Source organism: Algibacter sp. L1A34, from assembly GCF_009796805.1.
GTDB lineage: Bacteria > Bacteroidota > Bacteroidia > Flavobacteriales > Flavobacteriaceae > Algibacter.
The window spans coordinates 115,343-576,715 of the sequence record NZ_CP047029.1 but is presented as its reverse complement, the minus strand read 5'-3'; the positions used below and the strand labels follow the sequence as shown (position 1 = coordinate 576,715).

Here is a 461,373-nt window from a genome sequence, read left to right as displayed (position 1 = left end):
ACAAGAAGAAGTAGAAGAGGTGGCGCTAAGCCAGCAGCTGCTCCTGTTGAAACTAAAACTTCAAACGAAGAAGAATAAATGTTAATAAGCATTTAATATATTAAGGATAAACTATTTTAGTTTATCCTTTTTTTTGTGCAAATTTGTAAAACTTTTGTTCCTTATACAAGGAATTTTATCTCAACTATATGAAATATCAAAAAAGACAAAAAGCTATCATCATATTAGCAGATGGTACCATTTTTTACGGTAAAGCAGTAGCTAACAAGCAAGGCACTGCATTTGGAGAAGTATGTTTTAACACTGGAATGACAGGTTATCAAGAAATTTTTACCGATCCTTCGTATTATGGCCAGTTAATGGTAGCTACCAATGCACATATTGGTAATTATGGAACGAACGCAAATGAAGTAGAATCTGATTCTATTAAAATAGCAGGGCTTATCGTTAAAAATTTTAGTTACGAATATTCTAGAGATGATTCTGATGCTTCATTAGAAGAATTTTTGGATAAAAATAATCTACTTGCGATTTCGGATGTCGATACACGTGCTTTAGTAAGTTATATTCGTGATAATGGTGCTATGAATGCGGTTATTTCTACGGAAGTAGATAATGTTGAAGGTTTAAAAAAACAGTTAGCAGAACAACCTAATATGGAAGGCTTAGAGTTGGCATCACAGGTTTCTACAAAGGAACCATACTTTTATGGTGATGAAAATGCAACATATAAAGTAGCTGCTTTAGATATTGGAATTAAAAAGAATATCCTTAGAAATATTGCTAAAAGAGATGCTTACATTAAAGTGTTTCCATACAATGCTAAATTTGAAGATTTGCAAGCTTTCAATCCAGATGGATATTTCTTATCAAATGGCCCTGGTGATCCAGAACCATTGGTAGATGCGCAAGCTGTGGCAAAAGAAATTATAAAACGTAATTTGCCTTTATTCGGTATTTGTTTGGGGCATCAAGTTATTGCATTGGCGAATGGGGTTTCAACCTATAAAATGCATAACGGGCACCGAGGCATAAATCATCCTGTTAAAAATCTAATTACTGGTAAAGGTGAAGTTACATCTCAAAATCACGGTTTTGCAGTTAATAGAGAAGAAGCTGAAGCTAATCTAGATTTAGAGATTACTCATCTTCATTTAAACGATGATACGGTTGCAGGTTTAGCAATGAAAGATAAGAATTGTTTCTCAGTTCAATATCATCCAGAAGCTAGTCCAGGACCTCATGATTCTGAATATTTATTCGATCAATTTATCGAAAATATAAAAAATAAATAATTATTTTAAATAAAAGAAAACCTCAAATAATCTATACGTTATATGAGGTTTTCTTTTACTAAAACGTTGTAGAAGTGTTTTTATAAATTTATTTAAAAACATATAAAAATTCACAAGATTAAACCGTAAATTTGAAGTAATAATAAGACTAAAAAAACAAAATTATGAGCATAATAATTAATATCCATGCTAGACAAATTTTTGATTCTAGAGGAAATCCTACTGTTGAAGTAGATGTTGTAACAGAAAACGATGTTTTAGGAAGAGCTGCTGTGCCATCTGGCGCATCTACAGGAGAGCATGAAGCCGTTGAATTAAGAGATGGTGGTAATGCATACATGGGCAAAGGTGTTTTAAAAGCCGTTGACAATGTTAATTCTATTATTGCTCAAGAATTATTAGGTGTTTCTGTATTCGAACAAAATCTAATCGATAAGATGATGATTGAGTTGGACGGAACTCCAAACAAATCAAAATTAGGTGCCAATGCTATTTTAGGTGTGTCTTTAGCGGTTGCTAAAGCTGCAGCTGGTGAGTTAGGTTTACCTTTATACCGTTACGTAGGTGGTGTTTCTGCTAATACGTTACCATTACCAATGATGAACATTATTAACGGTGGTTCTCATAGTGATGCTCCAATTGCGTTTCAAGAATTTATGATCATGCCTGTTAAAGCTAAAAACTTTACACATGCTATGCAAATGGGAACTGAAATTTTCCATAACCTTAAAAAAGTATTACACGATAGAGATTTAAGTACTGCTGTTGGTGATGAAGGTGGTTTTGCTCCTAATTTACCAGGCGGAACAGAAGATGCTTTAGAAACTATTGCAAAAGCGGTTGAAAATGCAGGTTATAAATTTGGTGACGAAGTGAAAATTGCTTTAGATTGTGCTTCTGCAGAATTTTTTGTTGATGGAAAATATGATTATACTAAATTCGAAGGAGATAAAGGTATGATTAGAACTTCAAAAGAACAAGCTGAATATTTAGCTGAATTGGCTGCTAAGTATCCAATTATTTCTATTGAAGACGGAATGGATGAAAACGATTGGGAAGGAACTAAATACCTTACTGAATTAATTGGAGATAAAGTACAATTAGTTGGTGATGATTTATTTGTAACTAACGTAGAGCGTTTAGCTCGTGGTATTAAAGAAGGTATTGCTAATTCAATCTTGATTAAAGTAAACCAAATTGGTTCTTTAACTGAAACTATTGCTGCTGTAAACATGGCTAAAAATGCTGGTTATACAACTGTAATGTCTCACCGTTCTGGAGAAACTGAAGATACAACTATTGCAGATTTAGCAGTAGCGCTTAATTGTGGTCAAATTAAAACAGGATCTGCTTCACGTAGTGATCGTATGGCTAAATACAATCAATTACTTCGTATTGAAGAAGAATTGGGTGAAGTAGCTTATTTTCCTCAAGAAAATGCATTCAAAGTAAAATAAACCACATTTTTTAAGTTTATATATCAAAAGCGATTATTTTTTTAATAATCGCTTTTTTATTGACTATTGTTGTTAATAATTCTTAAAATGACGAAATGGTTTGCGATATTCTAAAATAAATAAGCAGATATTTTGTAAATTAGCCCAACTTAAATTAAATTTTTTTATAAAACTATGTCAAATAAAGCTATACTAGAAATAAACGGCAAAAAACACGAGTTTCCTTTAATTACAGGAACGGAAGATGAAGTAGCCATGGATATTAAAACGTTTAGAAGCGTAACAGGTGGTGTAACCACCTTAGATCCAGGTTTTAAGAATACAGGATCGTGTGAAAGTGCTATAACATTTTTAGATGGCGAAAAAGGTATTTTGCGTTACAGAGGTTATTCTATCGAAGAATTAGCTGAAAAAGCTGATTTTTTAGAGGTTGCTTTTCTTCTAATTTTTGGAGAACTTCCAAATAAAGAGCAACTTGAAAAGTTTCATGATGATATCAAGAAAAACTCAATAGTTGATGAGGACGTTCATAAAATTTTAGACGCTTTCCCAAAATCTGCACACCCAATGGGTGTTTTATCATCTTTAACGAGTGCGTTAACAGCTTTTAATCCAAGTTCAGTTAATGTGGATTCCGAAGAAGATTTGTATCATACCATCGTAAAAATATTAGGTAAATTTCCTGTATTAGTAGCATGGACCATGCGTAAAAAGAGTGGCTTACCGCTTGATTATGGTGACAAGAATTTAGGTTACGTGGAAAACATTCTTAAAATGATGTTTAAACAACCTAATGAAGAGTATGTACATGATGAAGTTTTAATTAATGCTTTAGATAAACTATTAATTTTACATGCAGATCACGAGCAAAACTGTTCTACATCTACGGTTAGAATTGTTGGTTCATCGCATGCCGGATTATTTGCATCAATTTCTGCTGGTATTTCTGCATTATGGGGACCACTTCATGGTGGTGCTAATCAAGCCGTTTTAGAAATGCTGGAAGCTATAAAAGCTGATGATGGAGATACTAAAAAATACATGGCAAAAGCTAAAGATAAAAATGATCCTTTTCGTCTAATGGGCTTTGGGCATCGTGTTTATAAAAACTTCGATCCACGTGCAAAAATTATTAAAATAGCTGCCGATGAAGTTTTAGATGATTTAGGTGTCGATGATCCTATCTTGTCTATTGCAAAAGGTCTTGAAAAAGAAGCTTTAGAAGATAAGTACTTTGTTGATAGAAATTTATATCCTAACGTTGATTTCTATTCAGGAATTATCTATAGAGCTATGGGTATCCCAACAGATATGTTTACTGTAATGTTCGCTTTAGGACGCTTACCAGGTTGGATTGCTCAATGGCGTGAAATGCGTTTAAACAAAGAGCCAATTGGTCGCCCAAGACAATTATATGTAGGTAAAACTTTAAGAAGTTTTGTTCCTGTAGAAAAAAGATAAAATAACATCTTTTAAAAAATAAAGAAAGCTTCATAACTTAATTGTTATGGAGCTTTTTTTATATTTACCGAATGATAGAATTAAATGTTAAAAACGAAACGTCAAGACTGCGTGCCGTTATTTTAGGTATAGCAGAAAGTAATGGATCAGTTCCGGCAGTAGAAGATTGCTACGACCCTAAAAGTGTGGAACATGTATTGGCAGGTACTTATCCTAAAGAAGTTGATATGATTTCTGAATTGGATGAAGTTGCTGAAGTTTTTAAGAAATATGAAGTCAAGGTTTACCGCCCAAATGTTATTAAGGATTGTAACCAGATATTTTCTCGGGACATCGCTTTTGTAATTGAAGATAAGATAATTAGGGCTAATATTTTACCTAATAGGGAAGAAGAAGTTGAGGCTATTCATTATGTTTGGGATCAAGTTGAAAGTGAAAACAGAATTATACTTCCAGAAGAGTGCCATGTTGAGGGTGGAGATGTGATGCCGTGGAATGGTTATATTTTTATTGGAACTTATTCTGGTGATGATTATCCAGATTTAATAACCGCGCGTACAAATATGGACGCTGTTATTGCAATACAAGAATTGTTTCCAGAGAAAATAGTAAAGTCTTTTGAGCTTCGAAAATCGAACACTGTCGCTAAAGAAAATGCACTTCATCTAGATTGTTGCTTCCAACCCATAGGAAAAGATAAAGCCATAATCCATAAAAACGGTTTTTTGGTTGAAAAGGAATACGAATGGTTAGTTGATTTCTTCGGAAAGGACAAGGTTTTCGAAATAACGAAAGATGAAATGTATCAGATGAATAGTAATGTGTTCTCTATTTCGGAAGATGTTATTGTTTCTGATAAGAATTTCACACGTTTAAACACTTGGTTGCGTAGTGAGGGTTTTATAGTAGAAGAGGTTTCGTATACTGAAATAAGTAAGCAAGAAGGCTTATTACGTTGTACTACAATGCCATTAATTCGAGATTAATTTTGAAAGCTTTTAACACCAATTATTTTATCTTATAAAACCTTGTTTTTATCTCTTAAATAACCATAGTTTTGTAATACACTCTTCATAAATTATGCAACAGACTACAAATACTATTTTAATGATTCGTCCGATTAATTTTAGGATGAATGAACAAACGGCTGTAAATAATTATTACCAAAAGGATTTAGAAAATACTTTATCTAAAACGGTTAATGCAAAAGCTCAGCAGGAATTCGATATTTATGTTGATAAATTAAGAAACATTGGAGTAAACGTAATCGTAGTTAATGATACCGAGGATACCGATACACCAGATTCTATTTTCCCTAATAACTGGGTGTCATTTCACGAAAATGGGAATGTAGGTTTATATCCTATGTTTGCCGAAAATCGTCGTGTAGAGCGTCGTGAAGATATTTTGGAAACTCTCGAAGAAAATGGATTTGTAATAAATAACGTTATAGATTATACAACAGCTGAAGATGAAGATGTTTTTTTAGAAGGAACAGGAAGTGTAATTCTAGATCGTGTAAATCGTAAGGCTTATTGTGCGTTATCCCCAAGAGCCGACGAAGATTTATTTATAGAATTCTGTGAAGACTTTGAGTTTTTTCCTGTTATTTTTAATGCGAATCAAACTGTTGAAGGAAAAAGGAAAGCTATTTATCATACCAACGTTATGATGTGTGTTGGAGAAACTTTTGCTGTAATTTGTTTAAGCAGTATTGATGATAAAAAGGAACGTAAAAATGTAATTAAACATTTAAAAGATGATGGGAAGGCCATTATAGATATTACCGAAGCTCAGGTTAATAATTTCGCTGGAAATATGCTGCAAGTTAAAGGTAACAATAATGAAGCTTATTTAATTATGAGCCAAGCAGCTTATGATAGTTTAACAAAGCAGCAAATAAAGAGCTTAGAGCAGCATAATAAAATATTGTCGAGCTCATTAAGTACTATTGAATTTTGTGGAGGAGGAAGTGCACGCTGTATGATGGCCGAAGTATTTTTGCCAAAAGCTTAAGCTTATTCTAAAGGTTTTGATTTAGGAAGCTGAATATAAAAAGTACTACCTACGTTTACCATACTTTCTACCCAAATTTTACCATTGTTAAGTTCAATAAGCTCTTTACAAATAGGTAAGCCTAAACCAGTACCTTTTTCATTATTTGTTCCAGAGGTTGTAAAAGGTGTGCTTGTAAAAAGTTTATTGATGTTTGCTTCTGGTATGCCTATGCCTGTATCAGCAATACTCACGATGCAACTTCCATTGTTTATATGGTTTGTTATGCTTATTACATCGCCTTTTTTGCAAAATTTAAGTGCGTTTGCTAATAAGTTTTGTATCACTATTTCAAACATACTTCTATCTGCAAAAGCAAAATCACGGAGTGAATTATTCATTAAAGTAATACCTTTCTTTTCCATTCGTTGTTCAACAAGTTGTACTTTATCTTTAAATACTTCTTGGACATCAAATAGAGAGGGCTTCGGCTCTAGTGATTGCATTTGAGATTTAGACCAATTCAATAAATTAAAAAGCAATAGTGATGCATTATTTGCATTCTCACTTAGCTCAGGAATTAAAGTATCGAACTCTTCTTTTGTTAAAGAACCGTCTTTAAGTAAGTTTATAAAACCTGTTATGGATGAAAGGGAATCTTTTAAATCGTGTGAGATAATAGAAAATAATTTATCTTTTACATTGATTACATTTTCAAGATTTTGCGTTTCTTCTAAAAATGCTGTGTTTTCTAATTCAAGTGAGCTCTTTTTTTCTTCTAGATCTGCAATTATTTTAATATTATTATTACGTTTAATGTATAGAATTACTAGAATAAAAATAGCGATACAAAGTGAAAATATTAAAAAATAAACAATGAAATTATAGTGATTAAATTTTAATCTACTTCCAGTTTCCTCATTATTAGGTGTTGTTATTCCTTTTGCTAGACTAGGACTCTCTAATTTATTAAACTCAGAATTTAAATCTATAGAGGCAGCATTGATTACAGGAGCATTTATAACTTCAATAGGTAATTCTAACTCTGATTTTAATTCATAATATTTACCTTGCCAGATAAAAGCATTATAGAAATTCCGTTGAGTAGAATCAACAGCTTTCATTAATTTGTATTGCTTAAGTAGTTCTGGTTTATTATTTAATTCTTTTGCGATTTCGCCAGCTTCAATAAGTTGTTTTTTGGCCGTTTTTAAACGGTTTTTTTGTAAATTTAAATCACCAAGATTATTTAGTACAGTTAGTAAATTTTGTTTATTGTTACTTTTTCTGTTTAAATTATAGCCTTTAACTAAGTATTTCGTGGCTTTAGCGTAGTTTTTAGTTGCTAAATATTCACCACCTAATTTAGGGTATATCGACGCGCGTAAGGTATCTGAGATACTATTAATATTTAGTGATTTTTCAAAATAATAAATAGATTTTTTATGGTTGCTTTCATTATAATAAAGATTAGAAAGGCGTTTATATGTATTGTTTATCTCTGTTGAATCTTTTAATTGCTCTTGGAATGTTAGAGCTTTTAAATTGTAATTAATAGCTGCTTCTTGATTATTAATTTTGTAGTAAGTATCGGCTAAATTAGTGTATGCTAGGCAAAGTTCTTTTTTCAAGTTACTTTGTTCTAGAACTTTTATTGCTGCTAAGGAGTGTTCTATACCTTTAGTAAAGTTACCACGCTCGCTTTCTATTACCCCAATATTATTATTGATATTGGCAATGGCAATATCATCATGTTGTTCCGTAAATAAACTTTTCGCTTTTGCAAAAGCACTTATCGCATTTATATAATCGTTTTTTTCTGCATAGTAAAGTGCTTTGTAAAATGTTGTTTCTGCAATACCTTTTTTGTAATTGAAGGAATAAGATAACTTTTCACTAGCTTGAACATATTTCATTGCTCTATCATACTCTTTTAAAGCATACAGCGATTTAATTAAATGTAAATATGGTACAACTTTAGTCGAGTCTTGTTTTTGAAAAGCGAGTTCAATAAACAGACTGTCTATTTCTTTGGTTTGAGCGTAACCAAGAAAGATAGTTAAAAATAGAAAAGACGTGATTATTTTTTTCATAAAACGTCACAACACTTTGAGTTATAAACAATATAGCCTGATAGAAATGAGAGTGGTTATATTTGTTTTAACTTTTAGTAAACTGTTAGTTAGGTGTTCTTAAAAATTAATTTATTTTTTGTTTCAAATAGCATTATGTTGCTAAATTTGTGAAAACTGTGTTTATAATCTAATTTTCAGGGTTTATTACCGATATATTAGATGAAATACGTATTGTTTTTTATCTAATATTCGACGAATAGGTGAAAAGCCATAAAGACTGATGAAATACATGTTAGCACGGTATCGTAACATTCTAACGCGATATAGTATAGCTCTTGTTAACAGAGGTATATGGCTACAAAACAATCTATTTTTTAATTGTAAAAACCAGAGTGTTTACTTTTATATATTAAGCTAAGTTTTTATAATTAAGCATAAATAAAATTTTATCTTTGCGCACTTAAAGTTAGAATACATGAATCTTCAAGAAACCTTATCAAATCAAGTAAAACAAGCCGTTTTATCTTCATATAAAGTAGAATTAGAAACCGTAGAATTTCAAGCAACAAGAAAAGAATTTGCTGGCGATATTACGGTTGTTGTATTTCCTATGTTACGTTTTGTAAAAGGAAATCCTGTGCAAATAGGTGAAACTATCGGTAACTATTTGGTAGATAATATTAGTAATGTAAAGGCTTTTAATGTTGTTAAAGGCTTTTTGAATATTGAAATTAGCGATTCGTATTTCATCGATTTTTTCAATAATATAAAAGGGGAAACAACTTATGGTTTGGTTTCTTTAAAAGAAGATGAAAAAGCGGTTATGGTAGAGTATTCTTCACCTAACACAAATAAACCACTTCATTTAGGTCACGTAAGAAACAACCTTTTAGGGTATAGTGTTGCCGAAATTTTAAAGGCTTCGGGTAAAAAAGTATATAAAACTCAAATTATAAACGATCGAGGTATCCATATTTGTAAAAGTATGTTGGCTTGGCAGAAGTTTGGCGAAGGTGAAACTCCTCAGTCTACGGGGTTAAAAGGTGATAAATTGGTAGGAAACTACTACGTTAAATTCGACCAAGAATATAAAAAAGAAATTCAAGAGTTAATTTCTAACGGAAGCTCTGAAGAAGATGCAAAAAAGAATGCTCCAATTTTGATTGAAGCGCAAAGTATGCTTTTAAAATGGGAAGCTGGTGATGAGGAAGTCGTTGAGCTTTGGAAAGAAATGAATAGCTGGGTTTACGAAGGTTTTAATGTAACCTATAAAAACTTAGGCGTCGATTTTGATACCTTATATTACGAAAGTAACACCTATTTATTAGGGAAAGAATTTGTAGAGCAAGGCCTTAAGTCAGGTGTTTTTGTAAAAGAGGAAGATGGATCGGTTTGGTGTGATTTAACCGAGGATGGTCTTGATAAAAAAATAGTACAGCGATCGGACGGTACAGCAGTCTACATGACTCAAGATATTGGGACAGCTATACAACGTATAAAGGATTTTCCTGATGTTGGTGGTATGGTTTACACCGTAGGAAACGAACAAGATTATCATTTTAAAGTGTTGTTTTTAATTCTGAAGAAACTAGGATTCGATTGGGCAGATAATCTATATCATTTAAGTTATGGTATGGTAGATTTACCTAGCGGAAAAATGAAAAGCCGTGAAGGAACTGTTGTTGATGCTGATGAATTAGTTGAAGAAATGGCTAAAACGGCTGGTGAAATTTCTGAGGAATTAGGAAAGCTTGATGGTTATTCTGAAACTGAAAAAGAAGAACTTTATAAAATAATAGGTCTGGGTGCATTAAAATATCATATTTTAAAAGTAGATCCAAAAAAACGTATTTTATTCGATCCAAAAGAATCTATTGATTTTCAAGGAGATACAGGGCCATTTATTCAATATACGTATGCAAGAATTCAATCTATTCTAAGAAAAGCAGATTTAGAAAAAACAGATTTAAAAAGTACAGATTTACATCCAAAAGAAAAAGAATTAATTAAGCAATTACAATTATTTCCAGAGATTATACAAAATGCTGCAGAGCAACACAGTCCTGCTTTAATTGCTAATTACACATACGATTTGGTGAAAGAATTTAATTCATTTTACCAAAATGTATCTATTTTAGGAGCCGATAATGATATCGAAAAGCAATTAAGAGTACAACTATCAAACACTGTTGCAAATACTATAAAAAACGCATTCTTATTATTAGGAATTCAAGTTCCAGAACGTATGTAATAACGTTAAAACCTTAAGTTTATATCAATAAAAAAGTGGCTTTTCTTTTTAGGAAAGCCACTTTTTTATTGGTTAATTTTAACTATAATCTATGTTTCTTCATTAAAAAACACTTTGTAATAGTGCATCTTCTTTTCTTCATCATAACCACGTTCCAGATATTCTTCCGAGGCATCGGGCGCATCAATATCTAGTTTAATTTGTATGTTAGTATCTAGTTTAATATCGGTTTTTATTTTTCGTTTTTCTTTGGTAACTACTGCTTCGGCAACATCAAATTGGTTTCTTATAATATAACTTTGTTCGCCTTCAAATTCTTTTTTAAAGGTATCGAATTCTTTTTTATGTTTATCCTCTTCAAATAATTCATCTTTAAAACGATCAACACTTACTATTTCGTTTTCTTTAAAAAAGTCGATAGATTTTGCTATAAAACTATTTTGTTCTTTCGCACCATAATTCGGTTTTAAAACCTCGGTAGAAAACTCTTTGCAAAGCTCAATATATTGTTGGGTATGGTTGTTAGCATCATCGGCATATTTAATGTTTAAAAAGTGATTAAGCCAATATGCAGCATCGTAACTGTTGTTGTCTACAGTTAAAATAATATTGCCTTCACCATCAGATTGATTTAAGATTAAGCAGCCTTTGTCAACCTTTTTGGAGCTTATTCCGTTTTGTACTAAAACGTCATAATTATTGTTTTCTAAATACGTTTGAAAGAAGTTTACTTTACTTTCAATTTTAAAAATACCAATAGCATTTGTGGTGATATCTCTAAATTCTATCCCTTCAAACATCACAACTAAAACGTCCCCTGTTTTTATTTGTGCCGAACTAGATTGTTCGTATAAGTGTGTTACAATGTGTTTAGAAACTTCTACAAAGGCTTCTTCATCATTAAACATTTGAGAGCTGTAACTGTTTATTTCGTTTAAGGTAATATTTGCATGGTGGTTAAAACGATAACTCTGTACTAGACTTCCAAAGGGGCGGAGTAGAAATGGTAACATTAGCTCGTAACTTGCTTCGTCAAACTCAACGACTTTATCCGAAAAGGCGTTTTTAGTATCGTTAAATTTATTCCCAACTTTATGTATGATGAATTTTGAAATTTCGGCATTTTTTCTTGTAATCATGAGTGTGTTTTTTTAGGTAGAATAGTTTGAGTCTTAAACTAAAAGAATTGGTTAATTAATTTGATAAAGTAACACAGAATTAGAATCTCCTTTAGTTACAAATTCTAAATTTTGGTCTTTATCACTGTTCGCGAAGTCTATTTTAGAATTTGCATACACAGGAAAGTTAGGTAATAATTTAGCCTGGCTATCAAATAAATATGTTTTTTGAGATTGGATATCGGTTACGGATACGTAGATTTTATTGTTTAAATAAAATATTTCTGCATCGGCATAATTTCCGTAATCTAAATTTATAGTTTTATTTCTAATCGTTAATTTATTTTCCGATTGATAAACCAATGTTTTACTGGTTGTCGCTATATTGTGTTGGGCTGATAAGTTTATGTTTTTTGTTGTCGTGTTTCCTTTTGTATCAATGCTTATTAGGTCGCCTTTATTAGTGGTGGTTGTAAATTTACTAAGATACATGTAAATAGGTTTGGCAGAAAATGACAGTTTTGTTTTTGGAGTAACACGAGTTTTTCCAACTCTGTCTAATATTAAAAGTTTACCTAAAGTTTTAATTGCAATATAGTCTTTGTTTCCTATTCTAAAATGTTGAGGCTGAGAAATGATGGTATTTTGTGCCGATTTAAATTTAAACCCTTTTACAACTTTTCCTTTAGTATCGTACATTAAAACATTTTCACTTTGAGTAACTAGTAAGCGATAGCGTTTGTTTTTGTCATAATCAAAAACCGAAAGAGGTTGCGTGATAGCATCATTAAATTTTATTGGAAATTGAGTAACATCTTTTCCTTTTCTATCTAAAAGATAAACACGATTTGGTGTTGCAAAAGCTAGTTGCAATCTTCCGTTTTTATAAATATCAATTTGTTCAATTTTACCTAAGACTGGTCCTTTTAGTTGTTTTTTCCACTGAATTTTTCCACTGTTAGAAATTAAATATAAATTATTTTTAACATCCTGAACTACAATGTCCTTTTGTTTTGTAATATGGTTTGTAACAAATTGTGGTGTATTTAATAGATCTGCATCGAGTTTTATGTTGAATTCTTCGGAAACCGATTGTTCTGCAGCTTTAGCTTTGTTTGTTTTAATGATACCGTTTACATGTGCAAAATTATTATCATATATAAATTGTAATGCCGATGTTTTATAAGGTTCTAGATTTAAATTTAAATCCTCGGTTATATTCTTTTCTATAATATTTTCTAAACTATTTGAATTAATAACCATTAAAATGGAAGCTGCATCGCTTAATTCATTCTGTATATCTTTGAAGTAATTACGAGTGCTTAATGTAGTTTTGTTTTGATAGTTTGAAATAATATTTTGAAGCATTTCAGAGTCTTCAGCAAAAATAAAAAAGTGATCTAAAGCGCAATATAATTTGGCTTGATTAGTAGAAATTAAAGGCGAGAATATTTTTGTAAATAAATCGGGGTTACTAAAGTTGTAAATCGAAACATCTCGATAGGTTTCTGTTATATTTTGTTCTGCTAGCAGAGCATCTTTGGTGGCTATAATATCAGAAGAATTTAATATTATAGCTCGCTTTTTTTCTTCATAAATTACTCCAACTTCGTTAACTTCATCAAATAAAGGAGTTGAAGTAATAATAGAATCTTGCTTTCTAAAAAGAGCTAAGTTATTTTTAAAAACTTTAAAATCGTTAAAGGTAAAACTAATAAAAGCATCACTATTACTGGGGGTGATGTCTTGAATTTGATTCACCTGCGGAACCGTATTTTTAAAAGCATTAATTAAACTCTTAGTAGAATCTGTAGCTTTCGTTATACCATTAAAATATAGGGAGTTTTGGCTAAGTTCGGTGTCTAAAGCTAAGTAATTAGTAAAGGTTTTAAGTTTAATTGAATCTTCAATAAATAAAGACTTTAAGATGTTTGTGTCAGCTTTTATAATTATTGATAAGTTTTCCTCGTCTGTGCTTTTATAAATTCTTTGTTGTTCTTTATTTAGAGTAAAGTCGTTAAAAGTATTTTTAATTGTTTTTTTAGAGGAAGAAGCAATAAAAACACTATCAATAACGGTACTAAAAAATATATTTTCATTAAGCGTACTTTGTAAAATGTGATTGTTTTTTAAAGTAAGTATCTCTTCTTTATAATTGGGTAAAGAGTCTGTAATAAATAAACTATCATGATATTTTGTAATAAGCGTATAGTTTAAACTATCGTTTTTTTCTTTTGAAAAGCAAACTAGTATAGGACTGTTTGATTTTAAAACAGACAAGTTTTCGAATTTACTTTCTAAATTCTGATAATATTTAGATTTTGAAAACTGCTGGATTAACTCATTATTATTTATGCTGTTTTGTAAACTTTCCACATTTCTCGCCTTTATAATAACCTGACTATTTTCTGGGATAAAATCTATTAAGTCTGTACGCTTCTTTTTAGTGTTGGTACAGCTTAAGGTTATAAATAGTAAAAGGGTTATTGAAAAAAATCGCATGGAATGAATTAATTTTTACAAACCTACGATTTTTCGGTTTTATAATATTAAAAAAGTGCTAATTAGAAATGTTAAATTGAATTTATTTGTGGTTATAAAGTTAAGTATTAGGTTGTAACTCTTCTGGTAAAAGACGAAATGTTTTTCTGTGATATTTTGTAATTCCAAACTCCTTAATAGCTCGTCGATGCTCTTTAGTAGGGTAGCCTTTATTTTGTTTCCAATTATACATTGGGAATTCTTCATGAATTTTGTTCATATATAAATCCCGAGCGGTTTTTGCTAATACCGATGCAGCGGCAATGCTTAAATATTTACCATCTCCTTTAATTATAGTTTCAAAGGGAATATCTTTAAAAGGTTTAAATCTATTTCCATCAACAATTATAAATTCAGGCTGTGGCTCAAGTTGTTTAATAGATTTGTGCATGGCTAAAATGGAAGCATTCAATATATTAATAATATCAATTTCTTCTTGAAAAACATGAGCAACAGCAAAGGTTAACGCTTGTGCTTCTATAATAGGTTTTAAAATATCACGCTTTTTCTCACTAAGCTGTTTAGAATCGTTTAAAATGATGTTTTTAAAATTCTTGGGTAAAATTACTGCGGCTGCAGTAACTGGCCCGGCTAAACAGCCTCGTCCAGCTTCGTCTGTGCCACATTCTAAAATGATGTTTGAGTGATTTGCTAAAAGCATATTCTTTTTGTTCCAAAAGTATGAACTTTTGTTTATTGATATGGAGAAATAAAACACTAAAAAATTAGGCTTTGTGGCATTGATAATATTTTGTTATTATTTGAGCAGTGGTTTCAATATTTCACAAATTATGGATATGTAATTTACAAATAACACTAAATACTGCGTTTTTGTTAAAATTTTAACAGATTTCTTTGTTTTTTTAAGATTATATTAAGATGTTTGTGATTGACTAACTCAAATATTTATTTTATGAAATTAAAATTGACATGTTTGCTAATGCTATTTATAGTGTTTTCAAATCAGTTCTCTTATGCTCAACAAAAAACAATTTCAGGTTTAATTACTGACACAAATGGAGTTCCTGTAGCGGGAGTTACTGTTATAGTTAAAGGTAGTAGTCGTGGAGTTGTTTCGGATTTTGATGGGAACTATGCTATTATGGCTAAAGCTGGTGAAGTATTAAAAATGAGCTTTGTTGGCTTAACAACAAAGTTTATTACAGTACAAGATGCTAGTATCATTAATGTTGTAATGACAGAAGATGTGGAAAGTTTGGATACAGTTGTTATCACGGGATATCAAAACGTGAAGCGAGAGCTTTTTACAGGGGCCTCACAAACTATTAAAGCGAAAGATATTAAGCTCGATGGTGTTGCCGATATTTCTAGAGCTTTAGAGGGTAGAGCAGCAGGTGTAAGTGTGCAAAATGTTACTGGTACTTTTGGAGCTGCACCTCGAATTACTATTCGTGGATCGTCTTCTATTTTGGGAGATACTAAGCCAATCTGGATTATTGATGGTGTTCTGCAAGAAGAAATTGTTAGCTTGAGTGTCTCAGATTTAGTTTCGGGAGATGCTAGTACACTATTAAGTTCTGCCGTTGCTGGTTTAAATGCATCAGATGTAGAAAGTTTTGAAATTTTAAAAGATGCTTCAGCAACTGCTTTATATGGAGCAAGAGCTTTAAATGGAGTTGTTGTAATTACAACTAAATCTGGTAAAAAAAATCAAAAGCCTACATTTAATTATACTTCAGAATATGCGGTTAGAGCTGTTCCTAAATATGCTAATTATGATTTATTAAATTCTCAAGAAACTGTTTCTGTTTATAGAGAAATGGAATCTAAAGGGTTTTTAGACTTACCTTCTTCTTTTCAAGGTCGTTATGGTGGTATATATAATATTATGTACAGAGCTATCAATAATTATGACGAAAGTACAGGACAGTATCAATTACAAAACACACCTGAGGCGAGAGCAAAATTTTTACAACAATATGAATTAGCTAATCATGATTGGTTTAAAACATTGTTTAATGCTGCACCAACTCAAACTCATGGTTTAAGTTTTTCTGGTGGTGGAGAAAATTCAACAACTTATGCTTCTTTAGGATATTATACAGATGGCGGGTGGTCTATAGCGGATCGTGTTCGTAGAATTACTGGTAATTTAAGAAATACGTATTACTTAAGTGATGATAAGTTAAAGATAACAACGCAAATACAAGGTTCTATTAGAAATCAATTGGCTCCGGGTACTTTTGCTAGAGAAGAAGATTTAGTTAGTGGTTCTTATACAAGAGATTTTGATATTAATCCATTTAGTTATGCTTTAAATACAAGTAGAGCGTTACGTCCCAGAAATGACGATGGTGAGTTGGAGTATTCAAGATATAACTGGGCACCATTTAATATTATTGATGAATTAGGTAACAATGGTATTGAAATTAATGTTTCCGATTTTAAATTTCAAGGCCAGGCAGAGTATAAAATCAATGATAATTTAACCTATAATTTCTTAGGGTCGTCGCGTTATGCTACATCAAATAATGAACATTCAATTACGGAAAATTCAAATGTTGCTGCAGCATATAGATCAGACGAAACTACTATTGTTCGAGATCAAAATACATTCTTGTTTTCAGATCCAGACACACCAAATGAACCAGCAAGAGTTGTTCTTCCGGTTGGGGGGCTTTTAATAACCTCAAAAAACACCTTAGTTACTTATACTTTTAGAAATACTTTGGATTGGACAAAAAGATTTAAAGATGATGCTCATGGTTTAAGAGTTTATGGAGGTCAAGAGTATCGCTATGCAGATAGAAGTGAAAGTAAAAATACAGGTTACGGTTATCAGTTTGATAGAGGTGGTACTGTTTTTACAGATCCAGATATTTTGAAAAAAGCAATTTTAGAAGGTAATCCATACTTTTCTTCTTCAGAAACAAGACAGCGTGAGGTTTCATTTTTTGCTAATGTAACATACGATTTTGAAAAAAAATATGTATTAAATCTTACCGGGAATTACGAAGGGTCTAATAGAGCAGGGAAATCTTCAGATTCTAGATGGTTACCAACATATACAATAGGTGGTAAATGGAATGTTGATAAAGAAGATTTTATTAAAAAATCTGATGTTATTTCTAGTTTAGCGTTTAGACCTAGTTATGGTCTAGTAGCTCTGTTGGCTAATAATGCTACCAATAATTTAGCTGTTTTTAGAAATCAGATTACAGATAGGAATTATAATGATGATCGTGAAAACTATATTAATATAGAAGATTTACAAAATACGGAGTTAACTTGGGAAAAAACTTTAGAGCTAAACTTAGGTTTAGATATTGGTTTCTTTAATAATAGAATCATGATGAATTTTGATGCCTATTTTAGAAAAGGTAAAGATTTAATAGATTTAATTAGAACAACAGGTATTGGTGGAGAGTCGATAAAGTTAGGGAATAATTCAGAAATGACAACCAACGGTGTTGAATTTCAGTTGAATACGGTGAATGTTGATACGGATAATTTTAGATGGAAAACAGGGTTTAATATCTCTAAATTTAATCAAGAAGTTACTTCTTTAAAACAAGAAGCAAATGTATTCGATTTAGTAACAGGAACAGGACGAGGGAATGCTGTTGGATATCCAAAAGGTTCATTGTTTTCTTTTAAATTTGAAGGTTTAAACGAATGGGGGTTGCCAACATTTTTAACGGAAGATCCAGATTTTGATCCTTCTAAACCTTACGATTTAATAGACTTTCAAGACACTGATAACGTTTTAGATTATTTGCAATATGAAGGTGGAACAGAACCAAACCTTTCAGGTGGTTTAGCAAATAACTTCACTTATAAGAATTGGGATTTTAGTTTCTTTGTATCTTTTTCTGACGGTAATAAAGTTAGACTAAACGCAGCTTATGACTCAGAGTACGATGATTTAGATGTATTTCCAAGAGAGTTTGTTAATAGATGGATTGCTCCTGGAGATGAGAATATTACTAATGTTCCAACAATAGCGTCTTCTAGTTTAATACAATCTTACGGTAGTAATGAATTAGAAAGAGCATATAATGCTTATAACTATTCTACGGAACGAGTTGCAGATGGTGGTTTTATTAGAATGAAAAATATATCATTGGGATATACTTTGGATAAACCAGTAACAGAACGTTTAGGCCTTTCTAATGTTAGAATGAGTTTACAAAGCACAAATCCATTTTTAATTTATTCAGATTCAAAATTAGGGGGTCAAGATCCTGAGTTCTTTAGATCAGGTGGTGTTGCTTACCCAATTTCTAAAATGTTTACTTTTTCACTTAACGTTGGATTTTAATAATAATATACTATGAGAAATATAAAATATAATATAGGCGTTGTTTTTGTGACGCTTTTAATGGTAACTTCATGTAGTGATATTCTAGATGAATCGCCAGACAATAGAACAACAATAAATTCTGCAGAGAAAATTTCGGAATTGTTAGTAGGAGCTTATCCTGAAGGTGCATATGTCCCTTTTTTAGAACCTATGTCTGATAACGCTGGAGATAAAGGCCCAAGTGCAGATACTGGTATCGATTTTGCTACAACACTTAATGAACGTATGTTCTTTTGGGATGATGTAAATAATACGGATATAGATTCGCCTACTAATTATTGGAATAGTGCTTACAAAGCTATTGCGCAAGCAAACCAAGCTTTACTATCCATAGAAGAACTTGGTGGTGGAGCCGAATTAAATTATTTAAAAGGAGAAGCTTTAGTTTGTAGAGCTTATGCGCATTATATGTTAGTTAATATATTTTCGAAAGCGTATGATCCAACAACGGCGGCTTCTAGTATAGGTATTCCGTATGTTACCGAACCAGAAAATGTACTTTTAGGAGAATATGAAAGAGGTACGGTTGAGAGCGTATATGATAATATAAAGAAAGATCTTGAAGAAGGTTTACCTTTAATAGAGGATAATTATACTATATCAGCATATCATTTTACAACAAAAGCAGCAAGTGCTTTTGCTTCTAGATTTTATTTGCAAATAGGAGAATGGGAAAAAGTAATTACTCAAAGTACCATAGCTATTGGCTCTGGAGGAGTAGGAGCCTTAAGAGATTGGCCAAATAATTACAGACCTGCAACCTATTCGGAACAAACGGCATTATACACGTCTTCAAACTTCGAGCCAGCTAATCTTTTATTAGTTTCTGCAGAATCACTTTATAATAGGTATCATTTTTCTGCTAGATATCAATTAAATAGTGATAAGCGAGATGAGGTTTTTCCTGGCACGAATGGTACGGGACAACCTTGGTCATATAGTGTTTTTGGAAGTGGTGATTTATTTTATAATATACCAAAGTTTCAAGAATATTTTAAAGTTATAAATCAAGCGGCAGGAACTGGAGATACTTATGTTGCGTATGTTTTATTATCTACAGACGAGGCATTGTTAAATAGAGCAGAAGCTTACGCTATGTTGGGTAATTTGGAAAAAGCTACTGAAGATATAAATATGTCTTACTCAGTAAAAACAGCAGGTTATTTAGCTGATTTTGATGAATTAAGTGTTGATAATGTGCAAGAACGATTTGAAGTTACCGATGCAGATTTATTTACACCGTTTTACACCATACCAACAGATGCATTAGCCTTTGTAAACTGTGTATTAAGTATTAAAAGAACTGTTTTTTATAACGAAGGTTTACGTTGGTTTGATATAAAAAGACTTAATATGGTTGTAGATCATGAAGATATATTTGGGAATGTATACACTTTACCAAAAGGAGATAATAGAAGAGTTGTACAAATTCCAGAAGCGGCGCAATCTTTTGGTATACAACAAAATCCAAGGTAATTATATAAATTATAAATAATAATACGGAAATGAAAAAATATATATATATAGCATTAGCATCTGTAGGTTTGACTTTTTTAACGTCATGTGCAGAGAGTTCAGATGGTGTTGGAGCAAGTCAAATAGATACAAGTATGCCTATTTTAAACGATTTAGACGTGTGGCTTAGAAGTAGTTTTGTAACGCCTTATAATATAGAGGTGCTTTATAAATGGGATATTAATGATACTGATATTGATAGGTATTTACACCCTCCTTTAGATGCTAGTGTTAGGCCAGTTGCAGAAGCTTTGCAAAAAGCATGGATTGAGCCTTATACACAAGTTGGAGGAACAAATTTTATTAAGAAAATTGCACCTCGTCAGTTTACTTTGGTAGGTAGTTTTAATTATAATCCTAACAGTCCAACAATTACCTTAGGTGTTGCAGAGGCTGGAACAAAAATAACATTGTTTAATATCGACTTTTTAGATTTCACAGATATTAATAGCATTAAACAACCTCTAAAAACAGTACAACATGAATACGGGCATATTTTAAATCAAAATATTCCGTTTGATGTAGCTTATGGTCAAATAAACCCTGCAGATTACACAGCGCAATGGTTTAATAGAACAGATGCTGAAGCTAGAGAGTTAGGTTATATTACGGCCTACGGTTCAAGTCAAGAGGGAGAAGATTTTGTGGAAATGGTTTCTGAAATGTTAACAAACTCAAAGGAAGATTTTGATGCTATTGTAGAAAGTATTTCCAATGAGGAATCCAAAGCAATAATTAGACAAAAGGAAGCTATGGTTGTAGATTATTATCAAACTAATTTTGATATAGATATTTATGAATTACAAGCTATAATGGATACAGCAACTCAAGAATTAGTAAATTAAAAAATTATGAAAAAAATATTTAAAAATTATTGGCTAATCTGTTTAGTGTTTTTCTCGATTGTTTCATGTAATAATGATGATGAAGGAGAATTGTTTTCAGAATCGCCAGCTGAAAGAATTGCGGGACAAAATAGTGAGTTGTTAAACTTGTTAACATCAGAACAGAACGGCTATAAAGGAACTTATTTTACCAAAAATGATGAGTTTGGAGGATTTACATTTTACATGAAGTTTAATGCAGATGGAAGCGTAGATATGACTTCAGATTTTGATTCTGATACAGCTATAGAATCTTCGTCCTATGATGTACGTTATGGCACAACAAATGAATTGGTATTTACAACGCGTAATCATATTCAAAAAGTAAGTAATCCTGAGCTTGAAGGAGCCATTGGGACAGGTTTTAAAGGAACCTCTGTGTTTCAATATTTCGGTAATGAAGATGGCGTACTCTCTTTTAGAGATGTTAGAAATAGAGACACTGGTTATTTAGTGTTTACTCCAACTGGTTTTTCTGATTTTGAACCAGAAAGTACAGCTAGTGTTGAAAAATCTTTAGCTAGTAGAGAGGCTTTTGTAAATGGTAATGCTGTAACATCATTCCCGTTTATGAGTATAGACGGAACTACTTTAAAAGAATACGCTTTAAACTATGACAGCGTTACACTTTTTGCTAATCCTACAATAATAAATGAGGATGGTTCTATTTCTGATGAAAATTTTGGGATTGCATTTACAGAGGAAGGTTTAATTATAAGTCCTGCATTAGAAGTTGATGGGGCTGTTTTCGAAACCTTTGTTTTAGACGAAACTTCTGGTTTCGAGTATGTTTCTACAAGCAATGGGATTACAGCAAAAATAGGTTATGGAAATGAGCCTGTTACTCCATTAGATTCTTATGCTTTTGGTATTCGAGATGAGGCTGGTGTATTTAATTTGGCCGAAATGTTTAAGCATAGTTCTCCATTTAATACTTTTTATGAGAATTTTTCAAATGATATTGCTAATAGTGCTTTGCCTGGGCTTGAAATTACTAACATTATATTATGGGAACTGAATACCGGAGGAATTCCATACATTGATGTTAGAACTAATTACGGTAATGTTTTTTATGATTTATCATTTACTTATGATGAAAGCACTGGTATCGTGAAGTTTGCTTTTACAGGAGATACCAATGCCCCTGATTTCTTTACCGCTATTCTCCAACCGCTATTAGATGTTATGGTAGGTTCTGAAAAAGGTTATTACACCGTTAATTCAGGAACTTATCAAAACTTTTCTAATAGAACGTTTGGTTTAATAAATGCTGATAATCCTGCCTACAAAATTGATTATTGGACGTTTTAATTAGCCATATAATTTCAAATCAAAAAACTCTAAGCTAAATTTTAGCTTAGAGTTTTTTTTTGCCTAAACCCAATAAAAAAGAAGTAATAAATAATTCTCAGCATTTTTCAGCGTTATCATATTTTGTCTTTACATTTGCAACGGTAATATTTGTAAAAGTAAAACCAAAGCAAGATTTTTGTATTTATGAATAAAATAATTCTGTCATTCCTTTTTTTGCTCGTGTTTAACATGGTAAGCGCTCAAGATTCACCACGTGAATTACCGAAAGGTCAAACTGTTAATTTAAAAAAACAAGACAGTTTAAATTCTGAAGGTAAAAACACAAAGCGTACAAAAGGAAAAGATGAAAAAGAAGAGAAACCGAAAATTCAGGACTACCTTATCATCTCTCACGAAAACGATACAACATTCGTAGATACAACGCTATCTATAAAAAAAGAATATAAATTCAATTATTTACGAAAAGATAATTTCGGTTTAATAGCCTTTTCAAATTTAGGTCAAACCTATAATAGCTTAACTTATAATTTTAAAAACACCGATTTAGTGCCAAATTTAGGCGCACGTGCTAGGCATTTTAATTTCATGGAAATTGAAGATATTAATTACTACCGCGTACCAACACCGTTAACCGAGTTAATGTACAAAACGGCCTTTGAGCAAGGACAACTTCTCGATGCCTTTTTTACTGTAAATACAAGTCCGCGTTTTAATTTATCAATTGCTTATAAAGGCATGCGTTCTATTGGTAAATATCAACATATAGTGACGAGTACGGGAAACTTTAGGCTTACATCAAACTATACTTCAGAAAATAATAGATATCATGCACGAGGCCATATTGTAACTCAAGATTTGTTTAATGAAGAAAATGGTGGACTTGAAGATGAAAGTGTTGAGTTTTTTGAGTCTGGTGACGAAGAGTTTATAGATCGCTCTATTCTAGATGTAAATTTTGAAAATGCTGAAAGTATTCTAAAAGCAAAACGTTTTCATTTGGAACATAATTATGCTTTTATTAATCAAAAAGATTCTTTATCTCGAAATAATTTAAGTTTAGGTCAGGTTATTTCTTTTGAAGATAAGTATTTTGAATACAGCCAAACTAGTGCGGAAACAGAAATTTTTGGAGATGCTTTTAAAAGTTCTAGTTTAAAAGATCGTGCTACATTAGAGCATTTTTATAATCAATTTCAATTAAATTACAGTAATAATATTATTGGTGATTTGCAGTTTAATTTAGGATACGATAATTTTAATTATGGTTATGATAAAATTGTAATTTTAGAAGGAACTACTATTACCAACAGAATTAAAGGAGATGTTCTTTCAGCTGGCGGAAAGTATCATAAACAATACAGAGGTTTCGATTTACTTGGTGAATTTGGACTTAATGTTTCAGGTGATTTCGACGGTAACTTTTTAAAAGGACAGGCTAGCTTCAAATTAAATGATGATATCCAAGCCATCGCTTCTCTTAATCACAGTTCAAAAGCACCTAATTTTAACTTCTTACTGTATCAAAGTGATTATTTAAATTACAATTGGAGGAATAACTTTAATAATACTGAAACTCAACAGTTGGCCTTCGAATTAAAATCCGATAAAATATTAAACCTAAGTATCGATTATTCTACAATTACAGATTATGCTTATTTTCATTTAGATGAAACATCTCAGCTAGTTGCTCCAACACAATACGGCGGGACTATAAACTATTTAAGAGTTAAACTTGATAAAGAAATTAGAGTAGGGAAATTTGCACTGAATAATACTTTTATGTATCAAAACGTAACAAATGGAGAAGGTGTTTTAAATGTACCAGAACTAAATATGCGTAACACATTGTATTATTCTAGTCATTTGTTTAAAAAGGCTATGTATTTGCAAACAGGTATTACTTTAAATTATTTCACAAAGTATAACATGAATGCTTACGATCCTGTTTTAGCAGAATTTTATGTCCAAAACGACCAACAGATAGGGGAGTTTCCTAGGTTAGATTTCTTCTTGAATGCCAAAATACGTCAAACTCGAATCTTCTTAAAAGCAGAGCATTTTAATGCAGCCTTTACCGGATACAATTATTATTCGGCACCTAATTATCCGTATCGTGATTTCTCAATACGTTTTGGTGTAGTTTGGAATTTCTTTTTATAGGAAAGGTTTATTGCTATAAAATTTCAACTAAAGCTTCAAATTAAACTTTTGATACTAACGATTTTATAAATACAAATCCGAAGCCTAAAAATAACATAAGGTGAAACGGGAAGAGCCCGAAATCGCCACCTTGGTCTCCAACAATAAAGGCGCTATACATACCAAAAGCGAAATAAGCCATCAGTAAACCTTCAAAAATCACGTTTATAGATACTGTTTTCTTGATGTATTGGTTTGTTTTTAAGTTATCTTTAAACTTACTAATGTTGAATTTTGGTGTGCGTACAAATTCACTTTTCTTACCTATGTGTCCCTCAATTACAGCAATAGTATTATGTAGCGAAAAGCCCATAGCTATTGAGAAAAACACAAAGAACATCCCGATATAATTAACGAAATTTTTTACGCCACCACCATAGATGTTTTTATACATTACCCAGTAGCAGATAAAAAATATTAATGTGCTTATTACAAAGAAACTCATTACAATAAAATACGTTTTTAAGTGTGCGTATTCATTCTTTATGTAAAGCATTGGAATACTTAAAATAGCAACCAATAAAATATTTAAAAACATGGTGCTGTTTAGTAAATGCAACAAGCCGTGTATTTTTGTTTTAGTTGAAATGTTTTTGTTTTTAAGAACGCGCCATTTCATTTTTTTGAAATTTTCCGCACCACCTTTATTCCATCTAAATTGTTGCGAACGTGCGGCACTAATAACAACCGGAAGTTCTGCAGGAGTTTCTACATCTTCTAAATACTTAAATTTCCAGTTTTTAAGTTGCGCACGGTAGCTTAAATCTAGATCTTCGGTTAGAGTATCGCCTTCCCAGTTTCCAGCATCGAGAATACAAGCTTTACGCCATAAACCTGCAGTACCGTTAAAATTTATAAAATGTCCTTTACTGTTTCGTCCAACTTGTTCTAGAGTAAAATGTGCATCTAGAGCAAAGGCTTGAATTTTTGTAAGTATAGAGTAATTCCTGTTGATATGTCCCCAACGGGTTTGAACAACACCAATTTCAGAGTCTTTAAAATAAGGAACAGTTTGTTTTAACCAGTCTTTTTTAGGAAGAAAATCAGAATCGAAAATGGCAATAAATTCACCTTTAGCAATTTCTAGACCTTCCTTTAAAGCACCTGCCTTAAACCCAACTCTATTAGTTCTGGTAATGTGCTTAATATCTAATCCTGTTATTTTAAGTGCTTCTACTTGTGCTCTAGTGGTTTCTATGGTTTCATCTGTAGAATCGTCTAAAACCTGAATTTCTAATTTATTATTTGGATAGTCAATTTTTGCTATATTATCCAGTAGGCGCTGCATAACATACATTTCATTGTAAACAGGAAGTTGTATGGTAACAAACGGAATTTCATCTGGATTAGATAAATCGAATTTCACAGAAGTATCGGTTTTTCTTTTCGCCGATAAGTAATTGAACAGTAGGTTGAGTTGTGCCAATGCATACATTAAAATAAGAAGTAATGCAATGGTGTAAATTGTAATTATTATGCTCTCTAAAATCATTTTTTTATACTGTATTTAAAAATCCATCCCAAGATTTTTACGCCTGCAAATATAGCACCTTTTACCGTGCCAGACACTTTTGAAACGCCTATTCTGTTTCTATAATTAACAGGTATTTCAATGTATGATAGTTTTTGCTTTAAAACCTTTAATTGCATCTCTACTGTCCAGCCATAGGTTTTGTCTTCCATGTTAAGTGTCAGTAGCTTATCATATTTAATGGCTCTAAATGGACCAAGGTCAGTAAATTTTGCATTGAAAAACAAACTCATTAAGGTTGTTGCGAGCCAATTTCCGAAAACTTGTGGCATAGTCATAGACCCAACTTCTCTTAATTCTTTTACACGTGCTCCAATAACAAAATCTAAATTATCATTAATTATAGGTGTAACTATTTTAGTGAGTTCTTCGGGGTAATCACTATAATCACCATCTAAAAACACAATAATGTCTGGTTTATTAGTTTGGTTCGCAATATACGTCATGCCTTTTAAACAAGCATATCCATAGCCTTTGTTTGTTTCTTTTAAAACGGTGGCACCTGCATTTTTTGCATTAATTTCTGTATCATCGGTAGAGTTATTGCTTACCACAATAACTTCGTCAACAATTTGAGGAATGGCTTTAATAACGTGTGTAATAGAATCTGCTTCGTTGTATGCAGGAATTATGACTTTTATTTGGGTCATCTTAAATTAAGTAGGTTGTTTTCTTTTTTAAAATCTTTTAGGTTGTACCATTCTTTAATTTTTTTACCAGCATTGTATTTGCTAGCAGAAATAATATCGCCGTTTTTATACTTTAAGCAATACCCATTTTTCTGATTAAATTTAAGTTGACACTTGTGGTTAACCTGTCCTGAATGGTCATAAAACACCCACCAATTTGTTTTTTTTCCGTTAACAAAGTGGCCTTCGCTTTCTTTTAATCCATTTGGGGCGTAAAAATACCAATATTCTATAGGATTACTGTTTGAAAAATGACCTTCTTTTTTAATTTGACCATTATCGTAGTAAAACTTCCAATAATCTTCTTTTTTATCTTGCTTAACCCAGCCTTCAGATTCTAAACTTCCGTTTTCGTAAAATGTTTTTACATAAGCTTCATTGTCAGACTTATTGAAAGACATAGAAACTAAAAGCAGGTAGCAGATATATTTCATTATTTTTTATTTACTAAATCCATTAAGTCAACATCGTTACCAAGTAAAACATCTGTTGGATTAATACGTCCTTCTTCTGGTCCGTTTTCTAATTTTAAAACACCTCTTGGGCAAACAGCAGAACAAACTCCACAACCTACACAACTAGAGCGTACAATATTTTCTCCTTTTTGAGCATAAGCTCTAACATCAATACCTTGCTCGCAATAAGTAGAACAGTTTCCACAAGAAATACATTGTCCTCCATTTGTAGTAATTCGAAATCTAGATTTAAAACGTTGTACAAAACCTAAATATGCAGCTAACGGACATCCAAAACGACACCAAACACGGTTACCGAAAATAGGGTAGAAGCCTGTACCAATAACACCGGCAAAAATAGAGCCTATTAAAAAGCCATAAATATCTTGTATAGTTTGTGTTTTAATACCTAGCACTTCTCCAGAGCCTGAAAAGAAAGTGTATAAAGCAAAACCTGTCATCACGAGAACAAAAACAAGTACAGAGTGAATTATAATACGCTCCATTCTCCATGAAAGTAATGTTTTACTAGAAAGTTGTCTGTATGGATCTCCTAAAGTTTCAGCCAAACCACCGCAACCACAAACCCAAGAACAATACCATCTTTTTCCGAAGAAATAAACCATAACTGGTACAACAACAATAGTTAAAACAACACCCCAAACTAAAATGAATAAACCAAAGGCACCACTAGCAAGAAGTTCGTCTAAATTCCATCTGAAGAAAAAATCGTAATCTAAAGGGAAAGCATTTTTAAAATCGTACCAAGGTTTCTCGAAACGAACTAAAATTTCTGGAATTAAGAAAGCAAATACAATTTGGAAGAATAAAACCGAAGTCGTTCTTAATATTTGATATTTGTTATGGCGGTATTTTATGTACATTCTAACAGCCATTACCGACATTACTGTACAGTATAAAAAGCCATATAAAAACCATTGACTTGCAGGGTTTCCACTTATAGATTTACTAATTGGGTCTACTAAATAGACCCAGTTTACTATAAAATCTGGAAAGAAATAAAGTAGAATATAAAAAGTAACTAAAAAGATAAAAGCAAACCAACCAATCCAGCCGCGGTTTGTAGCCGCGTTTAAAAAGATACCGTTGTTTTTAATGCCTGGTTTTCCTAATAAAATAATATCAGGAAGCATAAACATAAGAGCTCCAAAAATGGCTAACCCAAACGTTAAAAACCACATAAGTCCTGTGCTATCTGGAGCAGGGCCTTTACCTGCTGTTTTTGCGAGAGAAAAACTTAAGCTATGCGGTTTACCCGAAATTTTATATTGAAATTGTTTTCCTTTTTCGTCCCAATTTTTTTCAGCATCATATTTTTTAATAAGATCATCATAATGAGCATTAGAAACCTTGTATGCATTTATAACACGACTAGAAAATTGAAAAATATTTAAACCCTCGGAGGTTACAAGTGCTTTTTGTAATTCTGGCCCAATAATGCTGCTTTTATAGTTTTTCTCCTTTAAAAAAGTATCCAGCTCAGCTTGTTTTAAACTGAAAGAACCTGTGAAAATAGATCCTATAAATATGGCAAGTCCTAATAGAAAAAGGACTAAACCGGTTTGTTTTATTGCTTTCATATCTTATGCTTTGCTAAAAATACGTTTCCAGCTTTTCTTTTTTAATTGAATGTTAGTATTGTTTTCTTGGTTGAATTTCGCAACGATTTCCTTTTCGTGAAGTTTATAAAATTCAGGATCGAAATTAGCATCGGCTAAATGTTCTAAAACATAATCTACCGTGTGCTTTTCATTTAAAATCTTGTCGAAAAATTCGTGACGCATTCGTATTCCGAAATTGTTAATACCAATAAATTCTCGAGTGGTTTTATCGTAATTAATATGAATACATTTTTTTCCATCTTCATGTTCCCAATAAAAACGAGATTCATGGTCTTTGGCTTGCGCCCAAACCCAACCATAGGTTTGGTACTCTATATCGATAAACTTGGCAGAGTTAAACCAATGGCCAGGTTTATATTGTGTTTTATTATCGCAAATAGTTTGTGCTAAGGTTTCTCCCATCATACGGCCAGTATACCAAACAGCTTCAATAGGGCGACGTTGATCAATACCTTCATGTTGCTCGGCACAATCACCAATAGCGTAAACACCTTCTACATTAGTTTCTAGGTAACGATTCACTTTTATACCGCGTCCTATTTCAATACCAGAATCTCTTATAAAGTCTATATTTGGAGCAACTCCAGCGGTTAAACCAACAACGTTACAAGAAAGTTCTTCTCCTGTTTCATCAATAATAACCGATTTAACATTACCGTTTTCATCGGCAACTATTTCTTTTAAGTTTGTAGAAAGACGTAAATCTATTCCGCTACTTAAAATTTCACGGTTTATCATTTTGCTTTCACCTTCAGGTAACACACCATTCCAAAAGCTATCTTCTCTTACTAAAAATGTTACTGGAATATACCGCGAGTGCAACATTTCGGCCATTTCAATGCCAATTAATCCACCTCCAACAATTACGGCTCGTTTACAAACCTTATTATCTGGTGCATATTTTTCTAGATTTTCTAAATCTTGCTTATGGTACATGCCCATAACGCCATCTAGATCTTGACCAGGCCAACCAAATTTGTTAGGTTTACTTCCTGTAGCTATAATGAGCTTATCGTAAGTTAAAGAACCACCATCTTCAAAATGAAGCGTTTTGTTTTCAGTCTCAACTGTTTTAACAAAAGCTTTTTTTAGTTCTATTCTATTCTTTTCCCAAAACCAATTTTCATAGGGTTGTGTGTGTTCAAACGTCATGTGTCCCATGTATACATACATAAGAGCTGTTCGAGAGAAAAAATATTCGGTTTCAGCCGATATAATAGTGATTTTTTTATCAGAAAGTTTTCTAATGTGTCGCGCTGCGGTAACACCCGAAATTCCATTCCCGATTATAACAATATGTTCCATAATTTTTAGAATTGTGTTTCTTTAGGTCGTTTTAAAGATAGGAACTTAACTTGAAGTATTAGTTTATAATCATTTTAAATAGGTATCTAGATGTAAGGAGCTTTAAGTTTAATGGACTTTGATAGAAGCTTTTGTAAAATGTAAGATGGCTAACAATTCAATAAAAAAAAGAGTTGTTATTTTGAATTATTAAAATTTATAGTATGAAAAATAAAATTATTATTACTGCAACCATATGTTTATTGTCGTTTGCAAGTTTTGCTCAAAACACGAATGATTTCTTTTTAAAGGCCGATTCTTTTTTTAAAGAATACGTGGTTAACGGAAAAGTTGATTATTCTAAAATAAATGCCGATCAAGCTCAATTAGATGAGGTTTTAAGCTTAGCTGAAGGTATTACAGTTTCTAAAAATGATGCTAATGTATACCAAGCATTCTGGATAAATGCCTATAACTTGTCCGTAATAAAAGGAATAATGGATAACTATCCTTTAAATTCTCCTTTAGATAAAAAAGGTTTTTTTGATAAAACAACACATGCTTTAGGAGGTAAAAATATCACATTGAATGATATTGAAAATAAACTTTTACGAGAGGCTTTCAAGGATGCTAGATTTCATTTTGTATTAGTTTGTGGTGCTATAGGTTGCCCACCATTAATTAGTAAAGCGTATTTACCAAAAACGTTAAATAACCAAATGACGAAGCAAACTAAATTAGCTATAAATGGAAGCTTTTTAAAGGTAAATGTTAAAAAGCTTCGTGTAGAAGCTTCTCAAATTATGGAATGGTATAAAGGTGATTTTACCATGAATGGAAAAAATGAAATAGACTTTATTAACCTTTATAGAACCGAAAAAATCCCTGCCGATTATAAACTGAGTTACTTTCCTTACAACTGGAAAACTAACGCGCTTTAATACTAATTATAAAACACATAATGATGAAAAAAATACTAACAACTTTACTATTAACTATGTCTTTAGTGGGGTTTGCCCAGGAAGATACAACTGAAAATAAAAGAAGTAATATACAAACCTATACACCATCAAAACTATTAAGTAGTGGGCAATGGGATATTAAGTGGTTTAATAATTTATATACCGAAACTAAAGATTTATTTGGTCCGAATGGTAAAAAACAAGATATACCAAGAAATACTTTTTTCACCTCCACTCTAGATGTTTTTACAGGTATTTCAGCTAACAGTAAATTAAATGTTGGTTTGTTATTAGAGTTTCGTTCCAATGTTGTTGGAGGTAGAGACGCTTTAGATGTTTTTAAATTTGATGGAGAAACAAACTCTGCACGTTCTGGTTTAACGTCTTTCGCACCAGCAATAAAATTTAATCCTATTAAGGGTGTTGGTAATTTTACCATTCAAACGGCTTTTCATATTCCTTTAATAGATAATGAAACTGAAAACGGTGTGTATCTAGATCAAAAAGGATTCATATTCCAGAATCGTTTTTTCTATGATTACAGTTTTTCTGGTGGAAAATGGCAATTGTTTTCAGAACTTAATTCGGAATATAACTTCGGAAAAAAAGAAGATAGTTTTGCAAACAATAGCGTACGTTTAACACCTGGCGTGTTTTTAAGTTATTTCCCAAGTTCTAAGTTTACTGTTTTAGGGTTGATACAACACTCACAATTAATTGATGCTGGAAATGATTTCTCTCAAGATTTTACAGCACTTGGTGGTGGTTTAAAATATCAATTAACAGATGTTCTTAATGTAGAAACCCTTTATACAGGCTTTGTAAGAGGTAATGATACGGGCTTAGGACAATCATTTAACATAGGTTTAAGAGCATTGTTTTAATGATTAGTTATTTTAGAAGTTAAAAAAACTTTTTAAATGAAAAGAGAAATACTCTTAATTCTAGTTGCAGTAATGCTTCTACAGTCTTGCAACGCCCAACCACAAAAAATTAACGGCGTAAGCTTTGTGGCATCCAGAGAAGCTATTTCTCAGGTTAATGTTATGCCTGTTGTAAAAGTAAACGCCAATTTTGCTGCGATTATGCCTTTTGGCTTTATTAGGGATATTGCGCATCCGGAAATTAAGTTTAATACCCAAAGGCAATGGCTTGGAGAAACTAGAAATGGCTCTAAGCAATATGCTCTTGAATTACGAAAACAAGACATCAAAATAATGCTGAAGCCTCAAATTTGGGTGAGTCATGGGATATATACTGGCCATATTGAAATGGCAAATGAAGAGAATTGGCAAGTTTTCGAACAATCGTACTCTAAGTTTATTTTAGAATATGCCAAGTTAGCAGAAGAATTACATGCCGAGATTTTTTGCATAGGTACAGAATTAGAAAAATTTATAGCTCAAAGACCTGAGTATTGGGTAGGTTTAATTGCGAAAATTAAAGATATTTATAAAGGTAAACTTACCTATGCAGCTAATTGGGATGAGTTTAAAAGAACACCTTTTTGGGATGAGTTAGATTATATTGGTATAGACGCCTATTTTCCGGTTAGTGAAACTAAAACACCAACTTTAGAAGAGTGCATGTCTAATTGGAAAGTGCATAAAGCGGTTATTAAAAGCACATCAGAAGTATTTAAGAAGCCTATATTATTTACCGAGTTTGGTTATAGAAGTGTTGATTATTCTGGTAAAGAACCATGGCGAAGCGATAGGGGTATGAATTCTGTAAACTTGCAGGCTCAAACAAATACCTCTCAAGCTTTATTTAAAACATTCTGGAAAGAAGAGTGGTTTGCTGGTGGTTTTATTTGGAAATGGTTTCATAATCACGAAACAGCGGGCGGCGTAAATAATTCTAGATTTACCCCTCAAAATAAACCCGTAGAAAAGTTGATACAATCTTATTATGGCGATCATAAGTAAATTTAAATATGTAATTGCATGTCTATTTCTTGGTTCTTGTGCAACTGATGATGTCGGCGATTTAATTATAAATGATGCTACTATTTTATCTCTATTCTTAAACAATAAAACTTACGAAGAAGATACCGTTATTGCGTGTGCCGCCAGTAGTGAAAATGATGTAAATGTTGTTTACGTTTATTTTTATCCAGAAGAAGGTGCTAGCAATTTTAAATTATATGAAACAGATGAATCTGAAGTGGATAGCAAAGATTTTTCGGAATATAAATTCATTGATTTAGATACCCAGCCACTTTTTAATGGTGCTTTACGTTTTTTTGAAACCAAGTCTAATGGCGCTTGGTTTACTGTGGTTTACAATGTAGATGAAGCTATAAAGATAGCAACTCCAATTCGGAATAAAAAAAACGAACAGCCTTCTTTATGGACCGATGAGGTTAGTATTAATCAACAACAAGCATTAATGCCTTTATTTACTTGGGATATTATTTCCGAAGAAAACAACGCTATTTTCTTTGAAGTTTTGTCAACTGAAGATTCAGATTTAATTTCCGGAACATATACATTCAACAATCAATTTCAATATTATAAACTAGATAATGTGGTGCTAAATATTACTCCAAATACACCACCAAATTTAATATCAGGAAATAATTATATATTTACAGTAATGGACGTGAGCTTAGATAATTGGGTAAACCAAGTAATCATGACGCCATTTGCTGCTAAATAATGAAAAAAAAACTACTCTTTATTTTATTACTAATCTGTTTTAGTGGTGTTTCACAAAACCATATTATTGCCGATTTAAAAATTCAAGGAAATAAAAAACTAAAAACGTCTTTTTTAAAAAGTTTGGCCTCCATAAAAAGTGGTAGTGTTTTAGATTCTACGGTTATTGAACAAGATATTAAGCGCCTAAAACGTTTGCCTTCGGTAGCTCATGCGTATTATCAAGTATTTCCTACGGAAGAAGGCAGCTATAATGTGTTTTATGGTATTGAAGAAAACTTCACACTCATTCCTTCATTAAATATTTATACAACCGATAATGATGAATTTGCATATCGATTAGGGTTAACCGAATTTAATGCCTTAGGAAGAAATATTACCGTTGGTGCATTTTATCAAAAAGATGTTTTCCATAGTTATGCTTTAAATTTTAGAGCACCTTATTTGTTTTCCAAACAATTAGGTTTGGCTTTTAATTTGCAGAGTTTAACAACGTTAGAACCGGTGTTTTTTAATAATACATCGGCTTATTATCGGTATAATAATAAGTCTATAGGGCTTTCTGGCTTGTACGAGTTTAATTTTAGCAACAAACTAGAACTTGGGATAAATACTTTTGTTGAAGATTATAAATACGAAAGCGGGGAAACAAGTCCAGAGGTTCCATTAGAACTAAATATACCTAAATGGCTTTTAAAAGGGATTTACGAGTTTAATAATTTAGATTATTCTTATCAGTATATATCGGGATTTAGAAGTCAGTTTAATTTTCAGTTTGTAACATCTAGACGCGAAGGTGTCGAAGATTTTTTTATTGGTTGGAACGATTTTTTTCTCTTCAAAAGAGTTGGGGAAAAAGGCAATTGGGCAAATAGAATTCGGTTGGGTTTAGCATCTAATAACGATACCCCTTTTGCACCGTTTTCTGTAGATAACAATGTTAATATACGTGGCGTAGGGAATACCATAGATAGAGGTACGGGTGTAATAGTCGTTAATACAGAATACCGCCACACACTTTTTGAAAAAGATTGGTTTGTTCTGCAAGGTAATGCCTTTGTAGATGCTGGTTCTTGGCGAAATCCCGGTGGTGAACTATCCGATTTTAGTAGAAGTAAAAATATGAAACTTTATCCAGGCATTGGGTTACGTTTTTTTCATAAGAAGATCTATAATGCTGTTTTTAGAATAGATTATGGCTATGGTGTTTCTAAAAACGCTACACAAGGTTTAGTGTTTGGTATTGGTCAGTACTTTTAGTTTATCGATGCTTTGCCATTTTTTTAATTGCTAAAGCGTTTTTACGAAAAAAAAATATTTTATTCGGAAGAAAATTCTTTCTATTTAATTAGTGATTTTTTTTTTAGTTTACTTACAATACATTGATTTTACCCCAAAATGATGCAAAATTAACAGATAAATAAGCATACAAATATATTAATTTCAGTGTTTTGAAAAATGGATGATGACTATATCTTTGCAGTGTAAATTATTACAAAAACAAGTCCAAATCTTAATTAATAATAAAATGGGACATTTAAAATGTTCAGTTTTTTATAAAACCTAAAATTATGTTTATATCCCAAGCTTACCACTGTTATCAAGTATTACACGAAGAAAAGAGTTCAGTCTCAAAAATGAGCAAACAAACAAATACGGAGGCTAGTTTTTTTCAAAAATTGAAACAGGTTTTCAATGTTAAAAAGCGTGTATTTCAATCGTAATAAATAGTATAATATATAATGCCCAAATTAAACTGTAAGTGTGAAATACAGTTTAATTTGGGCATTTTTTTATTAAATAATGTTGTGTTTATTCCAAAACAACAACCAAATCTTCAGAATTCACCATAAAGCCAGTTTTTAAAATAATTTTCTTAACCGTACTATCTGTAGTTGCTGTAATGGTTGTTTCCATTTTCATGGCTTCAATAATAAATAAGGGTTGATTTTTATTTACTTTTTCGCCTTTTTTAACGAGAATAGTAGATAGCATACCTTGTAAAGGTGCTCCAATTTCATTGGCATCAGCTTTGTCTGCTTTTATGTTTTCAACTTTATTAACTTTTATTGATGTGTCTTTAATTTTAACACTTCGGCCTTGGCCATTCACTTTAAAATAAACGGTTACAATACCATCTTCATTAGCTTTTCCTATGGAATCTAAAGTGATAAGTAGTGTTTTTCCTTTATCTAATTCTACAATAGTTTCCTCTCCAATTTCCATACCGTAGAAAAAATTCTTGGTTGGTAAATTCATGAGGTTATCATACTTTAAATGCTTATTGAAAGCATCTGTAAATACTTTTGGATAGAGCTGATAGGATAGGAAATCTGTATAATCAATGGTTCTACTTAAATCATGTTCAAATGTTTTTTTGAAGGCTTTAAATTCTTTATCAATATCTAACGGCGGAATATGCGCATTTGGTCTGTCGGTATAAGGTTCTTGACCTTTTAAAATCAGCTTTTGGAGCGCCTTAGGAAATCCACCTACCGGTTGACCTAATTCGCCTTTAAATAAATCTACAACCGACTGCGGAAACGAAATCGTATCGCCGCGTTCTATCACATCTTGAATGGTTAAATTGTTACTCACTAAATATTGCGCCATATCTCCAACTACTTTAGAACTAGGCGTTACTTTTATAATATCTCCAAAAAGCGTGTTCACTTCACCATACATTTTGGTGATTTCATGAAAACGATCTTCCAAGCCTAATGCTCTAGCTTGCGGTTTTAGGTTACTATATTGTCCGCCAGGAATTTCATGTTTAAAGACTTCTCCCGATCCTGCCTTTAAACCCGATTCAAATGGATAATAATATTCTCTTACGGTTTCCCAGTAATTAGAATATTCATTTAAAGAATCGATATTAATACGACTTGCTCGGTCTTGAAATTTCATCATTTCAACTACGGAGTTAAAGTTTGGTTGCGAGGTTAATCCAGATAAGCCACCGAGAGCAACATCTACAACATCTACACCTGCTTCAATAGCTTTTAAATACGTTGCCGATTGTATAGATGAAGTATCATGTGTATGCAAGTGAATTGGGATTTTAAGTTCCGATTTTAATGCTGAAATTAATTCGTAAGCTGCATAAGGTTTTAGTAAACCTGCCATATCTTTTACGCCTAAAATATGCGCACCTGCATTTTCTATTTCTTTGGCTAGATTAACATAATATTTTAAGTTATACTTTGTGTTTTCTGGATTTAAAATATCGTTGGTATAGCAAATAGAACCTTCGGCTAGACCGCCAGTTCTTGTGCGCACATGTTCTATGCATGGGCCAAGAGATTTCATCCAGTTTAGAGAATCAAAAATTCTAAAAACATCAACACCATTTTCCCAAGATTGCTCTACAAATTCGCCAATTAAATTATCGGAATAAGCTTTGTAGCCAACACCATTAGATCCACGAATAAGCATTTGTAATAATAAATTGGGCATTGCTTTGCGTAGCATGCGTAAACGTTCCCATGGGTTTTCTTGAAGAAAGCGCAAGCAAACATCAAAAGTAGCACCGCCCCAAACTTCCATGCTAAAAATATCTGGATGGTTTTTGGCGTAACCTTCGGCAACCTTCATCATATCGAAAGTTCGCATACGTGTGGCCAATAAACTTTGGTGTGCATCACGCATGGTGGTATCTGTAAAATGAACCTTCTTTTCATTCATTAACCACTGCGAGAACTTTTCTGGACCTAATTTGGTTAGTAAATCTTTGGTGCCTTCAGGGAATCTGGCATCGGCATCAAATTTTGGAACTTTTGGTTTTATAAAGGTTTTAGAATGATCTATTTTTTTAACATCTGCATTTCCGTTTACAATAACATCGCCTAAATAAGTAATCAGTTTTGTCGCTCTATTTCTAGGCGCTTTAAATATGAATAAATCTGGATTCGCTTTAATGAAATTAACCGTAACTTTTCCTTGTCTAAAGGTGTCATGTTTTAAAATGTTATCTAGAAAAGGCATATTGGTTTTTACACCTCGAATTCTGAATTCTGCTAAAGCTCGACGAATTTTTCTACTAGCACCATCAAGCGTTCTACTATTTGCGGTGACTTTTACCAGCATAGAATCGAAAAAAGGCGAAATAGTAGCGCCTTGATATATACTTCCCGCATCTAACCGAATACCAAAACCAGACGCACTTCTATATGCCGAAACAGTGCCGTAATCGGGTTTAAAATCGTTTTGTGGGTCTTCGGTTGTAATTCTGCATTGCAGCGCGTAACCGTTTATATGAATAGATTCTTGATTCGGAATTTTAATTTGCTCGTCCGATAACTTATAACCACCAGCAATAAAAATTTGAGTTTTTATTAAATCGATATTCGTGATAACCTCGGTAACGGTATGTTCTACTTGTACACGTGGGTTTACTTCAATAAAGTAAATAGAATCATCATCGTCCACTAAAAACTCAACCGTACCAATATTATTGTAATTTACTGCTTTACAAATTTTAATAGCATAGTTATAAAGTGCTTGCTTTGTTTCATCTTTTAAACCGTAAGAAGGGGCAAACTCAATCACTTTTTGATAACGTCTTTGTACAGAGCAATCACGTTCATATAAATGGACGGTATTACCAAAACTATCAGCAACAACTTGAATTTCTATATGTTTTGGGTTTTCTACAAATTTTTCAAGAAAAACGGTATCGTCACCAAAAGCATTTAAAGCCTCGCGTTTACTTTCGTTAAAGGCACTTTTAAGATCGTCTTCTTTCCTAATTACTCGCATTCCTCGTCCGCCACCGCCAGAAGCTGCTTTTAGCATAATAGGGTAACCAATTTTTTTAGCTTCGGAAATGGCTACGTTAATATCAGTTAACGGCTTTTCGTTACTTTGAATAATAGGAATGTTATTTTCAACGGCCACTGTTTTGGCCATAATTTTGTCACCTAAAGCTTTTAAAACAGATACTTTTGGGCCAATAAAAATAATATTATTGTCTTCACAAGCTTGTGCAAAGTCTGCATTTTCAGATAAAAAACCATAACCAGGGTGTATAGCATCCGCACCATTTTTTAATGCGATTTTTATAATTGCATCAATATTTAAATAGGGCTTTAAAGGTTCATTATCTTCTCCAATTTGGTAAGATTCGTCAGCTTTATATCGGTGTAAGGAATAGCGGTCTTCAAAAGTGTAAATGCCGATTGTTTTTATGTTGATTTCTGTACAAGCTCTAAAAATTCTAATGGCAATTTCGCCTCTATTGGCTACAAGTATTTTTTCTATTTTCAAGGTGTGTGGTGTTTAGTTTGCTAAAGTTTAATTTGGTATTAAATATAATTAAATTATTTATAACATATTTGATTATCAGGTCTTTTAATTATTGAATAGACAGCATTTTAATAAAGAATCTGTAAAATGATTTTTAATTTAAATTTAATATTACAATTTTTTAAATTATTTATATTCAATTAGCTTTGCGGAAAAAGAAAGTACACATGCGAACAATTGTAATTGGAGATATTCACGGTGGGTTAAAAGCATTAGTTCAACTTTTAAATAAGTTAGAAGTTAAAGATGATGATAACCTTATTTTTATGGGTGATTATGTAGATGGTTGGAGTGAATCTGCTCAAGTTGTTCAGCTTTTAATGGATTTATCCAAAAAGATAAACTGTGTGTTTATAAGAGGTAACCATGATGTTTGGTGCGAAGAATGGCTAAAAACGGGAGAAGTAAACCAAACGTGGTATGTGCACGGCGGAAAAGAAACTATGGCGAGTTATAATGGTTTTACAAAAGAAGAAAAAGAGGAACAGATTGCTTTTTTTGAAAACTTAAAGTTTTACTATTTAGATAACCAAAACCGATTGTTTCTTCATGCAGGGTTTACATCTATGCACGGCGTTGAAAAAGAAGTACATAAGCCAACCTTGTATTTTGATAGAACACTTTGGGAGATGGCTTTGGCGATAGATAATAATTTAAAGATTGATTCTTATTTCTATCCAAATAGATTAAAACATTATCACGAAATTTATATTGGGCACACACCAACAACTAATTTTAAATGTGATATACCTATGAATGCCGTTAATATCTGGAATGTAGATACAGGTGCTGCATTTAAAGGTAGGATTTCTGGTATGGATATTGAAACTAAAACGTTTTTACAAAGTGATCCTGTTTACATCTTGTATCCAAATGAAAAAGGGCGTAATAAAGATTAGTTTTCATCGTGTCATCAATAACAGTAATGTCATGTAGACAAAGTAAACATCACATAACGAATATCTAGTTCCATGTGTGGTCTCTACTTTGTCTACATCACAAAAAAATAATGATAATAAGTGTTTGATTGTTTATTCCAAACTCTTAAAATCTTTAATAGCTTGGTTTGGCTCAATGACGTTATAACCTTTCCAAAATTCCGGATCGTATTTTGGTAAATACACCGGTTCTACTTTTGGTTTTTCTGTAAAGTCGTTAAAGGTAACTTCCGTTATTTGTTCGTTTTCAAAAACTACTAATTCACTTTTTTCTTTAATCGCCATTACAAAATGAATATCGGTATCTAATTCGTTTTGTTTGCGTCTGCCTTTAACGTGCTTATTTTTTTCAATAATGGTTAACGGACGTTTAATACCAAATTGACTACCTTCTTCTAACTCAGCATATTTTAAAGTGTATTTTTCGGCTTCGTTTTTAGAATAAATAAGGGTTCCTTTTTTTAAGTTTCTTGTGTGAGATAAGCCTAGTAATTTAAAGTTTTTAAGGACTTTTACGTTTTCATAATCTATTCTAACAATCGCGAAATCATCTGTATTCACATAAATTGTTCCTTTAAAATCTTCTTTTCGTTTTGGAGTAAAGCTTATTTTATAAACAAATTCATCATTTAAAAAACTATAATCTTCAACTTTGAATTCAAAACGATTTTGTTTTTCTAAAAAGTTTAAATCGCTGTCTTCAAAAATAAAGCTACCATGTTCAAGTCTTGCAATGGCCGATTTACGGTAATTAGAAAAATCTTTTTTACGCTCTGCTTCTTTCTTTTGTTCTTCTGCAAGCATGGCTTCCGTTTTTTTAACGTCTTCCTTTTGCTCACCATAATCAAAAGCAGTAGAGTCTATATCTGTTTTTACACCAAAGAAACCTGATTTAATTTTGAAATATGAATCGCGTTTTACGTGTTTTTTTAGAATTGTATTTAGCTTTTCTTCGTAACTCTCAAAACTCATTTCTGCGCTTTTGTCGTATAAATGCGAAGCTTTAATAATATCTATTTTTTGATCATCACCTTTACCAGGTTTACCATATAAGTTGGCTAGAATTTCAGTGTAATCGTCAGCATTTTTAGGAATAGCAGCAACTAAGCTATCTATAAATTGTTGGTTAAATTCCGGAATAGTCGATTCGTTGACTTCAACATCATTTTTTATTAAGTTTTGAAACGATGAGGCTCGGTAAAATAGTTTGCTTTTTGTAAAATTATGATCGTAATTGTTTTCTAGGTTTTCCTGTATTTTTTCAATAATTTCCTCGGGCGTATAGTTTTTATTAGAAACTAAAACTTCATCCAATTCCATGGCCTTTGTGCTTAGAAAAACAATACTGTCTTTAAAGTTTTTAGCTAGAAATTGTTTGGTTTCGTAACCCAAACATCTAATTTTTAAAGAATCTTGACTGGCCGTTTTTTTATTTAAATAAATAAGAAAATCTCCATTGGCGTTACTAATAACACCCGAATTGTTATTAATAGAAATAGTGGCATACGGAATAGGTTCTTGCGTAAGAGAATCTAAAATTTTGGCACTAAGAGATTCTTGTGAGTGGCCGTAAATTGATAATAAACCGGTGGCAATAAAAATGTAGAAATGTTTCATGTATATTGTTGTTTCTTATAAAAGTAGACGAATTACCGAACCATTTGTAACATTTAATTTTTATTTAAGTGAATTTTATCAGTTTTTAACATAAAACGAAATGGATGTTAAAACATTGATAAAAAAGCATAGGTTTGTTTTAATTAACTGTTTTTTAGTTAATTAGTCGCGATGTGTTTTAGGTAGTATTGGTGTAGTTTTTCTGGTGTAGCCCCAAATCGTTTTTTTAAATGAATAGCCCAAAAATGAAATTGAAGTTTCCAAATACCATGACTATTATATTTTCTAGCAGAGGTTGTTAGCCATTCTTGTATTACCACAAATTGCTTACGTTGGTATAATTTGGCAATAAAATCGTTGTCTTCGTAAATGGTGAAGTTTTCATCAAAGCCACCAATATCTTTAAAAAGGGAGTGAGTAATAAATAAGCTTTGGTCACCGCCACGACACACTTGCCAATTAAACTGCGTAAACCAACTCGCTAGTTTTAGCCACCAATGGTTAGAGTCGAATTTCATTTTAAAACAACCTGCAGCGTTGCCGTTTTCTATAGCCGATAATATCAGTTGATCGTATCTATTTGGCGGTAAAGAATCGGCATGTAGAAAGTATAGAATATTACCGTTAGCCTCACTTGCTCCAAGATTCATTTGTTTGGCACGACCTTTTTCAGAGTTTAAAACTTTAATATTTAGGCCTAAGTTTTTAATTATCGGTATCGTACCATCTGTACTGCCACCATCAACAACAATAATTTCCGAGATATTATTTAATGAAGAACAATCTATCAGGTAGAAAAGTAAATTTTCAATAGTTTCAGCTTCATTTAAAACAGGAATTATGATGGATATTTTATTCATTCAAATTCCAGTTGTAATCCTTAAAACTTTTTTTCGCTTTCGCTGAAATTTCAACATCTGAATATTGATTTAAAAAGTCAATTAAATCGCCGTTTTTCTTAAAATCTTTAGAGAACCATTGAAATATTTTTGAAATCTTGATACTGTTTTCTGAAATTTCATTACGTTCCGGATCACTTAAAAATTCCTTAGTAGCATAGGTTAGTTGTGTTTCAATATTAGAAGCTGTAAAAGCTGTGTTTTGTAATTTAGGGCAAGAAACCGAAGCACAAACAATGGCGAAATGAATTCTTGGTTCGTCCATTTTGCGTAAAATTTCATGTTCAATATCATTTAAATTAAACCATTTTTCACCTAATTTCCAATAACGTTGATCCCAAGGTTTATCGATGTCTTTTATGCTTTTTATCGGGTAGTTTCGAAGAATTAAATCTACCGTCATGGCGTTGTAGGCATTAATCCAAAAGGCGAGAGCTTCTTCTTTAGAAAGCGATTTAAAACTATCATCAGAATAGATGAGGTTTAAATCCTGTATGTAGCTTAGTAGTTTTGATCTCTCCGTTTTAAAGGTTTTGTAATTTACATGTCCAGCATCCGAAACGTGTTTTTGTAATAACTCATTCCATAATTTATGCGGTGCTGCAATATCTTTATTAACAGTTTCTTCAGTGCTATTAGTTTCGCTTACTGGTTCTTTGGTAATATTAATAGTATTGATTTCTGTTTCGCTACTTTCTTTTATTGACTCGGTTTTTTCTATTTTTTCTGGTTCAACGGTTACTGCTGGTAGGGTAGAAGGCATGTTTTGTTGAGGTAATTGTGTAACTGTTTTATTGGCACTACAAGCGAGCAAAAAAAAACTAAAACTGAAGTAAATTAAATTTTTCATTTTTTCAAAGGGTAAAGTTCTTGACTAATAAAATTTTTTGGAAATTTTTCATCATCATCAAACCCTAATTCAATGTCTCTACCATCGTGAGGCACGTAATCGGTTTTAAAAATGTAGTCCCAAATACTTAATGTTAGTCCGTAGTTTACGCCAAACCTAACATCTTTTGGTAGACTTTTTACATGGTGCCAAATATGCATTTTAGGATTATTAAATACATATTTTAAAAGGCCATAATCCCAACCTAAGTTGGCGTGATTTAAATGACCTATAGCAATACTGAAAAAATAAACAATAGCAACATCTTGCGCACTGTAATTTGCAATTAATGCTAGCGGAATATATAGAAGTGATTTATAAACTATGGGCTCCATCCAGTGATAGCGTAAGTGAGCTGCGAACCCCATTTCTTTTACCGAGTGATGTACTTTATGGAAATTCCAAAAGAACTCAAAACGGTGCAGTAATCTATGCGTGTTCCATTGAACAAAATCGGATACCAAAAAGAAAATGATTAAACCGAGCCATTTTGGTAAATCGTTAGCATTAAAGAGTTGAAAATCATTTAGAGATAACCCAATTGTTTTTAAAAGATCATTAAAAAATTCTGCGGCTGTATTAGAAAGTGCAATTAATATAATAAGGTTTAATAAAAAGAAATTGAAAAACATGTAAAAGGTATCTAACCAAAAATCTTTTCGAAAAATAGATTGATTTTTACGCCATGGAAATACAATCTCCAATCCCCAAACTATTAGAGAAATGGCTATTAATCCATAAAAATAGTTATCCCATTGGTTTGGAAAAAGTATCTCGTTTTTAAGGTAATTCCAATAACCGGAATAAGCATTTTTTATTATGTCTAGGTATTTATTCATATAAAACTAAATAATCTAATCCTGATTATTAAGGTAAATCAAACTAGTGTAAAGCGGAATCTTAAGCACAATTATATACCAAATCGCTTTTTGTCTTTGTATATTTTAAAAAGGTTGTATGCAAATGATAAACCTGCTATAGCCCATATAGCTCTGTAAATCCAAATATTTATTTTCATATCGAAAAGTATACCGTATTTTTCGTTTAACATAAAACTAGTTAACACTTTGTATATTGATAATGCTAGTATAATAAAGGATAGTAATATTTTCAAATTAGATTGTTTTTATCAATTCTTTAAAAAGCGTAATCATGTTTGGTTCTGCTTTAGAAGCGATAGCAATTATTTCGCTAATATCTACTGGTTTTAAGTTTTCTGGGTCGCACTCATCTGTTAATACAGAAATGGCTGCTACTTTTAATCCTAAATGGTTAGCAACAATAATTTCTGGAACAGTACTCATACCAACGGCATCTGCACCAATAATTTTTAGCATGCGGTATTCTGCACGGGTTTCTAGTTGTGGGCCAACTACACTGGCGTAAACACCTTCGTGAAGTTTTATGTTGTTTGATTTAGCAATACTTTTGAATTTAGCGTTAATTTCGGTATCATAAGGCAGGCTCATATCTGCGAAACGTTCTCCTAATTGTTCAACACCTTTAAAAGCTAAAGGCGAACTGCCTTGTAAATTTATATGATCGTCGATAAGCATAAGCTCACCTTTTTTATAGTCTAGATTTATAGCTCCAGAAGCATTAGAAACCAATAACGTTTTTATTCCTAGTTTTTCCATAATACGAACAGGATACGTAACATCTTGCAAGCTATAGCCTTCATATATATGAAAACGTCCTTGCATTATAATTACCTTTTTGCCTTCTAGTTCGCCATAGATAAGTTTTCCTTTATGAAATTCTACAGTGGCTGTCGGGAAGTTAGGGATGTGGTTGTAGCTTACTTCTTTTATAATATTTATTTCATCTACAAGTTTGCCTAACCCTGTACCTAAAATGATACCTATTTCTGGGCTTTCAAATCCTTTTTCTTTTAAGTAATCTACTGTTTCTTCTATAAATTTAATCATGTAATTGTTTTAGTTTTTTTTGTAACTCTAAGTTAGATTGATAAAATTTTGAAGCTATTAAATCTTCAAAAGTATCAATATCATTTAAGGTCTCTAAAGTACTAAAAGTTACTCGATTTTCTTTTAATTGGCTTAACGTTTCTTTTAATAAATTGTCTTGACTCCAAGGTTTGTTTTGGAAGACAAAATTATAAAATTTAGAAAAACCAACTAAGTAATAGCCGCCATCTTCAGCAGGTCCAAATACCACATCACTTTTGTTAAGAGCTTCTAATCCTGAGTTTATTTGTGTGGCTGTGATATCTGGTAAATCGGAACCGATTAACACAATACGCTCATAACCATCTTTAAAACCTTGTTGGAAAGCATTACTCATACGTTCTCCTAGATCAGGGCCATTTTGGACTGTTTTATAATCGTTTTTCCACATAGATTCCACTATGGTTTCAGAAAAATAAATACGTTTGTCTGCTTTAAGGTTTTTAGTAGCTTTTTCTGTAACTTCTACCAATTCGGTATAAACATCAAATGCCCCTTGATTTCCAATCGTTTTGGCTAGTCTAGTTTTTACTTTTCCTAGTTTTATGTTTTTCACAAAAACAATAACGAGTTCTTTATTCATATACTTTTATTCCTTTTTTTAGCCATTTACTCCATACTTTATTAAATGTATGAATACTATCTGTTTCTTTCTCTTCTCTATTATATACAGGGAAATCATTGCTTTTCCATTCAAAAATTCCACCATATAAATTCTCTACATGTGTGTATCCTGCTTTTTTAAGACTATCGGCTATTGATTCTGAACGAATACCAACGGAGCAATACACTACTATTTTAGATTCTTTATTCGGTACTTTTTTATAAACACTATCTATTTTAAAATGATCGTAACCAACATGAATGGCATTTTTTAAATGGCTAGTTTCGTATTCCTTGAGTTCTCTGGAATCGAGAATAGTGGCGTTAGTGTTTGGCATAGCTAGTTCTTGTACGCTTATATAAGGCACACTATTATCGTTATATTGTTTTAATAATTTGTCAATAGATTTTTGAGCAAACAAAGAAACCCCTTGAAGAAGTATTAATAAAAATAAGCTGTTTTTCATATCGATTTAGTCTCTCAAATTTAATAAAATTACAATTGATGGTGATTTGGTGTTAATTTATATTAACGCCAAAGCCTTGCAAACCACTTTCTATAGCCGGTAAAATCTCGGTGTTATCCCAGATACCAGTAATAATAGTTCTTGCGTATTCTTTTGGTAAAAGCCCGTTTTGCATGAGTTTATTTGTTAATCTATAATTATAGGATAAACTGTGATGTTTAAAGCTGAATGTGTTTTGCGAATCGTCTAAAATAGCATACCACACACTAGGGTTTCCGTCGTTTGCTGGCATCCCAATTACACCTGGGTTTATCCATAATTTATCTTCATGTTCATCTTGAAATGGTAAACCACAATGACCGCCAATAACAACATCGTATTTGTTTTCTAGAAAGTTTGGCGCTTTCGTTTTCCAAGGCGAAGATTTAAAAATAAATTCTGAAGTATTTTCATAAGAGCCATGAACAACTATCACTTCTTTGCCAGCGTAATTAAAGGTAATATGATCTGGTAAACTGTCTATAAAATTTAAAGAATCTTTTGAAAGTTTACTTTGTGCATAAGGATACCATTGCTGAGAAAACCCATCGCAGCGCGAACCTTTTTTAAATTCGCAACCGCAATCTGTAGCACCTTCGCTAAGTTGTATTTCAACATTACCCGCAATGCTTTTTGCATTCCATATTTTGAACAATTGCACGGTTTCTTCAGGTTGTGCACAATAGCCCACAATATCACCAGTACAAATACAATTTTCTGGAAGAATATTTTCTTTTTCAGCAATTTGTTTTATTGCTTCTAAAGCTTGAAGGTTGCTATAGACGCCACCAAAAAGTAATACTTTGCCAGAAATTTGACCTAAATTTTCTATTTTTTTATCCATTTTGGAATAATATATAATGTGATACAACTTAAAACGCCCCAGAAATTAATCCATAGTAAATCGGCATATTTTCCTTGTGTAAAAATGAGTGATTCGGGGAATATTTCTAATACTAATATGATGCCGAAAATTAATCCGCATGTCACGCTGAGGTAATAACTTATTTTAGGAACTTTTATATTCCAGAATAAAAACACAGGTGTTAAACCTATAACCATAGTTCCCGATATGGTTGTAGCCGATAATATTTCAGCATTTAAAAAAATAGGAATTGTGCCTAAAATAGCAATAAGTACCATGGATACACGACCAAAGGTTACATTCTTACCTAGGTTTAAATCTATTGATAATAGTTTTGAAAAGGATGAAAATGTTGAATCTAGGGTAGATGCAGCCGACGTAATCATGATAAAATTTATAATAAGTAAAATGAATACACCAAAGGCTTTACCTACTTCAACAGCAGCTTGCCCTTGCATATTGTGGGTTTGTGCATAAACACCAATTACACTAAATGAAATTATACAGAAAGCACCTAAAATACTCGCAATTAAAAAACTTCTGCGTGTTACTTTTGGAGAACTTATAAACGCTCTATCTGTTAAAACGGGGTCATGAAATGGGTAGCTAAAAGATTGAATAATAGCTGCGAAAAATAAGTTTAAACCTAATTCGAAACTCCACGTGCCAGAAGATGCAATATCTTGAGTTGAAAAGTTTTCAATTGAAAAAATATTGTATAAAATAATGATTAGTAAAACTGAAAATAACCCCATTTGAATAACATCTGTAAAAATAGAACTACTTAATCCTCCTTTTAGAGCGTAAGCTAAAGTTAGTAACGTGAACAGAATTATAGACCAATAATATGGCGTGCTTCCCGGTCCTCCAAAATAACTACCAATAACCATGGTGTTACTCCAAACTTCATTAAACAACCTAAAAGCAATTAAAATTGAAAAAATGGCCATGGCACCTTTACCAAACTTTGTTGTTAAAAATTCATGAATACTTTCAAAACCACCTTTAACTCTAAGCTGATAAAGCAATATGCCTGCAACGGCAAATGATAAATAATAACCAGCATAAGCCACGCCGCCAACAATACCAAAACTTAAACCGAGGTTCGCCGCATTGGTAATGCTTTTGGCAAAAATCCAAGAAATTATTAAGCTACCCGTTAAAACTAAGGTGTTCGGCTTTTTTAACCTTTTAGTGGCTTTAAAAAACTGATCTTTCGTTTTAGCGAACGGCGATATAAAAAATAAAATCAAACTAGATGTTATAATTAATAGCCATTGCAATGTTGTTGTGTCTAGGTTATTCATTCCACCATACTGGTATATTAATGCTGTTATTATCTGTTTTTAGAGCAGCTTCCAAATAGTTTTCTGCGTTAAGCGTTTCTTCTTCGGCAGGGTAGGGCATTCTAAGAGGTATTAAATCATTATTTAAACTTGCCGAAATAGTTTGTAATTCGGGGAAACCTGTTCGGTTATATTCAATCCAACCTTCATAACCGTTTATAGTATTTGCAATCCATTTTTGGGTTATAATTTGCTCTAAAGGCGTTTTGCCAACAGCGTTAAAAGCAGCATTATTTGTTAAGTAGTCTAGAGGTAATTCTGTGTGCCAATACTCAAAAGCCAATGTAACACCGGTTTCATAGAGTTGCTGTGCATCAGCTGTGATTAAGTTTTTTGAAGCAGCTTCCGCGAAAGCGAAATGCACTTCCCAAGCAGTTATAAAATTAGCATCCAGAGTAGAGGTGTCTTCTCTAAAAATAGTTCCTGCTAATGAGTAATTAGCTAAAGATATAGCTGTTGAGGTAGCGTCGATACCGTTAAGTAAACCGTTAAATTCATTCGTTGTTGAGTTTGAAAAAGGCTTGAATAGCGTATTTATTCGCGTATCGTTTAAGTCGGTTAAAATATCTTCCATAGTTTCAGAAAGTACAAAGTTGTTAAAATCACCAACCCTTAATTGTGCTAGTCTAAAACTATTTGGGTCAGAATTCGTAAAGTCGAAAACAGCATTCTGTAAATTATCTTTTATATAGTTGTCATCATCAAAAAGTGATTGTAATTCTGCAGCCACATCTTCTTTGTTAGAAATTCTGATAAGGTGCTTTATTTTTAATGAATTAGCAAAACGTATCCAAGCTTCTAAATCTCCATTAAATAAAATGTCGCCTTCTAGAGGAATAGCATCTTTGTAGTTCTGAATTGCGATGATACCTTTGTTAAGGTTGTCGAGAATACCTCCTTCCATTAGATAAATATCTTCTTGATTATCATAACTTGGGGTAACTGTAATTGTAGAGCCATTAAAAGCTTCAAAATAAGGAACATCTCCAAATAAGTCGGTTAGTCCAGCAGCCATATAAGCTTTTAAAATTAATGCAGGTCCTTCGTAAACTTTAAAGGCTTCGGAAGTTCTCGACTGATTTAAAATAATTTCGTTATCTCGTAAATTTGTGTAGAATACAGGCCAAGGGTTTCCGCCTAATTGTGGTGATTTAAGTGCATGTCTATCAAATAAATTAAAATCTAAAGCTGTACGATGTTGCGATAATAAATCACCAGCAACAAAACCTTCATAACTCATTTCTTCTCCGAAATTATAAATAACTTGGCGTAGTAATAAACTAGGTTGTACAGAAACCGGAGCGTTTGGGTTTGTGTTTATATTTTGAAAATCATTGGTGCAGCTTACTGTAATCAATAGAATCAAAAAGGATAATATATATATAATGTTTTTCATAAATTAATATTTTCATTTCCGTTAAAACGGAAAAATGTTTTAAAAATCAATGCCTACTTTAAAACCAAAACTTCGTGTTGTAGCATAGCTTAAGTCTTCAACACCACTAACAAAACCATTTCCTTGAACGGCTATTTGTTCTGGATCGAAATGTGGGTTTTCAGTAATAGCGAATAGATTATTTCCTGTAAAAGAAATCGTTAATTCTGCTTGGTTAGTAAGGCCTAGAAAGCCTTCGTTAAGTTTAAAGTTATAACCTAAAGCAAACTGACGAAGCTTTAAAAAGGAAGCATCATATACATTGTTTTCTTCGTGATTTCTGTCGTAAAATTGTCTGTAATAGCTTTCTGCAGTAACGGCTGTTGTATTCGCTAAGCCTGTGTTTTGGTTAACACCTTGGGCAATAATACCGGCATCTGGTCTATAGGCTGTTTCTACTAATTGTCCGCCAACATTACCTAAAGCGCGCGTTCTTGATACAATTTCGCCACCTTGTCTCCAATCGAAAAGGAAGTTTAAATTCCAGTTTTTTAAGGTGAAATTATTATTCCATCCTAAAGTGAAATCGGGATTAGAATTACCTAGTTTTTTTAAAGTATTATCTGCAATAAAACGTCCGTTATCATCTATAATAAATTCACCGTTGCCATTTTTAGAATATCCAGTACCGTAGAAATCACCAAGGCGTCCGCCTTCTTCAACCTGAAACCAAACGGTTTGGTCTGCACTGTCATAAATTCTACTAAAGGCTAAGGTTAATCTGCCATCATTTTGCGGTAAATCTTTAACTGTAGAACGGTTGGTTGCAAAGTTAAATGTAGAATCCCAATTAAAGTTTTTAGTTTTAATAGGTGTTATGCCAAGTACAATTTCAACACCTTGTGTGTTTACTGTTCCTCCATTTACAACTTGTTGGTTGTATCCAGAAGAGGTAGCAATTGGTAAAGAAATAATTTGGTCTTTAGTGTCTGCATTGTAATAAGTGAAATCGAAATTTAGGCGATCTTTAAAAAAACGAAGGTCTGCACCAATTTCAAAACTTGTAGTTTGTTCTGGTTTTAAGTTGGCATTTGGTATAAAATCTTGATTACTAAAAGTAGCATCTCCATTAAATGTAGTTTGCGAAACAAATGTTCCAGAGGTTTGGTAAGGACTCGTATCGTTACCTACTTGAGCCAGACTAGTGCGTAATTTTGCAAATGAAACAAAACGAGGTAGTTTCGCAACGTTGGATAAAACAAAACTTGTAGAAACCGATGGGTAGAAAAAAGATGTTCCGTCTACAGAAAAAGGAGTAGCTAAGGCACTCGACCAATCATTTCTACCAGTAATATCTAAAAATAAATAGTTTTTATACCCTAATTTAGCAACGCTATAAAGGGAGTTTATACGTTTTTCACTTTCAAATTGAAAAACTTCAATAGGCGATGCAGCATTGTTTAAGCTGAAAATACCAGGTTGTGCTAAGTTTACCGTTTGCGATTGTTTTGTAGAAGCTGTTTGATTTAAACGGTTGCCACCAACAGAAATATCAAAAGATAAATTCCCGAACGTGTTATTATAGTTAATTAAAAAATCGGTATTTATTTCTCTGTATTTTACATCGTGCTCGGCATAAGCGCCATTTTGAAAACGATTGCTGCTAAAATTTCTAATAAATTGACGCGTTTCACTACTGTAGTCCATTCCTGTTCTAAGCGTTACCCTTAAATGATTAGCTAGTTCTTGTTTTATAGCAATGTTTCCAAATATTCTATCACGTTCAAACCCGTTTCTGTTTTCTGATAAAATAAAATAAGGATTATCAAAAAATGTATAGTTAAAAGAATATTGTTGTACACCTTCTAAACCAGGTTGCCAGTAGTTTTTTAAATTATTAATATCTAAAGAACGCGGTCCCCATGCAACTAATGAATAATTTGCGTTTTCACTTCCGTAGCCATTTGCAGGCCTATTGTCACTGCTGGAATTAACGTAGCTTATAGAGGTGTTTATTTCGGTTCTTTCCGAAGGGTTAAAGTTAAGTTTTGTTGCTACCGTTTGTCTATCCAAATTTACACCCGGAATAATAGATTCACTTCTTAAATCGGTAAAAGATAATCTGTAACTTCCAGTCTCAAAACCATTAGAAATAGCAATATTATTGGAGGTTGTTAAGCCTGTTTTGTAAAAATCTTTTAAGTTGTTTGGGTTTGATGTAAAGGGTGTTGCCGTAATTGGTAAATCGTTATATAATGATGTGTCTCCACCACGAACAAAATTACCGTTGGTAAGTTGTACAGGGCTATCAAACTGTGGTACTAAAATACCTGTATCTAATCTCGGGCCCCAAGAATAGGTGATATTATCACTTGTTCCTCCTCCTAAACCATCAACATATTCAAACTGGCCAGATTGTCCTTGGCCGTACTCGTTTTGAAATTCAGGAAGTTTAAAAGCAGAATCCACAGTTATGGATGTGTTTAAACTAACACGAAACCCTTTTTGCTTGTTGCCGTCTTTAGTTTTTATAACAATAACGCCGTTCGCAGCGCGCGTGCCGTAAAGAGCAGCAGCATTTGCACCTTTTAAAACGGTAACCGATTCTATATCGTCTGGATTGACTTCCATGGCTCCATTACCAAAATCTATTTCTTGAAAACCTGCCGCAGCTTGATTTGTAAAATTAAAAACGGTTTCGTTGTTAATAGGTGTGCCATCGACAATAAAAAGCGGATTGTTATTAGAGAAAGAGGCTTCACCACGAATGGTGATTTTAGACGTAGAACCAACTCCTGTTGCGCCTTGCGTTACGGTAACTCCGGCTAGTTTTCCTTGGAGGTTATCCAGGAAATTCACCGTTTTTACTTTGGTTAGGCTTTCCGATTTAATAGCTTGTACAGAATATCCTAAAGCTTTAGAATCTCGTTTTATACCTAAGGCTGTAATAACAATTTCATTTAGTGCTGCGGCATCTTCCGATAAACTCACATTTACAACCGTTTTGTTTCCAACGCTAATAGTTTCCGTTTTATAGCCGAGAAAAGAAAATTGTATTACGCTAGATTGAGATATTACTTCAATAGTATAGTTTCCGTTTTCATCGCTAATAGTTCCTGTTTTATTACTTGAGATATTAACAAAAGGTAAAGGGGCGTTGCTCTCCGTATCTGTAACACGACCAGTTATAGTTGTTTGTGCATGCGTAATGCCAAATAAGGCAAACGTTATGCATAGTAAAATATGCTTCATTTAGTTAAATAAAAGTTAGTAAAATCTTCGTGAAGATTGATGTCGTAAAACTATTGTAAATGAAGTAGAGCAGGAGAGCCCTTATTGTGTTGCCTTTTTAATACGAAGTTGTGAAAGGCTGTAATATGGTAAGCTATTATTTTAGTTGAAATTGAAATAGATTGAAGTAGAATAGATTTAATAGCAGCCGAGATGCTTTTGAAACTATTTAAAACACGTTCTATATCCGAAGCATTATCAATATCGGTTAATACTTCTAAATAATGAATTTGGGTAGTTTCAGAAGCTAATACTTTAGAAATATTCCTATTTAAATTGGTAGTTTGCCAAGGTAATTTTAAGAAAACATCAGGATTAAATAGATCCTTTTTTAAACCCATTAAATAAAAACCACCATCTGTCGAAGGGCCTAGAACAACATGGTGATGTTTTAGTTTCTCTGCAGTTTTTAAAATATGTTTTGCTGTTAAATGTGGTGTGTCATTCCCGATGGTAATAACGGTATCATAACCTTTATTGTAAACAGATTGAATGGCGTTTGTAAAACGTTCTCCAAAATTTACTCCAATTTGTTGGTTTTCGCTAAGATGAAAATAAGGTAAGCCTGTTTTTTTTGCAATGTTTATAGTTTGAAGGTTTAACGCTTCAAACAAACTGCTGGGCGAGGGTAATGGTTTTGAAACCATCTCCTTCTCGGCAGAGTTAGCAAAAATTAATATGGCTATTTTATTTTTCTTCATCTTTTAAGCAACTACACCTTGACAGCTACTACCTGCACCAGCGGTACAACCGTAACAATGTTGAGAAATCACAATGTTTCTACCTTCCAGTAATTCTTCATTGTATTCGCTAATGTGTTTTGATTTGCTATTTACTGGTAAATTAAGCATTTGATTAAAATCGCAATCAAACAAATAACCATCCCAACTTATGGATAGCGTATTTGTGCACATTACGTTTTCAACTGCAGTTGGATTATAAGCTTCTACTAAAGAGTACATATAGTCTTCGTAATTTTCTGAAGCAATAAGGAAATCTAAAAACCTTGCGATAGGTAAATTTGTAATAGCAAATAAATTATGAAATTGGATATCGAAATCGTCCTTCAAGGCTTTTTTGAAATCTTTTTCCATAGCAACTTGATCGCCAGGTAAAAAGGCTCCCGAGGGATTGTAAACCAAATCTAAACGTAAATCGCTACCCGGTATACCGTAGCCAATAGCATTTAAATCTTGTAGCGCTCTAATAGATTTATCAAAAACACCGTCTCCACGTTGTTTATCGGTTTTTCCACGTGTCCAGTGTGGCATAGAGCTCACAACATGCACATTGTGTTTTTTAAAGAATTCTGGTAAATCGTAGTATTTTTTGTTGGCTCTAATTATGGTTAGATTAGAACGAACAATAAAATCTTTGATACCTGCTTTTGCGGCTTCTTCTACAAACCAACGGAAATCAGGGTTCATTTCTGGTGCGCCACCTGTTAAATCTAAAGTGTGAGCACCTGTGTTTTTTATAACCTCTAAACATTCGCGCATGGTATCGCGCGTCATGATTTCTTTACGGTCTGGACCAGCATCAACATGGCAATGGTCGCAAACTTGGTTACACATGTAGCCTACATTTATTTGCAGGATTTCGAGTTTTTTCGCTTTAAGCGGAAAATGGCCAGTTTCGGAAATTTTATTTTTAAAAGTTGGTAATTCTCCATTTTTGAAAATGCCGTTCGATAAAATGTCGAGTTGCCTGTTGCTATTTGCTAAGTCGCTTTCGCGTTTTTGTAGGGACTTTGTTGCCATTAATAGTTTTTTAAAATTAAGATACTGTTTCTATTTTGAAAACAGCACTTGGCAGATAACTGCGCTAGGGATTGGAGCATTGTTGGAGCTCTTTTTGTGTTGTTGCACCTATGCAACACAAAAAAGCGACTGCGAAAAGCCCGACCCTTGTGGTAGCGCCAAAAATATTACCCGTCTAATTTGTTTACTTTATTCATCATTTGAACACCATGTGCTAGGGTTGCTCCACTTTTTATTGCAGCTCCTACATGTATGGCTTCCATCATTTCTTCTTTAGTTACGCCACGTTGCAAACCATCTTTTGTGTAAGCGTCTATACAATATGGGCATTGTTCTGTGTGTGCTACAGCAAGTGCTATTAGCGATTTCTCGCGTGCTGTTAGTGCGCCTTCCTCGAAAACTTTTCCGTAATATTCAAAGAATTTTTCGCCTAAATCTTTGCTCCATTCGGTGATTTTTCCAAATTTTCTTAAATCGGCTGGGTCGTAATATGTTTTTTGCATGATTTTATTTTTTACGAAATAATGAAATCTATTTGTAATTGTCGAGTACTTTGGTGATTCTTAACAAAAAAAGACTCGAATATTTGAGCCTTTTTTTTGAATTCATGATTTTTATTTTACGAAATATAATATTTCTAGGCATTTATTCCTTAATTAAACTTCTGGAAATAACGATTTTTTGTATTTCGGATGTGCCTTCGTAAATCTGTGTTATTTTGGCATCTCGCATTAAGCGTTCTACATGATAATCTTTTACAAAACCGTTACCGCCATGTATTTGTACGGCTTCTACGGTGTGCTCCATGGCAACTTTACTGGCGTATAATTTTGCCATAGCACTCGATTTATCGTAATTATTACCTTGGTCTTTATCCCAAGCGGCTTTCATTACAAGCATGCGAGCGGCTTCAATATCGGTGTACATATCGGCAAGTTTGAAGGCTATGGCTTGGTGGTTGCAAATCTCGGTTCCAAAAGCTTTACGCTGTTTAGAATATTTTAATGCAAGTTCGAAAGCGCCAGATGCAATACCTAAAGCTTGTGCAGCAATCCCAATTCTACCTCCAGAAAGTGTTTTCATTGCAAAGCGGAAACCAGATCCGTTAGTGCCAATGCGGTTTTCTTTCGGGACTTTTACGTCGTTAAATTGTAGAGTATGCGTGTCGCTTCCGCGGATACCAAGTTTATCTTCTTTTGGGCCAATATGGAAACCATCCATGCCTTTTTCTAATATAAAAGCATTAATACCATGAGAACCTTTATCGCGATCGGTTTGTGCTATTACAATGTAAACATCGGCACGGCCACCGTTTGTAATCCAGTTTTTTGTACCGTTAATAATATAGTGGTCGCCATGGTCTATGGCTGTCGTGCTTTGTGATGTGGCATCGCTACCAGCTTCGGGTTCGCTTAAACAAAATGCACCAACAAATTCGCCTGTTGCTAATTTTGTAAGATATTTTTCTTTTTGTTCGTCGTTACCATAAGCTTCTAGTCCGTAACAAACTAAGGAATTGTTTACCGAAACTATTACAGATGCCGAGGCGTCTACTTTAGATAGCTCTTCCATGATTAGAACATACGAAATGGCATCCATACCGCTTCCGCCGTATTTAGGATCGACCATAACACCTAAAAAGCCTAAATCACCCATTTTTTTAACTAAGGTGTTTGGGAATTCTTGTTTGTTATCGCGTTCAATTACGCCAGGAAGTAATTCGGTTTGAGCAAAATCGCGAGCGGCATCGCGTATCATAATATGTTCTTCTGAGAGTTTAAAATCCATAATTCGTAATTAAAGGGTGTTAATAATGTAAAAAATGTTTTCAAATATAGGTTTTTAGTGTGAATATTTCAATGGGTATTGTTATTTTTACATCCGATGGAAAAAAAAGAATATCATGTTGTTGGAGTGATGTCCGGCACATCTTTAGATGGAATAGATCTAGTTGAAGCCAAATTTGTTTTAGATGAAACTTGGCGTTTTGAAATTATTTGTGCCGAAACGGTTGGTTATCCTGATGTTTGGCATGAAGAACTAAAGGGTTTAGTATTACGCTCTTTAGATGAATTAAAAAAGATTGATGAAGATTATACGGTTTTTTTAGCTGAGGTTATTAAAACGTTTATCATAAAAAATAATATTAAAAATATCGATGCGGTTTGTTCTCATGGGCATACCGCGCTGCATCGACCAGAAAATAAATTAACCTATCAAATAGGGAATCAACCCATTTTAGCTAAACTTATAAATGAAACCGTGGTTTGCGATTTTAGAGTTGAGGATGTTGAGCTTGGCGGGCAAGGTGCTCCACTGGTACCTATTGGCGATCAGTTATTGTTTTCGGAATACGATTTTTGCTTGAACTTAGGTGGTTTTGCAAATATTTCTACCCAAATAAAAAATGAACGCATAGCTTATGATATTTGTCCTGTAAACATTGTTTTGAATAAATACGCTCGAAATTTAGGTTTGAATTATGACGATGGAGGACAAATTGCCGCATCGGGAGCGTACTTAATTCATTTAGGGAATCAACTCAATAAGTTGGATTTTTATGAAGAACAACCACCAAAATCGTTAGGATTAGAATGGGTGAATAAAAATATTTTCCCTTTAATTGAATCTTCTCACGCAAGTGATAAAGATGTTTTAAGAACATTCTCCGATCATATTGCAAAACAAATATCTAGGGTTATAAAACCAAAGGCTAAAGTCTTGGTTACTGGTGGAGGTGCTTATAACGATTATATAATTTCAAGAATTAAATCGAATATTCAAACGGAAATTATTATTCCAAATCATGACTTAGTAGAATTTAAAGAAGCTTTAATTTTTGCCTTTTTAGGTATCTTGAAATTGCGAAATGAAGTGAATTGCTTACAATCGGTTACGGGAGCGTCAAAAAATCATAGTTCTGGTAGAATTTATTCTTAAAAATAACGGAAATTTAATCTTACAAGGTTTTTAGTTTTTTATATTTGTTACTTACTATTAATAATTTAAAATTTTATATAAAATGAATCAACTTTAGCTGTAGAAATCGAAAATTACTCGTAAAGCTTTAGCTAAAAAAATCTATTTATTAAAATTTTGAATTATACAAATGATAAAAGCATTATTAAAAAAGTACGAAGATAAAGCACCCGAAATAGTATTTAATTGGAGAGACTCTGAAACCGAAGCAGAAGGTTGGGTTGTAATAAACTCTTTAAGAGGTGGTGCTGCAGGCGGAGGAACCCGTATGCGAAAAGGATTGGATATGAATGAGGTGTTATCTTTAGCAAAAACAATGGAAATCAAGTTTACGGTTTCTGGTCCTGCTATTGGTGGCGCTAAATCGGGGATTAATTTTGATCCAAAAGATCCAAGAAAAAAAGGTGTTCTAGAACGGTGGTATGCCGTTGTTTCTCCGTTACTTAAAAGTTATTATGGAACTGGCGGCGATTTAAATGTTGATGAAATTCACGAAGTGATTCCTATTACGGAGCAAAGTGGTGTTTGGCATCCGCAAGAAGGTGTTTTTAATGGGCATTTTAAACCAACAGAAGCAGATAAAATAAATAGAATTGGACAGTTAAGACAAGGTGTTATTAAGGTTATTGAAAATCCAGATTTTTCGCCAAGTGTATCGAGAAAATATACCATTGCCGATATGATTACTGGTTTTGGTGTTGCCGAAGCTGTAAAACAATATTACAATATTTATGGAGGCTCGGTAAAAGGAAAACGAGCTGTAATTCAGGGTTTTGGAAATGTTGGAGCTGCTGCTGCATTTTATTTGTCCCAAATGGGTGCAAAAGTGGTTGGAATTATCGATATTGCAGGTGGTTTAATTAATGAAGATGGTTTTTCTTTTGAAGAGATTACAAAATTGTTTTTAGCTAAAAAAGGTAATACTTTAGAAGCCGATAATTTAATACCATTTGAAACAATAAATCAAGACATTTGGAAGTTGCAAACTGAGATTTTTGCACCATGTGCAGCATCGCGACTTATCACTCAAAATCAAATTGATGAGATGATAAATAGTGGTTTGGAAGTTATCTCTTGTGGTGCTAATGTGCCATTTGCTGATAAGGAAATATTTTTTGGTTCTATTATGGAGCACACCGATAGCCGTGTGAGTTTAATACCAGATTTTATTTCAAACTGTGGTATGGCAAGAGTTTTCGCTTATTTTATGGAGCGTAAAGTACAAATGACAGATGAAGCTATTTTTAATGATACCTCCAATAAAATTAGAGAAGCATTAGAAAAAGTATATTTAAAAAATAAATCTAAAACCGAAATAAGCGCTACGGCTTTCGAGCTCGCGCTGAGTCAACTAATCTAAAAAAAATAAATTTAACATTTAATATGGAAGCAGCAATTATTTTAGTATTTGTTTTTGGCTATTTAGCCATAACAATGGAGCATAGTATAAAAATCGATAAATTAATACCCGCGCTAGTCATGATGGCTATTTGTTGGGCTTTAATAGCTTTAGGTCTAGATGACTTTTCTCAATGGTTCGATTCTGCAAACCATACATTAATGGAAAATTTTGGCGGGTTGCCTTTGCATGATGTATTAGATGCAAGTGGGCATGTTGTAACTTCTGGGAAAATGAGCTTAATGGAAGATACATTATTGCATCACTTAGGTAAAACTTGTGAGATATTAGTGTTTCTTTTGGGAGCAATGACTATCGTTGAAATTATAGATTATTTCGATGGATTTTCAACTATTAAAGATTTTATTAAAACAAAAAAGAAAAGTAAAATACTTTGGATATTTGCTATCCTAGCTTTCATTTTATCTGCAATCATTGATAACTTAACTGCTACAATCGTATTAATTTCAATACTTCAGAAAATTGTAAAAGATAGAAGTGTACGTATTTGGTATGCAGGTTTAATTATTATCGCTGCAAATGCTGGTGGTGCTTGGTCTCCAATTGGAGATGTAACAACTACTATGCTTTGGATTGGTAAAAAAGTAACAACAGGTCATTTAGTTGGTTACCTATTATTACCATCATTTTTATGTATGGCCGTTCCAACGTTTATCGCTTCATTTTTACCAGCATTTAAAGGTGATTTAGAAGTAGAACAAGTGGAAGAGAAACCAAAATCTAAATTTAGTGGTAAAATGCTGTACCTAGGTTTAGGTGCTATTGTTTTTGTACCAATCTTTAAAATGATTACACATTTACCTCCTTATGTTGGTATGATGTTATCTTTAGCTGTTGTTGCAATTTTTGCAGAAGTTTATAGTAATGCTAAATTTAGCATGACGGATCATGATTCTGAAGAAAGTGATGCAGCTGCACACCATAGCCCAGTACATCAATCATTATCTAAAATTGAGTTGCCAAGTATTTTATTTTTCTTAGGGATTTTAATGGCAGTTGCAGCTTTAGAGTCTTTAGGTATCTTATTCAACTTTGCTGGATCTTTACAGGAATCCATGCCAATGTTAGGAACTGAAATTCATGTAGGAGGTCACGAAGGTGTTTCCGATTTAGTAGTGTTGCTATTAGGTGTTGGATCGGCAGTAATAGACAATGTACCTTTAGTAGCGGCTAGTTTAGGTATGTTCCATGAGCCTTTAGATAATGAGCTTTGGCACTTTATAGCTTATTCTGCAGGAACAGGTGGTAGTATGTTAATTATTGGTTCTGCTGCAGGTGTTGTGGCTATGGGAATGGAGAAAATTGATTTCTTTTGGTACCTTAAAAAAATCGCTTGGTTAGCGTTAATTGGTTTCTTAGTTGGTGCTGGAGCCTTTATGTTTACAAGAACTTTATTTTAAAATATATTTATTTCGCTTTCGCTGAATAGTGGCATATATATTGATAATAATGTCATTTCTAGAATAAAGAATAAAGCGGATATTGAAGGTTTTTATATTTTATTTAAAATAGTATGAATAGAACCATAATTTAATATAAATATTGACGTTATAGTGTTGCAATAAATTAAGATTATATGCTAAATATATTATTACAAAATGCACAAGAAGGTGCAGAAGTATTATCAGAAGGAGAACCAGTTGAAAAAACACTCTCCATAATAGAATTAATTAGTAGTGGAGGGCTCGCAGGACAAATTATTATCGCTATTCTATTTTTATTATTGGTAGCTGCCATTTACATTTATTTCGAACGTTTGTTTGCTATTAAGGCGGCATCGCAAGTAGATGCTAACTTTATGAATCAAATAAAAGATCATGTAAGTAATGGTAAAATAGAATCGGCACAAGCGCTTTGTACTCAATTAAACTCTCCAGTTTCTCGTTTAATAGGAAAAGGAATATCTAGAATAGGGAAGCCATTAGCCGATATTAATACCGCTATAGAAAATGCAGGACGTTTAGAAATTTACGGACTCGAAAAAAACGTAAGTGTTTTAGCTACTATTTCTGGAGCAGCACCAATGATTGGTTTTTTAGGAACGGTTGTTGGGATGATTTTGGCAATTTTTGAACTAGCAAATGCTGGAGGAAGTATCCAAATGGATGTATTGGCAAGCGGACTCTACACAGCTATGACAACTACTGTTGCAGGTTTAATTGTTGGTATTGTGGCTTACGTAACGTACAATCATTTAGTGGTTCGTACAGATAAAGTGGTATATCAAATGGAGGCGACTTCTTTAGAGTTTTTAGACCACTTAAACGAACCTTCTTAATATGAATTTTAGAGGAAGAAATAAAGTTTCGCCAGAATTCAATATGTCGTCGATGACGGATATTGTGTTTCTGCTACTTATCTTTTTTATGATTGCTTCTACCTTGGTTACTACAAGTGCTATTGATATTTTATTACCAAAAGCTAGTGGGAAAACCGAGAATAAAAAGTCTATAGCAGTTAGTATTAAAAAAGATTTGACCTACTATATAGATCAAAAAAGGGTTGGAGAAAGCGTATTAGAAAATGAATTGATAACTTCTTTATCAAACAAAGAGAAACCTACAATTGTACTTAGAGCCGAGAAGTCTGTTCCTGTAGAAAATGTTGTAAAGGTTATGGATATTGCCAATAGAAATAAATTCAAAGTCATTTTAGCGGTTCAGCCTAATTGATAGGAAACCCTTCTAGGCTTAAAGTACTGAGCTTGTTATGAGATACTTCAAAACCAAACACGAAAAAGATTCAGCAAAAATAACCACTTTAATTATGGTTATTCTTTTGTTGTTGCTTTTTGTTGTTGGTCCGCCTTATATGGATCCTCCAGAGGAATACGGTGTTGCTGTAAATTTTGGAACTACAGATTTTGGTAAAGGAGATGTACAACCTAAAGCACCTATAAAATCTGAACCTCGTGAGGTAGAAGAGATTCCTCAGCCAGTAGAAGAAACGATACAAAAAGAAGCTGAGGCGGCAAAACCTACAGAAACAAAAGAAGAGGTTTTAACAGCAGATAATGCTGAAGAAATTGCGATAAAAAAGCAAAAAGCAATCGAAGAGGCTAAATCTAAAGCAGAAGCGAAAGTAAAGGCAGATGCTAAGGCTAAAGCCGAAGCAAAAGCTAAAGCGGAAGTAGAGAAAGTCGCTAAAGAAAAACGCGAGCAAGAAGAAAAGAAAAGAAAATTAGATGCTTTAATTGGAGGTGTTAGTAAATCTGAAGGAACAGAATCTGGAGGAGAAGGCAACGACAATAAAGCGGGAGATAAGGGGCAATTAGATGGTAACCCATATGCGCCAAGTTATTTTGGTTCGGGCTCTGGAAGTGGTGGTGTTGGTTATGGGCTTAATGGTCGTGGGCGTGCATCATTTAATACAGTAAAACAAGATTGTAACGAATCGGGATTAGTGATTGTTAAAATTGTTGTAAACCAAAGTGGGAACGTAGTGGAAGCTGAGCCTGGAGTGAAAGGAACAACAAATACGTCGCAATGCTTGTTAGAGCCAGCAAAAAAAATAGCACTTTCTCATAAGTGGCCAGCAGATTCTAAAGCACCCGCAAAACAAATTGGTTTTGTAAAAGTAAACTTCAAATTGGGGCAATAACATATGAGGTATAACGATACTTTAGATTGGATGTTTTCGCAACTGCCAATGTATCAAAGGCAGGGTAAATCGGCTTATAAAGTAGATTTAAGTAATACAGCTTTACTTATAAATCATTTAGATAACCCGCATAAACATTTTAAAACTATTCATGTTGCCGGAACGAATGGAAAAGGTTCTTCTAGCCACATGTTAGCATCTATTTTACAAGAAGCTGGCTATAAAGTAGGATTATATACTTCCCCACATTTAAAAGACTTTAGAGAGCGTATTAAGATTAATGGTGAAGAAGTTAGTAAACAATTTGTAACTGGTTTTATAGAACGAAATAAGTTGTTTTTTGAAGCAAATCAATTATCATTTTTTGAAATGACTGTTGGTATGGCTTTCGAGTATTTCTCTCAAGAAAAAGTTGATATTGCAGTTATTGAAGTTGGTTTAGGAGGTCGATTAGATTCTACAAATATTATTTCACCCGAAGTTTCTGTAATAACAAATATAGGTTTAGATCATACTCAGTTTTTAGGTAATACTTTAGAATTAATTGCTTTTGAAAAAGGAGGAATTATAAAGACTAAGATTCCCGTTGTGATTGGAGAAACCCAAAAGGAAACCAAACCAGTATTTGTTGATTTAGCAACTAAGAATAATTCTGAAATTATTTTTGCCGATCAGCAAGATTTAAATGTTTATGAATCTGATTTAAAAGGTGATTATCAAGCTAAAAATATTCAAACCGTTGTTACTGCAATAAAAATTCTTCAAAAGAAAAGTTATAGTATTTCATCAAGAGATATAAAAAAAGGATTGTTGAATGTTATAAGGAATACGGGTTTATTAGGACGCTGGCAAGTTTTAAATGAAAACCCGAAGGTAGTTTGCGATACGGGCCATAACCGAGAAGGATTGATTTATGTAATGAAACAGCTTTCAAATGAAGTTTACAATAATCTTCATATTGTTTTTGGTGTTGTAAATGATAAGGATTTATCTTCAATAATTGATTTGTTACCCAAAAAGGCCGAATATTACTTCTGTAAACCAAATATTTCTCGAGGATTAGCTGCGGACGAATTAAAAGAGGTGTTTAATGCACATAATTTAAAAGGTGAGAGCTATAATTCTGTAAATGAAGCTTATAATATAGCACTTGAAAAAGCTAATGCTGATGATTTTATATTTATAGGAGGGAGTACTTTTGTTGTTGCAGAAATAATTTAAATTTTTCAAAAAAAGTCTTTGTAAAGTCAAAAAGTCGTGTATCTTTGCACCTCCTAATAATTAGGGCGCGTAGCTCAGTTGGTTCAGAGCACTTGGTTTACACCCAAGGGGTCAGGGGTTCGAATCCCTTCGCGCCCACAAAAGTTTAAGATTTCATCTTAGACTTTTTTTGTACAAAAAAAGGAGTTGTAATACTCTTTAAAATTATTGGGGCGCGTAGCTCAGTTGGTTCAGAGCACTTGGTTTACACCCAAGGGGTCAGGGGTTCGAATCCCTTCGCGCCCACAGAATTTTAACCTAAGATGAAAGTCTTGGGTTTTTTTATGTCAAAAAATTATCAAATTTTTTAAAAGCTATAATATTTTTACTATTTTAGGATAACTAATTGGCTCTTATGACTAGACTTGACATTAAAGAGACTTATAAGGAAATATTCAAATCTCACGATAATCCATCTCTCAAAAAGCATATCGAGAAATTTATTGAGTTGGATACTTATTTGCCTTATAGTTCAACATTTTTTTGCGTTACCAATACTCAAGATCTAGCTTTTGAGTATATAAGTAAAAATATGACCGCTTGTTTAGGGTTGGATAAAACGGAATTAAAAGCGCTTGGTATGCGTAATTTTTGGAGTAGAATGCATCCGTTAGATTTAGAGCAGTGGCTTCAAGCTTTAAACGAATTAATGAGTTTTACCTTAGCTGAAATTTCTTTAGAAAATAGGAATCGAATGAGTTATACCTGGAATTATCGTTTAAAAAATTCTAAGGACGAATATGTAAACGTTATTCAAAATACGACACCCTTAGAGTTTGATAGTGATAATAAGCCTATTATTGGTTTAGCACATTATACGGTTTTGCCGGCTCAAATGGAAATGCATGTTTGTGCTTCTGCAAAGTTGTTAAATGAAAAGAATGAATATGAAACTGTTTACTTTAGCAATTTTTCGCATAAATTATTGAAAGGAGGTATTAGTAATCGAGAACGTGATATTATTCGACTTTTAGTGTTAAATAAATCTAGTAAAGAAATAGGAACTAGCTTAAGTATTAGTTCTAATACGGTTGATACACACCGAAGAAACATCTTAAAGAAGTTAAACATCTCGTCGACAGGAGAGTTAATAGGGATGCTTAAAATGAATAGAACTTTACTTTAAATTACTTAATTTTAAAAATACTCAATTTGAGTATTGTGGGAACCTCTTAAAAATAAGATCTTTACAGTGCTATTAATTAGTTCTTAGGGAGAATTATTTAAACAGAGGTGCTTAGTTTTTTAACTAGGCACTTTTTTTATGCTTTATTTAAAAGCCGTTCTAATGCCATACCTCTCGATCCTTTTATTAATAAAATAGAATCTTCTATTTCTGAAATATTGAAAGCATCTTCTAAATCGGAAAAGTTTTTATATTTTTTTAGTTTTTCTGACGGAGTATTAGTTTTATGAAAATTTTCTCCAACAAGAATTATATTTTGTATCTGTAATGAAATAGCTAAATCTGCAATGTTTTGATGCTCTGTTTTGGCTTCTTTTCCAAGTTCGAACATATCACCTAAAATCGCTATTTTGTTTCCGCTCTGTTTCTCAAAATTTAAAAGAGCAGCATGCATACTCGTTGGGTTTGCATTGTAAGCATCGAGAATTATTTTATTACTTGCTTTTTCTATAATTTGTGAGCGATTATTAGTAGGAGTGTAGTTTTCTATAGCTGTTTTAATATGTGCTACGTTTACTTTAAAGTACTGACCTATAGTAATAGCAGCTGCAATATTGTTAAAGTTATAGTCCCCAATTAATTGGCTTTTGATTTCTTTATCTTTAAATTCACAAGAAACAAAAGGTTGGGCTTCAATAAAATTAATTTCAGCATTAGAGTTTGAATTTTTATTTCCGAAGGTAAAACGTATCGCGCTTTCTGTTTTTTGTACTTGTATTTTATCATTTGAGTTAACGAAAATCGTTTTGTTATTGGTAATTAGAAAATCGTACATTTCACTTTTCCCTTTAATTACGCCTTCAACACTTCCGAAGCCTTCTAAGTGGGCTTTACCAAAGTTTGTAATATATCCAAAGTCAGGTTTTGCAATATTGCATAAAAATTCAATTTCCTTTTGATGATTTGCGCCCATTTCTACGATACCAATTTCTGTACTTTGGTTCATTGATAGTAGGGTAAGTGGCACACCAATATGGTTGTTCAAATTCCCTATAGTGGCGGTGGTTTTAAATTTTTTCGACAATACAGAATTTATAAGTTCCTTAGTAGTCGTTTTTCCGTTACTTCCTGTTAAAGCTATAATAGGAAGTTTTAAATATTCCCTGTGGAAAGTTGCTAGGGATTGTAAAGTTTCCAGAACATTATCAACTAAAATTGTTTTATCTGAAATTTGATATTCTACTTCGTCGATGATAGCTAATTTAGCCCCGGCTTCTATAGCTTTTTGAGCATAGATGTTCCCATTAAAGTTTTCGCCCTTTAAGGCAAAGAACATGGCGTTATTTTCAATTTTTCTAGTATCTGTTGATACAGCTTCACATTCTAAAAATAGTTTGTGTAATTGTTCTGTTTTCAAAACTTATAATTTTAAAATAAATGTATAAAAAAAGTCCTAACAAATTGCTAGGACTTTCTATATTTATTAACGATTAAACTGTTTTAGTTTTTCGTTTTATTTGCTCCTTTACTTTTAGAACCAACACGAGACATTGCACATCTAAATCCAATATAATCTGTTGCCATATCTTGTGGGAAGTAGCGACGTTGCGCAGGATCTAACCAGTATTCTCTATCTTTCCAAGAACCACCTTTATAAACACGAACTTCATCATTAATTAAAGATGTTCTAGTGTTTGATTTATCGTATTCTCTAACAATGTTTCCTAACGAATCTTTACTGATATTATGTTTAGGAGAGTTATACATTTCGCTAGATTTTCCAGAATCTTCATCTTCATCTCCGAAGCTTTCAAACTTTCTTGATGAACGCTTGTCCCCATCTCTAAAGTTAATCTCGTTACTTTTATCAAAATTAGTTCTTTGGAACGTTTCATTTTCATCTACAGGAACTTGTAAAATTTCACCAGGTAAGTTTCTAGCAATAATTTTTCCGTTAGATAAAGTATCGTAAACAATTTCATCTGAAGTAATAACTTTTACAGAACCATCTTCGTTAATTGCGTTTTTAGTATAAACGTTACCACGATAGTAGTTAAAGTCATTAAACTCATCATCAATAATAGGTCTGTAAACATCGGCAACCCATTCAGCAACATTACCAGCCATATCGTATAAACCAAAATCGTTTGGCGCATAAGATTTAACAGCGTTTGTAATATCGGCACCATCGTCTGACCATCCTGCAATTCCACCATAATCACCTTTACCTTGTTTAAAGTTGGCCATTTGGTCTCCTCTTATTTTTCGTTTTCCTGAACGTGTGTATTGTCCATCCCATGGGTATTTTTTACGTCCTCTGTAAAGGTTGTAACTTCTAATTTCGCTTAAACCTAAAGCAGCATATTCCCACTCAGTTTCAGTTGGTAGTCTGTATTTTGGTACTAAAACACCTGTTTCTCTACTTGCATAAATACCAGATTCGTTTCCTTCTGCATCTACAGTAATATTTCTATTTGTTCTAGAGTCAACAGGTTCACCTGTATCCATAGAACTAGGATCAATAGTATATCTATTTGTGTTGAATGCAGTATCGGGATCGTTATCGGTATAGTCTATTTCGCGATATCCTGCTTTGCTTAAATTTAATTCGTTAACACGATCCGTTCTCCAGTTTGAAAATTCAACAGCTTGAATCCAGCTAACACCAACTACTGGATATTCACCATAAGCTGGGTGACGGAGGTAATTCTCTGTCATAACTTCATTGTATCCTAAACGATTTCTCCAAACTAAAGTATCTGGCAAAGCACCATTATAAATAGCTTTAAAATTTTCTTCAGAAGGTGGGTAACGATGCTTTAAATAATCTAGGTATTCTAAATACATGGCATTCGTAACCTCTGTTTCATCCATGTAAAAAGACATAACGTGCTGTTGGTTAGGGCTATTGTTCCAGTCGTGCATAACATCGTCTTGCACACGACCTTTGGTAAATGTTCCACCTTCAACAAATACAAGTCCAGGAGATGTTTCCTGTTCTTTAAAATCTGTATTATATTGAAAACCACCATCTCTATCGTTAATGTTCCATCCAGTTGCTCTAGAGCTATTTTTAGAACTCGAAGATTTTTTACAACTTGTTGACACTACGGTTAGCGCCAAAATTAATAAAATCTTGATTGTCACTACTTTTCTCATATTCATACTTTTAAGTAAGCTAATAATATTTTTGGAGCTGCAATATAAGAATTAAACCTTACACACCAAGCTATTTTTTACATTTTAACCAAAAAAAGAGGTGTTTTATCCTGTTTTTCATGCATTACATCGATGTTTTCGAGTGAATTCTGCCCTTCTTTTCAATGGATTGTGTTCTATAAACGGATGTTTTGCTAATTTATTATTGTATTTTTGGGGTTGTTTTAAAAATTATTACATTTTTAATACTAACTTTAAGCTTAACACGTTAATTTAACGATGAAAAAGAATTTATTCCTTATTGTATTATTGGTTTCTATTACTGTATTCTCGCAGCAAAAGAAGTTTTCTCTCGATTGGCAAGCGTCTCAAACAATTTCAGCAGGTACTTATTCTATTCAAATCCCTTTTTTTAATAATGATCTCTGTGATTTCAATTTTGATTCCGGACTTCAGTTTGTATCGCAATGGGGTGTTTCTTCTTCAGTTAATGAATCATCAGTATCTATATCTCAAATTAGTTATGCCAATATTTCTTTAGCCGAGTTAAAAGATTTGCCTAAAGATGAAATTCCTAATAAATTAGTATACAGTTTAAAAAATTCTATAGCTAGAGGCAAGCAATATGCAATGCTTCAGTTATCACCTATTATTAATGATAATGGTGTTTATAAAAAAGTAACTCAATTTCAAGTTAATTATAGCAACGGAGCTTCAAGACGAGGGGTCTCCTCTAATAAAGTCTCAAGAACGAAGGTTATTTCAAATTCAGTTTTAGAAAAGGGGGAATGGTTTCGTTTTTTTGTTGATACAACTGGCGTTTTTAAGTTGTCAAAGTCATTTTTAAAACGTTTAGGAGTAAATGTTAATAATATAGATCCAAGAACTATTAGGGTTTTTGGTAATGGAGGACGCATGATTCCTTTTTCTAATAGTGAAGATTATCCTTTTGATGTTGCCGAAAATGCAGTTAAATTTATTGGTGAAGAAGATGGTGTTTTTAACGATTCAGATTATATGTTGTTTTATGGGCAAGGTCCTAAGCAGTATAATGTAGAAAGTAATACTAATATAAACTGTTATACAGATAAAACGTATTATTATATAAATACGGGGTCGGGTCTTGGAAAGCGGATATCGACATTTACACAACCGGAAGGTCCTATAGATTTAGAAATAAATACATTTCAAGATTATAAGTTTCATGAGTTGGATAATGAAAATATAGCTTTACTTGGACGTCGTTGGTTTGGTGATCGATTTGATGTGGAACCTGTAAAGAATTTTAAATTCGAATTTCCGGATATTATAACATCGGTTCCAATAACTTTAAAGGTTTATGTAGCTGCTATTTCATCGGCTTCCACTACAATGTCGGTTTCTGTAAATAGTAGTAAGATTGGAGATTTACAAATAGCAGGAGCTAAAACGCCAACAATAGGAAATCATAATTCTTATATTAGTAATATTACAGTAAACTCGGCGGAAGTTGATGTGGAATTAAGTTATGATAATCAGGGAGATCCAAGTGCTTTGGGGTATTTAGATTATGTTTCTCTAGAAGCTACTAGAGCATTGAAGTTTATAGACTCGCAATTTCAATTTAGAAATAAGGAAGTAGAATCTGCGTCGGGAATTGGACGATATACAATTACAAATGCATCAAAAGTTTCCGAAGTTTGGGATATAAGCGATATTTATAATGTAACTAATTTTGAAAATGATGAAGATGAAGAGAGTTTAACTTTTACGTCTAATTTAGGTGTTTTAAAAACATATGTGGCGTTAACATCATCAAATTATTTTGAACCAAAATTTGATGGAAAAACAACGATAAGTAATCAAAATATAAAAGGGACTATCTTTTTGAACGACCAAAACGAGTTTCAAGATATTGATTATGTAATTATCTCGCCAGATAATATGTTGAGTCAAGCCAATCGACTTGCTCAAATTAATAAAGAACAATATAACTTGAATGTAAAGGTTTTAGGGTTAACCGAAATTTATAATGAATTTAGTACCGGAAACCAAGATATAGGAGCGATTAGAAACTTAGTTAAATATGTTTATGATAACGCAAGTTCTCCGGAAAATAGAATTAAGTACTTGTGTTTAATTGGAGATGGGTCTTTTGATTATAAAGACCGAATACCAAATAACACCAATGTTATGCCATCTTGGTATTCTTATGAAAGCCTAAACCTTACGAATTCGTTTGTTTCTGATGATTTCTATGGTATGATGGACGATAATGAAGGAACAATGGCTACTAGTGATAAATTAGATATTGCCGTGGGGCGTATACTTGCTGATACTCCTGATAGAGCTCAGCAAATGATAGATAAAATAGAATCATATTACATAAAAGAAGCCTACGGTACTTGGAGAAATAATGTGGTTGTGATATCTGATGATGTTGATCAAGATTGGGAAGGTATATTGGAAGAAACAACAGATAATGTTGGGAATTTAATTACTCAAGATAAACCTTTTTTGAATGTTACAAAAATACATTCTGATGCCTATAAACAAGAAACAACGGCAGGAGGAAATAGATATCCAAAAGTTACAACTGAAATTGTGGATGCTATTGATAAAGGAGCCTTGGTTGTTAATTATTTTGGTCACGGAGGAGAAGATGGAATAGCACAAGAGCGCTTGCTAACGCATAATGATATTAAGGAGTTTCGTAATTTTGGGAAATTAAATTGTTTTGTAACAGTAACCTGTGAGTATACTAAATTTGATAATCCATATAAAGAAACTGCAGGCGAAGTAACCTATTGGAATGAAGAATCTGGAGCCATTGGCTTAATTTCTACTACCCGACAAATCTTTGTTTCGTTTGCCATAAATTTCAATAATAATTTAGGTCAGTATTTGTTCTCTTATGCTGATGACGATACTTATGAGGATTATGAGTATCCAACAATGGCTGAAGCATTAAGGCTTACAAAAAATAATTCAGTAATTTCAAACTCTAGTCAAAGGCGTTTGGTATTTTTTATTGGAGATCCTGCAATGAAACTTGCTTTTGCTGAACCTAATATAAAACTAACAAAAGTTAACGACGTGCCATTAGACGAAGTGACCGATACTTTAAAAGCTTTAAGTTATGTGAAATTAGCCGGTGAAGTTACCGATTTGTCTGGGAATTTATTAAGTAGTTACAACGGAACAGTATCTACAACAATTTATGATAAAAATATAGAAAGGGAAACCTTAGCAAACGACGGAACTAGACTAAATGGGGAACTTGTGAAATTAAATTTTACGACATTAGGAGAAATTATTTTTAGAGGACAAGCTTCCGTTAAAAATGGTGAATTTGAATTCGATTTTATTGTACCAAAAGATGTTGGTATTCCGGTAGGAGTTGGTAAAATTAGTTTTTACTCTAAAGATGACACATTAGAAAGTAACCAAGCAGGTGCAAGTGTTGGAACTGTTAAAATAGGAGGGCTAAATGAAGATGCACCAGTTGATAATACCGGCCCAGTAATTTCATTATATATGAATGATGAAAATTTTGTAACAGGCGGCATTACCAACGAATCTCCAACTCTATTGGCGCTCATGGAAGATGAAAATGGGATTAACACAGCTAGTGGTGTAGGGCATGATATTGTTGCTATACTTGATGGAGATGAAACGAATCCAGTAGTTTTAAACGATTACTACCAAACAGGAGTCGACGATTATAAAACAGGGGTTTTAAGCTATCCATTTAGAGATTTAGAGCCAGGTTTACATACGTTAACACTTAAAGCTTGGGATGTTTACAATAATTCGGCAATTTCGGAAATACAATTTATAGTTTACGATAAAGACCAAGTATTGGTTATTAATAATGTACTCAATTATCCTAATCCGTTTGTGAATTACACCGAATTTTGGTTCAATCACAATAGTTCGGACGCTTTAGACGTTTCTATACAAGTATTCACTGTTTCAGGGAAGTTAGTTAGAACGTTAAACGGGCAAACGACAACAGGTTTTAATGTTACAAGTTCGCTCTCAAGAGATATAGTTTGGGATGGTCGGGACGATTTTGGTGATAAAATCGGTAAAGGTGTTTATATTTACAAACTAAAAGTGCATTCTAATCTGCTAAACAAAACAGTAGAAAAAATTGAAAAACTAGTAATTTTATAAAATAAAATATATTTGCAACTAACTACTAATTTATGAAAACTAAAGTACTGCTATTATTAACATTTGTTTTTGTTGTAAAAATGAATGCTCAAGAAACAACGGTAATTATACCAAATACAAATGATTCTAGAGTTATTACAACAGGTGTTCCTTTTTTATTAATTACTTCAGATGCCCGCGCGGCATCCATGGGGGATATGGGAGTTGCAACTTCTGTAGATGCTTTTTCTCAACAATGGAATCCTGCTAAATATGCTTTTTCGGAAACGAAGTCTGGAGTTGGTGTTAGTTACACACCATACTTAAGCAAGTTGGTTAATGATATTTTTTTAGGAAACTTAACATATTTTAATCGTATTGATGATCGTAGTGCTTTTGCGGCGAGTTTAAAATATTTCTCTTTAGGAGATATTGAATTCCGTGAAAACGAATTTGTTAATGCTTTAATACAAAGACCAAATGAGTTTACGCTAGATGCTTCTTATGCGCTACGTTTGTCACCAGAATTTGCCATGTCGGTTGCTATGCGTTATATGAGATCCGATTTAAAACTTAGTGGTTTAGGTGGAGATGCTACTGCAGCAAGTACATTTGGTGTAGATATTTCTGGTTATTACCAAGGGGAAGAAGAAGCTTATGCTGATTTTAATGGACGATGGAGAATGGGGTTTGCTATTCAAAATATCGGACCTAAATTCTCTTACGAGGAAGGTGGAGTTGAAAATTTTCAGCCAACTAATTTACGTTTAGGGGCAGGTTTCGATTTTATATTCGATGATTATAATAAAATTGCAGTAACGGCAGAAGTTGCTAAATTATTAGTGCCAACACCTCCAAGATTAGGGACGGAAATTGTTTTTACAGATAATAATGATAATGGTACTTATGAAGAAGCTGATGATGATTATGAAGGTGATGATTTAATTAGTGAAACAGACAATGTCATTTATAAAGGTCAATCTAACGATGTAGGCTTTTTAGCAGGAATGTTTCAATCTTTTGGAGATGCACCAGGAGGTTTTAGCGAAGAGATAAAAGAGTTTACTTATTCGTTAGGAGCAGAATATGTATATCAAGATTCTTTTGCATTCAGAGCAGGTTATTTCAATGAAAGTGAAGAAAAAGGCGCGCGAAAGTTTTTTGCTATGGGAGCAGGATTTAAAGCGAATGTGGTTAATATAGATTTATCATATTTATTCTCAGCTTCTAAAGTTCAAAGTCCTTTAGAAAATACGTTACGTTTCTCATTAACATTTAATATTGGTGCAGGTGAATACCGCGAGTACTAAAATATAAATAAAACAATAAAAAAAGACTGCTCGAAAGGCAGTCTTTTTTTTTTTCTAATTAATTCTAACTTTTATAAAGTTAAATAGTTTTACAAGCCTTTATATTTTTCTATAGCTTCTCTAATTTTTTCAATTCTATTATCAGGATCAGGATGCGTGCTTTTAAATTCAGGAACACGATTTGGTCCAGCGGCATCTTTTAAAATTTCCATAACACCAATCATTTCTTCTGGATTGTAACCCGCTTTCAGCATGAAACGTACACCTAATTCATCACTTTCAAGCTCATCATCGCGTCCGTTGGTAAGTAAGGTGTTTTGTCCAATACCATTTACTAAACTTCCCATATCTGCTCCTACAGAGCCAGCGGTGGTTAAACCTTGCCAATATTCACTTTCAGCAATACGTTCGGCGCTATGTCGGCCGAGGACATGTCCAACTTCATGACCTAAAACACCAGCTAATTGGTCTTCGTTCTCTAATTTTGAAAACAAGGCATAAGTAATAAATATTTGTCCACCGGGTAAAGCAAAAGCATTAATAGTGTTAGGGTCTGCAAGTAAGTGAAATTCGTATTTATAAGGAGTTTCTTGAGCAATACTATTGTTTACTAGCTTATTTCCAACATTATCTACCAAGGCTTGGTATTGATTGTTTTCGTGTAAACCACCATGCTGTTGTGCCATTTGCGGAGCACTTTGCAAGCCAATTGCAATTTCCTCGTTAGCATTCATAGAAATTGTTTGCGTTCTGCCTGTATATGGATTCTCTTCACGCTGGCTACATCTTTTAAAAACAAAAAATAATGCAATTGCAGCACCAATTAATAATCTTACTTTTAGGTTTTTTCCTCTCATTGTGGTTGGTGTTTAGTATTTATGAAATTACAAAAAAATGGGTTATATAATATAATAGACACTTTTTTAGACATTTCGTCACATAAACTAAGTTTCAGGATTAAGTTGTTTTTTCATAACAAAATGCGGTCCAATATCTTTTATATTAAAAGGTTCCCCAATCGGGCTATATCCATTTTTTTTGTAAAAATTCACAGCAACTTCACGAGCATTACACCAAATTAATTCCGTTTTCTCTAGTTTTAAAATGGTATCGCAATATTTTAGTAATTCTTGCCCAAGTCCTAAACCTTGTTGCGATTTAAGAACAGCCATACCGCGTAATTGGTATTGTCTAAATTCAGGGAATTTAGGATTGTTATTTTTTAAAAAAGAACATACACCAACCAATTCATCATTATCATAAATGCCAAAATGCATAGTTGTTTCTAAGTCGTCACCTTCAAAAATGCAAGACGTTATCGGTTTTCCTGCACGAAGTACAGGATGTCTAACGGCATACGTATCGATAGCCGATATCTGTTTTATATAATAATTTTGCTTTTTCATAAAATCAAACTTAGTTAAAATATTTATCTTCACTAAAAAAAAGTATGCCATTTATATTTAAAACTATTGAAGAAGAAAGTATAGATTCTATTCTTCCTTTAATTCAAAAATTAAACAATAATCAAGTTTCAGATACTATTTTGCGCCAACGCTTTGTCGAAATGTTTTCACAGAACTATGAATGTGCTGGTCTTTTTAAAAACGAGGAACTTATTGGAGTCTGTGGCTTGTGGTTTTGTACACGTCATTATTCTGGTAGAAGTGTGGAGGTCGATCATGTTTTTATCGACGAAAAATACCGAGGACAGCGTTTAGGAAAGCTATTTTTTGAGTGGATTTATAATTACACAAAAAATAAAGGATTTGAAGCTATCGAGCTAAATACCTATGTATCAAACCATGGCTCTCATAAATTTTATTTCAACGAAGGATTTAAAATTTTAGGTTATCATTTTTTGAAAAAAATGTAATATTTATTTTGAAAAACAAGTATATATGTTGTATGTTTGCACCCGGAAATGCGAGAGTAGCTCAGTTGGTAGAGCGTCAGCCTTCCAAGCTGAATGTCGCCAGTTCGAACCTGGTCTCTCGCTCTAAAAGCTTCATAGAAATATGAAGCTTTTTTGTTTTTAGTACTTTCTTCTAATAAAAGGTGTATTTTTTGAAATACAAATTAGCGACTCGAATTAAGTCGAAGTAAATCCATGTAATATTAATTCTTGATTTTTTTATTTTGGGCGTTACCCGAAAAGGGTCAGGCTTTTCGTTACAAGTCCTCGCATCCCGATTTTATCAGGGCTGCTGTGGGCTTTTCTCTATAATCCTTAACGCGAGCTAGACAGCAAGGTATTTCCTTTAAAATAGAATAAAGTTATATAAGTGCTATCAAAATTACGCGAACTAAAAAGAGGCTATTCAATTTAAATTGAATAGCCTCTTTTTTATGTTAGAATTTTATTATCTCAATGTTGTTTCTACGCGTTTAACATAACCGGCATAACAAGCATAGTAATATGTTCGCCTTCATCTAAACCATCAACAGGCGTTAAAATACCTGCTCTATTTGGCATACTCATTTCAAGTTGAACTTCGTCCGAGCCTAAATTATTAAGCATTTCGGTTAAAAAACGAGAGTTAAAGCCAATTTGCATATCGTCACCTTGGTAATCACAAGTTAGACGCTCTTCTGCTTTGTTACTATAATCTACATCTTCAGCAGAAATATTTAATTCCGCACCAGCAATTTTTAAACGAATTTGGTGTGTTGTTTTGTTAGAGAAAATACTAACACGACGTACAGAATTTAAAAATTGTGTTCTATCTATTGCTAATTTATTCGGATTCTCTTTAGGAATAACCGCTTCGTAATTTGGGTATTTACCATCGATTAAACGACAAATTAATTCTGAGTTTTCAAAAGTGAATTTAGCATTACTTTCGTTATATTCAATAGTAACTTCATTCTCGCTACCAGCCAAAATTCCTTTTAATAAATTTAAAGGTTTTTTAGGCATAATAAATTCTGCCACTTGGTTAGCTTGAACATCGGCACGTGTATATTTTACTAATTTATGCGCATCGGTAGCTACAAAAGTTAAACCCTCTGTAGAAAATTGAAAAAATACACCACTCATTACTGGGCGTAAATCATCATTTCCAGCGGCAAAAATGGTTTTGCTAATTGCTGTTGCTAAAATATCACCAACAATTACTGTTTTACTTGGGTCTTCTAAAGCTACAGCTTTAGGAAACTCGTTACCATCGGCATAAGCCAAAGCATATTTACCGTGGTTAGAGCTAATTTCAACAGTGTTGTTTTCTTCAATAACAAAAGTTAAAGGTTGCTCAGGAAAGGTTTTTAAAGTATCTAACAACAAACGTGCAGGAATAGCAACACTGCCTTCGCTATCACTTTCAACGTCTAAAGAAGAAGCCATAGTGGTTTCTAAATCACTAGCCGAAACAGTAAGTTTATTGTGGTCTAATTCAAATAAAAAATTATCTAAAATAGGTAAGGTGTTCGAACTATTGATTACACCACCTAAAACCTGTAGTTGCTTTAATAAATAAGTACTCGATACTATAAATTTCATGTGTTGAATTATATTTTTTAGAGGTTAGAATATAACATTTATTTTATAATTCTAAACAACAGAAAGCAGCGTTTAGGCGTAAATGTTTTATCTATTAACTTAGTTTAAATTGTAATTATGCTACTTACAAATATATTCTATATGGCTTATATTATGAAACAAACTTATTAACATTTAAATGCTATATTTTTTCTTTCTAAAGTAATTAAAGCTAAACCCGAATATAGCTAACAATACCAATGGTAGCGCAATGTTAATAAGTTGCCACTTGGTTTTTTCGGCAGCAATTTTTTGTTGATTTAGAAAGGCAACGGCAATTTCTTTGGATCTAATGTTTATAAGTCCATTATCATCGAGTAAGTAATTTACAATATTCAGCAAGAATTCTTTATTACCATAATTTTTCCCTGTCCATCGGTCAAAACCTAATTCTTGAGGAACATTCTTTATAACATCGTTCTCAATAACGTCTCCATCTGCTATAATAACCATTTTTGTGGCTTTGCTATTGTTTCTATTATTTGCGAGTTTAAAAGGCTTCATTCGGTTACTGTAAACCGATGTAAATTCACCTTCTAATAAAACTGCCAAAGTTTCTTTTCCTGAGTTAAATTCTATTGGCTTTTGCTCTTGCGTAACGACTTCTAAACTAATTTTTTGCGGAGTACTTTCAAGTCGTGTTAAAGGAGCTGTTTCTAAAAGAATGGTTTTTTTAATGTTGTTTTTAAGCGTATCTATTTGGTTTGCAAAATCGAATTTAATTAAATCTAAATTGTTTACTATAGGGTGGTTACTGTTAGAACTTCCAAAAGGCGAATATGGCCAGCGTAAATTTTGAAATTGGGATTGGCTGCCTTCTCCCATAGCTAATGTAATTGGCGCAGAATATATTGATGCAACCAATACCGGATTAATTCGAGCACCGTATTTAAAGAAAAAATCGGTTAGATTTAAATCGCGATGTACAGCGTAACTTGTTCCTAAGGCATTGAATAAACTATCTTTTTCGATAGCAACGGCATCTATAAGCCAAAGACTTTTTCCGCCATTCATGGTATATTGGTCGAGTACTAGTTTTTCACTTTCCGTAAAAGCTTCGGTTGGTTTAGCTGAAATTATTAAATCGAAATTATTTAATTCTTCTAGCGTTTTTTGTGGTTGTTTAGCAACACTATCCAAAGTAAAAGGTGCTATTAAATAATACTCGCCTAATTTTTTAACAAAATCTGCGATGTATTTATCTTCTAATTGTTGGTTCCCTTTTAGAATAGCTATTTTTCGGCGTTTAGGTTTTGTTAGTTTGCTAAATCCATCCGCGAAAGCGTACTCTAGATGCTGTACCGAGTTGCTAACTAATTCTTGTTGATTAGAACCTATTTTGTTTTTAATTAAAGGGATGGTTACTGTTTGGTTGTTATAACTTGCTAAAGCCCATGGAAAAATGATGGCTTGAGTTGAGGATCCGTTTTCTTGAATGCTCATTTGCATTGGGGTTAAACCACGTTGAGTAAGTTGCTCTATAATAATATCGCGATTAGCGTCATCTTCCAAAGGGTTGAAAAAATTGAAAATAATATTCGGGTTTTCGGAAGCAAACTCTTCTAGTAATTGTTTAGTTTCAGTTTGTAGGCGTCTAAATTCTGAAGGAAAATTTTCTCCATCCAAAAACACATCAATAATTATTGGAGATTCTACATCTTTTAAAATATCTAAACTAGCAGGGCTTAGAGTGTATCGCGAATCTTCTGTAAGATCAAAACGTTTGTGTATTCCGTTTACGGCAATATTCAGGATAAATAAAGTTGCAAAAACACCAACAATTTGCATCCATGATTTTTTCTGTAATTTTTCATTTTTGATTCCTTTTACAGTGATGAAAATAAAAAAAGCAGTGACACTTAAAAAGTATAAAATATCTCGTGTATCAAGAATACCGCGACTCATACTTTTATAATGTAAACTCATACCGAGTTGGTCTATAAAATTGCTAGAAGCAAAATCGGCAATGCCTTCAAAACCAATATAAAAAAGAAAACAAATAAATACAGAACTTATAAAAGCCACAATTTGGTTATCTGTAAAAGTAGACGTAAAAATACCGATTGCCGTGTAAGAAGCTACTAGAAAAAACAACCCGAAATAGGAGCCAAGTGTACTACCAACATCTAAATTTCCTTGAGGATTTCCTAATTGGATTACTGTGTAAATATATAGTATTGTTGGGGTAAGCGCAATTAGTATTAAAATAAGTGCTCCAAAATATTTACCCAACACAATACGTGTGTGCGAAATAGGTTTTGTTAGTAAAAGCTCTAAAGTACCTTGTTTTTTTTCATCGGAAAAACTCCGCATAGTTACCGCTGGAATCAAGAAAATTAAAATCCATGGCGCTAGTAAAAAGAAAGGTGATAAATCGGCAAAGCCATAATTTAGAATATTAAAATCACCTTTAAAAACCCATAGAAATAGTCCGTTTAGTAACAAGAAAATACCAATTACTAAATAACCAATAGGTGAAGCGAAAAATGCGTTTATTTCTTTTTTAAGTATGGCAAGCATATATTTTACAGATGTAGGCGCAATTATATATTATTGCTTTTTTTATTAAATTTTAATCTAAAGTTTCTAATTTATCGAAACTCCAAGCCTCTGGACGAATGCTAAAAAGCGGTTTTAGAGTTTTCCAAAGCGTTTTAAATTCTTTAGATTGTCTATATTCTTGCAACTGGGCATCACTTTCCCAATAGCTATACGTGAAAAGTATAGTAGGGTTGTTTTTATCACGATACAATTCTAAAAAGGTACAACCATTAGAATTTCTAATTTTAGTTTTGTTGTTTTCAAAACTCTCCAAAAAGACGTCAACATTCTGTCTGTAAAAACCCATTTTAACAATTCGAACTAACATATTTTACTGTTTTTGTTTTTTCTCGAAAGGGCTACCTTTCTGTTTTTTTTATAATTAAATACGCTCATCTAGAGCTATCTGGCTTTTAGCAACAATAGAGGTTGGGTTGAAACTAACGCTCACCGCATCCATAACGCCTAGACCCAATAAGCTAGAAGCGCTTCCGTTGGTTTTTGGATTACTCTTAAATATAGAAATCTCTAAAAATCCACCAGAATTAAAAACTACTAATTTCCGTCCTTCATCTTGTCGTTTTTCAGCAGGGATATCAAAATTAACAATATCACTGTATTTAAGATGTATTTTTTTAAACTTATAATTTCGAGCCGAAATTTCAAAATCTCGTCCCTTTTGTATACTTTCAAAAAAGCTACGTTTTATATTAGTAACCACATTGCCGTAATTATCAATATAAATAATATTTCCAACAATTTTTGTTTTATCGTCGTTAACAAATGGCTCAATATTTTTAATTGGTTTTATGCCGCTTATCGATTTACCAATAACATCCAATGTTCCTCCACGTGCAATATGGCAAGCCACTTTTACAAATACATCGAGTACAGGGAAACTAGTTTGTATTTTATCATGAATATTAATTTCTACAATTTTTTCGGGAACAATTTCCGAGCAAATCATACTCATAATGCCATTGTTGGCACAAATAAAATAATGTCCATCTAATTTAACCGCAATATGCTTGTTTTCGGCGTTAATTTCCGAGTCAATACCAATAATATGTATAGTGCCTTCGGGGAAACTACTATAGGCATTTTGGATAATATATGCCGCCTCGGGAATACTAAATGGAGAGACATTATGCGAGATATCAACAATATTAACATCGGGCAACTCACTATAAATAGCACCCTTAGTTGCGCCAGTAAAGTGGTCTTTTAAGCCAAAATCTGATGTTAAAGTTATTATTGCCATGAACAAAATTGTTGATATGTTTTTAGCGTTTTGTCATCTAAAATTATGTATTTTTGAGATGAACACTTACGAGATACAAACCTACATAATTTTTTGTTTTCGTTTTTATATTTTAAATGAAAATTGAGAGGTTTTAATATCTAATTTAGTTAAAATTAAAACAACGCCTTTGAATGAAATTGTTATTGAATTAGAAGAAATCACGCCCAAAGAATTTTTTGGAGCACAAAATGTAAATATTGAACTTTTAAAAAAGTACTTTCCTAAATTAAAAATTGTAGCACGGGGCAATCAAATTAAAGCCTTTGGTGAAGAAGAAATGCTAGACGAATTTAACCGTCGCATGACGATGCTTATCAAACATTTTGCTAAATATAATAAGTTGGACGAAAACGTTATTGAACGGGTTTTAACAAGCCAAAGTAGCGACGATTATATAGCATCTGCCAAAGGAGGCGAGGTTATCGTGCACGGCGTAGGTGGCAAACTTATAAAAGCCCAAACGGCAAACCAGCGAAAAATGGTGGAGCTCATGCATAAAAACGATATGGTTTTTGCTATTGGTCCAGCTGGAACAGGTAAAACATATACCGGTGTAGCATTGGCAGTACAAGCGCTAAAAAATAGAGAAGTAAAACGTATTATCTTAACGCGTCCGGCTGTAGAAGCAGGTGAGAACTTAGGTTTTTTACCAGGAGATTTAAAGGAGAAGTTGGACCCGTACATGCAACCACTTTACGATGCGCTTCGTGATATGATCCCTGCCGAAAAACTAGCACAGTATATCGAAAATGGTACCATTCAAATTGCTCCATTAGCCTTTATGCGCGGGAGAACATTGGATAATGCATTCGTGATTTTAGATGAAGGGCAGAACACAACACATGCCCAAATGAAAATGTTTTTAACCCGTATGGGGAAACACGCCAAGTTTTTATTAACCGGCGATCCTGGGCAAATAGATTTACCTAGGCGTACCATTTCCGGATTAAAAGAAGCCCTTTTAATTCTGAAAAACGTAGAAGGTGTCGGCATGATTTTTCTAGACGATAAAGATGTTGTTCGTCATAAACTCGTTAAAAAAGTAATTGAAGCTTATAAAAGCATCGAGAATATAGATTAATTTTTTTGAAGCTCATCCCGCTTTCCGCTATATCTTTTTATGTACTAAACATATTTCGCTATCTAATTAATTTATAGCGTATAAAGTGAAGTTTTAGTGTAAATTATAGCTTAGGGTAAGTACATAAAAAGGATGTCGCATCAATCGGGGCTAAATTATCCGCAAATTTTTGTTTTTTAATTCAACGAAAAGGAAGATTTACAAAGTTAAAAAGAGAAATTCATATCAAAAAAAGATAGTGAATTCAAAATTCTAAAAAAGTGTATCGTTTTAACTAAATTTGACGCAAATAAAAATTAAAAAACAAACTCATAAACTAATAAAACAAAATGAGTAATACCATAATAGATACCAATTTCAATTTCCCAGGACAAAAAAGTCTTTATAAAGGGAAAGTAAGAGCCGTATATAATATTAATGATAATGAATTAGTAATGGTCGCTACAGATCGTTTATCTGCTTTCGATGTTGTTATGCCTAAAGGAATTCCTTACAAAGGGCAAATATTAAACCAAATAGCTACAAAAATGATGGCGGCCACTCAGGATATTGTTCCAAATTGGTTAACCGCAACACCCGATCCAAATGTAGCGGTAGGGCATTTATGCGAACCTTTTAAAGTAGAAATGGTAATTCGTGGTTACATGTCTGGTCATGCAGCACGTGAGTATAAAGCGGGCAAACGCATACTTTGTGGCGTTGCAATGCCAGAAGGGATGAAGGAAAATGATAAGTTTCCAAACCCAATAATTACCCCAGCAACAAAAGCTGAAATGGGTGATCATGATGAAGATATTTCTCGTGAAAATATTTTAAAGCGTGGTATTGTTTCTGAGGAAGATTATGTGGTTTTAGAAGATTATACTCGAAAATTATTTCAAAGAGGAACAGAAATAGCTGCTTCACGTGGATTAATTTTGGTAGATACTAAATATGAATTCGGGAAAACAAAAGACGGGAAAATTGTGTTGATTGATGAAATACACACGCCAGATTCTTCACGTTATTTTTATGCCGATGGCTACCAAGAACGCCAAAATAAAGGAGAAGCGCAAAAGCAACTTTCTAAAGAGTTTGTGCGCCAGTGGTTAATCGCCAACGATTTTCAAGGTTTAGAAGGGCAAACGGTTCCTTTTATGAGCGATGAATATATTCAATCGGTATCCGATCGTTATATCGAGCTTTATGAAAATATTACAGGTAAAACTTTTGTGAAAGCTGATGTTTCTAACATTCAAGAGCGTATTGAAAACAATGTTTTAGCATATTTGAAGTAGAAAGTGTATATTTCTAGTTCTAAGCACTTAATTTATTTTGTGGTTTAGTGTTTTTATAAATGATGGATAAAGAATTTCATCTTAAATTAATTTTAAAATTATATTATAATGAGTAAAAAGGTTTTTGTATCAGGTTGTTTTGATATGTTGCATAGCGGACATATTGCATTTTTTAAAGAAGCCGCAACCTATGGTGATTTATATGTTGGAATCGGATCTGATGCAACTGTATCAGAATTGAAAGGGCGTCAAACTATAAACTCTGAGCAAGAAAGAATCTATACCATTAACGCTATTAGATATGTAAAAGAAGCCTTTGTGAATACGGGGTCTGGTATTTTAGATTTTAAAGAAGATCTTGTTAATTTAAAACCAGATTATTTTATTGTAAATGAAGATGGGTTTTCTCCAGAGAAACAAGAATTGTGTGCAAGTTTAGGTATAGAATTAAAGTTACTAGAAAGAATACCAGATGCAGGATTACCAGAGCGTTCAACTACGGCTATACGATCTGCTGGTAATTGTACATTGCCATATAGAATCGATTTAGCAGGAACTTGGATTGATCAACCTTATGTTTCAAAATATGGTTCAGGTTGGGCTATAACATTATCATTAGAACCCGTAATTGAGTATAATGAAAGATGTGGAATGTCTACTTCTACTCGAAATGCAGCAAAAAAAATATGGCCGTATTATTTGCCAATGGAAAAACCAGAAAAGCTGGCAGAAATTCTTTTTAAATTTGAAAATACGCCTGGATCTACTATGATTTCTGGTGCGCAAGATGCTATCGGTATTTGTATGCCTGGCTTGGTTAGACATAAATATGACAACGCATATTGGCCTGTTGATTTCGAATCTGTACATTCAGAGTCTACGCTTGCTTGGTTAGAAGAGCATATTTATATGAGATTATTATGGCCAAGGGAACAAGGACTAGATCTTTTAAAGGATACACATATCAATGAAGATAACGTAAAGGAGCTTGCAAATGCAGCTGATGATGTTTGGGAGGCTATTCAAAATCAGGATTTGGGGAAATTTGCAGAAGGGTTTTCAAAATCGTTTAATGCACAAACCAAGATGTTTCCTGAAATGGTTAATGATAGAATTAATGCAGAAATAGCTAAATATAAAGATAAAGCACTCGCATGGAAATTAGCTGGAGCAGGTGGTGGTGGATATTTAATTTTAGTTTCGGATAAGCCTATTGAAGGCACTATGCGAATTAATATTAGAAGAAAAGAAGTCCTGTAAGGGTAACTTAGTCTTATTTTAAGTTGTTATTGTTATTTAGAGTGTACAGTTTTTGATTATACAGAAGAAATTGTTTATCGGTTTTTGATGTGGTTATGCTAAAAGGTACAAAAAACAAATACTAAATCGAATTACGACAAAAATGATGGGCGACTACATAAAGTTTTGAATGTAAATAATTGATTTATTTAAGAGTGTGTTTATAATAATTTAAGAATAAACATCATAAAAAAGGTTTCAGGGATTTCTGAAACCTTTTTTAGTTTTATCATGTTTTTTACTCGTTCAAATACTTTTCAGTACTATTTATTAAAACTTTTATCTATAACAGTTAAGTATATGTTAGTCTTCTAGAATGTGTTTTTCTAAAACAAAACAAACGAATTCACCTTCAAAAACGATTTCATTTTTTTGGTTTTTTACAACGGCGAATACAATTACTTTTTTTTCATTCAAATTTCCGCTAATTGTTGCAACAGCTGTTACTTCGTCGTTTAAAATAACTGGTTTTAAAAATTTTGTTGTTGCTTTACCTAAAACTACAGTAGGTTTGTTTATGGCTACCATAGCTGCGTAATCTGCTAATCCAAAAACAAAACCACCGTGAGAAAGATTGTAAGTATCAACAATCATTTCTTTTGTAATAGTTAGTTTAACAGTCGCGCAATTGTTTCCAATGGACACAACGGAACCTATTAATTTTTTTGAAGCTAGAAGGTGTGTGGTTTGCTTGTTAGTATTCATGTTAGTTTTTCTGAATTTTATTGTTTTTGGATTATCATGGTTGTGTTCCTAAAAGTAGCTAAATTTTGTTATTGTATGAAGGCTTTTGATTTTGAGATAATTTGAATTATTATAACGACTTGTATTATTTTATAAACTTAGTTGAAATTTTAAAATCACAAAACATCGATCAATTCCAAAGGATTATTTAATACTAATTTCGCTCCATCAGCAATTAATTCTTCTTTCGGTTTAAAACCCCAAGACACACCAACAGCATACATATTAGCATTATTTGCGGTTTGCATATCTATACCAGAATCGCCAACAAAAATGATGTCTTCTGGTTTTATTCCTAAATTTCTACTTATTTGAATAGCTTTTATTGGGTTTGGTTTTTTGTGAGATTCAATAGTCAAACCATCTATAGAATCAAAATAATTTGGCAATAAAGCTAAGGTTACTTTTTTTGTAAATTCATCGGCCTTATTTGAAAATACACCAAGTTTTAATTGGCGCGATTTTAAGGTGTCAAGGAGTTCGATAATGCCATCGTAAGGCTTTGTTTTATGTATACATTGATTACGATAAACGTTCATCATAGCATCAAAACAAGTGGTAACTTGCTCTTCATTATTATGAGTGGGAGGTAGTGCTTTTTGAACCAAATTACGGATGCCACTACCAATAAAATTTCCATATGCTTTATAGCTATGAGTTGGGTAATTATGGTTTTGAAGCACACTATTCATGGCGTCTGAAATATCTTCAATGGAGTTAACTAGCGTTCCATCTAAATCGAAAATTACTGCTTTATATTTCATCTGTTTTAAAAATTAAGATTAATAATTCAATTTAATTTCACGGTCATTCAACGGCTGTTCGTTTCTGTAATTGTTAGTTGGCATATTGTTTCTTAGTTTTAAAACTTCTTCAACAGATAGAATAATAGGTTGTTTAAAAACTAGCCAATTTACACCTTCAGAGCAAGGAGGAGTAGTTAATGATCCACCGTAAGAGTAATAGTTCTTATCTTCCAAAAATAAACTAGATAAATCTATTTTTTGTTGAATGGTTTTTGTTGTTCCATTTTCAATAGGTAAAAAACTTTCAAAGAATTCGAATAATTGGCTTTTGCTGCCTTCTTCTCCCATAATACCCAAAACAGTAATATTTCCAGATTTGCTAACATGCACTAGGTGTATTTCTATAGGGTAAATAACACCGTTTATTTTGTGTTCTGATGGTTCATGAAAATGAATTTGCTTTAAGTAGTAGTTTTCATTTTTGTAGTTTATAGAATCGCCTGCTTCAAAATCAAACTGAATAGAGTGTCCATTGTTTGTTACTTTACTAATATTTGTTGTAGGCGTATATAATATCTTTAAATCATCTTTTCTGGCTATTGAATCTGCGTCTTTATTAATAATATTTATTGGTGACTGGTACTTGCCATCGCAATCTGAATTTTTTTCAATCTCAATCCAATGTTCTGGTGATGTTTCACCAGCGTAACTCCAATGGTGTTCGTTTTCTGTTTTCTCTGTATGTTCTGTTTTGCTAGCGTCTTTACATGATAAAACGCATGCTAAAAATATAAGCGGAAGTAAAAAGGTTCTAGTGATCATCATATCTAATTTATGTGAGTTTTAAACCGCAAAATTAGGTATGTCTTTTCATTTAAAAGCTTACAATTATCATGTTTTTAAATTTAAAAAATTATAGACTTAGCTTAAATAATTTACTTAAATTTTCATAGTTAAAATTTTTATTATTAATTTATGGTTAGGCCTAAGAATATTATAATTGCATATTTTTTTTTGTTAACAGTTGTCAATAAACAATATATATTGGTTTTGTAGTTTTTAAGTTTGAGATAATTATAGTAGTTGGGTGGTGTTTAAAAGTAGTTTTTGTTTTTAACATTAAAACCGATTAAAAGCATTTAAAACCGATAATCTTCATTATTTTTAAGATTTTATGTTAATTTTTAATAAGAATAATATACATTCGCAACTAATCAATAAACATATAGAATGAAAAGAATTACAAAATTAAGTTGTCTATTATTTATCTCGTTATTAATTGCTTCATGTTCTTCAGATGATGATGATTCAGGCAATGCAGGTTTTTCTAACACTATTGGGTATGATGGTGATGAGATTGATGTAACAGAAGCTTATATAGTTGATTATGGTGCGGAAGAAGGTTATTATAATTATGATTATACATTAGAAGGAACATCTAGTGATGAGATTTCTTTTGAATTTTATGCGGAATTGTTTTCAATAGGTACTGAATCTTTTGTAGCGGGTACTTTTGAATTTTATGATTACAATTCTGACGAAGAATTGCCAGATTTTTACTATTCAGACTCTTCTCTAGAATTTGATGGTTCCTACTTAGATGTTGTGGATGGAGATATAATTGTTTCTGGAAATGGTACTACTTATTCTATAAGTGGTATATTAACTTTGGAAGATGGCGAAGTTGTTGAGATTAACTATAGTGGTGAATTTAGTATTGAAATCGATGAATAATACTAGTAAATAAAGTTTACTAATTTTAAAACCCCTTTGTATACAAAGGGGTTTATTATTATTATTGTTTAAGAGTTTTAAAAATAATAAAATATTTTTTCAGTATTTTGGGTAACTCTCTTTTAGGATGAGAGACTACCGATAAAATATATTGGTTTTAAACTAGTGAGTTTTTATTTTAAAAATGCATTTCAATTATCTTCAATGTAAAAACTAAATACACCTCGCTCCATAACCAATTACCTTGATTGTTATAATAGTGTGTTTTTCCGCTTAGGTTTACTCGCTTTCGCTAACGGATTAAAATCTAAACATACTTGCAGCCAATATTCCAAACCGTCTTCGGTGTCAAAATCCTCTGGAGTAACATAAATATAACCTTTCATGGGACGACCTGTAAAATTCATGGGTAAGCATTATGATTTTTTAAATTCGTTTAGGTAAACTATTTCGCCAATACGAGCCATTATTAAGCTACCTCCATAGGTTTTATTTAAAAAAATAGCACAAAGCATTTTGTTGTCGACTTTAAAACATAAGTCTCCCATCATTTTAAGTTCAGAAAAATAAATTTGTTTATCATTTAAAGCATGTCTAATTATATCAGCTAAATATTCATCATAAGTCATAACTAATTTTTGAATTCCCCTGATAGTTTTCGGATTAAATTATAAATAAAGGCGTTTGTTTTAGCGTAGTAGAAAGCAATAAAGCAAACCACTATCATAAATAAAATAGCACCAAGTATGGCTTGCGTAGGGTCTAGAGATTTTCTTAAAAATCGATTTAGGCCCAATCCTGTAAAACTTCCGTAAAGTATTATAAAATGAATTACATAAATAGATAATGTTTTTTCGCCTATCCTCGTAATCAAAGATTGTCTTAGAAAGCGTTCTAAGCTATAAAAAACTCCAAATAGAATTAAAGTATCACCTAGTCTGGTAAATAAATAATTGTAGTAAGCACATTCCTTAAAAAGGTCAATATTGGTTAATAAGTGTAGTTTTATTAATACTATAGATGATTGAAAAATAAGGAAGTAGCCTGTGATAAAAAAGGTGGAAATTGTAAGTAGTTTAAAATGTTTACGATGTAAGTGCCTAAAAAACACGGTCGATAAAAAAGCACCAAAAAACGAGTAACCTATCCATGGTAAAATTGTAAATATTGAACCGTTTTTTGTTGTTATATAGTTTGCTAAAAAGAGAGGTGTATTCGTTAATTCTAAGTTTCTGTAAAGTGGTTCGGTAATAAAACAAATACATCCTAAAGTAAAAAGGACAAAAGAGAATAGGTAATTGTATTTCTTAAAAAGAATGTGTAGTCCGGCCAAAGTAATTAAACCTAAGCCAATACATTGTAAAACATCTACTGCAAAAAAGTGGGTATCAAAATCACCTTTAAGCCAATTAAAAATATCTAATCGTAGACTATACCCAATAACTAGTAGTAATAAACCACGAAATAATCCTTTTTTTATTCTTGGTTTGTCATCGCCTTTCGCATGGGCACGTAATAGCAAATACGAAAATACAAGACCAGAAATAGTGAAAAAGGTAGGAGCTGTAAAACCACGAAAATATTCCCAAATATTATAAATGAGGTTATTGTTATCTCTATAAGTTAGAGTTAGTAAATTATGAATAAAATGCCCTTGCAACATCATTAAAATGGCAAATGCACGAACGGCATCAATAAAATATATTCGGTTAGCTTGCAATAAAAATGAGTTTTGAAATATAAATATACTTCTAAAAAATGTAAAGGTCGTGTTTGTAAATTGATATATTTATATAATTAATTTGAAACTATGGAAGAACTTATAAAAACATTTTCAGATTACGCTTGGGGTTTACCCTTGGTTTTACTATTAATAGGTGGCGGATTATATCTACTTATACTATCAAGGTTTTTGCCTTTTAGGTATTTAGGTCATGCCATACAGGTATTAAGCGGGAAGTTTGATGATCCCAATGCTCCAGGAGAAATTTCACATTTTAAAGCCTTAACCACAGCGTTATCGTCTACCATTGGCATGGGGAATATCGCGGGAGTTGCCGCAGCCATTTCACTCGGTGGGCCAGGCGCTATGTTTTGGATGTGGGTAAGTGCTATTGTCGGCATGTCTACAAAATTCTTTACCTCATCATTGGCAGTTATGTTCCGCGGAAAAGATTCTAATGGCGATTTACAAGGCGGCCCTATGTATTTTATAACCGAAGGATTGGGTAAATCGTGGAAACCATTAGCTATAATGTTTAGTGCTTGCGGATTGATTGGTGCGTTACCGGTAGTAAACGTAAATCAATTAACACAAGCAATAAACGATATTTTATTAACTCCAAATGGTGTTGAGGTTGGCTTAAAATCAAACCTCATCTTATCATTAGTTTTAGTAAGTTTAACCTCTGTTATTATTCTTGGTGGTTTAAAACGAATAAGTAATGCGGCGTCTAAGCTTGTGCCGTCTATGGTTATTCTATATTTCGTTTTGGTACTAATTGTTTTAATTTCAAACTATCAAGTGGTTCCAAAATATTTTATCATGATTTTCACCGATGCCTTTACAGCAAATAATTATAAAGGTGAACCCTTTTTCGGAGGTGTTGTAGGTGCGTTAATTTTGTTAGGAATTCGTCGTGGAGCCTTTTCAAACGAAGCGGGAATAGGAACAGCACCCATGGCACATGGCGCAACAAAAACATCTGAACCTATTCGAGAAGGATTGGTTGCTATGCTTGGTCCAGCCATAGATACATTAATAGTTTGCACCTTAACCGCATTAGCTATTTTGGTAACAGGCGTTTGGCAAACTACGGCAGATAATGGAGTAAGTTTAACGGCCTCGGCCTTTAACCATACCATGCCTGTTTACGGTAAATATTTATTAATGGTATGCGTTGCCATTTTTAGCATATCCTCATTGTTTTCATATTCATATTATGGTACAAAATGTCTGTCTTTTTTAATAGGAGCAGATAAAAAGCATTATTATAACTATATCTATATTTTAAGCATTGTATTGGCAGTAACCACACCTTTTAGCGTAATGCTTAATTTAATCGATGGCGTATTTGCACTCATGGCTATTCCAACTATGTTAAGTACCATAATTCTTGCACCTAAGGTTTTGAAGGAAGCAAAAACCTATTTTAAAAAGCTGAAAGCTTAAAATATTACATCCATTTTTGAGAAAAACTCAAAAATATGTAGTTAAAATAGTGAATAATTAATTTTTTTAAAACATTTATTAAAATAATCTAATTATTTAATGTAAATTTACGAATACCAACTGTTATTGTTCTGTTTTCTATGCAGATTTTAGCAGCCCGCTTTATCAACTAAGCTAAACTACACCATGACAGACAGAGACCGAGCGAAAGCTTATTAGCGCGATAACATTAAATATGTAGTTCTGCTACTATTTATGGTTTAACGTTTCTTTTGGCGCAGGAATTCTTTTTTAAGATGCGTAAAAAATCGTCGAATTTGGCGGTTTAAAACTCGGTTTTGGTTTGCTCAACAAGTCTTTATGTATGTTGTTTTTGTTTATGTCCGTTTAATTAATAAACGCGATATAACGAACATGCCATGCATAGTGTTTTTCTCAAAGGCTTAGGTATTCAAAACTATACTTGTATTTTTTAGTAGGCATTACATTTACTATTTATATCTATTAGGATGTAACTGGATTTATAATATGATTTCATTTAGGCAGCGGCATAGTATCAGCCTTCTTAAAGCATCAAATACATACTGAACAAAGTAGGAGAATTTATGTATTAAAAATAATTTGGACGTTACCCTATTAAAAAATGGAGAGTGCTTTTCGTTATATCTTTTTAAACAATTCTTTTAAGGAGCGATAAGTAGTCTATCAATTTTTAGTTTCATAATAATTATTGTGCTCAAGTTTAAAAAAAGGATGCCGTAGCAACCCCTAACGCCGGTGCTTATATTATTTTATATCGAGATAAACTCACCTGAAAACCTTTTAAGAATGGTGGGTTTAGTAGGTTTAATTTTATGCCTTAATAATTTTTTTTCTGAAATTTTCCTCATCAATTTTTAATGTCATTATGTACAATCCTGACGAAAAAGAAGAAACATCAATTTGTGTTTCCAATTTTTTAATGGACAGGGTTTTTAAAAGAGTTCCAAAAGTATCATAAAACATAATACGGTCAATAGGTTTATTGCTCTTTATGGTTAAGAGTTGTTTGGTTGGTATTGGGTAAATCTTAAATTCGACTTTAGTTGTCAATTTAATAGATAATGATTCGCAACCCGACAAATTTGGGTTTGTTTCAATTGGCAAGTAAGGTGTTAGGTTACGATTGTTAAAAGCAGCATAATCCATGGCGTATTTTGTAGCTCGGAAAACTAAATTCCCATTTGGTATATCGCCTTGTGAAAGAACACCTGTATTTATAACAGGGTTTACATAGTCCCAAACTATGTTTTTTTCATTATTAATTTCAAAAATGCGACCAGAATCTCCATCACAAATTAAAATATTCCCATTGGGTAACATTTGAGAACCAGATACAATAGCGGAATAGAAACTTTGTGGTATGGCTTCATTATGGTAAATGTAATCGGGTTGTTTTGGCCCGAAGGTTTCATCGCTTTGTAAAGGATATAAACCACTTTCATTGATAGGAGGCGTTATGATAAATACTTCTGAAAAATTTGGAGATCGATCACTTCCATTATTAAAAATCATTAGTTTTCCTGCTTGCGGAAGTCCTTCTGGAATCCAATGTGGAAAGTGCTGGCCAAATAATTTCTGTGAGGTTATATCTCCCTTATTGTACGCTTCAGGATTGCCCCAACGATATAAGAAATCACCACCTTTATTGTAAATACCACCTGTATTGGATGCTGCTATTGCTGTACTTTGAGTATGTTCAATAATATATATTTCGCTCATTAAACGCGAGCTTAATATAATTTGTTTTAGGTTTTCGTTATATTGAATAGAGTTATAATGCAACCAATTGGCAATTGGTGGGTTTTCGTTTAAATAATTAATATTGAGTTTTTCGGAATGCTCCGAAACAATACCAAAATCAGGTTTTGTGTTATCAAAATCTTGAATTAGGTGGTCCTTTATGTTCCATTGCCACACAATGTTAGCCATATTAGTTCCTATGGGCTCTATTTCAATAATTTGCTCATTATATAGGTTAGCTACTATTGTATTGGGGTTGCGGCCTAAATCTATGGCTTGTTGGTTAGATAGTTTTGTAACAGCCAAAGCTAGAATGTTACCATTGGGTAAAGGGCAAAAATCATGATGCAAACGTTTATTGTTGTCCGAATATTCAAAACTCCAAACTAGATTGCCGTCCCAATCAAATTTTTCAATTCGACCCGTAACACCTCCAAAGAAAATAGTTGAGTTATTTAGGGTTGCTGAACGTAGTAATGATCCATCTTCTAATAAATAAACAACTCCTATTGAAATATATTCACTTGTCCATTCATTAATGCGTTGCCCACAATTATCAATTAAATAGGTTTTTTTTCCAAAAGAAAATAAGGTGTAACCTTCAAAAGCTTCGGAGGAATTAATAATGGTTCCAACCGTATTTTGGCTAAATCCAAGATTTAAATTAAAACACAGTAAGAAACAAAAAAAATAAAATTTCATGTTTTTAAAATTTCGGAGAACAAATTGTTATTGTAATAAAATAGCACACACATACTAAAAATATTTGTTTTTAACCTATATGCGCTATTAATGGGAGTAATGCTTATTGTTTTGTAAAGCGTTTTACAACAACACTTGTAGATGTTTTAATCTTAATGATATATATTGAAGCTTGTAAGTTTGTGGTATTGATTTGCACGGATTCTTGTGATTTATTTACAGACTCATTGATTACCATTCTTCCGTTTAAATCGTAAATATTTATACTATTTATTTCCGTATTTAAGTTGTTTTTAATGTGTAACACATGATCTGTGGGGTTAGGGTACAATACAAACTTGTTATCATTTTCATGTTGAGACAGACTTAAAGTACCACAGTAATTATTAGTATCGGTAACAGTTACGAGTGCTGTTTTAGTACTTTCGTTATCAGAGTCATCTTTAACAGTTAAGGTAACTGTTCTATTTTCTCCTACATCGGAACATGTAAAAGTTGTTATGTCTAAACTTAATTGTAAATCTGGTCTTGGCGTGTAATTCTTACCCGTAGCAATACCAGTTGTTCCCCCTAGATCTCCAGAGATAACGGTTTCCGGTACTCCAGTTCCATCAGCAGGAGCTTTCAAAATATAATCTTGAAGATTATAATAAGAACCACCTGTTATAGAATAATAAATTTCATTCGATTTTGGAGCAAAATCTATAGCATAAGGTATACCTGTAATACTTGTGTTTGTATAAAGCGCATAAGGTGTTTCAGTCCCATCTGCTAAAGCAGTATAAACCGCATTTAAATCTTTTTCAATCCAAAATAAACGACCTGTTACTGTATCCATTGTTATTAGTGCTGGATTATCTACCGTTAGGAAGTTCTCGGAAAGTGATGTGCCATCTGTTTGAACTTTACTAATACCTGCTGTAGTTACAAAGTATAATGTGTTATTTGTGGTATCTAAAGTAATTCCTTTAATATCACCTGCTATTAAAAGCGTTGGATTTCCACTTCCGATAGCTTCAGAAAAAATACCATCAGTTGTAGCTGTGTAAACTGTTTGTGTTGTGTTTTCTATTTCAAAATCAATGGTAGTGCCATAAGAAAATTGTCCAGTATAATGATTCATTGGGCTATTGCCGTTTATTGGGGCTTTCATAACATAATTTTTATCATAGCTACCACCTGCAACAAATAATTCGTTAGTTAATTCATTTATTTCTAAAGCACCATAATTTCCAAAATAGTTACTACCTCCATAATCACCGACTACAGACCAATCTACAGCAATTTCTTGTGGTGTTATATCAATACCTGGTATAAATGACCATAGTTTATTGGTTTGTCCTCCAGATAAGTAAATAGGGGGAGTACTTCCTGCACTAGAAGAACAGTTATCACTTGATCCAAAATCAATATCTTCTGGCGTAATACTAGCATTACCAGTAACATCTAGAGAAACACTAATATTTTGCGTTAAAGCCACTGGTTTTGAAATATCACCTCCAACAGTTAATTCAAACGTTTTTTGAGCTGTATCATTTCCTTCGTCTTCAACAGTAACAGTAATTGTAACAATACCCGAAGTGCCCGTTTCTGGCGTAATATTTAAAACTTTAGTTTCTGTACTTCCAGTTACCAAAATATTGGCATTGGTAACAATGGTTTCATTGTTAGAAGTTGCGGTTACCGTTAAATTAGCAGGAAGTGATTCAATATCACTCACAGAAATAGGTACAGAGTAACTTGTAAAAGACTGACAATAACTTACATCATCAATATCCACCATATTTGGCGATTGATTAATATAATTAAAACCACCAGATGTAATCGTTCCTCCAAAATTTGTAACAGCAAGATTTCCTGATAAGCCAGGACCAACGGTTAATGTTATTTGGGTAGGAGAATCTACTGTAAAGCTTTGCACATCTACTCCTCCTAAAGTAATATTTTTTGTTCCATTAAAGTGCTCTCCCGTTATAACCATAGTATCTCCATATGTAGCAGTTGTTGGAGAAAAGCCACTTATAATTGGTGGTAATGCTATACTATAGGTTTGTAAATCATCATAGGCTAGAGCAAAACCAGTTGTTGCTCCAGTGAAAAATACAGATCTAAAAGACTTATATTGATCGGATTGTAAGGTGTTTTCATCTGTCCATGTTAAACCTCCGTCAGATGTGTGTTTAATGGTTCGTTCATTTCCAACAACCCAACCGTTATTAGCATCTATAAAAAAGATGTCATTTAAGCTTGGAGAACCATAATCTTGACTTATTATGCTTGTCCATGTGGCTCCAGCATCGATAGATTTTTTTATAATACCATATTTTCCACATACGAAAGCCGTATTTGCATCCGTAAAATGGATAGCATTATGGGTTGTATAAAGCGTTCCTGCATTTTGCTCTACCCAAGTTACACCGGCATCAATTGTTTTTAATATTTTATTTCCACTGCCTACAGCGTAACCAACTGTTTCTGAGGTAAAATATATATCGTTGAAAGAAAATCCTGAAGGCAAAACTTTTAACCAAGTTAACCCGCCATCCGTTGTACGATAAATATAGTTAAGCCCACTAGCCCAGCCATGTGTTTCTGAAATAAAATAAACGGAATAAATAGATTCTGACCCTATGGTACTACCAGCTTGAACCTTTGTCCAGGTATCACCACCATTAGTAGTGTAATATACGTTTAGGTCTCCAGCAGCCCAACCTTTTGTTTCTGAAATGAAATAAATATCTGCAACACGAGTGTTTGTCGCTTGTACAGACCAAGTAGTTCCACCGTCTATAGTTTTTAAAATAGCACCATCATTTCTAGCAATCCATCCAGTATTTGCGTTTAGAAAAAATAGATTGCGGTGTGTTTCATCGGCATCAATTCCTGAAAGACTAGTAACTGTCTCCCAATTTTGGGATTGTACAGATAAGCTAATTAAAAATAAAAAAAGCAAAAATATATTCGCGAAAGAGGCATAAGTTTTTCTTTGAGTAGATTTAAAAATCATAATATTTTTTTAAAATTCTTACGCAAATATATAATTATCTTGTTAAATATCGTTAATTAACCAAAAAAATCGATAAACGGTATGCTGGTTATCAATTTGTTATGTGGTTTAAAAGTGTTTTTATGGAAAGAAACTATAAAATTAATTGTTTTTTATACTACTTAAGTTTCCTTAAAATTTGCACATCAAGTCGACCTTTAGTTTTAAGTATAATCTCTTTTATAAGGTTACTATATAATAGGTGTTCGTGAAAATCGACACTTAGTTCTTGTGCATCTTTTGGTGCTTCAGGGTAAACAAATTTAGTTATTTCCTCCACAAGCTTAATCGTATATTTATAATCAATCCTATAAGCTTCTCAAAGCGCTAAAGGCTTAGTAGAAAATAGTAGAATGCCAAGCAGAGCAGAGGAAGGTGCGTATTAAAAATAATTTGGGCGTTACCATTGCCAAGCTTTTAGGGCTTGGCAATGGTCGGGCTTTCACTACTCAATCTTTTTGTTTTAAAGGAAAAACAAAAAGGATTTCAAACAAACCGTTCAATCCCTAACGCGAGTAATTGCTAGCGGGTTTTTATTTGAAGTTGTTGGGGTTTTCTGCTATGGTTAGTTTATCCGTTTTTTAATTTCAGTAATAACTTCCAATACAACATGCTTATCAAAATCAAATAGAATAAAGTGTTTTTCCTTTCCGTCATAATTCATTCTTATTCTTTCCTTTGTTTTCATTATTTTGCTTGTTGCTCCGGGTAGTATTAAACTAAAAAAGAATACAAATAAGGTTTCTAAATGATTTGTGCTTTTTTCTTTGAAACCAATATCATATAACTTTGAATATAAAAAAACGCCATTTTCCTCTTTGTATTGGTGGTTAATAATTTCAAAGTCCATTTTGTTCAATACAATTTTAAGAAGAGGTGTTTTTTTTATTATGAATTCTTTTTTCATTTGTGATATATATTCTTTAGCCCGCTGAAGCTAATTTACAGCAATTGCTGGTAAAGAATTTTAATTATTTAGCCCAATAGGTAAACCACATAATCCATACTGCATAAAAAATTAAAGGACAAATTATTGCATTAGCGAAAAGCAATAGTGATATTCTTTTTTTTAGAACGTATAATATTAATCCTAGAATAACATTAATCCCGAACAATACTAATACAATTTCTAAAAGTCCTAAAGCAGTGCTTAATTGAGGTTTTGTTTCATAGAACCAAATACTTATAATGATTATTTCAAAAATAGAAACCCCAATAACAGACTTCATTATTTTATTATGTACCATAATTCATGATTTTATTAAATTTAAGTCATTTTTTTTAAACTTTATAAAAATAAGCTTAGAACTTAAAACATACCTGTGTAAATATCAGTAAGTTAGTCTGTTTTGGAGAGAAAAGAATAAACAACTTAATGAAGTAACTACTTCCCAATACGCCATACTAAGTTCCTGTATTTTCTAATATTTCGACTATTTATAATAGTTGCAAGAATTCATGGTTAAGAAATAAACTACGAATTATTTGATATGCTATTTTTAGTATGGTAGCCAACTTGTTTATCAGAGTTCCGCAAAAATTCTATAATTGACTTCAAAAACTTTATTATTCTAAAGTAACATTAAAACTGTTATTTGCTAAGTGAAGCCTTAAATTGTTGAGGTGTTATGAGTTCTACTTTTTTAAATTGTCGGTTAAAATAACTAGTGTTATTAAATCCGGATTTAAAGGCAACTTCGGACATTCGGAAATCTTTCGATTCCTTAATTAGTTTTTTAGAGAACTTTATTTTTTCAGAATTTATATAATCAATCGGAGAAATGCCAAGTGTATTTTTAAATTTCTTATGAAAATGAGAGGTGCTCATGCAAGCCTTTTTCGCTAATAAATCGACACTAATATCCTTATTGGTCAAGTTTTTTTTAATGAATTTAATAACCATACCAATACGAGTATCGTTAAAAATGGATTCGGTATCGTTTAATATAAAAGCTTTGGCTTTGGTTTGTAGTAAACGCACCACGAGTTCTTGTATCATTAAATCGAGTAGAACATCTTTAGAGGTGTTATTGTTGGTAAAGGTGTAAACGAGGCGTTTTACAAGGTGGTTAACATCGGTATTATTAATAAGATGCGATGCGCTTTCGTCTAGTTGCCATGTATTGTTTTCATTCTCAATTGTCACATGGTGATTAAATTTCTGAACTACTTCGTCTATTTTACTACCATCTATTCCTAGAGCTAAACATTGTGTTGGGCTGTCTAGGCTTGCTAACGGGAAATCGATAATCATTTCTTTATTGGTTGGCATTACAACAGATTCACCTGGGAAAAAATCGAAAGATTCTAACCCATTAATATGCATCACTTTTTTACCTGTAAGCATACTTGCAATTATAGGAAAATCGAATTTAAGTGCTACTTTTTCCGCGTAAGCGTGTGTTTCATAAATATTTAATTCGGCATACTCGGCATTGTACGTTGTTCTGTTTTCAACCAAAGTGGTGAGTTTTCTAATGCTTCTATGATGGTTTAGTAATTGGTTCATAATCAATAATACAAATAAAAAATTTGCGCTAAGGGTGATATAATAGATATGTTCAATAATTCGATAACTATGTTCAACTCATTACCGATTTGATAATATAGTTTTATCAAAACTAAATATTAAGCAATTTATTAATAATAAATATATGAATATGTTAAAATATAGCGAATTCATGTTAATTATTGTGGATTGAATTAATAAAAGTTAAACCAACTAAAAGAGACAAGAACAAATGAGTTATTCTAAACCAAAATTTAAGACGTCCTATTCTAATTTTATTAATGGGGAATTTGTCGCACCAATTGGCGGTCAGTATTTTGATAATACATCACCTATTGATAATAGTTTAATTGCGAAATATCCGCGATCGCAAAAAGAAGATGTGGATTTGGCTCTAGATGCTGCCAATGCAGCAAAAGAGTCTTGGGGCAACACACCGGCTGCCGAACGTGCTGCATTGCTAAATAAAGTAGCCGATATTATTGAGGAAAACCTTGAGGAATTTGCCTTAGTAGAAACCTGCGATAATGGGAAGCCAATACGAGAAACTTTAAATGCCGATATACCACTAGCGGCAGATCATTGGCGGTATTTTGCAGCATGTATTCGTGCCGAAGAGGGTAGTGCTACAGAATTAGACGCAAATACCTTATCTATGAATATTAAAGAACCATTAGGTGTGGTTGGACAGATTATTCCTTGGAATTTTCCTTTATTAATGTTATCGTGGAAAGTACCACCAGCTTTAGCAACAGGTAATTGTGTGGTTTTAAAACCAGCAGAACAAACACCTTCTTCAGCGACTTTACTTATGGAAAAAATTGCTAATGTATTTCCTCCAGGAGTATTTAATGTTGTGCATGGGTTTGGGCCAGAAGCGGGTAAACCATTGGCTTCAAGTCCTAAAGTTGATAAAGTAGCTTTTACAGGAGAAACCACAACAGGACAATTAATTATGCAATATGCGTCTAAAAACTTAAATCCGGTTACTATGGAATTAGGTGGGAAATCACCAAATGTTTTCTTTAATTCTGTTATGGATGAAGATGATGCTTTTTTAGATAAAGCCATTGAAGGTGCTGTTTTATTCGCTTTTAATGGAGGTGAAGTGTGTACCTGTCCATCGAGAATTTTAGTACAAGAAGATATTTATGATGCTTTTATGGAACGCGTAATTGCGAGAACAAATGCTATTATTCAAGATAATCCTTACAATGTAAATACCATGGTTGGTGCGCAGGCATCTAACGATCAATACGAGAAAATACAGGCCTATTTAAAAATAGGGGTAGAAGAAGGCGCTAAAGTATTAACTGGTGGTGCTGCTAATAAATTAAGTGGCGATCTGGCAAACGGATTTTACATTCAACCAACTATTTTAGAAGGCCATAATAAAATGCGAGTCTTTCAGGAAGAAATATTTGGTCCGGTAGCTTGTGTTACAAAATTTAAAGATGAAGCCGAAGCATTGGAAATTGCAAACGATACGCTTTATGGTTTAGGTGCAGGAGTTTGGACGCGCGATGCACATCAATTATATCAAATTCCGAGAGCTATAAAAGCGGGACGTGTTTGGGTGAATTGTTATCATGCTTATCCTGCGCATGCACCTTTTGGAGGTTATAAAAAATCTGGTTTCGGACGAGAAAATCATGTAATGATGATGAATTATTACCGCCAGACTAAAAATATGTTGATTTCTTATGATAAAAATAAGTTAGGGTTTTTTTAGAATTAGATAGAGATTAATTAATAGTGATTTAAAAGGTTGAACCATGCAGTGTTCAACCTTTTTTATAAATTTAAAATTATGGAACGAATAGCTATTACAAAAGAAGCGGCCGTTGTTGTGAATGAGTTGAAGGCTAAATATGGCGATCTTATTTTTCATCAAAGTGGTGGGTGCTGCGATGGATCTGCACCAATGATTTTTGAAAAAGGCGATATGTATTTGGATGAAAGCGATATTTTATTGGGCACATTAGAAGGTGTGAATTTTTATATGAATCAGGATCAATTTGAATATTGGAAGCACACGCATTTAACAGTTGATGTTACTAAAGGACGCGGTGCAAGTTTCTCTTTAGAAATTCCATTGGGACTTCGGTTTTTAATTCAGTCTCGACTATTAACAGCTGAAGAATCTAAAATTTTAAACCTTCCAAAAAGTTAGAGATCTATATGCGAAGAAATTTGCGCATAATTTCTGTTAACAAAATGTAAAAAAGGAAGTGTTTTCATATTAATTTATTAAATTAGAAAATGAAATTAAATAACTATTAATTCCAATAATAATTGAATAGATTTTGACAGGTTGCCTTGGTAACTATCCTTACTGTCTAAAGCTGTATCTTTTTAATTTCATTAACACTAAACAACAAACCAACCATGAGTAATTATCACATTAAACATTTAGAAGAATATTATCAAGTCTATAGAAAATCGGTTCGCGAGCCAGAAAATTTTTGGGAAGAAATCGCTGAAGAACATTTTATGTGGCAAAAAAAATGGGATAAAGTACTTAGTTGGGATTTCTCTAAACCCGAAGTAAAATGGTTTGAAGGAGCAGAATTAAATATTACAGAAAACTGTATTGATCGTCATTTGCCAACACGTGGCGATAAAACAGCCATTTTATTTGAACCAAACAATCCAAAAGATCCTGCTGAGCATATTACGTATAATCAATTACATGACCGTGTTAATCGGTTTGCTAATGTTTTAAAAAATCAAGGCGTAAAAAAAGGTGATCGGGTTTGTATTTATTTGCCAATGATTCCCGAATTAGCCATTTCTACTTTAGCTTGTGCTAGAATAGGGGCAATTCACTCTGTGGTATTCGCAGGGTTTTCATCTACAGCATTATCTACTAGAATTAATGATTCCGATTGTAAAATAGTTATTACTAGCGATGGTTCTTACCGTGGCTCTAAAAGCATCGATTTAAAAGGTATTGTAGATGAAGCTTTAGAGAGTTGCCCTGGTGTAAAAGATGTATTGGTTGCAAAACGTATCAATACGGATATTCATATGGAAGCAGGTCGCGATCAATGGTTACAACCACTTTTGGATGCAGCATCGGCAGATTGTAAAGCCGAAATTATGAATGCTGAAGATCCGTTATTTATTTTATACACATCAGGTTCTACAGGAAGACCGAAAGGTATGGTGCATACTACAGCCGGATACATGGTTTATACAGCATATACATTTAAAAATATATTTCAATATAAAGAAACTGATGTTTTTTGGTGTACTGCCGATATTGGATGGATTACCGGCCATAGCTATATTGTTTATGGTCCATTAATAAATGGGGCAACAACGGTTATGTTTGAAGGGGTACCGAGTTATCCAGATTTTGGACGCTTTTGGGAAATTATAGAAAAGCATAAAGTGAATCAATTTTATACCGCGCCAACGGCTATTAGAGCTTTGGCAAAACAGGGGCCAGAATTGGTTGAAAAATACAATTTATCATCCTTAAAAGTGTTGGGCTCTGTTGGAGAACCAATAAATGAAGAAGCTTGGCACTGGTATAACGATAACGTTGGGAAAAGGAAAAGTCCAATTGTTGATACCTGGTGGCAAACCGAAACGGGTGGGATTATGATTAGCCCAATTCCGTTTGTAACACCAACAAAACCAACTTATGCGACGTTACCATTTATCGGGATTCAGCCGGTTTTAATGGATGAGCAAGGTGAGGAGTTAAAAGGAAATCAAGTAGATGGGCGTTTGTGTATAAAATTCCCATGGCCAAGTATGGCTCGAACCATTTGGGGAAACCACCAGCGTTATAAAGATACTTATTTTTCAGCTTACGAAAATAAATATTTTACAGGTGATGGTGCTTTGCGTGATGAGGTTGGTTATTACAGAATTACCGGTAGAGTAGATGATGTTATTATTGTTTCTGGCCATAATCTAGGAACAGCTCCAATTGAGGATGCTGTAAACGAACACCCAGCAGTAGCGGAGTCTGCTATTGTTGGATTTCCACATGATGTTAAAGGAAACGCGCTTTATGGTTACGTAATTTTAAAAGATTTTGGAGAAACTAGAGATCAAAATAACCTAAGGAAAGAGATAAACCAAATGATTACCGAGTCTATCGGGCCAATCGCGAAATTAGATAAAATTCAGTTTACCGTTGGATTACCTAAAACACGTTCGGGTAAAATTATGCGACGTATTTTACGTAAAATAGCCAGCAACGATACCAGTAATTTAGGAGATACAAGTACGTTATTAAACCCTGAAGTAGTTCAAGAGATTATTGATAACGTGTTGTAGATTTTTATTGAAATGATATGTTTTGTCATTTCAATTTTAGGAGAAATGGTATAATGAGAATAGTTTTTATATGAAGAATTGAAGGTGATTAACGAATGAAATACTTGCTTAATAATCAAGAAACCGAACGCCTTTTATTCAGGAAAATAGAAAAATCTGATTTTAACGATTGGTTGGAATTTTATAAAAACCCAAATAGTTCTTTGCATTGGGTTTCTGAGTTAGACAGCCCAGAGATTGAGTGTGAAAAGTGGTATGAAAAACAATTTTATCGTTACAAAAATAATTTAGGAGGAATGAATGTCCTGATTGAAAAAACATCAGGGAGATTAATTGGACATTGTGGGCTTTTAGTTCAAAATGTTGATGCAATATCTGAGTTAGAGATAGGATATTCAATCTTACCTGAATTTTGGAATAATGGTTTCGCTAGTGAAGCTGCTAAAAAATGTAGAGATTTTGCTTTTGAAAATAATTTATCAAATTCAATAATCTCAATTATAAGTCTTACCAATACGCCATCTGAAAAAGTGGCTATTAAAAACGGAATGTGTGTTGATAAAGTAACAGAATATGGCAGGAATAAAGTGAATGTTTTTAGAATTGAGAAAGTAGATTGGCAGTAATTATCAAGGATGATTAATTTTAATTTATTGCCATATTTTATGATTAAAGAAATCAATCCAAGCAAAAAAATAGCAAAAAAATAATATTAAAGAGTATCAATACTTTTTTCAAAAAGTACGCCACCTTTAAACATGCCTTTCAAAACGGGATGAATCTCATTACCTAATTTTGTTAAACTATATTCAACCCTTGGTGGAACTTCAGGAAATGCGGTTCTATTAATCAATCCATCGATTTCTAATTCTTTTAGCTGTTTGGTAATCATACGTTCACTAATATCTGGCATTAATCTTACCAATTCACCATATCTCTTATCTCCTTGAAAAAGATGCAAAATAATAGTGCCCTTTCTTTTTCCTTTAATCGTATTTATAAAAGTATCTATTGGGCAATAACTTTTTTTCATTTTTTTTAATGCTTTTAAGCTTTATAAACAGACAAAACGGCACAAAATGTTCGTATATGTATGAATTGTAAGCTCTTGTATATCAGTGTATTTTTAACGAAATTTGATGTAAAAATAAGTAAAACATATAAAATAACAACTATGAATACGCAATCAACATACAAAGCTTTTAGAATAGAAGAAAATGATGGTAACTATACTTCTTCTATCAAAGAGATGCCTTTTACAGATTTATCCGAAGGTGAATTACTAATAAAAGTACACTACAGCTCTTTAAACTATAAGGATGCTTTGTCTGCTTCGGGAAATAAAGGTGTTACTAGAAATTATCCTCATACACCGGGTATTGATGCTGTTGGAATCGTTGTTTCTTCTAAGTCTTCTAAGTTTAAGGTTTCAGATAATGTTATTGTAACAAGTTATGATTTAGGGATGAATACAGATGGGGGTTTTGCGCAATACGTTAAAGCACCAGCAGATTGGGTGGTAAAGCTACCCGAAAATCTTTCTATGAAAGAAGCCATGACCATTGGTACAGCAGGATTAACTGCTGGTATGTCTGTATTAAAATTAAGTGAAATTGTAAAACCGGAAGATGGCCCAATCGTTGTTTCTGGATCTACTGGAGGTGTAGGTTCTGTAAGTCTCTCGATTTTAAAAAAATTAGGTTACAAAACAGTTGCAATTACAGGTAAAGAAACCGAAATTGAATTTTTAAAAAACCTTGGAGCAGATGAAGTTATTATGCGAGAAGATTTTGAGAACATGGCTAAAAAACCACTTTTAAAACCTATTTATGCTGGTGGTATAGATACCGTAGGAGGAGTGATTCTTGAAAACATAATTAAATCTACATTCCCAATGGGCGTTGTTACTTGTTGCGGGAATGTTGCCTCCCCAAAATTAGATTTAACCGTATTTCCTTTCATTTTAAGAGGTGTAACCTTAATCGGTATAGATTCCCAAAATTATCCAATGGGATATCGAGAAAAAGCATGGGAAAAACTATCTAATGAATGGATGAACGACCAATTAATAGAAACTTCTACTGAAATATCTTTAAATGAATTGAAAGAAAAAATAGATTTGATGCTTAAAGGGAAATTAAAAGGTAGAACGGTGGTTAAATTAGATTTATAAAGAACGTTACAAAACTAAGTGCTGTGTTAAAATATAATATATTAGTTTAATATTAAGGTTATTGCGTGTTTGCTTACATCTTGTTTTTTCTTAAGGAAAGATTCGTACGTAAACACGTGAATTTTTATATAAGTTAGTGTTACCATTAATGTTGAATAAACTATGAAGCGCATAATAATCATTATTTTTTTAATTTTAATTAGCTGTAAGAGCGGAATAAAAACTGAAAGTGACATTGATAAAAGTGTTTATCAAATGTGGAATGATTTTACTGAATCAAATCCCGAATTCAAAACTGGCGAACAGCCCGACTCTGATTATTTTCATAATAATGAAACAGACGCAAATAGGTTAGCAGAATTGATTGTAAATGGAAAAAAGCAAGCAAGTTCTAATTTATATTATTTCTATGAAAAAGCTAATGTCGATTTGCCAAAAATAGGAGCAAAAAGCATTGTAACGGATTTTGATGGAAAAGCTCGAGCAATAATTGAAATTAAAAAAGTAGATACAATTCCATTTAATAAGATTTCTAAAGATTATGCTGAATTAGATATGGGAACGGATATTGAACCCCTAAAAAAATGGAGAAAAGCACATTGGGACTTTTTTACGAGTGCAATGGAAGAAAATGGGGAAACCCAACAGAAGACATGCTTATAGTTTGCGAATGGTTTGAAGTAATATGGATGGAAGAGTATTAATAATAGTTCTTTGTTGTCTCGTTAAAGATTTTGTGTGTTTTTTTTTGATAGCTAGAGGTGTTTATTTAAAAAAGAGACAACAATAGTATTGTAGGATAATTTCCTATATTAGGAGTCTTAAAATAGGTATATGGTTAGTGATAACTATATAACTTTGTTAGCAACCATTTATCACTCATACTCTTTAAAATGAAAAAACCATTAGGAAACATTAACCCGAATATATTTAACATTCCTAAAATGGACATACCAGAACCTAACTGGGAGCTGATAAACGAAAGTTTATCCAACGTTAATCTTGAAGATGTTTTTAATGAACTTAAAGAACAAAACTCGCAGCTTCGAGAAAACAATGATAAACTTGTAAATACTCTAACGGAACAACATACTGAAAACACAAAATTAAGCTCTTCTAATTCACGTTTGACTTTACTTACTATCATAATAACTATAGTTTTAGGTGTGCCAAATATTTTTTCTTTATTCAGTGAAAATTACAATCAAAAAATTCTTTCAGAACAAATAGAACAAAATAAACTGTTAAAAAAACATACTGAATTATTAGATAGTATGTTAATAGAGTCCATTTCTCTTCGGGAGCAACTATTAACCAAGAAAACAACTGACGAAAAAAATTAAAAACGTTTGCTAACATTGTATATAAAAAATTGCTATTTTGTGTTTAATTAATGGTTGTTGCCTATTTGCTTGCATCTGATTTTCCTTCGGAAAATCCTCGCACTCAAACACGCAACTTTCCATATACATAAACGTTGCCAGCAATTAAAAAAAAACTGAATGAGTACAGAATTAGATAATTTTACAACATTTATCCAACTAGCACGAAAGGAATTGAATATTCATCGCCAGGGAGCATTTGAATTAAATTGCGATGAAAACACATTAGACATTTTTGACAAGGTTATTGTATTAACTTCTGATTTAGAATTGAAAGCTACCCAAGGAGAATTAAAAGTAAATTACTTAAATCAATTTCAATCAAATGTCAATAGTATACTATCTACCTTGCCATTTAGAGGACAGCCTGACTCTTCATTCATAGCTCACCAAAATGAACATTGGAAAGAAACCAATAAAAAACATCTAGAACAAAATACTTTAAACATTTCAAATCTATACATACAAATAGAGTTCAATATAGATTTCTTTAATAAAATTGGATATTTCAATAGTAATGTTGTAGCCATTGGTGCAAATGGTAGCGGTAAAACAACTTTATCCAATAAATTTAAAAATTACCTTCAAAACAATGGAGTAGTTATTTCTGCTCAAAGAATTTTATTAGTTCCAAATTTTGATGCAATTTCTAATCCTGCTACCACAGCCAACGAATTAAAACAAACTCAAATAAGAGATAAATCGAATAAGAATGCAAGAGAGTTTAATCATTTGCAACAAGAATTTGCAGTTGTTCTAAAAAACTTACTTGCAGAGAATATTTCAGCAGGTAATAGTTACAGAAAAGAATCTCTAAAATTAGTTTCACAAGGAGAACAAATCAAGAATCCAAATCCAACAAACTTGGATGTTACTTTTGATATATGGAATTCTTTGATTGAACATAGGACTATAAGCTGTGATGATGGAATTAATATTACAGCAAAATCTGATGATGGCAGGTCGTATCCTGCAATACAAATGAGTGATGGAGAAAAAGTAATGCTTTATCTAATTGGTCAAGTTCTTCAAGCACCACCAAATGGATTTATAGTCATTGACGAACCAGAAATGTATTTACATAAAACGGTGCTCAAAAAATTATGGGATATATTAGAAAATAAGAGAAACGATTGTCTTTTTATTTATCTAACACATGATTTAGATTTCGCTACTAGCAGAACGACTGCAAAAAAAATATGGATTAAATCTTTTACTCATCCTGATAAATGGGAAATTGAAGATATTCCTACTGATGAAATACCTGAAACTCTTCTTTTTGAGTTATTAGGTAGTAGAAAAAATATTCTTTTCTGTGAAGGTGTTAAAGGTAGTATTGACGAAAGGGTCTACTCAATACTTTTCCCGGAATTGACAATAATGCCTGTGGGTAGTTGCTTTGATGTTATTAATCATACTAAAGCATTTAATAAATTACAAAATGTAAACACCAAAGCTTTTGGTCTTATTGATTCTGACCATCACGATACTGCTAGACTTGAAAAACTAATAGCAAGTGATATTTATTCATTCTCAGTAGCTGAAGTTGAAAATCTATTTTTGGATTCAGAGTTTCTGACAATTCTCTCAAAACAAATATTAATAGATGAAGTAAATGTTGATTTAATTAAAACTGATGTAATAAAAGAGCTAGATAAATTAAAAGAAATTCAGGCTTCAAATTATGTCAGCACTAAAGTAAATTACTATTTTACTGATAGTGATGTTTCTAAAGGAAACGCTTTAGCTCAATTAGAGACTAATTATCAAAATTTTCTAGATAACATTTCAATCAATGATTGGTTTACGGAACGCATAACCGAATTAAACCAAATTATAGCTAATACAGACTATGATAAAGTTTTGGTTTCTTTTAATCATAAAGGAATTAGAAATATTGCAAGTAAACATTTAAATATATCTGATTTTACGGATAGAAGTATAAAATTACTACAAGGGAATGACGATGCAAAATCAGCGCTGAATAAGTACTTTCCAGAAGAAATAAAAACTGCTGGCAACAATGTATAAAAATAATAGCGGTTTAATCGCTAAATCCAAAGTATGTAAATATAAAAAAGGTCTGTGTTTATCCGAAAAGTTAGTGTGTGTAAATCCGCTACTATTCTTATACTAGACGTTGCCATTCATGCTCACTCAGCTCTAAAAAAAAGTTCTAAAACCGCTTAAAAAGTAGTTTAAAATAATAACTCAAAATATTAATCAACTGACTTTAAAGAATCAATTCGCAAGGTGTACGCGCAAATGATTTCACTCTAATGTTTTTTAAAAAGTGGTTTAAAAGAATAAATCAAAATCTCACCCAACCGATTTTAAAGAATCTATTCGCAAGGTGTACGCGCAAATAATTTCACTCTTATGTTTTTTAAAATCTGACTTGTGCCAAGTAATACGCAACTGTTGCGTCGGACTCTTTTTTGTTGCGTAAAATTTTTATATATTTAATTGCGCAAAAATAATAAAATCACGCATGGCAACATTGTATAAAAATAATACGTGTTTTGTCCTTTATCTAAATTAATAGTGTGTTTACTTGCTTCTGATTTTCCTGCGGAAAATCCTCGCTTACAAACACCGCACTATTCTTATACGTAACCGTTGTGGTTAATTTAGACCATGAAAAATCAACAAACTACTGAATGAAAAAAAACATACTATTATTAATTATTCTTGTACTTAGCCTTAAATTATTCGGACAGAAAAAAGAAGAGTTTAAAGAAATTTATGGGCATTTTGTTATAAAGTTGCATTCGGTTTCTACCCAAAAGTTTGCTGACAGCTTTAAAGCTGAAAATTCTCAAACTGAGATAAAATGGGAAGGAGATGTTTCTCCGTTAACACCTCCACCTCCTCGTGTTCCAGAAATAGCGGTATTCGATAGGCAAAACATTGCAATTCATTTCATAATAATGCCTAAACATTACACCCAATACACAATTCCAAATGATTTTGAAAATGATTCTACAGCAACTTATGGAGTACTTGATGTAATAAAAATAGATAGAGAAAATTTAAATACAACAAAATTCGTCCCACTGAGATATGAAATGTATGAAAGTTATCCAAAAACTTATGCCGACTTTAATACATTTAAATTGCTAAAAGAAAATAGAGAAATCAAAAAAAGAATAGCAGGTTACGACTGTTTTCAAATATTACTTGAAAACATCAAAAATAAAATGATTATAGAATTATATGTTACAGAGGAAATAAAATTGAATTATCATCCAAATTTTAACTATAAGGAAATACTTGATAAATATTACCCATTGCATATAAAAGTTTACAATAAGGATTTCCCTAATGACAGATATGACGAATACAGTTTTTATAAATATTAAAAAACTAACCACAACACCGTATAAAAAAAATTGCTAGTTTTACCTAAACCAAAGTTAGTTGCTCGTTTGCTAGCTTCTGATTTTCCTTCGGAAAATCCTCGCACACAAACACGCAACTTTCCTTATACATAAACGTTGCCATTAATTTGAAGAAACTAATGAACATTAAAACTTTATTCATAATTTTAGCTTTGTCTGTATGGACAAAAGGAGTATCACAAGAGGAAAATTATGACATTTCGAAAACAACACTTTCGGAATTTATTACTTCTGAGAGAGAATTTGTTGGAGGAAAAATCAAAGACAAATCTGTTTACTCGATTGACAAAAATTTAGAGATCGCATCTTACATCAGAAAAGATAATAATATACCAAATCTTGACTTAATTGTGAGATATGTTTATTCTAAAAAAGATTCTATAATCAAAGAAATTAGATACGAATTGGATGTTGCGAATTTTGAGAAAAACAAAGAGAAAACACAGAAAAAGGATTTTAGAAAAGCATTAGTCAAACATTACTTGTTAGTTGAGAAAGGGTTATTATCAAAATTAGGAAAAAGTCAAGTTGAGGGAAAATTAACCGAAGAAACTACCATTAGTGAAAAAACAGATTATTGTAAAAAGAATACTTGGATAATTGGAAATACGAAAATTAATTTGTTATTAGAAATGTCTAATTCCATAAAGCAGAAAAAAAACGAATATCCAAATCACAAAATTTTTATAACATATCGTGTTTTTGACGATAAAAGTAAATCCAATATAACGGAATATATTGCGAAGAAAAACTAATGGCAACACCGTATATAATTAATGGCTAGTTTTAGCTTGCTTACGAAAATCCTCGCGGATTTTGGACTGCTCCCAAAAAGTTAGACACTATTTGAGGGTATTATTATGGGAAGAAAAGTCAAGTATGATTATGCATTTAAACTTCGATGTGTAAATCAAATTGCAAGTGAAGCTCAATTGACAGATTTACAATTAACCTTTATGTTGGCAATGGCGAAACAACATCACTGGACACCGTGGAGAGCTTTACTTCTTGATGATCCAACTCAACACCATGATCTTGTTCATGCATAATCAGTATTTGATTTATTACGTGATTATATATCGGATTTTGATTTTCAACTAATGCTTTCAACTCATGATAGTCAACAGGCTAATTTATTTAGAAGAAAGCTTGAAAATGATGGTATTGAACATAAGGTTTACAAATTAAAAGTGCGTGAGGGTGGTGTTTTTGCCGATTTGATATAATAATGTCAGATGATAACACGCGTTATACATCAGAGCTCCCCTGCATAGCTCCACCACAACCAGCAACTAAAAACGAAATAATAGAGAAATAAAATCGTTCATAATATTAAAATGATTTAATCTTATGAATAAATATTTTATTTTCGCCTTTACATTCTTCTTTTTAGTTTCTTGCAATGAGTCTGATAATTCAGAAGACGCTCCAACTTCAAGTAGTGCTATTCCAATTTATAATCAAGCTTATAATGAAAATTTTGTAGCAGATGAAATCTCAGATATTCTTGTAAATGCAAAAAACGGATATGTTTTGATAGATCCATTTATAGATAATATTCCCGCTTCAATTGCTGCTATAAAAGCAAATGGTAATGAGGTTGGTGCGTATATTAGTATTGGCACAGGTGAAAATTATAGAGATGATTTTACAGCATTGACTCCTTTTTTAGTGGCTACAGCTTGGGGAGAATGGCCAGAAGAATATTTTGTAAATTCTACAACTACAGGCATAATCGATATAATGAAAGCACGTATTGATCAAATTGCCACTTGGGGTTGTGATTGGGTTGAGTTTGATAATATGGATTGGTGTTACGACGATGAATTAAGAGTCACTTATGGGTTTCAAGTTACGGAAGCAGAAGGTGTAGCATATTATCAAGAACTCTGTGATTATGTGCATCAAAAAGGAATGAAATGTATGGCTAAAAATTTGGTGGAGAATGCTTCTGATTTTGACGGTGTACTATATGAATCTTATAGTAATGATAAAAATTGGTGGAATCAATCTGGTGCTCAAAGCTTTTTAGACTCAGGAAAACTTGTTATAATAAATCACTATAACGAAACAAACTGTGGTCAAGTATACTCTGAATATAAAGGTATTTACAATTCGGATTTATCTTTTATCTGCGAAGATGCCAATTTGCAAAAATATGTTCATTATAATGAATGATTTTAGGATGAAACATCTGTAATAATCAGTGTGATTAATATTTTACGTCTGTTTTAAACAAAATTTAAAGATAATATTTTAAGCTCTTTGAAATCGATATTTTTATATTATTAGAGCGTAGTTTTAATTAAAAACTATATCAAAATTAAGATATCCTTCTGTTAAATTTAGAGAATGTTCTGTTAATAAGGGTTAAAAACGTTAAGGCTATTATAAATATAATCTTACAAAGATAAAACCTGTTTAATTTGTTTTAAATCATTAAAATTTAAAACAAATGAAAAAATTATTACTCGTCACTGCTATCACTATTTTGGGATTAGCACAAGTTAACGCACAAGATGTTCAATTTGGTGCTAAATTAGGTTTGAATTTTGCTTCAGTTACAGGAGATGGTAACAGTAGTTTTGATCCGGTAACGTCATTTAATTATGGACTAGTGGCTGAGGTGCCACTTTCTGAAAAGTTCTCGTTTCAACCTGAGGTTTTATATTCTGGTCAAGGTTTTTCTTTTGATTCCGATGAGTCTAGTCTTGTTCAGTTAGATTATTTAACTGTTCCGTTAATGGGAAAGTATTACTTAACTAAAGGCTTAAGTCTGGAGGCAGGACCACAAGTAGGCTTTTTAGTATCTGCTAAACAAGACGATGTTAATCTAAAAGATAATTACAAAGGTTTAGATTTTGGTGTAAACTTTGGGGTGGGCTATAAATTCGATAGCGGACTTAATTTTGCGGCTAGCTATAATGTAGGCTTATCCGATGTTAATGATGTCGATAGTTTTTCGGATAAATATAAAAACGGTGTTATGCAAGTTTCTATTGGTTACTTCTTTTTCTAAAACACATTGTAATTTAATATACTTAAAACCGAAGCCAAAGTGTTTCGGTTTTTTTATTTTATCTACGCAACAAATACCCCCATTTTAAATGCTTGCGTTTATCTAGTCGAGATAATATTTTAAGAAACACCATAGCTGTAATTAACGCGTCTCCACTAGCAGTGTGCCTATCTACTTTAGGTACATTAAGTTCTTTGCATAAATCGTCTAAAGAGTAATGCTTTTTTAAAGTATCCTGATAGATTTTATGTTTAGATTTCTTGAATAAAATACCCGTATCAATAAAATTGTTTTTTAGTTTGCCCAAACCGTTTCTCATCATCATTTCGTTCATCATGTTTTTATCAAAATTGGCATGGTGGGCAATAAGTACACTGTTTTTTATGTATTCTAAAAAAGCTTTAATGGCTTCTATTTCGCTCACTTTTACATTGTTGCCGTTTTTCATGAGACCATGGATTTTAACGGTTTCAGGTCTAAAAATGTCTTGATGAATATAAAGTTCAAAACTATTGCTTACAGGTATGGATTTTCCTGCAAAAGATACCGCACCAATAGATAGTACGCGGTCATCTTTTTTATCAAAACCAGTAGTTTCAGTATCAAAAGCAACAAAGCGTGTTTCTTCAATCAGGCCTTTAGGTTTCTTTTTAAAATGTTCTAAATACTCCAAATAAAATTCGGGATAGTTATCGTTCTTTTTCCTAAACCAATTAAATATCATTTATATAAAGTTTTTTAAGTCGAAACGTAATTTCAAAGTCTCTTGAATATCTTGTATAGGCTTAAAACAGCGCTTTAATTTTAGTTTTTCTTCTTTAGTTAAAGTTTCTAGTTTAATAAACTTTCCCGAGTTGTTATGTAGTAAACCTTGTTTGGTTTTAAATTTTGATAAGGCCTTAAAAGCATAAGCGCAAGATTCGTAGAGTTCTTTATTATTTGGGTCAATTTCGGCCATTTTCTCGAAGCGTAAATAAGTGCTATTTACATTTTTAATTTGGTTGCTTAATACCAGTAAGCGGGCCGCATCAATTAAAGGCATTAATCCACGACTTTTTATATTGAAAAGGTCTTTTTGTTCGCCGTTTTGCTCAACCAAAAATTGTTTAAAAATCCCGAGTGGTGTCGGGCTTTTAATAGCTTCCTTTCCTAAAAACTTATAAAAGAGACTAGACCCTTCTAAAGCTTCAAAAATACTTTCCGATAGGTCGTCAACTAGTTTTTCACTGCCATAAATTCGCGAATAATCAAAAAATATAGAAGATAGTAAAATGGCTTTATCATCTGGACTTAAAATCCAATTCTGAAATTGTGTTTTCCATTTAGAAATAGATTTACACCATTCTGGGTTGTTAGCCATCATATCGGCTTCGCAATATTCAAAACCAATTTTATTAAGAGATTTGGTTATATATTTTGCCAACTGTAAAAAGTACGCTTGGGTTTCTTCATATTTATCTTCTGGAACATCTTCAAATACCAAAGCGTTATCTTGATCGGTAAAAAGTAACTGTTCTCTTCTGCCTTGGCTTCCCAAAGCCAACCAAGAAAAAGGAACCGGTGGCGGCGTTGGCATTTTCTTTAAAGCAATTTCAATGGCACGAATTATTACGGCATCGTTTATTTCAGAAATTACATTAATAATATGAGTTAACGGAATATTTTGCTCTAGATAGCCTTTTAGTAATGTGTTTGCTTTTAATCGGGCTAATCGTAGTTTTTTTGTGCGGTTAGCACGTTTTATTTCTTTTAAAATTACCGAAGGCGTGTTGCCTAATGTGACCAAAACATCATGGTGCGTAAGTACACCAATAAGTCGAGAATTTACCGTGCCGTCCTTGGTAATGCACAAGTGGCTAATATTGTTTTTTATCATTTTTAGCTGACCATCGGCAACTGTTAAATTTTTTTTAGCAGTAATAACAGGCGAACTCATAATGTTTGAAACCGAAGTATTGATGGGGTATTCACCCGTGGCGATTTTATTTTTTATATCGCTATTTGTAATAATTCCGACAGGTTTTTTATGGTCTACAACAATAATACAGCCAATTTTATAGGTCCTCATAAGGCAGGCTGCTTCCTGCAATGTGGAACCTATAGGGCAGGTAATAGGTGTTTTTGTGTAATTTGCTGTTTGGAAGTTAACAATGTCTTGAGAGGTGTTTGGTAAATAATCTTTAAAAATCTCATTATTTTCCTCTGTTGTGTAAGAGTCGTACGCATTGGTGGCAAATGCTGTAATAAGGTACTCGTAAACCTTGGCGTTATTTTCTGTAGCCGACTGGAAGTTTTTAATAGGCAACGCATAAATAATAGTTTCCTCGTTTGCTGTAGCTGTTAGTTTATAATTTTCTCGAGCAATTAGTGGGCGTACACCAAAAATATCGCCCGTATCATTAATAGTTACTAATTCTTGCTTGTTATCGTTGCTGTCTGTGTGAAACAAACTAATGGCACCCGCTCTAACAATATAGAAATACTCGTTTGCTGGTTGGTCTGCCTTAAATAAAGTATCTCCTTTTTCTAAATATACAATAACAACCTCTTCGGCAATTTCTAGAAGTTTTTTAAACGTTATTAAATCGAAGGGTGGATAGATTTTTAAGAAATCGCAAACACGTTCAGCAATCGAGTTTTTCATAATTTTTTTAATATGAGAATTAAATTAATTTAAAATCTAAAAGCAGTTCACCTTCAATAGAAGCCTGTAAATGGTCACCTTTAACATTAAGCCCAACACCAGCAGCCGGCGTTCCAGTAAAAATAATATCACCTTCTTTTAGCGTCATGTAAGTCGATACAAAACTTATAATTTCAGCAAAATTATAAATCATAAAATCGGTGTCTCCAATCTGTTTTTTCTCACCATTAATAACCAAATCGAAATTGATATTGTTTAAATCTGGAAAGGCAGAAACAGGTTTAAAGGCAGAAATAGGCGAAGCACCATCAAAACCTTTTGCTAAAGCCCATGGCCCTTTATTGGCACGGCTTGCAGCAAGTACATCTTTAGCAGTGTAATCTATTCCTATAGCAATTTCAGAGATATAAGAGTTCGCATCTTCCAACGTAATATCTTTTCCTGTTTTACCAATTTTCACCACCAATTCCACTTCATAAGCCAATTGTTCCGTAATTGCAGGAAAAACAATATCGGCATTATCAGTCACTACACTACTTTCTGGTTTTGTAAAAATAAGCTGAGCACCCGTTTTAATGGCACTAATTTCAGACTTATCAATCACATAATTCTTTCCAATTCCAATAACTTTCATCTGTTTGTTTTTATAGTTTTTAATTCAGTTTAAAAAGTAAATAAAAGTAGTAAATAAGTGGCCTAAAACAGACGTTTCTTCAAAAAATAATTTGGGCGCAACCCCAAGGGTCGGGCTTTCTCTACTCGCTTTTTTGTGTTGCATAGGCGCAACAACACAAAAAGAGCTCAAACATGCCGTTCAATCCCTTGCGCGGGCTAACTTGTAAAATTTAGGATTTACAACCAATAATTAGGTGGGTTTATAAAATTCATATCAAAAAAAAGCAAATGAAAATATGTCATAAACCCCACTTATGGTATCTTTATTGACTTGTATTTTTAATATACTAAAATTTAATATGCAGCACTTTAAAGAATCCGCTTCACCTAAAGATAAAACAAAACAAAAAGTCACCATGGCACAGGCCTTTAGAACTATTATTTGGCCACGCCGAAAATTGGTTCTATTGGGGTTATTATTAATAGTAATTCGCAGTTTGGCGGGTTTAGTACTGCCGTGGCAAAGTAAAGTGCTTTTAGACGAAGTTGTGCCAGGGAAAGATATGTCGATGTTATACAATCTTGTCGGTATTGTTATTGCGGCCATAACTGTACAAGCGGTAACCTCATTTTTGCTTACTCAAATTTTAAGCGTGCAAGCACAATATTTAATAAGTGAATTGCGAGCACAGGTTCAGAAAAAAGTACTCTCATTGCCTATTAGTTTTTTCGATAATACCAAATCTGGCGCATTAGTATCACGAATAATGAGCGATGTAGAGGGTGTTCGAAATTTAATCGGTACTGGATTAGTACAATTAGTAGGTGGAACATTTACGGCTATTGTATCTTTAATAATCTTGATAAAGCTAAACCCTTGGATGACGCTTTTTGTATTCGTGCCACTTTCAATATTTGGTTATATAGCACTTAGAGCCTTTAAATATATTCGTCCAATTTTTAGAAAACGTGGGAAAATAAATGCTGAAGTAAAAGGCCGACTTACCGAAACGCTTTCTGGTGTTCGTGTAATAAAAGCTTTTAATGCCGAGGAGCAAGAAAATATTGTATTCGAAAAAGGCGTAGATCAATTGTTTCAAAATGTTAAAAAGAGTTTAACAGCCACAGCTATAATGACTAGTTCTTCAACCTTTTTAATAGGCGTTGCAACCACCGGAATTATGGGGATTGGTGGTTATTATATGATGCTAGGTGAGATGACGACTGGTGAATTCCTTTTCTTCACATTAATACTTGGTTTTATGATTGCGCCTATTGTACAAATGAGTAATATTGGTAGTCAGCTTACCGAAGCTTTGGCAGGTTTAGATCGAACCGAAGAACTCATGAACATGACGGCCGAAGAAGATAATGAAGATAGAACGATTGAAGTAAACACCTTAAAAGGTGATATTGAATTTAAAGATGTTTCTTTTTCTTATGAAGAAGGCAAAGATGTATTGCATAATATTAATTTTAAAGCACCAGCAGGTTCTGTAACCGCTTTGGTTGGTAGTTCTGGTTCTGGAAAATCTACTATAGCTGGACTTTCTGCTACCTTTTTAACTCCAAAATCGGGTAAAGTAACTATTGATAATCAAGATTTATCTAAAGTTAGATTAAGTAGTTATCGCCAACATTTGGGAGTCGTTTTGCAAGATGAGTTTTTGTTTGAAGGTTCCATAAAAGAAAATATCATGTTTCCGAGACCAAACGCCACGGAGACCGAATTACAAAACGCTGTAAAAGCTGCTTATGTTAATGAGTTTACCGATAGGTTTGATGATGGTTTGGAAACCTTAATAGGCGAGCGTGGAGTGAAACTTTCTGGAGGTCAACGTCAACGTTTGGCTATTGCACGTGCTATTTTAGCAAACCCGAAAGTGATTATTTTAGACGAAGCTACATCGAGTTTAGATACCGAAAGTGAAGCTTTAATTCAGAAAAGTTTATCAGAATTAATAAAGGATAGAACCACCATTGTAATTGCGCACCGTTTAAGTACAATTCGTAAAGCAGACCAAATTTTAGTTATCGAAGCTGGCCATGTTGTAGAACGTGGTACTCACGATGAGCTTATTGCTTTAAACGGACGCTATTTTGATTTATACACCTACCAAGCTAAAATTTAATATATGAAAGCTACAGATTTAAATAATAAAGAGTTCAATTCGTTTTATGGAGGTTATATTAATCAAATCCCTGAAGCATGGGATTTGAAAACTGGTTTTGAAATAGGGAAAGGGAGTATCGTTAATTTTTTTAAAGCTATTCCTAAAGATAAACTTGAATATCGTTATGCGGAAGGTAAATGGACTGTAAAAGAAGTGTTTCTGCATATTATAGATACCGAGCGTGTTATGATGCATCGTTGTTTTAGAATTGGCAGACACGATAAAACAGCTTTGGCTGGTTTTGAGCAGGACGATTATATTGCGCCATCTAAAGCAAATGAGAAATCTTTAGAAGCGCTTATTGAAGAATATCTAGCAGTTCGACAAAATTCTATTATTTTATTAAACAGTTTGTCTTCCGAAGATTTAAAGTTTATTGGTCATGCTAGTGGTAATAAGTTGTCGTCTAGAGCAGCTGCGTTTATCGTTCTAGGACATGAAATTTGGCATACCGAGATCATAAAATCGCGATATTTGTAATCCAAAACATCAATTTTAAGCCACTTTTCTATTTTTCAGGTTAACAAGTCATGTTTAAGATGGTTTGGATTTAATTTAAGGTGTTTTTTAAGCGATTTAAGACGTTTTTAAATAATTAACAAATGTTGATAATTATTGCTTTAAGTCGATAAAGTGCGCTTAAAATGTGATTTTAATTTGTATATTTGTTTGTATTCAAAAGGATGCTTTATAGCATCTTTTTTTATGCTAATGAAACTCTGGATTTTCAAGATGAAATATAATTCAGCTAGTTTTATTTGTTCTGCTGAAGAGCGGGTGTTAATAATAAAATAATATCAAATCATAATTTATGAGCGAACCTAAAGAAGAGTTTAATAAACACAATTATTCTGCCGATAGCATTCAAGCGTTAGAAGGTATGGAGCACGTGCGTATGCGTCCATCGATGTATATTGGCGACGTTGGTACAAGAGGTTTACACCATTTAGTTTACGAGGTTGTCGATAACTCTATTGATGAGGCATTGGCTGGACATTGTAACAATATTACAGTTATAATTAATGAAGATAACTCGATTACCACAGAAGATGATGGTCGTGGTATTCCTGTAGATTTACACAAAAAAGAAGGCGTTTCGGCTCTAGAAGTTGTAATGACTAAAATTGGTGCTGGTGGTAAATTCGATAAAGATTCTTATAAAGTTTCTGGTGGATTGCACGGTGTTGGTGTAAGTTGTGTAAATGCATTATCTGCACATTTAACAGCAACAGTTTTTAGAAATGGAGAGGTTTGGGAACAAGAGTATGAGCGCGGTAAAGCCTTATATCCAGTAAAAAAAGTTGGTGAAACAGATAAACGTGGAACTACGGTTACGTTTAGACCAGATGAAACTATTTTTACTCAAACTTTAGAGTATAGTTATGATACTTTGGCGAGTAGATTACGTGAGTTAGCATACCTTAATAAAGGGATCACGGTTCATTTAATAGATAGAAGAAGTAAAAAAGAAGATGGTGAGTTTGAAGGTGAAACATTTCATTCTACAGAAGGTTTAAAAGAGTTTATCACGTATTTAGATGCTACTCGTGAGCCTTTAATGAAAGATGTAATCGCTTTTGAAGGTGAAAAGAATGGTGTGCCTGTTGAGGTTGCTATGATTTATAACACATCTTACGCAGAAAATTTACATTCTTATGTAAATAATATTAATACTCATGAAGGTGGAACGCACCTTTCTGGTTTCCGTCGTGGTTTAACACATACCCTTAAAAAGTATGCGGATGATTCTGGTTTATTAAAAAATCTAAAATTTGATATTGCTGGTGATGATTTCCGTGAAGGATTAACAGCAATTATTTCTGTAAAAGTTCAAGAACCTCAATTTGAGGGGCAAACTAAAACGAAGTTGGGTAATAGGGAAGTTTCGGCTTCAGTTAGTCAAGCGGTTTCAGAAATGTTAACAGATTACTTAGAAGAACATCCAGATGATGCTAAAATCATTGTTCAAAAAGTAATTCTTGCAGCACAAGCACGTCATGCAGCTCAAAAAGCTCGTGAAATGGTACAGCGTAAAACAGTAATGAGTATTGGTGGTTTACCTGGTAAATTAAGTGACTGTTCTGAGCAGGATCCTGAAAAATGTGAAATCTACCTTGTAGAGGGAGATTCTGCAGGTGGAACGGCTAAAATGGGACGTGATAGAGCGTTTCAAGCTATTTTACCATTAAGGGGTAAGATTCTTAATGTTGAAAAAGCGATGTCTCATAAGGTGTTTGAAAATGAAGAGATTAAAAATATCTTTACGGCATTAGGTGTAACTATTGGAACGGAAGAAGATAGTAAAGCCCTTAATCTTTCAAAATTAAGATACCATAAAATAGTAATCATGTGTGATGCCGATATAGATGGTTCTCACATTGAAACATTAATTCTTACTTTCTTCTTTAGATATATGAAGGAATTAATAGAAAACGGACATATTTATATAGCAACACCACCTTTATTTTTAGTAAAAAAAGGAGCTAAAAAAGAATATGCTTGGAATGATGAAGAACGTTTGGCATTAATGGAACTTTATGGTGACGGTGCTAAAATTCAACGTTATAAAGGTTTGGGTGAGATGAACGCGATACAGCTTTGGGATACCACAATGAATCCTGAATTTAGAACGTTACGTCAAATTCAAATCGATAATGGTGTTGAAGCAGATCGAGTGTTCTCAATGCTTATGGGTGATGAGGTACCACCTCGTAGAGAATTTATTGAAAAGAATGCTGTTTACGCAAATATTGATGCGTAGGTAGATAGAAGTCTATATTATTAAGGCCTCAACAGTTATACTGTTGAGGCTTTTTTTTGTTCAATTTACTAAAAAGATCGCTTAAGTACATTTTTTATCGATAAAAGTTGTGTAATGTAAAAATAAGTGTATCTTTGTTTCAGCTAAGAGAATCAAAATGAAAAAGTTAGCCTTATTAATCTTGATTTCCGAAATGAAAACAAAGTTTTGAGTTTAATGTCATTATTAATTTATTTTCTTAGCAAGAAAAAGTAAATTTGAGTTAGGTTAATTGAGCCTAATTATAAAAATAATATTATCGGATTTAGTGCTTTTTTAGTAAGCTTTAATTTCGGATTTAGTAAAGAAAAAATTTAGTTAATAGTTTAGTTTTATTTAGTTTAGTTTAGTTAGTTGTTATAAAAGTGCAGAAATCTTTCTGCACTTTTTTTTATTTAAAATTGTACCACATTTATATGCGTTCTTGTTAAAGAAATAGAAGATAAATTCGTAAATTTGCTTGACTGTAATTCTGTGTTTTCAGGGTTTTGTCAACTAAATATTATAATAATTTTATTAAAATTAAACTTATGAAAGTAACTGTAGTAGGAGCAGGAGCAGTAGGCGCAAGTTGCGCAGAATATATTGCTATTAAAAATTTCGCATCAGAAGTCGTTTTGTTAGACATCAAAGAAGGCTATGCTGAAGGAAAAGCCATGGATTTAATGCAAACCGCATCTTTAAACGGGTTTGACACTAAAATCACTGGTGTAACAAACGATTATAGTCAAACAGCAGAAAGTAATATCTGTGTAATTACTTCTGGTATTCCTCGTAAACCAGGAATGACTCGTGAAGAGTTAATTGGAATTAATGCAGGAATTGTAAAAACAGTTTCTTCAAGTTTAATTAAATATTCTCCAAACACAATTATTATTGTTGTGAGTAATCCAATGGATACTATGACTTATTTAGTTCATAAATCTACAGGTTTACCTAAAAACAGAATTATTGGTATGGGTGGAGCTTTAGATTCAGCTCGTTTCAAATACAGATTAGCTGAAGCTTTAGAAGCACCTATTAGCGATGTTGACGGTATGGTTATCGGTGGACATAGTGATACAGGTATGGTGCCATTAACGTCTCACGCAACTAGAAACTCAATTAAAGTTTCAGAATTCTTAAGTGAAGAACGTTTAGAGCAAGTTGCTGGAGATACTAAAGTAGGTGGAGCAACCCTTACAGGTTTATTAGGAACTTCTGCTTGGTATGCGCCAGGTGCTGCAGTAAGCAGTTTAGTTCAAGCTATTGCTTGTGACCAAAAGAAAATGTTCCCATGTTCAACTTATTTAGAAGGTGAATACGGATTAAATGATATTTGTATTGGTGTACCTGTAATTTTAGGTAAAAACGGTATTGAAAGTATTGTTGATATTCCTTTAAGTGCTGCTGAAAAAGCACACATGCAAGCTAGTGCAGAAGGTGTATCAAAAACTAATGGTTTATTAGATTTATAGTCTTAAATCGTTAAATAACATAAATATATAGAGGCTGTAGCAATACAGCCTTTATTTTTTTATATTTGCCGTATGCAATTAAAAAGGTACATAGGTGCTATAATTTTTATTTTGAGTTTCTTGGCTGTTATTTCAGAGCAAGAATTCAATGCGCCTAATCAAGAAATTGTATTAGAGTTTAATCATGTTGAGGTTACCTCAAATGAGGCTCAAACAGCGGTTGCACAAGTAAAGCAGCAATTGTACGCACTTGGTGCAAACCAAATTAAAGTACAGCAAACTGTTAATGGTAAATTAAAAATCACGTACTACAGTGATGCCGATATTGCTAGTATAAAAAAAATTTTTGCTAAAGATTTAGAGCATAACTTAGACTCTAATGCTTTCAGTAAAAAGAAAAAACAAGCAGAATTACCTTCCGAAGCACCTAATATTGCCTATAATATTGATGTATTCGAAATTCAAAACTCGAATAATACTGGATTAGGTTTTGATGGTAAATGTGTTTTAACAACCGATACTAAAAGTGATCGTTTTTCAGATCCTAACGCTTTCTTTTTTATTGAAGTTGTAAATGTTTCCATAGAAAAACACACGGTTAAAACGGCTTATAAAGTGCGTAGGAACATTTCGATTTCTACAGAGAATAATCTTCATAAAATTCCAGAAGGCAGGGCAGGACCAACTTGCTAAAAAGATGGATTTATAAGGCTCAACTTTCAATAGTAAATTTTGATAGCCTATAATATTTCATCATTCAAAAACAAACACAATCAATTTCAACCTAAATATTGTCAGATATTGACCGTAAATAATATATTTGCGCGTCGAAAAACTTTTGACACACACTAAAATTAAAACAATGCAAAATAAAGGATTAGTAAAATTATTTGCGCTTTTGTTTGGTTTGGTAAGTATCTACCAATTATCATTCACGTTTAAAGCGAAACAAATTGAGAACAAGGCAGAGGAGATTGCAATTAGTAAAATTGCAGATACCGAAGAAGGTTACCGTGCAAAACGTAGCGCCGAAGAGACTTTTTATTTAGAGTCTATCGCTACAGATACTGTATTTAATATGGGTATCGCAAAATTCACTTATAATGAAGTGAAACAAAAAGCCATGAATTTAGGTTTAGACTTAAAAGGTGGTATTAGTGCTACACTTCAAATATCTATTAGAGATATCTTGAAAGGATTGGCTAATCATACAAAAGACCCTATTTTCAATAAGGCTTTAGATGACGCTGCCGAAATTCAAAAAAACAGTCAGAACACGTATTTAGAGGATTTCTTTATCGCTTTTGATAAAATTAAAGGAGATACAAAATTAGCTTCACCAGATATTTTTTACACTAAAGCATTAGATGGTGAAATTAACGGAAATATGACTGATAGCGAAGTTAAAGCTATTATCTCAACTAAAATTGATGAATCTGTAGTTTCTGCATTCGAGGTTTTACGTAAACGTATCGATGAGTTTGGTGTAACACAACCAACTATTCAACGTATTGGAACATCAGGTCGTATTTTAGTAGAGTTACCAGGTGTAAAAGATAAAGAGCGTGCTATTAAATTATTACAAAGTACAGCACAATTAGAATTTTGGGATGCTTATAAAGGCGAACAATTTTTTCCTTTCTTAGCGCAAGCTAACGAAGTATTAAAAGATATAGTTTCTCCAAAAACAGAAACTGCAGAGGTAGAGCCACAAGATGAAGAAAATGCACAAGATTCTGCAATTGATGATCTTTTAGGTGAAGCAGAAACAGATTCTACTACTGTTTCAACGGTTAACCCAATATTCGACTTAATTAGAGGTCAAGGTTACCAAGGTGGACCAATCATTGCTCAATTTGAAGCAAAAGATAAAGAAACTATCGAGAACTACTTAAGTATGTCTCAAGTACGTGCTTTACTTCCTGCAGAGCAACGTTACGCAAAATTTGTTTTCGGAAAACCTAAAAAAGGAAGTGAGTTATTAGACTTATATGCTTTAAAAGGAAACAGAGAAAACGAACCAGAATTAAGTGGTGCTGTAGTTACAGATGCTAGAAACCAATTTGGACCAACAGGTAAATCTGAGGTTTCAATGCAAATGAATGCAAAAGGTGCTAAAATCTGGGAAGAAATGACTGGTAATGCATACACACAAGGTAGCCAAATTGCTATTGTTTTAGATAACGTGGTATATTCTGCTCCAGGTGTAACAACCGGACCAATTGCAGGTGGTAGCTCTTCAATCTCTGGAGATTTTAGCTTAAACGAAGCAATCGATTTAGCAAACGTATTACGTGCTGGTAAATTACCTGCTTCTGCAGATATTATTCAAAGTGAAGTTGTTGGACCATCTTTAGGTCAAGAAGCTATCGATAGCGGTAAAATGTCGTTCATGATTGCTTTAGCATTAGTGTTAATCTGGATGGTATTTTATTACGGTAAAGCTGGTGCATTTGCAGATGTTGCTATGGCATTAAACATCCTTTTAATCTTCGGTATCCTTTCAGGATTAGGAGCTGTGTTAACATTACCTGGTATTGCTGGTATTGTTTTAACTATTGGTATGTCGGTGGATGCGAACGTGCTGGTCTTTGAGCGTATTCGAGAGGAGCTCGCCAAGGGTAAAGGACAAAAAGAAGCCATTCAAGATGGATTTAGCAACGCTTTATCTTCAATCTTAGATGCCAACATTACTACTGGTTTAACAGCATTAATCTTATTTATATTTGGTACAGGACCAATTAAAGGTTTCGCAACGACTTTAATTATTGGTATTGGTACATCATTATTTACTGCAATTTTCATCACACGTTTACTAATCGATTGGTATTCTAATCGTGGTGGAAACTTAGCGTTCTCTACAGCAATGACTAAAAACTTATTCCGTGATATTCGTATCGATTTTTTATCGAAACGTAAAATAGCATACATCATTTCTGGTGCTTTTATCGTAGTAAGTTTAGGATCTTTATTTACAAACAGTTTAGATCAAGGTGTTGATTTTGTTGGAGGTAGAACGTATCAAGTTCGTTTTAACCACGATGTTAGTGCGTCAGAAATTACAGGTGTACTTTCTAGCCCAGATGTATTTGGTAGTGCAAACGCTAAAATATTTGGAGATGCTAACCAAGTTAAAATTACTACAAAATATTTAGTAGAAGAAACAGGATCTGAAGTCGATGAGCAAATCCGTAAAACTCTTTATACAGCTTTACAACCTTATTTCGAAGGTCTTTCTTATGAAGAATTCATTAGCGATGCCGATACAAAAACAGTAGGATTATTAAAAACCGATAAAGTAAGTCCAACTATTGCCGATGATATCAAACAAGAATCATTCTGGGCAGTTTTAGGATCATTAATCGTAGTATTCCTTTATATCTTAATTAGATTTAAAAAATGGCAATACTCACTTGGTGCTGTAACAGCAGTATTCCACGATGTATTAATCGTATTAGGTGTATTCTCTTTAACGTATAAATTCATGCCATTTTCAATGGAAATAGATCAAGCGTTTATAGCAGCAATATTAACCGTAATTGGATATTCATTAAATGATACCGTGGTAGTATTCGATAGAGTTCGTGAGTTCTTCAACGAGCACACAAGCTGGAAATTCGATCGCGTAGTAAACGCATCATTAAGCAGCACATTAAGCCGTACATTAAATACCTCATTAACTACATTAGTAGTGTTATTAGCAATCTTTATCTTCGGTGGAGATTCTATTAGAGGTTTCATGTTCGCCTTAATAGTAGGTGTAGTAGTAGGTACGTACTCGTCGCTATTTATAGCAACACCAGTAATGTATGATACTATAAGTAAATTAGAAGGAAAAAAGAAAGAAGACGAATAAGTCTAACTTTTTCTATAAGCAAAAAGCCCGTTAGCGTAAGTTGACGGGCTTTTTATATTTTAAAGGTTTTGGGCGTTACCCGAAAAGGGTCGGGCTTTCGGCAGTCGCTTTTTTGTGTTGCATAGGTGCAACAACACAAAAAGAGCTTCAACAATGCCTCTATCCCTAACGCATGTGCTTGCTATGGTTTCGGACTTTTATAAATATCATTGTTTACTGGTAAATGTTTTCCGTTTAAATACTACAAATAGGAAGCTTTAAACATGGCGATAATCTAAAAATCGGGATATAGATCACTAATATCAATAGCCAGAAATAATAATCAAAAAAGCAGATTCTTTAATTTCTAATTTTAAGTAATTCTTGTTCTAATTCTGTTTTTACCTGTTGTAAACTAGGTGTTAAAGTCGCTTTTATAAGATTGTTTTTTTCGTACGGATCATCGTTTAAATTATATATTTCTTTATTGCCGTTACCAAAAACCATAAGCTTGTATGTGCCATTACTAATAGTCCAAGCATCTTTAGTATCGTTTTTCATTTCCGAATATTGATACGTTCTAATAACGTCTTCTTTAGTAAAAAGCGATTTAAAACTTTTACTATCATTAATCTCAGGAATATCTACACCTGTAATTTCCGATATTGTTGCAAACATATCGCTACTAGTAATTAAGTTATTATCTATACCTTTTCGGGTAACACCTTTTCCTGAAATGAACATTGGCATGTTAATACCACCTTGATATAAATTTCTTTTCACTTGATTTTTGCCATAAGGTGCTTGAGTTACAACCGGCTCTGTTCCATTATCTCCAATAAAAATGATGATTGTGTTTTCTTTATCAGCTTCAGAAAGTGAATTCAATAAGCGCCCTATTTGATAATCCATAGCTTCAATAGAAGCCATAAAATAAGGTATTGGGTTTAATTCACTGTTGTATTCTGGTATATTACCTTGACTGTGCATTTCACTTGGTGGCACATGGAACGGTGTGTGTGGTGCATTATACGCCAACCACATAAACCAAGGTTTTTCTTGTTGCTCAATCCAATCTGTAGCTAAACTGGTCAATTTGGTAGTTGTATATTCTGTGCAGGTTTTATTCATACCATTTTCCATTAAAGGCCAATTGTAATAATCTTTTACCGAACCTTTAAAAATACCAGCATAATAATCTAATCCAAAAGATTCCGGATTTATGGAAGTTGCATCAAGGCCAGATAAATGCCACTTCCCAACTAGAGCAGTTGCGTATTTATTTTTCGTTTTATTGTTTATATACTTTTGTAATATTAATTCTGATGGACTTAATATTTGGTTTGCCCACCTCACGTTGGTACGATATCCATATTTACCAGTAATCATTGATGCTCTTGTAGGTGAGCAAGTTGGATACGTCCAGAAATTGCTGAAACTTAATCCCGAATTCCGTATATTATCTATATGTGGTGTTTTCGGTTTTATTGTTCCTTCTTGAAAACCACTTATGGCTTCTTTTCCCATATCATCTGCAATTAAAAACAAGATGTTGGGTGTTTTTCCAGAGATAGAATTGTCTTTAATTTTAGTATTTGCTTTTAAAGTTTGTTTATGGCCGTTTCCTTGGTTACAAGCCAAAAATATTAATGCTAATACTGTTAAATATAGATGTTTCATTTATTATAATTCTATGAAGATGATATTTTTGGAGTTAAATTATAGCGAAGGTGCTTTTTTCTGTTTTAGCATCTAATTTAGCACATATAACCTGAACAAAAAACAGGCCTAAGTTTTAGTCATTAAGTTAGAACCAGCAATAAGCTATATACCATGATAGAAAACGGTTTTTTGTTTATATTTGCATTTCAATTTTGGCAATAAAGTCTGCTTGTAACGGTTCCGCTTGGAGCTAATAACATCTACCTTTAAAGGCTTATGTCTCTGTAGAGTGATTTATTAAAAGCAATATGGAAAAAAATAAAATTAAAGATTTTTTATTCTCATTTGAACAAATTCCGTCTTTATTGTATCTTTTAAAATGGGTTTTAATCTGTTTAACATTAGGCGCTTTAGCTGGAAGTGTTTCTGCTTTTTTTCTATTAAGCTTAGAATGGGCCACAAATTGGAGAGAATCTCATTTGTGGATTATCGCTTTATTACCAGTTGGTGGTTTTATAATCGGTATATCTTATCATTTATATGGAAGTAGTGTTGTAAAAGGGAATAATTTACTGCTAGAGGAATTTCATTCACCTAAAAAAGTAATTCCTTTTAGAATGGTTCCACTTGTTTTATTTGGAACGATTTTAACACATTTTTTTGGAGGATCCGCTGGTAGGGAAGGTACAGCTGTACAAATTGGTGGTGCTATTGCCGATAGGTTTACCAAAGTTTTCAATTTATCAAAACGCGATAGACAAATTGTTTTGATAGCTGGTATTAGTGCGGGTTTTGCATCTGTTTTTGGAACACCATTAGCAGGTGGTATTTTCGCATTAGAGGTATTGGTGTTGGGTAGAATACGTTTAGAGTCTATCATTCCGAGTTTTATGGCTGCAATTTTTGCTAATTATTTTTGTGAAATATGGAATGTATCTCATACGCATTATCATATTAATACCGTTGCAGAAATGACGCCCGTAAATTTATTGTGGTGTTTATTGGCCGGAATTATTTTTGGTTTAGTGGCCATGCTTTTTTCAAAATCAACCCATTTTTGGAGTCATCTTTTTAGTAAGCATATTAAATACCCGCCGTTACGCCCTGTAATTGGTGGTGTAATATTGGCTGCTGCCGTATATTTTATGGGAACAACAAAATATATAGGTCTCGGGATACCTACAATTGTTGAAGCTTTTGATGTTAACCTTAATTCTTACGATTTTCTTTTAAAGCTTATATTTACATCCTTTACGCTTGGAGCAGGTTTTAAAGGCGGCGAGGTAACACCCTTGTTTTTTATTGGAGCAGCCTTAGGTAATGTATTAATATGGTTTATACCATTGCCAATGGGTTTACTTGCAGGAATGGGGTTTGTTGCCGTTTTTGCTGGAGCAACCAATACACCTATTGCTTGTACCATAATGGGAATAGAACTCTTTGGAATAGAGTCGGGTGTTTTTATTGCTTTGGCTTGTTCTACGGCCTATTTGTTTTCTGGTCATTCTGGGGTTTATTCTTCGCAAATAATAGGAAGTCCAAAAAACGATGTATTCATGCGAGAGAAGGGGCTTTCTTTATCTGAAATCAGTAAAAAAAGGGAGAAGAAATGAAGGGTTTTGCTACAATACGGATCTATTTTGAATATGGTCAGAAAATAAAGGATCAATCTTTTTGGAAAAAAATGTATACCTCAGATTTTTCAACGGAACTCATTAAAAGAGCAAAAGCCTTTGGAATAGAGCAGGTTTTACATCTAAATGTTAGTAAAGGCTATTTGGCTAATCAGAAAGTTAATTGGGGCATAAGTGAAATTCGTCATTTTAAACATCCTCACCTTATTGAAATGACTGATTCTGAAATTAAAATAAATCAATTTCTTGATGAACAAAAAGACGTGTTGCAAGAAACTAAAATTCTTATTGTTAAAAGTGAAGTTTTAGTTAGGTGATTTTATTTATTCTATAATTTCATAATCAATACTTAGTTTTCGCAAAGCTCTTAAAGCCGAACCTGAGTTTTTATCATCCACATCAAAATCTACGGGATCTCCTTCTAATAGTATATCGGTAAGTTCATTCGCTAAGGATCCATCAATGTTAGATGAAACTTCAGCAATACATTTGGCTATCGCTCTTCTATCTGGTCTTTGAGCATCACAAGACAATAAGTTTATTTTCATAATAATGTAATTTATTACTGCAATATACCATAATTGAGAGAAGTCTGTGCGATACTTGCTATAGGATTCTTTTTAAAGCGTTATAACTCGCGTTTACCAAAATTGAGTTAGTTCTTAGAAGAAAGATTTTATTTGAACTTGTTTGAAGCAGATTTTATTTTTTACTGACGCATTCAATGGCAGATTTTGCATATGTTGTCTAATTATCGGAATAATTAAAAGAGACTTTAATCTATTTTAATTTGAAGTAAAAAAAATCAACTATTCAGCTTACGTTCATTAGCCAATATCAAACTAACTGCTTGCTTATATTTAAAAGGGTTAGTAGCTTTTTTAATCGCTTTATATGTTTTCTGCGGATTTGAGCAGGATTGTGAAAAGAATTCCCAAAAGCCTAACATTTTCATTTTAATAGGTGTTGGTCCAGAAAGGTATTCATCATACTGATTATAAATCGTATCATGAAATTCTTCAAAAATAGTCCAACGGTTTTTAGGATATTCTGTAGTGTCGTTTTTTATCATTTGTGGTAAAAAGGGATCGGCAATTAAGCCACGACCAATCATAAAATGATCTAAACTCGGAAAACGAGCCTGTATGCTTTTAAAAGCTTCAACACTAGTAATATCTCCATTGTAGTAGAGTTTGTGTTTGGTACTGGTTGTGCAACGCTCAAAGGCATCTAAATCTACAGGGCCTTTATAAAGTTGCTTTCCAATACGCGCATGGATAGCTATGTTTTTAAGCGGATATTGATCTAAAATAGGGAATACGTCTAGAATTTCTTCTGCATGATCATAACCCATACGCATTTTCATAGATACTAAAATATCAGTTTCTTTGTGTGCGCGTTCTAAAATATTATCGATTTTGGCAGGATTACAAATTAAACCAGAACCCATTCCAGATTTTGCAACCATAGGATATGGACAACCTAAATTCCAATTCAATTCTTTATAACCTAAGCTTTGTACATATTTAGCAACAAACAAAAACTCCTCGGCGTCGTTGGTTATAATTTGCGGGATCACCTCTAGGGTATCATTGTTTTCTAAGAGTAAATCGTTTTGGTAAGAACTTTTAATTTTAAACTTACCATTTAACCTAATGTAAGGTGAGTAAAAGGTATCGATACCTCCAAAATAATGATGGAAAGCATTACGAAATCTAAAGTCTGTAAAACCCTGCAATGGAGAGGAAAGTAAAGTAAAAGCCATTTATATTTTATGAAGCGCAAAGATAGTTATATCTTTTATGGCGTGGCAGAAAGATTTTTAATGATTTTACGCCAAATGTCACTAATAAAAAAACGCGTTTGCAAACCATGGTTTTTTGTGATACCATAGCGTACAAACGCGTTAGAATTTATTATTTTATTTTGAAAGCAAAAGAACCTATTCGGAAACAGGTGCGTTTTGAGCTTGTAATAATTCGGTTAGCACTTGTTTAAAAGTATCTACAGGTTGTGCTCCTGTAACAGCACTTTTTCTGTTAAAAACAACAGTAGGAACAGAGCTTACTCCCAATTGTTGCCAATAACCCTCTTTGGTTTTTACTTCAGAACGAATATCTTCATTATCTAATTTTGATAAACCTTCTTCAGCATCTAAACCAACATCTAATAAAGCTTGTTTTAAAACATCGCGTTTAGAAACATCTTTATGGTTAGTAAAAAATGCTTTGGTAAGCGTCATTTTCAATTCGGTTTGTTTTCCGAAATATTTTGCATATTCTAATAAAATATGAGCTTCAAAAGTATTAACCATGCGCATACCATCAAAATAATCGAAAGTAAAGCCAAGTTCTTCACCAGCTTCTACCATACGTTGCTTCGATTCGTTTTGTTGCTCATCTGTAGAACCATATTTTTCAGCAATATGCTCGTGTAAATCCTGTCCTTCAGCTGGCATGTTAGGGTTTAATTCAAAAGGCTGCCACTCAATATCTACTTGATCTTCAATTCCTAATTCTTTTATCGCTTTTTCTAAACGTTTATATCCAACGGTACACCATGGACATACAACATCAGAAACGATATCTATCTTAAGTTTTTCTTTCATTTTACTATTTCATTTTTTGGTTTATTATTACCAATGTTTAGTTGGTTTTTTTAAACCTATTTATAGGTAACAAGAATATCTGCTACTTGTTTTAAATCGGGTAATTCAATTTCAGATTTTGGAGCAAGCGGAAACGTTTGTTGCCCTGGTCTACTTACAAAAGCAGCGCGCCATCCGGCCCAAAGTGCACCAGCAACATCCCAACCATGTGCTGCAATTAGCATACAGGCTTCAGGTTTTACGTTTAATTCGTTTGCCGCCCAAGTATAAGTATCTGTAAATGGTTTAAATTTACCGGCGCCTTCAATGCTTAATTGTGCATCGAAATAACTTGTTAATCCGGCACTTTCAAATTGCTTAGCCAGACCTTCTTCCGAGGAGTTTGTTAAAGCGACTAACGTATAGCCCGCTTGTTTTAATGCTAATAAAGCGTCTTTTACTTCTGGGTGTGCTGGTAAATTGCGTAAGCCAGATATAATAACTTTACGAGCTTCATCTTCAGAAATTTTAATATCATGATTGGCTGCTACCATTTGTAAAGCTGCAGCGCCAATGTGTCCAAAAGGTTTGTATTGGCCACTAGCCGAAACGACTAACGAATATTGTAACATGGTAGTAAACCATAAAGGTAACAAGTCTTGGTTTCCGCCTAAGGCATCTCCAACTAACCGTTTCATTTTAGTAAGATCTAAAAGTGTTTCGTTAACGTCAAAAAATAATACTTTAGGTTTTTGCTTAGTTTCCATTATGATATGTTTTTATTCAAAAATAAAATTAATAGTTTTTAGCGAAGTTTTACTTTAACTTGTTTAATACAGACAGTATTTCTTTCGATTCAGCTCTTTCTTTATAATCGGCATCTAAAAACGCATATTGAATTATTCCGTTTTTGTCAATAACATAAGTCGCAGCTAGGGGTAACTCATTACTATTATCTCCGTTTTTTTCGTTTAAACCGAATCCGTTTTGATAAATAGAAGCGACCTCTTTAGTAAGTTCGAATACAACACCGTATGTTTTTCCAATGGTATTACCAATATCGCTTAAAACACTAAATTCTAAATTGTTTTTTTCTGAAGTGTTTAACGAGTTATCTGGCAACTCGGGAGTTAAAGCTAAAAGCGTTGCGCCAGCTTTTTTAAACTCGGGTAAATTTTCTTGTAAATGATGTAGAGTGATATTGCAGTAAGGACACCAACCACCGCGGTACCAAGTTAAAACTACAGGACCATTTTCTAATGTGTTGTATAAGGAAACAGGTTGATTTAAAGCATTATTTAATATGAAATTAGGTGCTTTATCTCCAACGTTTAATGCCTTGTCTAGTATGCCAGAGTTTGTTACGCTGGTAATACCATCGGCATAAATTTGATTTTTTTCTTTAGTGAATTTCGTGATGCCTGCTTTACGTTGCACGTCTAATAAGGCATCTAATTCCCCTTTATTTTTATTTGTTTCCATTGTTATGCGTATTAATTCTGTTAGTGTAATTTCTTGTATAGTAAGAAAAATTAAACAACTTCACTAATTTGAACTTCTGGTTTTGCATTAGTGAAATTAGGCAAATCTGCTAAAATAGCTTCAGCATTTGCACCGAAAGATTGTTGGAATGTTTCCATAGACTTGAATACCAAATTTGCAATAACGACATAAGGAGCTGGTTGGTCTGGAGTTGCTCCGGCTAGTCCGAAATTTATATCGGAAGATATGATAGCATCACCTAATAAATCGATAAGTAATTGACTGTGGTTTTTAATGTAATATTGTTTGTCGAATTTTAAATCGGCATTATTAGGGTACATTACTGTTATTTTAATCATGTCTTATGTTTGTTTATTAATAAACCTTCCTCTTAATAGGAGGAAGGCTTACAGCTATTAAATTGTAGTTTTAGGGGACTACATTTTTTATTTTTTCCAAGCAAAACTTTTAAAAGCATCATCAACAGGTGTGTTTGCGATGTGATTTGTATAGTTGCTAATTACTTTTTGAGACAGTCCTAAAATAATGTCTAATACTTGTTGCTCACCATATCCAGCAGCGTAAAAAGCATCTAAATCTGCTTGAGATACATTACCACGGTTACGAACTATAGATAATGTCATAGTACGAAGCGCTTCTAGTTTAGGATCTGCAAGAGGTGTTTCGTTACGTAAAGCTTCAGTAATAGCGTCGTCAACTTTCATCATTTTTGCAATTCCTGTATGTGCAGGTACGCAATAATGACATGCATGCTCTACGTTAATGGTTTGCCATACTACTGTTAATTCATTTTCGTTGAAAGACGAGCTTACAAATAATTCATGTAATTGTTGGTATGCCTTAAGGATTTGTGGAGATGCAGCTAATACACCGTGTAAACCAGGAATCATTCCATAAGCTTTTTGAGAGTTTTCTAATAATGGTTTGCTTTCTGCTGGAGCACTTTCGATGTTGTGAATTTTTAATGTTGTCATAATGTTTGTTTTCTTTTTAATTTAATAATTGTTTTAAATAACTAAACATTCGTTTAGTTATAGTGTAAAAAAAATGATTAGAGGTTTTTAAACGTCAATTCGATATAATCTTCAATTTCTTTCTTGCTGTTTACTCTTGCTGCGGCAGCTAAACCGTGCTTTGCGAGTACTAAATAATTTGCTTGTTTTAATACGGTCTCTTCATCTTTTGAAGAATCCATTTTAAGCTTTTCTATGAATAATGTTTTTAAATTATCCATAAAAGAAGTCATTTCCTCTTTTATAATTAGGTCGTCGGTTTCTGAAAACTCATTGTAAGTATTGGTAACCAAACATCCTTTTTGTTCGTCGGTTTTAAAACTAGAACTAACAGAATCGTTGAAAAATTGTTTAATATCTTCAATACCATTAGAAGCATTTTTGAAGTTTTCAAACATCTCACGGATTTTACTTTTGTAGCATTTTATGCTTTCAATAAATAGACCGTGCTTATTTCCGAAACTAGAGTATATGGAAAATTTGTTAATGCCCATTTCTTTTTCAAGCATTTGCATAGATGTAGACTCGTAACCATTTTGCCAAAAGAGACGCATCGCTTTTTCTACAACTTCATCTTCGTTATATTCTTTTTTTCTTGCCATTATTTCTAAGTACAGGACAAAACTAAACAATCGGTTAGTAATAAAAAAATAATTAACAAATTTTTATTATTTATGACCAATTTTTACAAGCTATCTAAAAATAATAAGTCGATTTTGAAAATAAATCATCTTAATTAATGTCTCTCATTAGGTCTTGATAAATGAAAAAATAAATTAAAAGTCTGAAGTAAAACCTATTAAGAATCAAAGGCCGCATTTTTTCAAATAGATAGAATTTCAAAAAAAAGTATTACCTTTCACTTGTAAAATTACCTTAACAATTGTAGCACTATATAGCAGTTGTTTATTGTTTAAAAATCTCTCTGGTTCTGTTTAAAAGAATGAACATTTATAAACTGTCTTTTGGCACTATTTGTATTATTAATCCGCATTTAGTTGAGGTTATCGTTAATGATGAAGTAATCATTGATGAAGTAGAGGTTGATGAATTTCACGATTTTTTACTTAGTAATTTAGATTCTCCATTTTCCATTTTAGTAAATAAAAAGAACCATTATTCATACACGTTCGAAGCTCAAAAAATTATTGGAAATTTAGAGCAAGTAAAATCGATAGCCTTCGTTTCTAAAATAAAAGAGGGTTTGTTAGCTTTTAAAACGCTAAGCACTATAAATGGGAAAGATCAAAATGCGGTAAAGTTTTTTGATAGTCGAGCCGATGCATTGTCCTGGATAGAGCAACAGTAGTTTTTCTTTTCTCAAACGTTTTAGTTAGTGTAAAACCCAAATTATTAAGGTTCTACTTGTCTGTCCGTATATAAAACGTAAATTTGCACCTTCAAAAAATAAACTATGACAGAATTTATAAGGAAGATAATCCCCAATGCTAAAGATGATGTTTTAGCTGGTATTACAACATCATTGGCTATGATTCCGGAAGTAGTAGCTTTTGCTTTTGTGGCTCAAATTAGTCCTATTGTAGCACTTTTTGGGGCTTTTGTAATCGGTATTGTTTCTGCAATTTTTGGTGGTAGACCGGGACTTATTTCTGGTGCTGCAGGTGCAGTTGCCGTTATTTTTGTCCACATGATTCAAGAAGGGCACGCTAAAGGTCTTTTGTTTGATCAACCCGTAGAAAACATGGGTTACTTTTATTTGTTAGCGGCTGTAGTTTTAATGGGAGTTATTCAAATTTTAGCGGGTGTTTTTAAACTCGGTAAATTTGTACGATTAATTCCGCATCCAGTAATGTTAGGGTTTGTAAACGGTTTAGCTATTGTTATTTTTATGGCTCAATTGGGTATGTTTACTGAAAATACAAAAGATATTTTTGGTCAGAATATGCGTAAAACCGAATCTAAAGAACTTGTTTATAATTTTGGTGATGGTGCTGTAACAGATTTAGTTTCTAATATAGAAGTGTTTTCTATAAAAGATAAATCTGTTGTAAATGTAAAAACAGGAGCAGAGGTTTATATCATGTCCGATACTCAAGTTTTCGATGCTAAAACGAAAAAAGTAATATTCAATATAAAGGATAATGGTTTTTATTCAGTAAAAGATAGTGGTGTTGTAAAATCTAGATTACAAGGTAGTACACTTTATATAATGATTGGTCTTGTGTTGTTAACCATGCTAATTGTTTGGGGTTTACCAAAATTAACAACTAAAATCCCTGCAGCTTTAACAGCTATTTTAATAGTGACTTTAATTGCTGTTTTTGGGGGGCTTGAATCCATAAACGTTGGTGAGTTTATTAGAGATGGTGGTGGAGCTGGATTAAATGGTTTCGATGAATTATCTAAAAACCTAAATTTAATGGAGCTATGGAGTAACCTTCCTTTTAATTTAGATACTTTAAAGTTTATTGCGCCTTATGCCTTTTTAGCGGCTTCTGTAGGATTGATTGAAACGCTAATGACTATGAATTTAGTTGATGAATTAACAGAAACTAGAGGTGATGGAAATAGAGAATGTGTAGCACAAGGAACAGGAAATATACTTAGTGGTTTGTTTGGTGGAACTGGTGGTTGCGGAATGATTGGTCAAACCGTTATAAATGTTAATGCTGGTGGTAGAGGGCGTTTGTCTGGTATTATGATGGCGTTAACTTTATTAACTTTCATCTTGTTTGCAGATAAATATATAGAGCAAGTGCCAATTGCAGCATTAGTTGGTGTGATGTTCATGATGGTTATTGAAACCTTTGCATGGTCTAGTTTTAGAATTATGAAAAAAATACCAAAGTCTGATGCTTTTGTATTAATCATAGTTTCTGCTGTAACTGTTTTCTTTGATTTAGCCATTGCTGTTTTTGTTGGAGTTATAATTTCGGCTTTAGTTTTTGCTTGGGAAAACGCTAAGAAAATTAGAGCAAGAAAACGCGTTTCTGAAGATGGAAAAGTTAAAACTTACGAAATTTGGGGACCATTATTTTTTGGTTCCATACAAGCATTTAATGATAAATTTGATGTTAAAACAGATCCAGAGTGTGTTGAAATTGATTTTGTAGAATCTCGTGTTAGTGATCATTCGGCAATAGAAGCTATTTTTAATATAGTTGAAAAATATAAAGCTGAAGGAAAGTCTATTAAACTGAAACATTTAAGTGACGATTGTAAACTTCTTTTATATAAATCGAATCCTAAATTTAGAGAAGTTATAGTTGAAGATATCGATGATCCGCGTTACCATTTAGCGGCAAACCCTGAAGCTTTTCCAAAAGGACTTTCGGAATATAAATTCTAAATTAAAGTATAAAGTAATTCAGTCTTCAGTAAGTAGTCTATAAATTTGACAACCTAATGAAGACTGATAACTTATTTTACCGCATTGGTCGTTTCAATTGTGCTTTCACACGGTCAAACGATTTTTTACTTGCGCGTTCCCAACGATATATATTGTGCTTTTTATTTTTGTTTGCTTTAAACTTAGCATCACTGTCACGTACTTTTTTAGCCCAATTAAATCGTTTTTTTACAATGGCTTTAATCAGTTCGTCATTTTCTCCCATGCGTTCCAATGCATTTAAGCAAGCTACAGATACGTTTTGAACTTTATCATTTATACATTGAAGTAAAGCAGGGATAGTCGATGGGTTATTAAGTTGTTCTAAAGCCTCGGCAGCCAAACGACGTGTTTTATAATTGCCATGTTTTAAAGCGTACTCTAGTTTCTCTACGTGCTCGTTTTCCATCCAAAAATCTATTGTACGTTCTTTGGGCTGAATTAGCTTCAACTTAAAAAGTAAATATGTGATTTGGTGTAACATGGTTTTTCTATATAATCTTTAACTATATGTATAAAAATTTTTAGAAATGTTACAGTTTATTCTAGAATTACTTGTTTTGAAATATAAAAGAATGCTTAGGAAGCTCTAGTCTATATCGTGTTTTTGAAGCGTAAACATCTTTGGTTTTGATCATTAATGCGACGACTAATTAATTGGTGTTTATGTTGTAAAAAAATATATATTATAATATAGCCTTAGGTAGTATTTTTCGTGTCCAAGTTTTTAAACGTTTGTAATTGCTAACTTCAGAATCTGGATTAAATTCTAAAGTCGTTTCCCAAGCGTTTTCTGGTTTAAATTCGATTTCCATACCTTTTAAAACACCTTTGGAAATTTTTTCAGAATCAACAATTACAACACATTCTGTGTTTAAATTAGCACTTCTTGGATCTAAGTTAAAGGTGCCAATTACTGTCGTTTTATTATCAATCACCATAGATTTGGCATGAAGCCCAAAAGTAGGTTTGTAATTTAATTTTTCCTGCAATTCGCCTGTCATTATTTTTGAGCGTTCTTCTGCATCAGGACGGAATTCAAAAATTCGAACACCTGTTTCTAATAATTTTTCGCGATCGGTTTGGTAGCTGCTAAAAGCTTCAACATTATCTGTAGATGCTAAACTATTTGTTAAAATACGTATGGTAACACCTCGATCTATGGCTTTTTTAAATAAGTTTCGGCTAAGGTTAGATGTTATTAAATAAGGTGTTTGAATATCTATAGATGTTTTAGCTTTTTTTACCAAATCGACTAGTGCATCAGTAGAAATCCCACCTCCTGATAAATTATAATCTTCATCATTTTTTCCTGGTAAATCGGAAATAAAATGAACATCGTCTAGCCAAACAAGATTATCGGAATTTTTAATGTCATCAAAAGCGCTAGGTAAGTTTTTAATTCGGTTTCGAACTTGTGGCCAAAAATTTTCTGGATTGCAAGCATATTCATGAAGTTTATCAAAAGTGTGTTCAGAATATAATTTTTTAGTATTACTATTAATTATTTGGGTAACATCTTCGCTAAGTGAACTATTCCAAAACGTTTCAAAAGATGATTTTACATTTCCAGCTTCTTTTCCTAATAAAAGAATATCACGATCTCTAAAATTATATTCGTGGTCGTAATCGAAATATTCGTTGGCTATATTTCTGCCACCTGTAATAACAACCTTATCATCTACAATAAAGGTTTTGTTGTGCATACGCTGATTGGCACCTTTAAAATCGGTTGAAAATTTTTCTATTTTCTGAAAAATATTTTTACCTAAATTAATTCCGGGATTATAAATTTTAACGGAAATATTTTCGTGAGAATTAAAAGTTAAGATATCTTCAATGTCTGCATCCACCATAATATCGTCTACAATGATACGTACTTTAACACCACGATCTGCGGCTCTTACCAAATAATCACAGGCAATAAGCCCGATATTATCAGTAGAAAATATAAAATATTGAATGTCTATGGTTTTTTCGGCATACTCAGTTAACCAGGCTCTTGCTACCATAGCCCCACTACCATCTTCCAGAACATATACACCAGTTTTATCCTTCATTAAAGGGGTAACATTTTTAAGTGCATTAGATAGTGTTAAACTATCGTTTCTGTGAATATTTGAGCAAAAATTGGTAATGATATCTGCCGGTTTATCTTCTTTACAAGAAACTATAGTACAAAATATAAAAATAAAATAAACTCTAAATTTTAGGGAAAACTGCATTCAGAAACTGTTATTTAACCCGCACAGTATCGGGAACTAATTTTGTGTAATCACCATTGTTTCTAATAACGTCACGCACAATAGATGAAGCGATATAAGAAGTTTTTGCTGCTGTTAAAAGAAAAACAGTTTCAATAGGAGCAAGGTCACGGTTGGTATGTGCAATGGCTTTTTCGAATTCAAAATCGGCTGGATTTCTCAGGCCACGTAAAATAAATTCAACACCTATTTCTTGACAAAAATGGACAGTTAACCCTTCATAAGTTACTACTTTCACTTTAGGCTCGTCTGCAAAAGTTTTTTCAATAAATGCTTTTCTTTCTTCAAGAGTGAACATATATTTTTTATCGGAATTGACACCAATAGCCACAATAATTTCATCAAAAAGTGTTACCCCACGTTTTATAATATCGTAGTGTCCTAAAGTTATCGGATCGAATGATCCTGGGAATATAGCTCGTTTCATGAAGTTTTTCTTCTTCCTAATTTAAAAGGAAATATTTATGTGTTAGTAAAGATACAATTCTAAATCTGTAAATTTTAACTACAGATTTTAGTTATGGTATTAGCAAAAATCTTTTAATACTCAAAATAGTCAACTGAAAAGAACCTATTTCAAAGCCTCTTCAATAGCACTATCAAATAAGTCACTCAAACTAATTCCTGCCACTTTTGCTTGTTGTGGCAAAATACTTTCCCGAGTTAAACCCGGAATAGTATTCATTTCTAATAAATGGGGCTCACCATCTTTAAAAATAAACTCGCTACGGCTAAAACCTTTCATTTTTAACACCTCGTAAACCTTCTTTGCTAACGTGTTTACTTTGAGTTCTTGTTCTTTTGTGAGTCTTGCAGGTGTTATTTCTTGAGATTTTCCAAGATATTTAGCTTCATAATCAAAAAAATCATTTTCGGTTACAATTTCTGTTATGGGTAAAACTTTTGTTTCACCTTTATAAGTAATTACCCCAACTGAAACTTCTGTACCGTCTAAAAACGACTCTATAATAATTTCGTCATCTTCCTTAAAAGCGGTTTCAATTGAAGGTTGTAAATCTTCTTTTGTATGTGCTTTAGAAACCCCAAAACTGCTTCCGGCTTTATTCGCTTTTACAAAACAAGGTAATCCTACTTTTGCAATAATATCATCTTCATTTATAACATCGCCTTTGTTTACATAATAAGATTCTGCTGTTTTAATTCCGTAGGGTTTTAGCACACTTAAACAGTCGCGTTTATTAAAGGTAACACCCGCTTGGTACATGTTGCAACTGGTTTGTGGCATGTTTAGTAATTCAAAATAACCTTGCATTAAACCATCTTCTCCGGGAGACCCATGTATGGCGTTAAACACACAATCGAAAGTGATTTTAGTTCCATTTACAGTTACCGAAAAATCGTTTTTATCAATTGGAAACTCTGTATTATTAGTATCTACATAAACCCATTTGTCCTTAAATATATGAATTCGGTAAGCGTTATATTTTGAGTTATCAAGAGATTCAAAAACTACATTTCCGCTGGTTAAAGAAATTTTATATTCGCTAGAATAGCCTCCCATTATTATGGCAATATTTTTTTTCATTTTTATGTATTTATGCTTTCCGCGAAAGCGAAAAAATCGTTATTCCGTCTAAAACGAATAATAAAACGTAGTTATTATTCATAAAGCTAAAATATCATATAAATTGCAAAAGAAAAAACAGTTCTGTTTTTATATATTTGCCTAATAATAAAAATTATACATGAGCATTATTAAATTCCTTGTTAGCAAAACATTTTTTAAGCAATTAGCATTGGCTATCGTTGCAATTGTGGTACTTTGTTTTATTATGTTAAAATGGTTGAACGTATCTACAAATCATGGTGAGTTTGAAACTGTTCCAGATTTAAAGGGTAAATCTATAAATGTTGCCGAAATAGAGCTAAGTGAAAATAATTTAGTGATGCAAATTCAGGATTCGGCTAATTTCAATCCTAATTACCCTAAATTTTCGGTTATAGAGCAAGAGCCAATATCTGGTACACAAGTAAAAGAAAATAGAAAAATTTATTTAACATTAAACCCATCGGGATACCAAAAAATAGAGGTTCCAGATTTAAAAGAACGCACATACCGCCAAGCCAGACCAACCCTAGAAGCCTTAGGCTTTAAAGTAGGTAAGCTAACTTACGAAAACAATATTGCAGAAGATATGGTTTTACGCATGAGCTATAAAGGCAAAACAATAAAACCAAGCGATAAATTGCCGAAAACATCGGTAATAGATTTGGTTTTAGGTAATGGCAACAGACCTTAATTATGGACGCATATACACCGCAATTACCCGACGAAGATAATCTTTACGAACACCATTCATTTACTGTAGATAAAGGGCAAACACCCCTTAGAATTGATAAATATTTAATGAATTTTGTTGAAAACGCTACCCGAAATAAAATTCAGGCAGCAGCAAAAAACGGCAGTATTTTTGTTAATGATGTTCCCGTAAAATCTAATTATAAGGTAAAACCTTTTGATACTATTCGTGTGCTTTTTGCACATCCGCCATTCGAGAATTTATTGGTTGGAGAGGATATTGATATCGATGTGGTTTACGAAGATGATGACTTACTTGTGGTAAACAAAAAACCAGGAATGGTTGTGCATCCAGGTCATGGAAATTACTCCGGTACACTTATAAATGCATTAATCTATAGATTCGATAATTTACCTAATAATTCTAGCGAGCGGCCAGGTTTGGTACACCGTATTGACAAGGATACAAGCGGACTTTTAGTAGTCGCAAAAACCGAAGAGGCTATGGCACATTTATCGCTTCAATTTGCTAATAAAACCAGTGAACGTGAGTATGTTGCTATTGTTTGGGGTAATATGAACGAAGATAATGGTACGGTAGAAGGTAACATTGGTCGCCATCCTAAAAACCGTTTACAAAACACGGTGTTTTTTGGTGATGATGCCGATAAAGGTAAGCCTGCCGTAACGCATTATAGCGTTTTAGAACGTTTAGGTTACGTAACTTTGGTATCTTGTAAGTTAGAAACGGGACGTACACACCAAATTCGTGTACACATGAAACATATTGGGCATACTTTGTTTAACGACGAGCGTTATGGTGGTGAAAAAGTACTGAAAGGAACTACGTTTACCAAATACAAGCAATTTGTAGATAACTGTTTTAAAGTATTACCAAGACAGGCGCTACATGCTAAAACACTTGGTTTTGTACATCCTAGAACTGGTGAGTTTATGAGGTTTGATACCGAAATTCCAGATGATATGCAGCAATGTATTAATAAATGGAAAACGTATTCTAAACATCAAGAATTAGAATAATAATTTTTGGGCGTTACCCTAAGGGTCGGGCTTTCCGCTATATCTTTTTGCAAAGCGTTTCTGTTTGCAACATCTAGATTATAAATTAAAAGCCTTGCTCATAAAGAGTTTAGGCTTTTTTTATTTTGCAAAAAGGATGTCGCATCAATCCCTAACGCATATATCTGCTAAGGTTTAGTTAACTATCTTAAGATTTTTACACATTTGCAGGATTCAATAATCCCGTTCTATACATCATAATCTGTTCTTTAATACGGGTTTCTTGAGCTATTGTTAATTCGTTCATCCAATCATCATCTACATAATTCATATAATTGTGGATAGGAGCATAATCGCCAATAGTACAAGCGTTATGAGGTTTACCATCTTCAGGTTTTCCGTAGTTAGCGCTGCTATGTGCAGGCGTGTCTTTTACTTGATCTCCAATACCATCGCAGCCACCTTGAAACGTGTGGAATAAACCTAACCAATGCCCAACTTCATGTACTGCCGTCATCCCTAAATTGTATGGGGCAGCTGTACCTCCAGGTAAAGATTCATCTAGCATTACAACACCATCCATAACAGGATCTCCAGCTAAATCATAAGGGAATGTTGCCCAACCTAACAAGCCAGAAACTAAACCTCCAGTATAGAAATTTAAGTATTTGTGTGGATCTGCTCCTAGTGAAGTTTTGGCTTGGCGTTCGCTTGCAGATGCATGACCCATATTGTACCAGTTCTCGTTATCAATAAACTTGACTTCCTGTTCGCTATAATTAAAAGTTAAGCCAGCAGAAGCGTAAGCTGTATTTAAAAGTTCTATTTGTTGTATCCTTTGAGTTTTTGTTATCAATCCTCTTGCTCCATAAGTGATATGGTGAAATCTAACTTCTATAGATAATTCCGAAAATAATTTACGTCTAGTTTTATTAGCAGTAATCTCTTCATCAACTCGCATAATATCGATTGGTGTCGGAATTTTTGTAGCACAACCACGGCCATATCTTATAAATTCTTCTTGATCGGAAAATTCTTTGTTATTGATAAAAAAAGCCATATTTGTTGTGTTTTAGGTACTTGTTAGTTATTCGTAATTAAGAAATCTTAAAAGGTTGACACTAATTTAGCTGAAATTTTTTACAAAGTCAAGTTTTTCTAATATTTACAAAAGATGTTTTTTAATAAAAGAGACTTTAATTTTAATGCGTTTATTTCGCATTCAAAGTCCAAACTAAAGCTTTTTCTTTTGTCGCTCTAAAAATCGTGCTATGCTTTTCATTTGGTTCATTACAATATTTCCATATTACATTCTCTGGCGCATTTGATAGTAAATATTTTTCGATATTGTTGGTAAATACCGAAACATCTTCGGCTCCCGAACCTGCAAACCAAAGTTTAGTTTTTTTACTTGTAAAATTTTTTAGGTAATTTGGAGTATTTTTCTCTAAAGAGTGGTTATTCCACCAAAGTGATGGGTCCATGGCAATATAAAAATCGAATATTTCAGGATTTAATAAAAAGGTTTCCATAATAAAAAGTCCAGCAAGCGATTCGCCTATTATGCCTTTTTTGTTGGTTGTTTGGTATCTCTTATTTATTTCAGGAAATAGTTCACTGGTAATAAATGCTCTAAAATTTTTGGCACCATCGGTTAACGGACAATATTTGGCATCTTCTTTTTCTTGAGATGCACCCGATAAATCTCGTCTACGGTCTGTGTTTTCAATCCCTACCAAAATTATTGGCGGAATACTTTTGTTTTCTACAAGTGCTGCAATGGTGTTTGCTATATGTGGAAAATCTTCTTCTATTCCGCCGTCAGGCATATAAATTACTGGTAATGCGGTGTTATTGGTTTTAAGCTCTTTTGGTATCCAAACGTTGATAACCCGTGTTTCGTTAAGATGTTGTGATACTAACGTGAAGCTGTCGTGATCTGGAATAGGATCATTGAATTTTGGGTCTTTATTGCAGCCAATAAATATCGGTAACATAAACAGTAGGTAGACTAGTTTTTTCATTTTTAGATTTTTTAATTGTGAGGGTTTTTTCGTTTTTACTATTTGGAAGAATATGATTAGTAAAAATGAATACAATTTTATTATCAGATGTTAAACGAAATTAATTAAAAACATTCACTAGGCAAAATATACTTTTAATTATAATTCGTTTTTTTATAGAAGAACAGTTGTGATTTCTCTTTTAAGTATGAATACAATAATAGAATCCTTACTTTTTTAACAATTAAAGAAATAATTTTCAGCTAAGCTGTATGTGCTTTTTCTGGTATGTGGATAGTGGAATTGGTAATGTATAGGGAAAGATACGATGTTGATTTATAGTATTTTTTTACGATTAAAAAACTTCGATAATGGGGGCTTTAGATAAGAAAGGAGCGATTGCATTTACGAAATTTATAAAATGTTCCGAAGCGTTATGAAGTTCAATAGCTTCTTCGTTAATATATTTTTCATGAAAAAGGAATTCAGTTTCTTTATCGACTTCATTTAAAAGCCTATATTGTAAACAGCCAACTTCAGTATTACTTTGTGCGACCATTACTTTTGCTAATTTTAAAAACGCTTCTGTTTTTGATGCTTGAACACTAATTGGGGCAATAATTACTTTTTCCATTATTATAAATATTATGATGTATGATTGTAAAAAGCACTGTTTTTAATTCGCTTTAATTTTAAAAAAAATATAGCGAAATTTTATATTGAAAATCTCGCTATATCTATTCTTATTTATGGGTTTGTAGACCATAAAGCTGCGCTTTTTAGCATGGCGCGTCTTGGTAGTTTTAAACCTGCAACAATAAGCTCTGCAAAATCTTCTGGTTGTAAAACACTGTCTTCAGAATCTTTAGTGGCGATTCCTAAATCGATAGACATATCAGACGCGATAGTACTTGGTGTTAAAGTACAAACACGAATGTTATTTTTACGAACTTCTTTCATTAAAGATTCCGACATACCTATTACTGCAAATTTTGATGCAGAATAAGCAGATGTAGTTGCATTTCCGCTTAATCCTGCGGTAGATGATATATTTATAATATCACCTTCATTCTTTTCTATTAAGTATGGTAAAACTTCTTTTGTTACATAATACATGCCCATTACGTTGGTTTGGATAATTTGAGTCCATTGATTAACATCCATGTCGTTAAACGTTCCAAAAGCAGCAATTCCTGCATTGTTTACCAAAATATCTACAGTACCAAATGTGTCAATAATGTTTTTGATTCCTGTTTTTACTTCTTCATAATTTCCAACGTCGAAAACTGAGTAGGTTGCTTTAACTCCAATAGCTTCTAATTCTGAAACGGTTTCTTTTAAAACAGCTTCGTTTCTACCTGTTATTGCTACATCTATACCTTCTTTTGCAAATGCAATAGCAGTTGCTTTTCCTAAGCCACGACCGCCGCCTGTAATGATTGCTTTTTTATTTTTCATTTTATTTTTGTGAATATATTTATAATGTTTGTTCGATAATATGTTATTGAAAACTAGTTAATTTTTTTTAAAAAGCCATAAAAATTATATTAAATCATGGTCATTAATTTGAAGTTTTTTATTTCCATTCCCAATTTAACTCATCGATATGTTCGGCTCCTAAACTTGTAACTTTCTTTATAAATTCCGCTTGGTTAATAATAGCGCGTTTTGGAACAATTAATGATAATCCTGTTTTCAGTTTAATAAAGAAATGGTTTTTTATTTCGTTCAACTCATTGAGTTCAGATCCCTTTATTTTTGTTTCGGTTGAAAAGTCTTTCGAGTATACCGAATCTTCATTAAAAGAAATTTCTACCGGCTTATTAATTCTGTTTTTATAATTTTCGTCAATATGTTTTTGAAAACGCCTTTTATTGGCCCATTTAGAATATCTAGGATAAAAAACATACCATATTATACTTATTAAAACAAATGTTATTGTTATAACATAACTTTTATCATTTATAGCTGAATAAAGCGCAAATAGTGTGTAAATGATAGGGATAATTATTCGAGTACGAAATCGTGTTTTTTTGTTTAATTTAGATTTAGAAGCCGTGTAAAGATGATATTCTAAATAGTCTGATTCTGTAAGCTCGTAATTTAAGTTCATTCGTATGTAAATTGACTAAACGAAATTAGCCAATCTATATCATAAAATCAAGCACTTTTCGGTTTCAAAATAAAACCTTTTACTGTACAGCGTTTCCGTAGTATTTCTTCTTCAACCAAAATGAAACTTTTACTAATAAAATTAAAGCAGGAACTTCAACTAAAGGCCCAATAACACCAGCAAAGGCTTGGCCCGAATTTAATCCAAAAACAGCAATAGCTACGGCGATGGCTAATTCGAAATTGTTTCCAGCCGCTGTGAATGCTACCGATGCTGTTTTATCGTAAGTAGCACCAGTTGCTTTGGTAGCGAAAAAACCAATAATAAACATGACTGTGAAGTAAATAAGTAACGGTACTGCAATGATTAAAACATCCATTGGTATTTCTACAATAAGTTCACCTTTTAGAGAAAACATAACTACAATTGTGAATAAAAGTGCAATTAAAGTTAGCGGTGAAATTGTTGGGATAAAGGTTTCTGTATACCAAGTTTCGCCTTTTAATTTTACTAAAAAGTATCGACTTAAAATACCTAAAACAAATGGAAGTCCTAAATAAATAGCCACACTTTCTGCAATGGTTCCAATAGAAATATCGACAATAGCACCTTCAAAACCAAAGTAGGGAGGTAGTACAGTAATAAAAAGCCAGGCATAAAAACTATAAGCAAAAACTTGAAAAATACTGTTTAAAGCCACTAAGCCTGCACCGTATTCGCTGCTGCCTTCGGCTAAATCGTTCCAAACTAAAACCATAGCAATACAACGTGCTAAGCCTATTAAAATAAGGCCTACCATGTATTCTGGATAGTCATGTAGAAAAGTTATGGCTAAAACAAACATTAAAACCGGACCAATAATCCAATTTAAAAGGAGTGAAATAAATAGCAGTTTTGTGTTTTTAAAAACCATTGGTAAAAGTTTGTAATTCACTTTTGCTAGTGGTGGGTACATCATTAAAATTAAACCAATGGCAATCGGTATGTTTGTTGTACCGCTACTCATACTCTCAATTATACTTGGGAAGGTTGGTATAAAATAACCGATGCTAACGCCTATAGCCATAGCTACAAAAATCCAAAGTGTTAAATTTTTATCGAGGAAACTAAGTTTTTTTATTGATTTCATTTTAAGAGACTATTTGTGAGAACACATAAAATAATTCGGTTGCAATTTGTAAGCTACGTTCTTGATATTTTTCGGCCTGTTGTGGCGTATTATCAAAAGCTTTTGGATCTTCAAAAGTTATAGGAATTCGTTTTTCTGCACCATGAATAAACGGACAACCGTTGTCGGCTTGCGAGCAAGTCATTACAGCAGCAAAGAATGCTTTTGGGTTAAAATAGCTATCCAGTTTTTTTGAAAACCCAATAATTGGATGTGAATTATCGGAGTATTTTATGCTGTAAACAGGGTTGCTAGTATCCGAAATTTTATTTATTTTAAATCCTGAATTTTCTAAAGTTTTCGCCACCATCGGGAAAAGAGCAGTTGCTTCTGTACCTCCCGAATAACAAAACACATTTTTAATATTGAAATAATGTGCCATGGTTTGTGCCCAAGTTTGCGATAAATGACTTCGCCTTGAATTGTGCGTACAAATAAAATTAATACGAATATCCTGTTTAGTATTTACTTTTAGCTGAATAAAATCTACTAATGGTTTTAATATTTCTTTGCGTGAGTCGGCTATTGTTTCAACATTGAAGGTTGAAATTACTCTATCGATATCGTTAAATACAGTCATAATTATTTTTAAAATTATTGGTGAATAGATTTAAGTTTAGCAACAACCACTTCCTGGTTTGCAAGATTCGCCAGTTTGGATATCTGAAAATTGTAATTTCGGCTTCTCAGCAGGAATACCACATTGGTCTTGTGCTAAACAATCGGTCTGTTTTGTGGTTAATAGAAAATTGGTGCCATCGAAATCTAATGCAAATTTACCAATAGTTTCGGCTTGGTATTCTACTTCAATTTCTAAATCTTCGATACCTAAAGTTTTTTCAGAAAGCTCAATAATGTTTAATAATTTTTCTGGGTGTAATCTATGGTCGTAATCGTTTGCATTCCAAAGTTGAAAGTTTACAACAGTTTCATTTCTAACTGTTCCACCGCAATCAATAAAATGTTTTGTTATTTTTCCGACTTCCGTAACATGAAAATGGTTTGGTACCAATTCCCCGTTTGGTAATTTAAAGGTGATTTGGCTTAATCTGCTTAATTCTTTTTTTATTTCTGATAGTTTCATAATTTAATTTATTTTTTTTGATAATACTATTAATGTTTTTTTAGCAACAATCTATTTTAGGTAAATCTTGATTTAAAAAGGTGTTCATTATTGCTTTCATATTTGTCCAGTTTTCTGCATTTATGCAGTAGCAAACACTCGTGCCTTCAACATTGCCTTTTATTAACCCTAAAAGTTTTAGTTCTTTTAAATGTTGAGATATTGTGGGTTGAGCTAAACCAATTTCGTTTACCAAATCGCCACAAACACAAGAGTTTGTTTTAAATAAATGTTCTAAAATGGCCACGCGAGCAGGATGCCCAAATACTTTTGCAAATAAGGCTATTTCGTTTTGTGAATCGGAAAATATTTCTGTTTTAGCTAATCCCATGTATCTTTATTGTTTCATTGCAATATTACGATTAATATTTGAAATGAGAAAGATTAATTTGAAATACATCAAAAGTTTACTCTTTATTTATTTAATCGTTATAATTAATTTTAACGATTTAAAAATTCAATTTCACTTCTCGATTTCAGCCTTTTTAAAAGTGAAACAACAGTAATTCCTAAAAGAACCAAATATCCTGAGATAATTTTAAAAGTTCCAAGATTGGCTATTGCAAGTACGATACCTGCGATACCAGCTCTTCTGCCAATAATTTCATATTCAGCTCCATTTTCTATCTGATTTGCAAGATAAAAAGACCAAATAAAAACCCCTGTGATTATCAATAATGCGAAGAATTGAGGCTTAGCATACCGTACCATATTTGGGATTTCCGAACTATAATTTAAGTTAGGATTGTCGTTTTTTATAGCTTCAAAGACCTCTTTTTTAGTTTTTTCATTATCAATATAAAGCTCTTCTTCAGATTCTTTTCCGAAATATATCTTTATATAATTTTTACCACTTTGATTTTCAATTTTTGTAATATAAGAATAAGGAATGCTAAATAAATCTTTTAAGAATGTAATATCAGTTGTTTGCGGGGTTACTCTATTTAAATCATTTACTTTTGGATTGCCTTTGTATATTGATTTATCTGCAATTAAAATAAGTTTATTAGATCTTGATTCTTTTATCTTCCAGATTTTTAGCATGTAGATTGTCTGTATTAATAGCAAAATTAAATTAATCTAAAATCAATAAAGTTTTTAGATTAATACTTAAACGAAGTTATCAATTTTTTTAATACATAGCTATTGCTTTTTGGTCGCTTTTTTTCTAATACAATATCTTTAATAAACTCATCAATTTGACTTTTAGTTACATTAGGCATGCAAATAATATGTGTAATATCGTCATCGGTGGCTAATTGCCATTTTCCTTTAATAAAATCTGATACTTTTGGGAATACCACAGTAATCGACCCCGGATTGGTCCATGCTTTTATACCTCGTTTTAGAAGTTCATTTTTGCAGTATTCTGCAGTTTCCAAACTATGGCGGTAACGTTTTGCTAAACCTTCTAGACCCATTTTTTTAATGGTGTACCATAAAAATAATGGACTATGTCCGTTTCTAGAGCCTGTAATCGTGGTATCTAACGAGCCAATGTATGAAATACCTCTTGCAATTCGATCTCTTAAAGAGCGTTTGGTGATAATAACTCCCGAAGGAAATGGCGAACCAATAAATTTATGCCCGCTTATAGAAATACTATCTGCTCCATCTTTGAAATCGAAAGGTACACGTGGCTCCATAAAAGCACCGTAAGAACCAGATAATGCAGCATCGCAATGTATGTAATGGTCTTGAATGGCTAGTTTTTTTAAAATCTTTTTTACTTTAGAAACATCGTCTTTTGCTTCCATCATGGTTGTGCCAAAGGTGGTTAGAATAATGGCAGGTTTATGGCGGTTAAATTGTAAGGTGTTTTCTAGATCCTCATAGTCTATTTCTCCATTCTCCTGCGATCTAATGGTAATACTCGGTATGTTTAATAAATGAATATTTTTCTTTACACTGTAATGTGTAGATTCAGAAAAATAAACCATTGCTTTTGGATATAATTCTCTGGCAAGGTAAAGACCATAAAGATTACTCTCCGATCCGCCATTGGTAACATAGCCCCAATGATTTTTTGGATCTGCACGAAATAATTCAGCGAAAAACTCCACAACTTCACACTCCATTTCATGAGTTTGCACCTTATACGTGTTCTCTTCAAATGGATCTCCCACATTATTAATAGGGTATTTTAAGAATTCATTTAAGCGTGAATAATCAAAATCTTGTGCAACAGGATAACCCAAAACTTTTTCCTTATCTTCTATGAGTTGGGTTAAAAGAGAATCTATTATGGCATCTGGGTTTGTGTTCATTTTTATACTAAATTATTTTGATTGTTAATTTTATTTGTTCTGTAAAACTATGGTTTATAAGTGTAAAATATTTTTATATATGAAATATTAGAAAATTAAACTATTTAATTTAGATTAACAGTATAAAAAACTATATTGAGGTTTGAGGATTTAAATGATAGAAAAATAATCTAGTATGGACGATATTGATAGACGAATTTTGATGCAACTTCAAGAGAATTCGAAGCAAAACACAAAGGAAATAGCGAGTAAAGTAGGGTTGAGTGTTACACCTACTTACGAAAGAATTAAAAAATTGGAGCAACAGCATATTATAAAATCTTATGTGGCTTTATTGGATAGGACTAAAATTGGAAAAAAGATTATTGCTTTTTGCCAGATTACCTTATTGAAGCATCAAAAAACAATGGCAGATAATTTTAATAATGAGATGTTATTGTTGCCAGAAATTATGGAGTGCCATCGAGTTTCTGGAAATTACGATTATTTACTAAAAGTAGTTGTAGATGATATTTCGGAATTTCATGAGTTTGTAAATGAAAAATTATCAACTGTAGAAGGTATTTCAACCATTCATAGCTCCTTTTTATTGAATTCCGTTAAAGATAATACAGCTTACAATTTGTAGTTATAGTTTTTGCTTATGGAGTTGTGATTGTTGTATAATATTTACTTATTTATGAATAAGTTTTATCATTCTCATATTATAAAAAATTCCTTTTTACCAACTTATCTTTGAGTTATGAAAATAGAAGAAATCACATTATTCACTAATCAAATTGAAAAACAAAAACAGTTTTATCAAAATGTTATGGAGTTTGATTTAGTTTTTAATTCCGAAGAAAAAATAACGTTTAAAACGGGGAGTAGTTTGTTGAGTTTTCAATATAAGAAGGAGGTTAAACAAGCGCATTTTGCATTTAATATTCCATCGAATAAAATAGATGAAGCTTTAATTTGGTTGCAAAAACGTGTTACTATTTTACCTGATGGCGAAGAGAGTATTTCAAATTTTTCAAGTTGGAATGCTAAAGCTGTTTATTTTTATGATACCGATAATAATATTGTCGAGTTCATAGCAAGACGAGATTTAAATGAAGAATTATTGACAGTTTTTTCATCAAAAAGTATTATTTCAATAAGTGAAATTGGTATGGTTACCACCAATATTTCTAAGCTATATGAGGCGATTTCGAGTATAAAGCCAATTGCTGTTTTCGACGGAAACTTTAATCGTTTTTGTGCCTTAGGAAATCATGAAGGTTTGTTTATTTTAATCGATAAAACAGTTAAAACTTGGCATCCAACAGGAGAAACTGCTTATACTGCAGATTTTGTGATTAAAGGTGATTACAACTTTAGTTTTGTTGATGGAGCAGTCCAAACAGCTCAAAGAAATATTGTAAATTAGATGTTTTAATAAAAATAGAATTTTAATAAGAATATCCCCAAAAACAGGGAATAAATATAAAGGAATGAAATTAGTAATATCACCAGCAAAATCGTTAGATCTAGAAACAGAATTACCAACAAAACAATATACGGAAGGTCGGTTTTTAAAACAAGCAGATCGATTAAATAAAGTGCTTAAAAAGAAATCGGCTAAAAATTTATCCGAACTTATGAGTATTTCTCCTAATTTAGGTCAGTTAAATTACGAGCGTAATCAAGATTGGAAATTACCGTTTACTCCAGAAAATGCACGGCCAGCTGTGTACGCTTTTAATGGCGATGTATATCGTGGATTAGATGCTTATAACTTGCCAGAAGAAAAAACGGAAACATTGCAAAATACCGTGCGTATACTTTCTGGTTTGTATGGTGTTTTAAAACCATTAGATTTAATACGGCCTTACCGTTTAGAAATGGGAACAAAACTACCTATTGGAACCAATAAAAACCTTTACGAATTTTGGAAAAAAGATATTGTAAAAGTTTTAAATGAAGAGCTCGAAGATGGTGAGTTGTTTTTAAATTTAGCGAGTAATGAGTATTTTAAGGCTGTCGATAAAAAAGCATTAAAAACATCAGTGGTTACTGCTAATTTTAAAGAATTTAAAAATGGTGATTATAAAATTATTTCGTTTTATGCTAAAGAAGCGCGTGGCCTTATGGCGCGTTATGTTATAGATACCAATGCGCAAACCATAGACGATTTAAAAGGGTTTAATTATGGCGGTTATAGTTATAGCGAACCTATGTCTAAAGAGAACGATTTGATTTTTATTCGATAAAACTCATAGCGTTTTTGAACTTTGTAAAAATTAGAAACATTAAATTTGAAGATTAAACTTAGAATAAATTAATGTATTACTATTTTATTATTGCTTTTCAGGTATATTGTATCTATCACATGTACAAAAATGGAAACTCCTTTTATTGGGCGCTTCTTATCTTTTTTGTACCTCTAATTGGCTGTATTATTTATTTGGTTACGCAAGTTTATAACAAGCGTGATGCAGAAAAAATAACAAGTGAAATAACAAATATTATAAACCCAACTAAGAAAATTAGGGATTTAGAGAAGCAGCTCGAGTTCTCAGAATCTTATCAGAATCGAGTGAATTTAGCCGATGCTTATTTAGCAAATAAAGATTATAACAATGCGCTTCCTCTTTACCTAAAAGAACTGAAAGATGGCTATGAAAATGATTTTTACGTAAATACGAAATTGGTTGAAGCTTATTTTTTAGCTAAAGATTATAGTAAAGCTGTTTTTTATGCTGAAAAAATTAAAGATAAATTAGAATACAAGAAGTCCAAAACTCAATTTATTTGCGGCTTGGCATATGAAAAACTAGGTGATTTTGAAGCTGCTGAACACAATTTAAGACAAATAGATATTCGTTATTCTTTTTATGAAGAGCGTTTAGTTTTTGCTGAGTTTTTAATAAATAGAAATAAAAAGGAAGAAGCTAGAACTATATTAGAAGCCATAAAAACGGAATCGCAGCACATGACGAAACCTAACCAAAAGTTATATCGTAGAACGGTTGTTCAAGTCGAAAAACTGTTATCGGAATTCGATTAGGAATTATTTGACTTTAACTTTATTAGTGATGTCAATTTTAATTTCAACAGATGGTTTCTTTTTAACACGTGGTCGGCGAGAGCCAAACGTTCCTCTGTTTATTTTTCCGCGTTTTGTTTTTTTATCACCTTTTCCCATATAGATAGATTTTTTTTGTTTCAAATTAATATACTAAATTTTAGCTTAAAAATCAAGTAAAACGTGTTTAAACATAGGCATCCATATCAACCTTTTATAAAAGAAGACACTACAAAGTTGATAGTGGGCACATTACCACCACCGCGGTTTTCAACTGGTGATCTTTTAGAAAAAGATGTGGACTTCTGTTATGGTAGTTATTACAATTCGCTTTGGTTGTTTTTGGATAAAATTCATGATTTAGGTTTGCGTTTCGATAACTCGGAAGAAGCTATTGCAGAACGAAAACAGTTTTTAATTGCGCATAAAATTGGCGTTTGCGATATTGTGGGCAGCTGCGAGCGGGATAAAATAGATGCATCGGATTTGGGGATGAAAAATATAAAACTTCGAGATGTTATTGGGTACTTAAAAGAATTTCCGAATATTAATACGCTTTTATTTACTGGCGGAAATAGTGAAAATGGTCCCGAATATTTTTTTAGAAAACACATAAAAGATTACAGTTTAAAGTTAGAATTAGTTTCTAATGAAGTTCCTAGAATTCATAAGTTTGAAATGCCAGTTGAATTGTTGAGAGATGATGCAAAACGTATTATTAAAACAGTGTCCTTAACCTCGTCTTCTGGTTCTGCAAATCGAGCTATTGGAAGCATGGCGTTGTACAAACAGTTAAAGCAAAGTGACCCAAATTTTAATACTTTTGATTTTCGAGTGATTCAGTATCGAGAGTTCTTTTGATGTTAATGAAATTGCTTAGATTTAAAATAGAATAGGTAAAGATTACAAATGACTGAAAATAGTACAGAACATAAACATTATGCCATTTACAAACCTTACGGGTTTTTAAGTCAGTTTTACAGTAACTCTACACAACAGAAGCGTAAAAAATTTTTAGGTGAATTGGATAATTTTCCTGAAGGTATTATGGCTATTGGTCGTTTGGATGAAAAATCGGAAGGTTTGTTGTTACTAACTACCGATGGTAAAATGAGCGACTTTGTAAACAGCCAGAAAGTTGAAAAGGAATATTACGCGCAAGTTGATGGCGATATTACAGAAGAAGCTGTTGATAAATTAAAAGCTGGTGTAGAAATTGGTTTTGATGGTAAAAAGTACCAAACAAAGCCGTGCAAAGCTTTTAAATTAGATGCTATTCCAGATGTGCCAGTTGCACAGCAAAAGATAAGAGATGATAGGCATGGGCCAACCACTTGGGTATCTATTACTTTAAATGAAGGGAAGTTTAGGCAGGTTAGAAAAATGACTTCGGCCGTTGGATTTCCTACGTTAAGATTGGTACGTGTTCGTGTGGGTACACTAGGCTTAAGTGGAATGCAAATTGGTGATGTTATTGAACATAGCAGGTTTTCCTTGCGTTAGGGATTGCAGTGAAAAACCCACAGCAAGACCAATGTTAATTGGGCTTGCGAGGATTTGTAGCGGAAAGCCCGACCCTTGGGGAACGCCCAAATGTTTAGACTTCTAGTTTTTTAATTTCGTTGTAATTTCTATTCAGTTGTTTTAATAGTAGGCCGTAAATAAGCTTGTAAAATAACCAGATTACTCCAATAAATATACTTGTAAATAAAAGTAGAAATGCAATTATGAGCAGCATTTTTTTATTTCCGAATGTGGTTAAATCATTGGCTATTACCGGATCGTTGTGTAGCGCGTAATAAAAGCCAACCATAAGTGATACGCCTGCCATAACAAGGTTATAAAGCACATAGTATTTTATTACTTTTCGTGTTTTAAGTATGTTTTCCATGAGTTTTTTTGCGCTATCAGTAACCGAAATAGATTTGTACGATTTGTAGAGCAAATAAATAAAGATTAGGATGATGGCGTAACTGAAAAAGGTAATTGCACCAAGTACAAAATCGTTGGTGTAAATGGCTTCTAGCTTTGCTTTATATTCGGTTGAGCAAAAATAGGGTATTGTGTTTACGATAATCCAAAACACGAGTTCGGCTATGCTAATGTAAAATAGGGTCTTCACTATGGAAGACGATTTTTTATGCAACATCGGGTAAATATCATTTACCGTTAGTTTTTTCTGGTCGGGTTTGGTGGTGTTCCAATCCTTTTTTAAGATATCTAATTCATCCATAGGGTTACGGATTTAGTATAGTTTTAAGTTTCGTTTTTATTCTATTCATTTTCACTCTGGCATTCACTTCACTTATTCCTAATGTGGTACTTATTTCTCTATAGTCTTTGTCTTCTAAATACAAGAATACTAACGCTTTTTCAATGTCGTTAAGCTGGTGTACAGCTTTGTAAAGCACTTTTAATTGTTGTTCTTCGGTATCGTCGTAATCTTCGGCTTTTATTTTAAATGCTACACCTTCAAAATCTTGTGTGTTTATGGTGCGTTTAGATTTTCGGTATAAGGTAATAGCCGTATTTAAAGCCACGCGGTACATCCATGTACTAAATTTTGCATCGCCACGAAATTTGGGGTACGCCTTCCATAACTGGATGGTTATTTCCTGAAACAAATCGTTATGGGCATCATAGTTATTGGTGTACAAACGACAAATTTTGTGCACAATATTTTGATGCTTTTCGAGCAATTCTACAAAACTATGTTCTAGTTCTTTATTCAATGTGATGGGTTAGTTATTTTATAAGTAGTTTGAAATTTAAAATTGTTACAAAAAAATTAGAGTATTTATTTAAATTTAACCTCATGGTTAATTATGTGTTTGGTATTTAGTTGTTTGGAGATGTTTTTTTTTATGTTGGAAATATAATAATTTAATATAAAAACGGCTGTCTAAAATATGGTTTTAGCTAAATTAATAGTAAACCATATTTTAGGTAGCCGTTAAATGATTTTTTATATGGTATTGCTTAATTTACCGCTAGAAGCGAAATATCAAAAATTAATACAGAACCAGCAGGAATACCATTGTAATTATAACTTCCATAAGCTAAGTGCGCTGGTATTAAAAGCATACCGCTACCGCCTTCGTTAAAATAGGTAATGCCTTCTGTCCAGCCGGGAATTACTTGGTTTAAATTGAAGGAGATACCGGTTTCGTCGCTCTCATCGAATACAGTACCATTTGTAAAGTAACCTTTGTATGCAACCGTTACATTGTCTGCAGATGTGGGTTGCGTTCCTGTACCTTGTGTGTTTATTACGTAATAAAGGCCAGTGCTACTTTTTTGTGCTGTTAAATTGTTTTCTGCGATATAAGCTAAAATTTCAGCATCGTTTTCTACTGTGTAATCTTTGTAAGTATTGCTTGTGGTATCATCGCTTCCACAGGATGTAAAAAGGATTAATGCAAATACAATTAATAAGGTGTTTTTCATTTTTATTTCTTTTTTAAGCAAATATAGTAGAAATATATTCTGTTTTAGAAGTTAGTTTAAAATCAACTTTAGTACAATATCTTTAAAATAAAAAAAACCACTCTGTTTTCACAAAGTGGTTTTGGTTTTTATATTTCCGCGAAAGCGAAAAAGTAAAATAAATTATTTACTTAATCATTTCGTAACTACGTTTAATAAAGTTTGTTAATTCTTCACCTTTTAATAAACCTTGAGAAAGGCGTGCTAAATCTAAACTTTGTATAATTAAACGCTCTTGAGTTTCCTTAACTTCGGTTGCTAAAATATCGTTAACTAAAACAGAATTTGTATTTACAATTAAGTTATACATTTCTGGCATGTTACCAAACATTTGCATACCGCCACCACCGGTAGCTTGCATTTCTTTCATTCTACGCATAAATTCTGGTTGCGTAATTGTGAATGGAGACTCATCGCTATCCATAGATTCTAACTGAACTGTGAATTTTTCTTGAGGAATAACTTCTTTTAATAAAGCGTCTAACGTTTTAGTTTGTTCTTCATCTAATTTAGAAATTGTTGTTTCGTCTTTCTTAATTAAATTATTGATATGGTCGCCATCAACACGAGCAAAAGTGATGTTCTCTTTGCTGCTTTCTAATTTTTGGATTAAATGTGAAACTATTGGAGAATCTAACAATAAAACCTCGTAACCTTTAGATTTGGCCGATTCAATATAGCTGTGTTGTGTATCTTTGTTAGATGCATAAAGCACTACTAATTTACCGTCTTTATCGGTTTGGTTATCTTTTATTTTGTTGAATAACTCCTCGTAAGTATAGTGAACGCCATCTACAGTTGGGTATAAAGCAAAAGCATCTGCTTTTTCAAAGAATTTCTCTTCAGATAACATTCCGTATTCAATAACGATTTTAATATCGGCCCATTTCGCTTCGAAATCTTCACGATTAGAATTGAAAAGAGATTTTAATTTATCGGCAACTTTTCTTGTAATGTAAGATGAAATCTTTTTTACAGCACCATCGGCTTGTAAGTAAGAACGTGATACATTTAAAGGAATATCTGGAGAATCGATAACACCACGTAACATGGTTAAAAATTCTGGAACAATACCTTCTACATTATCGGTAACATAAACTTGGTTTTGATACAGCTGAATTTTATCCTTCTGCATTTGCATACTATCGCTCGACATTTTAGGGAAGTATAAAATTCCTGTTAAGTTAAACGGATAATCTACATTTAAGTGAATGTTGAATAAAGGCTCCTCAAATTGCGCTGGATACAACTCGTGGTAAAAGTTTTTATAATCAACCTCTTCTAAATCTGCTGGTTGTTTTGTCCAAGCTGGAGTTGGGTTGTTTATAATATTATCAACTGTAATTTTTTTGTGTGGCTCAGTAGTTTCTTTACCATCTTTATCAGTTGTAGTTGCTGGTGTAAAATCTGGATCGTTTACTTCTTTTGTTCCAAATTTAATTGGCACAGGCATAAACTTGTTATACTTAGAAAGTAATTCGCTAATTCTATTTTCCTCTAAAAACTCAGTAGAATCTTCAGCAATATGAAGAATAATTTCTGTTCCTCTGGTTGTCTTGTCCGATGCTTCTAAAGTAAACTCAGGAGATCCGTCGCAAGTCCAATGTGCAGCTGGTTCTTCTTCTCTATGCGATTTAGTGATAATTTCAACTTTTTCTGCAACCATAAAGGCAGAGTAAAAACCTAAACCAAAATGCCCGATAATTCCAGAATCTTTAGCAGAGTCTTTATATTTATCTAAAAACTCTTCAGCTCCAGAAAAAGCCACTTGGTTAATATATTTTTCAACTTCTTCGGCACTCATACCTAAACCTTGATCGGTAATGTAAAGTTTTTTACCTTCTTTATCTATTCTAACCTCTATTTGTGGATTACCGTATTCAGCTTTAGATTCTCCAATACTTGTTAAATGTTTTAATTTTAACGTTGCATCGGTACCGTTACTAATAAGCTCACGTAAAAATATTTCGTGATCGCTGTATAAGAATTTTTTAATAAGCGGAAAGATATTCTCTACCGATACATTAATACTTCCTTTTGTCATGATATTAATTATTTTTTTATTTCCGCCTAAGCGAAAACTGATTAATTTAATTTTAACTTACTTCGATATAATAGTCAACAAAAATGCCAATTGAATAAATATGACAAAGTGACACGCTTTAAAGAATATTATACAATTCGTAATTTCAATCTGTCAAACTCGTCTGCTTTTAAATTATTGAAAAAAAATATTTTGGAAATTTGAGGAATTAGCAGACTTATTGTACTTTGCCTATCTAATCTAGAGATAGTATGTACAACTCAAAAATAATTGGTTTAGGGAAATACCTACCAGAAAACGTGGTAACTAACGACGATTTATCAAAAATAATGGACACCAACGATGCTTGGATCCAGGAACGAACCGGTATAGAAGAACGCCGTTGGATAAAAGAAGGTACCGATGATAGCTCTGCAGTTATGGGAGCAAAAGCAGCCAGAATTGCTATAGAGCGCTCTGGGTTAACCAAAGACGATATCGATTTTATTGTGTTTGCCACGCTAAGTCCAGATTATTATTTTCCAGGCTGTGGTGTGCAAATTCAAGATATGCTCGATATGGGAACCATTGGAGCGCTCGATGTGCGAAACCAATGTTCAGGCTTTGTTTACGCCATTTCAGTGGCCGATCAATTCATAAAAACCGGCATGTATAAAAACATATTGGTAATTGGATCCGAATACCATAGTAACGGACTAGATAAAACCACGCGAGGCCGTAATGTAAGCGTTATTTTTGGCGATGGAGCGGGAGCATGTGTGCTATCTCGTGAAGAAGATAACAGTAAAGGTATTCTATCCACACATTTACATAGTCAAGGTCAATATGCCGATAAACTTATAGTAGAATCGCCAAGTATAGGGCATTGGGTTCCCGAATTGAAAGAAGCTGGAGACGATGATATATCGTATTTTCCATACATGGATGGGCAATTTGTTTTCAAAAACGCCGTGGTACGTTTTAGTGAAGTTATCATGGAAGGTTTGGCTAAAAACAATATGCAGAAAGAAGATATCGATATGTTAATTCCGCATCAAGCTAATTTAAGAATATCTCAATTTATACAGCGAAAATTTGGATTAAACGACGATCAAGTATTTAGTAACATCCAAAAATATGGAAACACAACAGCAGCATCTATTATAATTGCCTTAACCGAAGCTTGGGAAGAAGGTAAAATTAAAGAGGGCGATAATGTTGTTTTAGCAGCCTTTGGTAGTGGATTTACCTGGGGAAGTGTTATTATAAAATGGTAAAAAGTTTTTAGTTATAAAAATATGGGCGTTTCCCTTCGGGTCAGGCTTTACATTACAAGTCCTCGTGCCCCGATTTCATCAGGGGCACTGTGGGCTTTTCATTGCAATCCTTAACGCGGGAGTTTGCTGAGGTGAATTAAGTATTATCTTCTTTTTTAATTTTTTGTTCTCATAATTTAGTTTCAGGATTTGCTGTAGACAAAAATAATTTACCAATTGAGTTTGCTAATATTTTTATTCAGAATAAAGAATAAAACCTTTGGATCAACAGCTTTAATATAAGCCTTATTGGGTTTAAGTATTGAACTAAAATCAGGTATATATTTAAGATTAAGTTATGGTTTTTGTTTACGTCCTAAAATATTTACGAGTTTTCTATTTTGTTTTTATTTACTAAATTACGGTCTTAAATACGTAACATACCATATACATTAAACCAACTTAAATTTTGATTGAAGAAAAAGATTTTTTATTAAGAGAAATTCAAAGGTTAACACTTCTTTTAAAAGGGCTTATATCTAAAGTTGAAGACTTAGATCTGGAGAATATTAATGTTGGAGTTAATGAAATTGGTGAGATTTTAAAAACAGAATTTGGTTTATCATTAAACGAAATTTCTAGAGTATCGAATGATGATATGCTGAAAATAATGCAGAATCTAGATGAAACTCATTTTGAAAAATTAATTGAACTCATTTTTAAATTAATTAAAAAGATTAGAAATAGTAATGAAATTATTGATATTGATGAATCTGAATTGATTAAAAAAAATCTATTTATGATTAATCTGTTGGATGAAAATTCTACAACTTTTTCATTAGAAAGAATGAACATGAAAAGCGTTTTACAACAATATTTGTAATTGATATTGGGTTTGTATTTAACTGCTCAATTACTTTTAATTCCCTTGCTAAAAACAGCTTAAGTATTGCCGTAATTTGGATTTACTTATAAATATTTTGTTTGTTATCTCCCTGTTCTTCTTCCTCAACTTCATGTATTAACACGCAATATGTTATAGATTCTGCATATCAACAATAAGATAAAAACTCAATTCAATAATGAACTTTAGAAAAGCAACAGAAAATGATATTTCTATAATCGTGGAAATGATGGCAGATGATATACTCGGGAAAAAAAGAGAAAATTTCCAAAACCCATTGCCTAATGCTTATTTAAAAGCGTTTGAAAAAATAGATTCTGATGTAAATCAAGAACTCATTGTTGTTGAAAATGATGATTTTGAAATCATTGGAACGCTTCAATTAACATTTATTCAATATTTGAGCTATTGTGGTGGAGTTAGAGCACAAATAGAAAATGTATTTATAAAAAAAGACCAAAGAGGACTCGGGATTGGAAAGACAGTTTTTGAATGGGCAATAAAAAGAGCAAAAGAAAAAAAAGCGCATTTAGTACAATTAACCTCTGATAAAAAAAGACCTCGGGCAATTAAATTTTACGAAAACCTTGATTTTAAAGCTACTCACGAAGGGATGAAATTACATTTTTAATAAATAAAAGAGGTTGCTTGTTTGTTAGGTGTTAGTTTTTTTGTGAAGTTCTTGCAAAAAAAATCTCTTTTTATTTTATAGATAAGAGTTTGCGAAAAACGAAAAACCCAAAACATTAAAGTTTTGGGTTTTTCTAGCTATTAATCAACTTTCACTAACACATAAGTGAAGAATCTTAAAAGCTTAGACGTAGAAAAGGTAATTATATTGCAAAAATATTTAAACTTTAACAGGTTTTAACATTTTGATTATCAATAAATAAAGCTCAGGCGTAAGCCTGAGCTTTAAAATAATAACCATCAAATTGTATACGTTTTTTGTAATGTTGAAGACGACTAACTCTAAATAATTATACCACGTATTTGTTTGGTTATCTGTACTATAACGAATTTTGGTTGGTTTTATTTTATAGATTTATATTTTTTTTCGAATAATGCAGCTTTGTTTTTGTCAGTTTTAAAAAAACTGAATTATTTTTATAGAAATTTTTGTTTAAAATGGTACAACTTTGTATGTTTTATTTCGAGTAAGGAAACTTTAAAAATTGCGTCTAAAACAGTCTAAAATAACTAAAAAAATGAGTAAAAAAACTTTGGTAATCGGTGCGTCTTTAAAGCCTGATCGCTATTCAAACATAGCTATTAAAAAATTAGTAGCTCATAAACACGAAGTAGTGACTATTGGTTTAAGAAAAGGAATTGTTGCAGGCGTAAACATTGATACGGAATTAGTGCTATATAAATCTATTGATACAGTTACGTTGTATTTAAACCCTAGCCGCCAAAAAGCCTATTTTGATTATATTCTTTCCTTAAAACCTGAACGTGTTATTTTTAATCCTGGTACAGAAAACCCTGAGTTTTACACTATTTTAAAAGAAAACAATATTACTTTCGAAGTTGCTTGTACTTTAGTATTATTATCTACAAAACAGTATTAAGTATTGCTTTTTTTCGATATAAGGTATAGGCCAATAAAAGTTAGCATGCCGTTTATAATTAAAAGTTCATAGCCAATAACGTAACCGCCAAGATTTTCGGCAGGAATGTTTCCTATAATAAAAGATAGGGTTAATGCAACCGCGGCAACTACCCAAACTAATTTATCTTTAATAGTTCGCTTGGTGAAAATTCCAAAGGCAAATAACCCTAATAGTGGTCCATAGGTATATCCTGCTACTTTTAGTAAATTATCAATAACATTACTGTCTAGTACATATTTAAAAATTACGATTACAATAATTAATAAAATACTCATTAATATATGTACGCGTTTTCTTAATCCTTTTTTAGTGCTTTCTTCTCGGTTTTCAATTCCTAAAAAATCTACGCAAAACGATGTAGTTAAGGATGTTAGGGCAGAATCGGCACTGCTGTAAGCAGCCGCAATTAAACCTAGTAAAAAGAAAATAGCTAGGGAGATGCTCAATCCTCCATTAAGTGCAATTTCAGGAAAAAGTAAATCTGTTTTTGGTTTTCCATCTAGCATTGGGATGGCAATGTTATGTTTTTCAGCATAAATAAATAGTAGAGCACCAAGTAATAAGAACACAAAATTAACAAAAATTAAAACAGATGCAAAGGATAGCATGTTCTTTTGCGCATCTTTTAAGGTTTTACAACTTAGGTTTTTTTGCATCATATCTTGGTCTAAACCTGTCATGCAAATTGCAATAAACATACCGCCTAAAAACGATTTCACAAAATAATTTTTAGCTAAAATAGAATCGGTAAACATAATTTTGTTGTACTTCGTTAACTCTTCCGAAGCAAGAAAATCTGTAAAACTCCAATTCAGTTCATCTGTAATTAAATATACAGCAACCACTAAGGCTGTAAGCATAAACAGGGTTTGTAGAGTGTCGGTCCAAATAATGGTTTTTATGCCGCCTTTAAAAGTGTAGAGCCAAATAAGCAAGATGGAAATACTTACAGTAACTACAAACGGAATTCCGTAAGCATCGAAAACAAATTTTTGTAAAACAATAGCGATTAAATATAATCTGAAGGCGGCTCCTAAAACTCGTGAGATAAAGAAGAAAAAAGCACCTGTTTTGTAACTTACGGTACCAAATCTACTTTCTAAATATTGGTAAATAGATATTACATTTAGTTTATAATAAATAGGCATGAGTACAAAGGCAATAACCAAATAGCCAACCAAATAACCGAAAACTACTTGCATATAGCTAAACTGCGATCCAGCAACCCAACCAGGAACGGAAATAAAAGTAACACCAGAAAGCGATGCGCCAATCATGCCAAAGGCTACTAAATACCAAGGAGCCGATTTGTTGGCTTTAAAAAAGGCGTCGTTGCTGTCTTCTTTACCTGTGAAGTAAGATATTAAAATTAATAGACCAAAATAAGCGGCTATTAGTAAAAGTATTTGTGTAGCTGTCATTAAAAATTAAATTTCAAGTTTCAAAATACGAATATTAAACTTCAATAAACAAGTGCAAAAGATGATATTTAAAAGTGTGGACTAAAATTAGCGAAATTCCTCGTGAAATAGTAAATTCGCAGCCATGGAATTTTCTTCGAAATTATTAGAACGTGCTGTAAATGAGATGTCTCAATTGCCGGGTATAGGTAAGCGTACCGCTTTGCGTCTAGTTTTACATATGTTAAGGCAACCAAAAGAGCAAACGATTGGTTTGGCAGAAGCTTTAAAAACCATGAGAACTGAGGTGAAGTTTTGTAAATCTTGCAATAATATTAGCGACGTAGCGTTGTGTGAGATATGTTCTAATCCAGGACGGAATCAATCATTAATTTGTGTTGTTGAAGATGTTAGGGATGTTATGGCAATTGAAAACACAAGTTCGTATAAAGGTTTGTACCATGTGTTGGGTGGGAAAATTTCTCCAATGGATGGTATTGGTCCTCACGATTTAAATATAGAATCCTTGGTTAATAAGGTAAAAGAAGGTAAAGCAAAAGAATTGATTTTTGCATTAAGCTCAACAATGGAAGGCGACACCACAAATTTTTATATATATAAACAAATTCAAGATTACGATGTGTTTACATCAACAATTGCACGAGGGATTTCCGTTGGCGACGAACTAGAATATGCCGATGAAATAACACTTGGGCGAAGTATTGTTAATAGAATTCCTTTTGAATCCTCTCTAAAATTGTAATTTTTTATTATTTGAAACTCTCAATTGTCATTTTAAATTATAACGTGCGCTACTTTTTAGAATTAGCTTTAAGGAGTGCTCAAGCAGCAATTTCTGACATAGACGCGGAAATTATTGTGGTCGATAATAACTCTAGTGATGATAGTTGCCAAATGGTGAAAAGGTTGTTTCCAGAGGTGAAGCTTATTGAGAATAAAGAGAATTTTGGTTTTTCAAAGGGAAACAATATAGGAATAGCTACTGCTAAAGGAGATTATATTTGTATTTTAAATCCAGACACCGTAGTTGCGGAAGATACTTTTACGAAGCTTTTAGATTTTTCGGATAAAAAGAAAAAATTAGGCATTGTTGGTTGTAGGTTAATGAATGGTAGTGGTTTGTTTTTACCAGAAAGCAAACGAAATATTCCAACGGTAAAAGTGGCGTTAAAAAAAATACTCGGTAATCCAGATAAATACTATGCTAATCATTTGCATGAAGAAAGTCAGGATGAAGTTGGTATTTTGGTAGGTGCTTTTATGCTAATTAAAAAAAATGTTTTTGATGCTGTAGGAGGGTTTGATGAAGATTATTTTATGTATGGAGAAGATATAGACTTATCATATAAAATCTTAAATTCTGGATATAAAAATTACTATTACGGAGGAACTTCAATTATTCATTTTAAAGGGGAAAGCACACTGAAAGATCGTAATTATGCGCTTCGTTTTTATGGAGCGATGCAAATTTTTTATGAGAAACATTTTAAACAAAATTTAATTTTCGATTTGGTTGTTTGGTTAGGGATTAAGTTGGCTTTTGTTTTTAGACGAATTCGTAAAAATGAAATTAAAATTATTTCGGAATATATTTTTATTTCGAATGAAGTTAATAGTAAGTTAGAAGCAAAACTTTCTGAAAAGCTAAATTTGAAAACACAGCTAACTTCGGTTAAAACAAATGCTGAAGTTATTTTTGATGCCAATGTTTTAAGTTACAAAGATATTATTGAGCATATAAAAAATACGGATAAAGAGTTAACTTATAAAATATTACCAAACCAATCTAATTTTATCATTGGTAGTAATGATGGATTAAGTCAAGGTAAAGTGATAGTTTTTCAATAGTATTATGTGATTTGTGTAAGGAAATCCCTGATTTTTCATTAATTTTGCAGTCTAAAATTAAAAAACAAGTATTTTATTATTAATATGGCAAAGTTTGAACTAAAGTTACCTAAAATGGGAGAAAGCGTTGCTGAGGCAACAATTACCTCTTGGTTAAAAGAAGTTGGAGATACTATTGAATTGGACGAGGCAGTTCTTGAAATTGCTACCGATAAGGTGGATAGCGAAGTCCCGAGTGAATTTGATGGTGTTTTGGTAGAAAAGTTTTTTAATGTTGATGATGTTGTTCAGGTTGGTGAGGTTTTAGCAATAATTGAAACGGATGGTGATGTTGAAAGTGCTAGAGAAACTGTTGCTAAGGAAGTAGTGGATACAGAGGAGCATGTCGCTGAGCAAATTGAACAAACTATAAATATAGCTAAAGAAACTGTAGCTCCAATAGTTTCAAACGAAACGCGTTTTTATTCGCCTTTAGTTAAAAATATAGCTAAAGCAGAAGGAGTATCGCAAGCAGATTTAGACGCTATTGTTGGTACCGGTAAAGATGATCGCGTAACCAAAACAGATATTTTAAATTATTTAGAGAATAAAGGTAAAGGTGCTATACCGGTTGTAAATAACGCAAAAGCTGAAACGCCAATAGCGGTAAAATCACAACCTGTAAAACCATCACAAGCAGCTAAACCAGTTATTTCTAATGGCGAGGATGATATTATTGAAATGACCAGAATGGGCAAGTTAGTTGCGCATCATATGGTAGAATCAACTCAAACTGCAGCACACGTTCAAAGTTTTATTGAAACCGATGTTACTAATGTTTGGAATTGGAGAAAGAAAGTTAAAGCAGGCTTTATGAAACGTGAAGGTGAAAATTTAACGTTTACACCTATTTTTATGGAAGCTATTGCGAAAGCACTTCGTGATTATCCAATGATGAATATTTCTTTACAAGGAGACACTATTGTAAAAAAGAAAAATATAAATCTTGGTATGGCAGCAGCCTTACCAGATGGGAATTTAATTGTGCCCGTTATTAAAAATGCCGATCAGCTTAATTTAGTTGGCATGACAAAACAGGTAAATGATTTAGCTAACAGAGCACGATTAAATCAACTTAAACCTGATGATGTTCAAGGCGGAACTTATACAGTAACTAATGTAGGAACCTTTGGTAGTATTATGGGTACACCTATAATTAACCAACCACAAGTTGGGATTCTGGCTTTAGGAGCTATTAGGAAAGTGCCTGCAGTTATTGAAACACCTGAAGGTGATTTTATTGGTATTCGTTACAAAATGTTTTTATCTCACTCTTACGATCATCGCGTTGTTAATGGCGCTTTAGGCGGAATGTTTGTAAAAGCGGTTAGCGATTATCTTGAAGCTTGGGATATTAATAGAGAGATATAGATTAGTTATTGTAATTATTTAAGGTGTCTATAAGGACTTTTTCTGTACTTATGTTGGTGTATACTTTAGATTTAATTTTAAGTATAAATGGCAGGTTTTTAATACTGTCTTTAGTTATGCCTGAATTTTTTAAAAGAAGCTCTAAGTCATTATAATTTTCTATTATATGTTTTGTTTTAAAAGCTATTTTGGAATTATTAAACAGACTTTTAGCATCTTCGCACAGTGAGCAGTTATCAGATTCAAAAATGGTTATGTCTTTGGTTTTTAAAGCATCGTCGATATTTATTTGAAAATCGTCAAAATCTTTTCGAATGCGTAAACTTTGACTAACTTTATTTACAATAAATTGTTCTTCGTAATTACCCAGTTTATCGGTTAATTTTATGAGAGTAATTAAATGTATTTCGCTATTGGCAGGAATAACTTTTAAAACGGGTCTGTTACTACTTCTTCTATAGTCTTTTGTAACTATACGTAAAAAAACGGAGTAGCTCATAGAGTCTGTGTTTTTTGCGTAAAACTCTAAACGTTTGCCGTTTTGCTTTTTTATAAGCGATACTTTTTTGTCTCGTGTTTGCTGAGCAAAACTGAAAAAAGAAATAAAAAGAAACAGAATAAAAGAATATGCTATTTTGTAGTTTGAATTCATAATTTGAACAAATTTAAACAAATTTTAAAAGTATATTTGTAAAAATATTTAATTTAAAATGCAATTAAACTTAACAAAACCCATTTGTTTCTTTGATTTAGAAACTACAGGAATAAATATATCTAAAGATAGAGTTGTAGAGATTTCTATTCTTAAAGTATATCCTAATGGGAACAAGGAAAGCAGAACGTGGTTAGTAAATCCGGAAATGAATATTCCGCAAGAAGTTGTTGAAATTCACGGAATAAGCAATGAGAAAATTGCTAACGAGCCTACATTTAAAGAATTGGCTAAGGATATTTATAGCATGATTAAGGATTCGGATTTAGGTGGATTTAATTCCAATAGGTTTGATATTCCTTTATTAGCTGAAGAATTACTACGAGCAGATATTGATTTTGATATGAAAAGCAGTTTGGCTGTAGATGTGCAAACTATTTTTCATAAAATGGAACAACGTACATTAAGTGCTGCTTATAAGTTTTATTGTAATGAAGAGTTAGAAGGTGCTCACGGTGCGGAAGCTGATACCAACGCTACTTACGAAGTGCTTAAGGCACAAATAGAAAGGTATGATGAATTAGAAAATAACACAAAATTTTTGGCAGAGTTTAGTGCCAGAAATAAGTTTGCTGATTTTGCTGGATTTATAAATTATAATAAAAAGGGTGAAGAGTGTTTTTCTTTCGGAAAGCATAAAGGAAAGCTGGTAACCGATGTTTTGGAAAGTGAACCAGGTTATTTTGGTTGGTTATTAAATGCCGATTTCCCTTTGTATACTAAAAAAGTATTAACAGCCATTAAGTTGCGCAGTTTTAATAATAAAATTTAGGTTAAGCTAGAAGATTATAGTTTTGTTTAAGGGTAAGACATTGGTTACCGCTTAAAGATAATCTTTGCAAGTAGACTTCGCGTTAGGGATTGAACGGCATGTTTGAGCTCCCCGACCAACGGAAGGGAGCGAGTAGAGAAAGCCCGACCCTTGTGGTAACGCCCAAAAGAAAATAATATAGAAAATAGACTAGAGTTTGCTATTCGTGATGATTTGTTGAGTTCTTGTTTTTAAAAATGAAAAACCGTGAAATTAATCTGCATTGGTCGTAATTACACCGAACACATTGAGGAATTGAATAACGAAAAGCCAACAGATCCGGTGGTGTTTTTAAAGCCTGATACGGCGATTTTACTTAAAAAGCAGCCGTTTTTTATCCCGGATTTTTCTAATGATGTACATTATGAGGTTGAGGTTTTAGTAAAAATTAATCGTGTAGGTAAGCATATTGATAGAAAATTTGCTCACAAATATTATAATGAAATAGGCTTAGGTATAGATTTTACAGCACGTGATTTACAGGCAAAATTAAAGGCCAAGGGGTTGCCATGGGAAAAAGCAAAAAGTTTTGATGGGGCCGCAGTTATTGGTGAATGGATGCCTGTTGATAGTGTTGAAAATGTGGATAATATAAATTTTTCTTTAAAAATGAATGATTTTTTTGTGCAAAATGGAAATACGAGCCATATGTTATGGAAAATTGATGAATTAATAGAATATGTGTCGAAATATTTTACTTTAAAGATAGGAGATATTATATTTACGGGAACACCAGCTGGAGTAGGAAAAGTAAACACAAACGACAAGCTAAAGGGATATATAGAAAATAAAGAATTATTTTCAATAACAGTTAAATAAATGGAACAACATTACAAGTTATTTAGAGTGAGAGAGCTAGCGGATAATGACGAAAGTTTTATTGCTGCACTAGCAGAAGCATTTTTAGAAGAAGTACCGGAAGATGCAGAACGACTAAAAAAAGCAGTTGCTGCGAAAGATTACCATGAAGCTTATCAGGCAGCTCATAAAATGAAACCTACAATCGATTTATTTGAATTAGGCGTGCTAGCCACCTTAATTGAAGTACAAGATTGGGGGAAATTCACGAAAAAGGAATTAGATGTTACACCGCAATTAAAAGTTGTGATTACTGCGATAGAAAACGCTGTAGCGGAAATGAAGGCAGATTTTAATTTATAGCTTATGTTAGCAGAAATTATTACCATTGGAGATGAGCTACTTATAGGGCAAGTGATAGATACTAATTCTGCATATATTGGTAAACAACTTAATAAAATAGGGGTTTCGGTGTATCAAATCACCTCTATTCAAGACGATAAACAACATATTCTTCAGGCATTTAAAGATGCCGAAAGCCGTGTAAATATAATAATAATTACTGGAGGATTAGGTCCTACAAAAGATGATATTACCAAAAAAACGCTAGCCGAATATTTTAATGACACCTTAGTTAGAGATGCTTCGGTGGAAGAAAATATAAAGGATTTATGGCAAAAATATGTACGACAAACACTCTTGCAAGTTAATTTAGATCAGGCGTTAGTGCCATCTAAAGCTACTGTTTTAATGAATACATTAGGAACCGCTCCTGGCATGTGGATAGAGAAGGGCGATAAAGTTTTTGTATCGCTACCTGGTGTGCCTTTCGAAATGGAAGGTTTGATTGATGGAGAAGTGGTACCGAGAATAAAAGAAAAATTTGATTGTCCGTTTATTTTGCATCGTACATTATTGATTTTTGGCTTAGGAGAAAGTACTCTAGCTGCAAGAATTGAAGATTGGGAAGATGCTTTGCCGCCCGAGATAAAACTAGCTTATTTGCCAAGTTTAGGTAATATGCGCTTGCGTTTATCAACGAAAGGATTTGATAAGGAAAAAGTGATTTCAGATGTGCAAAAGCAAATAGATCAGCTTATTCCGCTTATCAAAGAGGAATTTGTAGGTTTTGAAGAAGAAGATGATTCCATAGAACGTATAATAGGAAAACAACTTACTAAATTAGGTAAAACTGTTGCTACGGCAGAAAGTTGTACTGGAGGTAAAATAGCCGAGCGTTTTACCGCAAATTCCGGTGCATCGGCTTATTTTAAAGGCAGCGTGGTAAGTTATGCTACCGAATCTAAAATAAATATTTTAGGCGTTTCTAAAGAAGCTATTGAGGCCGATTCTGTAGTAAGTGCAAAAGTAGCAGAATCTATGGCACAGCATGTTTTAAAATTATTTAATACAGATTATGCCATTGCCACAACAGGTAATGCAGGACCAACAAAAGGTGATTCTGATGTTGAGGTTGGCACTGTTTATATTGCGATCGCTACAAAAACGGGAGTTTATTCAGAAAAACTTATGTTAGGGAACCTTCGGTTAAAAGTAATAAATAAGGGGGCTAACAAGGCTTTTGAGATGTTATTAAAAGAAATTTTTAAAAATAGATAATATTTTGGTTGTCATACCGTAAAGATTTTATATATTTGCACCTCGATTTTAAGCAACAAAATTAAAGTTATATATAATGTCAAGAGTTTGTGAACTTACAGGAAAGAAGGCAATGGTTGGAAACAACGTGTCTCATGCATTGAACAGAACTAAACGCAAATTTAATGCGAATTTAGTAAAGAAACGTTTTTACATTCCAGAAGAAGACAGCTGGGTGACATTAAAAGTTTCAACATCTGCTTTAAAAACAATTAATAAAATAGGTATTTCTGCAGCAATTAAAGATGCAAAATCTAAAGGATTTTTAACGAAGTAATTCGCTGTATTTAAAATAAAAAGAAATGGCAAAGAGAGGCAATAGAATACAAGTAATTTTAGAATGTACAGAGCATAAAGAGTCTGGTCAAGCAGGAACTTCACGTTACATTACTACAAAGAATAAAAAGAACACGCCAGATAGAATGGAGATTAAGAAATTTAATCCAATTCTTAAGCGTATGACAGTTCATAAAGAAATTAAATAATTAGAAATTTTAGTTTTAAAATTTCAAATACCTTAAAAACATATAGGTCATGGCAAAGAAATCCGTAGCATCATTACAAACAGGATCTAAAAGATTAACAAAAGCAATAAAGATGGTAAAATCTCCTAAAACTGGAGCTTACATGTTTGTTGAATCTATAATGAATCCAGAACAAGTAACTGACTTTTTAGCTAAAAAGTAATTTACATTGTTACATAATATTAAAAGCTGCTTTCGAAAACGAAAGCAGCTTTTTTATTTTTATATTTGAAATAAGCGTTAAAGGCTTTACCTTTAGATAATCAAAATGAAATAAAGGCTAAAAATCTAAAGGTAAATTTTGAATGACTGACAGATTAGCAGAAAAATATTTGTGGTAAGGAATTTGACAATATCATTTTGTGCGTTACCGCAAGGGTCGGGCTTTTCGCAGTCGCTTTTTTGTGTTGCATAGGTGCAACAACACAAAAAGAGCTTCAACAATGCTTCAATCCCTAACGCGAGTATCTGCTGAGTTTAATTAATAAAAACAGCGAGATAGAACGTTAAAAATATATTTACCATAACGGTAAGAAACAACAAAATAAAAAGAGCATAACCACTCTATAACAACTAACAAGAAAATGAGCTTTTTTAAAAAAATATTTTCGTCAGATAAAAAAGAAACCTTAGATAAAGGATTAGAAAAAACAAAATCTAGTTTTTTTGGTAAGCTTAGTAAAGCGGTAGCCGGAAAATCTAAAGTGGATGCTGAAGTTCTAGATAATCTTGAAGAAGTATTAGTTTCTAGTGATGTTGGAGTAGATACCACACTAAAAGTTATTGAGCGTATTGAAGAACGCGTATCAAAAGATAAATATTTAGGAACAGAAGAACTTAATAAAATTCTTCGTGAAGAAATCGCAGCACTTTTAAGTGAAACAAACTCTGGCGAAGACACCGAATACACCATTCCTAGTTTACCAAAACAAGCTGATGGAAGAAAAATACCTTATGTTTTAATGGTTGTAGGCGTAAATGGTGTAGGTAAAACTACAACTATTGGAAAGTTAGCATATCAATTTAAAAAGCAAGGACTTAATGTTGTTTTAGGCGCAGCTGATACGTTTCGTGCGGCAGCTATAGACCAATTACAGGTTTGGGCAGATCGTGTAGATGTACCAATGATTCGTCAAGAAATGGGAAGTGATCCTGCATCTGTAGCTTTCGATGCGCTAAAATCTGGAGTAAATCAAGAAGCTGATGTTATCATTATTGATACTGCAGGACGTTTACATAACAAAGTAAATTTAATGAACGAGCTTACAAAGGTAAAACGCGTTATGCAAAAAGTTGTTGTAGACGCACCTCACGATGTTCTTTTGGTTTTAGATGGCTCTACAGGGCAAAATGCTTTTGAGCAAGCTAAACAGTTTACTGCAGCTACAGAGGTAACTTCTTTGGCTGTAACCAAATTAGATGGTACAGCAAAAGGCGGTGTAGTAATTGGAATTTCCGATCAATTTAAAATTCCTGTAAAATACATTGGTGTTGGAGAAGGTATTGAGGATTTGCAAGTGTTTAATAAATTTGAGTTTGTAGATTCATTTTTTAAATAGGAATCTTTAAAATTGGACTTGCAAGTTTATAGATTTTAAATATTATCTTTTCAACGTAAAGTGCCCAGTGTAATCTTTTCCATTTGCTCGTGTAACTACAAACCAGTAATCTGAAGTCGGCATGTTTTGTCCGCTATAAGTGCCATCCCATGAGGATGTTGATCCTAAATTTTTGAGGAGTTTTCCATATCTATCATATATTTTAACCGTTAAATTAGGTTCTGTTTCAGAATACTTTATAGACCATGTATCATGGTACCCATCATTATTAGGTGTAAAATATTTAGGAGAATTCAATAAGTAAACTTGCTCTTGAGTGGTACCGCAACCATTTTTATCTCTTACATAAATTATATATTCTCCAGCTGTTAATGCTGTAAATGTATTACTGTCTTGAAAAGTTATATTATCTATAGAATATTCATAATCACCTAGGCTTAATTCAGATAAATTAACAGTTATCATATTGTTGGAATCCGTCCAGTCGTCAATATCAATATTCGAAATAACAGCGGTATTAGATAATACAATTTCAAATTCTTTTGTTGAGGAACAGCTATAAGTGTTATGATCTTGGGTTACTGTTACAGTATAGTTACCAGTATCTTCAATAGTAAGTGTTATTGTTTGTGAGGTATCTCCAGTAGACCATAAATAGCTATCAAAACCATCTCCGGCATCAATAGTTATATTATTGTCATTTTCACAAATACCAACAAAATCGGAGATTGTAATTATGGGAGAATCTTGTAAACTGATTTCAATTTGTGCAATTTGGTAACAATTATCGGCAGAATCGATTCGTGTGTATATAATTGGAGTTTCTAAAGACCAATTAAAACTTGTAGGAACTGATATTTTTCCTTCATCATCGTTCTCTGCATTAGATTGCGATGTGAAATAAGTAAAAACACAATCGCTACAGTCTGTTATTTCCGATTCGTAAATTGTTAAATCGATCGTTTCTTGGCTATCATTTAGATTATCACAAATCTCGGTAGATATATTATTTATAACAAGACTTGGAGCTATTATAGAAACTAAAACAACAATTCTATCATCACTTTCACAACCACTAATGGTTTCTTTTGCAGCATAATATGTTGTTCCATCAACGAGGCTGTTTGTATTGGCTAAAATATTTCCTTCGGTTAGACTATCATACCAAATAGCTGTGGAATTAACTTGAATATCTGCGATTTTCGCAGCTTCCGTTGTACAAAAAACTTGTTCTGGTTCACCGGTTAAGGCTTCGGGAGTTTCAATAATTTCAATATTAAAATTGTCTGAAGTAATTCTACAAGACGACGTATTTATGTTATTTCCGTTAGCCACGGTTAATCGGTATAAAAAATCACCCGCTATGCTTGTGTCGGTAAATATATAATTTGGTGTAGTTTCTCCAGAAATGTCATTCCAAGTTAGTCCATTATTATCTGATGATTGCCATTGATATCGAGGATCTGAATATCCAGAAGATACTGATGCTTGAAATGTAGAACTTACATTTTCATTTTGGCAAACCGATAAGTTGCTTGTATCTTGATTATCTATTGTATTACTTATTGTTGGACCGCAGGGCTTAAAAGCAATATCATCTAAAGCAATGTCATTTCCTGGATGTGCACTTGGTGCAATATTTAATATGGTTATAATCACTTCGGTTTCGTCCTCTAAAGTAAAAAATAAGCCATATTGTAGCCAAGTACCGGATGATGTTTGAGAGATATCGCCGGTGTTGTTGGAGCCTAAAATATTGCCGGATGAATCACTTATACGAAACGTAACATCAGGATGATATTGATCCGTTCCTATAGCAGGATTCATTATATTTATTAGCCAAGCAGAAAACTCATAAGTTGTATTAGCACAAAGTCCGGTTACTGTTTTAGTATAAAAAACACCTTCATCTGCTAGCACGGCACTATTTATAACCATCATGTAACCATTTGTGTTTCCAGTATGATCGCTAGTAACATGCCAAGCATTGCTTTTTAAACCGCTAGTTGTATTTGCAATAGTATATTCTCCTTCGTCTAATTCTCCGCTACTATATGTAAAGGCCGTAATAGAAGAATCTAAAGCACCTCCTTTCGAGGTTCCCGATCCAAAGTTTATTTCGACTACTGGATCTCCTAAGCTACCTTCACATAGTTGCGCATAATTTTGTAAATAGAAGCAGAAAAAAAATAGTGATGAGAGGGTCAGTTTTTTATACAAAGTGTTTTTTTTAAAGATCGATAGCTAATTATATTAATCTTTAGATACGTTCTTTGAAAAAAACTTGTGCTTTTTAGTTTTTAATTCTAATTAATTACTGCATTTATTTTTCCCCATAAATCGTTATCAAAACTAGAAAGTGCAAAATTTTCTTCAGTAGCAGCTTCACCCATTCTAACAATTACTAATTTTTTGCTAGGAACGATATAAATTTTTTGATCGTTTTTTCCCAATGCGGCAAACATATCATCGGGAGCATTAGGAATTAATTTTCCGCTAAATTCGTATTGGCTTTGCGGTAAATGATAGGAGGATTTTCCATTAAGCCACCATAAATAGCCATAAGCTTCATTAATATTTTGAGACGTGCTTTTTGCTTCATCTATAAAATTTTCAGAAATAATTTGTGTGTTTTCCCACTGGCCTTTGGCGTAAATAAGATGTCCAAAACGTGCCATGCTTCGCGTATTACTCCAATAGACACTTAAATTGTTAAGATCGATCCATTGGCCACTCATTCCAATTTTATCTTTCAAATTTTCAGTAAAGTAATCGTTCCAATCTTGGTTGCTTGCTGCCGCAACTACATCTTGCATTTTTACATAGACATTATGGTATGCCCAACGAGATCCTGCATTATCAATATATTGAAGGTTATCTGGAGAAACATCATCACCTAAAGTATCGTTTAAACCAGAATCCATTGATAACAAGTTTTTACAAGTAATTAAGTTTTCTTGCTCTAATGTAGTGCTCGTCCAAGCTATTCCTAAATAATCAGAAACTTTATTATTAATATTTATAAGTTCGTTATCTTGTGCAATCCCAACGGTTGTAGATGTTAATGTTTTTCCTGCACTCGCCCAATACCAAAATTTAGAATCAGTATGGGCGTTCATATATGCCTCAACTACAATTTTTCCATCATGTAAAATTATAAAACTCTTGGTGTTTTTTTCTTCTAGATAATCAAGAAGCGGTTGTAGCTCTGCTTCATTCCAACTTAAATCAGAGATAGATTTTGTTTCCCAAGTGTCGGAATTTATCGGTGGAAAATAGGTGGATTCTGTATCGATTTCTTCTTCAGGTTTATTTGAATTTTCCGAAGAACAACCAAAAATAAAAATTAATAAAACTAGATATACGTGTAAGGTATGCTTCATAATTAGAAATGTTAATGTTTTGGACTTTCAAATATATAAAAGGTTTAATTAATTGTGATTATAATCGTTGAATTGGATGCATTTTAAACAAAAGCAAGTATATATTGTTATTCTACAATCATTCATCATAAATCAATCAGCATTGCGTATCTTTGCACACTTAATTTTTGGTATGAGAACAAAGACACTTAAAAAGAACAAAATCAACGTAGTAACACTTGGCTGTAGTAAAAATGTTTACGATAGCGAAGTATTAATGGGGCAACTAAAAGCCAGCGGAAAAGATGTTGTTCATGAAGAAGAAGGGAATATTGTGGTAATCAACACTTGTGGGTTTATCAATAATGCTAAGGAAGAAAGTGTAAATACTATTCTTGAATACGTACAAAAGAAAAACGATGGCGACGTAGATAAAGTATTTGTTACCGGTTGTTTAAGTGAACGTTACAAGCCAGATTTAATAAAGGAAATACCAAATGTAGATGAGTATTTTGGGACTACGGAGTTGCCAGGATTACTAAAGGCTTTGGGTGCTGATTATAGACACGAGCTTATTGGAGAGCGTTTAACAACTACACCAAAAAACTATGCGTATTTAAAAATTGCTGAAGGTTGCGATAGACCGTGTAGTTTTTGTGCCATCCCTTTAATGCGAGGAAAACACAAGAGTACACCTATTGAAAACTTGGTTATAGAAGCTGAAAAATTAGCAGCAAAAGGCGTAAAAGAATTAATCCTTATTGCTCAGGATTTAACGTATTACGGACTAGATATATATAAAAAACGAAACTTAGCCGAGCTTTTGGAAGCTTTGGTAAAAGTTGATGGTATCGATTGGATTCGTTTACATTATGCGTTTCCAACTGGTTTCCCTTTAGATGTGCTTGATGTAATGAAACGCGAACCTAAGGTTTGTAATTATTTAGATATTCCTTTACAACATATTTCCGATTCACTTTTAAAAAGTATGCGTCGTGGAACAACTAAAGCAAAAACGACTAAATTGATTCATCAATTTAGAGAGGCAGTTCCAGAAATGACGATTAGAACAACTTTAATTGTTGGTTATCCAGGTGAAACTGAAGAGAATTTCCAAGAATTAAAACAATGGGTAAGCGATATGCGTTTTGAGCGTTTAGGTTGTTTTACTTATTCTCATGAAGAAAACACACATGCTTACACTTTAGAAGATGATGTTCCAGAAGAAGTTAAAATGGATAGAGCGAACCAAATAATGGAAATTCAATCCCAAATTTCATGGGAATTAAATCAACATAAAATAGGGCAGGAGTTTAAAGTAGTTATCGATCGTAAAGAAGGTAATTATTTTGTTGGTCGTACTGAATTTGATTCTCCAGATGTAGATAACGAAGTATTAATCGATGCGTCTAAATGTTATTTAAAAACAGGTGAATTTGCAACTGTAAAAGTAACGGAAGCGGAAGATTTCGATTTATATGCTGAAGTATTAGCTTAAAAAAGTGCTTATTTAGGGTTAATAGAATTAGAAGCACAATAGAAGAACCGGAATTAGTATAAAATTTCAAGCTTCTGTTGTGCTTCTACTTTTATTTTTCCAGAATTAGTTAGTGCATTTTCTTGATGCTTGTTGTTTTTTTCGCCCCATAATATAGCAATATAATCAACGGGATTATTTTCAAAACGATTATGGCTTAAGTCAACATTAATAATACCTTTTGTTTTAAGTAGAACTTTTGTTTTTTCATTTTCTGAGCAGTTAGTAAATGAAGAATTACTAACTGTTAAAACGCCTCCAATTGTAGATTCGTCGTATCCTCCTCTAAAAAAGTGGATAACGTTATTCTTTACATTATTAAAGTTACAATTAGTGATAGTAAGCATTTCGGCATTGTAATCTCCTTTTTCTTCAGCAGCCAAAATAATACCATTATTGCAATTTTGTATCGTGCTGTTGCTAAATGTAATATAGTCGGAAAATGATCCTTTAGTTGCTTTTAGAATATAGCCAAAACCTTCAATTGTTGAATTGTTTATATCCAAATTATAAGCAGCAGACATGTTTTCGTCTAATGGTTTAAATGCAGATTGATTGTTTTTCCCTGTTAGAATGATATTGTCTAAATACAGAAAACCATACGGGTGCATTTCAAAAGCGGGTTGGTTTTTAGTACTGTTGAAAATAAGTTTTGTTTTGTTTTTAGAACGAATAATTATTTTTTTATTAATTATTATTGGGTTACTAAAAGTATATGCTTCATCTACTAATTCTATGATATCGCCACTTTTAGCTTGTTCAATTTTTTGAAGAAGATTAGTTTGGGTAGCTTCAATAATATTTGATTCTGCTTTTTTACTTTCTACAGAAAACCATTGAGGCCCATATTTTTTCTTATCTATAATAAATTTTTCGGCGGCACTTATGTTACAAATAGCACCAATACTATTTTGGTTTGTTCTAGAGCTTCCAAATAAATCCGTTTTTATTTTATCAAAGTCGTAGCCATAATAAATACTATCCGTTAAAGCGGCTTGAGCATTTTCTGGTGCAAACAACCACGTATTAATTTGCTTCATTTTAATAGTCTTGTTTTTTAATAATTTTTTTTCTGAAAATGAATTACCATCATTATCTAAAATATTATTATTAAACTGTATGCCATCAATATTGTCATGATTAAAAACAGGTGTTTTATCTGGGTTATGATTAAATATTATATTGTTTGCAATTATGGATCGAACCGGCGGTGCCGAACGAATTTCGCTTGGCGGAAGGACATTTACGCTCTTTAAATTTTGACCAACACCTAATTGCCAAGGCGACTTACAATCTATCCAAGTATTATATGCAATAACAACATCGGTAACTTGTTTATAACGATTTAATGAGGACATAGGAATACCATTCATTACTGCAAGCGGACTTCTGAATTGTTCACCTTTTATTTTATAAAAATAATTATTTGTAATCCAATGGCCTGTGCTTACAAGGCGTATACCTCCATAAAAATCAGAATCTTCTCCACCTATAAAAATGTTACTATCTACTGTTGAAAAGCTGCCATGACGTAATACAAGCGAACCTTCAGATTTGTAAAAAATATTGTTTCTAAAAGTATTAAAATTGGTTTTGTCGGATATAATTTCAACTTCGCCATTACAAGCTTCGAAGTAATTGTTCGAAACATTTACAAAGCCAGATGTCATGGACGTTTTACTGTCTCCAATACGTATGGTTTCTCCTCTTGGTCCTCCTTTTCGTGGGCGCGGTCCAAAATAATTATTCACTATTTGGTGGTAGTTACTGCTGTGTTCATTTCCATCTTGAAAGACTCTTAAAGTTTCTCCATCATTAGATTTTCCGGTAATATAACAGTTTTCTAAAGTGTTGTGTTTTCCGTAGAATTCAATCCATTTATCATTCGTTAATCGGCTTGGTTTTGTGAAATTCTCTATAGCGCAATTAGTTACTCTTGTGTTAAAAGCCGTTTTATCTTCTCCTATTTTGTAACGAATAATACTAGAAGATGGTGAATATCCGTTTTTAAAATATAAATCTTTTATAATAAGATACTCACCTCCTAAATGTAAATAAGATTCACCTTCGATAAAAACTTTCCCTGGAGTTTCGGCTCGTAAAATTATTGGGCTATCTTTATTTCCGTGACCATAGAAATCAATTTTTATATTGGTCCAAATACCATTTGCTAAAATAATTTCATCACCAGCTTTTACATGTTCAATGGCTTTTTTTAGAGCAGTTTCATTTTTTACGTATAGCTTGTTTTCTTCCGATTTAGGGTTTCCATTACAAGAAAAAAAAAGGAATATTGTGGTGAATGCTATAATTATTTGTTTCATTTAGTTGAAATTTTAATTGTAGAAGTTCAAGGTACAATATTTTTAAATGAGGAATTAGTTTAATATTTTTAGATTCTATACTTTTTAAGTAAATATGAATTCGAATAAATTTTTATTATTAATGGAAAATACTCTAGATAGTGCGTTTCCGGTATTAGGGAAGGATATTCCTAAAAGTAAATATACCCCAATAAGTTTATCTGAATCTAACAAAGTATTAAACACGATAGATGTCTCATCGTCTGATAAGTTAGCTCGCTTTGTAAATTCCCATATCAATAAACATAAAGCAATGGTGGCTTATGGCGGTTATTTAGAAGTACGTAATATTTATAAGCGGAGTAAACATTTTAACAGTCAAGCTGAAGAAGAACGAAACATTCATTTAGGAATAGACTTATGGTGTGAGGCAGAAACTCCAATTTACACACCATTTGATGGAGTAATTTATAGCTTTCAAAATAATACTAATTTTGGCGATTATGGACCAACAATTATTTTAAAACATATTATTGACGAAGTCGTTTTTTATACGCTATACGGGCATTTAAGTTTGTCTTCGATAGATAATATAGAAGTTGGAAAAACGTTTATAAAAGGCGATAAAATAGCTATTTTAGGAGATGCTTCTGTAAATGGGGACTATCCACCACATTTACATTTTCAAATTATAAAAGATATTCAGGGGGTTTCTGGCGATTATCCTGGTGTTTGCGCTAAAAAGAATCTAGAGTTTTATAGAAATAATTGCCCTGATCCAAATTTATTATTAAGGTTAGGTATTTAAAAGTGTTTTAAAAAAATGGAATGGATTACTTAACTAAAAGTAATTCCTTTCTCATTTTTTCATCAGCTACAGATTTTTGGTTCCAATATGGAGATTTTAAGCTTTTTTTCAATTTAGCCGTTGTTATTAAGCCATCACCATTATCTTCAGTCCAAGCCATTATTTTAAATGGAAATTGATTTTCAACATCGATAGTAATTGTTCTTTTTTGGCTAGGGATTTCAATCTTATATTTAATAAGTTTTTCCGTTGCCGTTTTTCCAATTAGCGCTTTAACTGGCTTAACTTCTTGATAGGTAAAACGACTTTGTATAATTGATGGTATTAATTCTATTTCTCCTATTGGTAATTCTCCGTTATTAATGCGTATTCGGGTAAAAAGCTCATCTTCTAACAACGTTACTTTTATTTTTCTCTCTAAATCACCTTGAGATTCGAAGTAAGAAAATTGCTTATGGTGATAATTATTATCCTCTAAATTTAATTGAGTAAACGTTATACCACACCATTCTTGTATGCTATTTGTAGCTTTAAGTGTATTAGGGTAATCTTGTGTGTTAATTGGAGTGAAAGTAGATGTTAGTATGGAATAGTCGTAAATACCTGTGTTGAATTTTCGAACATTATTCAATTTCATAACCGTTACATCATCTTCAGGTGTTTTTTTTGGGTTGTCTAATTTAACTTGCTTGCTAGCAGAAAAAGGTTCGGTTACAAAAACAAGAACAACCTCTCCGTCACGGATTTCTCCATATCTTGCTTGTTTTAAATCGTAACTATTTAGCTCTGCTACTCCCGAAAACCAGTAATCATTAAAGTTATTTGCTTTAACTGATTTTGTATTTACTGTAGAATTTTGAGTAGCCTTTTTCTGATTAGAATCACAATTAAGGAATGATAGAAAAATGACAAAAACTAAGTTTATTAATTGAGGATTCATATAAAAAAAATGATTTATTAAAAAAAAACGCTACTCAAGTAAAGTGCTTGATTCGATATTTATCGTTTTATAGTCGTAATAATTTGTATTTGCTTTCGGAATTATTTTAAAGCTTATTGTATTCTAAAGGGTTTAACTCATCAGTCTACAAAATTATTTCGCAAGAGGGTAGCTACTTCAGGTAGATGTGTAATTAATTCTTCAATTACATCGGGATCTGTTAAATCGGTTCTAAAACCTGGTAACATACTCAATTCTGCATCATCAAAATCGGCACAACCCATAGCCCAATTAGTAAAAAGACGATTTTCTACCATGCTATCGCGAATAATTTTTAAATCTTTATGCCGTGGATCTCTATGGAGACGTTCTAAAAGATCGTCAATAACTTTGGGGTCGCCTTCTATAATTTGAAGAAAATAACCTTGTTTATGCATAAGAACGCCACTAATGTTGTCGATAGAATTATAACCTCGTGAATCATGTAGTAGGTCTAATAAATGACGTTTGCTGAATTTTTCCACAGCTTGACTCGAGTAGATAATGCGGCGAAGTATCATATTCAATTATTTAACTTCTAATGTGTCGATAGAGCTTAATGAACAATATTAGAGCTTAGACAAATTTATGATTTTTTTCTTACAAAGTCAAGTGTGGATTTTCTTAATTGTGTATGAAATTTAGATTTGATTCGCTAAAGTTGGTAATGTTTAGTTTTCGGTATTTATAACTACAACCCTTCTATACAAATTGGTTCATTTGTAGGACTTAGTCTAAAATAATATGAGTATAATTCTAATTTATAAATTGTATAAAGGGATTAATCTTAATTCCGGTATAACAACTATACATGTCAGAAGTGTATAAATTAAGAATGAATTGATTTTGTATTGCAATTAATTTAAGAAATTTTCTTTTAAAATACTGGCAACATCAGGTAAGTTCGTAATTAATTCTTCAATCACTTCTGGGTTGGTTAAATCGGTTCTTAAACCTGGTAGCATACTTAGTTCGGGATCGTCAAAATCTGTACAGCCCATGTTCCAATTAGAAAACATTCGTTTTTTTATAGTACAATCATGTAGTATTTTTAGATCCATATGGCGTGGATCTTTTTCTATACGATTAAAAAGATCATGAATCATTATGGGATCACCTTCAATAACTTGAAGAAAATAACCTTCTTTATGCATAAGGACGCCGCTAATGTTATCTATGGAATTAAAACCACGAGACTCATGCAGTAAATCGAGTAGTTCGCGTTTATTAAATAGTTTTACAGCTTGACTAGAGTAGATAAGGCGGCGAAGTGTCATATTTGGGGTATATGATGTTATTAATTTTATAAAGTAAAAATGGAGTTTCGTTTAACTAGCTCTACTAAAACTTAAGCAAATTTATAGTTTTTTTCGGTCGTAATAAACTTTTTATCTTGTTTTTGTGTGTTTTATGGGGTTTTTTAGCCTTTAATCGATGTTTTAGCAAGTGTTAAAGGATTCGTTAAGAAAAGTGTTACCACTGGCGGGAAATAAAGAATATGGATTAGAGTGTTTTATTATGAAGATAAACCATTAGGTATATGTTATGTTGGAACTCCTTTTGGATATGGTTTTTGAGGTGTATACAAATGCTACTGAATTAAATTATTGTGTAGAAGTAGACAAGTGAAAGATTAGCTGCGTGTTTTAGTCACTTTTTTTAGCAAATAAATGACGGACAGGAAATCTTCAAAAACTTTTGTAAGCAAGCTGAAAACTAGTAATTAATTTACATGGTATTGTGCATTGCTAGTCCTGTTTCATTTTCAGTAACACGTCTTTTCCTGTTTCATTTTCTGGATTCAATTCAATTGATTTTTCATACATTTCAATTGATTCTGCTTTCCTATTTGATTTCAATAAAGCTTCCCCATAACTATCAAATGCATTCCAACTATCTGGAAAGAGTATGGTATTCAATTTAAAAATTTCTAAAGCTTTTTCTAATTCTTCATTTCTCAAAAACGTATAAGCCCATTCATTCAAATCACTTTCTGAATGTTTATTTTCCATTTCTGTTTTTTTAGCTTGAATAGATAACTCAATAGCATTATCTAGAGCTTTTTGCAGCAATACGTTTTGTTGATTTTTATCTAGTGTTTCTGAATATGCTTTAATAATTGTATTGATAATTAGCCCTGGATTGTCCTGAAATATCGCATGAGCACTTCCGTAAGCTATAATGTTTTCTACATTATTCTTATGATTATTAAACTCATTGTGAAGCTTTCTCCATCGATTTGAAAGAACCTCTGGAAAACCTGAAAAGGAGTTTTTAGGAAAAATATTGATAACAGGGATACTGTTTGGGAATTCCATATTTCTCATGTGTCGCATTGTTTCATTGAAATTTACATTCAAATAATAGTCGCCTGAAGGTTTTTTTATAGAACTTATATCAACATTGTTGTCTCTCATTGTTAGCAGTTCATCATTCCAGAAATTACTAAGAGTAGCATCTATTAAAACAACCGACTTAACTTTTTTATGATGTTTATGTGCGTACAATAGATTATACAACCCACCGTACGAATGGGAAACCAGAATGATTTCATTGTTATAACCCAACTTTGAAAGACCTGTTTCTAGTTCTGTTATACCATTTTCTATTCCAAAATCCGAATCGTTTTTCAAATTTGGATTTAATTCACTTGTTCCAAAACCAGATCGGTCGTAAGTAATTAATGTAGTGCTAGTAACGTTATAAATTTTTTCTAATATGTTGTTCCAAACAGAAGCATCATTACCTCCACCAGCTTCAAAAAGAATGGGAGTTCCTACTCCTTTTATTATTTTGAAATGCATTTTATACCCACCAACGTCTACTAGCGTATCAAGGGTTTGAGAATGTATTGTTAACGATAAAAAGAAAATTATTAAGAATTTAAAATAAAAATGTCTCATTTGGTCAGCAGTTTAAAGTTAAATAATTTACAACGCCGCGATATTATTTGTTGCTAAGTTATTGTTTTTTTTGAAATAAAATCAAGTTGGTATTTATGGTTGAAAACAAAAAAATCCCAATAGAAACTATTGGGATTTTAGATATTCCGCTTTAGCGAAACAATATGTATAGTGTATTATTCTTCAACTAAAACCCAGTCACCTTTAGCTAAAAGCGGTTCGGCTTGTTTGTATTTAACGGTTTTGTTTTCGCCATTAATAACATGTTTAATAGTAACACGATCGTTACGACCTATTTTTGGCTTATCGCGCACTACGGTTTCCACAACATCCGGTTGGCGTTGTGTATTTCCTGCAGCTCTACTTTGTGCAGAACGTTCGTCTAAATTAGGGATTTCTTCTTTTTGGGTACTTAATTGTTCCTGTTTACGCTCACGGGCTTCCTGAATAGTGTCTTGAGTTTCCTGAGGCAATTCACCTTTAAATAAGAATGAAATTACATCTTTGTTTACCTCGTCTATCATAGTTTTAAACAATTCGAAAGCTTCAAACTTATAAATAAGTAAAGGATCTTTTTGTTCGTGTACTGCTAATTGTACAGATTGTTTCAACTCGTCCATTTTACGTAAATGCGTTTTCCAAGCATCATCAATAATGGCTAAAGTAATATTTTTTTCAAAATCGGTAATTAATTGTTTTCCTTGTGTTTCGTAAGCTTTTTCAAGATCGGTAACTACGTTTAAAGTTTTGGTACCATCTGTAAAAGGGACTACAATACGTTTAAATTTATCACGTTGCGTTTCGTATACATTTTTAATAACGGGGAATGCAGTATCAGCATTACGAGCCATTTTTTCTTTGTAATTCTCGAAAGCAGCTTTATAAATTTTTCCAGTAACCTCTTGAGCAGAAAGTTTTCCAAACTCAGCCTCAGTAACTGGAGAACCCATTGAGAAATAGCGAATTAATTCGTACTCAAAATTCTTATAATCACTAGCTGTTTTATTAGTTTCAGAAATACCTTCCGATGTATCGAAAATCATGTTTGCTAAATCTACACGCAAACGCTCTCCGAAAAGTGCGTGGTGACGACGTTTGTAAACTACCTCACGTTGGGCGTTCATAACATCATCATACTCTAATAAACGCTTACGAACACCAAATTGGTTTTCTTCCACTTTTTTCTGTGCGCGCTCGATAGATTTAGAAATCATAGAATGCTGAATTACTTCACCTTCCTGTAATCCCATTTTATCCATCATTTTGGCAATACGCTCACTACCAAATAATCGCATTAAATTATCTTCTAGAGACACGTAAAATTGAGAACTACCTGGATCTCCTTGACGACCAGCACGACCACGTAATTGTCTATCTACACGACGCGAATCGTGACGCTCTGTACCAACAATGGCTAAACCACCAGCGGCTTTAACCTCGGCAGATAATTTAATATCTGTACCACGACCTGCCATATTGGTAGCAATTGTAACTTGCCCAGATTGCCCAGCTTGATCTACAATTTCGGCCTCTTTTTTATGTTGTTTCGCATTTAATACATTGTGTGGAATTTTGCGAATGCTAAGCATTTTACCAAGCAATTCACTAATTTCTACAGATGTTGTACCAATTAAAACTGGACGTCCAGCTTCAGATAATTTTGTAACATCATCAATTACCGCATTGTATTTTTCACGCTTTGTTTTATAAACTAAATCTTCTTTATCATCACGAGCAATTGGGCGATTTGTTGGGATTTCAACAACATCCAATTCGTAAATTTCCCAGAATTCTCCAGCTTCAGTAACCGCTGTACCTGTCATACCAGACAGTTTGCGATACATTCTAAAGTAATTTTGAAGTGTTACCGTTGCAAAAGTTTGAGTAGCATCTTCAATTTTTACGTTTTCTTTAGCTTCAATAGCTTGGTGTAACCCATCGGAGTAACGACGGCCATCCATAATACGACCCGTTTGCTCATCTACAATCATTACTTTATTTTCCATCACCACGTATTGGGTGTCTTTTTCAAATAAAGCATAGGCTTTTAAAAGCTGATTTAAAGTATGAATACGCTCAGATTTTATTCCAAAATCTTTATATAATTCTTCTTTAAGGTTGGCTTCATCTTCCGACGAAAGTCCTTGGTTTTCAATTTTTGCAACCTCAAGTCCAATTTCTGGTAAGATGAAAAAATCTGGATTATCTTTCCCAGAAATATATTCAACACCTTTGTCAGATAATTCAACTTGGTTATTTTTTTCTTCAATTACATAGTACAGCTCTTCATCAACCTTAGGCATTTCACGGTTGTTGTCTTGCATGTAATAGTTTTCCGTTTTTTGAAGTAGTTGTTTAACACCTTCTTCAGATAAAAACTTGATTAAAGCTTTATTTTTAGGAATACCACGGTAAACGCGTAGTAGTTTTAAACCACCTTCTTTAGTATCGCCATCCTTAATAAGTTTTTTAGCTTCCGCCAAAACACCTGTTAAATATTTACGTTGTACAGATACAATATCATCTACTTTAGGTTTAAGTTCTGTAAACTCATGGCGCTCACCTTGCGGTATTGGGCCAGAGATAATTAATGGTGTACGTGCATCATCTACTAAAACAGAATCCACCTCATCTACAATAGCGTAGTGGTGTGGGCGTTGTACTAAATCGTCTGGCGAATGTGCCATGTTATCACGTAAATAATCGAAACCAAATTCGTTATTTGTACCGTAAGTAATATCGGCGTTATAAGCTTTTTTACGAGCAGCCGAGTTTGGTTGGTGGTAATCCACACAATCTACACTTAAGCCATGGAACTCAAAAATAGGCGCCATCCATGCGCTATCACGTTTCGCTAAGTAATCATTAACCGTTACTAGATGCACACCTTTGCCAGCTAAAGCATTTAAGTAAACCGGTAAGGTTGCAACTAATGTTTTACCTTCACCTGTATGCATTTCCGCAATTTTACCTTGGTGCATGGCAATACCACCAATAAGTTGCACATCGTAATGTACCATATCCCAAGTAATGGCTTTTCCAGCAGCATCCCAAGAGTTTGCCCAAGTGGCATTATCACCATCTAAGGTAACATAACCTTTTTCGCCCGAAATTAAACGGTCGAATTCATTTGCGGTAACAGTAATTTCTGTGTTTTTTGTAAAACGTTTAGCCGTTTCTTTAACCACAGCAAAAGCTTCTGGTAAAATAACGTTTAAAATATCTTCGGTAATTTTGTAAGCATCGTCCTTTAATTTATCTATTTCTAAATAAATATCCTCACGGCGGTCAATATCTTCAGTGTTTTCTGCTTCATCAACTAAGCTAGCAATATTATCGTTTGTAGCTTGCGTTGCATCTGCAATTTTAGCTTTAAATTCAATAGTTTTTGCTCTTAATTGATCGTGCGATAAAGCTTCTAAAGCTGCCTCGTATGTATTAATTTGTTTAACTAAAGGGCTAAGGGCTTTAACATCTTGTTTTGATTTATCGCCAACAAAAACCTTTAGTATAGAATCTAAAAAAGTCATGTTTATTATTTTATATAAATATATTTTCTAGGAAAACCCTAGGTGTTTTTCAGTTAAAAAAATGTGTTGAAACATTCCTTTTTACAGGTCATAAAAAGCACAGAAATATCCACGCCATTACTAGCTTCAAATATACATTTTAGAACAAAAAAAAAGCCCCAATTCGAGACTTTTTAACTATTCTTTATGCTATATTTTTAATATTCATCCTCATTCCACAGATAATCTTCATCTGTTGGATAATCCGACCATATTTCTTCAATCGAATCGTACGAATCACCTTCGTCCTCAATCGACTGTAAATTTTCTACAACCTCTAAAGGTGCACCAGTTCTAATGGCGTAATCTATCAATTCGTCTTTGGTCGCTGGCCAAGGCGCATCACTTAAATAAGATGCTAATTCTAAAGTCCAATACATGTGTTAATGCGTTTAATTTTTTGCAAAAATAAATTTTTAGTTTAAACACACAAGTAAAAAATGAATTATTTAATCATTAATTTTAAGAACGTATCCTTTTGTACTCTAAACAGTTGAAATTTATTATTGCGTTGTTAATAATTCTAGCAATATTTTTGCTTTATTTTTTTTTGGCGTTACCACAAGGGTCGGGCTTTCTCTACTCGCTCCCTTCCGTTGGTCGGGGAGCTCAAACATGCCGTTCAATCCCTAACGCGGTTTCGCTTTCTAACTCAAAATATAGCTTTTTAATTTAAACTTCCAATAAAATAATTTAATATTTTTCAGGAATCCATTTAATTTCATTTGCTTGTAAGTCTAAAGACAACTTTCGTGCCAATACAAAAAGATAGTCCGAAAGTCTATTTAAATACTTTAAAGCATTTGCTTCAAAGGGTTCTAAGTCGTTAAGTGCGGTTGCTAAACGTTCGGCTCTACGGCATACACAGCGTGCTATATGACAAAATGACACTGTTTGATGTCCGCCCGGAAGTACAAAATGCGTCATTTCGGGTAAAGCTTCGTTCATGTTGTCCATAGCCTGTTCCAAAAGTTCAATATCTCCTTTGGAAATCTTCTCGATATTCAAACGATCTTTACCGTTTTTTAAAATAGCTTTTTCAGGATCGGTAGCCAAAATAGCCCCAACCGTGAATAATTTATTCTGGACATGGGTAATTAAATCTTTGTATGTTTCATTAATATCTTGGTCGCGAATTAGCCCTAAATGAGAGTTTAATTCATCTATGGTGCCGTAGCTTTCTATCCGGATGTGGTGTTTGGGTACACGCGTTCCTCCAAATAAGGCCGTGGTGCCGTTGTCTCCTGTTTTAGTATAAATTTTCATAGGTTAAAGGTAATTGTTAAAAAAGAAAATATCAAAAAGATTAATGTAAAAATAAGCTTAAATTTTAAGGCTAATTTATTTAAAGTTTATCATTTCTACCAAGAGTTTGGTTGCTTTTATTTAACATATCTTTAAGAAATCAGGAGTATTCCTAATAATCTCATTATTAAAATAGGGGTATTCAAATAAATTTTGTAATAATTGGTTGTAAGTTAATTAACACTTATAGATTTAAAGTAAAACCTTTATTTTTGCCGGAAACAACATGAAAAAATATAGTTTAATTATGAAAAAAATATCATTAATAGTATTATTGATTATAGGTTCCATGAGTGCCAAAGCGCAGTCGTATATTGGATATCTTACAGATAATTACAGTGGTGTAAATAGCGTTATAGCTAACCCCGCTAATATTACAGATTCTCGTTTTAAAACAGATATTAATTTAGCAGGCTTTAGTGTTTTTGCTGGTAATGATTATTATGGTGTACATCTTTTAGATGCTACCAAAGATGGATACGATTTTGATTTAGATGCAAAAAAATCGCCAACAACTGATAATAATGCGATGGTGAATTTAGATGTTATGGGGCCTGCTTTTATGTTTAACTTAAACAAAGTGAGTTCTATTGCTGTATTTACTAGAGCACGTGCTATGGTAAATGTTGACGAAATTAATGGTGAAACTATCGATGACCTTGATAATGATGATACTACTGATTTTGTTGTTAATGAGGGTGATTTTAATACTTTTGGACATGCTTGGGCAGAACTTGGTGTTACTTACGCTCGAGTTTTAATGGATAATGATCAACACTTTTTAAAAGGTGGTCTTACTGCAAAATTTTTACAAGGTGGTGGTACAGCTAATGCTTACGGTAGAAATGTAACTGTTGACTATACTGAGTTATCTGAAACTATTGAGACAACAGGTTCTATAACTTATGGCCGTGGTGATGATTACGATAATGATAATTACGACTATGAACTTCCTGAAGCTATTGGTTTTGGAGCCGATTTAGGTTTTGTTTACGAATGGAGACCAGATTATGGAGATTACAAAACGACTAATGTAGATGGAGATACGTATTCACATAAATACGAAAATAAATACAAATTAAAATTAGGACTATCTATTACAGATATCGGAAAAATTAATTATAAAGACGCGATTTCTGAAACCTTTGATGTTACAAATACTGTAACTGAAGACGATATTGATAATGAAGATGATTTAAATGGTATTTTAAATAACTTATATACTTTAACAAATAGCAGCGCAGGTTATAAAGTAAACTTGCCAACTGCATTACATTTAAATGTAGATTATAGCTTAAACAGAAGTTTTTACGTAAACTTAAATACCGATTTGTCTTTAGTGTCTAAAGGGAAAGAGAATGCAAGTCGTATTGCTAACGTAGTGTCTTTAACGCCACGTTTCGAAAGTAAATGGTTTAGTTTTTTCGTGCCTGTAAGTGTTGTACAATACAACGGTTTTCAAGCTGGAGCTGGATTTAGAGCAGGACCTTTATACATTGGTTCAGGATCTGTACTTACTGCTTTAACTAGTGATAACTCTAAAGGTGCCGATGTATATGCAGGTTTGAAAGTTCCTGTTTATCAAGGTAAACCAAAAGATAAAGACGGAGATGGTATTATTGATAAATTAGATGGCTGTCCAAAAGAAGCAGGTCCAATTGAAAACAATGGTTGTCCTTATTTAGATAGTGATGTAGATGGTGTTATGGATAACGAAGATGCTTGTCCTGATATAGCTGGTCCAAAAGAAAACAAAGGTTGCCCATGGGAAGATAAAGATAAAGATGGTGTTTTAGATAATAAAGATGCTTGTCCTAATCAAGCAGGCCCAGAAGAAAATAATGGTTGTCCTTGGGCAGATAAAGATGGCGATGGCGTTTTTGATAAAGATGATGAATGTGTTAATATTGCTGGTACAGTAGCTAATAAGGGTTGTCCGGAAGTAACTGTAGAGATTCAAAAAACTTTGAATGCTTATGCTAAAACAATTTTGTTTAATTCAGGGAAATCAACAATAAAATCTGAGTCTAATCAGGTTTTATCAGATATTATAGATATTTTAGGTCAATATCCAACAGCTAAGTTCTCTGTTGAAGGTCATACCGATAGTTCTGGTAGTGATGCCTTAAACCAAAGATTATCAGATTCTAGAGCAAATGCAGTAAAAACGTATCTAGTAGAAAATGGTGTAGATGCATTTAGATTATCTGCTATGGGTTATGGAGAAAGTAAACCAATTGCTAGTAATGAAACATCTAAGGGTAGAGCAGAAAACAGAAGAGTAGAAATTAACTTAGTAAAGTAATTATTCTACAAAAATAATAATTAGATATTTTATTAAAAAAAAGTCTCAGGGTTTAATTACTCTGAGACTTTTTTTTGTTTAAATGAATTTTGAAAGATGTATTTATCCGCGTTAAGAAGAAAAATTAAACTCGAATTATAAAATCTTCCCTAACTTGTTCTTTTCTGAAAAACACAAATCCCCAGAAAAAGGTATCTATAGTAACTGTAACTTTTGGATGTTTTTTAATAATCTCCCAAGCTTCGGTCATGCCTTTAGACCAATAAATATCATCAAATATAAAAACAGAATCGTTGTGAGCGGTTTCTAAAAGGGATTCAAAATAAAGTAAAGTCGCGTCCTTTTTATGATTGCCATCAAAGAAAACTAAATCGTAAGTGTTTGCTTTAAGCTTTTCTATTTCATTATTAAAATCACCAGTAATCATTTTTATGTTTTTAAAATCGAACTTTTCAAAATTCGATTTAGAAAAAGCAGCAATATTAGGGCAACCCTCAATAGTTGTTATATGTGCGTCTGGGTTCCCTAAATGTAACGCTGTGGTTGCAATGCCTAAAGAAGTTCCTAGTTCAAGGCTGTTTTCAGGTTTGAAATAAAGAGATAGTCTATATAAAAGTTTAGCACGTTTATTGGTGGATCCTGCGTTTTTAGCCATTTGAGAAATAACCCGCTCTTCCTGTTTCATAACTTGAGAGCCTGCACCTAAATCTGTTATTTTGATGCTATTGGTATTTTCTTTAAGTGTTTTCTTGTAGCCGATTATTTTTTTATAATCGGTATACTTCTTTTTATCGTAAAAACATTTAGTAATTAAATCATAAACAAAAGGGGAGTGGACGCCGTGCTGATTGCTTGATTTTAAAAGAAATTTAAAGTATTGGGTAATTTGATACACGTTTAAATTGACCGTTTTTAGTATTTTGGTTATTACTAGTTTTTATTATTTTTACTTCATTAAATACATTCCAAAAAACACAGCTAAAACGGCAACTATAAAACTAGCAATAGTATATATAGCAAAACTAGTAAAATCTCCCGATTTTAAAAACATATGGTTTTCGTAAGCAAAGGTAGAGAAAGTTGTAAACCCACCGCAGAAACCAGTAGCTAAAAGTAAGGTTTGGTTTTGAGACAAATTATCATTTTTGGCCGCTAAACCTAAAATAATACCAATAAGTAAACTACCTAAAATATTGGCGAGAAATGTGCCATATGGAATACCGTTTCCATAGTTATTTAAAAACTTGCCAATTAAATAACGTATTACACTACCTAAGCCACCACCAATAAAAACGAATAAAAGTTGTTTCATTTAAAAACTAATCATCAAATGGTTTTATAGCAATGTATATTTCGGTAATCCAATCTGCTGGATTCGGTGTTTTTGATGGGTCGGTTTCGTAAACTTCAAGCATTGGTCCTTGTTCTAAGTTTTCTAAACCATTTTCAGGAATATAAGCTGTTGCTTTAGCCCATGCTTTTTCTAAATATTTGTAATTCCCTTGTAATGTTGTTTTAACGGCATTAAAAGGAGGTAAATGTCCTGTTAGAATATCACTTTCGTTAGAAATTATTTTTTCTGTGGTTGGTATACAGCAAGAAAACATAACAGTGTTATTCTCTTCATCCCATTTATAGTAATTTATGAACGGTGTGCCAGCTATTTTAATTTTATTTTTATCGGCGTATGCTTTAATTCGAGGAAGCATTTCTTGCATTTTACTCGATAACTCATTTATTTTACATGAAGCTGCAATATATAAATAGTAACCACCGCCATGGGTTGTAATACCGTTTGTTTTTATGCTGTATTTTTGCATATTAGCATTAACAACACTATCGAGTTTAAATAAACCACGTTCAAAATCGGGGCCAACAGATTTTTCGAAAGGACCAGAAAAAGCGGTATACATTTTAGCCATAAAATCTTGTTTTCCGCTCATACTCCAAGTCACTTTAGTGCCTTTATTTTCAGGCTCAAAGTTCCATTCAATATTCGATTCACTTTCAAAAGGAGTAACGAAATTTAGTTTTTGCGAAATAGATTTGTTTTCAGCTACAGCTAAAGTCGTCATGTTTCCTTCACCTAAAATATCTCCATTCCATGCATAACCAGCATCAATACCAATTGTTTTTTCTAAATATGTAAGTGTTGCTTTTGGCTCTTGTTCTAGCCAAGGCGAAAAATCTATCCAGTTTTTATAATCGTTTACTTCATTAAAAACGACGGGAGTTGGAGCTGTAATTATCCGACTTCTAGAAAAGGTATATTCGTTGGGCTGTACCGCAATATATATAGATGTTCCAATAATCATTATAAGTAAAAGAAATAAAATATACTTAAAAGCTTTCATTGCATATTATTTAGAGAGAAAATATTTAACTCAAAGGTAATCATTTTTAAAATTCGATTAATAAATTATTACATTTGTTGAGTTAATAATAGCTTTTTAGTAGTGAAATGTTCTAATTTTGTACTAAATAAGAATGGTAGAATGTTGTAAAGAGCTGTTTTTGTAAGTTAAATAAAATAATAATTCAAATTATGAAACTAAAATCAATTGTAGGTATTGCAATTATTAACCTGATGCTGTTTTCGTGTGGTAATGAAAAGGCTGATAAGAAAGAGGTTGTAGATGCGAGTAAAGAGGCTGTTGCGTTTAATTACAATGTAGAGCAATTTGCCGATATTAAAATATTGAAATACCAAATTCCTGGGTGGGATAAATTAACTTTAAAAGAGCAAAAGTTAGTTTATTATTTAACGCAAGCAGGTTTATCTGGTCGCGATATTATGTGGGATCAAAATTATCGTTATAACTTAAGAATTAGAAAAGCGTTAGAGCATGTTTATACAAGTTACGCTGGTGATAAAACATCAACAGATTGGACAAGTTTTGAAACTTATTTAAAACGTGTTTGGTTTAGTAATGGTATTCATCATCATTATTCTACAGATAAATTAAAACCTGAATTTTCTTCGGAATATTTAAAGGGATTATTAACTGAAACAAGCACAGAATTAGATAGCGAAGCTTTTGATGCGATATTTAATGCTGAGGATTTTAAAAAAGTAAATCAAGCTAAGGGTGTTGATAATGTTGCGCTTTCGGCTGTTAACTTTTACGGACCAAATGTTACTAATGCAGATGTTGAAAGCTTTTATAACGAAAAAGTTTCTCCAAATGCAGATAAGCCTTTATCTTTTGGTTTAAACTCACAATTGGTAAAAGAAAATGGTGTTTTAAAAGAACGTGTTTATAAATCTGGAGGACTTTACGGTGCTGCTATAGATGAGGTTGTAAAATGGTTAGAATTAGCTAAAGGTGTTGCAGAAAATGAAGCTCAAGGAAATGCTTTAGGTCTTTTAATAGATTATTACAAAACAGGTGATTTACAAACTTGGGATGATTATAATGTGGCTTGGACAGGCGCTACAGCAGGAAATATTGATTATATAAACAGCTTTATTGAGGTGTATAACGATCCTTTAGGTTACCGTGGATCTTATGAGAGTATCATCCAGATTAACGATTTTGATATGTCTCAAAAAATGAAGGTTTTATCAGATCATGCACAGTGGTTTGAAGATAATTCTCCTTTAATGCCAGAGCACAAAAAAGAGAATGTTGTAGGTGTAACTTACAAGGTTGTAAATGTTGCTGGCGAAGCTGGAGATGCTTCTCCTAGTACGCCAATTGGTGTTAATTTACCAAATGCAAACTGGATTCGTACTGCTGTTGGTAGTAAATCTGTTTCGTTAGGTAATATTGTAAATGCATCTAATAATGCTGGAAGTACTGGTAGATTGGAAGAATTTGTTAATGATGAAGAGGAATTACTTTTAGACGAAGAATACGGGCAATTAGCGCATAAATTACATACTGCGTTACATGAAGTTATTGGTCATGCCTCTGGTAAATTAAATCCTGGTGTTGGTGAAACTAAAGAAACTTTAAAAAATTATGCATCTACTTTAGAAGAAGGTCGTGCAGATTTAGTTGGTTTATATTATTTATACAACCCAAAATTACAAGAATTAGGGTTAGTAACCGATTGGGAAAAGGTTGGTAAAACTGCTTATGATGGTTACATAAGAAATGGTTTAATGATGCAATTAATTCGTTTAAACTTAGGTGATGATGTAGAAGAAGCGCACATGAGAAATAGACAATGGGTTTCCGGTTGGGCTTTTGAAAAAGGAAAAGCCGATAATGTTATTGAAAAAGTAACTCGCGACGGGAAAACATATTTCAATATTAATGATTATGCAAAACTACACGATCTTTTTGGAGAATTACTAAAGGAAACGCAACGTATAAAATCTGAAGGTGATTACAAGGCTGTAGAGGCTTTAGTAGAAGGTTATGGTGTAAAAGTAGATCAAGCTATTCATGCTGAAGTTTTAGAGCGTAATAAGCAATTTGATTCTGCGCCTTATACAGGTTATGTTAATCCTATTTTGGTTCCGGAAACTAATGATGCCGGTGAAATAATTAAGGTAAACGTTGAGGAGCCTGAATCTTTTGTAGATCAGATGCTAACATATAGTAAAAGATATAGCTTTTTACCAGAGGTGAATTAAGCATTGAATTATTTGTAAATAAAAAAAACAGAACCTTTATTCAAGGTTCTGTTTTTTTGTTTACACTAAAAGTTAAAAGAATTAAATTTACTAGGATAAGTAAACCTATAATAATTAGTAATTTCATAATCGTATAATTTAACAACTATTTTATAGATGCGCATTTTTTAGAAAGGTTGCGTGAAATATTTGTAAAATTATTCTGAAGTTTAAAATCATTGATTCATCATTATCTGTTTTGTGATATAAATGAAAAATAATCAGTTTACTTCAAGAAAACCTTAATAGCAACAATAGAAAGAATAAAAGCTATAAAGCCGAATAAAACCCAAATACTTCCGCTGTAAAAGCGTTTGTGGACTTTTAAATCTTTTCGGTAGGTAAAACCAATAATTATGGCAAACACTATAAAGAATATTATCCCGAAAATCATTTGACCACTACTAAACATATCGTTATTTTTATGCAAATTTAATTAATAGTTACGAGATTTCTACCTTAGCGGAAATTAAAAACAATAGAATTTATGAAGAATAAAATAGAAGCAGTAAAAGCCTTTCATACAGCATATAAAATAGGACATAGAGAAACTCCAAAGGCAGATTTAGGCAATGCTAAAAATATGCTCCGTTTCAATTTAATGAAAGAAGAAAACGAAGAATACTTAGAAGCGGCAAATAACAATGATTTAGTAGAGGTAGCAGATGCTTTAGGCGATATGCTTTATATATTATGTGGTACTATTATAGAACACGGTATGCAACATAAAATTGAAGAAGTATTTGAAGAAATACAACGTAGTAATATGAGTAAACTAGGCGAAGACGGAGAGCCAATTTATCGTGAAGATGGAAAAGTACTTAAAGGGCCTAATTATTTTAAACCGAAAATTGCAGAAATTCTAGATAAATAATTTTAGTTATTTATTTTAAAAACTATTATTAAACCTTTTGTAAAGAGAAAAGTCTAATTAAAATAATTAGTGTTTGAAATTAATTTTCTAAATGAAAAATAAAAGTTTTTTAATCAATCTTATTGTTGTTTTTTGTTTTGTAATAAGTTGTAAAGACGATAAAAAAGAAATTACTGATACAAATAAAGTTGTAACAGAAATTAATGAAAACATTCCTGTTTACGATTTTAACACGTTAGAGCCTTTACTTTATACCGAAAGCGATAAAACGTACTTAATAAATTTTTGGGCTATGTGGTGTTTACCATGTGTTGAGGAATTACCATATATTCAAGAGTATGCCAGTAAAAATCCAGATGTAGAAGTTATTTTGGTTAGTATGGACTTTCCAAAAGATATAGAAACTAAATTGAAACCTTTTTTAAAGAAAAAAAATATAAGTTCTAAGGTCGTATTGCTAGACGATCCAGATGCAAACACATGGATTAATAAAATAAATCCTAATTGGTCTGGAGCAATTCCATATACTATAATATTTAATAAAGAAAAGCGTTTTTACTACGAGCGTTCTTTTGAGGATTTACGAGATATCGAAGATGAAGTAAATAAAAATTTTGATAAATAAATAGAATTAAAAATGAGAAAAATTAGTGTGTTAATAGCAACAATAACAATGTGTTTAGCGGTTTTGGTGTCGTGTAAAGATGGTGGAAAAAAGAATACTGAAGTATCGACTGAAAATCATCAAGGCGATTATAAAGACCACCCGCACGATGGTGATCGAAAAGGTCCTCCTCATGATGGAGACAGAAAAGGCCCGCCACATGGAGGTGATAGAAAAGGACCACCTAAAGGAGGTTCTCCGGAGCAAACTAAAACCTTAGAAGAAATTGGAGGTTATAAAATTGGAGAACAAGCAACCGATTTTAAGCTTAAAAATGTTGATGGTTCTATGGTATCATTGGCGAGTTACGATAATGTAAAAGGTTATATTGTAACATTTACTTGTAATGAATGTCCGTTTGCAAAAATGTATGAAGATCGTTTAATAGCATTACATAATGAGTATGCTCCTAAAGGATATCCTGTAATTGCAATTAACCCAAATAGTCCGGAGAATGAAAAAGAAGGTTATGCAGCTATGCAAACTCGTGCAAAGGAAAAAGGTTTCCCTTTTGCATATCTTGTAGATGAAGGGCAAAAAATATATCCGCAATATGGAGCGGTAAGAACACCTCACGTGTTTTTATTAGATGCAGATCGCAAAGTACAATATATTGGTACTATTGATGATAATGCAAAATCTGCCGAAGATGTAAAAGTTAAGTTTCTTGAAAATGCTATAGCAGCTTTAGAAAACGGAACTAAACCAAGTCCAGAGATTACAAAAGCTATTGGCTGTCCAATAAAAGCAAATAGAAGCTAAAGGAATAAATTTGTTTCAAAAAAAAAGAGAGAAATCTAAAATAGATTTCTCTCTTTTTTTTTATTCAAAAATTCACATCTAACCAAAAGGTTTTACGTAAAATTTATTTTACAGCGTAACGCCATCCAAAAGGATCTTCTGTTTTATTCGTTTGAATATCAGTAATACGCTTTTTTAAATGGCTAGCGTAAGTGTCTTCTAATTCTGGTAAATCAAAATCTTCATCTTTATACCCAAAACCAGAAATTGGTGAGATTACCGCAGCAGTTCCTGCTCCAAACATTTCTTTTAACGATCCGTCCTTGGCAGCTTCAACAACTTCTTTTACTGTAATTTTTCTAACTTCAACCGGTATGTTTTCAGCTTCAGCTATTTGAATAATACTTCTACGCGTAATACCATCCAAAATTCTATCACTCGTTGGGCCTGTAATTAATGTATCGTTTATGCGTACAAAAATATTCATTGCACCAGCTTCTTCAATATATTCGTGTGTATTATCGTCGGTCCAAATTACTTGTTGGTAACCTTTTTCTATAGCTAATTGTGTTGGGTAAAATTGCCCAGCATAATTACCTCCAGCTTTTGCGAAACCTACACCGCCGTTTGCAGAACGTGAGTATTTTTCTTCAATTAAAACCTTTACTTTTCCTGAAAAATAAGCTCCCGATGGTGCTGTACAAATTATAAACTTATAAGCATCGGCAGGTGAGGCATGAAAACCGTTTCCTGAAGCAAAAATAAACGGACGAATATATAATGAACTTCCTTCATTTTTAGGAATCCAATCGCTATCAACTTCTAATAACGTTTTTAACCCATCCATAAAATAGTTCTCAGGTAATTCAGGAATTGCTAATCGTTTAGCAGAAATGTTTAAACGTTTAAAGTTTTCTAACGGACGAAATAACCAGACTTTCTCATCGGCATCTTTATATGCTTTCATACCCTCGAAAATCGATTGACCGTAATGGAAAATCTTTGACGCAGGGTCTAAAGTAATCGGCTCGTAAGGCGTAACCTTTGGGGTTTGCCACTTACCGTTTTCATAGTTGCACACTAACATGTGGTCTGAAAAAACACTTCCAAACTTTAAATTGTCAAAATCTACATCATTAATTTTTGTAGATTTTGCTTTTATAATCTCGATGTTGTTGATTATAGCACTCATATTGTTCATATTTAGATTGTAAATTTAAGTAAATTCGTTTTTAAAATTTGGGTATATTTACAGAAATTGTATAAAATCTAAACATTCATCAAATGAAATCACTTTTTCTCACTTTTATTTGCGTTTTTTTTATGATATCATGTAAAAAGAAAGCAGATGTGCAACAAGCCAAACCTACTAAAACAGAAACGGTTAGTTATGCTTCCTTCGGAAATAAAATTATAGCCGACGATGCTATTCCTGCAACTTCCATGGCTTCACATTATAAATCTATGAATGTTGGAGATAGTATTCCTTCAAAAATAAAAGCTAAAGTAAATAGTGTTTGTCAAGCAAAAGGTTGTTGGATGCGTTTAGATTTGGAAGATGGTAACGAAGTAATGGTTAAATTTAAGGATTACGGTTTTTTTATGCCGAAGGATATAACCGGCAAAGAAGTTATTATTAATGGAAATGCATTTGTTACCGAAGTTTCAGTCGATGAGCAACGCCATTATGCAGAGGATGCAGGAAAAACCGAAGAAGAAATAGCACAAATTATCGAACCTAAAAAGACGTTTTCTTTTGAAGCCGATGGTGTACTTTTAAAACAATAAATTTGAAACGAGAAGTTGTAATAACAGCCGATGGTTCGTCAACCATCCATTTACCAGATTGGGACGAGCAATATCATTCTAAGCATGGCGCCATTCAAGAAGCTTATCATGTGTTTATAAAACATGGTTTGCAATATTTTTATACAGAAAATATAAAGAAGGAATTAGAGAGCATTTCTATTTTAGAAATCGGTTTCGGGACGGGTTTGAATGCCTTTATTACTTTTTTAGAAGCAGAAAAATTAAACATCAAAACAAATTATGTTGGAGTAGAGGCGTATCCTGTTTCTTCGGAAGAAATAACTTTGTTAAACTACGCTAAGCAGTTAAAAGCAGAAGAAAACGAGACTGTTTTTAAGGCACTTCACGATGTTACTTGGAATGAAAAACATGATATAACTCCTCATTTTTCAATTGAGAAACAGAAGAAATTTTTTGCAGAAATAAAAGATGAAGACGTTTTCAATATCATTTATTTTGATGCTTTTGGAGCTCGTGTTCAACCAGAGTTATGGACAGAGCCTATTTTTGAAAGTATGTATAAAGCGCTAAAGAAAAACGGTGTTTTAGTAACTTATGCAGCAAAAGGAAGTGTGCGTCGTGCTATGCAAGCTGTTGGCTTTACAGTACAGCGTTTAGAAGGTCCTCCAGGAAAACGAGAAATGTTACGTGGGATTAAATAGGTTATAGTTTCGTACCTGTTTAGGATGTTCGTAGATTGGCATTCTGGATATCTATTTGTTTTAATTTAACGCTTGTTTTGTTTGAAAAAATTCTAAGAAAATTTCATCGGAAAAATTCTGTTAAACCTTCCATAAAATAGTAGCAAACAAACCTTTCATTTTGTAAATTTAAAAAAAAAGACATGCGGGTTTTAATTACAGGAGCTACGGGATTAATTGGACAAGAAATTGTTAGTCTTTGCCATGCGGAAAATATTAAGGTTAATTTCTTAACCACAAGTAAATCTAAACTTGTAAAAAATGAAAACTATCAAGGCTTTCTTTGGAATCCTGATGCTAAGGAAATTGATTTAGATTGTTTTAAAAATGTAGATGCTATTATAAATTTGGCAGGAGCTACGATTTCAAAACGATGGACCGATTCATATAAAAAAATAATTTTATCAAGCCGAAAAGATAGTGCCGAATTACTTTTTGAAAGCCTTAAAAACACACCTCATAACGTGCAGCAAATTGTTTCGGCAAGTGCCATTGGTTTGTATCCCGATTCGTTAACAAATTACTATACTGAAGATTTTAAAATTACGAGTGCTAATTCATTTTTAAGTGAAGTAGTGAATGTCTGGGAAACAGCGGTCGATAGGTTCTCAGAACTAAATATAAAAGTTACTAAAATTAGAATAGGTTTGGTTTTAGCCGAAAATGGAGGTGCATTAGCTGAAATGATAAAACCTATAAAGTTAGGTTTAGGATCTGCCTTTGGTAGCGGAAAACAATGGCAATCGTGGATTCATATAGAAGATTTGTCAGAAATTTTTCTGTTTACACTTTTAGAAAAGCTAGAAGGCGTTTTTAATGCTGTTGCACCCAACCCGACAACTAATTACGAGTTGACTAAAAGCATAGCAACAACTTTAGAGCGTCCATTTTTTTTACCTAAAATACCAAAGTTTGCAATGAAATTGGTTTTAGGTGAAATGCATCTATTGCTTTTTGAAAGCCAACGAGTAAGTTCTAAAAAAATAGAAGATGTAGGTTTCGATTTTAAATTCCACCACTTACAACCGGCTTTAGATAACTTGCTTAATTAAGTAGAGTTCTGCTAAAAAAAATGCAGTTCTTAAATTAAGAACTGCATTTGGAATACATTATTTTGTGAAATCGGCTTTAGTTAAACCGTTATTGAATTTTATATCTGTCCAGTTTACAAGTATCCAAGGTTCTTTGGTTACTTCTGCATCCCAATTAGATTTTTTGTATTTGCGTTTTGTAGGTATTAGTAAATCTTCAACTTGCTCATATTCCATAACCATTAGCATAGGTTCCGTTCTACCAAAATCCATAACCGTAAACAAAAACTGATCGGCCAATTTCGTTTCTTTATTAATATACAATTGGTAAGTATCGGATGGTTTATCATTTTTAGGATCAAAAGAAACTTTAACAACATCGTATGTATTATTGTTAATAGTTTGTTCGCTAATGTATTCGTATTGTAAACCTGGATCTAGCAATTTTTGCATCATGGCAAACCAATAAAAATTTGTGGGTCTATTAAAAGCTGCTTTTTTTAAAGCTGCAGGGTCATTTAATGGAGCTCCGTTATGTTTTATCCAAAATCCGTTACCATCATACCCTTGTTCAATTAAACCGTGAAGGTCGGCAAGTGTACGTTCGTGTTTTTGATACGCACCGTATGATAGTTCACCATTAAAAATATATTTTTCTATTATAACATCGGTTTTACCATCTGGTGTTTGGTAAGTATAAGTGTAAACAACATCTTTTTTGCTAGCAAGTTTACTGTAATCTCCAACTTTTTGTACCATTTGGTAAACTAGCTCATGAGCCTGGTTTTGAAATTCTTGTTTTTGTTCTACAACCGAATTAATTGGTGTTTCTTTTTTGTTTTGTTTCGCATCATTTTTGCAAGATGTTAAAGCAAAAACGGTAACGATGCTAAGTAGGAAATTAATTTTCATTTTCATGTTTTTTTTACAAAGTTAAGGTTTACAATAGAGAAAGTTCAGTGTTTTGGTAGCTCGTATTCTATTAATAATTCGGCCAATGCATTTACGTTATGTCTTTTTTAAAATAAGTTTAATGCTTTGAGGTTTTCGCTAAATTCTTTTTAATGAAAAAAGATATTACGTTCTTTTATAAAATAAAAAACCACCCCGTTTTCAGAAGGTGGCTTTCAATAAAAAATTATGTTGTAATTAAGACTTTGCAGCTTTAACTGTAATTTTTAATTCAATATCATCATTGATGAATTTATCACCTAAATTATCAAAAATTGATTTAGAACCATACTGCACGTTCCATTTCGTTCTATCAATAGAAAAAGCTTCACTAGTAATAGTAACAGCACCACCTTCGCTGCTAATAGCTACAGGGAAAGTTACGTTGTTTTTTACTTCTTTAAGCGTTAAGTTTCCAGAAAGCATTGTTTTACCTTCTACTTCCTTAACCTCAGTAATTGTAAAAATAGCACTTGGGTATTTTTCAACATCAAAAAAGTCAGCATTTGTTAAATGGCCATGTAATTTAGCATTGCCTTCATCATCAGCAGGAATATCTAAAACCGTAATCGATTTCATATCAATAATAAAAGATCCGCCAACAACTTTTCCATTAGCAACATTAAGCACACCACTTTCTAAACCAATAGTTCCATTGTGCGATCCTGTAGGTTTAAAACCTGTCCATGCTATGGCAGAAGCAGCTTTATCTACAGCGTAAACTTTAGCATCTGCAGCTTCGGTTACAACAGGAGTTTCGGCTTCTGTAGTTTTAGCTTCTTTAGCCTTGTCTTTGCAGCTAAATAGAGAAATACTTAAAGCGGTAATGAATAAAATATTTACAAATTTCTTTTTCATAGTTAAATTGTTTTAGTGTTTATTCTGTAAAATTACACAAAAGAGAATTCAATATGAAGGAAATTAGAACAAAATAAATTAGTGACATTATGGCATTTTAACAATATTGGCAGTACTTTTGCCAACTAATTTTAGGAATTGCAAAATTGAAATTACGATGAGTGATAAAGATAATAATGATATAGAAAACGAACAAGTTGAAGCTAATGAAGCTGAAAACGTTGTTGTTGAAGAGCAAGAGACTGTAGAACTGACTGTTGAAGAAAAACTACAGGCTGAAGTTAAACAGGAAAAAGATAAATTTTTAAGACTTTTTGCAGAGTTTGAAAACTATAAAAAACGTACTTCTAGAGAGCGTATTGAGTTGTTTTCTACAGCAAGCGAGGATGTTATGAAAACGTTACTCCCAATACTTGACGATTTTGAGCGTGCTTTAAGTCATATCGAAGACGATAAAGAAGCTGAGGTATTACGTAAAGGTGTTCTTTTAATTTATCAGAAACTAGTAAATACACTAGATCAAAAAGGATTAAAAACTATTGTAGTAGAAAAAGGCGAAGTTTTTAATGCTGATAATCACGAAGCTATAACTCAAATCCCTGCACCAACAGAGGATATGAAAGGAAAAATTATTGATGTAGTTGAAAAAGGCTATAAGCTTGGTGAAAAAGTAATTCGTTTTCCGAAAGTGGTTATCGGACAATAGAAAGTATTATTAATTAAAACAAATACTTCCTTTTTGGAAGAGTTTACATAGCAATGGCAAAAAGAGATTATTACGAAATATTAGGCATTAGCAAAGGAGCAACGGCAGCTGAAATAAAAAAAGCTTACCGAAAAAAGGCAATTGAATTTCATCCAGATAAAAATCCAGATGATAAAAGTGCTGAAGGTAAATTTAAAGAAGCAGCCGAAGCATATGAAGTTTTAAGCGACGATAATAAAAAAGCACGTTACGATCAATATGGTCATCAAGCCTTCGAGAATGGTGGCGGTGGCGGCGGCTTTGGCGGCGGTGGCATGAATATGGATGACATATTCAGTCAGTTTGGTGATATCTTCGGTGGCGGCGGTGGCGGCTTCGGAGGCGGTGGGTTTTCTGGCTTTGGTGGTGGCGGAGGCCAACGCCGTGTTAAAGGCAGTAACCTACGTATTCGCGTAAAATTAACCTTAGAAGAAATTGCTAACGGTGTAGAAAAGAAAATAAAAGTAAAACGTAAAGTACAAGCCAAGGGGACTACTTATAAAACTTGCTCTACTTGTAATGGTAGCGGACAAGTAACACGTATTGCAAATACTATTTTAGGACGTATGCAAACCTCTGCACCATGTAATGTTTGTGGTGGAGCAGGACAAACCATTGATAAAAAACCAGCCGATGCCGATGCACAAGGTTTAAAAGTATCCGAAGAAACGGTTACAATTAAAATCCCTGCAGGTGTTGTAGATGGTATGCAACTTAAGGTTTCTGGAAAAGGTAACGAAGCACCAGGTAATGGAGTTTCTGGAGATTTATTAGTAGCTATAGAAGAAGCCGATCACGATACATTGCAACGTGAAGGTGATAATTTACATTACGATTTATACATTAGTTTGCCAGACGCTGTATTAGGAACATCTAAAGAAATAGATACGGTAACAGGAAAAGTACGTATTAAGGTGGAAGCAGGAGTACAATCTGGTAAAATTTTACGCTTACGCGGAAAAGGAATCCCGAGTATCAATGGGTACGGAACAGGAGATTTATTGGTACACGTTAATGTTTGGACACCAAAAACATTAAACAAAGAACAAAAAGAATTTTTTGAAAGTATGAGAGATGATGATCATTTCTCACCAAAACCAGAAAAGTCTGATAAATCCTTTTTCGAAAAAGTAAAGGATATGTTTTCTTAATAAAATCTTTTTTTCGAAGCTTTCACAGTTTACAAAAAAGATAATTCAAAATTTAAAAAATCCGCTATTTTAGCGGATTTTTTGTTTATAAAGGAATAAACTTAACTGTTTTGTTAAAAATTGTTAAAAAAAAACTATATTTGAGGTATCACTAATTAATTTTAGTGGTAATTTTTCTTTTTCATAGCAATTTTTTTTCCCATCCTTAATTTTTTAAGGGTGGGTTTTGTTTTTAATGAAATTTGGGCTCTTTTAAAAGATATAAAATTTCACCTAAATATTAGATTTAAACTAATTTTGTTTAAGCATTTTGTAATGCTTAAAGATCTATCATATAGCTTATATCACTAAAAACTTATTTTTGAATAAAGCACACGTCCAATTTAAACTAACAACTAAACATTTAATATCTTTACGGCAAACAAGTCAACTATAAAATTAATGAGTAATTTATTAGAAGTTAATGAAGTTTCTAAAAACTTCGGCAGCTTTACCGCACTAAATAAAGTATCCCTTTCTGTTCCTAAAGGTAGTATTTTTGGGCTTTTAGGCCCAAATGGAGCAGGGAAAACAACCTTAATCCGCGTTATTAATCAAATAACTATGCCCGATTCCGGAGCGGTTATTTTGGACGGAGAGGCTTTAAGAGAAAATCATATTAAGGATATTGGTTACTTGCCAGAAGAGCGTGGTTTGTATAAAACCATGAAAGTAGGAGAACAAGCACTGTATTTAGCACAACTTAAAGGTTTAAGTAAAACAGAAGCAAAAGCACGTTTAAAATATTGGTTCGACCGTTTGGATATAGGCGATTGGTGGAATAAAAAGATCCAGGAACTTTCAAAAGGAATGGCACAAAAAATTCAATTTGTGGTTACTGTTCTACATGAACCTAAATTATTAATTTTCGATGAGCCTTTTTCTGGTTTCGATCCTATAAATGCCGATATCATTAAGGATGAAATTTTGAATTTAAGAGATCAAGGAGCGACTATTATTTTTTCAACCCATAGAATGGAATCTGTAGAAGAATTATGTGATGATATTGCGTTAATTCATAAATCCAATAAAATATTAGAAGGTAAGTTAGTTGATGTAAAACGAAGGTTTAAATCGAATACTTATGAAGTTGGAATTCGATCGAATAATCAATCTGAATTAAGACAAGAATTATCTCAGAAATTTAATGTTTCCGATGCTAATTTTAAAACTTTAGAAAACGAGTTAAAACTTAATATTAAGCTTAAGGATCTCGAAAAATCAAACGATTTACTTGGCTTTTTAGCTAGTAAAGGCGAGGTGTCTCACTTTGTAGAGTTAATACCGAGCGTTAACGATATTTTTATTCAAACTGTAAAGAATAATTAATTTTTATGAATCATTTACCACTTATTATAAAACGAGAATACCTTAATAAAGTTAGGAATAAATCGTTTATAATCATGACCTTTTTAAGTCCTATTATTTTTGTAGCGCTTATAGGTGTTGTTGCCTATTTAGCACAATTAAATAACGATAAAATTCGTGTTATTTCCGTTTTAGACGAATCGGGATTAGTTAAAGATATTTTTAAAAATTCTGAGTTTACAACGTATCATGTTTTAGAAAACATGTCTTTGGATGATGCCAAGGATCTAGCAAAAGAAACACAAGCTTACGGTTTGTTGCATGTTGATAAAATGGAGGATTTAAAGACACTTTCAAAGCATATCACATTTTATTCTGAAGAATCACCGTCTATAAATACCATTTCAGATTTAGAAAATCAAATAGAGGCTAAATTAACCAATATTAAACTTCTGGAAAATGGTGTAGATGTAGATATGATTAATGCTTCCAAAATTGGAGTAGAAATAGCACAAGAAAGTTTTGATGGTGAAAAAACATCAAAAATTGATAGCATTGTTAAAATTGCTTTTGGAGGAGCTTTGGGTTATTTGCTTTTTATGTTCATTATCATTTACGGGAACATGATTATGCGAAGTGTTATTGAAGAAAAAACAAGCCGAATTATAGAGGTTATTATTTCTTCCGTAAAGCCTGTACAACTTATGTTGGGTAAAATTTTCGGAACGTCTTTAGCTGGAATTACACAGTTTGTAATTTGGACTATTTTGGGTTTTGTATTAATGTTAATAGTATCTGCCGTATTTGGAATCGATTTAGCACAAGTACAAACACCGCAACAACAAATGATGCAGCAAGCTATGGAGAATCCAGATTTAAATATGAAAGTTCAAGATGTGCTAACTGCATTTTACAATCTTCCATTATTTAATTTAGTATTAGCTTTTATTTTGTTTTTTATTGGCGGATATTTACTCTACAGTTCCTTTTATGCCGCGATTGGTGCAGCCGTAGATAATGAAACTGATACACAACAATTTATGATGCCTATAATAATGCCTTTAGTTTTAGCCGTTTATATTGGTATCTTTACAGTTGTGGAAGATCCGCATGGAACTGTATCGACGGTTTTTTCGTTTATACCGTTAACATCGCCTGTGGTTATGCTTATGCGTATCCCGTTTGGTGTACCAATTTGGCAGCAAGTGTTGTCGTTTTTAATTTTAGTAGGCACATTTATGCTTACCGTTTGGTTTGCTGCAAAAATTTACCGAGTTGGTATTTTAATGTACGGCAAAAAACCAACCTACAAAGAGTTAATTAAATGGATGAAATATTAAAATGCAAGATCAGGTTATAGATAAAATAGAGGACACAATAGGGAATAGTTCTATTTGGGAGCAGTTTATGTCGTTTCTTAATTATAACATTTATACCTACACAATTACCGATGGAAGTGGGATAGAAACGGGCGTGTTAAAAGTTAAATCTGTTTTACTTGTAATTATCATTCTAATAGCGACTACTTATTTTTTGCGTTTTGCAAGAAATTTATTGACTCGTAAGTTGCCTGATGAAGATAAAGCTAAGTTTATTACGGTCTTTTCCTTTGCTCGGTGGTTAATCTATTTGATAGTTTTACTTGTAGCCATGGATTCCATAGGTATTAATGTTACTGCTGTATTTGCGGCTTCAGCTGCTTTATTAATTGGTGTGGGTTTGGCGTTGCAAACATTGTTTCAGGATATTATTTCTGGAATATTTATATTAATAGATCAGTCGGTACATGTTGGTGACATTATCGAAATTGAAGGTAAGGTTGGTCGAGTGGAAGAAATTAAATTACGTACCACAAGAGCAGTAACCATTGATAATCGGGTATTAATAATACCAAACCATTTGTATTTGGCAAATAGTTTGTATAATTGGACACAAAACGGTTCGTCCACACGAGAAGCTGTTGAAATTGGTGTGGCTTACGGTAGTGATGTGCAGTTGGTTAAAAAGTTACTTTTAAAAGCAGCTAAAAATCATAAGTTAGTTATGAAGTATCCTGAACCTTATGTGTTTTTTACCAATTTTGGTGATAGTGCTTTAGAATTTAAATTGGTTTTCACCTTAAATGATAGTTTTCAAGGTGCTATACCTAAAAGTGATATTCGATTTGAAATAGATAGACTATTTAGAGAGAATAATGTTTCAATCCCTTTCCCTCAAAGAGATATTCATATTATTAAACAATAGATATTTTGTAAATTGTGATGAGGAATCTGGAATTTAAAACGGTATTATTTTTAGTGTTTATTATAGGGTTTCAGTTTGCAAATGCACAATTAACCGATTTGGCACGCTTGGAATATTCGTTTATTCCAAAAAGTAAATCCGAAGACCAGTACACTCGATTAAAAGCGCTTATAAATTACCCTATTGAACTTAAAAAAGATTCCTATTTTATTATAGGTGGTGAATATAATCGGGTTTTATTAAACTTAGAAGATGATTATAGTTTTGAAACTTCTAGTATAGATAAAATTCACATTATCGATTTAAATCTTGCTTATACCTTTAAATGGAATCAAAAATGGCGTTTTGGAATTAAATTTAATCCTAGAATAGCATCTACGTTAACACATAAGCTAAGTTCTCAAGATTATTTTATGAATGGCGGTGTGTTTTTTATAAATAAAAGAACAAAGGATGAGACTATAAAGCGCAATAGTCGATTAATTTTAGGGTTAACCTATAATGCAACCACGGGGCTTCCTTTTCCGTTGCCGTTTATAAGTTATTTTAGACAAATTGATGAAAATTGGACTTATACGGCTGGAATACCGAAATCTAATGTTAAGTATATTTTCAATGAAAAAAATAATGTTCAAATATTTACTGGACTCGATGGCTATTTGGCGCATCTTCAAAAACCGTTGGTTATTAATGGTAAAGAAGCGGAACATATATCATTATCATTAGCCGTTAGTGGATTAGGGTACGAATATTGTTTTACTAAACATTTGGCAGCATATTTGTACACTGGCTATACGCTAAGATTAAATAATGTAATTAGAAGTAAAAATAGAGATGAAATTTTTAAATTAGACGATATTAATGCGTTCTATTTAAGAAGCGGACTAAAATTTAAAATATAAAGATGCCAAAAATACTAGTAATAGAAGATGAAGCAGCGATTAGACGTGTGCTGATAAAAATTCTTTCGGAAGAAAATGATACCTATCAAGTTGAAGAAGCAGAAGATGGCTTAGTCGGCATCGAAAAGATAAAAAATGAAGATTACGATTTAATTCTTTGTGATATAAAAATGCCAAAAATGGATGGTGTTGAAGTTTTGGAAGCTACTAAGAAAATTAAACCGGAAATACCGATGGTGATGATTTCTGGGCATGGTGATCTTGATACAGCGGTAAATACTATGCGTTTGGGGGCTTTCGATTATATCTCGAAACCGCCAGATTTAAATCGTTTATTAAACACCGTACGTAATGCTTTAGATCGAAAAGAATTGTTTGTAGAAAATAAAATTCTGAAGAAAAAGGTAAGTAAGAAATACGAAATGATTGGTGAAAGTGACGAGATTTCGCAAATCAAAGATATTATAGATAAAGTTGCACCAACCGATGCTCGTGTATTAATTACAGGACCAAACGGGACAGGAAAAGAGCTTGTTGCGCACTGGTTACATGAAAAAAGCGATCGTGCAAAAGGAAACTTAATTGAGGTTAATTGTGCTGCAATACCAAGTGAATTAATTGAGAGTGAATTATTTGGTCACGTAAAAGGAGCTTTTACAAGTGCGAATAAAGATCGTGCTGGTAAATTTGAAGCAGCTAATGGTGGTACCATTTTTTTAGATGAAATTGGAGACATGAGTCTTTCGGCGCAAGCCAAAGTATTGCGTGCTTTGCAAGAAAGTCGTATTCAACGTGTAGGAAGTGATAAGGATATTAAAGTTAATGTTCGCGTTGTTGCTGCAACTAATAAAAACCTTAAAAAAGAGATTGAAGAAGGTAATTTTAGAGAAGATTTATATCATCGATTGGCAGTAATTTTAATAAAAGTACCAGCTTTAAACGATAGGCGTAATGATATTCCATTACTTATTAAACATTTTTCAGCTAAAATATCAGGTGAACAAGGTACTAATGAAAAGAAGTTTACTGAAAAAGCAGTAAAATTATTGCAAGAATACGATTGGACAGGTAATATTCGTGAACTGCGGAATGTAGTAGAACGTTTAATTATACTTGGTGGTGCTGAGGTTAGCGAGAAAGACGTTAAATTATTTGCTAGTAAGTAGTTTTATAAAATAAGTTAGAATAAAAAAAAGAACCTTGTAAGGTTCTTTTTTTTGCTTTATTTTGAAATATTAATATTCGTAAAAATTATTAATACCAACGTTTTTTCTTCTTCTTTGAAGCTTCACTTTTACGACCTTTTTTATGCTTACTTCCCGTTTTTTGCGATTTATGCACAATAGGTTTTGCTTTTGGATCTAAAGGATAAGGGTGCTCATCTATAACATCGAGCTGTATTTGGATAAGTTGTTGTATAGCCAGTAGATAATTTTTTTCGTCTGCAGAACATAATGAATATGCCATTCCTGTTTTTCCAGCTCTAGCCGTTCTACCAATACGGTGTACGTATGTTTCTGGTATATTTGGTAAATCGAAATTTACTACAGCATCTAGATCACTAATATCAATACCTCGCGCAGCAACATCGGTAGCAATTAAAATATTTACTTCGCCTTTTTTAAAGCGAAGTAGAGCATCTTGACGAGCTGTTTGGCTTTTGTCTCCATGAATACTATCTACTTTATAGCCGTTTTTCACTAAGGTTTTTTCGAGTTTATCAACACCGAATTTAGTACGTCTAAAAATGATAATATTACCCTTAATCGTATTCCGAAGTAAATGCAAGCCTAGTTCTATTTTATCCTGTTTTGGTACAAAATATAATAACTGATTTACATTTTTTGAAGTTGAAGAGTTTTGAGCGACTTCAACACGTTCGGGCTCGTTTAATAGAGTATTGGCTAATTGCTCAACCTTATATGGAATAGTTGCCGAAAATAATAAAATTTGTTTTTCGTTTGTGCAAAGGCGTTCCACTTTTTTAACATCATCAATAAAACCCATATCGAGCATTAAATCGGCTTCATCTAGCACAAGTGTTTCTACATAATCTAAATTTACAGCATCTTGTTTGTGTAAATCGAGTAAACGTCCAGGTGTAGCAATTAAAATATCTATACCTTTTTTTAATACTTCTTTTTGAGGCTCGATGGGAGCACCTCCAAAAATGACAGTAGTTGTTAAACTCGTGTATGTACTGTAAGTTTTAAAATTATTTTCGATTTGAATCGCCAATTCTCTTGTTGGACTAATAATTAAAGCCTTAATTTTTTTACCCTTTTTTGGTGCTTCTTGATTATTAAATAAGCGCTGTAATATAGGAAGAGCGAAAGCTGCTGTTTTTCCAGTTCCGGTTTGTGCAGAAACAATAACATCTTTTCCTTCTAAAACTAAAGGAATGGTTTTTTCTTGAACCAAAGTAGGGTTATCGTAACCAGCTTCGGCAACGGCTCTTAAAATTGGGCGATTTAATTGTAAGTCTTTAAACGACATATAAAAATAATTTATGGCAAAGATACTATAAACCCTTTCACCTTATTTTAAATAAGCAGCTAATTTGTCTCTTTTTTTCTGCGGAAGTGCATCATTTTTAATAACTAACTTAAGTAAATTCTGGTCTTTTTCTTTGGCATAAAGTAAATTGTACATTTCAGAAATCGTTAAAGAGTTTGTTGCTTCTTCCTCTAAAACCATATAATCTCCAGTTTTTACAAAGCCTTCTTTTAAAATTCGAATATAAGTACCCGGAAATCCATGATCTATAAAAGCCTTCAATATATTCTGGTTGCCAAATTTTACACCCAACTTAAAACAAGGTTCTCGCGGTTGTGTTATTTGCACTAAAGCCTCTCCAATTTTGTAAATACTACCCACAAAAACTTCCGATTCATCGAAATTAGAAATAGTTAAATTTTCTCCGAACATGCCCCAATTCCAATCTAAGTTTGGATAAAGGTTTTTCCAATAATCATAATGTTTTTCCGAGAAAATATAACATGCTTTAAATTCACCTCCGTGGTATTTACGGTCGGTTACTTCATCTTTATCAACATCCGTTTTACCTAGAAAAATAGGTGAGTTAGTTGGTGTTTTATAAATACCAGTAACAACATCTTTGTTATTCCACTTAATGGTGGTGGGTTTGGCAAGGTTAGTGGCTATAATTTTCATAAAAAATATAATTTAAATTTTGTTAGAAGAAGCTTAACGAAGTTACTCTAATTTTAATAAGCTAACAAATTCAATGCGATATCTGTAATTTTAGCAAAAAAAATAAGGTTTACTGAGTAATACCAAAATCAAATGTTAAATTTGTTCGAATAATTTCACAAATATATTTATGAGTCAAATAATCACCTTTGGAGAAGTATTAATGCGCATTTCACCTCGTGGACACAAAAAATTTATGCAATCTAATATGGTTGAGTTTTATTTTGGAGGTACCGAATTAAATGTTGGGATTTCTATTGCCAATTTTGGTGGTAATGTTAGGCATATTAGTGCTGTTTCTGATGATTTTATTGGAGAAACAGCGTTATCATATATACGTAAATTTGGAGTTGACACCTCGGCGATTAGTTATTCTAAACGTCCACTCGGTGTTTATTTCTTTGAAGTTGGAGCAGTAATGAGACCTAGTAATATTTCTTATAACCGCTCGCATTCCTCTTTTTCAGAGATTGTACCATCTAAAGTAGATTGGGATAAGGCTTTGGATGATGGGAAATGGTTTCATTGGACGGGTATTACGCCAGCGCTTACACAAGGTAGTTTTGATACTTTAAGAGAAGGGTTGATTTTGGCAAAAGAAAGAGGGTTTCATATTTCGGCAGATCCTACTTACCGAAATGGATTGTGGAAATATGGTAAAAATCCAAAAGAGGCTTTAACGGAATTACTTAATTATTCAACCATCTTTATAGGAGGGGTTAATGAAATGAATGAAGTTTTAGGAACAAACTTCAGTTATTCAAATGAAGATTTTATTACAGCCAGTAAACAATTAATAGAGGAATTTCCTTCCATAGAAAAAGTTTTTGATAAAATTAGAACATCAGTTAACGCATCTTGGCATAAAATACGTGCTAGAATGTGGAATGGTATAGAATTTAGAGAAACGGAAGATTTAGATATTACTCACGTAATAGATAGAATTGGAACGGGAGATGCATTTGCTGCAGGACTTATTTATGGGTTGCAAGAATTGCATGACGATTATAAAGCTATTGAGTTTGCAAGTGCTGCTTGTGCTTTAAAACACACTTACGAGGGTGATGTTAATTTGGCTACCGTTAATGAAGTGATGGGGATTTTAGGCGGAAACAAATCTGGACGATTAACGAGGTAGTAATATTTTTCATCCTTTCAAATTAAATATTATAAGAGGTATTTAATTTGAAATAAATAGAAACAAAAGTAATTGGCTGTCCTTCAGGACGGTCTTTTTTGGTTTTAATGGTTATTTTTTTATGAATTCGTAATTTTTTGACTAGTATTTGAGGAATATGATAATTGTCATAGTTGCTTTTTGCTAATTATAATAATTTTACAGTATTAAAATAAGTAGTCATGGAAGTTAAAAAGAACCCACAATTAGAAATTGGCCGTAACAGCAGTTTGTATTTTGCTATAGGTCTTAATTTGATGTTATTTTTGTCTTGGCAAGCCTTGGAATTCAAGACTTACGAACCACAAGAATCTATTGCAATGGATACCCTAGATATGGAAGTTATCTATGAGGACGATATTCCTATTGTAAAGGTAAATACACCGCCCCCCCCTGCAGCTCCTCCTGTTGTTGTTACGCAAACGATTGAAATTGTTGAAGATGTTGCGGAAATAGAAGAAACTGTTTTTGAAAGTACAGAAACAGGACAAGACGACGCGATCTCAGAGCATATTGTAGCGGTAGGTGATGTTATAGTTGAAAAGTATGAAGAAGAAGCTGAAGTTGCTTTCGCTGTTATTGAAGATGTTCCTGTTTTTCCAGGATGCGAAGGTTTGAGCAAGAAACAAACAAAAGATTGTTTTCAGAAAAAAATGCAAGAGCATGTGGTTAAAAACTTTACTTACCCACAGACAGCATTAGATATGGGGATTCAAGGTCGTGTTTCTGTAGTATTTATAATTGATACAGATGGTAATACAACAAACATTCGTTCTCGTGGTCCAGATAAAGTTTTAGAGAAAGAAGCAGAACGTATCATTGGTAAGTTGCCAAAAATGAAACCAGGCAAACAACGTGGAAAACCAGTAAAAGTAGCATATGCTGTTCCTATCTTTTTTAAATACGAGGGATAACAGTAAAGTCTAAAAGTTAATTTGTAAGCAGTCTAAAATATTTTTTAGGCTGCTTTTTTTTGTAAATTACAATTCATCATAAAATAATTACAGTTCGGTAATTCAATTTTAATAAAACAATAGTTCTGTTCGATATTTGTACTATCATTAATCATAAAACAAATAATCATGGAACAAACTATTATTAAAATTAGAGGAAGCGACACAGTCAAAGTAATTCAGAATGAAAAAAGTAAAAACAAAACCTATTAAAATTAAAGCATGACAAAATCAGTAAAATATATCATCGTTACCTTTATATTGGGATGTTTGGTGTTTTTAGTTGGGAGTTTTTTACAAAATGGATTTCAGTTTGGAAGCTTTAATGAATCAGTTATAAGTTTTGTTTTTTATCAGTTGTACGCTTTTGTTTTGGGGTATTCAAATATGTTTTTCTTCGATTATATGGAGCGAAAAAACTGGAAACAAGCCGATTATATTAAACGCATCCTTTTAGGTATTGCAGGATCGACAGTTATAACACTTATCGGACTCTTTTTTCTACTAGCTGTAACCAATGTTTTTTATTTTGGAAACTCATTCAGCACCTTTCTAGCTAATCAAAAATGGCAAAACTATCAATTTGGTTTATGGGTTACTTTAACTATCGTAATTGGGTTTCATGTAGTGTTTTTTTACAACCGTTATCAACAAAATAGAGTAAAAGAACAGAAAGTAATAGCAGGAACAGCAAGTGCAAAATTCGATGCTTTAAAAAACCAGTTAGATCCACATTTTTTATTCAATAGTTTAAATGTATTAAGCAGTTTAATTGAAGAAAACCCGGTAAACGCGCAAAAGTTTACAACGTCGTTATCCAAAGTATATCGCTACGTTTTAGAGCAAAAAAGCAAAGAATTAGTAACGGTTAACGAGGAGCTCAAGTTTGCAAAAACCTACATGTCGCTACTAAAAATGCGGTTTGAAGATAGTATTGTTTTTACAATGCCCGAAACGTCTCAAGATCCCGAAAGCAAAGTAGTGCCATTATCTTTGCAATTACTGCTAGAAAATGCTGTAAAACACAACATGGTAACATCAAGCAAACCATTAAGTATTAAAATTTACGAAAGTAACGGCAACTTGGTAGTCGAAAATAATTTACAACCCAAGCAAATAGTTAAAAAAAGTAGTGGAGTAGGCTTAAACAACATCAAGCAGCGCTATCAACTTTTAACCAATAAAAAAATAAACATCAATCAACAAGCGAGCACCTTTGCGGTAAGTATCCCGATGCTCACAAAAAAAATAACAATCATGAACACACATAAAACAGAAGTAAACGATCAATATTTAAGAGCCCGCAATCACGTAGACGAGTTAAAAAGTTTTTATTATAGCCTTTTATCATACTGCCTAGTTATTCCTTTTTTAGTATTTGTAAATTACAAAACGTTCTGGAATGTACAATGGTTCTGGTTTCCAATGTTTGGTTGGGGTATAGGTTTATGCATTCATGCTTACCGTGTATTTGTAAGAAATGGCCTTTTTGGTAGAAACTGGGAAAAGCGAAAAATGGACGAGTTTATGCGTAACGAACAGAATAAATGGAATTAGAATCGAGTTTTTGCAAACCCTTAAAACAAAACATCATGGAAAGGATCTACAATAATAACAATAATGATTTTGAAAAAGAAGACGCTTATTTACGTGCCGAAAAACGTCTAAAAGCACTCAAAGGTTTTTATTCACATGCCTTTTTCTACGTGATAATTAACTTATTTTTAATAGGCATGATAGCCTTTAATTCCGGCGCAGATTTCTGGCATTTTGGAACCTTTAGCACCGCTTTTTTCTGGGGTATTGGCTTGGCTTTTCACGCTATGGGTGTATTCGGTAAAAATGCTATGTTTAGTAAAAGTTGGGAAGAACGTAAAATTCAAGAATATATGAAGAACGATCAAACCAAGTGGGAATAAAAAAATGGCTATGAATATTTGGGCGTTACCCTATCGGGTCAGGCTTTCACTACTCAATCTTTTTGTTTTTCACAAAACAAAAAGGATTTCAAACAAACCGTTCAATCCTTAACGCGGGGCAAGTTTGCTAAAAGTCGTTTTTTACAGTGATTTTTTGGAACGTTTTAAAATGCGTATCAAAGAGTAATTATATTCCCATTGAACATGACATCGTTAAAAGAAAAACTGTAGTTTTAAACAGAAACAAAATACATGAAAGTAATTATTATAGAAGATGAGAAACCATCGGCACGCCGACTTCAACGTCAATTAAAAGTTTTAAATGTCGAAGCTGAAACTATGCTTCATTCTGTAGAAGAATCTGTAGAGTGGTTTCAAAACAATCCGCATCCCGATTTAATATTTTTAGATATTCAATTAAGCGACGGACTTTCATTCGAAATCTTTGAAACTATCGATATAAAAAGCGCAGTTATTTTTACTACAGCCTACGATGAATACGCACTACAGGCTTTCAAACTTAATAGTATTGATTATTTATTAAAACCCATTGACGACGAGGATTTAGAAATTGCTGTAAATAAATATCAAGAACGTGCACCTCAAAAACAAGGCGTGACCTTAGATTTTGATGATATTAAAAAACTACTTGTAAACCCGTTAGATCGTGTTTATAAAAAACGTTTTTCAGTTAAAGTTGGGCAGCACTTAAAACTTATTAATATAGACGATATAGAATGTTTTTACAGCGAAAATAAAGGAACGTATGCATTTACATCCGAAGGTAGAAATTATCTATTAGATACTACCCTAGACCAGTTAGAAAATGAATTGGAACCACAAACCTTCTTCCGAATAAATCGTAAATTCTTCGTAAATATAAATGCGATAAAAGATATGATAAGTTACACCAACTCGCGCTTGCAAATAAAATTACAGTCGTATAGCGAGCAAGATGTTATTGTTGCCCGCGAACGGGTTAAAGATTTTAAGAATTGGTTGGAGTAGTGAGTGGGAGACGATGAAAATCAATCGCTTGGGTAAAGTAGTCGTCTGTTTATTTAAATATTCTAAATGCCGGAATATATTTAGTGTCTTTATTTTTAGAAATCCTAATGGAGTTAACAATAATTATAGTGAAATTATAGAGGTATAAAATAATGATTGGAATATAAATTTTCAAAATACTCGACGGGCCTATGTGAGTCATTACTCTACTGAATAGGGCTAAAAATATTAAGATAAAATAAGAGAAAAAGATAATAGACCAAGTAATTTCAAAATTTAAAATGGATTTCCCTATTTTATCTACATGTTTTAATTTGTCCTTTTTGAGAATCCAAAATACCAAAGGAATTATTATTCCTAAAACTGGAAAGAATAAAAAACCAAGTGCAGATAAACTCATTAATGTTAAGTACCCTTTGTCTTCTTGAATGGCCCAATCAAGAAGATCGTCGGGAGTTGTTTTCAAAGCGATAGCTAATCGTTTTAAGGAATCGCCTCGCGGTTCGGTTTTGTTATTTTCAATACGCTGAATAGTTCTTAAACTTAATCCGGAGTTTTCTGCTAATGATTCTTGAGTCATGCCCTTTAGGTTTCTTAAAGTTTTTACGCGTTGTGATAAATTCAGACCTTTCATTTTTATATCCTATTAATTTGAAACAAAAGTATTCTGCTTTCTATCATTTATGTAACGACTTTAATACGTCATTTTTACGCCATTTGTGTCTAGGCAAGGTGTTCAGCGTGTTTTTTAATTTATATTATAGTAAAGGAATTCGTTTTTTAGTGTGTTACGTAATTAATGGATTGTAAATAATACATCCATTCTATTTCTTAACCAATCTACGCATAGCAACCCATTGTTTTAGCATATCACGAGCATCTTGCGCAGGATAACCCAAAACGGTTTGCCCAGCTTTTACATCGTTCATAACTCCAGATCCGGCACCAACTGTTGCACCAGAATCTATTTTTGTATGGTCTTTTATAGATGCGCTTCCGCCAATAATAACACCATCGCCTAAAGTAACAGAACCTGCAAGTCCGCTATGTCCTGCCATAATACAAGAACGTCCCATAACACTATTATGAGCAACTTGTACGAGGTTGTCAATTTTGCAGCCATCACCAATAATAGTTGAGCTAAATTTGGCTCTATCTACGCAAGAGTTAGCTCCAATTTCAACAAAATGACCAATAATTACGTTTCCTATTTGTGGTATTTTAACTAAACCTCTACCATCATCACTTGGTCTATAACCAAATCCGTCGGCACCAATGCTAACATTGGTATGGAAAATACAATTACTACCAATAATGCAGCGCTCACGAATTACGGTTCCCGACCAAACTATGGTTTTATCACCAATAATGGTTTCATCAAAAACACAAACATTTGGATATAAAATAACCTCGTTACCTAATTCTACATCTTTACCAACATAGCAATTTGCACCAATTTTACAACCGCTTCCTATTGATGCTGTTTCATGTATAACGGCCGTTGGGTGAATATCTGTATCAAATACTGGAGCTGGTTGGTTGTAAAGTTCCAATATTTTTGCCATAGCTAAATCGGCATTTTTCACTTTAATTATCGCGCGATTTTCTCCTGGTTCAATTTTTAAATTATCGTTTACTACAGCGGCGCATGCTTTTGAGTCGGCCCAAAACTTAACATATTTTACACTTCCAACGAAAGTGATATGGTTATTATTTGCATTTTGTAATTGTTCTGGTCCATTAATTTTTTGCGTAGTATGGCCAATTAGTTCGCCTTGTAATACGTCGTTAATTTCCTCAATAGTATATGATGTCTTCAAATTTATTTGTAATTAGTTTTCGTAAAACTAACAAAAAAAATAAAAATGATTGTGATTTAGTTAAATATCTTTGATATTGTAAGTCGTTATGTTTGAATGTGGATAGAAATTTATGCTTTAATCGCTTTGTCTCTGGATCGTTGCGTTTTTGTTAGCGAAGGATTTTCGCAAGGGAATTCAAAAAAAACATATTAGCGCAAAATAGATTTTTTTATTTTGTCTTCAATTTTCTTTAATATCCTTGTTTCAAATTCGTTTTTTGCTTCTGAGTTTTTCCACCACCAAAAATATTTATTGGCTGAAATCCAGTTTCCAACATCATTCCTACTTTTATATGCAACAAAGGCAAATGTGGTGGTTGTTTTATTCTTCGGTCTAGACCAAGTATGGATTATTTGATTTTTGTCTAGATATTGGAAGTAAAAAAAGTGCCAATGTTTGTTTTTGTAATCTTCAAAATAAGTTTTCGCATCAAGTTCCTTGTTTTCCGTTTTTACCTCGTTTATTATTTCAATAAGGGTTTCTTCAGAAATATTAAATTCGTATGTTTCGGCTCTTGAATAGCTTCCGGGTGATAGAGACCAACCTAAATAATAAAAGAAAAATCCGATTAGAATAATTCCACTTATAATTAATAATGACTTTTTTTTAATTTTCACTTTTTTAGCGATTATGAGTAAATGGAGCCCAACTATAAATACTCATTAGGCTTATCAAAATTAACTTTACTATATTAAATTATCTCTCTCCCAATATTTAAAACTTCAGTAATTAAAACATCAAAATCCGCGTTGGTTACACGATGACTCGAAATAGCACAACGGATGCAGTACATTCCTTTTAGCGTTGTGTAGCCTGGTAATGCAATGGCGCGTTCTTCAAGCTGAAGTTTAATTTCTTTGTTTAAAGCATTTAAATCTTCTAAACTTAGATTTTTAGGTTTGTATCTAAAACATACAATATCTAAACCAATGGGAGCGAGTAATTCTAAATCTTGGTGTTTGTTTATTAAATCTTTTAAATAAAAGGCTTGGTTTACATTTTTAGTAATCATTCTGCCAAATTTTTCACTGCCGTGTTCTTTAAGAGACATCCAAACTTTTAAAGCTCTAAAGCGTCTTGATAGTTGCAAGCCATATTCGCTAAACCAATTCTCTCCAGAAGCCAATCCGCGAGTGTTTTTAGCTAAATATTCTGGAATTAAAGAAAATGTATCTTTATGTTCTTTGCTGTCTTTTACAAGTACGCAACCGGCCTCAAAAGGCATGTGCAACCATTTGTGTAAATCTAAAGCAACCGAATCTGCACGTTCAATACCTTTAAGTTGAGGTTTTACAATATCAGAAAGCATGGCAATAGCTCCAATTGCTCCATCAACATGAAACCATAAATTTTCAGCTTTGCATATATCTGCAATGGCATTTAGATTGTCTATAGCACCAGTGTTTACAGTTCCCGATGTGCCTATAACGCAAACAGGTTTTAATCCGTTGGCTTTATCCGTTTTTATTTGTTCTTTTAGAGCGTCAATATTTATAGTATAATCGTCGTTAACTTCAATTTTTTTAAGGCTTTTTGTGCCTAAACCTAGAAGTTCTATCGCTTTTGTGTTGCAACTATGTACTTCCGAAGAACCATAAAAGACAAGATTATTTTCTTTTAGACCTTCTTTTCTAATATCGTAACCTGCTTTTACGTTTCGGGCAACGGCAAGACCTGCAAAATTTGCCATAGAACCACCACTAACTAAAAGGCCACTAGCGGTTTTAGGGAATTCAATAATTTCTTTTATCCAATTAATAACTTGTAATTCAACTTGGTGTCCTGCATGGTTTCCTCCACCTAAATTAGGGTTTATAATAGAGGCCCAAAAATCGCCCATAACACCAGAAATGGTTCCATTTCCCATATACCAAGCCCAAAATCTCGGGTGGATATTCCCCATAGGGTAGGGTAATACGTTTTCTTGTAAGTCCTCATAAACAGATTCTGCTTTGCTAGGTGCTTTGGGTAAATCGGTTTTAAATTGTTCTAAAACCGATTCTGGCATATCTTGCCAAATTTTTCGATCTCTTACGTTTTTTACGTAATCGAAAGCATCATCAACCATTTTATGCATTAAGGCTTTCGATTCTTCCCAGTTTTCTGGATCTAAAGATTCATTATCGTTTATTGAATTCGACATGGTTTTTTAGTTTTAGTTGAAGTAATTCAGACCAGTTTACTCCATAATGTTATAAATTGATATAAGATAAAAGTATTATTTTTTTATCCTATTCTCATCAAAAGCAGAAGGTAATAATTTTGGAATAAATTTTATAACCAAAGGCAATAAAATAGCGCCTCCAGGTAATAGAAAAATGGCCAAACTAGGAATGGATTTAAAAATATCTAATAATTGATCGGTTACTTTTTTCTGCTCTTCTTTAGTTAAATCTCTAACGGTAGATTGTGTTAGTAAAATCATGAGTTCCTTACTATCTATCAATTCTCGATACAAACGTTTACTGTTTCTAGTAATAAGTTTGTGCACTATTTTGCTAGAATTATCGTAAAAACTATGCGCAATGTTTTTAGAACTTAAAAGTGCAATATTATTTTTATTTGCAGTGTAAAAGGCGTTAACAGTTTGAATGGATAGCTGAATTCGGTCGCTACTTAAGTTTAAATCGTACCCGAGTTTTACTAAAAATTGATATTCTTTTTCATCTATAATAGCATCGCTCCAGGATGCCATGCAAGCAATATCTAAGATGTAATAAGCTTCTTTAGTTGTTTGTACCATAGCTACAGCTGTGGCATAATCAATTAGTTTATCGTTTTGGTAGCGTAGCGAAGATTCAAATAATTTAATTAAACTTTCATCATATTTATTCTTTGTTGCTTTAGCGTTTAACACTTCTAAAGTAATAGAGGTAATTGCTGCTTCTAAATTTTTTAAATACTCAATTGAAATAGTTTCGTTTTTTAAATACGTTTGGTATGCCAGGACGTCGATGTAGAGCAATGCGTTTATTATAAAGTAGTTGAAGTTTTTTGTTAAAATATTCGCATCTATTTGGACGCGTTTATTTATTATATTCTCTAGTTGTTCGCTCGACTTTTTTCCTCCTAATAAATCTTGAAAAAAAGAAGTTTTCAATTCTTTTATAGCTGTGTAGAAACCTATTACGCTATTAACAAATTCTGTTTCAGAATCAGATTTTTTATATGTATATAAAAAGGCTAGGCATAAATTTGCTTTGCAAAGCTCATCTTCTGTGAGGTTTTTGGCGTCAAAAGTATTTTCTACAACCTCTAAGTTACTTCCGTAGATAAAACCAGAATCTCGTAATGAATCGTAAAAAGATTCTTTATCTAAATTAAATAAAGAGTCCTTCTTGCTAACATCTGTTAACAGTTTATTAATCCAACCTGAAGCCGATGGGTTCATTTCTAAAAACTTTTGTTTTATGTTGTAAAAGTAAAAAAGCTACTCGTTAAAGTAGCTTAATTTATCTTTTTTTGTAATTGTAAATCTTTAAAAAATGGAAATGGTTTAATTTTCGCCTAGAAAGGTATTAACTTCAATAGCAACATCTTCCCATGTTTTACTAACACCATCTGCACCTTTATGTAAATCGAAACAAACTTTGTTAAGCGATTCTAAAGCTCCAAGTGCATCCCAATCTTTTAAATTCATAACACCTGTCATTACTACACGTCGTCCTTCAGTAATTTTAATGTCTAGAGGTAAATTGGTAGTCACACCATTCATTGTAATTGTTGCAGAGTACGAACCATCTGTATGATTAATGGTTCCTGTTAAAAATTCTGTATCTAGCATTGCTCCGAAAAACGAAGTCATAATCTTAGCATCACGAGTGTTGGTAGCATCATTTGTAAAGAGACTACTAATAGGAATAGAAAATTCTAAATCATTTAAAGCTTCTTCTGGAGTAGATCCAGTTTTTTCTTCAAAATTTACAATTTTAAATTCTCCTCCAACAGGCTTCTTTTCTGTAGTTTTATAAGCAGTCCATTTTACTGAAGTTGCTTCAGGCTTAATAACATATTTTACTGCAGTTACAACATCTTCTGTTGTTTCAGTTTTAGTTTCTTTTTTGTCGTTTTTGCAAGAGGTTAAACTGATAGCTAATGCAAAGAATAGAATACTTATTTTTTTCATTTTTTTATGCTTTTTTTATTTAGTCGAAAGTTAAGGCAATAATAAATGACATGCAAGATTAGGCATGATATATATCATATATTTAACGAAAGGATTCCTATAATTTTGAATATTAAATGTTAAGCATGAATAATTCATTAGTTGATAAATATAATATTTCTGGACCTCGATATACGAGTTATCCAACTGTTCCCTATTGGAATAATGAGACTTTTTCATTAAACCAATGGAAACAATCGTTAATACAATCTTTTAAGGAAAGTAATTCCAAAGAAGGTATTAGCCTTTATATTCATCTTCCTTTTTGCGAAAGTTTATGTACATTTTGTGGTTGTAATAAGCGTATTACTAAACAACACAGTGTAGAGTCTCCATACATAAATGCAGTTTTAAGAGAGTGGGATTTATATTTAGAGTTGTTCGATGAAAAACCAATTATTAAGGAATTACACCTTGGAGGTGGAACACCAACATTTTTTAGTCCAGAACATTTAAAACTATTAATTAACGGTATTATAAAACGATCTGTTTTAGCCGATAATTACGAATTTAGCTTTGAGGGACATCCTAATAATACCACTCGTGAACATTTACAAGCTCTTTTTGATGTTGGATTTAGACGAGTAAGTTATGGAGTGCAAGATTACAACGAAACCGTTCAGAAAGCCATTCATCGTATTCAACCTTTTGAAAACGTAAAGCGTGCTACAGAATTGGCTAGAGAAGTTGGTTACACCTCTGTTGGTCATGATATTATTTTCGGTTTACCATTTCAGACTATAGATCATGTTAAATCTACAATCTTAAAAACAAAGGAGCTATTGCCAGATCGATTGGCGTTTTACAGTTATGCGCATGTGCCATGGATAAAAGGTAATGGTCAACGAGGTTTTAACGATCAAGATTTACCAGCACCAGAATTAAAAAGAAAACAATACGAGTTAGGAAAACAATTACTTGCCGAAGTAGGTTATAATGAAATTGGTATGGACCATTTTGCATTAAAAACAGACAGCCTTTTTAAATCTATGGAAAACGGTAATTTACACCGTAACTTCATGGGGTATACCGCTTCTAAAACGCAGGCTATGATAGGTTTAGGGGTTTCTTCTATAAGTGATAGTTGGTATGGGTTTTCACAAAACGTTAAAGGCCTAGAGAGTTATTATAATTTATTAGAAGATAATATTATACCCGTTTATAGAGGGCATATTTTAAATGAAGAAGATTTAGTAATAAGGCAACACATTCTTAATTTAATGTGTCGTTTTAAAACAAGTTGGATGAATGAAGAACTTCGCTTTCCAGAGTTGCCGGATGTCTTAGTTCGCTTAAAAGAAATGGAGCAGGACGGTTTATTAACAATAGACAAGAATAGTATTGAGGTTACCGAAAAAGGACAACCATTTGTTAGAAACATCTGTATGGCTTTCGATTTGTTGCTGCAGCGTAAACAACCCGATACACAATTATTTTCTATGACGGTTTAATAGTTTAATCCAATTATTTTAATAATTTAGTAAGCTGTAATTTCCCTTAAATCTAACAACAACTTAAAAAGAAAAAAAATGAAAAAAATTATTGTACCCATCGATTTTTCAGAACATTCAGAATATGCTTTAAAAACCGCAGCTACATTAGCAAAAAAACATGACGCAGAGGTGCTTGTTTTACATATGCTAGAAATGTCTACAGTTGCACTAACTGCCTCAGATGAGCTGTTAGGACAACAAGCTGTTTTTTTTATGAAATTAGCAGAAAAAAAGTTTAAAGATTTCTTAGATAAAGATTATTTAAAAGGAGTGAATGTAACTCCTATAATAAAGCATTTTAAGGTATTTAGTGAAGTTAATGATGTTGCCAAAGAGAATAATGTCGATATTATAATTATGGGTTCTCATGGCTCAAGTGGAATCCAAGAAATGTTTATTGGATCTAATACTGAGCGTGTGGTTAGAAATTCCGAAATACCTGTTTTAATAGTAAAGAATAATGTTGTAGATGTTAATTTCGATGTTATTGTGCTTGCAACAGATTTAGAAGAAGAATCTATACAGTCTTACATAAATACTCGTAAGATGTTTCAAGATGTTGCTTCTAAAATATATTTAGTACATGTTAATTTGCCAAACGAGAGATTTCAAAGTACTACGGAATTAGAGAAAAAGGCAGTTCACTTTTTTACTAAAGCCGATAGAAGCTTAAACCACTTAGAAGATTTACGTTTCGTTTCCGATTATACGGTAGATGATGGTATTTTACATTTCTCTAATAAAAGTAAAGCAGACTTAATTGTAATGCCAACACATGGACGAAAAGGTTTAGCTCACTTCTTTCAAGGAAGTGTAGGAGAGGATGTTGTTAATCATTCTACTTTACCAGTTCTAACAATAAAGATGGAATAAAAGATTTTCTGTTGTAATGGATGTAATTTCGTCATTCTGATTAAACTCAGGGTGGCGAAATTATTTTTTTATATGAAATTCAAATAAAAAATAATTGTTAATGGCAGTCTATACCAGACGAAACCATATCATAAACAGGAGTAGGAGATAAGTACGGAATACCCAAGCCTAAACCTCGAATAATAAATAAAAGACCAATAATTACAATAAAAACAGGAATAGCTTTCTGTATTTTTTGTCGTGCAGCACCCTTTAAAAATTGTGAGAAATATATTGCCGTAGTCATTAAGGGTATAGTTCCTAAACCAAAAACAGCCATATACAAACTACCACTTAGTGCGTTTCCGCTTGCAATAGCAGCAAAAACAGCCATATAAACTAAGCCACAAGGTAAAAATCCATTCAAAAAACCAATAGTTAAAAAGGTATCCATCGTTTTTTTCTTCATGGCAGAGCCTAAAGCAGATTTAACTTTAGAAATAAGTCGATAAATAGGTTTCGAAAAATTATATTTATTAAAGATTTTCTGCGGAATTAAAACCACTAAAATCATTAAAACACCAATAAAAATAGAAAGCTGTTGTTGGAACCCAAACAAAAATAAACTCTTGCCAATTAATCCAAAAACAAGGCCAATTATACTGTAAGCAAGCAGTCTGCCAAAGTGATAAACACCAATCTGAACTGCTTTTTTAAACGCATTATTCCGGTCAACGGGAAGCATAAAAGCAATAGGTCCACACATGCCCACACAGTGAAAACTACCCAATAAGCCAAGTATAAATGCCGAGAAAAGCATGTTAATAAATTATAGATTCTTTAAATAGATAAGAATTTCCCTTATATTGCCAATCAATTTTAATGTTCCAACGACCATCTACCAAACGTTTGTCAGGTATGAGCAAATTAGAATCAGACAGTGAAACAATAGAAGTCTCAAAGTCTAGTTGTTTGTTAGATGGTCTATATAGGAACACTTTTCCTGTAATTTTTTTAGAATCAAATTCCTTAGGAAAAACAATTTTTAAGCCCGCGCTGGTTTGTAAATAGCTAACGTTTTCTGTTAATTGCTCCGAATTTTTAATTTTGTTTATATCATTTTGGTACAGCAATTCTGCTCCATAATAATCTTCTGTAACTAAGTCATTTTTAAAATTTTCGCTCGAAAACATACTAATAACAAAGTACATTATAAATGTTATAAAGCCAATAAATGCTAATACAACTCCAGTTCCCCAATTAAATTTCATAACACATTTTTTTATTCATTTTACACAATCTTAAAGACTGTACAACTGTAGACTAATTCACGGTCTACTTAATTAATGGCATTACCCTACGGGTCGGGCTTTCACTACTCGCTCCCTTCCTTTGGTCGGGGAGCTCAAACAGGTCGTTCAATCCCTAATGCACACATCTGCCAAGGTGCTTTTCAATTTATAATTATTGGTTTACTTAAAACTTCGTGGCCCTAAAAAGTTAGCAGTAGTGGTTTCAATTAATTTATCACCAGAGTAAATTCCGATTTTAATTTTATTTCTATCGCCACTTAAAGCCGAATTGTTTATTTCAACAAACAAAGTCCCTTTAGAGATTTGCTGTCTAGGTACTATAAAATGATCGTGAGTTGCTACTAATTTCAATTCTCCTTTATGTGACATCAGCTTAAAACTAACATCATTTATATCTTCCGATGTTTTGTTAACCAATTTATAAGTAAACACGTTACTAATAATGTTATTGTCCTTATGTTCATAAAGTTGACCTGGTAGCCTTAAAATATTGGCTTCTACATCATTTCTTAAAAATAACATACCAATAAGTAAACCTGTTAAAATAGCCAATACCGCTGTATACCCTTTAATTCTTGGTGTAAATTTAAACGGCGTTTTCTTTTCTATATTTTCTTCACTCGTATAACGAATTAACCCTTTTGGAAGGTTAATACTTTCCATAATATGGTCGCATTCATCAATACAAGCTGTACAATTTACACATTCTAATTGCGTACCGTTTCTAATATCTATTCCTGTAGGACAAACGTTTACACATTGCATACAATCTATACAATCTCCATGCCCTAAAGCTTCTCGGTCTTCACTTTTTCTGAATTTTTTTCTACCATTTTCAGCCTCTCCGCGTTTATGGTCGTAAGCCACAACAATAGATTTTGTATCTAAAAGTACACCTTGTAACCTTCCATAAGGACAAGCTATAATACAAACTTGCTCTCTAAACCATGCAAAAATAAAATAGAATACGGCTGTAAATATCGTTAGAGATATTAGCGTACTTAAATGTTCTGCGGGGCCATCGGTTATATAGGAAATTAGCGTATCGCTGCTTATTAAATAAGCTAAAAATACATTGGCTATTATAAACGATATTAATATGAAAATTACCGTTTTTAATGTTTTCTTTCTAATCTTTTCAGCATTCCAAGGCATTTTTGCTAAACGCATTTGTTTACCTCTATCACCTTCAATCCAATACTCGATACGTCTAAATACCATTTCCATAAAAATGGTTTGCGGACAAATCCATCCACAGAAAATACGTCCAAACGCTACAGTAAAGAGCGCTACAAATACAACGCCAATAATCATCGATATTACAAATAGATGAAAATCTTGTGGCCAAAAAGGAAAACCAAAAATATTAAATCGGCGCTCAAGAATATTAAACATTAAAAACTGATTACCATTAATCTTTATAAATGGTGCGAGTAATAAAAATGCTAATAAACCGTAGCTTACGTATTTACGATACTTATAAAACTTTCCACTAGGTTTCTTTGGGAATACCCAAGCACGTTTACCATCTTCGGTAATCGTTCCTATGGAGTCTCTAAATGTTTCGTTTTCTGGGGTTTCCACTTGTTTTAGGTATTGTAGACCTACCAGTTAGTTTTACTAGCAAGTCTTGAATATATATTGAGTTAGTTGTATTCTATTCTTAAATTTTATTGTATTTCTGCGGTATCTTCGCCTTCCCAAATATCTCCTTGCGGTTCTTTCGGGTTTGCTGGTGCTGTACCTTGTAAGCTTAAAACATAACTAGCTACTTGTGCCATTTGAGCAGGTTTAAGTTGTGATTTCCAAGCAATCATTCCTTTTCCTGAACGACCTCCTTCAGATACTGTTTTAAATACATGCTTAATATCACCGCCTAAAATCCAATGTTTATCGGTTAAGTTTGGGCCAATTCCACCGCCACCATCAGCCATGTGGCATGCTACGCAGTTGGTTTCAAAAGTTGCTTTTCCTGCTTTTAAATCCGAAGCATCACTTAGTAGAGTTACAGTATTAAAATCAACTAAATCTTTAGCCGTTTTTTTATATTCTTCAATAGAAATTCTAGCTTCTGCTATTTCTGTTTCTAATTCATCAAGTTGGGTGTCTCCATTAAATACTTGATACTTTAAGAAGTATACAACAGCAAAAATAATCGACATATAAAAAGCATAAACCCACCATGGTGGTAAATTATTATCTAATTCTTTTATGCCATCATAATTATGATCTAAAATTATTTCGCTTTCTTGTTCAATAGGTTTCTGACCTAGTAATTTGGTGTAAGTCTCTTTTAACCAAGTAAACTTATAACCAAATTCCTTTTCGGCTAAGAAACGTGCTTTAGCTTCTTCATCTAATTTATGAAGCATAATAGTTTCCAATGCTCCAAGAACAGCTTCAATAGCTATTAAAATTAAAAGAACTAAAATTAAAAATAATTGAACAGCAGTATATTCCATAAATGCTGGTTTTCCACCAGAATCTACAAAGTATTCTGTTATGGCTACAATTATTAAAAAGGCTACGGGAATTCGTATCCAAGATGGAATTAGTTTTCTCATAATGTTTCGTCGTTTTGAGTTTCTAAAGGCAGGTTGCTAACGTTTTGTATATAGTCTTTTTTTGCAGTAATAACCCACCAAAAAAGAAGTACAAAAAAAGTAAAGAATATGATTAACGAAATTATTGGGTAAATCTCGATACCATCAATACTCTCCATGTGGTATTTTATAAATTTCAACATGATTTTATATTGTTTTGGAGGTTATTAATTTTGTTGTTCTGGTTTAACTGATATATCGGTGCCTAAACGCTGTAAATAAGCAATTAGCGCAACAATTTCTCTGTTTTTCATTTCTATAAACGGCTCTCCATTATCGGCTGCGTATTTTTTATCAGCTTCATAAGTTTTTGCGAAATCGGGATCTTGGTGTAAGTTCTCTTCAATTTGAGCGCCTTGTGTCAACATGTCTTCTTGGGCGTTTGCAATTTCTTCTTCCGAATAAGGTACGCCAAGAGTAACCATAGCTTCCATTTTTGTTTCGGTTAAAGATTTGTCAAGTTCACTACCCGTTCCAGTAATTAACCAAGGATATCTTGGCATAATAGAACCTGAAGAGGTACTTTGTGGATCGTACATGTGGTTAAAGTGCCAGTTGTCTGAGTATTTTGCTCCAATTCTATGTAAATCTGGACCGGTACGCTTAGAACCCCAAAGGAATGGGTGATCGTAAACAAATTCTCCTGCTTTCGAGTATTCACCATAACGTTCAACTTCATGTCTAAACGGACGAACCATTTGTGTGTGGCAGCTTACACAACCTTCACGGATATAAATATCTCTACCCTCTAATTCTAATGGTGTATATGGTTTTACACTTGATATTGTTGGGATATTAGATTTTACCATAAGGGTTGGTACAATTTGAACAATACCACCAATTAAAATGGCTATGGTTGCTAAAATTGTTAATTGGATCGGTTTACGCTCTAACCAAGTGTGCCATCCTTCGTTTGCAGTACGTTTTTTAGATACGCGTTCTAGTGCTGGTGCTTCGGCTAATTCGTCTTCAACTTTACTACCTTGTCTTATAGTCATGATGACGTTGAAAACCAAGATAAACATACCACTAATATATAAACAACCACCAATAGCACGCATCATGTACATTGGCATAATTTCGGTAACAGTTTCCAAGAAGTTACCGTATACTAAGGTACCGTCTGGATTAAATTGTTGCCACATAGAATATTGAGTAAATCCAGCAACATATAAAGGTAATGCATACATAATGATCCCTAATGTACCTATCCAAAAGTGTAGATTCATTAAGCTTAAGGAGTGCATTTTTGTTTTAAATAAACGAGGTATCAAATAATAGATCATACCGAAGGCTAAGAAACCATTCCAAGCTAGAGCACCAACGTGTACGTGTGCAATAATCCAATCGGTAAAATGCGCTACGGCATTTACACTTTTAAGAGAAAGCATTGGGCCTTCAAACGTTGCCATACCATAACCTGTAATAGCTACAACCATGAATTTTAAAACAGGATCGGTACGTACTTTGTCCCAAGCACCACGAAGTGTTAATAAACCATTAATCATACCACCCCAAGATGGCATTAATAACATTATTGAGAATGTAGTACCTAAGGCTTGTGCCCATTCTGGTAATGCTGTATATAATAAGTGGTGAGGTCCAGCCCAGATATAAATAAATATAAGAGACCAAAAGTGTACAATAGATAATCTATATGAGTATACGGGTCTGTTTGCAGCTTTAGGAACAAAGTAATACATAAGTCCTAAATATGGTGTTGTTAAAAAGAATGCTACTGCATTGTGGCCATACCACCATTGCACTAAGGCATCTTGAACACCTGCGTAAACAGAATAACTTTTAAATGCACTTACAGGTAATTCTAAATTATTAAAAATATGAAGTACAGCAACCGTAACGAATGTGGCTAAGTAAAACCATATAGCAACATATAAATGGCGTTGTCTACGTTTTAAAATAGTCCAAATCATGTTGATACCAAAAATAACCCAAACAATTGTAATGGCTATATCTATTGGCCATTCTAATTCGGCATATTCTTTAGTAGATGTATAACCTAAAGGTAATGTAATAGCTGCTGCAACAATAATAAGTTGCCAACCCCAAAAGTTAATATTACTTAATAAATCACTAGCCATTCTTGTTTTTAGTAAACGTTGTAAAGAGTAATAAATACCCGCAAACATGGCGTTACCTACAAAAGCAAAAATTACAGCATTGGTGTGTAGAGGTCTTAATCTACCAAAACTTAACCAAGGAATTCCATCGGTTAAATTTGGGAATAAAAATAAGAATGCTAGTAGTAAACCTACCGACATACCCACAACACCAAAAACGATGGTGGCATAAATAAATTTTGTAACGATTTTATTATCGTACTTAAACTGTTGCATTTCCATAAATTAAAAGTTAATCGTTTTTAGTTGAAATTGTTTTTTTGGTTTTTTCTTTAACTAGTTCATCTTCAAAAAGCATACGAACAGAGGGGGTGTAGCTATCATCGAACTGTCCATTTCGAACAGCAATAATAAACGCTACAAAAAAGCCAATAGCAACAATTATGCTAATAGTTAATAATATATATATAACACTCATACCTTAATTGAAGTTATGCGCCAAAAATACTTTTATGTTTTTGGCTAAAACATGACATTTATCATGTTTTATTAGTTTCTGATGTTTTAATTTAGATAAATGTATTACTTTTTTTTAACTTAAAATTTTGTTAAAAGCATTTTTTTTAATTTTTTAATTTTCTTCCTAAAATATTTGTGCTAACCGTTGTAAATAGAACAATACTAATTGAGCTTAAAGGCATTAAAATAGCAGCAATAACAGGTGCTAGTTGTCCTGTAACTGCAAAGTAAAGCCCTATACTATTATAAACGAATGATAGTAAAAAACTATATTTTATAATTTTTACAGCAGATTTGGAGGCTTTTATAAAATCGGGTAATTCGTTAAATTTTGAAGCGTCGAGAATAGCATCACATGCTGGAGAAAATATGTTTACGTTTTCTGAAATAGCAATACCTACATTACTTTGAGCCAAGGCCCCAGCATCGTTTAGACCATCACCAATCATTAATACTTTTGCTCCAGATTTTTGATGGTGTTTTATGTATTCTAATTTATCTTCTGGTTTCTGATTAAAAAATAGTTTTGTTTTTGCAGGTAGTAACTTTGTTAGGTTTTCTGTTTCACCTGCATTATCGCCCGAAAGAATAACTAAATCGTAATGTTTTTTTAATTTATTAAACAATTTAGAAAGTCCTTTTCTGTATTTATTATAAAAAGTAAATCGTCCTTTATATTGGCTATTAGTACTAACATACACAGCTGTGTTTAGTGTTGCGTTTTCAGAATTAAAGCCAACAAAAGGGGCAGAGCCTATTTTAATGGTATCTTGGTTGTGTTTTGCTTCAATACCTTTACCAATATGCTCTTCGTAGTTGTCTAGAGTTACAATGTTATGCTTATCTAAAAGACTGTATAAGGACCTGCTTAAAGGATGGTTTGAATTACGTAAGGTGCTTTTAAGAAGCGCTTCTTCTTCATTTGAAAGATTAGAGCCTTCATATTTTATAGATGTTTCCTTGTTTGCCGTTATAGTTCCTGTTTTATCAAAAATAATAGTGTTAATAGCTGCTAACTGCTCGATAACCGAAGCGTTTTTTGCATAGAATTTTAGTTTCCCAAAAATACGAAGTAAATTACCGAAAGTAAAAGGTGCGGCTAATGCTATAGCACAAGGGCAAGCTATTATTAAAACGGCTGTAAAAACATTTAGAGCTTTTGATGGATCTATAAATAACCAATAAACAGTGGCTATAAAGGCAATGCTTAAAACGGCTATCGTGAATTTTTTACTAATAGCATTTGTTAGGGTTGTAAAACCATCTTCTTTATTTTTATTAAAAACATCGTTACTCCAAAGTTGGGTTAAATAACTTTGTTCTACGGTTTTTAAAACATCTACCTCAATACTGCCTTTTAGCTGTTTTCCCCCTGCAAATAATTTATCGCCAGATTGTTTTGAGACTGCTTCAGATTCTCCAGTTACAAAGCTATAATCAATACGTGCTTTACCGCTAATTAATATACAGTCTACAGGAATTAATTCTTCATTTCTAATAAGTAATCGATCGCCTTTTTCAATATCGTAAACTTGTACAGATTCTTCTTTTCCATCGGTATGTAATTTGGTTATTCCGATAGGGAAATACGATTTGTAATCACGTTCGAATGATAGGAAGTTATAGGTTTTTTGCTGAAAAAACTTTCCGAGTAATAAGAAAAAAATAAGTCCTGCCAAACTATCAAAAAAGCCTGTTCCAAGGTTTAAAATAATTTCCGCCGTGCTTCTTATAAATAAAACAATAATTCCCAGTGAAATGGGGACATCAATATTTAAAATTTTAGCACGTAAGCCTTTATAAGCTGAAATTAGATAATCTTGCCCCGAATAAAAAACCACAGGAAGTGAGAAGGAAAACATGAGCCATCTAAAAACAGGTGCATATGTTTCAATCCAAAAACCAGTTACCTGGAAATACTCTGGAAACGATAAAAACATAATGTTTCCGAAGGCAAAACCAGCTACGCCTAGTTTATAAATTAAGGATCTGTCTACATTCTTTTTACCAACGCTATAATCGTCTAAACTAATAAAAGGTTCGTAACCAATACTGCTTAAAAGTTTAACCAATTGTTTTATCGAAATCGCTTCGCAGTTGTATGTTACTCTAACTGTTTTCTTTCCGAAGTTTACAATAGAAGACCTTATTGAAGGATTTAATTTATTTAAATTTTCAAGAACCCAAATACAAGAACTACAATGAATGTGCGGAATGTATAATGTTGCTATTTGAGTTTTTTCATCGTTGAATTCCAATATACTTTCAACAATTTTAGCATTGTCTAGAAAGTTGTATTTACCATCAATGTCGCTAGGTTTTGTACCTGCAGATGCTTGTAAATCATAGTAACACGTTAAATCGTTTGTAGAGAATATTTCGTAGACGGTTTTGCAACCATTACAACAGAATGATTTATCATCAAATGTGATATTAGCCGCAGACGCGTCTAAACCACAGTGAAAACAAGGGGTTTTACTCATTTAAATTTGCTCAATTATACCTAAAACAAAAATCACAAATCAACTCGATTTTAAATATGATATTTGTCATGTTTTATTTATTTTTACAAAATACAATATTTTGGTGTGAGTAGTTGTAAGCTATATAACTCTTTCTGTTTGTTTACAATTTTAATATTTATTATAAAGTTTAAAATCATATTTGTTAATGTTTCAAAATAATGATCGTGTTTTTAATGTCCTTTTTGAAGCTGTTTCAGAAGGTGTTATTGTTGTAGATAAACATCAGAAAATTGTTGCTACAAACAGGTCTTCCGAGAGTATGTTTGGTTATACTAAAAATGAACTTCTAAACAGTGACCTTAATATTTTAATACCAAAAACCTATCATGCCGATCATGGTGCTCATTTTGATGGTTTTATGAAGCATAAGGAAAGTCGTAAAATGGGACGTGGTCGGGATTTGTATGGCGCACGTAAAGACGGTTCTATATTTCCAGTAGAAGCAGGTTTAAATCCGTTAGAAATTAATGGAGAGTCTTATATAATGACTTTGGTTATAGATATTTCTATACGTAAGCAACAAGAACTCCAGTTGCTAGAGTTAAATACGGAATTAGAACAAAAAGTGCAGGAGCGTACCAATGAATTAAGTAATACTGTTAAAGAATTAAAAACAGTAAATGTTCAGCGTGACGAGGAAATAAAGAAACGTATTGATGCTCAAAATGAAATAAGTAATGCGCTTAAAAAAGAAAAGGAGCTTAATGAGTTGAAAACTAAGTTTTTGTCCTTAGTTTCACATGAGTTTAAAACACCTTTAAGTGGTATTTTAACGTCGGCTATGTTACTGAGTAAGTATAAGTTAACTGAGCAGCAGGAACGAAGAGATAAGCATATAAAAACAATTTCTGATAAGGTACATTACCTAAATAATATATTGAACGATTTTTTATCTATTGAAAAATTAGAAACCGGAAAAATGAATTATAAATTAACTACTTTTAAATTAAGTAAAGTGGTTAACGAGGTGGTTTATAATGCCAATATGCTTTTAAAAGATGGACAGAAAATTAATTATCCTGAGAATATTGACGATTATTCGATGCATCAGGATGAGAAGATTTTAGAATTAGCATTATCAAATTTGGTGCATAATGCCATTAAGTATTCATCTGAAAACACCATTGTAGATATTCATATAAAGCAAGATAATACGCATACTACATTTGATATAAAGGATAATGGTATTGGGATTCCTATTAAAGATCAAAAAAGGATATTTAACCGCTATTTTAGAGCAGAAAATGCTTTACTAGAACAAGGTACAGGTATTGGTTTAAATATTGTTAAAAATCATTTAGAAAATTTAGGAGGTACTATAAGTTTTGTAAGTGAAGAAAATAAAGGAAGTATATTTACAATTATAATAAAAAATAAAGCAGAATAATGAATAAAGTATTATTGATAGAAGATGATGTTGTTTTAAGAGAGAACACAGCGGAATTACTAGAATTATCTAACTATAATATGATTACAGCTCCAAATGGAAAAATTGGAGTAGAACGGGCTATTAAAAATTTACCTAATATTATTATCTGCGATATTATGATGCCAGAACTTGATGGTTATGGCGTTTTGGAAGCATTATCTAAAAACGAAAGTACAAAGCATATCCCTTTTATATTTTTATCTGCAAAAACGGAGCGTAGAGATGTTAGAAAAGGAATGGATTTAGGTGCCGATGATTATATTACCAAGCCTTTTGAAGAAGAAGAACTTATTAGTGCTATAGAAAGTAGACTAGCCAAAGCTGCTATTTTAAAAGATATACATGAAGAACAGGAAGGAACAAGTTCCGATGAATCTGAAATTAGAACATTAAACGATTTAAAGAATTTTTTTGATGATAATGGTGAAGTAATAAACTTTGGAAAAGGTGATGTTATTTATCAGGAAGGGCAAAATTCTAATTATATTTATTTAATTTCTAAAGGTTTAGTGAAGTCTCATAAATTTGATGAGAAAGGTAAAGACTTAACAACAGCGCTTTATAAGGAAGACGATTTATTTGGTTATACATCATTTATTCAAAATACAACTTATCAAGAATCTACAACGGCTATAAAAGAAACTACCTTAATAGGTGTTACCAAAAGTGCGCTTAAAGATGTGCTTAATAATAATCACCAAGTTACTTTAGAGCTTATTCAGTTATTAACAGAAAACCTTACCGATGTTAAAGATCACTTACTACAAATGGCATATAGCTCGGTTAAAAAAAGAACAGCAAATACCATCTTAAAATTTGCCGAAAAACTGAATCGAAATCCAGAAGATACCATAAGAATTTCTCGTAATGATTTAGCTAGTGTTGCAGGTATAGCAACCGAAAGTTTAATTAGAACACTTTCTGGCTTTAAAGACAGTGGTATTATTGAAATTGAAGGTAGAAACATTAAAATTTTAGACTTAGATAAACTTCAAGAAGTCCAATAAATTCTAGCAATATAGGGGATTTATGATATTGGTCATATTTCCTTAAGTGTCCTGCCTTTATTTTTGCCTTCTAGAAGAAGATAGGCATGAAGAATATTTTAATACCCACAGATTTTTCTGAAAACGCATGGAATGCCATTGAGTATGCCCTCCGCTTTTTTAGTAAATCGGCATGTAATTTTTACATATTACATGTTGATACTTCCGATGATTCAAGATTTCACGAAAAAGTGCCTGCCGTTGGTGGTACTAAAGTTTCTAGTATTGTAAAAAGTCCTTCAAAAAAACTTTTACAACAAACTATTAAACGAATAATAAAAAGCCCTTACTTAAATTCTAACCATAGGTTTTATCCTGTTATGGATAATAATTACATTATTAATTCTATTAGGAAGCAGGTTGCAGAAAAAAAGATTGATTTTATTGTAATGGGTACCCGTGGAGAATCGGGGTTAAATAATTTGGCGGTAGGTAGGAATACCGGTAATGTAATTACAAAAGTAAAATGCACAACATTAGTTGTTCCCGAAAACGCTAAATATGTGAACATGAAAGAGATTGCATTTCCAACAGATTTTTCATTTTTTTATCATGCAGAAACATTACAGCCTATGGCAGATATTGTAGAAGGAAACCATGCGGCAGTAAGAGCACTTCATATTAATAAAAATAAGGCAGATTTAAATGAAGATCAAAAAAAGAATAAAGAATTTCTAGACGATTATTTTAACAACCAAGAACACAGTTTTCATTTCTTAACAAATAATGATATTGAAGATGCGGTGCAAGGTTTCGTTGAGAATAAGCAAATTGATTTAATAGCCATGTTGGCGAAAAATTTAAATTATTTCCAAAAGATTTTATTTAATCCTACAACTCCAAAAATAAGTTATTATACCGATGTTCCTTTTTTAGTTTTACATTAAAAGAGTTTTCAAATAATATGTTTTTAGTTAGTTTTATAAAACCTCAAAATGGTTATGGGAAAGTGTGAACAATGTATAATTAAACAATTTAATTCAATGAAGTCTTTAACTAAAGATGAATTAATTCGTATTTCTGGTTGTAAAACCTCAAGAAAATTAAAAAAAGGCGAAGTAATTTTTGAAGAAGGAGAAGTGATTAATGGTGTATATTGCATTAAGGACGGTATCTGTAAGCTGTCTAAGTTAAGCGAAAACGGCAAGGATCAAATAGTGAAAATGGTTGTAAAAGGGCAGCTATTAGGCCAACGTTCGTTGATTACAGATGAAAGCACAAATTTACAAGCTGTTGCATTAAGCGATATGGATGTTTGTTTTATTCCCAAGGCCGAAATTATGGAAGATCTTCAAACAAATCTTAACTTTTCTTTGGATGTGCTTAAAGTGATGGCGCGAGATTTACGAGAATCGGACGATATTATTGTAAACATGGCTCAAAAAACCGTAAGAAAAAGGCTTGCAGATGTTTTAATTTATCTTAATAATAGTTTTGGTGTTAATGGAGATGGTACGTTGAGTGTTTTGTTATCTCGGGAAGATTATGCAAACATTGTAGGTACAGCAACAGAATCTGCTATTCGTATTATTTCTCAACTAAAAAAAGAAAAACTTATTTCTACAAAAGGTAAGTATATAAAAATTGAAGATTTAGCAGGATTACAACGCGTAGAATAGTGCATTATAATAAAATAATTTCTGCTCATAGATATTTCTGATTATTACTTGTCCTTTTTTTGATTTAAAATATAGTATTTTTATAGAGTTATGAATAAAAATACATCAAGAAAAGGTTTCATTTTTAAAACTTACGAAGCACCTTATCAATCTCCTTTCGATAAGTTATTCGATATCTTTAAAGAATTAATTACACATACTTCTGGCGATTTCGACGAAGCCATAGATTGGTTGCGCGAATTAGACAAGGAATATACCTTAACCACTGCAGAATATACTATCGACGATTTTATTGAAGATCTTAAAAAGAAAGGTTATATAAAAGAAGAAATAGATCCAGATGGTAATGGCGGAATGGCTATTACGGCAAAAACCGAGCGTGCTATTAGGCAACAAGCGTTAGATCAAATTTTTGGAAACATTAAGCGTAGCGGGCAAGGTAACCATAAAAGTAAAGGCCAAGGCATCGGAGACGAGCATACCGGAGATTTTAGAAACTATCAATTTGGTGATGCTTTAGATAAAGTGTCTATGACGGAGAGTTTGAAGAATGCACAAATAAATCATGGTATTTCAGAATTTAGATTATCTGAAGATGATTTGGTTGTGGAAGAAACCTTGCATAAAGCTCAAATGAGTACAGTGTTAATGATAGATATTAGCCATAGTATGATTTTGTATGGTGAAGACAGAATTACGCCTGCAAAAAAAGTAGCCATGGCTTTAGCCGAATTAATTACAACACGATATCCAAAAGATACGCTCGATATTTTAGTGTTTGGAAATGATGCTTGGCAAATAGAAATTAAAGACCTTCCATATTTAAAAGTAGGGCCATACCATACAAATACGGTAGCTGGTTTGCAGTTGGCAATGGATTTACTCCGAAGAAAAAGAAATACCAATAAACAAATTTTTATGATTACCGATGGAAAGCCAAGTTGTTTGCGTTTGCCAGACGGCCAATATTATAAAAATAGTAATGGTTTAGATTCGCATATTGTTAATAAATGTTATGCTATGGCACAGCAAGCAAGACGATTGCATATTCCTATTACCACGTTTATGATTGCTCAGGATAATTATTTAATGCAGTTTGTGCAGGAATTCACTAAAGCGAACCAAGGGAAAGCATTTTATACGGGTTTAAAAGGATTAGGAGAAATGATTTTCGAAGATTACGAAACTAATAGAAAAAAGAGAATTAAAGGATAAGTGAAAATATAAATAGCACTCGAGGCTTCTTTGTTTTTAAGGGAAGTGGATTGCGATGATAATCGGAATTTAGAGGTTTGTAAAAAATAGAATATGAAAACAGAAAATATAAAAACTTTAGGGGAACTTAAAAAGTCGGGTTACAAAAGTAAATCTATAAAAGACGAATTAAGAGATAACTTAATAGTGAAAATAAAAAATAAGGAAACCACTTTTGAAGGCGTACATGGGTATGAAAACACTGTGATTCCTGAGTTAGAACGTGCTATTTTATCAAGACATAATATAAATTTATTAGGATTACGCGGACAAGCAAAAACTCGTTTAGCACGTTTAATGCTTAATCTTTTAGATGAATATATCCCGTTTGTATCTGGTTCGGAAATTAATGACGATCCGTTGCAACCTATTTCAAGATTTGCTGTAGAGTTGATAAAGGAAAAAGGAGATGATACACCAATTTCATGGTTACATAGAAGTGATAGATTTGCTGAGAAATTAGCAACACCAGATGTAACAGTAGCTGATATTATTGGAGATGTGGATCCTATAAAAGCAGCAAATTTGAAGTTAAGTTATGCAGACGATCGTGTTATTCATTACGGCATGATTCCGAGAGCAAATCGTTGTATTTTCGTAATTAATGAGTTGCCCGATTTACAAGCAAGAATACAAGTAGCATTGTTTAATATTCTACAAGAGGGCGATATTCAAATTAGAGGTTTTAAGTTGAGGTTGCCTTTAGATATTCAGTTTTTGTTTACAGCAAATCCAGAAGATTACACGAATAGAGGGAGTATTGTAACACCATTAAAAGATAGAATTGGATCTCAAATATTAACGCATTACCCTGAAGATATAGAAACGGCTAGACGTATTACGGAGCAAGAATCTAATTTAGTTGAAGGACAAAAAAGCGCAGTAAAGGTTCCCAATTTTGCAAAAGATTTATTAGAACAAATTGTTTTTGAAGCAAGAGAAAGCGAATACATCGATGCTAAAAGTGGTGTGAGTGCTAGGCTAAGTATTACAGCTTTCGAAAACTTATTAAGCACAGCAGAAAGACGTGCGTTAATTTGTGGTGATGATAGTACAACGGTTCGATTGAGTGATTTTTCAGGTATTATACCATCTATAACTGGTAAAGTAGAATTGGTTTATGAGGGCGAACAAGAAGGTGCCGCTGCGGTTGCTTATAATTTAATTGGAGAAGCTGTGAAAAGTATGTTTGAAGAGTTTTTTCCGAAGATAGGAAAACTTCAAAAACAAGATGAAGAAGGCCCGTATGATGATATTGTATCATGGTTTTTCAATGAAAAAGAAGGCTTCGAATTGTTAGATGATTTAAAAAACAAAGAATATACTGCTATGTTGGATGCTATTTCTCCTTTGGATGATTTATTAGGAGAATATCAACCTAATTTAAAAAAGGAAGACACGTATTTTATGAAAGAATTTGTGCTTTGGGCATTGGTAGAGTTTAAACTATTAAGCAAACAGCGCTTCTCAGAAGGAACTCAATTTAAAGATCCTTATGGAAGTTTTATAAGTGGTATTTAATATCAGATAAATAAATTTTTAATTAAAAAAGCGATAAGAAATTAATTTCTTATCGCTTTTTTTGTTTTATCAATTGTCATATACTCAAAATTTATAGTACAGCTTTTAAGATTTCGTAGTCTTTATCCTTCTGTTTACTATATAGGGAAAACACTTTTGGTTTGAATCGTTTTCTTTGGTTTTTTGATTAAAAAGCTCTATTTTCTACTCATAACGGAGTAAAAATTGAACATAATCTAAAAAAATTAAAGATTTTATGGAAAAACCTAATGTTAAAAATCAACATGATATAAAACTATTATCCTTTGATATAGATAACACACTTATTGATTTTAATACTCATAAAAGTAACTTTCGTAAAATATGGAAAACCTATAAGCCAGATCAGGGTGTTCTTCTTGCATATAATACGGGGCGTTTAATTGATGATGTTATTCATTTAATTCAAAAAGGGACCTTGCCAGAGCCAGATTATATTATTTCTGGAGTAGGAACACATATTTATGATTATAATAAAAAATGTATTGTTAAAGAGTTTAACGATGTTTTAGATGATGGTTGGGATTTAAAATTGGTGGAAGATATCATTCAAAATATCGATGGTCCAATAAACGAACAGCCAAGTAAATATCAGCATGCATACAAGCGAAGTTATTATTTCCACAACGCTTCAGAAGATGTTATAGCAGAAATAGAAAATACTTTTATTAAAGCTAATATGGATATTAATGTGGTGTATTCTCAAGAACAATATCTAGATATTCTTCCTAAATGGGCCAATAAGGGTAACGCTTTGCAATGGTTGTTAAGAAAACTGAATTTAACACCTTCAAATGCTTTAGTTGCCGGCGATAGTGGAAATGATTCTGCGATGTTCGATATGGAAGATATTAAAGGGATTGTTGTAGCTAATGCTCACGAAGAGCTTTATAAATATACGAAATACAGACAGGTTTATCATGCTGAAAAAGATTGTGGAGATGGTGTTGTTGAAGGGTTAGTGTATTATGGTATTTTACCAGCAGAAGCCATTGTAGAAATTAATGCAGACCATACAGATGATTACGTTATTCAACAAGAATTAATTAATATAGCTTCAGAAGATGATCAGGAAAAATTAGATTTAATACTTGAAGGCTATGAAAAAGCTATTATTGCTTTAAAAAAGAATATTACGCCACTTGGTTTTTCGGCTTGTTCAATTAAAGATAATGTTACTAATGGTACCGATGAAAATTACCACAGCGTTTGGGCTAGGGATGGAGCCATTACGGTTATAGGTTCTTTGTCGTTAGTAGATGATGAAGAAATACATAAATGCCAACGGCAGACTTTAGTAACATTAATAGAAAATAGTTCTAGAAACGGACAAATTCCTTCTAATGTACGGCTAAAAGACAATCAACCAGATTATTCTGGAGTAGGTGGTATTTGCTCTATAGATAGTGGTATATGGGTTGTAATTGCATTTTACGAATATGTAAACGTTACAAAGGATATTAAATTTTTACGAAAATATATTTCGGATATTAAAGAGACTATGCGTTGGCTTGGCGCTCACGATAGTAATAATGATGCCTTATTAGAAATACCCGAGGCTGGAGACTGGACAGATTTGTTTGGAGGAAGTTATAATATTTTATACGATGAAATTCTCTGGTACCGTTCTAATGTATGCTTTGGTAGAATGTTAGAAATGTTAGGCGATTATGATGAAGCAGGCGAATATATTCGATGGTCGCAAGTTATAAAAAAGGAAATATTACAGAATTTTTGGCCATCTACGCAGCAAAAATTATTTCAATCAGTATCGTTTGCAGAGCGTCAGTTTACACTAGGCGATACCCCTTATTTAATTCAACAAACTACACCTTTCGATTTTAGTTGGCGTTGCGATGTCTTCGGAAACGTGCTCGCCTTTTTGTTTGGTACAGTCGATGCTGAAAAAGCACATCAAACCTTTAAATTTATGCTAGGAGTTGGGGTCAACGATCCTTTTCCTGTATCTAACGTTTATCCGGTAGTAACGCCAGGAGATCCAGATTGGAAACCATATTACACCGTTAATTTATTGAATTTGCCAAACCATTATCACAATGGTGGTATATGGCCTTTTGTAGGCGGATTTTGGGTAAAATTTATTGGTAAACTTGGTTTTAGAGACATGGCTATTTCCGAATTGCATAAACTAGCCTTAATTAATAAGGAAGGTTTAAATGATGAATGGGAATTTAATGAATGGGCGCATGGTATAACAGGAAAAGCAATGGGGAAAGCATATCAAGCTTGGTCTGCTGCTCAATATATATCTGCTTGTAATGATTTAAAAATAATTAATAAATAATAAAAACAACTAAACCGTAAAATTATGAAATCAATATTAATGATCTCTTTACATGGCTATGTAGGAGCGAATCCGGAATTAGGTAAACCAGATACAGGAGGACAAGTAGTTTATGTTTTAGAACTTGCAGAACGATTTAGTAGATTAGGTAAACGAGTGGATTTAGTAACACGACAGTTTGAAGATCAGCCAGAGTACGACGATGTTCACGAAAATTATAGTGTATGGCGTATTCCTTTTGGAGGCAAAAAATTCATCAGGAAAGAAGATATGCACGACCATCTAAAGGGTTTTGTTACTAATACTTTAGCCGCAATAAAAAAAGAGAATAAGAAATATGATGTGGTTTACTCGCATTATTGGGATGCTGGTTGGGCAGGTCAAAAAATAGCTGAGGAACTTGGTATATCGCATGTTCATACACCACATTCTTTAGGTTGGTGGAAGCAACACAGTATGGGGAGTGATATGGATGAAGCGGAAATGGAAAAAACGTATCGTTTTAAAGAACGTATTAGAAAGGAGTACTTCGTGTATCAAATGTGTAACCATATTGTGGCTACAACGCTACCACAAGTAGATTTATTGACTCAACAATACGATGTGCTTTCTAAGAACTGTACTATGATTCCGCCTGGCATTGATGAAAATCGGTTTTATCCAGTTCCATCAAAAGAGAATGATAAAATTAGAGCTAAATACGATATACAACCTACAGATATTCTTGCTTTAGGTAGAATGGCACACAATAAAGGCTACGATTTATTGATTAAAGCACTTCCTACGGTTTTTGAACTTTGTCCGGAAGCTCGATTAGTTGCAGCCATTGGTGGCGACCAGTCTGAGCAAGATGATAAAGGGGTTGCAGGTTTAAAAAAATTAGCCAAGGAATTAGGGGTTTTAGATAGAATAACATGGAAAAATTATATAGCCGATGAAGATTTAGCCAACGTTTATCGAGCGGCTAATATTTTTGTGATGCCTTCACGTTATGAACCTTTTGGTATGGTAGCAATCGAGGCTATGGCTTGTGGAACACCAAGTGTAGTTACTGTACATGGCGGATTGTACGATTTAATAGATTTTGGAAATCAAGCATTATTTGCAGACCCACATAGACCTACGGAATTTGGAGCTATGATGGCTATGCCTTTACTGTATCCTAAAATGCGTAATGAATTATCTGTGGAAGGCGCACGTTTTGCTAGACGTAATTTTGGTTGGACAGGTATTGCAAAGCGTATGTTACAAGTATTTACAAGTTCTATTAATCAAAATACCATGGAATCTAATCTGTTTTATTAACAGAGACTCTTAAATTACCAAGTATCTCTACTTTTAATATTATTAGCGCATAATCGAATAATTTCGGTTATGCGTTTTGTTTTTGTAGCATCACGTTTAGCACTATGCAGCCAAAATAAATAATGTTTTTTATATGAAGGAGCAAAGTTTTTGTAATTTTTAAAAGCTTCGGGGTTTTCATCAAAGGCCTTTTTTAAGGCTTCTGGTATAATACCTTTCTCAACAGGGTTAAGTGCCGTCCAGCTACCGTTTTGTTTACCAATTTTAATAATTTCTAGTCCTGATTGGTGTATTAAGCCTTCTTCTGTAAGGGTTTTAATGTATTTTTTATTTAAAGCACTCCAAACACTTTTTTTGTTTCTTGGAGAATAATATTGTCGTCGCTTTCCGTTGCCCAAACTTTTTACTGTAGAGTCTATCCCAACCATAGCAAATAGCAACTTTTACAGCTTCTTCCCAACGCATGGAAGCTTCACTATTTTCAACTTTAAAAAAAATTAAATAGACACCTTTAAAATCTTTATGATTGTCGTGGAGCCATTCGCGCCATGCTGTATCTGTTTTAAAGTATAGTTCAGGAGTTTCCAAAGGATTATAATTTATGGGCTTCAATATAAAAATCGGGATCTATTTCAAAAGTAGAGGGTTTCGAATTTAATTCTAAAGTGTTCCATTCAGAAGTAGGTTGTATCCAAGATTCTACATCATCTATTAAAACCTGTACAGGCATATCAAATCCTTCAACAATATTTATCCATCTGTATTTTAATACTTTCTTGTCAATAGAATATTCTAAAGTAGGGGTTTTTACAGATCTTAAATATTGATTAAAAAATGCAGTTAAGTCGATGCCTGTTTCTTCAGATAAATAATCTTCAATTTGCTTCGTCGTTACCGTTTGGTGATAAAAGGTAATATTCATTTTACGAAGTATTTGTCGCCATTTCTCGTCATCTTCAATAAGTTGGCGCAAGGTGTGTAACATATTGGCGCCTTTGTAATACATATCGCCAGAACCTTCATTGTTTACGTTGTATACTCCAATAATTGGGCGATCGTTTTTAATACTTTTTCTTGTGCCAATTACATATTCCGATGCAGCTTGTTTGCCATAGTAATAATCTAAAAATAAACTTTCAGAATATGCTGTAAAACTCTCATGGATCCACATATCGGCAATATCTTTGTTGGTTATATTATTAGCAAACCATTCGTGCCCAGATTCGTGAATAATGATAAAATCGAATTTTAAACCCCAGCCTGTTCCAGATAAATCACGACCTAAATAACCGTTTTGAAATTTATTACCATAAGTTACCGAACTTTGATGTTCCATACCTAAATACGGCGCCTCTACAAGTTTATAACCATCAACATAAAATGGGTATTGACCAAACCAATGCTCAAAGGCTTTCATCATTTTTGGAGCATCCTTAAATTGTTCTTTAGCTTTTTCTAGATTGTCCTTTAAAACATAATAATCCATATCTATATTGCCACCTTGTCCATCATAAACTTCAGAAAAATGAGTATAATCGCCAATGTTTATATTTACACCATAATTATTTATTGGGTTTTTTACAAACCAACTATAAGTTTTGGTATCACCAATTCGCTCTACAAGTCGTAACCTTCCGTTAGAAACATTCATTAAATCTTTCGGTACGTTAACACTAATAAGCATACTATCTACTTCGTCGTACATATGGTCTTTACATGGCCACCAAACACTGGCTCCTAAACCTTGACAAGAGGATGCAATAAAGGGATTGCCGTTATTGTCTTTTTTCCAAGAAATACCGCCATCCCATGGTGCGTTAACAGCTTCTTTTGGATTACCTTCATAATACACATCTAGGCTTTTTACAGCATTTAATGGTTGGTTTTCTTTAAGTTTTATAAAGTGGGCATTTCCGTCATGTTTAACAGTAAGCTCTACATTATCTTGAATAACTTTAGTTATTTTTAAAGGCGATTGCAAATCGATTTGCATTACAGAATCTGTTTTCAATACTTTATATTGAATGGTGTTTTTACCTGAAATAAATTTATCATCAGGGTTTACTTTTATATCCAAATGATAATACGTTAAATCCCACCATTCTCGCTCTGGAGTTATACTTCCGCGCAGCGTATCTTGTCTTGTAAAGTTGTGCTTTTCTTGCGTTAAACCTTGCGAGAATAACGATAAAGAAAATAGAAACATTAAAGCCGAAACAGGCCATTTAAATTTCTTGTTAAACATTTTTAGGTTGGTATTAAACATTGTTTAGGGTATTAGGTCTTTATTCTATTATGTGCTTATACAATAGTATTATTTTTTATCTTTCAAACCAAATATATTGTAAAAGTCACTTTTTTATTTTCTTTTTAACTTAGATAAGCAATAAGTCGAAAAAAAAACGCCTCGAAAATTAATTCGAAGCGTTATATATATGTTGAATGGCAATAGGTTGTGTTTTTAGTTTTCGCACAAATCCAATTTAGCAACATAATTGGAAGCTAAATTTTTCAGGTTTGAAATATAATAGGTTTTAATCGCTTCGATACTTTCGCTAGATAAATCTTTATCAGGATCTGAAGTTGTTATCAGTTTATCATTGGCATTGCATAACTTTAAAGTTTCATTATAGCTTTTAATATTCGAGTTCATAACAAGTTTATACTCACTTATCAATTGTTTCTTTTTAAGCGTTAGAGCCTCGTCTTTTTGTTGCGCTAGTTTCTGCTTTATTTCTGCAGCTTTTAATTGCAAAGCCTCTTGCTGTTGTTTTAGTTGTTCTTGTTCTTTTTGTAAATTGGCAAGGGCATTATCTTCTGTTGAGGTTTCAGCAACTTCATCATCCGCATTACTATAAGAACATTTATCAATTTCAATAACGCTTTCTTTACTTAAATCTCTGGCGCGTTTCACGTAAAATCGTCCATCGTCATTCGTTGTTACGGCTTCTACTTGCACTAATAAATCTAAACTTTTGTTAGCTAAATCAAGTGCTTTTTTACAGTTGCAGTCTTCTAAGGTTTGCTTAGATAGTTTTATCGATTCTACAGATCGGTTGGCATAGTATTTTAAATGGCTAATATTATTAGAATCGTACGCGTCCTTAACATGCGAGTAAGCATTAACAAGGTATGCGCTGGCATCCTCACAATTGCCTTGACCATGAATGAGATAAGAAAAAAATAGAATGGGTAATAATAAAAAAGTTTTCATATAAGTAGGTGTTTTAAGGGGATTTGGTTGAACAAAAGTATTAAAAACAATCTGGTAAGGCTTGCCGTTTATCGAAAATATGAATAATATAGAGTATTAACATACTAAATGGTGTGTATTACATATTTCTTAATTTGGCAAAGGTTGGTTTAATAAATTCTTTATTATATTTATAGAAATTAATTCTACGAAAATTATAATATGAAAAATATTAAAATAGATAAGTATAAAGTAACGTCTAATATTACCTTAAAAAACTCAGAAACAAAGTTTATTATCAAAGATGCTAAAAGTGAATTAAAAACCATTCGTAAAAAACTAGGGGACTGGCAAAATATCATGTATGCCCACGATAAACATGCCGTTTTAGTGTGTTTGCAGGGTATGGATACATCGGGAAAAGATAGTTTGGTGCGTGAGGTTTTTAAGGAATTTAATGTGCGTGGTATTGAATGCCATAGTTTTAAAGTGCCAACAGATTTAGAGCGCGGACACGACTATTTATGGCGTCATTATCTAGTACTTCCACAACGTGGTAAGTTTGGCGTTTTTAACCGCACACATTATGAAAACGTACTGGTTACCAGAGTGCACCCAGAATATATTATGGGAGAAAACCTTCCAGATATTAATTCGGTAGCCGATATAGACGAAGCTTTTTGGGAAAAGCGTTTCGAGCAAATTAATAACTTCGAAAAGCATCTAGTAGATAATGGAACAATTATTTTTAAGTTCTTTTTAAACCTATCTAAAGAAGAGCAGAAAAGCCGATTATTACGTCGCTTAGACAAGCCAGAAAAAAACTGGAAATTTTCTCCAGACGATCTTAAGGAACGTAAACTTTGGGATAAATATCAAGATTGTTATGAAGATGCCATAAATAGAACATCAAAACCTCATGCGCCTTGGTATACTATTCCAGCAGACGATAAACCAACAGCTCGACTGTTAGTTGCAAAAATTTTACACGATACCTTAATTAAATACACCGATATTTCGGAGCCAAAATTAAATAATAAAATTTTAGAAAATTTAGACGATTATATAGAGCAGCTTAATAATGAGTAATTCTTTTTGGGCGTTTTAACACGCTTTCACTACTCGCTCCCTCCTTAGGTCGGGGAGCTCAAACAAGCCGTTCAATCGTTAACGCGGTTACAGTTGTTTAATTAACAAAAAGTTATAATTTTCAAAAGTGCTCTATTTTTGTGAAATAGTATCTTTAGCGAATTATAAAGACTAACCTCGCTTTAACAAGCACCAAAGATTACTACCAATGATAAAATTGAAAAGAGTTATAACTATTGCAATGGTCTTAAGTTCTGTTGTACTAGTTGCCCAAACCGATCAAGAAGTACTTAAAACCATCTACAAACAATCCTTAACAAATGGGCAAAGTTACAATTGGTTAAACCACTTGTCCAATCAAATTGGTAGTCGTTTATCTGGATCATTAGGAGCAGAAAGAGCGGTTGCTTATACAAAAGAAGAACTCGATAAATTAGGTTTAGATAAAGTTTGGTTGCAACCTGTAATGGTGCCACGTTGGGTGCGCGGAGCAAAAGAATATGCCTTTGTAGAGACAGAACCGGGTAAAACTAATACCGTGAATATATGTGCTTTGGGAGGTTCGGTTGCTACACCTGGTTTAGGATTGAAAGCTAATATAGTCGAGGTTAAAAATTTTGAAGAATTAGAAGCTTTGGGGAAATCTCAAGTTGAAGGAAAAATTGTGTTTTATAATCGCCCAATGCAGGCCGATTTAATTAGCACCTTCGAAGCTTATGGTGGTTGTGTAAATCAGCGATATAAAGGCGCAGTTGAAGCTGCTAAATATGGAGCAATTGCTGTAATTGTACGTTCTATGAATTTAAGACAAGACGATTTTCCACACACAGGAAGCATGACTTATGGGGATTTACCAGTTGATGAACGTATTCCATCGGCAGCCATTAGTACTAACGATGCCAATTTATTGAGTACCATGTTACAACTTAATAAAAATATAAAATTCTATTTTAAGCAAAGTTGTAAACAGTTAAAAGATGTACAATCTTATAACGTTATCGGACAAATTACTGGTAGTGAATTTCCAAATGAATATATGGTAGTTGGTGGGCATTTAGATTCTTGGGATTTAGGTGATGGTTCTCATGATGATGGAGCAGGAGTTGTACAGTCTATGGATGTTTTAAGATTGTTAAAAGAATCTGGTATAACACCAAAACGTAGTATTAGAGTCGTTCTTTTTATGAATGAAGAGAATGGTTTACGTGGCGGAAAAAAATATGCAGAAGTTGCTAAACAAAAAAATGAAAACCATGTATTTGCTTTAGAAAGTGATTCTGGTGGCTTTACACCAAGAGGTTTTAGTTTTGATTGTACCGATGCTAGTTTTAGTCAAGTTTTAAGTTGGGAGCCCTTATTTAAACCTTACTTAATTCATTATTTTGAAAAGGGTGGAAGTGGAGCAGATGTTGGTCCATTAAAAACGGAAACCAATGTCTTAGCAGGTTTACGCCCAGATTCTCAACGTTATTTCGATCATCATCACGCAAGTAATGATACCTTCGATGCTATTAACAAGCGTGAGTTAGAATTAGGAGCAGCAACTATGACGTCTTTGGTTTACTTATTTGACAAATATGGAATTAACCCAATAAATACTTCTAAAGTTATTAAGAGATAAATGGATTGGTATTTGGCTGGCTTCATAGCAGATATACTGCTATGGTTTCAAGATTTTAAGTTTTGGTTAAAAAAAAGAAAGCGTCGTAAGTTTGAAAAGGAGCATGGTCTGCCTAAATCGGTTATGATGCGTCCTTCGGTAGAAATTCGACTTAAAGTATTTGTTGGCATTATCGTATTGTTTAGTGCAGGTGGTTTGCTTCTTTTCTCGATAAGAGGATCCGACGACTCTACCCAAAACCAATTGATTGAAATAACAGGTATTCTTAAGCAAGAAAAGGAAGATATTGGTTGTTACCCTGAAAAACTTAATGTAATTATACGAAACAATCCATTACGGAAGGGGCTTGTTTTAGATCGTTGGAAACGTGAGTTTCATTATGAATTGTTAAATAACAGTACTGAGTTTAGGTTGCAATCCTTAGGGCCAGACGGAGAATTAAATACAAATGACGATATTAAATTAAAAGAATAAATGATAAAATTTAAACTTCTTATTTCATTTTTAATAATCAATTTAGGCGTAATGGCACAAGAACAAGAGTTACCATATTATGAATTAGAAGATCCAACCGAAGATTACACGGCAGGTAGCGTAGCAGCTAGAATGATAGATGCCTTAGGGTTTCGGTATTATTGGGCTAGTGAAGGTTTACGTGATGTAGATTTGGAGTATAAAGCAAGTGAATCTGGAAGAACTAGTGCAGAAACAAATGAGCACATTTTTGGTTTGTCTCAATTTATATTGAATTCAATTTCAAAAGATGCTAAAAAGTCTACTAAGGAAATTTTATCATTCGAAGAACAAAGAAAACAAACTTTGTTTAACTTAAAAAAAACGTCAGATATTTTAAGAGAAACTAAGAGTATTTCTCAATATGATTCATCTAGGCTTCCATTTTGGAACATTATAAACGGTCCAATTAGCGATGCCATCTGGCATTGTGGACAATTGGTAATGATGCGGCGTGCATCTGGAAACCCGTTTAATTCTAAAGTAGGTTTGTTAAGTGGTAAAGTTCGAGAGTAAGATTTTGTTTTTTAAAGCTTTTAGTTTCCAATGAAATAATAATAATTTGATTTTTTAGTGAAAAAATAGTTTTAATTCCCGTGAAAGGCTGTTTTTCATCGATTTACGGGAATGGTTTTTTCGTAAGTTTGTGTTATAATTAATCCAATAAAATTATAATTGCTATGAAACTAAAATTACTTTTATTATTTCTCATTACAAGTTGGGGATATTCTCAATCTTCCATTGCTAAATTTGAGAGCGCAGCAGGTTCAGAGTATGCTGTTGTAACATCGTCGCCAGAAATAAACCAAGGTTCTGTAGGAACAAACACTACATGGACATTTAATCTTGCATATAATAATTATAGTACTTCTGATGAGTTAACAATAGCAACAACTCAAGAAGTAGCAAATTACCCCGGAGCTACAAATGTATTAACAACTAGTAATTCAACAGAACCAGTTGGTCAACTTTTTTTAAAGAAATCTGGAAATATTGTTGAGTTTGTTGGTGCAGAAAGTAATGGGCTTAAATTAATTTATACTGACCCTGGTGTTCTAGGTAACTTTCCATTAAGTTTCTCGGATTCTAACACTGATGCTATTTCAGGAAATTATGTTTTTGATAATGATGGAACAACTTATAATGGTTCTTTTTCAGGAAACTTATCGACCGAAGTTGATGGTTATGGTATTTTAAATGTTGATATTAATGGTTTGGCTTCAGGAAATTTTAGTAAAAGTGTGACTAGGTTGAAAGTTTTTCAAAGTGTTCTTTTGAGCTATTCCATATTTACAAACGCAGTATCGGTCGATCAGATATCTTATTATTACTATGCTGCAAATGGAGACCTGGTTTTTAGAACATCAACTATTGATATAACAGGATCGCTAATTACAGATTCATCTTCAACCTTTATAGAAAGTCTAACAACTAGTTCCCTCGGTATAGACGATCAAAAATTAAATCAAGTAGATTTTGCTATTTTGCCAAACCCAGTAAATAATGAACTTAATATAGGTGTTCAGGCAGATATCGAATCGATTTCAATAGTAGATCTTTCAGGACGTCAAGTTTTGAAAGTAAAAACTAATGAAAAAGTATTAGCTGTAAATCAATTAAAATCTGGTTTGTATATTGTAAATATTATAACAAATAAAGGTGCTTTCTCTCGAAAATTTGTAAAGAAGTAATTCAATATAAATTTTAATAAAAACAAAAAACCTGAAAATTAAATTTTCAGGTTTTGTTTTTCTAATAGTTTTCGTTGTTGCTTTATGGTAAGTGAGCTACCATCATGGCTCCAACCGGGAGCTGCAAAAGCATACATAAATTTGTGATACCAGTTTTTCGATTTTTTCATATCGGTCCAAATATCTTTATACTCATGGGTTAAAATAACGAGAGGATTGTATGAATCCGGAGCGTGTGTAACACCATATTTTATTTCTATATTTTCGTCTAACTCTTTCCAAGTACCAAAAACCCTATCAAAAATATTTAGAAATCCACCATGGTTTTTATCCATGTATTCAAAGTTTTGAGCATGATGTACTTGGTGCATGGTGTGCGTATTCATAAACTTTTCTATAAAACCTAATTTAGGTACATAAACAGAATGTAATTGAAATTGCCAAAGTGCTTCAATACCTAAGCAAACTACTAACATTTCTGGCGGGAAACCAATCGCGGTAATCCACATATAGAAAAACGGTTTGTATAAAATAGTAAACCAACCGTTTCTTACGGCAGTCCCTAAATTAAAGTTATCGGAAGAATGATGTACAATATGTGCAGCCCACAAAAAGCGGATATTGTGGTTTTGGCGGTGAAACCAATAATAACTAAAATCATCTAGTAATTGGCAAATTATCCAAATGTACCATGCATATCCAAAAGATTCGTAACCCATAATATTGGTACGAACACCTTCTACTAAAGGGTTAAAAATGTCATACACAAAATTAAAAAGTACAATAGCAGCAATAGTTTTTGTAAGAGGAGCTAGTATAGCGGAGCCAATACCCATGGTAAGGCTAGCACCTAGATCTTTCCAGTTGTATAATTTCTGACTTCGTTCTTCTTTACGATGCTTGCTGTATGAGAGTTCTAATAGTATAAGTCCTAAAAAGCAAGGAGCTCCATATACTAAAGGGTTTGTAAAATCCATTAAAAATATTTTATTATCTCCAAAAATAACTTGATTTTACTCGAAAACCTTAATAAAAATAGTTTTTTTGAATAAAAAAATCCGTTTTAAGATAATATTACCTTAAAACGGATTTATATTTTTACGAAAAAAGTAGACTACTTAGCGGCTACACTTTTCTTTTTTGTTGAAAAATCGACAGCTATTTGATTGTGTAAAATATCATCAAAAGTTTCTCTTTTTCTTATTAAGTGTGCTTTTTCATTATACCATAAAACCTCCGCAGGGCGCAAACGAGAGTTGTAGTTACTCGCCATAGAGAAGCAATAAGCACCTGCATTTTTAAATGCTAAAATATCACCTTCGTTAATTTCGTTTATTCTTCTATTATTTCCAAAAGTATCCGTTTCGCAAATATACCCTACTACAGTATAAAAACGTTCACGACCTTTAATGTTCGATATATTAGTGATTTCATGATGCGATCCATAAAACATAGGGCGAATTAAATGGTTGAAACCAGAATCGACCTGTGCAAAAACGGTTGAGGTTGTTTGTTTAACCGCATTTACTTGGGCTAAAAAGTATCCCGATTCGCTTACTAAAAACTTTCCTGGCTCAAAGGCTAGAGTTAATTCTTTACCGTAATCTTTACAGAAATCGTTGAATCGTTTAGATAATTTTTTACCTAATTCTTCAATATTAGTTTCAATATCTCCTATTTTATAAGGCACCTTAAATCCAGAACCAAAATCTATAAATTCTAAATTATCAAATTGTTTTGCCGTTTCAAACAAAATTTCACTAGCATAAAGGAACACTTCAATATCTAAAATATCACTTCCTGTGTGCATGTGGATACCATTAATATTCATTTTAGTATTTTCCACAATACGTAAAATATGAGGAATTTGGTGAATAGATATTCCAAATTTAGAATCAATATGTCCTACAGAAATATTAGCATTTCCACCAGCCATAACATGTGGGTTTATACGAATACAAACCGGTGTGTTAGGGTGTTTTGTTCCAAATTGCTCAAGAATAGAAAGGTTGTCAATATTAATTTCAACACCTAATTTGGCTGCTTCTTCAATTTCATTTAAAGAAACTCCGTTTGGTGTAAAAATAATTTGCTCAGGTTTAAAACCTGCAGCTAAACCTAATTGCACCTCTTGTATAGATACCGTATCAATGCCAGAGCCTAAGCTGTGTAAAAGTTTTAAAACCGAAATATTCGATAATGCTTTTACTGCATAATTAATTTTTAATTTCTTAACATCTTTAAAAGCATCCGTTAGGCGCTTGTATTGGCTCTCAATTTTATGACCATCATAAACATATACAGGGCTGCCAAATTCGTTGGCAATTTTAAGCAATTGACTCTCTTGCATGGTTTTTTAATTTTTGTCAAAGATATTTTTTTTGCTTCAATAAAAAATAAATAAAGTAAAAATTGTACAAATTAAACATTTTGTTAATTATTTAACACCGAAAAAGCGGTAATTGCTAATTTCCGCATAAAATAATTAGTGTAATTACCGACGATTATTTACATTTGTTGCACTTAAAACTATCAAGCAGATTATGAATTTACACGAATATCAAGGTAAAGAAATATTAAGCAGCTTTGGGGTACGTATCCAACGTGGTATTGTTGCTCAAAATGCACAGGAGGCAGTTGCTGCCGCAAAACAATTAACTTCGGAAACAGGAACTAGCTGGCACGTGATTAAAGCACAGGTTCATGCAGGTGGTCGTGGAAAAGGTGGCGGAGTAAAAATTGCCAAAAGCCTTAAAGAAGTTGAAGAAATTGCAGGACAAATAATTGGGATGGACTTAGTAACACCTCAAACTTCTGCTGCTGGTAAAAGAGTTCACCAAGTTTTAATTGCCGAAGATGTTTACTATCCTGGGGAATCTGAAACTAACGAGTTTTATATGTCGGTTTTATTAAATAGAGGAACAGGACGTAACATGATTATGTATTCTACTGAAGGTGGAATGGATATTGAAACGGTTGCTGAAGAAACTCCTCATTTAATTTTTCATGAAGAAGTAGATCCAAGTGCTGGATTATTACCTTTTCAAGCACGTCGTATCGCTTTCAATTTAGGATTATCTGGTTTGGCATTTAAAGAAATGACAAAATTTGTTACTGCTTTATATACGGCTTACGTAAAATCTGACTCGTCTTTATTCGAAATTAACCCTGTTTTAAAAACAAGCGATAATTTAATTATGGCAGTTGATGCTAAAGTGACTATCGATGATAATGCACTTTACAGACATAAAGATTACTTAGCTTTACGTGATACACGTGAAGAAAGTGCTATTGAAGTAGAAGCAGGCGAATTAGGTTTAAACTATGTTGACCTTGAAGGAAACGTTGGTTGTATGGTTAATGGTGCTGGTTTAGCAATGGCAACTATGGATTTAATTAAGCAAGCTGGTGGAGAACCTGCGAACTTTTTAGATGTTGGTGGTACTGCAGATGCAGCTCGTGTAGAAGCGGCTTTTAAAATTATTTTGAAAGATCCTGCTGTAAAAGCAATTTTGATTAATATTTTTGGAGGTATTGTTCGTTGTGATAGAGTAGCTCAAGGTGTTATAGATGCTTACAAAAACATGGGAACTATTAATGTACCAATTATTGTACGTTTACAAGGTACCAATGCTGATATCGCTAAAGAATTAATCGATAATTCTGGTTTAGATGTTATGAGTGCAACAGAATTCCAAGAAGCTGCAGATAAAGTACAAGAAGTTTTAGGTTAAGCCTTTATTAAAATATATTTTAAAAAAGAGTAATGTGAAAGCATTGCTCTTTTTTTTTGGTAAATATTGAAAACTATGTGTTTTCAATTATGAAGAAGAGGTTTAGCAAAGCTAAAAAATATTATATTTATAGAACTTACTTTAATAGAGGTTATAGAACCATAATAAAACATAAGGAAATGAAAATAGTAGTTTTAGACGGATATACATTAAACCCTGGAGATTTAAGCTGGAAAGCTGTTGAAGCATTCGGAGCAGTAAAAGTATATGAAAGAACGGATTTTGATAATGAAACAATAATTAAAAATATAGGTGATGCCGAAATGGTTTTAACAAACAAGACACCATTACCAAAAGAAGTTCTTGTAAAGGCATCAAATCTTAAATATATAGGTGTTTTAGCTACGGGCTACAATGTGGTTGATGTTGTAACTGCTAAAAATTTAGGAATGGTTGTGAGTAATGTTCCTATTTACGGTACACAGGCTGTAGGGCAATTTACAATGGCATTAATGTTGGAATTGTGTCACCATGTTGGTAATCATAATATAGCTGTTAAAAATGGCGATTGGACAAATTCTAAAGATTTTTGTTTTTGGAATTCCCCACTCATAGAGCTTTCTGGAAAAAACCTTGGTATTGTTGGTTTAGGAAAAATAGGGCAGTCTACGGCTAGAATAGCTCAAGCTTTTGGATTAAATATATTGGCTTATAACCGAAGTAAAGATTTAAGATTAGAATCCGAAACTTTAAAATATGTAGAATTAGATGAACTTCTTGAAAAATCTGATTTTGTGAGTTTACATTGTCCGTTAACAGAAAGTACCGAAGGATTAATAAATACGAAGTCTATTTCTAAAATGAAATCTAGTGCCTTCTTGATAAATACATCTAGAGGCGGATTAATAGTTGAAGAAGATTTGAAAAATGCGCTCAACTCCGGGAAATTAGCAGGAGCAGCTGTAGATGTTGTTTCTAGTGAACCCATTAAAGCCGATAATCCATTATTAAAAGCTGAAAACATTATAATTACACCTCATATCGCTTGGGCTTCAAAAGAAGCAAGGGCGAGATTAATGCAAACTACTATTGAAAATATTAAGGCTTTTTTGCACGGAAATCCAATTAATGTGGTGAATTGAAAATTTAGGTAGAAAATATAAAGTGCGCACGAGAAGATTCGAACTTCCACATCCTAAAACGGATACTGGCCCCTCAAGCCAGCGCGTCTACCAATTCCGCCACGTGCGCATTTAAGGTTTTAAATCGGGCGTAAATATAATGATGTCTATGTGAACTAAAAATATAAAAAGCAAATAATTACAAAGTAAGTAACCAACTGCGTTGAAGTTTTTTAAATTTCTTTAATTCGCTACGTAGAATGGGTAGAAAATCTTTCCCGTTACTGTTAGATTTTTCCAAACGGTACGAGTTTTTATAAAGCATATTTGTTAATCGTCTTAAAGATGCAATATGCTTATACTTTCTTTCGGAATAGCGTTCTAACTCAACATTTACAATTTCAGGAACAAGTGATACCGATTGCTGAACAATATCACCAGAAAAATAAATATCTGCATCTTCCGTACCATCAGCTCTTAAACCAGATAAATCATGATTTAAATACATGGAAATGTTTTGAGATAAGGATAAAATCTCAATGGCTTTTTTATAAACCGGTAATTCCGATAGATTTGATGGGGTATTCGGGTTCATTATTTTTATCTCTAGCAATTTTATCAAATTTAGCGACAAGAAATTACATTTCACTTTAGATTTTAAAGTAAAAACGTATATTTGCTTTAGATATTAATTTTTTATAGTTAAAATTCTTTTAAATGAAACTAGATGCGCTTAATACTAAGATTTTAAAGTGTTTACAGCAAAATGCACGTATGTCTAATGCCGAAATAGGCAGGCAGGTTGGTGTAACTTCTCCTGCGGTTTCCGAGCGTATAAAAAAAATGGAAGACTTGGGGGTTATTGAAGCTTATAAAGCTATTGTTTCTCCTTTCGAAATTGGATACCAACTAAAAGCTATCATCACACTTCGTGCTTTTATGGGGAAACTAAAACCCTTTTTAGATAAGGTTAAAACCTATGATGAAGTAGTAAATTGTTACCGTATTACGGGCGATGAAAATATTGTAATGGAAGTGGTTTTAAAAAATCATAAACATTTAGAAACGTTCATCGATCAGCTTATAAGTTATGGAGAATCTAAAACGAATATTGTACTTTCTCGCGTTATTAAGCAGAAGGAAATTAAGCCAATTTAATTGACTTAATTTATCCGCCAAGCTGGGTTTTTTCTGTTTTTTCCGGCATCAAATAAAATTAGATTATTCCCGTCGGGATCTTTTAAATGAGCTTCCCGCCAAAGCCAAGGTTTATCGTTTGGTAATTCAGAAAAAATGACACCTTTTTGCTGAAGTTTTGCGACCCAATTATCTAAATCTTCATCTTCAAAATAAATGGTAATACCGTTTCCTTTTGGTAATTCTTCTACGTTATGTATTGAAAAGGTTGCATCTCCATCTGGGCATTCAAAACGAACATATCTCGGGATTGAATCTACAATAAGTTTCAATCCCAAAATTTTATAAAATTCTACAGCTTTTTCAACGTTAATTGATGGTATGGTTATTTGGTTTAAATTCATCGAATTTTCTTCTTTTTTTGAGTATTTAAATATTGACTTAAAGAGAACAATAAAAGTACACAAAAGCCAGCTAACATCGTAAAAATATACCAAGTGTTATCGAATCCTAAATCGTCAACCATATGCATTCCAGCATTATGTGCAAAAATATGTGCTATAGAAAAAGCTATAGAATACAATGCCATATATTCACCTTGATTACCTTTTTTTGCGCGATCTAAAGCAAAGGCATTTGAGAATGGAAAGGTAATCATCTCGCCTAAACTCATAAATAGCATACCTATTATTAAAACGCCAATCCATGAGGTTAGGTTTAAAACTAAAATACTCATAGCAAGTAGTATTGTTCCAAAAATCATTAAACTAGATTTTGTAAAACGTGTAGACTCTAACCATTTTATCAGTGGCATTTCTAACAAAAAAATCACAAATCCATTCATACCTAAAAGAATACCAATATCAAATTCAGTTAAGTGGTGTACATCTTTGTAGTACAAAGGCATAGTCGAGAAATATTGTAAAAATACAATACCGAACAGTACCATGGCAATTAAAAATATAAAAAAAGCTTTGTCGTGATATGCCGATTTAGGATTCTTAATTTTTACTTCATCTAAAACTTTTGCTTTTTTAGGGTGTAATACTTGAATAAGAACTATGGTTGCTAATATACAAGTTATGCCATCGATCCAAAATAGACCGCCATAGCTTAGTGTTGTAATTATAATGCCACCAATAGCTGGCCCAACTGAAAAACCTAGGTTTATAGCTAGTCTAATTAATGTTACTGAACGTGTTTTGTTTTCCGGTTTGCTGTATGCACTAAGAGCTACAAACATTGCTGGACGGAACATATCTGCTACTAGCATAACTAAAAATATACCAATGCAGAAACCTTCGAAGGTATCTAAAAACTGAAGCGCAATAAATAGAACTCCTGTCGAAATTAAACTTCTAACCATTACTTTGTAGTAGCCTATTTTATCGGTTAATCGTCCGCCAAGCCAAGAGCCCACTACAGATCCAAGGCCAAAGGCACTCATAATCCATCCTACATCTTTCAATGTAAAATCTAGATCTTCGGTTAAGTAAAGCGATAAAAAGGGGATTACCATGGTGCCGGCTCTGTTAATTAGCGTTATTAATGCTAGCCACCACACCTCTTGAGATAAACCTTTAAATGTGTTGATGTAATTGTTAAATAGCGTTTTCATTTTTGTGATTTTTAGTTTTCTCTTCAAAGAAAACTTCTAGTAATATGTGGTTATATTGAAATTTGGAAATTAGTTAAACAAAAAAAGCCCGACTGTGAAGTCGGACTTTTTAAAATACTGAAATAATATATTTTTATATCACCGCAACAAATAGCAAGTCCAACCTTTTCGCTTAGAGCAAGAGGTATATAACTTTCTATAAATAGTGACGTTGTTTTGCATTATTGATAATTTATTTCGTCAAATGTATTTAAAATTTTCTTAAGTTGTATTTTTGAAACGAAATAATTTAGAAATGAAGAAAATATATATAGGTTTTAGTTTATGCTTTTTGTTGTTTTCTTGCGGGAGTAGTTTTCAAGGATTTTATAATAACCATAAAGCCGATATGGGGACAACATCATTTCAGGTTCCTAACTTTATGAAGTCTGTTTTAAGTCAGATTTCTCCGGAACTTAACAATACTATCGGAAATATTTCAGACTTGAAATTCATAAAATTCGATGCGCTTAATAAATTTAAAAGAGAAAGCTTAATTGCAGAAATGAATGCGATTACAAATGGCGGTTATACAGATGTTTTTAGAAAAAATGATGTGAGTAATACACGTATAATTTCTGTTAAAGAACTTGGTGCAGTAGTAACCGATGCTATTATTTTTAATAGTACTGAAAATGAAACAACGGCCTATTATTTACAAGGTAATTTTGATCCGGAAAAAATTAAGTCGTTTGCAAATCAAAATGTTTTTAACGAGTTTTCTAATAGTTTAATGCAATCCTATCAAACAAATACAACTCCATCTTTTAACCCCGAGAAATAATGAAAAATCTAATTTTAACCGCAGTAATATTGATCTCTGTTTTTAGTTGCGGACAAAATAAACGCCCTATTCAAGGTGAAACTGAGTTTCAAAAAACGATAAATGCGGAGTATAAAGACGTATCTACTTCTCCTTTAAAAGATAAAGATAGAAAGGAATTTGAAAGCCTTGAGTTTTTTAAATTCGATTCTACTTTTGTGGTTGAAGCACGATTAAAACGTGTGAAAAATGCAGAATGGTTTAATATGAAAACAACAACAGATAGAGTGTCTAAAGAACGGGTTTTTGGTGTTTTAAGTTTTGAATTGAAAGGACAAGAATTTAATTTGAATGTGTATCAAGGTCAAGAATTAATGCAGGAAGAGGGTTTTGAAGATTATTTGTTTTTACCCTTTTTAGATGAAACTAATGGATTAGAAAGTTATGGTGGTGGACGCTATATTGATTTGAAAATCCCAGATTCTGATAGATTGATAATTGATTTTAATAAAGCCTATAATCCTTATTGCGCTTATAACGACAAGTATTCTTGCCCAATTACACCTCGTATTAATTATTTAAAAACACGAGTTAACGCTGGGGTAAAAGCATTTGGGGAACATTAATATTATTTAAGTAATGTGTTAATCTACATGCATAAGTTAATAATATTTATGCATGTAGGTTTTATATAAGTTTTAATCCTCAAGTTTTGCTGAAAGCTCAAGCCAACGCTCTTCTTTTTCGTCCATAGTTTCAATAATAGCTTGAAGCTTTTCGGAAAGCGTATTAATTTCATCTGGTGTTAAATCTGGATTATGAAATTTGTCTTCTAATTCCTTTTTATCAAAAGTTAAAGATTTTAATTTGCTTTCAATATTTTTTAGCTCCTTTTCTTCGTTGTATGATAATTTGTTCGGTTCTTTCTTTTTCCAAGCATTTTTTTCTTTTTTATCTTCTGCGTCACCTATTGAAACAACATCTTGGCTATCTTCATAAATACGATAATCGGTATAGTTTCCTGGGAAATCTTCAATTTCACCTTCGCCTTTAAAAACAAATAAGTGATCGATTACTTTATCCATAAAATACCTATCATGCGTTACCACAATAACACAGCCAGGGAAATCTAATAGAAAACTTTCAAGGACATTTAAAGTTACAATATCTAAATCGTTAGTAGGCTCATCGAGAATTAAAAAGTTAGGATTCTGTATTAAAACGGTACATAAATAAAGACGTTTGCGTTCGCCACCACTAAGTTTTTCAACAAAATCGTATTGTTTTTTTCTACTGAATAAAAAGCGTTCTAAAAGTTGCTGAGCAGAAATTTGCTTCCCTTTTTTTAACGGAATATAATCACCAAATTCACGAATTACATCTATAACTTTTTGTTCTGGTTTTATAGTGATCCCGTTTTGGGTGTAATAGCCAAATTTCACCGTTTCACCTTTAGTAACTTTACCCGAATCTGGTTCTGCTATTTGGGTTAAAATATTTAAAAAAGTAGTTTTTCCTGTGCCATTTTTTCCAATTATACCAACACGTTCACCTTTTTGAAACATGTAGTTGAAATTATCAAGAATAGTTTTGTCTTTAAAGCTTTTTGAAACTTTATGAAATTCTAAGATTTTACTACCTAAACGTTCCATATTAAGTTCTAATTGAACTTCGTGATCGTTTCTACGTTGGTGTGCGCGATGTTTAATATCTGCAAAATCGTTAATTCTAGATTTCGATTTTGTTGTACGTGCCTTTGGTTGGCGGCGCATCCAAGTAAGCTCTTTCTTAAAAAGTTGCTTCGCTTTGCCTGTTTCTATAGCTTCATTTTCTATGCGCGCTTCTCTTTTTTCTAGGTAATAAGAGTAATTTCCTTTGTAGTTGTGGATTTGCCCTTCGTCTAACTCTATAATTTCATTACAGACACGCTCTAAAAAATAGCGGTCGTGAGTCACCATAAAAAGGGTGATGTTTTCTTTAGAAAAAAAGGATTCTAACCATTCAATCATTTCTAAATCTAAATGGTTGGTTGGCTCATCTAGAATTAGTAAATCGGGTTTATTTATAAGTGCATTTGCTAGAGCTAAACGTTTTATTTGTCCGCCAGAAAGTACGCTTACTTTTTGTGATAAATCTTCAAGTTTAAGTTTGAAAAGTATTTGCTTATAAAGCGTTTCAAAATCCCAAGCTTGATGACGTTCCATAGCATCGAAGGCAGCTTGGTAAGCGTCTATGTCATCAGGGTTTAAAAGCGATTTTTCGTAATTTGAAATTACTTTTAAAATGGGGTTTTCACTAGCGAAAATAGTTTCTTCAATCGTTAAGTTTCCATCAAACTTCGGGTCCTGAGATAAAAATGAAACAGCTATTCCTTTTCGGAAAGTTACGCTGCCAGAACCTGCTTCATCTTCTCCGGAAAGAATATTTAAGATAGATGTTTTTCCTGTACCATTTTTAGCTACGAAAGCTATTTTTTGGTCTTTGTGTACACTGAATGAAACATCTTCAAAGAGTGTAAGTTCTCCGTAAGATTTCGATATATTTTCTACTGTTAAATAATTCAAGGCTATTTGTTTTCTTGCAAAGAACGTCTAAAAAACCAAAAAAAAGGGTATAAGTTTTATTCTTCACGGCGAAAACTTATATTTGTGGTTAATCTATTAACCTATATGTTAAAACAATTTGCCCTTTTAGTTCTTGTTGTGGTTACGGTAGTTTGTACTTCCTGTATCACAAATAAAGATGTTGTGTATTTACAAGACAAGGGAACAGTGTTAAGCGATTCGCTACAAATACAAGCTTTGGCTAAGCCTTATCGTGTTCAAATAGATGATGTTTTAAGTATTGATGTTAAGGCCTTGGATAAAGAGTTGGTTGAAATTTTTAACCCAACAACAAGTGCTATTGGTAATACACAGCAAGCACTTTATTTCACAGGTTTTACAGTGGATTTACATGGTAATATCGAGTTTCCCATTTTAGGAGAAATAAATGTTCTTGGTTTTACTGTAGAGGAAATTGAAGACAAAGTAAAGCGCGAACTTTTACAGCAGTATTTTAAAGAAACGGCTCAAATATTTGTAACGGTAAAACTCGCTGGGCTTAAATATACTACCGTAGGTGAAATTTCAAGTAGTGGTGTACAAGTTATATATCAAGAGCGCGTTAATATTATTGAAGCTATTGCGAATGCAGGGGATATTGAACAAACTGGAGATAGAACGGATGTTTTAATTGTAAGGCAATATCCTGATGGTCAAAAAATACATCATATAGATTTAACCGATATTACAGCAATGAAGTCCGAGTTTTATTATATACAACCAAATGATATTATCATGGTAAAACCATTAAAACGTAAGGCTTTAGGTGCTGGAGAGACAGCATCACAAACTTTTACAACAATAGCAAGTTTGTTTTCGGTTCTTGTTACCACTTATTTTTTAGTAAAGAATCTGTAAATTATGGAAGATGGATTTGATTTTCAAAACGGACAGAACTTTGATTTTAAAGAATTTGTTTTTAGAGCTTTAAGTTATTGGAAATGGTTTTTACTGGGCTTATGCATTGTGTTTTATGTTGTTTATTATCAAAATATAAGGCGTGAGTTTCCTTATACGCTTGGAGCATCGATAACGGTGCAAGATGATAAAAACCCCTTATTTACAGCTACTACTAGTTTGGTGTTTAATTATGGTGGTATATCTGGAAAGGTACAGGAGGTTTTATTAAACTTAACGTCCAGAAAGCATCATGAAAAAGTTGTGGATAGTTTAAAGCTATATATAACATATTTAAAACAAGGCCGTTTTTATAAAACTGATATTTATAAACAAGCTCCGTTTGAATTTGAGGGCAAGATTGAAAGTTATCAGATTATTGGACATGCCATAAAAATCACTTTTTTAAATGAAAACTCATTTCAGATTTCATATGATTTTGGTGAACTAGAAGAGGTTGTATTACAAAATTTTCAAAGCAAAGACGTTAAGACGGTTAACCTATCGGAAGGAATTCTTTCTGAAACATACAATTTTGGAGATTACATTGATTTGCCTTTTTTAAAAGGACGCATAATTAAAAGAGAGCAATCTAAAATTGTTTCACAATCGGAATATTTTATTAGGTTTAATAATTTTGATAGTACTGTTTCTAGTTTTATGCAATCATATATTGTTAGGAACGAATCTAATTCACCATTATTAACAGTAAGGTTAACTAATAAAAATAAACCTAAAATTGTTGATTATATAAATACTTCTATTTTTATTTTGGATAGAGATCAATTGCAACGTAAAAATCAGTATGCTATAAATACTATTGAATTTATTGATAAACAGTTGTCTAGAGTTAAAGGGGAATTAACCAAAAAAGCTGATTCTCTTAACGATTTTATGCGAACCAATAAAATATTCGATATAGAAAGTGAAAGTGCTTTGCTTACAGCTAAAATTGAAGAATATAAAGATGAGAAAGAACTTTTTAACGAACAGCTTTTGGCTTTAGATTTATTAAAAAACTATCTAAATACTAATAATGATTATAGTGATTTACAAGTACCATCAACTACTGGTATTTCGGAAGGGAATATTGGAGTAAATGTATCTAAGATTGTTTTGTTATCGGCCGAGAAGTCAAAATTAGCTTATTCTGTAAGAAATAATGTTTCGGTTTTTGATGATTTAAATCGACAAATAGGAGCCTTAAAATTGGTTGTTCTAGAAAATATTGCTTCGGAAAAATTTAATATCCAATCGCAGTTAAAGGCTCTAAATTCTAAGATTTATAATTCTGAACGTGAGTTTTCTACAATTCCAGAAAGTCAACAAAGATTAAGAGCTATAGAACGTGAGTATTTGTTAAGTCAGAGTACTTATGATTTATATTTAGCCAAACGTGGAGAGGCCGATTTAATTAAAGCATCCAACGTATCGGATATTGTTTTAATAGAACCAGCAAAAGACACTGGCCAAGGTAGAAATGCAGTTAACCTTAATATAAGATATGTTTTTGCATTTTTCACAGTGTTGATTCCTGTTTTTTTAGTGGCATTTATTGTAACATTTTTTGATAATAAACTTCATGCTCCAGGAGATTTAGAAAAATTAAGTAGCATACCTTTGTTAGGGGTTATTGGGCAAAATGATACACCTAATAACTTAGCTGTTTTTAATAAGTCTCAGTCGGCCATGGCAGAAGCATTTAGGGCTATACGTTCTAGTTTGCAATTTATGTACAAAAAACATGATTTAGAAGGTAGTAAAACGGTATTAGTTACATCGTCTATTAGTGGAGAAGGAAAAACTTTTACGGCTATTAATATAGCATCAGTTTTTGCTTTAAGCGGTAAACGTACAGTTTTAGTTGGTTTAGATTTAAGAAAGCCTAAAATTTTTGACGATTTTGAATTGAAAAATGAAATAGGAGTAGTTAATCATTTAATAGGTCAAAAATCATTGAGCGAAATTGTACAGCATACAAAAGTTGAAAACTTAGATATTATAACGTCTGGACCAATACCTCCAAACCCTTCAGAGTTATTAATTAGTGAAACTATGGACAATCTCATAGCAGAATTAAAAACAAAATATGATTATATCATTTTAGATACACCTCCTGTAGGTTTAGTAGCCGATGCTTTGGAACTTTTAGAGTATGCAGATGCTTCGCTTTATGTAGTTCGTCAAGATTATACGCAAAAAGATATGTTGACCTTAATTAATGAGAAACATAAAAATGGAGTTGTAAAAAATATTAGCTTTATCTATAATTTTTATAATTTAAAAGGGAAATATGGTTACGGCTACGGCTATGGATATGGTGATTATGCGAATGGTTATCATGATGTAGTTGAGAAGAAAGGTTTTTTTAATAATCTTATCTCTAAATTTAAAAAGTAGACTAATATTTAATTAGTGAATATTTCTAATTTAAGCTCTTAATAACATAATTTAATTAGAAAGTGGAAAATAACGACTGGCTTTATACAATTTCACCTAAGAAGAAAATAATAGATCTAAATCTTAAAGAAATTTGGAGCTATCGTGATTTGTTGTTTTTATTTGTCAAGCGTGATATTATAACGGTTTATAAACAAACCATATTAGGGCCTTTGTGGTTTTTTATTCAGCCCTTGTTTACGTCTGTAATTTTCACCCTAATATTTAACAATTTAGCAGCTATTCCAACAGGAGAAGGCGTGCCTCCATTTTTATTCAATTTGGCAGGAATAACGTCTTGGAACTATTTTAGTGCGTGTTTAACAGGTACTAGTAATACGTTTAAAGCCAATCAAGGCATTTTTGGTAAAGTCTACTTTCCTAGAGTGATTACCCCATTATCTGTGGTGTTTTCAAATTTATTAAAGTTTAGTATTCAGTTATTGGTATTACTAGTGTTTTATATCTATTATGTGTATTTTACAAATCAAGGTGTAACTGCTTCACCACAATTAGCAATAGTGTTACTTCCTTTATTAATAGTATTTATGGGCTTGTTTGGTTTAGGTTTTGGAATGATTTTATCATCATTGACTACCAAGTATCGTGACTTAACTTTCTTGGTTAGTTTTGGTGTACAGTTATTGATGTACGGCTCGGCAGTAATGTATCCATTATCTTATTTTAAAGCGCGATTACCTGAGTATGCTTGGTTAGTAGAATGTAATCCTATGACTACTATTATAGAGTTGTTTAGATATATGACTTTAGGTGTTGGAGCATTTTCAATAATTAATTTTATATACGCTGGAAGTATTAGTGTAATCGTATTTTTATTGGGATTAATAATTTTTAATAAAACTGAAAAAACGTTTATTGATACGGTTTAGATAAGCTATTTTAAAGATATGAACGACAATAAAAATGTTTTAATTTGTATAGGAACAAGACCTGAAGCTATAAAAATGGCTCCAGTATATTTTAAGTTTTTAAAATCAGGTTATAATACAAAACTTTGCGTGACAGCGCAACATCGAGATTTATTGGATCAAGTATTGGATTTTTTCAAAATGAAACCAGATTTTGATTTAGACTTAATGACGCCAAATCAGACGTTAAATAAGTTAAGTTCAAGAATTTTAGAGGATATTGATAAAATATTTAGTGAAAACAAAATAGATCTTGTTTTAGTACACGGAGATACTACAACTTCTAGCATCATTGCTTTGGCAGCTTTTAATAGAAAAATCAAGATAGCACATGTTGAAGCAGGATTGAGAACATATAATAAGTGGTCTCCTTTTCCTGAAGAAATGAATAGACAATTAACCGGTAGATTAGCAGATTTTCATTTTGCGCCAGGGAGAAGTGCTGGTCAAAACCTTTTAAAAGAAGGAGTGATTTCAAATACAATAATAGTTACGGGTAATACTGTTATTGATGCTTTAAAAATGACTGGTGATATCTTAGATCAAGGATTTAATACACCGGTTATTGAAAATTTAAAAGAAGCTATCAATTTTGATAAAAAAATAATTTTAGTAACGGGACATAGAAGAGAAAATTTTGGAGAAGGTTTCGAATCTATTTGTAATGCCTTAGTAGAAATATCTAAGGATAATACGGTAGAGATTGTTTTTCCAGTGCACCTTAATCCTAACGTGCAAGAAGTGGTTTATAAAAGACTATCTAATGTATCAAATGTGCATTTAGTAGCACCATTAGATTATCCAACATTTATTTGGTTAATGAAAAAAGCACACTTAATAATTTCAGACTCTGGAGGTGTTCAAGAAGAGGCGCCAACTTTTGGAGTCCCTGTTTTAGTGACTAGGTCGGTTACGGAAAGACAAGAAGGGGTGGATTCCGGTTGTTCGTTTTTAGTAGGAACTGATCAAGATCTTATTGTTAGTAAAGCTCAACAAATTTTATCTAAAATAAAACAGACAAATTCTGCTGTCAATCCTTATGGAGATGGAGATGCTTCTCAAAAAATTGTTGATTTTTTTAAAAACGCGTCATGGTAGGTAAAACGGACATTATATTAAAAGCCGAGAACATATCTAAGCAATACCGTTTAGGTATTGTAGGTACTGGAACTATAAGTCACGATTTAAATCGCTGGTGGAACCGTATACGTGGTAAAGAAGACCCATATTTAAAAATAGGCGAAAGTAACGATCGTAGCACCAAAGGTTCTAGTGAGTATGTTTGGGCATTACAAGATATAAATTTTGAAGTAAAACGTGGAGAAGTTTTAGGTATTATAGGTAAAAATGGAGCAGGTAAATCGACGCTTTTAAAAATACTATCTAAAGTTACAGGCCCAACCACAGGAGAGATTAAAACTAGAGGGCGCATAGCCTCTTTGTTAGAAGTTGGTACAGGTTTTCATGGAGAAATGACAGGGCGTGAAAACATCTTTTTAAACGGCGCTATTTTAGGAATGACCAAAAAGGAAATTACTGCAAAAATAGACGAAATTATCGAATTCTCAGGGTGTCAACGGTATATAGATACACCTGTAAAACGCTATAGTTCTGGTATGACGGTGCGTTTAGCATTTGCTGTAGCAGCCTTTTTAGAGCCAGAAATATTGGTTATTGATGAGGTATTAGCAGTTGGTGATGCAGAGTTTCAAAAGAAAGCAATTGGTAAGATGCAAGATATTTCTCGTGGTGATGGTCGAACTGTTTTGTTTGTTAGTCATAATATGGCAGCTGTGAAAAGTTTGTGTACAAGAGCTCTAGTTTTAAAAAACGGAAAAACAGAATTCGAAGGAGGTGTGGAAGAAGCTGTTGAGTTTTATCTTGATGGAACTGTTACAGAATCAAAGGTGACAGCGTTTAATGATAGAAAAGGTAATGGTAAATTACAAATAAAAGAAGTTTTTACGCACGGAAAAAATGTAAAAGTAAAACCTCAAACAGGAGAATCATTTAAAATGCTTTTTAGCTTAAATAACCCTATTGAAGCTAAACTTGTAGATGTACAAATGGATTTAAGAATTGATGATAATCTTGGGCAAAGAATAGCTTGGCTAAGTACTAGTTTAATCGATTTTGGGAAAGATGATGAAGTTGTGAATGAGTTAGTTTTTAGTATTGATAAATTGAATCTTAATAAAGGTTTTTATTATGTAACAACCTACATAACTGTAAAAAAGGAAATTACGGATTGGATTCAAAATGCTTTTTCGTTTGAAGTAGAAGAAGGAAATTATTATGGTAATGGAGCATTAGTATCTACAAACCAAAGTAAAGCTTTGTTTAATTTTAAAGTCTCAAATGAGTTATGATTAATAAAATAAGAAAATTAATTAGAGAGAACAGAGCATTCCAAGAAACGCAAGTAAAATATCTTAAAGAGTTAGAATGGGCTCAAATATATCACGATAGTATTAGAGGTCAAGAAGGCATTAAAGACCTGTCTTTAAATATAGGTAGATGGGCAGGTAATTACACCTTTTTTTATATATTAAATAGAGTTTTAAAAGACTATAAACCACTAAATATATTAGAATTGGGCTTAGGCGAATCATCAAAATTTATTTCTACTTATTTAGATACTTATTTAGCAAATTCTAATCATTTAATAATCGAACAAGATAAAAGTTGGGCTTCTGCTTTTGAAAGACAGTTTTTATTATCTAAAAGGTCTAAAATAGAAATTTGTTCTATAATTGAAAAAAATATTCATGAATTTCCAGTAAAAATTTATGAGAATTTAGAACCTAAAATTGAAAACGACTATGATTTATATGTTGTAGATGGACCACATGGTAGTCCAAGATTTTCAAGATATGATATAGTCTCTATTGTTAAAGGAATAAGTCTAGGTCATGAATTCGTAATTATATTTGATGATTATCAAAGACAAGGAGAAAAAGATACTTTTTATGAGTTACAATCTGTATTTAAAGAAAAAGGAATCACAATTTACCATGAAACATTTTTTGGTTTTAAGGAAGTTAAAATAATTACTACAGAAAAATATAAATACTGTTGTTCAATTTAATATAATCGACAATGCTATTTTCAATACTTATTGCGAACTATAATAATGGTCATTTTTTTATTGACTGTTATAACAGTATAATAAAACAAACTTATACTAATTGGGAAGCTATTATAGTAGATGATGGCTCAAACGATGATTCTATAGAAATTATAAAAAAAACAATAGGTAATGACAGTCGTTTTAAGTTATATCAAAATGATAAAAATAGAGGTTGTGGATATACTAAAAATAAATGTTGTGAATATGCAAACGGAGAAATATTAGGTTTCTTAGATCCAGATGATGCTATAAAGTTTAACGCATTAGAAGTTATGGTAAATTCTCACAAAACAAATATAGAAGCAGCAATTATAACCTCTAATTATGAACTTGTAGATTTAAACTTAAATGTTATTAATAAAGGAATTAATGCTAGTAAAATCCCAAAAGGGAAATCGTATTTAACTTATGGACAAGGTGCTTTAACTCATTTTGCAACTTTTAAAAGCCACGCATATAATAATACTTTAGGTATAGATCCTTTAATGAAACGAGCTGTAGATCAGGATTTATATTATAAACTTGAGGAGCAAGGTAGTCACGTTTTTTTAGAAAATTATTTTTATCTGTATAGAATACATGAAAATAGTATTTCAGAGAATGAAAACCTTTTTAAAGCAAAATATTGGCATTTTTATGCAAAGAAGTCTGCTTACACGAGAAGAAGAAAAAATAAAAGTATAATAGATAATTTCTCTAAAGATTTTTTTAAAGAATATGAATCTAATTACTTTTTAGATAGATTTGAAAGATCAAAAAATAATAAACAGTTTAAAACAAAGCTATACTTTTTAAGCAAGTCTATTAGTGCAGCACCTTTTCATAAACCAATCAGGAAAACTAAAAGCTTAATTTTATTAATTATAGGTAAAATATAATCAGGGTATTTTTTTAAATGAACCAAAGTCAACCACTTATTTCAATAGTGTTACCAGTGTATAATGTCGAAAGATATATTACAGAAGCTATGGATTCTATTCTAAAGCAAACAGTTCAGGATTTCGAAATATTGGTTATTGATGATTGTTCAACAGATAATACAATTAAAATTGTAGAGTCTTATAACGACAACAGAGTTAAAGTAATTAAAAAGGAAAAAAATAAAGGATTAATACACAGTTTAAATCTTGGGTTTAGCCTTGCAAAAGGAAAGTATATTGCAAGAATGGATGGAGATGATATAAATGAATTAGAACGGTTTGAAAAGCAACTACATATTTTGGAAACGTATCCAGAAATTATAACTTGTGGTAGTTGGATTAAATACTTTGGAGGTCATGATACGGTTATTAAGCATTGCGAAAAGCACGATGCAATTGTAGCTCAAATGCTAGTTAAATGCCCAATGAGTTTAGGGTGTTGTATGTTAAGAACAAGTGCTGTTAGAGCGTTTTCTTTTAATAATGATAAAGTTCACGTTGAAGATTACGACTTTTGGTCTAGAATAGCTTGGAACGGGAAACTCTATAACATACAAGAAGTATTATATAATTACAGAAGCCATGAATCTCAAGTTTCTAGTCTATATAAAGACATACAGGTTGAAGGTGATATGGAAATTCAATTATTTTTGTTTAAAAAATTAGAGTACGACGAAAATAAGTATACAGATACTTTTTTAAAAAAGTTTCTTTTAAAACAAGAGCATATAAAAGTAGAAGCGTTGGAGTTGTTTATCGATTGGCAAAAAAAAATAGTAGCGCTAAACAAAAAAAACAGAGTATTTGAAACCAAAGAATTAAAGACTATTTTAAACCAGATAAAAAGATCTATTATTTATAATATTTACTTTACAAATGGTTTTAAAGAGATTGATAAAAAATGGAGAACACAAGCTTTATTTAAGTTACCAATTAAAGACTTTGTTTATGTAGCAAAAATGAAAATAAAAGAAAAAACTAATTTTTTATTCAAGCAGGTATTAAGTAAATCATTTTATGACTTTTAATAACAAAAATATTTTATTAATTCTCCAAGCTGGAACGTTAGGTGGAGCAGAAAGGCAAGCACTTGGCCTTGGTGAATATTTAGTAAAACAAAAAGGTTGTACTGTAGATATTCTATTTGCTTCTTCGCCAAAACGGACTGAAGATTTTAATAGTTTTTTCGCAGAAACAGGAATAAGAAGCATTCATTATTTTGGGGAGCCTTATATTATTTTAAGAAGAGAATTTTCTATTAAAAACTTAAAACGATTAAAGTGGTCTGCTCAATATTTATTAAAACTAAAACAAGGTTTAAAAAATGAGAACTATGATGTCGTCATTCCTTTTTTAAATTTCCCTTCTAAAATCGCATATTACTTATACAAATTATTACCAACAGTAAAATATACGTTTTGGCATCAACTAGGCTTAGATATATTGAAAATGGATGTTTTCGAAAGTATTGCTGTAAACAATATGCCATGTATAATTGGTAATGCAGAAAATTGCTTCGACATTTTTAAAAATGAATACCAAGTAAACAAAAAGAAGTTTAATCTTTTGCCACAATACATAACGCTTGAAAAGGAAAAACGAGAGGCTTCTATAATTAAGAAAAAATTTAATATACCAGAAGGAGCAATTGTTTTTGGTATGATAGCACATTTTAAAAGCTTTAAATACCATGATTTGGCATTAAAGATATTTTTAAGGTTGTGCGAGACTCATGATAATATTCATTTAATTTTACAAGGAAATAAAGAAAACGATGAAATATCTAGAGGTATTTATTATGATTTAGAAAAGAGTATACAAAATTCTAATATAGCCAACAAAGTAGCCTTATTAAGTAATGAAGCTGTTCTAGATGTTTTAAACATTTTAGATGTTGGAATATTACTATCTTTAATAGAAGGCACTCCCAATGTAGTAATGGAATATATGTTATTTGGTTTGCCAGTAATAAGTTCTAATCATCCAGGTTGTATAGGTTTACTAGAGGAATCTCCTTATTTGGTAGATAATACTCAAGAAGCTATATTTTTAGCTATGGAAACATTGGTTAATAGTGAATTAGAAAGGAAAAAAGAAGGTGAAATAAATTTAGAGCGCATAAAAAAGTATGATATTGATACCTATGTAGAAAAATTAGAACTTATTTTAACTAATAGTTATAATTAGGATGATAGAAAAAGACTTAATATCAATAATATTACCGGTTTATAACGGAGAGCAATTTATAGCAGATTCAATTAATAGTTGTTTAAATCAAACATACTCAAATATTGAATTAATAATTGTAAACGATTGCTCAACAGATACTACTTTAGAGATAATACAAGGTTTTGAAAAACAAGATTCTAGAATTAGAATAATAAATAATGTAACAAATCTAAAGCTGCCAGCAAGTTTAAATGTTGGACATAAAGCTGCTAATGGATTATTTTTAAGTTGGACTAGTGATGATAACTTATATAAAAAAAATGCTATTGAGGAGTTGGTTAGCTTTCTAAAAAATAAAGATTCAGACTTTGTATATAGTAATTTTTCAACAATTGATTTAAACGGAAAAGCCAAACGAAAAGTGCTTTATAAGAATAAAGAAGATCTCTTATTTGGAAACTCTGTTGGATCTTGTTTTTTATATAAAAAAGAAGTGTTTATAAGAAATAAAGGGTATAACGAATCTCTGTTTTTAGTTGAAGATTATGACTTTTGGCTAAGAGCTTCATTACATAGCTTATTTTGTCACCTTAATAAGGATTTATATAAATACAGACTACACGATACAAGTTTAACCAATAGTATTCACACAGATAAAGTTAAAAATGCACTTTGGAAGAAAAATATAACTGAAATGTATAGCGGTTTTGTAAATAGTATTACAACGAATGAAAATGAAGTGATTTCTCAATTTCAAACGAATATTTTAACGTATCAAAACATTGAATTCTCTTGGGTTAAAAATCATTTTTCTACTATTAAATCTTTTGTAGATAAAATCAATCATTTTTCTAATTATAGTAATAAATCAAAAGTCGAAACTGTATTTTTAAAACAAATAGTTCATGTTTTTATGTCCAGTAAAAGCACAAAAGGTAATATTAAAAAAGCCTTTTTTATTATAAAAAAATATTTCCATATTATGGATTTCAATACGTTTAAAACGTTAATTAAATATTCGTTTTTTAAATGATTAAATCACCAGACATAACCATAATAATGGCAACTTATAATAGAGCGCACTTTATTTTAGAGATGCTGAATACTATAAGTAAGCAAACCTTTAAATCTTGGGAATGTATTATTATAGATGATGGTGGAACAGATAATACCGAAGCTGTTATTTCTAATTTACTTATTGAAGACAGTAGGTTTAAATTCTTAAAAAGAACAGATAAGTATGAAAAAGGATTGTGTGGTTCTCGTAATTACGGATTAGATTTAGCAAAAGGAGATTATATTATATTTTTTGATGATGATGATTTGGTGCATCCTAAAAATCTTGAAATTGCTCATCATGTTATTACTAATAATAGTGTAGATTTTTGTCACTATCAAAAGCAGTCTTTTGTAAAAGAAAAACCAACGTTTCTAGATTCTAAAGTTGAGGTTATTGGTAATATAGCTACAACTAATATTGAAGCTGTAGTTACAGGAGAAATTGGTTTAGCTTCTTGTACAGTTTTGTGGAAAAACGACTGTTTAAAAACCATTCGTTTTAATGAGAACTTGCAATACGCAGAAGAATGGGAATGCTATATTAATATTATAAGTCATGGTTTTAAGGGATTAATTATTAGTAATATTTTATATTACAATAGGAAACATGCAAATTCTAATACTGGTGAATTTTGGAGCAATAATCCTAAAAGAATAGATTCTAAAAAAGAGGCTATTTATTTAGTCATTCAAAATTTAAAAACAAAGCAATTGTTATCTAATAGTATAGCACGTTTTTTAATAAATACAGCAATACATTTTAGAGATGTAAAGTACTTTAGAAAAATGGTTTCTGAAAGTAATGTATCCTTAAAAGGCTTGTGTCTAATAAACATAAAATATTATTTATTTCCTTTTTGGAAGATTAAACAAAAAGTAAAAAAAACGACTAAAAAATAAGAATAATAGATAATGAAATTTAAAAGTATTCTTTTAAGGCTATTAAAACATGTACCATCTTCTTTTTTAAAGGTGGTAATCTTGAAGTATGTTTTTGGTTATAAAATTGGTAAAAATGTATTCATAGGAAAAGCATATATAAATTGTGAAAAGGTAAGCATAGGTGATAATGTAAGAATAGCAAATGGTAATAATTTCACTTGTAATTCAATAATAATAGGAGATAATACCATGTTTCATTCCAATAATAATATTGTTGGTAGTGGTGTTTTTAAAATAGGAAAAAATTCTAGAGTAATAAATAATCATTATTTCGATGTTTGGAACAATATTACAATAGGAAATAATACATGGATTGCTGGAAAAAATTCTGAGTTTTGGACACATGGTTCTATACATACAAAGACAGGAAAGAATCTAGACATAAAAATTGGAGACAATAATTATATAGGTTCATCTTGCAAATTTGCATCTGGAGTAAATATTGGATCAATAAATATTGTAGGTTTGGGTAGTGTTGTATCTAGTGATTTTGAGAATAGTAGAAATATAATTGCAGGGAATCCTGCCAAGATTGTTAAACAAAATCTCGATTGGAGAGATAATTGGTAGATATATGAGCATTATAAAAAAAGTTTTAGTAATTGTCGAATCTATAGATGTTAACGCAACAAGTGGCGCAAAAGTTAATATGGCGTTAATAAATGCTTTACTTTTATGTAAATATGAAGTAACAGTTCTCCATTATACGCGTGAAATTATTAATATTCCTTTAGCAAACTGCATTGCTATAAAAGAAAATAAAACAAGTTTAAAATATTTTTTAAGCAGGGCGCAACGCGTATTTCAAAGAATAACAAAAATTAATATATCTAAAAATTTAGAAAATATTTTTGGTCATTCATTTACGTTCTTTAACGATTCTAAAAGCATAGCATATGCCACAATAAAGTATTATAATAATCACGATCTAATAATAACACTAAGTCAAGGTGCTAGTTTTAGGCCTCATCATGCTATGTTAAAGCATTCTCAACTACATAGTAAATGGGTGGCTTATGTGCATGATCCTTATCCATTTCATTTATATCCAGAACCTTATGATTGGATTGAAGCTGGTTACAAGCAAAAAGAAGATTTCTTTAGAAAAGTATCCGAGCATGCCAAATATTCTGCTTTTCCAAGTCAGTTACTTAAAGAATGGGTAGGACAGTTTTTTCCTAAATTTTTAGAAACGGGATTTGTAATTCCTCATCAACATTTAATTAGTCCGCAGCAAATTAAGTTAGAAAATTTGCCGTATTTCAATTCAGATAATTTCACCTTATTACACGCAGGAAATTTAATGAAACAACGTTCTCCTGAAGGTTTGATTAAAGGATTTAAGCTTTTTTTAAAAACTAACCCTAAGGCAAAAAAAAACAGTATGCTTATGCTAATTGGTCCATCCAGTTATTACGAGAGCTTTTTAGAAACTACTAAGAATAAAGTACCACAATTATATATTAACAATAAACGTGTAGCATATAACGAAATACAGTTTTTACAGGAACGCGTTGATGTTAATATTATTTTAGAAGCTAAAACTGATATTAGCCCATTTTTACCTGGGAAATTTCCACATTGTGTATTTGCGAATAAACCGATATTAGTTTTAGGTCCTAATAAAAGTGAAACGAAAAGATTACTAGGTCAAGATTATTTATTTCAAGCAGAAGCAAACGAGTTCAATAAAATTTCAAAGCTTATAGAAAAGTTGTATTTTAATTGGTTAAATAAAAAAGAAATAGAATTAAATAGACCTGATTTAGAAAAGTATTTAAATCCAAGTCGTGTTGGTGTAATATTAGAAAAATATATTAATAAAGTATGATGATATCTATTCTTATATCGACTAAAAACAGAAAAATAGATTTAGAAATTACGTTATCTAAAATCAGTAATTTAATTTCACGAGATGATGTGGAATGTGTTGTGTTTGATGATGGTTCAGATGATGATACTTTTGAATTTTTGCAAAAGCAAAAACAGGGTATAACTGTGCTTAGAAACGAAAGATCAAAAGGCTATTTATATTGTCGTAATAAAATGTTAAATGAAACGAATGCAGATTATGCTATTTCATTAGATGATGATGCACATTTTTTAACAGATAATGTTTTCGAAAATATTTGTGATCATTTTAAAGAATACCCAGATTGTGGAGTAGCAGCATTTAGATTGTTTTGGGGCTTAAATGAACCAAAAGAGACTGTAACTAAAGAAATCACAACAGAAGTGTCTAGCTTTGTTGGATGTGGACATGTATGGAGAATGAAAGCGTGGCATACTATTCCTAACTATCCAGAATGGTTTGTTTTTTATGGTGAAGAAAACTTTGCGTCTCTTCAATTATTTAAAAATAATTGGAAAATATATTATCTACCTAGAATACTTGTAAATCATCGAGTCGACTTAAATATTAGAAAATCTAATCCTGATTATGGTGTGCGTTTACGACGGTCCTTAGGCGCTGGTTGGAATGTTTTTTTTCTTTTTTATCCATTAAAAAAGGCAATTAGATTAGTCTTTTATTCTGTTTGGATACAGGTGAAAACAAAAGTGCTTAAAGGAAACTATAAAGCAGCTATATCTATATTAAAAGCCTTGTTAGATTTAGTTCTTAATTTTCGCAAACTGTTAAAGCAAAGAAATACATTAACAAAAGAAGAGTTTAATACGTATAGTAAATTAGAAAACGCTAAAATATACTGGAAGCCAAATGAATAAAAAAACACTTATTTTTAAAGACAGACTTGTGTTTGCAAATGAAATGTTAGCAAAATATTTTCCATTAGCACCAAATAGCATTATTAGTGATATAGGAGCTGGTTTTGGAGCTTTAGAAAGTTCGGTAAAAGAGATTGGAGGTGTCTGGCAGCCATTTGATTATGTTAGAAAAATTGACAAATCAATAATCTGGGATTTAACTTATTCTTGTCCAGGAAATGCAAAAAAGGCTGGTTTAGTACTTTTTTTAGAAGTTTTAGAGCATTTGCCAAACCCTTTGCTTTCTCTACAGAATATATCTAATCATATGGTTCAAGACGGATATCTCATACTCACAACTCCTAATCCAAGAAGCAGTAAAAATATTATTAATTTAATGCTCAAGGGTACTCTTTATGCTTTTCAAGAAAAACATATTAAAGAGTATCATGTATTTACACCGTGGGAGCATATTGTTAAAGACTTTTTAAAAACAGCAGGTTTTGAGATTTTAGAATATACAGTTGTAGATACTGCTTATCAAAAAAGGAAACATGATAATTACAAAGACCGATTTAAACGAATAATTGAAGTTTTCTTTGAAAAAAGAAATGTAAAATCAATTGGTATGAGTTATGGAATAATTGCAAAGAAAGTAAAATAATATATGACATTAATTATTGCAGAAATAGCACAAGCCCATGAAGGTAGTTTAGGAATGGCACATGCGTATATCGATGCTGTTGCAAAAACAGGATGTAACGCCATAAAATTTCAAACGCATATAGCAGAGGCTGAAAGTAGTATTCACGAACCATTTAGAGTTAAGTTTTCTAAGCAAGATGATACAAGAATGGCGTATTGGAAACGCATGGAGTTTACTTTGGAGCAGTGGCAAGAAATAAAAGCGCATTGTGATGTAGTTGGTTTGGAGTTTATAAGTTCACCTTTTAGTAATGCAGCTGTGGACTTATTAGAAAAAGTAGGGGTAAAGCGTTATAAGGTAGGCTCAGGAGAGGTTAATAATTTTGTGTTGCTTGAAAAAATAGCACAAACAGGTAAACCGGTTATCATTTCGTCAGGTATGAGCTCATTAGAAGAACTAGATAAAACAATAGCTTTTTTAAAAATTAGAAAAGTAGACTATTCTATTTTGCAATGTACAACCGCGTACCCGACAACAGCAGAACAGTTTGGCTTAAATGTGATTGCTGAATTAAAAGAAAGGTACGAGGTTACTATCGGTTTTTCAGATCATTCTTCCTCTATTGAAGCTTGTATAGCTGCAACTGCACTAGGAGCAGAAATATTAGAGTTTCATGTGGTCTTTAATAAAGAGATGTTTGGTCCGGATGCTAAAGCGTCTTTAACAATGGATGAGACTAGTCATTTAGTAAAAGCTGTTCATAATATTTCAATTGCGCTTCAAAACCCTATAAATAAGTCCGATAATTCAGGTTTTGAAAGTTTAAAGTCCATTTTTGAAAAATCTCTAGCTATTAATAAAACTTTAAAAGCAGGAGATACGATTAGTTTTTCTGACTTAGAGACAAAAAAACCTAAAGGATTTGGTATCTTGGCTAGTGAATATGAAAAAGTAATTGGTAAAAAATTAAAAAGAGACCTATCTCAATGGGATTTTTTAAATGAAGAAGATTTAACGGATTAATATGTCAATAAAAAAAATATGTGTTGTAGTTACAGCACGTCCATCTTACAGCAGAATTAAAACAGCTTTAACAGCTATAAAAAATCATCCAAAACTAGAGTTGCAATTAGTAATTGCAGGTTCCGCTTTGTTAGGACGCTATGGAAATGCGGTTGAGGTTATAGAAATAGATGGGTTTACAATCGCCGAAAAAGTCTTTATGGTATTGGAGGGAGAAAATCCAACCTCTATGGCTAAAACAACTGGATTAGGTGTCATGGAGTTGGCTAATGTATTTTACCGCTTACAACCAGATGCAGTCGTTACTATTGCTGATAGATTTGAGACTATTGCAACAAGTATTGCTGCGTCGTATCAAAATATCCCCTTAATCCATATCCAAGGTGGTGAGGTAACAGGAAATATAGACGAAAAAGTACGTCATGCAAACACCAAACTTGCAGATTTACATTTAGTAGCTTCTGAAGATGCCAAACAGCGTGTATTGAAAATGGGAGAGGATCCTAATATGGTGTTTAATACAGGATGTCCGTCAATTGATTTGGCTAACCAAATAAAAAGTAATCCAACATTAGATTTTGATCCTATTTTAAAATATGGAGGTGTTGGTGCTGAAGTTAATTGGAAAGAAGAAGGCTATATTGTCGTTATGCAGCATCCTGTTACTACAGAATATGCCTCGGCACGAAAAGATGTTGAAGCGACTTTAAAGGCAGTACACGAGTTAAATATACCAACGTTTTGGTTTTGGCCAAACGTGGATGCAGGTTCTGACGGGACATCTGGGGGGATTAGAGCATTTAGAGAAAACAGTAAACCTAAAAACATTCATTTTTTTAAGAATATGGAGCCTAATGATTTCTTGAAATTATTAGTTAATAGTAAATGTTTGATCGGTAACTCTAGTGTAGGTGTTAGAGAATGTTCTTATTTGGCAGTACCAGTAGTAAATATTGGGTCACGTCAAAATAAAAGGCAACGCGGTAATAATATAATTGACGTTTCTTACAATAAGGACGATATTAAAAAGGCAATAATAGAGCGTATATCAAATACAACCATAAGTTCAGAATCCATTTATGGTGATGGCAAAGCAGGTTATGCTATTGCCGAGATTTTGTCTAATGTGTCTTTAAGCTTTCATAAAACAATAACATACTAATATGCGCATTCTTGGTATTATTCCTGCAAGAGGAGGCTCTAAAGGTATTTCTAGAAAAAATATAAAACTTCTGGCTGGTCAACCCTTGTTAAAGTATACTACGGATGTTGCTTCTAAAAGCAAGTATCTTACTACTGTTATTTTAAGTACAGAGGATGATGAGATCTTGGAAGTCGGGAAATCTTTGGGTATTGCTACACCTTTTAAAAGGCCTGCGTCGTTATCTGAAGATACATCGTCGTCTTTAGATGTGATAAAACATGCTTTAAGCTTTTATGAAGAAAAAGGAGAATATTTTGATGCTATATGCTTACTTCAAGTTACTAGCCCATTTAGGACGGTTTCTTTTTTAGATGATGCAATAAAGAAGTTTATAGATTCTAAATCTGATGCATTAGTATCTGTACTAGAAGTACCGCACGAGTATAATCCACATTGGACTTTTAAGGCAGATTCAAATAATCAATTAAGTATTACTACAGGAGAGCAAAATATTATTTCTAGAAGACAAGATTTGCCCAAAACCTACCATCGTGATGGAAGTATATATTTAACAAAAACGAGTGTTATATTAAACTCGAATTCTTTGTTTGGTAACTCATTAGCTTATATATTATCGAATAAAAGTACACATGTAAATATTGATACTATGGAAGATTGGAATAAAGCAGAATTGATTTGTAAAAACAATGTTTTATAGATGACAAAAAAAATAGGTATAGTTATCACAGATGGTGTTGGTTATCGGAATTTTGTATTGAGTGACTTTTTAAATCAAGTTTCTAGTACATATAAAAAGGTAGTGATATATTCAGGGTTGCCAATAGAAAGTTATGATGCTTTAGAGTTGCCTGAGAATATAGATGTAAAAGAACTAGATATTTTTATCGAGAGCAAATTAACTTGGTTTTATAGAAAACTAAAAGAGGTTGGACACATGACCCTTCATAAAGGGTATTTTGGTATAAACAACAATCTAAAACGTGGTTATCCTAAAAACAACAAAAAAAGAAGTTTATTAATTAAGTTAGCATATAAGATTGCACATTTTTATCATTCTGAAAAAGCAATCAATTTGTATGAACGTATGCAATTTCGTTCTTTTAAAAAAGATGCGGTAACACAGCAATATTTGCAGTTATTACAAGAAGATAAGCCTAGTATTCTTTTTTTTACCCACCAAAGACCTCCATATTTAGCGCCTTTAGTATTTTGTGCAAATCAATTGAGTATTAAGACGACTTCTTTTATTTTTAGTTGGGATAATTTAGCGTCTAAAGGGCGTATGATGGCAAGTTTTGACAGCTATTTAGTTTGGAGCGATTTGATGAAAAAGGAATTGATACATTTTTATCCAAACACTGATAAGGATTTTATAAAAGTAATAGGAACACCTCAGTTTGAACCTTATGTGATGGAGCAATATAAATTAGATAAAGCACTTTTATTTGCTAAATTTAATTTAGATTTTTCAAAACGTTTAATCTGCTATAGCTGCGCAGATGCAGGAATTGGAGCTAATGATAGTCTGCATATAACGTCAGTTATGAATTATATTAACGAGCATCCTGAATTAATGTTACAACTTTTAGTACGCACATCACCCGCCGAAGATGGTTTAAGGTTTGAGCCTATTAAAAATAAATTTCCAGAAATTAAATGGAATATCCCAAAATGGACATTAGCGAGACATAATCATGTTGAGTCTTGGTCACAACGTATACCGTTAATTGAAGACGTAATAGATTTAAGGGCTATTTTAGAATTTTCAGATTTAAATGTAAATATGTGTTCTACCATGGGGTTAGATTTTATGTTGTTTGATAAGCCTGTTATTTACACTGTTTTTGGTAACGAAACCAATGGATTATATAATGATCAATTGTTTTTGAATTATGTGCACTTACAATATGTTATTGATAGTAAAGCGGTTGCGATAGCAAAAGATCAAGTGGACTTACATAATTATTTAACAGAAGCATTGGAGCAGCCAGAATTAAGAAAAGATTATAGATCATCTTTAATTTCATTAGAAATTAGCAAGGCACTTAAGGGAACTAGTAAACGAATGGCTGAAACACTATTAGAATGGTCATAGAACAACGCATAGCTGTAATTTGTAATTATCAATTACTTGACAATCGCGTAGGAGGAATGGATTATTTTTTCTGGGAGTTTAATACATTGTGTTTGCAAAACGCTGTTAAAGTCGATTGGTTTTTTCCTAATCAAGCGACTCATGGGAGGTATAATGAATTAAATATAATAGCCGATAAAAACACAACTATAGAGACTAGTTTTATAAATTACATAACAAGTAATGCAACCAATTACACTCATGTAATTACCCATTTTGTAGAGTTGTGTACCTCATTTTTTGCAATAATTAAAAAGGCGCTTTCTACTACTATTATTTCTGTAGATCATAACCCAAGACCATTAGGTGGTTATTCTTTGAAAAAAAGAGTAAAAAAAAGAATTAAAGGGATGTTATATGCAAAGCATATCGATCAGTTTGTTGGTGTGTCAGAATATACAAGTCAAGCTATTCTGAATGATTTTGGAGACTTTTTAAAACCAAAAATAAAAACTGTTTATAATGGTGTTTTAATACAAGACATTGTGCCAAAAACAAAAGAAAGAGCAAAAACGAATCCTAAGTTTTTAGTCGTGTCACATTTGCGATTTTCAAAAGGGATTCAAGATTTAATACTTGCAGTAAAAGACTTGCCAGAGACTTTAAAAAAAGATTTGAGTATTACTGTTTATGGCGATGGGCCCTACAAAAAAGAATTATTAGACTTGGTTGCTATGCACCAATTAAATTCAATTTTCGATTTTAAAGGGAGTAGTGCGACTTTAAAGGCAATGTATCACTATTTTGATTATATGTTACAACCAACACATATGGAATGTTTCAGTTTGTCTATTTTAGAAAGTTTAGCAGCAAACATACCCGTAATAACAACGCCAGTTGGAGGTAATGAAGAGGTTATTAAAAATGGTGAGAATGGTTATATATTTAAAACGAAAGATATTAAAGCATTAACAGTACTTTTAGAAGCTGTAATTAGAGGAGAAAAATCTATTACAAATAATACGAGGGTGTTAATTGAAAATAAATTTTCTATTGGTTTAATGGTTGCAAATCATTTAAAGACTATTTTGACATAAATTTAATTATTCAAATGGTTGAAAAAATAAGGATTGAAAATGACTAATTATAAAAATTTTAAACAACTTATTATTAAAGAAAAATGGCTTTTGCTTATTATTTTAGTAAGTGTTATTTCTTCTTTAAGATCTTTGCTTGTGCCACTTTTCGCAGACGAATTAACTTATAATAAGTTAGGAGATAGTATTTTAAGTGGTAGGTATTATTTGATTAATTATCCTTCTACTGTAACACCAATCATTCCATTATTATTTGCCCTTTTTAAAATTAAGGCTTTACCAGTTTTAGGATTTACATTGCATAAACTATTTAATATTGTGTTAGTCATATTTGCTTTAAGATACATTTATTTTTTTCTAAAAAAACAAGACGTTAATTCAAGAATCGCACTAACAATTGTGGCCTTAACAATGGTTAATCCTATTGCTATTAATAGTTTTTCAAGTTTGTATCCAGAAGCGCTTTTGTTTTTTTGTTTTTGGGGGTTTATGTATTATTCCAATTTAGAGTATAGTAATAAGAGTTTATTAAAAATGCTGTTGTTTTTTACAGTTTTAATCTTAACAAGGTATGTATATGCCGTTTTAGGACTATTGGTTTTGATTGTATTCATCAGGTATTTAAAAAACGATAGGAAACAATATTTAATTAAAATATTAAAATATTCCATTATTGTTTTGATTCCAATTGGACTTTGGATAAAGTATGTCTATAATATTGAACAAAATAATTTGTCTGAAATAAGTTATTTTGATAGATTTAAAATAGACAATCCTCTACTTTACAATATTAAATGTGGATTAGGATTTATACAGCACCATGAAGTAGGAAAAATTAATGGGGTGCCTGCATTTGCTTCACTATTTGTTCCTATAACCGGTTTCAGACATTATATTATTAGCACGCTGATAATTTCAGCATTTATTTTAGGGTATATTTTTAATGAAAAAACCTATGGAATTAAAATGTTGTTTTTTGCCATTATATTAGTTTTATTAGGATTTGTATTTGCAGGGACAGGATTTAGTCGTTATTGGTTAGTATTACTTCCTGGTTTCTTTTTGGGATTTTATTTTTTATGGCGTAAATTTAAATTAAAGGATATTTGGTTTATTTATGCTTCTCAAACAATAGCCGTTTTGTACATCATAAATGAAATAAGGTTAGACTTTTTGGTTATAAATAATAATTTGTAAATAGTATATTATGAAACAAAAATTATTGATTTACATGCCTGCTTTAAATGAGGCAGACACTATTTACAATGTTATAGAATCAATACCAAAAAGTTTTGGAGGGTTTAATACTATAGAGGTATTAGTTGTAAACGATGGTAGCAAAGATCAAACAGAGGAAGAAGCAATAAAAGCTTGTGCAACGGTGGTTTCACATCCTTATAACAAAGGTGTTGGAAATGCTTTTCAAACAGCAATAAATTATGCCCTTCAAACTAATGCAGATGTCTTGGTCAGTATTGATGCTGATGGACAGTTTGATGTTGGAGAAATAAAAAACTTGGTAGCTCCTATTTTAAATAACGAAGCAGATTTTACATTAGGTAATAGGTTTAGTGATCAAAGACCTGAAAAAATGCCTAAAATTAAATTTTTGGGGAATAAAAAAATTAGTCAAATTGTGAGCTATGTTGGGAATACAAAGATTCAAGACGTATCATGTGGATTTAGGGCGTATTCAAAAGAAAGCCTTTTGAATCTTAATTTGCAAGGAGATTTCACTTATACGCATGAAACTATACTTGATTTATTAAACAAAGGTAAAAGTGTCGCTCAAATACCAATTACAGTTAAATACTTTGATGGTAGAGTATCGAGAATAGCAAATAGTATAACCAAGTACGCTTTTAAAACATCAATAATAATTTTTAAATGTCTTAAAGATTATAAGCCTTTTAGATTTTTTATATCAATAGCATTTGGCATATTTGTGTTAGCAATGCTTCTAGGTGGTTTTGTGTTTTGGCATTGGATGTCAACAGGTCAAATTACACCTTATAAAAGCTTCGGGTTTATAGCCTTGTCACTTTGCGGTATGTCGTTGGTTGTTGTTACCTTAGCATTTATAGCCGATATGTTGAATAGAATTCGTCAAAATCAAGAGAAAATTTTATATCTAACGAAAAAAAAATATTTTGAAGTTAAATCTAAATAGAGAAACTCAAATCCAAATACTACGTTATATATACATCAGTATTTGTGGTTATGGTTTTGTATTTATATCATTGTACTTGCTGGTAGATTTACTCTCTCTTAACAAATCGACAGCCTTTGTTGTTGTATATGGTATTTCCTATATTTTACTATACACCTTGCAATTAAAATATTTATTTAATAAAAAACACGACAGAAAGAAGTTCATTCGTTTTTGTATTTCTACTATGTTTTTTTATTTAATAGCTAATGTGTTTTATAACATCTTTCTGTATTTTAATATTCATTATTTGATTTGCACAGCTTTAACAATAATAACTTTAATGCCCTTAAGGTTTATTGTTTCTAAATTTATTGTTTATAAATAATATATGTATAAAATATTGTACAAAATCGATTATATAATACAACGTTTTATAACAACGTTGGTATTTACGTTTCCTATAATTAAATTATTAAAAAATATTTATTTCTTTTTCAGATTTAATACATCTTTTATAAATGCAACTTATAATGTGGTAATTACCAATTTCGATAAAAGATCAGCATTAACTAGTATTAAATTTAAAGGTCCTTGTACTTTTTCCAGGAATATTGAAGTTGATTATTCAGGAGGTCTTACTTTTGGAAAAAATGTTACCGTGTCAGATCATGTAACAATTCAAACTCATAAACATGTATATGAAAACCATAGTATTTATGAAAATATAACCTCTGCTTCTAGTTTAGAGATTGGAGATGAAGTTTGGATATGTAATAATGTTATTATAACAAATTCTGTGAATAAAATCGGTAAAGGAGCTATTATCGCTTCTGGATCTGTATTAACAAAAGATGTAGAAGATTATAGCATCGTGGGTGGTATTCCTGCAAAACATATTAAATATAGAAATTTATAATGAGTTCAAATATACATACAGCCACTTGGAATAAGTTTTCTTTTTTGTTTTTTAAGAAAGTAATGAGTTTTTTGTTGATTCATTTATCTAGGCAATTCTTTATTCCACCATCTATTAGGCCTTTTTTGTTAAAGCGATGTGGTGTTAAGTTTAATAATTCTAAAACAGTTTTTATCGGGACTGATGTGTTATTTGATAATATGAAAAAGACTTCTACCTATATTGGTAATAACGTCGTTATTACCACAGGAGTTAAGATAATTAACCATTACCCTTTACTTACTTCGTCTGGTGTGACTGAATATGAAATTGGGGATGTTGTCATTGAAGATAATGTGTTTATTGGTATGAATAGTTTAATTGTAAAACCTGTTACAATAGGTGAAAATGCAGTAATTGGAGCAGGTTCTGTTATTACAAAAGATGTTCCTGATAACGCAATTGTAGCAGGTAACCCAGCAAAGGTTATTAGCTATGTTAAAAGTAAATAATAAGATAGAATGAAAATAGGTTTTGTAACACCAGAATATCCGCATGAAAACTTAGGCCATTCAGGCGGTATTGGTACAAGTATAAAACACTTGGCTATTGCATTGGTAAAACAAAATCACAACGTTTCTATTTTGGTTTATGGACAAAAAGAAGATGGTTTTTTTTCCGAAGGTGGTATTGATGTTTACAAAATAAAAAACCCGAAACTTAAAGGTGTCTCCTGGTATTTGATTAAGAAAAAAATAGAGAAGCTAGCAAATAAATTACATAAAGAACAAAAGATTGATATTATTGAAGCTCCAGATTGGACTGGTATTACTTCGTTTATAAAACCATCCTGTCCAATAGTTATACGGTTACATGGTTCGGATACTTATTTTTGTCATTTGGATAATAGAAAAGTAAAAGCTGTAAATAAGTACCATGAGAAAAAAGCACTTAAAAATGCTAACGGTATTATTTCTGTTAGTAATTATACAGGAGAGTTGACCAATACTTTATTTGGTTTAAAACTGGATTATACTGTTATCCATAACGGGATTGACCTTAAGTTGTTTAGTTCTAAAACCTTTATAAGTAACGAGAAAACAGTCCTTTATTTTGGAACACTAATTAGAAAAAAAGGATTGTTGGAATTGCCTTATATTTTTAATAAAATTAATAAAAAATATCCTGAAGTAAAACTAGTATTGGTAGGTAAAGATAGTCCAGATATTAAGAGTCACAGTCTGTCTACTTGGCAATTAATGCAATCGTTATTTACTAAAGAAGCCTTGCTGCAAGTTGAATATATTGGAGCTGTGCCGTATTCTGAAATGCGTGAACATATTGAGAAAGCAACACTTTGTGTTTTTCCTACGTTTGCTGAAGCGTTGCCAGTCTCTTGGTTAGAAGCGATGGCTTTACAAAAGCCAATTGTAGCTTCAAATGTGGGTTGGGCAAAAGAAATTATAGATGATGGAGAAGATGGCTTTTTAATACATCCTAAAGCACATCAAAATTATGCTAACAAAATTATCGCGCTTTTAGAAAATGAAGCTTTACGAAATCAATTTTCAATTGCAGCAAGAAAAAAAATAATATCAAAATTTAGTTCAGAAATAGTTGCAAAACAGTCTGTTCAATTTTATAAAAAAGCAATAGATGCTCATTCTTTTTCATAATAACAACAAAGTTGTTGAGGTTGTTGACAATAAAACTAAGGACGCTATTTTACTGGAGTCTAATGAGCCTACCGAGGCATTATTTTTGTTGGCGTCAAAATATAGTAATCGTATTATTGCTTGGTGTCATGATTCGAATAAGGAGAAAATCAATATTAAGGTGTTAACATCGTATTTTACGTTAAGTAATATTATGTTGTCTAACAGCAAGTCTTCTTATTTTGGCGATGCTATTGGTTATGTCGAAGATTCTCTTTTTATGAATGTGAATAGAAACATAAAGTATCCAACTTGGTTAATGCATAGTAATTGTGGTGCGATTTATGGAGAAAACCTACTCCCTTTCAAAACGCAAATGGACTATCGGAATACTTTTAGTTATAACTTAAATAGTATCTCTAAATTAGGAATAGCTAGGGGGTTATTGTGTTATTTCGCTCCCGATATTATTGTGGAGAATGAAGAAGAGGCTATCGTTAAAAAAGCGAGCACTTCAGAATTGTTCAAGTTTGTAAAAGAACACTTTAAAGCGCGCTGGTCGTTTTTATTATTTTTAAATGTATTAATCTTCCAAAAGAAGGTTTTATTTATTCCATTTATCAAAAGTCTGGGTTTTAAACAGAAGACATTTGATAAAGTCATAACTTCTGAAGCCATTACTGAAGAGTTAAAAGCTAACACCTCTATTTCGGTGTTAATTCCAACATTAGGAAGAGCAAAATATTTACACGATGTTTTAAAAGATTTATCAAAGCAAACGTTAATGCCTGCTGAAGTTATAATTATAGAGCAAGACGATAGCGAGGTTGCAAAATCTGAACTTAATTATATAAAATCTGAAGCGTGGCCATTTAAAATAAATCATAGACTTATAGCACAAACAGGAGCGTGTAATGCTAGAAATATAGGTTTACAATTAGTAACATCAGATTACGTTTTTCTCGCAGATGATGATATAAGATTTAACAATTCAACATTAAAAGAGGCTTTGAGTTTTATGCAAACCTATAATTTTGATGCTATTACTTTAAGTTGTTTAAGAGGTAATGAAACAGAAAAACGTAACGTCCCAGTCCAATGGGCTGCTTTTGGATCGGGTTGTAGCATTGTAAAAACAAGTGTTGTTAGAAAAATAAAATTTGATATGTCTTTTGAGCATGGTTTTGGGGAAGATGTTGATTTTGGAATGCAAATTAGAAATAAGGGGATTGATATTATATATCTACCTACTGTGCAATTAAAACATTTAAAAGCCCCAATAGGAGGTTTTCGAACGAAGTATATTCACGCTTGGGAGAATCAGGTTGTAATACCTAAACCATCTCCTACAGTCATGCTTTATAATTTAAAATACAAAACAGAACCACAATTAAATAGTTATAAATTAACGTTGTTTTTTAAATTTTATAAAAGGCAAGCTATAAAAAATCCATTTAAATACTATCGTGTGTTTAAACAACGTTGGAAAGTAAGTCAGGATTGGGCTAATAATTTGCAAAATAAGACTGTTTAATATGACTTTTTCTCTAATCATTTGTACTTACATGAGACCGCAATCGCTGCTAAGGTTATTGGGATCTGTTACTTTGCAAAGTATATATCCTGATCAAATATTAATTATTGATGGTTCGACTAATACGAATACTGAGGACGCTTTAAAAAAGAATACATTTAGAAATTTAAGTTATTATAAAGTAGATGTAGCTAATAGAGGCTTAACAAAACAGCGCAATTTTGGCATTAGTAAAGTTAATAAGTCGTCTCAAATTGTCTGTTTTTTAGATGATGATGTCGTTTTGGAACCTCATTATTTTGAACAATTATTATCTACATATAAAATGCATCCCAAAGCTCTAGCAGTTGGTGGTTATATTACAAATGAAGTCCAATGGGAGCTGTCAGATAATAAGAATAAGTCTTCAAAATTTTATTATGATGGGTGGATGCGTAATGAACCATCGCGATTTAAAATGAGAAAAAGACTTAGTTTGCAACCAGATACAGCCCCAGGTTTTTTACCAACCTTTGCACATGGACGTTCGGTTAGTTTTTTACCACCATCAGGTAAAATTTATGAAGTAGAACAAATAATGGGAGGCGTTTCATCTTATAAAAAAGCAGTATTTGATAATGTATCCTTTTCTACCTATTTTGAAGGCTATGGCTTGTATGAAGATGCGGATTTTTCTATTAGGTTGGCTAAGATGGGGGCACTATATATAAATACGAATGCTAAACTAGCGCATTATCATGATAGTTCTGGTCGACCAAACCAATACCATTATGGTAAAATGGTGGTTAGAAATAGTTGGTATGTTTGGAACGTGAAGTATCCAAACCCAACGCTTAAAGCAACTGTTAAATTTCATGCTACAGAATTATTGTTGATGGCTATTAGAGTCACGAACGTTATTAATTCAAAAGAAAAATTAAAGGCATTGACAGAATCCTTAGGTCGTCAGGTTGGATGGATTTCGCTTATCTTTAACAAACCTAAACACCAATAATTGTTTTGAGTTTAAAGTCAGATTTTATAAAATATAGAAAGTATAGTGGGAATAAATCGGTATTTGTACTGTTATTAACACAACAAGGCTTGTGGGCTTTAACAGTGTATAGGCTATCAAATACAATATATGGAAGTTCTATTTTTAAACCAGTTAAAAAACTATTGCTAGGTTTTGCTGTATTACATCAAAAATGGATCGAAATAGTAACAGGTATTAGCATTCCGTATACCGTAACTGTTGGGAAGCAGTTTTACATTGGGCATTTTGGTGGTATTATTATAAACGCCAACGTTGTTATTGGTGATAATTGTAATATCTCGCAAGGTGTGACTATTGGGGTTAGTGGACGAGGTGATACTCGTGGGGTTCCAACGCTTGGAAATAATGTATATATTGGTGCCAATGCAGTTATTGTTGGACCAATAACCATTGGAGATAATTGCGTGATTGCAGCTAATACGTTAGTCACAAAATCTATGGACGCTAATGCTGTTGCGGTTGGTGTTCCAGGCGTTATCATTAATCATAAGGGCTCTAAAGATTATATATAATGAAGTTTTTAGTCGTTACAAATGCACCAACCTTAAAAGAAGGTCAAAGTTATCAAGCATATACCCCGTATGTCAGAGAAATGGATATTTGGAGTGCTAATGTCTCAGAGTTTAGAATAATTTCGCCCACACAATACAATCAAAAATTATTAAAGTCCTCATTTAAAAAACAACCCACGGTAACTTCAATACCGAGTTTGAATTTTTCAACTGTTGTATCAGCCTCCCTCAGTGTGTTGTATTTGCCAATAATTGTGGTTCGTTTGTTTATGGCTATGTTTTGGGCAGATCATATCCATTTAAGATGTCCTGGGAACATTGGTTTAATAGGTTGTTTTGTACAAGTATTTTTTCCAAAAAAACTAAAAACAGCAAAATATGCCGGTAATTGGGATCCTAAGGCAAAGCAACCGCTAAGTTATAAACTCCAAAAATGGATTTTAAGTCATACGGTTTTAACTAAAAATATGACTGTTTTGGTCTACGGCGATTGGCCTAATCAAACTAAAAATATCAAATCCTTTTTTACAGCGACTTATAGGGATGAAGATAGAGAGCAGGTTGATCCAAAAGTATATACTGGTGATTTGAACTTTATTTTTGTGGGGAGTTTGGTTGCTGGGAAACGCCCTTTACTGGCTATTCAAATTGTAGAAACATTAATTAAAAAGGGTGTAAAGGCTAAGTTGTCTTTTTTTGGTGAGGGGATTTTAAAACCAGAATTACAAGCCTATATTACTAAAAACAAATTAGAATCAGTTATCGTTTTACATGGCAATCAATCCAGTGAAACCGTAAAATTAGCTTTAAAAACGTCGCATTTTACTATACTAGCGTCTAAATCTGAAGGTTGGCCTAAAGCTTTAGCAGAAGCCATGTTTTTTGGCGTTATACCTATTGCAACCTCCATATCTTGCGTGCCTAATATGTTGGATAACGGCAACAGAGGGCTATTAATACAACCAAATTTAAAACCGGCTGTTATGACGATTGAAAGCGCTTTGTCCAATACAAGTCGTTTAGAACAAATGGCTACACTAGCTTCGGATTGGTCGCAATGTTATACTTTAGATTTGTTTGAAGAGGAGATAAAAAAATTAATAAAAAGTTAAATGAGAGTACTGCAACTTATTGATAGTTTAGAGGCAGGAGGTGCAGAGCGCGTTGCTGTTAATTATGCCAACGGGTTGCTTGATCATGTTGAAGCTAGTTATTTATGTGCTACAAGAGCTGAAGGTTTATTAAAAAGTAGTTTAAAAACAGAGGTGGGCTATTTGTATTTAAAAAGAACAAAAACGGTCGACGTTAAAGCTATTAAAGCACTGAACAAATTTATAAATACCAATGGTATAACTATTATTCATGCACATGCCTCGTCTTATTTTTTAGCAACACTAATTAAGGTTTTAAACCCTAAGCTAAAATTAGTTTGGCATGACCATTACGGTAAAAGTGAATTTTTACACGAACGTTCCAAAGGGTTGCTAACGCAATGTTCGCGGTTTTTTAATCACGTATTTTCTGTTAATTCTAAGTTAGAAAATTGGACAAAAATTAACTTGAAAGCAAAATTAGTAAGTTATTTACCTAATTATGCGGTTGTAAGTGATACCCAATTAATAACAAATTTGAGAGGAGAAACGGGGAGACGTATTGTGTGTCTAGCTAATTTGAGACCACAAAAAGATCATCTAAATTTATTGAATGCTTTTAAGTTAGTTCTCGTAAATTATCCTGATTGGACTTTACATTTGGTAGGTCAAGATTTTAAAGATGACTATTCTCAGGCTATATTTAATTATGTGAAAAAAGAAAGTTTAGAAGAAAATGTTTTTATTTATGATACTTGTCTTGATATTTCGGCTATTTTAAAGCATTGCAGCATTGGAGTTTTGTCTTCAAAATCTGAAGGCTTACCTTTGGCTCTATTAGAATACGGTTTAGCAGGATTGCCTGTAGTATCAACTAATGTTGGAGATTGTCCTAAGGTTATAGAAAACAAGTCATTAGGAGTGCTTGTAAACCAAGAAAACGAACAAGAGCTCTGTACTGGTATTTTATCAATAATTAGAGATAAGAATCAAGCAAGCCTCATGGGGAATGCTTTAAAAAAACAAGTAAAAATAAATTTTTCTGAAAAACATATAATACCTAAGGTAATAAAAGTCTATAAAGATATTAGCAGAAATTAATGAAGAATACCTATATTAAAATATTAAGCCTGCATATTTTATTTGGTATAATTCTATATCTATTTAGAGGGTATGGCAATCTTTTTTTATTCGGGATAGTTATTTATTTTGTTATAAAAATAATAAGTGCTCCTCAAAAGTTAAAAACTATTGAAATAATAAAGGCATGTACTTATGTTTTAGGATCAGAGGTTATTCTTAGAATGTCTGGAGGTATTTTATTTTATGAGGCGATCAAGTATTTGGTAATTATGTTTGCTGTTATGGGGCTTATGTATCGAGGTTTTAATAAAAAAGCTACGATCTATTTGCTGTATCTAGTTTTGCTAATACCTAGTGTCTATGTGTCTTTGGTGATACTAGATGATATAAGTAATATAAGAAAAGCTATTGCTTTTAATTTAAGTGGCCCTGTTTGTTTAGGTTTATCTGCTTTGTTTTGTTTTGGGGCTAAAATTACTAAATCACAATTAGAGACTATTGTGAATTTTACTATATACCCGCTTGCAAGTACGTTGGTTTATATTTTTATTTATAATCCAGATGTATCGGCGGTTACTACAGGTACGGGATCTAACTTTGTATCGTCTGGTGGTTTTGGACCCAATCAAGTAGCTACTGTTTTGGGGCTAGGTATGTTTTTGGTTACTGTTCGTTTTTTTTATTTTAGTAAGACGAAATGGTATAGATATTTGGACTTATTGTTACTCTTCTTATTTTCATTTAGAGCTATTGTTACATTTAGTCGAGGTGGTGTAATTACTGCTTTGTTTATGATTTTTGCTTTTATATTTATTCAATATCGAAGTATGAATAAAAAAGATAAAAGCAGCATGCTAATATCAGTATTCTTTTTTCTTGTTATAGCAGTAGTAACTTGGGGTTTTTCAACGATTCAAACTAATGGTTTTATTGAAAAAAGATATGCCAACCAAAATGCTGTAGGCCAAGAGAAAGATGATGTTACTACAGGACGAGGAGATTTGTTTTTATTAGAATTTGAAGAGTTTAAAAATAATCCTTTTTTTGGTATAGGCGTTGGTCGAGCTAAAGAAATTAGATTTCAAAAAACAGGTATTCACGCGGCATCTCATAATGAAGTAAGTCGTATTATTGCAGAACATGGTTTATTCGGAGTTCTCGCTTTTTTAATTTTATTATTGGCTCCTCTATTTTTTAGAATGGGAAATAGAAGTAATGTGCTGTTCTATTCGTTTTATTTATTTTGGTTGCTTACAATAAATCATTCGGCCATGCGTATTGCAGCACCTGCATTTATATATGCATTAAGTTTATTACAAGTTGTAAATGAAAAAGATCCTGTACATAGGAAACAAATTATCGGAAAAGGGTAAAACCGAATCTACTATTGATACCTTAGGAAAAGGGCTATCAAGCTTAGGGTTCAATGTAACGTATGCGTCAACCTATTCAAACATGATTCTCCGGTTTCTCGATATGCTTTGGGGTGTTTTCAAACATAGAAAAACAACCGATTATGTGTTAATAGACACCTATAGCACGTTAAATTTTTATTATGCTTATACTGTAAGTCAATTATGCCGCTACTTTAAATTAAAATATGTTCCTATTTTACATGGAGGTGAATTACCGAAAAGGTTAAAAAAATCACCTAGATTATCTCAAGCCTTATTTAAACATGCTTACAAGAATGTAGCGCCTTCTCAATACTTAAAGTCGCATTTTGAAGCAAATAATTTTAATAATTTAGTATTCATACCAAATTCTATTAAGATTGGATGTTATAAATTTCAACTAAGAATCTATGAATCTGTTAACTTATTATGGGTACGGTCTTTTTCTAAAATATACAATCCATCATTAGCGATTAAAATTTTAAAAGCTTTAAAAGATGAAAATATCGAAGTTAAGTTATGTATGATTGGCCCCGAAAAAGATGGTAGTTTGGAAGCGTCCAAATTATTAGCAGAAAAATTAAAAATTGAAGTTGAATTTACTGGGCGATTATCAAAACAAGAATGGCATAAAAAAGCTGAAGATTACAATGTTTTTATAAACACGACAACTATTGATAATGCGCCTGTAAGTGTTATAGAAGCTATGGCATTAGGCTTACCAGTGATATCTACAAATGTTGGAGGGATGCCTTTTTTAATTAAAAATAACAAGGAAGGTATACTAGTTGAATCAAATAATACTAAAGCATTTTTGTCTGCCATAAAGGAAATAGCTTTTAACCCCGTAAAAGCTAATGAAATATCAAATGAAGCAAGGAAAAAAGTAGAGGACTATGATTGGGAAAAAGTTAAACTTCAATGGCGTAATCTCTTGAGTTAAACAAGGGCTGTCTTGTTTACTTTTATATCTTTACACTTCTAAACTAGCAAAAAAATGTTTAATAACGGTATACATTTTGATATTTCAGAACGCAAGGTTCTTTTGCGTATCATAGATATTCTATCTGTGCTAGTTGTGTTATATGTGGTTAGTAATATTTTTGATTTCAATTATTTTATTATCAACAAAGAGAACTGGAAATGGGTATTTATCCTCATTTTATATATATCCGTATTCGGAACTATTTTTGAACTATACGATTTGCAAAAATCTAGTAAAATAGATAAAACGTTCGCAAATATTGTTTTTACAGCTTCTACAACCGTTTTGTTTTATTTTTTAACTCCAATTTTAACTCCTGTTCTACCAGATAATAGATTACAAATACTATATTTTTATTGTTCTATAGTTTCAGCATTATTCATTTGGAGATGGGTTTATGTTACATTTATTACGTCTCCTAGGTTTTATAAAAAAGCTTTAATAGTTGGAGAAATTTCGAGCATTCAATCTATTGTAGATGCTTTTAGAAATTCCGATCCCAATTATCAAATTGTAGGTTTTATTAATTGTGAAACGGAAAAAGGTGAAAGTATAAAATTTAATGGGGCAAAAGAATTTAGTCCAAAGGAAATTCATCAAGTTATCAAACAAGAGAATATATCCGAAATTGTTATAGCAAGTTATAATTCCGAGACCATAACACCGAGTATTTATCGCGATTTAATAACATTATTGGAAAACGGTTTTCCTATTAAGGAATATACTCAGGCTTATGAGGAAATGACTCAACGTGTACCTGTACAATTTGTTGGTAAAGATTTTTACAAGTATTTTCCCTTTAGCCGAAGCAATCATAATAAGTTATATTTATTTTTCCGAAGAGTGTTTGATATTGCTATTTCAATCATTGGTTTATTAATAAGTTTAGTTTTTCTTCCTTTAATTTTAATAGGAAATTTAATAGGAAATAGAGGTGCACTTTTTTATACACAAAAGCGAATAGGTAAAAATGGTAGGCCTTTTCAGATTATAAAATACAGAAGTATGATTGAAAATGCTGAAAAAAATGGTGCCGTTTGGGCTCAGAAAAATGATATAAGAATTACACCGTTTGGTAAATTTCTAAGGCATTCTAGGTTAGATGAAATCCCTCAGTTTATAAATATTTTAAAAGGAGAAATGAGTTTAATTGGTCCTAGGCCAGAACGTCCTCGTTTTGTTGCAGAACTTTCTGATTTATTGCCCTTTTACGAAACTCGACATATTGTAAAACCCGGACTTACAGGTTGGGCTCAAGTAAAAACAAGGTATGGTAGCTCTGTTGATGATAGCTTATTAAAACTTCAATACGATTTATATTATATTAAGCATCGTAGTTTTTTCTTAGATCTAAATATTATTGTAAAAACAATAAGTACTATGGTATTCTTTAGGGGACAATAAATGATTCTTCCGTTTTAATTTATTGTGTTTACAAGTGTGATCTCGTTGTTTATTACGTATTAACTTCTATTAAAATACTTTATCAAAAACACATACCTAATAAATAGCGCTACTAGTAACGGTATTAATGCAATAGAGAATACTTGAACACCAATAAGCCAATGCAAGATTAGCAAGCACAATAGAATCACTAAAAGCTTTAAGTATTTAACAAACCATGCACTAGGAGTTTTCTTAAAAAGTTGTCCGATCACAAAAATATTAAGAACAAAAGCCCAAAGGAGATTGTAATTTTGATGCGTTCCTGTGTGGTCCGTAGCAAACCAAAGTAGTAAAATAAGAATGCCAAGAAGTCCCGTTGTGATAAATAGCGTAACATCTATCCAATTACTTCGTGTATTATTTTTGTAGTCTTTAAACGTTATAAAAAGGATGAACAAACCAATAAGGCTAAAAACAAAAATAGGACTTGTAGTAAATGATTCGGACTTAATTATTTTTTTTCGATTATACAAAAGATGGTTTTGCTTTACTAAAGGCTTGTTTCCGTTACCTATAGTTGCTACTTCAAAGAATTTATAGATGTTTTCTGGAAGAAACATGTGTTCCTCGGGTGTTGCTTGCCTATCAATTACAGAACCTAAAGCTAAATCAATCCCAAAACTGCCCCAAGAATTTTTGTTTACTTTACCATAAATTAAAGTTCTGAAAGTTGCATCTTTAAAATCTTTTGGTTTATTGAATGTTATGGTATTATTAACCGCTAAATTGGTAACATCTTTAATTTTAGTGGCACAATTATCAAAAAAGAATTCGTACAAATACCTTCTATTTTCAGGTTTGTAATTATTAACTAAAAAGTCGTAAAGTTTTTGTTTTTCAGCTTGAGATAAATTTAAAACTTGTGCTTTTATACTTCGGTTATAATAAATATAAACTTGATAAAATCGATTAAATTCAGTTTTACTAATTAAATAATTCAGTTTTCCTTGAGCAAATTTCAAATAAAAATTAGGAGAGTCAAAATCGTATTCTCCATAGCCATAAACAACATCTAAACCCCTAGAAGGGTCTTTTATTCTAAATCCACTATGCCCAAAGGCATCGTTTAATTCTGTACCTGGGCCTACGGTAAGCACGCTTATTTCAGCATTGTCAGATAGTAAAACATCTTGAGCTTGTATGATTTCAAATGAAAATAAAAGAAGAAGTAAAAAGAATATTTTTTTCATAAACATTGAATATTATCTAAAGGAACTTAAATCTATCTTTAAGGAAAAAACATTAGAATATAGAGCCACACTTTGGTCTCCAATATCGGTAAAAGCGTAATCTATTTGAATGCCATTATATTTAAAACCAACACCAAAACTAGGTTGAAAGCTAAGTTGTTCTGTGTTATCAAGCTGTAGTTCATTTTGGAAATTACCCATTCCGGCACGTAAATAAACCATGTCAATATACCCAAATTCGAAACCTAAAGCAGGGTTAATACTAGCAACCGGTGTTGAAATAATATCATTATTTTCTTCAAACCTCACGTTTAAATTAACAGCAGTTAATAATGTATAATCATAATTAAAATCAGCAAGTTTAGAAATTCCTATTTGTAATTTAGGAATGGTAATTTCGGTAGTTTCAGGTAGTTCTTGGTTTTGCCCCTCAACAGCATCTTGTACAGTTGCAAATTCTTCTTCATCAATGGCCCAAGCATTAAAAGTTGTGGTGATATCACGAGCCATAATACCAAACTTCCAATCGTTATCTGTTTCAAACTGAATACCTAAATCGAAACCAAAACCCCAAGAAGACGCAAAGTCACCAATAACACGGCGAATAACTTTGGCATTTATTCCGTAATTTAAACCTTGTACAGGTAATGCTCTTGCGTACGAGAATGTTAAACCATAATCGGCCGTGGAAAATAAACTAATCCTATCGTAATTAATATTTCCTTGATCGTCTATAAGTTGTGTAGTATTCAAAATATCATCAACAGCAAAACGAATTAGGGAGATTCCAATAGCACTTCTATCATCTAAAGGCATAGCAAAAGCAGCATAATCGTAATTTGCAATATTTGCAAAATAGCTAGAATGCATTAATGAAAGCTGATTGTCTTCTAATTTTAAAAGCCCAGCAGGATTCCAATACCCGGAATTAACATCTGCAGAATGCGAAGTTACTGCGCTACTCATACCAAGAGCAGCTGCGTCCACGCCAATATTCATGAATTCGTTCGAATATTTCCTAACCGTTTGGCCGAATACCGAAATAGAGATTACAAAGAATAAAGTAGCAAAGTTAAGTTTCAATCGAAAATTTTTTACAAAGATGCACATAATAGCTATTTAATCATAAAATTTCAAATTGAAACTTCAACTTATTTAATGCCAAATGGCGTATTATTTAAGACTATAAAACTTGAATTTACTATAGATATTGTTTTAGACGAAAATTGTTTGCTATTTTTACAAAATTAAATCATTAAATATGAAGAAACACATTCCTAATGCTATTACCCTTTTAAATTTGTTAAGTGGCTGTATAGCCGTTATTTTAGCAGTAAATGATGATTTTGTTGCGGCGGCATTATTTGTGTTCTTAGGTATATTTTTTGATTTTTTTGATGGTTTTGCAGCTAGAAAGTTAAACGTTTCTAGTCCGTTAGGTTTGCAGTTAGATTCATTAGCAGATATGGTAACTAGTGGCTTGGTACCCGGAATTATTATGTATAAGCTGTTATTATTAGCAAGTGGTAATTTTGTAGATTACTCTGAAGCTTCTCATTGGCAAGAACATTCCAGTTGGATTGGGACTAACTTACAAGTCCTGCCACTAATGGGCTTATTAATTACTTTAGCATCGGCATATCGATTAGCTAAATTTAATATAGATGAAGATCAACAAACGTACTTTAAAGGCTTGCCAACGCCAGCAAATGCGTTATTAATTCTATCATTACCTCTTATTCTTGAATTTCAAAATAACGATATTATAAATTCTATTATTTTAAATAAGTGGTTTTTAATCGCGCTTACTTTACTTAGTTGCTACATATTAAATGCTAACATAAAACTTTTCGCCTTAAAATTTAAAAACTATGGTTTTAAGGATAATGTAGTGCGCTATGTTTTTCTAATTTTGTGCGTGGTACTTTTAATTGTTTTGCAATTTGCAGCTATACCATTAATAATAATTCTTTATATAATTTTGTCTGCTTTAGATAATTTAAACTCCAAATAATTTACCAATGTTAGAAAACATTTTCACGCTATTAATGCTAATTCTTTTACAAGCCGTTTTAGGATTCGATAACTTATTATACATTTCTTTAGAAAGTAAAAAAGCCCCAGAAACAGAACAAAAACGTGTTCGTAAAGTGGGGATTTTAATTGCTATTGTTTTAAGAATTGTACTTTTATTTGTATTAGTTTCAATTATTGGGTTTTTTAAAGAACCGTTTTCATTCTTAACAGGCGGTATAGCAGATATTCTTCATTTTGCATTTAATGGTCACAGTATTATTGTTTTAGTCGGTGGCGGATTCATAATTTATACGGCAATAAAGGAAATTTGGCATATGATTTCTAATCACGATTTAACGCATAATGTAGAAGGAGGTGGTAAACGTTTAAAATCTGCCAACGCCGTAATTACGAGTATTGTAATTATGAATTTAGTGTTTTCATTTGATTCTATTTTGGCTGCTATTGGTCTTACTAGTCATTTAGAGAGTAGTACAACAGCATTTATTATAATGGCAATTGCTATTGTGGTAAGCGGATTGTTAATGCTCGTTATGGCCGATAAAATTTCTTCGTTTTTGGCAAAAAATCGTATGTACGAAGTGCTTGGGTTGTTTATTCTGTTTATAGTTGGGATTATGCTAGTTACCGAGGGAGGTCATTTAGCACACATTAATATATTTGGTGAAAATATTGAGCCAATGAGTAAAACCACTTTCTATTTTGTATTAGCCGTTTTGGTTATTGTAGATGTAGTACAAGGACGTTACCAAAAGAAATTATTAAAAGAACAAGCATCAAAAAACAAATAATTTATCTAGATGAAAAATATAACATTTCCTTTAAATTTTAAGTTTAACATTTCAACGTTTGCAAACGATTTTGTAGCTACAGATGCTTCGGGATCTACAGTTGCTTATGTAAAACAAAAAATGTTTAAGCTTAAAGAAGATATTCTTATTTATGACAATGAAAATAAGACTGAAGTAAATTATAGAATTAATGCCGATCGTTGGATCGATTTTTCTGCTGCCTACAGTATGAAAGATAAAAAGGGCACAGAACTTGGTAAAATAGCAAGAAAAGGATGGAGATCCATTTGGAAAGCTGAATATGAACTTATAGATCAAAATCAGAAATTGCAATACCATATTCGTGAGGATAATGCTTGGATAAAGGTGTTTGATTCTATGTTTGGGGAAATTCCTATTCTCGGCCTTTTTACTGGTTATTTTTTCAATCCGAGTTATAGTGTGCTTGATTTGAATAAAAAACCAATAGTTAAACTTAAAAAAGAAGGTTCGTTTTTTGGAAGAAAATTTAGTGTATCTAAATTAGAAACCATTGATGCAGATGATGAATACCGCATTGTTTTAGGTTTAATGATGATGGTATTATTAGAAAGAAGAAAAGGATAATTAATCCGAGGAATTATTTTTAGGTTTTGGGTTGCGCTTAGCTTTTTTTAAACTTTCATTAAGCATCCATTCCAACTGTCCATTAGTGCTGCGGAACTCATCCGCAGCCCATTTCTCAATAGCCTTTAGCATATCCTCATTAATACGTAATGCAAAAGCCTTTTTTTTAGCCATAATTAATTTTTATTAAAATATCTGTTTATAACAGTGTTGGCATCGTTTTTCTTTAAAGTACCAATTAATATCTTTTTACCATTTTTAAGCTTGAGCTGAATGCCAGTGTTTCCACTAACATTTATAGCGATACCTCTAATTTTTTTTCCAAAGAAAGTACCTTTTACGCCATAGCCGCCATATTCTGAAAAAGCATTATAATTTCGAATTTTTGTAGTTTCAATATCTCGCCAAAATATGGTTTTCAATTTTAAATGAAAAGGAAAAAACTGATAATGTATACCAACCTCGTCAATTCGGGTTCTAAGTTTAAACAGGAATATTAATCCGGTGGCAGCTAAAATGATGGCTAACGTTCCGAAGTATTCTGTGATATCTCCGTTTCTTGATTTTAAAAATTCATTAGAAACAAAGATTATTGCAATAACAGCTTGAATAGTTAGTAGAGTAATAATCCAAGTTTGTGTAAACCGTTGTTCTTCCTTAAAAACGCGCATTTTTTATTGATTTAAAGTTCCTGTGTTCAACACGGGAGAGGCATCCTTATCACCACAAAGTATCACCATTAAGTTACTAACCATAGCGGCTTTACGATCTTCATCTAAATCTACAATTTGTTTTTTACCTAATTCTGCTAGAGCCATTTCAACCATGCTAACAGCACCTTCAACAATTTTATGTCTGGCGGCAACAATAGCTGTTGCTTGTTGGCGTTTTAGCATCGCATTTGCAATTTCTTGAGCATAGGCTAAGTAGCCAATTCTAGCCTCTAAAACTTCAATTCCTGCAATAGATAAGCGTTCTTCTATTTCCTTTTCTAAAGCTTCGCTAACTTCATTCACGCTCGATCTTAGTGTAATGTCTTCGGTTAAACCTTCATCTGCAAAATTATCATACGGATACATACTTGCAAGTTTTCTAACAGCAGCATCGGTTTGTACACGTACAAAATTTTCAAAATCGTCCACGTCAAAAGCAGCTTTATATGTGTCTTTTACGCGCCAAACTAAAATGGTACTAATCATAATTGGGTTACCTAGTTTGTCGTTTACTTTTAAACGCTCACTATCAAAATTTCTAGCACGTAAGGAAATTTTTTTCTTAGTATAAAAAGGTAATACCCAAAACAGACCATTCTTTTTAACGGTTCCCACATATTTTCCGAAGAGCAATAATACTCTTGCGTTGTTTGGTTGCACCATTAAAAATCCTGGAATAAAGAAAAAGACGGTAAGTGTTATGGTGAAAAAAGAAGATTCTTTTGTGAAAATAGCTAGAAATATACTTCCGCAAAAAAGAAGAGCCGTTAAAAATAGAATAAGATAACCGTTTGCAGGAACAATAATTTTTTCTTCTTTCATGATTAATTTGTTAAGTTTAAAATGATATTATTTTGATATCATAAAGATATGAAATAATTTTTAAACATTCCAAATGTATTTTAAAATGAATTTGAAATAGGTCTGGTTTTTATAAAATAAAATATTTTAGGTATAATTATAAATGGGGAGTTCGAAACCATAAAACCTAAAGTGAATGGTTCTCTAATGAAATAGATTAATTTTTTAATATGAAATAAATTAACACATCGTGTTGTTGAGAATTATAAATAAACCAACAATTATAATGAGTGGTAATGCTGATAAAACAAATGAATAAAAAATATAATAATCAATTTGTTTAATGTCCCCTTTATTATTTACCCAAATACCATCACTTAATTTTCTGCGAATGGTTTGAAAAGGTTCTTTTTTAAATAGTTTTTTAAAAAGACAAGTAGTCCCTTTTGTTAAATTTAAAGTGATAAATGGAGAGGAGGTTAGAAGAATACATTGAAAAGGGCATAAGTGGTTCCAGTCCAATAGCTCCATAATAGTACCAGAAAAAACAAGTGTCAGCGTAATTTTTAAATATGTTATGTAACGTTTGTTTTGTTTTAAATCTTCCGATGTTGTTATAATTAACAGTGTGAATAACTGAATAAATATAATAAGCATATAAAAGTAAACTTCGGAAAGCGTCATTTCAAAAAGAGTGGATTCCGCATCAAACGCGGAATGACAAAAAAAACATGGAATAATGAAAAAGTAGTTAAGCTTTAATCACGAATTTTCTTTTTACGTAACTCGAAATTCTGACCTAAATATACCTTACGCACCATTTCGTCACTAGCAAGTTCTTCGGGTTCACCGGCTTTTAAAATACTACCTTCAAACATTAAGTATGTTCTATCGGTAATGGCAAGGGTTTCTTGTACGTTATGATCGGTAATTAAGATTCCAATATTTTTTTTGGTAAGTTGTGCTACAATACGTTGAATATCCTCAACAGCCACAGGATCTACACCTGCAAAAGGTTCATCTAATAAAATAAAACTAGGGTCGGTTGCAAGAGCACGAGCAATTTCTGTTCTTCGACGTTCTCCACCAGATAATAAATCGCCTCGAGATTTTCTAATATGTCCTAAACCAAACTCTTCAATAAGCGATTCCATTTTGTATACTTGCTCTTTTTTACTCAGTTTAGTAAGTTGCAACACACTTAAAATATTATCTTCAATACTTAATTTTCTAAAAACCGAAGCTTCTTGTGCTAAATAACCAATACCATGTTGTGCACGTTTGTACATCGGGTAGTTGGTGATTTCTTTATTATCAAGAAAAATATGTCCGCCGTTAGGTTTTACCAAACCTACAATCATGTAAAAAGAAGTTGTTTTTCCGGCACCATTAGGGCCTAAAAGTCCAACAATTTCACCTTGATTAACTTCAAGAGAAATATCTTTTACAACTTTTCGTCCGCTGTAGGACTTCATTAAATTTTCGGCTTTTAAAATCATATCTTTATAGTGAACGTTAAAAATAGTGAAATCATATACACTTTTTTAACAGTTGTTGGTTTTTTATGTTTTTATTGGGTTTTGCTATCTTCTTCTAAAGCATCCCAAAACTCATAAGCTCTTCGTAAATGCGGAATTACAATAGTTCCGCCAACTAGTGTTGCAATACCCAAAGCTTCTACAACTTCTTCTTTTTTTAACCCAATTTTATAACTGGTTTCTAGGTGGTATTTCACGCAATCGTCGCAGCGTAGAACAGCCGAAGCTACCAAGCCAAGTAATTCTTTGGTTTTAACATCGAGAGCTCCTTCCGCGAAAGCGTTAGTATCTAAGTTAAAAATGCGTTTTATAATCTTATTATTATCACCTAAAATTTTATCGTTCATTTTAGAACGGTAATCGTTGAATTCTTTAACTGACTCTGACATTTTTTTTCTCTTTTCGTTTTTGATTTCTAATCACTATTTTAGAAATAGTAATACTTACTTGATATAAAATTATAATAGGAATAGCCACAATAACTTGACTAGCAATATCTGGAGGTGTAATTATGGCCGACAGAATTAATACGATTACCATAGCATATTTTCGATATTTTTTTAAGAACTCTGGAGTAACCAAACCTATTTTGGTTAAAAAATAAATGATGATTGGTAATTCGAAAATTAGGCCAGACGCTAATGCCGAAGCACGAACTAAAGCGATATATGAGCTAATATCAATTTGGTTATCCACCATGGCGGAAATACTATAATTTGCCAAAAAGTTAATAGATAGCGGTGTAATAATATAGTAGCCAAAAAGCACACCTAAAAAGAATAAGAGTGAGCAAATAATGATAAAACCACGTGAATGTTTACGTTCTTTACTATGCAAACCTGGACTAATAAAACTCCACAATTGGTAAATAACGTAAGGGAACGAAATTATGAAACCACCCAAAATAGCAGTCCAAATATCGGCAGAAAACTGCCCAGCCATGGTCCGGTTTTGTAATATTAGAGGAATTTTATCGGCGCAAAATGTGGTAGTTACACCTAGGAATTGTGCTGCTTTACATAGAAAATCGTATGTAGGGAAATCCATATGTAGTGGCGCAAAAATAATTTCGTCGAAAATAAAACGACTAAAAATATATGCTAACGTTGCCACAATCATTACGGCCGAGCAAATTCGAATTAAGTGCCAACGTAAATCCTCAAGATGGTCTAAAAAAGACATCTCATTAATATCCTTCTTCGCCATTATATAATGCCTTCTTTAATTAAATCGTGTAAGTGAACCACACCTGCATACTTTCCGTTTTCTTCAACTAAAAGCTGAGAAATATCGTTAGCTTCCATAACCTCTAAAGCTTCTATGGCCATAGCGTTAGACTGTATGCGTTTAGGGTTGGCACCCATAATATCTTTAGCAATTAGTTTAGAGAAATCGTCAACCTTAGTTAACATTCTACGTAAATCACCGTCTGTAATTATACCAATAATTTCGTTGTTTTCTACAACGGCGGTTACACCAAGCATTTTTGCTGTAATTTCTACAATAACCTCTTTGATGCTAGCATCGCCATTTACTGCAGGTTTTTCGTTGGTAGAAGAGATATCTTCAACCCTTAAATATAGTTTTTTACCAAGTGCACCACCTGGGTGGTATTTTGCGAAATCTGTACTCGAAAATCCGCGTAAGTTTAATAAGCAAACTGCAAGAGCATCACCAATTACTAATTGTGCTGTAGTACTTGTTGTTGGAGCTAAATTGTTTGGGCATGCTTCTTTTTCAACGTATGCATTTAAAACATAATCAGCATGTTGCGCTAAAAAGGAATTTACATTTCCTGTTATGGCAATCATTTTATTATTAGCACGTTTTATTAATGGAATTATCACTTTAATTTCTGGAGTGTTACCACTTTTTGATAAACAGATTACCACATCATCGTTTAAAATCAAACCCAAATCACCGTGTATGGCATCGGCAGCATGCATGAAAATAGCAGGGGTTCCGGTGGAGTTTAAAGTAGCAACAATTTTATTTCCAATAATGGCACTTTTACCAATACCTGTAATAATAACGCGTCCTTTGGAGTTATAAATTAGATTTACAGCAGCTGCAAAATCTTTTGTTACTAAGCTAGATAAGTTTAAAATGGCTTTGCTTTCCATTTCAATTGTTTGCTTAGCAGTTTCAATAATAGAATTTTCTGTACTCAAAATTTATTATTTTTTATGGTTGAAGCATTAAAGATTTTATTATCTTTAAACTTGATAATTAAATTAATTTTATTTTTTACTTGTTTTTTCGTTGCAAAACTAACGAAAAAAAGATTGAGACTCTCTAAATACACAATGAAATTGATAGCAATTAATAGGCTTTGTGTGTTTACTCTTTACAGGTGAAAAATAATTCATACAATTCATGTTGACAGTTAAAAAAGAAATACATAGTGCCTTAAAAAAATATTTTGGATTCAATAAATTCAAAGGCCTACAAGAAGATGTAGTAACAAGTATTATTACGGGTAATCACACATTTGTGATTATGCCAACGGGTGGAGGTAAATCGCTATGTTACCAATTGCCTGCATTAATGCAAGAGGGAACAGCAATAATTGTATCTCCTTTAATTGCATTAATGAAAAACCAAGTGGATGCTATTCGAGGGATTTCGGATGAGGAAGGCGTTGCACACGTTTTAAATTCATCTTTAAATAAAACCGAAGTTAAACGCGTAAAGGAAGATATCGTAAATGGTGTAACTAAATTACTATATGTAGCCCCAGAATCGTTAACAAAAGAGGAAAATGTTGAGTTTTTACGTACTGTAAAAATATCGTTCATGGCCGTAGATGAGGCACACTGTATAAGTGAGTGGGGACATGATTTTAGACCAGAATACAGAAACTTAAGACATATAATAGGCCGTATTGGTGATAATATTCCAATTATTGGCCTAACCGCAACAGCAACTCCAAAAGTTCAAGAAGATATTATTAAAAACTTAGGGATTTCTGGAGCAACAACTTTTAAAGCATCCTTTAATAGGCCAAATTTATATTACGAGGTACGCTCAAAAACTAAAAATGTAGATGCCGATATTATTCGTTTTGTAAAACAAAACGATGGTAAATCTGGAATTATATATTGTTTAAGTCGCAAGCGCGTAGAAGAGTTAGCCCAAGTACTGCAAGTAAACGGTGTAAATGCTTTACCGTATCACGCAGGTTTAGATGCTAAAACAAGATCTAGCCATCAAGACAAATTCTTAATGGAAGATTGCGATGTTATTGTAGCCACTATTGCTTTTGGAATGGGGATAGATAAACCCGATGTGCGTTTTGTAATCCATCACGATATTCCAAAAAGTATAGAAAGTTATTACCAAGAAACAGGTAGAGCAGGTAGAGATGGTGGCGAAGGACATTGTTTGGCTTATTACGCTTATAAAGATATTGAAAAGCTAGAAAAATTTATGTCTGGCAAACCTGTGGCAGAGCAAGAAATTGGTCATGCCTTATTGCAAGAAGTGGTTGCTTTCGCAGAAACATCTATGTCACGGCGTAAATTTATTCTTCATTATTTTGGTGAAGAATTTGATAACGAGACAGGCGATGGAGGCGAAATGGATGATAACGTTAGACATCCTAAAAAGAAAGGTGAAGCTAAGGAACAAGTTAAATTATTACTAGAAACCATTTCTAATACAAACGAAAAGTACAAATCTAAAGATTTAGTAAACGTACTTACGGGCAAAGAAAACGCACTTATAAATTCTCATAAAACTAATGAGCAAGTCTTTTTTGGAAAAGGAAAAGAGAAAGATACCAAATATTGGATGGCACTTTTACGCCAAGTATTAGTTGCTGGATTTCTTAAAAAGGATATTGAAACCTATGGCGTTATAAAATTAAAAGATTCTGGTCGTGATTTTATACAAAACCCAGTATCTTTCATGATGACGGAAGATCATATTTTTGATGGCGCACAAGAAGATGGTTCTATAATTACAGCTGCAAAAGGCGCAAATGCCGTTGCCGATGCCGTTTTAATGCGTATGCTTAAAGATTTACGAAAAAAGAATGCCAAAAAACTCGGCGTGCCACCATTTGTGGTTTTTCAAGATCCATCGCTAGAAGATATGGCGCTTAAATACCCTGTAACCATTGTAGAACTTGGTAATGTACACGGTGTAGGAGATGGGAAAGCTAAAAAATATGGTAAGGATTTCGTGGCGCTTATAGCGCAATATGTAGAAGATAACGACATCACGCGTCCCGACGATTTAGTTGTAAAATCTACAGGAAGTAATTCTGCAAACAAGCTATATATTATTCAAAATGTTGATAGAAAATTACCACTAGATGATATTGCATCATCCAAAGGTATGTCTATGGGCGATTTCATTAAAGAAATGGAAGCCATTGTGTATTCGGGAACTAAATTGAATATCACTTACTGGATAGATGATATTCTCGACGAAGATCAACAAGAAGAAATTCACGAGTATTTCATGGAGTCGAATACCGATAGTATTACAGATGCCATAGAGGAATTCGATGGTGATTACGACGATGATGAACTACGATTATACCGAATTAAATTTATTAGTGAAGTAGCCAATTAGAACTTGGGCGTTACCCAAAAGGTGTGGGCTTTATTCGTGGGTTTCTATTTTAAATTAAGGAACTCATGAATATTAATATCTCCCTACTCAATCTGTTTATTTTTTTTAAGGAAAAACAAACAGGATTTCAAACAAACCGTTCAATCCCTAATACTAGTTATTGCTGGGTTTAGGGTGTTCGTTAATGGTTCGTTTATGTTAAGTAAGAAGTTTATAGGCTTTTGAGTTTGTATTAGATCAAAAATGTTGTGTTTAATATATAAAGCGTTAACAATCGTGTTTCTTAAATTTAAAATCTTTTATTATACCACTTTTTATATTTTCTGTTTTTTATATATTTTGGATTTGGGAAATTTATAAACGCTCTACAATAACCAGAGTTGGGGTTACTTTCTCCGTAGATATCATAGGGAGTAATTGTGTATATGGGCGCAGCCTTTTCTTTTTGTTTGTTGTATGCCCATGTATAATTCATGGTTATTATTAGCTCTTGTTTTGATTTGTATCGATGGGCAGAATTAATGTCGGGTCCCTCTTTTACATATGGAATTTCAGCCAAAACATCAACATCTGTTCTTACACTATAGTATTCCGAATTCCAGTCGCAAGTAATAATTTCTGTCGATTTCACTTTCATTAGGTAGATTTTTGTGGCATATTCACCTTCATAGTCACAGCAATCGCAATAATCCAGAATATATGGATCTGTTTTTAAAAATTCACAAACTTGTTTTGCTTGCTGTAAGGTTAAATTGTCCCATGGATCGGCCCATAAAAATATTGGACATAAAAGCAAAAATGTTATTAATGTGTTTTTCATTTTATTCTTTGGTAAAGAGTTTTTATTATTGTTATACTATGTTAGCGTTAGCTACTGGTTTTTCTTTATTGAGTTCTAATTTTATCATAATGTCATATTGTTCATCATTGCTAAGTTTTAAAATATGCTTATCAAATGGCACAAATCCATTTTTTTTGATAAAACCGAATTGCTCTTGGGTTTTGCTCCCAAACGGATAGCCAAACAAATTCCACATTTTTCTCTTTCGCTAATTTTATCACTTTTTCGAAAAGGTTTTGTCTTGTGTTTACTTTTAAATATCCATTTGCTTATTCGTTAAATTCATTAAAATAAAATTCAGAATTTTTATCATTCAGTTCAGTCTTAAGTGGTTCCGTAGAAAATTTTTCTCTTAAATATTCGGTTAGATTTTCTTCGTTGTTTGCAGAAGAATAAGTTTCGATAAAAGTTTGTTTTCCTATCTTTTTTTAATTTTCAAGATCTTAAATGTTTACTTTTCTGATTTTTTTTCTTATTAATTGCATAAACTTCTAGATACATAAGTTTTGTTTCCATTAGAATTAGAGATTGAATTATTCTTTTCAATCCAAATTTCATTCATATAAGTATGTTATAATTTCATTTTTTCATACCAATACGCAAAGCGAAGTTATTTATTTTTAATAGAAAAATCTTATAAATCAGAATAAGTTCGTACTTAATTATTTATTACTGTTTTTAGTTTAATCTTGTTTTGAATTTCAATGAGTTCCGTATCTGAACTTTAAATTCTCTTTAATAAAACCCATAGGAATAGTTATTGTATTCATTTTTTGAATACCTCGGAGGCATCGGTATTCGCTAAAATATCTTCACTAGATTTTGTATTCGTTATACTTTGTTCAATTATCGATTTAGTGTTCAATTACCTCGAGTCTTTTGATGATAGATTCTCAGAATATTGAGTAAAAAATAATTACATTTATCCTATTGATGTTGGAGCAACTATTTTTGAGATTGTTAGACAGGAATCTATAGGTTATTCAGATTATGGCAATTTAGAAAATAACAGGCTTTGGTTATATATTAGAAAAAAGGAATATGTTGATCCAATTGTGTTTGATTAGAATAATAAGATGATTGTTAGACTAGTAGAAATTTATTTGCTTGTAGCTGTAGCCTTTATGAATAAAAGAAAAAATAATATATGAGAACTCATTTTTTTTATCAATTAGCATTATTTACTAGTTTTAGCTTTATAATTAGTAATTGTTATTCACAGGATAATTTGAAGCCTAAAAAACCAAACATAATACTTATTATGGCGGATGATCTTGGTTACGGCGATGTCGGTTTTAATGGAAATGATAAAGTGATAACACCGTATTTGGATAAGATGTCTAAAGATGGTATCAAGTTTACTAGTTTTTATGCCGCGGCACCATTATGTTCACCAACTAGAGCTAGTGTTTTAACGGGTAGAAGCCCATTTCGTCAAGGTGTTTTTGCAGCGCATACAGGAGGTATGAGACCAGCCGAAACCACAATTGCTGAGGTATTAAAAAAAGTAGATTATTCTACAGGTTTTTTTGGGAAATGGCATTTAGGTTGGGTAGAACCAGACAAAGTAGAATCTAGAGGCATGTACTCACCTCCATGGCATCATGGCTACGATGAAACTTTTGCTACAAAAAGTGCCGTGCCAACATGGGATCCTACAAAAACTCCTGAACGTTGGAACAGCTGGGGATCAATGGATGATGGTTCTTGGGGAGGATCAATTTATGTGCAAAACGGAAAACCTGTAACAGAAAATTTAGATGGTGATGACAGTCGTATTATTATGGATAGAGCGATTCCTTTTATAGAAAAATCAATTTTAGATGAAAAACCTTTTTTTGCTACCATTTGGTTTCATACACCGCATGAGCCTGTAGTGGCAGGTCCAGAATATTTAGCTAAATATCCTGATTTACCAATTGGTCAAAAACATTATTATGGTGCAATTACTGCCATGGATGAACAAATAGGTCGGTTAAATGATTTTTTAAAGAAACATAAAGTCGATGATAATACCATTATCTTTTTCTGTAGCGATAACGGCCCAGCCGATCCGTTGACTAAAAAAGGAATTGCATCTGCTGGTCCTTTTAGAGGGCATAAACACCAAATGTGGGAAGGTGGTTTACGTGTGCCATCGTTAGTAGTATGGCCAGAACATATTAAAGCAGATCAAGTTTCAAACTACCAGTCTTCAACCGTGGATTACTTACCAACAATATTAGATATCCTAAACATTTCTCCAAACAAGAAGATTCCATTAGACGGCGTTAGCTTAAAGTCTGTGGTTTTAAACAGTAATTTTGAAGAAAGAACAGTACCAATAGCTTCAGGCTATCAACGTTTGTATAATGGGACTGAGTTATATGCATATATAAGTGGGGATTACAAGATTTGTATTCCGAATAAAGGAAAAGAAATAATGCTTTTCAATTTAAAGAAAGATCCTGGCGAGACTCATGATTTAGCTGCCAAAAAACCAGAATTATTGAGAACAATGATGGCTGGGTTGGAAGAAGTGAAAGAATCGTGGAGATTGAGTAGAGAAGGTAAAGATTATAAGTGGTAGATTTAAAAATAGTAAGATGAAAAAAATAATCTGTATTGCTGTAGTTCTGCTTTTTTTTGGATGTAAAAGTGCAACGAAGCAAGGTATAAATGGCTCAAATCAAGATTATATTTTGGTTGATTCGAAGGTGAAAATTTATAATAAAGATGGCACAAGAAGTTATAAAGATTATCAGCCTTTTAAAACACGAACTTTAGAATTTCTTTCAGACTTCAAAGCATCAAAAACTTTAGCTAAGCTTAGTAAATACGGTGGGGATTTAGAATACCAAACTAATGATATTACAGGTTTTTTTCATGTAAAAAAAATAGAAGACCGTTGGTGGGGTATTGATCCGCTAGGCTATAGATACTTCAATATAGCATTGAATAGTATCAATACAGGGAAATCAAAAAGAACTCAAGCGGCGTTTGTGAAAAAGTTTCAAACTAAAGAAAAATGGATTAATGAAACCATAGAAATGCTTCGAGAAAATGGTTTTAATTGTGCGGGATCATGGTCTGATGTTGAGGCAATTGTTGCCGTTAATAAAACACTCAAAAAACCATTTCCTTATACTATTAATTGGAATTTTATGAGTAATTATGGGCGTAAACGAGGAGGTACGCATCAACAACCTGGGCATACAGGTTATCCTAATGATGCTATTTTTGTGTTCGATCCTAATTTTGAAACATTTTGTGATACCCATGCTAGGCAATTATTAGAATATAAAGATGATCCAAATTTATTCGGATACTTTTCTGATAATGAAATGCCTTTCAAATTTAAGGCTTTAGATAATTATTTAAAATTACCAACAGATGATTATGGTTATTTAGCCGCAAAGCAATGGCTGGAGAAACAAGGGATAAGTAAAGAAGAAATTACCGATGAGTATCGCGAATTATTTATGGCTTTTGTTGGAGATAAGTATTTTTCTGTAGTTTCAAAAGCTATAAAGAAATACGATCCAAACCATATGTATATTGGAGCTCGTTTTTATAGTGAAGAAAAAAATCATCCTGCTTTTATGAAAGTCGCAGGTAAATATTTAGATGTTATTTCTAATAATTATTATAATCATTGGACACCTGATACTGAAGACTTGAATAATTGGGCAACTTGGTCGGGTAAACCTTTTATTGTAACTGAATATTATGTAAAAGGAGAAGATTCTGGTATGGGTAATACTAGTGGAGCAGGTTGGATAGTGAGAACGCAAAAAGATAGAGGTCTTTTTTATCAGAATTATAATTTAACCTTATTAGAATCGAAAAACTGTGTAGGTTGGCATTACTTTAAATATCAAGATAACGATCCTACGGCAAAAGGCGTAGATCCTTCAAATGTTGACGCTAATAAAGGTATTGTAAGTAACGAGTATGAAGTATGGAAACCTATGATGGAAAAAATGAAAAACCTAAATATTAACGTGTATAATTTACTTGATTATTTTGATATTAGAGAAAAATAAATTATTCTATATCATTAGTTTTCTATTTTTTTAGAAATAGTTTGTGTGTCTTCTTCTAGTATAAAAGAAATAAACGAAGGTACTTTTTCTCGTTCTGAAATTAATCCTGTTATCTATCCCGAAATGGATAGTTTTAGAAGAGCGTTTAGGTGAGGATATAAATGGATCTTTGGATTATTTATAAACTCTTAAATTAATACATTAAATAAATTGGTCAATTCAAAATAATTAAATAAATGAAATATTATAAAGTACTTGTTTTTATTTGCATTGGATTCTTGTATCAATGTAAATCTGTAAATAACTTATCAAAAAAGGAAACCAATTCAATGGACCTTTATTTGTGCATTGGCCAGTCTAATATGGCTGGAAGAGCAACTATTGAGGAGCAAGATAAAGACAGTATCCAAAATGTGTTCTTGTTTACTGGAAAAGAAGATGAACCATGGGAAAAAGCGGCAAATCCTTTGAATAAATATTCTACAGTTAGGAAGGGGATTAAAATGCAAAAATTAGGACTGAGTTACGGTTTTGCAAAAGAAATGGTTAATGCCATGCCTAATAAGAAAATAGGCCTTATAGTAAATGCGAAAGGGGGCACTTCTATTGAGGAGTGGAAACCTGGAGATACGCTTTATAATCAAGCAATCAAACAGGTGAGAAAAGCAATGGAATACGGTGTTTTGAAAGGTGTTATCTGGCATCAAGGTGAAACAAATGCAGGAAGGTATGATAAATATATGCCAAAAATAATAACTTTAATTGAGTCTTTACGGGCAGATTTAAATACTCCTAACTTACCGTTTGTTGCAGGACAATTATCACCAGATAAGCCTAAGCGAAATAATTTTAATATCATGATTTTAGAGCTTACAAATACTGTTGGAAATACGGGAGTTATAACTACTGAAAATACATTAACTATTGATGATACTCATTTCGATAGTGCAAGTCAGCGACTTTTAGGTAAACGATATGCTGAGGAAATGTTAAAGCTAATTTCAAATAAAATAAAATAAACATGAATATTGAAGTTGTAAAAGTTTATGCTGTTTTGTTTATGCTAAGCTTTCAAAATGGTTTTGCTCAAAGCGGAAAAAATATTCCAGAAAATCAAAGCAGACCAAATATTTTACTAATTATATCCGATCAGCATTCGGGTAGAATCATGACCCAAACAGGCTACGAGTATGTTACAACTCCGGGAATAGATAAATTAGCCGAATCCGGCGTTACCTTTACACGAAGCTATTGTACTTATCCTGTATGTATGTCTTCTAGAGCTTCTTTAATGACAGGAGTAATGCCTAGTAAAAGTGGCCCCAACCTTATGGAATATAGTTCTATAGGAAAAACATTGAAAGATGCGGGCTATAATACAGCATATTATGGTAAGTGGCATGTTTCTAATTCTAAAATAAAAAATGTTTCGGAATGGCATGGTTTCGAATCGTATAAACGTGAATATAATGATACCAAAACAGCTAAATTATCAATAGATTTTATAAATGAAGAACGAGACAAGCCTTTCTTTATGGTTACGTCCTTATTAAACCCTCATGATTGTTGTGAATTGGCTCGTAATATTTCGGATCTAGAAGATGATTATCACGACGGTGCTGTGGCAGAAGATATGGCTATAGAAGAATGTCCGCCGTTACCAGAAAATTTTAATATTCCATTAAAAGAGGCCGAAGGATTTTATACAAGGAGAACTCCCGATACAACGGATAGAGTTAATTTTGGAAAACACCCTGTAAAGTATTGGAAAGAAAAAGAGTGGAGACAATATTTATACGGATATGATAGATTGGTTGAGAAAATGGATAATCATATATTAAGTATTATAGATGCTTTAGATGAAAAAGGAGAGCTTGAGAATACTATTATTTTTTATACTTCCGATCATGGAGATGGACATTCAGCACATGAATGGAATCAAAAAATGAATTTTTATGAAGAATCTATCAACGTGCCTCTTGTTGTTTCATGGAAAGGGCATACCAAATCGGGAATTATTGATTCTAAAGTTTTGTCCTCAAATGGTTTAGATTTGTATCCAACTATTTGCGGGATAGGAAACGCTAAATTTTCTAAGGAATTATATGGTGAAAATTTGAGTCCATATTTCTTAAAAAACACAAAGGAACCTAAGGAGAAAAGAGAATATGTAGTTTCAGAATTAAAACAAAAAGAAAAAAACAAACCTAAAGGAAAAGTGTTTGTGGGGCGTATGGTTGTTACAGAACAGTATAAATATTTTGTTTTTGACGGTGGTGAATACCCAGAACAGTTTTTCGACTTGAAGAATGATCCAGGTGAATTAAAATCTTTAATTAATTCAAAAAAATATCAAAAAAAAATTGAGGAGCATAGACAAATGCTTAGAGAATGGATCACTAAAACAGGCGATGTTTTTTCAATAAATAAAATACCAAAATAATTTAGGGTAAAATAATTTGTTTAACAAGACTAAGAAACAATTGTCATATTTATTCTTTTGAGAATCAGTAGTTTTTATATACAATATTGATAAATTTTTTTATTCTACAAGAATTTTATAAATTCCAGTTTGGCTATTCAATTCAAATTCAGAGTTACTTATTAATATTTCTTTGTATTCAGTATGAGGGCAACAATCTTCAGTTTTTCTTTCAGAATCAACGTAGAAATCAAAGATATGTATATTCGAAATATCAATTTTTAAATTTACAATTTCTGTTTCCCATCCTATAGAACCAATCTGAATAAGGTTGATATTGTTTTCTGATATGAAAGTAAATTCTAAAGGAGAATTATTTAAGGTGTTTGTTATTGTAATTTGCTGAGAATGATAGGTTCCATTTGTAAATAAATTTTCATCATTTGTTTTGTCTACTATTTCAAAACTAAAACTTTCAGGTGGTGTAAAACAACTTTGATTACAGTCGTCATCATTACAACTTTGTAGACTTATAGCACATAGTAATAGAATTAAATAGATTTTTTTCATTTGATTTTTATTTTATAGATGCTGTAAACGTTAAAAGGTTGCTCTTAAATCTTTGATAGTTTTGTGTGTTGGAGTACCTCGGTTTTGCGTACGAGTATTTTAGAAGAAAAAATAAATTTAAAAAAAAACTTATTAGTTTTAATATTTGATAATGTTTGGCTGCCATTAGTCTAGGAGTTAAAAGTAAAAAAGGACGGGCTGGCTAAGTTCAGTTTTATTATAAGTAAATTCTATGATTTTTAACATTCTATAAAAGCCAAGCCTTAAAACAATAAAACATTGCGATATTGGTAAAACTTTAAAAATTCCTGTTAAAAATTTGGATATTAGCGTTTATTAATTGAATATTTGCATTCACAAAGTTCAATAAACTTACTGAAATGTTATCAAGAAAGGTGGAGGGATAGACCCGCTGAAGCCTTAGCAACCCTTTACAATTAGTAATGAAGGTGCTAAATTCTACTTAAATTACCAATTCATTTATTGGTGTTTGGATAGATAACTAACAAGAATTGCTTTCTGCAATTTTAAATCTTCTTATAACATTTTTCTATTAAGTACACTTTTTTAAAGTGAATTTGACTTTTTATTTAATCGCAAAAAAAGCGGCAACCAATTAACTAAAAAAATAAGAAAAATGAGCAATCACAAATTATCAACAAACGCATTACACGCAGGACACGACGTTAAAGCAAACGGAGGAACACAAGCCGTGCCAATTTACCAAACATCATCGTATGTTTTTAACGATTCAGATCATGCAGCAAACCTATTTTCATTAAAAGAACTAGGTTTTATTTATACCCGTTTAAACAACCCAACCAATCAAATTTTACAAGATCGTTTAGCGGCTGTAGAAGGTGGTGTTGGTGCTGTTGTTTTCGCATCGGGAACTGCGGCTATTTCTACAGGGTTATTAACGCTTTTAAAAGCTGGCGACCATATTGTAGCGTCTAGTAGTTTATATGGTGGTACTTACAATTTGTTGAGTGTAACTTTACCTCGTTTTGGTATTACAACTACCTTTGTAGATGCTTCTAACCCAGAGAATTTTAAAGCAGCAGTGCAAGATAATACAAGAGCATTTTTTGTAGAATCTTTAGGGAACCCAAAATTAGATGTTTTAGATCTAGAAGCTATTGCTGTACATTCTAAAGCAGCAGGAGTGCCTTTTATTGTAGATAATACAGTGGCTACGCCAGTATTATTAAATCCTTTAAAACACGGGGCAGATATTGTTATTCATTCTTTAACAAAATATATTGGCGGACAAGGAACGTCTTTAGGTGGTGCTATTGTTGACGGTGGAACTTTTAATTGGGCTAACGGAAAATTCCCTGAATTTACTGAGCCTTCTGCAGGTTACCACGGATTAAAATACTACGAAACTTTAGGTGCTGCATCTTATGTTTTTAAATTAATATTAGAAGGTTTACGTGATTTTGGTGGTGCTTTAAGTCCGTTTAACGCATTTCAAATTATTCAAGGTTTAGAGACTTTACCAGTAAGAATTAAGCAACACAGTGCAAATGCATTAGAGATTGCTAAATGGTTAGAGTCTCAAGATGATATTGCATGGGTAAACTATCCTGGTTTAGAAAGTAGTAAATATAAAACTTTAGCTGATAAATATTTACCTAAAGGACAAAGTGGTTTAGTTACTTTTGGACATAAAGGTGGTTTTGAAGCTGCTAAGAAAATTGCCGATAATACCAAGTTGTTTTCATTACTTGCTAATATTGGAGATACTAAATCTTTAATTATTCATCCAGCAAGTACAACACACCAACAGTTAGATGAAACAGCGCAAGAAGCTGCTGGAGTGTCCAGCGATTTAGTGCGTTTATCTATTGGTCTTGAAGATATAGACGATTTAAAAGCAGATTTAACGGCGGCTTTTGCAACCATTTAATAATAACACTCGTAAATTCGAGGCTAATTATTAAATTTACTATTCTCACGAAAGTGATATTTTAAAATTTGATTTTCTAAGACCTGCTCGGTTTTTTTAATGGAGCAGGTCTAATATAAATACACAAACCATTGAAGCATCCATTGCAACATATTACCATTAAAAATTATCGCACGGAAAGCGATGTGCTTAATGCTGAAATTAATTTAAGTTATCAAGTGTTTGGAAAACCGCTTGGAAGCACACCTATTGTGTTAATCAATCATGCTTTAACAGGAAACAGTGATGTGGCTGGGGAAGATGGCTGGTGGTTAGATTTGGTTGGCGATGATAAAGTAATCGACACGAAACTATACAGCATTTTAGCGTTTAATATTCCAGGAAACAGTTATGATGGCTTTGCTATTGATAATTACAAAGATTTTATTGCACGCGATGTCGCAAAAATATTTTTACTAGGTTTAAAAGAATTAAAAATAGGAAAACTTTTTGCTGCCGTTGGTGGTTCATTAGGTGGCGGAATTGCTTGGGAAATGGCGGTTTTACAACCTGATTTTACCGAAAACTTGGTGGTTATCGCAACCGATTGGAAATCTACAGATTGGCTTATAGCAAACTGCCAGATTCAAGAGCAGTTTTTAATCAATTCTAAAAACCCGGTGCACGATGCGCGTATGCACGCCATGTTGTGTTACCGCACTCCAGAATCTTTTAAAGAACGTTTTCATCGTTCTAAAAATGTAGATTTAGAGATTTTTAATGTAGAAAGTTGGTTGTTACATCACGGTAAAAAGTTGCAAGAACGTTTTCAGCTTTCAGCTTATAAATTAATGAATCAGTTGCTTAGAACAATTGATGTTACCAAAAATAGACCAGAAGATTTTAATGTCTTAGAAAATATTAAAGCGAATATCCATATTGTAGGTGTCGATTCCGATTTGTTTTTCACAGCAGAAGAAAATAGAGAAACACACAAACAATTAGCATTAACCAACCCAAATGTTACGTATAACGAAATTCACTCGGTACACGGTCACGATGCGTTTTTAATGGAATACGAGCAGTTAGAAAAAATTATAGAAGGCATTTTTGTGCCAGATTCAAAAAAGAAAAGAATGAAAGTATTAAAGTTTGGAGGCAAATCTTTAGGCAATGGCGAAGGATTGAATAATGTAATAACCATTATTGAAAATAAAATTAATAATGGCGATAAAATATCGGTTGTCGTTTCAGCGCGTGGTAATGCTACCGATGAATTAGAAGCGCTTTTAAATCTTGCTGCAAAGGGCATAGATTATAAAGCACAATTAGGGACTTTTAAAAACTACCAAAAAGAACCTTTAAAAACCATCGATTTTACAGATGAGTTCACCTTGCTTGATAAATTATTTGAAGGTGTTAGTTTACTTGGAGATTACAGCGGAAAGATTAAAGATACCATTTTAGCTCAAGGCGAATTGTTGGCTATTAAAATGGTTTCAGAATTACTTAATCAGAAGCAAATAAAAGCCAATGCGGTAGATTCGAGAACGTTGATAAAAACCGATGAAAACTTCGGGAATGCGATTCCAATAGCCAAAATATCGAAAGATAATGTGACGGCATATTTTAAAGCAAATAAAGACGCTGTAAATGTGGTGACTGGTTTTATTGCGTCTAATTTAAAAGATGAAACTACTACTTTAGGTCGAAACGGAAGTAATTATACCGCAGCCTTAATTGCGAATTATTTAGATGCTGAAGAGTTACAAAATTATACACACGTAAACGGTATATATACGGCAAACCCAGACTTGGTTGCCGATGCTCAAAAAATTAGAGAATTATCGTTTAGTGAAGCGAATGAGTTGGCCAACTTTGGAACTACCATTTTACACGCCAAAACCATTATTCCTTTAGTTGAAAAAAATATCAACTTACGTATTTTAAATACCTTTAATCCTGAGGATGAAGGCACATTAATTACGGCAAAACCAAGTGCTAAAGAAGTAACATCGCTTTCTGTTTTAGATAACGTAGCGTTGCTAAACCTTGAAGGTCGTGGTTTGTTAGGTAAAAGTGGAGTAGATGCTCGAATTTTTAGAGCGTTAAGTATTCATGATATTAGTGTGAGTATTATTTCTCAAGGTTCATCAGAGCGTGGTATTGGTTTAATTATTAATGCGAGCGAAGCGACACAAGCAGTCATTGCGTTAGAGCGTGAGTTTGAAAACGATTTTTATTCTCAGGATGTAAATAAAATCCATGTGGTAGACGATGTATCGGTAATCTCTATTATTGGTATCGAGTTAAGTTCGTTCCACAAACCATTTAATGCACTTATAAAAAACCAGATTACGCCGTTGTTGTTTAACAATACCGTTACCGGAAGAAATATAAGTTTAGTGCTTAAAAAATCGCAATTGCATAAAGCAATGAATGTGATTCATGGTGAGATTTTCGGAATTTCTAAAAAAATAAACATTGCCATTTTTGGACACGGAGGTGTTGGAGGCGCATTGATTAATCAAATTTTAAAATCGAGAAGTGATATTGAAAAACGTAAAGCCATTAACTTAAATGTATTTGCTATTGCGAATTCTAAAAAGCAACTTTTAAGTAAAAATGGGGTTGATGCTAATTGGGAAGATGCTATTAAAACGGTAGAAACAGAAAGTTCTATTGAGGATATTATTGCTTTTGCTAAAGAAAATCATTTAGAAAATTTAATTGCTGTAGATAATACGGCAAGTCCTAATTTTTATGAAAACTACATCCCTTTAATAGAGGCTGGTTTCGATTTGGTGTCTTCTAATAAAATTGCAAACACCATTTCTCATAAGTTTTATAAAGATTTACGTGTTCAGTTGAAAGAAAATAACAAACAATATTTATATGAAACTACTGTTGGTGCAGGTTTACCGTTAATTGATACTATTAAGTTATTGCACGAATCTGGTGAGAATATTACAAGAATCCGTGGTGTGTTTTCGGGAACGTTAAGTTATTTATTCAATAATTTTTCTGTTGAAAATAAACCGTTTAGTGAAATTATTCAGGAAACTATCGACAAAGGCTTTACAGAACCTGACCCTAGAGAAGATTTTTCTGGAAATGATGTAGCTAGAAAGTTATTAATTTTAGCGAGAGAGTTAGATTTGCATAATGAATTTGAAGATGTTTCGGTACAGAATTTAATTCCAGAAGCGTATCAAAATATATCTGTGGAATCATTTTTAGGACAATTAGATGTTTTAAATGAACAATACCAGGCTATAAAAGATAAGCAAGGGCCAGGACACGTGTTACGCTACATTGGTGATTTATCGGGAGATTTATCTCAAGATAAAGGCGTTTTAGAGGTGAAACTCGTATCTATACCAAATGATAGTACTCTAGGCCAAATAAAAGGTTCGGATGCTATTTTTGAAATATTTACTGAGAGTTACGGGGAACAGCCTATCGTGATTCAAGGAGCAGGTGCTGGAGCTGAGGTTACAGCACGTGGTGTATTTGGTGATATTTTACGATTGTCTAAGCATATCAATTAGATTTTTGCCTTCGCGGAAATTAAAAAAATAGAATCGAAACAAACCATAGCAGGTAAGTGCATTAGGGATTGATGCGGCATCCTTTTTTGTTTTTCTCAAAAAAGATATAGCGGAAAGCCCGACCCGATAGGGGAATGCCCAAATAAAAATATTAAAAATAAATCTTTGAGGGTTTTTTACCTTTATTGAATAGTGAAAATACAATGAGCGAGAAGAAAAAACATTTTGAAACAGAAGCGATACGCACACAGAGTGAAAATACACAATTTTCGGAGCATTCGGTACCTTTGTACTTAACGTCCGGATTTGTGTTTGAAGATTCTGAGGAGATGCGGGCGTCTTTTGCGGAAGAGAAACAACGTGATTTATATAGTAGATATAGCAATCCTAATGTAAACGAATTTGTAGATAAGGTTTGTAAAATGGAAGGTGCAGAGGCTGGTTTTGCTTTTGCAAGTGGTATGGCTGCTGTGTTTTCTACATTTGCAACGTTGTTGGATGCTGGAGACCATGTGGTGTCTTGCAGTTCTGTTTTTGGTGCTACGCATGGTTTGTTTACTAAGTATTTTCCGAAATGGAATATTGAATGTTCATATTTCAATATCAATGAAGTTGAAACCATAGAAAGTTTAATACAGCCAAACACTAAATTTATTTATGCGGAAACACCGACAAACCCTGGTGTTGATGTGTTGGATTTGGAGTTTTTAAGTGCTATTTGTAAAAAGCATAATTTACTGCTTGTAATAGATAACTGCTTTGCGACGCCGTATTTACAGCAACCTATAAAATTTGGTGCAGATTTGGTTATTCATTCTGCTACTAAACTAATGGATGGTCAAGGACGCGTGCTAGGTGGTGTAACGGTTGGTAAAAAGGAATTGATTCGCGAAATTTACTTATTCTCACGATTAACAGGGCCGTCTATGAGTCCGTTTAATGCGTGGGTATTGTCTAAATCTTTAGAAACTCTAGCGATTAGAGTTGAAAGACATTGTGAAAATGCATTAAAGTTGGCTACATTTTTAGAAGCACACCCTAAAGTAAAATGGGTGAAATATCCGTTTTTAAAGTCGCATCCTAAACATGACATTGCTAAAAAGCAAATGAAAATGGGAGGAAGTATTGTGGCTTTTGAAGTTGAAGGTGGCATAGAAGGTGGTAAATCCTTTTTTGATAGTATAAAAATGTGTTCGCTATCGGCTAATTTAGGAGATACTAGAACTATTGTAACACACCCAGCAAGTACAACGCATGCTAAAGTTGAAGCGTCGGTAAAGGCTGCTGCTGGTATTACAGATGGTATGGTGCGTTGTTCTTTAGGGTTAGAACATATTGATGATATTATTGCCGATATAGAGCAGGCACTTGCTTAGATTTTACTTAAAAGCCATTATTTTTTAGTTTCTCATAATTTAAGGTGCTATTTTTATAAAAATTATTTACATAATGAAATTATTAAATATTGTTTGTGCGTTTTTAGTCTTAACTGTTGCCTTTAATTGTAGTTCAAGTGATTCTGGAGAAGAAGAGCAGGTGGATAGCTTAGAAATATCTACCGTTTCGGAGTTTTCTGCAAGTGAAGAAACAAAATCAATAACAGTAACGGCTAATTTATATTGGTACACAGCTAATAATAATGATTGGATTACTTTGTCTCCAACAAGTGGAATTAATAATGGTTCTATAAATATCTCTGTAACAGCAAACCCAAACTCCACTGTGCGTACAGGTTCCGTAAGTGTTATTGGAGGCGATATTTCAAGAAATTTAACAATTACTCAGGCGGCAAAAGCTGAAAATACGGGAGCTTTAGATGCTAATGCAACGCCATCTGGTAATTTTGATTTATCGACTTGGAATTTAAGTATTCCAGAAAATAAAGGTAATGGTACCGCTTTGACTATTACTGTTGCTCAAATTAATGTAGATTACGAAAATAGCACCTATTTTTATACAGCTACAGATGGAGGTATGGTTTTTAAATGTCCTATAGCTGGTTTTAAAACGTCTGTAAATACTAGTTATACGCGAGTTGAGTTACGCGAAATGCTGCGAGGTACTAATACAAGTATTAGCACGCAAGGTGTAAATAAAAATAATTGGGTTTTTGGATCTGCACCAACAACAGATAAAACGAATGCCGCTAGTTTTGATGGAGAAATGAGTGCTACGGTTGCTGTAAACTATGTAACAACAACTGGAGATGATAGCCAAGTTGGTCGTGTTATTGTAGGACAAATCCATGCCAATGATGATGAGCCTATTCGTCTTTATTATAGAAAATTAAAAGATAATGCTTTGGGATCTATATATTTTGCTCACGAACCTAGGGATGGATATGGTAGTGAACAATGGTATGATTTAATTGGCTCTAGAAGTAGCAGTGCTTCTAACCCAAGTGATGGCATTGCTTTAGACGAAAAATTCTCCTATAATATAAAAGTAGTAAGTAATGCTTTAACGGTTACTATTTCTAGAGAAGGAAAGGATGATGTTATAAAAACTGTTGATATGGCTAATAGTGGTTATGATGTTGGTGGACAGTATATGTATTTTAAGGCAGGTGTTTATAATCAAAATAATTCGGGAGATGCAGATGATTATGTACAAGCTACTTTTTATGCTTTACAAAAATCGCATACAACTAATTAGAAAACTTAGAAGGAATAATTATATTAGCAAAATGTTTTAAATAACTATATTTACCACATGTTATCTAAAAAAACAAAATACGGATTAAAGGCATTAACTTTTATAGCTAGAAGTGAAGGTGATGCGCCTGTTCCTGTTGGTGAAATAGCAAGAAGTGAAAATATTCCTCAGAAATTTTTAGAAGGTATTTTGTTGACTTTAAGGAAAGCCGGTATTTTGGGGTCTAAGAAAGGAAAGCATGGCGGTTACTATTTAAGACAAGAGGCTTCGGAGATTAAAATGACCGATGTTATGAGGGTTCTTGAAGGTCCTATTGCTATGGTGCCGTGTGTTAGTCTTAATTTTTACGAAAAGTGTGACGACTGTCCAGATGAACATCAATGTAGTGTGAATAAACTCATGATTATGATACGCGATAATACGTTGGAAGTGCTCCGAAACAATACATTAGCCGATTTATCAAATATTAAATCTTGATATAATCATGAAGAATTTTCGATTTTCTATAAATTTTCTTCAGTTTATCCCGAAAATATTTCATTATCCTAAAAAATTCATAAAACCCATTTGTTATGTACAAAAATGTATTACATTTGTAATCCCTACTAAAACGGTAGGATTAATATAAGATTAAGAAAATGATAGCGCAAATGTTATTAAAAAATAAAGAAAAGTCTACTTATCAAGAAGATGCAGTTGGAGAAAAACCAATTAGAAGTGTAGCAAAAGCTTTAAGCTGGAGACTTATTGGAACGTTAGATACTTTAATAGTTTCTTATTTTTTAACAGGCGAACTTTCAGTAGCAGCATCTATCGCATCGGTAGATTTTGTAACAAAAATGATACTGTACTTTTTTCACGAGCGTATTTGGAATTCAGTTAAATGGGGAAAATAATGATAGAACAATCAGAATTAAATACATTAAATGAAGCTTTTAAAAATGCTTCACCAGCAGAAATAATAGCTAAAGCTTTCGAGTTAAGCAACGAAGCTGTAGTTACTACAAACTTTAGACCTTATGAGGCTGCTATTTTACACGCTGTAAATACGGTTAAAGCTAAAACGGCAGTAGTTTGGTGCGATACCGGTTACAATACGCCACAAACATATAAGCATGCAGAGCAGGTTATAAAAGACTTAGATTTAAATGTGTTTTTATATGTGCCAAAACAAACATCATCTCATAGAGATGTGGTTATGGGGATTCCAAGTGTAGATGCTCCAGAACATGCTTTGTTTACAGAACAAGTAAAGTTAGAGCCTTTTGCAAGAGCTATGGCAGAGCACAAACCGAAAGTTTGGTTTACAAATTTACGCCAAGGACAAACAGCTTTTAGAGATAGCATTGGCATTTTTAGTGTTAGTAAAGCTGGTGTTTTAAAGGTGAGCCCGTTTTATTTTTGGAGCGATGAAAAATTAGATACGTATTTGGAAGAGAATAACTTGCCAAACGAGTTTAAATATTTCGATCCAACAAAGGCGTTATCCAATAGAGAATGTGGTTTGCACGGATAAAAAGTAACACATTACAGTTGTAGTAAATAGAAATAAAGAATATATTCCGCGAAAGCGAAATAATAAATAAGATTATGAATAAAGACACATCAAGTATAAATTCGTTAGAAAACGAGGCTATATACATTATGAGAGAAGTGGCAGCACAATTTGAAAAACCTGTGTTGTTGTTTTCTGGAGGAAAAGATTCAATTACTTTGGTTAGATTGGCTGTTAAAGCTTTTTACCCAGCAAAAATACCTTTTCCTTTAATGCATATAGATACAGGGCATAATTTTCCTGAAACTATCGAATTTAGAGATCGTTTATGTAAAGAATTAGGCTTAGAGCTTATTGTACGTAACGTTCAAGATTCTATTGATGAAGGTAAGGTGAAAGAAGAATCTGGTCGTTATGCAAGTAGAAATATGTTGCAAACTACTACGCTTCTTGATGCTATCGAAGAATTTAAGTTTGATGCTTGTATTGGTGGTGCTCGACGTGATGAAGAAAAAGCAAGAGCTAAAGAGCGTATTTTTTCTGTTCGTGACGATTTTGGTCAATGGGATGAGAAAAGCCAACGTCCAGAGTTATTCGATATGTTGAATGGTGATATTGAGCACGGACAAAATGTACGTGTGTTTCCTATTTCTAACTGGACAGAATTAGATGTATGGTCTTATATAGAGAAAGAAAATATTGAAATTCCTTCAATATATTTTGCTCACAAACGTAAAGTATTCTTAAGAGATGGCATGATTTGGTCTGCAGAAGATGAGGTTGTTTATAGAGATGAGAATGAAGAGGTATTAGAAAAAATGGTTCGTTTTAGAACTGTTGGAGATATGAGTTGTACTGCAGCAGTATATTCTGATGCGGTATCTATTTCGAAAGTAGTGGAAGAAATTAGAGACTCTACTATTTCTGAACGTGGTGCTAGAATCGACGACAAACGATCTGAGGGCGCTATGGAAAAACGTAAACAACAAGGGTATTTCTAGAATATCAATTTTGTTATTTCCGTGAAAATGGAATCTTTTAAAATGAATACAAATTAGGCTTTTGGCCAACATTATAATAACAATGGAAGTATTAAAAATTGCAACAGCAGGAAGTGTAGATGACGGTAAAAGTACCTTAATCGGTCGCATCCTTTACGATACAAAATCATTAACTTCAGATAAGTTAAAAGCGATTGAAGATAAAAGTGAACAACTAGGGTATGATTACCTAGATTTTTCATTAGCGACAGATGGTTTAATGGCCGAAAGAGAACAAGGTATTACTATTGATGTAGCACATATATATTTTTCAACTAAAAAGAAAAGTTACATTATTGCAGATACTCCAGGCCACGTGGAGTATACACGTAACATGGTTACAGGTGCTTCAACATCTCAGGCGTCTATTGTTTTAATTGATGCTAGAAAAGGTGTTATTGAGCAAACCAATCGTCACTTTTTTATCAATAATTTATTGAGAATTAAAGATGTTGTAGTCGCTATTAATAAAATGGATTTAGTTGATTATTCTGAAGAAATTTATAATAAAATTAAAGCTGATTTTTCTGAATTAATGAGCAAAAGAGATTATCAAGATCAAAAAATAACATTTATTCCTGTAAGTGCGTTACAGGGTGATAATGTTGTTAATAAATCTGATAAAATGCCTTGGTATACAGGTAATGCTTTATTACAGCATTTAGAAGATTTAGATAAAAAGGATATATATAATGTTGGTACACCACGATTCCCTGTGCAGTATGTAATTCGTCCTAAAACTGAAGATTTTCATGATTTTAGAGGGTATGCAGGAAAAGTTTATGGTGGTAATTTAAGTGTTGGAGATGATATTGTTGTTTTACCATCTAAAACAAAATCTAAAATTAAGGATATCTATTTCTACGATGAAAAGTATGAAACGGCATCAAGACGTTCTTCGGTAACGATTACTTTAGAAAATGATATTAATGTATCTCGTGGAGATATGATTGTTAAAGCAGACGATTTGCCAAACAATCGACAAGCAATTTACAGCTAATGTATGTTGGATGGATTCTGAAAACTTAACCGTTGGGGGTAAATACATTGTCCAACATGGAGTTAATAAAGTATTAGCTAAGGTTGATAAAATTAACCACAAAATTAATCCTGATTATTCGGGAATAGATAAAGAAGCAACATCTTTAGGTGTTAATGATATTGCGTCGGTTACGTTTAAATTAAACAAACCTATCTTTTTTGATCAATTCAAAAACCATAGAACAAACGGTTCGTTTATTTTAATAGATCCGCAATCTAACAATACGGTTGGAGCTGGTTTTATTCAGTAACAAATAACAAAAAATATTTTTCTAATAAGAAAAAGGTCAGGTATATCATGCAAAGTTTTGAAACAGAAATAGAAAATCCAATAGTACAAAAGGATATCATTGAATTAGCTAATAAAATTGAGCTATTTAACAATGGTAAAATTGATGAAGAGAAATTTAGAAGTCTTCGTTTGGCACGTGGCGTTTATGGTCAACGTCAAGAAGGTGTTCAAATGATTCGTATCAAGATTCCTTACGGGAAAATGAAAAGTAATCAATTACGCAGAATCGCTGATGTTTCAGATGAATATTCTCGTGGTCGTTTACACATTACAACCCGTCAAGATATCCAAATTCACTATGTAGATTTACAAAGAACACCAGAGCTTTGGGCAGAACTTGAAAAAGATGATGTTACGGTACGTGAGGCCTGCGGAAACGTTGTGAGAAACGTAACGGCTTCGGAAACGGCAGGTATTGATGTTGATGAGCTTTTCGATGTTTCGCCTTATGCCGATGCAATTTTTAAATTCTTTTTACGTAACCCAATTTGTCAAGAAATGGGACGTAAATTTAAAGTATCTTTCTCAAATACTGATGAAGATACCGGATTATCGTACTTACATGATATTGGTTTTATTGCGAAAGTAGAAAATGGTGTTCGTGGCTTTAAAGTTATGGTCGCTGGTGGATTGGGTTCACAGCCCCGTCATGCAGAAGAACTTTATAGTTTTTTACCATCAGATAAAATTATTCCAGTAATGGAAGGTGTTTTAAGAGTTTTCGATCGTTACGGTGAACGTAAAAGTAGAGCTAAAGCACGTATGAAATTCTTGCTAAAAGATATAGGTTTAGATGCTTTTAAAGCTTTAATTGCTGAAGAACAAGAAGCAATTGAATTTAAAAGTGTTGTTATTAATGCAGATGATTACAAAGAAGCTATACCTGTAGAAATAGAAGATATTCCTTTAGCTGAAATTAAAGATCAACAAACATTTGAAACTTGGAAATCGACTAACTTAATTCCACAAAAACAAGAAGGTTTTGTTGCGATTGGCGTTAAAGTATTATTAGGTGATTTCTATACAGATAAAGCAAGATTATTAGCCGATTTAGTTGATAAATACGGAGCTGGAGAAGTTCGTTTAACATTACGTCAAAATATTGTAATTCCGTTTGTAAAACGTGAATTAGTACCATTTTTCTATACGGAATTAGAAAAATTAGGCTTTGTAGAAGCTGGGTATAATAAAGCCGTAGATATTACAGCTTGTCCAGGAACAGATACTTGTAACTTAGGTATAGCAAGTAGTACTGGTATTTCAGTAGAATTAGAACGTTTAATTAAAGCTGAATATCCACAATATTTAAAAAATCAAGATCTAGTTATTAAAATTAGTGGTTGTATGAATGCTTGTGGACAACACAATATGGCAAATATTGGTTTTCAGGGTATGACTGTGAGAACACCAGATAAATTAGTAGCACCAGCATTACAAGTATTGTTAGGTGGAGGAAATTTAGGTAACGGAAATGCTCTTTTTGCTGATAAGGTAGTAAAAGTACCAAGTAAAAGAGGTCCTGAAGCTTTACGTAGAATTTTAAATGATTTTGAAGCAAATGCAGAAGGAAAGTCTTTTGTAGATTATTATAAAGTAACTGGAGAACGTTATTTTTACGACTTACTAAACGATTTGCAAGACGTTACTAATTTAACTCAAGAAGATTTTATCGATTGGGGTGAAGAAGAAAAATACGTAAAAGAAATAGGTATTGGTGAATGTGCAGGTGTCGTTATTGATTTAATTGCTACATTGTTCTTTGAAAGTGAAGAGAAAATTGGAAATGCTAAAACGTCTTTTGAAGATGGGGTATATTCAAGTGCTATTTATTATGCTTATACATCTCTAGTTAATTCCGCAAAAGCGTTATTATTAGCAGAGAATAAAAAGACGAATACACACGCCGGAATTATTTCTCAGTTTGATGAAGTTTTTGTTGAAAGCGGAAAAATTGAATTAGGTACTTCATTTTCAGAATTGATATACCAAATTAATAAAAACGCACCAACTAAAGATTTTGCTGTAAACTATATTGATAGCGCAAATAAATTTTTAGCAGCTGTAAGAGCGTTTAGAACAGCCGAACAAGAGGCGTAATTTAAAATTACAAATGAGTTTAAAAACCCCGATGTTAACCATAGTAGGTGCAGGACCAGGAGATGAAGATTTAATTACGCTTAAAGCAATTAAAGCGATAGAATCTGCAGATGTGGTGCTTTATGATGCGCTTATTAATGAGATTTTACTTAAATATGCATCCGAAAATGCGGAGCTTATTTTTGTAGGTAAACGCAAGGGGTGCTACGCTTTTCAACAAGAACAAATTAATGAACTTATAGTTTCTAAAGCTAAAGAAAAAGGACATGTAGTACGTTTAAAAGGAGGTGATCCTTTTATTTTTGGACGTGGTGCAGAAGAGATTGATTACGTTAGAGAATTTGGCGTAGAAACATTTGTAGTACCTGGTATTTCATCTTCTATGGCGGTGCCAGCGTATCAAGGTATTCCTGTTACAAAAAGAGGTGCTGCCGAAAGTTTTTGGGTAATTACTGGTACAACAAAAAAGCATCAATTATCTAGTGATGTTGCTTTAGCGGCAAAATCATCAGCAACGGTTGTTATTTTAATGGGTATGGGGAAGCTTGGAGAAATCGTTAAGGTTTTTTCAGAAGAAAATAAGCAAGATATGTCTGTTGCCATTATTCAAAACGGAACAAGAGATAACGAAAATGTTGGTATAGGAACCATAGGGACTATAGAACAAATTGTTGCAGAAAAACAACTTGCTAACCCAGCCATTATTGTTATTGGCGATGTGGTTAAAGAACGAGCTGTTTTAAGTACTGTTTTTAAAGAGGTCAATAAGAAATAAATTATGGAAAGAAATAATTTATATCCTATTTTTTTGAAAGCAAAAAGCTTGAATGTCCTTATTGTTGGTGGAGGAAATGTCGCTGAAGAAAAATTAACGTTCTTATTAAAATCGAGTCCAGATGCGCATGTAACTATGGTGTCGCCAATGTTTCGAGAAGGAACTAAGATACTTGCAAAAACAGGTTGTGTAACATTAGTTGAAGACGTTTACAAAAAAAAATATATTATTGGCAAGCATATGGTTGTTGCTACGACAGATATACCAGAAGTAAATGTGCAAGTTTGGAAAGATTGTAGAGCAGAAGCTAAATTAGTTAACGTTGCCGATAATCCGCCATATTGCGATTTTTATATGGGTGGTATTGTAACGAAAGGAAACGTGAAGGTTGCAATTTCTACTAACGGAAAATCTCCAACTACAGCAAAACGTTTGCGTCAATTTTTTGAGGATGTTATTCCTGAAAATGTAGACGATTTAGTGAAAAATTTAAACGAGTTTAGAAAAACTATTAAAGGTGATTTTGAACAAAAAGTGGAAACGTTAAACGAATTCACAAAAGGACTAATAGAAAAAAAAGAGTAATTATATATAAAGCATAGTAAAATGATTAAAACAGATATACTAATAATTGGCGCGGGGCCAACAGGTTTATTTACAGTATTCGAAGCTGGATTATTAAAATTGAAATGTCATTTAATTGACGCGTTGCCACAGCCTGGTGGGCAGTGTTCAGAATTGTATCCTAAAAAACCAATTTATGATATTCCGGGATTTCCTGAGATTTTAGCAGGAGATTTAACAAAAAACTTATTAGAACAAGCAAAACAATTTGAACCTGGTTTTACTTTAGGTGAACGTGCAGATACTGTTGAAAAGCAGGAAGATGGTACATTTATAGTGACAACAAATAAGGGGACAAAGCATCAAGCACCAGTTGTAGCTATAGCTAGTGGTTTAGGTAGTTTTGAGCCTAGAAAACCGCAACTTGAAAATCTTTCTAAATATGAGGATAAAGGTGTTGAGTATATGATAAAAGAACCAGAAGTGTATCGCGATAAAAACGTTATCATTGCTGGTGGTGGAGATTCTGCTTTAGATTGGTCTATCTTTTTAGCCGATATAGCAAAAAGCGTAACATTAATACATAGACGTAATGAATTTAGAGGACATTTAGATTCAGTTGAAAAAGTTCAAGAATTAAAAGATGCTGGTAAAATAAACCTTGTAACGCCTGCAGAAGTCACTAATATTTTAGGAGACGGTAAGGTTGAAGCTATAGAAATAACAAGAAAGGACGAAGAACCTTTTAATTTAGAAACCGATCATTTTATACCTTTATTTGGGCTTTCACCTAAACTAGGACCTATAGCTAATTGGGGATTAGAAATTGAAAAAAATGCAGTAAAGGTTAATAATGCATTAGATTATCAAACTAATATCCCAGGTATTTTTGCTATTGGTGATGGTAATTTCTATCCAGGTAAATTAAAATTAATTCTTTGTGGTTTTCATGAAGCGACTATAATGTGCCAAGCGGCATATAAAATTATACATCCAGGAAAGAAAAATGTTTTAAAATATACTACAGTTTCTGGTGTAGATGGTTTTGATGGTACTCGTAAAGAAGCTCCTAAAGCCGTAGTTCAAGCTATTACTTAGTAAACGATAAATCTTTTTAGTATTTTACTAAAAGGGTCTAAACTAAACACAAGGCATGACTATCCTGCAAGGTTTCCAAAATCTTGCAGGATTTAATGTTTCAAAAAGGAAGCTTTTTAAAAGGATTAGTTTTATTTTTATAAACTTTAATATAGAATAAATCAATTACAGATATAGCCAATGAAAAGTTATAATGTTTGTTTAAAAGATACCGTTAAAACATTTACGAAAAAACTGTTTTACTCGCTGTTTGATTGCGATCACGAAACAATACACGCTAAACATTTAGAAGAAACATTCTTAAAAATATTAACGACATTAGAGATTGAGAATGGTTCTAGTCTTTGGGAGACTTTTAAATCTGAACTTCCCACAATTAGAAGAAAACTCGATTTAGATGCAATTGCTTTTGAGAGTAATGATCCTGCATCCCATTGTTTGGCCGAAATTTATATGGCATATCCTGGCTTTCACGCTATTTCAATATATAGATTAAGTCATGAGTTGTATAAATTAGGAGTTTATATTTTACCAAGAATGATGAGTGAATATATTCACGGTATTACAGGTATAGATATTCATCCAGGTGCTACTATTGGCGAATCGTTTTATATCGATCATGGTACAGGAATTGTAATTGGCGAAAGTTCAATAATTGGTGAGCAAGTAAAAATATATCAAGGCGTAACTTTAGGAGGTATACAAGTATCGAAAGATTTAGCATCGACTAAAAGGCACCCAACCATAGACGATAATGTTACCATTTATGCCAACGCAACCATTTTAGGAGGCGATATTGTAATTGGTAAAAACAGCATTATTGGAGCTAATGTTTGGATTACTCAATCGGTACCCGAAGATTCATTGGTAACCTATCAAACAGAAATTAAAATTAGACCGAAGAAAAATGGCATACGGTAAAACAATATTAGACGAAATAGGAAATACACCTTTAGTCGAAGCAACGCACTTAATTAATAAAAAAGGAGTGCGCTTATTTTTAAAGTTAGAAGGAAATAATCCTGGCGGAAGCGTAAAAGATCGAGCGGCTTTCAATATGATTTCTGAAGCTTTAAAACGAGGTGATATTGAAAAAGGAGGTACTTTAGTTGAAGCTACCAGTGGAAATACAGGAATAGCTCTAGCATTTATTGCTCAACTTTTAGGATTAAATATGGTGCTTATTATGCCTGAGAACTCAACTATAGAACGTGTTAAAAGTATGCGTGCTTATGGAGCTGAGGTTATTTTAACACCAGCCGATGTTGGTATAGAGGGTTCAAGAGATATAGCTTTCAAACTGCGAGATGAAAAAGGGTATACTGTTTTAAATCAGTTTGAAAATGATGATAATTGGAAAGCACATTATAAAACAACCGGTCCAGAAATTTGGAGAGATACTGAAGGCGAAATAACACATTTTGTTGCCACAATGGGGACTACGGGAACTATTATGGGAACGTCTACATTCCTTAAAGAAAAGAATCCAGAGATAACAATAGTTGGTGCGCAACCTGCTGATGGTGCAAGAATACCCGGGATTAGAAAATGGTCGCCAGAATATGTGCCTAAGTTTTTTGATCGCTCTAAAGTAGATGTTGTTATAGATGTAACGGAAGAAAATGCCAAAAATATAACCCAACGCTTAGCAAAAGAAGAAGGTGTTTTTGCAGGTATGAGTAGTGGTGGTTCTGTTTTTTGTGCTTTGGAAATTGCCAAAACTATAGATAAAGGTGTTATTGTTGCAATTATTTGCGATCGTGGCGATCGTTATTTATCATCGACTTTGTTTGAGTAGAATTAATTATCTCTAGAAAAACGTATTAAGTTTTTAAAACCTGATAGGTATAAGTATAAGATTGTTTTTAATAAGACTACAATTTTCCCAATATAATAAGGATAACAAAAATATAGTTGTTATTTTTGCAAACGCATTTCCATAATTGGAAGCCGTTCATAAACGTATTAGTGTTATCAAGAAAGGCAGAGGGAATAGACCCGTTGAAACCTTGGCAACCCTTTGGGAATTCTGATGACTTTTCAGAATCTTAAAGAAGGTGCTAAATTCTACTTAATAGTTTTTAAAATTATTAGAAAGATAACGAAAAGTGTTTCAATTACTTTTCTTGATAAAGAATAAAATTATATAAAAATACAAAGTTTAAAACTTCGTGTTTCGTTAGATAATACCCCAATAAAAAGAGGTTCTAAAAACAACGAAAATGAAAATTTTGAACCAATCTGTAAAAAGAAATAAAAATGTCGAATATATATCAAGCATTAAAAGAACGCATTTTAGTTTTAGATGGAGCTATGGGAACCATGCTTCAAGCCTATAAATTTCAAGAAGAAGATTTTAGAGGAGAACGTTTTAAGGATTATCCAACCTCACTTCAAGGAAATAACGATTTATTGTCTTTAACACAGCCAGAGGCGATAAAAACAATTCACGGAAAGTATTTTGAAGCGGGAGCAGATATTGTAGAAACCAACACTTTCTCGGGAACTACTATTGCTATGGCAGATTACCAAATGGAAAATTTGGTATACGAACTAAACTACGAATCGGCTAAAATAGCCAAAGAAGTAGCAGATGCGTTTACGGCAAAAGAACCACACAAACCTCGTTTTGTAGCAGGATCAATAGGACCAACAAACCGAACAGCTAGTATGTCTCCCGATGTTAACGATCCAGGATACAGAGCTGTAACGTTCGATGAGTTACGTATTGCTTATAAACAACAAGTAGAAGCGTTAATAGATGGTGGCGTCGATTTACTATTGGTAGAAACGGTGTTTGATACTTTAAATGCTAAAGCAGCATTATTTGCTATTGAGGAAGTTAAAGACGAACGCAATATTGATATGCCTACCATGTTAAGCGGAACTATTACCGATGCTTCTGGTAGAACTTTATCTGGACAAACAGCCGAAGCTTTTTTAATTTCTGTATCTCATATTCCATTATTATCAGTTGGTTTTAATTGTGCTTTAGGAGCTAATTTATTGCAACCGCATTTAGAAGCTATTGCGTCTAAAACAGATTTTGCAGTATCAGCACATCCAAATGCAGGATTACCTAATGCTTTTGGTGAATATGATGAAAGCCCTGAGGAAATGGGAGAGCAGATAGAAGAATATTTAAAAAGAGATTTAATTAATATTATTGGCGGTTGTTGTGGTACAAGTCCAGAGCATATTAGTGTTATTGCAAAGATTGCGGCAAAATATAAACCAAGGCCTTTTGGTGAGTTGGTTTAATTAATATTGAATATGATTTTAGAAGTAGCCACATTGAATATTAAAAAAGGATTATCAAAAGACTTTGAAGATGCTTTTCAAATTGCTCAAAATATCATTTCATCAATGAAAGGTTACATATCGCACGATTTAAAAAAGTGTATTGAGCAAGAGGATAAGTATTTATTATTAGTGAACTGGGAAACGATTGAAGATCATGAAGTAGGATTTCGACAATCACAAAAATATCAGGAATGGAAAGTATTGTTGCATCATTTTTACGAACCTTTCCCAACAGTAGAACATTATAAGTAATGAAAATAAAACAAACTAAATACATGAAATTATCTGGTTTAGAACCTTTGGTTTTAAACGAAAACAGCAATTTTATAAATGTAGGAGAACGAACGAATGTTGCAGGGTCTAGAAAGTTTTTAAGACTTATTAAAGAAGAGAAATTTGATGAGGCTTTAGATATTGCACGTCATCAAGTAGATGGTGGTGCACAAATTATCGATATCAATTTTGATGATGGTTTAATTGATGGTAAAGAGTCTATGATACGGTTTTTAAACCTTATTGCTGCCGAACCAGATATTTGCCGTGTGCCCATTATGATAGATAGTTCTAAATGGGAAATTATCGATGCTGGTTTGCAAGTTGTTCAAGGTAAATGTGTCGTAAATTCTATTTCATTAAAAGAAGGTGAAGAAAACTTTATTTGGCAAGCTAAACAAATAAAACGTTACGGAGCAGCTGTAATTGTTATGGCTTTTGATGAAGATGGCCAAGCAGATACTTACGAGCGAAGAATAGAAATTGCCCAACGATCTTACGATGTTTTAGTTAATAAAGTAGGTTTTGCCTCGGAAGATATTATTTTCGATTTAAACATATTTCCTGTAGCAACAGGAATGGACGAACACCGAAGAAATGCTATAGATTTTATTGAAGCTACACGTTGGGTTCGCCAAAATCTAGAAAATGTAAGTGTTAGTGGAGGTGTAAGTAACGTATCGTTTTCATTCCGTGGGAATGATGGTGTTCGTGAAGCCATGCATTCTGTGTTTTTATATTATGCTATTCAGGCAGGAATGAATATGGGAATTGTAAACCCAGCATTATTGGAGGTTTACGATGATATTCCAAAAGACTTACTGGAGCATGTAGAAGATGTTATTTTAGATAGAAGAGAAGATGCTACAGAGCGTTTATTAGATTTTGCCGAAACGGTAAAAGGTTCTAAAGTTGAAAAAGGATTAGATTTATCGTGGCGTGAAAACCCATTACAAGATAGAATAACACACGCTTTAGTAAAAGGGATTGATGCTTTTATTATTGAAGATGTAGAGCAAGCCAGACAGGAAGCCGATAAACCTATTGAAGTTATTGAAGGAAATTTAATGGCTGGTATGAATGTGGTTGGTGATTTATTTGGTGCAGGAAAAATGTTTTTACCGCAAGTGGTGAAATCTGCTCGAGTAATGAAAAAAGCCGTAGGTTATTTAAATCCATTTATAGAAGAAGAAAAAGGAGATAAGCAAGAACCTGTTGGTAAAATTTTAATGGCCACCGTAAAAGGTGATGTACATGATATTGGTAAAAATATTGTGAGTGTCGTTTTAGCTTGTAACAATTATGAAATTGTAGATTTAGGTGTTATGGTGGCGCCAGAAAAAATTATAGAGATGGCAATAAGCGAACGTGTTGATGCTATTGGTCTATCTGGATTAATTACACCTTCGCTTGATGAAATGGTGTATTTAGCAAAAGAAATGCAACGTCAAAATTTTGAGGTGCCTTTACTTATAGGAGGAGCAACCACATCAAAAGCACATACGGCTGTAAAAATTGATACGCAATACAAAAATGCGGTGGTGCATGTAAATGATGCGTCAAGAGCGGTAACGGTTGTTGGTGATTTGCTGAATAAGAAAACATCGCATGAGTATGTAGCCAAGATGAAAGCTGATTATGATGAATTTCGAACCAAGTTTTTAAAACGCGGTAAAGAGAAATCTTATATTTCTATAGAAGAAGCTCGAAAACGAAAATATAAAATTGATTGGAATACTTCGGAAATTGTAAAACCTAAAGAATTAGGTGTTCAGATTTTGAAGATTTTAAGTTTAAAGGAACTAGAACCTTTTATAGATTGGAGTCCGTTTTTTAGAAGTTGGGATTTACATGGTAAATTTCCAGATATTTTAACCGATGAGGTTGTTGGAGAGCAAGCAACAATTATGTATGCTGAAGCTCAGGAAATGATTAAAGAAATTATTGCCAAGCAACTTTTAAAGCCTAAAGCTGTTTTTGGTTTATTTGAAGCAAATTCGATTAATGACGACGATATTTCTATTCAGAAAAGTGGAAAGGAAATAGCTGTTTTCAGGACTTTGCGACAACAACTTAAAAAGAGAGAAGGTATTCCTAATCATGCATTATCGGATTTTATCGCGCCAAAAGATAGTGGTAAATCGGATTATATGGGAGCTTTTTGCGTTGGTATTTTTGGAGCACAAGAATTGGCCGATAGTTATAGAGCTAAAGACGATGATTATAACGGTATTATGGCACAGGCTATTGCCGATAGGTTTGCTGAGGCTTTCGCCGAATATTTACACAAACAGATTAGAACAAAACATTGGGGTTACGCTGCCGATGAAGATTTAACAACTCTTGATTTAATTAAAGAAACTTACAAAGGGATTCGTCCAGCGCCAGGTTATCCGGCATGCCCAGATCACTTAGAAAAAGAAACGATTTGGGATTTGTTAGAGGTTGAAAAACTTATAGGAGTAACACTTACCGAGAGTTTAGCAATGTGGCCAGCGGCTGCAGTTTCTGGATATTATTTTGGAAATCCAGAGGCTAAATATTTTGGATTAGGTAAAATTACCGACGATCAGGTTACAGACTATTCTGAAAGAAAAGGCATTACAAAAGCGAAAGCAAGAAAGTGGTTGCACGCTAACATTGCAGATTAGACCGCGTTAGCGATTGATGCGGCATCCTTTTTTTGTTGCCACCAATGGCAAAAAAAGATATAGCGGAAAGCGCGACCCTTGTGGTAACGCCCAAATAAAATTAAACTAAATAGATATTGAGTGTTGAAATAAATTCGGCATTAATAAATTGAGCAGATAATGAAAGTTACAGATCATATTAAAAACGCAAATGGTAAAACATTGTTTTCATTCGAGGTGATTCCACCAAAAAAGGGAACAAATATTCAGGATTTATACAATAATATTGACCCATTAATGGAGTTTAATCCGCCGTTTATTGATGTTACGACTTCGAGAGAGGAGTATGTGTATATTGATAAAGGTAATGGTTTGTTGGATAAGCGAATTACACGTATGCGCCCTGGAACGGTTGGAATTTGTGCTTCAATTATGCATAAATATCAGGTGGATGCCATTCCGCATTTATTGTGTGGTGGTTTTACTAAAGAGGAAACGGAATACGTTTTAGTAGATTGCCATTATTTAGGTTTGGATAATGTAATGGCTTTGCGTGGCGACTCGATGAAGGATGAACCGTATTTTAAACCTGTAAAGGGTGGAAATGCATTTGCTGCAGATTTGGTTAGTCAGATTACGAATTTAAATCGTGGACAATATTTGCATGATGATTTTGAGGTGGAACATAATTCTGATTTTTGTATTGGAGTAGCTGGTTACCCAGAGAAACACATGGAAGCACCTTCATTAATTACCGATTTACGTCGTCTAAAAGAAAAGGTAGATGCTGGTGCAGATTACGTGGTTACACAAATGTTTTTTGATAATAATAAGTATTTTGAATTTGTTGATAAAGCTAGAGCAGCTGGTATTAATGTGCCTATAATTCCGGGAATTAAACCGATTGCTGTAAAAAGACATTTACAGATTTTACCTCAGGTTTTTAAAATTGATTTACCTCAAGATTTAATTGAAACGGTTGAAGGCTGTAAAGACAATAAGGCAGTAAGACAGGCGGGAATTGAGTTTGCTATTCAACAATCTAAAGAGTTGAAAGCGGCCGGTGTTCCTGTATTACACTATTATTCTATGGGTAAAAGTGATAATGTTAAGGCGATTGCCGAGGCATTGTTTTAATATAAATATGGGCTGTGTACTTAAGTTTTGAAATTTAAGTACATTTGCCGCACATATCCCAATGATGAAATTATTTTATACCTGCATTTTTTGTATTGTTTTTTTTAGCGGTTTTTCGCAAGATAAAAAACATACCTCATACCTAGACTTAAACTATTTTAAGGGTAATATTGCGTTACATAATAACGATATTCTTCATTTAATTAAAGGGCATCCTGAAGGTTATATTTTAAGTTGGAATAAAAAAACTTATGGTTTTAACGATTGGGAACAACGTTTTAATTATCCCGATTATGGTGTAACTTATGCTTACCAAAACATGAAAAATGATGTTTTGGGAGATGTTACTTCGTTATATGCGCATTTTAATTTTTATTTTTTAAACCGGAATTTAATGTTTAGAATTGGGCAAGGTTTGGGATATACCGAAACCCCATATGATAAGGTTGATAACTATAGAAATATAGCGTACGGTAGTAAGTTGATGAGCAGTACTATGGTGATGTTAAACTACAAGAAGGAACGCATTTTTGATCGTTTTGGAGTGCAGGCTGGGTTTTCATTAATTCATTATTCTAATGCTAATGTTAAGGCTCCTAACGCAAGTACAAATACTGTGGCGTTAAATATAGGGGTAACTTATAATTTAGATCGTGAGGAATTAGAATATCAGCATACCTTAACGGATAATGATATGAAGTTTACCGAATCTGTAAAATATAATTTAGCCTTTAGATCGGGAATTAATGAGAGTGATATTGTAGGAAGTGGACAATTTCCATTTTATGTTTTTTCGGCCTATGCAGATAAACGAATCAATAGAAAAAGTGCTTTGCAATTTGGTGCCGATGTATTTTTTTCTAACTTTTTAAAAGAACTTATTTATTTTAGAAGTGTTTCTTTTCCTGAAGAAAATGTTTCGGGAGATGAAGATTATAAGCGCGTTGGTGTTTTTGTGGGTCACGAATTGTTTATTAATAGAACATCGTTAGTTACTCAGTTTGGGTATTATGTGTATTATCCATACGATTTTGAAGGCCAAACCTATTTAAGAATTGGTTTAAAAAGATATGTTGGTAAAAGTAGAAAGTGGTTTGGAACTATGACGTTAAAATCACATGGTGCAAAAGCAGAAGCTGTTGAATTTGGAATAGGTGTTCGATTATGAAAAAGTTAATTTATATACTAGTTTTAAGTCTGGTTTTTGCATGTGATAGCGAGAATACAGGCGATTGTTTTCAGAAAGCGGGAACTATTATTCAGCAGGAAGTTACTGTAGGTGCGTTTACTAAAATACTGGTTAACCGCGATGTAGAAGTTGTTATAAAGGATGGAGCTTCTCAACAAATAATTATTGAAACAGGTAAAAACTTGATGAATGATGTTGAGGCCGTAGTCACTGATGGGAGGTTAGTTTTAACCGATAACAATAGTTGTAACTATGTTCGTGATTATGGTGTTACTAAAGTGTATGTTACTTCGCCAAATATTACAGAAATAAGAAGTTCTACGCAATATGACGTAAGTTCTGATGGGGTTTTAACTTACCCAAATTTAACTGTTTTAGCAGAAGATTTTAATGAGCCCGATACTTTTACAAACGGTAATTTCAATTTGCAAATTGATAATGATTCTTTTAGTTTGGTTTTTAATAATCTTTCAAACTGTTTTATTTCTGGAAAAACAACAAATTTAAGTGTTGTTTTTTCGGCAGGAACATCTCGTTTTGAAGGAGGTGATTTAGTAGCTCAAAATATTAATATATGGAACCGTAGTTCTAATGATATGATTGTAAATCCGCAACTATCCCTTACGGGGAAAATTTCTGGTACTGGTGATGTTATTTCTGTTAATACACCACCAGTTATTGATGTTGAAGAGATTTATAAAGGTCGATTAATTTTCGAATAACTCAACAGATTGTTTCGCTATTTCTAATTCTTCGTTTGTTGGAATAATTAATATTTTAACGTTAGATTCATCGGTATGTACTGCTCTTAAATGACTAGCTCTCCCTTTGTTTTTATCGATATCCATTTCGATTCCTAAGAAATCTAAATCTTCGCATACCATTTTTCTAATAAGTTCGGAGTTTTCACCAATTCCTGCTGTAAATACAATGGCGTCTATTCCATTTAGTATAGCAGCATAACTACCAATATATTTTTTTATGCGGTAAGCATTCATTTGCAAAGCTAACAAACAATCTTTGTTTCCTTTAGCAGCTTCTGCTTCAATTTCTCTTAAATCGCTAAATCCTGTTAAGCCTAACATGCCACTTTTCTTTAATAAAAGTGTATTAATCTCATCTATTGTATAATCTAATTTATGAGCTAAATGAAAAATCACTGAAGGATCAATATCACCACTTCGTGTTCCCATAATTAAACCACCTAAAGGCGTTAATCCCATAGAATGATCTACACTTTTTCCATCTTTTACCGCTGTAATACTGCAACCATTTCCTAAGTGAATTGAAATAATTTTTGATTCTTTTTCACCTAAATAATCGATGGCTTGTTCTGAAACGTATTTATGACTTGTACCGTGAAAACCATATAACCTTATTCTATGTTCGGTTAAAAGTTCGTTTGGTATGGCGTATCTATAAGCGTGTTCCGGAATAGATTGGTGGAATGCTGTATCGAAAACGGCAACTTGTTTAGCGGAGGGGAAAATAGCTTCGGCAACCTCAATACCTTCATAATTTGCAGGATTATGTAAAGGTGCTAAGCTAAAAAGGTCTTTTATGCTTTCTTTTGCTAATTGTGTAATTTCTGTTGTTTTTTTAAATCGAGAACCACCTTGTACTACACGATGGCCAACAATATCAATATCTTCCGCAGATTTTATAATACCAGTTTCACTATCTAAAAGTTGATGTGCTAGCAATTCTAAACCTTGTTTATGGCTGTAAATAGCAGTAATGTGTTCTATGGTATCTTTTTCAGTTTTGTAAATAAATTTTGCGTCATCCATTCCAATACGTTCAATAAGGCCAGAGCACAAAATAGTTTCTGCTGGCATTGAGAATAATTGAAATTTTAAAGATGAACTTCCTGAGTTTAAAACGAGTACTTGCATATTTTTATAGGTCTTGTGCTTGAATTGCGGTAATGATTACTGTGCTGTAAATATCGTCGGCAGTACAGCCACGGCTTAAATCATTTACAGGTTTGTTAAGTCCTTGAAGAACAGGGCCAATGGCCAATGCTCCAGTTTCTCTTTGTACGGCTTTATAAGTGTTGTTTCCAGTATTTAAATCTGGGAAAATTAAAACACTTGCACGTCCTGCAACTTCAGAGTCTGGTAATTTACTTTTACCAATACGCATATCTACAGCGGCATCGTATTGTATTGGACCTTCAATTTTAATATTTGGAGCTATTTTTTTTACTAATTCGGTAGCTTCACGTACTTTTTCTACATCGGCACCTTTTCCAGAAGCTCCAGAAGAGTAAGAGAGCATAGCTACTTTAGGTTCTATTCCAAAGTTTTTAGCAGTCTCGGCAGATGAAATAGCTATTTCGGCTAATTGTTCTGCGTTTGGGTTTGGATTAATAGCACAATCTCCAAAAACAGAAATACGATCTTCTAAACACATAAAGAAAACAGAGGATACAATATTTACATCTGGTTTTGTTTTAATAAATTGAAGCGCAGGTCTAAGTGTATGTTGTGTGGTGTGTGCAGCTCCAGAAACCATACCATCGGCATGGCCTTTGTAAATCATCATGGTGCCAAAATATGATACATCTGTTATCATATCTTTAGCCATTTCTAGGTTTACATTTTTATGTTTTCTTAGCTCATAAAGCGTGTTTACATAATCATCAAAATAAGGTGATTTTGTAGGCGATACAATATTAAGTTTACTAGTATCTAACGGAATATCAAGAGTGATAAGGCGTTCTTTAATTTGATCCTCGTCTCCTATCAAAGTTAATTCTACAACCTGAGCATCCAATAATCGTACTGCTGCTCGCAATACACGCTCATCTTTCCCTTCGGGTAAAACAATATGTTTTTTATTACTTAAAGCACGTTGTAATAGATTGTATTGAAACATTCTAGGTGTGAAAATATCTGATTTAAAAGTGATTAAATCATTAGATAATTTATCGGTTTCCACATATTTTTCAAATGTAGCTATAGATGTTTCAATTTTTTCAATATTATCAGGTCGAATTTTAGATTTTATTTTTCCTATGGTATTAGTAACCGAGAAAGTTCCAGCTTTAACACTAACAATGGGTACAACACTAGATAATCCTTCAATTAATTTCAGAATAGATTCTTCAGGAATTAAACCTCCTGTTAAAATAATTCCAGATATTTTAGGATAGTTTTTAGAAATGTGAGCTTGTAATGCACCAAGAATAATGTCTGCTCGATCACCAGGCGTGATAACAAGTGCATTTTCTTTTAAATGCGTTAAATAATTACGCAATTGCATAGCTCCAACACTAAAGTTTTCGGCCTGGTTGTTAACCATGTCTTTACCAAAAAGAATATTAGCATTTAAGGTTTTTACAATTTCTTTAATGGTTGGGCTTGATAAACTTTTTATTTTTGGGATTACCGCAATATCCGCATTCGTATTTATACGCTTTTTTAATTGTTCTTTTAAAACAGAAATTTGATCTATATCTACTTTATTAGTAACAATAGATATGACATCTACTTCTTCTTTATATGTATCATGTGCCAATTGTACACTATCCAAAATAGACTTAACGTCTTTTTTATCACCTTGAGAAACAATAATAACAGGAATACTAAGGTTTTTAGAAATTAAGATATTGATATCTAATTCTAAGCTCGAGTTTTCATGAGAAAAGTCGGTTCCTTCAACTAAAACAAAATCGAAACGGCTTTCTAAATATTTATATTTTTTAATAACTTCATCAATAACCTTTCCCGATTTACCTTGATTATATAAATCGACCACTTCATTTCTAGTGAAAGCATAAGTGTTTTTATAATTGATATCTATTTCGAAATGTGAAAGAACGGTACTAATATGATTGTCCATTTCACCTTCTTCGAGGTCTTCAATAATTGGTCTAAAATATCCAACCTTAGCTGTTTTACCTAAAAGCATTCTCATTAAACCTAAAACAATTACAGATTTTCCACTGTTAGGTTCAATCGTTGCTACATAAATTCCTTTGCTCATCGTAATGTATTTGTTACGTTATAAATATAAAGATTTTACCTGTTTTAAATAGGAATAATCTATTTTTATCTAGTTATGATTGCAAATTTATTAGGTTTGGATGTTGCTAAAGATGATTTTTGTCATGCTTTGCAATTTAAAAAGAAGGATTATGCTGTTAAATCTCTAAAAAGGGATTCTAAACTTGCATTTTTTTGATTGAGTTGAAGAATTTTTAATTCGTTATCATGTGCAAAATCAAAAACATGAGAACGCATATCTTCCGAAGTAATAAAAGTTATTTCATAAACAAAACCATACGTGTTTTTTACGCTGTTTACTTTTGGTAATCTTAGCAGAAAAGCATCTTCAACTCTAAAATCGAATTCTACAATTACAATCTGTTCCTTTTCGTCTCGTAGTTCTGTAAGTTTTTTGTCGGCAACAATCTCTCCTTTGTTTATAATAATCACACGGTCGCATATAGCTTCTACCTCTTGCATAATGTGCGTAGATAGAAAAACGGTTTTTGTTTTACCAATGTTTTTAATTAGATTTCTTATTTCGACTAATTGGTTCGGGTCTAAACCAGTTGTAGGCTCATCTAAAATTAAGACTTCAGGATCATGAAGTAGTGCATTTGCTAGGCCAACACGCTGGCGATACCCTTTAGAGAGTTGTCCTATTTTTTTATGCATTTCGGGAGCTAAGCCTGTAAGTTCGATAACATCATCAATGCGTTTTTTATCAACCTTATAAATGTTTGCATTAAATTTTAGATATTCTTTTACAAACATATCTAAATACAACGGGTTGTGTTCTGGTAAATAACCTACACTTTGCTGTACTAATTGCTTTGCTTCGTTTATGTGGTAACCGTTTACTTTAGCAGTGCCTTCAGAAGGTTGAATATATGTGGTTAAAATCTTCATCATGGTCGATTTCCCAGCGCCGTTTGGGCCTAGAAAACCAACGATTTCGGGTTTATTCACTTTGAATGAAACATTATTTAAAGCCTTTTGTGTTCCGTAAATTTTTGATATTCCAGCGACTTCTATCGACATAATTTAATAGTTTGTTCAAAAATAATAATTATAAGGTATATAATGGGATAATAATCGCTTTTAAGATGTTATTGTAAAATCTATATATTATTCGATATAGCGTAATAATATGGAAGATTTACTGTAAATTCATTAAAACTAGCAACAAATACTAAAAAAAGTTTTTATTGTATTTTGATTTCTTAATTATTTAATTACTTTAGCCACTCAATTATGAGTATGACAGTATATTATACATATTTTAACAACTGGTTTTATTTCTTTTTTAGCGAGAAGAACGAGGCATTGTATGTATAATTTATAACAATAAATTTAATATGAGTCTCGATGAAAATCGAGACTTTTTTTGTTTAACACTTGATTGAAAACTTAATAAATAATAGAAACTTGATAAAAACAGTAGCAATACAAGGTGTAAAAGGATCATATCATCATATTGTGTCGAAACAATTTTTTGAAAATCCTGTGGAAACCATCGATTGTTTAACATTCGATAGGGTAGTTGATGTGTTAATTTCTAAAGAATGCGATGCTGGAATTATGGCTTTAGAAAATTCTATTGCAGGTTCTATTATTCCTAATTATGCGTTGATTGATAAATATAACCTTCATATTATAGGAGAGCATTATTTGGATATTCAGCATAATTTAATGGCATTACCAAACCAAACTATTGCAGATATAAAAGAGGTGTACTCACACCCTATGGCATTGTTACAATGTAAGGCATTTTTTAAATTATATCCGCATATTAAATTAGTTGAAGATAAGGATACGGCCGAAGTTGCAGAGCGTATTCAAAAACATAAATTAAAAGGTGTTGCAGCAATTGCAAGTGCTTTGGCAGCCGAACTTTTTGAGTTAGATATTTTAGCAAATAGTATTCAAACTATAAAACATAATGAAACTCGTTTTGTAATTGTAAAACGTGAGGATTCTAAAGTTTTGGAAACCGAAATAAATAAAGCTTCTATTAAGTTTGAAGCTAACCATAAGCGTGGAAGTTTAGCAACTATTTTGAATGTAATGAGCGATTGTAAGTTAAATTTAACTAAAATACAATCTTTACCAATAGTAGAAACGCCATGGAAATATGCCTTTTTTGTTGATGTTACTTTTGATGATTATGCCGATTTTAAAAAAGCACAATCTCTTATTGAAATAATGGGCGAAGATTTTAAAGTTTTAGGTGAATATAAAAATGCGAAAATATGATTGAAGTAGCCGATAGATTGCATAGTGTTGAAGAATACTACTTCTCGAGAAAATTGAAAGAGGTAAACTTGTTAATAGCGAGTGGGAAACCTGTAATTAATTTAGGTATTGGTAGTCCAGATTTGCAACCACCACAGAAAGTTATTGAAGCTTTAACGGAAGGATTGTTAAGTCCGAATGCTCATAAATATCAAAGTTATCAGGGCTTGCCTGAATTACGTCAAGCAATTTCAGGGTTTTATAAAACACATTATGATGTTAATTTAAGTCCGAATACGGAAGTGCTTCCATTAATGGGAAGTAAAGAAGGTATTATGCATATTTCAATGGCCTATTTAAATAAAGGTGATGAAGTTCTAATTCCGAATCCAGGATATCCAACCTATCAATCTGTAACAAAATTGATGGAAGCAAAACCTGTGTTTTATGAATTAGATGCAGCAAATAATTGGCAACCAGATTTTGAAGCTTTAGAGCGATTAGATTTGACTAAAGTGAAATTAATGTGGGTAAATTATCCGCATATGCCAACAGGAACACAACCTTCAGCATCGTTGTTTGAAGAGTTGGTTGCTTTTGCCAAAAAACATAATATTTTAGTTATAAACGATAATCCATATAGTTTCATTTTAAATGAAAACCCAGCGAGTATTTTAAATGTGGAGGGCGCAAAAGATGTTTGTTTAGAGCTTAATTCATTAAGTAAAACTTTTAATATGGCCGGATGGCGTGTTGGGATGGTTGTTGGTGATAATAAGTATATAAATGATATCTTAAAAGTAAAAAGTAATATGGATTCTGGGATGTTTTACGGCATTCAAAAAGGAGCTATTGAAGCTTTAAAATGTTCTAGCATGTGGTTTGCAACCTTAAATAATGTGTACAGAGAGCGTCGTGATTTAGTTTGGAAACTGGCCGAAGCATTAAATTGTACGTATGATGAAAATGCAACAGGGCTTTTTGTTTGGGCAAAATTGCCTTTACATATAAAAGCCGAAGAATATATAGATTTAATATTGAAAGAGAAGAGTATATTCTTAACGCCGGGAACTATTTTTGGATCGCAAGGTGAAGGTTATATTAGGTTTTCATTATGTGCACAAACTGAAGATTTACACGAAGCTATTAGACGCGTGAGTTCGTAGTTTCGTTATAGTCTAAAAGTAAGTAAAAGTAAGTAAAAGTAAGTAAAAGTAAGTAAAAGTAATAAAAAGGAGTAAATAGTAATAAAGTAAAACCCGTAACAGTTCGTTCTCTTATGGAGAAAGTTCGGGAGAAGAATGAAAAATATATATTCAATAGGCATAGGTTTAATAGGAGGAAGTTTGGCTAAGGATATCAAAGCACTTAGACCAGATGTTATTATCCATGGTATTAGCAGAAAGGAAAGCACGCTAGATGAAGCGCTGGCACTTAATTTAATTGATAGGAAAGCAACTTTAGACGATCTTAAAAATGCTGATTTGGTAATTATTTCTATACCAGTAGATGCTACCGTAAAATTGTTGCCAACTATTTTGGATCTAATTCCAGAAACAGGTTTGGTTGTCGATGCAGGTTCAACTAAAGTTGATATTTGTAAAGTGGTTGAAAACCATCCTAAACGTAGAAATTTTTTAGCCATGCATCCTATTGCAGGAACAGAGCATTCTGGGCCAGGAGCTGCTATTAGTGGATTGTTTCAGGGAAAAACGAATATTGTTTGTGAGGTTGAAAAAACAACTTTCAAACTACAAGAAAAGGCATTAAAACTGTTTAGTGATATTGGAATGCGTATTCGCTATATGAATCCGGAAGCACACGATAAACATATTGCTTACGTATCGCATTTATCGCACATTAGCGCATTCATGTTAGGTAAAACCGTAATTGATAAAGAACGAAACGAGCGCGATATTTTCGATATGGCGGGCAGTGGTTTTGCATCGACGGTGCGTTTAGCAAAAAGTTCGCCAGCCATGTGGACTCCAATTTTTAAACAAAATAAAACCAATGTTATTGAAACATTAGACGAGTATATTAGTAATTTATCTCACTTTAAAGAGCTTATGGAACAAGACGATTTCGAAGCTATTTATAAAGAGATGGAAAGTACAAATTATATAAAAGATATTTTAAACGGAATACATTAAACCTAGAAAAAAAAATAAATCTCCAATTTCAACACAATACGAAACATTAAAACAAAGTTTGGAAATTGGAATTTCATTTTGAAATTTGATTAAGATTATGGAAAACACGAAAGAAATGAGAACTTGGTTAGATGATTTAAAGTTAGATCATCCATTAGTAATTGCGGGACCTTGCAGTGCTGAAACAGAAGAACAAGTATTAAAAATAGCGCATGAGCTAAAAGATACCGATGTAAGCTATTTTAGAGCTGGTATTTGGAAACCAAGAACACGCCCAGGAATGTTTGAAGGTGTTGGAGCTTTAGGTTTAAAATGGTTACAAAAAGTAAAAGCTGAAACTGGTATGAAAGTTTGTACGGAAGTTGCTAATGCAGCTCACGTAAAATTAGCTTTAGAGCATGATATCGATTTATTATGGATTGGTGCACGTTCTACAGTAAGTCCTTTTATCATGCAAGAAATTGCAGATGCTTTACAAGGAACAGATAAGCCTGTATTAATTAAAAACCCAGTAAATCCAGATTTAGCTTTATGGTTAGGTGGTATCGAAAGAATTTATAAATCTGGTGTTAAAAATATTGGAGCAATCCATAGAGGATTTTCTACTTACGAAAAAACAAAATATAGAAATACTCCAGAATGGCAATTAGCTATTGAATTTCAAAACAAATATCCAGATATTCCATTAATTAACGATCCTTCTCATATTACAGGAAAAAGAGATATGGTTTTTGATGTTTGTCAAACGGCTTTAGATTTAAACTTTGATGGATTAATGATTGAAACGCATTACGATCCAGACAATGCATGGAGTGATGCTGCACAACAAGTAACGCCATCTACTTTAGTTCAAATTATGAGAGATTTGAAAATTAGAAAAGAATCTAATACTGAAGAAGAATACAACAGTTCTTTAGATAATTTAAGAGCACAGATTGATATTGTTGACAATCAAATTCTTGAATTATTAGGAAAACGTATGAAAACTTCTGATGGTATCGGAGCGCTTAAAAAACAGAAAAACGTTGCAGTTTTGCAATCTAAACGTTGGAACGAAATTTTAGGTAAAATGGTTTTAGAAGGTGAGCAATATGGTTTAAGTGAAGAATTTATCTTAAAAATGTTTAAAGCAGTACACCAAGAATCTATTAATCACCAAGAAAAAGTGATTAACGGATAGTAACTATTAATTTAGATATATAAAAAAGCCTCGCATAGCGAGGCTTTTTTTATGGATTCAAATCTAATATATAGTAGGACTATAAAAAGATTAATCGTTTTTAGTATAAGCTAAACGTCTAGACGCTTTTCTCATTAAAATGTTAATTAAATCTTCTGGAGAGCTACCTATGCTTCCTCTTACTTTTTTGTTGTAATTCCAAAGTAAAACACCATCTAAGGCATTATGTACAGACATGTTTATTATTGCATTGTTTGTGCTTCCCCAAGCTCCAAAAAGCACACCTAAAGCTACGCTTGCACCTTCAGACATCGGTTTGTTAGTTTCAAAATCGCCAGATATTACGGCATCTACTTCTAATATATCAGCTAATTCTTTTGGAGTGTAGTCTAAAACATTATCGTAGTCTATTTCATTTCTTTTTAATAAAGCAGTTGTTACTTTTGGATCTTGCACTTCTAAAGAAAGTAATTTACCTCGTTTCTTTCTTTTTAAAAACCAAGAATACATGGCTGTTTGTATGCCTTCGCCTTCTGCTTTTTCTAGCTTATGCAACTGCTCGTTGCTCATGTCTTTCATTTGTTTAGGTCTCAGTTTTACTTGTGTTTTGAAAGGAACAACGGCAATAATTTTGTGAGATTTAGCAATTTCATCAAACTCAGGGTTTTCATAAAGATTTGTTTGAGAAGTTGCACCAATAGTAATGGTTAAGAATAAGATTGAAAATAATAGTTTTTTCATTGTTTTTTGGGTTGTTTAAAATTAAGTTACTAATATATGTTTAGTCTTAATCATTAAATAATTTTTTTAGATTATTTTTGGAGAATATGACAGGACGCGTTTATAAATCTACAGGAAGTTGGTATACCGTAAAAACCGAATTGGGTGATACTTACGAATGCCGAATAAAAGGGAAATTTAGAATTAAAGGTATTAAAAGTACCAACCCAATTGCTGTGGGCGATATAGTAGATTTTGAATTGGAAACCGATAACAATCAGGAGTCGGGAATAATTCATAATATTCATGATCGATTCAATTATATTGTCCGTAAATCAGTTAATCTTTCAAAACAAACTCACATACTTGCGGCAAATATCGATCAGGTTTTTTTAATGATTACCATTAATAATCCACCAACATTAACCAGTTTTATCGATCGCTTTTTAGTTACGGCAAACGCTTATTCAATTAAAACAGTTTTATTATTCAACAAAACGGATACTTTCGATCAAGATACATTAGATGAAGTAAAATATTTAGCTCATATTTATCGTAAAATAGGTTATGAGTGTATTGGAGTTTCTGCCGTTACTGGTAAAAATGTAGATAAAGTAAAAGCCTTGATGGCTGGTAAAGTAAGTTTGTTTTCTGGTCATTCCGGCGTTGGAAAATCAACGTTAGTAAATGCCATTGAGCCAACATTAAATATAAAGACTAAAGCAATTTCAACCCAACACATGCAAGGGCAACATACTACAACTTTTGCCGAAATGTTCGATTTAAGTTTTGGTGCTCAAATTATAGATACACCAGGAATTAAAGGTTTTGGTGTTGTGGATATGGAAAAAGAAGAAATAGGAGATTATTTTCCTGAGTTTTTCGCATTAAAACAAGATTGTAAGTTTAACAATTGCTTACACATTAAAGAACCTAAGTGCGCTGTAAAAGAAGCTTTAGATAAAGGTGATATTGAATATTCTCGTTATAGAAGTTATATACAGCTTGTTGAGGGTGAAGATGAGCATTATCGAACAGATATTTGGGATTAGTCTTCTTTATTCATTGTTGAGACATTTCCCCGTAAGGGATAAATTTAGATTTAAAAAACACTTGTTAGAAGGTTTTTTAAGACCGACAAGGTTTGCAATATTCAATTAAAAAATGAAAGCAGTTATTCAGCGCGTTACAAAAGCAAGCGTTACTATAAAGGGCGAAAAAGTAGCCAACATACAAAACGGACTTTTAATCCTTTTAGGAATTGTGAATGAAGACGAACAGACTGATATTAGTTGGTTATCAAACAAAATTGTAAATCTTCGAATTTTTTCAGATGAAGATGGTGTGATGAATCAATCTCTGAAAGATACAAATGGCGATGTTATCATAGTAAGTCAATTTACGCTTCAAGCTTCAACTAAAAAAGGCAATCGACCGAGTTATATAAAAGCAGCAAAACCCGATGTTGCTATTCCTTTATATGACGATTTTATAAAACAAATAGAATCCGATTTGGGGAAACCAATACAAAAAGGACAATTTGGTGCAGACATGAAAGTCGAATTACTTAACGATGGCCCAGTAACTATAATTATAGATACAAAAAATAAAGCATAATGGCATCTATTTTTGGTCACGGTATAGTTGGTTATACTTTAGTGAAAGTAGCTAATAAGCAAAACTTAAAATGGTTATTACTTGCCGCAATTTTTTCAACTATTTTACCCGATTTTGATGTTATTGGTTTTAATTTTGGAGTTGCTTACAGTTCTCCTTTAGGGCATCGTGGCTTTACACATTCTATTGTGTTTGCTTTATTATGGGCAATACTTTTAATGTTTACTTTAGGACGAAGTAATAAAGTTATTTGGTTTTTAGTGATTTTCGTTTCAACAATGTCTCATGGGCTTTTAGATGCAATGACTTCTGGAGGAAAAGGTGTTGGCTTTTTTATTCCTTTTAATAACGACCGGTTTTTCTTTCCATTTCAAGATATTCGTGTTTCACCGATTGGTATTGGTAAATTTATATCAGAACGCGGTGTTCAGGTTATTTTTAGCGAATTTAAGTACATATTTATGCCGTGTTTTATTATATTAGCTATCAGGTTTTTGGTTTTTAAATTTAGTAAAAATAAGGATTAGCCCGTTTTACTTTGTTTAAAAAAAGCTAAACTCCCTATCTATAAAATAAACTTAACCTCATTTCATGATTTTAAAACGTATTTTAAATACACTATTTTTATTTATAACTCTTTTTAGTTTTTCCCAAGAAAATTTATACACCAGTTTTAGTATAGCTGATAACTTAAAACAGCATGCAAATGCTGTTGTTAGGTTAAATAATACCGATATCGTTTTAGAATCTTCTCGAAACATGTTGGTTACCGAAAAACGTATAGTAACCGTACTTAATAAAGAAGGGAACGATGCTATTAATGCTTATTTGTATTACGATAAAAATGTAAACATTAAAACATTAGAAGTTCTGGTTTATAATAACTTCGGAAAAGTGATTAAGAAAATAAAAGAAAAAGATTTTAGAGATGTAAGCGCCGTATCTGGAGGAACACTGTATTCCGATTCTCGTGTAAAATATCTAGAATATACAGCGATTAAATATCCGTATACCATTGAATTTAATTCGGAATACGAAACTAATAACACGGCTTTTATAAATTCGTTTTCACCTGTGAATGAATATTTTTTAAGTATAGAAAATAGTAGTTATACGTTAAGTTTTCCTGAAGAACTTTCAATTAGAAAAAAAGAGAAAAATATTGAAGGTTTTAAGGTTAATAAAGATGTTTCTTCGACTAAAATATATTACGAAATAAAAGATATTTTGGCAATTAAGCCAGAAGAGTATAGTCCTAATTTTTCGGATGTTATCCCAAAAGTAATGTTTGCTTCAAAACAGTTTACTTTAGAAGGTGTGAGTTCTGTGGTTGAAAACTGGAATGAATTTGGAACTTGGATGTATCATGATTTAATTAAGAACACACACGATTTATCGGCAGGAACAATAATGATGGTTCAGGCATTAGTTAAAAATGAGCCAGATGATGTAGCAAAAGCAAAAAAGATATACGAATACGTTCAAAATAAAGTACGCTACATAAGTGTGCAAGTAGGTATAGGTGGGTGGAAACCTTTTAATGCTTCGGAAGTAGATAGATTAGGTTATGGAGATTGTAAAGCACTTACCAATTATACGTTAGCATTACTTAAAGCGGTAGGTATAGAATCTAATTATTCCGTAGTTTTTGCAGGCGATTCACAACGTAGCTTAGAGAAAGATTTTGCTGGTATGCAGGGTAATCACGTTATTCTAAACATACCAAATAAAAATGAAAATATTTGGTTAGAATGTACGAGCCAGAAATTACCTTTCGGTTTTATTGGCGATTTTACAGATGATAGAGATGTTTTGGTAATTTCATCAGAAGGAGGGAAAATAGAGCATACCAAAAAATATAATCCGGATGAAAGTTTACAAACTATAAATGGTTTGTGTACTATATTAAACGATGGATCTCTCGACGCTAAAGTAAGTGTAAACTCAAAAGGTATTCAATACAACGATAAATATTGGTTAGAAACCGAACCAGAACGTGATTTAGATGTGTATTACAAAAAACGTTGGAAATACATAAATAATATGTCTATAAATAGCATAGATATTGAAAATGATAAACAGACCGTAGAATTAGTTGAAAACATAGATTTTCAGGCGAATAATTATACTAAAAAAGTGGGGAACCGTATGCTGGTTAATTTGAATGTGTTAAATAGAAACCAGCATATTCCAGACAGATATAGAAGTAGAAAACTTCCATTAAAAATAAATAGAGGTTTTAAAGATGTAGATGAGGTAGAAATTAGTTTACCAACGGACTATAATATAGAATCATTACCAAAAGGGCAGGTGCTCGAAACAGATTTCGGTAGCTATATTACTGAAATTTCGGCTATTGATAATTCTAAAATAAAATATAAACGAACATTTATTATAAACGATGGCGAATTCCCTAAAGAAGATTACGCTGCGTTTAGAACCTTTTATAAAGAAATATCAAAACTCGATAATGCTAAAGTAGCATTAATTAAAAAGTAAAATGATACTATGAAACTAACCTCACTATTAGTAACCTTTTGTTTTTCATTAACCGTATTTGCCCAAGATTACCATTTTGGAAAAGTATCTAAAGAAGAATTGCAAGAAAAGTTTAATCCTTTAGATTCTTCAGCAAGTGCAACGTATTTATATAAATATCGAAAATCTTATTATGAATATGTTGAGCCAAGTGGCTTTCGTTTAATAACAGAAATCCATGAGCGCATTAAGATTTACAATCAAGAAGGGTTTGATTATGCAACAAAGTCTAATCGATTGAGTACAAGTGGAGGTTCCGATGAGGAACTTCGAAATTTAAAAGCGTATACATATAATTTGATTGATGGTAAAATTGAAGAAACCAAACTTTCAAAAGATGGGATTTTTAAAACAGAATTATCTAAATATACCAATGAGTATAAATTTACTATGCCAAATATAAAAGCAGGTTCTGTTATAGAGTATAAGTATAGAATTAATTCACCATTTATATACAATGTAGATGAGTTTGTTTTTCAGCATAGTATTCCAGTAAAAAAAATAGAAGCGCGATTTGAGGCTCCCGAATATTTTAACTTTAAAGAAAGTACGAGAGGTTATTTAATGATTACACCAAAGAGGAGTAGTCAAACAGATAAAATAAAACTCACAAGTAGAACGAGCATAGGAAGGTCTTATTCTGAGGATTTAGCTTTCAAAAAGAATATTACAGAGTTTGATTTGAAAGATGTTCCAGCACTAAAAGATGAACCTTATGTCAATAATATTAATAATTATAAATCATCTGTAAAATTCGAGTTGTCTTATACTAAGTATCCAGATTCTCCATTAAAATCATACAGTACAACATGGACGGATGTAGTAAAAACTATTTATGATAACTCTAACTTTGGCGCAGAACTAAATAAAAAAGGTTATTTTGAAGATGATGTTGATGCACTTATAGCAACAGTTTCCAATCCGTTGCAACGCACGGCATTAATCTTTAATTATGTAAAGAGCAGAGTGAAATGGAATGGATATTATGGCTATGGTACCGATGATGGTGTTAAAAAAGCATATAAAGAACAAACGGGCAATGTAGCAGAAATTAATTTAATGCTTACTGCTATGTTGCAACATGCAGGACTTAGAGCTTATCCCGTTTTGGTTAGTACAAGGCAGCATGGTGTGCCATTATTCCCAACAATAGAAGGTTATAATTATGTGGTAAGTATGGTGAAATTAAACGAAGGCGATCTGCTTTTAGATGCTACAAGTAGGTTTAGTATACCTAATGTTTTGCCTTTTAGAACTTTAAATTGGCAAGGTCGTGTTATTGCAGAAGCTGGCGGTTCTACTTTAATAGATTTATACCCTAAACAAATATCTGAAAATACAATATTTTTCATGGGTAGTTTAACTGAAAATGGTGATTTGTCTGGCGGGTATAGAAGTGTGAAAAAGAGCCATAAAGCACTATTGTTTAGAGAAAAATTTATTGATGTTGATCGTGATGATTTTATTGAGAAATTAGAAAATAAGTACGATGGACTCGAAATTTCAGATTACGACGTTAAAAACGGATTAGATTTAGGTAAGCCTATTATAGAATCTTATAAATTTGTAAAAGAAAGCCAAGCAGATATTATTGGTGATAAAATGTATTTTTCGCCATTATTTTTTCTAAGAACAACTGATAACCCTTTTAAGTTAAGTGAAAGAGAGTTTCCAGTAGATTTTGGTTACCCATTTCAAACAGATAGTAAGTTGGTAGTCAAAATTCCCGAAGGATATAAAATAGAAAGTCTGCCAGAACCTATTGTTTTAGCATTACCAGATCATTTGGGTAAATTTGTTTATCAAATTAATGGTAAGGGAAATACAATACAACTTTCTGTTTCATATGAGATTAATTCGGCAATTGTTACTCCCCAATATTACGAAGCTTTAAAAGCTTATTTTGCACAAATGATAGAAAAAGAAAACGAACAAATAGTTTTAAGTAGAATATAATGAATATACAAAACGCACAAAAAGAAGTTGACCATTGGATAAAAGAACACGGCGTTCGCTATTTTAACGAGCTTACCAATATGGCTCAACTTACAGAAGAAGTAGGAGAGGTCGCTAGAATAATTGCCCGTAGATACGGAGAGCAAAGCGAAAAAGAAAGTGATAAAAACAAAGATTTAGGCGAAGAATTAGCCGATGTTTTATTCGTGGTACTTTGTTTAGCAAACCAAACCGGAGTCGATTTACAAAAAGCATTCGATGAAAGAATGTACAAGAAAGGAAAACGTGACCATGATAGGCACCATAATAACGAAAAATTAAAGTAAATTAGCAGGCTTTAATCCGTATAGAATTTTATAATGAATATTACCCTTCATAAATCCAAACTAGAAAACCAAAAATCGGCAGTTACAATTACAGGTTCAAAAAGTGAATCTAACCGTTTGTTATTATTACAAGCGCTTTATCCGGAATTTAAAGTTGAAAATGTTTCAAATTCGGACGATAGTAATTTAATGACGAATGCATTAAGCTCGAAATCTAGTGTTGTAGATATTCATCACGCAGGAACGGCTATGCGGTTTTTAACTGCATATTTTTCAATTCAAGAAGGAAGAACGGTAACACTTACAGGTTCTAAACGGATGACCGAGCGACCAATTAAAATATTAGTTGAAGCACTTAAAGATCTTGGAGCTGAAATAAGTTATGTAGATAACGATGGTTTTCCTCCAATAAAAATTACAGGAAAAAAACTATCAAATCATAAAGTATCTCTAAAAGCAAATGTAAGTAGCCAGTATATTTCTGCCTTATTATTGATTGCTTCAAAGTTAGAAAACGGGTTAGAATTAACCTTAGAAGGTGAAATTACATCGGTTCCATATATAAAAATGACGTTGAGTTTATTAGACGAAATAGGAGTAGAGTCATTATTTAGTGGTAATGTTATTACTGTGAAACCAAACACAAAACAATTAACGCCAAAAACATTGGTTGTAGAGTCCGATTGGTCTTCAGCATCATACTATTTCAGTATTGCGGCCATTGCCGAAATCGGAACAGAAATTACATTATCATCATACAAAGAGAACTCTTTACAAGGCGATTCTGTATTGGTCGAAATTTATAAGCATTTTGGAGTAAGCAGCACGTTCAACGGCAATTCTATCACATTAAAAAAAGAAAAGCCTAGCGAATCAATATTAAGTTTAGATTTAAAAAACGCACCAGATATAGCTCAAACCATTGCAGTAACATGCTTTGCTTTAGGTATGCCTTGCGATTTAATAGGATTACACACCTTAAAAATTAAAGAAACAGATAGATTAGTAGCTTTAAAAACCGAAATTGAAAAATTAGGCGGTGAAGTAAAAATTACCGATAAATCGTTACACCTTGCACCATCTACTAAAATAAAAGAGTTAGTGCCAATTGCAACCTATAACGATCACCGTATGGCTATGGCATTTGCACCTTTAGCACTAAAAACACCAATAATTATAGAACATGCCGCTGTGGTATCAAAATCGTATCCAACGTTTTGGGAAGATTTAAGAGCCATTGGGTTTAAAATAACCGAATAATAAACACGCATTTACTTGACAACCCCTATCCTGAGATTGTATATTTGCAGTTGTTAGATTTTTTTTGAGGAAGCTCAGAAATAATAACACATTAATTTAAAACCTTTTTGAATGAAATTATCACATTTTGGTTTCAACTTACCAGAAGAATTATTAGCAGAATATCCAGCTGAAAACAGAGATGAATCACGTTTAATGGTGCTTAACAGAAAAGAGCAGACCATAGAACACAAAATGTTTAAAGACATTATCGACTATTTTAAGGAAGACGATGTTTTAATTTTAAATGATACTAAAGTTTTTCCTGCCCGTTTATACGGGAATAAGGAAAAAACAGGAGCAAGAATCGAAGTTTTCTTATTAAGAGAATTAAATGAAGAGCAACGCCTTTGGGATGTTTTAGTAGATCCAGCACGTAAAATAAGAATAGGAAATAAATTATATTTTGGTGACGACGAAACGTTAGTAGCCGAAGTTATAGATAATACAACATCAAGAGGGCGTACATTACGTTTTTTATATGATGGATCTTATACTGAATTTCGTAAGAAATTAAACGAACTAGGAGAAACACCACTTCCAAAATACATTAAACGTGATGTAGAACCAGAAGATCAAGATCGTTACCAAACTATCTATGCAAAAACTGAAGGAGCCGTAGCAGCTCCAACAGCAGGACTTCACTTTTCTAGACACTTATTAAAGCGTTTAGAAATTAAAGGCGTTAAATTTGCTGAGGTTACGTTACACGTAGGTTTAGGGACATTTAACCCAGTAGAAGTAGAAGATTTATCTAAACATAAAATGGATAGTGAAGAGTTGAAAATCAACGCAGAAGCCGTAGAAATTGTAAACACAGCACTTGCCGAAAAACGTCGTATTTGTGCCGTTGGAACAACAGCTATGCGTGCCATAGAAAGTGCGGTATCTTCAAGCGGGAAACTAAACGAAGTAGAGGGATGGACAAATAAATTTATTTTCCCTCCATACGAATTCAGTATTGCAAACTGTATGATTACTAACTTTCATACACCAAAATCAACACTTTTAATGATGATTTCGGCATTTGCAGGACACGATTTTGCTAAAAAAGCATACGAAGAAGCTGTAAAAGAAAAATATAAATTCTACAGTTATGGCGATGCGATGTTAATCATCTAATCCCATCAAAATAAAACTTAAGCCTCATCCATATAAACGATGAGGCTTTTTTTTATCAATTTTTAAGGCTATTTCGTAGTTTTAAAATTTGGGCATTCCCTTTCAGGTCGGGCTTTTTGCTATATCTTTTTTGTGTGGAATTTGTTTTAATACTTTTAAATTTAGCTCTAAATCGAAGTTGATATCTTCCTAAAATAATTAGGTTAGCACAAAAAAGGATGCCGCTACAATCCCTAATGCAACCATGTGCTAAATTTAGTGTATACCCTAAAATTAGTACGACTTTATAAAAACAAGTGCTATAAAAGAAAAAGCTTTCACTATTTTTGCAACCAAATGAAAGATAATAAAAAAGATATACGCGCCTTAACCAAAGAACAACTTCGGGATTTCTTTGTAGAAAATGGCGATAAAGCCTTTCGCGGTAACCAAGTTTACGAATGGCTTTGGCAAAAATCGGCACATACTTTCGAGGATATGACAAACGTATCTAAGGAAACTCGCCAAATGCTTGAGGACAATTTTGTAATTAATCATATAGAAGTAGATACCATGCAACGTAGTAACGATGGCACGGTAAAAAATGCAGTACGTTTACACGACGGATTAATAGTAGAGTCTGTTTTAATACCAACAAAAACGAGAACCACAGCCTGTGTTTCTAGCCAAGTTGGTTGTAGTTTAGATTGCTTGTTTTGCGCAACTTCACGTTTAAAACGTATGCGGAACTTAAATCCCGACGAGATTTTCGATCAAGTTGTTGCGATAGATAAAGAAAGCCGTTTGTATCACAACCGTCCATTAAGTAACATTGTATTTATGGGCATGGGCGAACCGCTTATGAACTATAATAATGTTATTAAAGCTATTGATAAAATTACATCTACCGATGGTTTAGGCATGTCTCCAAAACGAATTACAGTTTCCACATCTGGAGTACCAAAAATGATTCGAAAAATGGCCGATGATGAAGTGAAATTCAACTTGGCAGTATCATTACACTCCGCTATAGATGAGGTAAGAACTAAAATAATGCCATTCAATGAAACTTTTCCTTTAAAAGATTTAAAAGAATCTTTGGAATACTGGTACTTAAAGACAAATCGTAAAATCAGTTACGAATACGTGGTTTGGAAGGGTATAAACGATAGCCAAAAAGATATTGATGCCTTTGTTCAGTTTTGTAAATATGTACCATGTAAGGTGAATATTATAGAATACAATCCAATTGACGATGGCGAATTTCAACAAGCAACAAATGAAGCTTTAGAGAACTACATTAGTACGCTCGAAAAAAACAGAATTGTTGTAAATGTGCGCCGTAGTCGTGGAAAAGATATTGATGCAGCTTGTGGACAACTAGCTAATAAAAGTTAATCTTTTATAACTAATTTAAAGCTGAAAGTACTCGGCAATTCATATAAAATCATAAATCATTTAGTATATAAACTTGTAAATCTTATATTTGATTTTCTTTAATATCTGAGCTTGAAAATAGTAGAACAAATAAAGCAACCTATAGCTTACGAAATGGATCTTTTTGAACAAAAGTTCCTGCTTTCCATGTCTAGCAAAGTGGCTTTGCTTAATCGTATCACACATTATATCGTTAACCGAAAGGGAAAGCAAATGCGCCCTATGTTCGTTTTTTTGGTTTCCAAAATGGTCTCAAATGGTGAAGTTTGCGAGCGTACCTATCGTGGAGCATCTGTTATAGAACTTATCCATACGGCAACCTTAGTGCATGATGATGTGGTAGACGATAGTAATCGTCGTCGTGGTTTCTTTTCTGTAAATGCACTTTGGAAAAATAAAATAGCTGTTTTAATTGGTGATTTTTTATTATCAAAGGGTTTGTTATTGTCTATAGATAATAACGATTTCGATTTACTTAAAATTATTTCGATTGCCGTTCGCGAAATGAGCGAGGGTGAACTTCTTCAAATAGAAAAAGCACGAAAACTAGACATTACAGAAGATATATATTACGAAATTATTCGCCAGAAAACGGCAACATTAATTGCCGCTTGTTGCAGTTTAGGTGCAGCATCGGTAAAACCAGAATCTGAACATGTAGAAACCATGCGTAAATTTGGTGAGCTTATTGGTATGGCTTTCCAGATAAAAGATGATTTGTTCGATTATGGAGATACACAAATAGGGAAACCAACAGGTATTGATATTAAGGAGCAAAAAATGACTTTGCCTTTAATTAACGTGTTAAATGGTGCCTCTAAAAAGGATAAGAAATGGCTTATCAATTCTATTAAAAATCATAATAAAGACACCAAACGTGTTAAGGAAGTTATCGCTTTTGTTAAAAATAATGGTGGTTTAGATTATGCGGTTTCTAAAATGACAGAATTTCAAATGGAAGCTTTAGAATTACTTCAAAAGTATCCAGATTCGGAATATAAAAAATCATTAGAATTAATGGTTAATTATGTTATCGATAGAAAGAAATAAGTCTATTGCTGCTGTTGCTGCTGTTGCTGGTTTTGATTTTGTTCCTTTTTAACTACTAAACTTCGTTTATAACTGTTAGCAGGTTCTTTTGTATTTATAGCAGGTGCACTTGGTTTATCTTCGTTTTTATCAGTTTTAACAGTAACCTTAACGCTCATTTCAGATTCTACATTGCCTTTAAAAACACCTTTAACAGGTGCGCAATCGCTATAATTTCTTCCAATAGCTAAGCGTACATGGTTTTCGTTAGCAATGGCATGGTTTGTCGGGTCTATTCCTAACCAACCATAAAATGGAATATATGCTTCTATCCAAGCGTGTGTGGCTCCTTCACCTCTTGTCATTTCTTCATTAGGACAAATATAACCACTTACGTAACGGGCTGGAATACCAAGCATTTTAACCATTTGTAGCATTACATTGGTGAAATCTTGACAAACGCCTTCTTTTAATTTCCAAGCTTCGTCTAGCGGTGTTTTTACATTTGTAACACCAGGCTTATAATCGAAATTAGTATGTACGTATTCACAAAGTGCAAGAACAGCTTGAAAAGGCGATTTAGTTTTCAACATGAGATCTAAAATAACATCTGAAACTTCTTTGCTTCCGCTGAAGGGTTTATACTTTGTAAAATCAATAAACTCTATTGTGTTTTTTATTCTTTTTAATTCTTCCCATTGTGCTGTTTTATCAACGCTATCATCTGGGATTAATTTGGGAGATGTAACAACTTCGATTTCAGATATAACACTTAATTCATCATGTGGTTCAATGAGCATGAAGGTACCCACACGATTATTATAAAAGTCTGTAAACGTTTCAATAAAAGGATTGTTTGTTATTGAAATTAGGTGTGAAAGTACTTTTTGAAAATTATCGTTTATTGGGTGTAACCTCGTTAAAGTTGCGCCATCAATTACGGGAGCGCTATAATTATATTTTGTTATATGTTTGATGAAAAATGTAGCCATGATTGCGATTGTTAATCAGTTATTTAGAGTTGTAAACAGCATTGATATTACTAGAGATATTACTTATATCCTCTTTAATGCTTTGTATGAAATTATTTAATCCTTGGTCATTAATATTTTCAATAGTAGTATACTTTATAGAACTTTCAAGTTTACCAATTAGAAATTCTAAGTTGCTTTTTTCTAGTTCATTGGTTTCAATTAAACGAGTAATAGCTCTACTTAATTTATTAACACAGTAATAAACAGATCTTGGAAATAATTTATCTTGAAATACCATTTCGATAATATGGTCTTCGTTAAAAGAAGATTTATGTGTTTTTAAGTATAATTGGTAACCTCCAATAGACAGAAGCAGGTTTTTCCAATAAAAACTTTTTTCTAAATTATCAGAAGTATTTCCAATTTCGGTAAGTTTAAGCGAAGTAAAATCGGCTATTAGATTAACACGTTCTAAGAATTTACCAATATTCATAAAATAATAAGACGTACCACGCTCTTGAGTAACATCGGTTGTTCCGTTATAGATAAGATGATGTTTGCGTAAATCTTCTAAAAACTGCGCAAGATCTTCCTCTCCTAGTTTTTTTCGTAAATCTTTATTTGTAAGAAATAGATAGTAATTATTAACACATAACCAAAGTTCTCTAGAAATGTGCTCTTGTACACTACGTGCATTTTCTCTTGCTTTTGTAACAAGATTAAGAATAGAGTTGGAGTTGTCTGTATTAAAGACCATAAAGTCGATACATTCTAAAGCATCTTCTGTATGGTATTCGTTATCATATGCGGTGTAATTTTTAATAATTGGTGTCCAAGAAAATAATTCTGGAGAGTCTTGATTGGTAGATAAATTTACTTTTAGTAAACTTAAAATACCGTTTCCGCGTTCCATATACCTATCTAACCAAATAAGATTATTTGCTACTCTACTTAACATACATGTTTATTTTTTATGAAATTATTCTAAAATCCAAGTGTCTTTACTTCCTCCTCCTTGTGAGCTGTTAACTACTAAGGAGCCTTTTTTTAGTGCCACTCGTGTTAACCCTCCAGGACAAATATCTATACCATCGCGTCCAGAAAGAGCAAAAGGTCTTAAATCTATACATCTCGGCGATAATTTGCCGTCTATGTAACACGGTGCAGTTGATAGTCTTAAAATAGGTTGTGCTATAAAGTTTTCTGGTTTTTTACTAACGTTATCTAAGTAATCTTTAATTTCGTCATCGGAAGCTTCATGGCCCATAAGCATGCCATAACCGCCACTACCATCGGTTTTTTTGATAACCATTTCTTTTACGTTTTTTGTAACATACGCAAGTTCATCTGGTCTTCCTAATTGGTAGGTTTCAATATTTTTTAGAATAGGTTCTTCGTCTAAATAATACTTAATCATGTCTGGGACATAAATGTAAACGGCTTTATCATCGGCAATTCCTGTTCCTGGTGCATTTACAATATTTACGTTTCCTTTTCTGTATGCTGCCATAATTCCAGCAACACCTAAAACACTTTTTTCATTAAATTCTAGCGGGTCTAAATAATCATCGTCCACACGTCTATAGATAACATCAACTTGTTTTAATCCGTTGGTTGTTTTCATGTAAACAAAATGGTTTTTAACAACCAAATCGCTACCTTCAACCAATTCAATACCCATTAATCTAGCTAGAGTAGTATGCTCGTAATACGCGGAATTATAGATTCCCGGAGTAAGTAGAACAATGTTTGGATTTGTTATTTTTGAAAGTTCTTTAAGTTTTTTATATAATAAGTTTGGATAGTCAGATACCGATCTAACATTGTTTTTTGGTAAAATACCAGGAAACAAACGTTTTGAGATCTCTCTGTTTTCTAGCATATAACTCACTCCTGAAGGTGTTCTTAAATTATCTTCAAGAACGTAAAACTCTCCATCATTATTTCTAATTAAATCAACACCAGAAATATGAACATAAACATCATGCGGTACTTTTACACCTTTCATTTCGCGTAAAAAACTAGGACAAGAATAAATTAGTTCACCAGGGATTATACCATCTTTTATAATAAACTGCTCATTATAAATATCTTTAATAAAGAGATTTAATGCTTTAAGGCGCTGTTTAATACCTGCTTCTATTTTTTGCCATTCGTCAGCCGTTATAATTCTTGGAACAATATCGAACGGAAATATTTTTTCAATACCTTCATTGTCGTTATACACCGTAAAAGTAACACCTTGACTCATAAAGAGCTGTTTAGCAAGGTCCTCTTTCGTTGTAAGCTTTTCAGGCGATGTGTTTTCTAAATATTTAATAAAACCTTCATATTGCTTCCTGAATTCGGCATTGTCGTTATACATTTCGTCCCAAGTACTAGCAAGTTTCTCATAATGTGAGAATAGGTTATTGTCTTTCATAAGCTCCAAGTGTTATGCTCAAATATAAGTATTTGTTGAAAAATAATTAATGTTTTGTGAATTTAAGTAAATAAAGCATATGGTTTATTAATATTTGTTAAAAAAAATATAGTTTTTTAACTGTAATTGTTTTTTTATGATGATTTATTTACGAGTTAAATAATTTTAAAAAAATATAAGTTAGCCAATATTTATGAATTATTAGCAATCTTTATAAGATTTAAAGCAATCTTAATATATAGGAAACACTAAAAATATATTTTATGATTCGTCAGATTTTTAATAATAGTTTTTCAAGTTTTTATTTTTTTTCTCTTAAAAAATAAGTGTGTTGTTTCAACAATTATTATTTTTGTCTTAATGCAGAACCTACTCAAAAATTATATTCCGAGCAATTCTTTAGTTCAAGTTTTAAATCTTTTAGCACATGATAACCTTTCTGTTAAAATAAAAAACGAACGTAAAACGCGCCATGGAGATTATATGCAATTGCCAAACGGAAAACATCAAATAACAATAAATTCGAATTTAAATGAATACCGGTTTTTAATAACGCTTATTCATGAAATAGCCCATTTTGAAACCTATAAAGCTTATGGTAAATATATAAAACCCCATGGTTTAGAGTGGAAGCACACTTTTCAGCATTTAATGTTACCATTTTTAAACCCAAATATTTTCCCAAATAATCTATTGCCACTTTTAGCGCAGCATTTTAAAAATCCAAAAGCCTCTAGTGATACAGATATTAAATTAGCGTTTGCTTTAAAGCAATTTGACGAGCCAAACGATAAAACTTATGTGTTTGAAATACCCTTAGGAGTAACCTTTAAATTATATAATGGTCGCGTATTTAAAATGGGACAAAAACGGGTAAAACGATTTGAGTGTGTTGAAATTAAAACAGGAAGGTTATATTTGTTTAATCCAAATGCAGAGGTTGAACTAATTTAATTTCTAAAAAAAGAAATAAAGTAATAATATTAATAAGCTAGAATTTCATTTGAGTTTCTAGCACAAATAAAGTAGAAAATGAATAAAAATTATTATGCCATATTGATGGCAGGCGGAGTTGGATCTAGGTTTTGGCCTGTTAGTACAAGTGATTTTCCAAAACAATTTCACGATATGCTCGGAACTGGTGATACACTTATTCAAAAAACATTTCAGCGTCTATCACGATTAATTCCTAAGGAAAACATATACATATTAACAAACGAGCGCTATAACGATTTGGTTTTAGAACAGCTTCCAGAAGTAACTCAAAAACAAGTAGTTTTAGAGCCAGCCATGAGAAATACAGCACCTTGTATTTTATATGCATCTTTAAAAATTCAAAAAGAGAATCCGGATGCTTTAATGATTGTAGCTCCAAGTGATCACTGGATTGAAGATGAACAAACGTTTTCAAAAAATGTAGAAGAAGCTTTTAATTATTGCTCAGAAAATGATGCGTTAATGACGTTAGGAATTCAACCTACATTTCCAAATACAGGTTTTGGTTATATTGAATTCGATAAAGATTCAACTAAAGTTATTAAACCAGTAAATCAATTTAGAGAAAAACCAGATTATGAAACGGCCAAAGCATTTATTGCCCAAGGTAATTTTTTATGGAACGCAGGTATTTTTATGTGGAGTGCAAAGAGTGTTTTAAAAGCATTTAAAAATAATCAGCCAGAATTATATCAGTTATTTGAATCTGGAATTCCAGTTTATAATACCGAATTGGAAGAGGATTTTATAAAGGAAAATTACCCGAAAGCAGAAAACGTATCGGTAGATTATGCTATCATGGAGAAATCTAAAAATGTTTACGTGATAGGGGCAGAATTTGATTGGAACGATTTAGGAACTTGGGGAAGTTTATACGATAAACTTGATAAGGATGAGGATGATAATGCTATTTTAAATTCTAAAAGTTTAGTAGAAAATGCTAAAGGTAATATGATAAGAACTAAACTTGGTAAAAAGGTGATTATCGATGGTTTGGACAACTATATAATAGTGGATAATGATGATGCTTTATTAATTTACCCTAAAAGTAAAGAACAAGATATAAAACTAGTTTTAAAAAGGCTTAACGAAAAGCATGGCAACTAAAATTTAAAAGTTTTTTGCAAATTAATAAACCATGGAAGAACATAAATTCAATTTTTCTGAAGAAGAGATTCAAGCAAAAAAAAATCAAGATGTTGAGGAATCTAAAAAAGCTGTAAAGAAAGACGCAGAAGGATTATTTAAGAGCATTAAGGTATTTTTTAAAGAATTGTTAGATTTCCGTGAAGATACAGACCGGGATGCAACAATTGAAGCTATTAAAGCCGATATTCCTTTTAAGGGCGCTACGGCATGGATTTTAATTTGTTCTATTTTTGTCGCTTCTATTGGGTTAAATGCCGATTCAACCGCTGTTGTAATTGGAGCCATGTTAATTTCTCCTCTTATGGGGCCTATTTTGGGAATAGGTTTATCCATTGCCATAAACGATATTGATACCTTAAAAAAATCGTTAATAAACCTAGCAACCATGATTGTGCTAAGTTTATTAACGGCATTTTTGTTTTTTAAGTTTTTCCCGTTAGGAAATCAAGAAACTTCAGAATTATTAGGTCGTGTAAAACCCGATATTCGTGATGTACTTATTGCTTTTTTTGGTGGTTTGGCGTTAATTATTGCGCGTACTAAAAAAGGAACCATTGCTTCGGTAATCTTTGGTGTTGCTATTGCTACAGCATTAATGCCACCTTTGTGTACAGCTGGTTATGGCTTAGCTCATGGTAATTTTACCTACTTTTTAGGAGCCATGAATTTGTTTACCATCAATACTATTTTTATTGCTTTGGCAACATTTCTTGTACTTAAAGTATTAAGGTTTCCTATGCTTAAATATGCTAATTCTGCCAAAAGAAGACGAACGGCTAGATTTGCGTTGTTGGTAGCGTTGGTTGTCATGATTTATCCAACCATAACTTTTTTAAGAGTATTGAAGAGTAGTGGTTATGAGAATGATTACAACAATTTTATTTCAAATGAAATTAAAATGAATCGAGAATTATGGTTTCAAAATGGAACATTAGATTCAAACGAAAAAAAGATAACACTTTATTTTAATGGTGAAATAACGGATGCAACAGAATCCGATTTGAGAAATGAAGTTAAAAGTTACTCAAAAATTAGTGATTTTGAATTAGTGATTTTTGGTAATAAAAATAGAAGTTTTGATAAAATATCTGATGCTTACGATAGAGCTATTGAGGATTTAGATGAAAAAGATCATGTTATTTCTAGTTTAAGAGCAGAAATTGATGTGATACGAGAAGAACTTCGTGTTGTAAATGCAGAGAAAAACACGGTGTCTTTTACTAATCTTTCGCGCGATGCAAAAGTTAGGTTCAACGATTTACAGTATTTTAGTTACGCAAAAACTCTTGAATCTAAAGATTTTATAAATACAGATACTTTAGATGTTGCTACTGTAAAGTGGAGCGAATCACTAAATGATAGCTTGGTAATTATAAAAGAAAAACAACTTGGAGATTGGTTAAAACAAGAGCTTAAAACAAAGGTTGTAATTATAAAACGAAATTAATTAATATTAACTGTTTTTAGAAGTAGAATAGGATGATTACAATTTTCAACTATTCTCTTCTAAGTACATTTTACGAACTTTTTTAAATAAGTTTGATGAATACACAAAATCGGTAACTACCTCGTTATCGGTTCTAAAAATGTTATCCTTAGAGCCTTCCCAAGCTTTTAAACCATCTTTTAAAAATACGATTTTTTCACCAATTTCCATAACCGAATTCATATCATGCGAATTTATTACGGTTGTTATTTGGTATTCATCTGTAATTTCTTGAATTAAATTATCAATTACAATAGCTGTCTTTGGGTCTAATCCCGAGTTAGGTTCATCACAAAATAAATACCTAGGTTTGTTAACAATAGCACGAGCAATTGCGACACGTTTTTGCATACCGCCTGAAGCTTGACTTGGCATTTTTTTATGCGCATCATCTAGGTTTACACGTTTTAAAACAAAATCTACACGATCTTCCATTTCGCTTTTACTTTGTTTGGTAAACATTTGTAGTGGGAACATAACGTTCTCGGCAATTGTCATAGAATCAAACAAGGCGCTTCCTTGAAAGACCATACCAATTTTTGCGCGCATATTTCGCTTTTCATCCTCTGTAAGTTGAGCAAATATTTGGCCATCGTAGGCAATACAGCCTTCTTCATAATCAAATAAACCCAATAAACATTTTAAAAATACGGTTTTACCCGATCCACTTTGCCCAATAATAAGGTTGGTTTTTCCTTTTTCAAAAGTGGTGGAAATCCCTTTTAAAATATGCGCGTCTCCAAACGATTTATGTAAATCTTTGACTTCAATCATGAGCTTAACAGCATTTGGGTTAGTAAATAATTTAAAAGAATTATGGCAACACTAGTCCAAACAAACGATGTGGTACTTGCTTTTCCAACTTCCAAAGCACCACCTTTCATATAATATCCATGAAAAGAAGGAATCGTTGCTAGTAAAAAAGCAAACACAAACGTTTTTATAAAAGCATAAGTAATATGAAACGGTATAAAATCCATTTGTATTCCAGTAGTATAATCTTCCAAGGAACTAAAACCTCCAAAAACGCAAGCTGCCATTCCACCAAGAATACCTAAAAACATAGCAATTGATATTAAAAAAGGATATAGCATTAAAGAAATAAACTTAGGAAAAACTAAGTAGTTTAATGAGTTTATACCCATAACTTCTAAGGCGTCGATTTGTTCGGTAACTCGCATGGTTCCAATGCTGGATGTAATAAAAGATCCTACTTTACCAGCCATAATTATCGAAATAAATGTTGGTGCAAATTCTAATATAATAGATTGTCTTGTTGCAAAGCCAACTAAATATTTTGGGATTAATGGATTATCAATATTTAAAGCCGTTTGTATGGTAACAACACCACCAACAAAAAAGGCAATAAAGGCAACAATGCCAAGCGATCCAATGATCAAGTCGTCAATATCTTTTAATATTAATTGCTTCATTACAGCCCATTTTGTTGGCTTGCGAAACATTTCGACAATCATTAAAAAATAAGCTCCTATATTATGTAGGTACGTCATATCTAAATTTGAAGTGCTAAAGTAAAAAAAGTTACTCGGATTTAACGATTATTTTAAATTAACATGTTTTTAAAATATGTATTTTTGAGCCTTAAACCTATTATAATGAATAAAAACATTTTTCTTTTAGCTGTAGTCCTTGTGTTGGGCTTGTCGACTAAAGCACAAAACAAATCTGATGAGTCTAATCCAAAACTAGTAGTTGGAATCGTGGTAGATCAAATGCGTTACGATTATTTAACAAGATTTGCTAATAGGTACGGCGAAGGAGGTTTTAAGCGTATGATGAATGAAGGCTTTAATTGTAAAAACAATCATTTTAATTATGTACCAACTTATACAGGTCCTGGTCACGCTTCAATCTATACTGGAACTACACCAAAATATCACGGTATTATTGCAAATAATTGGTTTGATAAGGAATTGAAAACTATGGTGTATTGCGCTCAAGACGATTCAATGGAATCCGTAGGCACCAAAACGGATGCGGGAAAAATGTCTTCGCAACGTATGAAAACAACAACATTTGCTGATGAAAATAGATTGTTCACGCAAATGCGAGGAAAAACTATCGGTATTTCAATTAAAGATCGTGGAGCCATTTTACCTGCAGGACATACAGCGAATGCTGCATATTGGTTTCAAGGAAAAAATGAAGGGAATTTTATTTCTAGTACATTTTATATGAATGAATTACCAAAATGGGTAACAAAATTTAATTCATCAGGTAGTGCAAAATCATATCTTAAAACATGGAATACTTTATATGATATTGATACTTATGCTGAAAGTGGAAATGATTTAAACGATTTTGAAGGCGGATTTAAAGGAAAAGAAACAGCAACATTTCCTTATGATTTAGATGAGTTAAAAAAGACAAACGGAGGTTATGATATTTTGAAAGCAACAGCTTATGGAAATAGTTTAATAGCAGATTTTGCCTTAGCAGCCCTAAAAGGCGAAGATTTAGGAAAAGATGAATTTACAGATGTTTTAACAGTTAGTTTTTCTAGTACCGATTATGTTGGTCATAATTTTGGTGTTAATTCTAAAGAAATTGAAGACACGTATTTACGTTTAGATAAAGATTTAGAGCGTTTCTTTAAAGGATTGGATGCAGAAGTTGGTAAAGGAAATTATACGGTATTTTTAACCGCAGATCACGGTGCTATTAATGTACCCGCTTATATGAAATCTAAAAAAATTCCAGCTGGATATTTGAATAATAAAGCGATGAGAACAAAGTTGGAAGCATTTATGAAAACAACTTTTAACTCTGGAGATTTAATTGAAAACATAAGTAACAATCAAATATTTTTGAACCGTGAAAAAATTAAAAGCTTAAACTTAAATTTAGAAGATGTTCAAGATGTTGTAGTTAATGAAATAATTAATTATACTAATGTTTATAAAGCATACACAGCAACAACAATGGGGAAAGCTTCATTTACTGTAGGGATTGAAAAATTACTTCAAAATGGATATAATCAAAAACGATCTGGTGATGTTTTAGTTCTTCAAGATCCGGCTTATATTTCCTACGGAAAAACGGGTTCTACACATGGTAGTGGTTTAAATTATGATACACATGTGCCTCTTTTATTCTTCGGAAAAGGTATAAAACATGGAAAAACAGTTAAGAAAACTGAAATTACAGATATTGCACCAACCATTTCAGCATTACTAGATATTAATGCCCCTAATTTTACAATTGGTGAACCTTTAGAATTTGTTTTAGAATAATGAATAAAAGGAAGTTATTATCTATCGCTGCCGCTATTATTCTTGTAGTAATTTATGGTTATGAGCATTTTTTAAATGAAGAAGAGAAAACCGAAATTATAACCGAAGGCAGGCAGTCTAAATCGGATACCAACGAGTATTTTTTACCAACAAGTACTACAGGGCAAATTGTGCATCATGATGGGTATTCACTTTCATATAGTGAGCCTTTTGAACAAGCAGAATGGGTGGCTTACGAGTTAAAGAAATCACACTTATCTAAAAACGATTTTAAACGACCGTATTTTGAAATTGATAAAGCGGTAAATACAGGAGCGGCAGATTGGCGTAATTATAAAAAATCGGGTTACGATCGTGGGCATCTTTGTCCTGCGGGAGATAGACGTTATACTAAAGAAGCTTACGATGAGACTTTTTTAACAAGTAATATTAGTCCGCAGAAACATGACTTTAACGCAGGAATTTGGAATACTCTAGAACAAAAAGTGCGTTATTGGGCAAGTAAATACAATGGTGTTTTTGTTGTTACTGGAGGTGTTTTAAAAGGGAACATGAAAACCATTGGTGACGAGCATGTTGCTGTTCCAAATAAGTTTTATAAAGTTTTAATCGATAATAATTCGGGTAAAACTAAAATGATAGCATTTTTAATGCCTAGCGTAGAGTCTAAACAACCTTTATATAAGTTTGTTGTATCTGTGGATGAAGTTGAAAAACTTACAGGAATTGATTTCTTTCCAGAGTTAGAAGATAGTTTAGAAAATAAATTAGAAGCTTCTAGTAGTTATAAGAACTGGAGTTTTAATTAAAGTGTTGAGTATTTGTTATAACAGAAATCTCATAAAATAAAAATCCCCTTCAAATTTAAAACTTGAAGGGGATTTTTATTTTTTATTAAGTTTCTTACTCTACCACAACTCGTACACCCTCACTATGGCTGCTAAATTCTGGAGCATACATACTTTGTATCGTTGTGATGCCATTGCTCATATTTCCGGCGTTATTGACGCGCAAATCATATTCAAAAACGTAAACACCTTTTGGTAAATAATCGAAAAAGAAGTTTGTACTAGCATCTTTAGTACTTTCATAATAGCCTAAGCCATCTTGCCATTTGTAAGTTGAGATTACGTTTATAGGTTCAAAACCGGCGGCACGCATATCTTTCATATGTATAAATTCCATCGCTCGGTCGCTTCTAAGTTCTATTCGAACACGAACTAAATCTCCAACTTTTAAATGTGTGTTTTTGTTAATTTTAGAAATTTCTTCACCAGTATCAGTATTCGTTTTTAAGAATAGTTTTTTATTCAATTTAAGAGGTGTTTCAGCAGAAGTAATTTTATCTAAATCTTCGAAATATTGCCAGTATAAACTACCCCAGGCAATACCTGCTCCTTTTTTAGAAATACTAACTTCTCCCATTTCCGGTTTAATTTCCGAAGTATTCCAAGATGTTTTATAGTAACCCGTTCCGGCTTCAACTTTAACATCTTCTAGTTTTGATGGTTCAATTTTTTGTCCGCCTAAAACAATGTCGACAGCATCGGTTACGCTTAACCAACCGCTACCTTGCAGTAATAAAGCATACACGGCATCGGTTGTAGATTTGGTGGTTTTCCAACGATTGGTTTGCTTGTTTTTAAGTAACCAGATTTTTAAATTATCAATTGTTTCTGTATCGTTTTCTATTTCAGAAAAGGCTTCAATTAATAAAGCCTGTGTTTCAATTGGTGCTTGATACCAAAACCATGAATTGGTGTTTGCTTTCCAATACATGCCTAATTCTTCCGAAGTAATACTCGTTTCTTTTAGCGATTTTATAATTTTGGAAGCCATAACGGGAGCATTATTTCTGTGAGAAATAAGGGACATTAGGCCTTTAGCATAAAGCGAGCGACTTAACCAATATTTCTCAATTTGTGTTCCATAATATTTGATAATTGTTTCAACTTCTTTAGATTTTTTAATGTTAGGGTAGAAGCTTCGCATGTATAAATAATGCAATTGTGTATAACTTAAATGGTCTAAGTTTAGATCCATGTTCTTATCATATTTTCTGATGTCATTATATTCCTGAACAAATTCATCATCTAAATAATTAATGGCTTTTAAAATCATTTCAGAAGTTTTTCCGCTAGGCTCTACAACAGAAAGTTGTTTTAAATGGCCAAAACCTGTAATAATATGTTGTGTAATGTATCGATTTTCGCGACCGCCTTTAAACCAAGCCCAAGCACCAGAATTCATTTGATTGACTTCTAGTTTATTAATAGCCGATTGCAACTCGTTATTCATTTTATTTAAATCGAATAATAAAGCAATACGTTTTTTCTGTTCAGTTTCGTTTTGCGCATCACGTAACCAAGGCGTTTCTTGAATTAGAATAGATTTTAAATCTTCATTTTTTTCTAAGTTAGAAAGTAAGGCATCGGTATTTCTCCATTGATTAAAAACGTCTTGAATTCTTGGGTTTGAGTTTGCAATGTGGCTCGCCAAAGCATTCGCATAATAACGGCTAAAAGTTTGCTCGTTACAATCGTATGGATATTCCATTAAGTAGGGTAGTGCTTGTACAGCATACCAAGCCGGGTTGGAGGTTACTTCTAAAGTTAGTTTATGGTTTTTTAAAGTGGTAGAATTATTGTTTTTCAACTTATCTAATGTGAATGTTTTAGTTTCATTGCTTCTTACCCACATTGGTAATGTTTCGGTAACCAACATACGGTTGCTTAATACTGGCAAAGCATTTTGTTCACCATCGCTATAATCTCCAGATTTTGCTGCAATTTTATATTGAACAGCTTGCACATTTTCTGGAATGGTTAAACTCCACGTTACTTGTGTGTTTCCTGCAGCATCGACTTTGAAGTTTTTGCGAGCATCAGCAATTCCTAAATCGGTATTAATATCTTTTCCTGTTAAAGCATCTGTTAAAAATAATTTAGCCTGACCAGAAAGTTCTTTTTCTGTAAGATTTGAAATTTTTGTGCTAATTGAAATTTTATCACCTTCACGTAAAAAGCGTGGCGCATTTGGTGTAATCATTAGTTCCTTTTGGGTAACTGTAGTTAATGTTTTTGTGGTGCTTTCTAATGTTTTTGTATGTGCTAGCAATTGCAATTTCCATTGGGTTAAAGCTTCGGGTGTATTGAAGCTGAAACTTATATTTCCATCTTCATCAGTTTTTAGCTGTGGAAAAAAGAAAGCCGTTTCTTGGAGGTTTTTACGGATTTGTACTGTGTCGAAATTTTCGTTTTTTTCTGAAAGAGTATCTGAATTTACTTCTGTTACAGCTCCTGTAATATCACTTTTCCTCTCAGTTCCATAGCCAACAATTACAGTGTCATCTAAATTAGACATTTCGCTTTCCATTACCATTTCGGGAGCAGGCATTTTTTCTCTATTTAATTGCACACCTGCAACACGGCCACTTAGTTTTTTAGCTACGCTTGCCATACCACGAATCATGATGTTCTGGTTTTGTCTACCAAAATTAAAACCAAACCAATCCAATTGGTCATAATATTGTTCAGGATATCTTGCATTTATGTAGTCATTATAAACTCTAAAATGACTCGTACCAAAACTTGTTTGCGCTCGACTATTATTTTGGGTGTAATATATTGGGTTTTGAATTGGGTTAAAATTCCAAGCATGTGGTTTAAACTGGTCTAGAGAAGCATCATACATACTCGCTAAAATCTCTGCACTTACTTTCTCACCTTGTGGACCTTTAATTTTAAATTGCCAATTTTCGTCTATTCCTGGTTGCAGTTTATCTCTAAAAGTTACCGTTTCAATTTCTAAATTAGATTTTGGGTATGGCACGGAAATCGCGACCGAACCCGATTGATAACTATTAAATGCAGCAAAGCTATAGTTTACAGTAAAACCGCCTAAGTCGTTTTTTGTAACAGGAATCGTTATGCTTTTTTTATTGTTATTAAGTTGAATAATTTCAGATTTAGTAATTTCTCCATCCTTTTCAATAGACACTGTAACGTTAATGTTTTCAGCTGCAGAAGCAAACGTTAATTTAGTTTTTTCTCCAATACTGTATTGATCTTTGTCTGTAGAAACACTAAATAATTGATGGTCTGCCAAAGTTTTATCAGAATAACTGAATAATGTTGTTTTAATTTCATCTTTTACAGGTTGTCTAAATTTATCTTCACTTTCTAAAGTAATTAAATATTGACCCGACTGCCATTTTTTAATAGTTCCTAACGGAATGGTTTTAGCCGTTTTAGTATTAAAGTCTTTTTGAAAAACTAAGTCACCCTTTTTCCAGTTTTTCGAATTGTCTTCATCTTGAAAAGCATCGTGTGGAAATAAGGTTTTAAATGCTTCTGAAGACATATCTTGATAATCGGGTGCTTCCCAAGGACGTGTTCTTAATACTGAATTTGGTGACTTCAGCTTATAAATTTTGATAGAACCTTTAGCATCAATAAATTCACCATTAAGGTTTTTTGTATCAATATTAATAAGATGATCTTTTTGAGTTTTATCTAAAACAGAATCAACACTCAAAGTCGCTATTAAGGCATGGTATCCAACATTGATAACCGTTGTTGCACTTCTAGTTTCTCCATTTAAATCTGTTACATCGGCTGTAATTTCATACTTAAAAACGGGTAAGCTCGATTTATCTATACTTTGATCTGGTTGTGCTTTAAATTTAATTTCAAATTCACCTTTATCATTGGTGGTTGTTTCTCCATGCGTTATTTCTTGTGGTTCGCTATTAAAATACGGACGATACCAATAATACCAGTTCGGGTATTGTACTTTTCGTTGTACACGATAAACCACCTTAGCATCGGTAATTGTAATGCCTGCGAAGGCTAAGGCTTTACCTTTAGCATTTATTAAATCGTTAATTTTATAAGTGTCTGTAACAGGGGTGAATTTAGTTTCAAACTTTGGACGCTTATATTCTTCAACCGAAAAATAAGCAGTGCTTCTTATGTCAATATTACCAGAACGGGATTTGATTTCTATAAAATAAGCGCCATTTAGACCGGAGTTTGGTAGAATGAATTCTCCAGAAACAGACCCAAAATCGTTTGTCTTTAATTGTAGTTCTTTTACTTTTTCGTGATTAGTATTATATAGAACAACTTCTACGTCTTGATTATCTAAAACTTCAGATTTGTTATCTTCTGTTTTCATGGCGATGCCTTTAAAATAAACCGTTTGAGCTGGTCTGTAAATGCTTCTGTCTGTAAATAAAAATGATTTGTATGTTACTTTTTCTTCATTTTGAGTATAGCTTCTATTAATGTAATATTCACCAAAGTAGGCCAAATCATTAGTGGTTTTAATCTTTAATCGCACATTACGATACCAATTATTCCTTTTCTTTTCAATTTTAAATTCTCCTAAACTGTTTGTAGTGAAATACTCGGTTTTTGTTTCTTTTGTATAGTTTACATTGTAGTTGAATTCAATTTCGGCATTGGCAATGGGAGCGCCATTATTTCGGTCAATACATTGAAAAATATTGTGTTGTGGTGTTTGCGTTTCAACTAAAGCTGTATTTGTAACTTGTATGTTGGTAAATGCGAAGTTTTTTTTGCTATTTTTTAAGGTTGATGCTACAATAATGTATTGGCCATTATCTAATTTTGGTACTAGTATTTCGGTGCTATGGTTTTGGTAATCTTTTTCATTTTTTAATGTGCTTTCCCAAGTTTTATAAGATGTTAATTTTTCAATAAACTCCCATTGATCTTCTTGATTATAAAGTGCGTTGAATTTCTCGAGCTGCTTATCACTTACTTTATAGGTTTTAAATTGAAGTTGATTTAAGTTTTTGTACCTAACTAAAATGCGAGTATCTTGTTGAACAGGTAAAAAACTTTCTGCAGTAATTTGAAGTTGAGCGCGTTCAATAATAGTTTTTAAAACCCTACATTTTTCAGCAGCTTTACTTTTTGAAAATTTAGAAATAACAGTATTACAAATTTTAATAGCTTCTTTAGCTTTCCAACGGTTAGTTTCTTTAGTTTTTGGTTGGTATTCTTGACTTTGCTGATTAAAAATTTGTGCAGTTTCAAAGGCATATAAACCAGATACTTCATGTGCTTTTAAGCGTTTGTTTTCATTTTCTAATGCATCTAGTAATAAGGCTTCATGATTATCAAAAGTAGCATGTTCATTTACAAATTTTAAGCGTTCTATATTTACATCAGCTAAAGCGAAAGGCGACGCATCTTTTAAATGAAATCGTATTAAATCTTTATAAATTTTTAAAGCGTTTAATTGAAGTGAAGTAGAATCTTTTGATGTTATTTTTAGTTCCGAAAATGGTTTGGCTTCGCTTAAATACGCTGTACTATCAATATCAAATTTGTACGCAGGCTTGGATATATGTGTTTCATTAGTTTTATAAAAATCTAAAGCACTGTGATTTAAAAAATCAAAAAGTGTTGGTCTATAAAGCTTGGATTCGATTTTATTATTTAATAAAGCGTCATATTGTTCTAAACCTTCTTGTTGTAGCATTAATCCGTTTTTTAACGAATTCTGAAAATGCAAATGTGTTTCATTAAAAAGTGTTTGTAAATCCCAAGTTCTAAAATCGTTGGTATCTACTTTTTCGCTAGTTTTAGTTCTGTTATAAAACTTCCACCGGTTTTGTTTAAAATATTGCCAATATAAATTTGCTAAAATATTCTCCAAAATGTTTTTAGTAGGAAATTCACTTTTGGAAATTTTAGATTTAAAATCACTTATAATATCGAGTTGAGCGTCCTCTTCTAAAACCATTGCAAACTTGCTTTTAAAAAGCATTGTTTTTATAGTTTGTGGATAGTTTTCGCTAGTTTTAGCAAGCTTTTCTATGTTTTCAACAACTTTTAATGCCGATTTAGGTAAACCTTCAGCTTCAAATTTATTAACTTCTTTCCATAACGTCTCGTAATCATGGTTTTGAGCTGAAGAAAAGTTTGAAAATAGTATAATCATTAAAATAGATATGGAATTTTTCATTACGCTAAATTTGTCTCAAAAATATAAACAAAAGCCGTTCCAAAAAGTACTAATTGGTAAACGGTTTCGTTCATTGAGTGAAGTTAACCATTTTTAGAGTAAAGTAGAAAGTTTAACTTTGCGTTTTCGAACTAATTTATATGAATAAATTTTTAATTTTTCTTTTGTTACCTATTTGGGCTTTTTGTCAATCGTCTATTCAAGATTTTGAAACGATGATAGATAATAAGCAATACCAAGAAGTTGAGCCTTTACTTATTAAATATTTAGAAAATAACCCGAATAATCTGAAAGCAACCGAGTTGTTGGGCGATACTTTTGGCTATCAAAAAAAATGGGATGAAGCTATTGGAAATTATAAAAAATTAGTTGAATATAAACCTAATACAGCCAATTATCATTATAAATATGGAGGTGTTTTAGGGATGAAAGCACTCTCCGTAAGTAAGTTTACTGCGCTTGGATTAATTGGAGATATAAAAAGTGCGTTTTTAAAAGCGGCTGAATTAGATGCAAACCACATTGATACACGTTGGGCTTTGGTAGAATTGTATATGCAGTTACCGGGCGTTTTAGGAGGAAGTAAAAATAAATCTTTAAAATATGCGGAGGAACTTGAGATACTTTCTAAAGTAGATGGTTACTTAGCTAAAGGTTATGTTTATGAGTATGATGATGCCCCAGAACTTGCTGAGAAGTTTTATAAAATGGCTATAGTTGAAGGTGGTTCTTTAACTTGTTTTAATAAACTTACGGTTTTTTATGAAAAAGAAAATCGACCAAAAGATGCCATAAAAAACATTGAAGAAGCCGAAGGTAAACTTAAGAGAAACGCGTTGCATTATCAAATAGGAAAAGTTGCTGCTGAATATAACATTGAACTCGGTAAGGGGGAAGCTTGCTTAAATAGATATTTAGAAAATTACTCGGCTAAAGATGGCGTACCAAAAGCTTGGGCATATTATAGATTGGCCCAGATTGAGACGCATCAAAAAAACAAAGAAAAAGCTTTAAGATATATTGATTTAGCAATTACTGAATTGCCTGAAATTGGAGTTTTTAAAGAACAAAAGGAAATTGTTTTGAGTCTTTAATTAATAAATTCTTTCGAACTTAAATACAGTTTCATTTTGTTTTACATGAAAGAATTGACAATTTGAATATGGAATAAATTGAAACGTTTTATCATGATTAAAAGCGTTATTTTCAATTTTAAAAAAAGCATCAACATCTATATTCCCGTAAGGAGAAACACGTCGAAATCTGTATTTTGAAACTTCGTCTGTTTTGTGAAGTTCAAACCAAGCTCCAGCTGCAATACCTGATAGCCACTGTGCATTTTTATGTAGGTTTTCTACAGGTTTTGGTATTAAAGTTCCAACTAGATTAACTTCGTGATTTTTAAGTTTATCTAAAAAACATCGTAAATTCTCACTTTTTTGAGAACCTGTGAATTTTGAAATTTCTCCAGTTTCGGAAACTTCAAAAGGATGTTCTTCAGTATTGGAAAGTAGTACATTTCCAACCGTACTTGGTGTAAACCATTTTGAGTTTTCAATGTTTTTTTTCATATCGGGTTTTGTAACCGAAGCGATTAAAACATCGGAAACAAAGCGTGCGCAATTACTAGCATTTTTAATAAAGGCAGCATAACGAATAAAATGCTTGTTTTGCATCATGGTTATATGCTTTCTAGCCTTTTTATAGTCTATAACATTACAAACTGAAGCCACTAATTTGCCTTCACCATGTGTTATTTTTGGGTTTGTTGCTAAAAATTCTAAAATTCTATCTAAATTTTCGATTTTCCCATTTTTGATTTCAGCTTTTATAGGAAAATGTAATTCGTTATCAGTATACCTGCCACGTACACGACCATCTGGTTCTGGTGTTATGTAGCGACCAAAATCGTGATATTCTAAAACCCCTGTTTCTTTGTCAATTAAAACTAAAGCGGCGTGGCCAGCACGTAAATAATCTTTTTTTCCAACACCTATAAACCTTAAAAATGGAGAAAACCATTCTTTAGAAACTAATACAATAGTGTCAGGATAGGCGAGTGTTATAATAATTCCGGTATTATCCATTAACTATTTGTGGCGTTTTTAATGTTTTGTTAGAAATGCTTTGGTTGTGTAAACTTTCATAACGCATGTTTACACTATTATTTATTTTTTCAACTTGAGTTATACTTGTAGTTTTTATAGAGCCTCGATTCATAATAACACCAAAATTATCATTATCGGCACCTGCAGTTTTATGAAATTTTAAAATAGATTTTGCTGTTAATTTGTTTTCTTGTTTATAGTTTTCAAACCATTGTAAACGCTCTGTTTTCATGTCTGCGTTGTATAAAGTAGAAGACGACCAAATTTTAGGTTCTAAGGGTAGTTTTGTGAAATGTTTATTGCTACCATCCCAAACTAATTCGTAGAATTTCAACTGAGAATTCCAATCTGAAATTACAATAGTAAAAGGTTCAATATCTTCTAAATTATAATTCTCAATGCACGCTTCAATATTATCGGTAATAAGAAAGTCTTTAGCAATAACACCTCGGCTAAGTCTATATTTATCTTGTTTTTGGTGGTTTTTAAATCCGCCATTAAGCACACAAATAAGTCTGTTTTTTTCGCTAACTCCAATCCAAGTGCCACCTGCTAATTTATCTTTAGGAAATAGTAGGTTTGTATTTTCTATGTTATATAAATTGGGCTCAAGAGAAATTCGATTTGGTGCTTCATCTCTATTCGAGGTTAAAACAAAACCGTTATCGGTTGTTGGGAAAATAGTTACTGTACACATAAAAACTATAGTCTATAAACAGATTGGCAACTTACGAAAAAATGTTTCAAATTTTAAAATTTTGAAAGGCAAAAATAAAATTTATAGACTACAATAGGTTTGTATTCTACTGTTTTTCTTGCTCTTATTTTGTATAAGCGCCAGAAGAATATGTTAATTCGTAGCTATGTGTATAGATTTCAAAAATAATTCCGAATGGATCTTCTACATAGCACATTCTATATGGTTTATCATCTGGATAATATTCTCTAATAGGCATTCTTTGTTTACCTCCGTTTGCTACTACTTTGTCAACTAATGTTTCAATATCAGGGTCTTGAATACAAAAATGGAAAAGACCAGTATTAAACGGGTTGAATTCTGGTGCTTCTTTAACGCCGTGAGGGAAACAGAATAATTCAATTCCAATACCATCAGATGTTGATAAGTGTGCAATTTCAAAGGTTTCCCAGTCTTCACCAAAAACATCAATACACATTTGCCCTATGGCAGTGTCATTTTCTTTTTTTATTTCGGAAGGTTCCATTATAACATACCATCCCATTACTTCAGAATAGAATTTCACGGCTTTTTTAATATCAGGAACTGTAATTCCGATATGTGAAAAAGATTTTGGATAATTTTTATTTTTAGTCATAATTCAAGTTTTATATTACAAACTTAACTTATATTAGTCATCTTGGCAATAACTTACTAAAAAGTATTATAGTTACTTAAACGAGTTAATTGTTGATTATTAATGTATTATGTTTAAAAATGAATAAAAATAATTATTGCCCGCTTAATTATACCATGACGTTAATTGGTACAAAATGGAAACCTTTAATTCTGTTTCATCTTTTAGAAGGAGCTTTGCGTTCGGGGATTTTACAGAAACAAATTATTGGTATTTCTAACAAAATGTTCACACAAACGGTTAGAGAACTAGAAAAAGATGGTTTAGTTGTTAGAAAAGTATATGCTGTGGTTCCTCCCAAAGTCGAGTACAAATTAAGTACACGAGGCGAATCTCTCGAAGGTATTTTAAGAAGTCTAGACCAATGGGGTGCTAACGATTTAAATAGCTAATTTTGATGCTTCTTTATATTGTTCTAAACTTACATTTTTTTAGGATTTAGGTTTAAAAGAGTTTAAATTTTTACTGCTATTTTTAAAATTAGTAATGATATGTGTGTTTTATGTTAAATTAACAACCTTTTAATAGTATTCCAATCAAATATATCATTTAAAAATTCTTAAATTTGTGCTGTATTTACTGAATATTCAATAACAAAAAATAGAAAATCATGGGAAAAGGCTTTTTTAATGTGCCAGTTGCTGTAAACGAACCAGTTAAATCTTATGCTCCAGGATCACCTGAGCGTACTGCTGTTTTAGAAACTTACAAAGCAATGTTTAATAGCAAAGTAGATGTACCACTATATATTAATGGTCAAGATGTTGAAACTGGAAATACCAGAACAATGTCTCCTCCTCACGATCACAAACATGTGGTTGGAACGTATCATGTAGCAGAGCAAAAACATATTGAAGATGCTATTTCTACAGCTTTAGAAGCAAGAAAATCATGGAGTTTAATGCCATGGGAGCAACGAGCAGGGATATTTTTAAAGGCTGCTGAGTTAATTGCAGGTCCATACCGAGCTAAAATTAATGCTGCAACCATGATTGCGCAGTCTAAAAACATATACCAAGCAGAAATTGACGCGGCTTGCGAGCTTATTGATTTCTTACGTTTTAATGTCCAGTTTATGTCAGACATTTACATGGAGCAACCAAAAAGCACAAGTGATGCTTGGAACCGTGTAGAGTATCGTCCATTAGAGGGTTTTACTTATGCTGTAACACCATTTAACTTTACCGCAATTGCTGGAAATTTACCAGCTTGTATGGCGTTAATGGGTAATGTTGTAGTATGGAAACCAAGTGATAGCCAAGTATATTCTGCTAAAGTTATTATGGATGTTTTTGAAGAAGCAGGAGTTCCTGCAGGTGTTATTAATGTTGTTTTTGGCGATCCAGTAATGATTACAGATACAGTATTAGCTAGCCCAGATTTTTCTGGATTACACTTTACAGGGTCTACTTTTATTTTCAAGGAACTTTGGAAACAAATAGGAAATAACATTCATAACTATAAAACATACCCGAAAATTGTTGGGGAAACAGGAGGAAAAGATTTTATTGTAGCTCACAAATCTGCAAATGCTAAGCAAGTAGCAACAGCTATTGTTCGTGGAGCTTTCGAATTTCAAGGTCAAAAATGTAGTGCGGCATCTCGTGCTTATGTTCCTCAAAGTTTATGGAATGATGTAAAGAAATTTGTAATCGAAGATGTGAATTCTTTTAAAATGGGTTCTCCAGAAGATATGAGCAACTTTATTACAGCGGTTATTCACGAAGGTTCTTTCGATAAATTAGCTAAATATATAGACCAAGCAAAAGCGGATGCTGATGCAGAAATTATTGTTGGTGGTGGTTACGATAAAAGCAAAGGATACTTTATTGAACCAACTGTTATACTTACAACAAACCCTAAATACACAACCATGTCTACAGAGTTATTTGGCCCTGTAATTACTATTTATGTGTATGAGGATGACGCTTACGCGGAAACGTTGAAGTTAGTTGATGAAACTAGTGATTATGCATTAACGGGAGCTATTTTATCTACCGATAGATATGCTGTAACACAAGCTACAGAAGCTTTACAAAATTGTGCTGGTAATTTCTATATTAACGATAAACCAACAGGAGCTGTTGTTGGGCAACAACCATTTGGAGGTGCTAGAGCATCTGGAACAAATGATAAAGCCGGAAGCGCTCAAAACTTATTACGTTGGGTATCGCCTAGAATGATAAAAGAAACTTTTGTTACACCTAAAGATTACCGTTACCCATTTTTAGGAGAATAAGAGTTTAAAATATATTTTTAAAGAGACCATCTGAAATTCCCAGGTGGTCTTTTTTTTTGTTTTATGAAGTTTTGAGTTTGAATGGATTTTGGGTTATATTCGTTAAATTAAAAGTTAAAAAATAACTTTAAGCCTACACTCGCGTTAAGGATTGAACGGCCTGTTTGAGCTCCCCGACGATAGGAGGGAGCGAGTCGTGAAAGCCTGCCCCAGAGGGAAACGCCCAAATTAAAATTGAAGCAGTTTTTAAAAAGTTATAATTTATTTTGAAAAACGGTCCCCTTTTACATTTTGGTAAACGTCTTAATTATATAAACCTTAAAAATATATAATATGAAAAATTTTATGATGATTTTCGTTGGTGCCGATTATGCCGATTTAGGCTTATCTCCAGAAGAGTTACAAACGAGAATGGGCAAATGGTTTGCTTGGGGGAATAAAATGGAAAGCGCTGGAGTATTGAGAGGAGGCGAGGCTTTAACACCACAAATTAGACGTGTTGTTGGTAAAAATCGAACGGTTACAGATTTAACGTCGGCAGAGGTTAAAGAAATTGTGGGTGGTTATTATTTAGTTGAAGCTGAAGGTTTTGATGCAGTTGAAAAAATAGCTCAAGATTATCCTGATTTTGATTTAGGAGGTACGGTAGAGATTCGTGAAATTATGGTTTTCGACCATTAATGGGAAGTAAACTCATAGACCATCTTTTTCGCCATCACAGCGGAAAGATGGTTTCTGTTTTAACTCGGATTTTTGGATTGAAACATCTTGAAAGTATTGAAGATGCTGTGCAAGATACTTTTATTAAAGCAAGTTTAGCTTGGAGAAATAATCCGCCAGAGAATCCAGAGGCGTGGCTTACACAAGCGGCTAAAAATCGAGTTTTAGATATCTTTAGAAGTCTAAAAACACATCAAAAACATATTCCTGATTTTAATTTGGGAACGGATACCATTGCTGTAAATGATCTTTTTTTAGATACAGAGATCGCCGATGCACAATTACGAATGATTTTTACGGCTTGCCACCCAAAACTGGATCCTAGAGATCGCATTTCGTTTGCTTTAAAAACGGTTTCGGGGTTTAGTATAAAAGAAATTTCATCGGCATTATTAACTAAAGAAGATACTATAAAAAAACGATTGGCAAGAGCTAAGAAAGCTATCTTGGCGTCTGATTTAAAATTCCAAATCCCTCAAGGAAAAGCTTTGCCGGAACGTTTAGAAAGTGTGATGGAAGTATTGTACTTAATTTTTAATGAAGGTTTTCATTCTAATAAAAAAGAAATTTTAATTAGGGAAGAGTTATGTGGCGAGGCACTAAGGCTCTGTCAGATGCTTTTAAAGAATAAACATACTCGAACACCAGAAAGTTATGCGTTGTGTGCATTAATGTGTTTTCATTCGGCACGGTTAGATGCGAAAACTAATCTAGAGAATGAGCTACTTAGTTTAAAAATGCAGGATAGAAGTTTGTGGTATTTTCCGCTAATAGAACTTGGGAATGCCATGATGCATAAAGCGGTTCAATGTAAAACGTTTTCGTGTTATCATTATGAAGCCGCTATTGCTGCCGAGCATTTAAAAGTAGCGCGGTTTGAAGATACTAATTGGGATAAAATTCATTATTGGTATCAATGCTTATACACTTTACAACCTATGGATATACATGTATTAAGCATGGCCGTTATTTGTATTCAAAAAGAAGATTTTAAGTTAACAAAATTATATTTGGATAGTTTGAATTCTCACGATTTTGAACAGCGTAGTTATTTGTTTTATGGTACAGTAGCAGAATATTTTATAGCGACTAATGATTTTAGAAAAGCTATTAATCAAATTGATTTGGCGCTTAATGCTGTGAATAATGATTTGGAACGCCATTATTTGGAAAGTAAGAAAAAGGATATTTTGGGTAAAATGAAGTAATATTTTGATGAAGTTATTATTCTTTTAATAACTTAGTTGCGAGTCATTTTTTAATCGACTTAAATAATATTTTATGGAAAACAATCATATAAATTACATTGAGTTATATGCTAATAACTTAGAATCCATCAAAAGTTTTTATCAAAAATGTTTTAATTGGGAATTTACCGATTATGGACCAGACTACATTGCATTTAAAAATAGTGGTTTAGAAGGCGGTTTCGAATATACCGATTCCAAAATAATTAACGGATCGCTTGTGGTTTTGTATCATGCAAATTTATTAGAAATTAAAGCTAAAATAGAAGCGGCAGGAGGAACGATTACAAAAGATGTTTTTATGTTCCCGGGCGGAAGTCGATTTCAATTTTTAGATCCTTCGGGAAATGAATTGGCTGTTTGGTGTTCTAATTAAGAGGGGTTTGTTGAATGTTTAATACCTATAATTATGTAAAAAATAATTACCTTTAATAAAAAATTGTTGAAGCCATTAAAAACGGCATATTAATTGTTGAATTAATATAATATGAAAAAATACTTCACCTTAATCTTAGTTGCATTGCCAATATTAATATTTGGGCAAGCAAATAAATTGTTTCGCCAAGCTTTAAAAACAGAAGATTTAAATGAGAGAATAGAGCTTTTAACGCAAGTAATTGCTTTAGAATCTGATAAGTTAGATGCGTATTTTTATCGTGCCATAGCTAAAAATGAGTTGGGCGATTACTCGGGTGCTATTATTGATTATTCTAAAATTATAATATCGCAACCCGATGCCGATAGTTATTTTAATCGTGGTAATGCCAGATATAGTTTAGAGGATTTTGAAGGAGCTAGAGAGGATTATAAGTATGCAACCAAGATGGATCCGGATTTTCTAGATGCGATTTACAGTTTGGGTTGCGCTAATTTTGATTTAGGTGATTATAACGAGGCTATAGCTGTTTTTAATCAATTATTAACAAAAGAACCATATTATGCTAAGGCTTATGGTTTACGAGCTTTATCGTTTGAGAATCTTGAAAATTATAAACAGGCTTTAAAAGATTATACCGTTGCGGTACTTATGGATCCTTCGGCAGATACTTACTATAATCGAGGTGTATTTCTGTTAAGTATTAATTATTATAAGAAAGCGAAAAACGATTTTTCTACTACTATTAGGTTAAATAAAAATAATGGGTTTGCTTATTTCTATAGAGGAACTTCATATTTGCTTTTAGGAAAATATAAAAATGCTATTACCGATTTTGAAATGGCTCTAAAATTTGATGCCTTAGATTTTGATGCTATGCTTGGGCTTTCCATGACGTATTATAAATTGAAAGATGTACCAAATACAAAGCTATATTTCGATAAAGCAAAAAATATTTTACAAAGTAACGGAAGTACCAAATTGGATATTCTATTATTTGAAAACACATTCTGGTATAAGAATCAGTTTTATTTCTTTAATGAAATTCATAAGGAATTAGTAGCGTTATAGTCTATAAGCTTAGGCTTATGGTTTTTTAACGAGTTCGCTTCTTTGTAAAATTTTAACGTCTTTTAAAACATCCGATTTAGTTTTTAATTCGGTGTTGGCTTTAAATATTTGGTTTAATTGCAAGCTGTATTCTTTTACATTCTCTTGCGCATCTGGACATTTTTTTAAATCGTTTTCAAGTTTTGCTCTAAGCCTATCTAAAGTTTTTATTTGATTTTGCTGTGTTGTAATTTGGCCTGATAAGCTGTTAATTTGGGTTTCAAATTGTTGAATACTATCCGTTAATTTGTTGGCTTGTTCCTTGTTTGTTTTTATTTCTATACCAAACACAACAATATGTTCCGCATCGGTTAGTAGCATTTCTATTTGAGGTTTAAAAATAAATAGTGTTAATGCGGCTAATAGGGCCCAAATTAAAGTTTTATAAGGGAAATGGGATGTTGTTTCGTTAGGCATCGTGTCTTGTTTTTATAGTGAAGCTATTAAGTCGTCGTCTGTAATTGGGGTTTCGGTAGGATCGATATTTAATTCTGCTAAGTCTACGTTTTCTAAAAATGTATTGGAAAACAACTGGGCCATCTCCTCAGAAAGTAAAGCGTGCCTATATTGTTTCCATGTTTTAACAGCTTCGTTTCCATAGATATGTTTTACCAAATTAGGAAAAGCCCAATCGTTGCTTTTTCCCCAATGAATGGTAAATGGAATGTTGTTTTCTTTTAAAACTTCAATCATCCTTTTAGAGTACTCTGTTAAGCTTATTATTTTTTTAGTTTTTTTCCATAGAACGCCGTCAATTTCTAACATACAGGTTACTGGGAATTTTGTAAAACCAAGAGTAGCTTTAGTTTGTTTAACAAAGCGCATAGCAAAAATTCCTGGAATAGGACCTTCGTTATTCGTTAAATCGGCTAGGAGTTTTAATGCTTTTGGAGAATCGGTATGGCTTACTCCAAAAGAGCAAGCAAATGCAGGACCTTGATAAGGTGCATCCCAAAATATTTCGGGTAAAGTCCCTGTTAATTCTTCGTCTACTTTTGGTAAAATGGATTTGCGTAAACGTTTTACTAGCCAAGGAATGCTTTTAGGGAAATTCTCTGCCATTTTAGTGAATAAGTATATTAAATCGCGATATAAAGATTGTTTTATTATAGGAAAAGGATCTTTATAATTGGTTTGGTACGGCTTTTTATACATTAATTCTACTACATATTTATTCTCTTGACTGTATTGATTTATGAAAACTTTATAGTGATATGGTGTGTTGCCTAAACCATCGTCGGTTGTTTCTTCAGGGATTTTAAAAGTAGAGTTTTTAAAATCTAAAGTTTCGGCCAGTTCTAAAGCTAAACCTTTATCAATTTTTTTTACATAGCGTTTTAATAAGAAGCGCGGTTCGGCTTCAATAACAATACCGTGAATAAACCCGAAAGCACCCAGCCCTACAAGAGCTGCATTAAATAAACCATCGTTTCGAATTACTCTTTTGCTTATGTTTTCCGCGAAAGCGTTGTTTAAAGCAGGCTTTGTATGGCGTTCCAAATACACAATATCCTCTGGGTTTGGCCCAATAATTAAGTTTAAGCCAACTACATAATCTTGAACGGAACCAACATGTAATGCAGAACCATGAACACCAGTAGAAATACATCCAGCAAGTGTTTGCCCATTACTTGCTCCTGTTGTTTTTAGTGATTTTCCGTGTGCTGATAATACTTCGGAAACACGTTTTATTGTTGTGCCACATTCAAATAAAAATAAATTTGAAGCATCGAAATCGGTATCAGGATGACAATTTTTAGGTTCTATCGGAATATGTATATTCATAAACCCATTGTAATGCATTCGGTCTTTATGGCTGGCAATATTATTCATGGACCAGGCAGATCCGTAAGCTCTAAAACCGTGATTAGCATCGTGAGATTCTTTAATTAACCTTCTTATTTCTTTTGCTGCATCGTTGTATCGATCAAGTTTTTTTGGCATGTTCCCATCACCTTCTAGTTCGGTTACGTATAGTTTTTTTATATCGAATGGGCCGTTGTTATGCAGTGTGTCCCATTTTTTTAATGTATGTGTTTTTGTAGTAGCCATAGTTTTAGTTTGTTGGTTGCATGCATACGTATTTAATTTTCATTTTACGTTTTCGGCCAAAAGTGACCATACTAAGTAAAGAACCACCAAAAGTATTTCGAAATTCTACAGTATGTAGTTTACCTGTTTTACATCTTTCAGTTTCTTTTATAAGAAGGGTGAAATCCTTAGAGGAGATATCTATTTTAATTACGGTGTCTAATTCTTTAACCGCCATATTGCGGTAATAATCGGTCCTTGTGGAAAGCGGGTCGGGTTGGTAAGCTCCATTAATACTGCGTAAACGCACAGAATAGCATGATGTTAGAAAGCAACATAAGCTTATTAAAACGATAATTTTTGAGGGGTTTTTCATGATTTTTAGTATTTATTCAATTCACTTTTAATGTAATTTAGGCTTTTACGGGTTTTTGGATCTTCAACATAACCTAGAAAGAAATCGATTTGAGAAACTTCAATGTTTATATAGCGTGGACTGTACAATTGGCTGAATATTTTTCGGTACCACTTTAATATATTCTGTTCCTCTTTATTGATGTTTTTCGGGTTAATTAAAATTAAGGTATAGCTTATCTCGGTCATACCTATAAGTACAGAAACATCTAGATCGGCTTTATCGTAGTCATCTAGTTCAGCATAAAAATCCGTTAAGTATTTTTCAAGGTTTTTAATCTTAGAGAAAGTCTTGTTTTCTTTAAAACGAACCATTAATTTTTTATCGCCTAGTTGTTCTAAAAATTGCCCAATATATATCATGTTAGAAATGGCATCTAGATATTGACCGCTGTGTTGGTCTTTAGAAATTATTAGTGCATCTTTATAAAAGCTATATGCCATTTTTAACTGATCAATACGTTCTTTAGGTTCTAAATGAATAGCAGAATTTTTGTAAGCATTGGCAATTATATTTAATCGGCTTGGGTTTTTTCCGGCGAGTGTTAGAAGTTTTATTTCATTTAAATAGGTTGAAATAATTTCTGGAATTGTTTGACTTTTGTTATCTTTTTTAGCCAATTTAACATCTTCTCCTAAGCGATAGGATTGTACGGAACAATATTGTTCTAATGCTTTAATTGAATAGTTGCCGTTATCAAATTCGAAAAGGTCTTTATATTTTTGATAAGCCACGCCAGGCATGCCCAATTCATCATAAATCATAGCTTCTTTTTCTAAAACTACCGCGTCTAGTAAATTAGATGCCTCGGCACGATCAATAAATTGGTCCAGCTTTCTAAGAGCCGATGAATGATCTTCTTTTTTATCTCTAATGGTAATAAAGAGATTATCTAAATCGGTGTAAACCTGTGAAGCTACTACATATTCGTGTGTATGATGGCTAGATTTTAATTGGTTTTGAAATTTATAATATTGATTTCCATAACATTGATAAGCTCCCCAAGTATTAGAATTTCTATATTTTTGAAAGCATTCTAAACGCGCTTTTTGCACGGCTGTACCGAAAGCATAGCCTTTGAACATTTTTTCGTAAAAGGTTTCCGAAAATACTTTTGCAGCTCCATCATTAACAGCCCAACCCGAAATAATTATAGCTTTTACACCCATTTCTATAAGTTGTGTACCAATGTTAGCTGCCAAACGATATCTGTTTTTGCTGTAGGCATCATCTTTTGCGTTTAAAGTTCCCGAGTAACAACAATTTATGAATACAAATTCGGGTACATAACCAATTTGGTTTATCATGGCTGGATCTATGCAAATACCATTTCCTATAGCGATGCCAACATTGCAGTTTTCTGGATCGTAAATGCCATGTCCGGCAAAGTGCATCATTTTGTATGGCTTACTAAATAACTCCATCATAATATTTTTTGCCGTTGAATTTATTAGGGCATTAACATTATATGATGCATTTTTTAGTGTATTTGCAACCCATTCGCCTTCTACTTTAGCGGCTGGTAATTGGGGTAAATCGTTTTGGTAATACATAGGGTCTCCAACAACAAAAGCCTCAATATTATTTAAAGATACTTGATTAAAACGCACCGAGTCGTTAGTTATTAATTGCCTAATAAAACTTGAGGTTACCGAGCCAGGTACATCTGTAGTATGGCTATCGTGAAGTAATTCCCAAGGTAATTGGGCTGCGTATTTATCTAATTTTAATATTAAATTGTTCTGATTTCTAAAGGTGTTTTTAAACTCGTTAGGTACAAGCATTTCGAACAAGGATTTTGATAATCGTGTATCCCAGGTAGAACTGGTAGACATTTCTTTTATTAAATGATTTATTTTATGTAAACCAATGCCTACCATTTCTTGTTCAACACGTGCTAGTCCCGTTGATGAATAATATTTAAAACCTGTAATTCCTTCATTATTTTCACAGATTAGATTGTCATTTTTAACACTATCAATATGAAGGTTGAACCAACGTTCGTATTCGTCATTGTGGAATATGTTTCGTTTTTTAGCGCCAGTACGTTTGGTTATTCCTTTTTCTAATCTAAATTTTAAGCGGTCATCATTGTTTTGTAATCTAGATAGACTGAAATAAGCTTCGCTGGCTACTGACTCATAATAATTTACAATTTCAATATTTTTAATACATTGTAAGCCTTCTTCAGTTTCTTTAATTTGTTTGTTTGCATTGGCAATACCTAAAAGTATGCCCTTAATAGATTCTTCTACAGGTAATTGTCCATAACCAATACCCATTAATACTAGCGAGATGCCTTTTGCATATTTTTTAGCTCTAGGCAAGGTGTAATTATCTCGCATAAACATAGCATATTTCAATACGGCTTGTTTAACGGATTTAGCAAGTAGGAATGATGTAAGTGCATCTGGACTTCCTAAACCACAAACAACGGCGCCTTTAGGTTGTGTATTTAAATTAAAAAACACTTCGCTTTCTCCAACTTGGCCAGGGTAATAACCAATTCCCATACGTTGCGATAATCTGCTGTTTAAATAATCGTCTAAGGCTTTTTCCGAACTTAAAATTAAATCCATAAAGAAATGCCCAACCATAACGGGGTAGGAGGCTACTTTTAAATCGCCATGAATAACCTTTACGTTAAAGGATTCTGTTTCTATTTTTATTTGTTTTTTAACATCGAAAATGGCGTTCACTACAGCTTCGGAATCAAAGATTGGTTCTACCGATTCATAAACTTCCGAAATAATTTCACTTCCTCTATTACTTGGTTTTTGTGTACTAAGCGCATTAGTGCTTCCTGTAGATAAAATATCTGTTATGCCTTGGAAAATGTAATCTTCATTCGCTAAATCGCCATGTGTGGTTTGCGAATAGTATAAGTTGTTACTGTTTAGTAATTGTTTTGGTATGCCTGTGGCCCAAGTAACGCTACCATCACCGTGCGATGTTGCTTTATAAACTAATTTTTTATCTCTTGAAAGAAAACGATCTTTTAATGTATAGTCGAAAACCGTTTTATCGGCTTGGCCGCAGATATAAAAGATATTGTTAAAATCAGAATCATTTAAATTATCCAAAAAGCTGATAACATCATCTCGATAAGTTTCAAACTCACTTAAAGATTTTGTGTTACTAGAAGGTTTTGGCATGTGTTTTAAATTAGCACTATCATCTAGTTTTTCCCAAAAATCTTTTTCCCAAAAATGTCTATCAGATTCTTTTTCTATTGGCAGCAATTCAAATATTCCTGGAAATTTCCAAAACACTCTTAATAAATCGCTTCTATCATTTTTAAAATCGATAGCAGCCAATTGTTTAACACGACCACTATGCCCAGTAAGTACTTCCATAATTAAATAAGAACCTAGCCATGGTGTGCCTAACATAATAAACCTGTTGGCTTGATTTTGTTTGAATTGTGCCCATGTATCGGCATGACTCATCATACATTGGCGAGCAACTAAACCGCCCATGGAATGTGCTATAATATGAATTTTAACTTTATGATGATTAATGATGTTTTCAATTTCAGTTTTTAAAACCTTGGCTGCTTCTTTTACAGATTTTCTCCAATCAAATTCAAGCGTTATAACATCATATTGATCTAATAAATGGTTGGCTAGTTCATTATAATATTTAATAATTACACCGCTAGCATCAACATTTGTAGCGCTAATATTTAAGTTTTTGGGGATGCCACCTTGGTTTAGCTTTCGCATGTCAACCCATTGGTTTTCGTTGCTTCTAGAAAGGGTAGACCCCATAATACCCGGAATTAAAATAACAACGTCGCGCGTGATAATTTCTGGACGGATACTAATGCCTTCCATGGAAAGTTTATCGAGTAAAATTCCGCGTTTACCTTCGCTATAAACTTCTTTTGTAAATAAAAGTGCAGGTGAACCTTCAGAAGCTTTTATGGCATCTAAAATAGCTGCTCTAGATTCTCTTTCAGAAAAGTAATTAAAGTGATTAGTTTCACTGTTTTTAGATATGAATTTGTAGATCCCATCATTTCTAATCACCCCATGTTCCATACGGCGTGTATCCACGACCAAATCATTTGCTTCTAAATAAAATAAATTGGCAAGAATAACTTTAAGAGAATTAAAATTTATGCCACCAATTTCAGCATCACCAGCAATATTGTATAAATCGCTAGCTACGGTGGTGTCCGAAATATTTAGCATTTTCTGAAATAACGATTCTGGCATCATACTGTTTAACCCGGGTAAAACGTCAGGATTCTCTTTTTGGCTTACAAGTTCTAAAAGAAAAGCTTTTACCGAATGATATAACGGATTGGTAACACCGAAGGCAAGAGAAACCGCATTCAAAACTAAATTAAAATAATGATCAATTCTTCTTGATAAAATAGTTGTTCCACTAGCAGGAGAAGCTACACGTATCACTTTATTAATAGTGATTTTTTTACGTTGAACAATTACATTAATTGCCTCCATTAAAGCTCTATTCTCTTTTTCTTCATCACCTTTTAAAATACCTATCTCTAATGTGCTAAAACCTTTAATTTTATTTCTGAAATCGCATTTTGCTAAAATATCGGCAACTAAACCACCTCTAGAATGGCTTAAAATATCAATAGTAATCGTGTTTGGACAAGCTTCTAGAAAATCTAATGCATTTTGTAACGGGCTAACCGAAAGGGTATAATGTTCTAACGCAATTATATGATTGCCGTAAATACTGTGGATGGAATTCCAAGTTTCGGTGTTTTTATTTAATTGACTAAAAGCATCAAGAGTTGTAGATAATGTGCCGTGAATTAATAGTAAAAAAGGTAAGGAAGTATCCGTAGGGATTTTATATTTCGATTTATTGAAACTAGCGTCTAATTGATAAATTCCAGGATGAGGTTGCGTTTTTTTATCATATGCTTCAGCTAAAACCGTTATAGCAACTTCTTCTACTTTGGTAGAAGGTGTAAATACGCTAAACACTTTTACCAGAGCACGTTTTATATAGCCACGACTAACATCTTCATGCGATATTTGAGTGTCGAAAACATAGTCGTTGCTATTAATTGAGCGTTGGTTTAATGTTTTTTTGTCGTAAATTTCCTGAACATCTGCTGGATGGCCAATCCATTCCGTTTGGTCTGTAAATTGAATAGCAACCAAGTCGTTTATATCTAAATCGATGGTGTTAATGTTATTGCTAGAGCGGGTTTCCGATACTTCGATGTACGATTTTAGTTCATACTTTTTGGTTAAGGTATTTGGCATAACGAAGTTTACCGTTTTCACGTCGTGTGCAATGCCTACAATTTTAGCTTTTTTAGTCATTTTTTTTTTAATAGCATTAACAGAAAGTGAAAGCAAAAACGAGGTGAATTAGTGTTAAGAACTAAAAAAGACTATAGTTCATTTTGTTTTTTGCTTGCAATTTTCATGTTAAATTAGTTAGTTATAGCTCAAAATATCAATTGTTTGATTTCTTAGAAATATGAAACCGTAATGACGATCTACTTCAATTAAAATAGGAGGTAGACATCACTTTTGCTATTAAAAAAATTATTGGAGAGTCTCTTTAAAATGAAATTATTTATTAGAGATTTAATAAAAATAATAAAATAACTACTAATAATCAAATAGTTATGTAATTATTTGGTTATTTTTTTGAAAGAATAAAAACTCGTGTTTGTAAGAATTCAAACTGTTTTAATGTTTTTTTTAGAAGAAGAAGGCTTTTGTAAAGTTGATTTTTGATACTAGGAGGTTGTGATTTCTTATGGAAATCAAGATCAATTTGTTGCGTTTTTAAAAACCTGAAATAGTATTAGTGAGTTTTTTTCTGTTTATCATCCTTCTCTGGAACGGGATCATAACCTGAACCACCCCAAGGATGGCAACTAAAAATTCGTTTTATAGCTAACCAGCCGCCTTTAATTAAGCCGTGTTTTTCTAAAGCTTCTTTTGAGTATTGTGAACAAGTAGGATGAAATCTACAGGTTGCTGGCGTTAATGGTGATATCAGTTTTTGATAGACCTTTATTATGAATAGAAATGGTGCTACTAAGAGTTTTTTCAGCATAATATATAGATTCAAAAGTCTTAAAATCTAAATTGGATTCCGCTTTAAGCTAATAAAGACAACATATTAGTTAACCGAATACGTTGTACCATCTTTACCATCTTTTAATACAATGCCAACTTCGGCTAATTCATCGCGTATTTTATCAGATAAAGCAAAATCTTTGTTAGCACGAGCATCTTGTCTTAATTTTATTAAAACACTTACGGCTCCAGATAATTTATCAGCTCCTGAATCATTTTTAGCTGAATTTTCCAAACCTAAAACATCAAAAACAAAAATGTTTACGGTTTCTTTTAATATGTTTAAATCTTCAGCAGAAACGGTTTCAGTACCTTCTTTTATTTGGTTAATGTATTTTGCCGCTTCAAATAAATTTGCAATTAAAATAGGTGAATTAAAATCGTCATTCATGGCATCGTAGCAAGATTGTTTCCAAGCATTGATATCAATAGAAGATGTTTTTGAAGCTTCTAATTTATCTAATAAATTAACAGCATCCATTAATCTATAAAATCCTTTTTCACTGGCTAATAAACCATCATTAGTTAAATCTAGAACGCTTCTATAAGAAGATTGAGCAATAAAAAAACGAATGACACTTGGCGCATAGGCTTTACTGAAAAACTGGTTGTTTCCAGAAAGTAATTCATCTGGATTCACGGTGTTTCCAGTAGATTTAGACATGCGTTGTCCGTTTAACTCCAACATGTTTGCATGCATCCAATAATTTACAGGAGATTTGCCTTTAGCTGCTTCATTTTGAGCTATTTCACATTCATGATGCGGGAATTTTAAATCCATTCCACCACCGTGAATATCAAATTGGTCACCTAAATATTTTGTACTCATCGCAGTACATTCTAGGTGCCAGCCAGGGAAACCATCACTCCAAGGAGAAGGCCAGCGCATAATGTGCTGAGGTTCGGCTTTTTTCCAAAGCGCAAAATCTTGTGGATTTTTTTTATCGCTTTGTCCTTCGAGTTCGCGAGTGTTGTGTATTAAATCTTCTAACTTACGTTTACTTAATATACCGTATTCGTGAGTTTTGTTAAATTTATGAACATCAAAATATACAGATCCGTTCACTACGTATCCAAAACCGTTATCAATTATAGTCGAAATTAATTCAATTTGTTCAATAATATGTCCCGTCGCTGTAGGTTCAATACTTGGCGGTAAAAAATTGAACGTATTTAATATATTATGAAAATCTACGGTGTAGCGTTGTACTACTTCCATAGGCTCTATTTGCTCTAATCTTGCTTTTTTTGTAATTTTATCTTCACCAGCATCAGCATCATTTTCTAAATGTCCAGCATCGGTAATATTACGTACATAGCGCACTTTATATCCTAAATGCTTTAAGTAGCGAAACACCATATCGAACGACATAAATGTTCTTACATTTCCCAAGTGTACATTGCTGTAAACTGTTGGGCCACAAACATACATGCCAACATAACCTGGCTCAATAGATTTAAAGGTTTCTTTTTTTCCTGTAAGTGTATTGTATATTTTTATAGGGTTATGCTCGAAAAGTTGCATTGTTGTATGTTGTTAATGGGTTGTTGTTAATTTGAAATACTATTTACTGTTTAGTTATATGTTGTTAAGTTCTTATATAATGTCATATTTAGAAAATGACTTCTAAATGTGTCTGTTTTATAGTATATACTTCGCCCAAACAACAAATATTTCCTAAAACTTAGTCTCCAATTTAATATATTCTAAAAGCTCTCTTCTAGTTGCTTCTTCTTTAAATTTACCACCAAATTCAGATGTTACAGTACTGCTTTCAATATCGCGAATACCTCTAGAGTTTACACATAAATGTTTGGCATCTATAATGCAAGCAACATCGTCTGTATTTAAAACCTCTTGAAGTGCTTTTACAACTTGAATGGTTAAACGTTCTTGTACTTGCGGACGTTTTGCGTAATAATCTACAACACGGTTCATTTTAGATAAACCAACTACGGTACCGTTAGAAATATAAGCAATATGTGCTCTTCCTACAATTGGTAATAAATGGTGCTCACAAGTTGAATATACCGTAATATTCTTTTCAACAAGCATTTCGCCGTACTTGTACTTATTATCGAAAGTTGAAGCTTTTGGTTTTTTCTTTGGATCTAGACCGCTAAAAATTTCGTTTACAAACATTTTGGCAACGCGATTTGGAGTGCCGTTTAAACTATCGTCGGTTAAATCTAACCCTAACGTTTCCATAATATGACGGACATCGTCTTTAATAATGTCTATTTTTTCTGAATCAGAAAGCTTAAAAGCATCATTTCTTAAAGGCGTGTTCGATGATGTTCCAACATGATCTTCGCCTAAAGCATCGTGTTCTTCTATGTTATTATCCATTTTCATTTGCGAAAAAAATCTTATTTTTAAGTCTGCAAAGATAAGTAATTCCGTTTTGTTATGTTTTATCTTAACATATAATTGTTGTTTACAATTTGTCTGCTTTTTTCTTTAAATATTACAATTAAAATAAAAAAAGATTAAACTTTTTGTGGTTAAAGAGTTTTCTCGTGTTTCGCTAGGAAATAGCGATGCACTCAAATAAAATAGATAAATCAAAAAAAACCTGAACAATAAGGCTATTGTTCAGGTTTAATTAATTTTTTAATAATCTATAAATTGATTATTTAAGACGATGTAAATATATTTATCCTCTACGTTTTTGAGATCTTACAGAACCTCCAGCACCATAGTGTTGGTTAGGTCCAACGGCACGTTTCATGTTATCCTTCATCATTTTAATCTGTTCGGTTAGCATACCTTGTTTATCCAATTTAGTAGCTTCGGTAAGTAGTTTTTGAGCTTCTATTTTTCGTTTCTTAGAAAAAGCAATACCAGCTAAGTTTAATTTAGCCATCGCTAAATCGTGATCCATAGATAAACCTAATGTTAGTGCTTTTTTAAAATATTTTTCGGCCTCGTTCATATTAGTTTGAGATACCATAATACCATGTAAATAGTTGTAATACCCTTGTTGCTTCTTTACTAAAGCTGTTTCTGGGTTTTTAATTTTATTCAGCCATCTTGTTGCGCCTTCAAAATCTTGTTTTCTTAATTTTAAAAACGCTAGTAAAATAAATTCATTTTTAAAATATAAGAAAATAAATATAAGAGATAGCAAAATAAGCATAATACCGTTACCTATATAGCTTTCTGTAAATTGATAAACAGCAAAAGCGATAATTCCGGCAGCGATAATAAGTTTTATGATTTTATTGTACATGGTTGAGTTTTGGTATGAAATTAGAAGAAAATTTCCTCCTATTTAACTATTAATTGTGCAAAGAAACTAAATTTTTATGAAAAACAAATGATACCTTTATCATAAAAGTGACCAACGAAGTCAAATATATTGCGGTTTTGTCATTGTTTTTGTTTAGAATAAAAATATTATATTTTTTTTCTAATAACATTTGTCAAAGTGAAAACTCTTCGTATATTTGCCGTCAGTTTTGGAGAATTACCAAAGCCAAAGTTTAAACATACAATTCAGTTTTAAAGATACAAGATAATGAGTAAAAGAACATTTCAGCCTTCTAAAAGAAAAAGAAGAAACAAGCACGGTTTTAGAGAAAGAATGGCTTCTGCTAATGGTAGAAAAGTATTAGCACGTAGAAGAGCTAAAGGAAGAAAAAAATTATCTGTTTCTACTGAAACTAGACATAAGAAATAAATGATTAACAATTGTTGATAAATTAAAGGTGTTACTTAAGTGTAACGCCTTTTTTTATGTCAACTGATTACTATTTTTGCAATTCATTAAGTGACAATAAATAACGAGTAAAAATGCCGAAAAATCCAAAACTAAAATCGATATTAATTATTGGCTCAGGGCCAATTGTAATTGGACAAGCTTGCGAATTTGACTATTCGGGAACCCAAGCTTTGCGATCACTTAGAGAAGATGGAATTGAAACCGTCTTAATCAACTCTAACCCAGCGACTATCATGACCGACCCCTCTATGGCCGATCATGTTTACTTGCTTCCTTTAACAACAAAATCAATTATTCAGATTTTAAAAGAGCATCCTCAAATAGATGCTGTTTTACCAACAATGGGTGGGCAAACGGCATTAAATTTATGTATTGAGGCTGATGAAAAAGGAATTTGGAAAGATTTTGATGTAGAAATTATAGGTGTCGATATTGATGCTATTAATATTACTGAAGATAGAGAGCAGTTTAGAGAGTTGATGCTTAAAATAGGAGTGCCAATGGCGCCTCAGGCTACGGCTACATCTTACTTAAAAGGTAAAGAAATTGCTCAGGAATTTGGTTTTCCATTAATTATTAGAGCTTCTTTTACTTTAGGAGGTGCAGGTGCATCTTTCGTTCATAAAGAAGAAGATTTTGATGAGTTATTAACACGCGGATTAGAGATTTCTCCAATCCACGAAGTAATGATTGATAAAGCTTTAATAGGTTGGAAAGAATATGAGCTTGAGTTACTTAGGGACTCAAATGATAATGTAGTTATCATCTGTTCTATAGAAAATATGGACCCTATTGGGATTCATACTGGAGATTCAATTACTGTAGCGCCAGCAATGACGTTAAGTGATAGAACTTTCCAAAAAATGCGTGATATGGCTATCCATATGATGCGTAGTATCGGTGATTTCGCAGGAGGGTGTAACGTACAGTTCGCTGTATCTCCAGATGTGAATGAAGATATTATTGCTATCGAGATTAATCCACGTGTATCACGTTCTTCTGCGTTAGCAAGTAAAGCAACCGGTTATCCAATTGCGAAAATTGCTGCAAAATTAGCATTAGGGTATCATTTAGATGAATTAAAAAATCAAATTACAAAATCTACGTCAGCACTTTTCGAGCCAACACTAGATTATGTAATTGTAAAAATACCACGTTGGAACTTTGATAAATTCGAAGGTTCTGATAGAACTTTAGGACTTCAAATGAAATCCGTAGGTGAGGTTATGGGGATTGGGCGTTCTTTTCAAGAAGCCTTACACAAAGCAGCGCAATCTCTAGAAATTAGTCGTAACGGACTAGGAGCTGATGGTAAAGAGAATAAAAATTATGCGCAAATTATTGAAAAACTAACGTATGCCTCTTGGGATCGTGTTTTTATAATTTACGATGCAATCGAAATGGGTATTCCATTAAGTAGAATTCACGAGATCACCAAAATTGATATGTGGTTCCTTAAGCAATACGAGGAATTACACGTTATTAAAAACGAAATTTCTACTTTTAAAATCGATACCATTGAAAAAGATTTACTGTTAGAAGCAAAACAAAAAGGATATGGCGATCGCCAAATAGCACACATGTTGGGCTGTTTAGAAAGTCAAGTTTATAATAAACGTGAAGAATTAGGTGTAAACCGTGTTTACAAATTAGTAGATACCTGTGCGGCCGAGTTTGAAGCTAAAACACCATATTACTATTCAACTTTTGAAAGTGATATGGAAACGGCAGACGGTAAACGTTATGCAGACAACGAATCTATTGTTACCGATAAGAAAAAAGTAATTGTTTTAGGGTCTGGACCAAACAGAATAGGGCAAGGTATCGAGTTCGATTATTGTTGTGTTCACGGGGTTTTAGCAGCTGCAGAATGTGGTTACGAAACTATCATGATTAACTGTAATCCAGAAACGGTTTCAACCGACTTTGATACAGCCGATAAATTGTATTTTGAGCCTGTATTTTGGGAGCATATTTACGACATTATTAAACACGAAAAGCCAGTAGGCGTAATTGTGCAATTAGGTGGGCAAACAGCTTTAAAGTTAGCCGAAAAACTCACCAAATACGGTATTAAAATTTTAGGAACCAGCTTTGAGGCTTTAGATTTAGCCGAAGATCGTGGTTTGTTTTCAAATATGTTAAAAGAAAACAATATTCCTTATCCAGAATTCGATATTGCAACTACAGCCGACGAAGCTGCTGCTATTGCCGATGTGTTAGATTTCCCAATTTTAGTTCGTCCATCATATGTTCTTGGAGGTCAGGGAATGAAAATTGTAATCAATAAAGAAGAGTTAGAAAAGCACGTAGTAGATTTGCTAAGCAGGATGCCAGGTAATCAATTACTTCTAGATCATTATTTAGATGGAGCAATTGAGGCCGAAGCCGATGCAATTTGCGATGGCGAAGATGTTTACATCATCGGGATTATGGAGCATATCGAACCTTGTGGAATTCACTCGGGCGATAGTAACTCCTTATTGCCACCGTTTAATTTAGGCGATTTAGTAATGCAGCAAATTATCGATCATACCAATAAAATCGCATTGGCGCTTAATACAGTTGGTTTAATAAATATTCAATTCGCCATAAAAGACGACAAGGTTTATATTATTGAAGCCAACCCAAGAGCTTCTAGAACCGTGCCATTTATCGCAAAGGCTTATAATGAACCTTACGTAAATTACGCAACAAAAGTGATGTTAGGAGAGAAGAAAGTAAAAGACTTCAATTTCCAACCAAAACTTAAAGGTTATGCTATAAAACAACCAGTATTTTCGTTTGATAAGTTTCATAATGTGAATAAAAAACTAGGACCAGAAATGAAAAGTACAGGCGAAAGTATACTATTTATAGACGGTTTAAAAGATGATGCTTTTTACGATTTATACGCACGCAGAAAAATGTATTTGAGTAAATAATCAAGTATTTAAAATATCAAAAACCTTGCATTTATGTGAGGTTTTTTTGTTTTTGGGCGTTACCCGAAAAGGGTCGGGCTATCACTACTCAATCTTTTTGCGAAGGGCTCTAGGCTTGTTTTAAGGTTGTTGTATATTATTAAAGTTAAGTTGTCTCGAAAAATGTAGTTTTAATATTTTCGAAAAAAGGATTTCAAACATGCCGTTCTATCCCTAACGCGATTTATGCAGTGTATTGTTTTTAGGATTTATGGTGCTTTTTAAAGAGAATTTTTAACAGAGGAGTTGTTAAGCATGGTTAACAGCTGTTTTTGATAAAATCAAGATTTTAACTTGTCAGAATAAACAGTTTGTAGAACAAAAATAAGATTTGAAGATAAACCTAAAGAGATTTATTCTCCTTCTATAAAATTCTCATATTCATTTGTCGTCATTATGGTCGATTGGTAAGGTGTAAGAGCGTTTAAATTAAGTTCGCTGTATTCGTCAAATATTTTATCTAATAAATTTATTTTTATGATATTCGATTTAACGTCTGTAAAATAATAGAGCGCTCTTTTTTCGTTAAGAATAATTAAGTTGCTATTCTGATTTTCCGAATAATAATTAACGTATTTTGATGATTGCTCCACAAGCTTAAATACTCCGCTTTCGGTTATCTCTTGTTCAATATCGCATCCGTGTTCTAATAATTTAAAATTGATTATTTCTGGAAAGATAATGGGGTTTTTGGCTGTAATTTCAAACAAGATATCGGTTGAATAGCAATCGGGAGTTCCGCAATCAAGCCCATGAAGATTAAAAGGAAGGTTGAATTTAATTTTATCATCTACTTGGTTTACAAGCCCTCTAATATATAATTCTTGTAAAATACTAGATTTTAGATTCTCGTTTGGTTTAGAGTTTAGAAGAGTTTTTCTTAAGCTGTCTTGAGTTTTTTCAAAAGATAGTTTCGAATTAATTAGCGTCTTATTCTGCGAAATTGTCTTTTCTGAGGTGCCTGTATAATCATCCTTTCTTGAGGTTTTTTCTTTAGAACCGCAGGAGATTATTAATAGACTGAAAAATAAAATAATAAGCTTCATAGTTCTGTTGGTGTTGTTTTGTGAGATGTGTTTCTTAATTTACTTTTTTTTATTTAAATAATAAGAGGTAAGCTTAGAAAGAGCATGTTCATATCTTGTTTTACAATCTGTGATGTCTCCCTCAAATTTTAGTTCCTTTTTAACGCCTAAATTGTAAATGCCTTTTCCTTTCGCCATCCGGTCTAATTTCCAAATTGCTTTTGGCGATAATTCAATATAAAGAGCTTCTAAAATGTCACATTGTTCTGTTTTTCCATTATATATATCCCAATCTTTTGCTTCTTGCTGTTTCAATATTTTATTTGAGAAATAAACTTTTTTAAGTAAAGGGAAATTAAATTCTAATACTTTTTTAGCACCTTCGTTCGCAAACCAAACTACTTCTTTGTTTCTAACAATGCATGTTCTAATAAAATAATTATCAAACTTAGAAAGTTGTCCTGCAACTAAGGCTGCCACACCAATTTCGTTTATTTCATGTCCTTTTTTTGTTCGTTCATCATCAAACCACAGATAGAAATCTCGTATTTGAGAAATGGTTTTATATTTCAGGTTTCCGTTATCTATGGATAGGTTGTATTTGTTGGCTTGCTGCCAAGAAGTTGTGTTTCTCGTTCTGTCTTTTTTTAACCACGAACCATCCGGAAGAACATGCTGTCCAGTAGTTTTTTTATAAGCTTTTAGGTTTATCCATTCCTGAGATGAGACAGGTTGATTGTTTAAAAGTAGTAAAATAATTATTGCCAAGTTGAGTAATTTACTCATAGTATATTTTTGTGTAGGGTGTTAATTAGTTTCCTGAATTTTTAAATTATTTTACAACTAGCGAGTAATTATGAAAAGTATTACACATTAGGTATTTCTCTAAATTGAGTCCTTTTTAAATAAGACTCAGTTTCTTCTAGTAAGTTAAAGGTGTTGTGTTTAAAACTAGATAGCCATTAAAATTCATGAGCATTAAACCTACCCGAAAATTCTGTTGGTATTAAATTGAAAGTACATAAAATTATTAAAAATTGAGCTATATCGCTAAAAGGATAATTACGTTTAGAGAATTCAGCAGGACTAAGTTTTTCGTTTTGCTTTTCAAACTTAGAAAAATAGACTCCAAACTTGTATTCTATGTAATTAAGGATCCACATAATATTAAATATATTAATTCGTCTTAATTTATCATTATCGTGCTATTGGAATCTTTCTAAAAGGGCATTGGGCTAATTAGGTGTTAGTTTATGGTGTTTCTTAGAATTGATTCCGGTTTGGTTGTAAGAATTCAATAGTGCTATTATTGTAACATCTGCTTGTGTCATGTTGTCTCAATAAAACACGAGACTTTCTTTTTTTTTTCAAATTCATAATAGCTGTCTTTTATCTTAAATTTGATTTAAAGCGGTGAACTGTTTTGTGTTAAATGGATTTATCTGTTTTTCACCAAAAATCAAGTACTTTTTAATTTTGGCGCTTAGAGTTTTTTTGGGATTATTTGTTTATACAATAGTAAGCTCAATGCCTAATTCAATTAGTCTGTTTTTGGTTTTATTGTCAATGCCAGAATCGGTTATTATTTGATCGATTTCATCAAGTCCGCAAATTCTTCCAAATCCCTTTTTGCTAAATTTAGAAGAATCTGCCAATACAATTATTTTTTGTGCTGCTTTAATCATTTCTTTATTTAAAGAAGCTTCCATCGAATTTGTGGTTGTAAGCCCATATTCCAGGTCAATGCCATCGACGCCTAAAAACAATTTTGTAAATGTAAATTCTGCCAACATTTTTTCAGCAATAGAACCAACAACAGAAGAAGAGCTTGATCTAAGCATACCTCCTAATTGCATGATGTCTATTTGTTTATGCTCTGCTAATATAATAGCTGCATTTAAAGAAGCGGTTAGTACTGTTAATCCTTCTATAGGCTTAATTTGTCTAGCTAATTCAATTACAGAGGTTCCGGAGGCTATAATAATAGTGTCAAAAGGTTCTAGTGTTGATGCCGCGGCTGTTGCAATTTTCTTTTTTTCTTTGGCGTTTAGCTTTTTCTTAAAATTTACGGGATGTTCGGTGATGTAAGGATTTGCCGGAATAGCTTTTCCATGCGATCTAAATAGTAGTTTTCTTTCTTCGAGTAGTTTTAAGTCTTTACGGATAGTTACTAATGAAACATTAAACTCAATACTTAGCTCATTGACATTTACAAAGCCATTCTCTTCCAGTTTCTTTAAAATCTGTTTGTGGCGATCAATTATATTTAGTGGCATCTTGTTTCGTTTTGTACAAAGGTACATGATATCGTAATTAAAATGAAGCTGAAATGGCACTTTTATGGAATATTTGGAATAAAACGAAACCTTATTTTCTGTTTTTTTTAATAAAAAGAAATTAAATAAATGCTGAATAATCAGAATACACGGTAAAATTTGCTTTTTTCGAGTTTCTTGACTGCTTTTTTTATGATATATATCATATAACTGAAAAAATAATCAAAAAAAATAAAAAATAGCTTTTGTTTTGTTTCGTTTTGTTGTAGTTTTATATCGAAATAAAAAAATAATACTAAAAACTAAAATAAAAGGTCATGGACAGAAAAGAAATAATGAGTAAGTTGAGAAGTGATTCTAAAACTTATGATTTCGTAATTATAGGAGGTGGAGCAACCGGTATTGGTATAGCTCTCGAGGCATCTGCAAGAGGTTATTCTGTTGCTTTGCTTGAGAAATCTGATTTTACTAAATCTACATCAAGTAAAGCTACAAAGTTAGTGCATGGTGGTGTTAGATATTTAGCACAAGGTGATATAGGTTTAGTAAGAGAGGCTGTTGTTGAAAGAGGGTTGATGCTTAAAAACGCTCCTCATATAACTAAAAGTCAGTCGTTTATAATACCTACTCATGGTCTGTATGATGAAATATTGTATACTGTTGGTTTAACTTTTTACGATTTGTTAGCAGGAGGACTGAGTCTTGGAAGATCTAAACGTATCTCGAAAAAAGAGACGTTAAAACGTATTTCTCTTATAAACCCAGATAAAATTTCAGCAGGTGTTGTTTATTATGATGGCCAGTTTGATGATTCTCGTATGGCTATAAATACGTTACAAACAGCTGTTGGATTAGGTGCTCGAGTTGTAAATTATTGTTCTGTAGATGGTTTGCTTAAAGATGCAAATGGAAAGATTACAGGAGTTAAAGTGCACGATGAAATGGATGGTGCATCATTCGAAATAAAAGGAAAGCAAATTGTGAACGCTACAGGTGTATTTGCAGATGATGTATTGCAAATGGATTCTCCAGGGGCCGAAAAAACTATTGCACCTAGCCAAGGTGTTCACTTAATGTTAGATAAATCTTTTTTACCTGGTGATGACGCTATTACTATACCTAAAACAGATGATGGTCGTGTATTGTTTTTAGTACCATGGCATAACCGTGTTATTGTTGGAACAACAGATACACCTCTTAAAACAGAATCTTTAGAACCAGTTGCTCTAGAAGAAGAAATAGGTTTTATTCTAGCTACTGCTGGTAGATATTTAACAAAAGCTCCTAAAAGAAGCGATGTGTTAAGTGTGTTTGCTGGTTTACGTCCTTTGGCTGCTCCAAAAAAAGAAGGAAGCAAAACGAAAGAGATCTCTCGAAGCCATAAAATTTATACATCAGATTCAGGACTATTAACTATTGTAGGTGGTAAATGGACCACTTTTAGAAGAATGGGGCAAGATTTGGTTGATAAAGCCGAGAAAAATCACGAATGGAAACATATTCCAACAAAAACAAGACATCTTAAAATACACGGTTATAAAGAAAATGTAAATCATGATGATCCATTATATTTTTATGGTAGTGATGAAGAAAAAGTAATGCAATTATCTAAGGAAAATGGATGGAATGAATCGTTAAGTACATCTATGGGGGTTATACAAGCGCAAGTAGTTTGGGCTGTAAGATATGAAATGGCTCTTAATGTTGAAGATTTTCTTGCTCGTAGAGTTCGTTGTCAGTTATTAAACGCAAAAGAAAGTGTTGAAATGGCTCCAAAAGTAGCAGAAATAATGGCTAAGGAATTAGGTAAAGATGAAGCTTGGCAAGCAAAACAAGTTTCAGATTATGAAAAAGTGACATCAAATTATATTTTATAAACAACTAAAAACCACTAAATTAAATTAGACATGAAAAGTAAATTAATTTTAGCATTCGACCAAGGGACAACATCATCCCGAGCAATTTTATTTAATCACGATGGAGAAATTGTAAGAGTTTCTCAGAAAGCGTTTGAACAAATTTTTCCTAAGCCAGGATGGGTAGAGCATAACCCGAATGACATTTGGTCTTCACAAATATCTGTAGCAGCCGAGGTTGTTGCTCAAGAAGGTGTTTCTGGAGATGATATTGCAGCCATAGGGATTACTAATCAAAGGGAAACCGTTATTGTTTGGGATCGTGAAACCAGTGAACCAATTTACAACGCAATAGTCTGGCAAGATAGAAGAACGGCTAAATATTGCGATAGTCTTAAGGATGCTGGTCATGTGGATATGATTAAAAAGAAAACGGGCTTAGTAATCGATGCTTATTTTTCTGCAACTAAATTAAAATGGATTCTTGATAATGTAGAAGGTGCTAGAGAAAAAGCCGAAGCAGGAAAACTATGTTTTGGTACGGTAGATACTTGGGTTGTTTGGAAGCTTACTCGGGGTAAAATGTTTATTACAGATGTTTCTAATGCAAGTAGAACGATGTTATTCAATATTCATACCATGGCTTGGGATGAAGAGTTGATGGCTTTGTTCAATATTCCTAAAGCTATGTTGCCAGAAGTTAAGGAAAGTAGTGAAATTTACGGAAGTACAGCGACTACTTTATTTTCATCTAAAATTCCTATTGCGGGTATTGCAGGAGATCAACAAGCGGCTTTATTTGGCCAAATGTGTACAAAACCTGGAATGGTTAAAAATACTTACGGCACAGGATGTTTCTTATTAATGAATACGGGAGATAAAGCGGTGTATTCAAAAAATAATTTACTGACAACAGTTGCTTGGAAAATTAATGGAAAAACAACCTACGCTCTAGAAGGAAGTGTATTTGTTGGTGGAGCCGCTATACAATGGTTACGTGATGGAGCAAAAATGGTGAAAACAGCACCAGGAATTAATTATTTAGCAGAAACAGTTAAAGATAACGGTGGTGTATATTTTGTACCAGCATTAACAGGTTTAGGAGCACCTTATTGGGATCAATATGCTCGTGGAGCTATGCTGGGTATTACTAGAGGTACTACAGATGCACATATTGCACGCGCTACCTTAGAGGGGATTGCTTTTCAAGTATACGATATTGTGAAAGCCATGGAAGCCGATGCAGGAGAAGAAAGTATAGAATTAAGAGTAGATGGTGGTGCTGCAGCAAGTGATTTATTAATGCAGATACAATCTGATTTATTTGGATTTAAAATTATAAGACCTAAAACCTTAGAGACCACTGCAATGGGAGCGGCTTATTTGGCAGGTTTAGCTGTTGGTTATTGGGATAGTGTAGATGATATTCAATCGCAATGGAGTATTGATAAGGAGTTCTTTCCAAAAGCTGCTAAAGACAAAGTTGAAGATATGTTGCATTACTGGCATAAAGCTGTTAAGTGCGCTCAACATTGGATCGAAGAATAAATACTTATCAATAATCATAAAAATAGAAAATTATGTCAATTTTAGTAGCAGAAATATTAGGAACCATGCTAATGATTCTATTAGGTAATGGTGTTGTAGCTAATGTAGTCTTAAAAGATACAAAGGCTGGTGGTGCAGGATGGATCGAAATTACTACAGCATGGGCGTTGGCTGTGTTTGTAGGTGTTATAGTAGCAGGGCCTTATAGTGGTGCGCATTTAAATCCAGCGGTAACTATTGGTTTGGCCGTGGCAGGTAAAGTTTCTTGGGCTTTAGTTCCAGAATATCTTGCAGGGGAAATGATAGGAGCCATGATAGGCGCATTTTTAGTGTGGTTATTTTATAAAGATCACTTTAAAATAACTGATGATGATGCGGGTAAATTAGCTTGTTTTAGTACAGGGCCAGCAATTAAAAATACCTTTTCAAATTTAATGAGTGAGATTATAGGAACTTTTGTTTTGATCTTTGTTATATTCTATATAGCAGGTCCAAGTCTTGATTTGGGGATAGAAGGAAATCCTGAAGCTCTTATTGGTTTGGGATCTATTGGAGCAATACCTGTAGCTTTCCTTGTTTGGGTAATTGGTTTGTCTTTAGGTGGTACTACAGGATATGCCATTAATCCGGCTAGAGATTTAGGTCCGAGAATTATGCACTCTATTTTACCTATAAAAGGTAAAAGTGATTGGGGTTATGCTTGGGTTCCTATAGTAGGTCCTATTATTGGTTGTGTAATCGCAGCTTATTTATATATGTATTTAATGTAGGGTAATCTTATTATATCAAATTATATCAAAATAAAATGAAAAATATATTAATAGTATTTGTAGCACTTATAGCAGTGCAAATGGGGTTTTCCCAAGAAACTGAATTAAAAGATAGTCCTATCGATTTTAATGTAGATGTAAAAACTAACCATCTATGGAGGGGTTTGGTTATTACAGATAAGCCGATGGTAGCTGTTTTTTCAAAATTAAAATTAAATAAATCAGGTAGTTTTACTACTGGTTTTTGGGGAGGGATGGCTTTTTCAAATGAAAGTGACGGAACATCTTATAAAGAAATAAATTACTATGCTCAATATGCTAAAAACGGTTTATCTATAGGTATATGGGATTTATTTAACACACGTAGTGTAGCAGTTCCAGATGTGTGGAATTATGATAAAAACACAACAACGCATTTAATTGATTTAAGAACGTCTTATCAATTTGATGATAACTTCCCATTACGTTTAGAAGCTGATGTATTATTATACGGTAGTGGAGATTCTCAACTTAATAGCGATGGAGATAGAGATCAACGTTATTCTACTTACGTAGAAGCATCTTACCCTATAATTCGCGATACTAAAGTTAATTTAAAAGGTTTTGTAGGAGCAGGTTTCTCTTTTGATGGTGATACTCATTTATATGGTGATGGCGATCAAAACTTCGATTTGGTTAATGTTGGTTTAACAGCAACTAAAATACTTAAGTTTTCAGATTTAAGTTTCCCTGTGTCTGCAACAACCATGTGGAATCCTTCATTAAGAATAGCTAGAGTGCAGTTAGCAATTAGCTTATTTTAAATAATATATTTATATAGCGAAAGCTGCTTCCCTTTGACTTTTATTTTATGTTAAGGGGGAAGTAGCTTTTTTTTTATAGATAAATTTTATTCTTTTAATATTTAAAAAGTATGATTTATCTTTTTCAAAAGAAAATATAAATCATTAAAAAAAGCCCTTATTAAGGGCTTTTTTTAATTCTGTGTTGTTATTTTATTTATCTCTATTGTAGTAATCCAGCGTTTTTAAAAGCTTTAATTCCTGCAAAATTTGAAGCACTTCCTAATTCATTTTCAATTCGCATAAGTTGATTGAATTTTTCTATACGTTCACCACGGCAACCACTACCAGTTTTTAAATGTCCAGCATTAATACCAACCGTTAAATCTGCAATAAAACTATCTACAGTTTCACCACTTCTGTGAGAAACAAAACAATTATAAGAGTTTTTATTGGCAAGTTCTATGGTTTCTAGTGTTTCTGTTACAGTTCCTATTTGGTTAAGTTTAATTAAAATTGAATTTGCAACACCTTTACTAATACCTTCTGCTAGAATAGATTTATTTGTGCAGAACAAATCGTCACCTACAACTTCAATTTTTTTACCAATAGTATCTGTCATGTTTTTCCAGCCTTCCCAATCATTTTCAGATAAACCATCTTCTAATAGAACAATAGGGTATTGGTTTACCCAGCTTTCCCATAGCTTAATCATGTCGTCACTTGAAACTAGTTTTTGAGAACTTTTAAAAAATTTATACTTGCCATCTTCCCACATTTCACTTGTTGCAGGGTCTACACAAATGCCAACATCTTTTCCTGGTGTGTAACCTGCTTTGGTAATACCTTCTAAAATCATTTCAACAGCCTGTTCGTTCGATTTTAAATCGGGAGCAAAACCACCTTCATCTCCAACACCAGTACTAAAGCCTTTAGATTTTAATACTGTTTTTAACGAATGAAAAACTTCTTCACCCATTCTTATAGATTCTTTAAAGGATGGCGCATTGTGAGGCGCAATCATAAATTCTTGAAAATCTATCGTATTGTCAGCATGTCTTCCACCGTTAATAACATTCATACAAGGCACAGGCATAACGTGAGCATTGCTACCTCCTAAATATTGGTATAGTGGCATGCGTGAACTTAATGCCTTGGCACGTGCAAAAGCCATAGAAACACCAAGTATGGCATTGGCACCTAATTTCGATTTATTCTTTGTGCCATCTAGGTCTATTAAAAAATAATCTAATTCACGTTGGTTTATAAAATGTTTGTTTTCAATAGCTTTGGCTATTACGGTGTTTACGTTATTAACCGCTTTTAATACGCCTTTACCTCCATATCGATTTTTATCACCATCCCTTAACTCTGTAGCTTCTCGTTCTCCTGTCGATGCTCCGCTCGGCACCATGGCTCTCGCGATTGTTCCATCTTCTAATCTTAAGTTTACTTCTACTGTGGGGTTTCCTCTTGAATCGAGTATTTCGATTGCTTCAACTTTTTGAATTTTCATAACCTAAATGTGTTATATTTAAATTTATTGTTTTATTAAAATTAATTGATTTCGAGAAGAGTTTTCTTATCGTTACATGGAGCGATATAAACAGGAAATCGGCTTAATTCTTTAATCTAAGATATTAATCAAAGTTAATAATTTTCTATTGAAAAAATGAAGGTTAACTTATTTAAAAACAGTTTATTGGTGGTTGAAAGTAAAGTAAATAATGACCAAATAATTTGGCTTAATTAACCTTTTTTTAACGGCGGCTTCATGAGAAAGTAATAAGTAATTCTTCGGAAAGAATATTCATTCAAAAATAATGTGAAATATATGCTAAACTTCTGTGTAAAAGATGGTTATTCATATTTCTATAGTCTACCTTTGCGGCAAAATTGTTAGGTTAACATTTTTAACTAAAAAAAGAAAGATATAATTATGAATGCAATATTTACAGATGCTAGTTTTCAGAATATGACGAATGTAGCAAACCGTTATGGTGTAAGTGTTAATGCTGTTACAGATTTAACGCAAGCACTTATGAGAAGTAATGGTACAATGGCCCAATTTAATATTTCCGAGCTTGGTGGCGGAGGTCAGTGGATGCAAGGTGGCATGACTATGGTTGGCGATATGTTTAACAACCAACTTAAATCTACTGTAGATGGGTTGTGCAACGAGTTATCAAACTTAATAAATCAAGGAGGAATACAATATAAACCTTTACCGAAAACACAAAACCAAAACGGATTTCAATCAGGATCTGGGAACTGGTGGGGAGATTTAGGTTTTCCTAATTCTACAGGTAGTCAAAACGGAACGAGTTATGCTATTTTTTCTAACATTGGGCGTTTAGCGATTCAACAGAATGGAAAAGTAACCGTATTTGATACGCTTGATAACCATATAGGTGGTGTAGGGCAACAACAAGGTGGGAATTATTCAGTTACATTTACAAGCCAATATGGTACGGTAGATTTAAATACTTTGCCTATTGTTTCGGGTGGAGAAAATAAACCTAAACCACAACAGCCAGAACAAGTTAATAATAATAATAATAATAATAATGCAATGCAGAATCAGCCAGAACCAATAATTATGGAACAGGCTCCTGTAAACACTAATGACAATAACAATAATTCGAACACTAATAATAACAATAGTGCTTTGGAGGAAGATATTTTTATGAAAATAGAAAAGTTAGCTAATTTAAAAAACAAGGATATTCTTTCAGTAGATGAGTTTGAAAAGAAGAAAGCTGAATTATTAAGCAGATTATAATATTACCTGCTATTTATTTAAAAGTTCAATTAACTAAACTTAGTTAATTGAACTTTTTTTTTGAATAAATTCTGAGAAATATATCAGGAATCCGATCAGATTTAAAACGTAATCTTTGCATTTTGAGTTTTTACAAATTCTAAATGGTCTGCAATTATAAATTCCGATGATTTAAAATTATTACTTCTAGAACGCGATTGTTCTTGTCTTTTCATACTTCTAGCAAAACGACGCACACTTTGCTCATCATCTAAAATAATTCCTGGAACCGCAGCGTTATTTCCTTTTTCATCTTTTGCAACCATTGTAAAATAGCTTGAATTGCAATGTTTTGTTAATCCAGATTGAATATTTTCCGATTCTACACGAACACCAACAACCATAGACGTTCTTCCTGTATAGTTTATAGAAGCTTTAAGAGTAACAAGTTCTCCAACATCAATAGGGTTTAAAAAATCTACTTTATTAACAGAGGCTGTAACGCAATAATTACGTGAATGTTTTGATGCGCATGCAAATGCAATTTGATCCATTAAATTAAGAATATAACCACCATGAATTTTTCCACTAAAATTGGAATTCGATGGTAACATAAGGTGAGATATTGATATTTGCGAGTCTTTTGGATGTTTAAACATAAAATGTATGGCCTTAAATTATAATTAGTAGCATTTAAATATATTCTAAAATATGAATATATAAAATGTATTTCCTAAATGTATTTAATTTTTAGGAAGTTTTAAGGAAAGAGACTTTTAAAAAATTGTTTTCGCAATGTATTGATTTTTATAATGCTAAAATTTCAGGTTTTAATTACACTTAAAATAAAGATATAGAATAGTATTAAAGTAATTCATCTTCTTGAGCGCGTTTAATAATAGCTTCAGGTAAAGCCTTTTTCGCTTTTGCTCCCATTTTTTTAAGTTTTTCTACGCTAGTAATTATGTTTCCTCGGCCGTCAACAAGTTTATTCATCGCAGATGAATAGTCGGTTTTTGCAGCATCAATTTTCTTTCCAACGTTGGTTAAATCCTTTATCAAACCTTCAAATTTATCATAAAGAGCTCCAGCTTGTCGTGCAATTTCGATAGCATTTTGTTGTTGTTTTTCATTGTTCCACATACTATCAATAGTTCGAAGCGTTGCCAATAGGGTGGAAGGCGTAACAATAACAATGTTTTTCTCGAAAGCCTTGTTGTAAATAGAGTTATCTTCATTTACAACAACGGCAAAAGCAGGTTCTATTGGGATAAAAAGCAATACAAAATCGGGAGATTCTATATCATACAAATCTTGATAATTTTTATCAGAAAGTTGATCTATATGGCGTTTAATCGAGTTAATGTGCGCTTTTAAAAACTGCGGTTGGTCTTCAAGTTCAGCATTAACAAAACGTTCGTAATCGGTTAAGGATACTTTACTGTCAATAATCATCTTTTTGCCGTCGGGCAAGTTCAAAACCACATCGGGTAACACGCGAGAGCCATCTTCTAGAGTAAAACTTTGCTGTACAAAATATTCGCGATCTTTCTCTAATCCCGATTTTTCCAGAACGCGCTCCAAAACCAATTCACCCCAATTTCCTTGCATTTTGCTATCTCCTTTTAGCGCACGCGTTAGGTTAGTTGTTTCTTTGGTCATTTGTTGGTTCAAATCTTTTAAGCCTAACAATTGCTCTTTTAAAGCAGAATGCATACTAATACTTTCCTTTTGGGTTAAATCGACTTTTTGCTCAAAAACTTTAATTTTTTCTTGAAGCGGATTTAAGATATTAGTGATGTTTTCTTTATTCTGAAGGGTGAATTTCTCCGATTTTTCATCTAGGATTTTCGTTGCAAGAAGCTCAAAATCTTTGCGTAGTTGCTCTTGGCGTTCTTCCAGTTCGGCATCGCGTTTTAGGTTTAAAGCTTGCAGGTTTTCGAATTCTGTGTTTCTACGAGCTAATTCAGCATTTAAAAAATCTTTTTCACGACGGATATTTTCGCGGTCGTTTTCAATTTTTGAAATGGTTTCTTTTAATTCCGATACTTGAGTCGTGTTAATGTTGTTTTGTTTCTCGCTTTCGCTTTGTGTGTATTGCTTAAAATCGTCGAATTGTTGTTGCAAATTACTATTGCGTTCTTCGAGTGTACTGTTTTCGCTTTTACTTTTAAGTTTAGTGAAAAGCATGCCTAAATAACCACCAATGGTAGCAGAAATTAGGATGGCGAGTATGAGAATTATGTTTTCGTTCATTGTGAAAAAGGTATATATTCAAAGATAATTTTTTTAGTTTGAAGATTGAAAATAAAAAAGAATGTCCTCTAAACTTAATTTTGAATTTTTATTTAGTGAAAACAAATATTTCAACTAAAACATATTTACTTCTCCACCCTAAAACTTCCAGTTTCCTTATCAAACCTTATTAAATCTTTTGGAAAAAGTGATTCAAAAACACCTTGCTGTATAAGTTTACACGGTTGATCGGAAACTACGGTTCCGGCATTCATTACAATTAAAGTATCGCAAAGTTGGATGGCTAAATCTATTTCATGTGAAGAAAATAGAATAGTCTTACCTGTTTCTTTAGCTAATTTTTGGAGTAATTTCAGAATATAGGCCTTGTGATACATATCTAGATGAGACGTTGGTTCATCTAGAATAATTAAATCGGTATCTTGAGCCAAGGCGCGAGCAATCATAACTTTTTGTAGTTGACCATCGCTTAATTCGAAGCATTTTTTATGTTGTAAATCTTCTATATTAGTTTGAAGAATAGCATTTTTTACAATGGTTGTATCGTGTTTCGATAAATTACCAACCCAATTGGTATATGGCTGTCTGCCTAAAGCAATAAGTTCAAAAACCGATAAATTTCTGGAAGCTATTTTTTCGGTTAAAACCAAGCTTAATACTTTTGCTAAATCTAAAGGGTTATAATTTAAAATTGATTTTTCATTAATAAAAACAGTGCCAGATAGTGATTTTTGAACGTTTGTTAATGTTCGTAAAAGTGTCGATTTCCCGATACCATTGGCACCTACAAGCCCAATTAATTCTCCTTTTTTTAATTCAATATTAATTTGAGAAGCCACAACCGTTTTAGCCTTTTTGGAAGCATAACCAATAGATAAATCTTCGGTTTTTAAAATGATATGTGTGGTCTTGTTGTTCATGCTATTTTCTATCCTTTTTATTTATTAAAATACCATTCCACGTTTTCTAACCAATAGCCAAATAACTACAGGAGCACCAATTAAAGCCGTAATGGCATTAATAGGTAAAGTGTAATCGCTATTTGGTAGCTGAGCAATACTGTCGCAAATGAGCATAACAATACCGCCAAGTAGAAATACGGCTGGTAATAATATTTTATGATTTGAGGTGTTGAAAATCTGACGTGTTAAATGCGGAATAGCCAACCCAATAAAAGCAATTGGCCCTGTAAAAGCGGTAATGGTTCCAGCAAGTAAACTCGTGGCAATAATGATTATTAATCGGCTTTTCTTAATATCTAAGCCCAAACTTTTGGCATAATTTTCACCTAAAAGTAAGGTGTTTAGTGATTTAATGGAAAACATACTTGCCAGAATCCCTATGGTATAAATTAATAAAAGGATACCGAGATCGTTCCATGATAAATTTCCTAAACTACCAAAGCCCCAAAATACATATTGTTGTAATTGTTCTGCCGATCCAAAATAAGACAGTACACTAACAATTGCCGCTGTAATACTCGCAAACATAAGGCCAATAATAAGTATAGCCATGGTGTCTCGAACTCTAATGGAAACCATTAAAACGGCTAGTAACACCAAAAAACTACCTAAACTTGCGGCAATTACAATACCCCATTTTGAAACAAAAAGGGACGCGAAAACACCTCCAAACAAGCCCGAGCCTAAAATAACGATTGCAACGCCCAAACTAGCACCAGAACTTATACCGAGCACAAAAGGACCAGCTAATGGGTTTCTAAATAATGTTTGCATTAATAAGCCTGAAATACCTAAACCCGAGCCTACAATTATGGCGGTTATAGCTTTTGGTAAGCGGTAATTTATAATAATATGTTGCCAACTTTCGTGTTCTACGTTGCTGTTTATTAAACTATTAAAAATGGCTTTAAATGGAATAGAAACAGACCCCAAACTAATATTCATGAAAAAACAGAACACTAAAGTAAGTGTTAAGGCTAGAAAAGAATATTTGTAAGTTTTGCTCATTTTTTGTTTTTAAAACTAATAGATTTTGTTTTTATTCTAAACGTTCAAAAAAGTAAAGATTATAATCTGGCAGTAATTCGGGATGGCAAATTTTTATTAAATCTTTGAGTACTAAATCTGGGCGACTCATGCCTAATTCAAAATATAAAACACCGCCAGTATCTCCTGTTGTATTATTAAAAGAATAGATGTTTTTATCTTTAAAGGCTTTAAATTCTGCATTATGTGCACTCGCATTTTTTAGTTTTTCTAAACTTGAGTAATTAGATGGACTTAACCAAATGTCGGCATTTTGAGCCTTCATAAAAACCGATTCAAAATTAAGTTGTAAACTTCCTGTGCCTTTAGAGTCGTTCCATAAGTAACTTGTGTTGGCGTCTCTTAATAATTGCGCTTCGGTACTTGTTCCATTGGGTAAGTACCAAATATCATTATGCATAGCTCCACTTAGGACAGTTGGTTTGTTCTTTACGTTTTTCGCTATTTTTTTAGCATTTAAGTATTCTTTTTCAATGGTGTTAAAGATAGAATCGGCTTCTTTTTCTTTGTTATATAGTACGCCAAAAAATTTAATCCATTCAGCTTTTGCAAGCGGAGAAGTCTCTACCCAATCTCCATTGTAAATTACAGGGATTCCTGCTTTTTCAATAAGGTCTAAAGATTTGTTGTTACCGTCAATTCCAAAACCAACAACTAAATCTGGATCCAATTCTAAAAGGACTTCGGTGTTTATACCTTCATTTTTACCAAGTTCTCTAATGTCTCCATTATCAACTCTAGATCTTATTTTTTTTGAAGAAATATACTTTGTACCAGGGAAACCAACTAAAGTTTGTTCTACTCCTAAAAGCTCTAAAGCCGGAAGGTGTGTAGTAGATGTTACTACAATTTTTTTTATTGGTAAAGAAATAGTGTTATCTGCTTGTTTATTATCTCCATAATTAGCTAAAACGTATCTAAAACTACTTTCAGCATTTGGCCATGGTGTTTTAATTTCTAAAGTTTTGTACATGCCTAAATCTTTTATTGAAAAACCTTTGGCGTATTTTAGCTTTATTTCTTTTCCTGTAGTAATATTATTCGTTGTTTCTTTTTCTTTTTTACAAGAAATAAAGCTTATTAAAATAAAAAACAGAGAGAAGGATAAATACTTTTTTTGTAACAATAGTGACATTTAGATAGATTAAGTTTTTTAAATTTATACAAAATTTCTATTATGAGAAACGGTTCAAATTTAACACTATATATAGTAGGAGGTATTATAATATTACATTTTTTAATTGGTTTTATATATCTTGTTTATAAATTGAATAAGAAAAAATGAATTTGATTAGTTTGCATTTAAAAAAGAATCTATTTTTGTAAAGAATTTGGTTTGACCATTATTTGTATCCTAAAACAAGTTAAGGATTACAGATATATCAATTAAAAGGGAATCTAGTTAAAATCTAGGACTGTTCCCGCAACTGTACGTTTTTATCGAAATATTTCGGTACTTACTTATTTATTAAGGTGTTATTAACTCAAAAAAACCACTGGTGGTAAAACTGGGAAGGTAAGATAACATAAAACAAGTCAGGAGACCTGCCATTTTCATCATCTAAAAATAACTCTCGGGTAAAGAGTTTCAAAGATTTATGAAACAGGTTTTTACTTTATTATTTTTTAAGTTTTGGCGTTTGTATCAGTATGCAAGCACAGATTAATACTGTCCAAAAATTAGATGCTGTAATTTTAAGTGATAGCAAGTTAAAGAACTATGCTTCAGGCATAAAAATAGAAAAACTTACAGATTCTGTTTTAAGCAAAAATGCGATGTCATTAACAAATTTACTCGCGTTTAATTCTAATATTTATTTTAAAGAAAATGGTGCAGGTATGGTGTCGTCGCCTTCATTTAGAGGGACAACAGCATCGCAAACAGCCGTTATTTGGAATGGTATTAATATTAATTCACAACTAAACGGCCAAACGGACTTTAATACCGTAAATACTTCAAACTATAGTTCTATAGATATTAGAAGTGGTGGTGGTAGTGTGCAGTATGGCAGCGGTTCTATTGGAGGTAGTATTCATCTAAATAATGATTTAAATTTTAGTGATCATTTTAATACTACTATTAAAACAGGCTACGGAAGCTTTAATTCTAAAAATTTAGGTTTTAATTCTTCTTTCGGAAGTGAGCTATGGACAGCTAATGTTGGAGTAACTTATGTGGATTCCGATAACGATTATAAATATCTTGGAACGGATGAGGTTAACGAGAATGGCGAGTTCAATAATTTAAACATGAACGTGAATTTGGGTGTTTTTATTTCCGATAAGGATATTTTAAAATTATACCATCAAAGTTATATTGGCGAGCGTAATTTTTCGGGCACTTTAATAGGACCCTCTAGAAGTAAATACGAGGACGAAAATTTTAGAACCATGCTAGAATGGTCACGAATTTCCGGGGAATTTAGTTCAAAAGTTAAAGTGGTTCATTTGCACGAAATGTTTAAATATTTTGAAAATAAAGACAAAGATAATTACAGTTTAGGAAAAGTAAATACGTTATTAATTAATCATAATTTTAATGTGCGTTTTAATGAGAAACTTCAATTTAAAACCATTTTAGAATATTCAAATTCAATAGGAAACGGAGATAGTTTTGAGGAGCCGGTAAGAAACGCATTTTCTGCAACAGCGTTACTTAATCACAAACCTAATAACTTATTAAGTTATGGCATTAACCTAAGACAAGATTTTACAACAGGAGGTGAGAGACCCTTTGTATTTTCAGTTGATGCGGGTTTTGATTTATTTGAACATTATCAGATTCAAATAAACGGTTCTAAAAACTACCGTATTCCTACTTTTAACGATTTGTATTGGCAACCAGGTGGTAATTTAGATTTGGTTCCAGAATCGTCTTACCAAATAGATTTAGGGCAAAACTTTAATTACCCTAATTTTAATGTAAAACTTAATGGTTATTATATTAATACAAAAGATATGATACAATGGCAGCCTGATACTTCGAATGTGTGGTCTCCAATAAATATTGGCGAGGTATCCAATTATGGGGTGGAGTTAGAAGTTAAATCGCATTACAATATTAACGAGCATCAATTTAATGTCTCCGGACATTACTCTTACACCGTTTCTGAAGATTTAGAAACCAATAAACAACTTATTTATGTGCCGTTTCATAAAGGAAATTTAGCCTTGGCCTACAATTATAAGGCTGTTACAGTGTTTTATCAGCACATGTTTAATGGAGATGTTTTTACTACAGCAGATAATCTAGAAGGACGTTTTACTTCTTTAAACGGTTATGATGTGGGGAATATGGGGTGTAATTATACTTTTTTTAAGAACACAAAAAACGAACTAGAAACAGGGATTACTCTGCAAAATATATTTAATGAAGTTTACGAAAACGTAGCTTTTAGGCCTATGCCGAATAGAAATTTTAATATTCAAATCAACTATAAATTCTAATAAATCAAAAATGAAGAAAATTATTTTATCAGTTTTATCAGTATCACTTTTAGTTTTTTCGTGTTCTAATAATGATGATGATGACACTCAATTACCACTAGGCGATTATGATAATGGTATTTTAGTTAGTGCGGAAGGTGGTCAGTCAGCATCTGTATCTTATATTTCAGATGATTACATGGCAGTAGAAAATGAAATTTATTACAATGTAAATACAGAGATTTTAGGTGTGTATTTACAATCTATTGGTTTTAATGGCGATTTAGCTTACATAATTTCTGATACCGCTAACACTATTATCGTAGTAAATAGATATACGTTTATAAAACAAGCTGAAATTTCAACAGGATTATTAACTCCAAGATACATTACTTTTTTAAACGGTAAAGGGTATGTAACAAACTGGGGAGATGGAACTGATACTACAGATGATTTTATTGCAGAAATAGATTTAAATACGAACACAGTAACGGGCACTATAGCTATAGCTGAAGGTCCAGAACAAATATTAGCTAAAGGTGATAATTTATATATATCGCATAAAGGTGGTTATAATATTAATAACATTGTTTCGGTAATTGATACTACGGACGACAGTATTGAAACCATTACAGTTAATGATGCTCCAGATGAAATGGCTTTCGATTCTAATGGGAATTTAGTTGTTTTATGTAGTGGTGATAACAGAGATTGGGCAGCTAATTATGTAGAAACAGCAGCGTCTATTACACGAATAAATACAACTACAGATACTGTTATTGAAACACTTGAGTTTGCAGCAGGTTTACACCCAAGCCAAATGGCACATGATGATGACGAGGTTTATTACGCTATGAATAATAAAATATACGAGTTGGATGATGATGAGTCTACTTTACCAACAACGTCTATTTTGGAAATAGCCGATATTTATCTTTACGGGCTTTCTGTTAATGATGATAAGGTTTATGTAACGAACGCAAGTTTTACGGCACAAAGTGAGTTGTTAATTTACGATTTAGATAGCTCTGCTTTAATTCATACTTTTAATGTTGGTAGTGGAGCTTCTAAAATCTATTTTAACTAATAAAACAGTTATATTGGCTTTGGTACTTTCTAATGTATTAGTAGATTTTTAGAGAAAAACGATAAGATATTAAGAACAGTTACCTTGTTTAGCTATTTTTTATACCCAATTTAAGAAATCATGAAACAAAATTACTTTTTTGCAGTACTTTTTTCACTAGTAAATCTCGCTATTTATGGGCAGTCTTACGCGCCAAGTGCAAGTGCAGATGGCACAACAGCTATCCATAGAGATTCTGATGTTTTTAAATCTTGGGCCACTGGAGTTACTGTAGTTCGAGGCCCTCAAAATATTACAAATCCAACAGGGGATTTAGCGAATTTTGGAGTTCCAGAAAATGCAATCGATAAATCTAATGATCAAATAGTAAGCCTTGGTGATGGCGGAACAGCCATTTTAACTTTCAGTATTCCAATAGTTAATAACGCTGGTTTCGATTTTGCAGTTTTTGAGAACAGTTTTGATGGTCTTTTTTTAGAATTAGGTTTTGTTGAAGTAAGTTCCGATGGTGTAACCTTTTTTAGGTTTCCATCGCATAGCCAGACTCAAACAGAAACTCAAGTTGCTAGTTTTGGTAATCTTGACGCTACTTATATTAATAATTTAGCAGGTAAGTACAGAGGTAGTTATGGAACACCTTTCGATTTAGATGATATTACTGATAATATTTTATTAGATAAGAGTGCTATTACGCACGTAAAAATTATTGATGTTATTGGCACAATAGATCCTACATATGCAACATATGATAGTTACGGAAACATTGTTAACGATCCATACGCAACACCATTTGGCTCTTCTGGTTTCGATTTAGATGCTGTTGGTGTTATTAACGAAGCTACAGGATTAAGTTTGGATGCCGTAAATAAGGCAAATGCACTGTCATTATATCCTAATCCTGCTGTATCTAAACTGTATGTTTCAAGAGCAGGAACTATAGCCATTTATTCGATTACGGGAAGTTTAGTTCTAAAGCAGTTGGTAAGTAATAAGGATACTCCAGTTTCAATAGATAGATTAAAACCTGGTGTTTATATAGTGAAATTAACAACTGAAGTTGGTTTGTTTACTCAGAAACTAATAAAGAAATAAATAGAAAACGTAATGTGTTTTTATATGAAGAAATGCCACCAATTATGGTGGCATTTTTTATGTTGTTGAGTTTTGTATTAAATCGCAATACCAAATGCCGTACAAACAGAATCGTCATCGGTTTTTTGTGCATCATATTCGCGATATCCCTTTTCGTTAATGGTAAATGAAATAGGTTTTTTGAAGATAGAACCATCGAAAGAAAACGTTTGTAACTCGCTATGTTCTCTACAAGGGGCAACGCCTTTTGGTAAGCTGTCTATAAAATTTTAATCTATAATAGTTCCTGCAAAATCGGTGTAAAAATATTTGGAATTGGGTCTAGCACAAAAGTTTTAAAACCTAAATCTAAAACTTATTTGGTGTTAGATAAAAAATCGGCATTAATATACATTTCGTTTTCGAACTTATTATTGGTGTATGGTGTTTCTAAACGTGTTGAGTTGTTACTTTGTTTAGTAGTAGTGCTTCTACCAGAAATACCTCTAATATTATCTAAAGCTGCTTTTAAAATAGCTTCGTTTTCGTCACCAAATGGCAAGGTGTTGTTCCAATAATCGTATTCGTTTATTTCGGTAACGTTTGGTTCAAAACCATCGGCATAATCACTTTCTCCATTTTTATTGAATATTTTAAACACAATAGGCTGTAAAGCATTTAAATGCGTTGAATTTGCTGAGTTTCTAGATAAAAAGTCAGAATCTGGAGAATCATACAATGTAATAGAACCTACATTTTTTCCATAAGTTGTAGTTCCTATAAGTTTTACAGGAATATATGGTGATAATCCGTTTATAATCATTTCACTAGCCGATGCCGTGTTACCAGACGTTAACACATATAATTGATTTATTGTACTTAGGCGGTTAATAGCTTCTGTTCCCGTTTTTTCACTATTGCTATTATACACATTTAGAGTGTTTGTAAAGTTGTAATAGTCATTTTCGCCCTGTTGTTTGCTGTTGAAAACTAATTCAGCGAAACGTCCTGTTTCTGCATTAGCATAAATCATACTGGCTAAATAGGCAGATGTTTCTACAGATCCACCACCATTAAGCCTTAAATCTAAAACAAGTTCACTTATATTTTCATTTTTAAAGAAACCAAAAGCATCGTTTAGTTCATCGTTGTATGAAGATCGGAAACCATTATATAATAAATAGCCTACTTTTTTTCCGTCGATATCAGAAAATACTTTTGTAAAATACACTGGGTTTTCTGAGACTACGGTTGCGGTAATGGTTTTGTCTTCTATAGCTGTTAGCATTCCGTCACTTTCTGATACAAAAGATAAGGTGACCTGATCTTGATATAAGCCACTTATTGCAGAATTGTAATTTGTCGCTGTTAAAACGGTACCATTAATGGCGTTTATAATATCGCCACGTTTAATGTTGGCTGCACTAGCTGGAGAATCGTCGGCAACGTGGCGTACATATATAATAACATCGTCATCGGTATTTATTCGAACACCTTCAAAACGTAAACCAAAAGATGTGGTTATACCTTGAAATGCTTTTTCTTGCTCAATATAATCTTCTATAAACCATGAAAAACGATCTATTACATCGGTTTGATATATAAGACTGTTAAATAAATTTTCTGGAGTAGAATATTCATTTAAGTAAGCTGTATAACTTTCGTTATTATCGTCTTTAGAGTCGTCTAGATCTGGAACTTCTGCTTGCCAGTTGTACCAAGAATTCATTGCTTTCCATACAAAATCGTTTATTTCTTCTGTTTTTTCGTTTTCAGAGACAATAATATCATCTTCATCTTTAAAGCAACTTGTTGCAGCTAAGGATATTAATGTAAGAAGTAGTAAGGCTTTTATGTTTTTCATGTCTTATTAATTAGTAGAGCTTGTATTTTGAAACTCTAAATTTAGGTACATTATTGTGTAATAAAAAATATTGTTACGGTTTAAAAATCAAACATTATGCCGCGTTTAACGATATTGTTTTTAGTTTAGACTGTTTTTGGAGGCAGACCTTACGTAAGGGATAGCAGCGGATAGCCCACAGTAAGCCCGATGATAATCGGGATTGCGAGGACTTGGAGCGTATAGCCCGACCATTTGTAGCTTTAGCGGAAAAGGGTTACGCCCAAATTATTTTAAAAAAATATTTTTATTCGATGTAACAAATGAGAAATGTGGTCGTCGTAACTTAAATAGCCGTAACCAAGCTGTTTTAATAAAACCAATTCAAAATGACTCAAACGGAGTTTTTAAATGTTGTAATGCCTTTTAAGGATAAAGTGTTTCGGTTAGCGAAACGCTTGCTAGTTTCGACGGAAGAAGCCGAAGATGCGACCCAAGAGGTTTTACTAAAGTTGTGGAACAATAGGACAAAGATTGCCGAGTATAAAAACGTGGAGGCTTTTTCGATGACGATGACTAAGAATTTTTGTTTCGATAAGTTGAAATCGAAGCAGGCGCAGAATCTTAAAATTGTTCATACAAATTACGAGGATAAACAAACGGCTTTACAAAAGCAAGTTGAATTAAATGATAGCGTAAACTGGGTATCTAAAATTATTAAGGATTTGCCGGAGTTACAGAAAACAATAATTCAGCTACGAGATATAGAAGAGTACGATTTAGATGAGATTGCAAAAATGCTGGATATGAATAATACAGCAGTACGCGTAAACTTATCGAGAGCAAGAAAAACAATAAGAGAAAAACTGACTAATACACATAATTATGGTATTAAATAATATAGAAAATTTACTAGAAAAGTACGAGAACGGCGAAACAAGCCTAAAGGAAGAGCAACTGTTAAAAAACTATTTTGTAGGAGACAATGTTGCTCCCCATTTAGAAATGTATAAACCCATGTTTGGCTATTTTTTGGTAAGCAAGCAGGAGCAATTTAATAAGGAGATCCCTTTTGATACTGAAGCAAAGGCAACGAAACGTAATTTTAATTACAAATGGCTTTCGGTTGCAGCAGTAGCAGTTTTAATGATAGGGTTTTATTTTGGAAGTAGCCTTAAAGAGGATAATGATTTAGGTACTTATGAAGATCCGGAGTTGGCTTTAGTAGAAGTAACACGATCTTTAGAAATGATTTCGCAAAATTTTAATAAAGGTGTGTCTACAGTAAATTATTTAGACGAATTGGAGAAAGGTAAAGCAACCCTTGGATATCTAAACGAAATTGATAATGCTACAGGAATAATTTTTAAAAACTAATAAAGAAAAAATGAAGAATTCAAATAAATTAAAATCAAATACAATGAGAAATAGATTAATAGTATTCGTAATGGCCGTGATGTTATTACCCTTAACAGGAATGGCACAAAAGGATGTTTTTGAGAAATATAGTGACAATTCTGATGTGACTTATGTATCGATAAAACCAAAAATGTTTCAAATGATTGCCAAAATGGGAATTAATGTGGAAGATGAAGAAGCTAAGGCTTATATGGATATGGTAAAAAGTATTACAAGTTTTAAAACCATGATTACCGATAATAAAGCGATAGCAGCAGATCTTGCTAAATGGGTAAAATCACGCTCTAGTGCTTTAGAGGAATTAATGGAAGTGAAAGACGATGGTACTAATGTAAATTTTTACGTAAAAGAAGGTAAAGATGCCGACCACGTTAAGGAACTTTTAATTTTTGTAAACGGCGTTGATAAGTTTATGGAAGAAGGTATTGAAGTTGGCGGACAGGAACGTAAAATTGAAACCGTTGTAGTATCGTTAACTGGTGATATTGACTTAAACGAAATTTCTAAACTTACTGATAAAATGAATATTCCAGGAGGGAAGCATTTAGATAAAAAGTAATAGTTTAATACTGTTTAACAGATGTTTTACTTAAATATAAAAATAATTTCATCAATCAAATTAATACCATCAATCATGAAACGAGCTATTAATCACTTGTTATTAGGTCTTTTTGCTACAGCTATTTTAGTTAGCTGTAGCAGCGGGCCAACTTTACAAACTTATTTTGTAGACCACCAAGAGGCGCCAAATTTTATTTCGCAAGATTTACCAATTTCTATGTTGAAAATGGATAAGTCTAGTTTTACGGAAGAGCAAACAGAGGCTTTTAACTCTGTAAGCCGCTTAAACTTTATTGGTTATAAGGCTAATGAAAGTAATACAGAGGCTATAAAAGCAGAAATAGCTACGGTTAAAGAGATTCTAAAGGATGAGAAATACAACGAGCTTATTGAGTTTAGCGATAAAGGAAATAAGATTGCTGTAAAATATATAGGAACTGATGATGAAGCTGATGAGGTTGTTATTTTCGGAAGCTCTAAGGAATATGGTTTTGGTATTGTACGTGTTTTAGGTAACGATATGAATCCGTCGAAAATGGGAACTTTAGTTAGCGCATTAAAACAAGCCGATTTTGATAAAAGCCAACTTGAAGATATTCAAAACTTTTTTAAATAATTTAACTCGTAAGGATTACAGTTAAATGTTAATGTAAAAAGGGACACTTTTGCCGAAGTGTCCCTTTTTTTTATGTGTGTATTTTAACTATTTTAAATTCTGTTTGGTATAAATAATATTGTAAACAATGGTTAAAAACAAAACTGAAATAACGGTTAAAACAATGTAATTATCAAGAATTTTTAAAACACCTGTGCAAAAAATAATCGCTACTAGAACGCCACAAAGTATTAAAGAAGTCTTATCATCAAACATATTTATATTCCTGTGTAATTACTTGGTGTAATTTGTTTTAATTCTGCTTTTATAACATCACTTACTTCTAAAGTATCAATGAAGTTAGAAATAGAGGTTTGGTTTATTTTCTCATTAGTACGTGTTAAACCTTTTAAAGCTTCATAAGGATTTGGATATGCCTCACGACGTAATATAGTTTGTATTGCCTCGGCAACAACTGCCCAATTATTTTCTAAATCTTGTGCAAACTTACTTTCGTTTAAAAGTAATTTGTCTAAACCTTTTACTGTAGATTTAAAAGCGATTAATGTGTGCCCGAAAGGTACACCAACGTTACGTAAAACGGTACTATCTGTTAAATCACGTTGTAGTCTAGAAACAGGTAATTTAGCTGATAGATGCTCGAAAATAGCATTAGCAATTCCTAAATTTCCTTCAGAGTTTTCAAAATCTATAGGGTTTACTTTATGTGGCATAGCAGAACTACCTACTTCACCAGCTTTAATTTTTTGTTTAAAATAATCCATAGAAACGTAAGTCCAAATATCGCGATCTAAATCTAGGATAATGGTATTTATACGCTTTAAATTATCAAATAAAGCCGCCATATGGTCGTAATGCTCAATTTGTGTAGTAGGGAAAGAGTGCTGTAAACCTAATTTTTCTTGAACAAACTTGCTTCCAAAAGCTTTCCAATCAATATTAGGGTAAGCTACGTGGTGTGCGTTAAAATTACCAGTTGCTCCACCAAATTTGGCTGAGCTAGGTATATCGTTCAATAAGTTAAATTGCTCTTGCAAACGCACAACAAAAACTTCAATTTCTTTTCCTAAACGAGTAGGCGAAGCTGGTTGCCCATGTGTACGCGCTAACATGGGGATATGTGCCCAATCTTTAGATAGTTTTTTAATTTTTTCTAAAACTATAAGATATTCAGGAACATAAACATCATTCATTGCTTCCTTAATACTTAAAGGAATGGCTGTATTGTTTATATCTTGAGATGTTAACCCAAAGTGGATAAACTCCTTGTATGCTGAAAGATTTAAAGCATCAAACTTATCTTTTATAAAATACTCAACCGCTTTTACATCGTGATTGGTAACGCTTTCAATTTTTTTGATAGCAAGCGCATCTTCCGAAGAAAAATTCTTGTAAATACCTCTTAAATCTTCAAAAATAGCTTTATCAACAGATTCTAATTGAGGTAACGGAATTTCGCAAAGTGCGATAAAATATTCAATTTCAACTAAAACACGATATTTTATTAAGGCTTCTTCCGAAAAATATGGCGCTAATTCGTTTACTTTACTTCTATAACGACCATCTATTGGCGATATGGCGTTTAATGCTGATAATGACATAGTTTATTTGATTTTTTGAAGCTGTAAATATAGTTATTATACAATAAAACTCTATTAGAAATTACCTATCTTTAATCTTAATTTTTTTGAAAATGAAAAAAATATACAATCTATTCTTAATCCTGTTTTTAACACAAACCATTATGGCTCAAAATTATAAAAAGTCAGAACCTTTTGCTCATACCTATTCTATTGTTGCTCGCGATGCAGAAACTGGAGAAATGGGGGTTGCCGTACAAAGCCATTGGTTTAGTGTTGGTAGTATTGTAACTTATGGTGAAGCGGGAGTAGGTGTAGTTGCAACCCAATCTTTTATAAACCCAAGTTATGGACCAAAAGGTCTTGCTTTAATGAAAAAAGGAGTGCCTCCACAAAAAGCTTTGGATTCTTTGTTAGGCGAAGATGAAGGAGAGATGTTTAGACAGGTTGCTTTTCTAGATGTAAAAGGGCATGTTGCCACGCATACGGGAAGTCTTTGTATTGAAAATGCAGGGCACAGGCAAGGTGATAACTTTTCTGTTCAGGCAAATATGATGCTTAATAATACAGTTTGGGATGCCATGGCTGTAGCATTTGAAAATACTGCGGGTTCGCTTAGTGAGCGTATTTTAGCTGCAATGAAAGCCGCACAAAATGAAAAAGGAGATATTCGAGGAAGTCAAAGTGCTGCCATTTTAATTGTAAAACCTACTTCTACAGGTAACATCTGGGAAGATACTATTATGGATTTAAGGGTTGAAGATAACGAAAACCCAATACAAGAATTAGAACGCTTAATTAAAATTCATAAAGCTTATGATTTTATGAATAATGGTGATTTGGCAATGGAAAAAGGTGACACAAAAGCTGCTGAAACATTCTACTTAGAAGCACAAAAGTTGTTCCCAGAAAATTTAGAAATGAAATTTTGGTACGCTATTAATCTTTTAAACAATAAGGAGTTTAAAAAGGCACACCCTATTTTAAAAACTATTTTTGATGAAGATGAAAATTGGAGAGAATTAACTAAAAGACTTGTAAAGAGTAAATTATTAGTTATTTCAGATAAAGAACTTAAAAATGTTATAGAGTTATAATTACTTTTTTATCTTTTTTAAAATTTGTCGGGCTCGTGCTTTAAAAGCTGGACTTTGTTTAGGGTAATCACGATCTAAAATTATTTTTAATTCGGGATGCACCCAATCAAAGTGTTTTCCGAATAGAAAAAGAGCAACCATTCCGTATGCTTTTGGTGCTACTTTTTCATCGTTAATCATATAATCGAAGCAAGTTTCAATAATACGTTCTTGGTGCACTTTTGTTAACTCGGTCTTAATTTGGTTATCTTCTCTGGAGTTATAATGCTTAGCTAAAAGTTCACAAATTTTAGCAACGGGACGCACAGCAGGATCTAAATGAACTTTATATATGTTTTCTGTAAAGTGATCTAAATAGGGAATTATAGTTTCAATATCTTTACTACACATAAACTCTAAAACCCAAGCAGCACGTGGAGAAATTTTATCGTCTACCCTAAAAAGGATGTCTAACAATTTAGGGATTAACTCCGGATGGTTAATCATCATATTGGCATAAAACAACCGCTTTTCTCTAGAATGGTTTACGTAATTTAATTCGTTGTACAGTTGCTCGGTAGTCAAATGGATTGCGTATTTTTATGCTTTAAATTTAATTAAAATGAAGATAGTAAAAAAAATATTGTTGTTATTATTAATCGTATTTGTAATTGGTCAGTTTTTTGGACCAGAAAAAAATGAAGGTGATTTGGCTTCAATTGATGCCTTTTTGGCTGAAACAAATCCGCCTGAAGATGTAAGGCTTATTTTAAAAGAAACTTGCTACGATTGCCATAGCGATGTAACGCGATATCCTTGGTACAATAATATAACGCCAGTAAATTTCTGGATGGCACATCATGTCGAGGAAGGAAAGGAAGAGTTGAATCTTTCTAATTGGATAGGGAATTCTGTAAAACGAAAAGACCATAAGTTTGAAGAAATTATTGAAATGGTTGAAGAGAAAGAAATGCCTTTAGAATCTTATACCATTACACATACAGAAGCTAAACTTAGTGATGCCCAAATTAAAGCTGTTGTAGATTGGGCGAAATTGGTGCGTATAAAATATAGTTTGGAAGCTAAACCTGAGTAAATTTAGTCACAATCAACTTGGAAAGGGTTCTAACGGAATTAAGTTTTAATATCAATTAATTTAGGTGAATAAAAGATTATTAATAATCGGTTTTGTTTGGCCAGAACCTAGAAGTTCTGCTGCAGGCATTAGGATGATGCAGTTAATTGAAACTTTTCAGACACAAAATTACAACATTACTTTTGCTAGCCCTTGTGCAAAAAGTGATAATGCTTTTAACCTTGAAAGTATTGGTGTGTTGCAAACTGCAATTGAATTGAATAACGGTAGTTTTGACGATTTTGTAAAAGGATTAAATCCTGATATTGTTCTTTTCGATCGTTTTATGATGGAAGAACAGTTTGGATGGCGTGTTACTGAAAACTGCCCGAATGCCATTAAAATTTTAGATACCGAAGATTTACACAGTTTACGAAAAGGCAGACATCAAGCATTTAAAGATGAAAAATTATTTGATAAAGCATATTTGTTTAATGATACAGCAAAACGAGAAATAGCTTGTATTCACCGTTGCGATTTAACCTTAATTATTTCAGAGGCTGAAATGGAAATTCTAAAAAATGATTTTAAAGTTAATGAAGATTTACTGCTTTATTTGCCTTTTATGTTAGATGAAATTTCAAAAGAAATAATTGGAAATCTACCATCTTTTGAAGATCGAGAACATTTTATTACCATCGGAAATTTTCTTCACGAACCTAATTACAATGCAGTTTTATATTTAAAAGATACCATTTGGCCATTAATTAGAAAGCAATTACCAAAAGTAGAATTACATATTTATGGAGCTTATGCGTCGCAAAAAGTAAACCAGTTACACAACGGGAAACAAGGTTTTTTAATAAAAGGTTTTGCCGAAGATGTAAATACGGTAATGCAGCAAGCTAAAGTATGTTTAGCTCCAATTCGGTTTGGAGCAGGTTTAAAAGGTAAATTAATAGATGCTATGCAAAATGGTACACCCATGGTAACGTCAACAATTGGAGCAGAAGGTATGTTTGGCGATTTGGAACCGAATGGGTTTGTTGAGGATATCCCGAACAATTTTGCAAATCAAGCTGTTCAACTTTATAATAATGAAAGGGTTTGGGAAGAAAAGCAGGAATACGGATTTGCTGTAATAAACAATCGATTCAATGCGCAAAAACATAAAAAGATGTTCTTATCACGAATTGAATCGATTGTAGATAATTTATATACGCATCGTCAAAATAATTTTATGGGGCAAATGCTACATCATCATAGCATGCAGAGCACCAAATTTATGAGCCGATGGATAGAGGAGAAGAATAAAGCCTAAGCTTCTACTTCACTTTTCTTAATTTTTCTGTAGGTATACGTGTTAAAAATGTTTCGTTTACCAAAACGTGTTTGTTTATCAGATTGTGAGAATTTGATATACACAGCTTTGTTTACTCCAAAGAATTCGTATGTATTTCCATCTAAAAAGGTAACTTCTAAAAGTAAACCTTTATGTTGCCAATCCATAATTGGAGAAGCAATAGTTTGGTTGAAATCTTCTAAATTCGCTTCCTTTGTTTCTGGAGCAATGCTCACTAAAAAATGGTAAGCATCAATAATTTGTCTACTTTTTAATTCAGCTTCAATAGCTTTTTCGTCTCCAGCTTGGAATTTATCAGGGTGCCATTCTTTTACTAAATTTCTGTAAGAAGATTTTAAAGCTTTTAAACTCATATCTTGTTCAGCACCAAATAATTTCTTGTATTCATTAATACGTTTCATAAAAAGCAATTCTAAATTTTGCGCGAAGATAAACTTTTTAATGAGGTATCTGTTTCATTATCTGATATTTTCCAAATAATTTTATAAAACCTAAGGTTATTTCGTAAAAGTATTATAGCATAATTGTATATAATATGTCGAGTTTATTAATGATGAAATTGCTGAGAAAAGGAAAATTAATATCTAAGTTTAACTTTCAATTTGTTCTACAGTAATTAATTGCTGAATAGGGGTAACGGAAGGACCAAATTGATTATATACGGCAACATCGGCAGCATCTAGACCATAACCAACGGTAACATAACCACCTTTTATTCCGCTTTGAGTAGCATCAAAAGAATACCATCGTCCGCCAATATAGGCCTCAAACCAAGCATGCATATCCATTGGTTTTAATTCGTACAAATACCCAACCACCATACGTGCCGGAATACTTAAACTTCTACACAATGCAATTCCTAAATGCGCAAAATCTCTGCAAACTCCAGATTGTTTCATGTTAACCTCTGCGGCCGAAATAGGAAAGTCGCTACTACCAGGAATAAAACTAATAGTATTTCGTAACCAATTTTCAATGGCAGCAACTTGGTCGTAACCTGGTAGAGCATTTTCGGTAATAGATTTTGCTAAATCATGAAATCTTTCAGACTCACAATATCTACTTGGTAATAAATAACCAAGTATCTCGTTTGGCAAATTTTGAACTTCTATAAAAGGAGCTCCAAAGGCAACGTCCATATAATCTGAAACTTTTACATCTGCCGTAGTATATATCGAGAATTTACCACTTGGAGCAACAAGGCGTTGGCACAGATTACCATAATTGTCTGTAAATTCACTTATAGCTACATTTTTAGGTATTTTATATTCATCCCGTTCTACCCATTGTTGAGCACCACTACGAGGGCGTAACATTAAAATAAAAGGAGTTGGTGTTTCTATTTGAAATTCCAATTTGCAACTAACGCGTAAAAGCATATATATGGTTTAGTGAGAGATATAAAGTGAACTAACTCAAAAATAGCCAATTTTAAATAAAATTTGCTTTAATCTAGTTGTGGTTATTTGTAAAAGAATACCTAAGAAACGTAGAAAAACATAAAATAAAAACATAAAATAGAGAATTAGCTAAATAACGCTATAAACTCAGTTTTGTTAAAATTAAACGTCGCTTTCCAAAAGTTTTTCAACCAAACTTAAACCTATGGTTGCAGGTTCTGTAATTACCGTTAAATTTTTACTGCTTTTCATATTAGGTTTTGGATCTATAAAGTATGTTGGTGTGTTTTGCGGTACATAATTCATTAAACCAGCAGCTGGATATACTTGCATAGAGGTGCCAATAATTATTAAAATATCTGCAGTTTCACAAATTTCAATGGCTTTATCCATCATCGGGACATCTTCACCAAACCATACAATATGCGGCCGCATTTGGTATCCTTTATCAGATAGATCGCCTAAATTTATGTCGTTTTTCCAAGTTTTAATATCATTTTTATCAACTGTACATCTTGCTTTTAGCAATTCGCCATGCAAATGGGTTACGTTTGTACTACCAGCTCGCTCGTGTAAATCATCTACATTTTGGGTAATTATACTTACTTTATACTGTTTTTCAAGTTTTGCCAAACCAATATGTGCTTTATTTGGTTTTACAGTGCTAAGTTCTGCACGGCGTTGGTTGTAAAAGTCTAAAACTAATTTGGGATTAGCGGCAAAACCTTGTGGCGTAGCGACTTCCATAACATCATGGCCTTCCCATAAACCATCGGCATCACGAAATGTTTTAATACCACTTTCGGCACTTATGCCAGCTCCTGTTAATACAACAATATGTTTCATAGTGTTAAAAATATAAATTTTAAATCAATTGGAACAGACTTAGATTTTAAATTGTATTTATTTTTAATGAAAAATCTTCTAAGTGGACTACGTTGCGATTTAAAATTCTTTTATATTTTTGACGCATGATTGATTTAAAACTATTAGAGCACTTGGAAACATTCCTTACACCATCACGAAAGGAGAAATTTACCAAAGTTTTAGCACAGCGCACCAAACATTTTACGGTTGCCACAGAAGATGTTTATCAACTTCATAATACCAGTGCTGTTATGAGAACTTGCGATGTTTTCGGGATTCAAGAACTTAATATTGTCGAGGAACAAAACTCTAAAGATATTGACAGAGAAATAGCCATGGGCGCACAAAAATGGGTAGATCTAAATCGCTATAATCATGTTAAGGATTGTATTGCAGATATGAAAAGTAAAGGGTATCAAATTGTTGCTACCACACCGCATGCTAATGATTGTGATATAAAGGACTTCGATGTCACTAAAAAATCTTGTTTTTTCTTCGGAAGAGAGACGGAAGGTTTATCTCAAGCGGTTTTAGATGAAGCGGATTGTTATTTAAAAATACCAATGGTTGGTTTTACCGAGAGTTTAAATATTTCTGTTTCCGCGGCTATTATTTTACAACAAGCAACGTCTAAATTAAGACAATCTGATTTGGAATGGCATTTAACCGAAGATGAAATTCTAGAAAAGCGTTTAGATTGGTGTACAAAAACAATAAAAAGTTACGAGAAAATTACCGAACGTTTTTATGAAACAGATTAATTTTGCTCAGTAGTTTTAAGCATTTCTAAAAAGTCATTACTACTTTTAAGAAGTTTATCTAGAAGCATAAAATCATTTTTTTCTAGTAATAAATTAGAGTTTATAGATTGAGAATCGCAATAATCAAAAAATAGAGGTATATACTCATCAGGTATTTTAAAATCGTTGATTAGCAATGATTTATTGAACAATTTATGTGATGAAGAAAAAAGAGAATCTAAAGTTTTATATTCTATTGTTGTTATAAGTTGTGGTTTGGCTTTTTTACTTTTTAAAAGCTTAGCCACAAGCGATGCAATGGCAACAAAATCTATGCCCGATTTTGGCATGTTTTTATACCAAGTTTCAGAATTATTTTTTAAGTCGGATGCTAATTCTGTTCCCAAATCACTATTAGTTTCGAGAGCTTTTAATCCAGATTGGTTGGCATTTTCTGCAAGTAATACTTCGGGTAAATTGTTTACTTGTTTTGTGAGTTCTACAACTATTGTGTTTTCTAAATAAAACGCGTCAATTTTTACATATTTTGTTTGATGGAAGAGTGATGTTATTACTAAGCTATCATTACGAGTAGCAATAAGGTTGAAGCTTCCTTTCTCATCAGAAAATGTAACGCTGTTTTTTGTTTTATTAAAAATTTTGGCGCCTTGTACTGTAGATTCCGAATCGTAAATTTTCCCTGTTATATTCTGAGAAATCATGGTGAGTGGCATTAAAAAGAAGAGTAACGCTTTTTTATAGTGCATGGTTTGTTTTGATGGTTGTTGTACCAAAATACATCATTTTTTGTTTATGATGTTGTTTCTTTAATAGTTTTTAACATGTTAATTAGTAAATTTTTAACTGTTTTATAGAAGAGAAAAGGCCTTTACAGATGGTCGCGTTAGGGATTGATGCGACATCCTTTTTGCAAAAAATAATTTCTCTAACTTTGGATAAAGCAGGTTTTTTAATAAAGTAAGAGGTTTAAATAGATAGAGGTGTTTTGCCAAAAGATATAGCGGAAAGCCCGACCCTTGTGGTAACGCCCAAATAAATATTTTAAATTTTACGAGTTCTTCCTCGGCTTAATACCTTATATTCTTCGTAACATTCGCTAATGGCATCGAGGATTTGAAGGTCGTTTGCTTTTTGTATAAAACCTTTGGAATAGTTGCATTGGCTTACAATTTCGTCTAAATCAACACGATCTACTTGAAGTAAAACGGTTAGCATTTCGCGGTCGAATTTAGTTGCTAGAAGATTTCTAATTTCATCGTCTTCCTTCATCTTTTTTAACTTTCTAAGTTCGTTTTGTTTTTTACCAAACATACGATGTAGAAAATCGGCTGGATTAAATATAGATCCTATTACTTTGGTGAGTCCAGATTTTTTATCGGCCTCATAACCCGTGCCTTCTAATCCAGAAATATTATAGCGATAATTACTGTTAACAGCGGGAACTTGCTTTATATCGACTTCTAAAAAACCGGTTAGTTTTAATTGGCTTACCACAACTTCTTCTAATGCTAGGGCGAGTTCGGTAAGTTCTATGTTGGAACTACCGTATTTTAACCAATCATTAGTTACTCTAACTTTTATAGATTTGAATCCTAAATAAGAAAAATGTAAAGTATCGTTAACTTTTGCTGTAATTTTAAATTCGCCTTTTTGGTTTGTTGTAGTTCCTTTTACTTGGTTTAGGTTTACAATATTTACGCCTTCTAGAGCTGTAGATGTTGATGCGTTAAGCACAACTCCTTCTGCTTTTTCGCTGTCTTGCGCGTATGTTTGCCCTACCAATAAAGTAAATATAAAAAGGAAAATTAAATTTTTTCTCATCAACGAATTTTTTATAAAAGTACTAAAGAATTAAATATAACCATATATTTTAATATAATTTAACTTAGAAGTGCTCTATTAATACGGATTTGAACACAATAACGAGGTTTTTGTAAATATTTAAGTGGTTTTTATTAAGAATATTATTACAGACATCTATTTTCATAAGAAATTACTAAACCTTTCTGAAATTTATTTTTAACTATAAAATTAAGGTGGCTAACTGTTTAATATGCATTGTTTTATTGTGGGTTTTAGTGTTTTTTTTTATTTTCAAATATTACTGATGCTCAAGATTAAGCAGCTAATTGGTATTTTGGTTTAGTGTAGGTATTAATTTTGAAAATAATGACGTAGAGAGTCTAAATAATGGTGTAGATTATTGGCTATCTATTCAACTCTGTATTAGCGAAATCAATATTTTCGATCGTTACGGTAAATTAATCATTCAATTAAATCTCTATTCAAAAAGGATGGGATGGCACTTTAAACGGCTATCCGCTATCAACTTCAGATTATTGGTTTGTTATTAATAGGCCGAGTAATAACACACAGTATCATGGCCATTTTACATTAAAACACTAAATACAAGGCATAAAAAAAGCTGACTAAAAAGTAATTTTACTTTCAGTCAGCTTTTATATGTTATAAAATATAAATTTTATCTTCTAGAACGTCTAGCTCCAGAAAAATTTCCTCCACCAGAGTCCGAATCCGAACGTCTTGGTTTAGAACCTCCTTCACTACTACGTCTGCGGTCACTTCTGCTTCCAGAACCACCTTTTCTGTCATCACCACGTCTTCCGCCTCCACGTTTATCGTCGCGTCTTCCGCCACCACTACTACGTCTATCATTGCGTCTTCCGCCACCGCCTCGGTTTTCCGAAACTTCAACATTTACAAAACGTCCTTCATGTTTAAAGTCTGTAAAGAAAGCTAAAACTTTATCCTTAGTTTCGTTTTCAGTATTAAAGAAAGAGAAACTCTCTTTAACTTCCACTTTAAAAACATCGTCTCTACCAAGTTGTAATTGGTCTTTTAAGAAATCTTTCAATTTCATCCAATCGAAACCATCTTTTTCACCAACATTAATGAAGTATCTTGTAGAATTAGATTTTCCACCAAAATCACGATCACGACCACCTTCACGTCCGCCATCTCTAGAACCTTCAGCAACATTTAAGTTTTTAGATTTTTGGTAATAGTTATAGAAACGTGTAAATTCAACCGAGAAGAATTTTTTAATCAATTCATCTTTCGTTGTATCCTCAAACATTTCATTAATGCTTGTTAGGTATTTTTCAATTTCGTCGTTAACTTCCGTGTTATGGATTTTATTAGCTAAAGACATTAATTGCACTTCGCAAATTTCCATACCATCTGGCACTTCTTTTTTCTCAAACTCACGTTTAATAATGCGTTCAATACTTTTTATTTTTCGAACCTCACTTTTCGAAACAATAACCATAGAAATACCGTTTTTACCAGCACGTCCGGTACGACCAGAACGGTGAGTATACGTTTCAATTTCGTCAGGTAATTGGTAATTTATAACGTGAGTAATATCGTCAACATCAATACCACGAGCAGCAACATCTGTTGCAACAAGCATTTGTATTTGGTTTTTTCTAAACGATTGCATTACTAAATCACGTTGGTTTTGGCTTAAATCACCGTGCAAAGCACCAGCGCTATAACCATCCTCAATAAGTTGTTCGGCAACTTTTTGAGTATCACGTTTTGTTCTACAAAATACTACAGAAAAAATATCTGGATTTGCATCTGCCAAACGTTTCAAGGCTTGGTAACGGTCTCTAGAATTAACTAAATAGTATTCGTGAGATACGGTACTTGTACTTTCATTTTTATTTCCAACCGTAATTTCCTGTGGGTTGTCCATGAATTTTTTCGCAATAGTTGCCACTTCTCTTGGCATAGTTGCAGAAAATAACCATGTGTTTTTTTCATCTGGAGTGTGTGATAAAATATCAGTAATATCTTCCTTGAAACCCATGTTTAGCATCTCATCAGCCTCATCTAAAACCGCGTATTGGATTTTAGAAATATCAACCAATCTACGGCTAATCATATCTTTCATTCTACCAGGCGTAGCCACAATAATCTGTGCACCACGTTTAACGTCACGAGCTTGGTCTGTAATGCTAGATCCACCATAAATGGCAACCACATTTAAACCTTTACAATACTTACCGTATTGTTTCATTTCGTTGGTAATTTGTAAACAAAGTTCACGCGTTGGGCTTAAAATTAAACCTTGAGTCGTGCGGCTATCAACGTCAATTTTCTCTAACATAGGGAAACCAAACGCAGCCGTTTTTCCTGTTCCGGTTTGGGCTAGTGCCACTAAATCGGTTTCAGAATTTAATAAAATAGGGATTGCTTTTTCTTGAACTTCACTAGGCTTTTCAAATCCTAAATCTGTAATTGCTTTCAATAGATCTTCATTAAGACCTAATTCTTGGAATGTGCTCATTCTTGTATAAGTATTCGATTTTGTTATGTGGTGTTACATAAGAAAGCGAATCGACATACTTAACCTTAAACTTCCAGTAACACATCCTCTCTCTGAGGAATATAAACTCATTATTTTCTGAGTTTCAAGGTGCAAAGGTAATCAATTTTTTGGATATTCAATTTTTTGGGCGTTTTAACACGCTTTCCGCTGTATCTTTTTAAAAACTTAGAGCTTTCGGTATGTTAGTGTTTATCTAAAATGTTTGTAGAAATAACAAGGTTTCTGGCTGCTTAAATTTTTAAAAAGATGCCGCTGCAATCGTTAACGCGGGTTAGGGATAAAAAGGTGATTTACCTCCTCAAATTTCCAATACGTTCCTGCAGCGTAGGATGCGAGTAATGCATAAAAACATAGGCTTTATGCGGAGTTAAATTACTTAAACTGTTTTTAGAAAGCTTCTTTAAGGAGGTAATTAAAGGTTCGGCTTTATAGGTGTTCTTAGCATAGTCATCGGCTTGGTATTCAAATTTTCTAGAAAACAGATTCATTATTAAACCCGTAATTTCCGAAATAGGAGCGTAGAGCATTCCAAAAGCAATTAATCCAATATGAAAACTAGGGGTTTCGACACCTAAAGCTTGTGATAATATAGGGTTCGAAATAAATAACGATAATATAAAAAGTGTAAATCCAGTTAATAGAATTGAAGTCGCTAAATTAAAAATAATATGCTTCTTTTTATAATGACCAACCTCGTGAGCAAGTACAGCAACAATTTCATCTTCATCCAAATCGTTAATTAAAGTATCGTAAAGCGTAACGCGTTTTTCGTTACCAAAACCAGAAAAATAAGCGTTGGCTTTTGTGCTGCGTTTAGAACCATCGATAACAAAAATTTTATCTAATTTAAAGCCAACTGTTTTTGCGTATTCCGAAATGTTATCGCGTAAACTTCCGGCTTCTAAAGGTGTTTGTTTATTAAAAAGTGGCACAATAAGTTTAGAGTAAAACATATTCATGAATAAACTAAACACAGCAACTAATGCCCAAGCGTAAAGCCAAAACTGATTGCCTGTTGCTTCATAAAACCAAATAATTGAAGATAGAATGGCACCGCCAACAATAGCCATCATAAACCAGCCTTTTATTTTATCTAAAAAGAACGTTTTAATGGTTGTTTTATTAAAACCAAATTTTTCCTCAATTACAAAAGTGCTATAATAAGAAAATGGGGTTGTTAAAATATCGCTACCAATCATGATAATTCCGAAGAAAATAAGAGCAACAAATATTGGGTTTTCACTGTAGCTACGTGCTATATTGTCAATAAATTCGAAACCATCGAACCAAAGAAAGGCTAACGTTAAAATTACGGAAAAAGTAGAGGTTAGTAATCCGAATTTATAATTTGTCGCTTTATAATTTTGCGATTTTTTATATGCTTCGTCATCATAAACATCTTTTAAATCTTCAGGAAGTACGTCGTTAAAGTGTTTTGCATTTAGGGCGTCTAAGACTTTATCAACTATAAAACTGATAATAATAATGCCAATTATAATGTAAAAAAGAGTGTTTGCGTTCATAGTGTGTTAAGTTTCAAATCCGAAACGGACTGTTGTTCTTTGGGGAACTCGTTTTTTGTAATTTACGTTTATTTAAAATTACGTTGGCGTTTGGCTTCAAAAATAAGAATTCCGGCAGCAACAGAAACATTCATAGAATCTATTTCGCCTTGCATCGGGATTATTATATTTTGAGTTGAGCTTACGCGCCATTCTTCGCTTAAGCCTGTAGCTTCTGTACCAACAACAATAGCGGTTGCTTTGGTGAAATTTTGCTCGTGATAGTGAATAGCAGATTGTAAAATAGCGCAATAAATATCAATGTTTTTCAATTTTAGAAACTCTATAATTTCGGTAGTAGAACCCGTTGCAATAGTATTGGTAAATACACAACCTACGCTAGAACGAATAATATTTGGGTTATATAAATCGCCTTTTGGGTTGGCAATAATTACAGCATCGACATTGGCAGCGTCGGCAGTACGTAAAATGGCGCCAATATTACCTGGCTTTTCTGGAGCTTCAGCAATTAAGATTAGTGGTGTTTGGGTGTCAAATTTTAAATCACTTATTAGGTGGCTTTTTGGTTTGGCAACCGCTAGAACACCTTCTGTAGTGCTTCGGTAAGCGAGTTTTTCGTAAACGTCTTTAGATATTTCAATAGTTGTATTTTGGCTTGTAGTTAGCGCTTCTAATTCGTTTTTAGAAAAAAGTCCTGGGTAGAATAAAACAGTGTCTAATACATAACCACCTTTTATGGCTAATTCTATTTCGCGAACGCCTTCAATTAAAAATAAACCTGACTTTTTACGTTCACGCGATTTGTCTTTTAATAAAACAAGTTGTTTAATATATGGGTTTTGTGTACTAGATATTTCTTTGTAATTCATATCGCTTTATGGCAAAATCTATAGCTGCAAATTTACACTTTTATATATAATAAGCAGGAGATGCTTTATTCTTGTGCTTCTTCTTTTTACTTTCGGGAATTCTATAATTAGGTTTTTAAATTTGTAGTCTGTTTTTAAAAAATGGAATTGAACTCTAAAACCGTTTTAATTTTGAGTATTTTAGAATTTTTAAATAAATAATGATGAAATATTTAGTGAAAACATTTTTTTGCGTTTTTCTTACTCTTTTTTCATGTCAGGAAAAAGAGGAAAGCAATCAGATTGAAATTGTAGATACACCAAAAGAACTGTTATCTAAAGAACGAATAGCGTCTATTTTAAATAGGCAAATAGATCTTCTTTCAATTCAATATTTAAACGATAGCACGCTATATCCAAAGATTTCGATACCAGTTGGTTATGAGTATGATATTACAGGTGAGGATGCTTTTGAAGATTATGAGGCCAGTGATTATGAAGAATATATTTGGGGAGATTTAACGATACGAGAAGACAAAGCTATAGCAATTGATCTTGAAAGTGGAGAGGATTATGATTCTTATGGGATTTCTGAGGGTATTGTACTCTTACCATCTAAAGATAAAGATGCGATTACTTTTGAGAAAATTAAAAAAAATATAAGTGATGCCGAAGATAAAGTTTGGGAAGATTTAATTGTAGAGTATCAAGATGCAAACAGCGTTATTTATTCCGAGAGAGATGGTTTTAATGTTGTGTATTTTGAATATGATGAGATACACGAGTATTTTATTGTTTATGAAGCTGTAATCGATATGATGGACTTAAATAGAAAAGAGAATTTTGAAATGGCTCTTTTTTCTTTAGGTATGGCTAAGAATTTAACTAAGGAACCTAAAAATAATGAAGATTTAGCTGTTAAGTCTTGGGCAGACTATATAGATACGTATCCTGCTGTTACTATAAAAGCCTATAATTTTGCTCTTAAAGATATCGATAAAGAGATGAGAGTTTTTATGGAAGAAAATGAAGAAATTGATTTAAGAAGTTTATATAATTATAAAACTTTCGATTTTTATTATGCTTCTAAAAAATTCGACACATCATTTTTAAATATTATTAATGCTCTGAAAAAAGGAGCTATGCTCGATAAAAACCTTGTGAAACAGGTAAATTATGGTAAGACCGAGTGGGAGTTTAGAGGGCGAACATTTAGAAGTGATGGTTTTATGGTTAATATAAAGCATGAAGGCAACGCCTATGTAATTACTAAAGACAGCAAAAATTATGATGGTGAAACTAGTTATGCAGATCATTTTTACTATCGAATAGAAAAGCACAATAAAGTATTTTATTTTAGAAAAGAGGGCGTGGATGAAAACTCGGCAGATTTTTATAAAAAAATGCTTGATTATCAAATGGAACATAACACTTTAATGATTGAATAAAATGCGGTATATAAAATATTTTTATTGTTTATTATGTTTAGGGATGTTACATTCCTGTAATGTTGTTGGTAATGATTTAGAAAAAGAAGTAGGACTATCTACTTCCTCAATTTCTACTATAGATAATGTGTCTTTGAAAAAAGGAGAAGAGGTTGTAATTTGGACCAAATCTAGCTTAGAATATAAAACGTACGAATCTCCAGATCTTGACGATTACTCTATAAAATACTACATAGAAAAGGATAAGGACTCGATGTTGGTAGATCGGTATTTGCCATTGGTTTTTTCTCATTTTATTAAATCTTCAAAAGAAGAAGAATCGGATACAGAAACAAGATACAATGACGAGAACGAAGAGGAAGAAGTCGATATTACACGTGTAACAAGTGAGTATGAGGCCGAGTCTGGAGTTTATGTAGTTCCAGAAGATGGGAACTATAGTTTTAGTTTTAAACTATACTCAAAAGATAATATAAGTTTTTATTCAAGAGGACGCTTCTCTATAAAACTTCGGACTCGTTAGTGTTAGAAAAATGAGTATCTAATTCTGCTTTTATTTGTTCTTCATTTGTGTTAACATAAAAGGCTTTATGGTAGATGTAAAACAATAAATAATAGGTTAAATAGTAAATGGTTATAATAAAAACACCTTGAGATAGTATACTGATATCAAATACATGTTCTGTAATAGTTTCTATAAAAGAAAAAGAGCTGTAATTTTTAATAATCCATAAAAGCGTAATTATAGCAGGTGCCGTATAAACGTATTTTTTGTTTAATGAAACGATAAATAAACAAATGCAATGCAGAATAATACCTGCGAAAATCCAAGCTAACTCATCTTCATTGGTTAACTCATCTTTATTTATAAAAAGGATAAAAGCAATCATTAAAACAGCATAAATACTAAGATGAATGTTTCTTTGTTTAGGTGCGTTTTTTATAAAATCGGATACAGATTTTACTTTTCTTTTGTGTCTAAGAACAAATAGCGATACCGTATTTAATATTGGAAATAAGGCTACAGCCGAAAATATGCCATAAAAATGTTTCAAAGAATAACTTCTGTATTGCATAAGTTGGCCTAAAAAGCAAACAGTATAAAGTAGATAGGCGAAATTAGATAGTAATTGAATGTTTTCGTAAAAATCAAAAGAGTTTCTAGAGAAAAAACTGAACAGAACAAATGCGACAATATTTTCTAAAACACTAAAAAATACAAGGAAAATTAATGTGTATGAAATGGCAAAACCTTTACTGAAAAACGATTTAGAAATATATTGAGGTGCTAAAATATTACTTTGCTTGTTTGTATTTATAATTTTAGATAATAGGTAGTAAAACCCAATTAATAATACAAAACATTTAAGTACACGCGTTAATATAACGAGTAGTTGAACTAGATATTCGAAAAAACTAGAATCGCTACTAATTATTTGTTGAAAGAGTTCACTAAGTTTTCCTAATCCACTAGCAAGAACAAAATAGGTTGCAATTACTAAAAGAAAAACGTTTAGAAATGCTTTTTTCTTTGGCCTTACCTTTTCAGTTTTAAAAAATCCAAAAGCAAACCACGAAGCAGATACTAGAAACAGAATAGTTTGTAAAGAGGTCCTTATGGAACTACTGTTATCAATGCTAAAATAATAATCTATTAAATTTGATAAATTAGTTTGAAATGCAAAAAGAATGAATAGTAAATGTGTAATAATACCTAAGGTCCATTTTTTATTCAGATAAAAATACCAACTAAAAAAAAAGCCCGTAATGCTTGCAATTACAAGTTTCCAAACTAAAATATACAGTGCGGTATCTGGTGTGTATTCATAAACAATAAACCTAAATATATGCAGAACAGTTAAAATTAATATGAATAAAGGAATTTTTAAAAACACCTTATTTGTTGACGCAGTGAAATTTGAATTCATTTATTATCTTAATTTTGTTAAAATGGTTTTTTTTCTGGACTCTAAGTTTCAAACTTATTAAATCCAATTGGTTTATAATACGTTATCGCATTTTTTATTTTAGTTGAACGAACTGTTTTATTTATTAATAATTTAAATATTGTAATTTTAAGTAGATAATTACGACTTCATGGTAAATTAAAAATTTACCATGAGAAATATTCTATTTTTATTTATTACAATTTCAATTCTTTCTTGTAAGAATGAAACAAAAAATGAAACAGTAAAATCCCCAGAACCATCTGTAGAAAAGCAAGTTGAAAATAAAAAACATTACCCAGAAATCTTAGTTAAAATTTTTGATGCACATGGTGGTTTAGATACTTGGAATAGTATGAAATCATTAACATTTGCTCAGGTAAAAGAAGGCGGGAACGATGTTACAACTACCAACTTAAAAAACAGAAAAATTTTGGTAGATATGCCTAAGTATGCTATTGGTTCTAATGGCAAAGATATTTGGTTAAAGAATAAAGGAGAGGAAGCTTATAAAGGAAAACCAAAGTTTTTCTATAATTTAATGTTTTACTTTTACTCTATGCCTTTTATATTGGCAGATGATGGTATTATTTATGGTGATGCCGATCCTTTAGTGTTTGAAGGAAAAACATATCCTGGAATTAAAATTTCTTATGAATATGGTGTAGGTGAATCGTCTGGAGATGAATATGTACTTTATTACAATCCTGAAACTTATAAAATGGAATGGTTGGCTTATACGGTAACTTATTTTTCTAAAGAAAAAAGTAAAGATTTACATTTTAGACGTTATCAAAATTGGCAAGATGTAAGCGGTTTGCAATTACCAGCAACTATGGCAGGTTACGCCACGGAGAATAATGTACCAACAAAAATGAGTAGAGAAGATACTTTTGTAAATGTAAAACTATCTAAAGAGATTCCTGATGCTACACTTTTTGATGTTCCTGAAGGCGCTACAATTGCAAAGTAAATTAGATATAGAAAATATATTAAATTAAAAAGGAAGCCTATAGGCTTCCTTTTTTTTGTTGGTATTAATTGGATTGATATTTTTCGGAATAGCGTTTCCATAATTCTGTTTGGTGCGTTTCTAGACTAATTAAGCGTCCGTCTATAAAAGCATGAGAAATAATGTTGGTACGCATATCTAAGGCATCACCTTCACTTATAAACAAGGTAGCGCTTTTACCAGTTTCTAAAGATCCATACTGCGCATCGATACCTAATATTTTTGCTGGGTTTAGAGTAATTAGTTGTAGTGCTTGTGCCTTTGTTAATCCATGAGCTACGGTTGTACCTGCGTAAAATGGTAAGTTTCTAGAATTCATGCGTTCCATTTGTCCGTTAGCTTGTAAGGCTACTGTAATGCCATTATCTACTAATAATTTTGCCGATTTATATGGTAAATCGTAATCGTCATCAGTTTGGCTTGGTTGCGAGTGTATACGGTTTAAAACTACAGATATGTTATTCGATTTTAAAATATCGGTTACTTTATAAGCTTCCGCTCCGCCAACAACAACCATGTTTGGAATGGCGTTTTTCTTAGTGAAATTTACAGCATCGATAATGCCTTTTTCATCATCTACATTAATGTAAAGTTTTTTAGAACCATTGAAAATACCTTCTAATGCTTTATAAGATAGGTTGGTGATAGAAGGGCTTGCTTTTAAATAGGCTTTAGCGTTATTAAAATAATCTTCTATTTCTGTAATTTGGTTGCCGTATTCTTTATTCACCTTTAATGAAGGGTCTTCGCCTAACCAGTAGCGTCCTCTTTTGAAGTTGCTTGGCCAGTTTATGTGAATTCCGTCATCGGTTTTTACAGCAGCATCTTCCCAGTTCCAAGCATCAAATTGTACTACAGATGAGGTTCCTGAAATACGACCGCCTCGTGGCGTAATTTGCCCGAGTAAAACCCCGTTTGGTCTCATAGATTCTACAACTTTAGATTCCGCGTTATAGGCAATAATACTTCTAATGTTTGGGTTCCATGTTCCTATTTCAGAATCATCATCAGTGGCCTTTACAGCATCAATTTCAACTAAGCCTAAAGTTGAATTCGGAATAATAAAACCAGGGTAGACGTGTTTACCTTTACCGTCGATAACGTCCCCAATTCGCGCAATTTTCATATTAGCACTTCCTACGAAAGTGATTTTACCTTCATTAAACATAATAAGGGCATTTTCAATAACTTCACCTGTACCTAAATGCGCCGTGGCACCTTCTATAGATATGGCTTTGCTTTGTTTGTCTGCTGGAGTTTGTTGGGCGTGTATGGATCCGAAAAATAGGAGACAGGCACACGCTATATATAAATTGAAATATTTCATTTTCTATGTTTTAGTTAATTTGATTGCCAATAAAATCGCAATGCATATCTACTTTTTCCTTTTTCTTAATAGGTTGCGTTTTTAAGCCTTTGTTTTTAGCTTTTAGCATTTGGTTGATAAGCTCGTTTTTTTCTTCTTTAATTTCCGAACGCAGCATAGTATCACGTTCTAAATCGAAATAAGTGACACCTTCAATAATTGTTTTTTCTGCTTTAGCATAAATAGACATTGGGTGATCGGTCCATAAAACAACATCGGCATCTTTACCAACTTTTATACTTCCCACACGGTTATCGATGTGTAAAAGTTTAGCAGGGTTTAGAGTAACAAACTTCCAAGCCTCTTCTTCTGTCATGCCACCATATTTAATGGTTTTTGCAGCTTCTTGGTTTAAACGTCTAGACATTTCTGGATCGTCACTATTAATAGCAACCGTAACGCCTGCATTGTGCATAATGGCAGCATTGTATGGAATAGCATCGTTAACCTCATATTTGTACGCCCACCAATCGCTAAATGTAGAACCTCCAACCCCATGCTCAACCATTTTATCTGCTACTTTATAACCTTCTAAAATGTGAGTGAATGTGTTAATGTTGAAATCGAATTGTTCTGCAACCTTCATAAGCATATTAATTTCACTTTGAACGTAAGAGTGACAAGAAATAAAACGCTCTTTGTTTAAAATCTCAGCAAGCACGTCCATCTCGACGTCTTTTCTATAAGGTTTACCACTTTTCTTTAAAGCATCGTATTCTTTAGCACGTGTAAAATAATCGATGTAAACTTGCTCGACACCCATTCTGGTTTGTGGAAAACGCACACCGTTAGAATATCTAGTTTGTTTTACATTTTCGCCTAAAGCAAATTTTATAAATTTAGGTGAATCGTTATAAATTAAATTATCGGCAGATTCGCCCCATTTTAATTTTATAATAGCCGAACGTCCACCAATTGGGTTGGCCGAACCGTGCAATACTTGTATAGAGGTTACACCACCAGCAAGGTTGCGATAAATGCCAATATCTTCATTATCGATAACATCTTCGATGCTTACTTCTGCAGACGAGTTTTGCCCGCCTTCGTTAACCGAAGCTGTTGCAATATGCGAATGCTCGTCTATAATACCAGCCGTTAAATGTTTGCCAGTAGCATCAATAATTTGAGCTTTTCCGTCGCTCAAGTTTTTACCGATTTTAATTATTTTACCGTTTTTAATAAGCACGTCTGTGTTTTCTAAAATACCATCGGCTTCGTTAGTCCAAACCGTTGCGTTTTTAAACAGAAGCGTTTCCTGTTTTGGTAGTGTTTTAAATCCGTAAGCAGTGTTAGGGTAGGAGATAGAGGCTATGCTATTTTTAGAATCATCGTCTTTTTTATCTTTTTCTTCGGAATCATCTTCGGCTTTTGTACTCTTTTTGGCTAAAAAAGGAATTTCATTACCATTAGGTAAAGTAGCTTTTCCTTTTAAAGCAGCGTCGTTTTCAACATGAGCTACAATACGAATAAAATCTTGCGACGTAGAATCTTTTGTAGTCATCGAGATTTGAACCCAGTCATTAGTATAACTAATTTTTGAACCTAAGGTTTTAGTCTCGCTTGTAATTTTAGATTTCAGTTTTTTAATGTCGCCCTCTACAGTCATTTTATAAGCCGTATTATCTACGCTAAACTCATAATCACCAACAATATCTATGGTGTTCATGTTGGTAACAATATGTTGCTGGCCTTGTACCCAGTTTTCGTAAAGCTTGGTTTTCTTTTCAAAAATATCGCCCGAGGTAATTAAAAAGTTAGCATAAGCACCATTGTTAAGTGTTCCTATTGCTGTAGATTGCCCAAGTAATTGTGCAGGAATAAGCGTTAATGCTTCTAGAGCCTTCTCTTTAGAAAGTCCGTTTTTAATAGCTTGCATTAATTTGCCTTTAAATTCACTTGGCGATTTTAAAGCGTGTGTCGTTAATGCAAAATTGATGTTGTTATCGGCTAAAACCTTTGGGTTTGTTGGTTCTTGGCTCCATGCACGCATATCGCTAAGCGCTAATGAACTTGTTAAAAAACTATTTTCAACATCATAAGCATCTTGAAAGTTAATGGGTAGTATAAATGCAGCATTCGTGTTTTTTATCTCATCAATACGCTCGTACTCATCACCACCACCTAAAATTACATATTGAATACCAAATTGATCTCCAATTTTATCGGCTCTTAGTGCATTAGCTTTACTTCCGGCTTCAAAAATTTGAATTAAATCTTGGTTTCTGTTTAAGGCTTCAATAGATAAATCTTTCGTTTTACTAAGTCCTTTTTTATACCATGCCGCATCATTATATAATTGACGTAACAAAGCAATACTACCCATTATAGAATTTGGGTAAGCTTGTCGAGACGTGGCGCTTCTATCGAAAGATAGATATTGTGCAGAGTTCTCTTTTAGTATACGTGTTTCATTACCTTCTTTATTATTAAGAGCCACTAACGCACCAGTTCCTCTATGGATACCGTCTTGAATGTGTGTATTTACAACGCCAAACCCGGCATTTAGTAACTCTTTAGCTTTTTTAGAATCGTAGCTAAATTTAGTAAGCGCCTCATTTTCTGGCATCACATGGTCGTTCCAATAATATCCCGTTCTGCTAGCATCGTATTGGGGAGCCTGACTTCTGCTTCTTGGTTGTGCTTTTGGTTTTTCAATACCAAAATCAGAATACATATCAATAAAAGAAGGGTAAATGCTTTTACCTTCAATATTAATAA

At 32.5% G+C, this 461,373-nt stretch carries 409 protein-coding genes, 4 tRNA genes, 2 pseudogenes and 3 riboswitches (2 of these 418 only partly in view); of the genes and pseudogenes, 237 read left to right on the top strand and 178 right to left on the bottom strand.

The features are described 5' to 3' along the window. The 6 genes and pseudogenes from rplQ to ctlX all read left to right on the top strand — a co-directional run. Nucleotides 1-78 (top strand): annotated as a pseudogene (gene rplQ, locus GQR97_RS02485) (50S ribosomal protein L17); it begins 394 nt to the left of the window's first position. Between the two features lie 110 nt (nucleotides 79-188). Continuing rightward, a complete protein-coding gene (gene carA / locus GQR97_RS02480) occupies nucleotides 189-1,295 on the top strand; it encodes a glutamine-hydrolyzing carbamoyl-phosphate synthase small subunit (protein WP_158844882.1) in 1,107 nt (368 codons plus the stop codon). A gap of 164 nt (nucleotides 1,296-1,459) precedes the next feature. Then, nucleotides 1,460-2,752, top strand: coding sequence for a phosphopyruvate hydratase (gene eno, locus GQR97_RS02475; protein WP_158844879.1), 1,293 nt, complete (start codon nucleotides 1,460-1,462; stop codon nucleotides 2,750-2,752). Nucleotides 2,753-2,926: 174 nt separating this feature from the next. Beyond that, nucleotides 2,927-4,213, top strand: a complete 1,287-nt coding sequence (locus tag GQR97_RS02470) for a citrate synthase (RefSeq protein ID WP_158844876.1) — start codon at nucleotides 2,927-2,929, stop codon at nucleotides 4,211-4,213. Between the two features lie 71 nt (nucleotides 4,214-4,284). Beyond that, nucleotides 4,285-5,199 carry a dimethylarginine dimethylaminohydrolase family protein gene (locus tag GQR97_RS02465; protein ID WP_158844862.1) on the top strand — a complete coding sequence of 305 codons (915 nt, stop codon included), beginning with the start codon at nucleotides 4,285-4,287 and terminating at the stop codon, nucleotides 5,197-5,199. A 94-nt stretch (nucleotides 5,200-5,293) separates the two neighbouring features. Next, nucleotides 5,294-6,229 carry a citrulline utilization hydrolase CtlX gene (gene ctlX / locus GQR97_RS02460; RefSeq protein ID WP_158844859.1) on the top strand — a complete coding sequence of 312 codons (936 nt, stop codon included), beginning with the start codon at nucleotides 5,294-5,296 and terminating at the stop codon, nucleotides 6,227-6,229. Nucleotides 6,230-6,231: 2 nt separating this feature from the next. On the opposite strand, the gene GQR97_RS02455 is transcribed toward ctlX, so the two are convergent. Further along, a complete protein-coding gene (locus tag GQR97_RS02455; RefSeq protein ID WP_158844856.1) occupies nucleotides 6,232-8,301 on the bottom strand; it encodes an ATP-binding protein in 2,070 nt (689 codons plus the stop codon). A 457-nt stretch (nucleotides 8,302-8,758) separates the two neighbouring features. On the opposite strand from GQR97_RS02455, the gene argS reads away from it, so the two are divergent. Next, entirely contained in the window at nucleotides 8,759-10,534 is a 1,776-nt protein-coding gene (argS, locus tag GQR97_RS02450) for an arginine--tRNA ligase (protein ID WP_158844853.1), read from the top strand. An 89-nt stretch (nucleotides 10,535-10,623) separates the two neighbouring features. Here argS and GQR97_RS02445 read toward each other — a convergent pair whose 3' ends face one another. From GQR97_RS02445 to GQR97_RS02435, 3 genes are all read right to left on the bottom strand, one after another. Continuing rightward, nucleotides 10,624-11,673 (bottom strand): nucleoid-associated protein, encoded by a 1,050-nt coding sequence (locus tag GQR97_RS02445; RefSeq protein WP_158844851.1) that lies wholly within the window; start codon nucleotides 11,671-11,673, stop codon nucleotides 10,624-10,626. Nucleotides 11,674-11,724: 51 nt separating this feature from the next. Continuing rightward, nucleotides 11,725-14,154, bottom strand: coding sequence for a ribonuclease HII (locus GQR97_RS02440; RefSeq protein ID WP_158844848.1), 2,430 nt, complete (start codon nucleotides 14,152-14,154; stop codon nucleotides 11,725-11,727). A 100-nt stretch (nucleotides 14,155-14,254) separates the two neighbouring features. Next, entirely contained in the window at nucleotides 14,255-14,854 is a 600-nt protein-coding gene (locus GQR97_RS02435; protein ID WP_158844845.1) for a ribonuclease HII, read from the bottom strand. Nucleotides 14,855-15,106: 252 nt separating this feature from the next. Between GQR97_RS02435 and GQR97_RS02430 the strand changes: the two genes are divergently transcribed. The 5 genes from GQR97_RS02430 (at nucleotide 15,107) to GQR97_RS02410 (ending at nucleotide 24,390) form a co-directional block, all read left to right on the top strand. Beyond that, entirely contained in the window at nucleotides 15,107-18,475 is a 3,369-nt protein-coding gene (locus tag GQR97_RS02430) for a SusC/RagA family TonB-linked outer membrane protein (RefSeq protein WP_158844842.1), read from the top strand. Between the two features lie 12 nt (nucleotides 18,476-18,487). Beyond that, on the top strand, nucleotides 18,488-19,993 hold the full coding sequence (locus GQR97_RS02425; RefSeq protein WP_158844839.1) for a RagB/SusD family nutrient uptake outer membrane protein: 1,506 nt from the start codon (nucleotides 18,488-18,490) through the stop codon (nucleotides 19,991-19,993). A 29-nt stretch (nucleotides 19,994-20,022) separates the two neighbouring features. Beyond that, entirely contained in the window at nucleotides 20,023-20,877 is an 855-nt protein-coding gene (locus GQR97_RS02420) for a putative zinc-binding metallopeptidase (RefSeq protein WP_158844836.1), read from the top strand. Nucleotides 20,878-20,883: 6 nt separating this feature from the next. Beyond that, nucleotides 20,884-22,227, top strand: a complete 1,344-nt coding sequence (locus tag GQR97_RS02415) for a DUF4302 domain-containing protein (protein ID WP_158844833.1) — start codon at nucleotides 20,884-20,886, stop codon at nucleotides 22,225-22,227. A 231-nt stretch (nucleotides 22,228-22,458) separates the two neighbouring features. Next, entirely contained in the window at nucleotides 22,459-24,390 is a 1,932-nt protein-coding gene (locus tag GQR97_RS02410) for a putative porin (RefSeq protein ID WP_233267592.1), read from the top strand. A 40-nt stretch (nucleotides 24,391-24,430) separates the two neighbouring features. Here the strand turns inward: GQR97_RS02410 and GQR97_RS02405 are convergent, their stop codons facing one another. Genes GQR97_RS02405 through GQR97_RS02385 form a run of 5 tightly spaced genes read right to left on the bottom strand, consistent with a single transcriptional unit; the run spans nucleotide 24,431 to nucleotide 30,052 of the window. Beyond that, entirely contained in the window at nucleotides 24,431-25,921 is a 1,491-nt protein-coding gene (locus GQR97_RS02405; protein WP_158844828.1) for a cellulose synthase family protein, read from the bottom strand. Next, complete coding sequence (locus GQR97_RS02400) at nucleotides 25,918-26,610, bottom strand: glycosyltransferase family 2 protein (RefSeq protein ID WP_158844825.1); 693 nt, start codon at nucleotides 26,608-26,610, stop codon at nucleotides 25,918-25,920. The genes GQR97_RS02405 and GQR97_RS02400 overlap by 4 nt, the downstream gene beginning before the upstream one ends. Then, nucleotides 26,607-27,083: a toxin-antitoxin system YwqK family antitoxin gene (locus GQR97_RS02395; protein ID WP_158844822.1), complete on the bottom strand. Its 477-nt coding sequence runs from the start codon at nucleotides 27,081-27,083 to the stop codon at nucleotides 26,607-26,609. The genes GQR97_RS02400 and GQR97_RS02395 overlap by 4 nt, the downstream gene beginning before the upstream one ends. Then, nucleotides 27,083-28,705 carry a 4Fe-4S binding protein gene (locus GQR97_RS02390; RefSeq protein ID WP_158844820.1) on the bottom strand — a complete coding sequence of 541 codons (1,623 nt, stop codon included), beginning with the start codon at nucleotides 28,703-28,705 and terminating at the stop codon, nucleotides 27,083-27,085. The genes GQR97_RS02395 and GQR97_RS02390 overlap by 1 nt, the downstream gene beginning before the upstream one ends. 3 nt (nucleotides 28,706-28,708) lie before the next feature. Further along, entirely contained in the window at nucleotides 28,709-30,052 is a 1,344-nt protein-coding gene (locus tag GQR97_RS02385) for an NAD(P)/FAD-dependent oxidoreductase (protein ID WP_158844817.1), read from the bottom strand. 203 nt (nucleotides 30,053-30,255) lie between these two features. Between GQR97_RS02385 and GQR97_RS02380 the strand changes: the two genes are divergently transcribed. The 5 genes from GQR97_RS02380 to GQR97_RS02360 are packed head-to-tail and all read left to right on the top strand — an operon-like array spanning nucleotide 30,256 to nucleotide 34,913. Then, on the top strand, nucleotides 30,256-30,972 hold the full coding sequence (locus GQR97_RS02380; RefSeq protein ID WP_158844814.1) for a DUF547 domain-containing protein: 717 nt from the start codon (nucleotides 30,256-30,258) through the stop codon (nucleotides 30,970-30,972). Nucleotides 30,973-30,992: 20 nt separating this feature from the next. After that, the gene (locus GQR97_RS02375) at nucleotides 30,993-31,877 is read left to right on the top strand and encodes a hypothetical protein (protein ID WP_158844811.1); all 885 of its coding nucleotides are present in this window, start codon (nucleotides 30,993-30,995) and stop codon (nucleotides 31,875-31,877) included. Between the two features lie 36 nt (nucleotides 31,878-31,913). Next, nucleotides 31,914-32,921 (top strand): glycoside hydrolase family 113, encoded by a 1,008-nt coding sequence (locus GQR97_RS02370; RefSeq protein ID WP_158844808.1) that lies wholly within the window; start codon nucleotides 31,914-31,916, stop codon nucleotides 32,919-32,921. Then, a complete protein-coding gene (locus GQR97_RS02365) occupies nucleotides 32,905-33,654 on the top strand; it encodes a hypothetical protein (protein WP_158844806.1) in 750 nt (249 codons plus the stop codon). The genes GQR97_RS02370 and GQR97_RS02365 overlap by 17 nt, the downstream gene beginning before the upstream one ends. Continuing rightward, nucleotides 33,654-34,913: a POTRA domain-containing protein gene (locus GQR97_RS02360; protein WP_158844803.1), complete on the top strand. Its 1,260-nt coding sequence runs from the start codon at nucleotides 33,654-33,656 to the stop codon at nucleotides 34,911-34,913. The genes GQR97_RS02365 and GQR97_RS02360 overlap by 1 nt, the downstream gene beginning before the upstream one ends. A gap of 552 nt (nucleotides 34,914-35,465) precedes the next feature. Here the strand turns inward: GQR97_RS02360 and GQR97_RS02355 are convergent. Further along, on the bottom strand, nucleotides 35,466-38,918 hold the full coding sequence (locus GQR97_RS02355; RefSeq protein WP_158844801.1) for a pyruvate carboxylase: 3,453 nt from the start codon (nucleotides 38,916-38,918) through the stop codon (nucleotides 35,466-35,468). A 206-nt stretch (nucleotides 38,919-39,124) separates the two neighbouring features. Between GQR97_RS02355 and GQR97_RS02350 the strand changes: the two genes are divergently transcribed. Further along, nucleotides 39,125-39,856: a metallophosphoesterase family protein gene (locus GQR97_RS02350; RefSeq protein ID WP_158844798.1), complete on the top strand. Its 732-nt coding sequence runs from the start codon at nucleotides 39,125-39,127 to the stop codon at nucleotides 39,854-39,856. 132 nt (nucleotides 39,857-39,988) lie between these two features. On the opposite strand, the gene GQR97_RS02345 is transcribed toward GQR97_RS02350, so the two are convergent. The 16 genes from GQR97_RS02345 to GQR97_RS02270 form a co-directional block, all read right to left on the bottom strand. After that, a complete protein-coding gene (locus GQR97_RS02345) occupies nucleotides 39,989-41,512 on the bottom strand; it encodes a carboxypeptidase-like regulatory domain-containing protein (RefSeq protein ID WP_158844795.1) in 1,524 nt (507 codons plus the stop codon). Nucleotides 41,513-41,670: 158 nt separating this feature from the next. Continuing rightward, complete coding sequence (locus GQR97_RS02340) at nucleotides 41,671-42,372, bottom strand: TIGR04283 family arsenosugar biosynthesis glycosyltransferase (RefSeq protein WP_158844792.1); 702 nt, start codon at nucleotides 42,370-42,372, stop codon at nucleotides 41,671-41,673. After that, nucleotides 42,365-43,261, bottom strand: a complete 897-nt coding sequence (locus tag GQR97_RS02335; protein ID WP_158844790.1) for a DUF547 domain-containing protein — start codon at nucleotides 43,259-43,261, stop codon at nucleotides 42,365-42,367. The genes GQR97_RS02340 and GQR97_RS02335 overlap by 8 nt, the downstream gene beginning before the upstream one ends. Next, on the bottom strand, nucleotides 43,258-44,139 hold the full coding sequence (locus GQR97_RS02330; RefSeq protein WP_158844787.1) for a sterol desaturase family protein: 882 nt from the start codon (nucleotides 44,137-44,139) through the stop codon (nucleotides 43,258-43,260). Before GQR97_RS02330 ends, GQR97_RS02335 begins: the two co-directional genes overlap by 4 nt. A gap of 71 nt (nucleotides 44,140-44,210) precedes the next feature. Then, nucleotides 44,211-44,414, bottom strand: coding sequence for a hypothetical protein (locus GQR97_RS02325; protein WP_158844784.1), 204 nt, complete (start codon nucleotides 44,412-44,414; stop codon nucleotides 44,211-44,213). 1 nt (nucleotide 44,415) lies between these two features. Continuing rightward, nucleotides 44,416-45,228, bottom strand: a complete 813-nt coding sequence (locus tag GQR97_RS02320; RefSeq protein WP_158844781.1) for a purine-nucleoside phosphorylase — start codon at nucleotides 45,226-45,228, stop codon at nucleotides 44,416-44,418. After that, nucleotides 45,221-45,850, bottom strand: coding sequence for a TIGR04282 family arsenosugar biosynthesis glycosyltransferase (locus tag GQR97_RS02315; protein ID WP_158844778.1), 630 nt, complete (start codon nucleotides 45,848-45,850; stop codon nucleotides 45,221-45,223). Before GQR97_RS02315 ends, GQR97_RS02320 begins: the two co-directional genes overlap by 8 nt. Beyond that, nucleotides 45,843-46,337, bottom strand: coding sequence for a rhodanese-like domain-containing protein (locus tag GQR97_RS02310; RefSeq protein ID WP_158844775.1), 495 nt, complete (start codon nucleotides 46,335-46,337; stop codon nucleotides 45,843-45,845). The genes GQR97_RS02315 and GQR97_RS02310 overlap by 8 nt, the downstream gene beginning before the upstream one ends. 52 nt (nucleotides 46,338-46,389) lie before the next feature. Then, entirely contained in the window at nucleotides 46,390-47,220 is an 831-nt protein-coding gene (locus GQR97_RS02305) for a metallophosphoesterase family protein (RefSeq protein WP_158844772.1), read from the bottom strand. Continuing rightward, nucleotides 47,205-48,548, bottom strand: a complete 1,344-nt coding sequence (locus GQR97_RS02300; protein WP_158844769.1) for a sodium:solute symporter — start codon at nucleotides 48,546-48,548, stop codon at nucleotides 47,205-47,207. Before GQR97_RS02300 ends, GQR97_RS02305 begins: the two co-directional genes overlap by 16 nt. Beyond that, complete coding sequence (locus GQR97_RS02295) at nucleotides 48,541-49,983, bottom strand: SusD/RagB family nutrient-binding outer membrane lipoprotein (protein WP_158844765.1); 1,443 nt, start codon at nucleotides 49,981-49,983, stop codon at nucleotides 48,541-48,543. The genes GQR97_RS02300 and GQR97_RS02295 overlap by 8 nt, the downstream gene beginning before the upstream one ends. Nucleotides 49,984-50,022: 39 nt before the next feature. Continuing rightward, entirely contained in the window at nucleotides 50,023-53,214 is a 3,192-nt protein-coding gene (locus tag GQR97_RS02290; protein WP_158844762.1) for a SusC/RagA family TonB-linked outer membrane protein, read from the bottom strand. A gap of 50 nt (nucleotides 53,215-53,264) precedes the next feature. Next, nucleotides 53,265-53,954: a DUF2064 domain-containing protein gene (locus GQR97_RS02285; protein WP_158844760.1), complete on the bottom strand. Its 690-nt coding sequence runs from the start codon at nucleotides 53,952-53,954 to the stop codon at nucleotides 53,265-53,267. Between the two features lie 3 nt (nucleotides 53,955-53,957). Next, nucleotides 53,958-55,013 carry an arsenosugar biosynthesis radical SAM (seleno)protein ArsS gene (gene arsS / locus GQR97_RS02280; RefSeq protein ID WP_158844757.1) on the bottom strand — a complete coding sequence of 352 codons (1,056 nt, stop codon included), beginning with the start codon at nucleotides 55,011-55,013 and terminating at the stop codon, nucleotides 53,958-53,960. 167 nt (nucleotides 55,014-55,180) lie between these two features. Then, nucleotides 55,181-55,516: an arsenosugar biosynthesis-associated peroxidase-like protein gene (locus GQR97_RS02275; RefSeq protein ID WP_158844754.1), complete on the bottom strand. Its 336-nt coding sequence runs from the start codon at nucleotides 55,514-55,516 to the stop codon at nucleotides 55,181-55,183. Between the two features lie 142 nt (nucleotides 55,517-55,658). After that, nucleotides 55,659-56,801: an acyl-CoA dehydrogenase gene (locus GQR97_RS02270; protein ID WP_158844751.1), complete on the bottom strand. Its 1,143-nt coding sequence runs from the start codon at nucleotides 56,799-56,801 to the stop codon at nucleotides 55,659-55,661. Nucleotides 56,802-56,897: 96 nt separating this feature from the next. On the opposite strand from GQR97_RS02270, the gene GQR97_RS02265 reads away from it, so the two are divergent. From GQR97_RS02265 to GQR97_RS02220, 10 genes are all read left to right on the top strand, one after another. Continuing rightward, the gene (locus GQR97_RS02265) at nucleotides 56,898-57,953 is read left to right on the top strand and encodes an anhydro-N-acetylmuramic acid kinase (RefSeq protein WP_158844749.1); all 1,056 of its coding nucleotides are present in this window, start codon (nucleotides 56,898-56,900) and stop codon (nucleotides 57,951-57,953) included. 172 nt (nucleotides 57,954-58,125) lie between these two features. Next, nucleotides 58,126-59,352: a Glu/Leu/Phe/Val dehydrogenase dimerization domain-containing protein gene (locus GQR97_RS02260; RefSeq protein ID WP_158851562.1), complete on the top strand. Its 1,227-nt coding sequence runs from the start codon at nucleotides 58,126-58,128 to the stop codon at nucleotides 59,350-59,352. Between the two features lie 23 nt (nucleotides 59,353-59,375). Further along, on the top strand, nucleotides 59,376-60,812 hold the full coding sequence (gene nhaD / locus GQR97_RS02255) for a sodium:proton antiporter NhaD (protein WP_158844746.1): 1,437 nt from the start codon (nucleotides 59,376-59,378) through the stop codon (nucleotides 60,810-60,812). A gap of 176 nt (nucleotides 60,813-60,988) precedes the next feature. Continuing rightward, a complete protein-coding gene (locus tag GQR97_RS02250) occupies nucleotides 60,989-61,690 on the top strand; it encodes a MotA/TolQ/ExbB proton channel family protein (protein WP_158844743.1) in 702 nt (233 codons plus the stop codon). Nucleotide 61,691: 1 nt separating this feature from the next. Then, entirely contained in the window at nucleotides 61,692-62,084 is a 393-nt protein-coding gene (locus GQR97_RS02245) for an ExbD/TolR family protein (protein ID WP_158844740.1), read from the top strand. 37 nt (nucleotides 62,085-62,121) lie between these two features. Continuing rightward, nucleotides 62,122-63,012 (top strand): energy transducer TonB, encoded by an 891-nt coding sequence (locus tag GQR97_RS02240; RefSeq protein ID WP_158844737.1) that lies wholly within the window; start codon nucleotides 62,122-62,124, stop codon nucleotides 63,010-63,012. A 3-nt stretch (nucleotides 63,013-63,015) separates the two neighbouring features. Next, nucleotides 63,016-64,233 (top strand): bifunctional folylpolyglutamate synthase/dihydrofolate synthase, encoded by a 1,218-nt coding sequence (locus tag GQR97_RS02235; protein ID WP_158844735.1) that lies wholly within the window; start codon nucleotides 63,016-63,018, stop codon nucleotides 64,231-64,233. Nucleotides 64,234-64,296: 63 nt separating this feature from the next. Next, nucleotides 64,297-64,371: transfer RNA gene (locus GQR97_RS02230), tRNA-Val, on the top strand. A gap of 72 nt (nucleotides 64,372-64,443) precedes the next feature. After that, nucleotides 64,444-64,518: transfer RNA gene (locus GQR97_RS02225), tRNA-Val, on the top strand. Nucleotides 64,519-64,627: 109 nt separating this feature from the next. Further along, on the top strand, nucleotides 64,628-65,398 hold the full coding sequence (locus tag GQR97_RS02220) for a LuxR C-terminal-related transcriptional regulator (protein WP_158844732.1): 771 nt from the start codon (nucleotides 64,628-64,630) through the stop codon (nucleotides 65,396-65,398). A 136-nt stretch (nucleotides 65,399-65,534) separates the two neighbouring features. On the opposite strand, the gene GQR97_RS02215 is transcribed toward GQR97_RS02220, so the two are convergent. Both GQR97_RS02215 and gldJ read right to left on the bottom strand, forming a co-directional pair. Beyond that, a complete protein-coding gene (locus tag GQR97_RS02215; protein ID WP_158844729.1) occupies nucleotides 65,535-66,815 on the bottom strand; it encodes a UDP-N-acetylmuramoyl-tripeptide--D-alanyl-D-alanine ligase in 1,281 nt (426 codons plus the stop codon). An 83-nt stretch (nucleotides 66,816-66,898) separates the two neighbouring features. Continuing rightward, nucleotides 66,899-68,563, bottom strand: coding sequence for a gliding motility lipoprotein GldJ (gene gldJ, locus GQR97_RS02210; protein ID WP_199269903.1), 1,665 nt, complete (start codon nucleotides 68,561-68,563; stop codon nucleotides 66,899-66,901). A gap of 273 nt (nucleotides 68,564-68,836) precedes the next feature. Between gldJ and porU the strand changes: the two genes are divergently transcribed. Both porU and porV read left to right on the top strand, forming a co-directional pair. Further along, nucleotides 68,837-72,715, top strand: a complete 3,879-nt coding sequence (gene porU / locus GQR97_RS02205) for a type IX secretion system sortase PorU (RefSeq protein WP_158844723.1) — start codon at nucleotides 68,837-68,839, stop codon at nucleotides 72,713-72,715. A gap of 32 nt (nucleotides 72,716-72,747) precedes the next feature. Beyond that, nucleotides 72,748-74,004, top strand: a complete 1,257-nt coding sequence (gene porV / locus GQR97_RS02200; RefSeq protein ID WP_158844720.1) for a type IX secretion system outer membrane channel protein PorV — start codon at nucleotides 72,748-72,750, stop codon at nucleotides 74,002-74,004. Between the two features lie 89 nt (nucleotides 74,005-74,093). Here porV and GQR97_RS02195 read toward each other — a convergent pair whose 3' ends face one another. Continuing rightward, entirely contained in the window at nucleotides 74,094-74,861 is a 768-nt protein-coding gene (locus tag GQR97_RS02195; protein WP_158844717.1) for a M48 family metalloprotease, read from the bottom strand. Between the two features lie 87 nt (nucleotides 74,862-74,948). Then, a complete protein-coding gene (locus GQR97_RS02190; RefSeq protein WP_158844714.1) occupies nucleotides 74,949-75,410 on the bottom strand; it encodes a GNAT family N-acetyltransferase in 462 nt (153 codons plus the stop codon). 44 nt (nucleotides 75,411-75,454) lie between these two features. Here GQR97_RS02190 and GQR97_RS02185 point away from each other — a divergent pair, with 44 nt between their 5' ends. Continuing rightward, complete coding sequence (locus GQR97_RS02185) at nucleotides 75,455-75,880, top strand: GNAT family N-acetyltransferase (RefSeq protein WP_158844711.1); 426 nt, start codon at nucleotides 75,455-75,457, stop codon at nucleotides 75,878-75,880. Between the two features lie 50 nt (nucleotides 75,881-75,930). Further along, a tRNA-Gly gene (locus tag GQR97_RS02180) sits at nucleotides 75,931-76,003 on the top strand. A 381-nt stretch (nucleotides 76,004-76,384) separates the two neighbouring features. Here GQR97_RS02180 and dnaN read toward each other — a convergent pair. The 4 genes from dnaN to GQR97_RS02160 form a co-directional block, all read right to left on the bottom strand. Further along, nucleotides 76,385-77,503 carry a DNA polymerase III subunit beta gene (dnaN, locus tag GQR97_RS02175; protein ID WP_158844708.1) on the bottom strand — a complete coding sequence of 373 codons (1,119 nt, stop codon included), beginning with the start codon at nucleotides 77,501-77,503 and terminating at the stop codon, nucleotides 76,385-76,387. Nucleotides 77,504-77,677: 174 nt separating this feature from the next. Continuing rightward, nucleotides 77,678-80,062: a gliding motility-associated ABC transporter substrate-binding protein GldG gene (gldG, locus tag GQR97_RS02170; protein ID WP_158844705.1), complete on the bottom strand. Its 2,385-nt coding sequence runs from the start codon at nucleotides 80,060-80,062 to the stop codon at nucleotides 77,678-77,680. Nucleotides 80,063-80,114: 52 nt separating this feature from the next. Continuing rightward, complete coding sequence (locus tag GQR97_RS02165) at nucleotides 80,115-80,411, bottom strand: putative quinol monooxygenase (protein ID WP_158844703.1); 297 nt, start codon at nucleotides 80,409-80,411, stop codon at nucleotides 80,115-80,117. A 54-nt stretch (nucleotides 80,412-80,465) separates the two neighbouring features. Further along, a complete protein-coding gene (locus GQR97_RS02160; protein WP_158844700.1) occupies nucleotides 80,466-81,344 on the bottom strand; it encodes an S-adenosyl-l-methionine hydroxide adenosyltransferase family protein in 879 nt (292 codons plus the stop codon). Nucleotides 81,345-81,513: 169 nt separating this feature from the next. Between GQR97_RS02160 and GQR97_RS02155 the strand changes: the two genes are divergently transcribed. The 3 genes from GQR97_RS02155 (at nucleotide 81,514) to GQR97_RS02145 (ending at nucleotide 85,004) form a co-directional block, all read left to right on the top strand. Further along, nucleotides 81,514-82,467, top strand: a complete 954-nt coding sequence (locus GQR97_RS02155; protein ID WP_158844698.1) for a PhoH family protein — start codon at nucleotides 81,514-81,516, stop codon at nucleotides 82,465-82,467. A gap of 329 nt (nucleotides 82,468-82,796) precedes the next feature. After that, complete coding sequence (locus GQR97_RS02150) at nucleotides 82,797-83,744, top strand: phosphoribosylaminoimidazolesuccinocarboxamide synthase (protein WP_158844695.1); 948 nt, start codon at nucleotides 82,797-82,799, stop codon at nucleotides 83,742-83,744. Nucleotides 83,745-83,852: 108 nt separating this feature from the next. Beyond that, complete coding sequence (locus GQR97_RS02145) at nucleotides 83,853-85,004, top strand: adenylyltransferase/cytidyltransferase family protein (protein WP_158844692.1); 1,152 nt, start codon at nucleotides 83,853-83,855, stop codon at nucleotides 85,002-85,004. Nucleotides 85,005-85,346: 342 nt separating this feature from the next. Here GQR97_RS02145 and GQR97_RS02140 read toward each other — a convergent pair whose 3' ends face one another. The 3 genes from GQR97_RS02140 to GQR97_RS02130 all read right to left on the bottom strand — a co-directional run bounded on the left by GQR97_RS02140 (nucleotide 85,347) and on the right by GQR97_RS02130 (nucleotide 87,358). Next, on the bottom strand, nucleotides 85,347-85,748 hold the full coding sequence (locus GQR97_RS02140) for a thioesterase (protein WP_158844689.1): 402 nt from the start codon (nucleotides 85,746-85,748) through the stop codon (nucleotides 85,347-85,349). Between the two features lie 155 nt (nucleotides 85,749-85,903). Continuing rightward, on the bottom strand, nucleotides 85,904-86,551 hold the full coding sequence (locus GQR97_RS02135) for an HAD family hydrolase (protein WP_158844686.1): 648 nt from the start codon (nucleotides 86,549-86,551) through the stop codon (nucleotides 85,904-85,906). A gap of 18 nt (nucleotides 86,552-86,569) precedes the next feature. Beyond that, nucleotides 86,570-87,358 (bottom strand): carbonic anhydrase, encoded by a 789-nt coding sequence (locus GQR97_RS02130; RefSeq protein ID WP_233267591.1) that lies wholly within the window; start codon nucleotides 87,356-87,358, stop codon nucleotides 86,570-86,572. Nucleotides 87,359-87,763: 405 nt separating this feature from the next. On the opposite strand from GQR97_RS02130, the gene GQR97_RS02125 reads away from it, so the two are divergent. Next, nucleotides 87,764-88,267 (top strand): hypothetical protein, encoded by a 504-nt coding sequence (locus tag GQR97_RS02125; RefSeq protein WP_158844683.1) that lies wholly within the window; start codon nucleotides 87,764-87,766, stop codon nucleotides 88,265-88,267. Nucleotides 88,268-88,518: 251 nt separating this feature from the next. Here the strand turns inward: GQR97_RS02125 and GQR97_RS19755 are convergent, their stop codons facing one another. The 3 genes from GQR97_RS19755 to GQR97_RS02115 are packed head-to-tail and all read right to left on the bottom strand — an operon-like array spanning nucleotide 88,519 to nucleotide 89,987. Beyond that, a complete protein-coding gene (locus tag GQR97_RS19755; RefSeq protein ID WP_233267590.1) occupies nucleotides 88,519-88,674 on the bottom strand; it encodes a hypothetical protein in 156 nt (51 codons plus the stop codon). 9 nt (nucleotides 88,675-88,683) lie between these two features. Next, nucleotides 88,684-88,896, bottom strand: a complete 213-nt coding sequence (locus GQR97_RS19750; protein WP_233267589.1) for a hypothetical protein — start codon at nucleotides 88,894-88,896, stop codon at nucleotides 88,684-88,686. A 2-nt stretch (nucleotides 88,897-88,898) separates the two neighbouring features. Beyond that, nucleotides 88,899-89,987 carry a heparan-alpha-glucosaminide N-acetyltransferase domain-containing protein gene (locus tag GQR97_RS02115; protein ID WP_199269902.1) on the bottom strand — a complete coding sequence of 363 codons (1,089 nt, stop codon included), beginning with the start codon at nucleotides 89,985-89,987 and terminating at the stop codon, nucleotides 88,899-88,901. Nucleotides 89,988-90,077: 90 nt separating this feature from the next. On the opposite strand from GQR97_RS02115, the gene GQR97_RS02110 reads away from it, so the two are divergent. Further along, a complete protein-coding gene (locus GQR97_RS02110; RefSeq protein WP_158844680.1) occupies nucleotides 90,078-91,439 on the top strand; it encodes an alanine/glycine:cation symporter family protein in 1,362 nt (453 codons plus the stop codon). 852 nt (nucleotides 91,440-92,291) lie between these two features. Here the strand turns inward: GQR97_RS02110 and GQR97_RS02105 are convergent. The 5 genes from GQR97_RS02105 to GQR97_RS02085 form a co-directional block, all read right to left on the bottom strand. Beyond that, nucleotides 92,292-93,923, bottom strand: coding sequence for an aryl-sulfate sulfotransferase (locus GQR97_RS02105; protein ID WP_158844677.1), 1,632 nt, complete (start codon nucleotides 93,921-93,923; stop codon nucleotides 92,292-92,294). Nucleotides 93,924-94,026: 103 nt separating this feature from the next. Continuing rightward, complete coding sequence (locus tag GQR97_RS02100; RefSeq protein WP_158844674.1) at nucleotides 94,027-96,930, bottom strand: YCF48-related protein; 2,904 nt, start codon at nucleotides 96,928-96,930, stop codon at nucleotides 94,027-94,029. Between the two features lie 604 nt (nucleotides 96,931-97,534). Continuing rightward, nucleotides 97,535-97,876 (bottom strand): hypothetical protein, encoded by a 342-nt coding sequence (locus GQR97_RS02095; RefSeq protein WP_158844671.1) that lies wholly within the window; start codon nucleotides 97,874-97,876, stop codon nucleotides 97,535-97,537. Between the two features lie 64 nt (nucleotides 97,877-97,940). Beyond that, complete coding sequence (locus GQR97_RS02090) at nucleotides 97,941-98,216, bottom strand: hypothetical protein (RefSeq protein ID WP_158844668.1); 276 nt, start codon at nucleotides 98,214-98,216, stop codon at nucleotides 97,941-97,943. Nucleotides 98,217-98,560: 344 nt separating this feature from the next. Next, the gene (locus GQR97_RS02085; protein WP_158844665.1) at nucleotides 98,561-99,478 is read right to left on the bottom strand and encodes an AraC family transcriptional regulator; all 918 of its coding nucleotides are present in this window, start codon (nucleotides 99,476-99,478) and stop codon (nucleotides 98,561-98,563) included. A 232-nt stretch (nucleotides 99,479-99,710) separates the two neighbouring features. On the opposite strand from GQR97_RS02085, the gene GQR97_RS02080 reads away from it, so the two are divergent. The 4 genes from GQR97_RS02080 (at nucleotide 99,711) to GQR97_RS02065 (ending at nucleotide 104,400) form a co-directional block, all read left to right on the top strand. Continuing rightward, nucleotides 99,711-101,210, top strand: coding sequence for an aldehyde dehydrogenase family protein (locus GQR97_RS02080; RefSeq protein WP_158844662.1), 1,500 nt, complete (start codon nucleotides 99,711-99,713; stop codon nucleotides 101,208-101,210). A gap of 78 nt (nucleotides 101,211-101,288) precedes the next feature. Continuing rightward, on the top strand, nucleotides 101,289-101,651 hold the full coding sequence (locus GQR97_RS02075) for a DUF779 domain-containing protein (RefSeq protein ID WP_158844660.1): 363 nt from the start codon (nucleotides 101,289-101,291) through the stop codon (nucleotides 101,649-101,651). A gap of 215 nt (nucleotides 101,652-101,866) precedes the next feature. Beyond that, entirely contained in the window at nucleotides 101,867-103,774 is a 1,908-nt protein-coding gene (gene acs / locus GQR97_RS02070; protein WP_158844657.1) for an acetate--CoA ligase, read from the top strand. A 95-nt stretch (nucleotides 103,775-103,869) separates the two neighbouring features. After that, entirely contained in the window at nucleotides 103,870-104,400 is a 531-nt protein-coding gene (locus tag GQR97_RS02065; RefSeq protein WP_158844655.1) for a GNAT family N-acetyltransferase, read from the top strand. 86 nt (nucleotides 104,401-104,486) lie between these two features. On the opposite strand, the gene GQR97_RS02060 is transcribed toward GQR97_RS02065, so the two are convergent. After that, the gene (locus GQR97_RS02060) at nucleotides 104,487-104,807 is read right to left on the bottom strand and encodes a winged helix-turn-helix transcriptional regulator (RefSeq protein ID WP_158844652.1); all 321 of its coding nucleotides are present in this window, start codon (nucleotides 104,805-104,807) and stop codon (nucleotides 104,487-104,489) included. A 141-nt stretch (nucleotides 104,808-104,948) separates the two neighbouring features. On the opposite strand from GQR97_RS02060, the gene GQR97_RS02055 reads away from it, so the two are divergent. The 10 genes from GQR97_RS02055 (at nucleotide 104,949) to GQR97_RS02015 (ending at nucleotide 113,749) form a co-directional block, all read left to right on the top strand. After that, nucleotides 104,949-105,947, top strand: a complete 999-nt coding sequence (locus tag GQR97_RS02055) for a YhdH/YhfP family quinone oxidoreductase (protein ID WP_158844650.1) — start codon at nucleotides 104,949-104,951, stop codon at nucleotides 105,945-105,947. A 162-nt stretch (nucleotides 105,948-106,109) separates the two neighbouring features. Further along, entirely contained in the window at nucleotides 106,110-106,610 is a 501-nt protein-coding gene (locus tag GQR97_RS02050) for an ASCH domain-containing protein (protein WP_233267588.1), read from the top strand. 230 nt (nucleotides 106,611-106,840) lie between these two features. Continuing rightward, the gene (locus GQR97_RS02045; RefSeq protein WP_158844647.1) at nucleotides 106,841-107,290 is read left to right on the top strand and encodes a hypothetical protein; all 450 of its coding nucleotides are present in this window, start codon (nucleotides 106,841-106,843) and stop codon (nucleotides 107,288-107,290) included. 159 nt (nucleotides 107,291-107,449) lie between these two features. Beyond that, nucleotides 107,450-109,360 carry an AAA family ATPase gene (locus GQR97_RS02040; protein WP_158844644.1) on the top strand — a complete coding sequence of 637 codons (1,911 nt, stop codon included), beginning with the start codon at nucleotides 107,450-107,452 and terminating at the stop codon, nucleotides 109,358-109,360. Between the two features lie 629 nt (nucleotides 109,361-109,989). Continuing rightward, nucleotides 109,990-110,691, top strand: coding sequence for a hypothetical protein (locus tag GQR97_RS02035; RefSeq protein WP_158844641.1), 702 nt, complete (start codon nucleotides 109,990-109,992; stop codon nucleotides 110,689-110,691). A 158-nt stretch (nucleotides 110,692-110,849) separates the two neighbouring features. After that, the gene (locus GQR97_RS02030) at nucleotides 110,850-111,485 is read left to right on the top strand and encodes a hypothetical protein (RefSeq protein WP_158844639.1); all 636 of its coding nucleotides are present in this window, start codon (nucleotides 110,850-110,852) and stop codon (nucleotides 111,483-111,485) included. 105 nt (nucleotides 111,486-111,590) lie between these two features. Continuing rightward, nucleotides 111,591-111,779: a hypothetical protein gene (locus tag GQR97_RS19645; protein ID WP_199269901.1), complete on the top strand. Its 189-nt coding sequence runs from the start codon at nucleotides 111,591-111,593 to the stop codon at nucleotides 111,777-111,779. A 51-nt stretch (nucleotides 111,780-111,830) separates the two neighbouring features. Beyond that, entirely contained in the window at nucleotides 111,831-111,956 is a 126-nt protein-coding gene (locus GQR97_RS19855; RefSeq protein WP_262885922.1) for a hypothetical protein, read from the top strand. Nucleotides 111,957-112,080: 124 nt separating this feature from the next. Then, a complete protein-coding gene (locus tag GQR97_RS02020; protein ID WP_158844636.1) occupies nucleotides 112,081-112,908 on the top strand; it encodes an endo alpha-1,4 polygalactosaminidase in 828 nt (275 codons plus the stop codon). 277 nt (nucleotides 112,909-113,185) lie between these two features. Further along, nucleotides 113,186-113,749, top strand: coding sequence for a porin family protein (locus GQR97_RS02015; protein WP_158844633.1), 564 nt, complete (start codon nucleotides 113,186-113,188; stop codon nucleotides 113,747-113,749). A gap of 58 nt (nucleotides 113,750-113,807) precedes the next feature. On the opposite strand, the gene GQR97_RS02010 is transcribed toward GQR97_RS02015, so the two are convergent. Genes GQR97_RS02010 through GQR97_RS02000 form a run of 3 tightly spaced genes read right to left on the bottom strand, consistent with a single transcriptional unit; the run spans nucleotide 113,808 to nucleotide 117,027 of the window. Further along, entirely contained in the window at nucleotides 113,808-114,473 is a 666-nt protein-coding gene (locus GQR97_RS02010; RefSeq protein ID WP_158844630.1) for a PolC-type DNA polymerase III, read from the bottom strand. Beyond that, nucleotides 114,474-116,393, bottom strand: coding sequence for a DUF294 nucleotidyltransferase-like domain-containing protein (locus tag GQR97_RS02005; RefSeq protein ID WP_158844627.1), 1,920 nt, complete (start codon nucleotides 116,391-116,393; stop codon nucleotides 114,474-114,476). It lies immediately after the preceding gene. 19 nt (nucleotides 116,394-116,412) lie between these two features. Then, nucleotides 116,413-117,027: a fumarylacetoacetate hydrolase family protein gene (locus GQR97_RS02000; RefSeq protein ID WP_158844624.1), complete on the bottom strand. Its 615-nt coding sequence runs from the start codon at nucleotides 117,025-117,027 to the stop codon at nucleotides 116,413-116,415. A gap of 340 nt (nucleotides 117,028-117,367) precedes the next feature. On the opposite strand from GQR97_RS02000, the gene GQR97_RS01995 reads away from it, so the two are divergent. The 6 genes from GQR97_RS01995 to secDF all read left to right on the top strand — a co-directional run bounded on the left by GQR97_RS01995 (nucleotide 117,368) and on the right by secDF (nucleotide 127,295). After that, a complete protein-coding gene (locus GQR97_RS01995; protein WP_158844622.1) occupies nucleotides 117,368-119,140 on the top strand; it encodes an ABC transporter ATP-binding protein in 1,773 nt (590 codons plus the stop codon). A 3-nt stretch (nucleotides 119,141-119,143) separates the two neighbouring features. After that, nucleotides 119,144-119,662 carry a DinB family protein gene (locus GQR97_RS01990; protein WP_158844619.1) on the top strand — a complete coding sequence of 173 codons (519 nt, stop codon included), beginning with the start codon at nucleotides 119,144-119,146 and terminating at the stop codon, nucleotides 119,660-119,662. Between the two features lie 331 nt (nucleotides 119,663-119,993). Continuing rightward, the gene (gyrB, locus tag GQR97_RS01985; RefSeq protein WP_158844616.1) at nucleotides 119,994-121,943 is read left to right on the top strand and encodes a DNA topoisomerase (ATP-hydrolyzing) subunit B; all 1,950 of its coding nucleotides are present in this window, start codon (nucleotides 119,994-119,996) and stop codon (nucleotides 121,941-121,943) included. Between the two features lie 569 nt (nucleotides 121,944-122,512). Further along, complete coding sequence (gene mdh, locus GQR97_RS01980) at nucleotides 122,513-123,439, top strand: malate dehydrogenase (RefSeq protein ID WP_158844613.1); 927 nt, start codon at nucleotides 122,513-122,515, stop codon at nucleotides 123,437-123,439. A gap of 72 nt (nucleotides 123,440-123,511) precedes the next feature. Next, nucleotides 123,512-124,132, top strand: a complete 621-nt coding sequence (locus GQR97_RS01975) for a hypothetical protein (RefSeq protein WP_158844610.1) — start codon at nucleotides 123,512-123,514, stop codon at nucleotides 124,130-124,132. A gap of 169 nt (nucleotides 124,133-124,301) precedes the next feature. After that, nucleotides 124,302-127,295 (top strand): protein translocase subunit SecDF, encoded by a 2,994-nt coding sequence (gene secDF / locus GQR97_RS01970; protein WP_158844607.1) that lies wholly within the window; start codon nucleotides 124,302-124,304, stop codon nucleotides 127,293-127,295. A 339-nt stretch (nucleotides 127,296-127,634) separates the two neighbouring features. On the opposite strand, the gene GQR97_RS01965 is transcribed toward secDF, so the two are convergent. Beyond that, the gene (locus tag GQR97_RS01965) at nucleotides 127,635-128,954 is read right to left on the bottom strand and encodes a sulfatase-like hydrolase/transferase (RefSeq protein ID WP_158844604.1); all 1,320 of its coding nucleotides are present in this window, start codon (nucleotides 128,952-128,954) and stop codon (nucleotides 127,635-127,637) included. Nucleotides 128,955-129,244: 290 nt separating this feature from the next. On the opposite strand from GQR97_RS01965, the gene GQR97_RS01960 reads away from it, so the two are divergent. Together GQR97_RS01960 and GQR97_RS01955 are read left to right on the top strand one after the other, a co-directional pair. After that, on the top strand, nucleotides 129,245-130,549 hold the full coding sequence (locus GQR97_RS01960) for a voltage-gated chloride channel family protein (RefSeq protein WP_158844601.1): 1,305 nt from the start codon (nucleotides 129,245-129,247) through the stop codon (nucleotides 130,547-130,549). Beyond that, entirely contained in the window at nucleotides 130,546-130,887 is a 342-nt protein-coding gene (locus tag GQR97_RS01955; protein ID WP_158844598.1) for a DUF190 domain-containing protein, read from the top strand. The genes GQR97_RS01960 and GQR97_RS01955 overlap by 4 nt, the downstream gene beginning before the upstream one ends. Before the next feature lie 6 nt (nucleotides 130,888-130,893). Here GQR97_RS01955 and GQR97_RS01950 read toward each other — a convergent pair whose 3' ends face one another. The 8 genes from GQR97_RS01950 to GQR97_RS01915 all read right to left on the bottom strand — a co-directional run bounded on the left by GQR97_RS01950 (nucleotide 130,894) and on the right by GQR97_RS01915 (nucleotide 136,275). Beyond that, nucleotides 130,894-131,118: a hypothetical protein gene (locus GQR97_RS01950; RefSeq protein ID WP_158844595.1), complete on the bottom strand. Its 225-nt coding sequence runs from the start codon at nucleotides 131,116-131,118 to the stop codon at nucleotides 130,894-130,896. A 257-nt stretch (nucleotides 131,119-131,375) separates the two neighbouring features. After that, nucleotides 131,376-132,335 carry a tRNA dihydrouridine synthase gene (locus tag GQR97_RS01945; RefSeq protein WP_158844592.1) on the bottom strand — a complete coding sequence of 320 codons (960 nt, stop codon included), beginning with the start codon at nucleotides 132,333-132,335 and terminating at the stop codon, nucleotides 131,376-131,378. 177 nt (nucleotides 132,336-132,512) lie between these two features. Next, nucleotides 132,513-133,178, bottom strand: coding sequence for a DsbA family oxidoreductase (locus GQR97_RS01940; RefSeq protein ID WP_158844589.1), 666 nt, complete (start codon nucleotides 133,176-133,178; stop codon nucleotides 132,513-132,515). A gap of 56 nt (nucleotides 133,179-133,234) precedes the next feature. After that, nucleotides 133,235-133,924: a haloacid dehalogenase type II gene (locus GQR97_RS01935; protein ID WP_158844586.1), complete on the bottom strand. Its 690-nt coding sequence runs from the start codon at nucleotides 133,922-133,924 to the stop codon at nucleotides 133,235-133,237. Nucleotides 133,925-133,973: 49 nt separating this feature from the next. After that, nucleotides 133,974-134,639 (bottom strand): peroxiredoxin-like family protein, encoded by a 666-nt coding sequence (locus GQR97_RS01930; RefSeq protein ID WP_158844582.1) that lies wholly within the window; start codon nucleotides 134,637-134,639, stop codon nucleotides 133,974-133,976. Between the two features lie 50 nt (nucleotides 134,640-134,689). Further along, a complete protein-coding gene (locus GQR97_RS01925) occupies nucleotides 134,690-134,998 on the bottom strand; it encodes an EthD family reductase (protein ID WP_158844579.1) in 309 nt (102 codons plus the stop codon). A gap of 87 nt (nucleotides 134,999-135,085) precedes the next feature. Continuing rightward, nucleotides 135,086-135,634 (bottom strand): carboxymuconolactone decarboxylase family protein, encoded by a 549-nt coding sequence (locus GQR97_RS01920; RefSeq protein WP_158844576.1) that lies wholly within the window; start codon nucleotides 135,632-135,634, stop codon nucleotides 135,086-135,088. Nucleotides 135,635-135,711: 77 nt separating this feature from the next. After that, nucleotides 135,712-136,275 carry a TetR/AcrR family transcriptional regulator gene (locus GQR97_RS01915; RefSeq protein ID WP_158844573.1) on the bottom strand — a complete coding sequence of 188 codons (564 nt, stop codon included), beginning with the start codon at nucleotides 136,273-136,275 and terminating at the stop codon, nucleotides 135,712-135,714. A gap of 341 nt (nucleotides 136,276-136,616) precedes the next feature. Between GQR97_RS01915 and GQR97_RS01910 the strand changes: the two genes are divergently transcribed. After that, nucleotides 136,617-136,982 carry a hypothetical protein gene (locus tag GQR97_RS01910; protein WP_158844569.1) on the top strand — a complete coding sequence of 122 codons (366 nt, stop codon included), beginning with the start codon at nucleotides 136,617-136,619 and terminating at the stop codon, nucleotides 136,980-136,982. Between the two features lie 105 nt (nucleotides 136,983-137,087). Continuing rightward, complete coding sequence (locus GQR97_RS01905; protein WP_158844566.1) at nucleotides 137,088-138,983, top strand: SulP family inorganic anion transporter; 1,896 nt, start codon at nucleotides 137,088-137,090, stop codon at nucleotides 138,981-138,983. 76 nt (nucleotides 138,984-139,059) lie between these two features. Here GQR97_RS01905 and GQR97_RS01900 read toward each other — a convergent pair whose 3' ends face one another. The 4 genes from GQR97_RS01900 to GQR97_RS01885 all read right to left on the bottom strand — a co-directional run bounded on the left by GQR97_RS01900 (nucleotide 139,060) and on the right by GQR97_RS01885 (nucleotide 142,832). Continuing rightward, on the bottom strand, nucleotides 139,060-139,506 hold the full coding sequence (locus GQR97_RS01900) for a HEAT repeat domain-containing protein (protein WP_158844563.1): 447 nt from the start codon (nucleotides 139,504-139,506) through the stop codon (nucleotides 139,060-139,062). A 202-nt stretch (nucleotides 139,507-139,708) separates the two neighbouring features. Then, nucleotides 139,709-141,247, bottom strand: coding sequence for a phospholipase D family protein (locus GQR97_RS01895; protein WP_158844560.1), 1,539 nt, complete (start codon nucleotides 141,245-141,247; stop codon nucleotides 139,709-139,711). Nucleotides 141,248-141,257: 10 nt separating this feature from the next. Further along, the gene (gene coaD, locus GQR97_RS01890; protein ID WP_158844557.1) at nucleotides 141,258-141,713 is read right to left on the bottom strand and encodes a pantetheine-phosphate adenylyltransferase; all 456 of its coding nucleotides are present in this window, start codon (nucleotides 141,711-141,713) and stop codon (nucleotides 141,258-141,260) included. A 144-nt stretch (nucleotides 141,714-141,857) separates the two neighbouring features. Beyond that, nucleotides 141,858-142,832: a D-alanine--D-alanine ligase gene (locus GQR97_RS01885; RefSeq protein WP_158844554.1), complete on the bottom strand. Its 975-nt coding sequence runs from the start codon at nucleotides 142,830-142,832 to the stop codon at nucleotides 141,858-141,860. Nucleotides 142,833-142,992: 160 nt separating this feature from the next. On the opposite strand from GQR97_RS01885, the gene GQR97_RS01880 reads away from it, so the two are divergent. Continuing rightward, on the top strand, nucleotides 142,993-143,547 hold the full coding sequence (locus GQR97_RS01880) for a PASTA domain-containing protein (RefSeq protein WP_158844551.1): 555 nt from the start codon (nucleotides 142,993-142,995) through the stop codon (nucleotides 143,545-143,547). 2 nt (nucleotides 143,548-143,549) lie between these two features. Beyond that, complete coding sequence (locus tag GQR97_RS01875; RefSeq protein WP_158844549.1) at nucleotides 143,550-144,587, top strand: RluA family pseudouridine synthase; 1,038 nt, start codon at nucleotides 143,550-143,552, stop codon at nucleotides 144,585-144,587. 196 nt (nucleotides 144,588-144,783) lie between these two features. Here GQR97_RS01875 and GQR97_RS01870 read toward each other — a convergent pair whose 3' ends face one another. The 11 genes from GQR97_RS01870 to GQR97_RS01820 all read right to left on the bottom strand — a co-directional run bounded on the left by GQR97_RS01870 (nucleotide 144,784) and on the right by GQR97_RS01820 (nucleotide 153,240). Continuing rightward, on the bottom strand, nucleotides 144,784-145,626 hold the full coding sequence (locus GQR97_RS01870) for a zinc metalloprotease (protein WP_158844546.1): 843 nt from the start codon (nucleotides 145,624-145,626) through the stop codon (nucleotides 144,784-144,786). 151 nt (nucleotides 145,627-145,777) lie between these two features. Further along, nucleotides 145,778-146,590 (bottom strand): alpha/beta hydrolase, encoded by an 813-nt coding sequence (locus GQR97_RS01865; RefSeq protein WP_158844543.1) that lies wholly within the window; start codon nucleotides 146,588-146,590, stop codon nucleotides 145,778-145,780. 334 nt (nucleotides 146,591-146,924) lie between these two features. Next, nucleotides 146,925-147,203 (bottom strand): putative quinol monooxygenase, encoded by a 279-nt coding sequence (locus tag GQR97_RS01860; protein ID WP_158844540.1) that lies wholly within the window; start codon nucleotides 147,201-147,203, stop codon nucleotides 146,925-146,927. A gap of 113 nt (nucleotides 147,204-147,316) precedes the next feature. Continuing rightward, nucleotides 147,317-148,027 (bottom strand): 3-ketoacyl-ACP reductase, encoded by a 711-nt coding sequence (locus GQR97_RS01855; RefSeq protein ID WP_158844537.1) that lies wholly within the window; start codon nucleotides 148,025-148,027, stop codon nucleotides 147,317-147,319. A 118-nt stretch (nucleotides 148,028-148,145) separates the two neighbouring features. Beyond that, on the bottom strand, nucleotides 148,146-148,682 hold the full coding sequence (locus tag GQR97_RS01850; RefSeq protein ID WP_158844534.1) for a YcxB family protein: 537 nt from the start codon (nucleotides 148,680-148,682) through the stop codon (nucleotides 148,146-148,148). 79 nt (nucleotides 148,683-148,761) lie between these two features. Next, nucleotides 148,762-149,811: an ACR3 family arsenite efflux transporter gene (gene arsB / locus GQR97_RS01845; protein ID WP_158844531.1), complete on the bottom strand. Its 1,050-nt coding sequence runs from the start codon at nucleotides 149,809-149,811 to the stop codon at nucleotides 148,762-148,764. A gap of 1 nt (nucleotide 149,812) precedes the next feature. Next, nucleotides 149,813-150,430 carry a low molecular weight phosphatase family protein gene (locus GQR97_RS01840; protein WP_158844528.1) on the bottom strand — a complete coding sequence of 206 codons (618 nt, stop codon included), beginning with the start codon at nucleotides 150,428-150,430 and terminating at the stop codon, nucleotides 149,813-149,815. 36 nt (nucleotides 150,431-150,466) lie between these two features. Continuing rightward, on the bottom strand, nucleotides 150,467-150,934 hold the full coding sequence (locus GQR97_RS01835) for a DUF6428 family protein (protein WP_158844525.1): 468 nt from the start codon (nucleotides 150,932-150,934) through the stop codon (nucleotides 150,467-150,469). A gap of 40 nt (nucleotides 150,935-150,974) precedes the next feature. Then, nucleotides 150,975-151,304, bottom strand: coding sequence for an ArsR/SmtB family transcription factor (locus GQR97_RS01830; RefSeq protein WP_158844523.1), 330 nt, complete (start codon nucleotides 151,302-151,304; stop codon nucleotides 150,975-150,977). Nucleotides 151,305-151,414: 110 nt separating this feature from the next. Further along, on the bottom strand, nucleotides 151,415-152,017 hold the full coding sequence (locus tag GQR97_RS01825; protein ID WP_158844520.1) for a hypothetical protein: 603 nt from the start codon (nucleotides 152,015-152,017) through the stop codon (nucleotides 151,415-151,417). Between the two features lie 59 nt (nucleotides 152,018-152,076). Then, entirely contained in the window at nucleotides 152,077-153,240 is a 1,164-nt protein-coding gene (locus GQR97_RS01820) for a histidine decarboxylase (protein ID WP_158844517.1), read from the bottom strand. Between the two features lie 175 nt (nucleotides 153,241-153,415). Between GQR97_RS01820 and GQR97_RS01815 the strand changes: the two genes are divergently transcribed. From GQR97_RS01815 to GQR97_RS01800, 4 genes are all read left to right on the top strand, one after another. After that, complete coding sequence (locus GQR97_RS01815; protein ID WP_158844514.1) at nucleotides 153,416-153,868, top strand: Lrp/AsnC family transcriptional regulator; 453 nt, start codon at nucleotides 153,416-153,418, stop codon at nucleotides 153,866-153,868. Between the two features lie 114 nt (nucleotides 153,869-153,982). Next, nucleotides 153,983-154,651 carry a VOC family protein gene (locus GQR97_RS01810; protein WP_158844511.1) on the top strand — a complete coding sequence of 223 codons (669 nt, stop codon included), beginning with the start codon at nucleotides 153,983-153,985 and terminating at the stop codon, nucleotides 154,649-154,651. 64 nt (nucleotides 154,652-154,715) lie between these two features. Then, on the top strand, nucleotides 154,716-155,474 hold the full coding sequence (gene yaaA / locus GQR97_RS01805; protein ID WP_158844508.1) for a peroxide stress protein YaaA: 759 nt from the start codon (nucleotides 154,716-154,718) through the stop codon (nucleotides 155,472-155,474). Between the two features lie 71 nt (nucleotides 155,475-155,545). Next, a complete protein-coding gene (locus GQR97_RS01800) occupies nucleotides 155,546-156,271 on the top strand; it encodes a hypothetical protein (RefSeq protein ID WP_158844505.1) in 726 nt (241 codons plus the stop codon). 3 nt (nucleotides 156,272-156,274) lie between these two features. Here GQR97_RS01800 and GQR97_RS01795 read toward each other — a convergent pair whose 3' ends face one another. Then, a complete protein-coding gene (locus tag GQR97_RS01795) occupies nucleotides 156,275-156,409 on the bottom strand; it encodes a 30S ribosomal protein THX (RefSeq protein WP_158851556.1) in 135 nt (44 codons plus the stop codon). A gap of 63 nt (nucleotides 156,410-156,472) precedes the next feature. Here GQR97_RS01795 and GQR97_RS01790 point away from each other — a divergent pair, with 63 nt between their 5' ends. Continuing rightward, nucleotides 156,473-157,150 carry a uracil-DNA glycosylase family protein gene (locus GQR97_RS01790; protein ID WP_158844502.1) on the top strand — a complete coding sequence of 226 codons (678 nt, stop codon included), beginning with the start codon at nucleotides 156,473-156,475 and terminating at the stop codon, nucleotides 157,148-157,150. A 48-nt stretch (nucleotides 157,151-157,198) separates the two neighbouring features. After that, on the top strand, nucleotides 157,199-157,792 hold the full coding sequence (locus GQR97_RS01785; protein WP_158844499.1) for a pseudouridine synthase: 594 nt from the start codon (nucleotides 157,199-157,201) through the stop codon (nucleotides 157,790-157,792). A gap of 94 nt (nucleotides 157,793-157,886) precedes the next feature. Here the strand turns inward: GQR97_RS01785 and GQR97_RS01780 are convergent, their stop codons facing one another. The 4 genes from GQR97_RS01780 to htpG all read right to left on the bottom strand — a co-directional run bounded on the left by GQR97_RS01780 (nucleotide 157,887) and on the right by htpG (nucleotide 161,819). Then, complete coding sequence (locus GQR97_RS01780; RefSeq protein WP_158844496.1) at nucleotides 157,887-158,522, bottom strand: hypothetical protein; 636 nt, start codon at nucleotides 158,520-158,522, stop codon at nucleotides 157,887-157,889. Between the two features lie 4 nt (nucleotides 158,523-158,526). Beyond that, nucleotides 158,527-159,021 (bottom strand): RNA polymerase sigma factor, encoded by a 495-nt coding sequence (locus GQR97_RS01775; RefSeq protein ID WP_158844493.1) that lies wholly within the window; start codon nucleotides 159,019-159,021, stop codon nucleotides 158,527-158,529. A gap of 247 nt (nucleotides 159,022-159,268) precedes the next feature. Then, entirely contained in the window at nucleotides 159,269-159,736 is a 468-nt protein-coding gene (locus GQR97_RS01770) for an FKBP-type peptidyl-prolyl cis-trans isomerase (RefSeq protein ID WP_158844490.1), read from the bottom strand. Between the two features lie 166 nt (nucleotides 159,737-159,902). Further along, entirely contained in the window at nucleotides 159,903-161,819 is a 1,917-nt protein-coding gene (htpG, locus tag GQR97_RS01765; RefSeq protein WP_158844488.1) for a molecular chaperone HtpG, read from the bottom strand. A gap of 251 nt (nucleotides 161,820-162,070) precedes the next feature. Here htpG and GQR97_RS01760 point away from each other — a divergent pair, with 251 nt between their 5' ends. From GQR97_RS01760 to GQR97_RS01745, 4 genes are all read left to right on the top strand, one after another. Further along, nucleotides 162,071-163,075, top strand: a complete 1,005-nt coding sequence (locus tag GQR97_RS01760) for a 3-oxoacyl-ACP synthase III family protein (RefSeq protein ID WP_158844486.1) — start codon at nucleotides 162,071-162,073, stop codon at nucleotides 163,073-163,075. A gap of 448 nt (nucleotides 163,076-163,523) precedes the next feature. Continuing rightward, nucleotides 163,524-163,937, top strand: coding sequence for a hypothetical protein (locus GQR97_RS01755; protein WP_158844484.1), 414 nt, complete (start codon nucleotides 163,524-163,526; stop codon nucleotides 163,935-163,937). A 199-nt stretch (nucleotides 163,938-164,136) separates the two neighbouring features. Beyond that, nucleotides 164,137-164,589, top strand: a complete 453-nt coding sequence (locus tag GQR97_RS01750) for a GNAT family N-acetyltransferase (protein WP_158844482.1) — start codon at nucleotides 164,137-164,139, stop codon at nucleotides 164,587-164,589. Between the two features lie 577 nt (nucleotides 164,590-165,166). Continuing rightward, on the top strand, nucleotides 165,167-165,529 hold the full coding sequence (locus tag GQR97_RS01745; RefSeq protein ID WP_158844480.1) for a CoA-binding protein: 363 nt from the start codon (nucleotides 165,167-165,169) through the stop codon (nucleotides 165,527-165,529). Here the strand turns inward: GQR97_RS01745 and GQR97_RS01740 are convergent. Then, the gene (locus GQR97_RS01740; RefSeq protein WP_158844478.1) at nucleotides 165,526-166,992 is read right to left on the bottom strand and encodes a sodium:solute symporter; all 1,467 of its coding nucleotides are present in this window, start codon (nucleotides 166,990-166,992) and stop codon (nucleotides 165,526-165,528) included. The two genes, GQR97_RS01745 and GQR97_RS01740, sit on opposite strands and share 4 nt — an antisense overlap. 124 nt (nucleotides 166,993-167,116) lie before the next feature. On the opposite strand from GQR97_RS01740, the gene recR reads away from it, so the two are divergent. The 3 genes from recR to GQR97_RS01725 all read left to right on the top strand — a co-directional run bounded on the left by recR (nucleotide 167,117) and on the right by GQR97_RS01725 (nucleotide 170,250). Next, nucleotides 167,117-167,734 carry a recombination mediator RecR gene (recR, locus tag GQR97_RS01735; RefSeq protein WP_158844476.1) on the top strand — a complete coding sequence of 206 codons (618 nt, stop codon included), beginning with the start codon at nucleotides 167,117-167,119 and terminating at the stop codon, nucleotides 167,732-167,734. An 11-nt stretch (nucleotides 167,735-167,745) separates the two neighbouring features. Next, nucleotides 167,746-168,840, top strand: a complete 1,095-nt coding sequence (locus GQR97_RS01730; RefSeq protein WP_158844474.1) for a glycosyltransferase family 2 protein — start codon at nucleotides 167,746-167,748, stop codon at nucleotides 168,838-168,840. An 84-nt stretch (nucleotides 168,841-168,924) separates the two neighbouring features. Beyond that, nucleotides 168,925-170,250, top strand: a complete 1,326-nt coding sequence (locus tag GQR97_RS01725; protein ID WP_158844471.1) for a dihydrolipoamide acetyltransferase family protein — start codon at nucleotides 168,925-168,927, stop codon at nucleotides 170,248-170,250. A gap of 1 nt (nucleotide 170,251) precedes the next feature. On the opposite strand, the gene GQR97_RS01720 is transcribed toward GQR97_RS01725, so the two are convergent. Continuing rightward, nucleotides 170,252-170,902, bottom strand: coding sequence for a hypothetical protein (locus GQR97_RS01720; protein WP_158844468.1), 651 nt, complete (start codon nucleotides 170,900-170,902; stop codon nucleotides 170,252-170,254). Nucleotides 170,903-170,960: 58 nt separating this feature from the next. Between GQR97_RS01720 and GQR97_RS01715 the strand changes: the two genes are divergently transcribed. From GQR97_RS01715 to ftsY, 8 genes are all read left to right on the top strand, one after another. Beyond that, complete coding sequence (locus tag GQR97_RS01715; protein ID WP_158844466.1) at nucleotides 170,961-171,734, top strand: 3'-5' exonuclease; 774 nt, start codon at nucleotides 170,961-170,963, stop codon at nucleotides 171,732-171,734. A 246-nt stretch (nucleotides 171,735-171,980) separates the two neighbouring features. Then, nucleotides 171,981-172,592, top strand: a complete 612-nt coding sequence (locus tag GQR97_RS01710) for a fumarylacetoacetate hydrolase family protein (RefSeq protein WP_158844464.1) — start codon at nucleotides 171,981-171,983, stop codon at nucleotides 172,590-172,592. Further along, complete coding sequence (locus GQR97_RS01705; RefSeq protein ID WP_158844462.1) at nucleotides 172,593-172,934, top strand: Hpt domain-containing protein; 342 nt, start codon at nucleotides 172,593-172,595, stop codon at nucleotides 172,932-172,934. Between the two features lie 3 nt (nucleotides 172,935-172,937). Further along, nucleotides 172,938-174,191 (top strand): CinA family nicotinamide mononucleotide deamidase-related protein, encoded by a 1,254-nt coding sequence (locus GQR97_RS01700; RefSeq protein ID WP_158844460.1) that lies wholly within the window; start codon nucleotides 172,938-172,940, stop codon nucleotides 174,189-174,191. A gap of 76 nt (nucleotides 174,192-174,267) precedes the next feature. Further along, entirely contained in the window at nucleotides 174,268-174,507 is a 240-nt protein-coding gene (gene rpmB / locus GQR97_RS01695; protein ID WP_158844458.1) for a 50S ribosomal protein L28, read from the top strand. 25 nt (nucleotides 174,508-174,532) lie between these two features. Beyond that, a complete protein-coding gene (gene rpmG / locus GQR97_RS01690) occupies nucleotides 174,533-174,715 on the top strand; it encodes a 50S ribosomal protein L33 (RefSeq protein WP_042500020.1) in 183 nt (60 codons plus the stop codon). Between the two features lie 49 nt (nucleotides 174,716-174,764). Further along, nucleotides 174,765-174,917 carry a DUF4295 domain-containing protein gene (locus tag GQR97_RS01685; protein WP_158844456.1) on the top strand — a complete coding sequence of 51 codons (153 nt, stop codon included), beginning with the start codon at nucleotides 174,765-174,767 and terminating at the stop codon, nucleotides 174,915-174,917. Nucleotides 174,918-175,338: 421 nt separating this feature from the next. Further along, complete coding sequence (ftsY, locus tag GQR97_RS01680; protein WP_158844454.1) at nucleotides 175,339-176,313, top strand: signal recognition particle-docking protein FtsY; 975 nt, start codon at nucleotides 175,339-175,341, stop codon at nucleotides 176,311-176,313. Between the two features lie 42 nt (nucleotides 176,314-176,355). Here ftsY and GQR97_RS01675 read toward each other — a convergent pair whose 3' ends face one another. Next, on the bottom strand, nucleotides 176,356-178,533 hold the full coding sequence (locus GQR97_RS01675; RefSeq protein WP_158844452.1) for a T9SS type B sorting domain-containing protein: 2,178 nt from the start codon (nucleotides 178,531-178,533) through the stop codon (nucleotides 176,356-176,358). Between the two features lie 86 nt (nucleotides 178,534-178,619). Further along, nucleotides 178,620-179,696, bottom strand: coding sequence for a serine hydrolase domain-containing protein (locus GQR97_RS01670; RefSeq protein WP_158844450.1), 1,077 nt, complete (start codon nucleotides 179,694-179,696; stop codon nucleotides 178,620-178,622). 172 nt (nucleotides 179,697-179,868) lie between these two features. On the opposite strand from GQR97_RS01670, the gene rimO reads away from it, so the two are divergent. Further along, the gene (gene rimO / locus GQR97_RS01665) at nucleotides 179,869-181,173 is read left to right on the top strand and encodes a 30S ribosomal protein S12 methylthiotransferase RimO (RefSeq protein WP_158844448.1); all 1,305 of its coding nucleotides are present in this window, start codon (nucleotides 179,869-179,871) and stop codon (nucleotides 181,171-181,173) included. 53 nt (nucleotides 181,174-181,226) lie between these two features. On the opposite strand, the gene GQR97_RS01660 is transcribed toward rimO, so the two are convergent. Next, a complete protein-coding gene (locus tag GQR97_RS01660) occupies nucleotides 181,227-183,536 on the bottom strand; it encodes a chondroitinase-B domain-containing protein (protein WP_158844446.1) in 2,310 nt (769 codons plus the stop codon). A gap of 121 nt (nucleotides 183,537-183,657) precedes the next feature. On the opposite strand from GQR97_RS01660, the gene GQR97_RS01655 reads away from it, so the two are divergent. Beyond that, entirely contained in the window at nucleotides 183,658-184,323 is a 666-nt protein-coding gene (locus tag GQR97_RS01655; RefSeq protein WP_158844444.1) for a peptidoglycan DD-metalloendopeptidase family protein, read from the top strand. 25 nt (nucleotides 184,324-184,348) lie between these two features. Here GQR97_RS01655 and GQR97_RS01650 read toward each other — a convergent pair whose 3' ends face one another. The 7 genes from GQR97_RS01650 to GQR97_RS01620 all read right to left on the bottom strand — a co-directional run bounded on the left by GQR97_RS01650 (nucleotide 184,349) and on the right by GQR97_RS01620 (nucleotide 193,040). Then, a complete protein-coding gene (locus GQR97_RS01650; protein WP_158844442.1) occupies nucleotides 184,349-185,263 on the bottom strand; it encodes a hypothetical protein in 915 nt (304 codons plus the stop codon). 140 nt (nucleotides 185,264-185,403) lie between these two features. Then, nucleotides 185,404-185,823: a BLUF domain-containing protein gene (locus GQR97_RS01645; protein ID WP_158844440.1), complete on the bottom strand. Its 420-nt coding sequence runs from the start codon at nucleotides 185,821-185,823 to the stop codon at nucleotides 185,404-185,406. A gap of 336 nt (nucleotides 185,824-186,159) precedes the next feature. Beyond that, nucleotides 186,160-186,579 carry a BLUF domain-containing protein gene (locus GQR97_RS01640; protein WP_158844438.1) on the bottom strand — a complete coding sequence of 140 codons (420 nt, stop codon included), beginning with the start codon at nucleotides 186,577-186,579 and terminating at the stop codon, nucleotides 186,160-186,162. A 471-nt stretch (nucleotides 186,580-187,050) separates the two neighbouring features. After that, nucleotides 187,051-188,205, bottom strand: a complete 1,155-nt coding sequence (locus GQR97_RS01635) for an alpha/beta hydrolase (RefSeq protein WP_158844424.1) — start codon at nucleotides 188,203-188,205, stop codon at nucleotides 187,051-187,053. 176 nt (nucleotides 188,206-188,381) lie between these two features. After that, nucleotides 188,382-191,735 (bottom strand): preprotein translocase subunit SecA, encoded by a 3,354-nt coding sequence (gene secA / locus GQR97_RS01630; RefSeq protein WP_158844422.1) that lies wholly within the window; start codon nucleotides 191,733-191,735, stop codon nucleotides 188,382-188,384. A 197-nt stretch (nucleotides 191,736-191,932) separates the two neighbouring features. Next, the gene (locus tag GQR97_RS01625) at nucleotides 191,933-192,154 is read right to left on the bottom strand and encodes a DUF2795 domain-containing protein (protein ID WP_019387375.1); all 222 of its coding nucleotides are present in this window, start codon (nucleotides 192,152-192,154) and stop codon (nucleotides 191,933-191,935) included. A 313-nt stretch (nucleotides 192,155-192,467) separates the two neighbouring features. Further along, nucleotides 192,468-193,040 carry a cob(I)yrinic acid a,c-diamide adenosyltransferase gene (locus GQR97_RS01620; RefSeq protein ID WP_158844420.1) on the bottom strand — a complete coding sequence of 191 codons (573 nt, stop codon included), beginning with the start codon at nucleotides 193,038-193,040 and terminating at the stop codon, nucleotides 192,468-192,470. Between the two features lie 286 nt (nucleotides 193,041-193,326). On the opposite strand from GQR97_RS01620, the gene GQR97_RS01615 reads away from it, so the two are divergent. Beyond that, nucleotides 193,327-195,384 (top strand): OmpA family protein, encoded by a 2,058-nt coding sequence (locus GQR97_RS01615; protein ID WP_158844418.1) that lies wholly within the window; start codon nucleotides 193,327-193,329, stop codon nucleotides 195,382-195,384. 124 nt (nucleotides 195,385-195,508) lie between these two features. On the opposite strand, the gene GQR97_RS01610 is transcribed toward GQR97_RS01615, so the two are convergent. Genes GQR97_RS01610 through GQR97_RS01600 form a run of 3 tightly spaced genes read right to left on the bottom strand, consistent with a single transcriptional unit; the run spans nucleotide 195,509 to nucleotide 197,738 of the window. Further along, nucleotides 195,509-196,279 carry an O-methyltransferase gene (locus tag GQR97_RS01610; RefSeq protein WP_158844416.1) on the bottom strand — a complete coding sequence of 257 codons (771 nt, stop codon included), beginning with the start codon at nucleotides 196,277-196,279 and terminating at the stop codon, nucleotides 195,509-195,511. Nucleotides 196,280-196,330: 51 nt separating this feature from the next. Continuing rightward, a complete protein-coding gene (gene crcB, locus GQR97_RS01605) occupies nucleotides 196,331-196,696 on the bottom strand; it encodes a fluoride efflux transporter CrcB (RefSeq protein ID WP_158844414.1) in 366 nt (121 codons plus the stop codon). A 7-nt stretch (nucleotides 196,697-196,703) separates the two neighbouring features. After that, nucleotides 196,704-197,738, bottom strand: coding sequence for an SRPBCC family protein (locus GQR97_RS01600; protein ID WP_158844412.1), 1,035 nt, complete (start codon nucleotides 197,736-197,738; stop codon nucleotides 196,704-196,706). Between the two features lie 191 nt (nucleotides 197,739-197,929). Between GQR97_RS01600 and GQR97_RS01595 the strand changes: the two genes are divergently transcribed. The 4 genes from GQR97_RS01595 to GQR97_RS01580 all read left to right on the top strand — a co-directional run bounded on the left by GQR97_RS01595 (nucleotide 197,930) and on the right by GQR97_RS01580 (nucleotide 202,308). Beyond that, complete coding sequence (locus GQR97_RS01595) at nucleotides 197,930-199,969, top strand: dipeptidyl-peptidase 3 family protein (protein WP_158844410.1); 2,040 nt, start codon at nucleotides 197,930-197,932, stop codon at nucleotides 199,967-199,969. 526 nt (nucleotides 199,970-200,495) lie between these two features. Then, nucleotides 200,496-200,882: a nucleoside triphosphate pyrophosphohydrolase family protein gene (locus tag GQR97_RS01590; protein WP_158844408.1), complete on the top strand. Its 387-nt coding sequence runs from the start codon at nucleotides 200,496-200,498 to the stop codon at nucleotides 200,880-200,882. Between the two features lie 91 nt (nucleotides 200,883-200,973). Continuing rightward, on the top strand, nucleotides 200,974-201,507 hold the full coding sequence (locus tag GQR97_RS01585; protein ID WP_158844406.1) for a TlpA family protein disulfide reductase: 534 nt from the start codon (nucleotides 200,974-200,976) through the stop codon (nucleotides 201,505-201,507). Nucleotides 201,508-201,519: 12 nt separating this feature from the next. Further along, complete coding sequence (locus GQR97_RS01580) at nucleotides 201,520-202,308, top strand: thioredoxin family protein (RefSeq protein WP_233267587.1); 789 nt, start codon at nucleotides 201,520-201,522, stop codon at nucleotides 202,306-202,308. A gap of 103 nt (nucleotides 202,309-202,411) precedes the next feature. Here GQR97_RS01580 and GQR97_RS01575 read toward each other — a convergent pair whose 3' ends face one another. After that, nucleotides 202,412-203,479 (bottom strand): branched-chain amino acid aminotransferase, encoded by a 1,068-nt coding sequence (locus GQR97_RS01575; RefSeq protein ID WP_158844404.1) that lies wholly within the window; start codon nucleotides 203,477-203,479, stop codon nucleotides 202,412-202,414. A gap of 92 nt (nucleotides 203,480-203,571) precedes the next feature. On the opposite strand from GQR97_RS01575, the gene GQR97_RS01570 reads away from it, so the two are divergent. The 3 genes from GQR97_RS01570 (at nucleotide 203,572) to GQR97_RS01560 (ending at nucleotide 205,849) form a co-directional block, all read left to right on the top strand. Beyond that, nucleotides 203,572-204,075 carry a DUF4920 domain-containing protein gene (locus tag GQR97_RS01570; protein WP_158844402.1) on the top strand — a complete coding sequence of 168 codons (504 nt, stop codon included), beginning with the start codon at nucleotides 203,572-203,574 and terminating at the stop codon, nucleotides 204,073-204,075. Between the two features lie 2 nt (nucleotides 204,076-204,077). After that, nucleotides 204,078-204,758: a tRNA (5-methylaminomethyl-2-thiouridine)(34)-methyltransferase MnmD gene (gene mnmD, locus GQR97_RS01565; RefSeq protein WP_158844400.1), complete on the top strand. Its 681-nt coding sequence runs from the start codon at nucleotides 204,078-204,080 to the stop codon at nucleotides 204,756-204,758. Between the two features lie 182 nt (nucleotides 204,759-204,940). Then, a complete protein-coding gene (locus tag GQR97_RS01560) occupies nucleotides 204,941-205,849 on the top strand; it encodes a TIGR01777 family oxidoreductase (RefSeq protein ID WP_158844398.1) in 909 nt (302 codons plus the stop codon). Between the two features lie 57 nt (nucleotides 205,850-205,906). On the opposite strand, the gene GQR97_RS01555 is transcribed toward GQR97_RS01560, so the two are convergent. Further along, a complete protein-coding gene (locus GQR97_RS01555; protein WP_233267586.1) occupies nucleotides 205,907-206,740 on the bottom strand; it encodes a DUF6503 family protein in 834 nt (277 codons plus the stop codon). A gap of 237 nt (nucleotides 206,741-206,977) precedes the next feature. Beyond that, entirely contained in the window at nucleotides 206,978-207,637 is a 660-nt protein-coding gene (locus tag GQR97_RS01550; RefSeq protein WP_158844394.1) for a YceI family protein, read from the bottom strand. Between the two features lie 157 nt (nucleotides 207,638-207,794). Here GQR97_RS01550 and GQR97_RS01545 point away from each other — a divergent pair, with 157 nt between their 5' ends. From GQR97_RS01545 to GQR97_RS01515, 7 genes are all read left to right on the top strand, one after another. Then, entirely contained in the window at nucleotides 207,795-208,343 is a 549-nt protein-coding gene (locus tag GQR97_RS01545) for a nucleotide exchange factor GrpE (protein ID WP_158844392.1), read from the top strand. Between the two features lie 53 nt (nucleotides 208,344-208,396). Continuing rightward, nucleotides 208,397-209,533 (top strand): molecular chaperone DnaJ, encoded by a 1,137-nt coding sequence (dnaJ, locus tag GQR97_RS01540; protein ID WP_158844390.1) that lies wholly within the window; start codon nucleotides 208,397-208,399, stop codon nucleotides 209,531-209,533. Between the two features lie 441 nt (nucleotides 209,534-209,974). Continuing rightward, nucleotides 209,975-210,901 (top strand): ABC transporter ATP-binding protein, encoded by a 927-nt coding sequence (locus GQR97_RS01535; RefSeq protein ID WP_158844388.1) that lies wholly within the window; start codon nucleotides 209,975-209,977, stop codon nucleotides 210,899-210,901. Nucleotides 210,902-210,906: 5 nt separating this feature from the next. After that, nucleotides 210,907-212,220, top strand: a complete 1,314-nt coding sequence (locus GQR97_RS01530; protein WP_158844386.1) for an ABC transporter permease — start codon at nucleotides 210,907-210,909, stop codon at nucleotides 212,218-212,220. Nucleotide 212,221: 1 nt separating this feature from the next. After that, complete coding sequence (locus GQR97_RS01525; protein ID WP_158844384.1) at nucleotides 212,222-213,124, top strand: mechanosensitive ion channel family protein; 903 nt, start codon at nucleotides 212,222-212,224, stop codon at nucleotides 213,122-213,124. Between the two features lie 17 nt (nucleotides 213,125-213,141). Beyond that, nucleotides 213,142-214,026 (top strand): DUF6268 family outer membrane beta-barrel protein, encoded by an 885-nt coding sequence (locus tag GQR97_RS01520; RefSeq protein WP_233267640.1) that lies wholly within the window; start codon nucleotides 213,142-213,144, stop codon nucleotides 214,024-214,026. Nucleotides 214,027-214,028: 2 nt separating this feature from the next. Next, nucleotides 214,029-215,192 (top strand): sigma-54-dependent transcriptional regulator, encoded by a 1,164-nt coding sequence (locus tag GQR97_RS01515; RefSeq protein WP_158844382.1) that lies wholly within the window; start codon nucleotides 214,029-214,031, stop codon nucleotides 215,190-215,192. Nucleotides 215,193-215,280: 88 nt separating this feature from the next. Here the strand turns inward: GQR97_RS01515 and GQR97_RS01510 are convergent, their stop codons facing one another. Next, nucleotides 215,281-216,522, bottom strand: a complete 1,242-nt coding sequence (locus GQR97_RS01510; protein WP_158844380.1) for a DEAD/DEAH box helicase — start codon at nucleotides 216,520-216,522, stop codon at nucleotides 215,281-215,283. 42 nt (nucleotides 216,523-216,564) lie between these two features. Beyond that, complete coding sequence (locus tag GQR97_RS01505) at nucleotides 216,565-217,200, bottom strand: MOSC domain-containing protein (RefSeq protein ID WP_158844378.1); 636 nt, start codon at nucleotides 217,198-217,200, stop codon at nucleotides 216,565-216,567. 169 nt (nucleotides 217,201-217,369) lie between these two features. Between GQR97_RS01505 and GQR97_RS01500 the strand changes: the two genes are divergently transcribed. From GQR97_RS01500 to GQR97_RS01480, 5 genes are all read left to right on the top strand, one after another. Next, nucleotides 217,370-218,377, top strand: coding sequence for a sugar kinase (locus GQR97_RS01500; protein WP_158844376.1), 1,008 nt, complete (start codon nucleotides 217,370-217,372; stop codon nucleotides 218,375-218,377). Nucleotides 218,378-218,598: 221 nt separating this feature from the next. Beyond that, nucleotides 218,599-219,330: an energy transducer TonB gene (locus tag GQR97_RS01495; RefSeq protein ID WP_158844374.1), complete on the top strand. Its 732-nt coding sequence runs from the start codon at nucleotides 218,599-218,601 to the stop codon at nucleotides 219,328-219,330. A 261-nt stretch (nucleotides 219,331-219,591) separates the two neighbouring features. After that, nucleotides 219,592-220,926 (top strand): histidine kinase, encoded by a 1,335-nt coding sequence (locus GQR97_RS01490; protein WP_158844372.1) that lies wholly within the window; start codon nucleotides 219,592-219,594, stop codon nucleotides 220,924-220,926. Between the two features lie 35 nt (nucleotides 220,927-220,961). After that, a complete protein-coding gene (locus GQR97_RS01485; protein ID WP_158844370.1) occupies nucleotides 220,962-221,288 on the top strand; it encodes a 2TM domain-containing protein in 327 nt (108 codons plus the stop codon). 252 nt (nucleotides 221,289-221,540) lie between these two features. After that, on the top strand, nucleotides 221,541-222,296 hold the full coding sequence (locus tag GQR97_RS01480; protein ID WP_158844368.1) for a LytR/AlgR family response regulator transcription factor: 756 nt from the start codon (nucleotides 221,541-221,543) through the stop codon (nucleotides 222,294-222,296). A 49-nt stretch (nucleotides 222,297-222,345) separates the two neighbouring features. On the opposite strand, the gene GQR97_RS01475 is transcribed toward GQR97_RS01480, so the two are convergent. The 6 genes from GQR97_RS01475 to GQR97_RS01450 all read right to left on the bottom strand — a co-directional run bounded on the left by GQR97_RS01475 (nucleotide 222,346) and on the right by GQR97_RS01450 (nucleotide 228,284). Then, the gene (locus GQR97_RS01475) at nucleotides 222,346-222,930 is read right to left on the bottom strand and encodes a helix-turn-helix domain-containing protein (RefSeq protein WP_158844366.1); all 585 of its coding nucleotides are present in this window, start codon (nucleotides 222,928-222,930) and stop codon (nucleotides 222,346-222,348) included. Between the two features lie 190 nt (nucleotides 222,931-223,120). After that, on the bottom strand, nucleotides 223,121-224,116 hold the full coding sequence (gene lpxD, locus GQR97_RS01470; protein ID WP_158844364.1) for a UDP-3-O-(3-hydroxymyristoyl)glucosamine N-acyltransferase: 996 nt from the start codon (nucleotides 224,114-224,116) through the stop codon (nucleotides 223,121-223,123). 191 nt (nucleotides 224,117-224,307) lie between these two features. Then, nucleotides 224,308-224,775 carry a hypothetical protein gene (locus GQR97_RS01465; protein WP_158844362.1) on the bottom strand — a complete coding sequence of 156 codons (468 nt, stop codon included), beginning with the start codon at nucleotides 224,773-224,775 and terminating at the stop codon, nucleotides 224,308-224,310. Between the two features lie 74 nt (nucleotides 224,776-224,849). Then, the gene (locus GQR97_RS01460) at nucleotides 224,850-226,301 is read right to left on the bottom strand and encodes a pyridoxal phosphate-dependent decarboxylase family protein (RefSeq protein ID WP_158844360.1); all 1,452 of its coding nucleotides are present in this window, start codon (nucleotides 226,299-226,301) and stop codon (nucleotides 224,850-224,852) included. A gap of 75 nt (nucleotides 226,302-226,376) precedes the next feature. Beyond that, nucleotides 226,377-227,549 (bottom strand): LETM1-related biofilm-associated protein, encoded by a 1,173-nt coding sequence (locus GQR97_RS01455; protein ID WP_158844358.1) that lies wholly within the window; start codon nucleotides 227,547-227,549, stop codon nucleotides 226,377-226,379. Nucleotides 227,550-227,654: 105 nt separating this feature from the next. Then, entirely contained in the window at nucleotides 227,655-228,284 is a 630-nt protein-coding gene (locus GQR97_RS01450) for a YceI family protein (RefSeq protein ID WP_158844356.1), read from the bottom strand. Between the two features lie 125 nt (nucleotides 228,285-228,409). Between GQR97_RS01450 and hemN the strand changes: the two genes are divergently transcribed. Together hemN and GQR97_RS01440 are read left to right on the top strand one after the other, a co-directional pair. Next, complete coding sequence (hemN, locus tag GQR97_RS01445) at nucleotides 228,410-229,774, top strand: oxygen-independent coproporphyrinogen III oxidase (RefSeq protein WP_158844354.1); 1,365 nt, start codon at nucleotides 228,410-228,412, stop codon at nucleotides 229,772-229,774. A gap of 78 nt (nucleotides 229,775-229,852) precedes the next feature. After that, a complete protein-coding gene (locus tag GQR97_RS01440; protein ID WP_158844352.1) occupies nucleotides 229,853-230,689 on the top strand; it encodes a universal stress protein in 837 nt (278 codons plus the stop codon). A 97-nt stretch (nucleotides 230,690-230,786) separates the two neighbouring features. On the opposite strand, the gene GQR97_RS01435 is transcribed toward GQR97_RS01440, so the two are convergent. From GQR97_RS01435 to GQR97_RS01400, 8 genes are all read right to left on the bottom strand, one after another. Then, nucleotides 230,787-231,488 carry a sulfite exporter TauE/SafE family protein gene (locus GQR97_RS01435; protein WP_158844350.1) on the bottom strand — a complete coding sequence of 234 codons (702 nt, stop codon included), beginning with the start codon at nucleotides 231,486-231,488 and terminating at the stop codon, nucleotides 230,787-230,789. Between the two features lies 1 nt (nucleotide 231,489). Continuing rightward, the gene (locus GQR97_RS01430; RefSeq protein ID WP_158844348.1) at nucleotides 231,490-231,939 is read right to left on the bottom strand and encodes a FixH family protein; all 450 of its coding nucleotides are present in this window, start codon (nucleotides 231,937-231,939) and stop codon (nucleotides 231,490-231,492) included. Nucleotides 231,940-232,140: 201 nt separating this feature from the next. Then, nucleotides 232,141-233,565 carry a cytochrome c oxidase accessory protein CcoG gene (gene ccoG / locus GQR97_RS01425; protein ID WP_158844346.1) on the bottom strand — a complete coding sequence of 475 codons (1,425 nt, stop codon included), beginning with the start codon at nucleotides 233,563-233,565 and terminating at the stop codon, nucleotides 232,141-232,143. A gap of 86 nt (nucleotides 233,566-233,651) precedes the next feature. Beyond that, the gene (locus GQR97_RS01420; RefSeq protein ID WP_158844344.1) at nucleotides 233,652-234,545 is read right to left on the bottom strand and encodes a cbb3-type cytochrome c oxidase N-terminal domain-containing protein; all 894 of its coding nucleotides are present in this window, start codon (nucleotides 234,543-234,545) and stop codon (nucleotides 233,652-233,654) included. Further along, nucleotides 234,542-234,727 carry a CcoQ/FixQ family Cbb3-type cytochrome c oxidase assembly chaperone gene (locus tag GQR97_RS01415; RefSeq protein WP_158844342.1) on the bottom strand — a complete coding sequence of 62 codons (186 nt, stop codon included), beginning with the start codon at nucleotides 234,725-234,727 and terminating at the stop codon, nucleotides 234,542-234,544. Before GQR97_RS01415 ends, GQR97_RS01420 begins: the two co-directional genes overlap by 4 nt. A 24-nt stretch (nucleotides 234,728-234,751) precedes the next feature. Beyond that, on the bottom strand, nucleotides 234,752-236,947 hold the full coding sequence (ccoN, locus tag GQR97_RS01410; RefSeq protein WP_158844340.1) for a cytochrome-c oxidase, cbb3-type subunit I: 2,196 nt from the start codon (nucleotides 236,945-236,947) through the stop codon (nucleotides 234,752-234,754). Between the two features lie 10 nt (nucleotides 236,948-236,957). Beyond that, entirely contained in the window at nucleotides 236,958-237,143 is a 186-nt protein-coding gene (gene ccoS, locus GQR97_RS01405; RefSeq protein ID WP_158844338.1) for a cbb3-type cytochrome oxidase assembly protein CcoS, read from the bottom strand. Between the two features lie 145 nt (nucleotides 237,144-237,288). Beyond that, nucleotides 237,289-239,667 carry a heavy metal translocating P-type ATPase gene (locus GQR97_RS01400; RefSeq protein WP_158844336.1) on the bottom strand — a complete coding sequence of 793 codons (2,379 nt, stop codon included), beginning with the start codon at nucleotides 239,665-239,667 and terminating at the stop codon, nucleotides 237,289-237,291. A gap of 187 nt (nucleotides 239,668-239,854) precedes the next feature. Here GQR97_RS01400 and GQR97_RS01395 point away from each other — a divergent pair, with 187 nt between their 5' ends. The 8 genes from GQR97_RS01395 to GQR97_RS01360 all read left to right on the top strand — a co-directional run bounded on the left by GQR97_RS01395 (nucleotide 239,855) and on the right by GQR97_RS01360 (nucleotide 250,227). Continuing rightward, nucleotides 239,855-241,096 carry a PAS domain-containing sensor histidine kinase gene (locus GQR97_RS01395; protein ID WP_158844334.1) on the top strand — a complete coding sequence of 414 codons (1,242 nt, stop codon included), beginning with the start codon at nucleotides 239,855-239,857 and terminating at the stop codon, nucleotides 241,094-241,096. After that, the gene (locus GQR97_RS01390) at nucleotides 241,096-242,145 is read left to right on the top strand and encodes a response regulator (RefSeq protein WP_158844332.1); all 1,050 of its coding nucleotides are present in this window, start codon (nucleotides 241,096-241,098) and stop codon (nucleotides 242,143-242,145) included. Before GQR97_RS01395 ends, GQR97_RS01390 begins: the two co-directional genes overlap by 1 nt. Before the next feature lie 86 nt (nucleotides 242,146-242,231). Next, nucleotides 242,232-243,071 carry a universal stress protein gene (locus tag GQR97_RS01385; protein ID WP_158844330.1) on the top strand — a complete coding sequence of 280 codons (840 nt, stop codon included), beginning with the start codon at nucleotides 242,232-242,234 and terminating at the stop codon, nucleotides 243,069-243,071. Between the two features lie 54 nt (nucleotides 243,072-243,125). Then, a complete protein-coding gene (locus tag GQR97_RS01380) occupies nucleotides 243,126-243,803 on the top strand; it encodes a Crp/Fnr family transcriptional regulator (protein ID WP_158844328.1) in 678 nt (225 codons plus the stop codon). Nucleotides 243,804-243,893: 90 nt separating this feature from the next. Next, entirely contained in the window at nucleotides 243,894-245,018 is a 1,125-nt protein-coding gene (locus tag GQR97_RS01375) for a vWA domain-containing protein (protein ID WP_158844326.1), read from the top strand. 93 nt (nucleotides 245,019-245,111) lie between these two features. Next, nucleotides 245,112-246,578 carry a magnesium chelatase gene (locus GQR97_RS01370; RefSeq protein WP_158844324.1) on the top strand — a complete coding sequence of 489 codons (1,467 nt, stop codon included), beginning with the start codon at nucleotides 245,112-245,114 and terminating at the stop codon, nucleotides 246,576-246,578. A gap of 256 nt (nucleotides 246,579-246,834) precedes the next feature. Further along, nucleotides 246,835-248,922: an HAD-IIB family hydrolase gene (locus tag GQR97_RS01365; RefSeq protein ID WP_158844322.1), complete on the top strand. Its 2,088-nt coding sequence runs from the start codon at nucleotides 246,835-246,837 to the stop codon at nucleotides 248,920-248,922. A 24-nt stretch (nucleotides 248,923-248,946) separates the two neighbouring features. Next, nucleotides 248,947-250,227 carry a glycosyltransferase gene (locus GQR97_RS01360; RefSeq protein WP_158844320.1) on the top strand — a complete coding sequence of 427 codons (1,281 nt, stop codon included), beginning with the start codon at nucleotides 248,947-248,949 and terminating at the stop codon, nucleotides 250,225-250,227. A 14-nt stretch (nucleotides 250,228-250,241) separates the two neighbouring features. Here the strand turns inward: GQR97_RS01360 and GQR97_RS01355 are convergent, their stop codons facing one another. The 3 genes from GQR97_RS01355 to GQR97_RS01345 all read right to left on the bottom strand — a co-directional run bounded on the left by GQR97_RS01355 (nucleotide 250,242) and on the right by GQR97_RS01345 (nucleotide 253,441). Beyond that, nucleotides 250,242-250,655, bottom strand: a complete 414-nt coding sequence (locus GQR97_RS01355; protein ID WP_317164107.1) for a YdeI/OmpD-associated family protein — start codon at nucleotides 250,653-250,655, stop codon at nucleotides 250,242-250,244. A gap of 164 nt (nucleotides 250,656-250,819) precedes the next feature. Then, nucleotides 250,820-252,433, bottom strand: a complete 1,614-nt coding sequence (locus tag GQR97_RS01350; RefSeq protein WP_158851550.1) for a M1 family metallopeptidase — start codon at nucleotides 252,431-252,433, stop codon at nucleotides 250,820-250,822. A gap of 255 nt (nucleotides 252,434-252,688) precedes the next feature. Continuing rightward, a complete protein-coding gene (locus GQR97_RS01345) occupies nucleotides 252,689-253,441 on the bottom strand; it encodes a hypothetical protein (RefSeq protein WP_158844318.1) in 753 nt (250 codons plus the stop codon). A gap of 201 nt (nucleotides 253,442-253,642) precedes the next feature. On the opposite strand from GQR97_RS01345, the gene GQR97_RS01340 reads away from it, so the two are divergent. The 5 genes from GQR97_RS01340 (at nucleotide 253,643) to GQR97_RS01320 (ending at nucleotide 258,334) form a co-directional block, all read left to right on the top strand. Further along, complete coding sequence (locus GQR97_RS01340) at nucleotides 253,643-254,509, top strand: PPK2 family polyphosphate kinase (RefSeq protein ID WP_158844316.1); 867 nt, start codon at nucleotides 253,643-253,645, stop codon at nucleotides 254,507-254,509. Between the two features lie 241 nt (nucleotides 254,510-254,750). After that, nucleotides 254,751-256,130 (top strand): M20/M25/M40 family metallo-hydrolase, encoded by a 1,380-nt coding sequence (locus tag GQR97_RS01335; RefSeq protein WP_410488943.1) that lies wholly within the window; start codon nucleotides 254,751-254,753, stop codon nucleotides 256,128-256,130. Beyond that, nucleotides 256,131-256,604, top strand: coding sequence for a hypothetical protein (locus tag GQR97_RS01330; protein WP_158844312.1), 474 nt, complete (start codon nucleotides 256,131-256,133; stop codon nucleotides 256,602-256,604). Beyond that, entirely contained in the window at nucleotides 256,605-257,159 is a 555-nt protein-coding gene (locus GQR97_RS01325; RefSeq protein ID WP_158844310.1) for a hypothetical protein, read from the top strand. It begins immediately after the preceding gene. Between the two features lie 164 nt (nucleotides 257,160-257,323). Next, nucleotides 257,324-258,334: a T9SS type A sorting domain-containing protein gene (locus GQR97_RS01320; RefSeq protein WP_158844308.1), complete on the top strand. Its 1,011-nt coding sequence runs from the start codon at nucleotides 257,324-257,326 to the stop codon at nucleotides 258,332-258,334. A 38-nt stretch (nucleotides 258,335-258,372) separates the two neighbouring features. Here the strand turns inward: GQR97_RS01320 and GQR97_RS01315 are convergent, their stop codons facing one another. Further along, nucleotides 258,373-259,311: a sterol desaturase family protein gene (locus GQR97_RS01315; protein WP_158844306.1), complete on the bottom strand. Its 939-nt coding sequence runs from the start codon at nucleotides 259,309-259,311 to the stop codon at nucleotides 258,373-258,375. 137 nt (nucleotides 259,312-259,448) lie between these two features. Continuing rightward, nucleotides 259,449-260,684: a diaminopimelate decarboxylase gene (gene lysA / locus GQR97_RS01310; RefSeq protein WP_158844304.1), complete on the bottom strand. Its 1,236-nt coding sequence runs from the start codon at nucleotides 260,682-260,684 to the stop codon at nucleotides 259,449-259,451. A gap of 193 nt (nucleotides 260,685-260,877) precedes the next feature. Between lysA and sucC the strand changes: the two genes are divergently transcribed. Together sucC and GQR97_RS01300 are read left to right on the top strand one after the other, a co-directional pair. After that, nucleotides 260,878-262,068 (top strand): ADP-forming succinate--CoA ligase subunit beta, encoded by a 1,191-nt coding sequence (gene sucC / locus GQR97_RS01305; protein ID WP_158844302.1) that lies wholly within the window; start codon nucleotides 260,878-260,880, stop codon nucleotides 262,066-262,068. Between the two features lie 179 nt (nucleotides 262,069-262,247). Further along, nucleotides 262,248-263,210 (top strand): D-2-hydroxyacid dehydrogenase, encoded by a 963-nt coding sequence (locus GQR97_RS01300; protein ID WP_158844300.1) that lies wholly within the window; start codon nucleotides 262,248-262,250, stop codon nucleotides 263,208-263,210. 23 nt (nucleotides 263,211-263,233) lie between these two features. Here GQR97_RS01300 and GQR97_RS01295 read toward each other — a convergent pair. Both GQR97_RS01295 and GQR97_RS01290 read right to left on the bottom strand, forming a co-directional pair. Further along, nucleotides 263,234-263,319, bottom strand: a tRNA-Leu gene (locus tag GQR97_RS01295). A 69-nt stretch (nucleotides 263,320-263,388) separates the two neighbouring features. After that, on the bottom strand, nucleotides 263,389-263,784 hold the full coding sequence (locus GQR97_RS01290) for a hypothetical protein (RefSeq protein WP_158844298.1): 396 nt from the start codon (nucleotides 263,782-263,784) through the stop codon (nucleotides 263,389-263,391). Nucleotides 263,785-263,906: 122 nt separating this feature from the next. On the opposite strand from GQR97_RS01290, the gene GQR97_RS01285 reads away from it, so the two are divergent. Next, entirely contained in the window at nucleotides 263,907-264,347 is a 441-nt protein-coding gene (locus GQR97_RS01285) for an Lrp/AsnC family transcriptional regulator (protein ID WP_158844296.1), read from the top strand. Between the two features lie 5 nt (nucleotides 264,348-264,352). Here GQR97_RS01285 and GQR97_RS01280 read toward each other — a convergent pair whose 3' ends face one another. Beyond that, nucleotides 264,353-264,730, bottom strand: coding sequence for a VOC family protein (locus tag GQR97_RS01280; protein WP_158844294.1), 378 nt, complete (start codon nucleotides 264,728-264,730; stop codon nucleotides 264,353-264,355). Next, complete coding sequence (locus GQR97_RS01275) at nucleotides 264,727-265,944, bottom strand: MDR family MFS transporter (RefSeq protein WP_158844292.1); 1,218 nt, start codon at nucleotides 265,942-265,944, stop codon at nucleotides 264,727-264,729. The genes GQR97_RS01280 and GQR97_RS01275 overlap by 4 nt, the downstream gene beginning before the upstream one ends. Before the next feature lie 295 nt (nucleotides 265,945-266,239). Here GQR97_RS01275 and GQR97_RS01270 point away from each other — a divergent pair, with 295 nt between their 5' ends. Then, entirely contained in the window at nucleotides 266,240-266,767 is a 528-nt protein-coding gene (locus tag GQR97_RS01270; protein ID WP_158844290.1) for a DUF4252 domain-containing protein, read from the top strand. Then, nucleotides 266,767-267,372, top strand: a complete 606-nt coding sequence (locus tag GQR97_RS01265; protein WP_158844288.1) for a DUF1684 domain-containing protein — start codon at nucleotides 266,767-266,769, stop codon at nucleotides 267,370-267,372. Before GQR97_RS01270 ends, GQR97_RS01265 begins: the two co-directional genes overlap by 1 nt. 72 nt (nucleotides 267,373-267,444) lie before the next feature. Here the strand turns inward: GQR97_RS01265 and GQR97_RS01260 are convergent, their stop codons facing one another. Further along, entirely contained in the window at nucleotides 267,445-269,310 is a 1,866-nt protein-coding gene (locus GQR97_RS01260; protein WP_158844286.1) for an ABC-F family ATP-binding cassette domain-containing protein, read from the bottom strand. A 105-nt stretch (nucleotides 269,311-269,415) separates the two neighbouring features. Between GQR97_RS01260 and GQR97_RS01255 the strand changes: the two genes are divergently transcribed. From GQR97_RS01255 to GQR97_RS01090, 34 genes are all read left to right on the top strand, one after another. Further along, the gene (locus GQR97_RS01255) at nucleotides 269,416-270,207 is read left to right on the top strand and encodes a polysaccharide biosynthesis/export family protein (protein WP_158844284.1); all 792 of its coding nucleotides are present in this window, start codon (nucleotides 269,416-269,418) and stop codon (nucleotides 270,205-270,207) included. Nucleotides 270,208-270,210: 3 nt separating this feature from the next. Next, the gene (locus tag GQR97_RS01250; RefSeq protein WP_158844282.1) at nucleotides 270,211-272,646 is read left to right on the top strand and encodes a polysaccharide biosynthesis tyrosine autokinase; all 2,436 of its coding nucleotides are present in this window, start codon (nucleotides 270,211-270,213) and stop codon (nucleotides 272,644-272,646) included. Nucleotides 272,647-272,708: 62 nt separating this feature from the next. Then, the gene (locus GQR97_RS01245) at nucleotides 272,709-273,575 is read left to right on the top strand and encodes an ABC transporter permease (protein WP_158844280.1); all 867 of its coding nucleotides are present in this window, start codon (nucleotides 272,709-272,711) and stop codon (nucleotides 273,573-273,575) included. A gap of 18 nt (nucleotides 273,576-273,593) precedes the next feature. Further along, the gene (wecB, locus tag GQR97_RS01240) at nucleotides 273,594-274,712 is read left to right on the top strand and encodes a non-hydrolyzing UDP-N-acetylglucosamine 2-epimerase (protein WP_158844278.1); all 1,119 of its coding nucleotides are present in this window, start codon (nucleotides 273,594-273,596) and stop codon (nucleotides 274,710-274,712) included. Beyond that, nucleotides 274,706-275,983 (top strand): ABC transporter ATP-binding protein, encoded by a 1,278-nt coding sequence (locus GQR97_RS01235; protein WP_158844276.1) that lies wholly within the window; start codon nucleotides 274,706-274,708, stop codon nucleotides 275,981-275,983. Before wecB ends, GQR97_RS01235 begins: the two co-directional genes overlap by 7 nt. Further along, on the top strand, nucleotides 275,980-276,702 hold the full coding sequence (locus tag GQR97_RS01230) for a hypothetical protein (RefSeq protein ID WP_158844274.1): 723 nt from the start codon (nucleotides 275,980-275,982) through the stop codon (nucleotides 276,700-276,702). The genes GQR97_RS01235 and GQR97_RS01230 overlap by 4 nt, the downstream gene beginning before the upstream one ends. Before the next feature lie 11 nt (nucleotides 276,703-276,713). Further along, on the top strand, nucleotides 276,714-277,622 hold the full coding sequence (locus GQR97_RS01225; protein ID WP_158844272.1) for a glycosyltransferase family 2 protein: 909 nt from the start codon (nucleotides 276,714-276,716) through the stop codon (nucleotides 277,620-277,622). A 17-nt stretch (nucleotides 277,623-277,639) separates the two neighbouring features. Further along, nucleotides 277,640-278,692 carry a glycosyltransferase family 2 protein gene (locus tag GQR97_RS01220; protein WP_158844270.1) on the top strand — a complete coding sequence of 351 codons (1,053 nt, stop codon included), beginning with the start codon at nucleotides 277,640-277,642 and terminating at the stop codon, nucleotides 278,690-278,692. Continuing rightward, on the top strand, nucleotides 278,682-279,851 hold the full coding sequence (locus GQR97_RS01215; RefSeq protein ID WP_158844268.1) for a glycosyltransferase: 1,170 nt from the start codon (nucleotides 278,682-278,684) through the stop codon (nucleotides 279,849-279,851). The genes GQR97_RS01220 and GQR97_RS01215 overlap by 11 nt, the downstream gene beginning before the upstream one ends. A 1-nt stretch (nucleotide 279,852) precedes the next feature. Further along, the gene (locus tag GQR97_RS01210) at nucleotides 279,853-280,866 is read left to right on the top strand and encodes a glycosyltransferase family 2 protein (RefSeq protein WP_158844266.1); all 1,014 of its coding nucleotides are present in this window, start codon (nucleotides 279,853-279,855) and stop codon (nucleotides 280,864-280,866) included. Beyond that, the gene (locus GQR97_RS01205) at nucleotides 280,863-281,792 is read left to right on the top strand and encodes a glycosyltransferase family 2 protein (protein ID WP_158844264.1); all 930 of its coding nucleotides are present in this window, start codon (nucleotides 280,863-280,865) and stop codon (nucleotides 281,790-281,792) included. The genes GQR97_RS01210 and GQR97_RS01205 overlap by 4 nt, the downstream gene beginning before the upstream one ends. A gap of 12 nt (nucleotides 281,793-281,804) precedes the next feature. Next, nucleotides 281,805-282,404: an acyltransferase gene (locus GQR97_RS01200; protein WP_158844262.1), complete on the top strand. Its 600-nt coding sequence runs from the start codon at nucleotides 281,805-281,807 to the stop codon at nucleotides 282,402-282,404. A gap of 4 nt (nucleotides 282,405-282,408) precedes the next feature. Then, nucleotides 282,409-283,665 (top strand): UDP-glycosyltransferase, encoded by a 1,257-nt coding sequence (locus tag GQR97_RS01195; protein ID WP_158844260.1) that lies wholly within the window; start codon nucleotides 282,409-282,411, stop codon nucleotides 283,663-283,665. Beyond that, complete coding sequence (locus GQR97_RS01190; protein WP_158844258.1) at nucleotides 283,662-284,561, top strand: glycosyltransferase family 2 protein; 900 nt, start codon at nucleotides 283,662-283,664, stop codon at nucleotides 284,559-284,561. The genes GQR97_RS01195 and GQR97_RS01190 overlap by 4 nt, the downstream gene beginning before the upstream one ends. Further along, the gene (locus GQR97_RS01185) at nucleotides 284,554-285,204 is read left to right on the top strand and encodes a methyltransferase domain-containing protein (protein WP_158844256.1); all 651 of its coding nucleotides are present in this window, start codon (nucleotides 284,554-284,556) and stop codon (nucleotides 285,202-285,204) included. The genes GQR97_RS01190 and GQR97_RS01185 overlap by 8 nt, the downstream gene beginning before the upstream one ends. Before the next feature lie 3 nt (nucleotides 285,205-285,207). Further along, nucleotides 285,208-286,209, top strand: a complete 1,002-nt coding sequence (locus GQR97_RS01180; protein WP_158844254.1) for an N-acetylneuraminate synthase family protein — start codon at nucleotides 285,208-285,210, stop codon at nucleotides 286,207-286,209. Nucleotide 286,210: 1 nt separating this feature from the next. Further along, complete coding sequence (gene neuC, locus GQR97_RS01175) at nucleotides 286,211-287,371, top strand: UDP-N-acetylglucosamine 2-epimerase (RefSeq protein ID WP_158844252.1); 1,161 nt, start codon at nucleotides 286,211-286,213, stop codon at nucleotides 287,369-287,371. Nucleotide 287,372: 1 nt separating this feature from the next. Then, nucleotides 287,373-288,071, top strand: coding sequence for a cytidylyltransferase domain-containing protein (locus GQR97_RS01170; protein ID WP_158844250.1), 699 nt, complete (start codon nucleotides 287,373-287,375; stop codon nucleotides 288,069-288,071). Beyond that, a complete protein-coding gene (locus GQR97_RS01165) occupies nucleotides 288,072-289,469 on the top strand; it encodes a hypothetical protein (RefSeq protein ID WP_158844248.1) in 1,398 nt (465 codons plus the stop codon). Next, entirely contained in the window at nucleotides 289,460-290,545 is a 1,086-nt protein-coding gene (locus GQR97_RS01160; RefSeq protein WP_158844246.1) for a glycosyltransferase family 4 protein, read from the top strand. Before GQR97_RS01165 ends, GQR97_RS01160 begins: the two co-directional genes overlap by 10 nt. Before the next feature lie 39 nt (nucleotides 290,546-290,584). Further along, on the top strand, nucleotides 290,585-291,742 hold the full coding sequence (locus tag GQR97_RS01155) for a hypothetical protein (RefSeq protein ID WP_158844243.1): 1,158 nt from the start codon (nucleotides 290,585-290,587) through the stop codon (nucleotides 291,740-291,742). A 10-nt stretch (nucleotides 291,743-291,752) separates the two neighbouring features. Continuing rightward, nucleotides 291,753-292,715 carry a glycosyltransferase family 2 protein gene (locus GQR97_RS01150; protein WP_158844242.1) on the top strand — a complete coding sequence of 321 codons (963 nt, stop codon included), beginning with the start codon at nucleotides 291,753-291,755 and terminating at the stop codon, nucleotides 292,713-292,715. Then, nucleotides 292,696-293,082 carry a GtrA family protein gene (locus GQR97_RS19930; RefSeq protein ID WP_158844240.1) on the top strand — a complete coding sequence of 129 codons (387 nt, stop codon included), beginning with the start codon at nucleotides 292,696-292,698 and terminating at the stop codon, nucleotides 293,080-293,082. The genes GQR97_RS01150 and GQR97_RS19930 overlap by 20 nt, the downstream gene beginning before the upstream one ends. Before the next feature lie 3 nt (nucleotides 293,083-293,085). After that, nucleotides 293,086-293,613: an acyltransferase gene (locus GQR97_RS19640; protein WP_199269900.1), complete on the top strand. Its 528-nt coding sequence runs from the start codon at nucleotides 293,086-293,088 to the stop codon at nucleotides 293,611-293,613. Then, on the top strand, nucleotides 293,613-294,104 hold the full coding sequence (locus GQR97_RS01135) for an acyltransferase (protein WP_158844238.1): 492 nt from the start codon (nucleotides 293,613-293,615) through the stop codon (nucleotides 294,102-294,104). Before GQR97_RS19640 ends, GQR97_RS01135 begins: the two co-directional genes overlap by 1 nt. 9 nt (nucleotides 294,105-294,113) lie before the next feature. Beyond that, nucleotides 294,114-295,268, top strand: a complete 1,155-nt coding sequence (locus tag GQR97_RS01130) for a glycosyltransferase family 4 protein (RefSeq protein WP_158844236.1) — start codon at nucleotides 294,114-294,116, stop codon at nucleotides 295,266-295,268. Next, nucleotides 295,249-296,781 (top strand): glycosyltransferase family 2 protein, encoded by a 1,533-nt coding sequence (locus GQR97_RS01125; protein ID WP_158844235.1) that lies wholly within the window; start codon nucleotides 295,249-295,251, stop codon nucleotides 296,779-296,781. The genes GQR97_RS01130 and GQR97_RS01125 overlap by 20 nt, the downstream gene beginning before the upstream one ends. Before the next feature lies 1 nt (nucleotide 296,782). Next, complete coding sequence (locus GQR97_RS01120; RefSeq protein ID WP_158844233.1) at nucleotides 296,783-297,775, top strand: glycosyltransferase family 2 protein; 993 nt, start codon at nucleotides 296,783-296,785, stop codon at nucleotides 297,773-297,775. Between the two features lie 5 nt (nucleotides 297,776-297,780). Then, nucleotides 297,781-298,329, top strand: coding sequence for a serine O-acetyltransferase (locus GQR97_RS01115; RefSeq protein WP_410488932.1), 549 nt, complete (start codon nucleotides 297,781-297,783; stop codon nucleotides 298,327-298,329). Then, nucleotides 298,329-299,441 carry a glycosyltransferase gene (locus tag GQR97_RS01110; protein ID WP_158844231.1) on the top strand — a complete coding sequence of 371 codons (1,113 nt, stop codon included), beginning with the start codon at nucleotides 298,329-298,331 and terminating at the stop codon, nucleotides 299,439-299,441. Before GQR97_RS01115 ends, GQR97_RS01110 begins: the two co-directional genes overlap by 1 nt. Next, entirely contained in the window at nucleotides 299,442-300,521 is a 1,080-nt protein-coding gene (locus GQR97_RS01105; RefSeq protein ID WP_158844229.1) for a glycosyltransferase, read from the top strand. Continuing rightward, complete coding sequence (locus tag GQR97_RS01100) at nucleotides 300,521-301,876, top strand: O-antigen ligase family protein (RefSeq protein WP_158844227.1); 1,356 nt, start codon at nucleotides 300,521-300,523, stop codon at nucleotides 301,874-301,876. The genes GQR97_RS01105 and GQR97_RS01100 overlap by 1 nt, the downstream gene beginning before the upstream one ends. Further along, a complete protein-coding gene (locus GQR97_RS01095) occupies nucleotides 301,830-302,840 on the top strand; it encodes a glycosyltransferase family 4 protein (RefSeq protein ID WP_158844225.1) in 1,011 nt (336 codons plus the stop codon). Before GQR97_RS01100 ends, GQR97_RS01095 begins: the two co-directional genes overlap by 47 nt. Nucleotides 302,841-302,894: 54 nt before the next feature. After that, nucleotides 302,895-304,286, top strand: coding sequence for a sugar transferase (locus tag GQR97_RS01090; protein ID WP_158844223.1), 1,392 nt, complete (start codon nucleotides 302,895-302,897; stop codon nucleotides 304,284-304,286). Nucleotides 304,287-304,345: 59 nt separating this feature from the next. Here the strand turns inward: GQR97_RS01090 and GQR97_RS01085 are convergent, their stop codons facing one another. Both GQR97_RS01085 and GQR97_RS01080 read right to left on the bottom strand, forming a co-directional pair. After that, complete coding sequence (locus GQR97_RS01085) at nucleotides 304,346-305,518, bottom strand: DUF4105 domain-containing protein (RefSeq protein WP_158844221.1); 1,173 nt, start codon at nucleotides 305,516-305,518, stop codon at nucleotides 304,346-304,348. A gap of 12 nt (nucleotides 305,519-305,530) precedes the next feature. Then, a complete protein-coding gene (locus tag GQR97_RS01080) occupies nucleotides 305,531-306,517 on the bottom strand; it encodes a PorV/PorQ family protein (RefSeq protein WP_158851546.1) in 987 nt (328 codons plus the stop codon). 262 nt (nucleotides 306,518-306,779) lie between these two features. Here GQR97_RS01080 and GQR97_RS01075 point away from each other — a divergent pair, with 262 nt between their 5' ends. From GQR97_RS01075 to GQR97_RS01065, 3 genes are read left to right on the top strand one after another with little or no spacing between them, the layout of a single operon-like run. Continuing rightward, nucleotides 306,780-307,532 (top strand): CDP-alcohol phosphatidyltransferase family protein, encoded by a 753-nt coding sequence (locus tag GQR97_RS01075; RefSeq protein WP_158844219.1) that lies wholly within the window; start codon nucleotides 306,780-306,782, stop codon nucleotides 307,530-307,532. A gap of 7 nt (nucleotides 307,533-307,539) precedes the next feature. Further along, nucleotides 307,540-308,346 (top strand): TerC family protein, encoded by an 807-nt coding sequence (locus GQR97_RS01070; protein WP_158844217.1) that lies wholly within the window; start codon nucleotides 307,540-307,542, stop codon nucleotides 308,344-308,346. 9 nt (nucleotides 308,347-308,355) lie between these two features. After that, complete coding sequence (locus GQR97_RS01065; protein ID WP_158844215.1) at nucleotides 308,356-308,952, top strand: hypothetical protein; 597 nt, start codon at nucleotides 308,356-308,358, stop codon at nucleotides 308,950-308,952. Here GQR97_RS01065 and GQR97_RS01060 read toward each other — a convergent pair whose 3' ends face one another. The 7 genes from GQR97_RS01060 to GQR97_RS01030 form a co-directional block, all read right to left on the bottom strand. After that, complete coding sequence (locus tag GQR97_RS01060; protein ID WP_158844213.1) at nucleotides 308,953-309,126, bottom strand: Arc family DNA-binding protein; 174 nt, start codon at nucleotides 309,124-309,126, stop codon at nucleotides 308,953-308,955. 2 nt (nucleotides 309,127-309,128) lie between these two features. Next, complete coding sequence (locus tag GQR97_RS19635) at nucleotides 309,129-309,623, bottom strand: hypothetical protein (protein ID WP_199269898.1); 495 nt, start codon at nucleotides 309,621-309,623, stop codon at nucleotides 309,129-309,131. Nucleotides 309,624-309,626: 3 nt separating this feature from the next. Further along, nucleotides 309,627-310,487 (bottom strand): SPFH domain-containing protein, encoded by an 861-nt coding sequence (locus GQR97_RS01050; RefSeq protein ID WP_158844211.1) that lies wholly within the window; start codon nucleotides 310,485-310,487, stop codon nucleotides 309,627-309,629. Nucleotides 310,488-311,224: 737 nt separating this feature from the next. After that, nucleotides 311,225-311,965 (bottom strand): LPS export ABC transporter ATP-binding protein, encoded by a 741-nt coding sequence (gene lptB / locus GQR97_RS01045; protein ID WP_158844209.1) that lies wholly within the window; start codon nucleotides 311,963-311,965, stop codon nucleotides 311,225-311,227. A 71-nt stretch (nucleotides 311,966-312,036) separates the two neighbouring features. Beyond that, the gene (locus GQR97_RS01040; protein ID WP_158844207.1) at nucleotides 312,037-312,393 is read right to left on the bottom strand and encodes a carboxymuconolactone decarboxylase family protein; all 357 of its coding nucleotides are present in this window, start codon (nucleotides 312,391-312,393) and stop codon (nucleotides 312,037-312,039) included. Beyond that, nucleotides 312,377-313,210, bottom strand: coding sequence for a twin-arginine translocase subunit TatC (gene tatC, locus GQR97_RS01035; RefSeq protein ID WP_158844205.1), 834 nt, complete (start codon nucleotides 313,208-313,210; stop codon nucleotides 312,377-312,379). Before tatC ends, GQR97_RS01040 begins: the two co-directional genes overlap by 17 nt. Next, the gene (locus GQR97_RS01030) at nucleotides 313,210-314,175 is read right to left on the bottom strand and encodes an SIS domain-containing protein (RefSeq protein WP_199269897.1); all 966 of its coding nucleotides are present in this window, start codon (nucleotides 314,173-314,175) and stop codon (nucleotides 313,210-313,212) included. The genes tatC and GQR97_RS01030 overlap by 1 nt, the downstream gene beginning before the upstream one ends. 205 nt (nucleotides 314,176-314,380) lie before the next feature. Here GQR97_RS01030 and GQR97_RS01025 point away from each other — a divergent pair, with 205 nt between their 5' ends. Then, on the top strand, nucleotides 314,381-316,585 hold the full coding sequence (locus tag GQR97_RS01025; protein ID WP_158844203.1) for an ATP-dependent DNA helicase RecQ: 2,205 nt from the start codon (nucleotides 314,381-314,383) through the stop codon (nucleotides 316,583-316,585). A 289-nt stretch (nucleotides 316,586-316,874) separates the two neighbouring features. On the opposite strand, the gene GQR97_RS01020 is transcribed toward GQR97_RS01025, so the two are convergent. Both GQR97_RS01020 and GQR97_RS19740 read right to left on the bottom strand, forming a co-directional pair. Further along, nucleotides 316,875-317,405, bottom strand: coding sequence for a hypothetical protein (locus GQR97_RS01020; protein WP_158844201.1), 531 nt, complete (start codon nucleotides 317,403-317,405; stop codon nucleotides 316,875-316,877). Between the two features lie 131 nt (nucleotides 317,406-317,536). Beyond that, nucleotides 317,537-317,620 carry a hypothetical protein gene (locus GQR97_RS19740; protein WP_233267639.1) on the bottom strand — a complete coding sequence of 28 codons (84 nt, stop codon included), beginning with the start codon at nucleotides 317,618-317,620 and terminating at the stop codon, nucleotides 317,537-317,539. A 1,067-nt stretch (nucleotides 317,621-318,687) separates the two neighbouring features. On the opposite strand from GQR97_RS19740, the gene GQR97_RS01010 reads away from it, so the two are divergent. The 4 genes from GQR97_RS01010 to GQR97_RS00995 all read left to right on the top strand — a co-directional run bounded on the left by GQR97_RS01010 (nucleotide 318,688) and on the right by GQR97_RS00995 (nucleotide 323,894). Beyond that, nucleotides 318,688-319,995 carry a sulfatase gene (locus GQR97_RS01010; protein ID WP_199269896.1) on the top strand — a complete coding sequence of 436 codons (1,308 nt, stop codon included), beginning with the start codon at nucleotides 318,688-318,690 and terminating at the stop codon, nucleotides 319,993-319,995. 16 nt (nucleotides 319,996-320,011) lie between these two features. Then, the gene (locus tag GQR97_RS01005; protein WP_158844197.1) at nucleotides 320,012-321,451 is read left to right on the top strand and encodes an agarase; all 1,440 of its coding nucleotides are present in this window, start codon (nucleotides 320,012-320,014) and stop codon (nucleotides 321,449-321,451) included. Between the two features lie 329 nt (nucleotides 321,452-321,780). Beyond that, nucleotides 321,781-322,470, top strand: coding sequence for a sialate O-acetylesterase (locus GQR97_RS01000; protein ID WP_158844195.1), 690 nt, complete (start codon nucleotides 321,781-321,783; stop codon nucleotides 322,468-322,470). A gap of 2 nt (nucleotides 322,471-322,472) precedes the next feature. Then, entirely contained in the window at nucleotides 322,473-323,894 is a 1,422-nt protein-coding gene (locus GQR97_RS00995; protein ID WP_158844193.1) for a sulfatase, read from the top strand. Between the two features lie 99 nt (nucleotides 323,895-323,993). On the opposite strand, the gene GQR97_RS00990 is transcribed toward GQR97_RS00995, so the two are convergent. After that, nucleotides 323,994-324,443: a hypothetical protein gene (locus tag GQR97_RS00990; RefSeq protein WP_158844191.1), complete on the bottom strand. Its 450-nt coding sequence runs from the start codon at nucleotides 324,441-324,443 to the stop codon at nucleotides 323,994-323,996. A gap of 380 nt (nucleotides 324,444-324,823) precedes the next feature. Continuing rightward, a riboswitch (SAM riboswitch) is annotated at nucleotides 324,824-324,948 on the top strand. Between the two features lie 132 nt (nucleotides 324,949-325,080). On the opposite strand from GQR97_RS00990, the gene GQR97_RS00985 reads away from it, so the two are divergent. The 21 genes and pseudogenes from GQR97_RS00985 (at nucleotide 325,081) to GQR97_RS00885 (ending at nucleotide 350,196) form a co-directional block, all read left to right on the top strand. Next, nucleotides 325,081-326,355, top strand: coding sequence for an O-acetylhomoserine aminocarboxypropyltransferase/cysteine synthase family protein (locus GQR97_RS00985; protein WP_158844189.1), 1,275 nt, complete (start codon nucleotides 325,081-325,083; stop codon nucleotides 326,353-326,355). A 131-nt stretch (nucleotides 326,356-326,486) separates the two neighbouring features. Continuing rightward, nucleotides 326,487-329,885 carry a bifunctional aspartate kinase/homoserine dehydrogenase I gene (thrA, locus tag GQR97_RS00980; protein WP_158844187.1) on the top strand — a complete coding sequence of 1,133 codons (3,399 nt, stop codon included), beginning with the start codon at nucleotides 326,487-326,489 and terminating at the stop codon, nucleotides 329,883-329,885. Between the two features lie 203 nt (nucleotides 329,886-330,088). Then, nucleotides 330,089-331,261: a trans-sulfuration enzyme family protein gene (locus tag GQR97_RS00975; protein ID WP_158844185.1), complete on the top strand. Its 1,173-nt coding sequence runs from the start codon at nucleotides 330,089-330,091 to the stop codon at nucleotides 331,259-331,261. A gap of 73 nt (nucleotides 331,262-331,334) precedes the next feature. Continuing rightward, nucleotides 331,335-332,540: a polysaccharide lyase family 7 protein gene (locus GQR97_RS00970; protein ID WP_158844183.1), complete on the top strand. Its 1,206-nt coding sequence runs from the start codon at nucleotides 331,335-331,337 to the stop codon at nucleotides 332,538-332,540. 57 nt (nucleotides 332,541-332,597) lie between these two features. Beyond that, complete coding sequence (locus tag GQR97_RS00965) at nucleotides 332,598-333,017, top strand: RrF2 family transcriptional regulator (RefSeq protein WP_158844181.1); 420 nt, start codon at nucleotides 332,598-332,600, stop codon at nucleotides 333,015-333,017. Nucleotides 333,018-333,190: 173 nt separating this feature from the next. Then, nucleotides 333,191-333,436, top strand: coding sequence for a DUF2061 domain-containing protein (locus tag GQR97_RS00960; protein WP_410488894.1), 246 nt, complete (start codon nucleotides 333,191-333,193; stop codon nucleotides 333,434-333,436). After that, entirely contained in the window at nucleotides 333,436-334,056 is a 621-nt protein-coding gene (locus tag GQR97_RS00955) for a phosphoadenosine phosphosulfate reductase family protein (RefSeq protein ID WP_158844177.1), read from the top strand. Before GQR97_RS00960 ends, GQR97_RS00955 begins: the two co-directional genes overlap by 1 nt. Before the next feature lie 74 nt (nucleotides 334,057-334,130). Next, nucleotides 334,131-335,036 carry a sulfate adenylyltransferase subunit CysD gene (gene cysD / locus GQR97_RS00950; RefSeq protein ID WP_158844175.1) on the top strand — a complete coding sequence of 302 codons (906 nt, stop codon included), beginning with the start codon at nucleotides 334,131-334,133 and terminating at the stop codon, nucleotides 335,034-335,036. 82 nt (nucleotides 335,037-335,118) lie between these two features. After that, nucleotides 335,119-336,367: pseudogene (locus GQR97_RS00945) on the top strand (sulfate adenylyltransferase subunit 1). Between the two features lie 47 nt (nucleotides 336,368-336,414). Further along, the gene (locus tag GQR97_RS00940) at nucleotides 336,415-338,505 is read left to right on the top strand and encodes a HEPN domain-containing protein (protein WP_158844173.1); all 2,091 of its coding nucleotides are present in this window, start codon (nucleotides 336,415-336,417) and stop codon (nucleotides 338,503-338,505) included. 13 nt (nucleotides 338,506-338,518) lie between these two features. Then, complete coding sequence (gene cobA / locus GQR97_RS00935; RefSeq protein ID WP_158844171.1) at nucleotides 338,519-339,280, top strand: uroporphyrinogen-III C-methyltransferase; 762 nt, start codon at nucleotides 338,519-338,521, stop codon at nucleotides 339,278-339,280. Between the two features lie 3 nt (nucleotides 339,281-339,283). Next, entirely contained in the window at nucleotides 339,284-339,865 is a 582-nt protein-coding gene (locus GQR97_RS00930; RefSeq protein ID WP_158844169.1) for a bifunctional precorrin-2 dehydrogenase/sirohydrochlorin ferrochelatase, read from the top strand. A gap of 21 nt (nucleotides 339,866-339,886) precedes the next feature. Next, nucleotides 339,887-340,942: an NAD(P)/FAD-dependent oxidoreductase gene (locus tag GQR97_RS00925; RefSeq protein ID WP_158844167.1), complete on the top strand. Its 1,056-nt coding sequence runs from the start codon at nucleotides 339,887-339,889 to the stop codon at nucleotides 340,940-340,942. A gap of 180 nt (nucleotides 340,943-341,122) precedes the next feature. Next, nucleotides 341,123-341,863: a serine O-acetyltransferase EpsC gene (gene epsC / locus GQR97_RS00920; RefSeq protein ID WP_158844165.1), complete on the top strand. Its 741-nt coding sequence runs from the start codon at nucleotides 341,123-341,125 to the stop codon at nucleotides 341,861-341,863. Then, nucleotides 341,850-342,740, top strand: a complete 891-nt coding sequence (gene cysM / locus GQR97_RS00915; protein WP_158844163.1) for a cysteine synthase CysM — start codon at nucleotides 341,850-341,852, stop codon at nucleotides 342,738-342,740. Before epsC ends, cysM begins: the two co-directional genes overlap by 14 nt. A gap of 170 nt (nucleotides 342,741-342,910) precedes the next feature. Continuing rightward, nucleotides 342,911-343,047, top strand: a riboswitch (SAM riboswitch). A 154-nt stretch (nucleotides 343,048-343,201) separates the two neighbouring features. Beyond that, nucleotides 343,202-344,203 (top strand): homocysteine S-methyltransferase family protein, encoded by a 1,002-nt coding sequence (locus tag GQR97_RS00910; protein WP_158844162.1) that lies wholly within the window; start codon nucleotides 343,202-343,204, stop codon nucleotides 344,201-344,203. Between the two features lie 12 nt (nucleotides 344,204-344,215). Further along, nucleotides 344,216-344,497 carry an antibiotic biosynthesis monooxygenase family protein gene (locus GQR97_RS00905; RefSeq protein ID WP_158851539.1) on the top strand — a complete coding sequence of 94 codons (282 nt, stop codon included), beginning with the start codon at nucleotides 344,216-344,218 and terminating at the stop codon, nucleotides 344,495-344,497. Next, on the top strand, nucleotides 344,497-347,169 hold the full coding sequence (gene metH, locus GQR97_RS00900) for a methionine synthase (RefSeq protein WP_158844160.1): 2,673 nt from the start codon (nucleotides 344,497-344,499) through the stop codon (nucleotides 347,167-347,169). The genes GQR97_RS00905 and metH overlap by 1 nt, the downstream gene beginning before the upstream one ends. Nucleotides 347,170-347,328: 159 nt before the next feature. Beyond that, nucleotides 347,329-348,285, top strand: a complete 957-nt coding sequence (metF, locus tag GQR97_RS00895) for a methylenetetrahydrofolate reductase [NAD(P)H] (protein ID WP_158844158.1) — start codon at nucleotides 347,329-347,331, stop codon at nucleotides 348,283-348,285. A gap of 64 nt (nucleotides 348,286-348,349) precedes the next feature. Continuing rightward, nucleotides 348,350-349,453: an acyloxyacyl hydrolase gene (locus GQR97_RS00890; protein WP_158851537.1), complete on the top strand. Its 1,104-nt coding sequence runs from the start codon at nucleotides 348,350-348,352 to the stop codon at nucleotides 349,451-349,453. Then, a complete protein-coding gene (locus GQR97_RS00885; RefSeq protein WP_158844156.1) occupies nucleotides 349,450-350,196 on the top strand; it encodes a head GIN domain-containing protein in 747 nt (248 codons plus the stop codon). Before GQR97_RS00890 ends, GQR97_RS00885 begins: the two co-directional genes overlap by 4 nt. On the opposite strand, the gene GQR97_RS00880 is transcribed toward GQR97_RS00885, so the two are convergent. The 3 genes from GQR97_RS00880 to gldA all read right to left on the bottom strand — a co-directional run bounded on the left by GQR97_RS00880 (nucleotide 350,182) and on the right by gldA (nucleotide 354,507). After that, entirely contained in the window at nucleotides 350,182-351,369 is a 1,188-nt protein-coding gene (locus tag GQR97_RS00880) for an acetate/propionate family kinase (RefSeq protein WP_158844154.1), read from the bottom strand. The genes GQR97_RS00885 and GQR97_RS00880 overlap by 15 nt on opposite strands. Nucleotides 351,370-351,373: 4 nt before the next feature. Beyond that, nucleotides 351,374-353,464, bottom strand: coding sequence for a phosphate acetyltransferase (pta, locus tag GQR97_RS00875; RefSeq protein ID WP_158844152.1), 2,091 nt, complete (start codon nucleotides 353,462-353,464; stop codon nucleotides 351,374-351,376). A 149-nt stretch (nucleotides 353,465-353,613) separates the two neighbouring features. After that, a complete protein-coding gene (gene gldA, locus GQR97_RS00870; protein ID WP_158844150.1) occupies nucleotides 353,614-354,507 on the bottom strand; it encodes a gliding motility-associated ABC transporter ATP-binding subunit GldA in 894 nt (297 codons plus the stop codon). Between the two features lie 387 nt (nucleotides 354,508-354,894). On the opposite strand from gldA, the gene GQR97_RS00865 reads away from it, so the two are divergent. The 4 genes from GQR97_RS00865 to GQR97_RS00850 all read left to right on the top strand — a co-directional run bounded on the left by GQR97_RS00865 (nucleotide 354,895) and on the right by GQR97_RS00850 (nucleotide 359,034). Next, complete coding sequence (locus GQR97_RS00865) at nucleotides 354,895-355,722, top strand: prephenate dehydratase (RefSeq protein ID WP_158844148.1); 828 nt, start codon at nucleotides 354,895-354,897, stop codon at nucleotides 355,720-355,722. After that, complete coding sequence (locus tag GQR97_RS00860; protein ID WP_158844146.1) at nucleotides 355,719-356,867, top strand: pyridoxal phosphate-dependent aminotransferase; 1,149 nt, start codon at nucleotides 355,719-355,721, stop codon at nucleotides 356,865-356,867. Before GQR97_RS00865 ends, GQR97_RS00860 begins: the two co-directional genes overlap by 4 nt. A gap of 135 nt (nucleotides 356,868-357,002) precedes the next feature. Next, complete coding sequence (locus tag GQR97_RS00855; RefSeq protein ID WP_158844144.1) at nucleotides 357,003-357,854, top strand: prephenate dehydrogenase; 852 nt, start codon at nucleotides 357,003-357,005, stop codon at nucleotides 357,852-357,854. A 97-nt stretch (nucleotides 357,855-357,951) separates the two neighbouring features. Beyond that, nucleotides 357,952-359,034, top strand: coding sequence for a bifunctional 3-deoxy-7-phosphoheptulonate synthase/chorismate mutase type II (locus GQR97_RS00850; protein ID WP_158844142.1), 1,083 nt, complete (start codon nucleotides 357,952-357,954; stop codon nucleotides 359,032-359,034). A 90-nt stretch (nucleotides 359,035-359,124) separates the two neighbouring features. Here GQR97_RS00850 and GQR97_RS00845 read toward each other — a convergent pair whose 3' ends face one another. Further along, nucleotides 359,125-359,775 carry a hypothetical protein gene (locus tag GQR97_RS00845; RefSeq protein ID WP_158844140.1) on the bottom strand — a complete coding sequence of 217 codons (651 nt, stop codon included), beginning with the start codon at nucleotides 359,773-359,775 and terminating at the stop codon, nucleotides 359,125-359,127. An 86-nt stretch (nucleotides 359,776-359,861) separates the two neighbouring features. On the opposite strand from GQR97_RS00845, the gene rsgA reads away from it, so the two are divergent. The 10 genes from rsgA to GQR97_RS00795 all read left to right on the top strand — a co-directional run bounded on the left by rsgA (nucleotide 359,862) and on the right by GQR97_RS00795 (nucleotide 371,078). Then, the gene (gene rsgA, locus GQR97_RS00840) at nucleotides 359,862-360,806 is read left to right on the top strand and encodes a ribosome small subunit-dependent GTPase A (RefSeq protein WP_158844138.1); all 945 of its coding nucleotides are present in this window, start codon (nucleotides 359,862-359,864) and stop codon (nucleotides 360,804-360,806) included. A 112-nt stretch (nucleotides 360,807-360,918) separates the two neighbouring features. Beyond that, nucleotides 360,919-361,371: a D-aminoacyl-tRNA deacylase gene (dtd, locus tag GQR97_RS00835; protein WP_158844136.1), complete on the top strand. Its 453-nt coding sequence runs from the start codon at nucleotides 360,919-360,921 to the stop codon at nucleotides 361,369-361,371. Next, the gene (locus GQR97_RS00830; protein WP_158844134.1) at nucleotides 361,371-361,898 is read left to right on the top strand and encodes a metal-dependent hydrolase; all 528 of its coding nucleotides are present in this window, start codon (nucleotides 361,371-361,373) and stop codon (nucleotides 361,896-361,898) included. The genes dtd and GQR97_RS00830 overlap by 1 nt, the downstream gene beginning before the upstream one ends. Nucleotides 361,899-361,962: 64 nt before the next feature. Next, nucleotides 361,963-363,870 carry a DUF3857 domain-containing transglutaminase family protein gene (locus GQR97_RS00825; protein WP_158844132.1) on the top strand — a complete coding sequence of 636 codons (1,908 nt, stop codon included), beginning with the start codon at nucleotides 361,963-361,965 and terminating at the stop codon, nucleotides 363,868-363,870. A 9-nt stretch (nucleotides 363,871-363,879) separates the two neighbouring features. Continuing rightward, nucleotides 363,880-365,865, top strand: coding sequence for a DUF3857 domain-containing protein (locus GQR97_RS00820; RefSeq protein ID WP_158844130.1), 1,986 nt, complete (start codon nucleotides 363,880-363,882; stop codon nucleotides 365,863-365,865). Beyond that, the gene (locus GQR97_RS00815; RefSeq protein WP_158844128.1) at nucleotides 365,865-366,191 is read left to right on the top strand and encodes a nucleotide pyrophosphohydrolase; all 327 of its coding nucleotides are present in this window, start codon (nucleotides 365,865-365,867) and stop codon (nucleotides 366,189-366,191) included. Before GQR97_RS00820 ends, GQR97_RS00815 begins: the two co-directional genes overlap by 1 nt. A gap of 33 nt (nucleotides 366,192-366,224) precedes the next feature. Further along, entirely contained in the window at nucleotides 366,225-367,451 is a 1,227-nt protein-coding gene (locus GQR97_RS00810; protein WP_158844126.1) for a 3-phosphoshikimate 1-carboxyvinyltransferase, read from the top strand. A gap of 111 nt (nucleotides 367,452-367,562) precedes the next feature. Beyond that, a complete protein-coding gene (gene queA / locus GQR97_RS00805) occupies nucleotides 367,563-368,612 on the top strand; it encodes a tRNA preQ1(34) S-adenosylmethionine ribosyltransferase-isomerase QueA (protein ID WP_158844124.1) in 1,050 nt (349 codons plus the stop codon). Nucleotides 368,613-368,948: 336 nt separating this feature from the next. After that, nucleotides 368,949-369,989 (top strand): 23S rRNA (adenine(2503)-C(2))-methyltransferase RlmN, encoded by a 1,041-nt coding sequence (gene rlmN / locus GQR97_RS00800; RefSeq protein WP_158844122.1) that lies wholly within the window; start codon nucleotides 368,949-368,951, stop codon nucleotides 369,987-369,989. A gap of 111 nt (nucleotides 369,990-370,100) precedes the next feature. After that, nucleotides 370,101-371,078 carry a polyprenyl synthetase family protein gene (locus GQR97_RS00795; protein WP_158844121.1) on the top strand — a complete coding sequence of 326 codons (978 nt, stop codon included), beginning with the start codon at nucleotides 370,101-370,103 and terminating at the stop codon, nucleotides 371,076-371,078. 2 nt (nucleotides 371,079-371,080) lie between these two features. Here the strand turns inward: GQR97_RS00795 and GQR97_RS00790 are convergent, their stop codons facing one another. The 3 genes from GQR97_RS00790 to GQR97_RS00780 are packed head-to-tail and all read right to left on the bottom strand — an operon-like array spanning nucleotide 371,081 to nucleotide 374,453. Continuing rightward, on the bottom strand, nucleotides 371,081-372,049 hold the full coding sequence (locus tag GQR97_RS00790; protein ID WP_158844119.1) for a transglutaminase domain-containing protein: 969 nt from the start codon (nucleotides 372,047-372,049) through the stop codon (nucleotides 371,081-371,083). A gap of 19 nt (nucleotides 372,050-372,068) precedes the next feature. Continuing rightward, a complete protein-coding gene (locus GQR97_RS00785; RefSeq protein ID WP_158844117.1) occupies nucleotides 372,069-372,989 on the bottom strand; it encodes an alpha-E domain-containing protein in 921 nt (306 codons plus the stop codon). A gap of 21 nt (nucleotides 372,990-373,010) precedes the next feature. After that, the gene (locus tag GQR97_RS00780) at nucleotides 373,011-374,453 is read right to left on the bottom strand and encodes a circularly permuted type 2 ATP-grasp protein (RefSeq protein WP_158844115.1); all 1,443 of its coding nucleotides are present in this window, start codon (nucleotides 374,451-374,453) and stop codon (nucleotides 373,011-373,013) included. Nucleotides 374,454-374,813: 360 nt separating this feature from the next. On the opposite strand from GQR97_RS00780, the gene GQR97_RS00775 reads away from it, so the two are divergent. The 3 genes from GQR97_RS00775 (at nucleotide 374,814) to GQR97_RS00765 (ending at nucleotide 378,045) form a co-directional block, all read left to right on the top strand. Then, nucleotides 374,814-375,407, top strand: coding sequence for a SprT-like domain-containing protein (locus tag GQR97_RS00775; RefSeq protein ID WP_158844113.1), 594 nt, complete (start codon nucleotides 374,814-374,816; stop codon nucleotides 375,405-375,407). A 78-nt stretch (nucleotides 375,408-375,485) separates the two neighbouring features. Continuing rightward, entirely contained in the window at nucleotides 375,486-376,556 is a 1,071-nt protein-coding gene (locus GQR97_RS00770; protein ID WP_158844111.1) for a mannose-1-phosphate guanylyltransferase, read from the top strand. Between the two features lie 31 nt (nucleotides 376,557-376,587). Then, nucleotides 376,588-378,045 carry a DUF389 domain-containing protein gene (locus GQR97_RS00765; RefSeq protein WP_158844109.1) on the top strand — a complete coding sequence of 486 codons (1,458 nt, stop codon included), beginning with the start codon at nucleotides 376,588-376,590 and terminating at the stop codon, nucleotides 378,043-378,045. Nucleotides 378,046-378,090: 45 nt separating this feature from the next. On the opposite strand, the gene GQR97_RS00760 is transcribed toward GQR97_RS00765, so the two are convergent. After that, nucleotides 378,091-378,858 (bottom strand): ABC transporter ATP-binding protein, encoded by a 768-nt coding sequence (locus GQR97_RS00760; protein ID WP_158844107.1) that lies wholly within the window; start codon nucleotides 378,856-378,858, stop codon nucleotides 378,091-378,093. Further along, nucleotides 378,855-379,595, bottom strand: coding sequence for an MlaE family ABC transporter permease (locus tag GQR97_RS00755; protein WP_158844105.1), 741 nt, complete (start codon nucleotides 379,593-379,595; stop codon nucleotides 378,855-378,857). Before GQR97_RS00755 ends, GQR97_RS00760 begins: the two co-directional genes overlap by 4 nt. 105 nt (nucleotides 379,596-379,700) lie before the next feature. Between GQR97_RS00755 and pafA the strand changes: the two genes are divergently transcribed. Together pafA and GQR97_RS00745 are read left to right on the top strand one after the other, a co-directional pair. Continuing rightward, nucleotides 379,701-381,338 carry an alkaline phosphatase PafA gene (gene pafA, locus GQR97_RS00750; protein ID WP_158844103.1) on the top strand — a complete coding sequence of 546 codons (1,638 nt, stop codon included), beginning with the start codon at nucleotides 379,701-379,703 and terminating at the stop codon, nucleotides 381,336-381,338. Continuing rightward, nucleotides 381,338-382,147, top strand: a complete 810-nt coding sequence (locus GQR97_RS00745; RefSeq protein ID WP_158844101.1) for a DNA/RNA non-specific endonuclease — start codon at nucleotides 381,338-381,340, stop codon at nucleotides 382,145-382,147. The genes pafA and GQR97_RS00745 overlap by 1 nt, the downstream gene beginning before the upstream one ends. Nucleotides 382,148-382,241: 94 nt before the next feature. On the opposite strand, the gene GQR97_RS00740 is transcribed toward GQR97_RS00745, so the two are convergent. Then, nucleotides 382,242-388,337 (bottom strand): alpha-2-macroglobulin family protein, encoded by a 6,096-nt coding sequence (locus GQR97_RS00740; protein ID WP_158844099.1) that lies wholly within the window; start codon nucleotides 388,335-388,337, stop codon nucleotides 382,242-382,244. Between the two features lie 140 nt (nucleotides 388,338-388,477). Between GQR97_RS00740 and GQR97_RS00735 the strand changes: the two genes are divergently transcribed. Beyond that, nucleotides 388,478-389,431, top strand: coding sequence for a tetratricopeptide repeat protein (locus GQR97_RS00735; protein ID WP_158844097.1), 954 nt, complete (start codon nucleotides 388,478-388,480; stop codon nucleotides 389,429-389,431). On the opposite strand, the gene GQR97_RS00730 is transcribed toward GQR97_RS00735, so the two are convergent. The 3 genes from GQR97_RS00730 to GQR97_RS00720 form a co-directional block, all read right to left on the bottom strand. Next, complete coding sequence (locus tag GQR97_RS00730; protein ID WP_158844095.1) at nucleotides 389,432-390,424, bottom strand: DUF6695 family protein; 993 nt, start codon at nucleotides 390,422-390,424, stop codon at nucleotides 389,432-389,434. Then, nucleotides 390,417-391,142, bottom strand: coding sequence for an NRDE family protein (locus tag GQR97_RS00725; protein WP_158844093.1), 726 nt, complete (start codon nucleotides 391,140-391,142; stop codon nucleotides 390,417-390,419). Before GQR97_RS00725 ends, GQR97_RS00730 begins: the two co-directional genes overlap by 8 nt. A 124-nt stretch (nucleotides 391,143-391,266) precedes the next feature. After that, complete coding sequence (locus GQR97_RS00720) at nucleotides 391,267-391,779, bottom strand: lactoylglutathione lyase family protein (protein WP_158844091.1); 513 nt, start codon at nucleotides 391,777-391,779, stop codon at nucleotides 391,267-391,269. 119 nt (nucleotides 391,780-391,898) lie between these two features. Here GQR97_RS00720 and GQR97_RS00715 point away from each other — a divergent pair, with 119 nt between their 5' ends. From GQR97_RS00715 to GQR97_RS00690, 6 genes are all read left to right on the top strand, one after another. Continuing rightward, entirely contained in the window at nucleotides 391,899-392,210 is a 312-nt protein-coding gene (locus GQR97_RS00715; protein ID WP_158844089.1) for a winged helix-turn-helix transcriptional regulator, read from the top strand. A 218-nt stretch (nucleotides 392,211-392,428) separates the two neighbouring features. Continuing rightward, a complete protein-coding gene (gene pruA / locus GQR97_RS00710; RefSeq protein WP_158844087.1) occupies nucleotides 392,429-394,057 on the top strand; it encodes an L-glutamate gamma-semialdehyde dehydrogenase in 1,629 nt (542 codons plus the stop codon). Between the two features lie 333 nt (nucleotides 394,058-394,390). Next, nucleotides 394,391-394,738, top strand: coding sequence for a YciI family protein (locus tag GQR97_RS00705; protein WP_158844085.1), 348 nt, complete (start codon nucleotides 394,391-394,393; stop codon nucleotides 394,736-394,738). Further along, on the top strand, nucleotides 394,738-395,985 hold the full coding sequence (locus GQR97_RS00700) for an RNA polymerase sigma factor (protein ID WP_158844083.1): 1,248 nt from the start codon (nucleotides 394,738-394,740) through the stop codon (nucleotides 395,983-395,985). Before GQR97_RS00705 ends, GQR97_RS00700 begins: the two co-directional genes overlap by 1 nt. A 73-nt stretch (nucleotides 395,986-396,058) precedes the next feature. Then, entirely contained in the window at nucleotides 396,059-396,400 is a 342-nt protein-coding gene (locus tag GQR97_RS00695; RefSeq protein ID WP_158844081.1) for a VOC family protein, read from the top strand. Between the two features lie 111 nt (nucleotides 396,401-396,511). Continuing rightward, nucleotides 396,512-397,471, top strand: coding sequence for a tetratricopeptide repeat protein (locus tag GQR97_RS00690; protein ID WP_158844079.1), 960 nt, complete (start codon nucleotides 396,512-396,514; stop codon nucleotides 397,469-397,471). A 15-nt stretch (nucleotides 397,472-397,486) separates the two neighbouring features. Here the strand turns inward: GQR97_RS00690 and GQR97_RS00685 are convergent, their stop codons facing one another. The 8 genes from GQR97_RS00685 to GQR97_RS00650 form a co-directional block, all read right to left on the bottom strand. Next, complete coding sequence (locus GQR97_RS00685) at nucleotides 397,487-397,927, bottom strand: hypothetical protein (RefSeq protein ID WP_158844077.1); 441 nt, start codon at nucleotides 397,925-397,927, stop codon at nucleotides 397,487-397,489. Nucleotides 397,928-397,939: 12 nt separating this feature from the next. Further along, the gene (locus tag GQR97_RS00680; RefSeq protein WP_158844075.1) at nucleotides 397,940-399,562 is read right to left on the bottom strand and encodes an FAD-binding protein; all 1,623 of its coding nucleotides are present in this window, start codon (nucleotides 399,560-399,562) and stop codon (nucleotides 397,940-397,942) included. A 4-nt stretch (nucleotides 399,563-399,566) separates the two neighbouring features. Then, nucleotides 399,567-399,917 carry a hypothetical protein gene (locus GQR97_RS00675; protein ID WP_158844073.1) on the bottom strand — a complete coding sequence of 117 codons (351 nt, stop codon included), beginning with the start codon at nucleotides 399,915-399,917 and terminating at the stop codon, nucleotides 399,567-399,569. Nucleotides 399,918-399,922: 5 nt separating this feature from the next. Continuing rightward, the gene (locus GQR97_RS00670; protein ID WP_158844071.1) at nucleotides 399,923-405,268 is read right to left on the bottom strand and encodes a CHAT domain-containing protein; all 5,346 of its coding nucleotides are present in this window, start codon (nucleotides 405,266-405,268) and stop codon (nucleotides 399,923-399,925) included. A gap of 493 nt (nucleotides 405,269-405,761) precedes the next feature. Beyond that, nucleotides 405,762-406,016 carry a membrane protein insertion efficiency factor YidD gene (gene yidD, locus GQR97_RS00665; RefSeq protein WP_158844069.1) on the bottom strand — a complete coding sequence of 85 codons (255 nt, stop codon included), beginning with the start codon at nucleotides 406,014-406,016 and terminating at the stop codon, nucleotides 405,762-405,764. 66 nt (nucleotides 406,017-406,082) lie between these two features. Beyond that, nucleotides 406,083-407,564 carry a cysteine--tRNA ligase gene (gene cysS, locus GQR97_RS00660; RefSeq protein ID WP_158844067.1) on the bottom strand — a complete coding sequence of 494 codons (1,482 nt, stop codon included), beginning with the start codon at nucleotides 407,562-407,564 and terminating at the stop codon, nucleotides 406,083-406,085. Nucleotides 407,565-407,717: 153 nt separating this feature from the next. Further along, on the bottom strand, nucleotides 407,718-408,395 hold the full coding sequence (gene folE / locus GQR97_RS00655; RefSeq protein WP_158844065.1) for a GTP cyclohydrolase I FolE: 678 nt from the start codon (nucleotides 408,393-408,395) through the stop codon (nucleotides 407,718-407,720). A 301-nt stretch (nucleotides 408,396-408,696) separates the two neighbouring features. Next, the gene (locus GQR97_RS00650; RefSeq protein ID WP_158844063.1) at nucleotides 408,697-409,272 is read right to left on the bottom strand and encodes a DUF2892 domain-containing protein; all 576 of its coding nucleotides are present in this window, start codon (nucleotides 409,270-409,272) and stop codon (nucleotides 408,697-408,699) included. Nucleotides 409,273-409,560: 288 nt separating this feature from the next. Here GQR97_RS00650 and rpmH point away from each other — a divergent pair, with 288 nt between their 5' ends. Together rpmH and carB are read left to right on the top strand one after the other, a co-directional pair. Further along, entirely contained in the window at nucleotides 409,561-409,722 is a 162-nt protein-coding gene (rpmH, locus tag GQR97_RS00645) for a 50S ribosomal protein L34 (protein WP_042495769.1), read from the top strand. A 113-nt stretch (nucleotides 409,723-409,835) separates the two neighbouring features. Then, entirely contained in the window at nucleotides 409,836-412,688 is a 2,853-nt protein-coding gene (gene carB, locus GQR97_RS00640) for a carbamoyl-phosphate synthase large subunit (RefSeq protein WP_158844061.1), read from the top strand. Between the two features lie 392 nt (nucleotides 412,689-413,080). On the opposite strand, the gene GQR97_RS00635 is transcribed toward carB, so the two are convergent. The 3 genes from GQR97_RS00635 to GQR97_RS00625 all read right to left on the bottom strand — a co-directional run bounded on the left by GQR97_RS00635 (nucleotide 413,081) and on the right by GQR97_RS00625 (nucleotide 416,028). Next, a complete protein-coding gene (locus GQR97_RS00635; RefSeq protein ID WP_158844059.1) occupies nucleotides 413,081-413,773 on the bottom strand; it encodes a hypothetical protein in 693 nt (230 codons plus the stop codon). Between the two features lie 39 nt (nucleotides 413,774-413,812). Further along, entirely contained in the window at nucleotides 413,813-414,538 is a 726-nt protein-coding gene (locus GQR97_RS00630) for a hypothetical protein (protein WP_158844057.1), read from the bottom strand. A gap of 722 nt (nucleotides 414,539-415,260) precedes the next feature. Continuing rightward, complete coding sequence (locus tag GQR97_RS00625) at nucleotides 415,261-416,028, bottom strand: DeoR/GlpR family DNA-binding transcription regulator (protein ID WP_158844055.1); 768 nt, start codon at nucleotides 416,026-416,028, stop codon at nucleotides 415,261-415,263. 317 nt (nucleotides 416,029-416,345) lie between these two features. Here GQR97_RS00625 and GQR97_RS00620 point away from each other — a divergent pair, with 317 nt between their 5' ends. The 4 genes from GQR97_RS00620 to GQR97_RS00605 are packed head-to-tail and all read left to right on the top strand — an operon-like array spanning nucleotide 416,346 to nucleotide 421,005. Further along, nucleotides 416,346-417,905, top strand: a complete 1,560-nt coding sequence (locus GQR97_RS00620) for a glycerol-3-phosphate dehydrogenase/oxidase (protein ID WP_158844053.1) — start codon at nucleotides 416,346-416,348, stop codon at nucleotides 417,903-417,905. 30 nt (nucleotides 417,906-417,935) lie between these two features. Continuing rightward, nucleotides 417,936-419,432 carry a glycerol kinase GlpK gene (gene glpK / locus GQR97_RS00615; protein ID WP_158844051.1) on the top strand — a complete coding sequence of 499 codons (1,497 nt, stop codon included), beginning with the start codon at nucleotides 417,936-417,938 and terminating at the stop codon, nucleotides 419,430-419,432. A gap of 32 nt (nucleotides 419,433-419,464) precedes the next feature. Beyond that, a complete protein-coding gene (locus tag GQR97_RS00610; protein WP_158844049.1) occupies nucleotides 419,465-420,202 on the top strand; it encodes an MIP/aquaporin family protein in 738 nt (245 codons plus the stop codon). Between the two features lie 35 nt (nucleotides 420,203-420,237). Further along, nucleotides 420,238-421,005, top strand: a complete 768-nt coding sequence (locus GQR97_RS00605) for a hypothetical protein (RefSeq protein WP_158844048.1) — start codon at nucleotides 420,238-420,240, stop codon at nucleotides 421,003-421,005. 202 nt (nucleotides 421,006-421,207) lie between these two features. Here GQR97_RS00605 and eno (GQR97_RS00600) read toward each other — a convergent pair whose 3' ends face one another. Beyond that, nucleotides 421,208-422,500 (bottom strand): phosphopyruvate hydratase, encoded by a 1,293-nt coding sequence (gene eno / locus GQR97_RS00600; RefSeq protein ID WP_158844046.1) that lies wholly within the window; start codon nucleotides 422,498-422,500, stop codon nucleotides 421,208-421,210. 423 nt (nucleotides 422,501-422,923) lie between these two features. On the opposite strand from eno (GQR97_RS00600), the gene GQR97_RS00595 reads away from it, so the two are divergent. Then, entirely contained in the window at nucleotides 422,924-423,766 is an 843-nt protein-coding gene (locus GQR97_RS00595; RefSeq protein WP_158844044.1) for an SHOCT domain-containing protein, read from the top strand. A 101-nt stretch (nucleotides 423,767-423,867) separates the two neighbouring features. On the opposite strand, the gene GQR97_RS00590 is transcribed toward GQR97_RS00595, so the two are convergent. The 5 genes from GQR97_RS00590 to GQR97_RS00570 form a co-directional block, all read right to left on the bottom strand. Further along, nucleotides 423,868-424,404, bottom strand: a complete 537-nt coding sequence (locus GQR97_RS00590) for an acyl-CoA thioesterase (protein WP_158844042.1) — start codon at nucleotides 424,402-424,404, stop codon at nucleotides 423,868-423,870. Nucleotides 424,405-424,609: 205 nt separating this feature from the next. Further along, a complete protein-coding gene (gene rmuC, locus GQR97_RS00585) occupies nucleotides 424,610-426,001 on the bottom strand; it encodes a DNA recombination protein RmuC (protein WP_158844040.1) in 1,392 nt (463 codons plus the stop codon). 125 nt (nucleotides 426,002-426,126) lie between these two features. Next, nucleotides 426,127-426,921 carry an ABC transporter ATP-binding protein gene (locus GQR97_RS00580; protein ID WP_158844038.1) on the bottom strand — a complete coding sequence of 265 codons (795 nt, stop codon included), beginning with the start codon at nucleotides 426,919-426,921 and terminating at the stop codon, nucleotides 426,127-426,129. A gap of 24 nt (nucleotides 426,922-426,945) precedes the next feature. After that, nucleotides 426,946-427,971: a FecCD family ABC transporter permease gene (locus GQR97_RS00575; RefSeq protein ID WP_158844036.1), complete on the bottom strand. Its 1,026-nt coding sequence runs from the start codon at nucleotides 427,969-427,971 to the stop codon at nucleotides 426,946-426,948. 31 nt (nucleotides 427,972-428,002) lie between these two features. Then, a complete protein-coding gene (locus GQR97_RS00570; protein ID WP_158844034.1) occupies nucleotides 428,003-429,145 on the bottom strand; it encodes an ABC transporter substrate-binding protein in 1,143 nt (380 codons plus the stop codon). A 215-nt stretch (nucleotides 429,146-429,360) separates the two neighbouring features. Beyond that, a riboswitch (cobalamin riboswitch) is annotated at nucleotides 429,361-429,578 on the top strand. 82 nt (nucleotides 429,579-429,660) lie between these two features. Here GQR97_RS00570 and GQR97_RS00565 point away from each other — a divergent pair. The 3 genes from GQR97_RS00565 to GQR97_RS00555 all read left to right on the top strand — a co-directional run bounded on the left by GQR97_RS00565 (nucleotide 429,661) and on the right by GQR97_RS00555 (nucleotide 433,615). Then, the gene (locus GQR97_RS00565) at nucleotides 429,661-431,457 is read left to right on the top strand and encodes a TonB-dependent receptor plug domain-containing protein (protein WP_158844032.1); all 1,797 of its coding nucleotides are present in this window, start codon (nucleotides 429,661-429,663) and stop codon (nucleotides 431,455-431,457) included. Nucleotides 431,458-431,467: 10 nt separating this feature from the next. Beyond that, on the top strand, nucleotides 431,468-432,523 hold the full coding sequence (locus GQR97_RS00560) for a YncE family protein (RefSeq protein ID WP_158844030.1): 1,056 nt from the start codon (nucleotides 431,468-431,470) through the stop codon (nucleotides 432,521-432,523). A gap of 120 nt (nucleotides 432,524-432,643) precedes the next feature. Continuing rightward, complete coding sequence (locus GQR97_RS00555; RefSeq protein ID WP_158844028.1) at nucleotides 432,644-433,615, top strand: T9SS type A sorting domain-containing protein; 972 nt, start codon at nucleotides 432,644-432,646, stop codon at nucleotides 433,613-433,615. Between the two features lie 355 nt (nucleotides 433,616-433,970). Here GQR97_RS00555 and GQR97_RS00550 read toward each other — a convergent pair whose 3' ends face one another. Next, nucleotides 433,971-435,458 (bottom strand): S41 family peptidase, encoded by a 1,488-nt coding sequence (locus GQR97_RS00550; RefSeq protein ID WP_158844026.1) that lies wholly within the window; start codon nucleotides 435,456-435,458, stop codon nucleotides 433,971-433,973. Nucleotides 435,459-435,826: 368 nt separating this feature from the next. Between GQR97_RS00550 and GQR97_RS00545 the strand changes: the two genes are divergently transcribed. The 4 genes from GQR97_RS00545 to GQR97_RS00530 all read left to right on the top strand — a co-directional run bounded on the left by GQR97_RS00545 (nucleotide 435,827) and on the right by GQR97_RS00530 (nucleotide 438,033). Then, nucleotides 435,827-436,336: an RNA polymerase sigma factor gene (locus tag GQR97_RS00545; RefSeq protein ID WP_158844024.1), complete on the top strand. Its 510-nt coding sequence runs from the start codon at nucleotides 435,827-435,829 to the stop codon at nucleotides 436,334-436,336. Next, the gene (locus GQR97_RS00540; protein WP_158844022.1) at nucleotides 436,323-436,814 is read left to right on the top strand and encodes a hypothetical protein; all 492 of its coding nucleotides are present in this window, start codon (nucleotides 436,323-436,325) and stop codon (nucleotides 436,812-436,814) included. The genes GQR97_RS00545 and GQR97_RS00540 overlap by 14 nt, the downstream gene beginning before the upstream one ends. 43 nt (nucleotides 436,815-436,857) lie before the next feature. Continuing rightward, on the top strand, nucleotides 436,858-437,415 hold the full coding sequence (locus GQR97_RS00535) for a DUF4252 domain-containing protein (RefSeq protein ID WP_158844020.1): 558 nt from the start codon (nucleotides 436,858-436,860) through the stop codon (nucleotides 437,413-437,415). A 75-nt stretch (nucleotides 437,416-437,490) separates the two neighbouring features. After that, nucleotides 437,491-438,033 carry a DUF4252 domain-containing protein gene (locus tag GQR97_RS00530; RefSeq protein WP_158844018.1) on the top strand — a complete coding sequence of 181 codons (543 nt, stop codon included), beginning with the start codon at nucleotides 437,491-437,493 and terminating at the stop codon, nucleotides 438,031-438,033. Nucleotides 438,034-438,290: 257 nt separating this feature from the next. On the opposite strand, the gene purB is transcribed toward GQR97_RS00530, so the two are convergent. Next, complete coding sequence (gene purB / locus GQR97_RS00525; protein WP_158844016.1) at nucleotides 438,291-439,634, bottom strand: adenylosuccinate lyase; 1,344 nt, start codon at nucleotides 439,632-439,634, stop codon at nucleotides 438,291-438,293. Nucleotides 439,635-439,726: 92 nt separating this feature from the next. Between purB and GQR97_RS00520 the strand changes: the two genes are divergently transcribed. Beyond that, nucleotides 439,727-440,710, top strand: a complete 984-nt coding sequence (locus tag GQR97_RS00520; RefSeq protein WP_158844014.1) for a DUF1028 domain-containing protein — start codon at nucleotides 439,727-439,729, stop codon at nucleotides 440,708-440,710. On the opposite strand, the gene GQR97_RS00515 is transcribed toward GQR97_RS00520, so the two are convergent. Continuing rightward, nucleotides 440,711-441,274, bottom strand: a complete 564-nt coding sequence (locus tag GQR97_RS00515; protein ID WP_158844012.1) for an adenylosuccinate lyase — start codon at nucleotides 441,272-441,274, stop codon at nucleotides 440,711-440,713. A gap of 37 nt (nucleotides 441,275-441,311) precedes the next feature. Between GQR97_RS00515 and GQR97_RS00510 the strand changes: the two genes are divergently transcribed. Both GQR97_RS00510 and GQR97_RS00505 read left to right on the top strand, forming a co-directional pair. After that, nucleotides 441,312-441,785: a heme-binding domain-containing protein gene (locus GQR97_RS00510; protein ID WP_158844010.1), complete on the top strand. Its 474-nt coding sequence runs from the start codon at nucleotides 441,312-441,314 to the stop codon at nucleotides 441,783-441,785. 64 nt (nucleotides 441,786-441,849) lie between these two features. After that, on the top strand, nucleotides 441,850-443,085 hold the full coding sequence (locus tag GQR97_RS00505; RefSeq protein ID WP_199269895.1) for a glycosyltransferase: 1,236 nt from the start codon (nucleotides 441,850-441,852) through the stop codon (nucleotides 443,083-443,085). Here the strand turns inward: GQR97_RS00505 and GQR97_RS00500 are convergent. From GQR97_RS00500 to GQR97_RS00490, 3 genes are all read right to left on the bottom strand, one after another. After that, nucleotides 443,082-443,528, bottom strand: coding sequence for a KTSC domain-containing protein (locus GQR97_RS00500; protein ID WP_158844008.1), 447 nt, complete (start codon nucleotides 443,526-443,528; stop codon nucleotides 443,082-443,084). The two genes, GQR97_RS00505 and GQR97_RS00500, sit on opposite strands and share 4 nt — an antisense overlap. Before the next feature lie 189 nt (nucleotides 443,529-443,717). Continuing rightward, nucleotides 443,718-444,506 (bottom strand): transglutaminase-like domain-containing protein, encoded by a 789-nt coding sequence (locus GQR97_RS00495; RefSeq protein ID WP_158844006.1) that lies wholly within the window; start codon nucleotides 444,504-444,506, stop codon nucleotides 443,718-443,720. Between the two features lie 183 nt (nucleotides 444,507-444,689). Beyond that, on the bottom strand, nucleotides 444,690-445,373 hold the full coding sequence (locus GQR97_RS00490) for an SIR2 family NAD-dependent protein deacylase (RefSeq protein ID WP_158844004.1): 684 nt from the start codon (nucleotides 445,371-445,373) through the stop codon (nucleotides 444,690-444,692). Between the two features lie 125 nt (nucleotides 445,374-445,498). Here GQR97_RS00490 and GQR97_RS00485 point away from each other — a divergent pair, with 125 nt between their 5' ends. After that, nucleotides 445,499-446,155, top strand: coding sequence for a TrmH family RNA methyltransferase (locus GQR97_RS00485; RefSeq protein WP_158844002.1), 657 nt, complete (start codon nucleotides 445,499-445,501; stop codon nucleotides 446,153-446,155). Here GQR97_RS00485 and GQR97_RS00480 read toward each other — a convergent pair. Next, nucleotides 446,152-446,928 (bottom strand): hypothetical protein, encoded by a 777-nt coding sequence (locus GQR97_RS00480; RefSeq protein WP_158844000.1) that lies wholly within the window; start codon nucleotides 446,926-446,928, stop codon nucleotides 446,152-446,154. The two genes, GQR97_RS00485 and GQR97_RS00480, sit on opposite strands and share 4 nt — an antisense overlap. A gap of 268 nt (nucleotides 446,929-447,196) precedes the next feature. Continuing rightward, nucleotides 447,197-447,976, bottom strand: a complete 780-nt coding sequence (locus tag GQR97_RS00475) for a carboxypeptidase-like regulatory domain-containing protein (RefSeq protein ID WP_158843998.1) — start codon at nucleotides 447,974-447,976, stop codon at nucleotides 447,197-447,199. Between the two features lie 456 nt (nucleotides 447,977-448,432). On the opposite strand from GQR97_RS00475, the gene GQR97_RS19925 reads away from it, so the two are divergent. Beyond that, nucleotides 448,433-448,561: a T9SS type B sorting domain-containing protein gene (locus tag GQR97_RS19925; RefSeq protein ID WP_158851533.1), complete on the top strand. Its 129-nt coding sequence runs from the start codon at nucleotides 448,433-448,435 to the stop codon at nucleotides 448,559-448,561. Between the two features lie 76 nt (nucleotides 448,562-448,637). Here GQR97_RS19925 and GQR97_RS00465 read toward each other — a convergent pair whose 3' ends face one another. The 3 genes from GQR97_RS00465 to GQR97_RS00455 form a co-directional block, all read right to left on the bottom strand. After that, a complete protein-coding gene (locus GQR97_RS00465) occupies nucleotides 448,638-450,470 on the bottom strand; it encodes a DEAD/DEAH box helicase (protein WP_158843996.1) in 1,833 nt (610 codons plus the stop codon). Between the two features lie 332 nt (nucleotides 450,471-450,802). Continuing rightward, nucleotides 450,803-452,035 carry a M48 family metallopeptidase gene (locus GQR97_RS00460; RefSeq protein ID WP_158843994.1) on the bottom strand — a complete coding sequence of 411 codons (1,233 nt, stop codon included), beginning with the start codon at nucleotides 452,033-452,035 and terminating at the stop codon, nucleotides 450,803-450,805. 68 nt (nucleotides 452,036-452,103) lie between these two features. Then, complete coding sequence (locus GQR97_RS00455) at nucleotides 452,104-452,904, bottom strand: TrmH family RNA methyltransferase (RefSeq protein ID WP_158843992.1); 801 nt, start codon at nucleotides 452,902-452,904, stop codon at nucleotides 452,104-452,106. 200 nt (nucleotides 452,905-453,104) lie between these two features. Between GQR97_RS00455 and GQR97_RS00450 the strand changes: the two genes are divergently transcribed. Continuing rightward, nucleotides 453,105-454,331 (top strand): hypothetical protein, encoded by a 1,227-nt coding sequence (locus GQR97_RS00450; protein WP_158843990.1) that lies wholly within the window; start codon nucleotides 453,105-453,107, stop codon nucleotides 454,329-454,331. A gap of 43 nt (nucleotides 454,332-454,374) precedes the next feature. Beyond that, complete coding sequence (locus GQR97_RS00445; protein WP_158843988.1) at nucleotides 454,375-454,854, top strand: hypothetical protein; 480 nt, start codon at nucleotides 454,375-454,377, stop codon at nucleotides 454,852-454,854. Here GQR97_RS00445 and GQR97_RS00440 read toward each other — a convergent pair. Next, entirely contained in the window at nucleotides 454,832-456,259 is a 1,428-nt protein-coding gene (locus tag GQR97_RS00440; protein WP_158843986.1) for a hypothetical protein, read from the bottom strand. The genes GQR97_RS00445 and GQR97_RS00440 overlap by 23 nt on opposite strands. Nucleotides 456,260-456,449: 190 nt before the next feature. Between GQR97_RS00440 and GQR97_RS00435 the strand changes: the two genes are divergently transcribed. After that, nucleotides 456,450-457,250: a DUF6503 family protein gene (locus GQR97_RS00435; protein ID WP_158843984.1), complete on the top strand. Its 801-nt coding sequence runs from the start codon at nucleotides 456,450-456,452 to the stop codon at nucleotides 457,248-457,250. Nucleotides 457,251-457,314: 64 nt separating this feature from the next. On the opposite strand, the gene GQR97_RS00430 is transcribed toward GQR97_RS00435, so the two are convergent. Both GQR97_RS00430 and GQR97_RS00425 read right to left on the bottom strand, forming a co-directional pair. After that, nucleotides 457,315-458,616, bottom strand: coding sequence for an amidohydrolase family protein (locus tag GQR97_RS00430; protein WP_158843982.1), 1,302 nt, complete (start codon nucleotides 458,614-458,616; stop codon nucleotides 457,315-457,317). Between the two features lie 10 nt (nucleotides 458,617-458,626). After that, a protein-coding gene (locus GQR97_RS00425; protein ID WP_158843980.1) for an amidohydrolase family protein crosses the window boundary here: on the bottom strand, nucleotides 458,627-461,373 show its 3' portion. 235 nt of this gene lie beyond the right edge of the window; only the last 2,747 of its 2,982 coding nucleotides appear in the window; its start codon lies off the right edge, out of view; the stop codon is at nucleotides 458,627-458,629.

What these genes read in the sequence shown, in the direction of transcription:
- carA (WP_158844882.1), top strand. Translation starts at nt 189, where the DNA reads ATGAAATATCAAAAAAGACAAAAAGCTATCATCATATTAGCAGATGGT.
- eno (WP_158844879.1), top strand. Translation starts at nt 1,460, where the DNA reads ATGAGCATAATAATTAATATCCATGCTAGACAAATTTTTGATTCTAGA.
- GQR97_RS02470 (WP_158844876.1), top strand. Translation starts at nt 2,927, where the DNA reads ATGTCAAATAAAGCTATACTAGAAATAAACGGCAAAAAACACGAGTTT.
- GQR97_RS02465 (WP_158844862.1), top strand. Translation starts at nt 4,285, where the DNA reads ATGATAGAATTAAATGTTAAAAACGAAACGTCAAGACTGCGTGCCGTT.
- ctlX (WP_158844859.1), top strand. Translation starts at nt 5,294, where the DNA reads ATGCAACAGACTACAAATACTATTTTAATGATTCGTCCGATTAATTTT.
- GQR97_RS02455 (WP_158844856.1), bottom strand. Translation starts at nt 8,301, where the DNA reads ATGAAAAAAATAATCACGTCTTTTCTATTTTTAACTATCTTTCTTGGT.
- argS (WP_158844853.1), top strand. Translation starts at nt 8,759, where the DNA reads ATGAATCTTCAAGAAACCTTATCAAATCAAGTAAAACAAGCCGTTTTA.
- GQR97_RS02445 (WP_158844851.1), bottom strand. Translation starts at nt 11,673, where the DNA reads ATGATTACAAGAAAAAATGCCGAAATTTCAAAATTCATCATACATAAA.
- GQR97_RS02440 (WP_158844848.1), bottom strand. Translation starts at nt 14,154, where the DNA reads ATGCGATTTTTTTCAATAACCCTTTTACTATTTATAACCTTAAGCTGT.
- GQR97_RS02435 (WP_158844845.1), bottom strand. Translation starts at nt 14,854, where the DNA reads ATGCTTTTAGCAAATCACTCAAACATCATTTTAGAATGTGGCACAGAC.
- GQR97_RS02430 (WP_158844842.1), top strand. Translation starts at nt 15,107, where the DNA reads ATGAAATTAAAATTGACATGTTTGCTAATGCTATTTATAGTGTTTTCA.
- GQR97_RS02425 (WP_158844839.1), top strand. Translation starts at nt 18,488, where the DNA reads ATGAGAAATATAAAATATAATATAGGCGTTGTTTTTGTGACGCTTTTA.
- GQR97_RS02420 (WP_158844836.1), top strand. Translation starts at nt 20,023, where the DNA reads ATGAAAAAATATATATATATAGCATTAGCATCTGTAGGTTTGACTTTT.
- GQR97_RS02415 (WP_158844833.1), top strand. Translation starts at nt 20,884, where the DNA reads ATGAAAAAAATATTTAAAAATTATTGGCTAATCTGTTTAGTGTTTTTC.
- GQR97_RS02410 (WP_233267592.1), top strand. Translation starts at nt 22,459, where the DNA reads ATGGTAAGCGCTCAAGATTCACCACGTGAATTACCGAAAGGTCAAACT.
- GQR97_RS02405 (WP_158844828.1), bottom strand. Translation starts at nt 25,921, where the DNA reads ATGATTTTAGAGAGCATAATAATTACAATTTACACCATTGCATTACTT.
- GQR97_RS02400 (WP_158844825.1), bottom strand. Translation starts at nt 26,610, where the DNA reads ATGACCCAAATAAAAGTCATAATTCCTGCATACAACGAAGCAGATTCT.
- GQR97_RS02395 (WP_158844822.1), bottom strand. Translation starts at nt 27,083, where the DNA reads ATGAAATATATCTGCTACCTGCTTTTAGTTTCTATGTCTTTCAATAAG.
- GQR97_RS02390 (WP_158844820.1), bottom strand. Translation starts at nt 28,705, where the DNA reads ATGAAAGCAATAAAACAAACCGGTTTAGTCCTTTTTCTATTAGGACTT.
- GQR97_RS02385 (WP_158844817.1), bottom strand. Translation starts at nt 30,052, where the DNA reads ATGGAACATATTGTTATAATCGGGAATGGAATTTCGGGTGTTACCGCA.
- GQR97_RS02380 (WP_158844814.1), top strand. Translation starts at nt 30,256, where the DNA reads ATGAAAAATAAAATTATTATTACTGCAACCATATGTTTATTGTCGTTT.
- GQR97_RS02375 (WP_158844811.1), top strand. Translation starts at nt 30,993, where the DNA reads ATGATGAAAAAAATACTAACAACTTTACTATTAACTATGTCTTTAGTG.
- GQR97_RS02370 (WP_158844808.1), top strand. Translation starts at nt 31,914, where the DNA reads ATGAAAAGAGAAATACTCTTAATTCTAGTTGCAGTAATGCTTCTACAG.
- GQR97_RS02365 (WP_158844806.1), top strand. Translation starts at nt 32,905, where the DNA reads ATGGCGATCATAAGTAAATTTAAATATGTAATTGCATGTCTATTTCTT.
- GQR97_RS02360 (WP_158844803.1), top strand. Translation starts at nt 33,654, where the DNA reads ATGAAAAAAAAACTACTCTTTATTTTATTACTAATCTGTTTTAGTGGT.
- GQR97_RS02350 (WP_158844798.1), top strand. Translation starts at nt 39,125, where the DNA reads ATGCGAACAATTGTAATTGGAGATATTCACGGTGGGTTAAAAGCATTA.
- GQR97_RS02345 (WP_158844795.1), bottom strand. Translation starts at nt 41,512, where the DNA reads ATGAAACATTTCTACATTTTTATTGCCACCGGTTTATTATCAATTTAC.
- GQR97_RS02340 (WP_158844792.1), bottom strand. Translation starts at nt 42,372, where the DNA reads ATGAATAAAATATCCATCATAATTCCTGTTTTAAATGAAGCTGAAACT.
- GQR97_RS02335 (WP_158844790.1), bottom strand. Translation starts at nt 43,261, where the DNA reads ATGAAAAATTTAATTTACTTCAGTTTTAGTTTTTTTTTGCTCGCTTGT.
- GQR97_RS02330 (WP_158844787.1), bottom strand. Translation starts at nt 44,139, where the DNA reads ATGAATAAATACCTAGACATAATAAAAAATGCTTATTCCGGTTATTGG.
- GQR97_RS02320 (WP_158844781.1), bottom strand. Translation starts at nt 45,228, where the DNA reads ATGATTAAATTTATAGAAGAAACAGTAGATTACTTAAAAGAAAAAGGA.
- GQR97_RS02315 (WP_158844778.1), bottom strand. Translation starts at nt 45,850, where the DNA reads ATGAATAAAGAACTCGTTATTGTTTTTGTGAAAAACATAAAACTAGGA.
- GQR97_RS02310 (WP_158844775.1), bottom strand. Translation starts at nt 46,337, where the DNA reads ATGAAAAACAGCTTATTTTTATTAATACTTCTTCAAGGGGTTTCTTTG.
- GQR97_RS02305 (WP_158844772.1), bottom strand. Translation starts at nt 47,220, where the DNA reads ATGGATAAAAAAATAGAAAATTTAGGTCAAATTTCTGGCAAAGTATTA.
- GQR97_RS02300 (WP_158844769.1), bottom strand. Translation starts at nt 48,548, where the DNA reads ATGAATAACCTAGACACAACAACATTGCAATGGCTATTAATTATAACA.
- GQR97_RS02295 (WP_158844765.1), bottom strand. Translation starts at nt 49,983, where the DNA reads ATGAAAAACATTATATATATATTATCCTTTTTGATTCTATTGATTACA.
- GQR97_RS02290 (WP_158844762.1), bottom strand. Translation starts at nt 53,214, where the DNA reads ATGAAGCATATTTTACTATGCATAACGTTTGCCTTATTTGGCATTACG.
- GQR97_RS02285 (WP_158844760.1), bottom strand. Translation starts at nt 53,954, where the DNA reads ATGAAGAAAAATAAAATAGCCATATTAATTTTTGCTAACTCTGCCGAG.
- arsS (WP_158844757.1), bottom strand. Translation starts at nt 55,013, where the DNA reads ATGGCAACAAAGTCCCTACAAAAACGCGAAAGCGACTTAGCAAATAGC.
- GQR97_RS02275 (WP_158844754.1), bottom strand. Translation starts at nt 55,516, where the DNA reads ATGCAAAAAACATATTACGACCCAGCCGATTTAAGAAAATTTGGAAAA.
- GQR97_RS02270 (WP_158844751.1), bottom strand. Translation starts at nt 56,801, where the DNA reads ATGGATTTTAAACTCTCAGAAGAACATATTATGATACGCGATGCCGCT.
- GQR97_RS02265 (WP_158844749.1), top strand. Translation starts at nt 56,898, where the DNA reads ATGGAAAAAAAAGAATATCATGTTGTTGGAGTGATGTCCGGCACATCT.
- nhaD (WP_158844746.1), top strand. Translation starts at nt 59,376, where the DNA reads ATGGAAGCAGCAATTATTTTAGTATTTGTTTTTGGCTATTTAGCCATA.
- GQR97_RS02250 (WP_158844743.1), top strand. Translation starts at nt 60,989, where the DNA reads ATGCTAAATATATTATTACAAAATGCACAAGAAGGTGCAGAAGTATTA.
- GQR97_RS02245 (WP_158844740.1), top strand. Translation starts at nt 61,692, where the DNA reads ATGAATTTTAGAGGAAGAAATAAAGTTTCGCCAGAATTCAATATGTCG.
- GQR97_RS02240 (WP_158844737.1), top strand. Translation starts at nt 62,122, where the DNA reads ATGAGATACTTCAAAACCAAACACGAAAAAGATTCAGCAAAAATAACC.
- GQR97_RS02235 (WP_158844735.1), top strand. Translation starts at nt 63,016, where the DNA reads ATGAGGTATAACGATACTTTAGATTGGATGTTTTCGCAACTGCCAATG.
- GQR97_RS02220 (WP_158844732.1), top strand. Translation starts at nt 64,628, where the DNA reads ATGACTAGACTTGACATTAAAGAGACTTATAAGGAAATATTCAAATCT.
- gldJ (WP_199269903.1), bottom strand. Translation starts at nt 68,563, where the DNA reads ATGAATATGAGAAAAGTAGTGACAATCAAGATTTTATTAATTTTGGCG.
- porU (WP_158844723.1), top strand. Translation starts at nt 68,837, where the DNA reads ATGAAAAAGAATTTATTCCTTATTGTATTATTGGTTTCTATTACTGTA.
- porV (WP_158844720.1), top strand. Translation starts at nt 72,748, where the DNA reads ATGAAAACTAAAGTACTGCTATTATTAACATTTGTTTTTGTTGTAAAA.
- GQR97_RS02195 (WP_158844717.1), bottom strand. Translation starts at nt 74,861, where the DNA reads ATGAGAGGAAAAAACCTAAAAGTAAGATTATTAATTGGTGCTGCAATT.
- GQR97_RS02190 (WP_158844714.1), bottom strand. Translation starts at nt 75,410, where the DNA reads ATGAAAAAGCAAAATTATTATATAAAACAGATATCGGCTATCGATACG.
- GQR97_RS02185 (WP_158844711.1), top strand. Translation starts at nt 75,455, where the DNA reads ATGCCATTTATATTTAAAACTATTGAAGAAGAAAGTATAGATTCTATT.
- dnaN (WP_158844708.1), bottom strand. Translation starts at nt 77,503, where the DNA reads ATGAAATTTATAGTATCGAGTACTTATTTATTAAAGCAACTACAGGTT.
- gldG (WP_158844705.1), bottom strand. Translation starts at nt 80,062, where the DNA reads ATGCTTGCCATACTTAAAAAAGAAATAAACGCATTTTTCGCTTCACCT.
- GQR97_RS02165 (WP_158844703.1), bottom strand. Translation starts at nt 80,411, where the DNA reads ATGTTAGTTCGAATTGTTAAAATGGGTTTTTACAGACAGAATGTTGAC.
- GQR97_RS02160 (WP_158844700.1), bottom strand. Translation starts at nt 81,344, where the DNA reads ATGGCAATAATAACTTTAACATCAGATTTTGGCTTAAAAGACCACTTT.
- GQR97_RS02150 (WP_158844695.1), top strand. Translation starts at nt 82,797, where the DNA reads ATGAGTAATACCATAATAGATACCAATTTCAATTTCCCAGGACAAAAA.
- GQR97_RS02145 (WP_158844692.1), top strand. Translation starts at nt 83,853, where the DNA reads ATGAGTAAAAAGGTTTTTGTATCAGGTTGTTTTGATATGTTGCATAGC.
- GQR97_RS02140 (WP_158844689.1), bottom strand. Translation starts at nt 85,748, where the DNA reads ATGAATACTAACAAGCAAACCACACACCTTCTAGCTTCAAAAAAATTA.
- GQR97_RS02135 (WP_158844686.1), bottom strand. Translation starts at nt 86,551, where the DNA reads ATGAAATATAAAGCAGTAATTTTCGATTTAGATGGAACGCTAGTTAAC.
- GQR97_RS02130 (WP_233267591.1), bottom strand. Translation starts at nt 87,358, where the DNA reads ATGATGATCACTAGAACCTTTTTACTTCCGCTTATATTTTTAGCATGC.
- GQR97_RS02125 (WP_158844683.1), top strand. Translation starts at nt 87,764, where the DNA reads ATGAAAAGAATTACAAAATTAAGTTGTCTATTATTTATCTCGTTATTA.
- GQR97_RS19755 (WP_233267590.1), bottom strand. Translation starts at nt 88,674, where the DNA reads ATGAATTTTACAGGTCGTCCCATGAAAGGTTATATTTATGTTACTCCA.
- GQR97_RS19750 (WP_233267589.1), bottom strand. Translation starts at nt 88,896, where the DNA reads ATGACTTATGATGAATATTTAGCTGATATAATTAGACATGCTTTAAAT.
- GQR97_RS02110 (WP_158844680.1), top strand. Translation starts at nt 90,078, where the DNA reads ATGGAAGAACTTATAAAAACATTTTCAGATTACGCTTGGGGTTTACCC.
- GQR97_RS02105 (WP_158844677.1), bottom strand. Translation starts at nt 93,923, where the DNA reads ATGAAATTTTATTTTTTTTGTTTCTTACTGTGTTTTAATTTAAATCTT.
- GQR97_RS02100 (WP_158844674.1), bottom strand. Translation starts at nt 96,930, where the DNA reads ATGATTTTTAAATCTACTCAAAGAAAAACTTATGCCTCTTTCGCGAAT.
- GQR97_RS02095 (WP_158844671.1), bottom strand. Translation starts at nt 97,876, where the DNA reads ATGAAAAAAGAATTCATAATAAAAAAAACACCTCTTCTTAAAATTGTA.
- GQR97_RS02090 (WP_158844668.1), bottom strand. Translation starts at nt 98,216, where the DNA reads ATGGTACATAATAAAATAATGAAGTCTGTTATTGGGGTTTCTATTTTT.
- GQR97_RS02085 (WP_158844665.1), bottom strand. Translation starts at nt 99,478, where the DNA reads ATGAACCAATTACTAAACCATCATAGAAGCATTAGAAAACTCACCACT.
- GQR97_RS02080 (WP_158844662.1), top strand. Translation starts at nt 99,711, where the DNA reads ATGAGTTATTCTAAACCAAAATTTAAGACGTCCTATTCTAATTTTATT.
- GQR97_RS02075 (WP_158844660.1), top strand. Translation starts at nt 101,289, where the DNA reads ATGGAACGAATAGCTATTACAAAAGAAGCGGCCGTTGTTGTGAATGAG.
- acs (WP_158844657.1), top strand. Translation starts at nt 101,867, where the DNA reads ATGAGTAATTATCACATTAAACATTTAGAAGAATATTATCAAGTCTAT.
- GQR97_RS02065 (WP_158844655.1), top strand. Translation starts at nt 103,870, where the DNA reads ATGAAATACTTGCTTAATAATCAAGAAACCGAACGCCTTTTATTCAGG.
- GQR97_RS02060 (WP_158844652.1), bottom strand. Translation starts at nt 104,807, where the DNA reads ATGAAAAAAAGTTATTGCCCAATAGATACTTTTATAAATACGATTAAA.
- GQR97_RS02055 (WP_158844650.1), top strand. Translation starts at nt 104,949, where the DNA reads ATGAATACGCAATCAACATACAAAGCTTTTAGAATAGAAGAAAATGAT.
- GQR97_RS02050 (WP_233267588.1), top strand. Translation starts at nt 106,110, where the DNA reads ATGAAGCGCATAATAATCATTATTTTTTTAATTTTAATTAGCTGTAAG.
- GQR97_RS02045 (WP_158844647.1), top strand. Translation starts at nt 106,841, where the DNA reads ATGAAAAAACCATTAGGAAACATTAACCCGAATATATTTAACATTCCT.
- GQR97_RS02040 (WP_158844644.1), top strand. Translation starts at nt 107,450, where the DNA reads ATGAGTACAGAATTAGATAATTTTACAACATTTATCCAACTAGCACGA.
- GQR97_RS02035 (WP_158844641.1), top strand. Translation starts at nt 109,990, where the DNA reads ATGAAAAAAAACATACTATTATTAATTATTCTTGTACTTAGCCTTAAA.
- GQR97_RS02030 (WP_158844639.1), top strand. Translation starts at nt 110,850, where the DNA reads ATGAACATTAAAACTTTATTCATAATTTTAGCTTTGTCTGTATGGACA.
- GQR97_RS19645 (WP_199269901.1), top strand. Translation starts at nt 111,591, where the DNA reads ATGGGAAGAAAAGTCAAGTATGATTATGCATTTAAACTTCGATGTGTA.
- GQR97_RS19855 (WP_262885922.1), top strand. Translation starts at nt 111,831, where the DNA reads ATGCTTTCAACTCATGATAGTCAACAGGCTAATTTATTTAGAAGAAAG.
- GQR97_RS02020 (WP_158844636.1), top strand. Translation starts at nt 112,081, where the DNA reads ATGAATAAATATTTTATTTTCGCCTTTACATTCTTCTTTTTAGTTTCT.
- GQR97_RS02015 (WP_158844633.1), top strand. Translation starts at nt 113,186, where the DNA reads ATGAAAAAATTATTACTCGTCACTGCTATCACTATTTTGGGATTAGCA.
- GQR97_RS02010 (WP_158844630.1), bottom strand. Translation starts at nt 114,473, where the DNA reads ATGATATTTAATTGGTTTAGGAAAAAGAACGATAACTATCCCGAATTT.
- GQR97_RS02005 (WP_158844627.1), bottom strand. Translation starts at nt 116,393, where the DNA reads ATGAAAAACTCGATTGCTGAACGTGTTTGCGATTTCTTAAAAATCTAT.
- GQR97_RS02000 (WP_158844624.1), bottom strand. Translation starts at nt 117,027, where the DNA reads ATGAAAGTTATTGGAATTGGAAAGAATTATGTGATTGATAAGTCTGAA.
- GQR97_RS01995 (WP_158844622.1), top strand. Translation starts at nt 117,368, where the DNA reads ATGCAGCACTTTAAAGAATCCGCTTCACCTAAAGATAAAACAAAACAA.
- GQR97_RS01990 (WP_158844619.1), top strand. Translation starts at nt 119,144, where the DNA reads ATGAAAGCTACAGATTTAAATAATAAAGAGTTCAATTCGTTTTATGGA.
- gyrB (WP_158844616.1), top strand. Translation starts at nt 119,994, where the DNA reads ATGAGCGAACCTAAAGAAGAGTTTAATAAACACAATTATTCTGCCGAT.
- mdh (WP_158844613.1), top strand. Translation starts at nt 122,513, where the DNA reads ATGAAAGTAACTGTAGTAGGAGCAGGAGCAGTAGGCGCAAGTTGCGCA.
- GQR97_RS01975 (WP_158844610.1), top strand. Translation starts at nt 123,512, where the DNA reads ATGCAATTAAAAAGGTACATAGGTGCTATAATTTTTATTTTGAGTTTC.
- secDF (WP_158844607.1), top strand. Translation starts at nt 124,302, where the DNA reads ATGCAAAATAAAGGATTAGTAAAATTATTTGCGCTTTTGTTTGGTTTG.
- GQR97_RS01965 (WP_158844604.1), bottom strand. Translation starts at nt 128,954, where the DNA reads ATGAAACATCTATATTTAACAGTATTAGCATTAATATTTTTGGCTTGT.
- GQR97_RS01960 (WP_158844601.1), top strand. Translation starts at nt 129,245, where the DNA reads ATGGAAAAAAATAAAATTAAAGATTTTTTATTCTCATTTGAACAAATT.
- GQR97_RS01955 (WP_158844598.1), top strand. Translation starts at nt 130,546, where the DNA reads ATGAAGGGTTTTGCTACAATACGGATCTATTTTGAATATGGTCAGAAA.
- GQR97_RS01950 (WP_158844595.1), bottom strand. Translation starts at nt 131,118, where the DNA reads ATGAAAATAAACTTATTGTCTTGTGATGCTCAAAGACCAGATAGAAGA.
- GQR97_RS01945 (WP_158844592.1), bottom strand. Translation starts at nt 132,335, where the DNA reads ATGGCTTTTACTTTACTTTCCTCTCCATTGCAGGGTTTTACAGACTTT.
- GQR97_RS01940 (WP_158844589.1), bottom strand. Translation starts at nt 133,178, where the DNA reads ATGAAAGAAAAACTTAAGATAGATATCGTTTCTGATGTTGTATGTCCA.
- GQR97_RS01935 (WP_158844586.1), bottom strand. Translation starts at nt 133,924, where the DNA reads ATGGAAACTAAGCAAAAACCTAAAGTATTATTTTTTGACGTTAACGAA.
- GQR97_RS01930 (WP_158844582.1), bottom strand. Translation starts at nt 134,639, where the DNA reads ATGGAAACAAATAAAAATAAAGGGGAATTAGATGCCTTATTAGACGTG.
- GQR97_RS01925 (WP_158844579.1), bottom strand. Translation starts at nt 134,998, where the DNA reads ATGATTAAAATAACAGTAATGTACCCTAATAATGCCGATTTAAAATTC.
- GQR97_RS01920 (WP_158844576.1), bottom strand. Translation starts at nt 135,634, where the DNA reads ATGACAACATTAAAAATTCACAACATCGAAAGTGCTCCAGCAGAAAGC.
- GQR97_RS01915 (WP_158844573.1), bottom strand. Translation starts at nt 136,275, where the DNA reads ATGGCAAGAAAAAAAGAATATAACGAAGATGAAGTTGTAGAAAAAGCG.
- GQR97_RS01910 (WP_158844569.1), top strand. Translation starts at nt 136,617, where the DNA reads ATGAACATTTATAAACTGTCTTTTGGCACTATTTGTATTATTAATCCG.
- GQR97_RS01905 (WP_158844566.1), top strand. Translation starts at nt 137,088, where the DNA reads ATGACAGAATTTATAAGGAAGATAATCCCCAATGCTAAAGATGATGTT.
- GQR97_RS01900 (WP_158844563.1), bottom strand. Translation starts at nt 139,506, where the DNA reads ATGTTACACCAAATCACATATTTACTTTTTAAGTTGAAGCTAATTCAG.
- GQR97_RS01895 (WP_158844560.1), bottom strand. Translation starts at nt 141,247, where the DNA reads ATGCAGTTTTCCCTAAAATTTAGAGTTTATTTTATTTTTATATTTTGT.
- coaD (WP_158844557.1), bottom strand. Translation starts at nt 141,713, where the DNA reads ATGAAACGAGCTATATTCCCAGGATCATTCGATCCGATAACTTTAGGA.
- GQR97_RS01885 (WP_158844554.1), bottom strand. Translation starts at nt 142,832, where the DNA reads ATGAAAAAAAATATTGCCATAATAATGGGAGGCTATTCTAGCGAATAT.
- GQR97_RS01880 (WP_158844551.1), top strand. Translation starts at nt 142,993, where the DNA reads ATGAGCATTATTAAATTCCTTGTTAGCAAAACATTTTTTAAGCAATTA.
- GQR97_RS01875 (WP_158844549.1), top strand. Translation starts at nt 143,550, where the DNA reads ATGGACGCATATACACCGCAATTACCCGACGAAGATAATCTTTACGAA.
- GQR97_RS01870 (WP_158844546.1), bottom strand. Translation starts at nt 145,626, where the DNA reads ATGGCTTTTTTTATCAATAACAAAGAATTTTCCGATCAAGAAGAATTT.
- GQR97_RS01865 (WP_158844543.1), bottom strand. Translation starts at nt 146,590, where the DNA reads ATGAAAAAACTAGTCTACCTACTGTTTATGTTACCGATATTTATTGGC.
- GQR97_RS01860 (WP_158844540.1), bottom strand. Translation starts at nt 147,203, where the DNA reads ATGGAAAAAGTAATTATTGCCCCAATTAGTGTTCAAGCATCAAAAACA.
- GQR97_RS01855 (WP_158844537.1), bottom strand. Translation starts at nt 148,027, where the DNA reads ATGAAAAATAAAAAAGCAATCATTACAGGCGGCGGTCGTGGCTTAGGA.
- GQR97_RS01850 (WP_158844534.1), bottom strand. Translation starts at nt 148,682, where the DNA reads ATGAACTTAAATTACGAGCTTACAGAATCAGACTATTTAGAATATCAT.
- arsB (WP_158844531.1), bottom strand. Translation starts at nt 149,811, where the DNA reads ATGAAATCAATAAAAAAACTTAGTTTCCTCGATAAAAATTTAACACTT.
- GQR97_RS01840 (WP_158844528.1), bottom strand. Translation starts at nt 150,430, where the DNA reads ATGACTGTATTTAACGATATCGATAGAGTAATTTCAACCTTCAATGTT.
- GQR97_RS01835 (WP_158844525.1), bottom strand. Translation starts at nt 150,934, where the DNA reads ATGAAACTATCAGAAATAAAAAAAGAATTAAGCAGATTAAGCCAAATC.
- GQR97_RS01830 (WP_158844523.1), bottom strand. Translation starts at nt 151,304, where the DNA reads ATGGGATTAGCTAAAACAGAAATATTTTCCGATTCACAAAACGAAATA.
- GQR97_RS01825 (WP_158844520.1), bottom strand. Translation starts at nt 152,017, where the DNA reads ATGCTAAAAATCTGGAAGATAAAAGAATCAAGATCTAATAAACTTATT.
- GQR97_RS01820 (WP_158844517.1), bottom strand. Translation starts at nt 153,240, where the DNA reads ATGAACACAAACCCAGATGCCATAATAGATTCTCTTTTAACCCAACTC.
- GQR97_RS01815 (WP_158844514.1), top strand. Translation starts at nt 153,416, where the DNA reads ATGGACGATATTGATAGACGAATTTTGATGCAACTTCAAGAGAATTCG.
- GQR97_RS01810 (WP_158844511.1), top strand. Translation starts at nt 153,983, where the DNA reads ATGAAAATAGAAGAAATCACATTATTCACTAATCAAATTGAAAAACAA.
- yaaA (WP_158844508.1), top strand. Translation starts at nt 154,716, where the DNA reads ATGAAATTAGTAATATCACCAGCAAAATCGTTAGATCTAGAAACAGAA.
- GQR97_RS01800 (WP_158844505.1), top strand. Translation starts at nt 155,546, where the DNA reads ATGTATTACTATTTTATTATTGCTTTTCAGGTATATTGTATCTATCAC.
- GQR97_RS01795 (WP_158851556.1), bottom strand. Translation starts at nt 156,409, where the DNA reads ATGGGAAAAGGTGATAAAAAAACAAAACGCGGAAAAATAAACAGAGGA.
- GQR97_RS01785 (WP_158844499.1), top strand. Translation starts at nt 157,199, where the DNA reads ATGACTGAAAATAGTACAGAACATAAACATTATGCCATTTACAAACCT.
- GQR97_RS01780 (WP_158844496.1), bottom strand. Translation starts at nt 158,522, where the DNA reads ATGGATGAATTAGATATCTTAAAAAAGGATTGGAACACCACCAAACCC.
- GQR97_RS01770 (WP_158844490.1), bottom strand. Translation starts at nt 159,736, where the DNA reads ATGAAAAACACCTTATTAATTGTATTTGCATTAATCCTTTTTACATCC.
- htpG (WP_158844488.1), bottom strand. Translation starts at nt 161,819, where the DNA reads ATGACAAAAGGAAGTATTAATGTATCGGTAGAGAATATCTTTCCGCTT.
- GQR97_RS01760 (WP_158844486.1), top strand. Translation starts at nt 162,071, where the DNA reads ATGTACAACTCAAAAATAATTGGTTTAGGGAAATACCTACCAGAAAAC.
- GQR97_RS01750 (WP_158844482.1), top strand. Translation starts at nt 164,137, where the DNA reads ATGAACTTTAGAAAAGCAACAGAAAATGATATTTCTATAATCGTGGAA.
- GQR97_RS01745 (WP_158844480.1), top strand. Translation starts at nt 165,167, where the DNA reads ATGAGTAAAAAAACTTTGGTAATCGGTGCGTCTTTAAAGCCTGATCGC.
- GQR97_RS01740 (WP_158844478.1), bottom strand. Translation starts at nt 166,992, where the DNA reads ATGACAGCTACACAAATACTTTTACTAATAGCCGCTTATTTTGGTCTA.
- recR (WP_158844476.1), top strand. Translation starts at nt 167,117, where the DNA reads ATGGAATTTTCTTCGAAATTATTAGAACGTGCTGTAAATGAGATGTCT.
- GQR97_RS01725 (WP_158844471.1), top strand. Translation starts at nt 168,925, where the DNA reads ATGGCAAAGTTTGAACTAAAGTTACCTAAAATGGGAGAAAGCGTTGCT.
- GQR97_RS01720 (WP_158844468.1), bottom strand. Translation starts at nt 170,902, where the DNA reads ATGAATTCAAACTACAAAATAGCATATTCTTTTATTCTGTTTCTTTTT.
- GQR97_RS01715 (WP_158844466.1), top strand. Translation starts at nt 170,961, where the DNA reads ATGCAATTAAACTTAACAAAACCCATTTGTTTCTTTGATTTAGAAACT.
- GQR97_RS01705 (WP_158844462.1), top strand. Translation starts at nt 172,593, where the DNA reads ATGGAACAACATTACAAGTTATTTAGAGTGAGAGAGCTAGCGGATAAT.
- GQR97_RS01700 (WP_158844460.1), top strand. Translation starts at nt 172,938, where the DNA reads ATGTTAGCAGAAATTATTACCATTGGAGATGAGCTACTTATAGGGCAA.
- rpmB (WP_158844458.1), top strand. Translation starts at nt 174,268, where the DNA reads ATGTCAAGAGTTTGTGAACTTACAGGAAAGAAGGCAATGGTTGGAAAC.
- rpmG (WP_042500020.1), top strand. Translation starts at nt 174,533, where the DNA reads ATGGCAAAGAGAGGCAATAGAATACAAGTAATTTTAGAATGTACAGAG.
- GQR97_RS01685 (WP_158844456.1), top strand. Translation starts at nt 174,765, where the DNA reads ATGGCAAAGAAATCCGTAGCATCATTACAAACAGGATCTAAAAGATTA.
- ftsY (WP_158844454.1), top strand. Translation starts at nt 175,339, where the DNA reads ATGAGCTTTTTTAAAAAAATATTTTCGTCAGATAAAAAAGAAACCTTA.
- GQR97_RS01670 (WP_158844450.1), bottom strand. Translation starts at nt 179,696, where the DNA reads ATGAAGCATACCTTACACGTATATCTAGTTTTATTAATTTTTATTTTT.
- rimO (WP_158844448.1), top strand. Translation starts at nt 179,869, where the DNA reads ATGAGAACAAAGACACTTAAAAAGAACAAAATCAACGTAGTAACACTT.
- GQR97_RS01660 (WP_158844446.1), bottom strand. Translation starts at nt 183,536, where the DNA reads ATGAAACAAATAATTATAGCATTCACCACAATATTCCTTTTTTTTTCT.
- GQR97_RS01655 (WP_158844444.1), top strand. Translation starts at nt 183,658, where the DNA reads ATGGAAAATACTCTAGATAGTGCGTTTCCGGTATTAGGGAAGGATATT.
- GQR97_RS01650 (WP_158844442.1), bottom strand. Translation starts at nt 185,263, where the DNA reads ATGAATCCTCAATTAATAAACTTAGTTTTTGTCATTTTTCTATCATTC.
- GQR97_RS01645 (WP_158844440.1), bottom strand. Translation starts at nt 185,823, where the DNA reads ATGATACTTCGCCGCATTATCTACTCGAGTCAAGCTGTGGAAAAATTC.
- GQR97_RS01640 (WP_158844438.1), bottom strand. Translation starts at nt 186,579, where the DNA reads ATGACACTTCGCCGCCTTATCTACTCTAGTCAAGCTGTAAAACTATTT.
- GQR97_RS01635 (WP_158844424.1), bottom strand. Translation starts at nt 188,205, where the DNA reads ATGAGACATTTTTATTTTAAATTCTTAATAATTTTCTTTTTATCGTTA.
- secA (WP_158844422.1), bottom strand. Translation starts at nt 191,735, where the DNA reads ATGACTTTTTTAGATTCTATACTAAAGGTTTTTGTTGGCGATAAATCA.
- GQR97_RS01625 (WP_019387375.1), bottom strand. Translation starts at nt 192,154, where the DNA reads ATGTATTGGACTTTAGAATTAGCATCTTATTTAAGTGATGCGCCTTGG.
- GQR97_RS01620 (WP_158844420.1), bottom strand. Translation starts at nt 193,040, where the DNA reads ATGAAAATTTATACTAAAACAGGAGACAACGGCACCACGGCCTTATTT.
- GQR97_RS01615 (WP_158844418.1), top strand. Translation starts at nt 193,327, where the DNA reads ATGAAAAAAATATCATTAATAGTATTATTGATTATAGGTTCCATGAGT.
- crcB (WP_158844414.1), bottom strand. Translation starts at nt 196,696, where the DNA reads ATGAAACAACTTTTATTCGTTTTTATTGGTGGTGGCTTAGGTAGTGTA.
- GQR97_RS01600 (WP_158844412.1), bottom strand. Translation starts at nt 197,738, where the DNA reads ATGAAAGCTTTTAAGTATATTTTATTTCTTTTACTTATAATGATTATT.
- GQR97_RS01595 (WP_158844410.1), top strand. Translation starts at nt 197,930, where the DNA reads ATGAAACTAAAATCAATTGTAGGTATTGCAATTATTAACCTGATGCTG.
- GQR97_RS01590 (WP_158844408.1), top strand. Translation starts at nt 200,496, where the DNA reads ATGAAGAATAAAATAGAAGCAGTAAAAGCCTTTCATACAGCATATAAA.
- GQR97_RS01585 (WP_158844406.1), top strand. Translation starts at nt 200,974, where the DNA reads ATGAAAAATAAAAGTTTTTTAATCAATCTTATTGTTGTTTTTTGTTTT.
- GQR97_RS01580 (WP_233267587.1), top strand. Translation starts at nt 201,520, where the DNA reads ATGAGAAAAATTAGTGTGTTAATAGCAACAATAACAATGTGTTTAGCG.
- GQR97_RS01575 (WP_158844404.1), bottom strand. Translation starts at nt 203,479, where the DNA reads ATGAGTGCTATAATCAACAACATCGAGATTATAAAAGCAAAATCTACA.
- GQR97_RS01570 (WP_158844402.1), top strand. Translation starts at nt 203,572, where the DNA reads ATGAAATCACTTTTTCTCACTTTTATTTGCGTTTTTTTTATGATATCA.
- GQR97_RS01560 (WP_158844398.1), top strand. Translation starts at nt 204,941, where the DNA reads ATGCGGGTTTTAATTACAGGAGCTACGGGATTAATTGGACAAGAAATT.
- GQR97_RS01555 (WP_233267586.1), bottom strand. Translation starts at nt 206,740, where the DNA reads ATGAAAATTAATTTCCTACTTAGCATCGTTACCGTTTTTGCTTTAACA.
- GQR97_RS01550 (WP_158844394.1), bottom strand. Translation starts at nt 207,637, where the DNA reads ATGAAAAAGAAATTTGTAAATATTTTATTCATTACCGCTTTAAGTATT.
- GQR97_RS01545 (WP_158844392.1), top strand. Translation starts at nt 207,795, where the DNA reads ATGAGTGATAAAGATAATAATGATATAGAAAACGAACAAGTTGAAGCT.
- dnaJ (WP_158844390.1), top strand. Translation starts at nt 208,397, where the DNA reads ATGGCAAAAAGAGATTATTACGAAATATTAGGCATTAGCAAAGGAGCA.
- GQR97_RS01535 (WP_158844388.1), top strand. Translation starts at nt 209,975, where the DNA reads ATGAGTAATTTATTAGAAGTTAATGAAGTTTCTAAAAACTTCGGCAGC.
- GQR97_RS01530 (WP_158844386.1), top strand. Translation starts at nt 210,907, where the DNA reads ATGAATCATTTACCACTTATTATAAAACGAGAATACCTTAATAAAGTT.
- GQR97_RS01525 (WP_158844384.1), top strand. Translation starts at nt 212,222, where the DNA reads ATGCAAGATCAGGTTATAGATAAAATAGAGGACACAATAGGGAATAGT.
- GQR97_RS01520 (WP_233267640.1), top strand. Translation starts at nt 213,142, where the DNA reads ATGAGGAATCTGGAATTTAAAACGGTATTATTTTTAGTGTTTATTATA.
- GQR97_RS01515 (WP_158844382.1), top strand. Translation starts at nt 214,029, where the DNA reads ATGCCAAAAATACTAGTAATAGAAGATGAAGCAGCGATTAGACGTGTG.
- GQR97_RS01510 (WP_158844380.1), bottom strand. Translation starts at nt 216,522, where the DNA reads ATGTCGTTTAAAGACTTACAATTAAATCGCCCAATTTTAAGAGCCGTT.
- GQR97_RS01505 (WP_158844378.1), bottom strand. Translation starts at nt 217,200, where the DNA reads ATGAAAATTATAGCCACTAACCTTGCCAAACCCACCACCATTAAGTGG.
- GQR97_RS01500 (WP_158844376.1), top strand. Translation starts at nt 217,370, where the DNA reads ATGAGTCAAATAATCACCTTTGGAGAAGTATTAATGCGCATTTCACCT.
- GQR97_RS01495 (WP_158844374.1), top strand. Translation starts at nt 218,599, where the DNA reads ATGGAAGTTAAAAAGAACCCACAATTAGAAATTGGCCGTAACAGCAGT.
- GQR97_RS01490 (WP_158844372.1), top strand. Translation starts at nt 219,592, where the DNA reads ATGACAAAATCAGTAAAATATATCATCGTTACCTTTATATTGGGATGT.
- GQR97_RS01485 (WP_158844370.1), top strand. Translation starts at nt 220,962, where the DNA reads ATGGAAAGGATCTACAATAATAACAATAATGATTTTGAAAAAGAAGAC.
- GQR97_RS01480 (WP_158844368.1), top strand. Translation starts at nt 221,541, where the DNA reads ATGAAAGTAATTATTATAGAAGATGAGAAACCATCGGCACGCCGACTT.
- GQR97_RS01475 (WP_158844366.1), bottom strand. Translation starts at nt 222,930, where the DNA reads ATGAAAGGTCTGAATTTATCACAACGCGTAAAAACTTTAAGAAACCTA.
- GQR97_RS01460 (WP_158844360.1), bottom strand. Translation starts at nt 226,301, where the DNA reads ATGTCGAATTCAATAAACGATAATGAATCTTTAGATCCAGAAAACTGG.
- GQR97_RS01455 (WP_158844358.1), bottom strand. Translation starts at nt 227,549, where the DNA reads ATGAACCCATCGGCTTCAGGTTGGATTAATAAACTGTTAACAGATGTT.
- GQR97_RS01450 (WP_158844356.1), bottom strand. Translation starts at nt 228,284, where the DNA reads ATGAAAAAAATAAGTATTCTATTCTTTGCATTAGCTATCAGTTTAACC.
- hemN (WP_158844354.1), top strand. Translation starts at nt 228,410, where the DNA reads ATGAATAATTCATTAGTTGATAAATATAATATTTCTGGACCTCGATAT.
- GQR97_RS01440 (WP_158844352.1), top strand. Translation starts at nt 229,853, where the DNA reads ATGAAAAAAATTATTGTACCCATCGATTTTTCAGAACATTCAGAATAT.
- GQR97_RS01435 (WP_158844350.1), bottom strand. Translation starts at nt 231,488, where the DNA reads ATGCTTTTCTCGGCATTTATACTTGGCTTATTGGGTAGTTTTCACTGT.
- GQR97_RS01430 (WP_158844348.1), bottom strand. Translation starts at nt 231,939, where the DNA reads ATGAAATTTAATTGGGGAACTGGAGTTGTATTAGCATTTATTGGCTTT.
- GQR97_RS01420 (WP_158844344.1), bottom strand. Translation starts at nt 234,545, where the DNA reads ATGAGAAAACTAATTCCATCTTGGATACGAATTCCCGTAGCCTTTTTA.
- GQR97_RS01415 (WP_158844342.1), bottom strand. Translation starts at nt 234,727, where the DNA reads ATGTTGAAATTTATAAAATACCACATGGAGAGTATTGATGGTATCGAG.
- ccoN (WP_158844340.1), bottom strand. Translation starts at nt 236,947, where the DNA reads ATGGAAATGCAACAGTTTAAGTACGATAATAAAATCGTTACAAAATTT.
- ccoS (WP_158844338.1), bottom strand. Translation starts at nt 237,143, where the DNA reads ATGAGTGTTATATATATATTATTAACTATTAGCATAATTGTTGCTATT.
- GQR97_RS01400 (WP_158844336.1), bottom strand. Translation starts at nt 239,667, where the DNA reads ATGAGTAAAACCCCTTGTTTTCACTGTGGTTTAGACGCGTCTGCGGCT.
- GQR97_RS01395 (WP_158844334.1), top strand. Translation starts at nt 239,855, where the DNA reads ATGTTTCAAAATAATGATCGTGTTTTTAATGTCCTTTTTGAAGCTGTT.
- GQR97_RS01390 (WP_158844332.1), top strand. Translation starts at nt 241,096, where the DNA reads ATGAATAAAGTATTATTGATAGAAGATGATGTTGTTTTAAGAGAGAAC.
- GQR97_RS01385 (WP_158844330.1), top strand. Translation starts at nt 242,232, where the DNA reads ATGAAGAATATTTTAATACCCACAGATTTTTCTGAAAACGCATGGAAT.
- GQR97_RS01380 (WP_158844328.1), top strand. Translation starts at nt 243,126, where the DNA reads ATGGGAAAGTGTGAACAATGTATAATTAAACAATTTAATTCAATGAAG.
- GQR97_RS01375 (WP_158844326.1), top strand. Translation starts at nt 243,894, where the DNA reads ATGAATAAAAATACATCAAGAAAAGGTTTCATTTTTAAAACTTACGAA.
- GQR97_RS01370 (WP_158844324.1), top strand. Translation starts at nt 245,112, where the DNA reads ATGAAAACAGAAAATATAAAAACTTTAGGGGAACTTAAAAAGTCGGGT.
- GQR97_RS01365 (WP_158844322.1), top strand. Translation starts at nt 246,835, where the DNA reads ATGGAAAAACCTAATGTTAAAAATCAACATGATATAAAACTATTATCC.
- GQR97_RS01360 (WP_158844320.1), top strand. Translation starts at nt 248,947, where the DNA reads ATGAAATCAATATTAATGATCTCTTTACATGGCTATGTAGGAGCGAAT.
- GQR97_RS01355 (WP_317164107.1), bottom strand. Translation starts at nt 250,655, where the DNA reads ATGGTTGGGATAGACTCTACAGTAAAAAGTTTGGGCAACGGAAAGCGA.
- GQR97_RS01350 (WP_158851550.1), bottom strand. Translation starts at nt 252,433, where the DNA reads ATGTTTCTATTTTCTTTATCGTTATTCTCGCAAGGTTTAACGCAAGAA.
- GQR97_RS01345 (WP_158844318.1), bottom strand. Translation starts at nt 253,441, where the DNA reads ATGAAAACTTTTTTATTATTACCCATTCTATTTTTTTCTTATCTCATT.
- GQR97_RS01340 (WP_158844316.1), top strand. Translation starts at nt 253,643, where the DNA reads ATGAAAAATATTAAAATAGATAAGTATAAAGTAACGTCTAATATTACC.
- GQR97_RS01335 (WP_410488943.1), top strand. Translation starts at nt 254,751, where the DNA reads ATGGTCTTAAGTTCTGTTGTACTAGTTGCCCAAACCGATCAAGAAGTA.
- GQR97_RS01330 (WP_158844312.1), top strand. Translation starts at nt 256,131, where the DNA reads ATGGATTGGTATTTGGCTGGCTTCATAGCAGATATACTGCTATGGTTT.
- GQR97_RS01325 (WP_158844310.1), top strand. Translation starts at nt 256,605, where the DNA reads ATGATAAAATTTAAACTTCTTATTTCATTTTTAATAATCAATTTAGGC.
- GQR97_RS01320 (WP_158844308.1), top strand. Translation starts at nt 257,324, where the DNA reads ATGAAACTAAAATTACTTTTATTATTTCTCATTACAAGTTGGGGATAT.
- GQR97_RS01315 (WP_158844306.1), bottom strand. Translation starts at nt 259,311, where the DNA reads ATGGATTTTACAAACCCTTTAGTATATGGAGCTCCTTGCTTTTTAGGA.
- lysA (WP_158844304.1), bottom strand. Translation starts at nt 260,684, where the DNA reads ATGCAAGAGAGTCAATTGCTTAAAATTGCCAACGAATTTGGCAGCCCT.
- sucC (WP_158844302.1), top strand. Translation starts at nt 260,878, where the DNA reads ATGAATTTACACGAATATCAAGGTAAAGAAATATTAAGCAGCTTTGGG.
- GQR97_RS01300 (WP_158844300.1), top strand. Translation starts at nt 262,248, where the DNA reads ATGAAAATAGTAGTTTTAGACGGATATACATTAAACCCTGGAGATTTA.
- GQR97_RS01290 (WP_158844298.1), bottom strand. Translation starts at nt 263,784, where the DNA reads ATGAACCCGAATACCCCATCAAATCTATCGGAATTACCGGTTTATAAA.
- GQR97_RS01285 (WP_158844296.1), top strand. Translation starts at nt 263,907, where the DNA reads ATGAAACTAGATGCGCTTAATACTAAGATTTTAAAGTGTTTACAGCAA.
- GQR97_RS01280 (WP_158844294.1), bottom strand. Translation starts at nt 264,730, where the DNA reads ATGAATTTAAACCAAATAACCATACCATCAATTAACGTTGAAAAAGCT.
- GQR97_RS01275 (WP_158844292.1), bottom strand. Translation starts at nt 265,944, where the DNA reads ATGAAAACGCTATTTAACAATTACATCAACACATTTAAAGGTTTATCT.
- GQR97_RS01270 (WP_158844290.1), top strand. Translation starts at nt 266,240, where the DNA reads ATGAAGAAAATATATATAGGTTTTAGTTTATGCTTTTTGTTGTTTTCT.
- GQR97_RS01265 (WP_158844288.1), top strand. Translation starts at nt 266,767, where the DNA reads ATGAAAAATCTAATTTTAACCGCAGTAATATTGATCTCTGTTTTTAGT.
- GQR97_RS01255 (WP_158844284.1), top strand. Translation starts at nt 269,416, where the DNA reads ATGTTAAAACAATTTGCCCTTTTAGTTCTTGTTGTGGTTACGGTAGTT.
- GQR97_RS01250 (WP_158844282.1), top strand. Translation starts at nt 270,211, where the DNA reads ATGGAAGATGGATTTGATTTTCAAAACGGACAGAACTTTGATTTTAAA.
- wecB (WP_158844278.1), top strand. Translation starts at nt 273,594, where the DNA reads ATGAACGACAATAAAAATGTTTTAATTTGTATAGGAACAAGACCTGAA.
- GQR97_RS01235 (WP_158844276.1), top strand. Translation starts at nt 274,706, where the DNA reads ATGGTAGGTAAAACGGACATTATATTAAAAGCCGAGAACATATCTAAG.
- GQR97_RS01230 (WP_158844274.1), top strand. Translation starts at nt 275,980, where the DNA reads ATGATTAATAAAATAAGAAAATTAATTAGAGAGAACAGAGCATTCCAA.
- GQR97_RS01225 (WP_158844272.1), top strand. Translation starts at nt 276,714, where the DNA reads ATGCTATTTTCAATACTTATTGCGAACTATAATAATGGTCATTTTTTT.
- GQR97_RS01220 (WP_158844270.1), top strand. Translation starts at nt 277,640, where the DNA reads ATGAACCAAAGTCAACCACTTATTTCAATAGTGTTACCAGTGTATAAT.
- GQR97_RS01215 (WP_158844268.1), top strand. Translation starts at nt 278,682, where the DNA reads ATGACTTTTAATAACAAAAATATTTTATTAATTCTCCAAGCTGGAACG.
- GQR97_RS01210 (WP_158844266.1), top strand. Translation starts at nt 279,853, where the DNA reads ATGATAGAAAAAGACTTAATATCAATAATATTACCGGTTTATAACGGA.
- GQR97_RS01205 (WP_158844264.1), top strand. Translation starts at nt 280,863, where the DNA reads ATGATTAAATCACCAGACATAACCATAATAATGGCAACTTATAATAGA.
- GQR97_RS01200 (WP_158844262.1), top strand. Translation starts at nt 281,805, where the DNA reads ATGAAATTTAAAAGTATTCTTTTAAGGCTATTAAAACATGTACCATCT.
- GQR97_RS01195 (WP_158844260.1), top strand. Translation starts at nt 282,409, where the DNA reads ATGAGCATTATAAAAAAAGTTTTAGTAATTGTCGAATCTATAGATGTT.
- GQR97_RS01190 (WP_158844258.1), top strand. Translation starts at nt 283,662, where the DNA reads ATGATGATATCTATTCTTATATCGACTAAAAACAGAAAAATAGATTTA.
- GQR97_RS01185 (WP_158844256.1), top strand. Translation starts at nt 284,554, where the DNA reads ATGAATAAAAAAACACTTATTTTTAAAGACAGACTTGTGTTTGCAAAT.
- GQR97_RS01180 (WP_158844254.1), top strand. Translation starts at nt 285,208, where the DNA reads ATGACATTAATTATTGCAGAAATAGCACAAGCCCATGAAGGTAGTTTA.
- neuC (WP_158844252.1), top strand. Translation starts at nt 286,211, where the DNA reads ATGTCAATAAAAAAAATATGTGTTGTAGTTACAGCACGTCCATCTTAC.
- GQR97_RS01170 (WP_158844250.1), top strand. Translation starts at nt 287,373, where the DNA reads ATGCGCATTCTTGGTATTATTCCTGCAAGAGGAGGCTCTAAAGGTATT.
- GQR97_RS01165 (WP_158844248.1), top strand. Translation starts at nt 288,072, where the DNA reads ATGACAAAAAAAATAGGTATAGTTATCACAGATGGTGTTGGTTATCGG.
- GQR97_RS01160 (WP_158844246.1), top strand. Translation starts at nt 289,460, where the DNA reads ATGGTCATAGAACAACGCATAGCTGTAATTTGTAATTATCAATTACTT.
- GQR97_RS01155 (WP_158844243.1), top strand. Translation starts at nt 290,585, where the DNA reads ATGACTAATTATAAAAATTTTAAACAACTTATTATTAAAGAAAAATGG.
- GQR97_RS01150 (WP_158844242.1), top strand. Translation starts at nt 291,753, where the DNA reads ATGAAACAAAAATTATTGATTTACATGCCTGCTTTAAATGAGGCAGAC.
- GQR97_RS19640 (WP_199269900.1), top strand. Translation starts at nt 293,086, where the DNA reads ATGTATAAAATATTGTACAAAATCGATTATATAATACAACGTTTTATA.
- GQR97_RS01135 (WP_158844238.1), top strand. Translation starts at nt 293,613, where the DNA reads ATGAGTTCAAATATACATACAGCCACTTGGAATAAGTTTTCTTTTTTG.
- GQR97_RS01130 (WP_158844236.1), top strand. Translation starts at nt 294,114, where the DNA reads ATGAAAATAGGTTTTGTAACACCAGAATATCCGCATGAAAACTTAGGC.
- GQR97_RS01125 (WP_158844235.1), top strand. Translation starts at nt 295,249, where the DNA reads ATGCTCATTCTTTTTCATAATAACAACAAAGTTGTTGAGGTTGTTGAC.
- GQR97_RS01120 (WP_158844233.1), top strand. Translation starts at nt 296,783, where the DNA reads ATGACTTTTTCTCTAATCATTTGTACTTACATGAGACCGCAATCGCTG.
- GQR97_RS01110 (WP_158844231.1), top strand. Translation starts at nt 298,329, where the DNA reads ATGAAGTTTTTAGTCGTTACAAATGCACCAACCTTAAAAGAAGGTCAA.
- GQR97_RS01105 (WP_158844229.1), top strand. Translation starts at nt 299,442, where the DNA reads ATGAGAGTACTGCAACTTATTGATAGTTTAGAGGCAGGAGGTGCAGAG.
- GQR97_RS01100 (WP_158844227.1), top strand. Translation starts at nt 300,521, where the DNA reads ATGAAGAATACCTATATTAAAATATTAAGCCTGCATATTTTATTTGGT.
- GQR97_RS01095 (WP_158844225.1), top strand. Translation starts at nt 301,830, where the DNA reads ATGAAAAAGATCCTGTACATAGGAAACAAATTATCGGAAAAGGGTAAA.
- GQR97_RS01090 (WP_158844223.1), top strand. Translation starts at nt 302,895, where the DNA reads ATGTTTAATAACGGTATACATTTTGATATTTCAGAACGCAAGGTTCTT.
- GQR97_RS01085 (WP_158844221.1), bottom strand. Translation starts at nt 305,518, where the DNA reads ATGAAAAAAATATTCTTTTTACTTCTTCTTTTATTTTCATTTGAAATC.
- GQR97_RS01080 (WP_158851546.1), bottom strand. Translation starts at nt 306,517, where the DNA reads ATGAATATTGGCGTGGACGCAGCTGCTCTTGGTATGAGTAGCGCAGTA.
- GQR97_RS01075 (WP_158844219.1), top strand. Translation starts at nt 306,780, where the DNA reads ATGAAGAAACACATTCCTAATGCTATTACCCTTTTAAATTTGTTAAGT.
- GQR97_RS01070 (WP_158844217.1), top strand. Translation starts at nt 307,540, where the DNA reads ATGTTAGAAAACATTTTCACGCTATTAATGCTAATTCTTTTACAAGCC.
- GQR97_RS01065 (WP_158844215.1), top strand. Translation starts at nt 308,356, where the DNA reads ATGAAAAATATAACATTTCCTTTAAATTTTAAGTTTAACATTTCAACG.
- GQR97_RS01060 (WP_158844213.1), bottom strand. Translation starts at nt 309,126, where the DNA reads ATGGCTAAAAAAAAGGCTTTTGCATTACGTATTAATGAGGATATGCTA.
- GQR97_RS19635 (WP_199269898.1), bottom strand. Translation starts at nt 309,623, where the DNA reads ATGCGCGTTTTTAAGGAAGAACAACGGTTTACACAAACTTGGATTATT.
- GQR97_RS01050 (WP_158844211.1), bottom strand. Translation starts at nt 310,487, where the DNA reads ATGAAAGAAGAAAAAATTATTGTTCCTGCAAACGGTTATCTTATTCTA.
- lptB (WP_158844209.1), bottom strand. Translation starts at nt 311,965, where the DNA reads ATGATTTTAAAAGCCGAAAATTTAATGAAGTCCTACAGCGGACGAAAA.
- GQR97_RS01040 (WP_158844207.1), bottom strand. Translation starts at nt 312,393, where the DNA reads ATGTCAGAGTCAGTTAAAGAATTCAACGATTACCGTTCTAAAATGAAC.
- tatC (WP_158844205.1), bottom strand. Translation starts at nt 313,210, where the DNA reads ATGGCGAAGAAGGATATTAATGAGATGTCTTTTTTAGACCATCTTGAG.
- GQR97_RS01025 (WP_158844203.1), top strand. Translation starts at nt 314,381, where the DNA reads ATGTTGACAGTTAAAAAAGAAATACATAGTGCCTTAAAAAAATATTTT.
- GQR97_RS01020 (WP_158844201.1), bottom strand. Translation starts at nt 317,405, where the DNA reads ATGAAAAACACATTAATAACATTTTTGCTTTTATGTCCAATATTTTTA.
- GQR97_RS01010 (WP_199269896.1), top strand. Translation starts at nt 318,688, where the DNA reads ATGGCGGATGATCTTGGTTACGGCGATGTCGGTTTTAATGGAAATGAT.
- GQR97_RS01005 (WP_158844197.1), top strand. Translation starts at nt 320,012, where the DNA reads ATGAAAAAAATAATCTGTATTGCTGTAGTTCTGCTTTTTTTTGGATGT.
- GQR97_RS01000 (WP_158844195.1), top strand. Translation starts at nt 321,781, where the DNA reads ATGGACCTTTATTTGTGCATTGGCCAGTCTAATATGGCTGGAAGAGCA.
- GQR97_RS00995 (WP_158844193.1), top strand. Translation starts at nt 322,473, where the DNA reads ATGAATATTGAAGTTGTAAAAGTTTATGCTGTTTTGTTTATGCTAAGC.
- GQR97_RS00990 (WP_158844191.1), bottom strand. Translation starts at nt 324,443, where the DNA reads ATGAAAAAAATCTATTTAATTCTATTACTATGTGCTATAAGTCTACAA.
- GQR97_RS00985 (WP_158844189.1), top strand. Translation starts at nt 325,081, where the DNA reads ATGAGCAATCACAAATTATCAACAAACGCATTACACGCAGGACACGAC.
- GQR97_RS00975 (WP_158844185.1), top strand. Translation starts at nt 330,089, where the DNA reads ATGAGCGAGAAGAAAAAACATTTTGAAACAGAAGCGATACGCACACAG.
- GQR97_RS00970 (WP_158844183.1), top strand. Translation starts at nt 331,335, where the DNA reads ATGAAATTATTAAATATTGTTTGTGCGTTTTTAGTCTTAACTGTTGCC.
- GQR97_RS00965 (WP_158844181.1), top strand. Translation starts at nt 332,598, where the DNA reads ATGTTATCTAAAAAAACAAAATACGGATTAAAGGCATTAACTTTTATA.
- GQR97_RS00960 (WP_410488894.1), top strand. Translation starts at nt 333,191, where the DNA reads ATGTTATTAAAAAATAAAGAAAAGTCTACTTATCAAGAAGATGCAGTT.
- GQR97_RS00955 (WP_158844177.1), top strand. Translation starts at nt 333,436, where the DNA reads ATGATAGAACAATCAGAATTAAATACATTAAATGAAGCTTTTAAAAAT.
- cysD (WP_158844175.1), top strand. Translation starts at nt 334,131, where the DNA reads ATGAATAAAGACACATCAAGTATAAATTCGTTAGAAAACGAGGCTATA.
- GQR97_RS00940 (WP_158844173.1), top strand. Translation starts at nt 336,415, where the DNA reads ATGCAAAGTTTTGAAACAGAAATAGAAAATCCAATAGTACAAAAGGAT.
- cobA (WP_158844171.1), top strand. Translation starts at nt 338,519, where the DNA reads ATGAGTTTAAAAACCCCGATGTTAACCATAGTAGGTGCAGGACCAGGA.
- GQR97_RS00930 (WP_158844169.1), top strand. Translation starts at nt 339,284, where the DNA reads ATGGAAAGAAATAATTTATATCCTATTTTTTTGAAAGCAAAAAGCTTG.
- GQR97_RS00925 (WP_158844167.1), top strand. Translation starts at nt 339,887, where the DNA reads ATGATTAAAACAGATATACTAATAATTGGCGCGGGGCCAACAGGTTTA.
- epsC (WP_158844165.1), top strand. Translation starts at nt 341,123, where the DNA reads ATGAAAAGTTATAATGTTTGTTTAAAAGATACCGTTAAAACATTTACG.
- cysM (WP_158844163.1), top strand. Translation starts at nt 341,850, where the DNA reads ATGGCATACGGTAAAACAATATTAGACGAAATAGGAAATACACCTTTA.
- GQR97_RS00910 (WP_158844162.1), top strand. Translation starts at nt 343,202, where the DNA reads ATGTCGAATATATATCAAGCATTAAAAGAACGCATTTTAGTTTTAGAT.
- GQR97_RS00905 (WP_158851539.1), top strand. Translation starts at nt 344,216, where the DNA reads ATGATTTTAGAAGTAGCCACATTGAATATTAAAAAAGGATTATCAAAA.
- metH (WP_158844160.1), top strand. Translation starts at nt 344,497, where the DNA reads ATGAAAATAAAACAAACTAAATACATGAAATTATCTGGTTTAGAACCT.
- metF (WP_158844158.1), top strand. Translation starts at nt 347,329, where the DNA reads ATGAAAGTTACAGATCATATTAAAAACGCAAATGGTAAAACATTGTTT.
- GQR97_RS00890 (WP_158851537.1), top strand. Translation starts at nt 348,350, where the DNA reads ATGAAATTATTTTATACCTGCATTTTTTGTATTGTTTTTTTTAGCGGT.
- GQR97_RS00885 (WP_158844156.1), top strand. Translation starts at nt 349,450, where the DNA reads ATGAAAAAGTTAATTTATATACTAGTTTTAAGTCTGGTTTTTGCATGT.
- GQR97_RS00880 (WP_158844154.1), bottom strand. Translation starts at nt 351,369, where the DNA reads ATGCAAGTACTCGTTTTAAACTCAGGAAGTTCATCTTTAAAATTTCAA.
- pta (WP_158844152.1), bottom strand. Translation starts at nt 353,464, where the DNA reads ATGAGCAAAGGAATTTATGTAGCAACGATTGAACCTAACAGTGGAAAA.
- gldA (WP_158844150.1), bottom strand. Translation starts at nt 354,507, where the DNA reads ATGTCGATAGAAGTCGCTGGAATATCAAAAATTTACGGAACACAAAAG.
- GQR97_RS00860 (WP_158844146.1), top strand. Translation starts at nt 355,719, where the DNA reads ATGATTGAAGTAGCCGATAGATTGCATAGTGTTGAAGAATACTACTTC.
- GQR97_RS00855 (WP_158844144.1), top strand. Translation starts at nt 357,003, where the DNA reads ATGAAAAATATATATTCAATAGGCATAGGTTTAATAGGAGGAAGTTTG.
- GQR97_RS00850 (WP_158844142.1), top strand. Translation starts at nt 357,952, where the DNA reads ATGGAAAACACGAAAGAAATGAGAACTTGGTTAGATGATTTAAAGTTA.
- GQR97_RS00845 (WP_158844140.1), bottom strand. Translation starts at nt 359,775, where the DNA reads ATGAAAAAACTATTATTTTCAATCTTATTCTTAACCATTACTATTGGT.
- rsgA (WP_158844138.1), top strand. Translation starts at nt 359,862, where the DNA reads ATGACAGGACGCGTTTATAAATCTACAGGAAGTTGGTATACCGTAAAA.
- dtd (WP_158844136.1), top strand. Translation starts at nt 360,919, where the DNA reads ATGAAAGCAGTTATTCAGCGCGTTACAAAAGCAAGCGTTACTATAAAG.
- GQR97_RS00830 (WP_158844134.1), top strand. Translation starts at nt 361,371, where the DNA reads ATGGCATCTATTTTTGGTCACGGTATAGTTGGTTATACTTTAGTGAAA.
- GQR97_RS00825 (WP_158844132.1), top strand. Translation starts at nt 361,963, where the DNA reads ATGATTTTAAAACGTATTTTAAATACACTATTTTTATTTATAACTCTT.
- GQR97_RS00820 (WP_158844130.1), top strand. Translation starts at nt 363,880, where the DNA reads ATGAAACTAACCTCACTATTAGTAACCTTTTGTTTTTCATTAACCGTA.
- GQR97_RS00815 (WP_158844128.1), top strand. Translation starts at nt 365,865, where the DNA reads ATGAATATACAAAACGCACAAAAAGAAGTTGACCATTGGATAAAAGAA.
- GQR97_RS00810 (WP_158844126.1), top strand. Translation starts at nt 366,225, where the DNA reads ATGAATATTACCCTTCATAAATCCAAACTAGAAAACCAAAAATCGGCA.
- queA (WP_158844124.1), top strand. Translation starts at nt 367,563, where the DNA reads ATGAAATTATCACATTTTGGTTTCAACTTACCAGAAGAATTATTAGCA.
- rlmN (WP_158844122.1), top strand. Translation starts at nt 368,949, where the DNA reads ATGAAAGATAATAAAAAAGATATACGCGCCTTAACCAAAGAACAACTT.
- GQR97_RS00790 (WP_158844119.1), bottom strand. Translation starts at nt 372,049, where the DNA reads ATGGCTACATTTTTCATCAAACATATAACAAAATATAATTATAGCGCT.
- GQR97_RS00785 (WP_158844117.1), bottom strand. Translation starts at nt 372,989, where the DNA reads ATGTTAAGTAGAGTAGCAAATAATCTTATTTGGTTAGATAGGTATATG.
- GQR97_RS00780 (WP_158844115.1), bottom strand. Translation starts at nt 374,453, where the DNA reads ATGAAAGACAATAACCTATTCTCACATTATGAGAAACTTGCTAGTACT.
- GQR97_RS00775 (WP_158844113.1), top strand. Translation starts at nt 374,814, where the DNA reads ATGCAGAACCTACTCAAAAATTATATTCCGAGCAATTCTTTAGTTCAA.
- GQR97_RS00770 (WP_158844111.1), top strand. Translation starts at nt 375,486, where the DNA reads ATGAATAAAAATTATTATGCCATATTGATGGCAGGCGGAGTTGGATCT.
- GQR97_RS00765 (WP_158844109.1), top strand. Translation starts at nt 376,588, where the DNA reads ATGGAAGAACATAAATTCAATTTTTCTGAAGAAGAGATTCAAGCAAAA.
- GQR97_RS00760 (WP_158844107.1), bottom strand. Translation starts at nt 378,858, where the DNA reads ATGATTGAAGTCAAAGATTTACATAAATCGTTTGGAGACGCGCATATT.
- GQR97_RS00755 (WP_158844105.1), bottom strand. Translation starts at nt 379,595, where the DNA reads ATGACGTACCTACATAATATAGGAGCTTATTTTTTAATGATTGTCGAA.
- pafA (WP_158844103.1), top strand. Translation starts at nt 379,701, where the DNA reads ATGAATAAAAACATTTTTCTTTTAGCTGTAGTCCTTGTGTTGGGCTTG.
- GQR97_RS00745 (WP_158844101.1), top strand. Translation starts at nt 381,338, where the DNA reads ATGAATAAAAGGAAGTTATTATCTATCGCTGCCGCTATTATTCTTGTA.
- GQR97_RS00740 (WP_158844099.1), bottom strand. Translation starts at nt 388,337, where the DNA reads ATGAAAAATTCCATATCTATTTTAATGATTATACTATTTTCAAACTTT.
- GQR97_RS00735 (WP_158844097.1), top strand. Translation starts at nt 388,478, where the DNA reads ATGAATAAATTTTTAATTTTTCTTTTGTTACCTATTTGGGCTTTTTGT.
- GQR97_RS00730 (WP_158844095.1), bottom strand. Translation starts at nt 390,424, where the DNA reads ATGGATAATACCGGAATTATTATAACACTCGCCTATCCTGACACTATT.
- GQR97_RS00725 (WP_158844093.1), bottom strand. Translation starts at nt 391,142, where the DNA reads ATGTGTACAGTAACTATTTTCCCAACAACCGATAACGGTTTTGTTTTA.
- GQR97_RS00720 (WP_158844091.1), bottom strand. Translation starts at nt 391,779, where the DNA reads ATGACTAAAAATAAAAATTATCCAAAATCTTTTTCACATATCGGAATT.
- GQR97_RS00715 (WP_158844089.1), top strand. Translation starts at nt 391,899, where the DNA reads ATGAATAAAAATAATTATTGCCCGCTTAATTATACCATGACGTTAATT.
- pruA (WP_158844087.1), top strand. Translation starts at nt 392,429, where the DNA reads ATGGGAAAAGGCTTTTTTAATGTGCCAGTTGCTGTAAACGAACCAGTT.
- GQR97_RS00705 (WP_158844085.1), top strand. Translation starts at nt 394,391, where the DNA reads ATGAAAAATTTTATGATGATTTTCGTTGGTGCCGATTATGCCGATTTA.
- GQR97_RS00700 (WP_158844083.1), top strand. Translation starts at nt 394,738, where the DNA reads ATGGGAAGTAAACTCATAGACCATCTTTTTCGCCATCACAGCGGAAAG.
- GQR97_RS00695 (WP_158844081.1), top strand. Translation starts at nt 396,059, where the DNA reads ATGGAAAACAATCATATAAATTACATTGAGTTATATGCTAATAACTTA.
- GQR97_RS00690 (WP_158844079.1), top strand. Translation starts at nt 396,512, where the DNA reads ATGAAAAAATACTTCACCTTAATCTTAGTTGCATTGCCAATATTAATA.
- GQR97_RS00685 (WP_158844077.1), bottom strand. Translation starts at nt 397,927, where the DNA reads ATGCCTAACGAAACAACATCCCATTTCCCTTATAAAACTTTAATTTGG.
- GQR97_RS00680 (WP_158844075.1), bottom strand. Translation starts at nt 399,562, where the DNA reads ATGGCTACTACAAAAACACATACATTAAAAAAATGGGACACACTGCAT.
- GQR97_RS00675 (WP_158844073.1), bottom strand. Translation starts at nt 399,917, where the DNA reads ATGAAAAACCCCTCAAAAATTATCGTTTTAATAAGCTTATGTTGCTTT.
- GQR97_RS00670 (WP_158844071.1), bottom strand. Translation starts at nt 405,268, where the DNA reads ATGACTAAAAAAGCTAAAATTGTAGGCATTGCACACGACGTGAAAACG.
- yidD (WP_158844069.1), bottom strand. Translation starts at nt 406,016, where the DNA reads ATGCTGAAAAAACTCTTAGTAGCACCATTTCTATTCATAATAAAGGTC.
- cysS (WP_158844067.1), bottom strand. Translation starts at nt 407,564, where the DNA reads ATGCAACTTTTCGAGCATAACCCTATAAAAATATACAATACACTTACA.
- folE (WP_158844065.1), bottom strand. Translation starts at nt 408,395, where the DNA reads ATGAAAATGGATAATAACATAGAAGAACACGATGCTTTAGGCGAAGAT.
- GQR97_RS00650 (WP_158844063.1), bottom strand. Translation starts at nt 409,272, where the DNA reads ATGTACAATAAAATCATAAAACTTATTATCGCTGCCGGAATTATCGCT.
- rpmH (WP_042495769.1), top strand. Translation starts at nt 409,561, where the DNA reads ATGAGTAAAAGAACATTTCAGCCTTCTAAAAGAAAAAGAAGAAACAAG.
- carB (WP_158844061.1), top strand. Translation starts at nt 409,836, where the DNA reads ATGCCGAAAAATCCAAAACTAAAATCGATATTAATTATTGGCTCAGGG.
- GQR97_RS00635 (WP_158844059.1), bottom strand. Translation starts at nt 413,773, where the DNA reads ATGAAGCTTATTATTTTATTTTTCAGTCTATTAATAATCTCCTGCGGT.
- GQR97_RS00630 (WP_158844057.1), bottom strand. Translation starts at nt 414,538, where the DNA reads ATGAGTAAATTACTCAACTTGGCAATAATTATTTTACTACTTTTAAAC.
- GQR97_RS00625 (WP_158844055.1), bottom strand. Translation starts at nt 416,028, where the DNA reads ATGCCACTAAATATAATTGATCGCCACAAACAGATTTTAAAGAAACTG.
- GQR97_RS00620 (WP_158844053.1), top strand. Translation starts at nt 416,346, where the DNA reads ATGGACAGAAAAGAAATAATGAGTAAGTTGAGAAGTGATTCTAAAACT.
- glpK (WP_158844051.1), top strand. Translation starts at nt 417,936, where the DNA reads ATGAAAAGTAAATTAATTTTAGCATTCGACCAAGGGACAACATCATCC.
- GQR97_RS00610 (WP_158844049.1), top strand. Translation starts at nt 419,465, where the DNA reads ATGTCAATTTTAGTAGCAGAAATATTAGGAACCATGCTAATGATTCTA.
- GQR97_RS00605 (WP_158844048.1), top strand. Translation starts at nt 420,238, where the DNA reads ATGAAAAATATATTAATAGTATTTGTAGCACTTATAGCAGTGCAAATG.
- eno (WP_158844046.1), bottom strand. Translation starts at nt 422,500, where the DNA reads ATGAAAATTCAAAAAGTTGAAGCAATCGAAATACTCGATTCAAGAGGA.
- GQR97_RS00595 (WP_158844044.1), top strand. Translation starts at nt 422,924, where the DNA reads ATGAATGCAATATTTACAGATGCTAGTTTTCAGAATATGACGAATGTA.
- GQR97_RS00590 (WP_158844042.1), bottom strand. Translation starts at nt 424,404, where the DNA reads ATGTTTAAACATCCAAAAGACTCGCAAATATCAATATCTCACCTTATG.
- rmuC (WP_158844040.1), bottom strand. Translation starts at nt 426,001, where the DNA reads ATGAACGAAAACATAATTCTCATACTCGCCATCCTAATTTCTGCTACC.
- GQR97_RS00580 (WP_158844038.1), bottom strand. Translation starts at nt 426,921, where the DNA reads ATGAACAACAAGACCACACATATCATTTTAAAAACCGAAGATTTATCT.
- GQR97_RS00575 (WP_158844036.1), bottom strand. Translation starts at nt 427,971, where the DNA reads ATGAGCAAAACTTACAAATATTCTTTTCTAGCCTTAACACTTACTTTA.
- GQR97_RS00570 (WP_158844034.1), bottom strand. Translation starts at nt 429,145, where the DNA reads ATGTCACTATTGTTACAAAAAAAGTATTTATCCTTCTCTCTGTTTTTT.
- GQR97_RS00565 (WP_158844032.1), top strand. Translation starts at nt 429,661, where the DNA reads ATGCAAGCACAGATTAATACTGTCCAAAAATTAGATGCTGTAATTTTA.
- GQR97_RS00560 (WP_158844030.1), top strand. Translation starts at nt 431,468, where the DNA reads ATGAAGAAAATTATTTTATCAGTTTTATCAGTATCACTTTTAGTTTTT.
- GQR97_RS00555 (WP_158844028.1), top strand. Translation starts at nt 432,644, where the DNA reads ATGAAACAAAATTACTTTTTTGCAGTACTTTTTTCACTAGTAAATCTC.
- GQR97_RS00550 (WP_158844026.1), bottom strand. Translation starts at nt 435,458, where the DNA reads ATGAAAAACATAAAAGCCTTACTACTTCTTACATTAATATCCTTAGCT.
- GQR97_RS00545 (WP_158844024.1), top strand. Translation starts at nt 435,827, where the DNA reads ATGACTCAAACGGAGTTTTTAAATGTTGTAATGCCTTTTAAGGATAAA.
- GQR97_RS00540 (WP_158844022.1), top strand. Translation starts at nt 436,323, where the DNA reads ATGGTATTAAATAATATAGAAAATTTACTAGAAAAGTACGAGAACGGC.
- GQR97_RS00535 (WP_158844020.1), top strand. Translation starts at nt 436,858, where the DNA reads ATGAGAAATAGATTAATAGTATTCGTAATGGCCGTGATGTTATTACCC.
- GQR97_RS00530 (WP_158844018.1), top strand. Translation starts at nt 437,491, where the DNA reads ATGAAACGAGCTATTAATCACTTGTTATTAGGTCTTTTTGCTACAGCT.
- purB (WP_158844016.1), bottom strand. Translation starts at nt 439,634, where the DNA reads ATGTCATTATCAGCATTAAACGCCATATCGCCAATAGATGGTCGTTAT.
- GQR97_RS00520 (WP_158844014.1), top strand. Translation starts at nt 439,727, where the DNA reads ATGAAAAAAATATACAATCTATTCTTAATCCTGTTTTTAACACAAACC.
- GQR97_RS00510 (WP_158844010.1), top strand. Translation starts at nt 441,312, where the DNA reads ATGAAGATAGTAAAAAAAATATTGTTGTTATTATTAATCGTATTTGTA.
- GQR97_RS00500 (WP_158844008.1), bottom strand. Translation starts at nt 443,528, where the DNA reads ATGAAACGTATTAATGAATACAAGAAATTATTTGGTGCTGAACAAGAT.
- GQR97_RS00495 (WP_158844006.1), bottom strand. Translation starts at nt 444,506, where the DNA reads ATGCTTTTACGCGTTAGTTGCAAATTGGAATTTCAAATAGAAACACCA.
- GQR97_RS00490 (WP_158844004.1), bottom strand. Translation starts at nt 445,373, where the DNA reads ATGAAACATATTGTTGTATTAACAGGAGCTGGCATAAGTGCCGAAAGT.
- GQR97_RS00485 (WP_158844002.1), top strand. Translation starts at nt 445,499, where the DNA reads ATGATTGATTTAAAACTATTAGAGCACTTGGAAACATTCCTTACACCA.
- GQR97_RS00475 (WP_158843998.1), bottom strand. Translation starts at nt 447,976, where the DNA reads ATGAGAAAAAATTTAATTTTCCTTTTTATATTTACTTTATTGGTAGGG.
- GQR97_RS00465 (WP_158843996.1), bottom strand. Translation starts at nt 450,470, where the DNA reads ATGAGCACATTCCAAGAATTAGGTCTTAATGAAGATCTATTGAAAGCA.
- GQR97_RS00460 (WP_158843994.1), bottom strand. Translation starts at nt 452,035, where the DNA reads ATGAACGCAAACACTCTTTTTTACATTATAATTGGCATTATTATTATC.
- GQR97_RS00455 (WP_158843992.1), bottom strand. Translation starts at nt 452,904, where the DNA reads ATGAATTACAAAGAAATATCTAGTACACAAAACCCATATATTAAACAA.
- GQR97_RS00450 (WP_158843990.1), top strand. Translation starts at nt 453,105, where the DNA reads ATGATGAAATATTTAGTGAAAACATTTTTTTGCGTTTTTCTTACTCTT.
- GQR97_RS00445 (WP_158843988.1), top strand. Translation starts at nt 454,375, where the DNA reads ATGTTACATTCCTGTAATGTTGTTGGTAATGATTTAGAAAAAGAAGTA.
- GQR97_RS00440 (WP_158843986.1), bottom strand. Translation starts at nt 456,259, where the DNA reads ATGAATTCAAATTTCACTGCGTCAACAAATAAGGTGTTTTTAAAAATT.
- GQR97_RS00435 (WP_158843984.1), top strand. Translation starts at nt 456,450, where the DNA reads ATGAGAAATATTCTATTTTTATTTATTACAATTTCAATTCTTTCTTGT.
- GQR97_RS00430 (WP_158843982.1), bottom strand. Translation starts at nt 458,616, where the DNA reads ATGAAATATTTCAATTTATATATAGCGTGTGCCTGTCTCCTATTTTTC.